We start from the raw sequence: 461,373 nt of genomic DNA, 5'->3' as shown, positions 1-461,373 counted from the left end.
CCCGCAGGGCGTCGGCGGGATCGGACAGTTCCGGCAGGTCAAGGAACGATCCGGCCTCCGTGCGGGCCTGGCGCCGCAGCTCGTTGGGCGAGGGCAGGCCGGGCTGGGGGGTGGTGGTCATGGGAAGGTCCTGGTGGTCAGCGGGTACGGGGCACCGCTGCGGGCGCAGCCGGTGCCGGGATGGGGCCGGCGCCTTGGTGCGGGCTGTTCGGTGCGGGACGGCCGCCGGGGGTCAGTGCGGGGTCGAGGCGGATCGTGTAGCGGGCTGCGCGGAGCATGTCGGCTGCGTAGGAGGCGTGTTCGTTCTCCCACGCCTCACCCATGTCGAAGGGGAGCCGGTGCCAGGTGCCGCGCAGGGTGGGCTGCCGGATGAACCCGGCACGGTCCAGCAGGGCCCAGGCGAGCGCGTCTATGGGGCCCTCGGCCTCGACCTGCCCGCCCCTGCCGCGCGTGATGGAGATGATCGTGGTGTCCTTCGTCAACGGCTCCGCCCTGGCCCGGCGGTTGCCGGTGTGTTCGCCGGCCGCCCGGTGAAGGCGGCGGGCGCGGGGCGGGCGGGCACGGCGGGGCGGTCCTGTGGGGAGCGGACGGCTGCGGCCTGCGCCACGGTGGTGCGGTACCACGCCCGCGGGTCGGGCGCCGGGGCCGCCTGTGTGGTGTTGGCGGGATCGAGGGAGTAGTCGGCGTGGACCGGGTAGCCGCTGGCGCGCAGGCTGGCGACGGCCTGGCGGGTGCGCCGGGGACCGTCGTGGCCGGGGGTGGTCAGCAGGTACACGCCGTGCAGGCCGGCGACCGGCTGGAAGCCGAGGCGGGTGAGGTACCACTGGCTGATGTGGTGGGGGATGCCGGTGGAGGAGGCGACGTACCCGTACTGCGGGTGCGTGCCGATGACGAACTGGCCGGACAGAAGCGGGACTCCGTTTCGGGTCAGCGGGAGCGGCCGGGCGCTGGCCGGCTGCTGCTGGTGGGGACGGCGCTGCCGAGAGACCTGGACCGCGGCGCAGGCGCAGGCGCAGGAACGGTGGCGAGTGCTGCCATCCGCTCGGTGGCGCCGTGCAGGGTGTCGCCGATGTCGCGGAGTTGGACGGCGGCTTCCTCGAAGTCCGCGGCCAGGTCGAAGGCGTCGTCGTCCTCGGACTCCTTCACCTTCTCGCCGGCGGCTTCGAAGAGCTCGGCGAGCCGGGCCAGCAGCCCGTCGTCGGGATGGAGGATCTGGTCGACGAGAGCGGCGGCGCGGCCGGGGTCCGGGATCCCGTTGAGGCGGTCGGTGAGGTCGAGGAGCAGCAGGCCGTAGGCATAGCTACCGCTCGGATCCGTGGGGGTGGTCAGGGGCGGCGGGCCCGGGGGCGCGGTCGCGGGGGTGGGCGGTGGGGGCAGAGGGTGTCTCCGGGCGGGCTGGCCGGGCGGGTTAGCCCGGGTGCTGGTGGTGGAAGTGGGCGACCGGGTGGCCGAGCGCGGTGAGGGCGTGGACGGCCTGGTGGACGAGGTGCTCCTGCTGTTCGACCGGGAGTTCCGAGGGTGCGACGTAGGCGTGCAGGCGGGGGCAGTAGGAGAATCCACGCCCCCACAGCAGGCGGTGGACGGGGTCGGTGCGCGGGTGGGTCATGGGTGCGGCGGTGTGGGCTCCGACGTGGATGCTCACGGGGTGGTGCAGCATGTGCGTGCTGCCTCCTGTCATGGGTTCTAGCGGCGGGGCGCGGTGGGGCCGGATGCGGGGTTCGGCGGAGGAGCCGGTGGCTTCTGTCCGGGGTGGCTGCCCGGTCGGGCCGGGGTGTCGTACTCCTGGCGGAGGGTGGTCTCGACGGCGCGAGCGGCCTCGCCCATGGAGACCAGCAGACCGCTCGCGGCTCTCCACGCCGCCGTGCGTGGGGAGTCGGCCGAGGACCGTTCGTTGTGCTGATAGCGGTGGCCGGCGGCGAGGAGGTAGTCGCTGAGGGCGCCGACGAACGCTTCGGAGGTGTTGAGCACGGCGCTGGTGACGACGGCGGCCTCGACAGGTGTGGCCGCCTCGTCCAGGGCCTTCAGATAGGGGCGCAGGTCGGGTGCGTCAAGGGGCGGCTCGGGGAAGCGGTGGCGGGCCAGGAGGCCGGCGGCATCCCTGCGCGCCCACCGGTCCAGGTCAGCCGCGGTGGCAGACCCGGTCGCGTGAGAGTGGATCTGCTCGGCGTCGCGGCCGGCGTTGTCGTACAGCTCGAAATCGGGGTTCAGGGCAGGGGCTTTCGGGTTCGGGAACGAAGTCTGCTGTGCGGGCGCTGAGGCTCCTCCGGGCAGCGGGGCGGTCGGCGTGGGAGTCGCCGCAGGCAGCGGACTTCGGAAGGCCTGTACAGACAGGTCTGGTGGTCGGCCCGCAGGCCCGATGCACGCCGGGTCGGGTGGTCGGGCCTGCGGTGCTCGCCCGCCACGGTCAGAAGAGGCCGGACTGAGTGGCGTTGTCCTCGGTCCAGTGGAAGACAATCCGCTCCAGGTCTATGAGGTAGACGATGCCGTCATTGGCGCGGAAGGCGTCGAGGCGATCGTCGGCGTACTCCTGGCGCTCGTTGTCCACCGCATCGACGTGCACCCGGTTCCGCCGCGACTGCTTGCGCCAGGCGACAACGTCGGAGTCGGTCGCGCGTCTCATCCAGACCCAGACGCCGTTGCCCAGCTTGAGGATGTCGTCGGGGTGGAAGAAGGAGCCCGGCCCCCTGCGACGGGGGTTGCGCTGGTCCCCGAACCCTGTGACCGCATTCTCGGCGAGTTTGTCCAGGGCGATGGCCAGCGTGTCCGGGCCGAGGTTCACGTCATCGAGCTTGCCACGTACCGCGTCGACGAGGTCGCGCTTGCGGAACCGGCCGTCGGCGTCCGTGATTTCCAGCGCGGTCTCCTCGACCAGCTGCCGCAGGAGGAGTTCGGTATCGCTCGTCACGGCAGATCACGCTCCTGCCAGACCTGGTCCATCTCGGCCAGCGCCGTCATCGCGTGCGCGATGATCTCGCGGGTGAGGGGCGCGCCGGTCGTGTACGCGGGGTCGTACCGGCTGAACGTCCTGGTGCCGCGGGTCTGGGCGAGCGGCGGGATGAGTTCGTCGAGCAGGCGGGTGGCGACCTTTCGCTGCCGCTTGTCCTCCTCGACGCGCTCAGTACGTTCCGCCCACGCGCCGGCCAGGGTCAGGTCGCCCTCGACGACCCGGTCGGCAAGCTCGGGGTCCTCTTCCCGCAGGCGGGCGAGCTGGGCCTCGGCGGAGTTCTCCTTGGCCTTGTTCTCCTGGGCTGTCGCGTACGCCTCGTTCAGGCTCTTGGTGCCCTTGATGACGGCGTCGGCGAGGAGTGGTGCGTAGCGCAGGACTATGGTGGCCTGCGTGATGCGGCCGGTGGAGACTCCGGCCTGTTCACTCAGTGAACGGACGGACTGTTCACTCGGTGAACGCTCCGAATGTTCACTGAGTGAACGGGCCTTCGCGGCGATCATCGCGAGCTGCCCCTTGGTCAGGTGGCGGTGGCGGCTGTTGACCGACAGGGCGTAGGCGCTCGGGCTGTTCCCGTCGTAGGTGACGTATACAGGCTCGATGCCGGCGATCTCGCATGCCTTCAGCCGGTTCCGGCCGTCGAGGATTCGGCCGTCAGCGTCGAGAACGATGGGGTGGTGCTGGCCGAGCTCGAGGATGTCGTCGGCGAGTGCCCGGAGCTCGTCGTCGTCGAGCATCGGGAACAGTGCGGTGGTCGGATGGGATTCTATGGGGGTCCTCCTGGAGGGGATTCGGTTGCGAGGGGGTGGCCCGGTGAGGTGGGCAGACCTCAGTGCATGCGGGCGTCGGTGTCGAACAGGTGCTGCTCGGCCGGGTGAAGAAGATGTTGAACGATGAATGATCGTCCGGCGACTTTCCACAGGCCGCGTCCGCGGCTGAGGTGAGAGATCGCTTCGGTCTCGACGCTGGTGAGGCCGAGCAGGGCGGCGGCAGCGTGGAGCTGATCGGTTTCCTGCCGGTAGACGATGCGGGTGGAGCAGTCCGCCAGGAGGCCCTCGGCCAGGGCACGGCCCTGGGATCCGGCGTCGCCGGCGGAGAGCAGGTCGGAGAGGCGGTGGACGACCATCAGGTTGGCGATGCCCAGGCCGCGGCTCAGCTTCCACTGGGCCTGCATGCGCTGGAGGAGCGCGGGGTGGCGCAGGATGCGCCACGCCTCGTCGTAGACGATCCAGCGGCGCCCGCCGCGGGGGTCGGTGAGGGCCGACTCCATCCAGGCCGAGGCGCAGGTCATGGCGAGGACGAGGCCGGTGTCGTCGCCGGAGCCGCCGAGCCGGGACAGATCGATGCTCAGCATCGGGGTGCTCGGGTCGAAGGCCACGGTGGAGGGGGCGTCGAACATCCCCGCCAAGTCGCCGTGGACCATGCGGCGCAGGGCGTGGGCGAGGTCGCGGGCCGCGTCGCCGAGATGGCCTGAGACGGTGCCGGCGGCCTGGTCGAGGAGCGCGGGCTGGGCCAGGGTGTGGGCGATGTCCCCGAGCAGCGGGGTGCGGCCTGCATGGGCGGCGGCCTTGACGACGCCGTCGAGGGCGATGTCGAGGGCGGTGTGCTCCATCGGCATCAAGTCCCGGCCCAGCACGGTACGGGCTAGGGAGCCGAGGAGGAGCAGGCGCCGCTTGCGGATCTCACCCGCCCAGTCCGCTTCGGGTACGGACGGCGGCCTCGGTGCTGCGTCCAGGGGGTTGAGGCGGCCGGGCAGGCCGGGGCCGAGGGCGATCGAGGTGCCGCCGAGCGCCTGGGCGACGGGAGTCCACTCGCCCTTCGGGTCGCAGGGCACGTAGACGCGGTAGCCGAACGCAACACTGCGCAGCGCGAAGGACTTCGCCAGAGCGGACTTGCCCTGGCCGATGACCCCGGCCAACAGCACGTTGGGGTTGGTGAAGCCCTCGACCTTGCCGTACAGGGTGAACGGGTCGAAGGTGAAAGCGGCTTCGGCGTGGACGTCGCGGCCGATGTAGATGCCGTCGGCTCCGAGTCCTCCCTCGGCGAGGAACGGGTACGCGCCGGCGGCGACCGCGGTGGTCATGCGGTGCGCGGGCAGGCGCAGAACGTTGCCGCGGGCGGAGGCTGCGCCGGACCGTCCGGAGGACGGGTATGTGGGCGTCGGCATCTGCGCTTCGGCGGGCTCGGGTCCGTGGACTGCGGCGGCTGCGCGGGCTTTGGCCTCGGCTTCGGCGAGTTGCTTGCGGGCGGCGCGGCGGCTGGCGCGGTCGGTGCCGTGCGGGGTGAACAGAGGGGAGGCGCTGGCACGGCGGGCGCGGCGGCCGGGACGGTGCTGCTGGGGCATGGGGCGGATCGATTCTGCGGAGGCGCCGCTCACACCGCTCCGGCGGTGCGGGGACTGTGGTCGCTGGGGGTGGTCTTGCGGCGGATGGAGTGCCCGGAGGCGAGGTGGCGCTGGCAGATGGTGAGGACAGGCGGCCCCTCGGGCAGCGTCTCGGGGCGGCAGACGGGGTCCGCGTCGGCCTTGGGTGTGGCGGGGAGTGTGTGGAAGGCGTCGTGGACGCCGGCTGAGGCCTGCCATATCCGCAGGTGAGCTGCGGCGAGGTGGCGTCCGGCCGCCGGGTGGGCGGGCCGGGTGGCCTCGGCAAGTTGATCCAGGAGCAGGTGCAGTCCGGTCAGGTGGCCGTGCAGGACATCGAGGTGGGCGCGGTCGGCCGGAGCGCCTGCGGTGGCGCTTTGGCGGGTGTGGTGGCGGACGCCGGCGGTGGCGGCCCGCAGGTAGGGGTGCGCGTCGCCGGAGTCGGTGAGGGAGGAAGCCAAGAAGCAGGGCGTCTTTCTGTTGGGGCAGGTCAGCGGCGGCAGGGCGGTAGGCGATGCCCGGTCCGCGTGCCGGTTACAGGGCGGTGCGGGCGAGGGGGAGGGCGGCGAGGGTGAATGCGTCGGGCTGCTGGTAGGTCAGGCGGCGCAGGTCGACCTGGGAGGTGACGGCGGCGGTTTCGATCTGCGCGCAGGCGGCGTCGAGTTGGGCGTCGGTTTCGGCGGAGACGGTGAGCAGGCCGGTGAGGGCGACGTCGGCGTGGCCGGCGATGAGCTGGCGTTCGCGTTCCTTGACGTCGGTGTACTCGACGGAGTCGGCTTCGGAGTCGACCTGTCCGCGGCGGGCGCGTTCGTTGGCGTCGGCGATGATCGTGGCCTTGGTGCGCTGGACGTCCCGCAGCGCGGACTCGAGCTCCTGGGGGACGTATATAAGGGAGAAGGAGCGGCGTACCCCGGCGGTGAACATCAGCTGGTGCAAGAATCCGGGCGCGGTTTCGGTGCGGGGCCAGTTCTCCACCCAGTAGGTGGCGTGGCGGGCGGTGTCGGTGATGACCCGGTCGTGCTCCTCGACCTGGACCACCGGGCCGGCCGCCGCCGGGTCGGCCTCGGCCCGCCCGTGCTCGGACCACTGCTGGAGTGCCGCCAGTGCCTTGGGGTCGTAGGCGGTGCGCACGACGGCGGCGACTTCCCGGGCGGTGAGCCAGCCGGTGACCATCAGCCCGGCGGTGCGGGCGGCCTGGGTGACGGAGGCGGTGGTCTGCCCGAGCACGGTGAAGGCTCCGGGCAGTCCGCCGCCGGCCTGGGAGATCAGCCGCTTGGCGGCCTTCATGTCCAGGGAGATCGCCAGGTACGTCTCGTGCGGTGCGGCGGCCGGTCCGGCGGAGGCGACGAGGTCGGCGTATACCTGCCCGGCCACCGGTGTTGCCGGGTGGCCGTGGGTGGTCCAGTGGCGGGTGAGGGTGTCGCCGGAGTCGGGGACCGTGCGTTCCAGGACCTGGACGGTGGCGATGTGCCCGGTGCGGGCGATGCCGGCCAGCGCCCGCCCCCAGGCGCTCACGTTGGCGTTCTGGGTGGCGGGGTCGAGCAGGGCGAAGGCGCGGGACGTGACGCGGGCTACGGCGGTGAGGGTCTGCTGGTGGGGGTCGTGGACGGCGGCGGCCTGGGATCCGGCCGGGGTGACCACGCGCAGGGAGGCGGCGGTGCCGGGCAGGTGGAGCAGGCCGTCCACCTTGGGGCGGGAGACCGCGCGGGCCAGCCACATGGTCTGGCCGGTGCGTCGGCGGTGGGCGTAGCGCAGGACGATCGGCGCCCAGTCGATCAGGGACCGGCCGTGGCGGCGGACCGCGACGAGGGCGGCGACGGCCGCCCACAGGGGGGTCAGGGCGAGCGCTCCGAGAAGGCCGGTGGACACCACGGTCGCCAGGAGCAGGGCGAGGGCGGCGGAGGTGAGGACGAGCTGGGGCAGGGACAGGCCGAGCAGGATGCCGCGCCGGGACCGGTGGGGGAACTTGATCGTCAGTGGGGACAGGGAGAGATCAGACAAGGCAGGGGCCGCTTTCGGGGCGCGGGGCCGGGGCCCGGGCGGGACACGCTGTGTGGGTGTCCCGCCCGGGCAGGGGCGAACGGATCAGGAACCGGTCGGCGGGGGTGACGCGGTGAACGGGCTGCCGGAGGATCCGGCTGTCGCACTCGGGGCGCCCTGTGGCGGCACCTGCTGAGTGCTGCGCGGTACCGGACCGGTGCTGCTGCTCGGGGAGGTCGGTCCGGCCAGCGGGCCGGGGCTGCCGCCGAGGTGGCCGCTGGTGTCCTGGTTCACGCGGGTCGGCGGAGGCTGGACCCCCTTCGACAGTCCATCGGCGAGCCCGCCGCCCGTGGACGGCAGGGGCGCGGTGTTCTTCTCCCCGCCGCTGCCGCCGGTGGGGCTGGCGGCGACGTCGCCGGGGAACTGGCCCGGGACGCTTGCCGGTCCCTGCGGGGCGGCTCCGGCTGCGGCACCTCCGGCACCGCCGGTCGCGGCCATCGCGGCGGCCTTGCGGGCGGCCTGCTCGGTGTGCTGCTTGGCGATCTGTGCACCCGCGCCGCCGGCCCGATGGATGGATTCGCCGTCGGTGCCCTCGGCGGCCCAGTGCACGAACTTGAACGTGGCGTACGGGCACAGGAGCACCAGCATCATGATCACGGCGCCGGCGAGGCAGTCGGCGAGGGCCGCCATGCCGTCCTTCGGGTCGGTCCGCCCGAGGGCGGACACGCCGAGGAGGAACACGATCGTCATCAGGAGCTTGGAGACGACCAGCGTCGCGGTGGCTTCGATCCAGCCGCGGCGCCAGCGCCGGGCGGCTTCCCAGCCGCCGCCGGCTCCGGCGAAGACCGCGAGGGTGACCAGGACGAGGATGCCGACCTTGCGGACCATCATCACGCACCAGTACAGCAGCGCTCCGATCGCGGAGCCGAGGCCGACGACTGCGGGGATCATCCAGCCCAGCGGCACCATCGAGCCGACATAGCTGGCCTTGACCATGCGCCGTACGGCTTCCTGGATGGAGGTGTCCGCCGCGGCGAACAGCCCGGCCGACAGCGCGTCGACGACTTCGATGGCCACGGTGGTGAGCGCGATGGCGGCGAAGGAAAACAGGACGCCGGAGGCGGTGCCGGTGAACGCCTGGGCCAGGGCCTGGCCGTCGCGTTTGATGGCGGCCCGGATGAGCTGGGCGCAGAAGGTGGCGACCAGGATGGTCAGGCCGATCGGAAGCAGCAGTTCGTAGTTGTCGACGAACCACCCGGCGCGCAGGTCGACCTTGGTGGTGGTGTCGACGGCCTCGGCGGCCAGGTCGGCGGCTCCGGCGGCGAACTCACCGACGGACTTGGCGATCCAGTTGCCGATGCCTTCGGTGATGGCCTTGCCCGGATCGTTGACGAAGTCGATGGCGTCGGCCGCCGTGCACAGCTTGCTCGCCAGGGGCAGGGAGCAGAAGTCCACTGGAAGGGGTACCTCCTTATCTGTTCAGTGGCGTGCTACGGGGCGACGCTCGGGGCGAGGGAGACCAGGGCGCAGTCGGCGCTCGGTCGGCACTGGACGGCGAGGGTGACCGCGCGGTCCTCCGCCCCGCCACCGCCGTCCTTCCAGGCGATGGACTGCTTGCCGGTGACCGTGACGGCGTAGATGTATGCCTCGGTGATCGCGGTCGGGTGTTCGGCCAGGGCCTGTTTGAACGCCGACGGGAAACGGGCGTCGGAGACCGTGGCGGTGGCGTGCTGGGCGTTGTCGGCCATCCGCGACCACAGCACCGGGTCCGGTACCTGGGAGGAGAGGGAAGTCCAGTCGGTGTACTTCTTCTCCGCGGTCATCCAGGCGTGCATGCCGGCGAGCTGCTGGTCACGGCTGGTGGTGCGGGTGTCGTAGGACCACAGCATCACCGCCGCCGCCCGCCCGTAGGCCAGAGGATCCGCCAGCCGCGGCGGGCTGGGTACCGCTCCCGTCCCCGTACCGGGCTTCGGTGCGCCCGGTGTGGACGGTGACGGGTCGGCCGGGGCCGGTGCTGCGGGAGCGCGGGCCTTGCCCTGGTCCCGGTTGGTGAGGAGGGCCGCGGCTGCGGCGACCGCGAGCAGCAGGGCCGTCACAGTGACGAGGACGGTGATCCGCCGCTTGGAAGGCCAGTGGGAGGTGGCCCGGTGCAGGGGGGACAGAGAGCGCCTGCCCATCAGCGGACCTGGGTGCCGAGTGCGGAGAAGAAGGCCACGATGCCGTTGGCGGCGCCGAGGCCGAGGGCCGCGCCGGCGGAGACGACGGCGCCCTTCTTCCCATTGGCTTCTGCCTGGTGGCCGCCGGTGTGGTGGCCCCAGGCCCACACGCCGAGGGACACGGCCAGGGCACCGACGACGGCGATGATCCCGAACATGTTGATCGAGCTGACGACGTTCTTCAGGACGTCAAGTCCGGGCAGGCCGCCACCCTTCGGGGTGATGCCCGGGTCGAAGGCGAGGTGGGTGACGCGGTCTGCGAGTGGAATGGGTATGACGGAGCTCCTTGCGTGCGCAGGGCAAAGCGGCCTTGCGAAATGCGGGGGAAGGGAAGAGGGCGCTCAGGGCGCGTGAGAGGCGCGGACCAGGCCAGGGCGGCGTTGCCGGCGGTCAGCTGTGAAGCGCGGGGATGCGGCGGACGGCGAGGATCTGCCAGTCGCCGACCTTCTCGATCCGCACCGGACGCCCGGTCTTCGGCGCGTTGATCACGAGACCGGCTCCCATGTACATGCCGACGTGCTCGGGAACGGCGGCGGTGCCGCGGGTGAAGAGCAGGTCACCGGGCTTGAGGGCACTGGCCGGGACCGGGTCGCCTTCCTTGACCTGGGTGTACGTGGTGCGGGTCAGCTGTACGCCGGCCTTGGCGTAGGCCTGCTGCGTCAGACTGGAGCAGTCGCAGCGGCCCATCGGGTCGGGTCCGCGCGGGGCGAGGCAGGTGCCGCCCCACTGGTACATCGTGCCGAGCTGGTGCATCGCCCAGTCGATCGCGGTACGGGCCTTCGGTGAGGCGTCCGAGGGGATCTTGTACCCGTCGGGGACGGCGCCTTCGGGGATCTCACCCCAGCCGGATCCGTCCTCGCCCGGCCGGCAGCCGCTGCCGGAGCCGTTTCCGGTGTCCGGTTGGCCGGGCTGGGTCTGTCCGCCGTTCGGGAGGGTCTTGACGATGGCCTGCTGCAGCGCCCGGGCGAGGGGCTCCCACTGGGCGTAGGCGTCCGGGTAGCCGGAGCGCTGCACGGCCTGGGCGGCCTGGGTGATGGTCATCTGCTGCCAGCCGTTCACCTCCAGCAGCCCCTTGTAGAAGCGTGTGGAGGCGTAGACGGGGTCGCGGATCTGCTCGGGGGTTCCCCAGCCCTGGCTGGGCCGTTGCTGGAACAGCCCAAGGCTGTCGCGGTCGCCGAAGTTGAGGTTGCGAAGCCGGGATTCCTGGATGGCGGTGGCGAGGGCGACGACCTGTCCCCGCTCGGGGACCTTCATGGCGATGCCGGTGGCCACGATGGTCTTGGCGTGCGGGATCTGCTCGGCAGGCAGTTCCAGGCCTTCGACGCGAACGTTCTGGTCGGCGCCCTGGCCGCCGAGGATGGCCGCGACCTGCCGGGCGACGGCGTTCGTGTCGACGTCCTTGCCGCCGGAGGTACAGGCGGTTGCGCGGGAGGCGCCGCCGCTTCCGGCCGCGGCGATGGCGGCGGTGCCGGCGAGGAGGAGAGGGGTCAGGCAGACGACGCCGAGAGCGGCGGCTACGGCCTTCAATCCGGTGCGCCTCCCCGCTCGCCGGGCGGTGCCGGCGGCCGGGATTCAGGCTGGGGAGGGCAGAGGTGCGTCATGACGGTGTCCTTGAGGGGAGTGAAGCCCCGGCCGCGCGGTCCGTGAAGCATGTGAGAAGGGCGCAGTACGGCCGGGTGATGGGTGATCTGGCGTTCCTGCCGGGGGCCGGTTCGAGTTGCCTCTCGGTCCGGCGCGGCAGGGCGCGGGGTCAGGCGCGGGTGGGCACAGGAATCCTCCGTGAGGGCATGGGTGGGGGAGGCCATCCGGCAGTCGGTGCGTGCTGGGGCGGTTCCAAAACTGTAGGTGCCGATCCCCGGTTGACCAAGAAATAGATGATCAAGGCTCTATTTCAAGGGTTTTCGCGCCGACCGTGGTCAACCGGGGATCGTGCCCTACAGTTTTGGGACTCCCCCCTGCAAGTGCCGGCGCTTTCTGCCGTGGCCTTGCCATGCCCGCATACCGTCTGGCGGGCGTGTGCCCGATTGGCGCGTTCTGGGGAGCCTCATCCCTTTCCCGACCCGAATTGGGGTACCTCTTTGCCTTTTTCCCTGCATCAGGGTGACGCGCTCAGCGTCCTGTCCACTCTCCCGGACGACTGCGTCGACTCCGTCATCACCGACCCGCCGTACAACTCCGGCGGGCGCACCGCGAAGGAACGCACCTCCCGGACGGCCCGGCAGAAGTACACCTCCGCGGACGCCGGTCACAGCCTGCCGGACTTCACCGGCGAGAACATGGACCAAAGGAGCTACGGCTTCTGGCTCACCCAGATCATGACCGAGGCCCACCGGCTCACCCGGCCCGGCGGGACGGCGCTGCTGTTCACCGACTGGCGCCAGCTTCCCGTCACCACCGACGCGCTGCAGGCCGCCGGCTGGCTGTGGCGCGGTGTCCTGGCCTGGCACAAGCCGCAGGCCAGGCCGCAGAAGGGCCGCTTCACCCAGAACTGCGAGTTCATCGTCTGGGGCTCCAACGGCGCCCTCGACGGGGACCGGAACGAGGTCTACCTGCCCGGCCTGTACTCGGCCTCGCAGCCCTCGGGCAAGAACCGGCAGCACATCACGCAGAAGCCCGTGGAGGTGATGCGGGAGCTGGTGAAGATCAGCCCGCCGGGCGGCACGGTGCTCGATTTCTGCGCCGGCTCCGGCTCCACCGGCGTTGCCGCCCTGCTGGAGGGCCGCGACTTCATCGGCGTGGAGAAGACCAAGCACTACGCCGAGATTGCCGCCGGCCGGCTCACCGAAACGCTTCAGCAGACGCTCACCCAGGATGACTTCACGCTGTCCGCCTGACCGTCCGGAGCGCTGTTCCGGGGCCGGATGCGGTGTTCTCGAATCCCGTTCCGGTCCGGTTGCCGGGCTTTGTATCACGGGATCCCCGGTTAGCCAAACCGGGAATCCCGCGGATCGTTGAAGTCCCCTTCCGCTTTTCCATGGGCCGTATACGGCCGCGAGGAGTTCCCTTTTCGTGCACGAATCACAAGAAGCCGCCGACGGCGAGGACCTGGAGCCGGTCCGGATACCGGAAGCCGAGTTGCAGAGCATCCAGGCCAGTGTGGCCAAGCTGTTGGACCGCTCCGCCGAGCAGGCCCGCCAGCTCGACAGCCTGGCCACCGCCCCCGACCCCATGCCGTTTCCCGGCTTCGCCATGCCTTCGCTCCCGGGCATCCTGGGGACGCCGGCGCCTGTGCTCCCGCCGGAGCCGCGGCCGATCCTGGAACTGGAGGGCGAGGCATACGAGAACGAGATCGACTCGCTCACGGACTGGGTCGAGGACTTCCTGATGCCCACCTACGGCGCGGAGATCACCACCGCCGCACCGTGGTGCGGGCAGTGGCAGGAACACCTTGACGTGGTGGCCTGGCTGCACGCCCTGTGGCTGGCCTACCTCCAGCACAAGGAACCCGACGCCGGCCTGGCGGGGATCTTCGTGTGGCACCGCGACTGCCTCACCCATACCATGGCCGCCGTCCGCGCACCGGGCGGACCGCTTTCCGCCTGCCAGACCGATCCGGACCGGCCCGCCCACCGTCTCCTGCGCGGTCCCGGCCGCTCCGACCGGACCGTCGATCCTGACGCCGAGGACACCCCTGGCATGAACGGGACCGTGACGTGAGCGGGCCTGAGCCCCGGCCCGCGTTTAGCCTCAACTTCGATCCGCGCGCCTGGAACGACCTGCTCGCCGCCCCGAGCGACATTCGCGACCTCGTCCTCGCCCAGCTCCAGGACGTCGTCAACGCCCGCCTGTTCGGAGGCAAGCTCACCGGCGACCTCGCTGGCCTGCGCAAGCTCTACGTCGACCACCGGGCTGCATGGCGCATCGTCTACGCCCAGCGCCCGGCCCCGGCGGGCTCCGCCTTCCGCACCGAAATCCACGTGGTCGCGGTCCGCCCGCGGGACCGCCACGACGTCTACAACACCGCCGCCGCCCGCCTGGGCATCAAGCGGCGCCCCGTGAGCGCGCTTACCCACGCGGCCCGCGCCCGCTCCCCTCAGCTGGACGGCTACCGGCCCGTTCCCAAGCCCGGCCCGCCGCCGTACGCGCTGCCGGGCCTACCCCAGCCCGCACCCACCCCCCTCGCTACGAAAGGCCCCACCCGTTGACAACTCACCCCAACCTCCTCGACGCCTTCGCCCACACCCTGCTCGGGACGGCGCCGAAGCCGGAGAACCCCCACCACCGGGCCCTCCTGGAGGCCCACATCACCGTCCAGCAGCTCGAAGGCCGACTCCTGGAGAGGTTCTCCCGGCCGCTGCCCGATAACACCTCGCTGCATACGTACGTGGAGGAGTACACGGAGCTCGTCCTCGACCGCCTCGCCGCCGGCGTCGAGCTGTCCCTCCTGCTGTCCGCCCCCTGCGCCCCGGTCACCGGCAGCACTTCGCCCGCCGCCGCGGACGCACACGAGACGGATGCGGACTGCTGCCGCCCGAGCGGAGATGCCCCGGCCGAACCCGACTGTCTCCCTTGCGGACAGGGGCCGGAGAGCGGCTCCTGCCGGCAGGCAGGCGAAGAACCGGCCGACCTGCTGAAAGCCTGCCTGGCGGTGTTCGGCGCGCTCGGTGATCCGGAGGCGCTGGCGTCGGCGGACCTGGTGGACGGACTGCGCCTGCTGCCCGGTACCGCGGTGGGCTGCTGGTCCTACGCCGACCTCACCCAGACCCGGCTGGCCCAGTTCCTGGCTCCGTACGGGATCCAGACCCGCGACATCACTCTGCCGGACGGCCGGCGCCGCAAGTCCTACCGCCGCTCCGCCTTCGTCTCGGCGGCGTGGGGCGAAGGCCTCTGCTGAACCGCCCCACCCCTCGCCCCGGACCTTCCTGCACCGTTGTGCTCGCCGGCATCCGGCGGGCCGGGACCTCGGACATCGCCCGCATCGACGCGTTCCACCACCGCTGCTCACCTGCCGGTCTTCACCGACGGTGGGGCCGGACCCGCGTCGCAATCCGCGATGCCGAGCGCCTTCTGGCCGCCGGTACGACGTGGCTGGGCCTTGACGCTGCCGGTCAGGTGACCGCGATGGCCACCGCCGGGAGCATCAGCGGCGAGCCGGGGGTGATGGACCTCGGCCTGCAGGTCGCCGACGCCCAGCAGCAGCGCGGCATCGGGACGCTGATGGCCCTCCATACCGCCGCACACGCCCGCAGCAGCGGCGCCCACACTCTGTCGGTCTACACCTCGGCATCGAACACGCCGATGCTCCGCATCCTGCGCCGCCTCGGCCCCGCCGAGCAGACACCGCACGGCAGCCACGTGGACGTCCGCGTCCGGCTCAGAAGCTGACGCCCGCACGCCCGCCCGAGCCCTGGCGAACACATCCGACCTTCCTCACCTCCGGGAGCCGCCCATCTCCACCCCACCACCCGCCTCTTCGGCACCGGATGCGGCGCTCGCCGACCGGATCCACGCCGTCACCGGTCACAGCGTCACCGACCTCGCCGAATACCACGAACGGGGCCTGCTCGACGAGCCGACGGCGGCCCTGGCCGACGCCCACCGGCTGATGCGGCAGTCGCAGCGGGCCGTGGACTACCACCGCGAGCACCTGCGCCGGCTGTTGTTCCACGAGCCTGTCGTGGACACCACGGTCGCGGACCGCATCGACCGGTCCATCGGCCACCTGCGGCAGGCCGCCGCCACCCGCGACACCCACCGCGACGCCGTCCTTGCGGCCCTGGCCGAACTCCAGTCCGCCGGCCCCGACCGTCCGGACACCTGCGTGCTATCGGACCTGTCGGCCCCGGACGCTGCCGCGCTGCTGGCCATCGCCCGCGGGGCCAAGCTCCACGAGAACCTGCTGACGCAGCGGCTGTCGGTCGTCACGTCCTCCGGCACCCGCATCGCCTACTCGGCACTCCAGCGGCTCGAGTCGGCCGGCCTGGTTGCGCGGGATGCCTCCCGCCCCGTCCATGCCGGTGTCCCCCTCACCCTGACCGAGGCCGGACGCGCCACCCTCACCGGCACGCCGCGTACGGACACGGCCGGGGCGACTCCTGCCGTGCGAGCCGGAGCCTGGCCCTCCCCTGCCAGACGGGCCCATCGCTGACCGGCCCTCCCACCCCCACGTACGACGAACGGACCCGTATGCCACCACGCGACTACACGCCCGACTTCCGACTCGACGGCCTGCAGCCCGCGAACCCCGGGATGGGCGAGAGCTTCCGGTCCGCCGTGGAGGTCAACTCCGACATGTTGACCGTGCTGGCCTCCCATCACAGCCCGGACGGGCGCACCAGCTTCTTCGTACTCCACGACGGCACCGCGACCTGGGGCATCCCCGGCGAGCCGCAGCTCATCGCCCTGCACCTGGTGCGCGACACCACAGCCCGCATCTTCACGGGCGACTTCGTCCGCCTGCCGCTGATCTCGATGGCCCAGTCCTGGCTGATCAAGCGCGGCTGCCCAGCCGACGGCATCGGCCTGCCGCCGGGGATGGGTACCAACCCGGCGGACGAGACCACCGCATCCTTGGAGCGGCGTCTGACGGGCGACGGGGACAACTTCGCCCTCCTGTTCAGCTACACCGAGGATTCCGGCCCGAGGCCGGAGATCACGGTGCTGCTGCGGGCCCTCGACGAGCGGGCGCCGTACCCGTACCGCGTCCTGCTGGAGCAGGTGGACACCGACACCTGGACCCACACCCTGCGCGAAGGCGCCTTCGAGACCTTCGAGGCCGCCGACGCGTGGCTGGAGGACCGCGACACCCCGCTCCCGACACCGCCGCCGCTTGGGGCACCGGTCACACGGACTCCAATGGCGCCGGCACGCCCCCCGGCCCCTGCCACGAGTCCGCGACCGGGGCCGTCCCGCTGACCACGCGGCGGCGGAAGTTATCAGCACATCCCCGGTTAGCCAAACCGGGGATTGTCCGGACTCTTGAATCAGCCCGGCGGACATCCGCTGCCCGGGCTTCCCACCCTTGCCCTGCGCCTTGGGCGAGGCATGCCCAATTTTTCTGGAGAGGGGACCACGGTGTCCCAAGCACTGGAGTCCGACGACGTCGTGAGAGCCATCACCCAGCAGATCGAAGCCCGCTACGGGATGACGCTCGAAGAGCTGCGGGCCGCGGTCACGGCGGCACCGGGCGCCGACCCCGGCGCGGCCTCGGTCGTCCGCTGGTACGGGCATCTCGCCGATGCCCAGGAAGCCCTCACCCGAGCCGAGGACGCCCTTGTGGAGGAACTCGGCCGCACGCCGGGCGAGCTGGACGATGCGGCCATGGCCCTGGCCCACCAGGTGAACGCGGCGGTCTCTGTCCGCGACGGCCGCGCCATGGTCGTGCGCTACCTCCTCGACGGCAACGCCCCCGGCAACCGCACCGCCTGGTCCGCTCCGTCCCGCACGGCGGCACTGGCCCCGGCCATCCGGACCACGCCGGTCGCCCGCCCCGCCGCCACCACGGTGCCCCTGAGAGGAGCTGTGCGATGAGCACTTCCACCAAGCCCTCCAGCCAGGACACCCGTCTCGAAGAGGTCTTCGGCGCCCCGGTCGGCGAGCTGTACGCGCAGGTCGCGGCCGGGATCGCTCCGCCGGCGGTAGCCCGGGCGCTGGAGCTGCGTTCCTTCCTCGCGCTGACCGAGGAACAGGTCGCCCGTGTCCGGGGCCGCGTGTATGCCGCCATGGCCCCGGACCGCGACATGAACGAGCTGTCGGCCGCGCAACTGCGCATGGACTCGCAGTGGATGGAGGCCGCCCTGTCCGCCCGAGGCGAGTACCTCACCGCCCTGGGCGAGCTCCTCAAGACGATGCCGGCCACGGGCGTCCGCTCCCATCGGCCGGTCGCGTTCGACCAGCAGCGTCTCGCGGCCCGGCTGAGCCCCCGTCCTGCCCCGGCTGCTTTACCGACACAGTCCGCAACGAGAGGCCGCTGATTGCCCCACCGCACCTCCCAGTCCATCACCGAACGCATCGAAGCCCTCTACGGCCGGCCCCGTGCCGAACTCGAAGCCCACGCAGACGCTACCGGCCACGCCAGCATGCTGGCCGCGCTCCTCGGCTCCCTGTCCGCGGTCGAGTTCGCCGAACGGGACATCGCCTTCCAGACCGAGCGCATTCGCCAGCTGACCCACCCCGACCGCGAGATCGGCCGCTTCACCGCCGGACACCTCCTTGACTGCGCCCGCCGCATCGGCGAAGCCGTAGCCGTCCGCGACTCCCAGGCCCAGCACACCTCTGCCGTCCTGCAGAGCCTGCACCGCACCCCCGCACCCGCAGAACAAGCCCCGGCCATGCCGGGCCCTCCGGCCCCCGCTGCCGCCGCACGGACTCGCTGAACCTTCCTCCACCCACGTTCCCGGAGCACCCTTTGCCTACCCCCGGCCTGCCCGAATCCGTCGCCGCCGACCTGTCCCGCGTCACCGAAAGCCTGCAGATGCTGGCCCCGCGCTGGAACGTGTGGGTGCTGATGACCGTGGCCGAACAGCCCCTGCGCTACAGCGATATCAAGACCCGCCTGCCTTGGCTCGTCGACGGCCAGCTCCACCCCAAGCTCCGCAAGCTGACCGACGTCGGCCTCGTCGAGCGCACCGTCCTCGACCGGCGCAACGTCCTCTACGGCCTGTCCGCCCGCGGCAAGGCGGTCCTTCCGGCGCTGACGGAAGTGGCCCGCTGGGGCCAGACACACCTGGAGAAGGACACCGTCCTGGACCCCGCGACGGGCCAGCGAATACCCAAGCCGGTGCCGCAGGCCCAGGACATCGAGGACACCCTCACGCTGCTCGCCCCCCGGCACGCCACCGCGATCCTGTGGACGCTCCAGGCCCGCAGCGCCTCCAGCGCCAAGGCCATCGCCGCCAGTGTGATGCCCGACTCCAGCCTCTCCGTGATCTACCAGCCCCTGACCCGGCTGGCCGAGGACGGCCTGATCACCCGCGACCGCCACCGCGACGGCCACGTCGAGCTGACCGCGGCCGGCCGGAACCTGGCACCGGTCTACCGGGCCCTGTCTGCCTGGGCGGCCGGCCGCCCACTGGCGGAGGCCGGTGACCACCCGGTCTGGGGGCCGGCGCCAGAGCCGTCCTTGACCACCACCGCTGGGCCCGGCGTGTGGCTCACCACCCAGCCCCGCCGGCCATCGGAGCCGCCCCGGCCGACGCAGGCCGCGTGGAAGCCGGGCGACCTGTTCTCCCACACCGCCCCCGCCCGCCCCATCACCCCCGCACCGGCAGGAGGCCGCACCCGATGAACACCGTCCCCACCTCGACCTCGGCCTCCCCGATGCCCCGCTTCGCCCGGGCCCTGGCCCACACGGGGCTGATCCGCCTCATCAGCGAAATCGACGACAACGGCCGCCTCCAGCGGCGCATGCTCGCCACCACCCTGCACGGCCTCTCCCGCCGCCAGCTCACCCGCGCCACCACCACCAGCCGGCGGCTGGGCCTGCTGCGCACCACCAGCCAGGGCGGCAACACCTGCTACGCCCTCACCAGCGCCGGACGCGACCTCGCCGAGGTGTACGACACCGCCGCCCGCTGGGCCCGCGCCCACCACTACCCCCACCCCGTCAGCGACTTCACCACCCGCGTCCAGGCCACCCTCACCCTCCTCGCCCAGCACCCCGCCACCACCGATACGGCCGGGCTGGAAGGCGAGGCCGGCGCCGGGCTGGACGCCGTACGGGCCGCCCTGTCGCAGTGGGCGGACGACCACGGCGCCGACCTGAGCACGGAGCCGGTCCGGCAGGACACACCTCAGGGACTGGGGCTCGCCGCGTGAAGGTGCCGACCGGGCCGACCGAGTGCCTTGGGACAAGCGTGGCCACGCAGGCGCTCGCCACTCGGGGCGTCCCCCTCACATCCCTCGCATCCCACCCGCCGGGCACCGCCCTCGCCGCTGTGGCCCAGCTCATCCGCGAGACGGCCATGCAGGTCGACGAGATCCAGCAACAACTGCTCGCCCGCGCCGAAACGGCGCTGCGCTCCTTGGAACGGATCACTACCGGGCGGGACACAGTGCGCCACACGGCCACCGACGGCGTCCTGCAGTACGTCGGCGTCGAGATCGACATGCTCGTCGCCCGCCGCGGTGACGGCATCCGCCTGCTCAAGCTGCTCACCAACTCCTACGCGGACCTGCACACCGCCGCGCAGCAGCGCACCCCGCAGGCAACCCCCTCACACGCGCCCGCCCCGCCGCCGGCACGGCGCCGCCCGTAGCCCGTACCCCCTTCTCGTTCCGCTGACCCAGCGGGCAGTGCGCCTTCCAGAAAGCGACGATGACCACCGAGCTCGTGACCGCCGGCCCCCGGCACGCCCTCCTGCCGCAGCTGTCCCTGCTGCGCCGGATCTACCTCCCGCGCACCGCCGACGCTGCGGCGTTCGCGATGACCACGTACGGCATCCCGTTGATCGTGCTGGCCACCACCGGCTCGGCGGCCCTGACGGGCCTGGCGTTCGCCCTGGAGTGGATTCCCCGCCTTGCTGCGTTCTCCCTGGCCGGGGCGATGGTCGACCGGCACGGCACCAAACGCGTCTTCCGTGTCGCTTCCGTACTGCGGGCCCTGGTGGTGCTGGCCGCCGCGTGCCTCCTGCCGCAGGTCGACGGCGTGGGTGCGACGGTCACGGTGATGGCGCTCGCCGCCGTCACCGGGGTGGTCACCGAGTTCTCCTACATCGCGGCCGAGACCGTCGGCGCCACCGCCAGCCGGGACGCGGGCGAGCGCGCCCACCGGGTGCAGTCGGTGCTGCTGGGCATCGACCAGACCGCCACCCTCGCAGGCCCTGCCGCCGCAGGATTCCTGCTGCACTGGGCAGGGGTGACCGGCACCCTGGTCACCATCGCCGCCTTCTCCCTCCTCGGCGCGATCCTCGCCCCGTGGCACCGCGAGCCGCGTCTGGTGGACCCGGACGCCTCCGCGCTGACCGGACTGGCGACCGGCTGGAAGACCCTTATCTCCCTGCCGGCGCTTGCCTGGCTGATTGCCGGACTGACCGTCTCCAACGTCGCCACCGGCATGCTGCAGGCCGCCGCCCCGATCATCGTCGTGCAGAGCTACGGGTACTCCAGCGCGGCCGTCGGCGTCATCTGGTCCGCCGCCGCAGCAGCATCCCTCCTCACGGTCGCCTGCTGCCGCTTCGCCATCGACCGCGTCGGCCTGTGGCCCACCGGAGCAGCCAGCGCCCTCGTCGCCGCCGCGGCCGGGCTCGCCGTATCCCAGGCCGGGACCTACACCCAGTTCCTGGTGCTCACCGCCGTACTGATGGCGGGGGAGGGCGGCATGACCGTCGTGCTGCGCACCCTGCGCTCCCATCTCATCCCCGAACAGGTCTTCGGCGCCACCTTGAGCATCACCATCCTCGTGATGCTCCTGCCGTTCCCGCTCGCAGGCATCCTCGTCGCCCTCACCCCACCGGGCTTCCTCGGCCAGGTCCTCACCGCCTGCGCCGCCCTGCAGGCCATCGGCCTCGCCGCAGCGTTCTGGCGCCTGCGCCGCGAACCCGCCATGCGCGACCGCCACCCCTTGGCCCCGGCCACTACCTGACCCCCATGGAACTACCCATGCCCAACGACCAGCCGGCGGCCGTCTCCGCCTATACCGCCGACTAGGCCGCCTGTGCCGCCGCCCTGCTGCGCACCCTGACCAGCCGCCTCCACACCCTGCCCGCCGACCAGACCATGGCCCTGGCCCGCCTGCTGCGGGCACCCGGCGGCCTGGTCACCGACATGCAGACCCTCCTCGAAGCCGCCCACCACCCCGCCCCCGCAGACAAGGACCCCGCGTCTTGACCGATCCCCGACCGCTCCGTCAGCCGACCGGACGCCCCGTCGTCCTGGTCGTCGCCCCCAACGACGAGCTGTACCGCGGCTACTGCCTCGCCTCCGTCGCCAACACGTACGACGCCGTCGTCATCACCCCCACCCCCCTCACCTGGGAACACCCCCACGTCACCGACCACGAACAGGCCGACCCCTACGACCTCGAGGCCCTCCTCACCGCAGGGCAGGTGCTGGCCGCGCGGCACCCGGTCGCCGGCGTGCTCACCTGGAACGAGACCCTGCTGGTCAACACCAGCCGCCTCGCCCGCCACCTCGGCCTGCCCGGCGACCGGCCCGGCATCCTGAGGGCCTGCCGTGACAAGGCCACCAGCCGGGCCCTCTTCGACCGCCACCAGGTACCCTCCGCCACCTCGATCAAGGCCGCGAGCCTCCTGGAGGCTGCAGCGGCTGCCCAGGTCATTGGCTACCCGGTCGTGGTCAAACCGGCAGGCCAGGCCGGAAGCGTCGGCGTCATCCGCGTCGACGCCCCCGAACACCTCCCCTCCGCCTTCGACTTCGCCACCACCGGCGCCCACCTGCACGGCGGGGAGTCCACCGCGGTGCTGGTGGAGGAGTACCTCGACGGCGAGGAGATCTCCGTCGAGTGCGTCACCCACCAGGGCATCACCACCCCGGTCGCCGTCACCCGCAAGCAACTGGGCTTCGCCCCGTACTTCGAGGAGACCGGCCACACCGTGGACGCCGCCGACCCACTGCTGCCCCAGGTCGGCCCCGTCGCCCAGGCCGCCGTCGCCGCCCTGGGCGTCACCAACGGCATCCAGCACGTGGAGATGCGGCTCACGGCGAGCGGACCGCCCATCGTCGAGGTCAACGCGCGGATCGGCGGCGACCTGATCGGCAAGCTCGTCCTGCTCGCCACCGGCATCGACCTGCCCCGAGCCGCCGCCGACCTCGCCCTCGGCCACCGCCCCGACCTCACCCCAACCCGGCACCAGGCCGCGGCCATCGCCCTGCTCTACCCCGAAACCTCCGGCACCGTCACCGCCCGCGGCATCGACCCCGCCCTCGCCGAGGCCGACTGGCTGCACCAGACCAGCTGGATCCTCGACGTCGGCGACCAGGTCACCCTCCCGCCCGAGGGCGACGTCGACGTCGCCCGCGTCGGCCTCCTCGTCGTCACCGCGGCCAACGCCGAGCAGGCCCGCGAACGCATCGACGCGGCCACCCGACGCACCACGATCACCGTCGCACCCGCCGCCTGAACCCCGAGACCTGGAGCCCCTTGACCGACCCCTCCGACATCGACGGCGACGTGTGGGTAACCCCCCGCTACCTCGCCGGCAGCGCCGCGAACGTCGACCCCGCATTGAAGCCGCTGTTCGACCTCGGCTTCGACCGCCACAACGACGAATACGGCAACCTCTACCTCGCCTCCCCGGACCGCAAGATCCGCCTCGGCTTCCTCCCCGAAGGCGAAGACGACGGCCTGTGGCGCATCACCGCCTACACCGACCCCTTCGCCGCACCCGCCTGGGGCGTCTGCTTCAACGACACCGTCCCCACCGAACTGGTCACCGCCTTCACCACCGCCCTCGCCACCGCGTACGCCGCAGGCCCGGGGGCCTACCTCCGCAACGGCGCCGAACAAGACCGGTACGACGCCATTGCCCCACTCCTGGACGAACGGTGGAAGCCCCAGTACACGGGCTACGGCTCCGCCCTGGCCCTACGGGCCCCCGACAACATGGCCGGCCTGGAGTACGCCACCGGCCGCCTCGACCCGCAGCAGGAGATCACCACGCTGCAGGCCCGCTGGTACATGGAAGGCGGCCCCAAGGGCCCCCGCTGGTACGCCACCGCCTCCACCGCAACCCCCGTACCACTGGTCACCGCCATCACCACCGCGCTCGCCGACCCCGCCCCGGTCGCCCGCTGGAACAGCTACCTCAGCCCCCTTCTGCGCCCGCACGTCCAGCTCACCCCGGTCGTCCCGCCCGCGCCACCGGCACCGACCCCGCTGGACGTACACCGCCGCACCGGGACAAAGCCACGGCCGGCCCTCACCACGACCAGCGTCCCCCGCTGGACCACCAGCACACGCCCCGCCGCACGCCGCTAACCCCGCCCCGGAGCCCATGTGCCACTGCACGCCCAGGAGTTCTTCGCCGAACTCGACCCGCCCTTCGCCACCGGCTTCGTCGTCGGCGACAGCTATTACGCCACCCTCGCCGCCGACTCCGCGCTGCGGCTGCGCATCGACTTCGCCCCGACGATCCGCCACGGCGAATACGACGGACTGCGCCTCACCGTGATCCACCCCCAACGCGGCCCTCTCCACGCGGAGACCCTCGCCTTCGCCGAACAGCACACCTTCACCCGGCGAGACGCCGCATCCGGCAAGTCCCCGGGCCACGACGGGTACGCCCGCATCCGCGACTGGCACACCTCAGGCCCGCCGCCCTGGCAGGGGGCCGACCTCACCGGACTACGGCAGGCCGTGACCGCCTTCACCACCATGTGGACCCACGCCCCAGCCGCACCCCCGAGCGCACACCAGCGCGAGGAGCCGCGTACGACACCGACCTTGGACGCGCCCGGGCTGCATCATCCGGTCGGCTTCTGGGCTTCGGACACCGACTTCCTCGACCTGCTCCACCAGGCGACACTCCTCGTCTTCGACTTCGCCGAGTACGGCACCCTCGACGGCATCCCCGTTTCGCAGAACCTCCGCTACGCCCGCGAAGGCGTCCGCGACACCCTCGGCCTGCCTATTGAGTACGGGGTCCTTGCCGAGGCCGAGGCCGTCGCCCGTATCACTCAGACCGCCGGCCGCCCGTACGGACCCGGCACCGCCGCGGCCCTGGCCCGCATCGACGCCCTGAGCCTGGAAGACCAGCATGCCCTGGTGAAGGCAGCAGCCCACCGCTACCGCGCTCCCCAGGCACAGCCAGGTCTGACCGCCGCGCCCACCATCCGGCCCGCTGTGCCTGCCCCGGCACTCGGCCAGGTCGCATCTGGCCGTACCCCCTGACGTCCGTCCCGGCCCCGTCAAGGGATCCCGGCAGTGCAACCCCACCACCACATCAGGAGACTGTTCCACCGCATGCGTACCCGCACCAATTCCCGCCGCACCGCACCGGCAGCCGTCGCCGCCGCGGCCACCCTCGCCGCCACCACCCTGACCTGGGCACCGGCCGCCTGGGCCGAAGCCCCCGAACCTCAGCCCGGCCACATCGAGATCACGAAGAAGGACCCCGGCGGCGACCTCCTGGCCGGGGCAGAGTTCTCGCTGCTCGACACGCTCAACGGCACCAAGGCCCTCACCGGTAGGACCGGCAAGGACGGCATCCTGCGCTTCGAGGGCGTCACCCCGGGCGTGTGGCGGCTCAAGGAAACCAGCTCCGGCAGCCCGATCCACGACCTCGCCCCGGACCAGGACATAGTCGTCACCCCCGGCCAGAGTGCCAAGCTCACCGTCGTCGACCCGTTCAAGCCCGCCGAAGTCACGGTGACCAAGAAGGACAAGGACACCGGCAAGCCGCTCGCCGGCGCCGTCATCAACATCACCCCACAGGCCGGCGGCGGCAAGCCGCTCACGCTCACCACTGGCAAGGACGGCACCGCCACCGCCAAGCTCGACGTCTCCTCCCGCACCGGCACCCCCTACACCGCCACCGAGACCAAGGCCCCCGACGGCTACCAGCTCAACTCCACCCCCGTAAAAATCACCGCCAAGCCCGGCGAGAAGACCACCGCCGCCTTCACCAACACCAAGAAGGACCAGCCGACCAACCCGCCCACCACCCCGACACCCACCGCACCGACCACCCCGGCCACACCGTCCGGCACCCCCACCACCCCCGCCACGACCGGCGCCCCCACCCCCTCGGCGACAACGCCGACCTCGGCTGCTCCGCGGCCGACCGAGACCGCTTCGAGCACCGCTTCTCCCGCCCCGAAGGGCTCCCTTGCCCAGACCGGCGCAGACTCCACGTCCTGGCTACTCGCCGGCGCCGGACTGCTGATCAGCGCGGGCGGCGGCGCGCTGCTCGCCCTGCGCCGCCGTCGAGAAGCCAACCAGGACAGCCAGCCGAACGGCTGATCCCGCACCTGACACCCCCAGCTCAACAACCCCCAGGCCAGGCCCCAGGAACCGTGCAGGTTCCTGGGGCCTGTTGCGTTGCCCGCACGGGGCAGGGGCATCGGGGGCTCCAGTTCGCCTGGGGCAGACAGGAAAGAGAGGCGAAGGACTGGTGGAGCGCGGCAACCGATGTCAACGTAGACACCTTCCCAAGAAACCCCAGGTCAGAGAGGTGTGCGCTCATGACTGCGGCAGGTTCGAAGCACGGCTTCGCTACGACGATCGAGGCGCTGAGGCTCCGCTCCTGGCAGGTCGGTCCCGGCCAGCCGTCCAGCGTGATCGACCAGTTCACCGCCGAGGACTTCAACCTCATCGTGGACGACCGGGCCGATCTCCACATCAGCAGCAAGGACGGCCGCTTCTACCTCGGCTGGTTCCCCACCGGACGCCCCGGCACCGACGGCGAGGGCTGGAAACTCGCGGTCACCGGGCCCGCCGAGTTCCCCGGCTACCACGTCTCGTTCGACGTCGACACCCCCGCCGAGCTCGTCGCGGCCACCGTCGCGCACGTGCTGGCCACCTCCCGCCCGGTGGCCCTGGGTTGAACAGCGTCCGGCTCCGCCGGCATGACAGCCACCCACGCTTGCGAAGGAGACCCTGTTGGATCGCGAGATCACTGTCGGCGAGGTCATCGACCTCCTGTCGGCCTACGACCGACGCGTACCTGTGCGCCTGGCCATCAACCCTTTCTTCCCGCTGGAGCACACCGTCGCCGGCATCGCCGCGACCGTGGACTCGCAGGGGCGGACGGTCGTCTACATCGCCGAACGAGGCGAACAACTCGGCCCCGTACCGCCCGCGGTCGCAGTCGGCCTCGCCTGGCATGCACCCACCCAGGCACCTGAGCGTCGCCGCCGCTCCGCCACCGGCGCCGTACGAGCCGGTCAGTGAACCGAAACGCACCCGCCTGGAGGCGCTGCTGAACCCGCACCACCCCCTCTACCCGTCCACCCCCAACCCCAGTGCCCCCGCGTACTGGGTCACCCCGCGCCACCTCGCCGGCGACGACGGCATCCTCGCCGACCGGATCACCGGCCTGCTCACCGACGCGGGCTGGACGAGCTGGACCACGGCCCGCAGCACCTGGCTGTTCCTCAGCCCGGGCCGCCTGTGCGGAGCCGAATGGATCCTCACCGACAACCTCTTCCACCTCGGAGACCTCCCCGTCGCCTGGCAGGTCTCCGCCCGCCCCGCCGCCGACAGCGCGCTGGCCGAATGGAACGCCTACTTCACCGCCGGCACCCCCCACGAAGCCGTGGCGGACTTCCTCCTCGCCGTCGAGGCACGCACCGACCCGGCCCTCAACTACGACGGCCCCGACACCGTTCTCAGCGCGTTGACCGCGCTCGGCTGGGCCCGAGATGTGGACCGGCCCGAGACCACCGCGTGGGATCCCGCCCTGTCCGCCGGCTTCACCTGGGGCCCCACCCCGGAGGAGATCCAGGACGCCGACCCGCGCCCCGACCTCATGGGCTGGCAGGCATGGGCCGAGCCCGTACTCGGCGCCCCGTACCAGTGGGCCGCCACCTTCAGCCCGAGCGTCCCGCACGACCTCGTCGCCGCGTTCGCCGCCTCCCTGGCCTCACCCGCCCCGGTACTGCGCCGCAACCTGCCCGAGGGCACCGAGGGCCGCCTCATCCTCACCCGGGCCCACTGAACCCGGACACCGCCGCCCACACCTGCACGTCTTCCTGGAGGATCCCTTGACCCGCAGCCTGCCCCAGCTGACCGCCTACCACCCCGACGGCACGGAATGCCCCACCGCTGGCCGCGACCGGCACCGCCTTTCCCCGCGCGGATACCCCCGCACCGAAGGCTGCACCGGCCGCGCCACCTGGGAAGCCGCCTGCACCTGCGGATGGACTTGCAAGGCCAATCTCAAAGTCGTGCCCGATGACGCCCGACGACGGCACGCATGCTGACGACAGCACCTGCCCGGCCCGTCGGAAGGCAGCCTCAGATGGTGTGCAGCCCGCTCGGCACCCATGACACCAGGCCCGGAACCCCGACGGGGGTTCCGGGCCTGACGCGTTGGTCGACGAAGCGGACCGCGGACAGCGGCGCACCCCGCCGGGCTGGCTCTCCGCACCGAGGGGAGGAGACCCGGCAGAAAACGCGAGGCGATCACCTCACGGCCTGCTCTAGCCTGCTCGCCATCCGACCGACGAAGGGAACCCCATGTCCAGCTTCCAGCCCGTACGCCCGGAGATCCTCGACTTCTACGACCAGTCCGACGAAGCAGGACGCCTGCACGCCACGGCCACCGGCATGCTCGAACTGGAACGCACCCGGGAGCTGTTACGCCGGCACCTGCCACCCGCACCAGCGAGGATCCTCGACGTTGGCGGTGGACCCGGCGCCCACGCCCGCTGGCTCACCGAAGACGGCCACGCCGTGCACCTCATCGACCCCGTCGCCAAGCACATCGCCCAGGCCGCCGAAATCCCGCGCGTCACCACCGAACTCGGCGACGCCCGGACCCTGACCGCGACCGACGACTCCTTCGACGTCGTCCTGCTCCTGGGCCCGCTCTACCACCTCCACGAACAGTCCGACCGACTCGCAGCCCTGCGCGAGACCCGCCGCGTCCTGCGGCCCGGCGGACTCCTCGCCGCCGCCGTGATCAGCCGCTACAGCCCACTGCTCGACTACCTGGCCACGACCGGCATCGCCGAACCCGCCATCCAGGACGGTGTCCGCACCACTCTCGACGAAGGACGCTACTCCGGCGCCCGCGGGTTCACCCATGCCTATTTCCAGACCTCCGCCGAGCTCCGCGAAGAGCTGACGGCGGCGGGCTACGCCGAGCACACCGTCTACGGAGTGGAGGGTCCCGGCTGGGTCGCGGTCAAGGCACTCACGAAGTACGCGGGCATCGACCTGATCGGCACCCCCATGTACGAAGCGGCACTGGCCGCCGCCCGCGTCGCCGAGCCGTACCCAGCCCTGACGGACTCCTCCGCCCACATGCTGGCCGTCGCCCGAGGCTGAACCCCGGACTTGTCCGGTCAGCCAGCGGACGAGGCCTTGCCCAGTGCCTTCTCCGCGTGAGCATCGACTAGCCCAGGCGACCCGGCCACCACCACGAGGACGGCTCCGGTGCGTACGGCGGTCTGCTTGACGACGCTCTCCTGCCCACCGGCGGTGAAGGTGAGCAGCTGGCTCCACGCCTGCTCGCCCAGTGCTGGCGGGGTGAGCTTCTGGGTGGTGACCTTGACGGGCCTGTTGCCGATGACGACCTGGTACACCGGGCAGCCGGTCATCGCGTCGAAGATCTTCTTCGTGCCGTCGGCGAGCATTTCGGGGGTGTCGCTGTAGAGCTCCTCGGACACCTCGGAGTTGGTGCTGCCGTTGTACGTGAACGCGGTCTTCGCCTTGTTCGGGAAGTCGAGGTTGCCGCCGGCTGCGGCGTTGCCGCCGAGCTGCTCGAGTGCGGGGCAGCCGATCACGGTGACGTCGTCCCGGCGGCTCTCGCGTTCGGGCTTGGGGGTGTAGCCCTGGCCGAGGTCCGCGGCGGTGAGCAGGCGCTGGCTCAGCGCGGCCGAGGAGAGCGGAGTGCTCGGCGCACCGGCGGAGCGAGCTGCTGTTTCGGCCGCCGAGGGGGTGGCGGCGGAGCCGGAGGGTGCGGTCGCCGGGCTGCCGGAGCAGCCGGACAGGGCGGCGCTGGCGGTCAGGACGGCGTATATGGCGATGGTGGTACGACGGCGCATGGGAACCTCTGGGTGGGTACGGCGGGTCTGACAGCCGGACCCGCGTGGGGCTCTCCTCCGGCAGATGTCGGGGTGGTGGCAGGGGCCGTGTTTCAGTGCCCGAGGTGGCGCAGGCACTCCTCGTAGGAAGCATGCTGCTCGGTGATGGGACCGCTGACCCGGTTGAACCAGGCCGCATCCAGGCGGGGCTCGGGCTTCTCATGGCCGGCCGGGCAGCGCAGCCACACCCCGTCGCGGGTGCTGGCCACAATCCACCCCCGGTAGGCGCCGCAGTCGGCGCAGGCGTGGACCTCGTCGTCGATGACGAGGGGCACCTCGTAGGGCATCAGGATCCCGGCCAGCTCCTCACGACTCGGCATCCGCAGGTCGGCCGGCAGGAAGTCCTCCACCACCAGGGCAGCGGCCTGTCCGGACGACAGTGGTGCCGGTTCGACGTGCATGGCGTCCCAGGCTTCCCACTGCCGCTGCGCTTGCAGCCGCTGCTGTCGTTCACGTTTGCGTCGAAGCATCAGTTCCCCCTCGTCCTGATCCAGCCGGGCACGGGAGATGGTGCACCAACCCCGTGACCTGCCGCAACTAGCAAATTCATGAACAGGTCACCGGCCCCGGCGGCGGTCACCACGGTTCTCTGCGGGCCTGCTCGTACGCGACCGCGACGATGCCGGGGTTGCGGCGGCGCCGGGGAGCGGCTGGGTGGAGGCGTCGGCGGGGAGGTCTGCGGCGCGGCGCAGCCGCCACACCAGAACGTCGCTGACGGAGGACGCGCTGTCCAACTCCCGCCGCGCTACTGCATCGGTGAGCAGGAGGGCGGGGTCGTGGCCGGCGGCTTCGGCGTCGGCCAGGGTGGCCGCGAGCGCGGGCCAGCCCGCCTCGGTAAGGATCTGCTCGGCCAGCTCCGGCAGCGCCTGCCGCACCAAGAGGGTGTGGCGGCGCTGCAGCGGCAGAGGCAGCAGGCGTCCGCGGTGGTGGAGGACGGCCATGGGCTGGGAGGCTGCGGCCTGGTAGGCGGTCCGCAGGTGTTCGGCGGCTTGGCGGGCGGCCTCGGCCTGCTGGGCGTGCTGCTTCTTGCCGTGCCAGTTGGCGGCGGCGGTGACGAGGAAGAACGCCATGTCGATGAGCATGGCGGTGGTGGCGCCGTCCTCGCCGCGCCCGAGGGCCGGGCCGCCATGAACGAGGTCGCGGGCCGCCTGGCGCAGGGCGCGGTCGTGCCCGCGTACGGCGCGGATGTGGGAGCGGGCGGCCCGCTCGAACACGAAGGCCGCGTCGCGCAGTTCCTTGCGGGTGTGGGCGGCGGAGGTCTTGGCCAGGGCGTCCAGGATCTCCCCGGCCGCCGCGATCTGCGCGGCGATGTCACCGTCGTCACCGTGGTCGATGACCAGCATCGCCTGCCATGCCGCGGTCGTGGCCCAGCGACGGGCAGCGGCCGGCCCGGTGGCCGGGGGAGCGGCGGGCTGCACCGGAGTGGTGCCGTTGTCCTGGCCGGTGCTGTCCGGGGTGCTCCAGCGTTCACGTATGCGGGGCAGGGAGAGGTCGGGGGCGAGCTTGCTGCCGGAGTAGAAGATGGGCTCGCCGTCCTTGTTGCGGTCGTCCGGCAGGGCGACGGTGTAGCCGAGCAGGTCCCCGGACGGCGCGGTACGACGGCGTACCAGCAGGCCGGCGGCGGCGAGGCGCCCGAAGAACTCCTCCTCGCCGACGGCGCCGGTCACCGCCCGGCGCACGGTCTCACGCAGTTCCTCCCGCGGGGTCCGCTCCCGCTGCTTCCGGTCGGCCTTGTGGCGCTCGGCGCTCGTGGGCCGCTGGGCGGCCGTCCCGTCCCCGGCGTTGAGCTGCTTGAGCCCGTACTCGGCTTCGATCAGGCGGGCTTCGGCCTGGGCGCGGCCGGCGTCGTTGTGGAGGCGGGGCTTTCGGCCGTCCTCGCGGACGAGGGTGGCGATGATGTGGATGTGGTCCTCGGCGTGCCGCACGGCCGCCCAGCGACAGCCCGGTGCCCCGTCCACCGGGGCGATGCCGGTCGCGGCCACCATCCGCCGGGCGATCTCGCCCCACTGCTCGTCGGACAGGACCGGGTCCTCGGGAGCGGCCCGGACCGACAGGTGCCACACGTGCTTGGCCGGACGGCGGCCCTCCGCCACCCCGGCGAGCGGGAGGTCGAGGAGCTGCTGAAGGTCGGCGTACGTGGCCTCGGGATCGCGGCCGGGGTCGGGGGCGAGACTGTCCCAGGCCGCCACCAGGTGCGGGTCGATGTGCTCCTCGTGGGTGCCCGGCCCGTACAGGTAGTACAGCAGGCCGATGGTGCGGGTGCCGCGCTTGTGGACTCGGGGGATCATCCGGCGGCGTCCTCCGTGCCGGTGGCGGTGAAGCGCAGGGTGAAGGCGTCCACCCGCGCTGCGGCTCGCTTGACGGCGGCGAGTACGGCTTCGGCGTTGGCGGCCTCGGCACCGGAGTTCGTGGCCTTGGCCACCTGGTTGAGGTTGTTGCCGATCTGGCCGAGGTGCCGGCGCAGCGCGAACAGCTCGTCGATCACCTCGCGTTCGCCGGCGATCTGCTCGGCGGTGCGGGTGAGGTCGCGGGCGGCACTGAGGGCGGCGTGGGCGAGGAAGCCGGACGTGGTCATCGCGCAGGCTTCGGCGGCGGCGACGAGGCAGGCGCGCTCGGCGTCGTTGAAACGACTGGCGATCAAGCGTGTTCGCTTCTCGGTAGGGGGCTTGCGCGGACGGTTACGCGCGGTCGGCTGGAGCGAGGGCGTGCGATGCGCGCAGTGCGGGTTGTGGCAGGGATGCGTCTCCCCTTCGGGATGCGGTCCGCCCTCGGCCGCATCCCCACGGTCCTGCGCCCCCTGGCGCTGGACCGGTCCCGCCACCCCCGGGGCGGGGACTCCTTTTGTAGTACTCCCGACGGGAGTACTACAAAAGGTATAACTTGCTCGCGTCGAGGTCGAGTTGGACTTCGCCTGTGCGCGCTCGGTTGCGGGCGTGGTGTTAGGGCTGGTCATGGGGTTGCGGTCCTCGTTGCTGGGCTGGCCAGTGGTGTGGGGTGCCTGTCGGGGTTGCCTGTCTTGCTGCTCGCGTGGACGGGTGCAAGGGGGGCGGGGTGGCCCGGCCTGTGACCGGGCCACCCGAGTGTCAGGTGTTGCTGTGCAGGCGGTTGACCTGCGGATATTGCGGTGTCAGCCGCATTCGGGGCAGTGTGCGTAGTGCTGGGTGAGGGCCCTGGCCATGCGCTGTTTGGCGCCGGCCGCGAACCCGGCGCTGGACTTGCCCGTTCTGGTGCCGGCGTGGCGGACGGAGTGGTTGCTCATCTGGCCCATCTCCGTCTCGAACCCGGACTTGATGCGGTTGAAGGTGCGGCAGGTCTTCATCGGGCGGAACTCCTCTTCGTGGACGCGGCGTTCTCGTCGCGCAGGCGAGCGAGGACCGGGGTCAGGCGGTCGTTGCGGATCGGGATGCTGTGCTCGCGCATGATCTGGCGCAGCTGCACCCGCGTGATGGACTCGTTGCCGTCCCGCTTGAGGGCCGCCGGGACATGGGGGCGCAGCAGGTCGACGATCTCGTCCTCCGAGAGGCGGGTTCGGGACCGCGGTCCCCGTCCCGTTCGGGGCCGTGGTCCCCGTGGCGTGCGGGACCGGTCCCGTGCACGGTCCCGAGTGCGCATGGCTGCGGGGTTCGGTCCCTGGTCCCCGGTGGCGGGCTCGTCCTCGCCGTCACCGCGGTCCCCGTCCCCAGCCTCGTCCCGGTCCCCGTCCCCGTCGCCGTCCTGGTCCCCTTCGGGGACCGGGTGGGGACGCGGCCCCTCGGCGTCGGTCCCCAGCCCAGCCCACAGGCGGTCCCCGGTGCCCGGGACCGCGAGGGTGCGCTCGTGCCGGGGACGGTCTCCGCTGGGGACCGCAGCCCTGGGGACCGGGACCGTTTGGGGACCGAGGGCGGTGTCCGCCGTCGTGGCGGTGCGGTTCTGGAGGGGACCGTGGCCGGTCCCGGGGACGGGCCCCTCGGTGCGGGGACGGTCCCCTGCGGCGGAACCCTCGGTCCCGTACGCGCGGTCCCCCTGGGGGACGGCGGCGTTGGGGACCGATCGGGGACCGTGGTCGCTGCCGTGCGGGACGGTCCCGGCGGTGGCGGTTCGGTCCCCTCCGGCGCGATGGGCGTTTCCGTGGGGACGGTCCCCGTTGGGGACCGGGACCGTGTGGGGATCGTGGCTGGTGTCGGGGACCGTGGTGGTGCGGTCTCGGAGGGGACCGTGGCCGGTCCCCTCGGTGGTGTGGGGGCGGTCCCCTCCGATGGAGGCCTTCGTCCGGTACGCCCGGTCCCCGTCGTGCTGGGTGCCCGGGCTCCATCCGGGGACCATCCGGTCCCCGACTGCCTCGTCCTTGGCGGCCGGTCCCGGCGTGGCGGCTGCCTGGGCACGGTCCCCGTCCGGGCGCTGGTTGGGCTGGGGGGTTGCGACGAGCTGGTGGAGCTGGCGCATCAGGACACCGAAGGCCAGCAGAGCGGCAGTCGGAGGGATCGCGGCCACCACGTAGTTCAGCAGGGGCACCGGCGCGGTGCCGGCGCCGCTCACGCCGGCCACGTTGAGGGCGATCGAGCCGACCGAGCCGGTGGTGGTCAGGGCGATGGCCCACCAGTCGGTGACCCGGCGCAGCCCGGCCCGCAGCATGAGCAGTTCGCCGGTGACGATGAAGGCGTCCAGGGTGGCGGGCCAGGCCCACTGGCGGATGGGGGAGTTGCCCAGGCCGTGCAGGCCGGCGACCTCGGCCAGGTGCGCGTACGAGAGCCAGAACCCGGCGGCGGTGAGTGCCACGATGACGGTGCCGGCGGTGATCAGGACGTAGCGCTCGGCGCTCTGCGTGGTCATCGGGTGGTGCCTCCGTTCGTCGTGGTGCTGGCGTCGGCCGCTTGGCGGGGGTCGTCGTAGGAGACGGCTGCTGCGGAGATGCCGACGGCGGCGGTTGCCGTGCGCAGGGTGCTCAGGGGCATGGCGACGGCGTGGTGGTGGCGGGCAGGCATGTGGCCTTTCGGAAGTCGTTGATCAGGGCGGCGGTGTGGACCTGTCGGGACACGGGTTCGGGGGTCTGCTTGCTGCGGTCGCGTTCGGGACCGTCGCCGTCGTGGCGTAGGCCTGCACCGGAGGGTTCGACGCCGTCGACTTCGGCCTGGCGTGCTGTGGCGAAGGGGTTGGTGTCGATGACGACGTTGAAGTTGTCGCGGTCCTCGATGGCGCGGGCTTCCTCGCGCAGGACGTCGCGGGCCCAGTTGAGGCTGACCTGCAGGGTGAAGGCCAGGCGTTCGGGGCTCCAGCCCTGGGCAGCCGCGTACCGGATCAAGGTCCTGCGTTCGTGCTCGCTGAGCTGGATGCTGCGGCCGTTGATCACCGACAGCACGCGGTCGTAGTCGAGCCGGTGCTCGGTCTTCTCGTGCCAGTGGAGGCGCTCGTCAGCGGTCATGCCGCCCCAGATGCCTTCCTTCTCCTCGTTGTCGAGGGCGTAGTTGAAGCAGTCCTGGCGGACGGGGCACATGCCGCAGGTCTCCAGGGCCTCACGGATGGCCCAGCGGTCGCGGGGGGCGTGGAAGAACAGCTCGTCGGCGGAGTCCGGGTCCATGCCGTGGCAGGCAGCGCGGGCGTGCCAGCTGTGGTCGGAGATGCCCCGCAGGGTCGGCGGGGGAGTGGTGTTGGAGGTGATCGTGCGCATCGGGAGCTGTCTTTCGGGTACGCCTCACCAGCCGGCGGTCAGGGCAGCACGGCACCCGCGGTTAGGCCGGGGTGCGGCTTGGATGCCAGTGGTAGGCGGGGCAGGAGGGCGACGGCGGCGGTGCCGTGCCGGGGAAGGTGTGCCGGGCGCGGGGGCCGGTCAGGCGCGCTGGAAGCGGCGGTCGGGTCCGGTGAACTCCACCGCAGTGCACATGCCGGACAGGCGGGACAGGACCCGGTCGCCTACCTTGTCGCGCAGTACCGGGAGGTGCTTGTCCATGCGGTCGTCGCGTACGGGCGGCAGGTTGGTGGTGAAGATCGTCGGCATACGGTTCTGGCAGCGCCAGTTCACCAGCCGGAAGGTGATCTCCTCCGTCCACTCCGAGGTCTTCGCGGCGCCGAGGTCGTCCAGGACCAGCAGGGGCACCCGCATGATCCGCCGCAGCATGTGCTCGGGGTCCACGCCGGACCGGTAGCGCATCTCCGCGTACAGGTCCGCGGCGGTCGTCGCGTGCCACTCGACCCCGCACCCGGCGGCCGTCAGGGCCCGGACCGCCCCGTACGCCTCGTGCGTCTTGCCGATCCCGGTGCCGCCCCACAGCAGCAGCGACGGGCCGTGCGCGATCCGCCGGCGACCCGGCCTTCCCCACTGGGAGTTCAGATCCTCCGCTGCCGGGGCGACGGCGGCGTCCGCGATGGTCCGCACCCAGGCGGCGACCTGCGGATGCCGGGGGACGGCTTCCCGGTAGGCGTACGGGATCCGCTTCTGGGCGGCCTCCAGCGCCGGGATCGGCTCCGGCGTGTCCGGCAGCACCGGTGCGGTGGCCACATCGATGCCGCGCTCGGCCAGGCGGGCGGCCAGGCGCTCACGCAGCCGGTCGGAGACCACGGGCAGCGGGTCGGTCAGGCGGGCGCGGTTCACAGGCTGCCTCCGAACGTGGTCGGCTCCGGCGTGGTCGGGTTCATGTAGGGCGTGTAGCCCGAGGCGTGGGCCCAGGCCCCCGCGCCGGAGGCGGACGACACCCCAGCGGCGGCATGCGACGGTGCGGCGTTCAGGGCCTCGTTGACCAGACTCGGTAGGACGCTCGGATGCAGGTTCTTGAACCGCAGCCGCTCCAGAGCGGCCCGGATCACCTCGGCTTCGAAGCCCTCCTCCAGGAGGCCCTTGACGTGGCGCCCGACCAGACCGATCACGTCCTTCGGGGGCCGTTGGACGTGACTGCTGACGTACTCGGCCACCAGGGCCTTCGTCGAGCCAGGCTCGGGAGCCGCCTCGTGCGCGGGGGCATCGCCCCCCTTAGGGAAAGATCCAGGATCCAAGATCCTAGATCCAGACGACGAGCCCTCGCGAGACTGTGTCGAGGGCTCGACGAATGCCTCCTGAGCTGCACTTTCTTCCGACTCCGCCGGAGGCTCCGTCCGAACGGGTCTTGCAGGCCTCCTCAGAGGAGGAGCTTCCCCCGGCCGCTTCGGCGCCGCATGCGGCCGCCAGCACAGATGGGGGCGAAACCGGATGATCGATGGCTCGACGAGGGTGCGCCGAGGCCTGCAGAACCGGACCGGTGATTCCCGCAGGCGTGGCCGGCACCTGCACCATGGCAGGCTGGGAGACCGGGCAGGGCCGCTGCTTCTCGGCCGTGCACCCGCCGCACCGCTGGTGCGTCTGGTGCTTCGGGCAGCGTGATACCCGAGAGGCGGACGGCCGGTCGATCTTCTGGTGCTTCTCCCACGTCACGATGTGCAGGTATTTCTTGCCGTCGCACCCGATGTAGCGGCAGATCAGCCCGGCTGCCTCCAACTGCTCCAGATCGTTGGCAACATGCTCCGGGGTGTGTTCGGCGCGCAGCGCCCACAGGAAACCGGCGATGATCGCGGGGTGGGCGAGGAAGCGGCCGTTGTCGTCCGCCTGCGTCAGCAGCCCGATGAAAGTGACCATCGCGCTGATGTCGACCGAGGCGAGATCCTCCGACAAGAACATCTCGGGCTTGATCGTCCGGATGCGGGCCATCAGGCAGCACCCCCGCGGGCGGGGTTACGAAAGGGGGCCGTGGACGCGCGGGCCGAACAACTTGGCCTTTTGCGCTGGGCAGGCGTCATGCAACACTCTCCTGTGCAGTGAAGCCGCACCGATGGTCCCGTGAGAAGGATCGGTGCGGATGAAGGTGGTCTCCGGCCCTTGCCTTGGGTAGGAGCACCGTGAGCGTTCGGCGTCTGAGAGTTGGCCCTCTCAGGCGCCGTCGCTGTATCTGCGGTTTAACCCGCGCGGCTGGTGCACGCACTACACATGGCTCTCCCCCGATCCCCCCGTTGGCCGGGCGGACTGCCCGGCGAGCGACGACGAACATATGGGCAGGCTGCGCCAAGGTCCAGAGATAGCTCTACAACCCCATACAACTTCCCGCACATGCTCTGACCAGCTGTGAACCGGCAGGCTGTCGCGCTGTACCGGGCTGGTCAGGTCTGGATTTAAGCCCGCAGGCAAAGCCTTCGTCAACGGTGCCTCAAGGCAGAGTCCACGCGCGTAGAGCGACGTGTAGAGGATGTGGAGACTAGGTGATGAAGTTGAGTAACACCTTTGCAATGAAGGGTGGTTGAGTGGTGGTGCGTGATCATTCGGGGATGCCTGGCAAAGGTGCGAGTGATCATTTATGTCGCTACAGCGAAAAGCGGCAAGGATTTGCCGCTTTGCCGATCATGGGAATCCACTGGCGAGGGAATGTCCAGATTCGTCATGGAAGGGCCTTGGCGGCGGTCGGGTGTGGTTGCAGATTTAACCAACACTCCTGTGGTCGAGGCCACAAATTGTGGAAAGCGTTAAAGGTCGTCGTATCGTCTTTGTGGGAGACACCAGGTCGGGGGGGCCGGCATTCGCGCCTGCCCCTCTTTTTTCATGTCCGCGTCAGGTGTCCCCGTGGAATACGGGAAGACAAGGAAGAGCCTCATGGTTGCTCAGGGGACATCCACCCCCTTCGGCGATGACCACGCCGAGAACAAGGGCACGCGCGGCGAGGAGCTCGCCGGCCAGTTCATGGGGTTCGGCGGCTGGCTGAAGAACTGGCGCCAAGCGGCCGGGATCACCCAGGCTCCGGTCGCGAGGGCCCTCGGCATGGGAGTCCGGACCTACCGCAACGTGGAGAAGGGCGCGACTCCGCCGCGGTTCACCAAAGCCCAGTGCGACGCGCTGGCGGACGTCCTCCAGCTGGACAAGAGCGAGCGCCACGCCCTGCTGCTGTACAACATTGGGACGACGCTGGACGACGACCCGCTTGTCGGTGCCAGCCCCGAGCTGCGCAGGGCCCTGCGGCTACTGATCGATCGGCAGATGCCCTCGCCCACCTACCTCACCGACCGCAACTGGAACGTTCTGGCGTACAACCAGGCCATGGCCGAGTGGTGGCCGTGGGTCATGGAGCCGCAGGCGAACCTGATGCGCTGGGCGCTGACGAACCCGGAGGCCCGCACCCAGTACCACGACTGGGACAAGCATGCGATGGCCTACGTCCGGCTGCTGAAGTTCGCACAGGCCACCCACAAGGACAACGCGGAGCTGGCCGAGCTGATTGCAGACGTCCGCCGCAACTCCGACGTGGACAGGATCTGGCGCACGGAGGCCGACATAGAGGCCGACCGTGACGGCCATGTGTTCCGTATGATCATCCCGGCGCTCGGTTGGGAAACGGTCGAGGTCGTCAGTCACGTTCTCTACCCGGCCAGCATGCCCCACTGCCGCTTCGTCGTGATCACCTGGGTCGAGGCCGAGTCCTCTGACGACGAGATCGACGCCCTCGGTGGAAGGCGAAATGCTTGGGCCGCCCCGGCCCAGCACCCAACCGGCCAGGCCGAAGCGGACGCTGCCCGGCGCCGCGCGGCCAATGCGCTCACGGCCCGCCTGGTCGTCGACAGTGCCGACGAAGCCGCGGCGCTCGCCGGCCCCGGGGGTGTTGCGCTCCCCGCGCTCAGCGAATTGGTGGGCCCGCAGTGCCAACTCACCCTCTCGCCCGAGAACCACTCCGTGGTGTGGGCCGTACGAGAAGCGCCTGAAGAGTGGGGCATAACGCAGCTTGGGGCCGGTGCGGTGGTAGACCGCATTCAGCCGGCGAACATTAGCCCCCAAGCTCGGGCTGAGCTGAAGATTCTGCTGCGCGCTTCACTCCCTGCATCTGACCGAGAGGCCCTCAGCCGGCTCCAGGATCAACTACCGCAGGCAGACCTCCGGGCCGCCCTCCTTCGTGAGATTTCCGAGAGCCTCCAAGAGGGCGAGGACTTGGCCCACTAGCTGGTGTGGCTGGCCGAATGAGCATTGAAGACAACTTAGTGTCACCGCTGGCGCCGTCTCCGTGCGAGGGCAGGGGGCGGGCGTGGCCATCCGGGCAGCAGAGATCGTCCGGACGGCCGTGCCCATGAACCGCTTCTCTTGCGACGACGACTACGCCAGTCCGTCCTCGGATCGGCCAGCGCCTCGGAGGCGCGGCAGATCCCACAGCCCTCAGGAGCCACCGTGTCCCGGTACACCTACGACTGCCCCGTTCGCTGGTCGGACCTCGACGCAAACGGACACCTCAACTCCAGCCGCTACGGCGTCCTCCTGGAAGAGACCCGCATGCGCATGTTCAGCATGCTGGTTCCCAGCGATCCCACCGAGCGACTGGCCCGCAACTTCCTCCTGCGTGAGCAGAGCATCCGCTATCAGTACCCGCTTGAGACCTGGGAGACCCCGGTCCGCATCGAAGCCTGGGTGACCGACGTCAAGCGGGTGTCCATCACCTTCCACTTCGAGGTGAAGGACGACGATCACGTCTACGCCACCGCGACCGCGGTCGTGGCCGGCTACGACTCCATCCGCGGCGGCATCCGCCGCTTCGAGCAGGATGAGCTCGAAGTGTTCAATAGCTACGCCGACAACCCCCAGGCAGTGGGCAGCTGAACCATCGCCCTGGGTTGCCTGCAGCTGTGGGCCGGGCGGAGGGTGCAGGTTCGGTCCCACGTACGTGGCGTCATGCTCTACCGCAGCGCGGCCGATCATGCTCGTCGCGGTCAGCCCCCAGCCCTTCATCCGGCTGGCCGGACGTGGCGGCTGATATGGGCCAAGGCAACCGGACGCCGCCTCGGGGTCGGTAAGACTGAACAGCCAACACCCGATCACGCGTGGGAGTTTCCTGTGGCTGATCCTGTTACCGCAACCATCCGCAGCGCGGCCAAGGCTGTCGTCCTTCACGACGGCCTTGTCCTGCTCCAGCGCGCTCACTGGGAGGGACAGGACTGCTACTTCCTGCCCGGCGGCGGCCAGGAACCCGGCGAGGCCCTCGACGCCACGGTCCGCCGCGAGCTCCACGAGGAGACCGGCTTGGACGTCACCCCCGAGCGTCTGCTGTGGTTGCGCGAGTACATCGGCGCCAACCACGACGGTGCCCCGGAAGACCACCGGGTCGAAGCGATCTTCCTATGCCGACCCGAGGGCACCGTGGACCAGCTCGGCGGCCACGCCGAGGACGACGCGCAGGCCGGCCTGGAATGGGTGGAGCTGGAGAAGGTGACCGGCCTCAACCTGCTGCCTCAGGGCCTGCGCCCCCTGATCGCCGACCTCGCGCACGGCGAGCTTCCCGCCCGCTATCTCGGCGACCTCGCCTGACCCCATGGCGACGATCGACGGCCGCGTCCCCGAAGGCGCCACCGAAATCAGCACCGGCCAGGCCAACACGCGTCTGGTACATCGGCGGACGCGAGCCGTACGTCCTCAAGCACTACAGCGATCCGGCCCGCGCCGCCAACGAAGCCGCCGCCCTCGCACTCCTCACCCACCACCGCGCCCCCAGCCCCCACCTCCTCGACGAAGATCTGGAAGCCCGGCCAGCCTGGACCGCGCAGAGCGCAGTGCAGGCCCAACCCGTACGCGCCGACAGGTTCCTGGACGACCTCGTCGACCCGCTCGCCCGGGTACACGCCATCGGAGGAACCCACGTCGGACGTCTCGCCGGAGCCACCCGCCACCCCACATGGCGCGACTACCTCCACGACCGCCTGAACCTCTACACAGCCGCAGCACCCGATCTCGCTTCTGTCGCAGCAGCCCTCCGCCGAGACCTCGACCGAGTGAACCTCGACGCCGAACCACGGCTGCTCCACCACGACCCGGCCACACCGCATGAACGGTCGCGGAGGTACGAACGCTAGAGCTCGGTGGCGGATTTACCGTCGGTGGGTTGATAGGTGACCCAAACGGACGGGTTCTGTGAGTCCTGCAGGCGCACTGCTACCAGATCTCGGTAGTGCCGCGCCCACCGGTCGAAAATCCAGATCGCCATGCGCTCGAGCGACATGTTCGGGATGCGCATTACGCCGTTGAGGTCCTGGCCCCACATCCGGCCGGCCCACTCCTGCAAGGCAGAGCCGAACTCGGTGTGTTTGACTGCGCGATCGGCGTCCGTATGGTCGGGCGTCAGCTGCAGCTCGAGGACGGCGCGGACGGTAATGCCGTGGGGACGATGAGCGTAGTGCCAGCTTGGAAGCGCCGGGTTCTCACAGGTTCCGGTGATCTCGCACTCGATGTCCATGTTGATAGTGGTCGTCACGTCGGCCTCCAGATCCGCGAAGCACGACAGTACCCAGCGGTGGTGTGGCTACACGTGCGAATGCGGGAAGTGGCGAACACCCGGGCGCGGCGGTGAGCGGAACCGGATGGCGGCGGGCGACGACTCGTCGCCCGCCGCCATGACCAGCTATACCGGGCCGGGGATTCCGGGTCAGGTGGTCCGCAGAGCCTCGGCAATGAGGGCCCGGGCATCGTCGCCGTACACGGCGCATTCGTGGAGCCGGTCGAAGGCACGGTGGAAGACCGGGACGCGGTGGTCGCTGATCGTCTCGCCTCCCCGGTATCCCTCGACCTCGACCCGTGTGCCGTCGAAGATCCCGAAGCCGTCGCCCGGGTAGACGGTCAGCCTGGCCCTGGCCGGGATGATGCCGAGGGTGAGGCCCGGCCAAGACAGTGTTTCCAGCAGGCGTTCGAGCTGCCTGCGCATGACGGCGGGTTCACCGATGCCGGTGAGGAGGGCCTGCTCGCCGAGCAGCACGTGGTAGGTCCGGCCGCCGGTGCCGATGTACTGGGCGCGGGCGACGCGTTCGGCGGCGCCGGCTTCGATGTCGCGCGGGACATCGTGTAGGTCGACGACCAGGCGCAGGACCTCCTCGGCGTATTCGCGGGTCTGGAGGTTGCCCCAAACGAGGTCCGGGCTGTAGCCGTGGTAGTGCAGGGTCTGCTCGACGAGCTGGCGGAAGGCCACCTGGGTGGGGCCGGTGCCCTGTGCGAGCAGAGCGGGCCAGTTCGGGGCAGCGGCAGCGGTGTCGGACATGCGGCTCCTTGGTGGTGGGTGCGGTGTCGAGGTCGGTTGCTCGGGCGGCCTGGCCGGGCCGGAAGGGCGCCGGTGAGGGAAGGCCGGTTGGCGGTCAGCCAGTGGCTGCCGGCTGCCGGGCACTGGTGGCACCTCCGGTGAGCGCGATGGCCGCCACCGGCTCCCATGACAGCTCCCAGGCCGTCTCCCCATCGGGACGGGGCTGCTGTTGGAAGAGCACGTCGAGCAGCTGCACGGTGCCGAAGCGGAAGGGAGCGTGACTTGGGGAGATCCGCCGAAGTACCGCCTGCAGGGCGTCGGAGGACGCCTCGGCCCAGGCGTACCCAAGCGAGACGTGGGGCCTGCCGCCGTCGTGGAGGAGCGCGCCGGGCCCGCGGACCTCGCGGATGGCATCACGAACGTGCTCTCGCAGCTCGACCAGGGCGTCGTCGGGCGTCAAGTCCAAGAACGCGCCGAAGCGGTTGGCGACCGGGGAGCCAGCCAGGACGTCCAGCGGGCCGGTGCCGGACAGGTGGGCGCGCAGCGCCGTGACGAGTTCGGCGCGTTCCTCGGCTGTGATCTTGTCTGAGGTGGTGTCTGCGACCATCTCGATGGTGCAGTGCAGTGTGCCGTCGACCATCGGGGTGATCGGGAAAGGACGCATCGCGTCGTAGCAGGCGCCGACCAGGCGGGCCAGCTGACGGTCGGCGTGCAGGTCCGGACAGGCATACACGTGCAGGACGCGGGCGGCGTTGGGCCAGGACTTGCCCTGGAACTTCGGAGTGAACTTCTCCATCGTAGGCATCTCCCTCATTCGGTGCGGGCGCACGGGGTCAGGACTGGCCGAGGTTGGCTGCTGGGACGGGCCTGCCGGTGAGCTGCTGGGCTCGGCGGGGCAGGTGCGGGGCGAGTTCGGGGTGGGCGCCGCGGCCGGTGACCTGGAGAAGCTGAGCGAGGGCGACGAGTTCGCCGATCCGTCCCTCGGGGGTGTCGAGGACGTGGGTGAACTCGCTGCGGATGCGGGCGGCCGTGGCGGGCTGGGGGAGGGTGTAGGCGTGGAGCAGGCCCACGTCGTAGCCGGTGGGGAGCAGGCCCCACCCCTCCCAGTCGAGGATCACGAGGGGCTCGGGCGTGAGGTTGCCCCAGTGGAGGTCCCCGTGCCCCGTGGTCCAGGAAGTGATCGTGGGCACGGGGATGCCGAGGAAGCGGGTGAAGTTGCGGTCGATCCACTGCTGCCGTACGGCTTGCCGGTCGGTTGGCACCGTCGCGGTGGCAGTGAGTGCGCTGCCTAGGTCTGCCCACCAGGAGCGGGGCAGGTCGACGTCGCCTGTCAGGACCGGTCCGCCGGATTGGAGCGCCGGCTGGGCGATGTACTCGGACAGCTCGGCCCGGTAAGCGATGGCGTCGTCGGTCCACTCGGTTACGTCGTGCAGGCGAGGCCGGGGAACGGAGCGGGGCAGGGCGCAGTCCGCGGCGGCAGTGCCCTCCCACAGGCGGGCGTTGCGCTTGTCGGCAGGAGCACTGACCAGCCGCAGCCACCACCGGCCGGCTCGGCGCCCCAGAGTTCGGCCCTGCCACCCCCAGGCTTCCGGCCCGGACGCGGTCACGGAGAAGGCACGGGCAGCTTGCTGGTGCCGACTGCGCATCCGCTCCTGGTCGGACGTCTGGGCTGGCGGCGCGAACACTGCCCGCCGGGCATTCGAATCGGTCATGCGGACCGTCCCAGAAGACGCTCCACTCCGGCGTCCAGCAGCTGTCGGCCTGCGTCCTGCCCGACTTCATGGGCTGACGTCGAGGGGCCGGACGCGCAAGCGCGCAAAGGGTCGCCGCCAGTCGGGTCGAGAATGGCGGCGTGCACGGTGACGACTCCCGACTCGGCGTCGAGGGTGGCGTGGGCGGAAGCGGCCGTCAGGCACCCGCCGTGCAGCGTGGCGAGAGCGGCCCGCTCGGCGTCGAGCAGGATCCGGGTGGGGCCATGGGTGAGGGGTGCGAGCAGCTCCCCGGTGGCGGGGTCGTCGGCACGGTGCTCGACGATCACGGTCCCCGCGCCGGCCGCGGGCAGCCACACGGTGGGGTCGAGGACCTCGGACGCCCGGTCCTCATAGCCAAGGCGGCGCAGCCCGGCCAGGGCAGCGATCATCACGTCCGCGCCGAGCGTTCCCTCGTCCAGCTTCGAGAGCCGGCTGTCGGCGTTGCCGCGGATCGGTACCTGTACGAGCTTCGGGTGGAGGGCTTTGAGAAGGGCTGAGCGCCGGGGTGCGCTGGTTCCGACCCTGGCGCCGGGCGGGAGTTCGGCGAGCGTGGCCGCGGGATGGCCGGCAGGGAGGACGAGGGCGTCGCGGGTGTCCTCTCGGGGCAGGACCGCTCCGATGATGATGCCGGGGGACCGGTCGTGCGGGCCGGGTACGTCCTTGGCGCACGCGATCGTGGCCTGGACGAGGTCGTCGAGGAGGTACCGGTCCGCGTTCCGGGTGAAGGCCCCTTTCCCTCCGATCGCCGAGAGCGGGCCGCGGTGCCGGTCGCCCTCGGAGACGATCTCGACGATGTCGAGGACCGCCTCCGGGTAGCGGGCGCGGAAGGCGTCGCCGAAGCGGTCGGTCTGTTCCAGGGCCATGGGGCTGGGCCGGGTCCCCAGCCGGACGGTGGTGAGGGTGGTGCTGCTGGTCATGAGGGTCGGGCTCCATCGGCGGTTACGGGGTGGGCGGGCGAGATACGGCTGAGGGCGGCCCGGAGGACCGCGTGCGCCGGCAGGGCACTGGTGTCGATGACGTGGCCGTCGGCGTGCATCCACGCAGCGGCAGCGGCGTAGTCCACCGTCCTTCGCCGCCGGTACGCACGCACGGCCTCGCTACGGGTCTCGTCTCCCGGGAACTCCTCGCTCGCGTCGATCCGGGCTTTCAGCTCGTCCGGTTCGACGTGGAGGACGAGATGGACGAGCCCGGGCGAGCGGCGCAAGGGCGTGAACACTTCTGCGGCATAGGAGGGATTGAGCACGGTCATGGGCACGAGGACGTGACCGCTGGTGTGCGTGGCGATCTCGCTGATGTAGGCCGTGGTCAGGCGCCGCCAGGCCGGGTAATCCTGGTAGTCGCGGAGCTTTCCGGGGTACCCGGCCAGGGTGCGGCGCAGCAGGTCACCGATCTCCTCCGGGTCGGCCACCACCGACCCGGGCAGTGCCTGATGCAGGCTGGCCGCCAGGGTGCTCTTGCCGCTGCCGAAGGCCCCGTTGATCCAGGTGATCACTGCTCGTCGGACCTCCCTTCGGCTGTGTTCCGTCCAACCGCGGGGCCGGGAGCCTCGTCACGGCCGGGCCAGGAGACCACGATGCGGCAGTCGTTCTTCTCCACGACGTCTCCGGCGGGGAGCGCGGAGTCGGGGGTACCTGCGGGCATCACCGTCAGCCGGGGCGTGGCCTGGCCCCGAAGGTCGCGGTCCCAGGTGTGGACGGCGGCGGCCAGAGTGTCCGCGGCGGCCTTGCCGTCCGGCCCGAAGCCCTGGACTCCGAACTCCCACGTGGACGTGCCGTCGGCCTCGTCGAGCTCACGCCGCTCCGTCATCAGGCAGGCCAGCGAGCGACCGAGGACAATCGCTTCGGCACCCGACCGCTTCGGCAGCCGCACCGGCCCCGGCCGGTCCGGATCCCCCTCCATCCGGCAGAACCCGGGCAGGGAGGTGGCCAGCCACAGCTGCAGGTCCTCCAGCGTCTCCCCGCCGCGCACCGTCACCCCGGTCCACAACTCGGTGCCGCCCGCGGCCAGGGCGCGGTCCAGGCCGTCGAGCGCGGCAGGCGGGGTGTCCTCCCAGCGGATGCCGTAGCCAGTGTCCCCGAGCGGGGCCGCGGTCTCGTCCCACCGGCCGGCACCCTGCATGGGAACGAACCCGCACGGGCTGATCTCCGTGGACACCAGTGCCGGGTCCTCGTTGCCGAAGCCGACGGCCCGCGTGAACCCGCCGATCCGCAGGGGCAAGACCAGGTGCCCGCCTTGCGCGAGTTGGCTCGTCCAGTGCCGCGCCACGTCGTTCGAGGCGACCGTCACGATGATGGCGTCGAAGCCGTCCGCTGGGATCAGGTCTCCGGGGGCTCCGTGGGTGCCGTCGCCCAGGACGGCCCGGACCCGGCCGGCGTACCCGGTCTCGGCTAGGAACCGCTCCGTACGCGCATGCACGTACGGGTCGATCTCCACACACACCACCGACCCCTGAAGACCCACGAGTTCGGCGATCAGGCAGGCGTTGTAGCCACCGCCCCCGATCTCCAGCACGTTCGCTCCCGGCCGGAGGTTGGCGCGGCGCAGCATGGCAGCCTGCATCTCGGGCTGGGACACCGAGCTCATCGACCGCCCCGTGCTCTCGTCGAACACGGTGGCCACCGCCTCGTTGGCGTACGCCCGGGAGAGCGACTGCTCGGGGAGGAAGGCGTGACGGGGCACCGTCGTGAACGCCCGCCGCAGCTCCGGAGTGTCGGTCCAGCCGGCCTCGGTGAGGTCTTCGACCAGCTGCTCGCGAAGCCGGACCGCCGCAGTCGGTTCGCCGAACTTCAGCGGCACGCCTCCGGCGGGCCTGGGCGTGTGGTGCGCGGGCGGGACGTCGAGCAGCAGGCCCGGCCACACCACGTTCAGCGCCTGCGCCGACGCCGTGAACAGCGGCTGAGGCAGGTTCCGCACGGCGAAGGGGGTGTGCCACTCCCACCGGGTGATCAACTCCGGCTCACGGACAGTCGGCTCGCCGGTGAAGTCGGTGAGGCGGGCGATCTCGGTGACCCGGGTGAATCCGTGCGTGGAGTCGCAAAACGTGCCCAGCAGGAGCACCGACTCCGGCCGGGCGTGCAGGCCCGCCTCCTCCGCGAGTTCGCGTACCGCTGTGCCCTCGAAGGCCTCGCCCGGCTCCACCTTGCCGGCTGGGAGTTCCCACACGGCGCGGGAGGGGTTCCAGCCGAGGAGGACCTGCCCGCGGTCGTTGGTGACCACCGTGGCGACGCCGGCCATCGCGGACGGCTTCGGGGTCCGCTTCTCGCTGTAGGCGACGGGATCGGTTTTGGGCCCGCGCAGCAGCAGGACGGTGAGGTCGCCGGCCTCGATGCGCTCGGTGTGCTGCCAGCCGTCGGCGAGGAGGTCGATCTCAGTGTCATCCAGGCAGATCCCGCGCAGCTCCTCGGGGTGACGGTCGGCGTGCGGGGTGATCACGCACAGGGTGCCGTCCTCGTCGAGGAGGGCAGCGAGTTCGGCAACCGTGCGGGTGCGGTCGGGCAGGTGGGCCAGCGCCCGACGCATGGTGATCAGCCGATAGCCGCCGGAGCCGGCCGGGGCGAGGGAGGAGAGGTCCCCGCTGGTCAGGTCGAGGTGGTGGCAGCTGACCTGGTCCGAGGCCGCGCTGGCCTTGTCGACGGCGGACTGGGCCCAGTCCACGGCGTCCACCTGGTACCCGGCGGTGGCGAGGAAGCGGGCGAGCCACCGGTCCCGCAGGCCACGTCCAGGGCCCGGGCCTCCTCGGCGCCTTCCGACAGGGCCAGGTGTTTGGTGAGGACGGTCTTCTCGGTGTCGCTCAGGGGGCGGAAGTCGCGGCCGGCCGCGTAGTGGGCGTGCCAGTCCTGTGCGGTGTGCGTGGTGCTCATGTGCTGCGGGGCTCCCTGTTCGTCGGTGGCTCAGGAGAGGTCGGAGTGCTGGGCGGCAGGTCCGTAGAGGGCTGTCGGCCGGTCGGTCATCAGGGCCCAGTAGCGGTCGCCGAAGGACCAGTGCCACCACTCGGTCGGGTAGTTGACGAGCCCGGCGGCGGTGAGCGCACGGCTGAGTGTGGCGCGGTGCAGCCGGGCTTGGTGGGGGAGGCCGTCGGCGAGGGTGTAGCAGCGCCCCCTGCTCTCCTCCGGGCTGGCATTGACGCGGGTGCCCATGTCGAGCTCGGTGCCGTCCGCGTTCACGAGGGTCAGGTCGACGGCCGCGCCGGCGCTGTGCGGGGCGATCTCGGGAGGCGACACGTACCGGTTCGCCTGCGCCCGCAGTTCCTCCGCCGGCCAGTCGACGTGGGCCGCGCGCAGCTCGGCCGCGTACTCCTCGAAGTACCGCTGCTGCAGGGCCGGCGGCCGGAACCCTTCGACGACGAGCAGGCGCAGCCCTTCGGGCAGCAGCAGCTGCGCCTGCAGAAGCCGGTCGAGAACACCGGAGCGCAGGTGCGCGAACGCGTTCGCGGGATCAGAGCGGCGGTCATCAAGGAGGAGCTCTCCGCCAGCGCGGACATCGGCCAGGGGCTCGCCGTTGTCCGCGACCGGGATGGCGGCGACCCTCGGGTCGGACATCAGGACGATGCTCATCTAGACCTCCCAGTCCCAGGTGTCGAAGTACGCCGGGATCCCGGCCTTGCGGGCGGCCATCACTGCCTCGAGCCGGGCGTGGTCGCGTCCCGGCATCAGGTCCTGCCACTCGGGGACGGCCAGGGCACGGACCTCGTCGTGCTCGTCCGGGTCCAGCACGATCCCCGCAAGCTGCCCAGGAGTGAGCCGGCCGCCGTCGAACACCCACCCAACGGTGGCCAGCGGCCAGTCCTTGCCCGGCAGCCCGAACACGGTGGCCAGGAGCTTCGGCGGCCCCTCCACGCGGAGGCCGGTCTCCTCCCGGCACTCCCGCACGGCGGTCTCCCAGGGGCGCTCGCCCGGTTCGGCCACGCCGCCCGGCCACTGCCACGGGTGGGTACTGGAGTAGGTGGCCCGCAGCTGGACGGGCCGGTCGTCCTCGTCGGTGAAGAAGACGGCCCCGAAGACCGTGGCCTTCGGCAGCGTCGCAGCGAACTCCTCCGGAGGCAGCCACTTCCGCTCGCTCACGACGCGTTCCCTTCGACGGACGGGAAGCGCGTCATTCGCATGAGTGCCGGGTCGGCCGCGAAGCCGAGCTGCTCGTACAGCGGGGCGGAACCGTCACTGGCATACAGCTCGTACAGGGTGACCCCGTCGTCCTCCAGGTGGTCGAGCAGCGCGGAGACCGCGGCCTTGGCGTAGCCGCGGCGCCGATGGGTGGGGTCGGTGGCGACCGCCTGGATCCGTACGGCCAGGCCTCTGGGGTACTTCGGGGCGGGAAGGACGGCGTGGACCAAGCCGAGGGCGCAGGTGGCGAGCCCGCCGACGGGGGAGTCGACGACGTACGCGCGGGCGTCACCGCCGTCCTGGAGGCGTAAGGCGAGCTGGTCGGCGCACCTGGTGAGCCAGGCTTCGTCGAGGGGTTCGCTCAGGATGTTCTCCGACCGCAGGCGGGCGATCTCGGCGGCATCGGCAGGGCTGGCGAGGCGGGGTTCAGGCACGGGGGTCCTTCCTTGAACAGGTAGAAGATGCAGACGGGCTAGGGATGCTGGGCGCGGAGTTGGCGCAGGGTGCGGTGGCCGCGCTCGGTGACCTCGGGGTCGTCGTGGCTGGTGCCGTAGGCGATGCCGGAGATGGCGTCGAAGGCGGCCTCGCAGTCCAGCCGCAGCTCCTCCGTGGGGGTGAGTGCTCTGCCGTACCCGTCGAGGAACGCGGCGCGCAGGTCCGGGCGGCCGGTCCAGGTGTCGCTCAGCCGCACCAGGTCCCGGGTCGCGGTGTTGTACTCGGACCGCTCGAAGTCGAACAGCAGTGGTTCACCGTCGCCGTCCAGCAGGATGTTGCGGTACTGCAGGTCCCCGTGCGTGGGCACGAGCATGGGCTTCGGAAGGTCCGCGTAAGCGCCTACGAGGGCGAGGACCAGTTCCTCGTCCCCGGCGGCCAAGTACGGGCGCGCCCCGTCCAGATGACGTTTGATCTTGTCCGCGGCCGTGGCGGCTGCGGCGGGCCGCTCGGGTGCGCTGCGGTGAAGGACGCCCACGAGACGGCCCAGGGCCTGCTGGACGCGCGCCTCGTCCGCAGCGCTGAGGATCATGCCGTGCAGCGGGTGGCCGGGCAGCGCGGTGACGACGACGGCCTGCCCTGCGGTGTCGGCGGCGACGAGACGGGGAGCGCGCGCCCCGAGGGCCGGCACCCATGACCGGTACGCGGCGACCTCCCGGTCATGGAACCGCGCCCCTCGGTGCCGCTTCAGGTACCAGGTGCCGCCCCCGGGCCCGGACAGCCGCCACACCCGGCTGCCGGTGCGCACCCAGGACACCTCCGTCGCCTCCTCGATCCTGCCGACGGCTTGCTCGGCGAACACCCGCAGTTCGTGCGGCAGCTCCACCCCACCGGCGGGCGGTCCGCTCAGCAGGCGGGTGCGGTCGGGGCCGTCCAGCCGGTGCTCGATGGCGTCGCCCGGCTGCTGGAAGTGCACGGCGGCGGGCAGATGGGCGCGGTAGGCGTCCAGACCGGCCCGGCAGTACGCCACCATCGGCGCGGGCAGGGCGTCCAGCGGGTACCAGTCCATGCCGTCGCACCGGTCCGGCTCCATGACCCGAGGCCGGCCCGACCAGCGGCGGACCTCGAAGAAGACGCCGATACGGGACCGGGATCCCACCGGTGGGCGGTGGTGGACGGTGACCGCCGCGGTCACGTCCTCCGCCTGAATACGCACGCCCGTTTCCTCCAGGGCTTCCCGGGTGACGGCCTCGACCATGTCCTCGTCGGGGTCAAGGTGCCCGGACGGCAGATGCCACAGGCCCGACGCATACACCGGCCCTGCCCGGCGCGACAGCAGCACCTCCGGGCCGCTGTCACCCTCGCGGCGCAAGATGAGGTGGACGTCGACCGGCACCGTGTGCCGGGCCACGCCGCTCACCGCGCAGCCCCGGGACGGCGGGCGAGCAGCACGGTGAACACGCCGTCCTCGTGCAGGGCCCCGTCCCGCGCGTGCTGCAGCAGAAGCGCCTGGGCCTGGTCCTCGAATCCGGCGTGGTCGGCGAACAGGTCGGGCCGGGCGAAGCTGGTGGATCTCAGGTAACCCAGGACGCTTCGGGGGGTCCACATGCGGTTGAAGGGAATGCGGTGCTCAACGATGTCGCTGAACGCGGATTCGGCGAGGTCGTCTTCGTAGCGGCGGCCGGGCTCACGGTAGGTGCCGGTGGCGCCGGCGCGGCGCTCTGCTCCGAGATGGGACTGGATCAGGCCCTGGAGCGCGACGGTCCATTCGGCCTGGTGGGTCCACAGACTGCCGTCGCCCATGATCGCGACGGCGGCGTGCGGCGCGGCCACCCGGTCGGCCATGGCCAGCACTGCCGGTCGGTCCATCCAGTGGAACGCCCGGCAGCAGGTGACCAGATCCGCCTGGTAGCCGGGTTGGGCGGGGGTGAACTTCTCGGCCGGGACGGCGTGCACGGTGGCGGTGCGCTCGCCCAGCTGGGGTTCGAGCTCGTCGAGCGCGGTGCGGAGCATCCCCTCGTCCGGGTCGACGAGGTCCAGGTGGGCCGCGGGAAGTAGGGCGGGCAGCATGGACAGGGCGACCTGTCCGGTGCCGGCGCCGAGGTCCAGCAGCGTGGGCGCCGCCGCGCCGGCCAGTTCCCGGGCCAAGAGCTGGACCCCCTGGTCGGGCAGTCGGGGGCGGTATCGGGCGTAGTAGTGGTCCACCGAGTCGAACAGGGACACGGGTCTCCGATCTCGTGGTGTGGGCGTGGCCGTCAGCTGCGGGTGTCGGGGACCTGGGGCAGCCAGGGCACGGCGGTCTCCCGGAAAGACTGGTTGACCGGGACCAGGTCGGGCGGGTTGCCGAGTGCGGAGAGGGTGACCGCGATGCTGGTGGCGCCGTCGTCCAGGGCGCAGACCTGGCTGCCGCAGCCCGGGCAGAAGCCGCGCCTGGAGTCCGGCCACGTGTAGTGCCACGACGGCTCGGCCCCGGACCAGGTCAGACCGTCGAGCGGGAAGGAGACCCACGACATCATCGGTGCCCCCGACAGGCTCTGGCAGTCCCGGCAACTGCAGGTGTGGGGGTAGTCGGGCTCTCCGGTGACCGTGAACTGGACCTTCCTGCACAGGCAGCCGCCCGACCGGGCAGCGGTGGAAGCCGGGGTGGATGAGGTCATGGGGTGGACTCCTTCGGCGACAGGGTGGGTTCGGGGGCTTGCGACGGGACGGTCGCTGCCGGCTGGAGGGCGGCGGGCAGCTGCCAGGACAACTCGGCCGGCCCGCTGCCGGCGCTGACCCACTGGGTTCCGTCCGGTTCGAGGTGCAGCCGGTAGGAGGACGGCGATCCGGCAGCCTGCCATCGGGTGGCGGTGTCCTGGATCTCCGCCCAGATGTCGCGGGGCCCGCAGACCATGACCGTCCACGACCCGAAGCCGCCCGGCCTGGCAGTGACCCACGACCCGCAGTCCGGGGCCCCGATGACCAGGTGGTCGGCAGCCCAGTTCCGTACGAGCCCGGGGTGCAGGTGGTCCAGGGCCAGCCACAGACCGCGGGCATCATCCGGCGGCAGGCCTGCGTGCGTGGTGCGGGTGCTGCCCCTGTCCGCGGCCTCGATCCGGCTCCGCAGACCGGGCTTCAGGTACAGCTGGCTCCAGCCGTGGCCCGCCCGGTGCCCGAGCCGCACCGCTTCCAGACGGGCCGTAACACGCCCGCTGCCGGTCCTGGTGAGGACGGCCAGGCCCGGCCAGGACGGCGAGGACGTCGACAAGGTCGCCAGCGCCAGCCCGCCGGCGGACAGCTGCTGCGGCCAGGCCTCCGGTACCCGGGTGACCGCGTACGACACGAAGATCCGGTCGTAGTCGGCTTCGGCAGGCCAGCCGTTCTGCCCGTTCCCCGTCACGGCCGTAGGCCGGTGGCCGAGCAACGCCAGCCGCTCGCGGGCGGCGGCGGTGACGTGCTCGTCCCGGTCCACGGTGACCACCCCGGCATCACCTGCGATCACGCACGCGACGGCCGCGGTCACTCCCGCACCGGTCCCGACGTCCAGGACCCGCTGACCCGGCCGCAGTCCGAGACGCTGCAGGAGTGCGACGGTCATCCCGGCCGTGCTGGACATCGCCGTCATCGACCCGCCCGACCTCGAGCCCGGCACCCGGCCGAGGACCGGCTCGCCGTCGTGCTGGACCAGCACGCTCTCCCCTCCATACAACAGCCCGAGCAGTTCCTCCCGGTCCTCGGGCACTCCCCAGTCGAGCAGGTCCCAGCGCGGCGGAGTCTCGTCCGGCCCGCTGCGCCGCACGTACGCCTGCGGCATCAACACCTCCCGCCGCACCGCGAGGAACGCGTCCCGGACCGGCCCCGCCCGGAGATGGCCAGCAGCCTCCAGGCCGGCGACCATCTCCGCCCGCGCGGCTGCCGCCTTCTCCTCAAGGGCGACTCCGGCATGGGCGGGGGGTACGAGAGGATCGAGCACGTACGACTCCTTCGGCAGGGGGGACGGGGGCTGAGGGCGGGATGCACGGGGTGGTCAGGTCCACCCGAGCTCGGTGTAGGGGCGGCCGGCTCGGATGCCTTCGATCGCGGCCCGGGTGTAGGGGACGATCGGCTCGGGGAGGGCGTCGGCGGGCCACCAGTCCCAGGAGAGGCACCGGTCCGGCTCCCGGACCTGGGGTGTTCCTGTCCACTGGCGGGCGCGGAAGACGAATCCGATTCTGGGCTGGTCTCCGGGCTTGTCGACCATGTGCACCACGTGTGCGAGCTCGACGTCGCCTGGGTTGATGAGCAGTCCAGCTTCTTCCTGTGCCTCGCGGACCAGGCAGGCCACGGCGGACTCCTGCTCGCAGTGCCCGGCGAGGAAGTGGTGGGTGCCGCCGGCGTACGCGGAGCCGGGGTGTCGCAGGCCGAGCAGGACCCGGCCGTCGCGTTCCAGGTAGAGGTGGACGCCGACGATGTGCGGAACGCTGGTGCTGCCTGCCTTCGGCCGGTCCGGCGCGGGGGCTCCGTCCCGGGGCGCCGTCGTGCTGCGGGCGGCGTGCTGGGCGTGCCGGCGTACGAGCTCCAGGGTGGAGGGACTGAGCCGCAAGCGCTCCATGGCGTCGGGGCGGAACCAGGCCAGCATCACGCCCTCGGTGAGCGGCAGGCGGGCGGGATCGCCGTTCCACTGGGCGGTGAACACCTGCACCGGCACAGTCAGGCCGTCCGTGCCGGTGGCGAGCTCGACGGCGAACGGCTCCACCAGGTCCGGCTCGAGCCCGGCTTCCTCACGCAGTTCACGACGGACGGTGTCCTCGAGCGAGGTGTCGCCCGGCTCGCGGCCTCCGCCGAGCAGCGCCCAGGCCCCGGGTTCCCAGATGCCGGGGAGGTTGTCGCGCAGGTGCAGCAGGTAGCGGCCGTTCCCGTCGTGGATCAGCGCCGAGGCGTTGACCGGCTCGATGCGGCCGTCGAGCCTGGACGCGGTGAGCTTCGCCCGTAGCTGCGGGGCTGTGACCTGGTCGAAGGCGGCCCACTGTGGGGCCGAGACCTCCTCCGGCTGCACCGTGACCTTGACGTCTCTGTCCACCAGCTGGAAGACGAAGCGGAAGTCCCAGTGCTGGTGCGCGGCCTCGCCCTTGGCAGGGTTGGCGTCGATGTCGAAGACATCGATGTCGATGGGCAGGCTCCCGTAGGTGGCGGTGGCGCACAGGGCGCCGGGCGGGATGCCAGCCTCCTCGTGGATCTCGCGCAGCGCCGTCTCCAGCAGCGAGCGATCATCTGCCTCGACGTGCCCGCCGGGTGCCAGCAGGAGCCCGAAGGTGTTGTGGTGGACGAGCAGGACCCGGCGGTTGTGGTCGACGACGACCGCGCTGCACGTGATGAGTCCCGGCAAGGTCGAGCGGCTCGTGGGCTCGGCGTCTTCGTCTAGCAGTCTCAACAGAGGTGCCAGCAGCGGCACTTCCGCCGGGCTCCGTTCCAGGTAGGCGGTGACGAGATCGCGGATGTGCGAGCGGGAGGGCGGCAAGAGGGGCCTCACAGGTCGGTGGGACGGCGGGATGGAGGAGTCGGCGACGCTCACGGGTGCGGGTCCGCTCCGGCGGCATCAGCGGGCGGAGGGACACCTCGGGCGAGGGCGGAGTCGCCGAGGGGAGGTGCGGGGACGGGCATCGCGGTCAGGAGGCTGACCGGGGAGCGCCAGAGCACGATCACCGGCAGCACCAGCACCAGCGCCCCGACGGACAGAGCGGTACGAGCCCCGAACGCCGTGGCCAGGGCGCCGCCGGCCAGGGCCGCGAACGGCTTGCTCCCGGAGACCAGCCAGGTCGACGTCTGCTGCGCCCGCGCCCGCAGGTGGGTCGGGCAGATCTGCTGGCGCACCGACCTCTGGGTGGTCCCAGCCACCGCCGCGGCGGCGAGCTGAAGGCCGCCCGCCGCGGCGAGGACGGCAAGCCAGACGGGCCCCGGCCGGGCCAACAGCAGCGGCACGCCCGCCACTGGACACGTCGCGAACCCGGCGAGCAGGGTGGGGCCGGGACCGAACCGGGCTGCGACCCGCGGCGCTGCCAGGGCGCCGGCGAACGCGCCCGCCCCGGAGACACCCATCACGACCCCCAGCCCGGTCGGTCCCGCCTCCAGCGCGGTCAGCAGGTAGTACGCAAACAGCGCGCCAGTCACACCGACGCCCACACCGGTCAGGGTCAGCGCGACCACGAGGTCCCGGACCAGTGGAGTCCGCGCGGTATAGGCCAAGCCCTCCCAGATCTCCCCGGCCAGCCGACGCCTGGGCCTCCCCTCACCCGCTGCCGGCTGGCCGGGCTCCGGGATCCGGGCCGCGCAGCAGGCGGACACCAGGTACGACAGGGCGTCCAGCCAGAAGGCCTTGGCCGCGCTGATGGCCGCGACGACCGCGGTGCCGAGGTAGGTCCCGGCCGTGTCCGCGGCCCCGAACGCGGCACCCACCCGGGCGTTGGCCCGGTGCAGCAGGGCCGGTTCCACCAGCTGCGGCACGATCGCGATGGCCGCCGCCTGGTGCAGCACGGTCACCGCACCCAGGACCAGCGCGACCGCGTACAGCACGGACATCGACAACATCCCGGCCAGCGCTGCCACGGGAACTACCGTGACGACAGCAGCACCGGCGAGGTCGGTGCCCACCAGCAGAGCCCGCTTGGCGTACCGGTCGACGATGCCGCCGGCGGGGAGGGCCAGGAGGAAGGTGGGCAGGTGGGCCAGGGAGGCGAGCAGAGCGGCTTGCCCGGCCGTCGCGTCCAGTTCGAGGACGGCCAGGGTGGGCAGGGCCACCAGGTGCACCGATGTCCCCACCAGGCCAGCGGACTCCCCGCCGAGGTACAACCGGAACCCTGTCCCAAGTACCGGTGCCCTCTTGCGGACGGAAGGCCGGGGGCGGGGCAGCGTCACCACAGATCCGCCTCCGTCAGCAGCCAGCCCGCGGGCAGGGCATCGGGAACGGGGACAGGCGGACGGCACTCGGCCTGCGAGCTGTTCTGCGGTCGGGCCTCGTCCCGTCCCGATGCCGGGCGGACGTTCACCCCGCTGGTCTGTTCCTGGGGCGCGGCGGCGGTCATGCGTTGTCCTGGGCGCGCAGAGTGTCGTGGTCGCCGGCGGACTGGGTGGGGATCGTGGCATCGAAGGCAGCGGCTTGGACGAGGTAGGCGTCGCGGAAGTCCCCCGTGCCCGTAGCCGGGTCCATCAATTCCTCCCAGGTGCCCGACTCGGCGACCCGGCCGTCCTTCAAGACGTGGATGAGGTCCGCCTGGCGCACGGAATGCAGGCGGTGGGTGATGAGCACGATTGTCTGCCCGGTGGTGGCGGCCAGGGCCCTGATCTGGTCGAAGACCCGCTGCTCGGCGACCGCGTCCAGGGCGCTGGTGGGCTCGTCCACGATCAGGATCTCGGCCTGCCGGTACTTGGCCCGTGCGATGCCGATGCGCTGCCACTGGCCGCCGGAGATCTGGTGCCCGCCGCGGTAGCCGCGAGCCAGCAGCGTGCCGAGCCCGCGAGGCAGGCCGCCCAGGACCTCGTCGGCACCGGAGAAGCCGGAGGCCTCCTCGACCGCCGGGTCGTCGATGGCCTGACCGGGCTGCCCGATACCGACGTTCACCCGGAACGTGAAGGGCCAGTGGTAGAAGTCCTGCGACATCAGCGCGACGCGGCCGAAGACCTGGTCGCGGTCGGCGGTACGGGCATCGACGTCGTCCCACCAGATCGTGCCGCTTCCCTCGTCCGGAAGGTAGAGGCCAGCGAGGAGTCTGACCAGGGTGGACTTGCCGGAGCCGTTCTCACCCACCAGCGCGATGATCTTCCCCGTCGGGAACGCCAGGGACACCTCGCGCAGCGTGGGCTCGGGCAGGGACTGGCCGCTGCCGGGGTACGTGAAGGTGACCTTCTCGAACCGGACTTCCCGCAGCTGCTGTGGCAGCGGGTCCCCGCCCACGGGGATGGCCCGGGTCTTCGCCTCTCGGCACAGCCGCTCGAAGTCGGCGACGAACAGGGACTCCTGGTGCAGTTCGGTGACCTGGAGTACCAGGCTGTCGAGGCTGGCGGCGCCAGTGCGGATGGCCAGTACCGCCGTGCCGGCGACGGCGAGTTCCATCGCTCCGCCCCAGAGGAGGGCACCCAGGGCGCCGTAGGTGAGGAGGGTGGCGAAACCGCCGGCACCGTCGGCGGCGAGCCCGATTCGGGCAGCGCGGCGGGCCAGCCGGGTCTGCTCGCGTTCACTCGTCTCGGCCATCGTGCGGAAGTGCCCGAGTAGGAACGGGCCGACGCCGTGGACGCGGACCTCGGCCGCCGCTTCCTTCTGGGTCAGCAACTGGCCGAGCAGGTGCCCGGCGCGGGCGTGCTGGACGAAGGCGTGGAAGGAGATGTACCGCTGGCGGGAGATCATCAGCGAACTCCACGCACTCGGCAGCGTCATCAGCACCAAGAGCGGCAGCAGCACCGGGTGCAGAACGGTGAGCACGCCGGCCGCAGCGATCAGCGACACCGCGGAGTTCAGGGTGTTGGTGCAGTACCGGATCATCCGCCGGGCCGAGTCAGCGCCGTAGCGGGCGGCGTCCAGCAGCCGGTGGAACTCGTCGTCCTCGATCGCCGACAGCTCTGTGCGGTACACCAGGCCGAGGTACTGCTCGGTGGCGACTCGCTGCACCTTCGGCTCCAGCGCCCCGGTGGCCGCCGTCGAAGCCGAGCGTAAGAGCGACCCGAGGAACGCCGTGACGGCCACGGCCGTAAGCGCGGGCAGCGCCTGAGTCAGGCGGTCGTTGGTGCTGCCGGCCGCGAGGACGTGGCCGAGCACGCTGTTGACCGCGACGAGGCCGACCGCCTGCGCGATGCCCCGCCCGGCCTCCGAGGCCAGGACCACGCGCAGGGCCCGTGCGTCGGCGAGGTGGGCGAGCCGCAGGCCGGTCCCCGCCAGATGCGGGAGCTGCCGTGCCATTGTCCAGAGCCCGAGCTTGAGCCAGGCGCCCTCGTGCTGGTCCCAGCCGATGTCGTAGGCCAGCTCGCCGCCGAAGAGGAGCCGCTCGGAATCCGACACCCCCGCGGTGCCGGATCCGCTTGCCGAGTCCTTGCTCACGCAGCCCTCCTGAAATCCGGTCGTGAGCCGCGGCAGCAGGCAGATGCGGCGTCAACACGACCCCCACCCGCAGGGCGCAGGCGCGGGGCAGGCGCGTGATGTTCGATTAATAGGAGAGTGTCGAGGTGCTTCGGCAGGAGATTCACGGGGTCCTCCGGATGGGCGCACGACTGGTACTGGTGCTCTAAGAACGGCTCCGATCCGGGTCCGTCACGGCCGGATCGGAGGCAAAACGGGAACGAATGTTCTCGTCCGGCTGGGTGGGCTTGGCGCGTCTGGGGCGATGGCGTTGAAACTCGCTCGAACAGGGGCGTGTCACTCGGGCGGAGGATTGCCGACCAAGTGCGTACGCCGGACCGGCTCGGACACCTGGGCGACTTAGGGGACCGACAGGCTGTCTCTGATCACGCGGTCGCTCCGATGCAGTGCCGTGTCCAAGGCGCTACGCAGGTGCGCGGGCACGGCGCCGGAGCCCAGAGCACAGGCTGCGACGAGGTCGTGGCAGTCCTGGAGCTGTCTCGGGGCGGCGAGCTCGGTGAACAACGAGTTGTCCAGGACTTCGCGGGCGGCGGAGCCATCACGTGTACCGACGATGCCCCGGTGCAGCTCGTTCGTGATGCGGTAGGCGGCCGGGCTTGCCGGGGAGGCGATGGTGTCCAGGGCTGTGAGGCGCAGGCGGGTATCGAAGACCGTCATGCCCTGCTCGGCGGGGACGGCACTGAGCGCGGCTTCGAGTTCGCTCTCCGCGCTGTGGTCCAAGCCCGTGCAGGCACGGAGGCATAGGGCGTGGAGGCAGGAGGTGACGGCGTGCTCCCACGGCTCGCCGGCGGCCGTGTCGGCGATGAGGGCGGCGGCGTGCTCGGTGTCGCCGCTGGTGAGGGCCGTGACGACGGCGATCTGTCGGCCGTCGAACATCCGCTTGCCGATGCCTTGATGTTTGTGGGTGTGCGCGAGGGCTTCGGCCCACCGGCCGCTGCCGGTGAGGGTGCGTGAGCCGTCGGCGAGGAGGACTCGCCACAGCCAGGCGCGTACTTCTTGCCGGTCGTCTCCAGACTGGATCAGGTCGGCTGGGATGTGCACCTCGTCGAATCGGTCGGCGGTGCCGTTCGTGACGGCGTCGAAGAGGCGCAGAAGACGGTTGCGTCCTTCGTCGGGGTGTCCGGCCCGGATCTGCAGGCGGGCCAGGTTGACGATGGGCTCGAGGGCGCGGATCGCGGCCGTGGCGGGGAGTGGGGTTGCGTGCAGGTAGGCGTCGGCGTGCTGGTGGCACAGCTGGCGCGCGAGGTCAGGAAGTCCGACGTCGCTGGCGATCAGGGCGGCCTGGTTGTAGACGGCCGAGGCGAGCCCCTGGTCTGTGCGGGCGGCAGCGGTCTCGGAGAGCGTTGCGAGGGACTGGATGCGGTCGGGGAGGGGAAGGCAGGCGGGCCGGAACCGTGAGACGAGGGGGAAGCGTCGGGCTAACTGGCCGTGCGGGTCCATGAAGTTCTCCGAGGGGGCAGCCCGACGTGTGGTGCCCGCCGCCGGAGATGTGGGCGGCGGGCACCACACGGTCAGGGGAGTACGGTCAGTTGAAGTCGATGACGATCCGGTTCAGGGGCGTGTCGACGGTGAACTGGCCGGGACGTTCCTCGGGAACCGGCGCCTGGAGGGATTGGAGCTCGAAGCCGGCCTCGCGGCTGCGGTAGGTGCGGTCCCAGGTACGGATCGCCTCAGCGACCTGGGCAGCGAGCTCGTCGCTGCCGGGGCCGTGGCCGATGACGCCGAACTCCCACAGCTTGCCGCCCTCAGGGGTGGTCTGGTCGGAGAGGCGCCGGGCGAGGTAGGTCAGGGCGCCCTTGTCGATGACCGCAGTGGAGGAGGGGTAGGGGTCCTCGGTGAGGGTGGTGCCCGTCGCAGCGGCCGGGAACAGCATCCTGATCAGGCCGGAGTCGAAGGAGCAGCTGACGAAGAGCTCCATCCACTCGGGCGATTCCATGGCGCGGACCGTCATCCCGGTCCACTCCTCGACCCGCGGTTCTTCGAGCACGCGGGCCAGCGCCTCGGCGTCGATGGACGTCCCGGCCGGCGCCTGCAGTCGTACGGTTCCGTCTGCGGTGAGGGGGACGATACGCCGGTCGTCGTCCGCGATGCCGCGGCGCAGGGGCATGAAGGTGTTCATCTCGCTGCCGAGCGACACCCACCGGCCGTCTCGGCGTTCGTAGACGATGGAGCGGGAGACGCTGCCCTTGATGCGTTGGGGAACGACGAGCCGCCCGCCGGGGGCGAGCTGGTCGAGCCAGGCGTGCGGGATGCCGTGGGCGCCGACAGTGGCGATGATCCGGTCGTACGGCGCCCCGTCGGCGTAGCCGACGGCTCCGTCGCGGGTCAGTGCTTCGACGTTCGTGTACCCGGCGGCGGCCAGGTGCGCGCGGGCGCCGTCGACGAGGTCGTCGTCGACGTCGATGGTGGTGACGTGACCGGTGTCGCCGACGAGGTGGGCGATGAGGGCGGCGTTGTACCCGGTGCCGGCGCCGAGTTCGAGGATGCGCTCGCCGGGCTGGGCGTCGAGCTGGTCGAGCATGAGGGCGACCACGGCGGGCTGGGAGGCGCAGGAGATGGACGTGCCGTCGGTGTCGTACTTCACGTGAACCGGCTGGTTGGCATAGGCCTCCTGAAGCGAGGCGTCGGGCACGAACAGGTGCCGTGGCACGGTGCGCAGCGCGGCTTCGGCCGCCGGGTTGACGGCGTGGCCCTCCTGGCGGATCTGGTCGACGAGGGCGTTGCGGAGCTGTTCCGCGGTCGGGTCGGGGGTGGTGAGCGTGTTGGTGTTCACCGATCCGACGCTATCGGCGGCCGGGGTGCCGTCGGGGGTGGTTGCGGGGGTGTCACTCGTTCCCATGATGGCCTTTCGGGCGAGGTTGGACAGGGCGCTTTGGTCCTCCAGGGGGAGGCCGGCCCGGTTGAAGTGGAAGATGATGTGGTGGGCGAGAACGGCCCTCAGTCCCCGGCGCAGGCGGCCTTCGTGGTTGAGGACGGCGAGTGCGGTCCCGGCCCGTGCGAAGGCGCGGACCCAGTCGGCGTGGCCGTGGAGCGGGCCGTCCTCCCGGCACAGGGTGCGGGCGTCGACGGTCAGCAGGCAGTGCATGGCCGCGTCCAGCTCGGAGGCGAGGATCGGCGGGGTCGGGCGTTCGGCGGCGACCTTGTCCCAGACGTCTCCCTGCTCGTACCAGTCGAGACCGGCAGCGCGCATCATCGCGCTGACCAGCAGGACGGCGGTCTCGCGACGACCGAGGTGCCCGGTCTGGACGGGGTAGGTCAGCAGGTGGCGGCTGTCGGCGTGGAACAGCTCGTGGGCCGCCTCCATGCCCTCGGTCCCGCCGAATGCCAGGGTCTCAGGCTCGTAGATGGTGGGAATCCACTGCCGGACCTGGTCGTCTCGAACGAGCTCGCTCAGGGCGGCCCACAGGGTGGGGGTCTCGTCTCCGGTGGTGCGCACGCGCAGCTTCCACGGCTGCTTGTTCATGAACCACCAGGCGGCAATCTCATCCCGGTCCTCGGCCTTGAGCAGGGCGGGTTTGAGCGTCTGGGGAATCACCTGCTGCGCGGCGGCGCGGTCCCGGAAGGTGACGTTGATCTGGTGCCAGGTGCCCTGCATCGGTGATGTCCTTCAAGTAGGTAGACGACGACGGGGTGTTTTGGGTGGGTGTGCCGTTCAGGCGATGAGCAGGCTGGTGTCCCAGGAGCTTTGCGTCGGCGTTCCGGTGGCTGGTGCCAGGAGGGCCAAGGCGATTCCCGCGGCGCCGTCGAGGAGCCCGGGGTCGGGTTCCTGCGTCTGGAGGAGCCCGGCTGCGGCGGCGGCCGGGTCGCTGACAGGGGGGTGCACAGCGGACAGCAGCGCGGGGAGCACTGCGCGGAGTTGACCGGCGGTAGCGGGGAGGGCGTCCGAGGCTGCCCGGGCGGCGATGTGGGCGAGGCCGGCGAAGCCGTGGCACAGACCGTTGTCGGTGGTCTTGCGGAGCTGCTGGGAGTCGGTCAGCGCGGCCAGAAGGCTGTGCTCGGCGGCGAGCTGCCTTCTCCGGTCCCCGAGGGCGATGGAGGCAAGCTGCTGCGCGCGGGCGAGGCCGGCAGTGCCGTAGCACCAGGACGGTCGCTGGGGCCCCACGGGCAAGTGACCAGTGCGCAGGGCGGGCAGGGTTACCCAGTACGGCCAGACCGGTCCCCGGCCGCTGTCGACCTCCCAGCGGTTCAGCCACTGAACGATGCTGGCGATGGCCTCCCGGTGACCTGAGGCCATCGTTCCGCGGAGTGCGGCGAGTGCAAGGAGGGCAAGGACGCCTCCGATGCCGTGGGCGAGCCCGGTGTTGGCGTGCCCGTCCGGGTAGCGGTCCTCGAGGCGGCCCGAAGGTCCGGACGCCGTCCACCATCCGGGCACGGTCTCGCCCCGGTGGGTGAGGGGCTGGGTGAGCTGGACCAGGTAGTCGAGGATGTCGCGGACGGTGTCGCTGTCGGGGCGTCGGCGAAGGAGGTAGGCGCCGTATCCGGTGAGACCGCGGATAGCGTCGAACTCCGCGAGCGCCGGGAGTTCTCCGGCTTCGATGCGCTGCTCGGCTGCGGCCAGGCGGCGGCGTGCGTCGCTGGCCACTTGCCGGTCCAGGGCATCGAGTGCGGCCCTGTATGCCCCAGGAAGGCGTTCGGCCGCGCACGCGAGGGTGTGGGCGAAAGCCGGCGCTCCGTAGAAGGCGTGGCTGTCGAGCCCGCTGGTCAGTGGCTGTCTGGCCACGGCGGAGAGCCAGGAGTGTGCCCGGTCCCACGGCGCGAGGCCGACAGCGGCGAGCTCGATGTGCAGCAACGCGATACCCGGAGCGCCATGGCCGAGGGACTGCCGACGCCAGTCGGACACGACCTGCGCACCGAGTACGGCCGCCGGGTCGGCGAGCCGGTCGGCGATCTCCCGGGCGAAGCCGAGTGCAGGGTGGGGCATCAGCGGGACCTCCTGGCGGTCCAGGCGAGGGCGGCGGCCCGCGTGAGGTAGAGGCAGACGGCTTCCTCGGCGAAGTCGACGGCGACGGCGCGGACGAAGTGGACGTGGAGCAGGGAGGTCAGAACGTCGTCGACGTCGATGCCCTCGGTATCCGGGCCGGGAAAGTGGTTCCGGTACGTGGCCAGGGCCTGGCTGCGGTCGCTCCAGGCGCTCAGGATCGTCTCGCCGTCGGCGACAGACCGCAGGGCTGCCCAGCCGTCGTCAGGGTTGGCGAGCGCCACGGCCTCGGTGAACTCCGGGCGGGCCACCCGTGCCGGGGGCGCGGGCGGGATGTGGTCGATCAGCCACGCCATCGCCTTCGCCGTACTGCCGAGGTAGGCGGCGGCGATGGCTACGCTGTGCGCGGCGACCAGCGCCCGCCGGGACGGCTGGCCCACGCAGGTGAGCTGCGCGAGGACGGCTCGGGAGTCCGCTCGGAAGACCTCCTCGGCCGCAGCCCAGGCCGGCCCCTCCCCCCACCTGCCCATCTCCGGATAGGAGGTGGCGTAGCGCAGATCCGACACCAGCCCAGCCCGCCGGAGTTCGTCAGCCCATGCGCTCACCGTGCTCGCCGTGGCGGCGAAGGCTTCCGGGGTGGGCAGGGCGAACCGGAGCCGTAGGTGCTGGTCGGGGTCGCGGAACCGTACGAACCACCAGGGCGGCCCGCCGAGCCGCTCCAGGAGGTCCGGCAGCTGCTCCCCAAGCAGGACGTCCTGGCGGCGGATGTCCCCGTACACGCTGGCCAGAAGGACAGGCGAGACGGCGGGGGTGTGGACCAGGTCCCTCCGAACCGTGCGAGCGGACGTGGGCTGGGGTAGGCGCGGCCAGGCCGGTGGACGGCTGGCCTTGAGAGGCACGACGATCTCGTGGGCCCGGCCGCCGCACCACCCCAGATCGGCCGCAGCCGGCGCCTCGGCGACCGTGATCGCACCGGCCCGGTCCAGTTCCTCGCGCAGCAGCGCCCTGTGCGCGGGGACGGTGAGGTCGAGGGGCAGGAGCCGGTCGCCCTCCCCGACGTGCACCGTAAGGGGAAGCTTGCGGGCGTCGCGCCAGGTGCCGAACGCCGCGTCCCATTCCTTCCACGGCCGGTCGGCGGCAGGCAGCTCTCCGGCGTTGAGCCGCCAGCGGGCCGGCGCCAGGATGATGCGGCCGGAGCGCAGGCGCGGAAGGTAGGGCAGGTGGGAGGCGGCTCCCCAGTCGAACGTGGTGACCTGCGCGCACTGGGCGCGGCCCAGCTCGGTGAGGAACCTGGCCAGGGGCGGGGTGTGCGTGTCCAGGTTCAGGGCATGCATCCCCACCGCCTCCACACGCTGCCCGCGACCGGGGGCAGCGAGGTACATCCGGCGCCCGTCGCAACCCACGGCCAGGTCGTCGACGGTCAGCACGTCCTCACCAGGGGGCCGGTGCTCGGCCAGGCTGATCACGGTGGGCAGCAAACGCGATGTCCGGGTGACGTGCGCGCTCTCCGGCAGCAGCGGAGGGAACGACAACTGCGCGACGATCGTGTCCGGGTCGGAAGCCGGAAGGTCACTGAGGTCGTCGATCAAAGCCTGCCGCTGCCCGGAGTCGAGCACAGGGAGGAACCGGCCCGTTCCGACCCCGGCGCCCCGGGACACGCTGACCACTTCCAGACGGAAGCCTCCCCGGTCCAGCGCCCCCGTCTCGGGTGCGCGGAGCCGGAACCCGATCTCAAGGTGGGGCGGGAGCCGTACCGGTTCGCTGCCCACGGTCAGGGCTTCGATCGTGGCCTCGTCGAGGACGACCTCGCGGCAGCCGTCGAGGGCAGCTTGCTGCGCCAGCCGCAGCAGGACCTGGTCGCGGTCCGTCAACCGTGGTTTGAGGTCCGCGGGGCCGGCGCCCGGGTATCCGTCGGGGTAGCCGATACCGCTGTCGGCGACCACGTCGAGCACCGGAACCATGGAGCCGATCCCGAACCGCTCGTAGAACCGCATGTGGAACGCCTTCCAGGCTGCCGTCCCGAACGGCGCCGGGCCGACGCGGGCGAGCAGCAGGGCGGCGCGCTCGGCCTCCCGGGCGACGTCGTCCGGCAGCACGACGGACCCGGCCAGGCGCACGTCAAGGGCGATCGGGTCCCGACGCAGGCGGGAGGCGACGGCGCGCATCTGGGCACGGGCGGCCTCGTGCCCGTCGGCGTGCTGGAGTTCATCGTGGATGGCCCGCAGAGCGGTGAGGATCTCCGATACCCCGACGACCTCGTCTGCGCCGATGGTGTCGAGCTGGGCCAGCAGGTTGCCGAGCGCATCGGTCTCCGTGCTCGGCGCGTGCAAGGCGCTGACCAGGACGCCGAGCGCCATCAGCTCCCGCACGAACCCGTTCACGGTGGTCCTCCCTGCCGAGGGGAACTCGGCCAGGACCTTCGCGACGACGTCTGCGACCGGGGCCGGCGCCTGCGCGGCGGTGAGGACGGCAGCCACGGCGCCGGTCATCCGGACGGAGGCCTCGACCGCGCGCCGGCGGGCGGCTCCGGTGTCCGTCCGGTACGGGACGACGAGACGATCGCCACGTTCCATGAGGGTGGTATTGGCGACTACCGGAATCCGCTCCAGCAGCTCGGCGTCGGCCTCCAGCCGAGCGATGACCGCTTCCATCCATTCCGCGGACGCTCGGGCCACCGGCAGGTCTTCGCGTCCCCAGTCGGCACGGGCCGAGGTGCCGAATCCGGCGGTGGTGACGCCGGCGAAGTATCCGAAGGGGGTGGGGCGGCCGTGTGCTCGCAGCACGTACCGGGCCACCGAGAGTACAGCTCGCCGCACATCGCGGGGCCGGGGCAGTTCGGCGGCCAGGAGGCCATCGACCTCACTGCCCAGTGATGGGCTGGCGTGCCACAACGCCTTGCCGGTATCCGTGTCGCGGATCGCACGCAGCCAGGGAAGCTGCCCGGTGAAGTCCCCGGGGGACCGGTCGGCCAGGTCGGGCCAGGGCACCAGCGGAGGAGTGGGGGACGTCACCGCGCGCACGAGCGCCGTGCGGCCGGACCGAAACGCGGGGCTTGCCACCTGAACCTCCATGAAAGGGCGAAAGGAACGGACGGGCCCGGTGCCGCCCCGCCCCACCGCGCTGGGCGGGGCGGCACCGGTCAGGGTGGAGCGAGTGGGTCAGTGGACGCCGGTGGTGCAGGCGCCGCAGGTCGACCCGCAGTTGTCGTCGGTCAGGGTCTTCAGGGCGCCCGCGTCGCCGACCTCGGCCAGCTCCACGTCCAGGTGGAACGCGTCCTCGGCCGTGGCCTTGGGCTGGGCCTGGGTCATGCCCGGGTTGGGATTGGTGGCCATTGCAACTCCTTCTGCTGATTCGGTCTGTTGGTGTGCTACTGGCCAGGGGCACGTGCCTGACGGCGCGCTTCCTGGCCTCCCCCCTTCGGAAGCGCCGGAGAGGGAAGTCGTGGGCCGCGAGGGCGGCGGTAGGGATCAGCCCCTGTCTCTGGGGGGTGCCGGGCGGCGCGGCGAGAGGCCGGCACCGGTGCGGTCTTCACAGAGCCGGGCCCGTGGTGGGGGAGGAGGGCGAACTACTTGCCCAGCAGACCGGTCGGCAGTGCCGTCCCAGGCCGGTAGTGGCCGGCGTGGATCCGGTTGCGGACGGCACGATGCAGGGTCGCGTGGGTGCGGTTCCCGTGTGCGCAGCCGGACCGGCACACTCCCGGTGTGCAGCGCGACCTCGCCTAGGCTGTCCAGACGCAGCAGCCCCTGGTGCACGATGACGCAGGCCCGGTCCAGGATCCGCATGCTGTCCGGCCTCGTGGCAGCGGAGACACCGACGGTCATGCCGAGGCCGCCGAGTACGCGGCAGGGGCGGGCCCTCTGGACCACTGCCCGGCCCGCCCCGAGGCGACGGGGGAGCACGCGGACGCACGCCCTGCGGCCGGCGCCGAAGTAGCGGCGGACGGAGCCGGGGCCAGGACCTCGCCTGCGACCTCCTCCGTCATCCAGGCCAGTCGGCGCAGAAGACCGATGTCCAGGGCGTCACGGAGCAGCCGGTCGCGGACCTCGCGCAGGAGACCGCACGCCCGCGCCCGCGTCTCCTCGGTGAGCCCGGTATCGACGTGGCGGGAGGCCCGGTCCGTCAGCGAGCGGAGGTCCACAGCCAGGCCGGCAGTCAGCGGGCGGACCTCGCCCAAGTCCACCGCATCGTCAAGGACACGATTGAGGGTGTCCCAGAGGCCGCTGTCCTCGTCGGTGATGTCTTCGAGCCGGGAGACCGCGAGGGCACGCAGCAGACGCCAGGTCACCGGCTCCGCCTCGGGTGGGGTAGGACGGACACCGCCTGGAATTCCCCTCCTCGGCCGTGACGGCGGAGAGGGTAAGCAGGACTGCGGCGTGGGGATCGGAAGTGACGGACCCACGGAAACTCCTCGGACAGGGAATTGGATGTCAGTTGTCGATGCCGTGCGGGGAAGACCGTCGGCTACCAGGGGCGGCGCGGTGCGTGGTGCGAGACCTCGTACGGGCGCACGATCTCCTGGCGCGTCTTGACCACCAGGTCGGGGCGGCCGCGAAGGATGACTCGCTTGAAGGACCTGTCGAAGCCGGGCGAGAACATGTTGGTGATCTCGTAGGCCGTGCCGTCGAGGACCAACCAGTCGCCGACCCGGATCTCCCGGGGGGACGCGTCCCGGACCTCTCCGGGCGGCGCACCGCGCACGGTGCGGGCGGCCACGCGGTCGTGCACGGGTTCCGGCTCGTAGTCCGCGAGCCCGGTCCAGTAGGGGTCGTCGTCGAAGTCGTTGTAGGTCACGGGCGTTCGCTCCCTGCGGGCGCGGCCAGGGAGGGAGAGCTGGACGCCCGCTCAGAGACGGGATCCGTGATCAGCGCGCTCAGCGCCGGTTTCACGTCGCAAGGAAGCTGGAGAAGGTGACGGCCGTGGTCGTAGCGGACCCTCTCCCAGTGCCACGCGCGGGCGAAGTGGTCCGCGAGCCGGCCGTCGATCACGTTGCAGCGCAGCCATTGCGGCGGGCGCGGGCGGCGTGCGAGCTGATCGGCGAGCCAGAGCGAGACCAGGCGGCCTGCGTGCCGGTGAATGGGGTCGGTGTAGAGCAGCAGCAGGCCGACGCTGCTCTCGGCGCACTCGGACGAGTTCCAGCCAGGGCCCGGACCGCTGGCGTCCAGCTCCCACATCGCGACGAGGCTCCCGGCCTCGAACAGACCGTGGAGATCGTCGCTGTGGTCACTGGTCCGCAGCGGCCGGATCAGGGCGATATCGCGTTCCTGGTCGACCGGCCGCCCGCACTCGGCCTCCCGGGCCCAGCGCCGGGACAGCAGGCTGCCCGCTTGGGGGTAGTCAATGCGGGCGAGGGCCCGCACGCTGTATGGAGCGGTCACCGGCTTGCCTCCCGGTACGCGCCGCCGGCGGCTACCGGCGTGTGCGCCAGAGCGTCCGGGCCGAGCCGCCTGCCCGACTCGGACGCGCAGGCGGTGAACGCGTACGAGCCGTACGGCGGCTCGCGGCCGCCGACGGCGCGGCGTCCGTCGAGGGGGACGGCCGCGATGCCCGGGCCGTCGACGTCCCAGTCGGCGGTGAGGGCGAGCAGCTGTTCCAGGGTTCGCGGCCGGTAGAGGATGCCCGCCTCGTGGTACAGCGCGACGAGGTCGGGGGTCGACTCGGGGTGGCTGTCGGCTGCCGCGTGGACGACGGACAGGACGCTGCCGTCGGGGAGCCAGGACCGGAGCGTGTCCAGCAGGTGCCTGGCCTTGTCGTCGTCGATCCACGGCAGGACCTCGTGCAGCAGGACCGCCATCGGCTTGCCGCGGTCGAGGCGTGCGATGGCTGGCTGGGCGAGCATTGCCTCGGTGAGGGTGATGTCGGAGTGCAGGCCCGTTTCCCGGGGCGTCTCTTCGAATACGGTCCGGACGTGGGCCTGCACCATCGGGTCGCGGTCCACGTAGACGACACTGGCCTCGCGCTGGACTTCCTGCGCCGCATCGTGAACGTTGCGGCCGCGGCGGCGGGGCAGCCCGCAGCCGAGGTCGAGGAACTGCACGGTCCCCTGCGAAGCGAGATGCCGGACGACGTGCTGTCCGTGGGCACGGGCGGCGGCAGCTGCCCGGTCCAGCCACGGCGCCACCTCGAGCAGCTGACGTCCCAGAGCCCGGTCTGCCGGGTAGTTGTCCGTTCCGCCGGTGACGTAGTCACACACCCGTGCCAGCGCCGGCTTGGAGAAGTCCAGCTGCGGCAGCTCGGCACCGCCGGGCTCCGCCGCGGTCGCGAGTCCAGCGGCATCCTCGGAAGGCACACGGTCCGGCCCGGCCGGCAGCGGCAGGGCGCGGTCGGCTGCCGACGGTGCTCCGGGAGCAAGGGCCTGCTGGTGGTAGCGCAGGTAGGCGCTGACGGTCTTGCCGTGACCATCGGACCTGGGAGAGGCGCTCCAGTAGTCGGAGAGCTTGGTGACGATGGACAGACCGCGCCCGCTCTCCGCGAGGCCCTGGGGCCGGGTGATCTTCGGGACGGGTGAGCTCGGATCGGAGTCCGCGACTTGGGCGATCAGCGCCTCGCCGGCAACGAACGTCAGGGAAACCAGGATCTCGCCCCGTCCCGCTGCGTCCGGCTCGGCATGGGTGACAGCGTTGGCGGCCAGCTCGCTGCAGATCCTCACCGTGGAGTCGGTCAGGGACTCACATCCCCACCTGCCCAGTTGGTCCGAGACGAAGCGGCGGGTCTGCCTGACGGATTCGAGGCGGCTGGGCAGGGCCACGCACGCCGAGACGGCGGCGGGGGATTCCAGAGCTCGAAGCAGGTCGCTTCGCGTGATCCGATGGGGCATGGTCACCTCACCTCGTTCCATTCCGCGGACGTGTTGACCCGCCGGGGAGTCGCATGCCGGTGCGTTCGATGGCCGAACTACGGCCGTGGGAGTGGCCCTTGGGGCTACCGTTACGCTCAGCGAACCGCGTTTCACCCCGTGTGGGTATCCAAAGGCGCGGTCGGGGACGGGTAACGCGGGTAAAGATCGTTTCGTGGACAGGAGCGCTGCGTGCCGCGCGAACGGAACATGCGACTGGAAGGCGTACTCCAGGAAATCGGCTGGTCGCAGGTCGCGGCAGCCGCGCACGTGGTGCGCGTCGCCTCCGAGGTCGGAGCCACGGAGCTGCAGTCCATTACGCGCTCCCATGTCAACCAGTGGATTCGAGGAGCACATCCGGGGCCGACGGCGACCCGTATCTTGTGCGAGACGCTGTCGCGAGGACTGCTCGGCAAGGGGCTGAACCGCATCGTCACGCCTGCTGACATCGGGCTCAACGACCCCGACGAACAGGCGGGTTCGATGCGGCCTCAACGCGGCGACACCATCGCACAGCTCGTGGATCTCGGGGGAACTGACTTGGACCTGGAGCGCCGCCTGGCCCTCAAGCGCGCCGCCTTCTCGCTCGCCGGAATGAGCCTGCCGTCCGCCGGGTGGTGGGAGCACTCCCTGACCGCCGCCCGTACACGGCGACCTCCGGCTGGCCGGACGGTTGGGCCGGACGACGTGGCTGCCGTACGGGAGATGACTCAGCTGCTGTCGCAGCGCGAGCAGCGGCGTGGGGGAGGAGAGGGACGGTCCGCGCTGGTGGCCTACCTCCGTACCGACGTGGCCGCCTACCTCGGCAGCCGGTTCCCTGACGAGCGAATCCGGCAGGAGATGTTCACGGCCGCCGGCGAACTGGCCTACCTGGCAGGCTGGACAGCGTTCGACGCCTCCGAGCACGTGCTGGCCCAAAAGTGGCTCAGCCTGGCCCTGCAGTTGTCCGCCGAGGCCGACGACGCCCCGCTGGCAGGACACATCCTCCGCGCACAGGCCCACCAGACCCTCGACCTCGGCCACCCCACGCAGGCCCTCCAGCTTGCCGAGACCTCCGTCTCTCAGCGCCGTTACACCAACGCCAGCTGCCGCGAACGCTCCCTCCTCGGCGTCGTCCACGCTCGCACCCTGGCAGCCGCCGGCCACAAGCAGGAGGCCATCGCGGCCCTGCTGCGAGCCGAGGACGACCTGCGCAGCGCCCAAGCCGGTGACGACGAGCCCGCGAGGGTCTTCTTCTTCTCTGAGGCGTCCCTCGCCCACGAGACAGCCCGCACCCTGCAAGCCCTCGGCGATCTCCATGGCGCCGAGCGGGAGTTCCTGCGCAGCGTACGTACTCGCAGGAGCACGGCCTTCGCCCGCACGCACGCCGTCACCCTCGGCCTCCTGGGCGCGGTCCAGATACAGCGGGGCGCACTCGACGTGGCCTGCGCGACCTGGACCCAGGCCCTCGACGCCATGCAGGGAGTCCAGTCCGGACGCGCCCTGGACACCGTCGTCCAGATGCGCCGTGCCCTGTCCCCGTACCGCGGTCGCGGCGGCACCGCGCTGGCCCGTCTGGACGAGCGCGCCCGTACCGTGATCAGCCGGGTACGCTGACCGCGCCGTCACACCGCCGGTCCGAGCCGAGCCGGTAGCCCAGCCGGTCCGGTAGTCCCAGGGGAGGAATGCGTGCACGACCCGATCACGATCGAGGCCATCGCCCACGTCGTCGGTGGCCACCAGACGCCGGCTGACGACTACCAGGGCGGAGTCGAATCGATCATTCGCATGCGCCCGGACTTCCCGCTGGACACCCTGCGTGGACTCGACGAGTTCTCCCACCTGATCGTGACCTGGCGCTTCCACCTGGGTTCCGACGCCGACCTGCACCTTGGAGCCCGCAGCCCTCGCAACGACCCGACGTGGGAGCCCACCGGTACCTTCGTGCACCGAAACCACCGACGTCCCAACCGCATGGCGACGTCCTTCCCCCGCCTGCTCAAGGTGGAAGGCCGGGACCTCCACGTCACCGACCTCGACGCCGTGGCCGGGACTCCGATCTACGACTTGGCCCCCTACTTCGAGGAGATGGGCCCCCGCGGTCCGGTCGCCGCTCCGGCCTGGCCGGCGGCGATGCTGGCGAACTACTGGGAGCCCGCGGCCAACCGACCCGAGTAGGACCTCGCCGGTGGGCGGCGGAGACACGTCCACGTCGGCAGGCGGACATCCTGGGGTACCGCTCGGGCGCGTGTGCAATCTCAGTCTCGGAGAGTCGACGGTTAGGACCAGGCGTCGCGATGTGTTGTCGGGTGCGGTGCTCATCGGCGGGTTCCAGGCGAGTGGCCAGGCGTGGACCGGAGAGCCTCTTCGAGATCGTCGAGGCTCGCCAGGACCCTGCGGATGGCTGCTTGTTGATCAGCCCAACGGTGCCTCAGGCCGTCTGCCTCGAGGGATGTGCAGCATGCCGTGGTCGTTGCGCCGCCGAAGCTGAACAACATGTGAAGCAACGCGATTCGGGCGCTTGCTGTGATGTCCCTGACTGGGAGGGTGGGGTTCTCTGATCTGTAGGCGGAGACCAGAGCGATCACGCCGCCGAGCCATTCGTCGTTGCCTGCGACAGTCCGCGGATCGAGCGCGATCCTCCCCAGTTCCCATGCAGGCATCCCGCTCTGGCAGCGGAAGCCGATGACCCCCGTAACCACATCGGTCACAAGCAGGACGTGTCTGAGGGTGAATCCTCCATGGATGGCGTGTTCCACCAAATCCTGGGGCACACCCGACCGGAGACGCTCCGCCTCGCAACGAAGATCATCTGCCCTCTGAGCGAGATCGGTGCGCAGGCTTGTCGGACCATTCAGGAGCTGCGCCGGCAGTCGTCGGAGCAAAGCATCACACTCCGCCAAGGCTCCCTCGACAGGGTGACTGGACCAGCGCCTGGGCTGGCTGGCCTGGGGGAGTGGGTAGGCGGCGAGAACCCTGTGCATGCGGCCCAAGACCATCCCGATGTGCTCTGCCTGGGGCCCGGACATCACGTATGGACTGATGCGACCCGGTGCCTCCGAGACCACTGCCCACGCGCTGCCGCCGAACTCGCTGAGTACGTCTCCGCTCCCATCCGGCCAGACTCGCGGCACGGGAAGCCGAGCGGCGGAGCAGAACTGCGCCATGTCCAAAGCCGCACGGACCCCGTGCAGCGTGCCCCCGCCGGGGTACTCCTTGATGTACACCCGCTCGCCGTCAGAGGTCAGCACTCGCCGGTTGATCACGGCCCCGAGGCCCGTGGGCGGCACCTGCTCGATCCCGTCAGCACTTAGTCCGTACCGCAGTTCTAGCACCTCGGCCACGAACTCGTTTTGCTGTTCCTCGTCATGCACGGTGCCAACCGCCATGGGGCCGGACGGCAGTCAGCGGGCCATCAACTGGCTCGGCTCGTGGAGACACCTGCAATGCCCTTCGTGGGTAGCTGTCATGGTTGGTTGGGGAATTCGGACAGGGTGAGCTGGTCACGCCGGAGCGTGGTGGGCCTGCTGAGCGCCGGCTGCCGACGCCAAGAAGTGCCGCATTGCGGGCTGAACCTCCTCATCTGCGCCGCGACTCCGCCCATGGGGCATTTGGCAGCCCAAGTGTGTGACGCGAAGACGATGTTCATGAATCGAGCCGGTGATATCACTGGTGTCATTGCGCTCCGCGGTGCTCTCTGACCAGGCTCCCGGACCCGAGCGGGGAGGCACTCATGGCACGGAACGAACGGCGCTGCAGCCGCTGCGACTGTTCTCTCAGTCGCTACAACACCGAACCGATGTGTGCTGCCTGCGTCCGGACCGCGGCCGATGACGTGTCAGCAGGCCTTCATCTGCCGCACCAGGTATGGCGGGACGCGGAGGTTGCTGAGGCGATGTCTGAATGGGACTTCGGTCGCGCCTTCCGCCGAATCCGGGAGATCGCGAGTTTGCGCCAGGAGGACATGGCTGAACTCACCGGCCTCAGTCAATCGTTTCTTTCGACGTTGGAGTCAGGAGGTCGGCGACTGGCGAACATCGACAAGATCATTTCAGTTCTCTCGCGCCTGCAGGTGCCTCCGGATGTCGCTCCTCGGCCAGTGCAGGCCGACATGTGCGAACCTCAGATGCCCAGTCTCGGCCAGCCTGCGCTCGCGGTACCCGCTTGGGAGAGTCCGGTTGAGATCGCCAAGCGTCTGAATGCGACAACAGCATCCAACGTGGACTCGACCGCCCTTCTGCTCCTGGAACAGGGAGTCGCTGAGATCGTTGAGCGATATGAAGGCGAAGGCCCGTACCAGCTCGTGACGGAGGCCGTCGAGCTCCGTTCCTTCATTCAGGGCCTCCTGGACGGCCGGCAGCCGCCAGAGCACAGGCGGTCGCTCTTCCGCCTGGCGGCGCAGGCGTCGGGGCTGCTGGGCTATATGGCCGTCAACGCTGGACGAGAATCGCTGGCGGAGGCGTACTGCTCTGAGGCCCAGGTCCTTGCTGAGGAGATCCGGGACGTTGAGCTGATCATGTGGACGTACGGCACCAGGTCCCTGAACGCCTACTACGCCGGACGGTATGAGGCCGCTGTCCAATGGGCTGACATCGGTCTGGCCATCGACCCAGGCCATCCCCAGGCCATCCGCCTTCACGCGAACGGCCGTGCCCGGGCCTTGGGCAAGCTCAACCACCGGGCGGAAGCCGAGCGATCCATCGCCACCGCCGAAGATCTCAGCAGCAAGCACAGCACGCCGCCGATTCTGACCTCCTGCATCTCCTTCGAGGCGTATGGAACGGCGCGTACGTTAGCCAACGTCGCTACGGTGCACGTCTCCCTCGGCAACGCTCAGCGGGTGCTCGAGTATGCGGATCAGATCGACGAACTCATCGAACAGTCCGAATCGGCATGGAGTCGCGCCCTCGTACGTCTTGACGTTGCGACCGCGCTTCTGGCCGGTCCGCGCCCGGAAGTCGAACACGCCATGGTGCTCGGCCGCCAGGTCCTTGAGGGGGGTGGTGGACCGCCGATTCGATCTGTCGTACAGCGGGCGGGTGAGCTCTATGCTCGAACCCAGGACTGGCGTGATCTTCAGGCAGTGGGTGAGTACGGGGAGGCGCTCCGTTCCTGGCAGGATGCTCCTCGGGCAAGACACCTGGCCAATTCTGCGAAGATCGCACGGCCAGTCGGGCAACTGGGAGGGGCAGGACGTGCATCTGTTGAGCGACCCTGGCACGTTTCCTCCCACGCCCCCGCCCAGCATCAGTGATCTCGATGTCATCGCTGAGCACGACTGGGCCGCCTTCGACGCGGTTGACGAGATGATCAATCACTGGGACCGGCCGGGGTGGAGCGACTTCACTCGGGCTTACTACTGGATGATCACCGTTCCGCCGGAGGCGCCCTTGGTCTCCCAGGCGCAGGACTGTCAGCGGCAACTTAGCCACCTTGGGTTCGACGAGATCGCCGAAGACGGACTGCATCTGACCCTGGCACGGGTGGGGCTCGTCGGTGAGGTGAACGCTGGCCAGCTGGATCACCTTGTCACCACGGCCACCGAATCCCTGCCCGCGGCTTTCAGTCTCGTGGCAGTCCCGCTCACAGCGTCACGAGGCGCACTCCGCTACAGCGTAGGCCCCTGGAATCCCGTCCTGGAACTCCATGCTGCCCTCTCGCTGGCTGGCCTCCAGATCGGACTGCCACCCCGGAAGCCCACGGGGCTTCTTAGGCCGCACATCGGCATCGCGTACAGCAACCGGAGGCGGTCCTCGGGCCCGGTGCGTGAGGCTTTGGGTCCCCTTCGAGAGATGCCACCGGTCTCCGTCACGATCTCCGATGTACATCTCGTAGAACTGCGCCGTGAGCGGCGCGCGTATCAGTGGAGGGTCGTGCACACCCTTCCGCTCGGGCCTCAGCAACGGTGATCTGCGGCTGGCCCACCTACCTCTCTGCCTCACCAGCCCACCCGGACGGGCGTCGGCCCGGACGTGGTCATGGCGGGCAGTGGAGAGCCGCCCGTGCGGGCGGTGAGAGTGGAGGGGTGCTGGGCAGGCCCCGACCGAGGTGAGACCTCTCCCGGCCGGGGCCTGGTCTGGGGGCGCGCCGGTCAGGCGCGGGTCAACCACCGGGCCTGCTCGGCGTCGGTGACGATGCCGCGGTGGTGGTCGAGTTCGAGTTGGGCAAGGTGCGCGTAGTGCGCGACAACGTCCTTACCGAATGCCTCCTCGGCGACAGGGCTGTGTCGGAACGCCGAGCGGGCTTGCTCAAGGGCCGTCGGCATGAGAGCTGTGTCGGCGGCCTCGTATGCGTTGGACGTGCAGGGGTCGGGCGGAGCGAGCTTGCGCTCGATGCCGTGGATGATTGCGGCTACGGCGGCCGAGAGGGCCAGGTACGGATTCGCGTCCGCCCCGGGCACACGGATCTCCAGGTGGACACCCTGGCCCTGGCCTACGACCCGTACAGCGCAGGTGCGGTTGTCGTAGCCCCAGGTCATGCGAGTGGGGGCGAAAGAGCCGGGGGCGTACCTCTTGTAGGAGTTGACGTTCGGCGCGTACAGCATCGTGAGCCCGGGCAGCGCGGAGACGAGCCCGGCGACGGCCTGCTCGCCGGTCTCGGACAGTCGGCCGGCCGGTCCGGCGAGCATGGCGTTGCCGCTGCGGGTGAGGGACAAATGCAGGTGCAGTCCGCTGGCGATCCCTGTCTGAGGGGCGGCCATGAACGTGGCGGTCATGCCGGACCTGCTGGCCAGGGTCCGTGCAGCGTGCTTGAAGACGAGATGGTTGTCGCACGCTGTCAGCGCGGCACCGTAGGGGAAGGTGACTTCCACCTGTCCCAGGGCTCCTTCGGTCTTGACCGCTTCTACAGGCATGCCGGCCCGGGCCAGCGATGTCTGCAGACGCCGGAAGAAGCGGTCGCACTCCGGAGTCTGGTCCAAGGAGTAGTCCAGGTTCTCCTGGCTGACCGGGACGAGGCCACCTTCACCGATTCCGGCGGCCGGGCTGTACGCGCCGTGGTAGAGGACGAACTCGGTCTCCAGGCCAGCCTGGGCATGCAGGCCCAGAGCGGCCAAGCGGGTCAGCTGGTGGCACAGCATCTGTCGGGGCGCCACGTCGACGGCCTCTTCGTCGCGACCAGCCGCGTGCCCGAGGACGAGTGCGGTACGTGGCATCCAAGGCAGCAGCCGCAGCGTCGAAGGGTCGGGCACGATCGACAGGTCCTCGTACCCGCTCGCCCAGGACGTGAGGGCGAATCCGTCAGCCGACGTCATGTCCACATCGGTGGCCAGGATGTAGGCGCACATCTCCGCGCCACCGTTCAGGACGCGGTCGAGGAAGTGCTGAGCCCCATATCGCTTGCCCTTGAGGCGGCCCTGCAAGTCGGGCACGGCGAGCAGCACCGTATCGATTAGCCCAACGCCAACCGCTTTGCGGAGATCGTCGATACCGAAGGGGCGGGCCTTGCGCTGCACGGCGTTCGGAACGCCGTCCGCCCCAGGTGGAGACAAGCGGGGCGGCCGGGACGTCCGGCTCGCCGGGGTGGGAAGTTGGGCCATCACACGACCTCTTCCTGGATCTTGGCCATACCCGAACCAGCGTCGGCCACAGCGGTTGGCACGTTGTACGTACGCCCCGCCACGCGCCACCACAGTGCGGCCAAGGCGAGCACGACGAGCAGGGCCGCGGGCGCGTAGTTGAACGTGGTCACGGAGACAGGGCCGGACTCCGGACGGTTCTGGGGCAGGCAGAACAGGACGCTCACGAAAGCGACCCAGGTCACGGCGATCACGCCGATCGGCACACCCCAGCGGCCCAGGTTCCACGGTCCGGGCTGGAACCGGTGCCGGTTGCGGATCCGCAGGTAGATCGGGATGGCGTACGCGGGCGTGATGCCGATGACGTTGATCGCGATGACAGCCGCGTATGCGGTCGGGCTGTACAGCGCCGGCAGTGCCAGGACTGCGGCCACGCCCACCGACAGCCACACCGCGCGGGTCGGCGTTCCCGTGCGCGGGTCGACGTGACGCCACAGCCGCGAGCCGGGCAGGGCGCCGTCGCGGGAGAAGGCGAAGACCATCCGGCTCGCTGCGGCCGTCTCGGCGTTGCCGCAGAACAGCTGCGCGACGATCACGACCAGCAGCAGCACTTTGGCGCCGGCGAGCCCGAGGGAGTCGAGGAAGATCTGCGCCGGCGGCACCCCGGTCGCGGTGGCCTGCGTGGAGGCGTAGTCCTGGATGGCGAACGTCAGCCCGGCCAGCAGTGCGAACCCGGCCAGCCACGACCAGCCGATCGCCCGCATGATGCCTCGGGACGCGGAGACCTGCGCGTTGGTGGTCTCCTCCGACAGGTGCGCGGAGGCGTCGTACCCGCTGAACGTGTACTGCGCGAGCAGTAGGCCGATCAAGACCACGTACACCGAGCTGGACCAGCCGGTGGTGTTGACGAACTCCCCGAACACGAAGGACGGCGACTGGTGGTGCCCCGGCACCAGGGCCAGCGCGCCCACGATGACCGCGACGCCGCCGAGGTGCCACCACACGCTGACGGAGTTCAGGATGGTCACCAGCCGGACACCGAACAGGTTGAGCGCGGCGTGCACCGTGAGGATGCACAGGTAGATGGCCATGATCTTGCCTGGCGTCGGGACGAAGCCGAACTGCAGGTTCAGGAAGGCTCCGGTGAACAGCGCGGCGCCGTAGTCGATGCCGGCGATCGCACCGAGCAGCCCGAGCAGGTTCAGCCAGCCCGTGTACCAGCCCCACTTACGGCCGCCGAGCTGCTCGGCCTGGTAGTAGAGGGCGCCCGAGGTGGGGTATGCGGACGTCACCTCGGCGAGGCCGGCACCCACGAGCATGACCATCGCGCCGACGACGACCCATCCCCACAGCATCACGGCCGGGCCGCCGGTTCCGAGCCCGAAGCCGTACAGGGTCATGCAGCCGCTCAGCACGGAGATCACCGAGAAGCTGATGGCAAAGTTCCCGAACGGGCCCATGCGGCGGGTCAGCACAGGCTCGTACCCGAGCTCGCGCAGGAACGCGTCATCGGCCGCGTTCTCGCTGCCGCAGGGGGCAGGGCGTGTTCGTAACACTGGATATCCTCCAAGATCACGAGGGATTGAGTTAGGTCAGGTGCATGCCAATAAAGCTGAGTGCCTCTCAGCGGGGCGATGCGGATCCGGGTGCATGTGTGCGGGCGAAGGACATCGCCTCCCGACGCGCCCGCAGCAACAACGTCTCGCCGCCGTCGGCAACGTTGGGGTTGTCGTGGACCGACGCCCAGGGCTCGCGGGCGGCGTAGGGGCCAAGGGCGGCGAACACCTCGGCGGCTTCCACGAACTGGTGGCCGGCCCACAGGCCGTACGCGAGGTGGTGCAGATCCGTCACCGAGCGCGGTGCGGGATCCGGCTGCCGGAACCAGTAATGGAACGCGTTGAGCGTGTACCGGATCGTCGGCGCCTCCGCCCACGGCCGCCGCCACAGCGGATCGGTGCGATCCCGGAGAAATCGCCGACGGCACTGCTCGACCAGCGCGTACAGCGGCAACAGCAGCAGCGGCGAGCCCGCCGGAGACCAAGAGGCCACCCATCGGCCGAAGTCGAACACCGCGGCCAGCGACGCCGCGTGCGGAGCCTCGCGAGCCAGCATGAACTGCAATACCCGGTGGTATGCCTCCCGGTTGTACTGGTGTCGCTGGTTCACCCCGTGCAGCAACCTCCACGGACCGGTCGGCATCATGGGTTCCGTCGAGCGGTCGCGGTGTTCCTGCCGTACCTGGTGCCCGTCCACCTGAGCGAGAGCGAGCAGGCACACCCAGGGCACCGGATCTCGCGGTTCTCGGCGCGCCGCTATTAGCGCTACATGCCGCGCCTCCTGCTCCAGCGCCGCCGCGCTCGCGTGCCGCTGATGATGGGCCCGAAGGGCGCGCTCGACCGACACCCGCGCACGCATCACCTGAGCGTCATAGCTCTCAGGCTCCTCGGCCAGCCACACGCCCACGACGTCGGAAGGGGCCGCCGCGACCGCCAACACCTGCGTACGCGCGGTCCGCAGTGCCCAGCGTGCACCAGTGGTAGCCAGGAGATCTCGCGTCGGCCGCCACCGACCGGCCTGTAACTCGACCAGCGCGATACCGAGGGCCTCATCGGTCCCGGCTGGATGGTAAACGGGGCGCATCACTGCACTCCGCCAGCCGGGCGGCAGCCACCCGCAGTCCTTGGAGGCGCTGTGGAAGACGGGAGCCCTCCAGGGGGTGGAGGAACGTCGTGGCTCTCGGTCATCGGATGTTCCTCTGCAGAGGGGGACGACAGGGCAGACGGGACTTCAGGCATGGGCGACCTAGAACTTGATCCCGCTGATCAGACGTGCGACGTTCGCTGCGAGCTGGGAGATCGCGGGTGCCATGGACGAGCTGGCCAGGTAGAACCCCAACAGCGTGCACACGAGTGCGTGCCCCGTCTTCAGACCGCCCTTCCTGACGAGCAAGATGACACAAACCGCGAGCAGCACGACGACTGAGACACTGATCGCCACGGAGACGCACTTCCTCTCTCCAGGGCAAAGGCAGGACCCGGACTTCCTCGCAATTGGCCCTGGACAGCGGCTGAATGAGGCATAAGGGTGACCGGGAACCACCCGGCGTGCACACTCCATGGGTGATATCACTGGGGTGATCTCGGTTCTCTACCTGCACTTTCGTGCGGGGTGCGTTCTCGGTGAGGAGGCAACAGGTGGTCCAGCACGCGCTGCGGTACTGCGACCAGTGCGGCTGCCAGCTCAGCCAGTACAACCCGGACGGGCTCTGCGCCGCCTGCACTCGCGCTCGAGTTCCCGAAGTCCCCTCGCTACCTGTTGTGCCGGATCGAGTCTGGCGGGACATCGCCGTTCGACAGGCCTTTGCTGCCTTGGACTTCGGCAAGGCAAGTCGTCTGATCAGGCAACGAGGTTCGCTGCGCCAAGAGGACATGGCCCAGCTCACCGGACTGAGCCAAGCGTTCTTATCCATGCTGGAGTCGGGCAGCCGTCGCCTCACCAACATCGACAAGATCACCGAATTCGTTGCGGGCCTCGGCGCTCCCGCCGAGCTCGTGCAGCTCCCGCTTCCCCGGTCGCCCGGGACGGCGCCTCCGCCGCCCGTGGACCAGGCGACAGGCGATCTTGACCCCACCCTCCCGTGGAGCGCCGCCCGTATGGTGGCAGCACTGGACCACGCGGTTGGAGGCGACGTGATAGACCGCCGGCAGTTCCTCACGGTGAGCGGGATCGCCCTCACCGCCTTCGTACACCACTGGGGCACCGCCGAGGCCGAGCCCCTCCAGCGCGCCGCCGACGGCAGCCAGCTCTCAGCGGAATTGCTGGACAACCTGCAGGCGACCACCGACCGCCTGCGCATCATGGACGCGAGCGGCGGCAGTGGCACACTGAGCGAACTGGGCGACGCCCACCTAGAACTACTCAAACGTCTCCTGCAGAGGGCGTCGTACACGGAAGACATCGGTCGCCGCCTGGCCGGCATCGTCGCCGACACCGCCACCCAGACCGGCTGGTTTGCCTTCGACTCCGGACGGCACGACCACGCACAGCACTACCTGCTGGCGGCGCTGCGAGCCGCCAAGGTCTCCGGCGACGACCGCCTCGGCGCCGGAGCCCTCTCCTACCTGGCCATTCATGGGTACTCCACCGGGCAGCCGCGCACGGCGGTCACCGCAGCGCGAGCCGCCCGCGAGAAGATCAAAACCCTCGGCACCCCCGCCCTCGAAGCCATGCTGCTCACCAGGCAGGCGCGAGGCCACGCGAAACTGGGCGAACGACAGGCAGCGCTCATCGCGCTCGGCGACGCCGCCGAACTCTGCGGCCGCGGGCGCTCCGAGTCAGATCCCCACTGGCTCTACTGGCTCAACGAAGGTGAGATCCACGGGCAGGCCGGCAGTGCCTACCTCGACCTGGGCGATCCGCCCGAGGCCGCCGTCAGCTTCACCGAGGCGCGCAAGGCGCTGAACCCGGCGGACCAGCGCACCAACGCCCTGTTCCTCTCCCGTGCTGCGTCCGCCTACCTCAGGAAGGGCGAGCTGGAAGCAGGGTGCTCCACGGCGCACCAGGCGCTCGACCTCGCTGAACAGCTCCAGTCGGCCCGGCTCAACGAGCACATCGATGCGATGGTGGGCGAGCTCGCCCCCGTCAGCCGAGACCCGTACGCTCGGGACCTGATCGACCGCGCCGCCCTCGTGACCGGTACAAGGAGCAGAACGTGACCCAGGCCCAGCAGACCCTCGTGCTGTGGGACATCGACCGCACCCTCCTGTACGTCGGCGACATCGACCGGCAGGTCTACCGGGAGACGTTCGCCGAGGTGGTCGGCCGCCCCGCAGAACACCTGCCGGCCCGCGGTACGGGCGTCACGATGCCGCTGGCGATCCGGTCGCTCCTCGTCGACAACGGTGTGCCGGATGCAGACGTCGCTGCGCTACTGCCGCGGATGGTGGAACTCCTACCGGCACGGCTCGCAGCACACAGCCAGGATCTGCGAGAGCAGGGGGTCCTCATGGCTGGTGCCACCGCGGCCTTGCGTGCGGTGCATGACCATCCCGGCCTTATCCCAACTGCCGTGACCGGCAACCTCAAGCTGAGCGCCCAGCTCAAGCTGGAGGCCTTCGACCTGGACGGCATGCTGGACATGGAGATCGGCGGATTCGCCTCCGACGACCACCACCGGCCGGCGCTCGTCGCCATCGCGCAGAAGCGGGCCGAGGCGAAGCACGGCACGGCATTCGACCGTGCCAACACCGTCATCATCGGCGACTCCCTTGAGGACGTCCGCACCGGTCGTGAGGGCGGCGCCGCCGTCATCGGTGTCGCATCGGGCAAGACCACGGCCGGCGAGCTGAGCGAGTCCGGTGCTGACCTCGTGCTCGACTCGCTCGAGGACGTCGCGAGGGTGATGGCGGGCATCTCCGAGCTCACCAACACGAGCCGACGATCGTAGCCGACCGCAGTCTGGGGGAATCGGTGCGCTGGGTGAGGCCGCGGCTCGGCAGGCGGCGAGGCGATGACGCTCAGGCGTGGGGCCTTCCCTATAGAAGCGGGTGGAGGAGAAACCCATCGGCTCCGGGCGCGCCGATGGGTGTGTGCCGGCGGTTTCCTCGGCGTTACCAGAGTGTGGCGATGGACGGGGCCTCCTCGACGGGGTCGTCGGGCCCAGCCGCGGTCCACGCCTCGCCGGACAGGGTGACGCTGAGGGCATCACCGTGGTGGGGCCGCAGGCGGGTGACTCTCCGGCTGACCCACTCGCCCTTCCGCGGTACGGGTAGGCCAAGGGTGCGGGCGATCTCTGCCTGCTGACCGGTGCCTCCCAGTACGAGGATTCCCTCTTCGCGCAGCGTGTCTCGGGCGTCCCTGATCCGCTTCACGGGGTCCGCCGTCATGGAGACGGTGGAGACCGTGGTCTGGTTGAGTACCCGGCCCTGCACGAGCCGGAAGAGATTCTTCGCCCGGGCCTGGCTGCCGCCCCCGCCCGCTTCGGGGGCGAAGATCCGATCCCGGAGCGGTGCCGGGAGGTGGAGCAGGGTGTTCTCTGGCAGCGGTGCGTCCTGGAAGAGCCAGACGACGGCCTGTCGGCCTGCGGCCGAGAGGGTCCGCTTGAAGTCCCGGTTGGCTGCTCCGCTGAGGTGACCGGGTTCGATCCGGATGAGTCCGAGGCTCCAGCAGGAGCGCTGGTCGTTGGCCGACACGAGCAGACTCACCCTGCCGACCTCGCCGGGCGTGACCGTCCACGTCGAGCCCGTGGTGAACTTCAACGTCACCTCCTGGTGCCCGATGAGGAGATCGGTCTCGCCGCCCGGCTGGAACCCCCATGCCGCCATGAGCTCGTGGGTGACCTTGGCGCCGAGGTAGGCCTTCTCGGGCTTCCCGAGCGTAGCGAGGTCGAACCGCCCTGTCCGCCGTCCGTCGAGCACACTGTCGAATGCGTCGCGCAGCGCAGCCGCTGTCACCGCCTCGATGTCCTGCATGCCGCGCAGGACATCGGCGACGGCCAAGACGTCGGAGGAGCCAGATCCAGTTCCAGAGCCACTGGCAGAAGAAGAAGGAGTGTTGGTTGCGGCCGCAGGGTGGGGGTGCACGGAGCCGACCGGCTCAGTGATCTCGTCCACCGAGAGCCCGGGGACGGCCGTCGGCTCGTCCTGGGCGGGACCGGCTGATGCGGGGGGTGCCGGGACCCGGCCCTCGGCCGCGGCCAGCCGGACACGCAGGGCATGAAGCTCCTTCTCCCTGCGGGCCACACGGCGCTCCAGCCGATCCACCTCCCTGCGCAGGGCGCGGTTCTCTCGCAGCACGTCGAGGAGTTCGGGCTCCGGCTTCGCCTGTGGAGCTTGCTGGCTGCTGGTCGCCGGCACGGAGCGTGCATTCAGCAGGTGTTGCCTGACCTCCTCGACCAGGGCGTCCTTACCCTCTGGCGGGGCGATTACAGCGATGATCGCGTAGATCAACGAGGCGTTGTTCTGGAGCCCCTTGCCCCGAAGCCGGTCCGACAGCACCTGATACGACGGCGGGCGGGGGCCTTCCCGGTGCTCGGCGAGCAGGAGCTGCTGGAGCTCCTTCAGGCGGATGCCACTGCTCGTGACCAGACCCCGCAGCAGCCGGACTATCTCCCGCATGGGCTCGTTGAGGCCCGGGTCCAACTCCGACCACTGGCCGCCCCGTTTCCGGCGTGCCATACCTCGCCCTCTCGCCCTTTCGATCCCCTTGATAGCAGGTTCAATCTACCTGATCGGAAGATCGAACTTCCGGAGCCCGTAAGGATCCGACACCGTGGTCATTGCACCTAGGAATCCCCACGTAAGAAAGGATGTCGATGCGTCAGCGCACGGCCGATCTCTGCGCCTTTGCCTTCATCGTCGCCGCACCGGCAGGTCTGATCGCCTTGGACCTGCCCTCCGATCAGGTCATCGCGGCCACCTCCGCCTCGGCCGTCCTTTACTCCGCCTGGCGCCAAGGTGGAGGCAGGCCGCCGTCACAGGGCCCCGGGGGAGGGCGCGGGGCCGGCTCCGATCCCGGATCCGGCTGCGATTCCGACTCCGGACCAGCATCCGGTGGGGAGCCAGTCCGGGCCCCACGCCGCGAAGCGTGAAGTGAGCACGCTTCCCGGCTACACCACACCGCAGCGCACGGGTCTGTCAGCCCCCGGCAGGGCTGGGAGACTGCGAGCATGACGCCTCCGACGCTGGCTGTGGTCCGTGGACCTGCGGGTTCCGGCAAGACGACGTTTGCGCTGAGATCGCCCGGTCGGTGTGCTGTCCTGCGGTCTGCCGGGACGAGATCAAGGAGGGGGTGGTCGACGCCACGCCGGGGTTCAACGCCCGCTGACCAAGCGCACGTTGACAGTGTTCTTCGACGTCCTGCGACTGTTGCTGGAGGCCTGCGTCACCGTGGTGGCGAAGGCGGCGCTCCAGGACGGTGCACCGCCCCCCCGGATGTCTCGATGGCCCAGCGTGGTTCGACGCTACGGCAGATCAGCGGCGGGAATTCGAGCGGGTGGCAAACCCGGCGCAGCCACGGGACGCGTCGAGTAGGCCGTACTGCCATCCCAGCGTGATGAGTTGGGGATCGTTGGCAGCCATCCACCGCTTCTTCAGGTCACGCAGTCTCTTGCCGACCGCGTCGGCCGAGTAGTGGCACCGGCGGCCCGTCTCCGCCAGCTCGGCACCCAGAGCAAGACCCCAGAGGATCTCCCGCTCGACCTCATCCGCCGACGGCGCCGGTGCGACCGCTTCCGGAAGAGGCAGCTGCCCGGTCACGTAGCAGGTGTGGATGAGGGCGGTGCGGGAGGTCACGCCCGTCCTGGTGTTGCTGTCGGACATCTGGACATCCACCGTGGCCTTGGAGAGCCCGAGTTTCGCAGCGACCTGAGCGCTGGACATGCCGAGGGCGACCTTCGCGGCGATGCGGAGCTGAGCGGGGGTGAGTAGGGGCGTGGCGGTGCTGGGGCGTCCGGCCATGGGTCAGGTCCTCTCACGCGTGGGAGCAGCAGACGTGAAGCTGGGAAGTGCGCATTCGACTCCGCCGGGCGACGGCGACTGGGCAGCGGCCCGTCGGCGGGGATGAGGGCTCTCGCGTTCGGGGAAGGGCCGGATCTCCGCGAAGCTCCATTCGTCGCGGGCGGCACGCTCGAATGCGGCAGGGCCCTCATCCAGCGCGCACAGAACGCCGAGGAGCAGCTTGTGGGACACCACGAGCAAGCCGCCGCCGTAAGACTGGGACAGCGCCGTGAGGTGCCGAGCGGCGAGGCAGGCGCGGCCATGCAGCTGGGCCAGGGATTCCCCGTCCCCGAAAGCAACGGACGGGTAGTGCATCCGTGTCCTACGCCACTCGACATACGCCGATGGGTAGTCCGAGGCCGTCCGGCCGATCACCGCGCTCGGTGCGCGCCATTCGGCCAACAGGGTCGTGTCGGCGATCACCGGGAGGCCGGTCACGCGGCTGATGATGACCGCGGTCTGAGCGGCCCGCGGCAAGGGGCTGGTGAGGATCGCCTGCACGGCACCGGGCAGCGGGGCCATGGCGACCTGCGCGCGACCCGCTTCGGAGAGCGAAACGCCCCATGGAGCGTGGTGTCCGGTTGCATGGCCTTCGTACGCGCCGTGACGCATCAGCCAGATCTCAGGCAAGGACCCACCCTCCGTCCACGTGGAGGGTCTGGCCGGTGATGAAGCCGGCGTCCTCGCCGGCCAGGAAGGCCACCGCGGTGGCGACGTCGGTCGGCGCACCGCGCCGCTTGATGCACTGCCGTGCGAGCTGCCGGACGGTCATGGCTTCGGGGTCGTCGACAACTGTCTGCTCGGCGGGGACCTGGATCGAGCCGGGCGCGACGCAGTTCACGGTGATGCCCGAAGGTCCGAGTTCGCGAGCCAGTGCCCGGGTGAGCCCTTCCACGCCGGCCTTCGCGCTGATGTAGGCGGACAGCTCATGGCGGCCGACGGTGGCCAGGACCGAGCCCATCGTGATGATGCGTCCGCGGCCTCTGGCGGCCATGTCCGGGGAGACGGCCCGGGCGAGCAGGTAGTGGCTGGTGAGGTTGACCGACAGCATGGCGTTCCATACCGCGGGTGTGGTCTCGGCCCAGGGCGTCCGCGGGTACGAGCCGGCGTTGCTGACGAGGATGTCGATGGCGCCGAGGCGCGCGACAGTCTGCGCGTGCAGTTCGCTGACCGCGCTCTCGTCGCGCAGGTCAGCTTCGAGAGCGAACGCGCGTCCGCCGGAGGCTCCGATGTCCATGGCCAGCTCGGCGGCCGCCTTCGGCTCGTCGTGGTGCGCGATGACGACGATGGCGCCCTTGGCCGCGAGCTGCTGTACGACGGCGGTGCCGATGCCGCCAGTGGCGCCGGTCACCAGGGCGGTTCTGCCGGTCAGTGGGGCAGGCACGGGGCCTCCTCGATGTGGAAGTAGGTGATCGGGTCGAAGTATGGGGAGAGCGCCTCGACGAGCCGGACGATGACGAGCAGCCGGTCGGTGGGCGTCAGGTCGCCGACGTCGTAGACGGCGAGGAGGCGCATGGCGACGTACGGTCGCAGGAGGGCTGCAAGGTCCTGACCAGGCCAGAGCCGTGCCGCTACGGGCAGCACGAGGCGGTGCCAGTACGCAGTGACAGCCGCCCTGCGGGAGACGGAGAGCCGTGACTCGTGCTCGATGTGCACGGAGCGGCGTGCGGCTTCGACGGACTGCTTTGTGACGACCGGTGTGTTGTCCGGTCGGCGATCGACGACCGCGGGGTGGTCGGCGAAGGCGGCAGGGTTGTACGTGGGGACCAGCCAGCCGCCGAGGGTGGTCACGTAGGTGAGGAAGTTGGCGAACTCGCCGAGCACACAGTTCGTCCCGGCGGTGTCGTAGTCGAACCAGGCAAGAGGCACCGCCAGGTTCACATCAGTCGGGTCGCCCTGCGTGAGGGCGACCCAGACCGGACCCGCGTTCTCGAAGTGCGTCCGGAGGTCCTTGAGGGTGGCCTGCCAGTCGAGCCTGGTGTCCAGGCCGTTGATGGTCAGGGTCCACGCGCCGAGGTCGTCGAAGGGAATCTCGACGTCGGCCACGCTGAGGAAGAGCTCGGTCTCGGCGTAGTACGAGTCCAGGCGGCCACCCGGAGCCGCTCGGTCCCAGTACAGCTTGCGGACCACGTGGACGGGGTCCTCCAGCACCGCGGTCGCCAGGATGTTCTCCCGGTAGGCATCGGTGAGCCGATCGAGGTAGAGACGGAGTTCCTCACCGACGCCGTCGGCGCTGAGGAGGTCGACGAGCAGACCGTTGTCCCGTCCGCCGGTGAGGCGCTCATACACCATGACGTAACCACCCGGTACGCGCATGGAGGCGTGCAGTGCCGGCACCCGGTACCGACTACGCAGGGCTTCGTGCCCCCTCCGTTCCTGCCGCGCCTCGTCCAGATCGCGGTTGTACTTCACCAGCAGCCGCTTCCCGGGGAGGTCGAGGGGAACGATGAGGTTCCGGGTGAAGCGGCGCGGGCGCCCGATCCGGATCATTTGCTGCCGCCAGGACGGCCGACTCCGGGCAGAAGGCCGGCGGCGAGGTCCGCCAAGTACTCCGGGGCAATAGCGGCCAGGCCACCGTCGGCGGGCGCACGGAGGGCGTCCCGCACCGGGCAGAGGTCTCCCTGGTGCATGCGCTCGGAGAAGGCGGTGGCTACGGCATGGTGGTGGTCCAGGCCAGTCGTCCACTTGCTGTAGCTGTGCCGGGCGTACAGGCCCACGACTGGGGGACCCCCACCGTCGGGCCGCCGGGAGAGGGCCGCGAGGTGGGTGAGGCCGGTGTCGTTGCCGATGACCAGGTCGCAGACAGCGAAGACGTCTGCGAGGTCCAGGGCGCGCAGGCCGTCCAGACGCAGAGCTCGAACCCGCGGTCCCGCGTTGTCGATCGCAGATGTCTCGGGCGTGGTTGCCTCGCCTCCGACGACGAGAAGCCTCACGTCCGTCCCACTGCGCTCGGCCAGATGTTCGGCCATACGCAAGTAGCGGGCGACCGTGTAGTCCTTCCGCTCGGGCCAGCTGGTTGCGGTGATCACTGCGATGGTCCTCCCGGCGAACCAGCCGTCCCTCCCAAGGGCCCGCACCACCGGGTTGGCCGACGGCTCCGGTGCGAGGAGCAGCGGGCAGAAGTCCCCGTTCGCGGGTAGCCGGACACCGAGGCGCCGCTCCAGAGCCAGGTAGTACCGGGCGGGCAGGTCGGTATGGACTCGCCAGCTCGACGCCCAGCAGGGTGGTGCGGCCGGGTCACACACGATCGGGATGACGTCGCCGACGTGCTTCTCGACGGTGGCGCGGTCCCCGATGAGGATGGTGGGTCCGGCGGCGGGCTCCACCAGGCCGAGCGGCACCGCGCGGCGGACGAGGGCGGCATGCCGACCCTCGACCGCTACGCGAATTTCGCGGGACGGGTGCCGAAGCCGCAGCCAATCCAGCACCGCCCGGACGCTGGACAGCGCCAGGAGCGAGTCGCCCAGGCTGCCGTTGAGGGCGACGATCACCGATGTCTGGACGGCCAGCCGATCGACGAGCTCGGCGGCCGCAGGGATGGGCAGCGTCTCGCCCACCTGCAGGAGTTCGCGGCTGTAGCCCAGCGGGACGCTATGCACGTCTTCACGGGTCGCGGTCTCACGGCTCAGGACGAACCGGGGTACGCCAGCCTCGTTGCTCGTCAACGAGAGCTGCCTATCGTGCTCAGCGAGACCAGGGGGACGCCGTGCGCGGCCAGCAGCTCCCGAGCACCTCGCGTCGTGTCTTCGACCAGGCAGGCGGCGGCCACGGGCGTGGCGCCGACCTGCCGCAGGCTCTGGGCGAGGTTGGCGAGCGTGTGCCCGGTGGTGACTTCGTCGTCGACCAGCAGCATGCGCTGGCCCTCCGCGATGCCGTAGGCGTACACGTCGGTGCGCATCGCGTGGGGCTCGCTGAATCTGACCGCACCCTCGAGCGGGAGGTGGAGCTTCCACGCGATCTTGTAGGGGAGCGCCGCGGCGTGGGCGAGCGCGACGGTGGGCAGGATGCCGCCGGCGTCGAGGCCCAGCAGGAAGTCAAGGGGCTCGAGTTCGGTACCGACCTCCTCCCGGACCCGGTACCACAGCTCCTCGCCCACGCCGGACAGATCGGACGGCGCGACCGGGGCCTCGAGGCCGTCCAGGGAGTGGATGATGCGCTCGCGGCGGCTCTGGGGGCCGATGGAAAGCCGCTCGACGATCCGTGCGGTGAACGGCGCGGTGGCGGTTTCGGGCATGGCGAAGCTCCTTGAGTACGTCATGGATTGGAGGCGAGCGCGGGGGCGCTCAGGCAGCGGACACCTGGGCGGCGTACCAGGCCAGCAGGTGATCAACAGCCGTGCACACCGACTGCAGGGCGCCCTCTGAGCTGCGGGTCAGCCACTCGTCGACAACGGCGACCAGCGCGGGCACCGTGAGCGTGGGCAGGCCGGGCAACTGCGCGGCCGCAGCGAGGATCTCGTCCGGGCCACTGACCCAGACCCCCTGCTCGCGTAGCAGGAGCCGGACGGCGAGGACCAGGTGACGGTAGAGCGGGCGGAGGCTGGTGGGAGTCGCTCCCGCGCGGAGGCGGCGCATGGTGAGAATGACCTGGGGAAGGTCCTGCGCCCCGGCCATGACGAGGTCGCGCCGGCTGATTACCGGCAACTCAAGTCCAGCCGAGGTGTGAAGCACCGGCTGTCCGTCCTGGAGCTGGTGGAGCACGAACGCCAGCCTGGGAGTGAGTCGACGGGCGGTGAGCTCGTCCGGAGTGGCCAGAGTGAGACCGACGGTTGCCAGGCCCTCCAGGGCCGCCTCGTACTTCTTCAGCGCCGCGGACACCGGCTCGGTGCCCTCGTGTTCGGCGATCACGAAAAGGTCGATGTCGGACCAACCTGCGATCCAGGGCCCCGTGCTCGGACTGCCCGTCAGCGCAGCGAGCCGGACCGGTTCTCCGACCGAACGCATGTCCTCCGCGAAGACGGCAGTGGCCGCCGCGACGGCGGTCGGCAGCGCCAGTGCGGACAGGTCCGCGATCTGCAGGGGTACCGTCAGCCGGGGAGTCTCCGCGATCCGGCGCAACCGGGCCCGCAAGTCGATCACGCTGCCGGAGTTGTCGATGACGTGGTCAGCCATGGCTTCGACCTTGTCCGCGCCGCGCTGGATTTTCACTGCGTCCTTCGCGGCCACGGCGTGCGGGGTCGAACCGGACCGGGCTACACGGACATCGAACGGGGCGGAGAGGTAGACGACCTGGAGGCGTTCACCGAGCATGATCTTCAGCTCTGCCATCGACTCGTCGTCGTGCACCGACTCGATCGTGAACAGCCCTGTCTCCACATGGGCCTCGGCGAACCGGTTCAGCTCCTCCAGCAGCAGCTCCGCCTGCCGGCGGGGCGAGAGCCGGTACGGGTCGGCAAGTCCGTGGTGGTGGGCGGCCTGCCGGAGCAGATACCCGATCTTGAAACGCTGGGCGCCCACGAGCCGGCGTATGTAGTCGGCCCCCGTGCTCTTTCCGGACTCGCTCAGCCCGCCAAAGGCAATCACCCGGTGGAGGTGCCGACTGGGGCTGATGGCCTCGTTCGTGGCCGTGCTGCCGCCATAGAGCTTGAACCGCGCCGGGGTCGGCAACAGCCGGGCTCCCGCCGCAACGTCGGCGGCGAGGACGTCCAGTGCCTCCGACAACGCCGCGTTCTGTGCGTGCAGCAGGGGAACCCGCTGAGCGACGGCCGCGTCGAACGGAGCGGCTTCCTCACTGCGCCAAATGCGCAGGGTGAGCACGGAGAGGCGGTCCAGCACGGAGGACAGCGTCTCGGTGTGGAGTACGGCGTCGGCACGCGGCGGGCCGGCCAACGCGGCCAGTACCTCGTCCACGCGCTCGGCCAGGTTGTTGCGCTCCGCGTTGAGCTGGTCGATCTCGCGCTTGCAATCGGCGATCTCGGCTTCGCTCAGCCCTCCGCGGACGCGGTCCTCGGCCAGCCACAGTCGGCCGTTGGTCGCGTGCAGGCGGTTGAGTGTGTCGTCCAGCCGCTGCCGGTCCTTGGGCGGTAGCACGGCCGCCGCCCGTATCAGGCGGGGCGGAAGAACGAGGGGAGGGACGTTCGCGGTCATCAGGAGTCCTCCGCGTCAGTGGAAGGAAGCAGGACCGATCCCGTGATGGTCACCACGTCGGCCTGGACCTGCTCGATGGACTTGCTCTCGCAGTCGACGACTCCGGCATACGCTCCCCGCTCCACCTGGTGTAGCAAGACCGCGTGCAGGGTCCGCTGGTACGCCGGGTAGACGCCGGTCCACGGCCGGCCCTCCCGCGCGCTGGTGATCGCGTAACTGCGTTCGGCGTCAAGCGACGGCAGGAGGAGAACGGGCACCTCCGGGGCCAGTACGCGGAAAGCTGCGATCCCCTCCACCGCAGTGAGCGCTTCAGCCGGGGACGAGCCCTCCTTGACCGAGGCTGTTGCCGCGCTGACGGCGATCAGCATCGGCAGCCCCCGGTCGAGGAGACCCACGCGGCCGCGCTCGAGAGCTCCGGACCGTCTTTCGTAGCTGTCGAGAAGCAGCCCGGTCAGTTCGGCAGTCGTGGACTCCTCGAACCACCACGTGGCGTAGCCCTCGCCCGCGACCTGATTCCAGGCGGTGGCGTGGTGTTCGTGTACGGAGCCGAGCGACTGGACTTTGGGGAAGCGAGAGGCGAGCAGGCGTAAGTGGGTGGTCTTGCCGACGTTGTCCGGGCCGTTGAGGCTGATGAACATGTCGGCGCTCAGGACGCGCGGATCTGGGTGTCGAGCACGGACTTGATGGCCTCGACGTTGCTGGCGGCGAAGTGGGCCAGCTCCGGCGGCATGAGGTTCAGCTGCCGGATCGCCTCCGCGGTGAACGGCACGCGCACGACCTCGTAACCGCCCCGCTCGGGCTTGTCGAACTCGGTGCCGGTACGTGCCTGGATGTCCATCTGGTCCAGGCGGGCGGCGAAGATGTGCTGTACACCGAGCCCGTTGTCCAGCGAGTCGGTGATCAGGTGCACGAGCTCTGCCCGGCTCAGTTTGCCGCCGAGTTCCTCGAACACTTCGCGGTGCAGCGCGTCCTCGATGCTCGCGTCCTCGGCTTCGACACCCCCGCCGACCGCCACCCAGTAGGGCTCCCGGCCGGGCTTGGTCCGCTTGATCAGCACGAGCTCGTCGCCGTCCAACAGGATGGCTCGTGCGTTCCGCTTGGTGATCACCTTGTTCTCGTTCCTCTCTGGGATTCCCTATGCGCCCCTGCCGAAGTACGGCTGACCCGGTTGTGCAAGGCCCGCATATGAGGTTCGCTTCCGACTGGAGTCGGGCGTGCCCCAGGGTCTGATACTGATAGGAACTCGCGCACATCGCGGTGGTGATATCACCCTTGTGATGGAGGAGTTGGATCTATGTCCAGGCCTGCATCCTCCGCCTTCTACCTGCGCGTCTTCCGCTCGCCCAGGAGGCCGTGATGACTGCGTCCCTGCCCGTCGCTGCCCGCGTGGATCTCCGTCGTCAGCCGATCGACGAAGTGTTGGAGCGCGTGGAACAGGCCCTGCATGTTCGGTTGAACAGGCAGGCACTGATCCGCAAGCGCCGTTCCCTGGGCGCTCCTACGGAGCGGGGCACATGGGTGCGGATCGAGCGCCGAGGGTTCGAGCGGATCGGCCCGCAGGGCTGGAATGGCACCGAGGCAGCTGCTGTGTTGCAGAAGATCGCGATGCCCGAGTGGTACTGCGGTATGGCGTGGCGCGAGCCGGGCGAGCCGGTGATGTGGCGTGCGGACGAGCTGGAGTTGATCGCTTCGCCGTCCGTAGCGAGCGGCGCCCGGGTGGTCGCAGATCCGGGTTTGCCAGATGCGTGGTGGGCGGAGTTGAACGCTTCGCTGGACGCGCTCGCTGAGCAGCAGACGCCCAGGATCGCCACACCGGACACGGTGACGATCACGCAGCAGCTTGTGACGGGGATGCTCGGGGCTGTCTTCCCCGGCGTGGCCGATACGCGGATCGAGCGGTGGGCGCCTGCTCATGCGGATCTGACCTGGGCCAACGTGATGGGCCCGAAGTTCTCCATCGTCGATTGGGAGGACTGGGGGATGGCGCCCCGGGGCCTGGACGCCGCAACGCTGTGGGGGAATGCGCTTGCCGTCCCGGAGCTCGCAGACCGTGTCCACCGGGAGAGGCGGGCGGACTTGGATAGCCGGGACGGCAAGCTGATGTCGTTGTTCTTCCTGTCGAAAATCGTCGGGCCTCACGCATGCGCGGAGGACCCTCTGCTTGAGCCGGCCCGGAAGGCGGCCGAGCATCTGATGGCTGAGCTTGAGGCAGGTGGAGGGCCCGCAGGTTCTGGTTGAGAGCTGCGGTACACACCGGGGGGCCGAGGGCCAGCACCCGCTGGGCCATGGGACAGGGGATGTCGGGATCTTGAACGGGACACCGAGGGAGTGCGGAGGAGCCCTACGGCCCAGCAACCACCAGCCCCATCTCGATGAGGGAACGAACGCGGTTGGCGGCCTGCTGCTCCCCGGGTCGTGCTGCGTCGTCGAGCCTGATGGGGAACGATGCGTGAACGGAGGCGAGGAGGTCCACGGTGTCCGGGCTCGCCGCGAAGACGCCGTCGGCAGCGGCGAACGCGACCTGGCCGTCCGGGGTGGTGCCGAGCAGCTCGATTCCTCCCGGTATCCGTGTGCGAAGCAGCGTACCGTCGGTCAGCCGCACCGATTCCGCCGAGAGCGGGAGCCTTGATCGCAGCAGCCGACGATAGGTTGCCTCGTTCGGAGGGAACTCGGCCACACCGAGGTGGGCCGGCACTTGGTTCCGGGAGATCCAGTTGTGGTGCCGGAGGAGGGCGATGGAGAGGAGCCCGCTGTCGTCGCCGAGCGGGATCGCCTGGTGGGGATGCCCCTCAGGGAAGAGCAGGCAGTCCCCGGGTTTCAGTACCTCGTCGAGGACGACTCGGGAGGCGGGTCCTCCCTCCGGGGTGTCCCAGCCGCCCAGTTGGAAACGCTTGCTGCCCCAGAGCATCAGGGCGATGACGTCCTGGCGATCGGAGTGCCATCCGGTGACGCTTGTCGTGCCGGCGGAGATGAAGAGCTTCGTGAACACATCAGCTCCGGACACGGCGACGACATCGTCCATGAGCACTGCCAGGGCCGCAGACCAGCGGTCGAACTGTCGGACTCCGAGGGTGACTCCTCCGTCCAGTGCCCGCCTGACCCGATGGATGTCCATCTGGAAGGTGTCGGAGTCCGGTTCCAGCCGGTTGCCGAAGCGGTCGCCGGGCAGCTTCCCGTCGGCGTCGCGGAGCTCCATGTCCGCGTTAGCTCCCGTACCAGGTCCGGCGATCAGCCGTGGCTCAGCCGTAAGCCAGCGCTCGAACTCAGCGCGGCCAGGCAGCCAGCCGGCGTCATCAGCACCCCTTCCGAGCGACGGGGCTTCGCAGGGCCGTCCGAGGCTCGCCACCACAGTGTCACCCAGAATGAGACGGAGGCGCTCGGCGGCTCGCTCGACGGCAGCGCTGTTGGCCGCGTCGATGAGGGCGACGAGGCTGTCGGGAACGACGCCTACGCGGATAGTCAGTCGGTCGACTTCGTCCAGCCGATGCACGGCGTGTGGCGTCACGGTCATCGCTCCAAGGTCTTGAGTAAGGCGGAGAGGTGAGACTCGAGGTCGGCGACGAGACCCGGCCATGGGGAGACACGCAGCCGGTGCACCGGGACTCGGGAGGCCAGCTCACGGCTGCTCCGATGCAGGTCTGCCGGGCTGGCGCCCCCGTCTCGGAGGTGTTCCACCAGCCACGACCTGGCCTCCTCCTCGTCGCCAGCCGTCTCGATGGCGCCCGGACAGCTTCGCTCCTGCTCCGGGAGGAGGATCACCACGGCAGCGGGCAGTGAGGCGCCGAGGTACGTTCCCGCTTCCTGCGGCAGCGGCACGGAGGTTCTTTGCTCGCCGGACCGTACTGCGATCGGGAGCGGGACACCGAAGACCACACCGGTCAACGAGTCCAGCAGTACGACCTCGTCGGTGGCGATGGAGGCGAGCCTGGCGTCGCGGGCCCAGAGTGCCGCGGTCGTCTTGCCGGCCTTCTGGTTGCCGCAGACGAGGAGGGCTTGGCCAGGGGCCGGCACGAGCAGTGCGGCGTGCAGGGCGACGAACCGCCCACGGTACGGGGGAGTGGCGAGCGGGGGCAGAGCGGGCAGGTGGCCCGCCAGCGCGTGCCACTGGGGATCACCGGGCATGCGGTAACGGACGCCGGGTCGTTCGCCGGCGAATGACCGGTGCAACATGTCGGCCCGAGCGGCGCGGTCGAGCCGCACGAGGACGTCGGCGGTCCGTCGGCGGACGGGTACCGCGGCAGCGAGACCCGTCCGGAGCCATCGTTGAACCGCCGGGTCGACCGTGTGGTAGCGGACCGTACCTCCCGCGAGAAGCAGGTCGACGAACGGCATGACATCTTCGTCGACCCTCTGGGCCGGGCTGGAGACCATGCCGAGGGCCTGGTGCAGAGGGAGCGGCCAGAGCACGTCCTCTCGCCACAGTCGCGTACCGATAGCGCTGCTGACCTGATAGGCCGTGCACGTCGTGTTCTCCACGACGTCCCATGTTCCGTCGGATCGTTCGGAGACGGCCCACCCTGAGGGCTCAGTGCTCAATTGCGTCACCCCCATGTGCTCCGGCATCGGGGCTGGTCGTTCGGGTCCTGCCCACGCCTACGAGGTAGGCTCCGTCGTGGACGGTGCCGAGCCCAGTCAGTGGCTCCAGCAGATGCTCCACCAGAGCCGGACTCTGAAAGACACCGCACGACGGATCCGTCGCCAGGCCCAGGGCGATGCGCTGTGCGTCACGCCCGCACTGGATGAGCGCGCTCTGCCAGGACACGCTGCCAGGTTCCGTGGTTCGGGGGACGAGCCAAGCCACCGCCGATATACCTGCTGTCCAAGGCTGTCCTATGGCCGCGCGCTGGATCGCATCGGGAGTGGGCGCCGGTCCGACCCGCGCCCAGCCGCCGTCAGTGCGCTGGTACGTGCCGGTCTCCAGGACGTGGTTCGGGTACAGCAGGCTGAGCCGGACTTCGCTCCGTACGGTCGCCAGGATCAGGAGCAGAGTGTCCAGGCTTCCTCTGGTGAGTGGCAGCTCGGAGAAGGCGCGGTGGGTTCGCCGCGCAGCAAGGGCAGCGGGCAGTTGGGACCAGGGCACCGGCGGCGCCAGTGCGGCCGAGGTCGTCGTTCGGTGCTTCTTCGCCTGGGCTTCGCCGGCTGCCTCGGCGTGCACCAGGAGCGAGGGGAACCAGCTGGACTCGATCCACGGTCGGGACTGCTCCCAGAGCCTCATGGCTTCGTCTGCGGGGAGAAGGGCCCGGGCCGCTACCAGCTCCTCGACCTCCGCCGGGGACGCGCCGCTGTTCTCACGGATCTCGGCCGGCCGGGAGGGGCGGTCACCGCGCGTACTGGGGTTGGCGTAGGCGAGGGCGGTAACGGTCTCGGGCGTGAGCCTGGCCAGGCCCTGCCGTTCGGAGTGGACCTGGGCGTAGAGGCCGTCGGCCCGCGGGATGAGGGACAGGAGGGGGTTGGTCCGGTACTCGGTGTCCGGGACCGTCGGCCTGATCTCGGGAGCTGGCGGTGGTCCTCCTGTCACGAGAGCCGGTTCCGGTGTGGCGAAGAGCAGCCCGAGAATCGGGTCCGGTCCCGTAAAGGACGGCATCGGAAGCCAGGCGGTGGACCAGCCGGTGGCTTGCAGGGCCAGGTCGAGCGTTTCCAGTACGTGGCCGGCGTCGATGAGGACGGGCCGGAAGGCACGTACGTCCCGGTAGCGCCACATGGCGCGCTCGACATGGCTGGAGACGATGAACGCCGCGCCCGACGGCGGGAGGGGCGCCGTCACGGGGAATGCGGCTTCCGCGCGGACCAGCGTGTGGCGGTCGCCGTCGTACCACCACGATCCCCGCAACGGCGCGGGCCACCCGTCCCCGAGGACCACGCCGAGGTCCGTGGGGTGCCGGGCACCGCCGGAGGGGCTGCTCTTGAGAACGATGGGGCCGTGTCGGCCTTGTCGCCGTCCGGTGATCCGCCCGGCCGCGGCCAGCCACGAGGCCAGGAGGCCGACGTCGGGAACCCTGCGGGGTCCGACGGGGAGCGGATCCTCGGGCAGAACAGTGCTCGGACCGGGGCGCGGGGTCGCGACGGGAGGTGGCCCACCGTTCGCCGCGTAGCCGTCCATGAGTGCCCGGTCCGCCTCGTGGCTCGTTTCGACGCTGTAGTCCAGGAAGGGGTAGTCGAGGTTCAGACGGCGGTAGTGGGCCAGGAAGTCCGGTGCCTCCGGACTCTCCCAGGCAGCCGAGATGCCGAGAGCCCTGGCGGCCGCGGTGAATTCCTCACTCGCCTCGCGATCCTCGCCTTGGGCGATCCAGGAGAGCAGGGCGCACTCCCGGTCCTTGCCGGAGAGGACGTACGCCTGGCGGGTCGCGGCGTCGACGGAGACCCATCGAGCGTCGGCTTGTATCTGGGGAGCCATGGTCCGTGCGGGAAATATGCGAACCCTGTCCATGTGGTGGAAGTCCTCCTGAGTGCCGGATCCGGGACGCGGCGGGCCCGCGGCAGCACTGCTGCCGCGGGCCCTGGTGCCTCAGGAGCTGTTCTGCACGAGGGCGCGGCGGAACAGGGGTACCGCGGAGTAGATGCCGGCGCTCGCGTCGGGCATGGAGAACCAGACGGCGTCCGCCGGCGGCTGGCCGTCGGCGGCGAAGCGCTCCAGGGCGGAGCGGGTCAGCAGCCACCGCCGGTCACCGTCGGGGTCGGAGATCAGGATGGAGGGGTCGGCCGAGCCGGTGCCCGCGACGACGGGGACCTGCTCGCACAGGGTCTTCGACGGCAGGACGAACACGACGTCGGCACCCTCGCCGAGCTGGGCCGGTTCGACCGTGAACTCGCCCAGGAGCTCCGGGTCGAGTACGTAGGTGGCGTTGTTTCCGGGGTCTTGCACCGCGATCTTCACAGGCACCTTCCACAGGTCGACCGCAGAGGCTGGCGGATCCAGAACCCCTGCGGGGGTGGTTCGTGATGTGTCAGCAGTGGACTGGAGCTTCGCTTGCACGGCACACGTGGGCCATCGAGCCGGACGTGCTCCGTCCACCCGGCCTCAACGCACACGTGTGGTGACTGGCTGTCACAGGGCGGAGACTCTAGTACGGACATCCGCTCCTTGTGCAGTGCATTGGGCGCCCTTATCCGGCATGGCCGGAATCCTTCCGGCCGGGATCACTGCGAACCGGTCAACTCCTGTTGCCCGTAACGCAAGACGGCGTTGCCGGCCCCACGTTAGGGGCGGCAACGCCGTCTGTCGTTTCAGCGTGAGTTACATGGTGATCTCGTAGGTGAGGAGTTCACTCTCGGCCACTTCGAGATCCACCTCGCCAATGTTCCCGGCAGATTGCACGTCTCCGCTCACCTGGCGAAGGCTGGCCAGCAATGGTGCCGGCCCGTGTGCCGAGAGCTTGGCCACCTCAGCTCGCATGGAGACCTGAGCTGCGCTCTTGGCCCTTCGGATGGCGGCGATGGCTTCCGCGGCGACATCCAGGAGCTGAGGGTCTCCCTTCAGGCACTGCTCCCGCAGCTCCGTCCCGCTGGGCCACTGAGCCTGGTGCACCGAGCCCTGCTGCCACCAGCTCCACGCCTCTTCGGTCGCGAACGGTACGAACGGCGCGAGGAGCCGCAGTAGCGTCGACAGCGCCGTCGACAGGGTCGCCTGCGCGGACGCGGCGGCCTCCTCGCCCCCTCCTCCGTAGGCGCGAGTCTTCACCAGCTCCACGTAGTCGTCGCAGAACGCCCAGAAGCACCGCTCGATCGTCTCGAGCGCCCGGGCGTAGTCGTACGCCTCCAGCTGAGCCGTCGCTTCGTCCACGACGTCTGCGAGCCGTGCGAGCAGCGCCTGGTCCAGCGGATTGGTCACCGCAGCGCGCCGTTCCCCCACACCGAGGCCGAGCACGAACTTCGACACGTTGAGGATCTTGATGGCCAGACGTCGGCCGATCTTCATCTGGCCGATCTCGAAGGCGGTGTCCGTTCCCGGCCGGGCCGAGACTGCCCAGTACCGCACTGCGTCCGACCCATGCTGGTCCAGAAGGTCCAGCGGGGTGACGACGTTGCCCTTCGACTTGGACATCTTCTTGCGGTCGGGGTCGAGGATCCAGCCACTGATTGCGGCATGGGCCCAGGGGAGCGCGTCGTGTTCCAGCTCGGCCCGGGCGACGGTGGAGAACAGCCAGGTGCGGATGATCTCATGGGCCTGCGGGCGCAGGTCCATCGGGAAGACACGCTGGAAGAGGTCGTCGTCGTGGCCCCAGCCGCCGGCGATCTGCGGTGTCAGCGAAGACGTGGCCCAGGTGTCCATCACGTCCGGGTCGCCGGTGAAGCCGCCGGGGACGTCCCGCTGGTCCGGCGTGAAGCCGGGCGGGGTGTCGCTGCTGGGGTCCACGGGCAGCGCGTCCTGCGACGGCACGATCAGCTCGTCAGTCGGGTTGCCGTCGGTATCCAGCTGATACCAGACGGGAACGGGTACGCCGAAGTAGCGCTGTCGGCTGATCAGCCAGTCCCCGGCAAGTCCCTCCACCCAGGACTGGTACCGGTTCCGCATGTGCTCGGGGTGCCAGTTCAGCTCATGGCCGCGCTCCAGCAGCTTCTGCCGGAGTTCCGCGTCGCGTCCGCCGTTGCGCAGGTACCACTGGCGGCTGGTGACGATCTCGAGGGGCTTGTCGCCCTTCTCGTAGAACTTGACCATGTGGTTGAAGGGCCGCGGCTCGCCGACGAGGCTGCCGTCCGCGCGGAGCAGCTCCACCAGGCGCTCCCGGGCCGTGTGCGGCGTCGCCCCGGCGAGCTGGGCATACGCGGTCCTCGCGGCGTCGGATTCCAGCGCGGCCGGTGCCTCGCGTACGAACCGGCCGTCCCGCCCGATCACCGAACGGGTGGGAAGGTCCAGCTCGCGCCACCACACCACGTCGGTGGTGTCGCCGAAGGTGCAGATCATGGCCGCACCCGTGCCCTTCTCAGGGTCGGCCAAGCGGTGGGCCACCACAGGCACCTCGACACCGAAGACCGGCGTCCGCACCGTGGTGCCGAACAGCTTCTGGTAGCGCTCGTCGTCCGGATGCGCCACGACTGCCACGCAGGCGGGCAGCAGCTCGGGGCGTGTCGTGGCGATCTCCAGTGCCGGCCCTGCCTCTGCCCTGAACAGCAGATGGTGGTAGGCGCTGGGGCGCTCGCGGTCCTCGAGCTCGGCCTGGGCGACTGCGGTCTGGAACGTCACGTCCCACAGTGTCGGAGCCTCGGCCTGGTACGCCTCGCCGCGAGCGAGGTTGGCCAGGAAGGCGCGCTGGGAGATGGCACGCGCCCGGCTGTCGATCGTCTGGTAGGTGTGATTCCAGTCGACGGAGAGCCCCAGCCGGCGCCACAGGCTCTCGAAAACCTTCTCGTCCTCCACCGTGAGCCGCTCGCACAGCTCGATGAAGTTGCGGCGGGACACCGGGACCTGCTGCTTGCCTGGAGAGGCGGGCGGAGTGAAGTCCGGGTCGTACGGCAGCGAGGGGTCACACCGCACGCCGAAGTAGTTCTGCACCCTGCGCTCGGTCGGCAGGCCATTGTCGTCCCAGCCCATCGGGTAGAAGACCGCCTTGCCGCGCATCCGGTGGAAGCGTGCGAGTGCGTCCGTCTGGGTGTACGAGAACACGTGCCCGACGTGGAGGGAGCCGCTCACGGTGGGCGGAGGCGTGTCGATCGAGTACACCCGCTCGCGAGGCGCGGTGCGGTCGAATACGTATACGCCCTGCTCGTCCCAGGTCGGAGCCCATTTGGCCTCAAGGCCGTCGAGTGTGGGTTTGTCGGGTACGCCCTGGCGAGGAGATGCGGTCGTCATGACGGTAGATGGTATCGGGCTGTGGAGGTCCGTAATTCCCTTATCGAATAGCGTAGTTCAGGCCAACGATGGCGGTGTGATGAGAGTGCTGTCGGACGAGCGTGGCGGGCCTGGACCTCTGAGATGCGAGGTCGGAGCGGGGCCGCTGGTGCGCAGTCAGCCAGGCGCTTGCTGTGGGGGTAGGCCGAAAAGTGGCAGGCACGGGGTGAGGCCCGTGATCTCGGTGACCGGAGTCACGGTCGTCTGCCATGTACTGCGTGACAGCCGGAGCCGCTGCAGGATGACGACATCCCCACGAACGACACGTCGTTCGATGCCGTCGGTGGCGTATCCCAGCTTGCGGGAGACCGCCAGTGAAGCGCTGTTGTCCATGAACGAGCCAGTGGTCGCTGACTCGGCCCCCAGTCCCGTGAACGCCAGGTGGAGGACGGCTGCTCGCATCTCCGTGCCTATTCCCTGACTCTGGAACGTCAGTCCCAGCCACGAGGCGGTGTTGACCTCCCTCACCAGCGCGAAGCGTCTCGCAGCCAGGGCCTGCACTCCCACGGGACGGCCTTCAAGGAAGACCGCGAGATTGAGGGACCAGTCCTCCGGTCGCCAGTTCCCGAGTCGCAGCCACTGGTGCTGAATCATGGAGCGCGCTCGGTCGGCGCCGGGTTGATCCGTCCAGCCGCTACTGAATGGCATCTGGGATGGATCATGAACACCCTGGTATGCCAGATCGCCCAGTTCCGCGAGCTCATCCGGGTTGGGCAGGCGAAGCACCAGGCGGGGCGTCGTCAGCCGCAGGCCCAGTAGCGGCCAGTAATCGATCAGCACAATCCAGTCTGTCCACGACTCCATTCGCCGAGCCACTTGAGCTACATCCAACGGTGACGGAAGTGCCGAGCCCTTCCGAGATTCGCCTGAAGCGTGGCCGAGATTCGCCCGAATGGGCGATGCGGCTGTCGTGATACAGAGAAGACGACCTAAGGACGGCCCCGGACCAGAGCCGAGGCAAGGCTGCTCAGCCTGGTAGGGGTGGTTGCCGGCGAGGCGGGGGATCTGCTGGCGCATGCTGGCTCAGCGCACTTCCTGGAGTACTTCGACTACCACCGCTCCGCCAAGACCTACGCCTGAGAAGCGTCGGTGTGCTCACATCGTCCTTCCTCGCGGTCGTGGCGTCACGTTGTGTGGGCTGCGCGTGCCGCTCCCCTCAATCTCGTTGGCGTAGCGCCACGAGGTTGCTGCACTCTGAGGAGATGCTGGCCACAGTGACCCCACGCCCGCACTACAGTTCCACTGCCATTCGCCCCGGATGGCAGGACCTTCCCGAGGCTGTCCGTCTTCTGATCGGTCGGCGGTTCAGCGGCCCAGTATCGGCTGGACAGAGCTCTGGAAGCGGGTTCACCCGCGGCTTTGCCGCCGTGATCCGCTCAGATGGCGATGCTCAGTTCGTGAAGGCCGTCAACAGTGCCGACTCCTTGCACATCGCGGACTGCTACCGGCGCGAGGCGCTGATCAACACGGCGCTACCCAACGAAGTGCCGGCTCCCCGTCTGCGATGGCATGAGGAGGAGGACGGATGGGTTGTCCTGGGTTTCGACGCCGTCCTCGGGGGGCGTATGCCCAGTGAACCCTGGAAGCCCGAGGAGCTGTCGGCCGCGTTGGATGCATGGGCCACGACGGCAGAGGCGCTCGCTCATCCGTCTGCCCAGCTTCTACAAACGGGGCTCAAACCAGTGGGCGACGGAGGAGACTTCGACGATTGGCGCGCCCTCACGGGAGGCGCCACTGAGCACCGTCTACTGCCGACCTGGACGCCATTTCATCTCTTGGATCAACTGGCCGACCTGGAGGCTGGATGGCGCGAGGCTACCGCGGGCACCGCGGTTCTGCACCATGACCTCCGGCAGGACAACGTCCTGCTCGACACCAGTGGATCGGCCTGGATCTGCGACTGGAACTGGCCCTGCCTTGGCGCAAGTTGGTTCGATCTTGTGCTGCTTCTGGCAACTGCATTCGCTGATGGGTACGACGCATCGGCGCTTTTCGCCCGCCATCCCACGGCCCAGGCTGTTGAAGCAGAGCAGCTGGACGCCGCTTTGGCCGCCCTTGCCGGCTTCTTCCTCGTTTCAGGAGCCCAGCCACCTCACGATTTCGGATCGCCGTTTCTTCGACAGCACCAAACTTGGAGCGGCGAGGTCGTTCTGCGGTGGCTTGCCGCGCGAAAGAAGTGGGTGATTTGACATGGGTCCGGTTGGAGCGGCGCGTGTCGTAGAAGGACCTCATGCTGCCGTTCGGGCGGCTCTTCTGGCCGAAGCCTGACCGTCTGAGCCCTGGGCCTTCCTTGACTGGGATGGCTGGGGCGACGCTCCAGCCCATGACCTGGTCACCAGCGGTGAGATCATCACTGGTGGTATGGCGTGATCGTGTTGCGGAGGGGAAGAACGTGGCCAGGGATTCGGCGTTGCGGGGGTATCTGCTGGAGGAGTCGCTGGCCTGGCTGTTGCGATTCTCCGGCTACCGGCTTCTGGTGCACGAGGACCAGGATCCCGTGGAGCTCGTGAGTCAGGGTGACACGCTCCGGGTCCGGGGGCGGGGTGCACTGCATCAGGTGGACGCGCTGGGCGAGTTCGCGTTCACGCCGGCGTTCTCGATGCCGGTGCGGCTCTTTCTTGAGGCGAAGTTCTACAAGGACAGGGTCGGGCTGGAGATCGTGCGAAACGCGCACGGCGTCGTGCACGACGTGAACGAGAACTTCATGACGCATGCCGGGAGGCGGCCGCGGCAGCGCTACCAGTATTCGTACGCCCTGTTCTCCGCGAACGGATTCACCGCTGAAGCGCAGAAGTACGCGCTTGCCCATCAGCTCTCGTTGGTGGATCTCTCCGGCGCGTCGTTCGCCTGGCTGCTGGGGGCCATTGGTACGACAGCGTGGACATTGGACAAGGCGCAGAAGCACCTGGGGCCGTCCGAGCCGTTCCCGATAACGTGGCTCCGTACCGAGCTGCGAAGGGCGTTGGGTACCGCACCGGACCATCTGCTGCCAGCGGTTCCGGTCGCTGAGGGGAAGTTTAAGCAAGAGGCGACCGCTACCATTGCGAGTTTCGTCGCGGCTATGCAGCAGCGCAGCGACGCTGAGCTGCTGCTCGGGTTTCCGGCGGCTCCGTTCATCCTGCCGCTGGCCGCCGACGATCACCATGCGTTCGTGGCGTATGCGGATGCCCAGCCTGACCACGCGGTGCGGATCCGGCGGCGGGGCAGCGGCGGCTCGGCGGAGTGGACCCTGTCGCCGTTGAGTGCGGAGAGCGCGTATGAGCTGGCGTTCAAGCTGCCGGAGCATGTGGAGGACTGGATCAGCGACATCGCCGAGAAGGAGCGGGGCCGCACGCTGGAGGTGAAGGAGCAGTTCCTGTCGGCGATAACGATCTATCGGATGAGCGGCGGTGGGGTGCGCGCCTATCAGCTCCGCTATGAGGCGAGTTCTTTGTCGCGTACGTGATGTCAGCCGAGACTCTGGCCTCCCCGCGGGGGTGCGGGGAGGCCAGCAGTTGGTTAGATCGGCAGGTAGGGGCTGGGCTTGTCGTGCCAGCTGATCGTGAGTGCATCTCTTGCCCGAGTTGTCGCCACGAAGAGCAAGGAGCGAGCCTTGCGCTGCTCCCGCTCGTAGCGCGGCGGGTCCTCAGCGCGGTAGCGGTCGATTACGTGGGTACGAGGGATGATGCCGTCGCTGGCACCGACGATCGCCAGACGTTGGTACTCCAGGCCCTTGAAGCGGTGCATGGTGCCGACGTGGACTTCGCCGTCCCCCTTGGGGCCTTCCTTGGTGAGTTCGGCGCAGGTGATGCCGGCCTTCGTGATCAGGTAGTACATGGTCTGGCTGACCATGTCGCGATCGGCGACGCATACGGCGATGTGCCCGCTCGGGTCACGCGGAGAGCCGTTCTCGTCAGTCGAGAGTTCGCTGCGCCAGGCGGCGAGGGTGGTGGCGAGGCCGGCGAGTTCGTCGTCCCAGGTGCCGTACGGGGTGAAGGTAGGGGCAGGGCCGTGGAGCACGGACCGGTAGCCCGCGAGGTTGTCGGTGCCGTCATCGAGGTCGTCGTAGCCGCCCTTCGGGGCGGAGTTGCGCGGTTCGACGACGCGCAGCGCGTCGGCGAGGATCTCCTTGGTGGTGCGGTAGCTCAGGGTGAGGCGGGAGGACCGCCCGCGGATGTTGATGCCGAGAGCGCCGAGTGCGACCTGGTGGTCGTAGATGCGCTGGTGGGTATCGCCGGCGATGAACATGTCGTTGGGCAGGTCCGGGTCGGCCATGGCCCGAAGCATCTTCCAATGCGCGGGGCTGAGGTCCTGGGCCTCGTCGACGACGATGTGGCGGTAGCGGAAGCCGAGGTAGCGCATGCCCGAGCTGTTGTCGCGGTGGATGAGGTCCTTGCCGCCGACCTCCTCCTTGTACTCGCGGCGGGCCCGGATCTTCGCGGCACGTTCGATCTCGAAGCGGGCGGCGCGTTCGGAAGCCTGGCCCCAGGTCTCCACGCCGAGCTTGTCGAGACGGGCGGTGAACTGCTCGATCAGCTTCCAGATGTGGTTGCGCTCGGGCCGGGTCAGTGAGCGGCCCCGCCCGGCGCGGCGCGCCTGGAAGTAGGCGGAGCGCGTGGGTACGGACTGGCCGAGAATGACCTGCTCCCACTCTTCGAGCAGGAACTCCGCCTCCCAGCGGCGGTCGTCGAGTTCCGCGAGGAGCTGGCGCATCTCGTTCAGCGCCACGTTGTCGTAGACGCGCTGCCGGCCGCGGCCGGGCGCGGTGTTTTCGCCGAGCACTCGTGCGGCGAGCTGGTCGATGTGGGCGATCTCTACGCGGGCCAGCAGCTCGGGTTCGATGAGCGAGGCGAGGCGCAGCCGCAGGTCGGTGGTGAGGTTCTTCGTGAAGGTGGTCAGCAGGATCGGCTTGTCGTGACCAGGCGGCAGCTGTTCGGCCAGGTGCTTGACCCGGTGCAGAGCGACGATGGTCTTGCCGGTGCCCGGTCCGCCCGAGACGCGGGCAGGGCCGTTGTAGTGACGGTGGACGATGCGCTCCTGGGTGGGGTGGAGGAACACCTTCCAGGCACGGAAGTCGCCTTCGTCGATGGCGGCCTGCACAGCGTCGTCGACGGCGGTGACCTTGGTGCGGGTCAGGGCGGCGGCGAAGTCGCCAAGGTCCGGCTCGTGGCCGAGCTCGACGGGCTGGGTGATCTCCTTGCGGACCTCGTCGATGTCCATGCCGGCGGCCAGGCCGTACAGGACGTCCTTGGACAGCAGGGGGGCGCCCTCGACGAGCTGGTCCAGCTCGGTGCTGTCGGTGACCGAGAGGGCCAACTCGATGAGCTGGTCCGCGACGCCCAGGTCGCGCAGCTGTTCGGCGGTGTACGCGGCGAGCAGCGTCGGCGTGGCTGGAGGCTCTGCCGGTTCGACGGCGGGGGACGGCGCCGGTCCGACGGGTACTTCCGTCTGGTCCGGCTCGGCAGGAGTGAGGGTGATGCCAGCACGGCGCAGGGCGCTGTCGCCGACGACGGCCAGGTCGACGAACTCGATCTCGCCGGTGACGCGGTTGACCGCGACCTGGAGTTCCTCGTAGACGTCCCTGCGGTGGCGGACGGCGATGACCAGCCAGCTTTCGGTGCCATCCGCATCGACACCCGTGGGTGCGAGGAGGGCGCGGTAGGACTGGTTCACGCGGGCGGACCAGATCCGGGAGTCGCCCTTCAGCTTCTTGAGCTTGAACCCAGGAAGGCTTGGGTTCTTCCGGAAGTCGTGGCAGAAGTCGTAGAACTGGGCCTTGACCGAGCGGTCAAGCTTGTACAGCTCCTGTTCGGCCTTGCGGTACAGGCTGAGCCGGGCGGTCATCGGGTGGTGCCTTCCGTGTCGGGGAGCTGTTCGAGCAGCGTGTCGAGGTGGTCAAGCCAGTCGGCAGCCGTGCGAACGGTCCAGCCGTCCTGGGCGTACGCGGCGTCCCGGCGCTGAGCCTCGGGATCGTCGTCTCCGCAGTGGGCGGTAACCACGGCGATCTTGAGATCGGGGGTCTGCCACGCGAACTCGGCCTGCCAGCCGCTGGCGCCCAGTTCGAATCCGAAGACGGGTGCCTGCTTGCCGCGGTCGGCGAGGGATTCGGCGAGCCGAAGCAGATCGGGCGACGCCTCCGAGTCCTCGCGCAGGATCTCCAGGATGTCCTCGTCCCAAGCGGCGTCCCGGATGATCCGGCGCAGCGCCGCCTCGGCTGCCGAGTCCTCGGCCGGCTCCGGGACGGCGGGCTGGACGGCTGGCTCGACTGCCGGAGTGAGAGCAGCGGCGAGGGACTCGAGCTCGCCGAGTCCACCGCACACAGCGAGTACTTCGACCTCGAAGTCCGCCGCCTTGCTGCCTGCGAGCTGAACCCCGTCGCCTCCGGCGAAGGACAGGAACTGGGTGATGTTGGTCCAGTACAGCCAGGACCGCCATCGCAGCTTGTGTTCGTCCGTGTCGAGGACGGCATCCCTGTCGTCCAAGATGGCCAGTGCGGTCCACCGCAGGTTCTCGAGGTCTGCGGCATCCAGCGTGAACAGGATCGGTAGGCCGTGCTCATCCTGGGTGCGGAAGACGTGGACGGGTCCGATGCCCGTCGCGTCGGGGACGATTGGTTTGTGGTGCTGCTCGCCTGCCCCGAGTACTGCGAGCTGTTCGCGCAGCGCGGTGACGAGCTCGCTGCGCTTGCCTGTCGCGGCGACAGAGGCCGTTGCAGGCACGCCTGTGAGCCCGGTGACCAGCGCTCTTGCCCGGCGCGCCCAACGTGCGGCTTCCGGATCACGCAGGTAGGCGATCAGTGTGTCGATCGGGTTGGCGAAGACGGCCTCGCCGAAGTGGGCACGGTTGCCGCCGTACTGCTCGTACGCCGACTTCGCCCGCTCCTGAGCTGTGCCCCGGTACGGTGGCCACACCGGACGGGTGCGGCCCGGCCGCTGTTCGAACAGGTCGATGTCCGCCCACGTGATCTGGAAGACTAGCTTCCCGTCGGCGCGGAGCCGCGTGCGCTGAGCTGCGTTCTTCGCGATGAGGTTGTGTTCCCGGCTGGCGTGGAACCGGAAACCTTCGAGATAGACGTGGACGCTCTGCGTCGGCCCACCCACGCGCGTGAAGGTGAAGTCGGTTCGTGTGCCTTCGAGCTGGCGTTGGGCGGTGAGCCGCCAGTGCATGACCTCGGAGCCGTCGGTGAACCGCAGGTGGCCGCTGGCATGGCCATCCTCGTCCAGGGCCGCGTCGTCGGCGGCCTTCACCCAGTCCCGCAGCGCGGTCAGGAACCGGGCCTCCAGGTCGGACTCGACTTGAGCGTCCAGTCCGACCAGTCCGGTGTGATCCACATCGCTGACGTCCCAGCCGTCTTCGCCGTCGCCCTTGAACAGCAAGGATTCAAGCATGGTCAGCGCTGCCTGCCGCGAGACCACGTCCTGGAACTGCTCGGGGGTGTAGCGGTGCAGGCATCGATGGCAGGCCCGGCGCTGCTCCTCCGCGCATGGGCACGCCTTGAGCTGCTCGTACGCTCGGGCGAGCGTGTCACGGAAGGCGTTCCGGTCGGTGAGCCGGTCCAGGTAGCCGGTGCCTCCGGGCAGGCTGTCGAACAGCACCAGGAACCAGCGCCGCTCCCCGCTGTCGTTGTCCGGCATAGACGCCACAGTGGTGTCGAGGTGCTGGGGGTCGCCACCGAAGTGCAGGTCCACGCCGAGCCGCAGGGCGGCACGGAACGAGTGCACCTTGGCGTCCACGTCCGCGGTCGCGGCCGGGATGAGGATGCGCAGGGCCTCGGTCTCCAGCTGGTGGGCGAGCAGTACCGGTTCCTGGGTGACGCCGTCCTTCTTGCCGCGCCGCAGTGGGCACCACGGGCGGTGGTGCTTGAGCTGCGGAGCGCGGGCTGCAGCCGAGTCGAGGGCGTCGGTGTCATGGTCGAACACCGGCCGGCCGTCCGAGGTGGCAGCCCCGCAGGCGGTGCACACGTGAAACGGGTTCAGCCGTACCAGGTGCCCGGCAAAGTCGTCCCGGGCCGGAGCGTCGTAGCGGACGGGCCCCACATTGATCCGGCGGATCACGGCGCTGCGGCAGTAGTCGACCCCGAAGGTCTCGCGGTCATGCCGCCAGGAGAGGCCCCGCTCGATCTTTTCGACCGGGATGTCGACCGCGTCCACGACCGTGTAGGAACGGCGGTCGCGGTCGTCCTTGTCGTCGCGGATCCGGGCGTCTTCTCGCTTGTCCCGCGAGGTCACCGTGGCCGGCTCGACGATCTGGAACAGGCAGGAGCCGTCGTCGGCGATCTGGCTCGTCTTGCACCTTGGGCACGGCGAGCGGTCGGTGGCGGCGTCGTCGGTGCGGACGTAGCCGCAGCCCGGGCATACGCGCCACGTCCGCCACTCCTGCCGCCCGCCGGTGGACAGCTCCAGACCGGTGATCTCGTGCCGGTAGCCGTTGACGTAGAAGGTATTGCCCGGCGCCAGCTCCTGGAGGGCGAAGCGGCGGGGCCGCTCGTAGGGGAGGGTCTCGGAGGTGTACAGGACCTTCCCGGTCTTCGGGTCGATGCCGTCTTCCCCGTACAGGGTTGCCGACAGCGTGGTTGTCGAGTCGATCAGCGCGTAGTTCGGCAGCAGGCCCAGGTCGCAGAGCGCGCCTTGCGCCGAGGTCTCGCCCAGGTGGAGCAGTCGCTTGCCCACCCCGCGGCGCTCGGCGTCCAGCTCAGCCTTCTGGCGGGCCTGGTCCGGATCGGACTCGTGCAGATCGCCATGGGCCTCGTCGATCTGCCGTAGGCGAGCCCGCAGGGCGTCCTCTGCTCGCCGCCACTCCCGCTCCGCCTCCTCCACCTTGCTGCGCAGCCCGTGGGTTGCGTACTCCGCCAGGTCGGCCTTGGCCTGGTCGTTGACTCCGGTGGGGAACAGTCGCAGGAATCCCTTGACGAGCTCCGCGCCCTGGTCGATGGCCAGCTCCACCAGGTCGTTCAGGTAGCCGGACGGCCCAAACAGGCGAGGTGCCTTGTGCGGCAGCGCGCGCAGGACGATGCCGTCCGCCCGGACGAGGCGGCCGGCGGCAGCCAGATCCAGGAGGTGGGCCAGGTATTGCCGGCGCAGGATCTCGATGGCGGAGAGGTGGCAGCCGGGCGGCACGATGGTGCCGGCGATCAGGTCCTTCGGGCGTTCCAGGAAGTACAGGTCGCGGCGGCGCCGATCCGGGATGGTCAGTAGGAAGGCGTTGCCGGTGCGGCGCCCGGCCCGGCCAACCTGCTGGGCGTACGAGGCGGGACGGCGCGGCAGCGCGGCCAGCACCACTGCTGACAGGTCACCGATGTCGATACCCATCTCCAGCGTGGGGGTGCACGAGAGCACGTTGGGGTCCTTGAATCCGCCGCCGCGCTTGAACGCCTCCTCGACCTTCTCCCGCTGCTGGCGCTTGAGCATGCCGGTGTGCTCCGCCGTGACCACCTGGTACGTGCCCGCGCCGCGGTACAGGCGCCGGTAGTAGTCGTGCGTGTAGTCGCGGTCGCGGTGGTGTATACCCAGGCCCTCGGGTCGGTCGCCGGCCACCAGGCGGCCCGTTCGGCACCGGTAGGAGGGGCAGGGCTGGTCGTGCCACTGGTCTAGCAGAGACGGGTGGACCGTCTGCTCCCAGAAGCACACCGGACAGCGCACATACGAGGACCGCACCTGATCGTCGTCCAGGAGTTGGGCGACGATGCTGCCGGGCTTGAGCCCGTAGACCCGCACCGACGTGTCGTTCGGGGTGCGGACCGACACCAGGCCCATCGAGGCCAGTTCGGGCAGCAGCCGACTCCACAGCTCGGGCGCCAGCTCACGCGGCAGCTCCAGGCACCGCCCGGCCCACCGCTCGTACCAGGACAACCGTCCGGTCGCGAAGTCGAACTCGCTTCCGTTTTTGGTCTGCCCGAGCAGGAACACCGGGGCGGCGATCCCCTTGGGGAACGCACGCATGCCCGGCTCGCGCTTGCCCCAGATGTAGTACCTGCTGGTGCCCGCCTCGTCGATGTACTTGTTCAGCCACTGGTGGGCGACCGCACCACGGGTCCGCAACCGCTCGAGGAAGATACGTACGAACCCCAGGTACCGGGCGTCGTCCTGCGGCACGAGGGGCAGGCCGTCGCGTACACACTCCTCGTGGAGCTGCTTGACCAGTGCGATCACAGCTGCCGGATCGTCGATGCGGACCTGCGCGGCGGCGGTCCGGGTCAGCTCCAGCGTACGGCCGTTGCGCGACCGGAATCCGAACTCCATCAGGGTTTCGAAGGCGAGGCGTTGGCCGATGAGCCGCCAGGTCTTCAGGTCCCCGCCGCGGCCCTGTCCGGACAGCAGCCTGTCCACGCCCTTGAACCCGTGCAGGTCCGGTGGCACCACCGCGGAGAGGGTGTCCTTGTCCGTAGTCGCTTCGACCACGTTCGCGATCACGTCGTTGAGCGCGGTGGGCTCGTCATGCCGCAGATGGCCCGCCAGGAGAGCGCGGAGAGAGAAGGTGAACGAGCGGTTCGCCACAAACCCGGCTCGGTGGGCGGCATCCTGCACCGAGTCGTTGAACATCAGGGTCTTGTCCTCGTGGAGCTCCTCGTTGAGCTCCCCGCCGGTGAACAGCTGCGTGATCGACGCAGCAGCCATCGCAGCCGCACCAGTGCCGAGGTAGCGGATAGCGTTGCGCTCGCCGCACGCCGGACACCAGTCCTCCTTGGCCGCGGTGTTCGCCGTCTCCCCAAAGTTCACCAGCACGAAGGCCGAGTCACGGGCAGTGACCCGCGGCTCCTTGGTGTCCCGGTCGTAGTCGTTGAGGGGGTCGGGCAGCCGCAGCCGCTTTCGGGTGCCGTCCAGCACCATCAACGTTCCGCCTGCCCCCTGCGACGCTACCGAGCCGGCCTTGCCGCTGGTCGCCGTCATGAGCGCCGCGCCGGAACCTTCACGGGCTTCCCGGTCGGTTGCGGCGATCAGGTTCCGTACCCGCGCCTTGTCTTGCCCGAGGGACGACCGGCGGATCTTGTACGTGTCGAACTGGACGTCATGGTCATCGCTCTCGGGCGAGAACACCGCCCAGCCCGACCGTCCGCAGTCACGGCAGTAGACCGCCGGCAAAAACAGGTTGGCGCTTTGGCCAGAGGTGGCCGTTGTCACCGGAGCCGTACGCCCGCTGTCCGCCGCACTCGCATCCACCATGCCCGCCGCATCCCAGCGGAACTCAGCCTTGGGCCAGGGCAGCACACCGCGCAGAAGACGAGACACCGAACGCGCCCATTGGTGCACCTCGACCTGCACGAACGGCCGAGGCTCGGAAGGCGTGGACTCCGGATCGCGCGCGTGCGACAGCAGCGCGACAAACCGTGCCAGCGCCTCGGCGGCCTTCTCAGGCTGACGAGCCACCGCCTGCGACCAGCCGGCCGCACCGGCCCGCCACATCACATCCAGCACCTCGGCGCTGGTCTTCACCTCACCACTGAGCGCCTGCATCACCGCGCGGGTGAACAGGTGCCGCTTGAGGTTGGCACCGAGCACGAACGGATCGAGGTCACGGACATCCGTCACCTTCTCGATCAGGTCAAGCAGCGCCTCGTCGCCGGCAGTCGGGTCAGGCAGCGCCAACAGCTCGTCGGGGGTCGGCATCGGCTGCATGGTCACTTCGGTGAGAGGAGCGAACTCGTCCACCGACAGCCGGTTTTCCCCGACGATCGACTCCGCGGTGAACTGGGTGCCGAAGACGTGCGTCGCCACCTCCAGCAGCTGGCCCACTCCGTCCTCGTCCGTCCCCGAAGCGAGCGTCGCCGACGTCGCCACTGGACAGATCTTCCCCAGCGGCCGCCCCTCCTCCGACGCGCCGACGGCCGCCGCGAGCCGGCGCAGCAGCATCCCGACGTCCGTCCCCTGCGCGCCGTCGTAGGTGTGGAACTCGTCCACGACGACGTACTGGATATCCGACTCCCGCCACAGCGGCGCATCATCGGCACGCTGGAGCAGCAGGTCCAGCATTTTGTAGTTCGTGATCAGTACGTCCGGGGGCGACATCTGCATGTCTGAACGCCGCGTGCGCACCTTCTCGTACTGCGTCGCGGCCCGCTCGCCGATGTACAGCCCAGCCGACAGCTTTCCGAGCTCGGCGTTCTGCGTGAGCAGGTCGTTGATGCGCTGCGCCTGATCGGTGGCGAGGGCGTTCATCGGATACAGGAAGACCGCCTTGACGCCGGTCTTCCCCGCCTCGCGCTCCCGTCGGCAATGATCGAGCACCGGGTACAGGAACGACTCCGTCTTGCCGGAACCGGTGCCGGTTGTGACCAGCGTCGGCTGCGGCGTGTGCCCGTGCGCGGAAGTCAGCCGTGCGAAGGCGACGGCCTGGTGCGCGTACGGCCTGAACCCCTCCCGCTGCCATTCGAGATGCCGGCGCCAGTCCTCACCGGCCACGGTGAAGGGCGTTCTGATCCGCAGGTACGGCCCTCGGAACATCCCAGAGGTCTCGTCCCCGAGGAACCGGTGCAGGGCCTCGCGCGCGCCCTCGTCGGTCAGCGCGTAGGTGGTCGACAGGTACTGCAGCAGGCTCTCCTTGAGCCCCCGCGCCTGGAGCGTCGGCCTCATGACTGCGGCACCTCCTGCTTGACCGGATCCCATTCACCACGTGCCACGGCCTCATCCAGTCGCTTCTGGAACACGGCATGCGCCGCCCGCATCTCGGCCTCACGGTCCGCCTTGTGGAAGGGCGCGGTGTAGCCATCCGGCACTGGGGCCTTGGCGGGGTCGGCCCGGTACGCCTCGAACTGCGCCCAACTCTCCTTCGTCTGGCGCTGACCGATCGTGCGGGCATTGCCCGCAATCTTCCAGCCCTCGGAGTCGAACCAGGTCACGGCCTCGTACTTCTGGAGCACGGGGAAGCGGCCCCGGTACGCCGCGATGAGCGCGTCGGCATCCATGCCGAGCCATACAGCGACCAAGGCGTCGATCTCTACCAGGGCAGACCGGCGGGCTCGCTCGCTGCGGAGGGGTGTCTCGCGACGCCAGTCTGGGGACACATCGTGCAGCGGCTGAAGCCCAGGCCACTCGCCAGCCCACGGCTCGTAGGCGGGCCAGGTCGGGTCGTACAGCGTCGCCCAGAGATCCGCGTAGGCGCGGGTGAGACAGTTGAGCCGCAAGGTGCGGAGGAGGAGGGCCGAGGCAAGGGGATGAGTAGGGGTGGGAGCGGGCATGACTCTAGCGCCCTTGACCTGAAGGTCGCCCCGACCGGTTGCCCGGAGAAAATAGTCGAGCGGAAGCGAGGCCCAGAATCCGCTGACTAGCGCAGTGAGATGGAGATCCGGCATGGCAAGACTGTGCACGGCGTGAATGTGTGTTGTGCCTGGTGGTACGAGAGCGGCGTAGAGCGCACGCTCAGTGTTTGGGGCAATCATCTTGCGCCATGCAAGACGGTGAAAAGTGGCGTACCTGCGCTGAGCTCTCTCCACCAGCACGGCGTCGATCTGCGCTGGAGTCGCCTGCCCTTCCGGGATCTGATACGCCTGAGCGACCGTCTTCCGTGCACGGCGGATCGCAGTGTCGCAAGTACGCAGGCGCGTAAGGGCCTGATGGTCGGTCCACCGTTCCTGCTCTGAGAGGTAGGCACGGTTCCTGCCCTTCGCCCGTACGTAGGCGGTGTCGGGCACGAAGTCGTCAGCGAGAGCTACGAGATCAGCGCCGTATGCGTCGTTGCTGTTGGCGTCGTGCCGCTTGAACACGGGGGTAGCCACGCTAAGTTGCGTGCCCTTAAGTACTACATGTCGCCAGCGGTTCGGCTGGTACTCTCTGCCGGTGTTCGGGTCGGGTCGGTTGTAATCGATGAGGTTGTCCTTCTTGGCGCCGCTCTCGTGGTATCCCGAGGAGATCCGCGCAGCCGAGCCAAGTCGCACCGGATAGTCAGCCAGCGCCTGGATCGCTGCCGATTCCCCAGTACTGACGGGAAACAGGAGGCGGGCCTGCTCGATGGGCTGGCCGGTTTCGTTCAGCAGGCGCTGCCAAACAGACAGTTGCTGGGTGTCGACTCGAATTACACGGGCTCTGTGAGGACGCTCATCGAACTCACCGTTGCGGTATCGGACCCCCGGCACCTCGCCGGAACCGTCGTGCTCGGCCGAATGCCGCAGGGCGTCTGTTGAGACCAGCCACGAAAGATGATCGAAGGCGATTTCCTTAGGCTGGCCGTAGACGTGCACGCCAAAGTGAGCTGTGTGGCCAACCGGCTCGGGGAAGAAACGCTGTCCAGCGTTGACGAAGTCTCCGTGCACGCGCAGACGGCCGTATGCCGCCTCGCGGAGGTTTCCTTCATTATCTCCCGTAAAATGGGTGTCCGGGTGAACCATCCCGGCAGTGCCTCGCAGTGAGGAATGCGCCCAAACTTGGGACATGAATGCCCGGTAGAGATCTGGCTGGGTTCCTGTCAGCAATGGGTACATCTGTGGCGAACCGAAAACGGCGACCTGGGCGGTTGTATTCGTCAGCTCGCCGACCACGTAATGATGAGCCTCGGCGGACTCAAGAACCTTCTGGCGGCGTCGCTCCTTCTCGGCCACGGACGCTTTTTCCTGCAGCTCGAACCACGGCTCGTGCTCGGCAAGCACCGCAGACTCGTTCCACCGAGGGCGCACCCACGGAGGATTTCCGACCTGGAGGTCGAAGCCGCCGGTGCGCGCGAAGACGAGGGCGTACTCCAGCTCCCAGTGCAGGAAGCCCTGCTCCTCGGCGATGTCCCGCGTCTCCCGGAGCCACGGGAAGCGGTCCTCCGGATTGCCGGCGTCCATGCCCATGAAGCCGGGGAGCGTTTCCTCGTAGCTCTTGAGTTCCTCCAGACTCGTGAAGCGGTCGATGAGCGTGCCTTCAGGCACGTCGGACGTGCCCAGCATGGCCTCCAGGAATTCCAACCAGTCCTCGAGGTCTTGAAGCGGGACGATGGATCGTCGTGTGGGCGTGCTCGATTTGGGCGCTGCGGGCTTTCCTCCGCCCTTGGCCTTGACTTCCTGCACCTCCACGATCGCGTTGTCCGCTGTCAGCTCGAGGTCCGCGAGGCTGGTCTGCTCGGGGCCGAGCGAAAAGAGTGCCGTCGCCTCGACAAAGCGTGGCCCGGAGCTTCCGGGTGGGGCCTGTGCTCCCGGTGTGTCCGCTGGGGCCGGCGGTTCCATGGGGAGCGGTGCGCCCTCGAGCACCCTGGTCAGGCCGTCTACCTCCGTGACCGCAGAGTGCACCGCGTACTCGCTCGCCGTGCCGTCCAGTAGGTCAGCCTTGTCGGCAGGCCAGAACCACAGGGCGCACCAGGCGTCCATGATCTTCTTCAGTCGCCAGTAGGGGGTGTCCGCGGCGTTGAAGAGATCTTCGAGGACCTTCTCCTTGGGCATGGCGTGCTTGGGGCGTTGGAGGAAGCCGTACTCCGGGTCGTCGGGGAATGCGCCCCACACGTCGATGCGGCGTGCGATGGCTTGCTCAGAGAGCTCCATGCGCTTGGCGACCAGTGTCCAGAGGAACTCCGCCCGCCGGGCAGCATCACGCAGCCGGGTGAACTGTGACGGCGCTTCCGGCTTCGGCTCCTTGGTCTTGGGGTTGAGCTTGGGGCTGCCGTCCTTGTTGAGGTGGGCGGTGCTGCGTTTCGGTCGCTGGAGGATGCCCTTCTTCCAGGCTGCGAGATTCTCGACGTCCTCCTTCGCGAGCTCCTTCGCTTCCTTCGAGCTTGCGACCGCCGCCCACCCGGGGCTCGGCAGAAGGAACTGATGCACCGCGTCCTGGGGGAGGGGCTGGGGCTTGCCGTCGTCGAGGAACGGAAGCGGCGTCGGGGCCAAAGCTCCCTTGGCCTTGAGCCATTCCTTGTCGGTGACGTCGTCCGCCGGGAATACCGCTCGCCGTGCGCCGATCAGCGAATTGCCGCGCCGCAGGTGCAGGCCGAACCACGGCGCCCGCATGCCTGGATGCATGGTGTTCAGCCAGAGTGACACCTCGGCGAGCTCGACGCCCGTGCGGTTGAGGTCGACACCGTACGCGTTGTGGAGGGCGATGTATGCCTTGACCTTCTGCTTCTCGGCGAGGGCGTCGGCAGTCGGGATGCTTGTGCGGCGCTCTTCCTGGCGACGCCGCAGGTACTCCTCGGCCACTTGGTTGATGGCCTCGTTGAGGAAGGCTCCGGAGCCGAGAGCCGGCTCGCAGATCTTGTACTTGAGTAGCTCGGCGGCCCTCGTCTTGACCACGTTGCCGTCGGCGTCACGTTCCTGGTCCAGACGGTGCTTGAGCGTGAGCTCTACCGTGACCTGCCTCAGGGATTCGGGTGTGTAGTACGAGGCGGAAGTCTCCCGGTCACGGCCGGCGAGGCGGTAGACGAAGGAACCCTTCTCGTACTTCTTGACTCCCCGCAGGTTCTTGCGGGCGTCTTCCTCGCCGTAGTGGACCAGGGTCTTGTCCGGGTACTGGTCCTGCTTTCGAGAGGGGATCAGCCAAGAGCCCTTCTCCGGGTCACCGCCCTTGGCGACCTCGCACAGTTCCTCCTCGGCGATTCTGCCCGTGTAGGACATCAGGCCTTCGTAGACAGAGCCGAGCTGGTCGATGCCGAGATTGCGGTACGAGATGAAGCCTCCGCGCTCGCCACGCTTGCCCCTCTTCATCGTGAGCAGGCGGAGCACCTCGTGCAGGGCGGAGTTCCGCAGACGCAGGTCGAGCCAGCGTGGGTCGCTGTCCTCATCGCTGCGGGGGTCGACGACGTTTCGGCCGATGAGTCGGACGGCTGAGGGCTCGAAGAGTTCGCTGCGCAGGGGTTCGAAGCGCAGGCCACGGTCCTCACTGCGGCGGGCGGCCTTCGCCCTGAGGGTCTCTGCGTCGTCGCCGGGCTGATCGTCGTCGTCCTCGGTGCCGTACGCCCGGTGGCCGAAGTTGACCTTGTTGAAGAGAACGCTCAGGGATTCGTACAGGTGGAAGCCGTTGCGGGCCTCTTCCTCGACGAGCTCCTCGTCGCGCTCGACGAGCTCACGCAGGCGGGCCATGGAGTAGCCGGCCTCGTAGCTGCCGTCGTCGGCAGGGAGAATGCCCAGCTCGGGTCGAGCCTCGGCGTAGAGGAGGAACAGGATCCGGTAGAGGTAGCGAAGGCTCTCGCGGGTGAGTTCCCGGGCAAAGGGGATCTTCGGGCTTTCGATGTCGGCTGGGGTGACGTCGTTCTTCGGCTCGGCCATCCGCTGAAGCACTTCGTTGGCGATGATCTCGACCGAGCGCTGAAGACCGTGGCGAACGTCGCCGGAGACGCCGGCAGCGTTGGCGCTGGAAGACTTCAGCAGCGCGTCGATGGCCCGGCTTTGGTCGTTCTCGCCGGGACGCAGCATCTCCAGGCTGAACAAGGCGGCGATGGTCGCGAGTTCGCCCTGCTGGCTACGGTCGTTGCGTTCCAGCGCCGCGTCGAGGTTGACCGCTAGGTAGCGGCCCTCATTGAAGGACTGCCGGTCGGCCAGGACGAGGACACCGCCGCACAGCAGCAGTACGAAGCGGGGACGGGGCCCGCCAGCCTCCCCGAGCTCGCTCTGGAAGAGCCAGGAGGCCAGGGCTGGGCCGGTCTCGAACGTCTCGCTCGCGCTCACCCGGAGAGGGGACAGTAGGCGGCCAGCGCCGTCGGCATCGAGGGCGGCGTCGTTGTCGGAGGCCCACCCGCAGTCCAGGGCGACGATGCCGTGGCCGTGGTACGCCGCAGTCAGAGTGTGATCACGTCCTGCACGGTGGACCGTGACCTCGGTAGGCGTGGACTCGAAGCCGAGGGCGCCCAGGACTGTCTGGTGCCACTCCGCGAGTCGCTTGCGCCACTCAGCCTTGTTGTGGGTGTTCAACCGGGCTTCGTCGCCGGCGTCACGGTCGGCGGCATCGGCGAAGTAGCCGCGTACGTCTTCTGCGAGATAGGTGCCGCGCAGGCCGCGCAGCATTTCGCGGGGTGTGCGGCGAGGGTCCTTCTCGTCGCCCTCGCGCAGGGCCCAGGTGGTGAAGAGGCCCTTCTTGAGGTCGGTGCCGAGCTGTTCGGCGAAGTAGTGCGCGGACAGGTACTCACCGCGGTTGCTGAAGGAGTCGAAGTCCATGCTCATCAGGCGGTGCCTCCTTCAGTGGCGTTGAGCGGTTCGAGGACGGCGAGCAAGCGCAGCATGGGCTCGCCCGTCGTCTCCAGGGACTTGATCAGCTTCAGCCGGCGGTTGGCGCTGAGATTGACCCCGCGCTTGCCCGTGCCGTCCGCGGAGAAGATGGCTTCCTGCTGCCAGTGGACGACCCGCTTGCGGTACGGGGCGAGTGTCTCCTCGATCTGTCGGCGGTAGCCCTCCCTGAGCTTCACGAGGTGCCGTTCCGCTTCCTCGATGGCAGTGGGTACGAGTGCGGTGAGGCCGTCGATGTCGAGCGGCATGGACCGGCCGGGCATGGACGGGCCCACGCCGTACTGCTCCAGCACATCAGCGGTCAGCGACGTGACCTCGGGCGCACCGGGGAGGCCGTGAACGGCCATCCACTCGACGAGGGTCGGGCGACCCAGCGCGTTGGAGCAGATGCCCTGGACCAGGAAGGTCGGGGTGTCCACGGCGGCGGCGAGTACCGGGGCCTGGTGGCGGCCGATCTCCACGAGCACCTTGTCGGTCAGCCAGTCCATGACCGGATGGACGTCGGTGACGTAGGAGATGTTCGGCCACTGGGACTTGGAGGACTCCCGCGCCGCCTTCAGCCGTGAGGCCGCGAGGTCCTTGGAGAAGGTGATCCGCATACGGCCCGGCTCGTTCTTCCTGGGCATGATCTGCTGCTCGTCCAGGTAGGACTTGGGTAGCGCCTTGAGCCGGTACAGCAGGTCGCGCGGAGGTTCGAACGCGATGGTGCCGTCGTCGTCGCGGCGCAGGGACAGCTGGTCCTCGGGGTTCGGGCGGCAGACCTGGCGAAGCGCCTCGTCGAAGTAGCTGGCGGTGGAGTCGAAGAGGCTGGGGATGTTTGCACGGCGGATCTCGGGGTGTTCCGGCACGGCACCGACCTGTCCGAGGAGACCGGCGAGGAACGCGGCACCGCCCTGCTGGGACTGCTTGAGCGACTCTTCGACGGTCCGGCCCGCGATCAGGTCCTGGGTGAGGCGGTTTTCTTCCTCCTTGGCCCGGTACAAGCCGGTGACCGCCTCTGCCGACCCCTCGATCTTGTGTGCCTCCTCCTCGCGCTTGAGGAGCTTCTCGCCCACCAGCCGGTCGTCCAAGGTGCGGGGGTGGCCGGTCGAATCGTCCGTTCGCCATGGGACGTCGCTGGTCAGGATCAGTGCCCGGAACTGCGGCTGGTGCTCCTGGCCGTAGCGGTCGATGCGGCCATTGCGCTGTTCGATGCGGATCAGGGACCAGGGCAGGTCGAAGTGGATCAGCCTGTGGCACTGCTGGTGCAGGTTGACACCCTCGGAGGCGACGTCACCGGTGAACAGAATACGGACCGGATCGTCGCGCAGCCCGAACTTCTCGACGATGGCCTGCTGCTCCTCGTCGCTGGTGGCCTCACCATGCATGACCTGCACTGCGCCGCCGAACGCCAGCCAGGGCTTGTTCGCGTCCGTGTCGGCGCCTCGCGGGAAGCCAAGGAGGGTCGGGACTGCCTGGGCCAGCCACTTCAAGGTGGGGATGCGTTCGGAGAACACCACCACGCGGGCGTCCGAGCCCGGCCCGACCCCCATCGTCTGCAGCTCGTCCACCAGCGCGGTCAGCTTCGCGGAATCCTCGTCCTGGATCTGCTCGGCCAGGGTCCGCAGGTCCAGCAGAACGGCGAGTTCCGCCTGTCGTGCGGCTTCCCGGGCACCGTCCTGCGGTGCGTCCAGGGTCTTCAGGCGCGTCTTGACCGTTTCCAGCAGGGCCCGGTGCGAGGACAGAAAGGACTTCAGCAGCTGGTACGGCACGAGCTGGTTCCGACTGACTGAGGGATGGTCCGGATCACCTGGAATCCAGCGGGTGGCCAGCTCTTGGAAGACAGCCAGCTCCTTCTCGCCGGCCGGCACGTGGATGGGCTGCGAGGGGCCACGGTCGGCCCAGGCTCCCTTCAGCGAGTCGCGCACCTCGGCGGAGGTCTTCGTGCGTCGGATGTACAGGTGGCCGAGGTCTTCCACCTCGTAGGCGGAGGGGTTCGCGATGGCGGCTTCGTCCAGCATCATGACCAGCTCGGCGAAGGACTCGGCGCGGCCGTTGTGGGGTGTGGCCGAGGCCAGCACCAGGGCGTCGGTCTTGCGGGCGAGCAGGCGGGCGAGCTCGTTGTTCTTCGTGCCGCGGTTGACCAGGTTGTGGGACTCGTCGATGACGACGGCGTCCCAGTCGGTGTGCTCTAGGTGGTGTGCGTAGACGGCGCTCTTGAGGGTGTCCACGGAGATGATCGCGCGCTTGAAGTACGCGAACGGGTTGCGGCCGGCGGGGATGTCTTGCTGGATGCGCTGGATGCCTGTCGAGTCCAGGCGGACGAGGGGGATGGCGAAACGGGTCCACAGCTCGCGCTGGAACTGCTCCAGCACGTGCTGCGGGGTCACCACCAGGATCCGCTCGCCGCGGCCGCGGCGAATAAGCTCTGCCAGCAATACCCCGATCTCCAGGGTCTTGCCGAGGCCCACCACATCCGCGATCAGGATGCGCGGCTGCGGGTTCTTCATCGACAGCGCGAGTTCGGCAGGACGGAGCTGGTGCACCTGCTGGTCCATGAGGAAGCCGTCGGCAAGTGCCAGCCCGTGCTCGGTCTGCGGCAGGAACGTCTTGCGGATCACGGACTCTAGGAACAGCCGGCCGCGTCGGTGGTTGGGCGAGTCGTCCGGGACGAGCCGCGTCTCGCGCGGGTCCAGGACCTGGATGTCGTCGAGCCGGCTGTAGAACACGGCGTCGGTGCCGCGGACGAACGAGGAGATGCCAGTGACCTCGACCATCCACCCGTCGAGCTTGGTGTCCTTGCAGTTGCGGACGAGCCACAGTTCGTCACGGATCAGTACCTGAGCTTCCCGGCGCGTAGCCGGATGAGGCAGGACCTGTCGGCCGGTCCGGAGCATCGTCGGGCCTCCAGGCGTCCCACACTGCATCGCCCTGGCCGCCCACGGCTTCCGCCTCGACGCTCAACGTCCGCTCCGATCCTCTACTAGCGGCCCAGACCGCCGCACACACCCCAATGGGCTGCATTGGAAACCGTCGCTCGACGCCCCGTACGCACCCATTCCGACACAGACTCTCACCAGGCACTGTCAGTGCATGAGTCAAAGAGCAAGATCCGCTGCGTACAACACTCGCAGCTCGTCCGCGACCCGCTTCGAAGCGGGCGGCCGTCCCTGAGCCGGGCCTGCCTTCGCCCGGGCTGTCGGACGATCGGCCGCCGTAGTCGGCTCCGGCAGCGGAACCGCCGGTTCATGCCCAGCGGGCTCCGCTTCTTCCTCATCTTTCTCGTCCGGCACCACTGCCCGTGGGGGCACGTCCAGAGGGCTGGGGACTTCGTCCTCAGCCGTGGAAGCCTGTTCTTGGAGCAGCTTCTCGAAGGAAGCCGTCAGCGGCCCCCCGGCCGCTGACGGCGGAGCGCCTGCGGTGGTGTGCGAAATCAACGCCAGCCTGGCGGTCGCCGGGGCGGTGCCGGAATCGGCGAGGATCCCGGCGCACGCCTTGGAGACGTCCGCGAGAGATGGTCGGTCTTCCGGCTCGTGCGCGAGCATCGACCCGAGCAGGGGCTCCAGCGCTGCAGGTACACCAGAGAGGTCCGGTGCGATGTCTGCGTTGGTGACCTGGGCTGCGATGGCTTCCCAGCGTGTCCCGTCGTATGGATAGTGGCCGGTAGCCGCGTACAGCAGGACCGTGCCCAGTGCGTAGACGTCCGCTGCCGGGGTCACCTGCGGACGACCGCTCGCTTGCTCCGGCGGCATGCACCGCACCGTGCCGATGATCATGCCGCTGTGCGACAACGTCTCCTGAGAGGTGTCCATGAAGGCGCCGAGACCAAAGTCGATGATCATCGGCCCGTCGCTGCCGAGGATTACGTTCTGAGGTTTGAGGTCGCGGTGCAGCAGACCAGCGGCGTGCACAGCCGCAAGACCCTCAGACAGCAGCGCGCCGAGGCTTGCCACCAGCGGGAGAGGGAGCGCGCCGTCAGTGTCTATGCAGGCCAGCAGCGTGCGGCCGGCCACGTACTCCATGGCGAGCCAGGGCTGGTCAGCGTACGGGTCGGCGTCCAGGAAGCGTGCCACCCGGTTCGTACCGATCACTGTGCGGGCAATCAGCGCTTCTTTCTCGAAGCGCGCACGGGTCACCGGATCCAGCTTGTCGTTGCGGATCACCTTCACGGCAACCGGGTCACCCGCAGGGGTGTAAGCGAGATAGACCTCGCCCATCCCGCCCGAGCCGAGCTCCCGCGCCACCGTGTAGCGACCGATCCGCGTGGGTACCCCGCTCATCCGTACCGACTCACCTTTCCGGTGCGCCTCACCCGATCGGCGCCGTTCCCGGGGCTACTCTAATCGGCCAAAAGGCCAGGCTGGGGGCCTTTCGGCGTGATCAGGGCACGAGGGAGACGAGCCTGGCCGGATCTCGCGCCTCGCCGTGCCTGCGGCAGACCATGCGGCGGGGCGGTTTCGACGTTCTCGGGGTAACAGCGGCCTGGCTGAGGCGGCACAGGACGGCAGAAGTTTCTGTCGCTTCGACGTGCCCTTCCGTGACCACCGGGGACTCCCCGATAGCGGCGGTGGCTGCTCGCCAGCGTCGCGACCGTCCGAGGCCTCGCTGCGTCCTCTCCTCAGGATTGGTCGAGTGGGGCGGAGGACAGTCTCGCGGACATCCGAGGCGTGAGGCGAGGGCGCAAGTGTCCGGGAGGTTGCTGATCTCTGTCTCCCCGCAGCCACCGAGTACGCCGAAGGCAATGGACGGTACGTATGCCCTATTTGCGTAAGCTGCCCTCCGGAAACTGGCAGGCCACGGTCAGGAATCGTGCTGGCAAGCGGTTCAGCCAAACATTCCCTTTGCGCTCGCAGGCCCGCTGCTGGGGCTTGGATGAAGAAGCGAAGATCAGGCGAGGTGCGTCTCCGTGTCACCGGGCCAGCAAGATCAAGTTTATGCAGTGGCACGACCGCTGGTGGGAGGCCCGATTGGTCGGGCCTCAAACGCTCAGGGGCGATGCCTCGTGCATCCGCACCCACCTCACGCCGTACTGGTCGGACTGGGAAGTGCGTGCGATCTCGAGGCTGGACGTGCAGGCCTGGGTCCGGAGGCTTGTCGTGGACGGGAAGGGTCCGTCGGCCATCCGGCGGGCCTACAACCTGTTGTCCTCCATCATGCGAGCGGCGGTGGACGAAGAGCTCATCACGGTGACGCCATGCCGGCGTATCGCTCTGCCGCCGGAGGCGGTGAAGCCGCCGCAGTGGTTCACGATCGCGCAGGCCCAGGCCATCCTGGACGAGCTTGACCAGCCGTGGCAGACGATGGTGCTGCTTGCCTTCTATACCGGCCTTCGGTGGGGCGAGCTCGCCGGCCTGCACGGGCACCGCATTGACTGGCGGCGCGGCCGCTTGTTCGTGGTGGAGGTCAATACAAAATCGGGGATCAAGGAGTATCCGAAGACCTCCAAGAGCTGCCGCGAGGTTCCGATTCCTGATCACGTCCTCGACGCGCTGGCCCGACACATGCACGACCGCGACCGTGAGGGCGTCGTCTTCACCACCGTCACAAAGGGACGGTCAGGCCGGCTCCTTGACGACGGCAACTGGCGGGCCCAGGCATGGTGGCCCGCGATGAGGCGGGCGCACTCCATGGACGCTGACGGTGCGCTGGTGCGCGTCCCGCAGTACCCGCCGCACTCCACCCGCCATACATGTGCGTCGTGGCTCGTCCAGAAGGGCGTCTCGCTCTACGACGTCCAGCACCTACTCGGCCACGAGAGCTATCAGACGACACAGCGGTACGCACACCTCGCCCCGGGCGCTCACCAGGCGGTCATTGGAGCCTGGGAACGACTGGACTCCCAGTTGGTCGTCCCAACGGGGGCGGTAGTGCCCGGCGCCAGCTCAGCGTGATCAGGTAGGGAGCCTGCGGTGGCCTGGTTCAGAGGCGGTGATGCGTGGACACCACCGCGTCAGCCAGCTTGGTCTCCTGCTGCCTGCCAGGCATCGACGAGCGCGCCCACGGACGGCAGTCGATTCTGCGGCTCAGGTGCGGTCGCCTGCACGATGACAGCCAGCTGGGCCGGGGTTCCGCGCCACTGCGTCTCCTCATCGCCGGCGTCGAGGAGGAGGCGCAGTGCCCGGCCCAGGTTGAAGACCGTGGTGCGGATGTCGATGAGCGAACCCCGGACGAACTCCTCGGGCGCCATGTAGCGGCTGGAGCCGGCGAGCCGGTCCCCCTCCAGGGTGAAGGGGCCGGGGCGGTACTCGTCCAGATCGCAGAGCATCATGCGTTGCTGATCGAAGTCGTAGAGCATGCAGCCGTCGTACAAATCCACGGCTACATATCCAGCATCTTCGACAGCCAGATGGGCGTTGAGCAGCGCTTCCAGAGCGATATTGATCTGGGCGAGCGGCTGGGCCCTGAACCGTGCCAGGGGGCTGCCGGGAACGGCGCGTCCGCCGTGGCGTGACCGGGTCGGGTGGTAGAGAACCTCACCGCTCGTCCACGGATAGACAAGCACAGGGCCGATGTCCGTCGTGAAGGAGTGCGCCAAGGCCACGATGCACGGATGTGAGATGGCATTGTGAACGGCCATCGCCCTGTCCAATGACGGGACGGCTTCGGGTGCCGACGCGGTCTTCACGAACCAGCGCTGTCCCGATGCCTGCAATCCGTAGGAGGTGCAGCCGGAGTCTTGATCGTCGAACCGCTGGAACACGGTGCCCAGCCGGGCCAGCAGAGGCTCGAGCGCCGGGACGTGAGTAACGTCCTCGAACGGGTGCGTCTTCATTTCCGGAATGCTGTCAGTTTGCGTGCAGGTCCGCAGTGATATCGGTTAATGCGATGTCTGGCTGGCGATCGGCGCTAATGGATCTTTTGCTGCTCCAGCCACTTGAAGACCTCGGTCTTCTTGTAGAGGACCTTCGCGTTCCTGCCTCGGCCGAGCTTGTAACCCTTCAGGCCGAGCTTGGCGGCCTCCTTGTACACCCAGCTCGTGGACATATTCAGCATGGTTGCCACCTCGGACGTGTTCATGAGCACGGGCTCGACGGCGCGCCTCCCGTGGGGCCCGTCTGCTGCCGTGTTTGTTCTGCCGAGGGGCGTCTGCGGATCTATGGGCAAGGATCTCCTTCGGTTTGGCGGCCACGCCGATCCGGAATGGATCGGCCTGCAGTCCGGCAGGCGGCGGCAGGGTTAGGTGCACCCAGTGGGCGCCCTGTCGTCGTGCGGACTACAGCAATGGTCACGAGAATCCCCGGTTTGGCTAACCGGGGATCTGCCGTTACCTTGCTCCGCCGTTCGGGTCCGGTGATTGCTGTGGCGATCCGAGGGCAGCGTCATCCGGGCTGGGGGTACTGCGCTTCTCAGAGCTGGGGCCGCCGCCAGGTGGCCCCCGGGGTGTACTGACTGGCGACCTGCTCGCGTGGCTCCGGTCACAGTGAACGTGGTCCTAGTGGCTGCCGAGGGTCGTTGCGTAGGCTGGCGTCGTCGTCGCGGCGGGGGAGTGGGTGAGGCTCCTCAACCCCTCCGAAGTCGGCTGACGGCGAGTCAGAAAAGTCAGCAATTGGTCAGCATCAGTCCTCAAAAACATGGGGGAAGCTGACCAAACTTGCGACTCGTTGTAGGGTAGGGAAACCGCACTTGACCTGCAAAAACGCAGGCAGGGAGCATAGATCCAGGAGTACCTCGATGATGCGCACCATGTTCAAGTCCAAGATCCACCGGGCCACCGTCACCCAGGCCGACCTGCACTACGTCGGGTCCGTCACCGTTGACGCCGACCTGCTGGACGCCGCCGACCTGCTCCCCGGGGGAGCTCGTCCACATCGTCGACATCACGAACGGTGCGCGGCTGGAGACCTACGTCATCGAGGGCGAGCGCGGATCCGGCGTGATCGGGATCAACGGCGCCGCCGCGCACCTCGTGCACCCCGGCGACCTCGTCATCCTCATCAGCTACGCACAGGTCGAGGACGCCGAGGCCCGGGCCTTGAAGCCGCGCGTCGTGCACGTCGACGCCGACAACCGGATCATCGAACTGGGCTCCGACGCCTCCGCGCCGGTACCGGGCACGGACCAGCGCCGCAGCCCCCACGCCGTGGCCGTCTGAAAAGGAGTCGGGGACATGCCGGAGAGCCCGGGAACGCCGATCGAGTTCCAGGACGAGCGCGAGGCCGGGCGGCTGCTGGCCGTCGAGGACGGGACGGCGGTCGGGTACATCGCGTACTTCGTGCTTGCCGGGCCGCCGCACGCCCTGGTGGCCGTGCACACGGTCGTCGAGCCGGGCCACGAGGGCAGGGGCATCGCCGGGGGGCTGGTGAGGACGTTCTACGGACTCGCCGGGGCCGAGGGCGTGCCCGTGGTTCCGCTCTGCCCGTACGCGGCGAGCTGGGCCGCCAGACACCCCGACGAGGCGCCCGCCGCCCCGGACGAGGTCGTGGCGGCGGCGAAGGCGCAGCTGGTCGCGGGCTCCGACCGGCGGTGACCGTCCCCGGCCTGACCCTGCTGCACACCTCGCCCGTGCACGTCCCCGTCTTCGACGCCCTGGCCGACCGGCACCACCCGGGGGCCGTCCTGCGGCACCTGGTGGTGCCGGAGCTGCTGGACCGGGCCCGCGCCGACGGGCCCCGGTCGGTGGCCGCGGCCCTGCGCGAGCTGCTGGCCGCGGCCGGACCGCACCCCGTGCTCGTCACCTGCTCCACCATCGGGGCGACCGCGGAGGCGCTCGGCCCCGCCCTCGGTCTCCCGGTGCTGCGCGTGGACCGGCCGATGGCGGCCGCAGCCGTGCGGACCGGCCCGCGCATCGCGGTACTCGCCGCCCTCGCGTCGACGCTCGCCCCGACCGCCGCACTGCTCGCCGAGGAAGCGGGCGGGCGGCCGGTGTCGGTCGTCACCCACGTCGTCCCCGGTGCCTGGGAGGCCTTCGAGGCGGGGGACACAGCCCGCTACCTCTCCCGGGTGGCGCAGGCCGCCGACGCCGTCACCGGTGCGGACGTCATCGTCCTCGCCCAGGCCTCCATGGCCGGCGCCGCCGAGCTGGCCACGACCGCCACCCCGGTGCTCTCCAGCCCCCGGCCGGGCCTCGCCCACGCCCTGACGACCGCGCCGTAGCCCCGGCGGCCGAACGGCGGCGCGTACCGGGCGCGATCCGGGGAAGGTGGGGTACATGGTGCGAAACATCGAAGCGACCCAGCCGCCGGCCCCGGAGCCGGACCCGACGCCGGCCCCGACCCCGTTCCCGGAGCCCGAGCCGATGCCGCGCCCGGCGCCGCCCGTGCCCGGTCCCGTTCCGGAGCCCGACCCGGTGCCCCCGCCGCCGGGGCCCGCGCCGACACCCCAGCCCGGGCCCTGGAGCTGAGCCGGGGCGTCAGTCCGTGCGCACCTCGGAGCGGTCGCCGCTCCAGAGGGTGTGGAACGATCCCTCCCGGTCGGTCCGGCGGTAGGTGTGCGCCCCGAAGAAGTCGCGCTGCCCCTGGGTGAGGGCCGCCGGGAGCCGCTCCGCGCGCAGCGCGTCGTAGTACGCCAGTGACGCCGCGAAGGCCGGGACCGGGATGCCCGCGCCGACCGCCGCCGTGATGACGGAACGCCAGCCCTGCTGCGCCGCCCCGATCTCCTCGGCGAAGCGCTCGTCCGCCAGCAGGCTCGGCAGGTCGGGCCGGGCGTCGTAGGCCGCGCGGATCCGGTCGAGGAACGCCGCCCGGATGATGCACCCGCCGCGCCACAGCGAGGCGACCGCGCCCAGGTCCACGTTCCAGTCGTACTCCTCGCTGCCGGCCCGGATCTGGTGGAACCCCTGCGTGTACGAAACGATCTTCGAGGCGTACAGCGCCTCCTCCACCTGCGCGGCGAACGCGTCCGCCGCCTCCGGCGACAGCGAGGCGGGCACGGGGCCCGCGAGGCCGCGGGCGGCCGCGCGCAGACCGGCGTGTCCCGACACGGCCCGGGCGAACACGGCCTCGGCGATCCCGGAGACCGGGACGCCCAGGTCCAGGGCGATCTGCACGGTCCAGCGGCCGGTCCCCTTCTGCTCCGCCGCGTCGGCCACGACGTCGACGAACGGCCGCCCGGTCGCGGCGTCGGTGTGGGCGAGCACCTCCGCCGTGATCTCGATCAGGTACGAGTCCAGACGGCCCCGGTTCCAGTCCCGGAAGGTCTCCGCGATCTTGGCGGGGGAGTAGCCGGCGACCTCGCGCAGCAGGTGGTACGCCTCGGCGATGAGCTGCATGTCGGCGTACTCGATGCCGTTGTGCACCATCTTGACGAAGTGTCCGGCGCCGTCGGGGCCGATGTGGGAGGTGCACGGCGTGCCGTCGGCGGCCTTCGCCGCGATCTTCTCCAGCAGCGGGCCGAGGGACGCGTACGACTCCTCCGAGCCGCCCGGCATGATGCTCGGCCCGAGCAGCGCGCCCTCCTCGCCCCCCGAGATGCCCACGCCCACGAAGTGGATGCCCTGCTCGCGCAGCTCACGCTCGCGCCTGCGGGTGTCCTCGAAGTGCGCGTTCCCGCCGTCGATGATGACGTCGCCCTCCTCCAGGAGCGGGGCGAACTCGTGGATCACGGCGTCGGTCGGCTCACCGGCCTTCACCATGATGACGATGCGGCGGGGGCGCTCCAGCGCGTCGACGAACTCCTTCGCCGATTCGGCGGCCACGAACGCGCCCTCGTGGCCGAACTCCTCCACCAGCGCCGTGGTCCGGGCGGTGGTGCGGTTGTGGACGGCCACGGTGAAGCCGTTGCGGGCGAAGTTGCGGGCGAGGTTGCTGCCCATGACTGCGAGGCCGGTGACGCCGATCCGGGCCGTGCTGGTGCTCATCTGTGCGCTCCTGCGTGCTTCGGTGTGCGGGCTGTGACCGACGCTACCCCGCCACCGCCCCCACGGCGCCGCGGCCCGTCGGGGGATTGTCAAGTTCCGCTGAAGAGCGCCCCGTTGCTCCCTTGTCATGCAATGATCCCGACGTTACGTTGTGCGATTCCTGATGTCTTCGATGGGGGCTCCCATGGGCGTACGGGGCCGGCACCGCCGGTATCAGCCGAGCAGTATCAACCGGGCCTCACTGGCCGTCACCGCCGGGGGCGCCGGGATCGCGCTCCCGCTCATGGGGGCCGGAGTCGCCGACGCCGCCTCGGTGGACACCTGGAACAAGGTCGCCGCCTGCGAGTCGACGAACAACTGGCGCATCAACACCGGCAACGGCTACTACGGCGGACTGCAGTTCAGCCAGAGCACCTGGCGCGCCTTCGGCGGCACCACCTACGCCCCGCGCGCCGACCTCGCCACCAAGGACCAGCAGATCGCGGTCGCCGAGAAGGTGCTCAAGGGCCAGGGGCCCGGGGCGTGGCCCCACTGCGGCAAGGGGGCCGGGCTCACCCGCGGAGGCCCGTCGCCGGTCCTCGCCGCGCACGTTCCCGCACAGGCCGCCGCACAGCCCGAGGCGCGTTCGCAGCCCCGGACCCAGGAGGTGCGCACGACCCCGGTGCAGGGGAGCGCGCCTCGCCCCACCGGCACCTCGGTCCTGCCCAACCCGTACGTCGTCGCTCCGGGCGACTCCCTCTCCGCGATCGCCACCGAACAGCACGTCGAGGGCGGCTGGCAGGCGCTCTACGAGACCAACCGGGCCGTCGTCGGCGACAACCCGAACCTGATCTTCCCCGGCCAGCGCCTGACGATGCGGGTCACCGCCGCTCCGCCGGCCCCGCCCGCGCAGAACCCGGAGAAGCCGCCGCGCACCGCCGAGCCGGTCAAGCCCGCCGAGCCGGCCGCGGAGAAGCCGGCGGAGAAGCCCGCTCCGAAGCCGGTGGAGAAGCAGGCTCCCAAGCCGGCGGAGAAGCCCGCCCCGAAGCCCGCCGGGAAGTCCGACACCCAGCCCGCCTCAGCGCAGCAGAAGCCCGCCGCGGGCGGGTTCTCCGCTCCCGTCGACGCCGCCCTCGGCACGGCCTACCGCGTCTCGGGATCCTCCTGGTCCAGCGGCTACCACACCGGCGTCGACTTCCCGGTGGCCACGGGCACCACCGTCAAGTCCGTCGGACCCGGCCAGGTCGTCTCCGCCGGCTGGGCCGGCGCCTACGGCTACCAGGTCGTCATCCGGCACACCGACGGCCGGTACTCCCAGTACGCCCACCTCTCGGCCCTCGGCGTGAAGGCCGGCCAGCAGGTCTCCGGCGGGCAGCGCATCGGCCGCTCCGGCTCGACCGGCAACAGCACCGGTCCGCACCTGCACTTCGAGATCCGCACCGGACCCGGCTACGGCTCCGACATCGACCCGTTGAAGTACCTGCGCGGTCACGGGGTCCGCATCTGACCCGCGCGCGTGCGGCGGCACGGCCGTGAGCAGGACCAGGCCGGCCGCCGCCAGCACGGCGCTGGCCAGCGCCGCCGCCGTGCCCGCGGCCCCGTGGCGGAAGCCCTCGTCGAAGAGCGTGACGCCCACGGTCGCCGCGACCACCGGATTGACCACCGTCACCGTGGCCAGCGGCGCCGTCAGCCCCGCGCCCCGGTAGGCCGCCTGCGACAGCAGCAGCCCGGCCGACGCCAGCACCGCGATCGCCGCCAGGTCCACCCACAGGCCGGCCGGCGCACCCGCCTCGACGTTCTCCGCGACCGACTTGGTGAACACCGAAGCCATACCGAAGGCGGTACCGGCGGCCGCGGCCAGCAGCACGCTGTGCAGCACCGCCCGGTGCATCCGGTGCGCCGCCAGGAACAGCGCCGTCACCGCCGCCCCGGTCACCGCGAACAGCAGGCTGCGCTCACCGTCCGCCAGCGACTGCTCGGCCCGCCCCGCCCCGCCGGTCAGCGCCAGCAGACCGGCCAGCCCGACCGTGGCCAGCACCGCGCCGCGCCACGCCGCCGCGCCCGCCCGGCGCCGTACGAAGACGGCCGCCATCGGCAGCGCGAACACGATGGTGAGGGCCCCCAGTGGCTGAACCAGGCTCAGCGGCCCGTACGCGAGCGCCACCACGTGCAGCAGCGCACCGAGGCCGTTCAGCCCGACCGCCACCCACCAGCCGCCGCGCCGCAGCGGCGCGTACCGCCGGTCCGGCGTGCTCGCGGCGACCCTCTCCTGGACGATCGCGCCGCCCGCGTACGCCACGGCGGACACGAGGCAGAGCAGGACCGACAGCGCCAGTGCACTCATAAGCTCCACAATGCCCGACCCATCTGCGCTATTCCTCCGCCCACAGGTGGTCACGAGTCATACTCCCGACGTAGTACGGGAGTACGCAGAGTGGCCCCTCCAGCTGCGCAGCGCCACCCCTGCCGTGCCCCACGGTCACTGCTTCGATCCGTACGGTGACGGCTCGTTCGCGCTGCGGGAGGTGTCCGAGGACGGGTTTGGCTCGGGGCGCGTGGGATCCGTACAGTTTCCCTTTTGAGGACCTCCGCAGCAGGCGGATGCGGACGAGTGATCAAGGAACGGCAGCGGCCATGACGGTGACCGAGGACAGCCACGACCAGGTTCAGGCCCACGGACCGGGCATCGACCCCGAGCGGCTGGCGCTCTGCCTCGACGTGCTCGCCGAACTGGACACCATCGACGTCGACCACCCGGACGCCATCGCCGTCCGCCGCGCCACGGCCGGTGTCTACCGTACGGTCAAGCAGCGCCGCCGCCAGGAGCGCCGCGCCGCCAAGACCGCCAACGACAAGGCCGTCACCGAGGCGACCGCGACCGGCTCCGCCGAACGCATCGACGACGAGACGGAGGGCATCCTGCCCTCCTCGGTCACCGAGGCCGGCCGGATCGCCGGGATACTCCAGCGCCCGCGCTCCTGCTACGTGTGCAAGACGCGCTACGTCGAGGTCGACTACTTCTACCACCAGCTCTGCCCGGGCTGCGCAGCCGAGAACCGCGCCAAGCGCGAGGCCCGCGCCGACCTCACCGGCAAGCGCGCCCTGCTCACCGGCGGCCGGGCCAAGATCGGCATGTACATCGCGCTGCGACTGCTGCGCGACGGTGCCCACACCACGATCACCACGCGCTTCCCCAAGGACGCCATCCGGCGCTTCAAGGCGATGGAGGACTCGGCGGACTGGATGCACCGCCTGGAGGTCGTCGGGATCGACCTGCGCGACCCGGCCCAGGCGGTGGCCCTCGCCGACCAGGTGGCCGCGGCGGGCCCGCTCGACATCCTGATCAACAACGCGACGCAGACCGTACGCCGCCTGCCCACCGCCTACGCGGCGCTGGTCGAGGGGGAGTCCGCCCCGCTGCCCGCCGGTGAACTCCCCGCCCACCACGTCATCGGCGCCTTCAACTCCGGCGCGGTCGACGGACTGGCGGCGCTGCCCGTCGGCGTGAGCGGACTGGAGGCGCAGAAGGTCGCCGACCTCGCGCTCGTCGCGGGCAACGCCAGCCTGGAGCGGCACCTCGCCGGCACCGCCATCGACGCCGGAGGCCTGCTGCCCGACGTCGTCGACAGCAACACCTGGGTCCAGACCATCGACCAGATCTCCCCGGTGGAGCTGCTGGAGACCCAGCTGTGCAACTACACGTCGCCGTTCATCCTGATCAGCGCCCTCCGTCCGGCCATGGCGGAAGCGGCCCGCAGGGCCGCGGGCGGGCGCGCCTACGTCGTCAACGTCTCGGCGATGGAGGGCGTCTTCAGCCGCGGCTACAAGGGTGCCGGACACCCCAACACCAATGCCGCCAAGGCCGCGATGAACATGGTGACGCGAACGAGCGGCCAGGAGATGTTCCAGACCGACCGCATCCTGATGACCTCGGTCGACACCGGCTGGATCACCGACGAGCGCCCGCACTTCGACAAGCTGCGCCTAGCCGAGGAGGGCTTCCACGCCCCGCTCGACCTGGTCGACGGCGCGGCCCGCGTCTACGACCCGATCGTGCGCGGCGAGGCCGGCGAGGACCTGTTCGGCGTCTTCCTCAAGGACTACGCCCCGGCGAACTGGTAGTCCCCGGCCCTCGCCCCGGCCTGGCCGCAGGCCCCCGGCACCTACGGCGCGCTGCTGAGCGGCCCCCTCGGACGACCGAGGGGGCCGCTCGCGTTCCCGGCTCTCCGGGGCGCCCCGGCCGCGACCAGCTCCAGCAGGGGGCGCCAGTCCTCCAGCACGCCCGCGTCCGGGCCGCAGGCCGCCGCGGCCTCGCGGGCATGGCGCAGGGCGGCCACCGCGTCCGCGTCGTCGTCCGGGCGGCGGACCCCCTCGGCCCCGCCGCCCGTGCCCGCCGCCCCGGCCGACGCGTGCAGCCGTACGAGCCGGGCCACGCGCTCACCCAGCAGCGGACGCACTGCCTCCGCTGCGAGTACGGCGTGTCGCGCTCCGTCACCCGGACGGAGCAGCCGTCCGACATCGTGGAGCAGGCCCGCGAGCTGCAGTTCCTTGTCGGCCGGATGGGAGCGCCGGAGCAGTGCCGCCGTCCGCAGGGCGCGCTCGTCCTGGCCGCCCCGCAGCAGCTCCATCAGCTCAACCACACTTGTGACGTACGGCACTTCGGCCTCCGGCACCCCGGACCTCGACACCGCCGACCCCCTCCGTCGCGCCTCGCGCATCCGGGTCCGAGCACACCACCCGTGACGTGCCCGCCGACCGACGACTTGCTGAACTCGGGACGAAACTAAGAGGGCGAAGCGGATTTTGCCTTCCTATCGAGCGGAGGTCCGCTCATATGTGTACCCTGGGGCATCAAGACGGCCCCCATCCGGGCCGCGCTCCACTAAGGCGCCACCGCGTCCGGAACCCTTGATCCCTTGCCCGGCCTGCGGTCAGCCTGCCGGGTTACGCGACACAGAGGAGTGCGCGGTGACTGAAAAGACGCAGCCCGAACCGAAGTTCATGGAGCGCACCGGACCGCGCGCCAAGAAGCGGACCGACGAACTCGGAAACCTGGAGGTCTGGGCGCGCTCCGCCCCGATCCGGCTGGCCGGGTACGAGGACGACCTGGCGGAGGCCCACATCCTGCAGGGCGTCGACTAGTCCGCCAGTCCGCGCGGCCCGGGCCAACGTGACCGGTCCGCCCTGACCGGTCCGCAACTGCCGTACTCACGCGCAGAGCGGTGACGAGCGCCCCCTCGTGCCCACCCGCACCGGGGGCGCTGCCCGTCCCGCTACGCCCTGAGCGTCATCGCCGAGAGCGATCACCGCTTCCGCGGCCCGGCCCGCCGGTCCAGGGTGATCGCATGAAGCTGCTGATGCTGGGTGGTACCGAATTCGTCGGACGCGCGATCACCGAGGACGCCCTTGCCCGGGGCTGGGAGGTGACCGTCTTCCACCGGGGGCACCACGCGCCCCCACCGGGGACCCGTGCCCTGCACGGCGACCGCGATGCCCCCGGGGGCCCGGCCGCCCTCGCCGAGGGGGAGTGGGACCTCGTCGTCGACACCTGGGGCGGCGCCCCGACGGCGGTGCGCGACAGCGCCCGCCTGCTGAGCGGCCGGGCCGGACGGTACGCCTACGTCTCCAGCCGTTCGGTGTACGCCTACCCGGCCCCCGCCGGACAGGGCGAGGAAGGACCCCTCGTCGGGGGTTCGCCGGACGCCGCCGCCACCGCCTACGCCGAGGACAAGCGCGGCGGCGAACTGGCCGCGCTGGACGCCTTCGCCGACCGCGCCCTGCTGGTCCGCGCCGGACTGATCCTCGGCCCCTACGAGAACGTCGGACGGCTGCCGTGGTGGCTGAACCGCATCGCGCGCGGCGGCCCCGTGCTCGCCCCCGGCCCGCGCGGCCTCCCGATCCAGTACATCGACGTGCGCGACCTCGCCCGCTGGACCCTGGACGCCGCCGAGGCCGGGCTCGGTGGCCCCTACAACCTGGCCTCCCCGACCGGGCACGCCACCATGGGCACCCTCCTCGACGCGTGCGCCGCCGTCACCGGCGGGCACGCCGAGCTGCGCTGGACCGACCCGGCGCCGATCCTCGAAGCCGGCGTGGAGCCCTGGACCGAGCTGCCGGTGTGGCTGCCGGAGGGCGAGTCGTACGACCACATGTTCGGCGGGGACGTGACCCGGGCGCTGGAGGCCGGTCTGACGTGCCGCCCCGTCGAGGAGACCGTGGCCGACACCTGGACCTGGCTGCGCACCCTCGACGGCCGGGCGCCGCAGCGGGCCGACCGGCCGGCTCCCGGACTCGACGCCGGACGGGAGGCCGCACTACTCGGGCTCTGACAGGCGGGCGTCCGCGAGCCGGGTCGGCGGGAGGTACTCGCGCACGAGCGTGCGGTGCCACCACGCCCCCGTTTCGCGCAGCTCCCGCCAGGTGGTGAAGCGGTAGCGGTAGAGCAGCGCGCGGACGTACACCGGCGGGGCGTCCGGGAAGGGATTGTGGCGCAGCAGCCGCAGCGTGTCCCGGTCGCCCGCCAGCAGCCGCTCCACGAAGGGTCCGAACCAGTCGCGCGCATAGCCGGGGGAGATCGCCGCGAACCACATCAGCCAGTCCAGGCGCAGGTGGTAGGGGGCGAACTGGCGCGGCAGCCTGCGCGGTTCGCCGGCCTTGCCCCTGAAGCCGTACTCCCTCCAGTCGCCGCCCTCGCGCGGCACCCGGTCCGCGGTGCCCTCGACGGCCACCTCCATCCGGACCCGCCCGACCGAGCCGAAGGCCCCGTAGCTGTTGACCAGGTGCAGCGCGTCGAAGGACCGGTTCATCACCTGGCGGCGCGAGACCATGTTGCGCACCGGGTGGCGACTGAGGGCGAGGACCAGGGCGGTCACGGCGCAGACCAGGACCATGAACCACACGGGGGCCGGCCGGGAGGCGGCGGCCGGGGGCGGCCCCGCGAGGCCGGTGAAGTCCACGGCCGACACGGCGAGGGTGATCGTCAGCCAGTTGAGCCAGGCGAAGTTCCCCGACAGCACCAGCCACAGCTGGGTGGCGACGACGGCCCCCGCGGCGTACGAGGCCACCGGCTGCGGGGTGAACAGCAGCACGGGGACGACCAGCTGCGTCACGTGGTTGGCCGCGCACTCCACCCGGTGCAGCGGTTTCGGCAGATGGTGGAAGAACCAGCTGAGCGGCCCGGCCATGGGCTGCGTCTCGTGGTGGAAGTACAGGCAGGTCAGTTCGCGCCAGCAGGGATCCCCGCGCATCTTGATCAGCCCGGCCCCGAACTCCACCCGGAAGAGCACCCAGCGCAGCAGCCACAGCACCAGCACCGGCGGCCCGGCCCGGGCGTTGCCGAGGAACACCGCGAGGAACCCGGCCTCCAGCAGCAGGGACTCCCAGCCGAAGGAGTACCAGGTCTGGCCGACGTTCACGATGGAGAGGTAGAGCGCCCACAGCGCGGCCCACATCCCCATGGCGGCGGCCAGCGGCACCTCGTCCCCGGCCCCGGCGGCCAGGGCCGCGGCCAGTGCGGCCCCGGCCCAGGCGCAGCTCGCGAAGAGCCGGTCCGAGTAGCGCAGTTGGAACAGGCTCGGGGCGCGCCGGAAGGGCACGTACCGTACGTAGCGCGGTACGGGCAGCATGCCGTGCGCCCCGATCAGGGCCCGGAACTGCAGGGCGGCCCCGACGAAGGCGACGAGGTAGACGCCGGCCAGGGCCCGCTGGAAGACCAGCCGGGCGAGCCAGTACCCGGGCGCCGTGAACCAGTCCATCGCCTCCAGTATCCGGCCTGCCGGACGGCACGGGCCAGCCGCGCGGCACACACCCTCCTTGAACGCGTTCAGAGGACGCTCGGGTTGCGGCTCCGTCGCGGATGCGGCAGACAAGAGGAAGTAATCGGGGCGAAAAGGGAGAAATTCGTGAACGGACCGTCACTTCCGACACCTCGTCAGGCGTCGCGTCGTCAGGCACCGGCCGGGGCCGCCCTCTTCGCCCTGCTCGGGCTGCTCGCAGCGGCCTGCGGCGGACACGAGGAGCCGACCAGCGCCGCCGGCCCGGAGAGCCAGGAGGTCTACCTCCAGCCGGTGGCCAACGTCGGCCCCGACCCCTTCACCTCCTCCTCGGCCACCGCCGAGTCGGCCCCCGTCCAGCCGCCGCTGCCCAACCCCACCGGTCAGGGCATCCGCACCGTCAACGCGGCCACCCCCGGCCTCTACGGCGGCACCCAGCGGCTCGGCAGCTGCGACGTCGAACAGCAGGTCAGCCACCTGACCGAGGACAAGGCCAAGGCCGGGGCCTTCGCCGAAGCGGTCGGCATCAAGGAGGCGGGCATCCCCGACTACCTGCGCGGCCTGACCCCCGTCGTCCTGCGCGCCGACACCCGCGTCACCAATCACGGCTTCCGCGGCGGCCGCGCCACCGGCTACCAGTCCGTCCTCCAGGCGGGCACCGCCGTCCTCGTCGACGAACACGGCATGCCCCGGGTCCGGTGCGGCTGCGGCAACCCGCTCGGCGCCCCGCGCGCGGCGAAGGGGAGCCCGGTGCACAAGGGCGACGCCTGGAACGGCTACCAGCCCAACCAGGTCGTCGTCATCGAACCCACCACCCACGTGATCAACAACCTGGTGATCGTCAACATCGCGGACAACACCTGGATCGAGCGCAAGCGCGGTGACGACGGCGCCCAGGACCGGACCCCGCAGGCCCTGCCCCCGTACGACCCGGCCGACGGCATCCCGAACGGCCCCGCCCTCCCGTCCGGCGCCGCGTCGCCCGGGCCCTGCCCGAGCACCTCCGGGTCCGGCCAGGCGGACTGCCCGTCGAACCCGTCCACCCCGAGCGCGCCGGGCGGGAACGCCCAGCAGAACCCCGCCGTGCCCCTGCACCCCTCCACCCGGCCCCGCCAACCCGAGCAGCCGCAGCAGCGGCCCCCGTCGGACGTCCCCTCCGGCGAGTCGACGCAGGACCCGGTCGAGCCGGCGCTCCCGCCGTGGCCCGGCGGATCGACGACGCAGCCCGGCGACCCCCAGGACCCGTACGCCGATCCCTACGCGAACCCCGACACGGATCCGAACGCCGACCCCTACGCCGATCCGTACGCGAACCCCTCCGCCGATCCCCAGGCCGACCCGGACCTGATGCCGACCACCGACCAGGGCCATCCGCTGGAGAGCGCCTGACCGGCCCGTGTGTCATGGTGGACCGGTGCCGACCACCGTATCGCTGCCGGACGACTGGCCCGCACACCCGGACCGGTCGCTCTCGCTCAACCGCATGGGAAGTTTCGACTGGGACCTGGTCACCGGTCTCATGCACATGGACGAAGCCGCCCTCGACGTCTTCGACACCACCCCCGACGCGTACGACGGCCGGCCCGAGTCGCTCTCCCCGCGCGTCCCCCCGGCCGAGTCGGCCCGGCTCGACGCCATGGTCTCCTCCGCCCTCAAGAGCGAGGTCGACAGCTACGGCGCCTACTTCCGCATCCGCTGCCGGGACGGGCGGCTGCGCTGGACGCACACCCAGGGCCGTGTCCTGCGCGATCCGGACGGGCGGCCCCACCGGATCATCGGGATCGTCCGGGACGCGACCGAGGAACTCAGCCACTCGGCGGAGCGTCTCGGGCTCGACGAGGAACGGCGCCGGCAGACCTCCGTGGTCGAGAGCACCACCGCCGCCCTCGCCCACGCCCGGACCGTGCAGGACGTCATCGACGCGCTCGGCGACGCCCACGGCCTGGAACGGCTGGGCTCGATGGGCATGGTGATGGGCCTCGTCGAGGCCGGCCGGATCCACCTTGTGGCCGAAGGACCCGAGGGCAGCTTCGTCCCCGGGACCCGCTACACCCGCATCGACGAGCAGTACCCCATGAGCGAGGTCGTCCGCTCCCTCCAGCCGCGCTTCCTCGACTCGGCGGAGGAGTTCGCCCAGGACTACCCGGCTCTCTGGGCGAAGATCTCCTCCATGCAGATCTCGGCGGCCGCCTACCTGCCGCTCATCGCACAGGCCCGCCCGATCGGCGCCATCGGACTGCTGTACCAGGACAAGGACGGCTTCACCCAGGAGGAGCGCAACCTGCTGGTCGCCCTCGGCAGCAGCATCGCCCAGAGCCTCCAGCGCGCCATGCTGCTCGAACAGGAGCACGACCTGGCCGAGGGCCTCCAGCAGGCCATGCTGCCCCGGCGGATCCCCGCGGTGCCCGGCGGGGAGATCGCCGTACGGTACCGCTCCGCCCGCATGGGCCAGGACATCGGCGGCGACTGGTACGACGTCATCCCGCTCCCCGGGGGCCGGGTCGGAGCCGTCATCGGCGACGTCCAGGGCCACGACACCCACGCGGCCGCCGTCATGGGCCAGCTGCGCATCGTCCTGCGCGCCTACGCCGCCGAAGGGCACTCGCCGGGCACGGTCATGGCCAGGGCCTCGGTCTTCCTCCACGAACTGGACACCGAACGCTTCGCCACCTGCACCTACGTGGAGGCCGACCTCTCCACCGGAGTGCTCCAGGTGGTCCGCGCCGGCCACATCGACCCGCTGCTGCGGACCCGTGACGGGGACTGCCACCGGCTGCCCGTGGGCGGCGGCATGCCGCTGGGCCTCTCGGCGGAGTTCGGCCGGCTGGAGTACCCCGTGACCACGGTGGAACTCGATCCGGGCGAAACGCTCCTGCTGTGCACCGACGGACTGGTCGAACACCCCGGCGCCGACCTCGACGACGGGATGCACCTGCTGACCTCCCACATCCGCGGCGGCCCCGCCGACCTGCAGCTCCTCGCCGACCGGCTGTGCGAGATCGTCACCGAGCGCGGCGGCGACGACGACATGGCACTGCTCCTGCTGCGCCGCCGGCCGGCACCCGCCCCGCCCGGCGGCGGCCGGCTCCAGCAGCACGTGGCCCCGGGCGACCCCGAGGCCCTGGTGGCCGCCCGCCACATGATCGGAGCCGCGGTGCGCGCCTGGGGCGCGCGGGAACGGGCCGACGAGATCGAGCTGGTCGCCGACGAGCTGATCGTGAACGCGCTCATGCACACGGACGGCCCCGCCATCGTGACCCTGCGCATCCTGGCGGGCCACCAGCGCCGGCTCCGCGTCGAGGTCGCCGACCGTTCCAGCGCCCTCCCGCGCCGCCGCGAGGCGGGCGACGCAGGCGTCTCGGGCCGGGGCCTGATGCTCGTGGACCGCCTGGCGGACGTCTGGGGCGTGGAACCCCGCGGCAGCGGCAAGTGCGTGTGGTGCGAGTTCGTCATGGGTTAGGGGGTGTCCGGCGGATCATGGCCGGGCCCGGCCCGCCCGGACTGTCCGACCTTGATCCGCCGGACACCCCCTGAAGATGGCTTCCGCCGGAGCGGGGCCGGGTTGGAAGACCGGGTCGCCTCACGAGGTTCCGTTCCCGGCTCGCGTTCCGCCCGGGGCGGCGGCAGGCTGGGACCATGCCGGAGCTGCCCGAGGTCGAGGCCCTGCGCGAGTACCTCGACGAACACCTCACCGGGCGGGTGGTCGAGCGCGTCCTCCCGCTCGCGGTGAGCGTGCTCAAGACGTACGATCCGCCGCTGACCGCCCTCGAAGGGCAGCCGGCGGGAGCGGTGGCCCGCCACGGGAAGTTCCTCGACCTGCGGATCGGCGAGCTCCACCTCGTCACCCACCTGGCCCGGGCCGGCTGGCTGCGCTGGCAGGAGTCCCTGCCGGCGCAGCCGCCGCGGCCCGGCAAGGGCCCGCTGGCGCTGCGCGTCGTACTGGACGGCGGTGACGGCTTCGACCTCACCGAGGCAGGAACCCAGAAGCGGCTCGCCGTGTACGTGGTCCACGACCCGCAGGAGGTGCCCGGCATCGCGCGGCTCGGCCCCGATCCCCTCGCCGAGGACTTCGACCGGGACGCCTTCGCCGCGCTCCTCGCGGGGGAGCGGCGCCAGATCAAGGGCGTCCTGCGCGACCAGAGCGTGATCGCCGGCATCGGCAACGCCTACAGCGACGAGATCCTGCACGCAGCCCGGGTCTCGCCGTTCAAACTCGCCTCCTCCTTCGACGAGGAGCAGGTCACCCAGCTCCACGCCGCGGTCCGGGACACCCTGCGCGAGGCGGTCGGCCGGGCGCACGGGGTCGCCGCCGGGAAGCTCAAGGCCGAGAAGAAGAGCGGGCTGCGCGTGCACGGCCGGGCCGGGGAAGCGTGCCCGGTGTGCGGGGACACGATCCGCTCGGTGTCCTTCGCCGACTCCTCCCTGGAGTACTGCCCCACCTGCCAGACCGGTGGGAAGCCGCTGGCCGACCGGCGGCTCTCACGCCTCCTCAAATAGCGGGGCGCTGCGTAGACTCCGGCACCATGGCCGAGGAGCAGCAGCAGTCGCCGCCCCGGCGGGAGGTCGTCACCGGGATCCCCCGGGGCGCCCGCCGCCGTGCGCCCGCCCACACCCCGGCCCGCTCGGAGATCTCCGAGCAGACCACCCTCGGGGCGACCTACGTACGGGCCCTCGTGCGCAGCCAGCTGCGGGCGGGCCTCGGGGCGCTGGCCGCTCTGATGGCGCTGGTGGGCTCGCTGCCGCTGGTGTTCGCGGCGCCGCGGGCGAGGCCGGGCCCGCTCGTCTGGCTGGTGCTGGGGCTGCTGGTGTATCCGGTGATGTGGCTGATCGCCCGGTGGTACGTCCGCCGGGCGGAGCGCAACGAGGCCGATTTCACGGGCCTGGTGATGGATCCGGCCGATCGCTCGTAGCCGCCTGGAGCCGACGGGCCGCGGCCGTCAGAAGAGGTGCATGGCCAAGTGACCCAGGGGCAGCCCGAGTTGCCAGGCGGGTGTCCACACGCGTGCGTTCTCGTCGAGTCCCGGCGGGTCGTCGGTGTGCCCGGGCCGCCCGGGATCGAGGTTGGTCGCGAACAGTTCGGTGCCGTCGAGCCAGCGCCAGGCCGCCCGGGCCAGTTCCAGGTCGGGGTCCTCGCCGCGGCCGCCTTCCCGGGCCGCCTCGCCGAGGTCGAGGAACCGGGTGTGCACCCAGTCGCGCCAGGGGTGCCCGTAGGCCGTCAGCGACAGCCACTCGTCGAGCTGCGAGACGACGCGGATCCCGGAGAGCTCGCCGGCCGCGTCGGAGAGGTAGATGGTCAGGGCGAGCGTGTCCCGTCCGGCCCGGAACTCCAGGGTGCTGACCGGGATCAGCCGGCCCGTCCGCAGCAGTTCGTCGGCGATGTACTCGGCGTAGAGCCAGGCCATGGGCACCGCGAGCCCACCGTCACTGGTGCCGTTCGTACCCTCGGGCTGCACCGTTCCACCTTCTCCCGCGCGTCGAGCGTCCCGTCGTCAGCCCCGAGCCTTCACCGAGCGGCTCGCGGGGCGGGGGATGTTTACTCAACTTGGACGGTGTTCTGTCGAATTCGATGCGCTTTATGTCCGGTCCGCATCCGTTCACGGCGTTCCGGGATCCGTTCGTCGCCTCGGGGCGGGGCGGGGCGGGGCGGGGCGGACAGGGCGGGGCTCAGGCGCCGAGGCCGTAGCCGTACCCCTGGAGGCCCTTCCGCAGGGCGCGCAGCGCGTAGTACGTGCGGGACTTGACGGTGCCGGCCGGGATGCCGAGCTCGGCGGCCGCCTCGGCCACCGACCGGTCCCGGAAGTAGACCTGGAGCAGCACTTCGCGGTGCTCCGGCCCCAGGGAGCCCACGGCCCGGCGCACGTCGATCGCCGTGACCGACCCGGCCACCGCGTCCTCGGCGGCGGGCGCCTGCTCCAGCCCCTCGGGGTCCACCTCCAGCGGCCGTGACAGCCGGGCGCGCCGGGCGTCGATCGCGAGCCGCCGGGCCACCGTGAACAGCCAGGGGCGCATGGAGTCGTGTCCGCTGGCCAGGGCCTCCGGGTGCTGCCAGACCCGTACGAGGGTCTCCTGCACGAGGTCCTCCGCGCGCTGGGCGTCGCCCGCGGTGAGGCCGACCAGGAATCCGAACAGGGCCCGCCCGTGGTCGCGCTGGAGTTCGGCCAGGGCCTCGGGGTCCGTACGCGGGAGGGTGGGGGAGAGCGGCACGAGTGGCTCCTTCCGGGGTGCGCGGGGGTCCTTGGGGCGGTGCCCCGTCCACCCTGACCTGCGCAGAGCCGACCCGGAACCGTCCCGGCCCGGCGTTGCGCCCAAGCACCCGGGTGGTCCGACGGGCGGCCGTGCCCGGCGACGAACGGTCGAACGGCGCGGCGAACGGCATCCGGCGCCCCTGTCGGCCGTCCGGGTGGTCCGTCGGCGGGGCGCGGGTGGGGTTCTTGACTTACTGCGTGTTGTTCTATGGATTGCAGATGATGACATGTCAGATAGTCATATAAATGGGAGCCGCTTGATGACCACGCGCACCCGCCCCGGGGCGGCCGCTCTGCTCGCCGCCCTCCTGCTGTCCGCGGCGGCGGGGTGCTCGGCCGGGGGCACCGCGCCGGCCCGGCTGGGGGAGTCCGGCCCCCCGGCCCCCTCCAGCGCCGGCGGGGCGCCCGCCGCCAGGGGCTTCACCCTGGTCGCGAGCGGCGACGTCCTGCCGCACACCTCGGTCATCCAGCGCGCGGCGAACGACGCGCAGGACGACGGCTACGACTTCCGCCCCATGTTCTCCGGCGTCAAGGCCGTCGTCTCGGGGGCCGACCTGGCCCTCTGCCACATTGAGACCATCTACGGTGAGGAGGGCGGGCCGTTCTCCGGCTACCCGGCCTTCACCTCTCCGCCGGAGGTCGCCGACGGCCTGAAGGCCACCGGCTACGACGGCTGCTCCACCGCCTCCAACCACACCCTCGACGACGGCGCCGCCGGGCTGCGGCGCACCCTGGACCGCTTCGACAAGGTCGGCCTCGGGCACGCCGGCTCGGCCCGCACGGCGGCCGAGGCGGCCAGGGTGACCACGTACACGGCCGGCTCGGCCAAGGTCGCCCACCTCGCGTACACCTACGACACCAACGGCTACCCGCTGCCCGAAGGACAACCGTGGGCGGTCAACCTGATGGAACAGGACAAGATCGTCGCGGATGCGCGGGCCGCCCGGAAGGCGGGTGCGGACGTGGTGCTGGTCAGCGTCCACTGGGGCACCGAGTGGCAGACCGAACCGGACGAGACCCAGATCTCCCTGGGCAAGGCCCTGACCGCCTCGCAGACCGACGGACGGCCCGACATCGACCTCATCCTCGGCACCCACGCCCACATCCCGCAGCCCTACGAGAAGGTCAACGGGACCTGGATCGTCTACGGCATGGGCGACCAGGTGGCGGGCGAGATGTTCAACCACACGGGCGCGCGCGACCTGCGCGGCAACTACGGTTCGATCGGCCGCTTCACCTTCGCCCCGCCGGCCGCGGCCGGACAGCGCTGGCAGGTCACCGCGGCGGAGTTCGTGCCGCAGATGATGGACCTGTCCGCCGGCCGCGTCGTCCACCTGCCCGACGCCCTGGCGAAGGAGCCCGGCCGGGAGGACTACGAGGCCGCCCGCGAAGAGATCACCGAGGCGGTCCTCAGCCGCGGCGCCGCCAAGGACGGCCTCAAGGCAGCGCCCACCCCTTAGGCGAGCGGGCTCGGCAACCGCTCGTGCCGCACCGCTTCCACCGTGCGCCCGCGTTCCCCCGCCGCGGCCCGTCGGCCACCCGCCCGGGCGGCGGGGGCCCGCCGGCCGTCAGGGGACCACGGTGACCGGCCAGCGGCCCGCCTTGACCAGGCGGACCGCCACCGAGCCGACGATGCGGTGGCCCGCCTGCTCCGACGCGCCGACCACCACCGCGTCCGCCATCAGCTCCTGAGCCGCGCTCACCAGCCCGGCGTAGGGATCGCCGCGGAAGGTGTGGAACTCCCAGCGCACCTCGTAGATGCCCTTGAGCCGCTCCGCCGACGCGCGGATCTCGGCCACCAGTCCCTCCGCGATCTCCCCGGTGGTGTCGGCCACGGGCGCGCCGAGCGCCGCCCCCGCCGGCACCACGGGCTGGACGTACACCAGCGCCAGCAGGGCGTTCTGCCGCCGGGCCAGTCCGGCCGCGTACGCCGCCGCCCGCAGTGAGGACTCCGAGCCGTCCACCCCCGCCAGGATCACCTTCGGGCCGTCGGTACCGCGTTCGAATCCCGTGTTCACGTGCTCCGTCACCCTGTGAGCATAGGCGGTGGCGTACGGGACGCCCCCACGCGCTCGGCGCGCGCACCGGCGCACCCCTCCCTACAGTGCGAACCATGAGTGCCACCGTGGAGGAGACGCACGGAACCCGGAACCGCTTCCTGAACCGGGTGCCCGACGGGTTCGGCGCGTTCTTCGGGGCGATCGGCCTGCTGTGCGCGCTGCTCTCGCTCTCCCCGGCGCTGCGGCGGCTCCTGCGGCACCTCGTGCGGTTCCTCGACCTGATCGTCGTACCGGTCAGCGCGAACCTCGCCTACGCCGTCTTCCTCTTCCTCTTCGCCGCGGCCCTCGGCACCCGCAAGAAGGTCGCCTGGTGGATGGTCATCACCTACCTGGCCCTGCTGATCGTCGACGACCTGCTGGACATCGCCGTCGGCGACTACGGGATCGGCATCTCCTCCCTGGCCCTGGCCGTCGCCGCCATGGCCGTACTGATCGCCGCCCGCAAGGAGTTCTACGCCGCGTCCCGGCCCGGGGCGCTGTGGCACGCCCTGATCGTGCTGGGCCTCGGCATGCTCGCCGCCGTCCTCCTCGGCTGGGGCCTCGTCGCCCTCTTCCCCGGCACCCTGCCCCGCGGCCAGTGGCTGGACTGGGCCGCCAAGCAGGTCTTCGGCGGCCTGTTCTCGGCCCGGCAGTTCGACGGCCGCCCGCCCAGGCCGCTGTACTTCCTCCTCGGTCTCTTCGGCGCCGCCGCCCTGCTGAACGCGGCCGCGACCCTCTTCCGCTCCCAGCGCCTGACCGCCGCCCTCCACGGCGACGAGGAACCCCGCATCAGGGCGCTGCTCGGCGCCTACGGGCGGGCCGACTCGCTCGGATACTTCGCCACCCGGCGCGACAAGGCCGTCGTCTTCGCCCCCAACGGCCGGGCCGGCGTCACCTACCGCGTCGAAGCGGGCGTCTGCCTCGCCAGCGGCGACCCCGTCGGCGACCCGGCCGCCTGGACCCCCGCCATCGACGCCTGGCTGGCCGTGGCCGGCCGCTACGGCTGGCAGCCCGCCGTGATGGGCGCCTCCGAGGACGGCGCCACCGCCTACGCCCGCTCCGGGCTCAGCGCCCTCCAACTGGGCGACGAGGCCATCCTGCACGTCGCCCACTTCGACCTCGACGGACGCGACATGCGCGTCACCCGCCAGGCCGTCAACCGCGTCAGGCGCGCCGGCGCCACCACCGTCATCCGCCGCCACTCCGCCCTCTCCGAGGACGAGATGCGGACCATCATCGACCGTGCCGACCGGTGGCGGGACACCGAGACCGAACGGGGCTTCTCCATGGCCCTGGACCGGCTCGGCGACCCCGCCGACGGGGACTGCCTGCTGGTCGAGGCCTTCGACGACAAGGGCGAGCTGATCGCCCTGCTCTCCTTCGTCCCCTGGGGCCGGGACGGCATCTCCCTCGACCTGATGCGCCGCGACCGCACCGCGCCCAACGGCGTCATGGAGTTCATGGTCGCCGAACTGTGCGCCGCCGCCCCCGGCCTCGGCGTGCGCCGGATCTCCCTCAACTTCGCCGTCTTCCGCTCCGCATTCGAGGAGGGCGGCCGCATCGGAGCCGGTCCCGTCCTGAAGGTGTGGCGCAAGCTGCTGCTCTTCTTCTCCCGCTGGTGGCAACTGGAGGCGCTGTACCGCTCGAACGTCAAGTACGGCCCCGAGTGGTACCCGCGGTTCCTCTGCTACCAGGACGCCGGCTCGCTCGCCCGGGTCAGCCTCGCCTCCGGCATCGCCGAGGGCTTCGTCTCCGTACCCAGCCTGCGCACCCTGTGGGGCAACGGCCACCCCAAGGGAGTCACCGCCCCCGCCACCACCGAGGGCCTGCCCCCGATCGACTCCCTCGGCCTGGAGGCCGTGGGGCAGGAGCTCCCGGGCGTGCCCGAGGAGCGCCTGCCCGAACAGGTACGCGTACGCCACGCCAAACTGGACCGCATCCGGGCCTCCGGCACGGACCCCTACCCGGTGGGGATCCGCCTGCGCACCCACACCGTCGCCCAGCTGAAGGCGGCCCGACCGAGCCACCCGCCCGGCGCCCGGACCGCCGAGCGGGTCACCCTCGCCGGGCGCGTGATGGTCGTGCGCGACCTCGGCGGCGTCGTCTTCGCCGTCCTGCGCGACTGGTCCGGCGACCTCCAGCTGATGCTGACCCGTGACGAGGCCGGCCCCGAGGTGCTGGACTCCTTCACCTCCCAGGTCGACTTCGGCGACCACGTGCTGGTGACCGGCGAGCCCGGCGCCAGCAGGACCGGCGAGCTTCTCCCTCGTCGTCCGGTCCTGGCAGCTCACCGGCAAGTGCCTGCGCCCGCTCCCCGACAAGCGCAAGGGCCTCGCCGACCCGGAGGCCCGCGTCCGCCGCCGCTACCTCGACCTCGTCGCCAGCCCCGAGGCGCGCGACGTCGTACGGGCCCGCTCCGGCGCCGTCCAGGCCCTGCGCCAGGGCCTGCTCGACCGCGGCTACCTGGAGGTCGAGACCCCGATGCTCCAGCAGATCCACGGCGGCGCCAACGCCCGGCCCTTCCGCACCCACATCAACGCCTACGACCTCGACCTGTACCTGCGCATCGCCCCCGAGCTGTACCTCAAACGGCTCTGCGTCGGCGGCATGGAGAAGGTCTTCGAGATGGGCCGCACCTTCCGCAACGAGGGCGTCTCCTACAAGCACAACCCCGAGTTCACGATGCTGGAGGCCTACCAGGCCTTCGCCGACTACGACGTCATGCTCGACCTCACCCGGGAACTGATCCAGTCGGCCGCCACCGCGGCCTACGGCTCACCGGTCGCGCACAAGGCGGGCCCGGACGGCAAGCTCGTCGTCCACGACATCTCCGGGCCCTGGCCGGTCAAGACCATGTACGGGGCCATCAGCGAGGCCCTCGGCGAGGAGGTCGACGCCGACACCGAGGAGCACCTGCTGCGCCGGCTCTGCGACCGGGCCAAGGTGCCCCACGGACCGGAGGACACCCGCGGCGACGTGGTCCTGGAGATGTACGAGCGGCTGGTGGAGGAGCGGACGAAACTCCCCACCTTCTACAAGGACTTCCCGACCGACGTCTCCCCGCTCACCCGCCAGCACCGCAAGGACCCGCGGCTCGCCGAGCGCTGGGACCTCGTCGCCTTCGGCACCGAACTCGGCACCGCCTACTCGGAGCTGACCGACCCCGTCGAGCAGCGGCGCAGGCTCACCGCCCAGTCCCTGCTCGCGGCCGGCGGCGACCCGGAGGCCATGGAACTCGACAACGACTTCCTCGACGCCCTCGAATACGCGATGCCGCCGACCGGCGGACTCGGCATCGGCGTGGACCGCCTCGTCATGTTCCTCACGGGCCTGACGATCCGCGAAACCCTGCCCTTCCCCCTGGTGCGGCGCGGCTGACCGGTCGCGGAGCTGGTCCGCACGAGTGAGCGCGACGGGGCGCGTCCGCGCCTCTCGACTTCTGCGGGGACGTCATTGATACGTAGTAATAATGAAAAAAGACGAGCCGACAGTAGGGCGACGCGTGCTCCTGCGCACCGCCGTCTTCCTCGGAGTCGCGGCCGCCGGCCTGATCACCACCCGTAACGGCACCGAGAGCGGTACGCCCGGATCAGCCGGCGTGCCGGGTGCGGGCAGCGCACCGGGGCCCGCGGCCGGGCCCGGGCCGAACCCCGCCGCGGGGGCGCCCGGATCGCTGCCGCGGGCCCTGCCCGAGAAGTCCTACCGGCTGCGCCCCATGACGGCGGACGCCCCGGCCCGGCCCGCCCTCGTGAAGCCGGCCGTGCGGACCCGGCCCATCCTGGAACTCCCGGCGGCGGCCGGTTCCGCCAGCTCCATGGTGCTGACCTTCGACGACGGGCCCGACCCCCGCTACACCCCGGCCATCCTCGACACCCTCGGCCGCCACGGCGTGCAGGCCATGTTCTTCGTCTGCGGCGAGATGGCCACGGAGAACCGGGACCTGCTGCGCCGGATGGTCGCCGAGGGCCACGTCATCGGCAACCACACCTGGACCCACCCGCTCATCCCCAAGCTGAGCCGGCCCGCCCTCGCCGCCGAGATCGGCCGCACGAGCGAGGTCGTGCAGCAGGCCGTCGGCGAGGCGCCGCAGTGGTTCCGGGCACCTTACGGGGCCTGGAACCGGGCGGCCTTCGAGATCGGGGCCGAACTGGGGATGGAGCCGCTCGCCTGGACCGTGGACAGCCTGGACTGGGAGGAGCCGGGCGTCACCACGATCGTCTCCCGGGTCATGCGCGGCGCGGGTCCGCGCGCGATCGTCCTGTCGCACGACGCCGGGGGCAACCGGACGCAGAGCGTCCAGGCCATCGCCTCCTACCTGCCCCAACTGCTGGCGCGGGGCTACCGGATGACGCTGCCCACCCTGTCCGCGGTGGCGCCGCACTGAGAGCGGGGCGGGGCAGGGACGCCGTCCCGAACAGGGGGGCCGGGACACCCGGACCCCCTGTTCGGGGTTCTCAGCGGGCCTCGACCATCCGGGCGAAGACGACCACATTGCCGTCGTAGCCGCGGGCCTTGGAGTAACCGCCGCCGCAGGTGATCACCCTGAGTTCCGCGTGCCCGGTGTCCCCGTACACCCGGGCCCCGGGGAAGGCGTCCTTCGAGAACACCTCCACGCCGTACACCTCGAACACCGCCGTGCGCCCGTCGTAGCGCTCCACCTCGATGTGGTTGCCCGGCTTGACCGAGCCCAGACCGTAGAAGACCGCCGGGCCCTGCGCGTTGTCCACGTGGCCCACGATCACCGCCGATCCCCGCTGCCCCGGCGAGATGCCGTTGAGGTACCAGCCCGCGAGGTTGCGGTCCTGCGGCGGCGGGGCGTCGATCCAGCCCTCCGCGTCCAGCCCGACCGTCATCACCGGCGCGTCCACGCTGATCGTGGGGATCCGGATGCGCTGCACGGAGGAGTGCTCCAGCAACTCCATGTCCGCGGGCGGCGTCGGCGGATGCGCCGGCAACTGGTCGGCCGTCACCGCGACGGCCGAGGCCGCGGTCGGCTGGGGCGGTCCGTCGTCGATGTTCACGCCGTTTCGCACCATGGCGAGGCCGGTGAGCATGACCAGGGCGATGACGCCCCACGGTGAGCGTTTGCGTGACTGCCCTGTCTCGTCCTCGCCCATCGTTCTCCCTTCCCGACGCGGGGGTCCCGACCCGCGGTCCTGTCCCACCCCTGTACGCCCTGCTTCACGCACGCTAAGGCCGGGGCGGCAGGTCGGCGAGGGGGGAGGGGCGAACGGGTGGCCGCGGCCGCGGCGGGGGCCGGTGGGGGCCGGAAGGGATGCGCCCATCCAGGTAATCGTCACATAAATGCCTGACGGGTCGTGACCTGCGGATCCGTCAGCTCGATCGGCCGTGCTTCGGCGTGTCGCTCAACCGGGCGGCCCAAAGCCGGAAATGCGGAGGTTGCGGTACGACCGGAGGGTTCGACGTGGGAGGCGTTCTCGTCGATCATCCGGGGCCGACGCTCCGGGGCGCTTCCCGCTGGAGGTTCCACCATGCGTGTCTTGCGCGCTCTTACCGTGACGGCGGCAGCCTGCGCCGCCCTCGGCCTCAGTGCCCCGCTCGCCTCCGCGAACCAGGACCCCGGTGGCCGGGGCGGGAACGGGGGCGGGAACGGCCCCAGCAACATCTCGGTCAATCCGTTCGCCGTGCACCAGGGCTCCACGATGCAGGTGAGCGCGGCGGGCTGCGGTCACGGCGGTACCGTCACCTCGCACGGCAACTTTTCGCCGGCCAACCTGTCCGCCGGAACGATCGGGTTCGCGACCGTCCGGGTCTTCAACCACGCCTCGCCGGGCACCCACACGCTGTCGGTCAAGTGCAACGACAGCAATCTCATCGCCACGGCCCGGTTCCGCATCCTGGAGGGCAACCCCTCGCAGGGCGGCATCGGCGGGTCCTTCGGCCCGTCCACCGCCGAGACGGCCATCGGCGCGGGCCTGGTCGGTGCCTCCGCCCTGGGCGCGGGCGCCCATGTGATGCGTCGTCGCCGCCCGCTCCGCGGCCGGAGCTGACGCGGCCGGAGCCGACCGTCGGACTTCCCGGTCGGCCACCGTTCGCGTCGGCCGTCGCCGCTCCCGCCGCTCCCGCCGGTCGCCCCGCGTCCTCCCGAGGACCCGGGGCGACCGGCGGTGCGAGGGGTTGGCGCGGGAAGGGGTTCGCGCGGGGATTCAGTGACCGCGCCCGCCCGCCCTGCGGCGCAGGGCGTAGGCCGTACCGCCCGCGGCGGCGAGGAGGAGACCGGCGCCGGCGCCGAGTTCCACGGGGTCCATTCCGGCCACGCTGCCGCCGAGGCCGCCCCGGACGCCCAGCGTCGTGCCGGTGGTGACGGGGGCCGGGGCGGTGGCCGCGCCCGTCCGCGTGGAACTCGTGGTGGGCCTGGTCGTGCCGCCGGCGATCGTCAGGTCGGCCGAGCCGGTCTCGCCGTTGCACGTGAAGGAGACGGAGTAGAGGGCTCCGGGCCGGGCGTCCCGGTCCACGGTGACCCGCACGGTCTGGCCGCGCGCGATGCTCACGGTGTCGAAGACACCGGAGGAGGCGGTGGAGTAGGCGGCGTTGCAGCCGCTGACCGCGAGCACCACCTGGCCGCCGGGGGCGACGGTCGAGGGGGTGAGGGTGAAGCCGAACGACGTGACCCGCCGGGCGCGCTTCTCCGCGTGCCTCTCGGCGACGGTGCCGGCGAACTTCTCGGCGTACTTCTCGCTCTCGGGTACGGCCCGGGCCTCGGACCGGGCTCCGGCCGCGAACGCGGCGGGCGCGCCGAGCGCTCCCAGGGTGAGTACGGCGGCCGTGGCGCCGGCACTCAGCAGGGCGGTGGCGGAGGTACGTATCGCTCCCATGCTTGATTCTCCGGATCCCCGAGGAGCAGCCGCGGAACGGTTTCCGCACGTGGGGGGTCGTGCGCCTCGATGTCCGCCACGCTAGGTGCGGGTGGCGGGACCCGCGATCAGGAACGGGCGAATGGGGCATGGCCGTAGGCCGAACCGGGGACGGGAGGCCCGTCCCCGGTTTGCCGGGCGGTGTCAGCCGCCGAGGTCGAGGTGGGAGAACTGGGTGAGGAACGGTTCGGCGGTGGCCGAGATCCCCCGGCCGAACGGTGCGTCGAAGTCCCAGATCAGGAACAGCAGGAACGCGATCAGCGCGCTGAACAGGCCCGCCAGCAGCATCTCCCGGAACGAGCGCCTGATCTGCAGGGTGAAGATCAGGCCGACCGTGACCAGGGCGCCGGTGATCAGCCCGAACCAGACCACCCCCGGCATGGTGGCCCCGGCGCTCGCGCCGCGTGCGCTGCGGGCGTCGTCGGCCACCGCGACCTGGTCGACGAGCGGTTGGTAGGCCTGGCCCTCGTGGTCGGTCTGCGGCTCGTAGTCGGTGACGTCCCGGCGGATGCGGTCCAGCAGCTCCCCGCCGCGGTCCGTGAGTTCGCCGTCGTCGGCCATCGCCTTCCACTCGGTGTCCACCACGTAGGTGACGTACGCGTCGACGTCGGCCCGGATCCTCGCCCGGACCTCGGCCGGGTAGACCTGGGAGCGGACGCTGATCTCGTGCAGGGCCTGCGCCTCCTGGCGCACGTACTCCTGGGCGGCCCCGCGGCCCTCCCAGACACCCGCGATGGCCAGGCCCAGCACGATCGCGTAGATCACCCCGATCATCATCGTCATGTACTCGATGACGTCGGGGGTCTCGTTCGGATCGTCGTCCTCGCCGATCCTGCGGTGATTGAAGAAGGCGATGGACAGCACCACGGCACAGGCCGCGGCCATCGCGAGGGACAGGACGAGCCATTCCGACAAGATGACTCCAGATCGATTGACGGTGGGCGGATTACCGCGGGCGCAGCGCGACGATCGCGAGCACCGCGGGAGCCGCGGTCAGCAAGGTGAAGGTGACCGGCGAGATGTGGTGCTCGGCCGGTTTACGGGCCTGCGCGTGGTACGCCGGGCGGGCCACCGGTTTCCGCGGGGGCGGGGTCACCACGGGGGTCGGCGGCGGTGGCGGTGCGGGCACCTCGGCCGCCCGGCGGGCGGGCGCCGGCTTCGGCGGTGGCGGCGCGGGCAGGACGGGCTTCGGCACGGGCCGGGGCACCGCCCGGGGCGGCGCCGGGGCGGGCTTCGGGGGAGGGGGCGGCGGGGTCGGCACCGGCTTCGGCGTGGGCTTCGGCGGCGGCGTGGGTGTCGGCTGGGGCGGCGGGGTGGGCTTCGGAGGCGGCTCCGGCGGGCACGGCGGGGGCGGCGGCGGGGGAGGGCAGTCGGGGTCGCCGTGGTGGCCCCCGCCGCGGCCGCCACCGCGGTGTCTTCCGTGGTCGGAGCGGTCCGTTCGGTGGTCCGCCCGGTGGTCCGCCCGGTCGTCCGAGGGGCGGTCCGAGCGGCGGCCGCCGCCGTGATGTCCGCCACCCGGGCCGCGTCCGCGGCCGTCGCCGGAGGCCGCCGCGACCAGGGTGGAGGCGGTCGCGCCGGCGCCGGAGTCGGTCGTCGCGTAGGCGCTGCTATCGGCCACGGCCGGCGTGACGGTCAAGGCCGCCCACAGCAGGACCGGGACCGCCAGCAGGCGCCTGGCACAGGCTCTGTTCACCCGGGGAGCATGGGCCCGCGCGCCCCCACGCACGCGGGGCTCGGCCCCGGTTCGCCTGAACGGGTGGAGTGCCGACCGGAAAGGTTTGAGCCAGGTGTCCAGCGGCCTCGCGCGAGTGCGATCATCATCTGGTCAATTCCCAAAAGGGATTTGTCGGTACTGGTCATTTGCCTCGGGGGGCCGCCGGGCGCCTTTGGTGTGTGACGAAGAACGGATCGCCAATTTCCGCTTTTGCTCGCCCTGTTGGTCAATGATCAGTACATTCGGCTCGGACAGGAGTCCGACCCCGCACGGACCGCCGCAGGAACAACGCTTGGAGATCCCGATGGAGCGCCCCGCCTGGGCCCCGCCAGGCATCGACATCTCGGTGCCGAGCGTGTCCCGCATCTACGATTACTACCTCGGCGGGTCCCACAATTTCGAGGTCGACCGCCAGGCGGCCCGGCGCGCCATGGAATTCATGCCGGGCCTGCCCAAGATCATGCAGGCCAACCGGGCGTTCATGCGCCGTGCCGTGCGGCACGCCGTCGCCGAGGGCATCACCCAGTTCCTCGACATCGGCTCCGGCATCCCCACCTTCGGCAACGTCCACGAGATCGCCCGGGCCGCCAGCCCCGGGGCCCGCGTGGTCTACGTCGACCACGACCCGGTGGCCGTGGCGCACAGCCACGCCGTCCTCCTGGATGACGAGTACACCGGCGTCGTCGCCGCGGACCTGCGCAAGCCCAAGGAGATCCTGGCCGCTCCCGAGGTCGGCCGGCTCCTCGACTTCGACCGGCCGGTCGCTCTGCTCCTCGTCGCCGTCCTGCACTTCCTGGAGGACGCGGACCAGCCGTACGACGCCGTGGCCGAGCTGCGCGACGCGCTGGCCCCCGGCAGCCTGCTGATCCTCACTCACGCCTCCTACGAGGGCATCCCGCTCACGGAGGAGGTCGCGAGCGGCACCGTCGGCGTCTACCGCGACATCCGCAACCCCCTCGTCATGCGCACCGGTGACCGGATCGCCCGCTTCTTCGAAGGGTTCGACATGCTGGAGCCCGGTCTGGTCTCCATGCCCGACTGGCGTCCGGACCGCTCCGAGGACGCGGAGGACGGCGAGGCGCCGGAGGACCCCTACGCCTTCTCCGGCTACGGCGGCGTGGGACGCAAGGCGTGAGACTTCCTGCACAGACGGCGGGCGCGCCGGACACCGTCGCGGCGCCCGCACCCGCGCCGACCGCGCCGTCCGCGGCGGCCCCCAACGGCGGCATCGAGGACCGGATCTCCCGCTTCGCCACGATCTGGGGTCGGGCGATCTTCCCGGTCACCGCGACCTCGCTGACCCGGCCCGAGTTCGAACGGCACCTCGTACCGCTCACCCGGACGCTCACCGAGGCGCTGCACGCCCGGCCCTTCGACGCCGCCGTGGCCCAGCGGGTGGGCGCCGACCTCGTCGCCGTGCACTGCACCGACCCCGAGGCCCTGGCCGGCACCCTCGGCGTGATCGAGTCCTATCTGGTGCTCTACTGCGGACCGGACGGCCTGGAGGGCTCCGGCGTGGAGGCCACTGCCGAATACCACGCGCGCTGCGCCCGGCTCCAGCACGCCATCGCCGCGGGGTACGCCCGCGCGCTGCGCGAGCGCACCCTCACCGAGCAGGAGGCCATCGCCCGCTCCGCGCTGACCGCCCGCACCGACGCCCAGCAGGCCCTGCACGCGAGCGAGGAGCGCTTCCGGGCGGTCTTCGAGGGCGCGGCCGTCGGCATCGGCATCGCCGACCTCGACGGGAACGTCCTGGAGGTCAACGACACGCTGCTGCAGATGTTCGGCGGTCTGGAGGGACACGTCCGCAGCCGCAACGTCAGCGAATGGGGCCACCCCGACGACACCCCGCACGTCTGGCGGATGTACGGCGAGCTGGTGCGCGGGGAGCGCGAGAGCTACCGCGTGGAGAAGCCGTACTACCGCCACGACGGGACCGTGCTGTGGACCAACCTCACGGTGTCGCTGCTGCGCGACGCCGAGGGCAAGCCGCAGTACCAGCTGGCGCTGATGGAGGACACCACCGAACGCCGGCTGCTGAACCTGCGCCTGCGCTACGAGGCCACTCACGACGCCCTCACCGGCCTGCCCAACCGGACCCTGTTCTTCGAGCGCCTGGAGAAGGCCCTCAGCGGCTCCGGCGGTGACCGCTACGGTCTGTGCTACCTGGACCTCGACGGTTTCAAAGCGGTCAACGACAGCCTCGGGCACTCGGCGGGGGACCGGCTGCTGGTGGAGGTCGCCGACCGGCTGCAGAGCTGCGCGACCGGTCCCGGCGAGGTCGTCGCCCGCCTCGGCGGCGACGAGTTCGTCGCCCTGACCACCGGCTCCGACACCGAGGAGAAGGTGACGGAACTGGCGGTCCGCATCCTGTCGGCCCTGTCGACGCCGATCCGGCTGGAGGGCCGGGAGCTGTCCGTCCGGGGCAGCATCGGCATCGTCGAGGGCCGCGCCAAGGAGCGCACCCCGGCCGAGGTGCTGCGCAGCGCCGACATCACGATGTACCGGGCCAAGGCGGCCGGCGGCAACCGCTTCGAATTCGCCGACGCCGAGGCCGACGCCCGCGCGATCACCCGGCACGGACTGACCAACGCCCTGCCGGCGGCGCTGGAGCGCGGCGAGTTCTTCATCGAGTACCAGCCGCTGGTCCACATGCGCGACGGCACCGTGCACGGCGCCGAGGCACTGGTGCGCTGGTCCCACCCGCAGTACGGGGTCCTCGGCCCCGACCGCTTCATCCCGCTCGCCGAACGGACCGGGCTGATCGTGCCCCTGGGCCGGTGGGTCCTGGAGGAGGCCGTCCGTCAGGCCCGTGTCTGGCAGCGCGAGCACGGGGGCGCGGCCCTGCGGATCAACGTCAACCTCTCGCCGACCCAGCTGCACCACCCGGGTCTGGTCGCCGACACCGTGGCGGTCCTGGAGAAGTCCGGCCTGGCCCCGGGTGCGCTGTGCCTGGAGGTCACCGAGTCGGCCCTGATAGGAGCTGACGACGAACTGCTGGAGCCGCTGCGCCGCCTGGCCGAACTCGGCGTGGACATCGCCCTCGACGACTTCGGAACCGGCTACTCCAACCTGGCCAACCTGCGGCGCCTGCCCGTCAGCGTCCTCAAACTCGACCGCTCCTTCACCCGGGGGATGCAGCAGCAGCCCGCCGACCCGGTCGACGTCAAGATCGTGGAGGGAATTGTCGCGCTGGCCCACAGCCTCGAACTCGCCGTCACCGTCGAGGGCGTGGAGACCGGCGCCCAGGCCGCCCAGCTGCGCGCGCTGGGCTGCGACACCGCCCAGGGCTGGTACTACGCCCGTCCCGGGGCCCCCGACCGCATCCACACCCTGTCCCTCTCGGACGCGGTGGCCGCACCCTCCTGACGGCTGCCCGTGCCCGCGGCGGCCCGGCGCCCGCCTCCGGCGAGTGGCGCCGCGTCAGTCCAGGCCGGCCTCCGTCCCGCGCCCGGGGGTCCGGACGGCCTCCAGGACCCGTTGGTACCGCTCCGCGGTGTCGGCCAGAACGCTCGCGGCCACCGGCAGCCGTTCCGCCTCGTAGGCGTCGAGCGCCGCGTCCGCGTCCGGCCCGGACAGGGCGGCGGCCAGAGCCCGGCCGAGCGCCGCCGCGTCCTCGATGCCGGTGTTCATGCCGAGGCCGCCGGCTATCGGGTGCACGTGCGCGGCATCCCCGGCGAGCAGCACCCGGCCCTCCCGCATCCGCGTGACCATGCGGACGTTGACCCGCCAGGAGGAGAGCCAGGTGGGGTCCTGCAGCCGGATGCCCGGCATCCCGGCGCACCGGTCGAAGATCCGCTGGAAACCCTCCAGGGAGGGCGGCAGCGCGGCGCCGTGCTCGTCCCGCTCGGGCGAGGCCTGCAGCTGGAAGGTGTCGGTCCCCGGCATCGGGCACAGGAGCAGGCCACTGCCCTCCGAGGTGAACCACTGGTGCCAGACGTCCCGGGCGAGGCCCGGCGCCCTGACGTCGCCGACGACCATGGCGGGTTCCTGCTCGCCGTTCCCCTCGAAGGGGATGCCGAGCAGCGTGCGGGTGGTGCTGCGTCCGCCGTCGCACCCGGCGAGATGGCGGGCCACGACGACGGACCCGTCCGCCAGTTCGGCCCGCACCCCGTGCTCGTCCTGGGCGATGCCCGCGAGCTCCGCCCCGTACTCGACGTGCACGCCCAGTACGGCGAGCCGGTCGCGCAGCGCCTCTTCGGTCTGCCACTGCCCGATCAGCAGGCCGGCGTCCGCCGGGGTGGGGGTGTCGCCGACGTGCTCGCCGTCGAAGTACTTGCGCAGGACCACCCCCGCGGTGCCGGCGGCGATCAGCGGCTCGGCCGCGCCGAGTTCCTGGAGGATCGCGAGGCTGCCGGCCCGGATTCCCTTGCCCCGGGACTCGCGGTGCGGTGCGGCCCGGCGCTCGATGACGCGGACGGCGTATCCGCGCAGGGCGAGGGCGCAGGCCAGCGTCAGCCCGGTGGGGCCGGATCCGGCGATCAGCACGTCGGTGGGGTGGTTCATCGGAAGTCCTCTCCTCGTCGATGACTCAAGGGAAGCGGCTCCCGACGAAAAAAGCAACCCGGTTACAAAAATTACCCGGTCTCTCATTCGTGCTATGCTGTGGCCATGGACAACACGACGGGTCTGCGCGAGAGCAAGAAGCTGCGCACGCGCCGGCAGCTGGCGGCCACGGCGCTGGAGCTGTTCCTGGAGCACGGCTTCGACGCCGTGTCGGTGGCGGACGTCGCCGCGGCGGCGGAGGTGTCCAAGCCGACCCTCTTCCGGTACTTCCCGACCAAGGAGGACCTGCTCCTCGACCGGTTCGCCGACCACCAGGACGAGGTGGCGCGCATCGTCCGCGAGCGCCCCCCGGACCGGACGCCGGTGGCGGCCGTGCACGCGCACTTCCTGACGGCCCTGGCCGAGCGGGACCCGATCACCGGGCTGTGCGACCACCCGGGCGTCCTCGCCTTCCAGCGACTGCTGTACGGCACCGCCAGCCTGGAGTCCCGCCTGTCCCACTACACCGCAGGCGAGATCGAGCTGCTCGCCGCGGCCCTGGAGGCGGAGTCGGTGCCGCCGCTCGCCGCCCGGCTGGCGGCCGCGCACCTGGTGACGGTCCGCCACGAACTGGGCCGGGAGAACTGGCGCCGCCTCGACGCCGGGCAGAGCGCCGACGAGGCCCACCCGGCCGCCGTGGCCGACGCCGGGCAGGCCTTCGGCATGCTCGCCGACGGCCTCGACCGGGCCCTTCCCACGGCCCCGCCCACCCCCGCCTGACGCCCGGGACCGGCCTGATGCCGGGGACCGGCCCGACACCCGGGCCCGCCTGACGCCCGGGACCCGTCGGGCACCGGACCCGTCGGGCACCGGACTCCGGCGGCGTCAGGCCATCAGCATCCGCCGCAGCTCGCGCGCCGCACGCGGCGGAGCCACGTCGGTGCGGTGCGCCAGCGCGATCGTCCGGCGCAGCGGCGATCCGGCCAGTGGCGTCGTCCGCAGCCCCGGCCCCGCGCCCGCCACCACCATCGCCGGTACCACCGCGACGCCGAGCCCCGCCCGCGCGAAGCCGAGCACGGCGTCCATCTCACCGCCCTCCACGGTGAAGGACGGCTCGAAACCCTCCGCCCGGCAGGCGGCCACGGTCAGCTCCCGCAGGTCGTAGCCGTGCCGGAACATCACCATCGGCTCGTCGCGCAAGGCGGCGATCGTCAGCTCCCGGCCCCCGCCGGGCGCCGGGAGCTTCGTCGAGGACACCACCACGAGGTCCTCCGTCAACAGCTCCACCGTCGTCAGGGCGGGAGCCGAGGGCGGCAGCGGCAGGGCGATCAGCGCGAGGTCCAGCGCCCCGCGCGCCAGCTCCCGCACGAGGTCGAGCGAGCCGCTCTCCTCGATCAGCAGCTCGATCCCCGGATGCGCCGTGTGGAAGGCCCGCAGCACGCCCGGCAGCAGGCCCGTGCACACGCTCGGCGTGGCCCCCAGCCGGATCCGCCCGCGCCGCAGCTGCACCAGCTCCTGCACTTCCAGCCGTGCCGTGTCCGCGTCCGCCAGGATCCGCCGCGCCAGCGGCAGCAGCGTCTCGCCCGCGTCCGTCAGCGTGATGTTGCCCCGGGCGCGGCTGAACAGCTCGGCGCCCAGCTCCCGCTCCAGAGCCCTGATCTGCTGGGACAGCGACGGCTGGGCCACGTGCACCCGCTCCGCGGCCCGGGTGAAGTGCCGGGTCTCGGCGACGGCGACGAAGTAGAGGAGCTGCTGGAGCTGCATAGGGCATGTCTATCAAGATGACCGACATCATGTCTTGGACCTTTCGGGTCCTCCGTCCCTACCGTCGAAGGCATGGCTCTGGCAACGCGCACCCGGACGAGCGTCCCCTCGCTCTGGGGCTCCACCATAGGAAAGAAGACCGTCATGGCGGTCTCCGGGCTGATCATGCTCGGCTACCTCGTCGTGCACATGCTCGGCAACCTCAAGATCTTCTTCGGGGCGGACGAGTTCAACGGCTACGCCCACTGGCTGCGCACCCTCGGCTCGCCCTTCCTCCACCACGAGTGGGCCCTGTGGATCGTCCGCGTGGTCCTCCTGGCCGCCGTCGTCGCGCACGCCGTGTCCGCCTACCAGCTCAGCCGTCGCGACATCAGGGCCCGCCCCGTCAGGTACGTCCACAAGCGCCGCCGCGCGAGCTACGCCACCCGCACCATGCGCTGGGGCGGCGTCATCCTCGGCCTGTTCATCGTCTGGCACCTGCTCGACCTCACCACGCTCACCGTCAACGAGCGCGCCTGGGCCGGGCACCCGTACGAGAACGTCCTGGCCACCTTCTCCACCTGGTACGGGAACACGATCTACATCGTGGCGATGGCCGCACTCGGCCTGCACGTCCGGCACGGCTTCTGGAGCGCGGCCCAGACCCTCGGCGCGGGCAGCGCCCGGCGCGAGCGGACGCTGAAGTCGCTCGCCAACGGCCTGGCCCTCGTCCTCTTCGCGGGCTTCGTGTCCGTCCCCGTCGCCGTCATGACCGGAATGGTGAACTGACCGTGAGCAGCTACGCGCACCACAGCACCGGCGAGCCCATCGCCGACACCAAGGCCCCCGGGGGCCCCATCGCGGAACGCTGGGACCGCCGCCGCTTCGAGGCCAAGCTCGTCAACCCCGCCAACCGCCGCAAGCACACCGTCATCGTCGTCGGCACCGGCCTGGCGGGCGGATCGGCCGGCGCCACCCTCGCCGAGCAGGGCTACCACGTCGTCCAGTTCTGCTTCTCCGACTCCCCGCGCCGCGCCCACTCCATCGCCGCCCAGGGCGGCATCAACGCCGCCAAGAACTACCGCAACGACGGCGACTCGGTGCACCGCCTCTTCTACGACACCGTCAAGGGCGGCGACTTCCGCGCCCGCGAGTCCAACGTCCACCGGCTCGCCCAGATCTCCGTGGAGATCATCGACCAGTGCGTGGCCCAGGGCGTCCCCTTCGCCCGCGAGTACGGCGGCCTCCTCGACACCCGCTCCTTCGGTGGCGTCCAGGTCTCCCGCACCTTCTACGCCCGCGGCCAGACCGGACAGCAGCTGCTCCTCGGCGCGTACCAGGCCCTCTCCCGGCAGATCGCCGCGGGCAACGTCGAGATGCACGCCCGCACCGAGATGCTCGACCTGATCGTCGTCGACGGCGTCGCCCGCGGCATCGTCGCCCGCGACCTGATCACCGGAGAGATCTCCACCCACTACGCCGACGCCGTGGTGCTGGCGAGCGGCGGCTACGGCAACGTCTTCTACCTGTCCACCAACGCCATGAACTCCAACGCGACCGCCGTCTGGCGGGCGCACCGGCGCGGCGCCTACTTCGCCAACCCCTGCTTCACCCAGATCCACCCCACCTGCATCCCGCGCACCGGCGACCACCAGTCCAAGCTCACCCTGATGAGCGAGTCCCTGCGCAACGACGGCCGCATCTGGGTCCCCAGGGCCAAGGGCGACGACCGCCCCGCCGCCGACATCCCCGAAGCGGAACGCGACTACTACCTGGAGCGGATCTACCCCTCCTTCGGCAACCTCGTGCCCCGCGACATCGCCTCCCGCGCCGCCAAGAACGTCTGCGACGAGGGCCGCGGCGTCGGCCCCGGCGGGCAGGGCGTCTACCTCGACTTCGCCGACGCCATCCGCCGCATGGGCCGCGACAGGGTCGCCGAGAAGTACGGCAACCTCTTCGACATGTACGAGCGGATCACCGCGGAGGACCCCTACGAGGTCCCCATGCGGATCTACCCCGCAGTGCACTACACGATGGGCGGCCTGTGGGTCGACTACGACCTCCAGACCACCGTCCCCGGCCTCTTCGCCATCGGCGAGGCCAACTTCTCCGACCACGGAGCCAACCGCCTCGGTGCCTCCGCCCTGATGCAGGGCCTCGCCGACGGCTACTTCGTGCTCCCCTCCACCATCAACGACTACCTCGCCCGGCATCCCCACCGCGACAGCGTCGACGACACCCACCCCGAGGCCGTGGCCGCCGTACGCGAGACCCGCGAGCGCCTCGCCCGGCTGCTCGCCGTGGACGGCGACCGCACCCCCGACTCCTTCCACCGCGAGATCGGTGAACTCATGTGGGAGTACTGCGGGATGGCCCGCAACGAAGCAGGCCTGCGCAAGGCCCTCGCGCGGATCCCGCAGATCCGCGAGGAGTTCTGGCGCCGCATCAAGGTCCCTGGCACCGGCGAGGAGTTCAACCAGTCGCTGGAGAAGGCCAACCGCATCGTCGACTACCTCGAACTCGCCGAGCTGATGTGCCTCGACGCGCTCGACCGCGCCGAATCCTGCGGCGGCCACTTCCGCGAGGAGTCCCAGACCCCGGACGGCGAGGCCGCCCGCCGGGACGAGTCCTTCGCCTACGCCGCCGCCTGGGAGTTCACCGGCACCGGCGCCGCCCCCGTCCTGCACAAGGAAGACCTCGTCTTCGAGTACGTCCACCCCACCCAGCGGAGCTACGCATGAAGCTCACCCTGCGCGTCTGGCGCCAGCGCGGCGCCGACGCCCCCGGCCACATGGCCTCGTACGAGGTCGACGGGATCTCCGAGGACATGTCCTTCCTGGAGATGCTCGACACCCTCAACGAGGACCTCATCCTGCGCGGTGAGGACCCGGTCGCCTTCGACCACGACTGCCGCGAGGGCATCTGCGGCGCCTGCAGCCTCGTCATCAACGGCGACGCCCACGGCCCCGAACGCACCACCACCTGCCAGCTCCACATGCGCTCCTTCGACGACGGCGACACCATCGACGTCGAGCCCTGGCGGGCCGCGGCCTTCCCCGTCGTCAAGGACCTCGTCGTCGACCGGGGCTCCCTCGACCGGATCATCCAGGCCGGCGGCTACATCACCGCGCCCACCGGCTCCGCACCCGAGGCGCACGCCACCGCCGTGCCCAAGGCCGACGCCGACTCCGCCTTCGAGCACGCCGAGTGCATCGGCTGCGGCGCGTGCGTGGCGGCCTGCCCCAACGGCTCCGCCATGCTCTTCACCTCCGCCAAGGTCAACCACCTGAACGTCCTTCCGCAGGGCTCGCCCGAGCGCGAGACCCGCGTCCTGGACATGGTGGCCCGCATGGACGAGGAGGGCTTCGGCGGCTGCACCCTCACCGGCGAATGCGCCACCGCCTGCCCGAAGGGCATCCCGCTGCCGTCGATCGCCGCGATGAACAAGGAGTGGCTGCGCGCCGTCCGCAAGGGCCCCCGCTGACCCGGCCGCCCCCGCCGCCCGGCGCAGGTCCCCGGCACCGCCGGGGCCCTGCGCCGATCGGCTGACCGGCCGGGCACCCGCCGCGCCGCGCCCCGGCGGCGCCCGGGCCATGGGAGACAGTGGCCCCATGCCAGAAGCCCCCGCCGGGACCGGACCACGCCGCCGAACCGTACTGGCCGCCGCCCTCGCGCCCCTGGCCGCCGCCGGGTGCTCGGGCGAGGAAGCCCCCCGCGCCCCGGCCGCCGGGCAGCAGCCCGACGCCGAGGACGCCGTGATCATGGTGATCCGGCACGCGGAGAAGCCGTACGCCGGAGACACCGGCTGGGACGAGGACGGCGAGGACGACCCCGGCTCGCTGGCCGGGCGCGGCTGGCGCCGGGCCGAGGCGCTGCCGCGGCTCTTCCCGCCGGCCAAGGGCTCCGCACTGCCTCGCCCCGCCGCCGTCTTCGCCGCCGGCGGCAAGGCCCCGGCTCCCGCCCGCTGCCGGCAGACCGTGACCGCGCTGGCCACCGCACTGCGCACACCCGTGCGCGGCGAGTTCGCCGTCGGTGCCGAACCCGCCCTGGCGCACGCCGCCCTGGCCGGCGCCATGCCCGTACTGATCTGCTGGGAGCACACCGGAATCCCCCGCCTGGTGCGCGCCCTCGGCGCCCACCAGGTCCTCGGCCTTCCCGCGACCTGGCCGGACCGCTACGACCTGGTCTGGCAGTTCACCCGCCGCAGCGGCCGCTGGACCTTCCGCGAACTGCCCCAGCAACTCCTCCCCGGCGACGCCTGACCGCCCGGCCCCGCCTACGGGGTGACCGCGGCCAGCGCCCGCGCGAGGTAGGGCGCCGTGCGGCTGTCCTTCGCCCGCGCCACCTCGTGGGGGGTGCCCGCGGCGACGATCCGGCCGCCCTCCGTGCCGCCGCCCGGACCCAGGTCGATCACCCAGTCCGCGCCGGCCACCACGTCCATGTCGTGCTCCACGACCACCACCGTGTGCCCGGCGTCCACCAGGCCGTGCAACTGCCGCAGCAGCACCCGGACGTCGGCCGGGTGCAGACCCGTCGTCGGCTCGTCCAGCACGTACAGCGTGTGGTCCCGGCGCTGCCGCTGCAGCTCCGTCGCCAGCTTGATCCGCTGGGCCTCACCGCCCGACAGCTCGGTCGCCGGCTGCCCCAGCCGCAGGTAGCCCAGCCCGATCTCCTCCAGCGCCCGCAGGCTGCGCGCCGCCGCCGGGACACCGGCGAAGAACCCGGCCGCGGACTCCACCGTCAGCCCGAGCACCTCCGCGATGGACAGGCCCTCGTACCGGACCTCCAGCGTCTCGGCGTTGTACCGCGCGCCGCCGCACCCGGGGCACGGGGCGTACGTACTCGGCAGGAACAGCAGCTCCACCGAGACGAAGCCCTCGCCCTGGCACGTCTCGCACCGGCCGCCCGCCACGTTGAAGGAGAACCGGCCCGCCTTCCAGCCGCGCGCCCGAGCCTCCGGGGCCGCCGTGAACAGCCGGCGCACCACGTCGAACAAGCCGGTGTACGTCGCCAGGTTGGACCGCGGGGTCCGGCCGATCGGTTTCTGGTCCACCTCCACCAGCCGCCGTACGGGGAACCCCGCACCGGCGAGCCGCTCCCCGACCTCACGGGCCAGTGCCTGACCGACCAGCGTGGACTTCCCCGACCCCGACACCCCGGTCACCGCGGTGAACACCCCGAGCGGGAACCGCACGTCCAGCCCGCGCAGGTTGTGCCGGTCCACCCCGCTCAGCCGCACCTCCCCGGCCGGCTCGCGCACCACCCGTGCGCGCGCCGCCCCCCGCTCCGCGAACAGGTGCCTGGCCGTCGCCGACTCCGCCACCCCGGCCAGCGCCGCGGGCGGCCCGCTGTGCAGCACCCGCCCGCCCCGCTCCCCGGCCAGCGGCCCCACGTCGACCAGCCAGTCCGCGTGCCGCACCACGTCCAGATGGTGCTCCACGACGAAGACGGTGTTCCCGGCCTCCTTCAGCCGGTCCAGTACGCCGAGGAGCGCCTCGGTGTCGGCCGGGTGCAGCCCCGCCGACGGCTCGTCCAGCACGTACACCACCCCGAAGAGCCCCGAGCGCAGCTGCGTCGCCAGCCGCAGCCGCTGCAGCTCGCCCGCGGACAGGGTCGGCGCGGTGCGGTCCAGGCTCAGATAGCCGAGCCCCAGCTCCATGACGGGCCCGATCCGTGACCGCAGGTCGTCGGCGAGGACCCGGGCGGCCTCCCCGGCCGGCGGCGCCGACGCCAGGACGGCGTCCAGGTCGGTCAGCGCCAGCGCCGCGAGCTCCGCGATCGTCCGCCCTGCGAAGGTCACGGCGAGCGCCTCCGGGCGCAGTCGGCGCCCCGCGCACACCGGACACGGGGAGTCGGCGAGGAACCTCTCGGCGCGGGCCCGCAGGGTGGCGCTCTTGCTGTCGGAGAAGGTCCGCATGACATAGCGGTGGGCGCTCATGTACGTGCCCTGGTAGGGCCGTTGGATCCGGTCCGCGTCCCGCACCGGGTGCACGGTCACCACCGGCTGCTCCTCCGTGAAGAGGATCCACTCGCGGTCCTTCGCGGGCAGCTCCCGCCACGGCCGGTCCACGTCGTGGCCGAGGGTCTCCAGGATGTCCCGCAGGTTCTTGCCCTGCCAGGCGCCCGGCCAGGCGGCGACCGCGCCCTCGCGGATCGACAGGCCGGGATCGGGGACCAGCAGCTCCTCGCTGGTGCGGTGGATCCGGCCGAGCCCGTGACAGGAGGGGCAGGCACCGGCGGCCGTGTTGGGCGAGAAGGCGTCCGAGTCCAGCCGGGGCGCGCCCGCCGGGTAGGTGCCGGCCCGCGAGAACAGCATCCGCAGGGAGTTGGACAGCAGCGTCACCGTGCCCACCGAGGAGCGCGAGCCGGGGGAGGAGCGGCGCTGCTCCAGCGACACGGCCGGCGGCAGGCCGGTGACGGAGTCCACCTTCGGCGCACCGATCTGGTGGATGAGGCGGCGGGCGTACGGGGCCACCGACTCGAAGTACCGGCGCTGCGCCTCGGCGTACAGCGTGCCGAAGGCGAGGGAGCTCTTCCCGGAACCGGACACCCCGGTGAACACGGTCAGCGCGTCGCGCGGGATGTCCACGTCGACGCCGCGCAGATTGTGCTCCCGGGCGCCCCGCACCCGTACGCAGGGGTCGTGGTCGGTCCGGGGTTCGCTGGAGTGGTGCATTCATCCCACTTTACGGCCCGCCCCGCGCGCCCCTCACGGGCGCAGGCCCGCGATCCGGGCCAGCCGGGTGGAGGAGTCCAGGAGCGCCGCGCGGTCGTACGTCGAGGTGGTGACCAGCAGTTCGTCCGCGCCCGTCTCGTCCGCGACGGCGGACAGCTGCGCCGCGACCTGCTCCTCCGTGCCGTGGACGTGCCCGGCGAGCGCGCCCTCGTACAGCTCCCGCTCCTTCGGGGTCATCTCCAGGGCCTCGACCTCCTCCGCCGGGCGGAGCGGGGGGAAGCTGCCGCGGGTGCGGGAGTACGCCAGGGACCAGGCCTCCGGGAGCAGGATGCGCCGGGCCTCCTCGGTCGTCGCCGCCACGGCCACCGTCCCCGACACCACGACGTAGGGCCGCGCGCCCCGGGCGGACGGCCGGAACTCCTCGCGGTAGCGCGCCACGATGCCGCCGACCCGGCCGCGGTTGCGCAGGTCGCCCACCACCAGGGGCAGGCCCGCCCGGGCGGCGATGCCCGCGCCCTCGCCGGTCGCCAGCACGTACGCCGGTACCCGCAGGCCCTCGGCGGGACGGGCGTGGACTTCGGGGTGCGCCCGCTGGGTGCCGTCGAGCCAGCCGAGGAGTTCGGCCAGCTGCTCCTCGAAGCGGTCGGCGTCCCCGGTGTCCCGGCCCAGCGCCCGCCGGATGCCGTTGGTGAAGCCGACCGAGCGGCCGAGGCCCATGTCGATCCGGCCGGGGAAGAGCGATTCCAGCACCCCGAACTGCTCCGCGACCACGAGGGGCCGGTGGTTGGGCAGCATCACCCCGCCCGTGCCGACCCGGATCCGGTCCGTCGCCCCGGCGACGGCCGCGGCGAGCACCGTGGGTGCCGAGCCGGCGACGCCGGGCACGCTGTGGTGCTCTGACACCCAGAAGCGGTGGTAGCCGAGGTCCTCGGCCGCCCGGGCCAGCGCCACGGTGTCGCGCAGCGCCTCGGCGGCCGGGTGGCCCCGGCGGGTGCGCGACCGGTCGAGCATCGAGATTTTTCGGATCACACAGGGATCAACGCCCGCGGGCCCGGAGGATTCCCGCCCTGGTCCGACGGGCGCGTGCGTCCGGGCGGGTGTCGGTGACAGCTCTTACGCTGGCCGGATGAGTGAGAAGCGCACCGCGCGGCCGTTGGCCGTCTTCGACATCGACAACACCCTGGCCGACACCGCCCACCGCCAGCACTTCCTGGAGCGCCGCCCGCGGGACTGGTCCGGTTTCTTCGGTGCGGCCCCGGCCGATCCGCCGCTCGCGCGCGGGATCGCCCTGGCGGTGGAGAGCGCGGCCGACTGCGAGGTGGTGTACCTGACCGGGCGGCCCGAGCGCTGCCGGGCGGACACGCAGGAGTGGCTCACGCGGCACGGCCTGCCCGAGGGGCGGGTGTGGATGCGCGGCAACCAGGACCGGCGGCCGGCCCGGACGACCAAGCTGGAGGTGCTGGGCCGGATCGCCCGGGGCCGGGAGGTGCGCATGCTCGTGGACGACGACGAGCTGGTCTGCCGGGCCGCGCGGGCGGCCGGCTTCCGGGTCGTGCTCGCCGACTGGGCGGCGGACGCGCCCGAGCTCATGTCCGGCCAGGAGGTCGAGGGCCGGACCTGAGCGGTCCGGGGTCTCAGTCCTCGCCCTCCAGGCGGAAGCCGACCTTCAGCCCCACCTGGTAGTGGGCGATCTCCCCGTTCTCGAGGTGGCCGCGTACCTGGACCACCTCGAACCAGTCCAGATTCCGTACGGTCTGGCCCGCCCGGGCGATGCCGTTGCGGATGGCCTGATCGATGCCCTCGTGGGAGGTGCCGACGATCTCGGTCACCCGGTACGTGTGGTTGGACATGGAGTCTCCCGCCAGTGGGTCGCTTTTGCCTGGTTCTACGGTGCCCCAGTAAGTCCGGCTCCGCGAACTTTGTGCCAACAATCCCGAGCGAAAGACCCTTGACCGGCCTATTGGTCTATGCCAATTTCTAGCCATCGGAGACCGATCCCCAGAAGGTGACCCTCTTGAAGATGCGCTTCCTCGCCGTGTGCACGGCCCTCGCGGCCGCGACCGCCCTGACGGGCTGCAGTCTGTGGGCCGATCCGGCCGCGGAGCGGCAGAAGGTGACGCTCTGGCTGATGAAGGGCAGCGCCTCCGAGGACTTCGTCGCCCGGTTCACGGCGGCCTTCGAGCAGGAGCACCCCGACGTCGACCTGGACGTCAGGATCCAGGAGTGGACGGGCATCGGCGACAAGGTCAACGCCGTCCTCAAGGGCACCAGCAAGGAATCCGCCGACGTCATCGAGGTGGGCAACACCCAGGTCGCGCAGTACATCGAGACCAAGGGCCTGTCCGAACTCACCCTCGAAGCACTGCGCGAGTGGGACAGCAAGCACTGGCTCAAGGGCCTCTCCGAGCCGGCGAGCGTCAACGGCGCCCAGTACGGCGTCCCCTGGTACGCCGCCAACCGCGTGGTCGTCTACCACAAGGACCTCTTCGCGAACGCCGGCATCAAGACCCCGCCCAGGAACCGCCAGGAGTGGATCCAGGCCACGCAGAAGCTGGACAAGGGCGACCAGCAGGGCATCTACCTCGCGGGGCAGAACTGGTACGTCCTCGCGGGCTTCGTCTGGGACGAGGGCGGCGAGCTGGCCGTCGAGACGGGCGGCAGGTGGGTCGGCACCCTCGACGACGACAAGGCCCTGGCCGGCATGGAGTTCTACAAGCAGCTCCAGGCCCTCGGGGACGGGCCCAGGGCCGCCGACGAGGAGACGCCCCCGCAGTCGCAGGTCTTCGCCCGCGGCCAGGTCGCCCAGATCATCGCCCCGCCCGGCCAGGCCGCCGAGATCGAGGCGGCCAACCCCGCGCTGAAGGGCAAGCTCGGCTTCTTCCCGATCCCCGGCAAGACCTCCGAACGGGCGGGCTCCGTCTTCACCGGAGGCTCCGACCTGATCATCCCGGAGCGGACCGGGAACCGGGAGGGTGCCGTCGACGTGATCACGGCCCTGGTCAGCGAGAAGTGGCAGACCGAACTCGCCCGCACGATGAGCTACGTACCGAACAGGACCACCCTCGCCCACGTCGTCGAGGGCAATGAGGGCGCCGCCGCGATGGCTCCCGGCGCCGCCCAGGGCCGGGCCACCCCGGCCTCCGCCCGCTGGGCCGAGGTCGAGGCCAAGAACCCGATCAAGCCCTTCATGACGGCCGCACTCACCGGACAGGACCCCAAGCAGGCCGCCCGCACCGCCTCGGAGGAGATCGGCCGGGTCCTCAGCTCGGACCGCTGACACCGGCGAGTTCAGCGTCCGCACACCCGAGGGCCGCAGAGCGGTCATGTCGAATCCAGCCGGTCACGGAAGAAGTAAAGGAGCCAGGCCACCACCTGCCGGCCTGGCCCTCCGTGCCCGGTTCAGGAGCCGCCATGACCATCGCACCCCTGTCCCCGTCCCTCTCCACGGCCCCCACCCCCACCTCCCCGCTCCTCACCCCCGCCCCCGCCCCGGCCAAGGCCGCCAACGCCCCCGCCGGCCCCCACTACACCGTGCGCCTCGCCCGCGACGAGGACGAGGTACGGGCCGCACAGCGCCTGCGCCACCAGGTCTTCGCCGGTGAACTCGGCGCCCGCCTCGACGGCCCCGAGCCGGGGCTCGACGCCGACGCCTTCGACGCGCACTGCGACCACCTCCTCGTCGTCGACGAGGAGGCCGGGCAGGTCGTCGGCACCTACCGGCTGCTGCCCCCCGAGCGCGCCGCCGTCGCCGGCCGCCTCTACTCGGAGGGCGAGTTCGACCTCTCCGCGCTCGCCCCCGTCCGGCCCGACCTCGTCGAGGTGGGCCGCTCCTGCGTGCACCCCGACCACCGCAACGGCGCCGTCATCGCCCTCATCTGGGCCGGCCTCGCCCACTACATGGACCGCGCCGGCCACAACTGGCTCGCCGGCTGCTGCTCGATACCGCTCGCCGACGGCGGCGTCCTCGCCGCCGCCACCCGCGCGAACGCCCTGACCCGCAGCCCCGCACCCGAGGAGTACCGGGTCACCCCCCACATCCCCTGGAACCCCGAAGGCATCGACTTCCCCGCACGCATGGAACTGCCCCCGCTGCTGCGCGGCTACCTCCGCCTGGGCGCCTGGGTCTGCGGCGAGCCCGCCCTCGACGCCGAGTTCGGCTGCGCCGACCTGTACGTACTGCTCTCCCTGCGCCGGACCAACCCGCGCTACCTGAAGCACTTCCGTTCGCTCATCCCGGGCGCATGAGCGTCTGGCTGCCCACCTCGCCCTGCACCCCCGAGGCCTGCGCCGGCCACGAGGGGAGCACCGCGAGCGTCGCCCACGCGGTCCTGCGGCTGACCGCCGCCGTCGCCCTGATCCTGCTGGGGATCCTGGGCGCCCCGCCGGTCCGGCTGCTGCCCACCGGCCCCCGGCACGCGGTGGTCCGGGCCTGGTCGGCCGCACTGGTGCGGGCCTTCGGCATACGGATCACGGTGCGCGGCGGCCCGGGCCGGCGCGGCGGCCGCCTGGTCGTCGCCAACCACATCTCCTGGCTCGACGTCCCCCTCGTGGCGGCCGTCCTGCCCAGCCGGATGCTGGCCAAGAGCGACATCCGCGCCTGGCCCGTCCTCGGCCGCCTCGCCGGGCAGGCCGGAACCCTGTTCATCGAGCGCGACCGGATCCGCGCGCTGCCCGCCACCGTCACCTCGATGACCCGCGCGCTCCTCGCCGGCGACCGGGTCGCCGTCTTCCCCGAGGGCTCCACCTGGTGCGGGCGCACCCAGGGCGCCTTCCGCCGGGCCGCCTTCCAGGCGGCCCTGGACGCGCAGGTCCCGGTACAGCCCGTGCGCGTCGCGTACCTGCGCCCCGACGGGAGCCCCGCCGGGGCGCCCGCCTTCGTCGGGGACGACCCGCTGACCGCCTCGCTGTGGCGGATCGCCCGGGCGCGCGGGATCCGGGCGGAGGTCACGCTGCTGCCGCGGATCCCGCCGGGCCGGCATGCGGACCGGCGGGACCTGGCGGCCGCCGCTCAGCGGGCCGTCACCGGCCGCCGCGCGTCCGGGCGGACCGCCCCGGCCGCTCAGCCGGCCGGACCCTCCGCGACCGACAGCGACAGCGCGAAGCGGCCCGCCGCGTCCGTCCACCACTGGGTCAGCTCCAGCCCGGCCGCGGCCAGTTCCTTGCGCACGCCCTCCTGACGGAACTTCGCGGACACCTCCGTCAGGATCTCCTCACCCGCCGCGAACGGCACCACCAGGTCCAGCGCCCGGACCTTCACCGTCAGTTCGGACCGGGCGCGCAGCCGCATCTCGATCCATTCCTGCTCGCTGTTCCACACCGCCACGTGCTCGAAGTCGGCGGTGTGGAAATCGGCGTCCAGCTCCCGGTTGATGACGGCCAGCACGTTCTTGTTGAACTCCGCCGTCACCCCGCGCGCGTCGTCGTACGCCGTGACCAGCACGGCCTCGTCCTTCACCAGGTCCGTGCCCATCAGCAGCGCGTCCCCGGGGGAGAGCATCGCCCGTACGGACGCCAGGAACACCGCGCGCTCCGGCGGCAGCAGGTTGCCGATGGTGCCGCCCAGGAACACCACCAGCCGCGGCCCGGGGGACTCCGGCAGGTGCAGCGCGGCGGTGAAGTCGGCCAGCAGGGCGTGCACCCGCAGCCCCGGATGGTCGGCGAGGAGCGTCTCGGCGGCGCCCCGCAGGGCGCTGCCGCTGACGTCCACCGGTACGTAGGTGTCCAGTGCCGGCATCGCCTCGATCAGGTGCCGGGTCTTCTCCGAGGAGCCGGAACCCAGCTCCACCAGGGTGCGGGCGCCGCTCACCGCGGCGATCTCCCCCGCCTGCTCCAACAGGATCTCCCGCTCGGCGCGAGTGGGGTAGTACTCGGGCAGGCGGGTGATCTCCTCGAAGAGCTCACTGCCCCGCGCGTCGTAGAACCACTTGGGCGGCAGTGCCTTGGGGGTGCGGGTCAGCCCGTGCAGCACGTCCGCGCGCAGCGCGGTCCCCGCCGCGTCCTCGTCGAGGGTCCGGGTCAACTGGAAGCTGGTCACGGGCGGTTCTCCTTGAGCGGGGTCAGACGGACCCGGGTGGGGGTGGCGGTCAGCAGGGTCCGGTCGGGCACTTCGCACCACCGGCTGTCGTCGTCGTACGGCTCGGACGCCACCACGGTGCGGCCGCCCGCGGGATCGGCCAGGTACCAGAGGGAGTCGCCCCAGGCGGTCGCGGCGATCGCCGCCCCGTCCGTCAGGAGCAGGTTCAGCCGGGAGCCCGGCGCGGCCGAGGACAGCTCCCGCACCGGCTCGGCGAGCGCCGTGCCGAGGTCGTCACCGGCCCGCAGGCGGCGACGTACCAGGGCCCAGACCAGCGCGGAGTCGGTGCGGGCCGCGAGCTGGAGCAGTTCCTCGGGCGGCAGGTCCGCCGCGAGCGGGGCGGCGGCCGCGGGCCAGTTCCGCACGGCTCCGTTGTGGCTGAACAGCCACGGCCCGTCCGTGAACGGCGCGGCGGCGGCCTCCCCGTCGGCCCCGGCCAGGGTGGCGTCGCGCACGGCGGCCAGCACGGCCCCGCTGCGTACGACCCGGCTGAGGTCGGTGAAGGTGAGGTCGCCCCAGATCGGCCCGGCGCGACGGTAGCGGGCGGGAACGGGGTCGCCCTCCGCGTACCAGCCGACGCCGAAGCCGTCGGCGTTGACCGTGCCGTGCTGCTGGCGGCGCGGCTCCCAGGACTGGCGGACCAGCGAGTGCTCGGGGTCGCTCAGCAGCCTCCCGAGCGTGAGCGCCGGTCCCACATAAGCCAGGTGACGGCACATCAGGCGTCCCTCGCGGTACGGAAGCCGGAGAAGATCTGCCGCCGCACCGGCAGGTCCCAGTTGCGGAAGGTGCCCCGGCAGGCCACCGGGTCCACCGCGAAGGAACCGCCCCGCAGCACCTTGTGCTCCGGGCCGAAGAAGACCTCCGAGTACTCCCGGTAGGGGAAGGCCCGGAAGCCCGGGTAGGGCAGGAAGTCGGACGCCGTCCACTCCCACACGTCGCCGATCAGCTGGCGCACCCCGAGCGGGGACGCACCCGCCGGGTAGCTGCCCGCGCGGGACGGGCGCAGGTGTCGCTGTCCCAGGTTGGCGTGTGCGGGGGTGGGGTCCGCGTCGCCCCACGGATAGCGGGCCGAGCGTCCGGTCGCGGGGTCGAAGCGGGCCGCCTTCTCCCACTCGGTCTCGGTGGGCAGCCGCCGCCCCGCCCAGCGGGCGTAGGCGTCCGCCTCGTACCAGCTGACGTGCAGAACCGGTTCTTCGTCGGGGACGGGCTCCGTCACCCCGAAGCGGCGGCGCAGCCACTCGCCTCCCTCCCGGTGCCAGAACAGCGGTGCTTCGATCGAGTGCCGGCGGATCTGGTCCCAGCCCGCCGCCTCCCACCAGCGCGGCTCGTGGTAGCCGCCGTCGGCGATGAACGCGCGGTACGCGGCGTTCGTCACCGGCAGCGTGTCCATCCAGAACGCCGCGGTCTCCCGCTCGTGCGCCGGCCGCTCGTTGTCCAGCGACCACGGCTCGGCGGACGTGCCCATCGTGAACGGGCCCGCGGGTATGAGGACTTCGGCTGCCCCCGGCGGGTCGTAGGGGGCGTCCGGATCCGGCGCGGTCAGCACGGGGGCGCCCTTGCGGAGCTGATGGGTGATCAGCATGGTCTCGTCGTGCTGCTGTTCGTGCTGGGCGATCATCCCGAAGGCGAAGCCGTCGTCCAGGAGCGCGTTGCCCTCCAGCGGGGTGCGCTCCAGCAGGTCGAAGACCCGGCCGCGGACCTCGGCGGCGTACCGGCGGGCCTCCTCGGGCCCCAGGAGCGGCAGCTTCGGCCGTTCGGCGCGAGGATGTTCGAAGGCGTCGTAGAGGGGGTCGATCTCCGGGCGCATGGACTCGCGTCCGGCGACCCGGCGGAGCAGCCAGAGCTCCTCCTGGTTCCCGATGTGCGCCAGGTCCCAGACCAGCGGGGACATCAGGGGGGAGTGCTGGGCGGTGAGGTCGGCGTCGGTCACCGCGTCGGTGAGGGCCGCCGTCCGGGCCCGCGCGGCGGTCAGCGAGGCGGCCGCCCGTTCTCGCAGCCCGGGGTGGGATTCGGTGGTCATCGCAGGGCCTCCTTCCCTCCGGGCCGCAGCTGCGGCGGTTCGTCGCCCGGACATCGGCCACGTAGCACGAAACGCTCGGTGAACGCGCCGACGGTGTCCCGGACGTGCGTGCTCGCGCCGAGACGGGGCAGTGCCTCCGCCGCCGCGCGGAAACAGGTCTTGGCGGCCGCCCGCAGTTCGGGGTCGGTCAGAGCGTGCCGGGCGGCGGACCGCCAGAGCGGATTGCGGGGCGCGGGCTGCGCGCCGTAGGCGTCGGCCAGCGCCTTGGTCACCCGGTAGGCCGTCTCGGCGGCCTCCGGGTCGTCGAACAGCGCGTGCACGACGGCCACCGGGACCAGCCAGCCGTCGTCACCGGGCTGCGCGTCGATCATGCGCAACTCCATGTGGCCGCGCGGCCGTACGGGCGGGAACAGCGTGGTGAGGTGGTAGTCAAGGTCCTCGGCGGTGGGCGCCCGCAGGGCCCGCCCGTCGTCGCCCGCGCGCAGCCAGTCGCGGAAGGTGGTCCCCGGCGCGACGTCCCACGGCTCGCCCTCGTACGACCGTACGCACATCACCTCGGTGTCCAGCGCCTGCCGCACCCAGCCGTCCCGGGGCCCCGCGTCCAGCGGCGGGGCGAGGGTGCGCCGGGAGTCCAGGTCGTTCCAGATCCCCTGGCGGGAACAGCGCCATCCGGCGTACGGACCCTCGTGCGCGGGCGAGTTCGCGAAGGCGGCCACCAGGACCGCACCCAGCAGGTGGGCCAGTCGCCAGCGCCGGCCGTGGCCGAGCACGCCCGGCTCCTCGTACCCGGCGTCCACGCAGACCTGCACGGAGGCGGAGGCGCACATCATGGTGCGGCCGGCGGGGCCGGTGCGGTCGAAGTAGGCCTCCATCGCGTCGTAGCGCGGGCTGTTCAGCAGCCGGTGGTACGGGAGGCGGGGATCGCGGCCGAGACCGTGCAGGACCAGTCCCTGCTCGCGCAGTGCGGCGCGGACGGCGGTCAGGTCGTCCTGGAGTCCGTCCACGCAGCCGGTGAGCGAAGTGGCGGGGGCAGAGCTGAGTTCGAGCTGGCCGCCGGGCTCGACGGTGATCCGCGAATGGAGAGTCAGCGCACGGGCCGCGGCGTGCGCCGCGCGGAGCCGCTCGGGGGTGACGCGCAGTCCGGGCCGCTCGGCGTCCAGGACCAGCCATTCGAGTTCGGCACCGAGCAGACGGGGCGGCCCGGTCTTGAAGCAGATCCCGTGGATCAGGTGCTCCGCCTCCGGCTCGCTGATCGCGGGAGGGGGCGGGGCGTCGCCGGGCGGGGGTGGGGGAACGGGTGGGTCCTGGGGCATGACCGGGTCCTCTTCTCCTGTCGTCGGCCGTGACATCACCCGTGCCTACCCCTCCCTCGGGCACAAAATCCTTTGCCGCCGCGGAAAGGAGTCCCGAGGATGGCGGCGTGAGCAGCAGATTGCGCGAGATCGCGCGGGAGAACGCGCAGATCATGGCGGCCGGGGGGTACCGGACGCGGTCGGGGCGGCAGGTCGGACTCGCCGCCGCCCTGGCGGACGCCAAGGCAGGAACCAGGATATATGGACCAAACCATGTCGTTCCAGGCGAACAGCTCCTGAAGGGTGACCTCACGACGGTCGTCGAGGTCACGGGGGAGAGCAGTACGGTCGCTGCCCGTAGGCTCGCGGAGCACCCTCCGGCGGGGGCCGGGGCGACCGGGGCGGCACCGGCGGTGGCGGTCCTGAACTTCGCGTCGGCCCGTCATCCCGGGGGCGGCTACGTCCGGGGCGCCAAGGCCCAGGAGGAGGCGCTCTGCCGCGCCTCCGCGCTCTACGAGACGCTCCTGGAGGCCCCGGAGTACTACGCCGTGCACCGCGCGGAAGCCAGCACCTTCTACACCGACCGGGTGATTCACTCCCCCGGGGTACCGGTCTTCCGCGACGACCATGGCGCGCTGATGGAGTCGCCGTTCCTCGCCGGATTCCTGACCTCGCCCGCACCGAACGCGGGCACCATCCTGCGGCAGGAGCCGGAGCGCGCCGCGGAGATCCCGGGGGCGCTGGCGCGGCGGGCCGAACTCGTCCTGGAGGTCGCGGCGTTCCACGGATACCGGCAGCTCGTGCTGGGCGCGTGGGGCTGCGGGGTGTTCCGCAACGACCCGGCGCACGTGGCCGAAGCCTTCCGCGGGCTCCTGTCCGACCGTTTCGAGGGCACCTTCGCGCGCGTGGTCTTCGCCGTCCTGGACCGAGACCCGGCCCCCCGCGAGGCCTTCGAGCGGGCCTTCGCGGCCTTCCGGGCCTGAGCCCGCGCCCGGGGACGGGGACGGGGGCGGGCACGGTCCGGGCGAGCGGCCGTGCGTGGGGGCGGCCGGGGCGGCAGGGGGGCGGGGTGGCGGCGGTCGGTCAGTGCCAGCCGTAACGTTCGCGCAGGCGGTCGACCACCAGGCCGAAGCGGCCGCGGTCCAGCGCGCACGCCTCCCGCCGCATGCCCGACTCGTGGACCCGCAGGACCCGGTCGACGTCCACCCACGACTCGCGGCCCGCGCTGTCCCACGGGCCCGTCCCGATGGGGACCCACTCGCGGTCGTGGTCGTGCCGCTTGCTCGACAGCTGCACGGCGAGCAGCGTGCGCCCGCCCGGCTCGCGGGCCACGACCAGGACCGGACGGTCCTTGCCGCGGCCGTCGTTCTCCTCGAAGGGGACCCAGGTCCACACGATCTCGCCCGGGTCCGGGTCGCCGTCGGGATCCGGCGCGTACTCGGTCCGTACCGGCCCGATGGCGCGCGGGTCGGCCTCGGCGGTGGCCGTGGCGCCGTCGCGGCCGGGCTGCTCGGCGCGACCGTTGCTGTGGTGCGAAAGTGCCGTCATCCGGGCGAGGGTACTGCCTGCGGAACCCGCGCGTCCCTACAGCACCCGCCCCTCCGCCTCGTGGTGCGCCCCCGTGCACAGCGCCCAGACGACCAGGATGTTCACGGCGATGAGCACCAGGGCCCACAGGGGGTAGTACGGAAGCCACAGGAAGTTGGCGAACGCGCCCAGGCCGGCGACCGTGATGCCGAAGTACCGCGCCCACAGCGCGCCGGTGGCGAGGAGGGCGCATCCGGCCCCCACCAGGGCGATGCCCAGGATGAGGTGGACCCAGCCCCAGCCGGTGAGGCTGAACTCGAACAGGTAGTGCCGCGTCACGACGAACAGGTCGTCGCTGGCGACCGCGGCGAGCCCCTCGAAGAAGGCCATCGCCCCGCCGAAGATCATCAGGACTGCCGCCAGTAGGGTTCTGCCCGACGTGGCCGCGTGCCACGGGTCCGGGTGCGTGCGGGCCGCCTGCGACCCGCCGGCGTCAGTGGCCATGTCGTTCTCCTCGGGTGCCAGGGCCGGCCGGCCGAGCGGGGCCGGGGCCGGCGAGATCCCCCCTTCAGCGTGTCACGGGTGCTCACCGTCGGCATTCCGGCCCCGTCTCAGCCCGGGCGCCGGTCCGCCCAGCCCTCGGCCGCCTCCACCTGCGCGGCCAGCCCCAGCAGCAGCGGCTCGGAGTTCGCAGGGCCGAGCAGCTGCGCGCCCATCGGCAGCCCGTCGTCGGTCAGGCCGGCCGGGATGTTCACTCCCGGCCAGCCCAGCACGTTCCACGTCCAGGCGTAGGGGCAGGCGGCGATCATCGCCCGGTCCGTGGCCATGGCCCCCAGGCCGGCGAGCGCCCCGATCCGCAGCGGCGCAGTGGCCGTCGTCGGGGTCAGGACCACGTCGAAGCGGCCGAAGATCTCCCCGACCCGCCGTTGCAGCAGGGCCTCGGCGCGGCGCGAGACCCGCAGTGCCAGCCCGCCCAGCAGCCGGCCCGTCCGTACGGCCTCGTGCGTACGCGGGTCCAGCAGCGCCGGGTCCGGCGTCCGCTCCGCCCAGTCCCGTACGCCGCTGGTCGCGCGGGGTACGAAGGTCAGGCCGATCGGGCCGTAGCGGGGGTCCTCCGGGACCACCTCGTGGCCCAGCGACTCCAGCCGCGCGGCCAACCGCTCCACGGCGGCACGCACCTCCGGGTCGAGCGACTTGGGCGTCGCCGTGAAGGCCATCGCGAAGGACAGCGCGATCCGCAGCCGGCGCGGGGCGCGCCCGGCGGCCTCGACCGCGCTGATGCGGGCCGGGCGGTGCAGGTCCTCCGGGTGCGAACCGCTCGCGGCGTCCAGCAGGAGCGCCGCGTCCGCGACCGTACGGGCCAGCACCCCGTTGACCGTGAGCCCGTTGAAGGACTCGGCCTCCGGCCAGGTGGAGATGCGGCCGCGCTGCGGTTTCACGCCGACCAGGTGGGTCCAGGCGGCGGGGATCCGCACCGACCCGGCCCCGTCGGAACCGAGCGCGGCCGGAACCAGGCCCGCGGCCACGGCGGCCGCCGAGCCGCCCGACGAACCCCCCGGCGTGTAGGAGCGGTTCCACGGATTGCGCGTCTCGCCGAAGGCCCCGCCCTCGGTGAAGGGCCACTGGCCCAGTTCCGGCGTCTGGGTCTTGCCGACGATGACCGCGCCGGCCGCCCGCAGCCTGCGTACCGCCTCGCTGTCGGCGGTCTTGCGGGCGAAGTCCCCGGCGCAGCCGAACGCCGTCGGCTCGCCCGCCACGTCCATGTCGTCCTTGACGGCGAGCGGCACCCCGAGCAGCGGCAGCCGCTCACCCGCGGCGAGCCGCCGGTCGGCCGCGTCCGCCTCGGCCAGCGCCGCTTCGGTGCGGATCGTCCGGAACGCGTTGAGTTCGGGCTGCGCCGCGACGATCCGGCGCAGCGCCTCCTGCGTCAACGCGCGTGCGGAAACGCTTCCTTCGGCCAGCGCGGCGGCCATCTCGACCAGACCACCGGGCAGCGCGGACCCCGTCGTGACCGCTGCTGTGGCAGCACCGTGTGACTCCGACATAGCGGAACCTCCCCCCTACCGATCGGTAGGAAGACCGTAACGGGGTGCCGCCCCGGATGTCAGAGCAAGGACCGGACGTCCTCGTCCGACGACGTGCGGGGCGGAGGGTCCCCTGCCCGTCGTGACGCGGCGGGGCCGCCACCGGTCGTGGTGGCGGCCCCGCGGGCGCCGTGGGTCCCGGACCTCGCGGTCGTCGGCGTGGGCGCCGGTGGCTCAGGAACCGGAGGCGCGGACCGAGCCGGTGCTCGCACCGCTGGTGTCACCCAGGAAGCAGGTGACCTCGCGGTCCCCGAGGACCCAGGTGGCGGCCTGCGGGAAGTAGTAGTAGACCTCCAGCTTCTCCGACAGCGCGGGGTCCTTGCCCACGTAGTCGGTCAGCAGCCGGCCGGCGCACTTCTCCTCGGCGAGCGCGGTGACCTTCTCCGTGCCCGGGTAGGCCCCGTCGTCCAGGTCGAAGACGGCGTACGCCTCGCCCTCGTGGGGCTGGTCGCACGGCAGCACCTTCACGGAGAAGGAGGCCTCGGCGCCGTCCTCGTCCTGGTACTCCGCCAGGTCGCCGTTGGTGTTGAAGCAGTCCCCCTTGCGGATGTCGCTCACCTTGCTGGAGCCCGAGTCGGTGACCTGACCGGTGGTGTCGCGCTTCGGGGCGGCGCCGTCCTCCAGTGCTCCGGAGAGGCCGAGGACCAGCAGGATCCCGTAGAAGGCGATGGTCACGCCGTGGATGACGATCGCCGCGACGGCGAAACCCTTGCCCTTCTCGCCGCGCTTGCGGATCTGGGACAGGGCCACGATGCCGAGGACCAGGGGGACCAGGGGGAGGGCGCACACGAGCGACATGACGAAGGCGACGATGGCCAGCGCGTTGTTCTTCTGCGGGGCCGGCGGCGGGTACCAGCCCTGCGGCGGGCCGCCGTACGGCGCGGGCTGCCCCGGCTGTCCGTACGGTCCCGGCTGCGGGTACGGCTCGGGGAACGACGGGGGGCCGGGCGGTATGGACATGCGCGTGGAGCTCCTTGCTCAGGGGGTGGGACGCGGCCGACGGCGGGCGGTGGCGGCCAGTGGGCGGGCCGCCCCCCGTTGAAGGCAGGCTCGATGGTCGCACGCGGCCAGGACATCCCGAGCCCCGGCATCCCCCCACGGCCGGCCCCGCGCCGGTCGCACCCCGTCCGCGGAACGCCCGCCCCGCCGCGGGGGCGCCTCCCGGACCCACCCCGCCAGGGAGCCCATGAAGCCGTCGAAGTCCTCACGGTGGATGGTGTGGCCGGCGCCGGCGCCGGCGACCGAACGCACGTCGAAACCAGGGCCCTTGAGGCAAGCCCCGGTCCCGCAGCGCGCTCGTGAAGGCGGCGGGCCGGGACCCGATCGGCAGCGGCGCGCCCGGCGGGAGCCGCTCCTCACGGCCGCGGACGGTGAACAGGACGGCGGCGCCCGCGACGAGCGCGGCGAAGACGAGGTAGCCGCTGCGGTGGACCCCCGGTCAGCGGGCCGAGGGGCGCGCCGAGGCCGACCGCCGCCGAGGCCCCGGCGCGCAGGCCGTCCACTGCGCGTCGGTCTGACGGCGCCGCCGCGGCCCGCCCGGTGGCGCGCGGCCCACCGTTGACAGGCGGTGACCTGCGGACGGAGACTGCGGGCGCGCCCCACCGGGCGTGCCCGGTGGCGTGCCCCGGTGCCGACACCGGCACCGGTGCGCCCGCGCCCGTACGGATCCGCCCAGGAGAGACCCCATGAGCATCCGCACCGTCCGCGACGTCTACGTCGTCGACGCCGTCCGTACCCCGATCGGCAAGTTCGGCGGTGCCCTCGCCGGTGTCCGGCCGGACGACCTGGCCGCGCACGTCGTGCGCGCCCTGGTGGACCGTACGCCCGACCTCGACCCGGCCCGCATCGACGAGGTCGTCTTCGGCGACGCCAACGGCGCGGGCGAGGACAACCGCGACGTGGCCCGCATGGCGGTGCTGCTGGCGGGTCTGCCCGTGACCGTCCCCGGGGTCACGGTCAACCGGCTCTGCGGATCGGGCCTGGAGGCCGTGATCCAGGCGGCCCGCGCCATCGCCGTCGGCGACGCCTCCGTGGCCGTCGCGGGCGGCGTCGAGTCGATGAGCCGCGCGCCCTGGGTGGTCCAGAAGCCCGAGCGGGCCTTCCCCGCCGGGCACCAGCAGATGTGGTCCACCACGCTGGGCTGGCGGATGACCAACCCGCGGATGCCCGCCGAGTGGACCGGTTCCCTCGGCGAGGGCGCCGAACTGATCGCCGACAAGTACGCCGTCACCCGCGAGGCACAGGACGCCTTCGCGCTGGAGAGCCACCGCAAGGCCGCCGCCGCCTGGGCCGCCGGCCTGTACGACGGCGAGGTCGTGCCCTACGGGGGCGTGGACCTGGCGCGGGACGAGTGCATCCGCGAGGGCTCCACCCCCGAGGCGCTGGCCAAGCTCAAGCCCGCCTTCCGGACGGACGGCCGGGGCACGGTCACGGCCGGCAACGCCTCGCCCCTCAACGACGGCGCGGCCGCGCTGCTGCTGACCGACGAGGCGGGTCTGGCGGCCACCGGCCGCGAACCGCTCGCCCGGATCAGCGCCTCCGCCGTCACCGGGATCGAGCCCCAGCTCTTCGGCCTCGGCCCGGTGGACGCCGTGCAGCGCGCCCTCGGCAAGGCCGGGCGCGGCCTCGGCGACCTCTCCGTCCTCGAACTGAACGAAGCCTTCGCGGCGCAGGCGTTGGGCTGCCTGGCCGCCTGGCCCGAGCTCGACCCGGCCGTGGTCAACCCGCGCGGCGGTGCCATCGCGATCGGGCACCCGCTGGGCGCCTCGGGTGCCCGGCTGGCCGGCGCCGTCGCGCACCAGTTGGCCGCGGCGGGCTCGGGTACGGGCATGGCGGCGCTGTGCATCGGCGTCGGGCAGGGCATCGCACTCGTCCTGGAACGCTGACCCCCGGCGCACGGGGGCGTCGATCGTTTCCGGTCAGCGCATGACCCCAACTGCCCAATAACTGAACAGAATTGGCGCCTCCGGTCTGGCACGATGGCGCGTGCTGCCGCCCCCCCCGCCCGGCATCCCGCCCATCCCCACCGGAGGCCCCGCGCCATGCCGCTCCTCGACCCGACGCTCTGGCAGGACGGACCCACACTCACCGGCGGCGCGGCCCCGGTCGTCGAACCCGCGACCGGCCGCACCCTCGCCACCCTCGACCTCGCCGCGCCCGCCGACGTCGCGGAGGCCGCCGTGCGCGCCCGGGCCGCGCAGCGCGACTGGGCCCGTACCACCCACCCCCAGCGGGCGGCCGTACTGCGCCGCGCCGGGGACCTCTTCACCGCCCACGCCGACGAGCTGGGCCAGTGGCTGGTGCGCGAGTCCGGCTCGATACCCGGCAAGGCCGCCTTCGAACTGCACACCGCCGCGCAGGAGTGCTACGAGGCGGCCGCCCTGGCCTCCCGCCCGACCGGGCAGGTGCTGGCGAGCGAGGCGCCCCGGCTGTCCTTCACCCGCCGGGTCCCGGCCGGTGTGGTCGGGGTCGTGGCCCCCTTCAACGCCCCGCTGATCCTCGCGATCCGCTCCGTCGCGCCGGCGCTGGCGCTCGGCAACGCCGTCCTGCTCAAGCCGGACCCGCGCACCGCCGTCTGCGGCGGACTCGCACTCGCCGCGGTCCTCGCCGCCGCCGGACTGCCGGACGGGCTGCTGCACGTCCTGCCCGGCGGCCCCGGGACGGGCGCCGCGGTGGTCGCCGACCCGCGGGTCCGGGTGGTCTCCTTCACCGGATCCACCGCCGTCGGCCGCACCGTCGCCGAACTGGCGGGACGGCACCTCAAGCGCGTGCACCTGGAGCTGGGCGGCAACTCGGCCCTCGTCGTGCTCCGCGACGCCGATGTCGAGGCCGCCGTCGCCCAGGCCACCTGGGGCTCCTTCTTCCACCAGGGCCAGATCTGCATGACGGCGGGCCGCCACCTCGTCCACGCCTCCCTCTACGACGAGTACGTCGAGCGGCTCGCCGCGCGCGCCGAGGAACTGGCCGTGGGCGACCCGTACCGCGAGCAGGTCCACCTGGGCCCGCTGATCGACCGCGCCCAGCTGGACCGCGTACACGCCCTGGTGGAGGCCAGCACCGCGGCGGGGGCCAAGCTCGTCGCCGGCGGCACGTACCGGGACCTCTTCTACCGGCCCACCGTGCTGGCGGGCGCCGCCGACGACACCCCCGCCTACACCGAGGAGGTCTTCGGCCCGGTCGCGCCGGTCCGGTCCTTCGCGACGGAGGACGAAGCGGTGGACCTGGCCTCGGCGGGTCCCTACGGCCTGTCCCTGGGGATCGTCACCCGCGACGCCGGGCGCGGCCTCGACCTGGCGGAGCGGATCCCGACCGGGATCGCGCACGTCAACGACCAGACGGTGGGCGACGAGGCCGTCGCGCCGTTCGGCGGCGTGGGCGCCTCCGGGACCGGTGCCCGCTTCGGCGGCGAGGCGAACCTGGACGCCTTCACCGAACTGCGCTGGACCACGGCGCGCACCGAGCCCGCCGGCCACCCGTTCTGAGCATCGCCCCGCTTCGGTCCTTTCGGTCGGTCCTTTCGGTGCGGAATGCGCGGGACGGGTCGTTCGTTCAACGAGCAGACGGCTCTACGAGGAGGTCTGGAAACCGTGGCTACAGTCGAGCTCACCAAGGAAAACTTCGACCAGACGGTCAGCGAGAACCCGTTCGTGCTGATCGACTTCTGGGCGGGCTGGTGCCGGCCGTGCCTGCAGTTCGCGCCGGTCTACGAACGGGCCTCGGAGGCCCACCCCGACCTGGTCTTCGCCAAGGTCGACACCGAGGCCCAGCAGGAGCTGGCCGGCGCCTTCCAGATCACCTCGATCCCCACCCTGATGATCGTCCGGGACCAGGTGGCGATCTTCTCCCAGCCCGGCGCCCTGCCGGAGGCGGCCCTGACCGACCTCATCGGACAGGCCCGCGCGCTCGACATGGACGAGGTACGCGCCAAGATCGCCGCCTCCCGGCCGGGCACGCAGGAGCCCGGGGGCCAGGGGTCCGCCGCGCCGGAGGCGTGATTGCGTGACGCGACCGACGGTCAGCGGTGAGACTGGGCCGCATGACTGAAGTGGTGGAGTACGACGTCGTGGTGCTCGGCGGGGGACCGGCCGGCGAGAACATCGTCGACCGGACCCGGGCCGCCGGGCTGAGCACGGCCCTCGTGGAGAGCGAACTGGTCGGCGGGGAGTGCTCGTACTGGGCGTGCATCCCCAGCAAGGCGCTGCTGCGCCCGGTACTGGCGCGGGCCGACGCGCGCCGGGTGCCGGGCCTGGCGGGCGCCGTCGACGGCCCGCTGGACACGGAGGCGGTGTACGCGCACCGCGACACGTGGGTCGGCGACTGGAAGGACCAGGGCCAGATCGAATGGCTCGACTCCATCGGCGCCGACGTCCACCGCGGCCACGGCCGCCTCTTCGGGGTGCGCAAGGTGGCCGTCACCAGCCCCGAGGGCGAGCACCACGTGCTGTCGGCCCGGCACGCCGTGGTCGTCGCCACCGGGACCCGGGCCGTGGTCCCCGACCTCCCGGGCATCGCCGACGCCCGCCCCTGGACCAGCCGGGAGGCGACCTCCGCGCGGCAGGCCCCCGCTCGGCTGATCATCGTGGGCGGCTCCGTGGTGGCCTGCGAGATGGCCACCGCCTGGCAGGCCCTGGGATCACAGGTGACCGTCCTGGTGCGCGGTTCCGGGCTGCTGCCCCGGATGGAGCCCTTCGCGGGAGAGCTGGTCGCCGACGCCCTCCGCGAGGCGGGCGCGGTGATCCGGACGGGAGCGGCCGTCGAGTCGGTCGTACGGGACGGCCCGACCGGGCCCGTCAGCGTGGTGCTGGAGGGCGGGGAGGTCATCGAGGGCGATGAACTGCTGATGGCGACGGGCCGGGCGCCGCGGACCGAGGACATCGGGCTGGACACCGTCGGGCTGGCACCCGGAGGCTGGATCGGGGTCGACGAAACCTGCCAGGTTCCCGGCTTCGACTGGCTCTACGCCGTCGGGGACGTCAATCACCGCGCCCTGCTCACCCACCAGGGCAAGTACCAGGCCCGGATCGCGGGCGCGGCCATCGCCGCCCGCGCCGCGGGCACCCCGCTGGACACCGCCGCGTGGGGCGCCCACGCGGCGACCGCCGACACCCGGGCGCTGCCCCAGGCCGTCTTCACCGACCCGGAGGCCGCCGCGGTCGGCCTCAGCCTGGCCGAGGCCGAACGGGCGGGCCACCGGGTGCGCGCCGTCGACTACGACATGGCCAAGGTCTCCGGCGCGGGGCTGTACGCCGACGGCTACCGCGGCCGGGCCCGGATGATCGTCGACCTCGACCGCGAGGTGCTGCTGGGCGCCACCTTCGTGGGCCCCGGCGCCGCCGAACTGGTGCACGCGGCCACCGTCGCCGTCGCCGGGGAGGTCCCGATCGCCCGCCTGTGGCACGCCGTACCGGCCTTCCCGACCGTCAGCGAGATCTGGCTGCGCCTGCTGGAGACCTACCGCGGCTGATGCGGCGGAGCACCCGGCCGCCGTACTCTCGGCCCCTGCTGGTGCGGCCCGGTGTCGTCGCCACGCTCCGGGTGCCGTGGGAGGGACCCACCGGGCCCTCCGAGCACGTGCACCTCGACGAACCACCGGCCGTCGCCTTCCAGGTGCTCGGAGACGACGGCCGGCTGACGGCCCACTACCGGGTGGTCGTGGCCCGCTGGTAGCTGCGGCCGTCACGGGTCCGCGTCAGCAGGCCCGCAGTGATCAGGTGGCGCCGCAGCGCCGAGCAGTCGTCGTGCACGGTGCGCAGCGCCTCGTTCACCTCGGGCTCCGTGTAGGTGCGGCCCGCCGTGAACAGGGTCTCGGTCAGGTGGACGAGCAGCTGCTCCCGTCGGGCTGCCCTGCGCGGGATCGCGACGAGCCGGCCGCCGGAGAAGAGGTCGGAGACGTCCCGGCGGGCCGACGGGGCGGACTGCTGCGGGGGTTCGGTGTGCCGGGGCATGCCGTCGAGCCTCGCGCGGCGCACCGGGTCCGGCAACGCAATTTCCCGCGCGGGCCGAGGCGAACGGGGCCCGTCCGGCGCCGGACGACTCCGGGGCCGGACGGGTCACGCGGTGCTCACGCGGTGGTCGCGCGGTGGTCGCGCGGTGGTGCGGGAGGGTGCGGCTCAGGGGCCGACGGTGATGTTCTGCGCCGGGTCGGTGACGTCGGAGACCTTGTAGACCGCGTTGAACACCGACGCGGTGGCACTCGTCGGGCAGCCGAAGCCGCCGGTGACCTTGACCGGCACGGAGGCGTTCGTGAAGGTCAGGGTCGACGGGCTGCCGTTGGCCCAGGTGCCGGGGACGCTCGCCGGGGTGGTGGGCGCCGCGGTGACCGTACAGGACGCGAGCCCGGTCGTCTTGAGCACCAGCCCGCCGGTCGGAACGGTCATGGTGGCCGTGATCGGCGCGCCGTCCTGCATGGACACCGCCCACGCGCCGCTGGTGGTGACCGTCGGCGTCACCCCCGGCATGCTGGACGTGCAGGAGCTGTACGTCGGCGGTGAGATCGGAGAGGACACCGGCCCGGCCGGGTTGGTGTTGCCGGGGGCGGCCGGGACCGTACCGGTGGAGACGGAGACGGTGCAGGTGACCGTCACCGAACCGGCCTTGAGAGTGGCCTTCCCGCTGAGGACGGCCTTGAAGTCGTGGCCGGCCGGGGTGACGGTGGTCGACCCGGCCACGGGTGCGGGAGCGGCGGAGGCGGTGACCGAGGCGAGCGCGATGGCTCCGGCGGCGGCCGTCCCGAGGGCGAGCGCGGTGCGCGTACGGCTCATGGCTGTGCTCCTTGGGGATCGGAGTGCGGGGTGGGGGGAAGGGGCGCGCTCGGGGCCGGTGCCGCGGCCGTGGCCGCAGCGGTGGCCGGTGCCGTCGCCGGCGCCGGGACCCGTGGTGGGTCGGGCTCCGTCCCGGCTTCCGGTGGGGTGCCGGGTCGCTCGGCGCCGGATCCGTTCCCACCGTCGGCGCGCTGGGCGGCGTACGGCTGCCAGGCGAACATCAGGCCGCCGCCGAGGATGCCGAGGAGGGTGCCGATCAGGAAGCCGCCCAGGTTGGACAGGACCAGCGCGGCGGTGGCGATCAGGGTGGTGAGGACACCCGCGAGAGCGCGCTGGGGCGGCGAGAACCAGGCGGTGAGGCCCAGTACGACCATCACGATGCCCATCAGGACGGACGGGATCCCCGCCACTCCCTGCTGGAGCATGATCTTCAACGGCGCCAGTGGGAGGACGCAGATCCACGCCCCGGCCATGATCGCGAACAGCCCGCCCCAGAAGGGCCGGCTGCGCCGCCACCGACGCCACCGCTGACGGCGGCTCAGAAGCATTCCTTCTTGCCCTTGCTGACGTTCATGCTGAGGCCGGAGAGCTTGAAGGTGCCGGCGTTCGTCGCCCACGCCGTCTGCTGGAGGCCGGAGATGCGTACGGTGTCGGCCTGTTGGGCGAACAGGTCCTGCATGCCCTGCGCGTCGGCCGGCCCCTTGTCGAGGGTGGAGGCGTCGCGCCCGATCTCGATGTTGGTGAAGACGGCGTCACCCGCGAGCTGGGTGGCGTCGACGAACAGGTTGCTCGCCTCCACCGGTGTCTTCCCGCCGGCCGTGAGGTTGAGCGAGATGTCCCCGATCACCGGGAGCGTGGTGACGACGGACTGGCAGAGGTTGTTGAGCCTGGCCTCCCGGATGGCGGTGACGGCCACCGGGATGAGCTCGTCGCGGGCGTTGACGTCGACCCCGCCGTACTGGGCGAAGCCCTCGCCCTCCAGGCTGCTCGCCGACACCTTGAACTGCTGGCCCGACACGGCGAACGAGGCGGCCAGGACGCCCTGGGCGAGGGCGATGCCGAGGCCCGCGGTCACCGCGACGGCGGGGACGGTCAGGACGGCGAACCGGCGCCAGCGGACGCGGCCGGAGTCGCTGTGCTCGTCGGATAAGTGGGGGGAACCGGTCATGGGATCGTCCCTTATTTCGGCTGTGCACCGTTGTTACCGACGAGTTGAATGTAAGAGTGCCAATGGTGGTTGGCAAGGTTGTGCGAGCGCACCCTTTGAGCCGACTCCTACTGCTCCGTACGCAGCAGTTCGGCGACCTCCGCGTCCACCCGCCGGGCCATCGCCCGCGCGAACTCCGTGGCCACGACCTCTCCGGCCACCGGCCGCAGGGCCTTCACCGCCGCGGTGACGTGTTGGAGCTGGGTGGCCGAAAGCAGCTCCAGCCCCTCCGTACCGATCACATGCCGCCGGAACAGTCCGACGAACCGGTCCGCGAGCGCGGCCGCCTGTGCCTGGACGAACTCCCCGGCATCCAGGATCTCCGTCAGCGGCACCCCCTGCCGCACCAGCGCCAGCGTCGCCTCCAGCAGCCGCCGGCTCGGGTACGTCACCAGGTCCCCGTCGACCGTGACGTAGCCCAGCTCCGCCGCGCGCCGGGTGTCCTCCGCGGTGGCCTTCGGGCCGAACAGCTCGCGCAGCGCGGCCCGGGTGAGCGTCACCGGCTCCTCCTGCACCCAGTCGCGGGTCATCTCCCGCTCCAGGCCCAGCAGTTGGGAGAGGCCGCCGCCTTCCTCCCACGCGTTCAGCAGCTCCGCGATGCCGTTGACGGTGTACCCGCGCCCCAGCAGGTCGCTGATCAGGCGCAGCCGGGTCAGGTGGTCGTCGGAGTACCAGGCGATCCGGCCCTCCCGGCGCGGCGGCGGGAGCAGCCCGCGCTCCTGGTAGTAGCGCAGGTTGCGCACCTTGACGCCGGCCGCCCGGGCCACTTCCTCCCGGCGGTAGCGCCCGCCGTTGTCCGCCCCGTCACCGCTTCCGTCCCCCACCTGGCTGCTCACGCGCCAGAGTGTAGGACGTACCGGCAGGTCACATAGGGCGTGCGGGGCGCGGGCGGTCCTCCTTGACCGCGCGCAGGACGACGAACTTCGGCTCGCTGGCGACGACTTCGCTGTTGCCGAAGAGCCGGCGCAGGTGCGTGTGGTAGCCCATGTGCCGGTTGGCGACGACCCACAGCTCGCCCCGGGGCCGCAACGCCTTGCGCGACTGGGCGAACATGCGCAGCGCCGTCGCGTCCGTGGTGGCCTGGTGGGAGTGGAAGGGCGGGTTGCACAGGATCAGGTCGATCGAGCCCGGGTCCAGCATGGCGACGCCGTCGCCCACGAGGAAGTCGGCCCGCTCGCGCTCACGGTGCACGTTGGCGCGGAACGTGGCCTTCGCCGAGGCGACGGCCTGGTACGACTCGTCCGTGAACACGATCTCGGCCCGCGGGTCGGCGACGGCGACGGCGGTCCCGACGATGCCGTTGCCGCAGCCCAGGTCCACGACCCGGGCCCCGTTGGTGTTGGTCGGGATGCTCTGCAGGAAGAAGCGCGTGCCGATGTCCAGCCGGTCGGCGCAGAAGATGCCGGCGTGGTTGACGGCGGTCAGCCCGGCGCCCGAGCCCGCGTCCTGGTCCAGCTTGTACGTCACCGGCCACGGGTCGTCGTCGCCCCGCGTCGCGGTGGCGGCGCCGGGCGTGCAGAAGATCAGCCGGGCCTTCCTCTCCGCGAGGGAGGTCCTGGTCGGGCCGAGGATCTTCTCGAACAGGTTGAGGGTGGAGGTGTGGATCTCCTTGACCATGCCCGTGCCCACGACGACGGTGCCCGCGTGCACGTGCGGCGCCAGCCGGTACAGCTGGTCCTCCAGCAGCGCCAGGCTCTTCGGCACGCGCACGAGGAGTACGTCGATCCGCTCGGGCGGCGGGTCCTGCGTCGTCAGCAGCCGCACCGTGGACTTGGCGGTACCGATCCCGGCCCGGTCCAGGTTCGCCGCGGTACCCGCCCGCGAGAGGTACGAATCGGTGATCTGGGTCGGGCGGAACGCGGCCAGTGCCGTCGTCAGCGCCCCCCAGCGGTCCCCGAGGATGGTGATCTGCCCGGCACCGGCCAGGTCCACCGGTCCGCGTTCCCCCGTACCGGAGTCGAGGTGGCGCAGCAGGTACTCGTCGGCGGCGTCCCAGGCGCGGAGCCGGTCGCGCGGGTCCTCGGGGAAGCGGGTGAGCTCGTAGGAGCCGAAAGGCGTGGTCAGACGGTTCATCGTGCCCCCAGGCTAACCGAGGCGGCCGCCCGGCCCCGCACGCACGGGCCGGACCGCCTGTCGCCCTCCCGCTACTCGGGCGACTCACCGGCCATCGCGGCCGCCATCCGCAGGTGCGGACGGGCCTCGCCCGGCCGGCCCAGACGCTCCAGCGTGCGACCGAGCATGAGCTGGGCGTAGTCCTCCACCGGCCAGCGCTCCAGTACGGCGCGCAGCTCGCGTTCGGCGCGGGAGAGCTGCGCGGAGTGGTAGTAGGCCCGGGCCAGCAGCAGCCGCGGGGCGAGCTGCTCGGGCGCCTCGCCCGCCAGTGGCTCCAGGATCCGGGCGGCCGTCGCGTACTCCCGCGCGTCGAAGAAGAGCTGGGCGCGCGCCCAGCGCTCGGCGGCCGTCCCGTGCTCGAAGTACTCCGTCGGCGCGTTCATCGCGTCCCTTCCGCCGTCCAGGTGGTGCGTCCGCTGCCTCCAACACGGCCGGCCGCCGGAACATTCCACTCAACACGGCCGCTCCGCGGGGCTAGGTTGTGCGCATGAGCAATCTCGATCGCCAGCCCGCTCTCTCCGCCTGCGGCGGCCGCGGTTTCGTCGTGGCCGAGCCGGTGCGCGAGCTCCTCAGCCCGCGCACGGTCAAGCTCGGGGAGTCCACCGAGGTCCGCCGACTCCTGCCGAACCTGGGGCGCCGCATGGTGGGCGCCTGGTGCTTCGTGGACCACTACGGTCCGGATGACATCGCCGACGAGCCCGGCATGCAGGTCGCACCGCACCCGCACTCCGGGCTCCAGACGGTGAGCTGGCTCCACCAGGGCGAGGTGCTGCACCGCGACAGCGTGGGCAGCCTGGAGACGATCCGCCCGCGCGAGCTGGGGCTGATGACCTCCGGCCGCGGGATCAGCCACTCCGAGGAGAGCCCGCGCCCGCACGCGCGCTTCCTGCACGGTGCCCAGCTGTGGGTGGCCCTGCCCGACGCCCACCGGAACGTGGAACCGCACTTCCAGCACCACGCGGACCTGCCGCGCGTGACGGCCCCCGGCCTGACGGCGACGGTCATCCTGGGCACCCTGGACACGGCGACCTCGCCCGGCACGGCGTACACCCCGATCGTGGGCGCGGACCTGACCCTGGCGGCGGGCACGGAGACCCGCCTCCCGCTGGACCCGGACTTCGAGTACGCCGTCCTGTCGATGTCGGGCGAAGCCCACGTCGACGGCGTCCCGGTCCTCCCGGGCTCGATGCTCTACCTCGGCTGCGGCCGCACGGAACTCCCGCTGCGCGCCGCCTCGGACGCGGGCCTGATGCTCCTGGGCGGCGAGCCGTTCGAGGAGGAGATCGTGATGTTCTGGAACTGGATCGGCCGCTCCCACGAGGAGATCGCCCAGTTCCGCGAGGACTGGATGAACGGGACCCGCTACGGCGAGGTCAAGGGCTACGACGGCCCCCCGATTCCCGCCCCGCAGCTCCCCCCGACCCACCTGAAGCCCAGGGGAAGGGCCGGCTCCCGACGCTCCTGACGGCGGATGGGGTCAGGCCGGGCGTTCCGTGGACGAAGGGCGCGGGCGAGTGCGCGGAGGATCTTGTGCACCAGTGAAAACGCCCTTGCTTGTCCAGTCCTCTTCGCGCCGCACCAATGACAGGGCGTGCTCCAGGCCCTGCTCGGAGCCGCCGACGGCCTGGACCAGCACCGTCCGCTTGGGCAGGTTGATGTGTGCGGTGGGGCGTACCGTCAGCCGGGCCATGTCGACGACGCTGACGGCGCGGACGGCCAGCGAGCGGAGGTGCTCGCGGAGCAGGGCGGCGGCGGCCAGCGCCTCCATGGTGGGGACGTCGTCGGCGCACGCGAGGACGACACCGGGATCATGGGAGCCGTCGTCAGTACCGGTCCACTCCCATGTGCCGGCACCGCGCGCCACGTGCGTACGCGGCTCGTCGATCCCGAGCCGGTCGAAGCAGGGCTGCTCGCCGGCGACGACCTCGGGCACCCGCCGGGATCGCCGTCGCTCGGTGGCGTAGCACCCGCGGAGGCCGCCGCCTCGGCACCCGCCGGGAAGCGGTGGGAGTCGAGCGGCCTTGGCCGAGCCAGGATGTTTACGTTAACATCCCTCCGGCGCAGCGGGCATCGGCCACAAACGTGTGGTCGGCCGATGCCCGGCGGGTAGGACGCGCCCCGAACTGTGAGATCAGCTCCGTCGGGCGGATTCGAAACGGTCCGCTCGGACCGCTTCGGCCGGCGAACGCCGGCCCCGCACCGGGAGTCACAGTGAAACGAACCCTCCACAGGACAGCGAGAGCGGGTGCCCTCTTATGCGGCGCCGCCGTGCTCGCCACCGGTCTTCCCTCCGCGTCCGGCACGGCGGCGGCCGCGCAGGTTGGTACCGACCCGCCCAGGGCGGGCACCGCGAACGTCCGTCAGACGCCGGACGACAACGCGGCCCTCCTCGCCGGTGCCCGTGCGGGCCGGTCAGCCGTCGCGAAGGCGTTGGGCCTGGGTGGGCAGGAGGATCTGGTGCCGACGTCGGTCCTCAAGGACGTGGACGGCACTCTGCATACGCGGTACGACCGCACGTTCGCCCAACTGCCGGTGCTCGGAGGCGACCTGGTGGTCCACACTGCGCCGGGCGGGGCCGTCAGAGGTGTTACCAGGGCAACGGGTGCCGCCATTGGTTTGCCTTCCGCCACGGCCGAGGTGACGGCCGACTCCGCGATGTCCTTCGCTCTCGGCCGGGCGAGGACCTACGGTACGCAAACCCTCAAGGTCCAATCTGTTCGCAAGGTCGTGTGGGCGGCTTCCGATAGCCCCGCGCTCGCCTGGGAGACCGTCCTCGGCGGCCTCCAGCACGACGGCACTCCCTCGGAACTGCATGTCGTCAGCGACGCGGTGACGGGCAGGTCGATATTCGAGTACCAAGCCGTCAAGAACGGCATCGGCCATGGTCAGTACGGCGGCCAGGTCTCCCTCGGCACCTCCGGGACCCCCGGGAGCTACCTCCTCAGGGACGACACCCGCGGCGGCAACAGGACCACCGACCTGGGACACGCCTCCGACGATGCGGCACCCGACACCCTGTTCGGCGATGCCGACGACGTCTGGAGCGACGGCAGCCCGCAGGATCGCCAAACGGCAGCAGTGGACGCCCACTACGGTGCTCAGCTGACCTGGGACTACTTCAAGGGCGTCCACGGCCGCAACGGCATCAGGAACGACGGTGTATCCGCCCGCAGCCGGGTCCACTTCGGGAACGCCTACTCCAACGCCTACTGGTGGGACCAATGCTTCTGCATGACCTACGGTGACGGCGCATACAACACCCACCCCCTCACCTCGATCGACGTTGCCGCGCACGAGATGACGCACGGCATCACCTCCTTCACAGCAGGCCTGCGCTACAGCGGGGAGTCCGGAGGGCTCAACGAAGCCACGTCCGACATCTTCGGCGCCGTGGTGGAGTTCTGGGCGGACAACCCCTCCGACCCGGGCGACTACCTCGAGGGCGAGAAGATCGACATCAACGGCGACGGCACCCCGCTGCGCCACATGGACCGGCCCTCCAAGGACGGCGAATCCGCCGACCACTGGTACCCCGGCATCTCCCGGATCGACGTCCACTACTCGTCGGGTCCCGCCAACCACTGGTTCTACCTGGCATCCGAGGGCAGCGGTGCCAAGCTCGTCAACGGCGTCAACTACGACTCACCGACCTACGACGGCAAGCCGGTCAACCCCATCGGCCGCGAAGCGGCCGCGAAGATCTGGTACCGGGCGCTGACCACCTACATGACGTCGACCACCGACTACGCGGGCGCGCGCACCGCCACGCTGGAGGCCGCCGCCGACCTGTACGGGAAGGACGGAGTCGTCTACAACAACGTCGGAAACGCATGGGCCGCCGTGAATGTCGGCCCCCGCATGACCCAGGGAGTCACACTGATCAGCCCGGGCGACCAGGTCTCCACGACCACCGCAGCGGTCGACCTCCAGATCCGGGCCGGCACGGGCCATGAGGGAGCCACGCTGACCTATTCGGCGACCGGTCTGCCCGCCGGACTGACCCTCGACTCCGCGATCGGAGCTGTCACCGGCACACCGACCAAAGACGGCAGCTCGGTCGTCACCTTTACGGCGACGGACTCGACCGGAGCCGTCGACGTCGTCTCGTTCTCCTGGCTCGTCTACACCCCCGGCACGTGCAGCACGACACAGCTGCTCGACAACGCCGGCTTCGAGTCGGGGCCGAAGGCCTGGAAGTCCAACGGCAACTCATCCCTGATCACTTCCGACAACTCCTGGCTGCCCGCGCGCACGGGGTCATGGAAGGCCCTGCTCGGAGGCCACGGGAGTTCGGCCACCGACACACTGACCCAGACGGCCTTCATCCCGTACGGCTGCCGGGCCACCGTCAGCTTCTGGCTCCGGATCGTCACCAGGGAAGAGACCGCGACGGTGCCGTACGACAAGCTGACCGTCCACGCGAACGGAGGGGGTGCTGCGACGTACTCGAATCTTGATGCGAGCGGGGGTTATGTCCGCCGCACCATCGAACTCGATGCGCTGGAAGGACAGTTCGTGGCCCTGACGTTCACCGCCAGGGAGGATCTTGCCGCCCCGACCTATTTTGTGATCGACGATACGGCTCTCGACATTCACCCCTGATCCTGACGAAGCGGCGTGCCCCATACGGGCCTGTGTGCGCCTCCGCCGGAGCGGAGGCGCACACAGGCGTGGAGGTCAGGGGCAGTTGACCATCGCGTCGCCGCTGTCGCGGGTGCAGGAGTCGAACGCCGGCCCGCCGTCGAGGCTGTCGTTGGCGTTGACGCCGTCGACGGCAACGAGGGTGTCGCTGCCCTCGCCCCCGTTGAGGGTGTCGTTCCCGGCCTCGCCGGCCAGGGTGTCGTTGCCGGCGTCACCGTTCAGCGTGTCGTTGCCCTCGTTCCCGTTGAGCGTGTCGTTCCCCGGTCCGCCGCTGATGGTGTCGTTTCCTCCGAGACCGAAGATGGTGTCGTTCCCCGGTCCGCCGTTGATGGTGTCGTTGCCTGGTGTAGCCGCCATGAGGCCGACGCCTCCGTCCGGTTCGTCGCCGACGAGGCGGTCGGCGTGCGGACCGCCGTTGAGCCGGTCCTTTCCGCTGCCCCCGTACAGGGCGGCCGGGGCGTCGAGGTTCGGGGAGATCGAGATGGCGTCGTCGCCGTCCTGCCCGCGTGCTTGCACGTCGGTCGGGAGAGGGCACGCCACGAGCCCCTGGGCGCGAGGGGCACAGGGGGCCGAGGCCCGTACCTCGGCAGCGGTGTCCGAGACGAGGACGATGTCGCCCTGGCGGCGAATGGTGATGTCGTTGTCCACCCCCTGACCCGCGGTGACGAGCAGGGTGCCGGCCGACATCTCGACCACGGTGGCGCTCGCTCGGTCGCCGGACGCGGAGGGGCGGGGAGCCGCCGAGGCGGCGGTACCGGCCGACGCGGCGCACAGGAGTGCTGCCGCGGTGAACGACGCGCATATGTGTCGCACTGTCATGGTGATGTGTCTCCCTCGTCGTCGGTAGGCGTTCCTCGGGGGCACGTGCATCGTGGGCGGTCGCCCCTGCTCCCGTCGGTCCGTCACGGGCATTCGGTGACGCTGTCGCCGAGGTCGGCGCGGCAGACGTCGTTCTGGTCGCCCCCACGTACGTAGTCGTTGCCGCCGACCTCGTCGACGGCGTCGAGGTCGTCCCGGCCCGCGCCGCCGTCGACGAAGTCGTTGCCGCTTCCCGCGATGACGTGGTCGTTGCCGTTGCCTCCGCTCACCACGTCGTTTCCTGCACCCGCATTGACGAGGTCGGAGCCGCCCCGGCCCTCTATCGAGTCATTGCCGGGGCCGCCGAAGAGCCGGTCGGGGCCGCTGGAACCAATGAGTGTGTCGTTGCCCCCTCCTCCGGAGAGGAAGTCGGCACCCTCGTCGCCCTCCAGGGTGTCGTTGGCGCTGCCGCCGTGGAGGCTGTCGTCCCCTGAGCCGCCGACCAAGGTGACTCCCAGGCTCTCCAGGAACGACGTCACGTCGTCCGCCTGGTCACCGGCGTGGACGACGAGCTCGGTGAGGGTCCCGGCCCCCGGGCACACGGCCTCGTGGGCGTTGACTGCCGTGCACCCGCCGAGTGCGGTCACGGTGTCGCCGGTGTCCCTCACCCGGATGGTGTCTCCGGCCTGCCACAAGGAGACGGTGTTGCTCAGCCCCACGGCGGCGGTGACCGTGATGGACGTGCCGGTCCTGCTCACCAGCGTGCCGTCGGCCGACGTGGCTGGCGTCGGCATGGCGGGAGTCGCGGCGGCGGGGCCGGAGAGGGTCAGTGTGAGGCCGAGTACGGCCGTTGCACATGCGAGGGTGCGGGATAACGCCTTGTCCATGATCTTCCTCCTGGAGAGTGCCGAGCACACGGAGCGGGCAGCACGCTCGCGGGGCCCAGGGGCCAACTGCGTAAACACGTCACCACCCAAAGCAGTCACATTCCAACGGATGTAAACAGAATCCAACGTTGGAACGGGATGAGACTGGGGTGCCGAGCAGTCGGTGTCAAGCGGGCGGCGATCCGTCTCTCCGGCGCACGCACTGCTGACCTGGGTGGATCGGGCGTGGGCGGGCTCGTGCAGAATGCGCTTCGGCCAAATGTCGGCCGGATCGTGTGGGCGTCAGCCCTGGGCGGCGCCGCTTGCCTGGCGTGCGGCCCTGCGTCGGCGTTGCAGCCACCACGCCGCCGACAGGAGCGCCAGGCACACCGCGAAGAGCCACGGGATCTGCAGGATGTCATCGGTGCCGGACCCGCGGGCGTCGTCCGCGCTGGCCGTGACCGTGACGCGCCCCCAGCCGGCGAGGGGCGCACCGCCCCAGGTCTCGGTGAGGCGGACCTTCTGCCCCGGGAGCAGCTCGGCCGGTGCGTTCGCGAGCAGCCGTTCTCCGGCCCCTCCCAGAACCACGCCGCTGATGCCGAGTGATACCCGGGGAGCGAGTTTCACGTTTCCGGTGTTGTGCAGGGTGTAGGCGATGGTCGACTCGCGGGAGCCGGTCCACGGTACCTGCGGGTTCCGCGCTGTGAACCGTACGTCCTCGACGGTCAGGCCGGCCTGCCGCGGTCCTTCGACCCGCAGATAGATCCTGGCGCCGACCCCGCGTTGTACGCCCAGATGGGAGCCGTCGGCAGGCTGGACGCGGGTGTCGACCGCGACGAGGGCGCCCACGTGGTCGCCGGGAGAGGCGTCGCGAGGAATGGTGAGGGAGATACCGACCGTCACCGCCGAGCGGGCCGGAACCGTAAGGGTTTCCTGCTCCGGCTTTCCCCAGGCTCCCACGTCCCGCTGGGTTTCCTCGATGCCGCGTACGGCCAGGCCGCCGTCCCGTTCGGTGTTGTGGGCGTCGGCGACGTAGAGACGGAAGGTCAGCGGTGCGGCGGTGGTGTTGGTGACGACCGCGCGGTCGGTGAGCGTCGTGCCGGGCTGCGCCGGCAGTTCGAAGGCCGCGCGTGGCGTGATCGCGGAGTCCGCGGGGCGGACCGACCATTCGCCGTTGTCCGCTGCCCCGGCCGGCGAAGGGGAAAGAGTCGTCAGGACGAGGAGGAGCAGGGCAACGAATGCGGTGCGCATGGCTGGTCAGCTTTCCGGGCGCCGCGTGCCGGACACATGGTGTCCGGCACGCGGGCGCTGTCAGAGGAGGGTGAGGGTGAGTACGCCGGCGTAGCTGCCGACGGGGGTGTACTTCGGGATGTCGAGGGACACGGTGGCGTCGGCGGCGAACTCGCCGCCCGTCAGATCACCGGCGGCGGCGGAGGCCAGGGTTGCGCCGTCCTTTCCGACGACGCCGGGGCTGCCCGCCGCACACGTGCTGGGACTGTCGCTCTGGGTGGAGCACGCAGGGCTCCAGGTGAGCCGGTTCGCGTCGATCTTCCCGCGGGGCCCGGCGAAGTCGGTGACCTTGCCGGTGAGTGACCATCCGGCCGTGCCGCCGCGGAAGTCCTTCACGGCGACGGTACCCAGCTGCCCTGCCGCGGTTCCGCCGGTACCGAAGTCGACCGGAGGGAGCCGGACGGGGTCCGCCGTAGTGGCCATGGTCAGAACGCCCGCACCGACCGTCGCGGTGAGCTGCCGCTCGGCCGAACCGGGGGCCGGAGGGTCGGTCGGGTCGGTGGGGTCGACAGGGCCGGCGGCGGAGACCTTCCAGGCCTGACCGGGCGAGTCGCCGCATGCGGACTGGACGATCCCGGCGCCGGCCGCAGTGGATCCGCCGCGGGCGGCGAGGCACTTGCTGCTGTGCTTGGCGACGATGCGTACGTAGCCGTTGGCGAGCGACTCGAAGCGCCAGCGCTGGTTGTCCCCCCAGCCGCAGTCGTACTGCTTGACCTCGGCGCCGTCAGCCGTCGAATTGTCCGCCACGTCCAGGCACTTGCCGCTGTGCTGGGCGAGGATGCGCACGTACCCGTTGCTGTTGTCGGTGAACCGCCACTGGCTGTTCAGGGCATCAGCCGCGCAGGTCTCCTGAGTCACCGGGACCTGGTTGTCGGAGGAACTGCCCGGCACGGTCACGCAGGCGCTGCTCCCCTTGCCCGTGATCGTTTGGGGGTCGCCGCCGGAGCCGGCAATCCGGCCCGTCGCGGTGTCGATGGAGACCTGGGGATACCAGGGAAGGGTCATGGTCGTGGGCGTGGGGAATGCCAGCGGCAGCCATACGTACGTGGAGTCGTTGACGTGCTTGGGGTCCGACCAGACGCCTGCCCACCGGTCTCCCATGTAGAGGAAGGAGGTGGTGTCACTGCCTTCCACGGGCAGCACGAACGTCGTCTGGGAGTGGTGGCCGTTGTGGCTGCCGACGTCCTTCATGGGTGACCAGGGCCCCGCCAGGCTGGTGGCGGTGGCGTACTTCTGCTGGTTCGGGTCCCAGTAGCTGGTCCCGGAGGTGAGCATGAAGTAGACGTCGCCCCGCTTGAACAGGGCCGGTGATTCCCGGTGCTGGCCCGGCCAGGGGTTCGCCACGAGGTTCTTCACCTGGGTGTAGTCGTCGCTGAGTTCATAAATGTGCAGGTCCGCGTTGTTGTTGGCCGCGGAGATCATGTAGGCCTTGCCCGACGCCTTGTCCTCGTACACGGTGATGTCGCGGGACATGTGTTCCGTGCCGGAGGCGTCCTTCGGACGGAAGGAACCCTTCCAGGTGTAGGGGCCGTCCACGGTGGAGGAGACCGCCACGGCGGCCCGGGCCTCGGCGTAGGAGTCGTCGGCCTCCTTGTGCATCCACATGACGAACTGTTTGGTCTTCTCGTTGTAGAGGACCTTGGGTCGTTCGATCACGGCGGAGCGGATCTCGGGGTCGGCCTCCTGCGTCAGAGCGTGGCCGCGGGGTTCCCAGTTCTTCAGGTCTTTGGAGCGGTACGTCGATACGTAGCGGAACTTGTTGTCGTCGCCGCGATTCTCCCCGAACCAGTAGTAGTAGTCGTCGACCTTGATCACGCCGCCGCCGTGGGCCTGCACCCCTTGCCCCCCGGTGTCGGGGAACTGGGTGCCGGGCTCGGTGGTGACGGGCGCCGCCAGCGCCGTCGGCGCTCCTCCCAGGACGGGGAGGAGCAGGCTCAGGCCGACGAGGGCGGATCTCATTCTTCGCATGCAGATCCTTGATGTCACCGCGCGCGCCAGTCCCCGTGCACAGGGGAGTCCCGCTCCCCATGCGCACAGGAACCAACATTTCTGCGCGTGAACCAACAATTTAGAGCAGAGGCTGGTGCACGCGCCCCCCTATGTCAACGGTTCGTAAACGAATTCGACATTCCGTGCATCGTTGACGACCGCAGCGTCACCTTCACAGGCATCCCGTAGGGGTCAGATCGCGGTCGCCAGTGGGACCGAGACCTGCTTCAGCCACGAACCGGCCGCGAAATCCCGTGCTTTGATGACCACTCGGTCGCGGTGCACCTCCACTTGCAGGCCCTGGTTGAAGACGCCGGGCACTGTGCTCTCGCCTCCCTGCCCGTTGTCGGCGAAGCCGGTCTGCACGGCCCCCGTGTTGATCACGGAAAAGCCGTCCAGGTTCGCCGTGCCTGGTACGACGCGCCGCACGTACCAGTCGGACAGGGTCAGGTCCCAGTGCGTGTGACCACTGAAGAGGAACACGTCGCGGTAACGCCCCAACAGCCCGAGGAGCGCGTCCGCCTGGAGGTAGTCACTCAGGTAGAGCCTGTTCCGCGTGCCGGAGACCGTGTTCGGCAGCGGATGGTGAGTGATCACCATGACCGGCTTGCGGCGCGCGGACCAGTGGCGCAGGCGCTGCTCCAGCCACCGCAACTGCGTTTCGCTCAACCACACTTCGTCCCAGAGCTCGGAGTCGTGGTAGTGCATGTACCGTTCGGTGCCGATGGTGAGGACGGGTATGCCGCCGAAGGTGGTCTCGGCGTAGACCGTGCCTCGCCCGGCGAACCGGTGGAAGCTGCGGAACAGGGAGTCCTCCGTGGCGCCATTGGGCCAGGTGGCCAGGGAGAGGGTCTGCGGGTCGGCGTACTTGGGGACGTAGAACTCGTGGTTCCCGATGGCCCACGCGACTTCACGCGGACGCGGGCCGCGCTCCAGCACCTGCCGGACCGCCGCGTACTCGAAGTCGTAGCCGCGCGGAGTGATGTCACCGGCGACCGCGAGCCCCGCGCCGTGCGGGGCGGTGGCCCGGATGTCCCGGAGGGCGACGGCGAAGTCGTGCAGGTCGCCCTGGATGTCGCTGATGACGTTGAACGTGCACAGCGGTGCGGTGGGGGAGTGGCCGGAGGGCTGCGCCGAAGCCGGCGACGAGGTCACGGTGCCGAGGGCTACGGCGCCGGCTGCCGCGGTGAACAGAGACCTGCGTTTCACGTGGGTTGTCCTTCCGGTGGGTGTGGCCGCTCGGGGGCGGCGGAACACCGCATGTTTACGCAACCAAGGCGGCCGACGCGTTAATGCCGGGCAACGCCTCCCTCCGGCCGGGCACGCTGGTGGCGGGAGCGGGGCCCGCTGCCGGAGCGAGCGTCTCGGCCATCGGCGCTATCTGCTCGACGGGTCCCCGAGGAAGGTCCAGGACTGGTTCCGCCCGGTGTTGGGCCGGTAGGCACCGACCGGGGCGCCGGTCGCGGTGGAGGCGCCGGTCACGTCGAGGAGAGTGCCGGTCGCGCTGTTGACCAAGGTGTGGTGCCCGTCTCCGGAGGTGGACAGCATCCACTGCTGCTGCGCTGACGGCCCCGGGGGGCTCAGGGTCAGTACGCCGTCGACGACGGCCAGGGCCTGCCCACTGCCCGCGTTCGTCACGTGGTAGGAGGCCGTGCTGCTCCAGTCGCCGGGCACCGACCTGGTGAGGGTCCACTGCTGTGCGGGCTCGAACTGGTCCGGGCGGTTCTGGACGAGCGCACTGCCGGCTCCCGGCGGGGCGGCGGTAAGGGCGAGACCGCTGTGATCGTTGACGAGGAGCCGGGGACCGGCGGTGGGTGCCGCTCCGTCGGGGTCGACGCCGGAGGCACCCGGTATGACGAGGGTGGTGACCGAGCGGGGGGCGAGGGTCACGGTCAGGTGCTTGCCGGCCATGGAGACATCGGCTTCCCTGCGGACGTTGCGGGTCGCGTCCGTGATGTAGCGCTGCACCGGTACGGAAGAGACATCGCGGAAGCCGGTGAGGTCCAGTGCGATCGTCCGGGCGGAACCGGTGGGGTTGGTGTGGACCACGACCACCCCCTGCCCCCCGGGGCGCAACGCGGCCAGGGTGTGGCTGCTGTCCGTGCCGATGATGCGGGCGCCGGGCCGTATGAACCGGCTGTACTGGGCCATCGCCCAGTACTTCTTGTTCTTGCGCAGTGGCTCCTTGGCGGCGTTGGCCGGCGTGAAGTCGGTTTGTATGAGACCCCAGTTGGAGTTCTCGTGGGCCGGGGTCATGTTCTCGTAGTCCTCCACGGCCTGCCACAGCACCCAGGCCCGCGGTTCGAGGCGGGTCAGGTCGTCGGTGATGCGCTCGGCGAGGTCGAGGGCCGGGCTCATGTCGGTGAAGCTCTGCGGGACCCTGCCGCCGAGGTCCACCTCCGACATCCACAGCGGTGTGTGCGAGCCCTTGGCTATGTCCCGTGCCCCGCTGCGCCCGCTCGTGCCGTAGGTGTGGGTGTTGAGCCGTCCGATGGCGGACCGGACCGTGCTGCCGTAGCCGTCCCAGTTGGCACGGAACGTGTCCGGGTCGGTCTCGTCCATCGCCGCGATGGCGGTGCGCAGACCGCTGCGGTCCAGCTCGGCGCGCAGTGCCCTGATCACGCGGGCCTGGGATTCGGGGGCCCAGTGCGAGCCTTCCTGGAGTCCGCCTGCCCGCCAGTAGGCGGTGCCCGGCTCGTTGACGGGCGAGACGGACGCGAAGGTGACGCCCGTGGCGTCCTGCACGCGCTGCACGGTTCCGGCCAGGTAGGCGGCGAAGCGCTCGTACTGGTCGGGGCGGAGATTGTCCTGCCAGGGGTCGACCGCACCCGAGACGAGCCCGCTGCGGGTCATGAAGTACGGCGGGGAGTTCGAGAACGCCTCGAAGGTGTCGGCCCCCCGGGTCTTGGCCGCCTTGAGCCACCAGCGCTGGTTGCCGTCGGCGTACGGGTCCCAGTGATCGGGGTTGTCGGGGTCCCAGCCGTCGGGCGCGTCGGGGCCGGGCTGTTTCCAGTGGCCGGGTACGGCCGCGCCGGCGCGCATGTAGGGCTCGGTGGTCGGACTGTCTCCACCGCCGATGTTGTAGCGGGCGATGGTGAGGCCGAGTCCGTCGGCGCCGAAGAGGGCGTCGGCGAGCCGGTTGCGCTGGGCGTCGGGCCAGCCGCCCGTGACGTTGGCGAACCAGGCGAGTGCGGTGCCCCATCCCTCGAACGGAGCGTGCTGGTAACCGGGATCGAGCCGGACGGGGTCCGGGGCGGCCCGGACGGGGCCGGCTGAGGCCGACGGTGAGGCCGCACCACCGACCAGGAGCGCGGCGACGGCGGCCAGCGAGAGCGCTGGGGCGGTGCGCGCGCGGCGGCGGGCCGAGCCCCGGCGCCTGGTTCTGGGTTCGAGCACAGCTGGTCTCCTATCGGGAGCGGTGCACGGGGAAGGACGCCTGAACGCAGCCGCGGGGGCAGGTTGGCTGCCAGGAGCCCGATCCATGTTTGCGTTAACATCGCGTTGCGGGGAGTGTCGGAGCAGGGGGTGGCGGTGTCAAGAGAACCGGCGAGTAGCGTGAGGGCACCGCCCAGCGCGTGCGCAGCGATAACATCCGTACGGAGTGCACCGCGCGCTCGTACGGAGCAGGGGGCAGGAGGCCGGGTTCACATGTCGCGAGAGGTCGGCTCGAGGACGCCGCGGTCCCGCCCGCGCCGCCAGTCACCCTCCATGGCCGATGTCGCTGCGATGGCTGGGGTCTCGGGGCAGACGGTCTCCCGCGTGGCCAACAACCGGGACAATGTCGACGCGTCCACCCGGGAGCGGGTGCTGGCGGCGATGAAGATGCTCGGCTACCGGCCCAACACGGCGGCCCGGGCTCTGGTCACCGGACGGTTCGGCACGCTGGGGGTCATCAGTTTCGACATCAGTGCCTACGGCAACGCCAGCACCTTCGCCGCCATCTCCGACGCCGCCCGTGAGGCCGACCTGTCCGTGAACTTCATGGGGGCCCGGGCCCAGACCGGCGCCGCCGTGCGCCAGGCGTTCCAGCAGCTGATGGTCCAGTCCGTGGACGGCATCATCCTCATCGAGTCGCAGATACTGGACACCCCCGAACTGCGGCTGCCGTCCGGTGTCCCCGTGGTCTTCGCCGACGGAGACACGGGCCACCGCTACGCCAACGTCGACATCGACCAGGCCGAGGGCACCCGCAGCGTCGTGGCTCACCTGCTGGGCCTCGGCCACCGTACGGTCTGGCACGTCGCGGGGCCCCGCGACTCCTACGCGGCGCGCCGGCGGGCCGAGGCCTGGCACCGTTCGCTCAAGGATGCGGGCGCTGCCGTACCACCGCTGCTCTACGGTGACTGGACCGCGGCCTCCGGGTATCGCGCGGGGCGTGAACTGGCCGGCCGCCCCGAAGTGACCGCGATCTTCGCCGCCAACGACCAGATGGCCCTCGGCGTCATGCGCGCCCTGCAGGAAGCGGGGCGCAGCGTGCCGCAGGACGTGAGCGTGACCGGATTCGACGACGTTCCGGAGGCCCCGTTCTTCCCCGCCCCCCTCACCACCGTCCGGCAGGACTTCGACGCGGTGGGCCGCCACTGCGTCACCCTGCTCCTGGAGCAGATCGGCGGCGGCGCGGACCGCCCGCGCCAGGCTTCGGTGGCGCCCGTTCTGGTGGTGCGCGAGAGCACGGCGCCCCCCGCCGGTTGACGGGCCGGGCGCCGGGGCGCTCTCAGGATGTGCGGGCTCTGGCTGCTTTGGCGGCACGGCGCCCTTCTGCCACGGTGCCGAAGGTCTCGCGGTCGTCGAGGAAGCCCTCGAGGGCGAAGGTGGCGGCTCCGAGTGTCACCGGGTTGCCCGGCACGGCGCTGCGCTGGAAGGTGAGCGCCTGGAGCGTCGCCGGTAGCGCGTGCTCCGCGATGACGTCGCGGGTCTGCCGCAGGAGCGGCTCGCCCAGTCGCTCGGCCACCCAGCCGCCCAGTACCAGGGTCTGGGGATTGAACAGGTTGAGCAGATCGGCCGCTGCCTCGCCCAGATGGCGGGCGGTTCGTGTCACCGTCTCGGCCGCCACCGTGTCGCCTTCCGCCATGCCGTGGGCGACCTTGGTGACCACGGCGTCCTCGTCGGCGTCCAGGAACGGGCTGTCCGCGTCCAGCTCCCGCACGGTGTCGGCGATGCCCCGGGTGCTGACGTAGGCCTCGACGCAGCCCTGCCTGCCGCACCTGCATGCCCGGCCGTCGCGGACCAGGCGCGTGTGCCCCCATTCACCGGCGCTGTTGGTGGCGCCCCGGTAGAGCGCCCCCTCGACCGCGATGCCTGCCCCGACGCCGGCCCGGAGGGTCAGTACGACGAGGTCGTCGACCTCGCGTCCCGCGCCGAACCACATCTCGGCCACGGTGCCCGCCTTGAGCGGGTTGTCCAGGTAGAGGGGCATCGCCAGGCGCTCGGAGAGAAGGGAGCGCAAGGGCACGTCGCGCCAGGACCAGTAGGGCGAGAAGACGGACACGCCGCCCTCGCGTTCCACGAGGCCGGGCACGCTGATCCCCGCGCCGAGGATGCGCGGGGGCGCGCCCGCCGCGCCCACCAGACCCTCCACCCCGGCCACGATCGTGTCGATGACGTGGTCCGGCCGGACATCCGCCTGCGGCAGCGACAGCCGTACGCTGCTCAGCACCGTCAGCGCCAGATCGAACAGTTCGACCTCGACGGACGTTTCCGCCACGTCGATCCCGATCAGAGCTCCTCGGTCCGGGTTGACCGCGAGGCGGGCCCGCGGGCGTCCTCCCCGGGAGTCCTCGCGGCCGGCCTCCCGCAGGACCCCCGCCTCCAGCAGTTCGGCCACCAGATTGGCCGCGGTCGCGAACGACAGTCCCGTCGCCGCGGCGATCTCCTGCCGGCTCACCGGGCCCGGGGCGGCGAAGACACAGCGCAACGCGTCGAACCGGTTGCGTCTGCGGATGTCCTGGGCGGTGCGTTTCGCCATGGAGGTGCGCTTCCTTCCCGTCGTGCCAAGGGACGCCGTCTGCTCGCGAGCTTATTCCATGCGTTGGAAGATGAGTATTTACATGGGTTAGAAGAACTCTTAGAGTTTCGTCGCGGAGAGAGGAGCGACACATGCACCTGACCGCGCTGCCCTGCGCCCCCGAGCCCGGACGGCTGACCGAAGGACCCGTCTGGCACGCCGCACACGGCGACCTGCTGTGGGTGGACATCACCGCCGGACTCGTCCACCGCGGCGATCTGGTGGACCGCGACGACGACAGCGGGCTCCCGGATCTGCGTCTGACGACCACCGTGGGTCTCGACCGACCCGTGGGAGCCGTCGCGCCCTGCGCAACCGGCGGACTCGTCGCGGCCGCAGGAACCACCTTCCTGCGGATCGACGAGGCCGGAGCGGTGTCGGAGTTCGCGGCCCCCGCCGTGCCCGACGACGGGACGCCGAGGCGGATGAACGACGCCAAATGCGATCCCCGGGGCCGGTTGCTGGCCGGGACCATGGCGTACGACACGACCGCCGACGCGGGCGCCCTGTACCGCCTCGACCCCGACGGCACGGTGACCACAATCCTGCGGCAGGTGTCGATATCCAACGGCCTCGGCTGGAGCCCCGACGGCCGTCGGCTGTACTACGCGGACAGCCCGACGCGGCGCGTCGACGTGTTCGACTACGACGCCACGACCGGGGCCCTTTCCCACCGCCGGCCCTTCGCCGACACCGGACCCGCGGGCCTGCCCGACGGCCTGGCGGTCGACACCGAAGGGCGGGTCTGGGTCGCGGTGTGGGGGGCCGGGCAAGTCAGGGCCTACACCGCGGACGGCGAGCTGTACGCCGTCGTGACCGTTCCCGCCTCCCAGGTGTCCAGCTGCGCCTTCGCCGGCCCCGGCCTCGACCTGCTGATGATCACCACCGCCGCCGAGGGGCTGACGGCCCGGCAGCTCGCGGTCGAGCCGGACGCCGGCCGGATCTTCGTCTGCCGGCCCGGCAGCAGAGGTGTGCCGGTCCCGCCGTTCGCCGACAACCCGGCGCGCTCCCTCTCGTACTCCACCAGCCCTCACGAACCCCGAGGTTCCGTATGACGACCGTCCTGGCGCACGCACTCGCCGCGGCCCCCGTGATAGCCATCCTGCGTTCCGGATCGCCCCGCCACTTCGCCGCCACCGCCGACGCCCTCCACGAGGCGGGCATCCGGGCCATGGAGTTCACCCTGACCACGCCCGGAGTCCTGCACGCACTGCGCGAATACGCCGAGTCCAAGCCCGCCGGTACCGCCCTCGGAGCGGGAACCGTCATGACCCCGGCCGATGCCATGCGCGCCGTGGAGGCCGGCGCCACCTACCTCATCACCCCGGCCACCTGCCTGGACGTCATCAGGGAGGCCCGCCGCCTGGGCGTGCCGGTGATCCCCGGGGCCCTGACACCGAGCGAGATCGTGGCGACATGGAACGCGGGAGCCACCATGGTCAAGCTCTTCCCCGCCTCGGCCTTCGGCCCCGACTACCTGAAGGCAGTGCGGGCGCCCCTGCCCCACGTCCCCCTCGTCCCCACCGGAGGAATCGGCCTCGACCAGGCCCCCGCCTACCTCGCCGCCGGGGCGACCGCGCTCGGCATGGGTTCTCCGCTGATCGGAGACGCATGCGAGGGCGGAGACCTGGACGCCCTCCGGGAACGTGCAGCCACCCTGCTGGACGGCATCCGCTCATGAGCGCCCTCGTCACCCTCGGAGAAGCCATGGCAGTCCTGGCCACCGACCGGCCCGGTCCGCTCGCCGCCGGGACCCCGCTCCGTCTGGGATTCGCGGGTGCGGAGGCCACGGTCGCCATCGGCGTCAGCCGACTGGGCCACCAGGCGTCCTGGACCGGACGGGTCGGCGCCGACAGCGCGGGGAGGATGATCCTCGACGGGCTGCGCGGGGAGAGCGTGGACGTCACCCGCGCGCGCATCGACGACACCGCGCCGACCGGACTCATGCTGCGCGAACGCCGCACACCGGACCACACGCGCGTCACCTACTACCGTCACGGACTCGCAGGCTCGCGCCTCGCACCGCAGGACCTCGACCCCGAACGCATCGGCGCCGCCCGCATCCTGCACATCACCGGGATCACCCCCGCCCTCGGCGCCGGCCCCCGAGCCGCCGTCCGCCGCGCCGTGGACATCGCGCACGCCGCCGGCGTCACCGTCAGCCTGGACCTCAACTACCGCGCCCGGCTGTGGACCCGGCAGGAGGCCGCCGCCGAACTGGCCGATCTCGTCGCCCGCGCGGACATCGTCTTCGCCGGCCCCGACGAGGCCACCCTGATCGTCCCCGACGCGGAGCCCCTCGCCATGGCCCGCGCCCTCCTCGCCCGCGGTCCGCGCGAAGCCGTCCTGAAACTCGGCGCCCGCGGAGCCCTCGCCGCCACCCACGACGGCGAGGCAGTCCAGGACATCGTGCCGGTCACCCCGGTGGACCCGATCGGAGCCGGCGACGCCTTCGTCGCCGGATACCTCGCCGGACACCTCGACGGCGCGCCGCTCAGTGGCCGGCTCCGGCTCGCCGCGACCTGCGGGGCCTTCGCGGTGGCCGCGCCCGGCGACTGGGAGGGACTGCCCCGCCGCGCCGAACTGGACCTCCTCCACGGCGAAGACATCGTCCGCTGACCCGGGCAGCCCCCCGCCGCCCCGTCCCGCCCCACCACACGGAAGACCACCCATGAACCGATTCACAGGACGCACCGCCGTCATCACCGGCGCGTCGTCCGGCATCGGCGCGGCGAGCGCCGTACGCCTGGCCGCCGAAGGAGCCTCAGTCGTCCTCGCCGACATAGACGAGCGGGCGGGCACCGCACTCGCCCGGAAGATCCGCGAGGACGGCGGACGGGCCGAGTTCGTGCCCTGCGACGTCTCCTCCGAACAGGACTGGCGGACCCTGAAGGTCCGCACCCATCTGCTGTTCGGCTCGGCCTCCGTCGTACACAGCAACGCCTTCACCCACACGCCCGCCGCCGCGCACGAACTCGCCGGCAGCGACTGGGACCGCGACATGGCCGTCAACCTCAAGGCGCCCTACCTGGCCGTACGGACCTTCCTCGACGATCTGCGCGCCGCCCGCGGATCGTTCGTCGCCACCTCCAGCGTGCACGCGCTGTGCGGCCTGCCCGGCTATCCGGCCTACGCCGCGGCGAAGGGGGGCATGTGCGCCCTCGTCCGGCAGCTCGCCGTCGAGTACGGACCGGACGTGCGGTTCAACTCCGTACTGCCCGGGCCCATCCTCACCGAGAACTGGCAGGACGTGGACGAAGAGGGCCGCACCCTTTCGGCCCGTGCCACAGCCCTCGGTCGTCTGGGCCGCCCCGAGGAGGTGGCGGCCGCCGTCGCCTTCCTCGCGTCCGACGACGCCTCCTACATCACCGGCACCAACCTGATCGTGGACGGCGGCTGGACCGTCAAGAAGGAGTCCAAGTGAAGATCACCTCCCTGCGGACCTACCTGGTCGCCCCCCGCTGGTGCTTCCTGCGCGTGGACACCGACGCAGGCATCACGGGCTGGGGCGAGCCGGTCGTGGAGGGCCGCGCGCACACCGTCGCCGCGGCCGTCGAGGAACTCTCCGACTACCTGGTGGGGCAGGACCCCCTGCGCATCGAGGACCACTGGCAGGTCCTCACCAAGGGCGGCTTCTACCGCGGAGGCCCCGTCCTCTCCAGCGCCGTCGCGGGCATCGACCAGGCCCTGTGGGACATCGCCGGCAAGGCGCTGGGCGTACCGGTGTGGCAACTGCTCGGCGGCAAGGTCCGAGACCGGGCACGGGTGTACAGCTGGATCGGCGGAGACCGCCCGGCCGATGTCGCGCAACAGGCCGCCGCCCGCAAGGCCGAGGGGTTCACGGCCATCAAGATGAACGCCTCGCCCCAGCTGGAACTGATCGACACGCCGCAGGCCGTCCGCGACATCGTCGAACGGGTGGAGAGCGTCCGCTCGGAGGTCGGCGACGGCTTCGACATCGCCGTGGACTTCCACGGCCGCCTCACCCTCCCCATGGCGAGGCGGGTGCTCCCCCTCCTGGAGCCGTACCTTCCGTTCTTCGTCGAGGAACCGGTGGTTCCCGAGATGAGCGCCCACATCGGCGAGGTCGTGCGCTCCACCAGCATCCCCATCGCCACCGGAGAACGCCTCTACTCCCGGTGGGACTTCAAGCCCGTGCTCCAGCAGGGGATCGCCGTGGCCCAGCCCGACCTCTCGCACGCCGGCGGGATCTCGGAGGTACGGCGCATCGCGGCGATGGCGGAGGCCCACGACGTCTCCCTGGCACCGCACTGCCCGCTCGGTCCCATCGCGCTGGCCGCCTGCCTCCAGGTGGGCTTCGCCACCCCCAACCTGCTGATCCAGGAGCAGAGCCTCGGAATCCACTACAACGCAGGGTCGGACCTGCTGGACTACCTCACCGACCGGTCCGTCTTCCGCTACGAGGAAGGCCACGTCGCCCTGCTCACCGCACCCGGACTGGGCATCGACGTCGACGAGAAGGCCGTCGAACGCGCCGCCGCGACCGGCCATCGCTGGCGCAACCCGGTGTGGCGGCGGGGCGACGGCTCCCTCGCCGAATGGTGAGGCGTTAGACCCCCGCACGGTCCGGGCACGCCGGTCGCCCGGGCGTCAGGAGGTCAAGGCCTCCAGCCGCTGTCGGGTGGCCGGGCCGTAGACCCCCGCCGGGTCGCCGCGAACGCCGTACTTCGCCTGAAAACGCCGTACCGCGTCGTCGAGGTGCTGGTCGTAACGTCCGGGCAGGGGAAGGGACCACAACCCCAGCTGTGCGAGACGCCGCTGCAGATCGACGACCTGCGGCCCGGAGTCGTGGCGGCGCAGCGTCGGCTTCTCGGAAGGCGCCGCCGACGACGGGGGAGGAGGCGGCACAGTGCTCGGGCTGCCCGACTGCTGCCCGACGGCCGGCGGCGCGTCCGTCCCCGTGGGCGTGCCCGTGGAATGCGCGGACGGCGCCGCCGAGGGTGCACGCACCGGGCTGCTCCCGGCGGTCGACGGGGTGCGCCGAGGCGGGCTCGGGGGCGGTGCGGGAGATCGTGACACCCCGGGCGGCGGGCTCGGCTCGTCCTCCACGTCGAGTACGTCGAGCCGGCTGGCGGGCGCGTGCGCCGTCGCACCCCCGGATTCCTGGCTCCGGACGAAGGCGTACGTACCCGCGATGGCCGCTGAGCCGATCAGGGTGGCGAGGGCCGCGGTGACGCGCAACGGACGGCGCTGCTTCGCGGGCCGGTGCGCCCGGTGGCCCGTCGGCCTGCTCATGACAACGGGCTGGTCGAAGGCGTGCCCGCCGGGCGGTGGGCCGCCGTCGTGCACGGCGTGCGCCACGACCCACGACACCGTGCCGGCGGTCACGGTGGTCGGTTCGCCCGTCTGTGAGGGTTCGTGCGGGGCGATGTACGGCCTGACCCAGTCGCGGTCGAACTGCGCCGGGACGGTGGCCCACCCCGCGCGCCCGTCGTGGTGCGCGGGGCCGCAATCACAGCGCAGGGGGTCACCGCAACGAGGACAGAAGGGGGTGCTCACCAAACTCCAGTCGCTGTTCCGGAAAAGCAGAATGAGCCCTCCGTGCTTCACGCCGTACGGCCCTTGCATTGCCGGGGCCCCGTACGCAGACGGTGCTCCCGAAGGTCGCCCGCTGTGGACGACGAGGTGATGAAGGAGGGGGTGATCGGTGAATCTACTGTGTGTGAAGGTGCTGAATCCAGCCCGGCGGATGCCTGATTGATAACGATCGGCTACATGTGCGGTCCGGGTTGCGCCGGGCCCCTCCCCCGAGCCCCGACAGGAGCCCGTGTCGTGAACTGTTCGACCTTCTGTCAATAAGACGGGCCATCACGACCCAAGCGGGCCTTGGGGTACCGGCGGGTTCCGTGAGCAGTCGCGCAAGATCGTCAGTGTTGACTTCCTTGCGTGAATGTCCGATTCTGTTCGGTGCGGGGTGGGCGCCGTCGTCATGCTCGAGGCGCGCCGGCCGGTGCGAGCAACTTTGCGCTGCCCTCGATTCCCAGGCCGGTGGCAGGTGAAATGAAAACCGGAGCTCTCGTTATGGATAACTCCGGAAACTCGCCCTGCCCGAAAATTCGGCCGATGCATTTTCCGAGGATGCTCTCCCGAACTTTCGCCGCCAAGAACTATTGAGATGTGTGTCGTGTCCTGAACAATAGGGCGACTCTCCCTCCCCATCGAGGATGTCCTACGTGTCGACAAACCACCCCTCCGTTGTGAGTCGCATGACCGACCAGCAACTGTGTGACACCATCCGCGCCGCGGGCCCGGCCGCCCCGACGGCCGAGACCGAGCTGCGCCGACGCCATGGCCCGAGGGTCTCCGCCTTCGCCCGCATCGCCGCGGACGGCGACCCGCTGCCGGCCCGGCGTGCCGCGGACCGTGCGATCGGGCGGTTCATCGACGGGCTGGGCACCACGACCGACACCGTGGACCGTCCCCCTCGCCTGTCGCTGCTGGCACTGGTGGCGGAGGCCATGCCCCCCGCACCGTCCGCGGCTTCCGGGGCGGAGCCCGACGAACGGGCCGTGCGACCGGCCGGGGTCGTACCCGGGGCGTCGACCGGCGCCGCCGATGCCCCGCCGGACCCGGGCCTCCAGTCGTTCGTCCGCAAAGGATTCGCGACCCTGCCGCCCCGCACGCAGGCGGTCCTGTGGCATTCCGTGGTCGAACGGGAGCCGGACGAGGACGTCGCGACGATCACCGGTGACCGGCCCGACGCGGTACCGGACCTGGCCCACCGCGCACTGGCCGCCTGGCGGGACGCCTTCCTGCTGGTTCACCTGCAGGCCCGGGCCAACCCGCATTGCCGCGAGTACGCGCGCATGCTCGATGCCGCTGCGGTGCGCGCCGACGTCCGGGAGAACCCGGACCTGACGCTGCACGTCGAGGACTGTCCCGGGTGCGCTGCCGCGCTGCGCGGCCTGGTCGCCCTCTGCGACACCCCCGGCCCGTTGCTGGCCGGCTCCCTGTTCGGTCCTGCCGGCGTCCTCCACGCATCCGCCGCATCCCGCGACGCCGCGGGCCCGGACGCCGAGGACACCATTCCCCTCCCCGTCGCGGCTGCGACCCCACGCCGGCCGAAGCCCCCTGCCCGCGACCGGAAGCCCTCCGGCTGGAAGCCGGACGCGCGGGTGCTCCTCGTCGCGGCGGCCTTGATCACGACGGCGGCGCTCGCCTTCGTCGTCCCTGCGGCCTGGGAGCCAGAGCCACCCACCGCGGCTCAAGGGCAGCCCCCGGGGGCGGACATCGAGGCGGGCGGCGCGGGGTCCCCCGCTCCGTCGGCGAGCAGGGCGCGCCCTTCCGTATCCGCCCCACCCCATCGTTCCCCCAGCGCGTCTCCCTCCGCGACGGGCCCGTCGCCCGGTGACGGGCCCACACTCGGCCCCACTCCGACGACGGACCCCGCGACGACCGATCCCGTACGGCCCTTCCGGGCGTCCGCCTACGTTCCGGCCGTCAATTCCGCCACCGGCCTGTGCCTGGACGTCCGCGGCGGCACCTTCTCCAACGGCGTCGACGTGATCACCGCACGCTGCCGCGCCGGGGCCCAGGCGCAGCAGTGGCATCTGGACGACAAGGGCCTCCTGCGCAATGCCGCCAACCCGGCCTACTGCCTGGACGCACGCGGTTCCGCAGCGGACGGCGTAGGCATCTGGTCGTGCTCGGCGTTCGGCCGTGCCGAGGGCGACAACCTGGTGTTCTCCACCGATGCGACCGGACGCATCAAGCCCCGGGTGGCACCCGGCTACGCCGTGACGTCCGGGGGCGGTGAGCCCGGAGCACCCGTCACCTTCGGCCGCACCGGTCCGTCGGCGGAACAGCGCTGGAACGAACCCGCCGGGCAGACACCTTGACTCAGTAGTCCAACAATTTCAGACAGGTTCCGATAGAAACCAACGCCCGCGAGGGGGCCTGCCGCGCGCCTGCGGCGGCGGCGTTCCGTGCGGCCCCTCGGCCTGCGCTACAGCCGTTCTGCCCGGGCCGATGCCCGCCCGGCAGCACCGCCGCCCCGGGGCGGCGGCGGAGGTCACAGGGGTGCATCAATCCGAAACCCATGGTTCACACTGTTGACTTATGGCGGAAACGGCGCTTGTCTCTGTTGCATCAAGTTTGAAAACGGCTGACTGTGGCGGATTCCCCCAGGGGATCGTCTGCGGGGACTCGTCCGCCCAGGTCGGGCACCCCCTCCCTCGAGAGTCTCCAGGGACCCTCAGCACCGCGGCGCTCACGACGGCAGCCGGACCGAACCCACCCCATCGCACGTGCCCCACTGGTCGCTCGCGACCCGCTCAAGCAAAGGGATCGACATGCTCACTCACCACCACCGCCGCCCGGTAGCGGCCGCGGCCCTGAGCCTGGCCACCATGCTCGTCCTTGCCTCGTGTTCCAGTGGTCAGGAGACGACCGGAAGCTCCGCGGACGTCGGGAAGGTCGACGGGAAGATCTCCCTGACCTACCTGCAGAAGCAGGGCGACCAGGAGTACTTCATCGGCGAGGCCGCCGGCGCGAAGGCGAAGGCGAGTGAGCTCGGGATCGACCTGAAGGTGGTGAACCTGGGCAACGACGCCAACAAGACCGTGAGCGAGGCCCAGGCGGCCATCTCGCAGAAGAGCAACGGGCTGATCGTGGTCGTTCCCGACCCGGCCGTGGGGCCGCAGGTCGTACAGCTGGCGAAGACCGGCAAGGTGGCCCTCCTGACGTCGGACGACCAGATCTGCAGCACCGGCCCCGACCCCTCCGCCTGCGGCCCCGACGACCTGGTGCCCCGCATCGGTTTCAGCGGCCAGCAGATGGGCGGCGAGGTCGGCAAGCGGGCCGCCGAAGAGTTCAAGAAGGCCGGCTGGAACCCGGCGGAGACGCGCACGATATCGGCCTGGAAGCAGGACGTCACCGTATGCACCGACCGCGTCAATGCCGCGAAGAAGGCGTTCGCGGAAGCCGCGGGCACGCCGGTGCAGAACATTGACGTGCCGACCGACAACTCCCCGACGGGCGCACAGGACAAGATCGCCGCGACCATCACCGCCAACGCCTCCGTGAAGCACTGGGTGGTCTGGGGCTGCAACGACGAGAACGTCCAGGGCGGTGTCACCGCCCTGGAGAACGCCGGCTTCACGGCCGACAACGTGATCGGCGTCGGCCTCGGCGCCTACCTCGCCTGCAAGAACTGGAGCTCCGGCAAGCCGTCCGGCATGAAGGCAGCACTCTTCATCAACGGCAAGGACGTCGGCGCCCTGGCGGTGCAGACGATGTTCGACAAGCTCAAGGACGGCAAGGACTTCCCCAAGGAGGCCTTCGCCCCCACGAAGATGGTCGACGCCTCCAACTGGAAGGAAGCGGGCGTCACCTGCGGCTGAGCCCGCGCCCGGGACCAGGACGGGTACGGCCCGCCGCATCGGCGAGGCCGTACCCGCCATCCGCCCGGACCACCACCGCCGACCAGCAGCGTCGCTGGAACGAATGCCCCACGTAACCCCAGCTTGCGAGGCCCCCATGACCACAGCAGGTACAGAGCCACCCGCCCCCGCCCGGGATTCCGGCGAAGAGGTCTCCGTCGAGAACATCACCAAACGGTTCGGCGCGGTACAGGCGCTCAGCGGCGTCACGCTCACCTTCCCCCGGGGCCGGGTGACCGCCCTCATGGGAGAGAACGGAGCGGGCAAGTCGACCCTGCTGAAGATCCTCACCGGTGACCACCAACCCACCGAGGGAAGCATCCTCTGGGACGGACGCCCGCGGACCCTGTCCTCGCCCCACGACGCCCACAAGGCCGGGATCCGCATCATCCCCCAGGAGCCCGAGATCATCCCGCATGTCTCGGTCGCCGAGAACGTGTACGCGGGGGCCCTGCCGCGCACCGCCCTGCGCCGCCTCGACCGCGCGGAGCTGCGCCGCCGCATCACCGCGGACCTGGCCAGGCTCGGATTCGAGAAGGTCATCCACCCCGATCAGCTCGGTTCAGAACTCACCCCCGCACAGCGCCAGTTGGTCGAGATCCTGCGGGCGCTGACCGGTGAGGCCAAAGTCATCGCCTTCGACGAGCCCACCTCCTCCCTCTCCGAGAACGAGGTCGAAGCGCTCTTCGCCCTGATCGACCGGCTCAGGGACCAGGGCATCGCCGTCATCTACGTCTCCCACCGCATGAAGGAGATCTTCCGCCTCGCCGACCGCATCGCCGTCCTGCGCGACGGCACCGTCGCCGGCGTGCTGGAGGCCCGCAACACCAGCGAGGGGGAGGTCGTCCGCCTGATGGTGGGCCGTGACCTGTCCTCCCTGTTCGTACGCCAGGACGTCGCCCGCGACGAGGTGGTCCTGCAGTTGGAGGGCGTCACCACGGACGACGTCAGCGAGATCGACCTCCAGGTCCGGGCCGGAGAAGTCGTCGCCCTGGCCGGGCTCATGGGAGCCGGACGGTCCGAGCTGGCCCTCGCCCTCGCCGGCGACCGGCCCATCCGATCGGGCCGCGTCTGCGTGAACGGCCGTCCCCTGCGTCTGCGCGGCCCCCGCGACGCGATCCGCGCGAGCATCGGCCTCGCCCCCGAGGAGCGCAAGGCCCAGGCGCTGTTCCTCCACCGCTCGATCCGGGACAACACCTCTCTGGTGAGCCTGGAGCGCCTGCGCCGCTGGCGCTTCGTCCAGAGCCGCCAGGAAAAGGCGGTGGCGCAGGACTTCTCCGACCGGCTGCGGGTGCGCACCCCCTCGATCGAACACGAAGTGCGCAAACTGTCGGGCGGCAACCAGCAGAAGGTCGTGCTCGCCCGGTGGCTGCTGCGCAAGCCCAAGGTCCTGATCCTGGACGAGCCGACGCGCGGGATCGACATCGGAGCCAAGGCCGAGATCTACCGCATCATCGCCGACCTCGCCCGCGAGGGGGTCGCCCTGCTGGTGATCTCCTCCGAACTCCCCGAGGTCCTGGGGCTCGCCGACCGGATCGTCGTGATGCAGAACGGCCGCATCACCGGCGAACTCGACCGGTCGCAAGCCACGGAGGAAGCCATCCTCAACCTCGCCATGGCCGACGACCTCGCCCCCGTCGCATCCGACCGACCGCTCACCGACTCCGCCGATGGAGACGCTCGATGACCACCACCCAGACGCCGGCCACCACCGAGAGCCTCCCCGCCCCGGAGCGGAAGACCGCAGGAACCCTGCTCTCCTCGCTCGGAGGGCAGAACCTGAGTCTGATCGGCGCCCTCGTCCTCGTCCTGGCCCTGTTCGGGTTCCTGAACGACAACTACCTCAGCCTCGCCAACATCCAGGTCATCGGCGAGGCCGCGACCATCACCGGTCTGCTCGCCATCGTGCAGACCGTCGTGATCATCTGCGGTGGCCTCGACATCTCCGTCGGCTCCCAGGCCGGCCTGGCCTCCGTCGTGAGCGCCATGGTCTTCACGTCCGGCGGATCCAACCCCTACCTCGGGATGGCCGCCGCCATCGGCATCGGCATCCTCGTCGGCGTGGTCAACGGAGTGGCCATCGTCTACGGCCGGGTCAACCCCACCATCGCCACGCTCGCGGGTCTGGCCGCCTACAAGGGCGTCGCCCAGCTCATCTCCGGCGGCCGCGCGCAGGGCTACGTGCTCAACGACCCCTTCTTCGTGTTCCTCGGCCGGGGAAAGATCGCCGGGGTGCCGGTCATGATCTGGATCCTGGTGGTCGTGGCCCTCGCCGTGCACGTCATGCTGAAGTACACCGACATCGGCCGCAACGTCTACGCGATCGGTGGCAACGACACCGCGGCGCGCCTGGCGGGCATCAACATCAACAAGTACCTGGTGGCCGTCTACGCACTCATCGGTGTGGTCGCGGCGGTCGCGGGCATCCTGCTGACAGCGCGGACCGGCTCGGGGCAGCCCGTCTCGGGAAGCGAGGGCCTCGAACTCAAGGCCATCACCGCAGCCGCGCTGGGCGGATGTGCGCTCAAGGGCGGCAAGGGCGGCATCGGCGGCACCCTCCTCGCCGTCGCACTCCTCGGCGCGCTGGAGAACGGACTGACCGTCGAGGGCATCAACACCTTCTGGCAGAACGTCGCCCAGGGCGCCCTCCTCGTGGCCGCGGTCGTCATCCAGCAGCGCCGCAGCGGCGAACGGGCTGTCGGCCTGCCCCACTGACACGGGGCACGCGCGACGGCCGTACGGCACGGCCGATCCGGCGAGGCCCGCCCCTTGCGGGGAGGGCCTCGCCGGCTGAGGGACTGATCGGGACCGAAACGCGATCGGATCACACGACGGCAATACGGATCGGAACAGGCATTCGGCACGCACCGCCGCCATTCGCCACCATCGCTCCCGCGGACAAAAAGCGGGCAACCCCTCACCTGGGCTGGCCGACGGATACGCCGTCCGCCAAATACACCCTCCGATATGTAAGTTCGGAGGAGAGCCTGCGAACCACTTGCCCAACCGTAATGGATGCAGTGTACAATTGATCTCTGTCCGGAATTCGCTAGAGATCAATGGGTGGGACTGTGACGGATTCGGCACCGCTGGCGGCTCAGCGGCGAGAAGTCATCCTCGAAACCGTGCGCCGCAAGGGGGCGGTGCGAGTTGCCGCGCTCGTGGAGCAGCTCGGCGTGTCCGACATGACCATCCGCCGCGACCTGGACGTGCTCGCGAGGACCGGGTCGGTGGAAAAGGTGCACGGCGGCGCGGTGAGCACCTCGGGCACCACGTGCGACGAGCCCGGCTTCGAGACCAAGTCCACCCTCAAGTCGGCTGCCAAGGCCGCCGTCGCCGAAGCGGCCGCCCAACTGGTCCAGCCCGGAAGCGTCGTGGCGATCTCCGGTGGAACGACGACGTACGCCGTCGCCCACCGTCTGCGCGACATCGCGAACCTGACCGTGGTGACCAACTCCCTGCCCGTCGCGGAGCTGCTGCGGTCGTTCGGGACGGAAGACGGCGCCGCGGCCCCGACCCTGCTGGTCACGGGCGGAGCACCCACCAAGTCCGCTTCCCTGGTCGGGCCGTTGGCGGACCAGGCGATCCGCTCGCTGCAGGTCGACCTCCTCATCGTCGGCGCCCACGGCGTTTCCGAGCGCGCCGGCGTGACCACCCCGAACCTCGCGGAGGCGGAGACCAACCGCACGCTGATCTCCGCCGCGAACCGGCTGGCCGTGGTGGCCGACCACAGCAAGTGGGGCGTCGTCGGGCTGAGCCGGTTCGCCGAGCTGTCCGACATCGACTACTTCGTGTCCGACCAGGGACTCGCCGAGGAGGCGCGCACCGTCCTCGGTGAGCAGGTCGGCCGGCTGATCCTGGCGGACACGCACAGGGCGTGAAGCGACGAGCGGGCACCCACGGCCGGAGAACCGCCCGGCAGGGAGGTCCGGCAGGTCGGTCCGCGGGTCACCGACTTCCGTCGCCGACGTCCGGAGCGATGCCGGACCCTCGGGCAACCGGCGGTGCGACGCGGTGCGCAACGCATCCGTGCCACCAGGACCCCCATGGACAAGTGTTTCGGTGACCTGGGCGCCGGCGCCTGCTGCACGGCGGGTGCGGTGTCCCCGGCGGTCCGCGCGGAGACCGTCGACAGCGAGGTGCAACTCTCTGCGCGGGCGGATCGTGGCGGTCCGGCCCCGTTCGGCCCTGGCACGGCGTTAATGCCTCCGCCTCGGCAGGCGGTACGCAGGCGGTGCCGGGCTGCCGCACCGGCCTGCCGCACCGGCCCGTGCGCGCCTCACGTACCGCCGGGAGCAGTGCGGACACCGCCGTGACCCCGTCCGTCGTCCGCCCGGGGCGCATCGCTGCCCTGCATTCCTTGCGAGTCCGAGCGGCATTTCTGCACCAATTGCGGAGGGCCGATAAGCGGCCCGAAATCCGCGAAATTGTCGGGCACTTGAAGCCTCGGGCGGCCTTCGCCATGTATGCGCCGACACCTCTTGGCCAGATATGCGGAATGGCGTTATGGTCCGCCGTACGGTCGAGCAACAGGAAAGCGGGGAACGAACCCCGGATACGAACGCGCGGATGACTCCCATCTCACCCCGTCCCGCCCGCGCCGACCGTTCGGCCGCAGTGCCCCCACCCCCTACCTCGGCAAGGAGCCACGCCATGCCCGCCGCCATACGGCTGTCGCCCGCCCGCCGCCCCACCCGCCTCCTCACCGTCTGCACCAGCGCCCTGCTCGCTGCCGGCCTGGCCGCCGCTTCCCCGGCAGCCGCCGCCGATTCCGTGTCGTACGACTTCGAGTCCCCCTCCCAGAAGCTGCCGTTCATGGCGATCAACGGCTTCGGCCGCGTCCTCGTCGGACCCGCACCCGGCGGGAAGCCGGGGCAGGCCGCGCGAGTGAACATCCCCAACGACGGACGCTCGTTCAAGTCCGAACTGGTCATCAAGGGACTGGACGCGGGCAGTCATCGCTTCGGCTTCGCCAACTACCTCCCCGCCGACTGGCAGGAACGGGACCTCGACACCATCGTCGCCCAGTGGTTCAGCACCCAGGACGACGGCGGCGGCATCAAACCCGTCGTCGCCCTCTCGGTCCACGGGGGCAACTGGCAGCTGAAGGTGCACTGGATGAGCGGCGGCGAGATAGAGGAGACCGTCATCCCGCTCGGCGCTGCGCGTCCGGGCCATTGGAACCGGTGGACCTTCGACATCACATGGTCCGCCCCCGGCAGGCCCGGCTCGATCACCATCGTGCGGGACGGCGTCACCGTGGGTTCCCACCAGGGCGCCAACAACTACCACCGCGGCGATCCGCCGCACTTCAGGATCGGCGCCTACCGCCCCAACTGGCGCCCCGAGAAGGGGCCGGAGAAGCGGGTCGGAGCGTCCGAGGCGGTCCTCTTCATCGATGACATCGTCATCACCAGCACGACCGCCGGTTCCCGCCCCGAGGCCCGTGCGAGCGGACCCGGTGGCGAAGCCTCGCCCTCGCCGTCCCCGACGCTGTCGCTCGGCTCGACCCCCACAGGCTCGCCCTCGAGCGCCTCTCCCGCCCCGTCCGTCGACGCGCCCGCCGGAAGCGAAGCCGCTCCCGGTGGCACGGCGCACGCGGCGCGGACCGGCGCCACCGCGCAGGGGAGCGGCCGGACCGCCGTCGTCGGAAGCGCTGTGGGCGGCGCCGCGATCCTGGCAGGCGGCGCATTCGCCCTGCTGCGGCGGCGCAACGCGAAGGGCGCGACGCGCAGAGCGCACCGCCGGGCACGCACGTGACGGGACCACCCGTTGACTTTAGTTGATTTCTGTTTACTCTTGTCGATGTACGGCTAGCGACAGCGCCGTACCGTACTCCGAGAGACGGGCACGTTTCCGTGAAGAGAACCTCGACGAAGCTCGCGGACGGCCGCGAACTGATCTACTACGACCTCGATGAGAGCGCCGAACGCGACACGGTCGACCGGCGTGCACTGGAGTCCGTCGACAGTCATCCGGAGCTGCGCCTGGACCTGGCGACGGGGGACTGGGTCACGATCGCCTCGCACCGCCAGGGACGCGTCCACCACCCGCCGACCGACGCGTGCCCCTTGTGCCCCTCCGGGGACGGACGCCACAGCGAGATACCGGCCGCGGACTACGACGTGGCCGTGTTCGAAAACCGCTTCCCCTCCCTGGCCGGACGCGCCGGACGCTGCGAAGTCGTGTGTTTCACGCCCGAACACGGAGCGAGCTTCGCCGATCTGAGCGAGGACCGCGCCCGCCTCGTACTCGAAGCCTGGACGGACCGCACCGAGCGGCTGTCGTCCCTTCCCGGAGTCGAGCAGGTGTACTGCTTCGAGAACCGCGGCGCGGAGATCGGCGTCACCCTCGCGCACCCGCACGGACAGGTCTACGCCTTCCCCTTCGTCCCTCCGCGCACTGCCAAGATGATCGCCGTCGCCGACACGCACCGGGCCGTCACCGGCGGAAACCTCTTCGAGGACCTGCTGGCCGAGGCCCGGGCCGCCACCTCACGCGTGGTCCTGGCCGGGAAGCACTGGACGGCCTTCGTCCCCTACGCCGCCCGCTGGCCGTACGAGGTGCACCTCTACCCTCACCGCCGCGTCCCCGACCTCACCCACCTCACACAGGCCGAACGCACCGAGTTCCCCGGGATGTACCTGGAGCTGCTGCGCCGGTTCGACCGGCTGTTCCGCGAGGAAGGGCGAACCACGCAGGCGGCCCCCACTCCCTACATCTCCGCCTGGCACCAGGCACCCAGGACCGGGGGAGAGGAACTCGCCCTGCACCTGGAGCTGTTCACCGTGCGCAGGTCCGCGGGCAAGCTCAAGTTCCTCGCCGGGGTCGAATCCGGCATGGACTCCTTCGTCAACGACGTGACCCCGGAGGCCGCCGCCGCGCGACTGCGAGAGGTCGCGTCATGAGCCGCTACCTGGTGACCGGGGGAGCCGGATACATCGGCAGCGTCGTCGTCGACCACCTCCTCGCGGACGGCCACCGCGTGACGGTGCTCGACGACCTGTCGACCGGCGTGCACCAAGCCGTCCCGGCCGGAGCCGAGTTCGTCCGCGGCGGTCTCGCACACGCCGCCGCCCTCCTGTCCGCCGACTACGCCGCCGTCCTGCACTTCGCAGGCTCCTCACAGGTGGCCGAATCCGTACGGGACCCGGACAAGTACTGGCGCAACAACGTGACCGGTTCGCTGGAGCTGATGGCCGCCATGCGGAACGCGAACGTGCGCACCCTGGTCTTCTCCTCCACCGCCGCGGTCTATGGCGAACCCGCAGAACTGCCGATCGCCGACGATGCCCCCACGCTGCCCACCAACCCCTACGGCGCGACCAAACTGGCCGTGGACCACCTGATCACCGGCGAGGCCGCCGCCCACGGGCTGGCCGCCGTGTCCCTGCGCTACTTCAACGTCGCAGGAGCGTACGCGGGCCGCGGCGAGCGCCACGAACCCGAGTCGCACCTCATCCCCCTCGTCCTCCAAGTGGCCCTGGGGCGCCGCCCGCACATCGACGTCCACGGCGACGACTACCCCACCCGCGACGGCACCTGCGTACGCGACTACATCCACGTCGCCGACCTCGCCGAGGCCCACCTCCTGGCACTGGAGGCAGCACGCCCCGGCGAGCATCTGATCTGCAACCTGGGCAACGGCGAAGGCTTCACGGTCCGGGAGGTGATCGACTCCGTACGACGGGTCACGGGCCGGACGATCCCCGAAATCGTCCGCCCCCGCCGCCCCGGCGACCCGGCGGTACTGGTCGCCTCCGCGGCCCGCGCGCGCGAGCGCCTCGGCTGGCGCCCCAGCCGCCCCGACCTGGACGCCATCGTCGCCGACGCCTGGGCCTTCGCGCGCGAGGTGACCGCATGAAAGAGGACTTCCGACGCATCTACGGCGCCCACCCGGAGGGGGTCTGGGCGGCGCCCGGCCGGGTCAACCTGATCGGAGAACACACCGACTACAACGACGGTTTCGCGCTGCCCATCGCCATCCCCCAGAGCACCCTCGTCGCGGCAAGGAAGCGACAGGACGGCCGGCTCCGGCTGCACAGCGCCCAGGGGGACGGCCCCGTCCTCGACCTCCGCGTCACCCAGCTGACCCCGGGAGCGGTCACCACCTGGGCCGCGTACCCGGCAGGGGTCGTCTGGGCGCTGCGCGAAGCCGGGCACCGGCCCGGGGGCGCCGACCTCCACATCGACAGCACGGTGCCCGTCGGCGCCGGCCTTTCGTCCTCCGCCGCCCTCGAGTGCGCGGTCGCCTTCGCCTACAACGACCTCTACGAGCTGAACCTGAGCGCACCCGCCCTCGCGCTGATCTGCCAGCGCGCGGAAAACGGCTTCGCCGGCGTGCCGTGCGGGGCCATGGACCAGCTGGCCTCCGCGTGCTGCACCGCCGGTGCGGCCCTGCACCTCGACATCCGCGCCGGCGCCCACGAGCAGGTCCCCTTCGCCCCGGAGGCCCAGGGCCTGAGCCTGCTGGTCGTCGACACCCGCGTGAAGCACGACCTCGGCGACGGCGCGTACGCGGCCCTGCGGACCGGGTGCGAGCGGGCCGCCCGCCTGCTCGGGCTGGAGGCACTGCGCGACCTCACCCCCGCGGACCTGCCCCGGGCGGGGCAAGCCCTTCCGGCCCGGCTGGTGCCCCTGGTCCGGCACGTAGTGAAGGAGAACGCACGGGTCACCCACGCCGTCTCCCACCTACGAGCCGGACAACTGGCGGCGCTGGGGCCGATCCTCACCGACGGCCACGCATCGCTGCGCGACGACTTCAGGGTCTCCTGTGCCGAAAGCGACCTCGTCGTGGACACCGCCCTGGCCCATGGAGCCCTCGGAGCACGCATGACCGGAGGCGGATTCGGTGGTTCCGTCATCGTGCTGGCGGAACAGGGCCGGGCGGAAGGGATCGGCACCGCCGTCACCACCGCGTTCCGCGCGGCCGGATACCAAGTTCCCCACCTGTTCCCGATCACCCCGGCCGCGGGCGCCGGACGCATCTCATGAGAACGCGGTAAGAACGCGGTAAGGGCGACGCCCGGCGACTAGACTGTTCGTTCGTGAGGAATTCCGTCTGACTTTGACGGCGCCACGCCTGACGCGCAGAGGAGCGGGACGAGAATCGTGACCGAAGCAGCCCGCCTCGCACCCCAGCGCAGAGCGCTCATCCTCGACATCGTGCGCCGCGACGGCGCGGTGCGCGTGGCCGACCTCGTGGAACAGCTGGGCGTCTCGGACATGACCATCCGCCGGGACCTCGACGTGCTCGCCCGGACCGGGTCCCTGTCGAAGGTGCACGGGGGCGCCATCAGCGCCTCCGTCACCACCGCGGACGAACCGCCCTTCGAGACGAAAGCCGGCCTGGAGTCACGTGCCAAGGCCGCGGTGGCCGAGGCCGCCTCCGCCCTGGTGAAACCGGGCAGCGTCGTCGCCATCTCCGGCGGTACGACGTCGTACGCGGTGGCCGCCCGGCTCCGGGACGTACCGGCCCTCACGGTGGTGACCAACTCCCTGCCGGTCGCCCAACTGCTGCGACCCACCGGCGCCGAATCCGGCCCGACGGCTCCCACGCTGCTCCTGACCGGCGGCGCGCCCACCAAGTCGGCCTCTCTCGTCGGACCCCTCGCCGACCAGGCGCTGCGCTCCCTCCAGGTGGACCTGCTCATCATCGGCGCCCACGGGGTGTCCGAACGGGCCGGGGCGACGACGCCGAACCTGGCGGAAGCCCAGACCAACCGTGCTCTGATCGAATGCGCCACTCAGGTGGTCGTGGTCGCCGACCACACCAAGTGGGGCGTCGTGGGTCTCAGCCGGTTCATCGCGCTCTCCGAGATCGACTACTTCGTCTCCGACGACGGCCTCGACCCCGAGGCGTGCTCCGTCCTGCGCGATTCGGTCGGACAGCTGATCCTGGGCACCACCCAGCCCTGAGGCCGGCAGGGATTTCAGCTCCGGCAGAGCCCTCAGGCAGGATCGAGCGCCTGGATCTCGTCGAGGTGGTTCTCGACCCAGTACCGCAACTGCGCCAGGGGCTCCGCCACACTGTGTCCGAGCGCCGTGAGCGCGTACTCGACGTGCGGTGGCACCGCCGGATACACGGTCCGGTCGACGAACCCCTTCTCCTCCAGGCGCCGCAGTGTACTGGTCAGCACCTTCGGGCTGACGCCCTCCAGTCGGCGCAGCAGGGCACCGAAGCGCTGCGGGCCGTCTCCCATGGCGCCGATGGCCAGCGCGGACCACTTGTTGGCCAGGAGGTCGAGCACCTCGCGGCAGGGGCACTGCGCCGCGTAGACATCGTGATGGTCGTGCCGCTCCGACGTGCAGCTCATGACCATGGCGTCCACTCTCCTCCGGTGCGTCTTCCACCTCGATGCTTCCCAATGGGAAGTAGCCTCCCTTGCAGGTTACTACGTCCCCAGGGGTACCGTCCCGAACGGGTCGCAAGCTCAGGGGGCACCCCCGGATCAGGACCCCGGACAGCCCTTGTCAGGACCCGTGGCGAAGAAGACCTTCACGAGGAGAAGCGAGATGAACGAGATGCCGCACGACACGATGCGGGCGGTGGCCTTCCGCGAGAGCCTGCCGGTCGATAACGGCAACAGCCTGGTCGACGTCGAGCTGCCCGTTCCGCAGCCCGGCCCGCGCGACCTCCTCGTCAGGGTCGAAGCCGTCGCGGTCAATCCGGTCGACTACAAGGTCCGCCGCAACAGCGACCCGGGCGGTCGGCCCAAAGTCCTGGGCTGGGACGCCGCCGGCACCGTCGTCGCCGTCGGCGACCAGGTCGAACTGTTCGCGGTGGGCGACGAGGTCTACTACGCCGGCGCGATCGACCGCCCGGGCACCAACGCCCAGTACCACGTCGTCGAGGAGAGCATCGTCGGACCCAAGCCGGCCACCCTCTCCTTCACCGACGCCGCGGCCCTCCCGCTGACCTCCCTCACCGCCTGGGAAGGCCTTTTCGAACGGCTCGGCCTGCGCGAGGGGGAAGCCGGTCGCGAAACCGGCACGCTGCTGGTGACCGCGGCCGCCGGCGGCGTAGGCGCCATGGTGGCGCAACTGGCCCGCGCCCTCACCGACCTGACGGTGATCGGCACCGCTTCGCGGCCCGAGACCGCCGAGTTCGCACGCCGGATGGGCGTCACGCACACCGTCGATCACCACGACCCGCTGCCGCAGCAGGTGGCCGAGATCGCCCCCGGCGGCCTGGACCACGTCTTCAGCACGGCCGGTACCGACCGCAACCTCGCCGCCTACGCGGACATGCTCAAGCCCTTCGGCGGGATCGTCGCCATCGACGACTTCGGCCCCGTGGAGATCGGGCTCCTGAAGTCCAAGAGCATCTCCTTCCACTGGGAGCTGATGTTCACCCGGTCGCTGCACCGCACCCCCGACCGGGCGCGACAGCACCACATCCTCACCCGCATCGCCGGGCTCGTGGACCGGGGCGCCCTCACCACGACCGCCACCACGGACCTGGGCACCATCACCGCAGCCCACCTGCGCGAAGCCCACCGGATCCTGGAATCCGGCAGCGCCATCGGCAAGATCACCCTCACCGGCTTCTGAACAGGCGACCAGACTCACACACCGCGCCCCCGGCGCCGTCGACCCGAGGAGAAGAACCATGACCGTCCGCCCGCACCCGCTCGTCGCCCTCGCACGCGTGCGCGCGAAACCAGCACGACGCGAAGCCCTCCAGGACGCCCTGGCCGCACTGGTCGAACCCTCCCGCGCCGAGGACGGGTGCCTCGACTACACGCCCTTCGAACTGCTCGAGGAGCCCGGAACCTTCTACGTCCGCGAGACCTGGGCCGACCAGGCAGCCCTCGATTTCCACATGGCAACGCCCCACTTCCAGGCCTTCGCAGCACGCTTCGAGGAACTCCTGGCGGAGCCGATCCGGCTGATCCCGCTGCGCGAGCTTCCCACCACTGTCACCGCCACAGCCGACCCGGCCTGACGGCCACCGGGCCCGCCCGTCACGGGCGGGCTCCCTCACCCCAGCAAGCCGAGGAGATCCCATGCCTCGCACCGACCACCTCACCCCAGCCGCCCTCCGCTCCCACAAGGGCACCCCGTGCGTCCACCGCTACGAGCTCGCCGCCGACATCACCGCCCCACGCCTGCTGCGGCCCTGGATCACGGCCCGGCTCGCCGGGTGGCACCTTCACGGCCTGAGCGACGACCTCGTTCTGATCGCGAGCGAACTGGCCACCAACGCGGTGCGCCACGGCGGCACACCCGCCCGGGTCACCCTGGCCCTGCGGTGTCCCGGCAACGGCCGCCGAGTGGTCCGGCTGGAGGTCGAGGATTCCGGCCCGGGCTTCGACCCGCTCTCCCATCCGCACGCGGTCCGCGCCGAGAGCCTTACGGGTCGCGGCCTGCTGCTGGTGGACACCCTGAGCAGCGCCTGGGGAGCCCGGGCGACTTCTGACAGCCACCTCGTCTGGGCCGAGCTGCCTACCTGACCGTTCACCGGAAGGGCTTGCCACGAGCGGGATGTTTACGTAAACATCAGACGGGTGACAGCCCGCGAGCGCGAAACCGCGCCCCCTGCTCAGTTGAGGAGCACGCGCATGCCCCTTCTCCAGATCGAAGACGACGGATTCCGGCTCGACGGGGATCCCTTCCGCATCATCTCGGGAGGACTGCACTATTTCCGCGTCCATCCCGACCTCTGGGGCGACCGGCTGCACAAGGCCCGCCTCATGGGCCTCAACTCGGTGGAGACGTACGTACCGTGGAACCTCCACCAGCCGCGGCCCCACGAGTTCCGCATGGACGCCGGCCTCGACCTGCCACGGTTCCTCGATCTCGCCGCCGCCGAGGGGCTGCACGTACTCCTGCGGCCCGGCCCCTACATCTGCGCCGAATGGGAGGGCGGCGGTCTGCCCCCATGGCTCCTGACCGGTCCGTCCATGCGGCTGCGCAGCCGCGATCCGCGCTTCCTCGCCGCGGTCGAGGACTACTTCGACCGGCTCCTGCCCCCGCTGCACGACCGGCTCGCCACCCGGGGCGGCCCGGTGCTGGCCGTACAGGTGGAGAACGAGTACGGCGCCTACGGAGACGACACGGCCTACATGGAGCACCTGGCCGACTCCCTGCACCGGCACGGCATCGACGTGCCGCTGTTCACCTGTGACCAGCCGGCCGACCTCGAACGCGGGGCCCTGCCGGGAGTACTCGCCACCGCCAACTTCGGCAGCCGTTCCACCGAACACCTCGCCGCCCTGCGGACCGCCAGGCCCTCCGGGCCCCTGCTGTGCGCGGAGTTCTGGATCGGCTGGTTCGACCGCTGGGGCGGGAACCACGTCATCCGGAGCGCCGAACAGGCCTCCCAGGAACTGGACGAACTGCTCGCCACGGGTGCCTCGGTGAACTTCTACATGTTCCACGGGGGCACGAACTTCGGCTTCATGAACGGCGCCAACGACAAGCACACCTACCGGCCCACCATCACCTCCTACGACTACGACGCACCCCTCGACGAGGCCGGCGACCCGACCGAGAAGTTCGCCGCCTTCCGCAAGGTGATCGCCAAATACGCTCCCGTCCCCTCAGAGCCGCCGCCACGTGCTGCGAAATTCAGCCTGGAGGCGGTGGCACTGACCGAGAACATCGCTCTGCTGGACACCGCGCCGGCCCTCGGGGACGCCATCGCCGCGCACCGTCCGCTGACGATGGAGGAACTCGGCCAGAACTACGGCTTCGTGCTGTACGAGGCGGAACTGCCGGATGCTGGACCCTCCCTGCTCGAAGTCGAGCAGGTGCGCGACCGGGCCCAGGTCTTCCTCGACGGCCAGCCCATAGGGGTGCTGGAGCGGGAGGGCCACGAGCACGCCCTCACCTTCACGGCTCCGCGCCGCGGCGCCGTCCTGACCGTCCTCGTCGAGAACCAGGGCCGTGTCAACTACGGCCAGGGCATCCACGACCGCAAGGGACTGCTCGGTCACGTCCTGCTGAACGGATCCCCGCTCCACGGGTGGACGAGCCGTCCGCTACCGCTCACCGCGATCGAGGACCTTCCGTTCGGCGCCGGGTCGGTCACGCCGGCCGGGCCCGCTTTCCACCGCGGCACCTTCGACGTGGACCGGACGGCCGACACCTTCCTCCACCTCGACGGCTGGACGAAGGGCAATGTCTGGATCAACGGGTTCGCCCTCGGCCGCTACTGGTCGCGCGGCCCCCAGCGCTCGCTCTACGTGCCGGGTCCGGTCCTGCGCACGGGCCTCAACGAAGTCGTCGTACTCGAACTGCACGCACCCGGCCGGGAACGCACGGTGGCCTTCCGGGACGCGCCGGACCTCGGCCCCGTGGAGGACTGACACCGTCGGAGCAGGCCGTGTGGGGCCGCGAGCCCGCCACGGGCACGGGCCCCACCGGCACCGGAAGGAAGAGCGTCAGACGGCCGAGCGCCGCCACTTCTGGTTGTCACCGCCGTGGCACGTCCACTGGACGAGCCGCGCGCCGTCGCCCCAGGACCCGTCCGCGACGTCCAGGCACTTGCCGCTGTGCTGGGCGACGAGCCGCATGCCGGTCGGGCCCGCCTGGGCCGTCTTCCACCGCTGCCCGGGCGCGTCACCGCAGGCGGCCTGGACGATGGCGGCACCGTCATGGGGGGAGGCGTCCCGGACCGCGAGGCACTTCCCGCTGTGGCGGAGCATGATCCGTACCGTGCCGTCTCCCACGCCCCGGAACCACACCTGCTGGTTGACGCTGCCCGCCGCGCAGGCCCACTGGATCAATGCCGCGCCTTCGGCCACCGACCAGTCGGCGGCGTCGGCGCACTTGCCGCTGTGCGCGACGGTCAGGGTGTTCCAGTCGCCGATACCACGCACGGTTCCATTCTCCGTGGAGATGTTGATCTGCGGGTAGTAGTCCATGGACAGGGTGGTCCTGGTGGGGAACTTCAGCGGGAGCCATATGTACTGCGAGTCGTTGACCATACCGCCCATGGAGTTGCCCCACCGGTCGCCCATGTACAGGTGGGTGGTGACACCGGACGTCCCCTCGACGGGCAGCACGAAGGCCGTCTGGGAACCGTAGGTCCTGCCGTCGCCCAGGTCCCGCAGCGAGCTCCAGGTGCCGGTGATGCTGTCCGCCGTGCCGTACTTCTGCTGGTTCGGGGCCCACCCGGTGGCGCCGGAGGTGACCAGGAAGTAGACGCCGTCGCGCTTGAACAGGGCCGGAGCCTCACGCCACTGGCCGGCCCACAACCTCTGCACCCGTGTCTCGACGCCGGTGTAGTCCGCGGTGAGCCGGTAGACGTGGAGATCGGCGTTCTCGTTGGCGGCGGAGATCATGTAGCCGGTGCCGTCGGTGTCCACGAAGGTCGTGATGTCCCGGGACATGTGCCCCAGCGGCCGGAAGCTCCCGCGCCAGGAATAGTCGCCGTCGACCGTGGAGGAGACGGCCACCGCGGCACGGGCCTCGCTGTAGTCGGTGGCGCTGCCCTCCTTGTGCATCCACATGACGAACTGCCCGGTGGCGCGGTTGTACATCACCTTGGGGCGTTCGATGTTGGCGGTGGCCAGCTCCGGGTGGCTGGCCTGGGACAGGACGTGGCCGCGGGGCTCCCACGTCCTGAGGTCGGTGGAACGGTAGGCGGAGACGTGGCGGAAGCTGTTGTCAGGATTCCGGTCCTCCCCGAACCAGTAGTAGTACTCGTCCACCTTGATGACCCCACCGCCATGTGCGTGCACGGGACGGCCGGAGGGGTCGGTGAACTGCGTCGCGTTGACGACGGTGACGGGGGAGGGGGAGGCCGCGGCGGGGCCGAGACCGCCGAGGAGGCTCGCAAAGAGGGCTGCCACAACGGCGTACAGGGGGAGCAGGCCTGGGGGGTGACGTCGCATGATTACCTCGCGATGGCTGGCGGGCAAGGAGGCATCCGCAGGCGGAGGCGCCCACGGTTCCGGACCCGGCGATGACGCCGACCCCGGTGAAGTCGGTGTTCCACCCCTGTAATGTTTACGTAAACACCCAGCGGCTGGCTGCGAGTCTGAAAGCCGCGCCAGGGCGTGTCAAGCAGTCGGACGCGAATCGTCACAACCGGTTCGGCCGCCCCCGTCGGCTCGGCTGGGATGGCGGCCTTTCGGCAGCAGGGTGGTCAGTGAGGTGCCGGCGCGAGGGACGGGGTCCCGGAGGTCGCCGGACTTCGCGCCGCCCGACGGCTCGGTTTCGGCCAGCGAGGCGCAAGATGCTTGACGCTCCCCAAGGGGAATGCCACCATCGCGTGACCGATGATTACGTAAACATTCATCATCAGGTCCTGCCCATGAGGCCGATTCCGGCCCGGAGGCCTTCATCTCTCCCTCGGTCGCGGACCCCAGGTCACTGACACAAGGACCCACCATGACGCTCCTGCCGACGTCGGCAAAAGCAGGCCCTCCGCCTCGTTCCCGTGCCCGTCCCCGTACGAGGCGGAACGCCCTCGTCGGCTGGGGGTTCGCCGGTCCGTTCGCAGCGGTGTTCGCCCTCGTCTTCCTGGCCCCCATCGGGTACGCGTTCTACCTCAGCCTGATGCGCGACCGACTCATCGGCGGCACCTCCTTCGTCGGCGCGGCCAACTACCTCCAGGCGCTCAACGATCCGCGGTTCTGGGAGGGATCGGCCCGGGTGGGAGTGTTCCTGCTCGTCCAGGTGCCGGTCATGCTGGGTATCGCACTGTTCGTCGCGCTCGCCATCGACAGCGGCCGCCTGTACGGCAAGGACGTCTTCAGGGTCGCCGTCTTCCTGCCCTACGCCGTCCCGGCCGTGGTGGCCAGCCTGATGTGGGGCTTCCTCTACGGCACCAGGTTCGGCCTCGTGGGCAACCTGAACGACGCGTTCGGCCTGGCCCTGCCGGACCCGCTCTCGCCCTCTCTGGTGCTCACCTCCATCGGCAACATCGTGACCTGGGAGTTCGTCGGCTACAACACTCTGATCTTCTACGCCGCCCTGAAGGTCATCCCGCGTTCCCTCTACGAGGCGGCGGCCATCGACGGGGCCGGCGAATGGCGCATCGTCACGGCGATCAAACTGCCGGCCATCCGCGGAGCGGTGGTCATCGCAACGATCTTCTCGATCATCGGCAGCTTCCAGCTGTTCAACGAGCCCAACATCATGCAGAACCTCGCACCCAACGCCATCACCACTGACTACACCCCGAACCTCTACACCTACTCGCTGGCCTTCTCCGGCCAGCAGCACAACTACGCGGCGACCGTCGCCATCGTGATGGGTGTCCTCACCGCGGTCATCGCCTACGCGGTCCAGCTCCGCGGCATGCGGAAGGACTGAGAACGTGATCACGGATTCCACCGGTGTCTCCTCGGGCACCAAGGCGCACACCGCACGCTCCGGCGCGGACCCGGTCGCGGCTTCCGCCGGATCGGGAGGACCCACCGCGGACCTGCCCCGCAGAGCGCCGGGGCCCCGCCCCCGACGGGCTCACACCCCGCTCGACCCCAGGCCCAGCATCCCGCTGACCCTGATCACCGGCCTGGTCCTCGTCTACACACTCCTTCCCCTCGTATGGCTGGCCGTCAACGCGACCAAGGACCAGAAGGACCTCCTCGGCTCCTTCGGCCTGTGGTTCGGCAAGGACGTCCAGCTCTGGGACAACATCTCGCGCACGCTCGCCTACGACGACGGCGTATTCCTCCGCTGGACCCTGAACACCCTGCTCTACGTCGCCGCCGGCGCGGGCGGTGCCACACTGCTTGCCGTCCTCGGCGGATACGCGCTGGCGGTGTACGAGTTTCCAGGCCGCCGCGCCGTGTTCGCCGTCGTCATCGGAGCGGTGGCCATCCCCGGGACGGCCCTGGCCGTACCCACCTTCCTGATGTTCAGCGGCATCGGACTGACCGACACTCCTTGGGCGGTGATCATCCCCTCCCTGATCTCGCCCTTCGGGCTCTACCTGATGTGGGTGTTCACCGCGGAAGCGGTACCGCACGAACTGCTCGAAGCCGCCCGCATCGACGGCGCCGGCGAGCTGCGCATCTTCTTCCGGATCGCGCTCCCGCTGCTGATGCCGGGAACCGTGACGGTCCTGCTCTTCTCCATGGTCGCGACCTGGAACAACTACTTCCTACCGCTGATCATGATCAAGGACCCGGACTGGTATCCGCTCACCCTCGGCCTCAACGCATGGAGCGCCCAGGCCAGGACCGCGGGCGGGGAGCCCGTCTTCGACCTCATCATCACCGGCTCCCTGCTCACCATCGTGCCGATCGTCGCCGTCTTCCTCCTGCTCCAGCGCTACTGGCAGTCCGGTCTGGCCGCCGGCAGCGTCAAGGAGTGACGCGCCGGCCCAGCCCTCCCGCCCGACCCGCTTCGTCCGCACACCGAATGAGGAGCACCATCGATGAGATCGAACAGCCGCCGTCGCATCGTCGTCGCCGTCGCCGCGGCGTGCGCCCTGGCCCTCGGCGCCACTGCCTGCGGTTCGCCGGACCCAGGAGCCGAGGGTGCCGCGGAGGACGTGGCGGCAGCACTCGAAGCCGGAGGCAAGCTGACGGTGTGGGCATGGGAGCCCACGCTGAAGAAGGTGGCCGCCGACTTCGAGAAGAAGCATCCGAAGGTGGACATCGAACTCGTCAATGCGGGCACGGGCAACAAGCAGTACACCGCGCTGCAGAACGCGATCACCGCCGGCTCGGGAGCCCCGGACGTCGCTCAGGTCGAGTACTACGCCATCGGCCAGTTCGCCATCGGCAAATCCCTGGAAGAGCTCTCCTCCTACGGCGCCTCGGCCCTCGACCAGACCTTCACCACCGGCCCCTGGAACGGAGTCAGGTACGGGAAGGGAATCTACGCCCTCCCCATGGACTCCGGACCCATGGCGCTGTTCTACAACAAGAAGGTCTTCGACCGGTACGGCATCGCGGTCCCCACCACCTGGGACGAGTACGTCGAAGCGGCGCGCGCCTTGCACAGGGCGGATCCGAAGCTCTACATCACGAACGACACCGGCGACGCCGGCGCCACGACCAGCCTGATATGGCAGGCGGGCGGACGCCCGTACAAGGTCGAGGGCACCGACATCGGCATCGACTTCAAAGACGCCGGCACGGCGCAGTACGCGTCCACCTGGCAGAAGCTCATCGACGAGCGACTGCTCGCGCCGGTCACGTCGTGGAGCGACGAGTGGTACAAGGGTCTGTCGGACGGCAGCATCGCGACCCTCTCCATCGGCGCCTGGATGCCCGCCAACTTCACCTCGGGCGCGCCGGCCGCCTCAGGGGACTGGCGCGTGGCGCCCCTCCCGCAGTGGGCCAAGGGCGCCAAGGCGGGTGCGGAGAACGGTGGCAGTTCCCTCGCAGTGCCGAAGGCGTCGAAGAACAAGGTGCTGGCCTATGCGTTCATCGAGTACGCGACCACAGGGGCCGGCGCCACGAGTCGCGTCTCCGACGGCGCCTTCCCCGCCACGCGGGCGGACCTGGAATCTCCGGCCTTCCTGGACACGCCGTTCCCCTACTTCGGCGGACAGCAGGCCAATCGCATCCTCGCCGACGCTGCCCGTGAGGTCGCCGCGGGCTGGTCGTACCTGCCGTACCAGGTGTACGCGAACTCCGTCTTCAACGACACCGTCGGCAAGGCCTACGTCTCCTCGACGACCCTGACCCAGGGGCTGGAGGCATGGCGGGCCACCATCGCCAAGTACGGCACGGAGCAGGGGTTCACCGTCGCCGACTGAGGGCCCTTTGCCGGCCCGTCCGGCAACGGCAGGGGGAGAGGGTCTCGTGCCCGGGTGCCCTGGCGCCCGTCCACGGCCCAGGACTTCGCCTCCTCCCACGACAGTTCGACCCACACTCCCGCGATGTTGAAGTGTGTTGATTTTCTTCCGAATTTGATCGAAGTCGGGCAGGATGTAATCCATGGACTATCTCGCCGAGCAGGACCGCTATGCCTGTATGGCCTATCGTCGGGCCGGACGTAGCGGTGTGCAATTGCCCGCCATCTCGCTGGGCCTCTGGCACAACTTCGGTGAGGGCCACGCGTTGGAGGTTCAGCGGGCGGTGCTTCGGCGGGCTTTCGACCGGGGGGTCACGCACTTTGACCTCGCGAACAACTACGGCCCGCCCAACGGGAGCGCGGAGCGCAATTTCGGCCGTCTCTTCGCGCAGGACTTCCGTCCCTACCGCGACGAGCTGTTCATCGCCACCAAGGCGGGCTACGACATGTGGCCCGGCCCGTACGGACACGGCGGTAGCCGGAAGTACCTCCTGGCGAGCCTGGACCAGTCGCTCCGGCGGACGGGTCTGGAGTACGTGGACGTGTTCTACTCGCACCGCTACGATCCGCAGACCCCCCTTGAGGAGACCATGGGGGCGCTGAACTCGGCGGTGCGTTCCGGCAGGGCCCTGTATGCCGGCATCTCCAACTACCCGGCCGAACAACACCGTGAGGCGGTGGCGATCCTGCGTGAGCTGGGCACACCGGTACTGCTGAACCAGGCCCGGTACTCGATCCTGGACCGCACGGTGGAAGACGGACTACTGGACGCCGTGGGTGACACCCGGACCAGCCTGATCGCCTACTCACCCCTCGCGCAGGGCCTTCTGACGAGCCGCTACCTCGCCGGGGAGGTGCCGGCCGGGTCGCGGATGTCCGTCGGACGCTTCCTCAGGGAGGGGGTCCTGACCGAGGCCAAGCTGGTGCAGTTGCGGACGCTGGGCCGGCTGGCTGAACACCGCGGACAGAGCCTGTCGCAGCTGGCGATCTCATGGGTGCTGCGCGACCCCCGGGTGGTGTCGGTGATCATCGGTGCGAGCAGTGTGAACCAACTCGACCAGAACCTCGACGCCCTGCAAGGAGGACCATTGTCCGAGAGCGATCTGGTAGGGATCGATGTGCTGAGCCGCTGAGGCAGGCACCTGGTCGGACGGACTGTCGAGGTTCTGTCCCCACGAGATCAGCTTCACGAGTGCCGGGGCCGCGGCGCGCGCTGGGCAACCGTGCCTGGATCCCTCTCCGTCGACATGGCCGGCGGGCCACGCCCCTGCTCCGCCCGCCGGCCCAGGCCGTTCAGGGGTCATGGGTCAGGGGTCCGGGGCAGACGCGAGCAGCTCGCCGACCTGCCGGCGGACCGCTTCCCAGGAGGCGTTCGAGAGTTGGCCCAAACAGCCGTTCCGGAGGGCGCGGAGGTCGTCTTCGGCCGTGGGGTTGCACCTGACGCCGGCATCGAGGAATTCGCCGTTCTCGCGGACGGCGACGCGAAGGAGCCTGCCTGCGTCTTCCTCGCGACGCAGGGAACCTGCCACGACGAGAGGCGGTGGCCCGCCTGCTGTCCCGGCCTCCTTGTGGTACACGCTGGCCAGGGGCGTCCGCCAGGCCAGACTCAGTAACAGTGGTCGTTTGGTGAGGACTTCGGCCAGGTCTGTGATGTGGACGCCCTCGGGTTCGAGGATCAGGGCGCGGGCGTTCAGAACGAGTGCCGCGGGCAGCAGGCAACGCAGGGTGCTGCCGACGAGGTTGCCGCCGACGGTGGCCGTCCGGCGCACGGCTCCGGTCCCCACCCCGGCGGCGGCCCTTCGCAGTACTTCGGGCACCCGCTCGTCGATTCGGTTCAGGACCACGGCCGAGCCCAGGGTTTCGGGCCCTATCTCATTGGCCTCCGGGAGGTCGCGCAGTGACATGGCACGGGCGGGGAAGCCGTCCCGCTGCCAGGTGGCCCACACCAGGGTGGCGCCGCCCACGGGCACCGCTCCCTCAGCCATGCACTCCTGTGCTTCGGACAAGGACGTGGGTGAGCGCAGTATCACGACAGCCGACCTGCTTCCCGGTGGTGTGACGGGGGGACGTGGCGTTCCGGCCAAAGACCTTCGGCAGGCGCATTTTGGCCGTGAGGAGATGGGCGCGTACAGAGCTCACACCTGTCCCGCGGTGCGCCCCTCGTGCTTCAACTGGAGAGGCTGGTGCCCATCGTTCCGACGGCCGGACCACGGCCAGCACCTTCGGGTGCCCGATGGCCGGCCTCTTCGCCGCCGGGCACTGCTGGACGGGCTCCTCGACATCACCCGGGCGTGACCACCGTGGGCCCGTAGCCGCGCAGGATCCGCCGGGCGACGGAGGTGATGTGCAGCTCGTCCGGGCCGTCGAGGATGCGGGCCGCCCGTCCGCCGCGGAACAGCGCGGGCAGGGCGGTGTCCGGGCCGAGCCCGGCGGCGCCGTGGACCTGGATGGCGGAGTCGGTGACCTGCTGGAGCATCCGGGCGGCGGCCACCTTGGCGAGCCCGACCTCCGTACGGGCGTCCCGCCCGGCGGCGATGAGCGCCGCCGCCTCGTGGACGAGGGGCCGGGTGGTCCGCAGGGCGAGCAGGGCGTCGAACACGTGCTGCTGGACCAGCTGGTGGTCGGAGAGCGGGCCGCGGGAGCCGCTGCGCGTGGCGGCCCGCTCGCACATGAGGTCGAAGGCACGCTGGGCCTGGCCGAGCCAGCGCAGGCAGCGCAGGGTCCGGCCGAGAGCGAGCCGCTCCCCGGCGATGGCGAGTGCCTGGCCCTCTTCGCCGATCAGGTGGTCGTCGGGCACGCCGACGCCGTCGAGTTCGATCTCGTACTGGCCCGCTGCCCCGAGGACGGGAAGCCCGCGGAGGATCCGGAATCCGGGGGAGTCGGTGGGGACGAGGATCAGGGAGAGCCCTTCGCGGTCACCCGGTACACCGCTGGTGCGCGCCAGCACGGTGACCAGGTCCGCGGTCGCGGCCCCGGAGGTGAACCACTTGCGGCCGGTGATGCGCCAGCGGCCGTCCGCCTGGCGGTCGGCCCGGGTGGCGGTGAGGAGCGGATCGGTGCCGGGTACGTCGGCTTCGGTCATCGCGTAGCAGGTACGGATCTCGCCCGTGACCAAGGGCTCCAGGTACTGCTTGCGGACCCGGCTCCCGGCGTGCCGGGCCAGCATCGTGACGTCGAGCAGCGGAGCGGACCCCAGGGCGGCCGGACCGTGGTCGCTGGCGCCCTCGGCTTCGGCGAGCTGCGCGTACACGGGGAACGGCATTCCGCCCCCGCCCAGTTCGGCGGGCAGGGGCAGCGCCCACAGCCCCTCAGCGCGGGCGAGGACCCGAAGTTCCCGCAGCGCCGATGCGGCGGCGGGCCCGCCGGCGTCGAGGACCGGCTCCCGCGGGATCACCCGGGTACGGACGAAGAAAGCGATCCGCTCCCTCAACTGCACTGCCCCAGGGTCAGGTTGGGGCATCCCGCCGCCCGTCGTGAGTGAATCCGCCACCGTGTTCCTCCCGGCTCCCGGGAACTCGCGGGAACGCCTGTCCGACTGCCTGTCTGTGGAACTGGTCGGGCGCGGACGCTCCCGGGTTCCCGTGTTCCGCGTTTCCGTACGACCTGGGCGACGGCCACCGCCGCGCCGGGAAAGGAGAGGCATGGCGTCACCGGCAATCTCGCAGACGGTCCGGCCACTCGACACACTGCGCCTCGGCATCTCGGGACCTCCGCAGCTCACGAGCGTCGCCGAGCAGCACCTGCGGCTGCTCGGAGCACAGGACGAAGCCGCCGGGCGGCAGGACGGGCCAGGTCACCTCACCCTCACCGGCGGCGGGTACGAGACCGCGCACGCGACCGTCACATGGGGCGATTCCGACCGGGGCGTCGTCGACGAGGCCACGGTCCAGGCCGCCACCGGAGTCATGGCCGTCCACGGCCGGCGCGACGGCAGCCCGCGCGGACTCGCCGCCGATTACGCGGCGACGGCCACCGGCGTCCTGGCCGTGCAGGGGCTGCTCGCCGGTCTGGTCGGCCGGGCCCGCGGCCTCGCCGCCACCCACGTCACCACCAGCGCCGACCGCGCCGGGCTGCTCGCCGTGTCCCAGTACCTCGCCGCAGCCGGGGCGGACGAGGGCGAAGCCGCGGAACTCGCGCCCGGCGGGCCGCCCTTCACCTCCGCCGAGGGAACCCTGTTCGAACTGGAGACGCTCGACCCCGGGGCGTGGGCGGCGTTCTGGCGGGCCCTGGACGCGCCCGCCGACGCGATGAGGGCGGGCTGGAGGCCCTTCCAGTTCCGCTACGCCACCGCCTGCGCGCCCTTTCCGCAGGCCCTCCACGCCGTCACCCGGGCGCACCCCCTCGACCGCATCCGGCGGGCCGCAGCCCTCTCGGGCGCCGAGGTGTGCCTGCTGCACACCCTCGCCCAGCGGCTCGCCGAAGCCGACGGCGCACCGCCCTGGTCCCTCCGCCCGTTCGGGGCCGACCACCCCCTCCCGGCAACCCGGGCCGCCGAGGGCGACCCGATCACCCGTCCCGCAGCGCTGCCGCTGGCCGGTCTGATGGTGCTGGAGGCGGGCCGTCGTATCCAGGCTCCGCTCGCCGCGCACCTGCTGGGCCTGCTGGGTGCCGAGGTCACCAGGATCGAGCCGCCGGGCGGGGACCCGCTGCGCGGCATGCCCCCGGCCTGCTCCGGCGTCTCGGCGCGCTGGCTCGCCCTCAACCGGGGGAAGAAGGCCGTCGAGATCGACATCAAGTCCGAGACCGACCGCCGCGGACTGCGCGAGATGGCCGGAGAAGCGGACGTCTTCCTCCACAACTGGGCCCCGGGCAAGGCCGCCGAACTCGGCCTCGACTCCGACGACCTGGCACGGGTCAACCCGGCGCTCGTGTACGCGTACACCGGCGGCTGGGCCGACCGGATCACCGACGCCCCCATGGGCACCGACTTCATGGTCCAGGCCCGGACCGGGGTCGGCGAGGCCGTACGCCCCGCGGGCGAGATCCCCGCCCCGTCCCTGATGACCCTGCTCGACGTGCTCGGGGGCCTGCACGGCACCGAAGCGGTCCTCGCAGGGCTGCTGCTGCGCGAACGCACCGGCCGGGGCGTCCGCGTGGACTCCTCCCTGCTGGGCGCGGCGGACACCCTCACCGCTCCCGCCCTGGCCCGGGTGGCCCGCGGCGCGAACCCGCGCCTCCCGGCCGGCTTCCGCCACCCGCTGCCCACCGCGGACGGCTGGATCGCCCCCGCCGACGACAGCGCCCCGGCCGCTGCCATCCATGACCTGCGCGGACTGGGCACTTCCGACGCGCTCGCCCGGCTGGGCTCGCACGGCCTGACCGCCACCGCGGTCACGACCGACCTGTCCGACCTGCACCACGACCCGCGCTTCGCCGGCTCGATCAGCCGTGACGCACACGGTGCCCCCGCCGTTTCCGACCCCTGGAGCTTCGCATGACCGCCGACAGGCTCGAACTGCACGACCTGCTGCCCTCCGACCTCCGCCGCTCGTGGGTGGTCGACGGGACCTGCCCGGACCTCGACCTGTACAGCCTCTTCCGGGCCCGCCAGATCGCGAACCTGCACCACACGGCCGTCCTCGACGCCAAGGGCAAGCTCTGCTACACCGCCCTGGACCGCAAGGTGCGATGTCTGGCCGTCGGCCTCAGAGCGCTGGGCGTACGCGCGGGCGACGTGGTCGGCGTCCAACTGCCCAGCAACCGCAACGCCGTGATCGCCGACCTGGCCCTGGCCGCCCTCGGCGCCGTCGCCCTGCCCTTCCCCGTCGGTCGGGGCGTCGTGGAAGCCGAATGCCTGCTGCGCCGGGCGCAAGCCGTCGCCGTCATCGCCTCCGTCGAACACCGGGACTTCCGGCACGCCGCCGACCTGCACGCGCTGGCGCGCTCGATGCCCGCCCTGCGCCATGTCGTCGCCGTGGGCCCCGGCGTCGCGCCGGAGGGAACCGTGGCCTGGTCCGAGCTCATGCGCTCCGACCCGCAGGCCTTCGTACCCGCCCGTCCGGACCCGGACAGCGCGGCCCGCATCCTGGTCTCCTCCGGGTCCGAGGCCGAGCCGAAGATGATCGCCTACTCGCACAACGCGCTGGCGGGCGGGCGGGGCAACTTCCTCGCCTCGCTCATCCCGGACGGCACCCCGCCCCGCTGCCTGTTCCTGGTGCCGCTGGCCTCCGCCTTCGGCTCGAACGGCACCGCGGTCACCCTCGCCCGGCACGGCGGAACCCTGGTCCTGCTCGACCACTTCACGCCCGAAGCCGCCCTCGCGGCCGTACGCGAGCACGAGCCCAGCCACGTCCTCGGCGTGCCGACCATGATCCGCATGATGCTCGAACGTCTCGACGCGACCGGCGAACGGCTGCCGGCACCCACCGCCCTCGTCCTCGGCGGCGCGCCGCTCGACGAAACCACCGCGGAAGCCGCGGCAAAGGCGTTCGGCTGCCCGGTCGTCAACCTCTACGGCTCCGCCGACGGGGTCAACTGCCACACCGGACTCGCCCACACCGTCCCGCCGACGGACGGCACGGGGGTCGTGGCCGGACACCCGGACCCGCGCGTCGCGGAGATCCGCATCGCCGACCCCGAGAGCCACGCCGCCCTGCCGGACGGGGGCATTGGGGAAATCATCTCGCGCGGGCCCATGACCCCGCTGTGCTACGTCGCCGCCCCCGATCTGGACGCCCGGTACCGCACGCCCGACGGCTGGGTCCGCACCGGCGACCTCGGCTACCTGGACCCCGACGGAGTCCTGCACGTCGTCGGCCGCCTCAAGGACATCGTCATCCGGGGCGGCGCCAACATCAGCCCCGCCGAGATCGAACGCGAACTCAGTTCCCACCCCAGGGTCCGCGACGTCGTCTGCGTGGGAGTGCCCGACCCGCTCATGGGCGAACGCCTGGCGGCCTGCGTGGTCCCGCGCACCGGCCAGCCGCCCACCCTCGAAGAACTCAGCACGCATCTGAGCGGGCGCGGCCTGGAGCGCCGGAAGCACCCTGAGCGCCTGCTCCTCGTCGACACCCTGCCCCTGACACCGGCCGGCAAGCCCGACCGCGCCGCCCTCCGCGAGCGACTGACCGCGATCCCGCCCTCCACCGCGGCGGGGGACCCCGGACTCCCCCTCGCGCAGGCCGGCTGAGCGGCAAGGCGTCGCCGCCCCGACCATTGCCCGACCCCGACCAGGAGCACGCGATGAACCGACGGGACCTACTCCGCGCGTCGACAGCGATCGGCGCCACCGGAGCGGTCGTGGGCCTCGCCGGAACCGCATCGGCCGCGGCGGCGACCACCGCAACGGCGGGCGCACGGCCCCCCGCCCCCGCCGGCGGTCCGCTGCGCGTCCACATCGTCATGTTCGACGGAGTCGAGGAGCTCGCTTCGCCGCCCCGTACGAGGTCTTCTCGGCCGCCCGGTTCTTCACCGGGCGGCCGGTGGAAGTCCGGTACGTCACCACGTCCCGCCCCGGGCCCGTCCGCGCCTCGTACGGCTCGCGGGTCGAGGTCGTGCACCCGTGGGCCCCGGACGAGGCCGACGTGATCGTCGTACCCGGCGGCGGTCATGCGCGCCGCGACGACCCGGGCGTATGGGCCGAGATCCGGCGCGGCACCCTTCCGCGCGCCCTCCGGGCCGCACCCCGCGAGGGGCTCACCGTCAGCGCCCTGTGCACGGGAGTGATGCTGCTGTCCGCCGCCGGGCTGACCCGGGGGCGGCCCAGCACCACCCACCACAAGGCACGCCCCGACCTCGGACAGCAGGGCGGTGTACCGAAGAACGCGAGGGTCGTCGACGACGGCGACCTCGTCACCGGGACCCGGCCGGGGGAGGGGAGAACAGTCCGTCCCGGGACGCGGTCGGCCGGCGGGCAGCGGCGCAGGTTGGTCAGGAGGTACCCACGGCCTGCTTCAGCTCGGCGGCCGCGTTGCGGTAGACCGGCAGCAGGTCGAGGTCGTCCCCCGGGTAGTTGACGATCTTGACCTGCTTGGCGCCGGAGTCGGGCAGGACCGTGCCGGTCGACATGTGGGCGTTGTCCAGGACCAGCGCCGGCTTCTTCGCGGAGAGCTCGGCGAGCTGCGCCGGGGTGACGGCTTCGGGGCCGTACGTGCCCACGGTGGTGGCGCCCGCCAGCTCGGCCGCCCAGGCGGTGAAGACCTGCGTGACCACGTCCGGGCTCCTGCCGCCGGGCCAGGCTGCCTGGAGGTCCTTCTTCAGCTTCGCGTACTCGGTGTCGAAGCCGGTCTTCCACGTGGTCGCGGCGTCGGCCGTGCCGAAGAGCCCGCCCAGCTTGTCCACCTCGGCCTTGACCTTGTCCGGGTCGTTGTCGAGGTCGACCTCCACGAGCTTCGCCTTGGAACCGGCGGCCTCCTTGATCTTCGCCGCGTACGGCTCGAAGGGCGCGTACAGCACGAAGTCGGCCTTGGCGACGGCCGCGAGGTCCGACGGCTTGGGATCGTAGTCGGGGGCGTGGTGGACGGACTGCGGCACGACGACCTTGATGTCCTCGGCGCCCGCCGCCTTCGCGAAAGCCCCTTCCCACGTGGTGGTGACGACCACCACGGGCTTCTTCCCCGCCTTGGGCGCGCCGGACGCAGCGGGGGAGGACGTGTCGCCGCCCTTGCCGTCGCCGGTGCTGTCGCTGCTGCCCCCGCAGCCGGTGACGAGGGCCAGCGTGACCGCGCTCAGTGTGAGGAGGGAAGGGATGAGGACGCGGGTGCGCGCCATGGGCTGGTTCTCCGTTCGGATATGAGATGGACGGCGAGGACGAGTGCTCCCGCCGTCAGGACGAGGACCGGGCCGGGCGGCCAGTCGAGCCACAGGGCCAGGAGGAATCCCGTCAGGTTCACCGTCACGCCGATGCCGATCGCCCAGAAGGTGATCGACTTCAGCGAGCTGCCCAGTCGCCGGGCGGCGAGGGCGGGCAGCAGGGTCAGGGCGTCGACGAGCAGTGCTCCGGTGAGCTTGATGGCCCCGGCCACGGCGACCGCGACCAGTACGAGGAGCGCCGCGGTCAGGGCCCGCACGGCGACGCCGGAGCACTGGGCGAGTTCACGGTCGTGGAGGAGCAGGCCGATGTCGCGGCGCTTCCACCAGAGGAGGGCCGGTACGCCCGCGGCGAGTACTCCCAGCACGACGAGGTCGGGCGTGCCGACGGACAGGATCGACCCCCACAGGAGGGCGAACGCCCCCGAGGCGTTGACCCCCGATACGGCGAGCAGCAGCAGGGCCGCGGCGATCGCCAGGCTCATCAGCAGGCCCATCGCGCCGGACAGGCCGTCCGGGGTCCGGGCGAGCGGGGCCACGCCCGCGCCGGCCAGCGCGCAGGCCACCAGCGCGCACAGCACCGGGTCGAGGCCGGTGAGCAGGCCGACGGCGATGCCGAGCAGTGCGACGTGCATCATCGCGAACCGCACCGGCATGATGTCGAGCCCCACGATGACGACCCCGATGACCGGCAGGCCGATCGCGGCGAGCAGCAGGGCCGCCCCGGCCCGCTGTACGGGGACCAGCTGGAGCAGGGTCCCGACGTCGGCGGTGGCGAGGGTGGTCACCGGACCTCCCGCAGCCGGCCCGCGGCCATCTCCAGGACCCGGTCACAGCGGTCCGCCAGCGCCCGGTCGTGCGTCACCACGACCAGCGTCACCGGCAGCGAGGTCAGCACGTCGGCGGCCTCCGCCTGCCCGTCGAAGTCGAGGGCGGCGGTCGGCTCGTCGGCCAGCAGCACCTCGGCCCCGGCGGCCACGCAGCCGATGGCCCGGGCCAGGTACATGCGTTGCAGCTGGCCCCCGGACAGCGTGTGCAGCGGCCGCCCGGTCAGCTGCCCCACCCCGAGCCGGTCCGCCGCGTCGGCGGCATCGTCCGGTGCGGCGCTGCTGGCCAGCAACTCCGCTCCGAGCAGGGGGAACCGGCCCGCGGCGGGCTTCTGCGGGATCCAGGCGCAGGCACGGCGGCGCCACGCCCACTCCGCCGGCGTGCGCGTGTCCCGGCCGCCGACCCGGATCGAGCCCGTCACCTGGCGGTGCAGGCCGAGGACGGCGCGCAACAAGGTGGTCTTGCCCGAACCGTTGGTGCCGGTCAGCGCCACGCGCTCACCCGCGGCGATCTCCAGATCCACGTCGGCGACGGCCTCCACCCGGCCGTGCCGGCAGACGACTCCCCGCATCCGCACATCCAGCCCGCCCATCACGCACCTTCCGGTCGTCCGTCACACAGCAGGAGTCGGACGGTGCGGGCGGGGAGTTCCCGGGCTCAGGGATCTTTTCGCGCCGTGGTGCGGCGGCGCGGGAGGGCGGGGCCGTATGACGCCGGTCGGCGTGCCGGGGCGACGGTGTGGCCCGCCTCGGCAAGGGCAGGCGTGTCCACCCCGGCCACGCGGGAGGAGTACCTTATTGCACATAACTTGCAACTGCGCTTTAGGTGCGAAAGAGGTAGTCGTGGCAGCTCCGGTGGTGCTCGGGATCGAGTCGTCGTGCGACGAGACGGGCGCGGGCATCGTCTCCGGCGGGAAACTGCTGGCCCATGTCGTGGCGTCGAGCATGGACGAGCACGCCCGGTTCGGCGGCGTCGTCCCGGAGATCGCGGCCCGGGCGCACCTGCAGGCCTTCAACCCCGTCGTGCGGGAGGCGCTCGACCAGGCCGGGCTGCGCCTGCGGGACATCGACGCGGTTGCCGTCACCACCGGACCCGGTCTCTCAGGTGCCCTCCAGGTCGGTCTGGGCGGGGCGAAGACCCTCGCGTACGCGGCGGGCGTGCCCCTGTACGGCGTGCACCACCTCGCCGGGCACGTGGCCGCCGACACGCTGGAGCACGGGCCGCTGCCCAACCCGTGCATGGTGCTCATCGTCTCCGGCGGGCACACCTCGCTGCTCCTCGTACGGGACCTGGTCCGCGATCCGATCCTGCACCTGGGCGACACCATCGACGACGCGGCCGGGGAGTGCTTCGACAAGGTCGCCCGGGTCTTCGGACTGCCCTATCCGGGCGGGCCGGCCATCGACCGCGCCGCCCGCGGTGGCAACCCGTGCTCGGTCGCCTTCCCGCGTCCGCTCCTTGGTTCGAAGGAGCACCCTTACGGTTTCTCCTTCTCCGGCCTGAAGACGGCCGCGGCCCGCTGGGCCGAGCAGCACCGCCAGCGCGGAGCGGAACTTCCCGTGGCCGACGGCGCCGCTTCACTGCAGGAGGCCGTCGCCGACGTGCTGACCCGCAAGGCCCTCGCCGCGTGCCGGGAGTACGACGTGCGCACCCTCGTGGTGGTGGGCGGCGTGGCCGCGAACTCGCGCGTGCGGGCCCTGGCCGAGGAGCGGTGCGCGGCCGCAGGGGTCGAGCTGCGGGTACCGCCCATGACCCTGTGCACCGACAACGGCGCGATGATCGCAGCCGTCGGCGACCTGCTGGTCCGGGCCGGCTCCGACCCCGCCCAGCTCGACATGTCCATCGACCCGTCGGCGCCCTTGGAGTACGCGGCCCTGCACCCCGTCGCCCGGCCGGCGGCGAGAGTGGCGTGAGCGCCGTGGCGGTGCGCCGGGCGCCCGGTGGCGAACTGCTCGCCCGGCAGGACGACATCCTCCACGTCCACACCGAGGCCTTCACCGAGGGAGCCGGACACGCGGTCTTCCTCGGCCCCCTGCATCTAGATGAGTGAGTCCGATGTTCGTGCTGGTCGCGACCATGACGAAGGGCGTCCGTTGGTCAGTGTGTGAAGACAAACCTGGACGCCCTTCTGGCGGCACTGTACGTGTTCATCGACGACCATGTGGCGCCTTGTCGCCGGATCGGGCGACCCCCGAAACTCACGGACGCCGAACTGCTGTGCCTGGCCGTCGCCCAGGTTCTGCTTGGCTTCCCCTCGGCCCGGCACTGGATCCGCTTCGCCCATGCCCGCCTGGGGCACCTGTTCCGCTATCTGCCCCAGCAGTCCGCCTACAACAAGCGCCTCAACGCCGCCGGTCCGCTGATCAGCCAGGTGATCGAGGCGCTGGCCCGGCAGGTGCCGACCTGGCACGACGATCTGCGGCTGATCGACTCCACCCCGCTGCCCTGCGCCGCTTCCCGCGAGACCGTCAAACGCTCCGAACTGGCCGGGCACTGCGGCTACGGCTTCTGCCGCAGCCACTCGCGCTTCTTCTGGGGATTCCGGCTCTACCTGGTCACCACCGCCGAGGGCATGCCCGTCACCTGGTGCCTGGCCAACCCGAGGACCGGCGAGCGGGAGGTGATGGCCGCGCTGCTCGAACGCGACCACCGCCTGGTCCGCCGAGGGCAGGTGATCCTCGCCGACAAAGGCTTCGCGGGGAAGGAATTCGAGACCTTCGTCAGCGAGCGCCTCGGCGCCCATCTCGTGCGCCCGGACCGGGAGGACGAACCGGTCCGGCACGGCAAGATCGCCCGGGTCCGGCAGTGGATCGAGGCTGTCATCGACACCCTCAAAGGCCAGCTCAGCCTCGAACAACACGGCGCCAGGACCCCGGCCGGAGTCTTCGCCCGCACCGGACAACGACTCCTCGCCCTCGCCGCCGGCATCTGGCACAACTGGACCACCGGCGCCGCAGTCAAACGCTCACTGATCGCCTACGACCACTAAGAACATCGGACTCACTCATCTAGGGGCCGGCCTTCGGCCGCGGCGCCCGCCGAGGTCAGGTCACCGCGCCGGCAGGCGCGGCGTACGCGTCGGCTCCGTGCGTCGGCTGCCCGTCTTCTCGAAGGCCGCGGCGAGGCCCAGGAGGGCGTTGTCGTCGTAGGCGCGGCCCGCGAAGGTCAGCCCGACGGGCATGCCGGTGTCGCTCATGGTGCCCATCGGCACGGTGACGGTCGGGATGCCCAGGTGGCGGGGGACCAGGTTGCCGTTGGCGACCCAGACACCGTTGCGCCAGCCCAGGTCGGCGGACGCCTCGTCGACGTCCATGTCGGCGCGACCCACGTCGGCGACCGCCGGGAAGACCACCGCGTCCAGGCCCAGTCCGTCCATCCACAGCTCCAGGTCCACCCGGCGCGTCTCCTCCAGCCCCCGCAGCCCCTGCTCCAGGTGCGGCATGTCGGTAAGGGACGCGTACGGGCGCTCGCGCACGAAGCGCGGGTAGTCGCCGATCGTGTCGTCGAAGCCGTCGTAGCGGTCGGGCAGCTCGCCCTCCTGCTTGGGCCAGATGCGGGAGCCGTCGACCTCGGCCAGGCTCGACAGCGCCGGGTCGCCGTTGGCCCGCAGGAAGTCGTCCCAGGACCAGGCGGACAGGTCCTCGATCTCGAAGGTGAGGTACTCGCGGCTGACTAGCCCCCGGGTGAGCAGCGAGGGCGCTCCGGGGCGGTCGGACTCGTAGTTGGTCACCACCGGGAAGTCGACCTCGACGACCTCGGCGCCGGCGGCCTCCAGGTCGCGGCGGGCGGCTTCCCACAGGGCGATCACCGAGGGGCGGGTGTCGACGCGCTGCCCGGTCTGGCCACCGATGCCCCCGTCCGGGTTCGTCCCGGCGGCGGGGTCGGCGTTGATGTACATCCGGGGCACACCGATGCGCAGGCCGGCCAGCGCGCCCGTGGCGGCCTCGGCATCGGCGGGTGCGAGGGCAGGGTAGGAGACGGGTCGTACCTGCGACGCGGAGGGGAGCGGGATCCACGGCTGGGCGCGCCACAGGTCCCCGCGGGTGTGCGGGTCGTCGGCGACGATCACGTCGAGGAGTTCGAGCAGGTCGGCCATGGTGCGGGTGTGCGGGACGACGACGTCCATGGTCGGTACGAGCGGCCAGTTGCCGCGGACCGAGATCACGCCGCGGCTGGGCGTGTAGGCGCACAGCGCGTTGTTCGAGGCGGGGGCGCGGCCCGAGGACCAGGTCTCCTCGCCGAGGCCGAACGCGCCGAAGGACGCCGCGGTGGCCGTGCCGGAACCGTTGGAGGAGCCGGAGCCGTAGGCGCTGGTGAGCCAGTCGGCGCTGTACGGGCTCTCCGCGCGGCCGTACACGCCGCGCTGCATGCCGCCGTTCGCCATGGGCGGCATGTTGGTCAGGCCGATGAGGACGGCTCCGCCCGCGCGCAGCCGCTCGATGGCGAAGGCGTCACGCTGGGCGACGAGGTGCTCGAAGGCGGGGGAGCCGGACGCGGCCGTGAGCCCCTCGGCGAGGTAGCTGTCCTTCGCGGTGTAGGGGATGCCGTCCAGCGGTCCGAGCGTCTCGCCCCGCGCGCGGCGCGCGTCGGAGGCCTCCGCCTCCGCGCGGGCGGCCGGGTTCATCACGACCATCGCGTTCAGAGCGGTGGCGGTACCGGGCCGGTCGTAGGCCTCGATCCGCGCGAGGTAGGCGTCGAGCAGGCCGACCGCGGTCGTCTCGCCCTTCTCCAGCGCCGCGCGCAGGTCGGCGATACAGGTCTCCACGACATCGAATCCGCGCGTCATGTGGGTGTCTCCAGGGTGGCTGAGTAGGACGGGGCTGGGCTGGGGGCCGCTGCGGCGACCACGCCCGGTCGGCCGTCGGCCTCCCCATCGCACTGACTAGATTTTTAGTCTAGATCAGGAATCTAGATTTTTGGAACCTAGACTTGGATCCTGGATTTCCGGAAACGAAAGTGAGCCCATGCCGACGCCAGAGACGGGGCCATCGCCCTCCGACCGCTCCTTCGCGCCGGAGAGCGCCATCGGGTCGGCCGACGCCGGGGCCGATGTCGCCGCCGGGCCCGGTGCCTCCGCCTCGGTCGACAGGAAGCGCCAGCCCAGCGGGGAGGGGGCGCGGGGGCGGGCGATGCGGGCGGCCATCGCCGTCATCGCCGAGAAGGGCACAGGGGCCGTGCGGATGTCGGACATCGCCGAGCGGGCCGGCATGAGCACCGGGCACATCCTCTACCACTTCGGCAAGAAGGACCGGCTGCTGCTCGAAGTCCTCGCCTGGAGCCAGGCGGATCTCTGGACCCGGTTCCAGCAGGCTGCCGACCGGGCGGCGTCCCCGGCCGAGAAGCTGGACCTGTTCGTCCGCCACTACCTGCCCCGCCACCAGGGCGACGAACGCTACGCGCTCTGGACGCAGGTACTGGCCCAGCGCCACGACGAAGCGGGCCGGCAGACCCTGACCACACTGCTGGACGGCTGGGACAAGCGCCTGGAGGCCATCCTCCGGGAAGGCCGGGACCTGGGACAGTTCGCCGACGTGGACCTCACCGAGTTCACCATCCGGGCCGTGGCCATGCTCAGCGGACTCGCCGAGGACGTGATGCTCGGACGATCCCGCTGGCAGCACACCTCCCCGCACGCGTTCGCCCTGTCGGCCCTCGCACGCGAACTACGTCCGAACGGACAGGCGTGACGGCGCCGGGACAGCCGGAAGGGAACCTTGCAGAAGGGCAGCCGGACGGGGCGTGACGACACCACTCGTCACGCCCCGTCCTTCCTCAGCTGCCGGGCACCCTCAGAACCCGTGCGGCGAACCGGGACTTATCGGTCCCGGCCGTACGTGTGGAACCCGCGGCCGGTCTTTCGGCCGAGCAGCCCCGCCTGAACCATCCGCTGGAGCAGCGGGGGCGGGGCGTAGAGGGGTTCCTTGAACTCGTCGTAGAGCGACTCGGCGATCGCGGCGACCGTGTCCAGGCCGATGAGGTCGGCGAGCCTGAGCGGGCCCATGGGATGGGCGCAGCCCAGCTCCATGCCCGCGTCCACGTCCTGCGCGGTCGCGAACCCGGACTCGGCCATGCGGACGGCCGAGAGCAGGTAGGGGACCAGCAGGGCGTTGACGACGAAGCCGGCCCGGTCCTGGGAACGGACGGCGGTCTTGCCGAGGGTGTCGCGGACGAAGGTCTCGACGGTGTCGGCCACGCGGGGCGCGGTGTGCAGGGAGGACACGATCTCGACCAGCGGCAGGACGGGTACGGGGTTGAAGAAGTGCAGGCCGAGTACGTGGTCGGCGCGGCGAGTGGCCATCCCGAGCCGCATGACGGGGATGGCGGAGGTGTTGGTGGCGAGGATCGCCTCCGGGTCCTCCACGATCTTGTCCAGGGCGGTGAAGATCTCGGTCTTGGCGTCGGCGTTCTCGGTGACGGCCTCGATGACCAGCCGGCGGTCGGCGAGGTCCTCCAGGTCACCCGTGAACAGGAGTCGGGCCAGGGCGTCTTCCGCCGAGATCCGGTCGAGTTTCCCGCGCTGGACCGCGCGTTCGAGGGAGACGGCGATCCGCTCGCGGGCCGCCAGGGCGGCGGCCGCGTCGGCCTCGGCGACGACGGTGTCGAGGCCGGCGCGGGCGCAGACCTCGGCGATGCCGGCGCCCATCTGGCCTCCGCCGACGATTCCGACGCGTTGGATGCCGTGCGTGTCGTGAGGCTGAACCGGGGCGTTCACGCTGTCACCGGCGCGGAGGCGCGACGAACGAGGTGGCGGGAGTACGCGTCCGGGGTGAAGAAGGCCGGGAGCCGCCCCGAGAGAGCGCCGTCCACGAACACCTCGCGAGCTTCGAGCACCAGGGCCTGCGGATCCTCCTCCGCCAGGGCGGTGCATTCGGCGTCGAGGAGGTCGAGGACGGCGGCGCGTTCCAACCGGTCGTGGCGGAGCCACTGCCAGATCTGGACGCGGGCGATCTCGGCGGTCGCCGCGTCCTCCATCAGCCCGTACAGGGCGACGGCGCCGTGGCCGCGCAGCCAGGCGTCGAAGTAGCGCAGGGCCACGGCGATGTTCGAGCGGACGCCCTCGGGGGTGGGGGGTGCGGCGATCCGGCGTACCGAGAGCAGATCGGCCGCCGTGATCTCGACGTCCTGGCGTGTGCGCTCCAGTTGGTGGGGCCGGTTCCCGAGAACGCCGTCGAAGACCCCGCGGCAGACGGGCACGAGCCCGGGGTGGGCGACCCAGGAGCCGTCGAAGCCGTCCTCGGCCTCCCGCTCCTTGTCGAGGCGGACCTTCGCCAGTGCCGCTTCGTTCGCGGCCGGGTCCTTGCCGGGGACATGGGCGGCCATCCCGCCGACGGCGTGGGCGCCGCGCTTGTGACAGGTACGTACGAGGAGTTCGGTGTAGGCGCGCATGAACGGGGCGGTCATCGTGACGGCGGCCCGGTCCGGGAGCTGGAAGTCGGTACGGTGGCCGAAGGTCTTGATGAGGCTGAACAGGTAGTCCCAGCGGCCCGCGTTCAACCCGGCGCTGTGCTCGCGCAGTTCGTAGAGGATCTCCTCCATCTCGAACGCGGCGGTGATCGTCTCGATCAGGACGGTGGCGCGGACCGTGCCGCGGGAAATCCCCAGGAGGTCCTGGGCCATTACGAAGACGTCGTTCCACAGGCGGGCCTCGTACCGGTTCTCCAGTTTGGGGAGGTAGAAGTACGGGCCGTGGCCGGCGTCGATCTGGCGCTGCGCGCAGTGGAAGAAGTACAGGCCGAAGTCGACCAGGGAGGCGGGGACGGGTCGGCCGTCGATCTCGAGGTGTTCTTCGAGGAGGTGCCAGCCGCGCGGGCGGACCATGATCGTGGCGAGGTCCGTACCGAGGCGGTACTCCTTGCCCCCGGGCGTGGTGAAGTCGATGCGGCGTGCGATGGCGTCGAGCAGGGTCAGCTGGCCGCCGATGACGTTGTTCCACTTGGGGGCGGTGGCGTCCTCGAAGTCGGCCATCCAGACCTTGGCACCGGAGTTGAGGGCGTTGACGGCCATCCGGCGGTCCGGCGGGCCGGTGATCTCCACCCGGCGGTCGGTCAGTCCGGGCGCGGGCGGCGCCACCCGCCAGTCGGGGTCGGCGCGGACCGCGGAGGTGGCGCGGGAGAAGTCCAGCGGTGTCCCCGAGGCCAGGTTGCCGGAACGGCGGCGGCGCTCCTTGAGGATCTCCAGGCGACGCTCTGCGAAGGCCGCATCGAGGCGGGCGATGAAGGCGAGCGCAGCCGGGGTGAGGATCTCGTCGTGGCGTGCACCCGGTGTGCCGAGGACTCGGACACCGGCGGTCAGGGACGTGGACATCTGGTTCTGCTCCTCGGGGGTGGGCAGCCGGCGCCCGAGGCAGAGACCTCGGGCGCCTTCGGACGACGACGGTCGGAGGCCGGGCGTGGCCGGACGGGGGGAAGGAGCGGCTCCTAGTGGAACTGCTCCTCCTCGGTGGAGCCGGCGAGCGCGGTGGTGGAGGAGGCCGGGTTGACCGCGGTGGAGACCAGGTCGAAGTAGCCGGTGCCGACCTCGCGCTGGTGCTTGACCGCCGTGAACCCCTGGGCCTGGGCGGCGAACTCGCGCTCCTGGAGGTCGACGTAGGCGGTCATGCCGTGCTCGGCGTAGCCGCGGGCCAGGTCGAACATGCCGTGGTTGAGGGAGTGGAAGCCGGCCAGGGTGATGAACTGGAAGCGGTAGCCCATGGCCCCGAGCTCGCGCTGGAACTTGGCGATCTGGTCGTCGTCCAGGGCGGCCTTCCAGTTGAAGGAGGGCGAGCAGTTGTAGGCCAGCATCCGGTCCGGGTACCGCGCGTGGATCGCCTCGGCGAACTCGCGGGCCTGCGCCAGGTCCGGGGTGCCGGTCTCCACCCAGATCAGGTCCGCGTACGGGGCGTAGGCGAGGCCGCGGGCGATGACCGGGGCCATGCCGTTGCGGACGTGGTAGAAGCCCTCGGCGGTGCGCTCGCCCGTGCAGAACTCCGCGTCGCGCTCGTCGACGTCGCTGGTCAGGAGGGTGGCGGCGAGGGCGTCGGTACGGGCGATGATCAGGGTCGGGGTGTCGGCGATGTCGGCTGCGAGGCGGGCGGCGTTGAGGGTGCGGACGTGCTGGGAGGTCGGGACGAGGACCTTGCCGCCGAGGTGGCCGCACTTCTTCTCGGAGGCGAGCTGGTCCTCGTAGTGGATGCCGGCCGCACCGGCCGCGATCATCGCCTTGGTGAGCTCGAAGGCGTTCAGCGGGCCTCCGAAACCGGCCTCGGCGTCCGCGACGATCGGCGCGAGCCAGTCCGTCGTGTCGGTGCCGCCCTCGGCGGTGGCGATCTGGTCGGCTCGCAGCAGCGCGTTGTTGATCCTGCGCACCACCTGCGGGACCGAGTTGACCGGGTACAGGCTCTGGTCGGGGTAGGTGTGCCCGGCCTGGTTGGCGTCGGCGGCGACCTGCCAGCCGGAGAGGTAGATCGCCTGAAGCCCGGCGCGCACCTGCTGGACCGCCTGGCCACCGGTCAGCGCCCCGAGGGCGTGGACGTAGTCCCGCTCGTGGAGCTGTCGCCACAGCCGCTCGGCGCCGCGCCGGGCCAGGGTGTGCTCCTCGCGGACGCTGCCCGAGAGCCGCACCACGTCCTCGGCCGTGTAGGTCCGCTCGATGCCCGCCCACCGCGGGTCCGTGGCCCACTTCTGCTTGAGCTGCTCGGCGGCCGCCGTCGTGTTCGTGTCTGCCATGACCGTCACCGTCTCCATGAATCGTTTGGTCTGCCAACGCGCTCGTTCATCGCGGCGAGCTGATGGCACTCTGTGCCGCGTATCGGGGGTGCCGGCCGCCGGGCCCTGGGTGGAACTGAGCAATGTTGCAGGTCAGCCGAGCGTGGACTGCCGGGATCGCCGACGTCAGGGCGTGCGTCGTACCTGGAGTGTCCCTCTCGACTGCCGGGGTCCGGCGGCCGCAGGACAGACTCTGACAGCGGCACGCAGTGCCATCAATGAGGTATGCATGCCAACTTCTGCGAATCTTCTGCGGCCGTTCTGCCAAGGTTGCGAAGGGGGTGAACGGCCGCACCATGCGTAACCTGAAGCCGGTCGAGGCCGGAGGAGGCCAGGTGAGCAAGACGTACGCGGGGGCGCGGCTGCGGAGGCTGCGCGAGGAGCGCCGGATGAGCCAGGCGGAGCTCGCCCGGGTCCTGGGCATCTCCCCGAGCTACCTGAACCAGATGGAGCACGACTCCCGTCCGCTCACCGTCCCGGTGCTGCTCCGGCTGACCGAGGCCTTCGGAGTCGACCCCGGGTTCTTCTCCGAGCGGGATACAAGCCGCCTCGTCGCCGACCTGCGCGAGGCGCTCGCGAGTGAGGTCGCCGAGGCCCGGGTTTCCCCCTCCGACCTGGCGGAACTGGCCACCCGGATGCCGGCCGTGGCCGCCGTCCTGCTGGATCTGGGGCGGCGCAGCCAGCTCCTGGCGGAGCGGCTCGCGGACACCGCGGACGGACGGGACGGCGGCCCGGCGGCGCCGCGTTCGCCGCACGAGGAGATCCGCGAGTTCTTCTACCGCCGCCAGAACTACCTCCACGACACCGACCTCGCCGCCGAGGCCCTGGCCCGGGAGATCGGCATCCGCCCCGGGGAAGTCGTCCGGGTGCTGTCGCGCCGCCTCACCGAGCACCACGGACTCCGCCTTGCCGCGGACTCCGACCGCCTCCACCACTTCGACGCGGACGCACGGGTCCTGCACCTGTCCGGCCGGCTGCGGCCGGGCCAGCAGGCGTTCCGGATGGCCACCCAGCTCGCCCTGCTGGAGTACGGGGCGGAGCTGGACCGGCTGGCTGCCGAGGACTTCCCGCAGGACTCACCCGCCCACGGCCTGGCCCGGATCGGCATCGCGAACTACTTCGCGGCCGCACTGATCCTCCCGTACGGTGCCTTCCACACCGCGGCCGAGGAGTTCCGCTACGACATCGAACGCCTCACCGACCACTTCGGCATCGGCTACGAGACCGCCTGCCACCGCCTCAGCACCCTCCAACGCCCCAGGCTGCGCGGGGTGCCCTTCTCCTTCGTCCGCGTCGACCGCGCCGGGAACATGTCCAAGCGGCAGTCCGCCACCGGATTCCACTTCTCCCGCGCGGGCGGCACCTGCCCGCTGTGGAACGTGTACGAGGCCTTCGCCGCGCCCGGCCGCATCCACGTCCAGGTGGCCGCCATGCCCGACGGGCAGCGCTACCTGTGGACCGCCCGCGCCGTCACCCGTCACCGCGGCGGCTGGGGCGAACCCGGCAAGACCTTCGCCATCGGCCTCGGCTGCGAGATCCGCCACGCGCCGCGGCTCGTCTACTCCGACGGCCTCGACCTGGACAACGCCTCGGCGGCCACCCCCATCGGGATGGGCTGCCGGCTCTGTGAACGCCTCGACTGCCCGCAGCGCGCGGTTCCGCCCCTCGGCCGCCCTCTCGCGGTCGACGAGAACAGCAGCACCTTCATCCCCTACCCGGTCGCCCGCGACCGCGGGTGAGCACCGGACCCGGCCCAGCCGGCGCGCCTCCGCCTCGGTCACCGGGTCCCCCGCCCGCACGGCGGGCAGCTCGGCAGACGATGCGCGTGCTCCGACTTCAGGGCGCGCGGCGGTGGGTCTGGACTTACTAGGACGTCCAACTATATGTTCGTGGCACAAGGTCCGCGGTGCAGGGAAGCCGGTGCAAAACCGGCACGGTCCCGCCACTGTGACCGGGGAGTGCGCTGCCGTTCACACGCCACTGACGAGGTCGGTCGGGAAGGCGGGCGGCGCGCGGTGATCCGGGAGTCAGGATACCGGCCGCGGATGTTCCGTGTTGTCCACGAGGATGGAGCAGACACGCATGGCACCGGTTTGTACCCACGACCCTGGTGATCCGGCGGAGCGCACCCGCACCACGTCCGTGCGCTCGTAGTTCTCACGGCTTTCCGCAGCGGTGCACCCCCATCCGGGTGCCGTCCGCCGGTCCGTCGTGCCATCCCCGGATCCAACCTGACGAGAGCAGGCATCCATGGTCCGTGAACTCACCCATTTCATCGGCGGAAAGCACACCCCCGGCATGTCCGGGCTCTTCGCCGACGTCTACGACCCGAACACCGGAACCGTCCAGGCCCGCGTGCCGCTGGCCGGTCGCGCCGACACCGAGGCGGCGATCGCCAACGCGGAGGAAGCGCAGGCCGATTGGGGCCAGTGGAATCCCCAGCGGCGTGCCCGGGTCCTGCTGCGTTTCCTCCGGCTCGTCGAGGGCGAACGGGAGGACCTGGCCCGCATGTTGTCGGCCGAGCACGGCAAGACCGTCGCCGACGCCCACGGTGATCTGCAGCGAGGGCTGGAGGTGGTCGAGTTCGCCGCGGGGATCCCGCACCTGCTGAAGGGCGAGTTCACCGACAACGCGGGCACCGGGATCGACGTCTACTCACTGCGCTCGCCGCTGGGCGTGGTCGCGGGCATCACCCCCTTCAACTTCCCTGCCATGATTCCGCTCTGGCAGGCCGCACCCGCACTGGCCTGCGGCAATTCCTTCATCCTGAAGCCTTCCGAGCGTGACCCGTCGGTTCCGCTGCGCCTCGCCGAGCTGTTCCTGGAGGCCGGACTGCCGCCGGGTGTGCTCAATGTGGTCAACGGCGGCAAGGAGGCCGTCGACACCCTGCTGGAGGACCCTCGCGTACAGGCCCTCGGCTTCGTCGGATCCACCCCGATCGCCGCGCACATCTACGCCACGGCCGCCGCCCACGGCAAGCGTGCCCAGTGCTTCGGCGGCGCCAAGAACCACATGATCGTCATGCCCGACGCCGATCTCGACCAGGCCGTGGAGGCCCTCATCGGCGCCGGCTACGGCTCCGCGGGCGAGCGGTGCATGGCCATCGCCGTCGCCGTCCCCGTCGGCGAGGACACCGCGAACGCCCTGGTGGCCAGGTTGAAGCAGCGGATCGCCACCCTGCGCGTGGGCCGCTCCGACGACCCCGGGGCCGACTTCGGACCGCTGGTCAGCCGCGACGCCCTGGACCGGGTGAACCGCTACGTCGGCATCGGAGCCACCGAGGGCGCCGAACTCGTCGTCGACGGCCGCGGGTTCACCCTGCCCGGACACGAGAACGGCTACTTCGCCGGAGCCACCCTCTTCGACCGCGTGACCCCCCAGATGCGGATCTACCGCGAGGAGGTCTTCGGCCCGGTGCTGTCCGTCGTACGGGCCGCCGACTACGAGGAAGCCCTGCGCCTGCCCACCGAGCACCCGTACGGCAACGGCGTCGCGATCTTCACCCGCGACGGCGACACCGCACGCGACTTCACCCGCCGGGTGGGCGCCGGCATGGTCGGCGTCAACGTGCCGATCCCCGTCCCCGTGGCCTACCACACCTTCGGCGGCTGGAAGCGGTCCGGCTTCGGCGACCTCAACCAGCACGGCCCCGACTCCGTCCGCTTCTACACCCGCACCAAGACCGTCACCTCGCGCTGGCCCTCCGGGGCCAAGGAGGCCGCGAGCTTCACCATCCCGACGATGGGCTGAACGCCGTGACGACCACCCTCACCGAGGACCAGCTCGCCCTCGCCGAAGTCACCCTCGACTTCGCCCAGGAGCAGCTCGCCCCGCACGCCGTCGCCTGGGACCAGGACAAGCACTTCCCCGTCGACGTCATCCGCCGGGCCGCCGCGCTCGGCCTCGCCGGCGTCTACGTCCGTGAGGAGAACGGCGGTTCGGGCCTGTCCCGCGCCGACGGCGTCCTCGTCTTCGAGACCCTCGCCACCGGCTGCCCGTCCATCGCCGGATACCTCTCCATCCACAACATGGTCGCCTGGATGGTCGACCGCTACGGCGACCGCTCCCAGCGCGAGCGCTGGCTGCCCGGCCTCTGTACCGCCGCGACCCTGGGCAGTTACTGCCTGACCGAACCGGGCGCCGGGTCGGACGCCGCCGCGCTGCGCACGCGCGCCGAGCGGCAGGGCGACCACTACGTGCTGACGGGGGTGAAGCAGTTCATCTCCGGAGCCGGCGCGTCGGACGTCTATGTGGTCATGGCGCGGACGGGTGACGCCGGCCCGGCCGGGATCTCGGCCTTCGTCGTCGAGCGCCAGGACCCGGGGGTGTCCTTCGGGCCCAACGAGCGCAAGATGGGCTGGAACGCGCAACCCACCCGCCAGGTGATCCTCGACGGCGTCCGCGTCCCCGCCGACCGGCGCCTCGGCGCCGAGGGCGGCGGCTTCCGCATCGCCATGAACGGCCTCAACGGCGGTCGCCTCGGCATCGCCGCCTGCTCCCTCGGCGGCGCCCAGAGCGCCCTGGACCGCTCGCTGTCCCACCTGGCCGACCGCGAGGCCTTCGGCAGCCGCCTGCTGGACGCCCAGGCCCTGCAATTCCGCCTCGCCGACATGGCCACCGAGCTGGCAGCCGCCCGCGCCCTGGTCCGGCAGGCCGCCGAAGCCCTCGACACCGGGGATCCGCTGGCCCCGCGCCTGTGCGCCATGGCCAAACGCTTCGCCACCGACACCGGGTACGCGGTCGCCGACGCCGCCCTTCAGCTGCACGGCGGCTACGGCTACCTCAGCGAGTACGGCATCGAGAAGATCGTCCGCGACCTGCGGGTCCACCAGATCCTGGAAGGCACCAACGAGGTCATGCGCGTCATCGTCGCGCGCGGACTGACGGAGACCCTGCGATGACCAACGAAGCCCCTGAAGTCCGCGACGACCACGTCCTCCTGCGCACCGAGGGCCACGCCGCGTACGTCACCCTGAACCGCCCCAAGGCACTGAACGCCCTCAGCCACCCCATGGTGCTCCGTGTCGAGCAGGCCCTCACCGCCTGGGCCGAGGACCCCTCGGTCGAGCTGGTCGTCATCGAGGGCGCCGGCGATCGGGGACTGTGCGCGGGCGGGGACATCCGGGCGATCCACGAGGACGCCCGCTCCGGCGGCACCGCCTCGGCCGACTTCTGGCGGGACGAATACCGGCTCAACGCACTGATCGCCCGCTACCCCAAGCCGTACGTCGCCCTGATGGACGGCATCGTCATGGGGGGCGGGGTCGGCGTCTCGGCCCACGGCAGTGTCCGCATCGTCACAGAACGGTCGAAGGTGGCCATGCCCGAGACCGGCATCGGCTTCGTCCCCGACGTCGGCGGCACCTACCTCCTCGCGCTCGCCCCCGGAGAACTCGGTACCCACCTGGCGTTGACCGGAGCTACCGTCGGTGCCGCGGACGCGCTGCTGTGCGGCCTCGCCGACCACTTCGTCCTGGCGGCGGCGCTGCCCGCGCTGGTGCGGGAACTGGCGGTGGACTGCGTACACGCGGTACTGGAACGCCATGTGGCAGAGCCTCCGGCCGGGGGGCTGGCCTCAGCGCGTGAGTGGATCGACCACTGCTACGCCGCCGACACCGCCGAGGAGATCGTCGCGCGGCTGTCGGCGTCGGGCGTACCCGCCGCGAAGGACGCGGCCGACACCCTGCGCTCCAAGTCCCCCACCGCGGTGAAGGTCACCCTCGCCGCGCTGCGCCGTGCCCGGCACCTCGGGCCGCTGGAACGCGTACTGGAACAGGAGTACCGCGTTTCCTGCGCAGCCCTGTCCTCGCCCGACCTGGTCGAGGGCATCCGCGCCCAGGTCATCGACAAGGACCGTGCCCCGCACTGGTCCCCGGCCGCGCTGGAGGACGTCACAGCAGCGGACGTGGACCGGTTCTTCGCTCCACTCGACGCGAACGAGCTGCGACTCGTCGCGACCGCTTCGTCCCAGGAGGTCGTCTGGTGAGCAGGACCGTCGCATTCATCGGCCTCGGCCACATGGGCGGGCCGATGGCCGCCAACCTCGTCAAGGCCGGCCACCGCGTCGTCGGCTTCGACCTCGTACCGGAGTCGCTGGCCACGGCGGCCACTGCCGGTGTCGAGCCCGCGGCCTCCGCCGTCGCAGCCGCGACGGAAGCCGATGTGGTGATCACCATGCTTCCGGCGGGCCGGCACGTTCTGGCCCTCTACGGTGAGCAGGGGCTGCTGGCTGCTGCGCGACCGGGGACCCTGTTCGTCGACTGCTCCACGATCGACGTGGCCGATGCCCGTGCCGCCCACGAGGCCGTAGTCGCGGCCGGTCACCGGGCACTGGACGCCCCGGTGTCCGGCGGGGTGGTCGGTGCCGAGGCGGCCACGCTCACCTTCATGGCGGGCGGCGGGGCGGACGAGTTCGCCGCGGCCGAACCGCTGCTCGACGCCATGGGCAAAAAGGCGGTGCACTGCGGCGCCGCGGGTGCCGGGCAGGCCGCGAAGATCTGCAACAACATGATCCTCGCGATCTCGATGATCGGAGTCAGCGAGGCGTTCGTCCTCGCCGAGAGCCTCGGTCTCGACCACCAGGCCCTCTACGACGTCGCCTCCACCGCCTCCGGCCAGTGCTGGGCCCTCACCGTCAACTGCCCGGTCCCCGGACCGGTCCCGGCCAGCCCCGCCAACCGCGACTACAGCCCCGGCTTCGCCGCCCCACTGATGGCCAAGGACCTCGGCCTCGCCGCGAACGCACTGCGCTCCGGCGGTGTGGAAGCGCCGCTGGGCCTCAAGGCCGCCGAAATGTACGTGGCGTTCGCCGCCGCCGAGGGCGCGGAGCTCGACTTCTCGGCGATCGTCCGCACCCTCCGACCGCAGAACGGAAACCCCGCATGACCGCCTACGAGACCATCCTCCTGGAACGCAAGGGCCGCGTCGCCGTCCTCACCCTCAACCGGCCCGAAGCCCTCAACGCCCTCAACCTCCAGGTCATGACCGAGGTCGTGGCCGCCACGGAAGAGCTGGACCGGGACCCGGACGTCGGCTGCATCGTCCTCACCGGCTCCGCCAAGGCCTTCGCCGCGGGAGCCGACATCAAGGAGATGCGTCCGCAGAGCTACATGGACATGTACCTCTCGGACTGGTTCAGCGCCTGGGACCGCCTGAGCCAGGTACGCACCCCCACCCTCGCAGCGGTCTGCGGATACGCCCTCGGCGGCGGCTGCGAGCTGGCGATGCTCTGCGACATCCTGCTCGCCGCCGACACCGCCGAGTTCGGTCAGCCCGAGATCAAGCTCGGCGTCATCCCGGGCATCGGCGGCTCCCAGCGCCTGACCCGCGCCGTCGGCAAGGCCAAAGCCATGGAACTGTGCCTCACCGGGCGAACCATGGATGCCGCCGAGGCCGAGCGAGCCGGGCTTGTTTCCCGTATCGTGCCGGCCGGCGAACTGCTCGCCGAGGCCCTCGCGGTGGCCACGACCGTCGCCGAGATGTCCAAGCCGGTCGCGATGATGGCCAAGGACGCCGTGAACCGCGCCTTCGAGACCACCCTCGCCGAAGGCGTCCGCTTCGAACGCCGCCTGTTCCACGCGGTGTTCGCGACAGCCGACCAGAAGGAGGGCATGTCCGCGTTCGTGGACAAGCGCCCGCCGCACTTCACCCACAGCTGAGCCCGCCCCCGCGTCCGGGGCCGGCAGATCCAGCCTTCCCCGGACCGGGTACTGGGCACGGGGAGGGCCGCCGGGTTTTCGGTGGGTGTGCGGCGGCCGAACTGCGCGCCCTGGCACCCGCTGTGATCAGGGACTCACGGTCTTGGCCGGGGGCCCGCCACGCGGTAGCGTCAACGCGACATAAAGACATAGCGACGACGGCGAGACGGAAGTCCGGTGTGAATCCGGCATGGTCGCGCCACTGTGTGCTGCGGCGGCTCCTCCCGGGGGGCGTCGCGGCGAGTCAGACCCGAGGACCGTCGTCCTGCACCACCGTATGGGACGCGTTGTTCCCCGAGGAGGTTCCATCATGGCCGAGGCCGTCGCTTCCGCTGCCGTATCCACCCCCGCCCTCGCCCCGTCGGCTCCGCTGCCCGTCAAGGCCGTACTGCCCTGGGCGGTCTTCGTCGGCCTGCTGATGCTCGTGGCCCTGTACTTCGTCGGTGCCGAGCAGGGTGCCACCGCCGTGTTCGCCGGCGAGGGCGTGCACGAGTGGGTGCACGACGGCCGCCACCTGCTCGGCTTCCCCTGCCACTGAGAGGCCGCGCACATGTACGCCTCCACTGTCAGAGGTCTCCTGGTCCGCGGCATGCTCGCGGGCCTGATCGCCGGACTCTTCGCCTTCGCCGTCGCCTATGTGGTCGGTGAGCCCCCGGTCCGCGGTTCCATCGCCGTCGAGGAGGCCGCGGCCGCCGGGGAAGCGGCTCCCGCGGCCGGTCACGCCGGTCACGGCGGCGCGGCCGCGCCGGACGCGGCCGCCGAGGAGGAGGAAGAACTCGTCAGCCGGCCGGTCCAGTCGACGGCCGGCCTGGCCACCGGCGTCCTGGTCTACGGGGTCGCGCTGGGCGGCATCGCCTCCCTGGCGTTCTCCTTCGCCCTCGGCCGCGTCGGCGGGTTCAGCCCGCGGGCCACGGCCGCGCTCACCGGCGCGGGCGCGTTCGCCCTCGTCTACCTCGTACCGTTCCTCAAGTACCCGGCCACCCCGCCGGCGGTCGGCAACCCGGACACGATCGGACAACGCACCACCCTGTTCTTCCTGATGATCCTGCTGAGCGTGCTGCTCGGCGTCGGCGCGATCATCCTCGGGCGACGACTGGCACCCCGCCTGGGCAACTGGAACGCGACACTCACCGCGGCCGGCGCCTTCGTCGTCGCCACCGCCCTGGCGTTCGTGTTCCTGCCGGACAACAGCGACGCCGTCCAGCCCGGTTTCCCCGCCGCCCTGCTGTGGGAGTTCCGGATCGCCTCCCTGGCCGTCCAACTCGTCCTGTGGACGGTGTTCGCCATCGTCTTCGGCGCCCTCGCCCAGAAACTCCTCGCCACGCGGACCGAGGACGCGGAAGTGACGGCCCGGCAGCAGGTGCCCGCCCTCGGCTGATCCGCGCACAGCACCACCTGCAGAGCCCTGCCGCCCCCGAAATCCGGAGCGGCAGGGCTCTGTTCGTTGCCCGGCCCACGTCCCTCTGTCCATCATGTGGTCCGCAATGTGGACGGTTCTGCTCGCGCTTCGGAAAATCCGCCTAGGGTGGCCGGTGCAGCTGGTTCGCCCCGTCCGCCAGGCGGGATGCGTCGTAAGAGGGAACCCGGTGGGAATCCGGGACTGCCCCGCAGCGGTGAGCGGGAACGACCGCCGTCATACGCACTGGGACCGGACAACGGTCCTGGGAAGCGACGGCCAGTAGGTGCCCGCCGGGAGACCGGCAGGCGTGCCCGCGAGTCCGAAGACCTGCCCGTTGCCCGCGTGCGGACGATTCCGCGTGCGGACATCCCGGTGACCTCGTGGGCGGGTCGGCGTACACAGCGAGCGGCAGCTGCGGCATCGTCCCCGCGGCGTGGTCCGCCCGCTCCGTCGTTCCCTTCGCGTCCGCGTCCCGTCGCCGGGATGTTCCTGGACACATCTCGCGAAGGAGAGTTCCGTGACAGCGAAGCCCGCAGCCGCGGCAGCACGAGCCACCGTGTACGGCTACCCCCGCCAGGGCCAGAACCGCGAACTGAAGAAGGCCGTCGAGGGCTACTGGAAGGGCCGCGTCACCGCCGACGCCCTCCGGGAGACCGCAGCCGCATTGCGCCGTTCCAACTGGCAGCAGCTCGCCGCCGCCGGCCTCCACGACGTACCGACCGGTGACTTCTCGTACTACGACCACGTGCTGGACGCCAGCGTCATGGTCGGCGCCGTCCCCGCCCGCCACCGGGCCGCGGTCGCGGCCGACGCACTCGACGGCTACTTCGCCATGGCGCGCGGCACCCAGGACGTGGCACCGCTGGAGATGACCAAGTGGTTCGACACCAACTACCACTACCTCGTCCCCGAGCTCGGACCCGACACCGTCTTCACCGCGGACCCCGCCAAGCAGGTCGCGGAACTCCGTGAAGCCCTCGCCCTCGGGCACACCGCACGACCGGTCCTGGTCGGCCCGATCACCTACCTGCTGCTGGCCAAGCCCGCTCCTGGCGTGGCCGCCGACTTCGAGCCGCTGACGCTCCTGGACCGGCTGCTCCCCGTGTACGCCGAGGTCCTCGCCGCCCTGCGGGCGGCCGGCGCCGAGTGGGTGCAGCTGGACGAGCCCGCCCTGGTCCAGGACCGCACTCCGGCCGATCTGAACGCCGCCGCCCGCGCCTACCGCGACCTCGGCGCGCTGACCGACCGGCCCAAGCTGCTGGTCGCCTCCTACTTCGGCCGCCTCGGCCAGGCCCTCCAGGTCCTGGCCGCCTCACCTGTAGAGGGCCTGGCCCTCGACTTCACCGAGGCCGGCGCGGCGAACCTGGACGACCTCGCCGCCGTCGGCGGGCTCCCCGGCAAGCGCCTGGTGGCCGGTGTGGTCAACGGACGCAACATCTGGATCAACGACCACCAGAAGTCCCTGACCACCCTCGGTACCCTCCTCGGTCTCGCCGACCAGCTGGACGTCGCCGCGTCGTGCTCCCTGCTGCACGTTCCCCTGGACGCCGCCGCCGAGCGGGACATCGACCCGCAGATCCGGCGTTGGCTCGCCTTCGCCCGCCAGAAGACGGCCGAGATCGCCACCCTGGCCCGCGGTCTGGCCCGGGGCACGGACGCCATCGCCGCGGAACTCGCCGCGAACCGCGCCGACCTGGCCTCCCGCGCCAGTTCGGCCCTCACCCACGACCCCGCGGTCCGGGCCCGCGCCGCGGCCATCACGGACGCCGACGGACGGCGCTCGCAGCCCTACCCCGAGCGGTCCGCCGCCCAGCGGGCACACCTGGGCCTGCCGCTGCTGCCCACGACCACCATCGGATCGTTCCCGCAGACCGACGAGCTGCGCGTGGCCCGCGCCGACCTGCGCGCCGGCCGCATCGACACGGCCGGCTACGAGGCACGCATCAAGGACGAGATCGAAGAGGTGATCTCCTTCCAGGAGAAGACCGGCATCGACGTCCTGGTGCACGGCGAGCCCGAGCGCAACGACATGGTGCAGTACTTCGCCGAGCAGCTCACCGGGTACCTCGCCACACAGCACGGCTGGGTCCAGTCCTACGGCACCCGCTACGTCCGCCCGCCGGTACTGGCGGGGGACATCTCCCGCCCCGAACCGATGACCGTGCGCTGGACCTCGTACGCCCGGTCCCTGACCTCGAAGCCGGTGAAGGGCATGCTGACCGGTCCGGTCACCATGCTCGCCTGGTCCTTCGTACGCGACGACCAGCCGCTCGGCGAGACCGCCCGCCAGGTCGCGCTCGCGCTGCGCGACGAGGTGAACGACCTGGAGGCCGCCGGTACCCCGGTGATCCAGGTCGACGAGCCCGCCCTGCGCGAGACGCTCCCGCTGCGGGCCGCCGACCACGCCGCATACCTGGCCTGGGCCACGGAGTCCTTCCGGCTCACCACCAGCGGGGTCTGTCCGGACACCCAGATCCACACCCACATGTGCTACGCCGAGTTCGGCGACATCGTCCAGGCCATCGACGACCTCGACGCGGACGTCATCAGCCTGGAGGCCACCCGATCCCACATGCAGGTGGCGCGCGAACTCGCCGCCCACGGCTACCCCCGCGAGGCCGGCCCGGGCGTGTGGGACATCCACTCCCCGCGCGTCCCCTCCGCCGAGGAAGCCGCGGACCTGCTCCGGACCGGCCTCAAGGCCATCCCGGCCGAGCGCCTGTGGGTCAACCCCGACTGCGGCCTGAAGACCCGCGGCTGGACGGAGACCCGCGCCTCTCTGGAGAACCTGGTCACCGCCGCCCGGGAGATCCGCACGGAACTCGCGACCGACGGGTCCTGACGACACCGGTCGCGGGCCGGAGTCCTCAGGGGCGCCGGCCCGCGACCGGCCGTGAACCCATGGGTGTCTTCGGTGTCTTCGGCGCTTTGACGTGGCCGGCCACGCCGGGCCGGACCAGCGGCCGGGAGGGTCTTGACGGGAGTGGAGGCCGCTGGCCACCATGTCCGGGCGAACCAGCTCTGCGTTCTTCGGGAATTCCCAACGCGTAACGCACTTCTCCGAATCGACCGCCCTCGGGATCCGGCGGGGCCTCGTCGACGAGGCGTGCCATCACGATCGAGTGAGCCCTTCCTGGAGGTCGAGCCTTGGGCACCGCGCCGGAACCGCCGCCCGACCACCCGTACGCTTCCCCCGCAGCCCCGATGCTCCCGCCCCTTCCGCAGGCGCCCGGGCGGCTGCCGCTCCTCGGCCACGTCATCCCGCTGGTGCGCAGTCCGCTGGCGTTCCTCGCCGCGCTCCCCGCGTGCGGTGACGTCGTCGAGATCCGGTTGGGGCCGATCCGGGCGGTGGTGGTGTGCGATCCGGCCACGACGCACCACGTCCTGATGGACGACAAGACCTTCGACAAGGGCGGCGAACTCATCGAGCGGCTGCGGGAGGTGATCGGCGACGGCCTGGGACTGTGCCCGCACGACCAGCACCGGCGCCAGCGGAGGCTGGCCCAGCCGGCGTTCCGTCATGAGCGCATCCCCGGCTACGCCGACCGGATGGCGGAGCACACGGCGGACGTGACCGCGGCCTGGCAGCCGGGGCAGGTCCTGGACGTGTACGCCGAGATGACCGGCCTCACCACCAGGGTCCTGCTCGCCTCGATGTTCTCCAGCGCTCTGCCGGGGCGGGCCGACCACGAGGCGCTCCGCCGGGACGTCACCACCGTCGTCGACAGCGTGTACCGGCGCCTGCTGACCCCGCGTCCGCTGCTGCGCCTGCCGACTCCCGCCAACCGCCGCTACCGGCGTGCGAACGCCCGGCTGCACACCGTCGTGGAGTCGCTGCTCGCCCGGCGCCGGACCGATCCCGGTCGCGCCGGGGACCTGCTGGCCGCGCTGGTGTCGGCCGGCGAAGGCACCTCCGTGACGGCGGACGAAGGCCTTTCCGCGTCCGAGGTCGTCGCCAACACGCTGATGTTCCTGCTGGCCGGCATCGAGACCACCGCCTCCGCACTGGCCTGGGCGCTGCACCTGATCGCCGCCCACCCCGACGTCGAACGCGAGCTGCACGCCGAAGTCGACACGGTCCTCGGCGGCGGCCGCCCCCGCCACACCGACCTGCCCCGGCTCGGGCTGACCGGCCGGATCGTCACGGAAACACTTCGGCTCTACCCGCCGGGCTGGCTCTTGACCCGCACCGCCACGGCCGACACCCACCTGGGCGGACACCCCATCGCCCGCGGTACCACCGTCGTCTACAGCCCCTACATCCTCCACCGCCGCGCCGACCGGTTCGAAGCCCCGGAACGGTTCGACCCCGACCGCTGGCTCCCCACGCGCCCACGGCCCGACCGGCAGGCGTTCATCCCGTTCAGCAGCGGCAGCCGCAAGTGCATCGGCGACGCGTTCGCCATCGCCGAGGTCACCCTGACCGTGGCCGACATCGCTTCGCGCTGGACGTTGCGGCACGCACCCGGACCACCTGTCACGCCCGCCAGAAGCGCCAGCCTCTACCCGCGGAACCTGCGCATGCGGGTCGAAGCGCGGCGTCCGCAGTCGCCGCACCCGACCACGAGGAGTCCGCGATGAAGCCGATGCTGGAGGGGAAAGCCGTGCTCATCACGGGTGCGGCGGGCGGGATCGGAGCCGCCGCCGCTCGCGTCTTCAGTGCGCACGGCGCCCGACTGGTCCTCGCCGACGTCAACACCGAGGGCGGCCGGCGAGTGGCCGAGGAGGTGGTGAAGGGCGGTGGCGACGCGATGTTCGTCCGTACCGACATCACTTCCGAGGAAGAGGTGGCCGCGCTGGTCCGGGCGACGGTCAGGGCCTTCGGGCGACTCGACTGCGCCTTCAACAACGCAGGTGTCGACGGAGCGACGGCTCCGCTGCACGAGTCGACCCGGGAGAACTGGGATCACGTGCTGCGGGTCAACCTCACCGGCGCGTGGCTCTGCCTCAAGCACGAGATCGGCCAGATGCTCCGGCAGGAGGGCGGCGTGATCGTCAACACCGCGTCCATCGCCGGCCTGGTAGGGCTCGGCGCGACGCCGCAGTCCGCCTACTTCGCCGCCAAACACGGTCTGGTGGGCCTGACCAGGCAGGCCGCCCTTGAATACGCCCACCACGGTGTTCGCGTCAACGCCATCTGCCCCGGGGCGGTACGCACACCCCTGCTCGACGCCGCCATGCGAGCCGGGGTCATCGCGGAGCAGGACGCCGTAGCTCACACCCCGGCCGGCCGGCTGGCCTCGCCCGAGGAGATCGCGGAGGCGGCCGCATGGCTGTGCAGCGACCGCTCCTCCTTCGTCACCGGCCAGGCCGTGCCCGTCGACGGCGGCTGGACGTGCCAGTGACCGCCCCCTTCGATCCACGACCCCCCGAGGAGGACGACGCCGTGCCGCACGCTCCGATGGAGGTGATGGAAACCTTCATGACGGCCGTCAGGGCCGGCGCCCTCACGGACGCCCTCGCCCTGGTCCATCCCGAGGCCACCTTCCGCACCGTTCCCGGACTGCCCTACTCGGGCGACTACCACGGGAGGGAGGGCCTGGCCGCGATGTACTCGGCCATCTTCACGCACTACGACGTCCGCATCGGGGAGATCGAGATGTGGCCGGTGGGCGAGGACCGCGTCCTCCTCAACGCACGGGCCCGCTTCGTCTCCCGGGCATCGGGCAACCTCCTGGACACCACCACGGCCGAGATCTACACGGTGCGGGCCGGGCTGGTCCTGGACGTCGACGTCTACTACAAGGACCCGGCCTCGGTAGCGGCACTGTGACCGGCAGCCGCAGAGCGGACTGGACCCGGTCCGCGGCGGACGCCGCACGAACGGCCCTCGGCCGGGCGGCCGCCGCACCTGCGCTGGAGGGGCTGTCCGCCCACTCCTACGAACTCGACACCGACGGCGGGCACCTCTTCGGGCTCGCCGTCCGACTGGGTCCGGCGCACCGCAAGCCGGGCTGGTCGACCCACGCCCACCTGGAACTGGCGGATCCCGCCCACCCCAACCTCGGCCTGATCACCGTCCTCGACCGCCGGGACGCCGACGGACGGACCGCCGCCGGCCCCCGTGATCCCGTACTGACGACCCGCATGGACGACCGGTTCGTGCGCGGCTTCATCACGACCGCCCGCCTCTGCCTGGCCGAGCTCGACCCCACCGGACGCTCCCGCGGCGTTGCGGTGATCCGCAACCCGGGCCGTACGACCACCGCCGACGCGCTCGTCGTACCCGTATGGGTGGCGCTGCTGCTGCGTCGGTGCGCGTGGCGGAGTCAACTGGCCCTCATCATCGTGGACTTCGCAGGATTCGAGCGGACCGCACGGGCCGTGCGAAGACTCGTCGGCCGGCATCCGCTGCACCTGTTCCCGGCGACCGGAGTCCCGTCGGCGGCACCCATGCGGCTGCCGGCGACGGTGCCCGGCGCCACGCCCGACGAGCTGTGGTTCTCGTCGGCCACCGACGCGGGCATGTGCGCCGCCCGCAGAGCCCTGGACCGCCACCGTCACGCCACCGAGGAGCCCCGTGCCCACGCATGAGATCACCAGGCTGCCGGACCTCCCGGAGCTGCGGCTCGTACCGGGAGAACGGAAAGCGCCGTGGGGAGGCGACCTCGACGACCACGTCATCGGCTTCGCGTGCGACACGGACCTGCTGACGACGGCAGCGGCCCGCGACTTCTACGAGACGCAGCGCATCGGCACGATGTGCGCGTACGTGATACCGGGGGCCGTCTCACGGCAACGCTACGAGACCTACGGCGAACTCATGATGTGGCTGTTCGTCTACGACGACTGGGCCGAACAGCTGGGGCGCCACCTCCCGCCGCACGAGGTCACCGCCGTGACGGACACGGTCCACACCTGGTTCGCCGACGACGAGGAGGACGTACGCGCCCCGGACCTGCCCCTCACCCGCAGCCTGCGGGGCATCTGGCGCAAGCTCCGGAAGGACACCTCGCCCGCGTGGCGCAGGCGGCTGCGCACCGAACTCCGCGGCTATCTCAACACCGCCGCCCACGAGGCCGTCCTGGTGCGCACCGGCCAGGTGACCCCCTTTCCGGAGGCGAAGGAGTTACGGCCGCTGGCCACCGCGGCACGGCCGGTGTTCACGCTGGCCGAGCACTCCTACGGCATCGAGATCCCCGCGGAGGTGGTCCGGCATCCGTTCCTGGTGGGCGCCGGGCGGGCCAGCACGCTGGGCATCGCACTCGCCAACGACATCATCGGCCTCAAGGCCGATCTGCTCCGGGGGATCCGGGACAACCTCGTCCTGTCCCTGCAGGAGGAACACGGGGGCGACTTGCGGCTCAACGTCGCCCGGGCCGCCGCCCGCTACCACCGGGCCGCCGCCGAGTTCACCGCCATGCGCAGCAGCTTCCACTCCGCCGAGGGACCACCCGACCCGGCCCTCGCCGGACGGCAGGACGTCGCCGTGTACCTGCAGATCCTCGAGGACTGGCTCTACGAGGGCATCAAGTGGCAACTGCGGGACACCAACCGGTACTCCACGACGGTGCGCCTCACCGAGACCGAGCACCCCAACCAACTGCTGGCCCTGGCCGACCGGCTCAGAACCGCCGGGGCGCTCTGACCCGGCGACCTCGGCGGACGGTGCATCTCCCCGCCAGCAGCGGATCGCACCGACCGGGGAGCACGGCGCCTCTCTGCCGGGCCCTCACAGTCGGCCGGAAGTCTCCCTCCCGGCGAGCGCCCCGCGGCCTAGACTGCGACCGCTTCGAGACCTGGCGATCATCGGGAGGGCGTGCAGGATGAACCGTGCATGGATCAGCGCATTCGCAGCCGTGGCGTTAGTCGTGTCCGGGGGGAGCGTCGCCGTCGCCGCCGACGGCGTCCCGCCGCGGACCACGCACGGGCCCTGCCAGTACACGCAGACCCCGGACGAGCCGCCGGCGCGGCGGGTTCCCCTGCCGCCCGATCCGCGGCGCACCCCCAGCCGGGGCACGGTCGACATGGCCGTGCCGACCAGCCGGGGGCCGCTCCCGCTGCGCCTGGACCGGGCCAAGGCGCCGTGCACGGTCCAGAGTTTCCTGCACCTGGCACGGCACGGGTTCTACGACCGCACGGTGTGCCACCGCCTGACGGCGTATCCGACGCTGCAGGTGCTCCAGTGCGGCGACCCCACCGGCACCGGTGAGGGCGGGCCCGGGTACAAGTACAAGGACGAGCTCCCGGTGGACCTGCCGCCCGCCCCCACCGATCCCACCGGTACGCGCCGCCTCTACGGGCGGGGGCTGCTGGCGATGGCCAACGCCGGTCCGGACACGAACGGTTCGCAGTTCTTCGTCGTCTACGGCGATTCCGCCCTGCGGCCGAACTACACGGTGTTCGGCACCGTCGGCGCCGAGGGCCTCACGACACTCGACGAGGTCGCCGCCGGGGGCGTCGCGCCGACCGCGGAGGACCCGGCGCCGGTCGACGGCGCACCCGTGCTGCGGACCGAGCTGCTGCGCGTCCGGCCCTGCCGGCACTGACGCACCGCGACGCCGTGCCATGCCATGCCGTGCCGGGTGAGGGCCCGGGGCGTGTCTCTCGGATCACGCAGGGCCCCGCAGCCCGATCCGAGGACGCGTCCTAGCACTCCCCGCGCCACGTCACCTTGGTGATGACGGCGTTGTGGTTGAAGCTGATGCCGTAATCGCCCGGCCCGGGGTAGAAGTGGACGCACTCCGAGCCGCTGCCGATGCCCTTCCACTCGACCTGGATGTGGTCGAAGCCGGGATAGGGCGCCCCGTTGTTGAAGATGGACCGGCCGGTGACGCTGCCCGACCAGTTGCCGGCCGACTTCAGGAGCAGCTGCCCCGTCCCGTAGTCACCCGAGTAGATGCAGAAGTAGCCCCTGTCGCAGCCCGGCGGTACCTCCGCGGCCGAGGCGGTCGGTGCCGCCCCCAGGACTCCGGTGATCGCCGCGGCGGCGGCGAGGGCTCCCAGTGTGCGCTTGTTCATGGCAGTTCTCCTTGTTCGAAGGGTCGTTTCGCAGCACGCCGCCCGGTCAGCAGACCGGCACTCCGGGGATCTGGTTCTCCGGCACGCTGAGGTAGATGTTGGTCATGTAGCCGCCGTACTGCGGCAGTTGTGCCCACCAGTCGTTGACGTAGGGCGGCTGGCTGACCTGCTGGCCGCGCTTCTGGCAGCCGACCAGGACTTCGACTCCGGCCGGCAGCGTGGTGACCGCGCCGGAGGTGGTCGTCGCCTGGGTGCGGACGCGGACCCCGCTGCCCCAGGTGCCGACCCATGTGCCGGCGGGGCGGGAGGCGCCGGGGACGTTCAGCGAACGGGTCAGCCGCCCGATGTCCGTGTAGGCCTTGCCGTAGGACGTTCCGGCGGGGTGCAGGGTGAAGACCACCACGATGGCACGGTCGCCCGCGCCCACCACGCCCGTCGTGTGCAGGGCCGGACGGGAGAGGTCGACGGCGTCTGCGGCCGCCGGAGCCGCAGGGGCGTCAGTGGCCCCGGCGGTCTTCGCGGCCGTCGCGCCCGGTGCCGTGCAGCCGCCCGAACTGAAGCCGGACCAGCCCTGTTTCACGGCCCAGGGCCGGTTGAAGGAGCCGGCGATGCCGAAGTGCTGGTCGTAGCCGTCGGTGGCGCAGCGCGTGGACTGCCGCAGGTCACCGAGGAGGTAGTCGCGCGTCGCCGCCGGGGCGGAGTCCAGCAGGTGGCGGTAGATCTTCACGGTGTCACGGGCCGAGAGGGCCGTGTAGCCCCAGTAGCCGGGGTGGGTGGACGGCGGCCGGGCGGTGTCCGTCAGTCCGAGCCGGGCGACCATCCGGTCGACGATGGCCCCCGAGCCGTTGTTCGCCCAGAACGTGCTGGCGGCCGCGTCGTCGCTGCCGCGCAGCATGGTGTCGATCCGGGCCCGGTCCGTGGCCGACAGGGCGTCGGGGCTCCGGTTCCAGAGCACGTCCAGGGCGATCAGGAGTTTCACGACCGACGCGGACCTGAACTGAGTCGCGGTGTTCAGCTGTTCGGTGAAGGTGCCGGTCTGGCGGTCGAAGACGGCGACGCCCGCCGTCACCCCGGCGGGGACGTCGGCCCGCGCCGCCGCCGGGCGCGCCGCGGGGGACCCGTCGGAGGCGGCGGAGGCGGCGGAGACGGTGGTCGCGGTGGCGCACAGGAGCGCGGCGAGAGCGGCGGTCAGTGCACCCGCCCGCACTCCGCGCGGTGAGCTGCTCAAGGTCATCATGATCGTCCTCGGGATCGTCGGGAGGGGAGCGGGGAACCAGGAACGGGCAGAGCGGGAGGTGGCGCCGGACGCCCCGGGAGCCGTCGCGGTCCCGGGGCATCCGGTGCGGCGCGGGCTGCGGTTCAGCAGTTCGGCAGACCCGAGTCCGGCTCGTCGTCGCCGCCTCCGACGAGGAAGATCTCGCTCATGTACGAGGGCTGCGCCATGCCCACCGCCGGGGTCTTGACCCACCACGTGTGCCAGTAGTCGCCGTAGGTCGCACGGCCGCCCTTCACCTGGCACCGCACCCTGAGCACGCCGCCGCCGGGCGACGTGGCGCTGACGGGAGCCTGCGGATCCGGGGCGGAACGCAGGTTGACGTTCGAGCCCCAGAACTGGCACAGGAACGTGCCCGGATAGTTCCGGTCCGGGGTGCAGGGCGCCGAGTCGGCGGCCCGCGCGGACGAGGCGACACCGGGCGAGAGGAGCAGGGCGGCGGCCAGAGCCGCCGCCGCGGCGCCCTTCGTACCGGCTCGGGCCGTGGTCAGCACGTGCCCACGCCCGGCAGCCAGGCGTCGGGGTGGTCGATGTAGATGTTGGAGACGAAGCCGCCGAGCGCCGGGATGTAGGACCAGGCGTCATTGGTGTAGCCCTCGGCGGTGACCGAGTCACCGCGCTTCTGGCACTGCACGTAGACCGGCGTCGGTCCGGTCAGCGTGCGGACGACCGCCGCGTTCAGGCGGGCGTCGGTGCGCACCCGGACCGATGTGCCCCAGGTGCTGAAGTTCGTACCCGGTGTACCGCTGCCCGGGGTGCAGGGCAGGCTGACGCCGCGCTCGGCCAGGTACGGGCCGGGGTCCATGCCGCGGGTGCTGGCCGTGGAGGCGTGCGCCTCGAAGTGCAGGTGCGGTCCGGTGGACTGACCCTCGGAGCCCATGCGCGCGATCAGCTGACCGCCGCTCACCCGCTGGTTCACGGAGACGAGGCGCTCGTACATGTGGCCGTACTCGGTGACGGTGCCGTCGTCGTGCTTGATCCGGATCCACTGGCCGTAGCCGCTGGCGGGGCCGGAGACGATGACGGTGCCGGGCCCGGTGGAGTAGATCGGCGTACCGCGGTTGTTGGCGATGTCGACGCCGTCGTGGCCGGAGTGCCATCCCTGGGTCACCGTGCCGGCGGTCGGGCAGGAGCCGGCGTAGCCGGTGGCCTTGGCGGGCGGGGCGGCGGCGGCCTGGCCGGCCGTGAGCGGCACCAGCCCGGCCGCGGCGACCGTGGCGACGAGCAGGCCGATGGAGTGGGTGCGCTTCGGTGTGCGCATGGCGGAATCTCCTTGATGGGCGAGGTGTGGGTGGGTGAACGGTGGGTCAGCAGGTGGGAACGCCGGGCAGCCAGGCCGCCGGGTCGTTGATGTAGATGTTCGAGATCCAGGCCTTGTACTTGGGCAGGTACGACCAGGCGTCGTTGCTGTAGCCCTCGGCGGTGACCATCTGCCCGTGCACCTGGCAGAGCACGTCCACGGCCGTGGGTGCGGGCAGGCGGGTGACGGGAGGCTGCCGCGTACTGGCGTCGGGGCGGAGGCCCACGTCGGTGCCCCAGGTCATGAACCGCTTGGTGCCCGCGGGCGGCTGCTGGCCGCCGGTGATGCGCAGGGCGCCCGCGTACTGGGAGTCCAGCCGTACGTCACTGACCTTCACGAGCGTCCCCGACTCCCGGGCCTCGACCATCGTGCCGTTGCCGAGGTAGACGGCGATGTGGTGCACGCTGCCGAGGTTGGCCGGGTCCGAGCCCCACAGCAGCAGATCGCCCGGCTGCAACGGAGCGGTTCCCTGGGCGCGGGTGAACCGGGCGGTGGCGCCGCTCCACCGGGCCTGGTTCCACGTCCCCTCGGGCAGGCTGATGCCCGCTCCCTGCCAGGCCGCGTACTGCACCAGGTGCGAGCAGTCGAAGCCCCTCACCTGGCTGTCGTGGGCGCCGGGGCCGCCGCCGGGGTAGTCCTGGCCGTACGTCGGCCCGTGGACGGAACCGCCGCCCCACGAGTACGGCACCCCGATCTGTGAGCAAGCGGCGTTGACGATCGCCTGCGCCTGGGCCGACGCGTCCGCCAGGGGACGGCAGTCCGCGGCGGCGACGGCCGCCGGGAGGACCGGCGGCGGGGCGGCCGCCGCCGTGCCGGTGCAGGTCAGTGCGGTGGTGAGCAGGAGCAGCCCTCCAGCCGTCGCGAGGGTGCGGTGGGCACGGTGCATGGATTCCCCCTGGGTGGGTCGAGAAGAGGTACGCGGTCCTGTTCGGGTGTCGTACGGGAGTGCCGGCGGGCAGGCGGCGTGCGGGCGTGCGGGCGTGCGGGCGGGCATACGGGCGGGCGCCGTCCTGGAGTCGGCCGGGTCGGCTCGTTCCGTGGTCGGGGGGCTATGCGGCGAGGGCCGCGCGGATCTTGGCGTGGCCGCGCATGCGGTTGCGCTGCACCGTGCCGCGGTGCGCGCCGAGCCGTTCCCCCGCCATGTCGTGCGTCAGACCCTCGATGTCGACCAGGATCACGGCGGCCGCCTCCTTGGGGGACAGCCCGCGCAGCAGCGCGGCCGTCACCGCTTCGGCCTCCCGGCCGGCGAAGCCGCCGTCCCAGCCGCGTTCCGGCAGCCGGTCGGTGCAGCGCTCCTGGCGCGAGGGGTGCCGCCACAGGTCACGCAGCAGGTTCAGCGCCGCCGCGCAGGTGTAGGCGTACGGCTGCTGCTGGCGGGCCAGGGTGTGGGCACGTGCCCGGCGGGAGAGCCTCAGGTACGTCTCCTGCAGCAGGTCGTCGGCGTCGTGCGGGTTGCCGGTCAGAACCAGCAGCCGGCGCCGCAGCCGCGGCATCACGGCGGTGAACGCCTCGTCGAACTCGGTGGCGGTCATGTGGTCGGTGACTGCGGTCGTGCTCGTGGTCTCCACGGTGTTCCCCCGGGGTCCGGCTGTCTCAGACTGTGGTTGGGCTCAGGGAGGCGGGGCCGTACTTGGCCGCGGGCGCTTCGGTCAGGAGCGCCCAGTACCGGTCCCCGTAGGACCAGTGCCACCACTCGGTCGGGTAGTTGACGAACCCGGCGCCCGTCATGGCCCGCCCCATCGCCGCCCGGTTGGCGCGGGCGTCGGCGCCGATGTCGAGCGCGGCGGTGCGGCAGCCGCCCCCGCTCTCCTCGGGGGTGGCGTTGACCTCCGTACCGAGCGGGAGTTCGGCGCCGTCGTCGGTGCACAGCGTCAGATCGACCGCACCGCCGCTGACGTGCGGGGCGACCTCCGGGGGCGAGATGTACGCGCTGGCCAGATCGCGAATGCGGTCCGGTCCGGCGTCCGGGTGCGCCGTGCGCAGCGTCGCCGCGTACTCGTCGAAGTAGCGGCGCTGCAGGGCGGGCGGCCGGAAGCCCTCCACCATCAGCAGGCGGATGCCCGGGGGCAGCGCCTCCTGTGCCAGCAGGAGCCGGCGCAGCACGTCGGCCCGCAGATGGGCGAACGAGCCGTCGGGGTCGGTCTTCCGCGGGTCGACCCGCAGTCCGGCGACCCCCCGGGCGTCGAGCAGGGGTTCACCGTTCTCGCTCACACGCTGGGCGGCGACCCGGGGGTCCGAGAGAAGGATGATGTCCGTCACGCTCACAGCGTCGAGCCGGGCGCTGCAGGATCGATGCAGATCCGCTGCAGGACGCATGCAGCCCGGACCAAGACGCCTGCATCGCCCAGTGGGACGCCCGCACCGCCGGCCGGGACACGTGCACCGCCGGCCGGGACGCCGGGAACGGGCCATTCGTATCGGCGGATCCGACGGCTTTCGGCCACCCCTGCGCCACATCCGCGATCCGTGAAACCGGAGGTCGGGTGGCGGGCGTGCACCTCGGTGGGGGCCGACACGTTGCCCCGCATGCGGAACGTGAAATCGGGGGACAGGGTGGACCTTCGCCTGCTGGGTCCGGTCGAGGTGGTGAGCGGGGGACGGCGGATCGCGCTCAACGGTGCCAAGCCGACCGCGATCCTCGCGGCGCTCGCCGTGCATCTCGGTGAGGTGCTGTCCGTCGAGCGGCTGGTCGATCTGGTCTGGGAGGAGGAGCCGCCCGCCACCGCGCGGGCGCTCGTCGCGTCGCACGTCTCCGGGCTGCGCCGGGCCCTGGCGGGCACGGCGGGCGCGGAGGCCATCCGCACCCGCTCCCCGGGGTACGTCGCCGAGTTCCCGCCCGCCGCCGTGGACGCCCGGTGCTTCGAGAAGGCGCTCGCGGCCGGCCGGAGGGCCGCCGCCGACGGGCGGGCCGAGGAGGCCGTCGAGACCTTGCAGACGGCGTCGCGCCTGTGGCGCGGCCGGGACGCGCTGGAAGGGCTCGGCCAGTCCTTCGCCCGCGTCGAGGCCATGCGTCTGACGGAACTGCGCCTGGAAGCACAGGAGTTGCGCTTCTCCGTCGAACTGGACCTGGACCGGCGCGCGGACCTCGTCTCCGAACTCGTCGCCCATGTCGCCGCACACCCCCTCCGGGAGCGCCCGCGCGGCCAGCTGATGACCGCGCTGTTCCGCACGGGCCGGATGTCCGACGCCCTGCGCTGCTACGACGACGGCCGCCGCCTGCTCCGTACGGAACTGGGCGCGGACCCCGGCCCGGAACTGCGCGCACTGCACCAGGCCCTGCTCCGGGCGGACACGACGGTGCTCGGGGCGCCCGCCGCCCGACGGGCCGCGCCCGCCGGGAAGAGACCCGGAACCGCACCGGCGGCGGCGCACCCGGGCTCGGACGAGGACGCGCCGGCAATCGGCCGCGCCGGGCTTCCGCACGACGGCACCGGGTCACCGGCGCCCTCCCAACTTCCGCCCGACGCGGCGGACTTCGTAGGACGTACCCGACAGACGGCCTGGGTGACCGCCCTGCTCCAGGAGGTGCGCGACCCGCAGCGCACCGCGCCGCCCATCGTGGTGATCTCCGGCCGGTCGGGCACCGGCAAGACCGCCCTCGCCGTCCACGTGGGACATCGCACCGCCGCGCTCTTCCCCGACGGACAGCTCTTCGTGGACCTGCGCGCCTCGGACTCCGAGCCGGTGCGGACCGCGGACGCTCTGGCCAGACTGCTGCGTGCCCTCGGGGTGGACCCGCAGACCCCGGCGCGCGACGAGGAGGACCTCCTCGGGCTGTACCGCACGCACATCGCGCGCCGCCGGGTCCTGCTCGTCCTCGACAACGCTGTCAACGAGGCCTTGCTGCGCCCGCTGCTCCCGCCGGGCGGCGGCTCGGCCGTCCTGATCACCGCCCGCCGCCGGCTCGTCGCGCTGGAGGGCGCCGCCCACCTCGATCTGGGGGTGCCGTCCGAGACGGAGGCGCTGGCCCTGCTGGCCCGTGTCGCCGGTCCGGCCCGGCCCGCGCTGGACCCCGACCGGGCCGCCGAGATCGTCGCGCTGTGCGGCCGGCTTCCGCTCGCCGTCCGCATCGCCGGTGCCCGTCTCGCCGCCCGGCCCCACTGGGCGCCGGCGCGGCTCGTGGCGCGGCTGAGGGACGAGCGCCGCCGACTGGACGAACTGCAGGCGGGCGACCTGGAAGTGCGCGCGAGCCTCGGAATGGGCTACGCGGACCTGGACAAACAGCAGCAGCGCGCCCTGCGCCGCCTGGCCCTGATGGATCTGCCGGACTTCGCCGCGTGGGTCGCCGGGCCGCTCCTGGACGTGAGCGAGGACGCCGCCGAGGACGCGGTCGAACGACTCGCGGACTGCCACTTCGTGGAGGTCGTGGGCACCGACGGGACGGGTCGGACGCGCTACCGGATCCACGACCTGGCGCGCGAGTACGCCCGGGAGCGCTGCCTCGCCGACGAGGCCCGGGAGGACCGGGACACGGCGGTTCGCAGACTGGTCGACCGCTGGCTGAACATGGCCCGCATCGCGGCGGCCCACGGCCCGGGCGGCGCGGCACGGCTGCTTCCCGTCACGGCCGCGGACGGACCGGAGCAGGACGCGTACGGACCGGACCAGCCCGCCGACGGGTGGGCCGACGCGCCGGCCGACGCGTCGGCCCACCTGATGGACCAGCCGGCCGCGTGGTTCGCCGCCGAGCAGCCGTGTCTGCTGGCCGCGGTCATCCACTGCGCGGACCACGGCATGTTCGACGCCGCCCGCGAACTCGCCGCCACCCTCATGGCCGCCTCCGCGGCCCTTTACAACCAGTTCGACGCGTGGTCCCGTTCCCACGACGTGGCCCTGGCCGCGGTACGCCGGGGCGGGGACGTCGAGGGAGAGGCCTGGCTGCTGAACGGGCTGGGCCAACTCCGCCTCGAACAGGACCGTTTCGACGAGGCGTACGCGTTCTTCGCTCTGGCGCTGCGGCTGTTCGAGGAGCGCTCCGTCCGCACCGGCCGCGCGGACGCGCGGGCCGGCATGGGCGCGGCCCGCCGTGAACAGGCCCGCTTCGACGAGGCGCTGCCGCTGCTGACCTCGGCGCTGGAGGAGTACCGGGGGCCGGAGGAGATCTCGTCCATGGCCCACGTCCTGTACGGCATCGGGTTCGTCCACCGGGAGCAGGGCCGCGACGACGAGGCGTGGGAGGCGATCTCCCGCGCCCACCGGCTGTACGTCACCGCCCGGGACCGGCACGGCGAGGCGCTCGCGCTGCGCTCACTGGGCCTGTGCCACCGGGCGCGGGGTGACCTGCCGGCGGCGGAGGCCCTGCTGCGGCAGTCCCTCGCCATCTTCGAGGAGACGGACGACGCCTTCGGCGTCATGTACGCGAGCCTGTCGCTGGCCAAGGTCGAGTTCCGGCAGGGGCGGATGAGCGAGCCCCGCGAGCGGCTCGACCGATGCCTGGAGATCACCCGCAAGCGCCAGGACGTGTTCGGCGAGGCGCTCGTCCTGCGCACCACGGGGGAGTGGCACCTCGCCGCGTCCGACTGGGAGACGGCGACGGGGATCCTGCGGCAGTCCCTCGGACTGTGGGACGGGCTGCAGCTGCCGCTGTGGCGCGCCCGCACCCTGCGTGACCTGGCCCGCGCCGCTCTGGCCCAGGGCCGGACCGGGACGGCGCGCGCGTACGAGCGGGAGGCGTACGAGGTCTTCCGCCGGCTCGGTACCCGCGAAGCGCTGGAACTCCCGGAGCCGGGGGACGTCGACGCCCCCGACCACTGAGACGGTCACCGCACGACGCACGACGCACGACGCACGACGCACGACGCACGACGCACGACGCACGACGCACGACGCACTACGCACTACGCACGACGCACTACGCACGACGCACGGCACCCGGCCCGGCGCACACGGGCGTGGGGCGGGACGCACCGCGCTCATACGACGGGCGACCGCGTCCCGTCGCCGGTGTGAACGGCGCGGCACCCGCCGTCCGCGACCACCGCCGGAAATGAGGCTCCACCATGACCCACGCATCACCGCGCACGCTCCGAGCGCTGACCACGGCCTTCCTCGTCGCCGCCGCGGCGCTCGCCGGCCCCGCCACCGCGTCGGCTGCCGAGCGGCCCGCGGCGACCGAGCGGCCCGCGGCGACCGAGCGGCCCGCCGCGGCGGGGGCCGCGGCGCTGGACTACACCGAGGTCCACGTGTGGGCGACCGGAGTCAACGTCCGCAACGCCGACTCGGGATACCCCTTCGAAACGTGCAAGACCTTCCCCTCCCGGCAGAACTGCAAGGTCATGGCAACGGTGTCCCGGACCACGGTGACCGCCTACTGCCAGAAGCAGGGAGAGCTCATCAGCGATTCGGGCTACAGCAGCCGGTGGTGGACGTACGTGCAGTCACCGAGCGGGCCGTGGGGCTGGGTGAACAACGTCTACATCACGGGGGACGAGCACCTGGCCCACGTCGACGACTGCACGTTCTGAGCGGAGGAACGCGTGAAGGTGGCCGGCGACCCGGTCATACGGACGCGCCGCCCCTTCCGTCGTAGAGCCGAACGGCACGAGTTCATGACAGAGGGGAAACCATGGCGAAGCGATCCACTCGGCTGGCGGCGACAGGACTGGCGCTCGGCGCGGCCGTCTCCCTGCTCGCCGCCGCCGGGACCGCGGGGGCCGCGCCTTCCGGCGCCGACGGCCACGCGACGACCGTGCAGGCCAGGAGCAACCTGCGCGACGCCCCCCACACCGGGAGCCGGATCTGGGGCACCACGACGGAGGTGACCGAGGCCGGCGTCGAGTGCTACACCCGGGGCCAGCGCGTCACCGCGGGCGGATACACCACGGACGTCTGGTACTTCGGCACCGTCATCGACTACGACATCGGCCACATCTACAGCAACGTGTGGATGTGGGGCGGCAACGTGAACGTGGGCGCCGACCCGGCCCCCGGCATCCGCGGCTGCTGACCGCCCCGTCCCGCCCGGCCCCGCCGCACGGCCCGCGCCCCGTGGCCTCCGTCCCGCACGGAAGCCCGGGGCGCGACCGTTGGCCGGTCACCGCCCGGGCCGACGAGCCCGGCAGCGCTGCGCCGGCACCGACTCGTTCGCCGCCGCGCCGCACTAGCCCCTGCGCGAGGCCCGGACCGTCCGATCTTGATCCCGCCGGACACCCCCTAGGCTGGCCGCATGACTGTGCTCGTGTACGAAGACTTCGGTACCGGACGCCACCGCGAGGCCTCCCTGATTCGCCATGCCCTGGGCGGCGTCCACGAGGAGGAGCTGGTCGCCGGCCTGGCCGGGGGGATCGGCTTCATGTACTTCGTCTTCGAGTACGCGGGCCGGCCGCCCCTCGCCAGGATCGTGGCCCAGGCGTACCCCGAGCCCTGGGTGCAGGTCGCGCTCGGTCGCCTGGGGGTCCCGTACGAGGCGACGCGCGCGATGAAGCCCCGCTGGGGCAGGGTGCGGGCCGCGCTCGACGAAGGGCAGCCCGCCTTCTGCGTGGTCGACCGTTCCTCGCTGCCGTGGCACGACGCCGACCCGGACGCCGAACGGACGGGCGCCGACCCCTACACCGTGGTCATCGCCGGGTACGACGGTGACGACCTGCTCGTCGAGGACGGCGCACCGACCGCGTACCGGATCGACCGGGAAGAGTTCGGCGCTGCCTGGACCGCGCACCACAAGGGCCGCCACCAGCTGATCGTGCCCACCGGACCCGCCGAGGGAGAGCCGGACGTCGCGGGGGCGATCGCCTCCACCGTCACGCACCTGACCGGCCCCGTGCTCGGGAACGACTTCGACGTGAACTTCGGTTTCTCCGGCATGGAGAAGCTCGCCGCGCAGCTGCGCGACACCACCTCCGGCGCGGGCTGGGAGCACCGCTTCGGCGGTTCGCCCGCCGTCTTCCGCTCCGCCACCGCACGGCTGCACTCCTGCCTGGAGGAGGAGTGGACCGCTCCGGGCGCGACCCGGCCGCTGTACGCCGACTTCCTCGACCTCGTCGGACGTCCGGAGGCCGCCGCGCTCTTCAGGGAGTCCGCCCGTCACTGGTCCGCGCTGGCCTCGCTGGCCCGGGAAGCCGCTGCGGAGGCCGGGGCCGAGGACCGGCGATCGTTCTTCCACGCGTGCGCGGAGCACGTGGACAGCTGTCTGGACCTGGAACGCGGGGCGGTGCGGGCCCTTCGCGCATAGCTTCCGCCTCTGACGCGGCCGGCCGCCCGACCCCGGGCCGGGTGGCCTCCGCGACACCCCGACCGGGATGGTCCCCCCCCCGTCCCTGACGGCTCAACCGAGTTCCTCACCGGCGGGGGTGCGCGGGGGGAGGTGGCGGGTGATCCGGTCGAAGAGTTCGAGCAGGGGTTCGCTGATGTCCTTGCCGAACTCGGTGAGCCCGTAGGTCACCTGAGGCGGTGTCGTCGGCTCGACCGTGCGCCACACCAGTTCGTCCCGGACCAGCGCGCGGAGCGTCTGGGCGAGCATCTTCTCGCTGATGCCCCTGATGCTCTCGCGCAGTTCGTAGAAGCGAAGGTCATTGCTCCGCAAGGAGATCAGGACCCAGATGCCCCATCGGCTGGTCACGTGGTCGACCATGTCGCGGGCGGGGCAGTCGGTGTGAAACACGTCATACCGCTTCGCCGTACCGCCGGCTCCGACCTGCGCGCTACCACTCATGTGCGGAGCTTACCCACAGGTACGTCCTTACCAGAAGTTAGCCCCTCTCCTAGCGTCGTGTGCACACACGGCAGTTGGACGGAGGAGCTGATCATGATCGTGGTGACCGGTGGGACCGGGAACGTGGGCCGGCCGCTGACGCGGGCCCTGGCGGACAAGGGCGCGGAGGTGCTGGCGGTATCGCGTCACGCGGCACCGGTGCCGGACGGCGTGCGCCACCTGGCAGCCGACCTCGCCGACCCCGCCACCCTGCAACCCGCGCTCGTCGGCGCGAAGGCCCTGTTCCTGCTGTTGTCCGGGGACCTGCACGGCCCGGGCGCCGGCCCGGCCGAAATCGTCACCCGGGCCGCGGCCGCCGGGGTTCGCCGGGCTGTCCTGCTCTCCACGCAGGGCGTGGCGACGCGGCCGTACGACCCGACGCGGACGGCCGTGCGCGCACTGGAGGAGACGCTGCGGGAGTCCGGTATGGAGTGGTCGGTCCTGCGGCCGGGCGGCTTCGCCTCCAACGCCCTGTGGTGGGCTCCTGCCGTGCGCGCGCAGCGGGTCGTCGCCGCCCCGTTCGGCGATGTCGGCGTTCCCGTCGTCGACCCGCGGGACATCGCCGAGGTCGCCGCGGCCTGCCTGCTGGAGGACCGGCACCTCGGCGGCACCTACGAGCTGACCGGCCCGGAAGTGATCACCCCGCGGCAGCAGGCGCAGGCCATCGCCACCGCCCTCGGCTCTCCACTGCGCTTCCACGACCTCACCCGCGACGAGGCCCGGGCCGCCATGAGCCGCACCATGCCGGCGGCTCGCCGACGACACCCTGGACATCCTGGGCGCCCCGAGCGAGGCGGAGCTGCGCATCAGCCCCGCCGTCCAGCAGGTCCTGCACCGCCCGGCACGAACCTTCGCCGACTGGGTCGCCCACCACGTCGCCGCGTTCCGCTGAACCATTCCCGCCGCCGCGGGCCCCGGGCGCGGCGGCCGTCGGTCAATGGGGAATGGCGTCGATGACCTCCCGGGCACCCTGGCGCAGGAGAGCGTCGGCGACGGAGGTGCCGAGGGCAGCGGGATCGAGGCGGCCGGCCCACTCGTGGGCGCTGAGGACGACCTTGCCGTCCGGGGTGAACACCGAAGCCCGCAGGGAGAGGTCGCCCCCGCGTTCGACGCGGGCGTATCCGGCGACGGGGCTGTTGCAGTGGCCCTGGAGGACGTGCAGCAGCGCGCGCTCGGCCAGGGTCTCGCGGTGGGTGTCGGGGTGGCCGAGGACGCCGACGGTGTCGATGAGGGCGACGTCGTCCTGGCGGCACTGGAGGGCGAGGATGCCGGCGCCGACGGGCGGCATGAGGGTGTCGGCGGGGATGATCTCGCTGATGGCGTCGGGGCGGCCGATGCGGTGCAGGCCGGCGACGGCCAGCACGAGCGCGTCGACCTCACCCGCGGCGAGTTTCCCGAGCCGGGAGTTGGCGTTGCCGCGGATCGGTACGCAGACCAGCCGCGGGTGAGCGGCGGCGAGCTGGGCGGTCCGGCGCACGGAGGAGGTGCCGACGCGGGTACCGGGCGGCAGCTGACCGAGAGTGAGCCCGCCGGGGTGGACTAGGGCGTCGCGGATGTCGTCGCGCCGGAGGAACGCGGCGAAGGCAGTCCCGGCCGGCAGGGGCCGGTCGCCGGGCACGTCCTTGAGGCAGTGCACCGCGAGGTCGGCCTCACCGGCGAGGACCGCCGCGTCGACCTCCTTGGTGAAGGCACCCTTGCCCTCGACCACACCGAGCTCGCCCCTCCACATGTCGCCGGTCGTCTTCACCGGCAGAACGGTGGTCTCGACCCCGGGGCGGAGGACGGCGAGCTCGGCACGAACGCGCTCGACCTGGGCGAGCGCCATGGGCGAGTCGCGGGAGACGATGCGGATCACATCAACGGCCACACCCTCACGCTAGTCCCCCTCACCCCCGCCCGACGTCCCTCCGCCCCGGTGTGACTGATGCTCTTCTCGACGAGGGCCCGGACCTCGGCCAGGCCGGGCTGGGGTTCGTCGTCGACCCGTCGGACTGCTTCGCACCGAAGGAGAACCATGGACAGGGCCTGTCACCACGGCCTGTGGTTGCCAGCCGGATTTTCACGGTCCGACCGTCACGGAGCCCTGCGGAGAAGGCGGTGCCTTGGCCGTCTCGGCCACGGAATCGACATGCCCGACACTCGCGTCGCGGTGCCGCCGTACGCCGTGGGACGCGGATGCCCCCCACCTCGATGAGCGGCCGACGACGGGCGGCACCGGGCTGCCGGCTGTCATCGCTGCTGACCATCGGCGTGGAGTACGGCGGCCGCGATGTCCCGAACGCGCTCGGTAGTGCTGTGGGCCCAGCCTCGGACCCGGGTGGGCCCCGCAGCCCTTGGGGCTGTATCGGGAGTTGCTTGCGAGGCAACGTTGTGGCGGGGCTGGTGCGTCCGTGGGGTTGCCGGACTCGGCGTGACCAAGGTGTGTTGAGGGGGAGGCTCGTGGAGCGGGGCGAGGGAAGGCAGCAGGACGGTCCGGGGCGAGAGCCGAACGCTTACGAGCGGGTTCTTGCAGAGGATCGGCGCGTCGTGCGAGATATGTTCCACGTGACTATCGGTGGGGCCCATTCCGGGTTCGCCGTAACGGTTGCACTCGTGGTCTTGGTCGCTGCCCTTGGCGGCACCATGTGGGCTCTGACCGTTGGCGGAGCGGTGGCGTTCGCCTTCGCCTTCGCCTTTGCCGCGGTTGTCGGTGGCGGTCGTCGCGGGTGGGCCGCAGCCAAGCGCGCTTACCTCGTGACGTTCGGCTGGGCCGGATGGCTGTGATCTCCGCGAGGACGTGGCCCGGGTTCTGTCCGGTGGGTCATTCGCGGGGCCAGAGCCTGCCGGCCGCTGCGACGACGGTGCCGTAGAGGACATCGGCGCGCTTGTGCCAGCGGGTCGCGAGGGCAGGGTGGTGTTTGAGCCGGTTTGACCGTCCGCTCGACTCCGTAGCGGTGTTTGCGGCCTGGTGGACGGCGTGAGCTGCATGCCCCGTCGCCGCTGATGTGGTCCGGCCCGGCGCGGGGATGCCGCCGCCGGGCCGGGCGCCGCCTTCGCCAGGGAAGCTGAGGCCCTCGGGCGGCCGTTCAGGGGCGGCGGCCGGCCCAGGCCACCAGTCGGTCGATGGCCGGGGCCTTCGGGTCCACCGCCACCACTTCCGCGAAGGGGACCCGCCCGCCGCGGGTCTCGGCCGGCAGGGCGCGGCGTACGACGTCGATCACGCGCTCGACGAGGGCCGGGTCGAAGTCCGGGTCCTGTCCCGTCGCCCTGGCCAGGTCCCAGGTGTGCACCGTGAGTTCGTGGGTGTAGACGGCCGCGGCGGCAGCGCCCGGCAGCACGCCCATGGGCAGGCGCAGCTCCCGTTCGAGGATGCCCGGATCCGCCCACACCTCGGCGACCTCACGGGCACCCGGTACCCAGGCCGCCGCCCAGGCGCCGTCGGCGATCTCGTCGGCGAAGGACGGGACGCTGAACGGATCCTCGCCGCGCCCGATCACCGAGATCCGGCGCACGACGGCCACGAGGTGGCTCGACAGCCGTCGTACGTCGAAGTCCTCGCAGGGGGTCGGGGCGTCGTACTGCTCGGGCCGGACGGCGGCCAGCGTCCGTCCCGCCAGCTCGACGGCCGCGGCGAGGTCGGTCCGCGGGTCGACGGGGGAAGGGGCGGCGGGGGAAGCGGCGGCAGGGGAAGGGTCGGCGGCGCTGGTACCGGTGGAGTCGGACGGGGTCTCGATGAGCTGCTCGGTCGTGTTCATGGGTTCATCCTGAAAGGCAAAGTGGCCATCTCCTGGCCAGTTCTCCGAAGAGAATGGTGGGGAGGGCGCGGCGACGCGGCACCCACGAAGGAGGACGAAGGGCACATGAGAGCCGACCGGTTGGTGGCGACCCTGCTCTTCCTCCAAGAACGCGGCCGCGCCACCGTCCCCGAAGTGGCCGCCGAACTGGAGGTGTCCGAGCGCACCGCGCGCCGGGACCTCGAAGCCCTGGCCACGGCCGGCATCCCCGTGTACGCGCAGCGCGGCCGCGGCGGCGGATGGTCCCTCGTCGGCGGGGCCCGCACCAACCTCACCGGGCTGACGGCCGACGAGATCCGGGCGCTCTTCCTCCTCGCCGGCCCCCTGTCGACCACCCCCGAGACGCGTACGGCCCTGCGCAAGCTGGTCCGGGCCCTGCCACCGCCCCTGCGGGAGCAGGCCCGGGCCGCGACCCGGGCGGGGGTCGTCGACGCCACCGGCTGGTCCCGCAACGCCGTCACCGCCGATGCCGCCCACCGCACCGCACTCCAGAGCGCCGTCGTCGACGGGATCCGCGTCCGCCTCGGGTACGCGGGCGTCGGCAAACCCGCCGGTGAACGCACCGTCGACCCCCTCGGCCTCGTCGCCAAAGCGGGAGTCGACTACCTGGTCGCCGGTACGGACAAGGGCCTGCGCACCTTCCGGCTCAGCCGGGTCACCTCCGTCGAGCCGACCGGCGAACCGGTGACCCGGCCCCCGGACTTCGACCTCGCCACGGCGTGGCGGACGCTGTCCGGAGCCTTCCAGGACGGCATCACCGCCGTCACCGCCCGAGCCCGCGTCCACCCCGACGCGCTGGCCCTGTTGCAACGGTTCCTCGGCGGCCGGGTCCGCGTCGGCGGCCCGCTGCCCGACGGCTGGACCGAGGTGTGGGTCGACGGCCCGGCCGCAAAGGCCCTGGCGGGGCACCTGGCCGGGCTGGGAGCGCGGATCGAGGTACTGGAGCCGCCGGAGGTACGCCACTGGCTGGCCCGGATCGCCGCCGAACTGACCGGGATGTACGCGGGGGAGACACCGTACGAACCCCACGGCCAGTGAGCCGGAGGGCGGCACGGTGTTCTCGGCTGCCAGGCTCCGGCCGCTGCCGGCCCACCTGGCCGACGGGGCCGAGGGCGCGGCGCGGGCCGAGCCGGCGGGGGCGCTCGGCCTTCGGCGCGCCGGGTTCTGAAGCCGCCGCGCTCACGGCGCTGGGCGCGGCCGGCGGCATGCCCGACCCCCGCTACAGGGCCACCAGGATCAGCGCCGCATTCGACCGCCCCTTCGGCTTCCTCGCCCTGCACCGAGGAGTGAGCGAACCGCTCCGGGACAGGAATGGTTCCGGCGGGTCGGGGAACGCGGATGCCGTTGCGGGCGTTGGTGTCACTACGGGAAGGCGATGCGCGGAGCCGCCTTCCGCCGACCTTGATGGGGAGCATTCATGAGCACGGCCAAGGACCTGTTCATCATCGCCATGGACCAGGAGCCGGAGCGCCCCGTCGGACAGGGTGACCTGTCCCTGGCGCTCGCGGGCGCCGAGCTGATCGACCTCCTCGGCGCGGAGGCCGCGTCGCTGGACGGCGACCGCATCGTCCCCGGCCCCGAGACCGAGCCGCACGACCCCCTCCTGGTCGAGGCGGTGGCCGCGCTCACCCGGCAGGTGCCGTACGAGCGGGTCGAGGACTGGCTGTGGCGCCGGGGCCGGGACCTCTCGGCGACGTACCAGGCCGCCCTGGAGGAGGCCGGCCAGCTCACGCGGGGTCGCCGCGGGCTGCTGCCCTTCGGCAACGACCGGCTGGAAGTGGCCGACACGCCCGTCCGGCGCCGGGCGCGCGGGCGGTGGGAGGAGGGCGAGCCCGTCCTCGCCGCCCTCGGCTCCGCCGTGGGCATCGGGGCTATGGACGGCGTGGACGGCGTGGACGGCGTCGAGGGCAGCCGGGGTACCGGGGGCGGGGTCCCCGAGGGCGGTGCCGGAGCCCACGCCGGGGCCGGGACCGGGCCTGGCCTTCCCGACGACTCCGTGACGACCGTCCTGGCCGGCGTCAACGACGCGGTGATGGAGCTGGAGGCCGTACACCAGCGCCGGTCCATCGAAAACGCCGCTTTCGCCAACGTCTGGCGCGTCCCGTGAAGATCCACTCTGCCTCCGGTGGACGCTCCGGCGGTGCTCTTTAGCGGAAGTTGCTCAACAAACCCTCCGGGCCGGGCGGCGCCACTATCGTCCGGATCTCCGTGCGCGCACCGCCCGGCGGCGCCGGTCCGGCCGTCGCCGCGGGCCCTGCACCGCTGACGCAACCCCGGAGGCTGCCTGCTCATGCGCCCAGTACCGCGTCCCGCCCGGACCTCGCTGACCGTACTGGCGCTGCTCGCCGCCGTATGCGCGCTGCTCGTCGGAGGGGCGGGGTCGGCCTTCGCCCACGCGAGCCTCAGTGGCTCCGACCCCGCCGACAACACCGTCCTGAAGGAGGCGCCGCGGCAGGTCACGCTCACCTTCACCGAGTCCGTGACGTTCTCCGAGGACTCGGTGCGCGTCCTGTCGCCGGAGAACCAGCGGGTGAATCCCGCCCCGGCCCAGTACGCGGACGGCAAGAGCAACACCGCGCGCGTGCAACTGTCGGACAAGATGCCCGAGGGTACGTACACGGTGGCCTGGCGGGTGGTCTCCGCCGACGGCCACCCCATCTCCGGCGCGTTCGTGTTCTCCGTGGGCCGACCGTCAGAGACCGCAGCGGTGGTGCCGGACGCGTCGTTGGACGACTCGGTCGTCGGCCGCCTCTACGCGTTCTTCCGCTACCTCGCCTACGGCGGGCTCGCGCTCCTCGTCGGCGCCGCCGCGTTCGTCGCCGTGTGCCTGCCCGGCGGCGCGGCGGCCCGGCCGGTGCGCAGACTGCTGGCCACGGGTGCGATCGTGCTGGCGGCGTCCACCGCGGCCCTCTTGTTGCTGCGCGCCCCTTACGAGACGGCCGGCCGTCTGACCTCGGTCGTCGACCTGTCGCAGCTGGGCCGGACCCTCGGCGGGCGCCCCGGGCTCGCGCTGGTCGCCCGGCTGGTGCTCCTGGCCGTGGCCGCCGTGCTGCTGAAACGGTGCGCCGTACGGCTGCACGAGCCCCGCGTCCGCTGGACCGGGCTGGCGCTCGCCCTGGGACTGGCCTGCACCTGGGCCGCCGCCGAGCACGCCTCCGCCGGCATCCAGGTGCCGCTCGCGATCCCCGTCGCCGTGCTGCACCTGCTGGCGATGGGGGTCTGGCTGGGCGGCCTGATCACCCTGGCGGCCGTCCTGCGGAGCCGGGGAGCCGAAGGCCGTACGGTCCCGGCGGCCGCGGTCGGCCGCTTCTCCACGACGGCCTTCGCCGCCGTCGCCGTTCTGGTCGGCACCGGGGTGTACCAGTCGTGGCGGCAGGTCGGCTCCTGGGAGGCGCTGACCACCACGGCGTACGGGAAGACGCTCGTCGTCAAGGTCGCCGTCGTGGTCCTCGTCGTGGGAGTGGCGTCGTTCGCCCGCCGCTGGACCGCCCGCCTCCTGCACGAGGCCGCTCCGGGCGCCGCCACGACGACGGTGCGCGAGCCCGAGCGGGTCAAGGCCGCGGTCGGCGGCCCTGCCGAGCCCGCTGCGACCGGGGTGCCCGCAGAGGGCGAAGTACGCGGTGGGGGAGAGGGAAGCGAGGGCGTCCGGCCGCCGCTGTCGGAGGACGGCGTACCCCGGCGCGCCCTGCGCCGGACCGTCGCCGTGGAGGCGGTGCTCGGCGTCGTGGTCCTGGCGGCGTCCACCCTGCTGACGGGCACTCAGCCCAGCCGTGCCGAGGCCGAGATCGCGGCCGCGGTGGCAGCGGCGACGCAGGAGCCGCAGGCCAAGGTGGCCACGGTGCCCTTCGACATGGGCAAGCCCGGCCACCAGGGCACCGTGCAGGTCACGCTGGCACCGGGGCGCGTGGGGGAGAACACGGTCGAGGCCGTGGTGTTCAGCGCGGACGGTGGGCTCGCCACCGTGCCCGAACTCCGGCTCACCCTCACCCAGGAGAAGCTGGGAATCGGCCCCATCGACGCCGAACTCAAGAACCAGAAGGGGTTCTGGGCCGTCTACGACCTGCAACTGCCCATGCCCGGCGAGTGGACCTTGAACATCACGGTGCGTACGAGCGAGATCGACCAGGTCACCGTGCGCGGAAGCGTCAACATCACTCCGGTGCCGGGGCGACCGGCGAAGTAGTCCACCGCCCGCCCAGGCCCCGCCCTTCCCGGCCCTTCCCGGCCTCGTGGATCAGGCCTGTCGGCCGCGGCGCGCCCACCAGACGGCACCCGCGCCGCCGAGTACGACGACGGCTGCGATCCCTGCCAGGACGGTGCCGGTGCCGGTGCTGTTCCCCCAATCCGCCGCGCCCGTCGCATCCGCCGCATTCGCCGCCCGGGCGTCCACGGACGCGGCCGGCGTCGGCGCAGCCGAGGACGACGGCGGGGCGGCCGGAGCGCCCGGGGGAGGCGTGGCCGACGGGCTCGCGGCGATCGGCTTCGCGCCGGGCGCGGCGGGCTGCAGCATGAGGAGCGGGGCCGGATTGTCGACCTTCCGGCCGTCCGTCGGTACCTCGATCCACCGGGAGACCTTGCCGTCGCCGTACGTCTCCAGCGTCTTGAAGGCGAGGGCCTTCGCGTCGGGCAGTTGGCGCACCGTGATGCTGTAATCGGCGTCGGTGCCGGTCGCCAGCGCCGCACCGCCGACGCTGAACCCGTCGGGGGTGGCGGTCAGCTTCCAGTCCGCGGGCGCTTCCTTGAGGGTCACGGCGTCCGGGGCGATGCCCTGGGGGAGGAACACCCGCAGCTCGGCGATGCCGGCGGTGTCCGACTCCGCCTCGGAGGTGAAGGACAGGGTCACGTTCTCGGCGAGGGCGCGCGGGTCGGAGGCGGACACTTCGGCGTGGGCGGCTGCCGGTCCGGCCGCGAGACCGAGGAGCACCATCGCGCCGGTGGCCGCGAGGCCGAGGCGGCGCAACGGGAGGCGGGCGCGGGAGCCGCGCAGGGTGTGCGAGCCGCGCAGGGTCTGCGAGGTGAGCCTGTTGTGAACCATGAGCCTGCTGTGGGACGTGAGCCTGCTGTGCGGGGTGTGCATGGCGAAGGAACCCTCTCGGTACGGGGAGCGGGCCTCGGGGAGCGGGATGACCGTTCAGCCCGCCGGGATCAGCGGAACGTCTCCTGCGCACCGGACGGGAGGGCCGCGGCGCACCACCGCGCCGCACAGCACCCGGGCCGCCACCGGCACCGGGTGCGGGGCGTCGAGCGGGCCCGGTCCGGGCCCGCTGCGTACGTACGTCCGCCGATGCCGCCGACAGCGGACACCGATGGCCGCGACGGCCGCCGCCACCGCCCGCCGGGCCCAGCGGCCCATGGTGTCCGGCAGGCGGCTGAGCGCCCGGTCCGCGCGGCACATGAGCAGCGCCATCACGCGGGCGGCGACGCAGTGGGCCGCCGCCATCCCCCAGGTGCTCCGGTGCGCCGTGCGCACGACGTGCGACGCGGCGCCGTGAGCCTCGGCGCCGTGGACCTCGGCGTGCCCGTGCGGTCCGGGCTGCTGGACGGACAGGGCCCGGTGCAACACGGGTCGGGCGAGGCCGGAGGCCGCGACCACCTGCCACCGCGGGCGGGACCGCCGCGCCGCGAGCCACGACGGACTCAGAACGCATGCCGCTCCGCCCGCCGTTCGCCACCACGACGTCTGGTCACCGAACGCCAGCGGATGGGCCGCGGCGGCCGGCACCGTGCCGAGCACGGTGAACGCGGCAGCCCGCAGCCACCGTCCGCTCGCCCGACCGGGCCGCGGACACGAGCGCATCCCTGCCCGGGCGTCGGTCATGTCCGGCTCATCATCGCCCCGCCCCCGCCGTGCATGATCCGAACTGTCAAGGCAGGAGCAGTTTTCCCGCGCGGCGCTCAGTACGAGTGGTCGACCGTGACGTCGGCCGACAGCCGCAGGGCCGCTTCGGCCGGGGCTCCGCGCAGCCCCAGCAGGGTGAGCGCGAGGGCGTCGATCACGGTGAGGTGAGCCAGGCGGCTGGCGACGGTCTCGAGCCCGAACACCAGGTCCTGGCCGCCCGCGACCAGCGTGCAGTCGCTGGCCCCGCTCAGCGGTGAGCGGGCGTAGCTGGTGACGGCGACGACCCGGGCCCCGGCCCGCCGCGCGCCCCGCGCGGCGTCCACGGTGCTGCGCGTGGCGCCGGTGTGGCTGATGGCCAGGCAGACGTCGGCGGCCGTCAGGGTCGCGGCGGCCAGCTGCGCGGTCAGCGGGTCGGCCGGCGCGTCGACCGCGCTGCCCAGTGCGCGCAGCCGGTACGCGGTGTCCAGCGCGACCGCGCCGGACAGTCCCGCGCCGACGACCAGGACCCGGCCGGCCGTGTCGATCAGCTCGGCCGCCGCGCGCAGCCGCTCCGGGGTCACCGTCGCGGTGACCGCGTCCAGTGCTTCCCGGCCGGCGCGCACCGTGTCGGCCAGGGCGCGGGCGGCCGGGTCCTGCTCTTGGGAGGGCTCCTGGGCGGGGACCTGCCGGGCGGCGGCGATCTTCAGCTCCTGGTACCCGCGGAACCCCAGGCGCTGGCAGGCCCGCACCACGGTGGACGGCGCGGTCCCGGCCAGCGCCGCGACATCGCTGACGCTGAGGTGCACCAGGTCCGCGCCCTTGTCGAGGACGACCTGGGCCACCCGGGCCTCGGTGTCACGCAGCTCGGGCAGGTGGGCCCGGACGTGGGCGGCGAGCCCCCCGGACGCTGTGGAATGCAGTTCCATGCAATGATCCTAGCAAGGAAATTCATTCCACGGCCTGACGTGAGGAGCGACCGTGTCCGCGATCCTGCCGTCCATGACGGGGGCGGCCGCCGTGCCCGCCGTCGTCCTCGCCTCGGCGGTGCTGCACGCCGTCTGGAACGGCCTCACCCACGGTCTGCGCGACAAACTGGCGGGCTTCACCCTCATCAGCCTGGCCTCCGCGGGCTGCGGAGCCGTCCTCGTCTGCCTCGCGCCGCCGCCCGCCCCGGCGGCCTGGCCGTACATCGCCGCCTCCGCCGCGCTGCAGGTCGCGTACCAGCTGCTGCTCCTGCGGGCCTACCAGCTCGGCGACTTCGGCCAGATGTACCCCACTGCCCGGGGCACCTCGCCCGTCGTGGTGGCCCTGGTGTCCACCACCCTGCTCGGCCACTCGATGCCCGCCGGCCAGGCCCTGGGCATCGGGGTCGTCGCCTGCGGCCTGGCCGGTCTCGCCCTCGCCGACGGGATCCCCGGCCGCGCCCAACTGCCCGCGCTGGCCGCGGCGCTGGGGACCGGCGTGATGATCGCCTCCTACACCCTCGTCGACGGCAGCGGCGTCCGCGTCTCCGGCAGCGTCTTCGGTTACATCGCCTGGCTCTTCCTCTGCCAGGGACTCGTCCTCCCCGTCATCGCCTGGGCCCGCCGGGGTCCGGCCCTGCTCACCGCCCTGCGCCCGCTGTGCGGCCGCGGGCTGGCCGGCGGACTGCTCTCGCTGCTGGCGTACGGGCTCGTCGTCTGGGCGCAGTCCCGCGGCGACCTCTCCACCATCGCCGCCCTGCGGGAGACCAGCATCGTCTTCGGAGCGCTGATCGGCGCGGTGGTGTTCCGCGAACGCCTCGGCCACCGGCGTATCACCGCCAGCGTCACCGTCCTGGCGGGCATCACCCTCCTCCAACTCGCCGCCGCCCCCTGACGCAAGGCCCTCCGACGTGCTCCAGCCGGTCGTGCCGGGAACGAGGTGGCCGGGCCCGTGCCGACAGCGCGGGCGCAGCAACCCGATGCGGAGGCATCGCTGCAGCGCGGTTCCCCGCCGCGGTGTGAACCAGGGGGCTGCTCACGGCTTGGGGACCGTGTTGACGTAGGGGGTGCCCGCGGCGTAGAAGGCGTCCACCGTCTTTTGGACGTCCGCCTGGGAGAGGGCCTCATCGGCCTTGTAGTAGACCCAGTTGACCTTCATGTCCCAGGTGCGCGGGCCGCCGGTGGCGGGAGTGTCGATGAACCAGTTGCTGAAGTGGACGTCCATCTTCTCGCGGGGGACGTACTTGCCGGAGCTTGTGAACAGCTCCTTGCCGTCGAGGGAGTACGTGACCTTACCGTTCATGGCGGTGACCATCAGGAGGTGCCAGCCCTCCGTACGCTGCTTGAGCGTGTGGCTGACCCGGTCCGGCGGATCGGCCTTGTACCAGCTGACGGTGTCGAGCCGGGGACCCGCCGTGCCCCAGCCGCCGTTGGGCAGGTACTCGAAGTCGAGCTCGCTGTAGTCCGCCGAGTCGTCGGAAGGGGAGATCGGGAAGAAGGTCTGGACGACGTGGTCGCCGTTGCGGCCGCTCGTGGGCCTGTCGCTGAAGTGGACCCGGGCCGCGAAGGTCCCCGTGAAGAGGTTCTTGCCGGTGCCCTGGAGTTCGGTCTGCTGCGTGCCCGCCGCGGTGCCGTCGGTGACGGACCGCAGCTGCAGGACCCTGCCGCCCTGGGCCGTCGCGTCGGCGGGGAACGCGGCGCCGGCGGTGGTCCAGCTGTCCTTGATCCCGGGCCCGCCCCCGCCCGTACGCACCTCCCAGCCGTGGGCGGCGAGCGCGGGATCGTCCGGGCCGCTGTAGCGGAAGGTGTCGAACAGGGTTCCCGGCGGGCCGGCCGGGCCGGCGAGGTGCTGGGGGCGGGCGCGGCGCCGTCGTCACCGGGGCCGCCGGAGCACGCAGCGAGCGCGCACAGCAGGGCGGGCAGCGCGAGCGCGCTCCACGCGCGGCGGCGAGGGGTGCGGCGGGGCTGGCTCACTTGGGCTCCTTGGGACGTTGAGGCGGTGCCTGGACACGCCCGCTGCAGGGGGGATCGTCACCGGCCGAACCGATGAGGGCGTCATCCTAAGGCGCGCTCCGACCGTGCGGACGACCACCGAGAGGCAGCCCCGGGGCGGCCCGTACGCCGTCGACCGCCACGCGGAGGCGCCGGTCGCACCTACTAACCGGTACGACGCATTCCGTTTCGATCCGGTCACGACCCCCGAGTAGATCAGCTCATATCCCGACATCGGGCTCAAGTCGCTCCCGGCCGGTGCACTAGCGTTCGCCCTGCGATCCCGCGGTCTACGTACCCTGCAATGAAAGGCCTCGCACGGTGCGCCCAGCCAAGACGTCCGTCCAGCGCGGATCGGCACATACGAAACACCATGGAGTGTCCGGCGCGCCCGTCGAGGAGCCCACCACCTCACCGGTGTTCGTCGACCAGTCGGGTCTGCGCGGCCGCCTGCTGCGAGGCTTCGGATGGCCGGTCTCGCTGATCGGCGCCATCCTTGCGGTGGCCATGGGGAGCAGCCTGATCGGTGTGCAGGCGGACGCCCCCGCGATGGGCATTCCCGTACAGCCCGCGCACTCGCCCACGCCGTCGCCGTCGGTACTGCCCTCCGCGGGCCGGTCGTCCCCGGCGGCCCCGGCGTCCTCGTCGAAGCCCACGCCCCCGCAACGGCCGGTGGCGCGCTCCGCTGCGCCCGGGACGCGGACCGCCTCGGCCGCCCCGTCGAAGGCGGCCGTCACGCCCGGGCCCGCGACCACCGCGCAGCGCGGGGCGAAGCCCTCGGGCCGACCGGGCAAGCAACCCTGATCACCCGATCCACCTGATCGCCTCATCCGGTTACCCGGTTACCCGCACCACTGTTTCCAGGAGCGTCATTGTCCCGCCACCAGCGCCGCCGGCAGTCCCCGCTGAGGCCGCGCCGACTGGCCGCGCCGCCGTTGCGCTTCTTCATGCCGCTGTCCCTGCTGGCCTGCCTGCTCGCCCTGCTCGTCCTGCGCGGCCTCGCCACCAACGAGGCGTTCCACGACTCCCGTATCGCGATCTCGGTCGACAAGACGACCGTGCCCGTCGAACTGCTCAAGGGCGGTCCGATCATCGACGCGCGGGGCTCCCGGAACGAGCACCCGGTGAGCTACCACGTCCCCGACCGCACCGCGGTGCTGAGCTTCGACGACGGTCCCTCGCCGGAGTGGACCCCGAAGATCCTCGAGGTGCTCGCGTCCCGCAAGGTCCGCGCGGACTTCTTCGTGACCGGCGCGATGACCACGCGCAACCCGGAGCTGATCCGGCAGATCGTCGCGGGCGGCCACGAACTCGGCGTGCACACCTTCACCCACCCCGACCTCGTCTACCAGTCCCACGCCCGCACCAGCTGGGAACTGGCCCAGACGCAGCTGGCGCTGGCCGGCGTCGCGGGCGTCCACAGCGCGTTGTTCCGTCCGCCGTACTCCTCCGACGCCACCGCGATGGACGACTGGAACTACCCGGTGATCAAGTACGTGGGTGCGCGCGGCTACCTCACCGCGTTCATCGACCGCGACACCGACGACTGGAAGCGCCCCGGCGTGGACGCCATCGTCAAGGCGGCGATGCCCGCCAAGCCCGGTGCGGGCGCGCTGATCCTGCTGCACGACGCGGGCGGCGACCGTACCCAGACCGTCGCCGCACTCGCGCAGATCATCGACAGGCTGCAGGCGCAGGGCTACCGCTTCACCACCATCTCCGAGGCGCTGAGCGCGTCGAGCGCGACCGTGCCCGTGCACGGTTTCCAGCTGTGGGCGGGCAAGGGGTTCATCTGGGCCACCAGGGTCGCCGTGCTCACCCTGCCGGTGCTGGTCGGCCTGCTGGCCCTCGTCGGCTTCCTCAACTTCGGGCGGTTCGCGCTGATGCTCGTCCTCGCGCCGGTCCACGCCCGCCGCGCCAAGCGGCGGGACGCCTGGGGGCCGCCCGTCAGCGAGCCGGTCACCGTACTCGTCCCCGCGTACAACGAACGCGAGTGCATCGCCAACACCCTCCACTCGCTCGCCGCCAGTGACCATCCGATCGAGGTCATCGTCATCGACGACGGCTCCACGGACGGCACCGCGGACATCGTCGAGGAGATGGCCCTGCCGTTCGTCCGGCTCGTCCGACAGGCCAACGGCGGCAAGTCCAGTGCGCTCAACACCGGCATCGCGGCCGCCTCGTACGACATCGTCGTGATGATGGACGGCGACACCGTCTTCGAGCCGTCCACCGTCCGCGAGCTGGTCCAGCCCTTCGCCGACCCGGCGATCGGCGCGGTCGCGGGCAACGCCAAGGTCGGCAACCGCGACAGTCTGATCGGAGCCTGGCAGCACATCGAGTACGTCCTCGGCCACAACCTGGACCGACGGATGTACGACATGCTGGGTGTCATCCCGACCATCCCCGGCGCCGTCGGCGCGTTCCGCAAGGAGGCCCTGCGACGGGTCGGCGGGATGAGCGACGACACCCTCGCCGAGGACACCGACATCACCATCGCGGTGCTCTGCGACGGCTGGCGGGTCGTCTACGCCGAGCACGCCCGCGCCTGGACCGAGGCGCCCGCCAGCCTCCAGCAGCTCTGGTCCCAGCGGTACCGCTGGAGCTACGGCAGCATGCAGGCGATGTGGAAGCACCGGGGCGCAGTGACCTCACGCGGCCCGGCCGGCCGCTTCGGCCGGCTCGGACTGCCGCTCGTGGTGCTGTTCGGCGTGGTCGCCCCGCTCCTGGCCCCGCTCGTCGACCTGTTCCTGCTCTACGGCGTGCTGTTCGGGGACGCCCCCGTCACCCTCACCAGCTGGGGCGGCTTCATCCTCCTCCAGGCCGCGCTGTCCTGGTACGCCTTCCGGCTCGACCGCGAAAAGCCGTGGCACCTGATCAGCCTCCCGATCCAGCAACTGGTGTACCGGCAGCTGATGTACATCGTCCTGCTGCAGTCCGCGATCACGGCGATGACGGGCGGCCGACTGCGCTGGCAGAAGCTCCGGCGTACCGGCGAGGTCGCCGTACCGGTGGAGGCCTGACCCGTGACCGCATCCTTCGGCCCCGGACGTACCCGGGACACCCTGCAGTTGCGCGTACCCGCCGCACTGCGCGCCGATCCGGCAGCGCCGGTACAGAGATCCGCACCCGGGCCCGCCCCGCAGGAGAACCCGCAGGCGGCGGCCGCGCCCGGGCCCGGCCGCGACCGCTACCTCGACCTGCTGCGCGCGCTGGCGCTGGGCCGCGTGGTGCTCTACCACAACTTCGGCTGGTTCTGGCTGCCGCTCGTCTTCCCGTCGATGGGCGTGATGTTCGCGCTGGCAGGCTCGCTGATGGCCCGCTCGCTCAGCCGTCCCGCCCTCGGCGTGATCCGCGGCCGGCTGCGCCGCCTGCTGCCGCCGATGTGGGTGTTCGGTGCCGTCCTGGTCGCCCTGCAGATCCTCGACGGCTGGGGCCCCCGGTCCGAGGGCCACCCCGTCTGGTGGTGGTCCAAGCTGGCCTTCTGGGTCCTGCCGCTGAGCACCCCGCCCTACGCCGAGGCGCTGACCGGGTTCCAGCACGTGGAGCCCACCTGGGCCCTGCAGATCACCGTGCCGCTCTGGTACCTGAGGGCCTACCTCTGGTACCTCCTGCTCTCGCCGCTGCTGCTGCGGGCCCTGCGACGCTTCCCGCTGCTGACGCTGGCCGCGCCGCCGGCGGCGGTCGTCGTCATGAACGCGTTCTTCGCCGACCAGGAGTTCGTCTACAGCCGGGTCTGGGAGTCCGCCAACGACTTCGCCACCTTCGGCGCCTGCTGGATCCTCGGCATGGCCCACCAGGAGGGCCTGCTCAAGAAGATCCCGCAGTACGTGCTGCCCTCCGTCGCGCCGCTGATCATGGTGGCGAGCCTGTGGTACCTGCAGACCAGGCCGGTGGACCCGACCGTTGCGACCGACATCGAGGCCTGGCCGATCGCCCAGGCCCTCTGGTCCTTCGGCTTCGTCGCGATTCTGCTCCACGTCAGCCCGTCCTGGGACCGGTGGCCCAAGCCGCTGGAACGCTGGAACGGCCTCGTCGGTCTGCTCAACGCACGGGCCGTCAGCGTCTACCTCTGGCACCAGGTCGCGCTGGTGGTCGCCGTCCCGCTCATCGACCCCCTCTGGAGCGTCCCCTTCTTCTACGACAACCTCCAGTGGCTGCTGGCCAGCCAGTGGTTCACGCTGCTGGTGGCGATCCCCGTGCTCGGTCTGCTGGTCCTCACCTTCGGCTGGGTCGAGGACGTCGCTGCCCGACGCCCGCCCCGCCTCTTCCCGTACCCCCGCCGCGGCCGCGGCCGCCGGGGGCGCCGCCGGTCCGCGCCGGACACCCCCTAGCGGAGGTACCGGGTGCGGAGACCGTGCCGAGTACCTCGCCCGCCTGGGCGGAGCGGAGGGGACCCGGGCAGGAGTGGGCGCGCCAAGCGCGGCCGCCCATGCTGTGGATGCCGCACCTGCGGCCCTGCGGCGTGGCAGCCGGTTCGAGGGGCCGGCCCTGCTGGGCCATGCCCCAGGCGTAGATCCGGGCGAGGGAGTCCATCTGGTGTGCGGTGAGCGGCCGGCTCGCGAAGCCGGACGTCTCGACCGCGCGTCTCCACCGGATGGGGCCTCCAGTGCGTCCCGCCGACATCGACCACGACGCCGAGGGCGGTGGCGAGGAGTCCGCCGCCGGTGCCGGCCGGAGCGTTGCGCCGGGACACCAGCCGCTGCGTCGGCTTCGGCTTGCGGTGGCTCATGTCCCGGAACGGAGCATCGGAGGATCCCTTACTGGGCTGACGTTCTCCAGCGGAATGCTTGCGGACCATGAGTGTCGGAAGGGGGCCGCATCATGACCGTTCGTGGCGGCGGAGGTGGCCGTGGCGGCCCCGGCGCGTCAGGCCGGGGTCAGGGCCGCCGCTCCGAAGGAGACGTCGAAGCGGTCGCACCAGATGGTGACGCTGCTGTAGTCGGCGAGGTTCACGTCGGCCGGGACCGCGTAGTTCTGGTCGCCCTTGTTCCCCTTGAGCCGGCCCAGGCTCACGTGCCTGCCGTCGTCGAAGACCCGCCAGCCCGCGACGCCCTCCTTCACCGGGGCGTCGGTCAGCCAGACGCGCAGGTCCGGGCCGTTACTGGTGTCGAGGCCCTCCAGGCGGAGGGTGTGGGACCCGTCGGCCAGGCGGATCAGTTTCGCCGTGCCCGTCGTGGCGTGCTCGTGGCTGATCAGGGTGCCCTGGGCGAGGGTCTGCGGGCCCGCGGAGTTCGAGGGGGCCGTCCCACCCGCGCCACCCGTCCCACCCGCGGACCCTGCGCCACCCGCGGAGCCCGCGCTTCCCGCGCCGCCCGCGGAGCGTTGCGGCGCGGCCGCCGCCGGCAGCGCCTCGCTGACGGTCTCGTCCCGCCACAGCTTCCACGGCTGGAACCAGTACGAGCCGATGCCCAGCACGACCACCGCCGCGACCAGCACTGCGGCCCACACCCGACCGCGCCTCTTCACGTCCACCACTGCCCCGCCCCACTTCGTCACCGGTCCGCTCACCGGTCCGTTCACCGCCATTCAACGCGGCGGGGGACCCCGGTGCCATGTCCTGACCCGTGACGAAAGTCTTACGTCACCCGGCAGGCGGCGGGAAAAGGTGACAGGAACTGTCGGGCTTGGCTCGGACGATGGACGGATGAGCAACGAGGACCAGACCATCGAAACCGTTCAGAACGACCACTGCGCCCGTCCCCTCGGGGGCCGGATCGCCCTTGTGGCCGGGGCCACTCGCGGAGCCGGACGGGCGCAGGCCGTCGAGCTCGGCTGGGCCGGTGCGACCGTGTACGTCACCGGCCGCACCACCCGGACCCGCGTCAGCGAGGTCGGCCGGACGACCGAAACCATCGAGGAGACCGCCGAGTGGGTCACCGCGGCCGGCGGCACCGGTATCGCGGTGCCCACCGACCACCTCGACGAGGAGCAGGTACGCTCCCTCGCCCGGCGGATCGACCGGGATCACGGGCGGCTCGACGTACTCGTCAACGACCTGTGGGGCGGCGAGCACCTCATCGCCGGCTCCGTCTTCGGCAGGAAGAGCTGGGAGACCCCGCTCGCCGACGGCCTGCGCATCCTGGAACTGGGCGTGCGCTCGCACGTCATCACCGCGGCACTGCTGCTGCCGCTGCTGATCCGCTCGGACGCGCCGCTGCACGTCGAGGTCACCGACGGCACCGCCCGCTACAACCGCCGCTACCGCGAGAACATGTACTACGACCTGGCGAAGAACGCCCCGATCCGGCTCGCGTTCGGGCTGGGCCAGGAACTCGCCGAGTACGGCGGAACCGCGGTCGCGGTCTCGCCAGGCTTCCTGCGCTCGGAGCAGATGCTCGCCCACTTCGGGGTGACCGAGGAGAACTGGCGCGACGCGATCGCCCAGGAGCCGGCCTTCGCCGTCGCCGAGTCCCCGCACTACCTGGCCCGCGCGGTCGCCGCACTGGCCGCCGATCCGGGCCGGGCCGCCCGCTGGAACGGGAGGTCCACCTCCAGCGGGGAACTCGCGAGGACCTACGGGGTGCGGGACCTGGACGGCAGCCGCCCCGACGCCTGGGCGTATTTCGAGGACGTCCTGCACCCGGGGAAACAGCCCTCCCCCGAGGACTACCGCTGACCACCCGGCCCGGCCCCGGCCCCGGCCCCGCCCCCGCCCCCGGCCCCGTAGAGCGCGGCCAGGGCCGCCGCGCGCTCCCGGAAGCGGGCGCGCAGCGGCGCCGGGGCCAGCACCTCGACGTCCGCGCCGAGCCGGGCCAGCTGGTCGTACGCGACGTCCTCGGACTCCGCGGGCAGGTCGAGGGTGACCAGCCCGGCGGCGTCCGGGGCGCCCGCCGAGGCCAGCGCGTCCTCGACGGCGGCTCCGTCCACGACGGCCGGCAGCCGGGCCAGCCCCCGCCCGGTCAGCCGCACCCGGACGGTGGTGCGCAGCAGCGCGCGGGCGAACGCGTGGGAGCGTGCCTCCCAGTGCGCGGCCAGCTCGAAGTCCGTGTCGCGCACGAACGTCTCCCGCCCGCCGGGGGCGGGCGCCAGGGCCGTCACGCGGTCGACGCGGTACGTGCGCCAGCCACCGCCGTCGGCCGCGTCCCCGTTGCCTCCCCGGCCACCGTCCCGGAGCCGGGCCACGACGTACCAGGTGCCCGCCTTCAGGACGAGCCCGTACGGCTCCACCACCCGGGACACCGTGGAAGGGGGCGCGCCGTCGCGCCCCGGCCGGGCGTAGGACAGCTCGACGGCGCGGTCCGACCACACCGCGCGGGCCAGCTCGGGCAGCAGCACGGGGGTGGCGGGTTCGCGGAACCAGGCCGGGGCGTCGAGGTGGAAGCGGCGCACCGACGCCTCGGCGGCCGCGCGTACGGACGGGAGCAGAGTGGCCGCCAGTTTCAGCCGGGCGGTGTCCGCCGCGTCCGACTGCCCGAGGTCCCGCAGCGCGGACGGCAGCCCGGACAGGAACAGCGTCTCCGCCTCGGTCGGGTGCAGCGTGGTCAGCCGGGTCCGGTAGCCGGGCGCCAGGTGGTACCCGCCGGTGCGGCCGCGCTCGGAGCGGACGGGGATGCCGGCCTCCTGCAGCGCCTGGGCGTCGCGGATCACCGTCCGCTCGGACACGTCCAGTTCGCGGGCGAGGGCGGCGGCGGTCAGGCCGGGGCTCGACTGGATGAGGAGGGCCATACGGATCAGACGGGCGGCGCGCATGCCTCAAGGATCACGGACCGCGCGGGATACGAGCCCCTGCCGTGCGGTCACCGCGGTCGCGGGGCGGAGGTTCCGCAGCCCCGGCGAGCTGCCGGGGCCACGAGCGCGGGGTACGGTTCGGGGCCGTCACCCGCCGAACGGCAGGGTGGCTGCGACTGGTACGACCCCCTGCCCGGTTCCACCGTAGGCGGGACGGCGGCCGGACGGCCGCCGAATCCCCGTCCGGATGAAGCCGTCCCCGGCCTTGACCCCGGCCGTGACCCCGGCCCGCGGAATTCAGGCGGGGCCCCGCCGTCCGTAGAAGCGGGCCAGCGTGCCCACCGTGTCGGCCATGGCCCGGCGCAACTCGGCCGGAGCCACGACCTCCACGTCCGCGCCGAGCCGCAGCAGTTCACCGCACGCGTGCGCGGTGCTCTCGGTCGGTACGACCGCCTCCACCCATCCGTCCGCGCCGACCGGGGTCGCGGTGGCGTCGACCGCCCGCACCACCTCCGGCGCGACGTTGTCGGGCAGGCGCAACCGCCCGCGCGGGGACAGGCGGACCGTGGCCGTGCCCGTGAAGCGGCGCGCCGCGAAGTCCGCCCGGTACGAGGCCCAGTACGCACCGAGGTCGAAGTCCCGCGGCCGCTCGAAGCGTTCGTCGGCCGGCACCGCGTCGAGGACCTGGGCGACCCGGTACGTCGCCGCCCGATCACCGTTCTCCGCGGCGGCCACGACGTACCAGACACCGGACTTGAGGACCAGACCGTACGGGCGCAGCAGGCGCGACACCTCCTGCGGCGCCCGCCAGCGGCGATAGCGTGCCTCGACGACCCGCTGCGCCAGAGTCGCGTCGACGAACACCGCAAGGTACGGCGTGCGTTCGGGCTCGCGGTACCAGCCCGGGGCGTCCACGTGGAACACCGCCGCGGTCCGCGCCGCCTCCTCCCGCGGCCCCGCCGGCAGCGCGGCCAGCAGCTTCAGCCGCGCCGCCGCCACCTCCGCCGCGAGCCCCAGGTCGGCGGCCGCGCCCGGCAGCCCGGCGAAGAGCAACGCCCGCGCCTCGCCCTCGCTCATCCCGGTCAGCCGGGTGCGGTAGCCGTCGAGCAACCGGTAGCCGCCCCCACGGCCCGGCTCCGCGCAGACCGGCACGCCGGCGCCCTGCAGCCGCTCCACGTCGCGGTAGGCCGTCCGTACGGAAACGCCCAGCTCCTCGGCGATCGCCCGCGCGGACACGCGGCCGCGGGATTGCAGCAACAGCAGGACCGACAGCAGACGACCGGCAGACATGCGCCCATTCTCCCCGGAAACCCTGACAGCCCCTGGCACGGTGCCCGCCTACCGTCGGCCCGTACCCGCAAACGGACCGAACGGAACAGGAGCCCTCCGTGCCGCCCATCGACCCCGCCCGCCACCTCGCCGTGATCGAGCTGCGCCAGTACACGCTGCGCCCCGGCCGGCGCGACGACCTCATCGACCTCTTCGACCGGGAGCTGGTCGAGACCCAGGAGGAGACCGGCATGGCCGTCCTCGGCCAGTTCCGCGACCTCGACGACCCGGACCGCTTCGTCTGGCTGCGCGGCTTCCCCGACATGACGGCACGGCACGCAGCGTTGACGGCCTTCTACGGGGGCCCCGTCTGGGCCCGCCACGGTCCCCGGGCCAACGCCACGATGGCGGACTCCGACGACGTCCTCCTCCTGCGTCCGCTGACGGACGACAGCGGACCTCGCGCCGACCCGTCCGCGCGGCCCGGGCCCGGTGCGCCGGCCCCCGAGCGGTTCGTGTCCGCCACGGTCTGGTCCTTCGCCCCGGGCCGAACCGACGGGACCGCGCTGATCAGGGACGGGCTCCTCCCGCTGCTCCGCGCCACGGGAGCCGCGCCGCTCGCCGCGTTCGCCACGGAGCCGGCGGCCAACACCTTTCCCCGGCTGCCGGTGCGCACGGGGGAGAACGTGGCCGTCGTCCTCACCTCGTTCCGCGACGAGGACGCCCACCGCCGGCACCTCACCGCGCTGCACGCGCATCCCGCCGCGCGGGACGGGGTACTGCCAGGCGTCGGGCGGGCGCAGACGGCGGCCCCCCGGACGCTGCGGCTGGCGCCGACGGGCCGCTCACTCATGTCGTGAGAGGTGCGTTGACGACTCCGAACGGCACGTGGACGCTGGGGGTGGCGGGCGCGGTGCCGTTCAGGTGGGAGACCTGGTCGTCGAAGAAGATGTGCGGATCGAGGACGCTCATCACGGCCGCCTTGTCGATGCCGCCGAGGAAGAACGCGTCGTTGACCCGCAGACCCCACCCCTTGAGGCTGCGCACGGCACGTTCGTGCGCCGGCGCGTCCCGGGCGGTGACCAGGGACACGCGCAGCCGCAGCCGGTAGTCGGGGTCCTCGCGCCGCGCGGCCTCCTCGCGGCGCTGGATGCGGTTGATGCCCGCGAGGAACTCGCTCAGGGGCCCCGGGTCGTGCGGGGTGGTCGCGTTGCGGACCTCGTGCGCCCGGAAGCCGTCCAGGCCGGCGTCCTGGAAGATCCGCTCGGAGGAGTCGCTCGCCAGCACGCCGTCGAAGTCGAAGGCGATGCGCAGTTCCGGGTCGTTCTCGTCGTCGATCCGGGCCGACTGCAGCACGTGCCCGGCGGGCAGTCCGTCCGCGACGGCCTGACGGACGTCGGCCCCGTCGGCCGACAGGAACAGGGACATGTTCAGTGCGCGCATGAACCGGTGGGCCGACCGGCCCTGCCGGAAGACGGCGCGGCTGATGGGCAGGCCGTGCGCGGCGATCGAGCGCATGACCCGCAGGCCGCTGTCCGGGTCGTTGCGCGACAGGATGATGACCTCGACCAGCGGATCGGACGGGTCCGCGAGGTCGTTCAGCGACAGCAGGCGCCGGACGAAGGGGAAGGCCACGCCCTTGGCCAGGACGTCGTCCGCATGGGCCTCCTGGTGGGCCCGGTAGGCGTCCTCGCCCTGTTCGCGGAACACCGCGTCGCAGTCGGCCAGGTCGAACAGGGCGCTGGAGGCGATCCCGACCACGAGGCGGTCGGACAGGTCGTACCTCATGACGTCCCCCCTGCTGGTCACGTGCGACGTCAGGATGACCACCGCGATCATCACCTGTTCGTACATGCCGAAAATACAGGCCCGTCCCCGTGCCGCGAACGGCGCCCGCTCGTGAGCGGACGAAGGCGGTCGTACGGTGGTCAAGGCGACCGGAATCGGCATGCAGGGCCAGGGCGCCACGTCGGGCTCTTCGCCGTCCGGTCGGGTGACCGCACACCGAGAGCAGGTGCATCCCCTTGCGCACGACATCCCGAACGACACCCAGCACGGCGACGCGCGCGTCGACCCGCATCGCCGGTGTCCTCACCGGCCTGGCCCTCGCCCTCGGCGGGGCGGCCCTGGTCGCCCCGGCCGCCCACGCGGACGTGACGGCCTGCATCAACCAGGTGGAGCGCGAACTCCAGGGCGGCGAGGCCCCGGACTCGATCCGGATGGCCTGTTACGTCGGCCTCACGGGCGACAACGACCAGTGCGTGTCCGGTCTCACCGCCGCCGGCGTCACGGCCGCGACGGCGTCGGAGGCCTGTCGGGTGGCCCCCCACTAGGGATACGGGTCGGGCGGCCCACCGGGCCGCCCGACCCCACGACACTCGCTAGCGGATGCCGTCGGCCCGGCGGTAGCGGCGCAGGCCCGCTCGACGCGCGCGGCCCGGGAACGGGTTGCGGCGCACCGGGGCGCTGGGGGCCGCGATCAGAAGGGCGACGACTGCGACGACCGCGACGAGGACGAGCACGGTAACGACGTTCATGTTCCTGCCTTCCCTCGAGTGTTGACTGATTGTCACTACCTGGTGTTACCGGAATCGGCGCTCCTAAACACTCAGGGTGATTTCAACCGGGTTGCCCGGCGGGCCGCCATGCCGGTTCGAGGCGGTCGAGGAGCATGTCGAACGCCACTGCGGCCCGGTCCCAGTCGCCGTCCGCGAGCGGCGCGTGGAGCAGTCCCAGGGTGGCGTCGACCACGAGCACCGCCTCGGCGGCCGCCCGCTCGTCCGGCATGCCGAGGCCGGTGAACGCGGACGTCAGCAGGCGCCGCCAGTGGCCGAGCGTGTCGCGCATGACCGGCCCGTACCGGCCCGGGTCGAGCACGCTGGCCGTCATCACCTCGAAGGTCACGGGCAGGATGTCCCGGCGCTCCGGAGCCGTGAACCGGCCCCACAGCTCCTCCAGTACGCGGCGCATGCCCGCGGCGTCCGTGGGCGCGCCCGCGGCGCCGAGTGCCTGCCGCAGGAGCGCCAGCGGGCGCCCCTCGTCCTGCGCGAGGGCCTCGGCGACCAGCCGCTCCTTGCTGCCGAAGTAGTAGAGGAGCATGCGGTCGCTGGTGCCCAGTGACTTGGCGAGGGGGCGCAGGGACAACCCCGCCAGTCCGTTGCGGACCACGTACTCCCGGACCCGGCGCAGCAGCTCGGCCCGTTTGCCCAGGTCAGCGGCTCTTCCCATGCCCGTCAGCCCACCCTCCGGATCGCCTGTCCGCAATGTCGTTATATGGCACATATTTACTGTAGCAACCGCTACGTGTATCTTTGACATGTAGCGACTGCTACAAGATCAGTGACGAGTGAACGGAGTGATCGGTATGGCCGCCCCGGTCGTCTGCCTCGGCGTGTGGAACACGTCCTGGCCCGTGGCGCGCGAATTGTCCTCGGTCGGTGAAGCGAGGCGCGCTCTCACGGCGCACCTGTCGTCCTGGGGGCTCCACGAGATCACCGACACCTCCCGGCTCCTGGTCAGCGAACTGATCACGAATTCCCTGCTGCACGCCCACGGACCCGTCCGGGTCAATCTGCGCGTGTACGGAGACCTCCTGCGGTGCGAGGTGGAGGACGCGAGCCCGGCCCGCCCGGTCCCGTCCACCGCCGGCACCGACGCCGAGGGCGGACGCGGCATCGACCTCGTCCGTGCCCTGGCCCAGGACTGGGGCAGCGACCGCACCGGCACCGGCAAGACGACCTGGTTCGAACTGGCCATTCCCGACCGCGGCGCCGTCCCCGACCGCAGTTGTGCGGCCCCCGACCGAGGTGCCGTCCCCGACCGCGGCGTCGGCACCGCCCCCGCGCCGTACCGTCGGTGACACCGCGGCCGGTCGGTCATCCGAACTGGCGGTGGACCAGGGTGTGGAACAAACCGGACGGATCGGCGAGGAGATCGGCCGGGGGGCCCTGCTGGACGATCCGGCCCTCCGCCATGACGATCACGCGGTCGGCGTCCATGACCGTGGAGAGGCGGTGGGCGATCACGAGGCGGGTGGTCCGCAGGGCGCGGGTGGAATCGATGACCACGCGCTGGGCCTCGTTGTCCAGCGCGCTGGTCGCCTCGTCGAGGAACAGGACGCGCGGCTTGCGGATGAGGGCCTGGGCGATCATGAGCCGTTGGCGCTGGCCGCCCGAAACGGTGCCGCCGCCGTCGGACAGGATCGTGTGCATGCCCATCGGCATGGCCTTGATGTCCTCCGCCAGGCCCGCCGACGCGGCGGCCTCCCACGCCTCTTCGAGCGTGAACGAACCGGCGCCGCGGATGCAGTCGAGGATCGAGCCGGAGAGGGGCTGGGCGTTCTGCAGGACGACGCCGCACTGGCGGCGCACGGCCGTCCGGTCCAGCGCCGCGAGGTCCTGGCCGTCGTAGAGCACGCTGCCCGAGGCGGGCTCGTCGAAGCCGATGAGCAGCCGCAGCAGCGTGGACTTGCCGCAGCCGCTGGCTCCGACGATCGCGACGAACTCGCCCGGTCCGACCCGCAGGCTGACGTCGTCGAGCACGAGCGGGCCGTCGCCGGCGTAGCGGTAGGACAGGTTCTTCGCCTCGACCGCGCCGGTCAGTTCTCCCGGCGCGGTACTGGAGCGGGCCACCTCGGGCGTCTCCCGCAGGACGGGCGCTATCTGCTCGAACATCGGCAGCACCGAAGCGGCCGAGACCAGCGCCCCGGTCAGCTGCGTCACCGACGACAGCAGCATCGTCAGCGACGTGCTGAAGGTGAGGAACTCGCCGGCGGACAGGGCGCCGCGGGCCGGGCCGGCCAGCAGCACGAACATCACCAGCGTGCACAGCGGGAGGTAGACGGCCCCGAGGACCGTGCTGACGTTCTGGATCCGGCCGATGCGCTGGTGCAGTTCGAGGGTACGGGCGAACTCCCTCGCCCAGGCCGCGTACGCGAAGCTCTCGGCCGCGGCGACGCGCAGCTTGGGCAGGCCGCGCAGCGTCTGGAAGGCCTGGTTGGCCAGCCGGTGGCCGAGCCTGTTCAGGCGGCGTTCGTAGCGCAGCTGCCACAACCCCAGGAGCAGGAAGACCACGGCGATGACGACCAGCATGGCCAGCGCCGCCATCGCCAGCGGCACGCTGTGGACGAGCAGCAGCACCAGGTTCACCACGCCGACCGTGCCCGCCTGCACGCACACCGGGCCGATCCCGGACAGGACGCGGCGGACGGAGCTGACGCCCATGGCCGCGCCCGCCAGTTCGCCGGTGGAGCGGCCCGCGAAGAACGTCGTCGGCAGGCGCAGCAGGCGGTCCCACACCGCCGGCTGCAAGGTCGCCTCGACACGGCCCTCCATGCGCAGGAGCGAGGTGTTCTGCAGCAGCATGAACACCGCCGAGACGATGCCGGTCGCGATCAGCGCCACCCCGGTCTGCACGATCAGGCCGTTCTCGCCCTGCGGGACGTACCGGCCGAGGACCCGGCCCGTACCGATCGGCACCAGCGCGGCCAGGACGACCGAGACCAGCCCGCCCAGCAGCAGACTGCGCAGCTCGGGCAGGGTCCCGCGCATGCTGAATCGCAGCAGGGCCGGCAGGCCCACCCGCGCGTCGGGCAACGGCCGGTAGAGCATGACGGCGCGCGGTGCGAAAGCGGCCGGGCCGGCCTTGGCGACCCGTTCGCGCGTGCCGGTGGCGGGGTCGACCACCTCGTAGCCGCCGCGCCGCCACAGCAGGGCGACCGGGGCGCCGTCCTTCTCGCGCCGGCCCACCAGCGGCCCGCTGTTCTCCCGCCACCAGCGTCCGGCGAGGCGGACCGGGCGGGTCCGGATCCGGGAGGCGAGCGCGACGCGTTCCACGGGATCGAGCTCATCGGACGTGGTTCCGGTGCCGCCCGGCGGCGTGAGGGCGATGCCGGCCGCGTCGGCCACGACGCGGCACGCGGCGAAGGTCGCGTCGACGCCCGCCGCCCGGTGGTGGTCACGGCGGGAGCGGGCGATGGACGCCAGCAGCGTCCGGTCGGCCTGGGTGAGTGCGGCGCGGCCCGCCTCGATCCCGGCGGCCGTACGGTCCTCGTGCGCGCGCTCCAGCTGCTCGATCCGGCCGTCCAGGGCGTACAGCAGCCGGTACTGCTGGTCGACCATGCCCTGCCACATCGCCGCGTCGACGAGGAGGGTGCCGACCGGCTCGGCCTCGTACACGGCGCCGTACCGGACGCTGCCGGGGGCGATCCGCATCCACAGGATGTCGTCGTCGGCCGCGCCCGGTTCGGCGCCGGCCACACCGTCGAGCGGTGCCTCGAACAGCACGCGCAGACCGCGGCCGATGCCGCGCGCGAAGGCGTCCTCCAGCGGGCTCGGCGGTGCCGCGGCGGCCTCCCCGTACCCGCCGTACTCCCCGTACCGGGGGTGGTGCGCGTACCCGGGGTGCGGGGGGTGCTGCGGGTACTCCGGCCGGTAGAGCTCCCGCAGTTCGATGCGGCGCAGCCGGCAGCCCTGGAGGGGCCGGGCGGCCAGGGTGTGCCCGGGGCCCTCGGCCGGACCCAGCAGCAGGGTGCCCGGCTCCAGCCGGCCCAGGAAGTGCCAGTGCCCGGCCGGCGCCGCATCCACGGCGAACAGGTCCAGCTCGCCCTCGACCACCAGCCACAGGACGAGCGGCCCCTCCAGGGACAGGCTGCGCACGCCCGCGCAGTCGACGGGCGCGCCCAGGCTGCCCAGGGCGGCGACGACCGGGTCGGGCACGGTGGCCGCGGCGGCGGTGTCGACGGCGGCGGCCGTGTGGTGCGGGTACGTCACCTCAGTGCTCCTTGACCAGTGCGGCGTACGCGCCCCCGGCGGCGAGCAGTTGCTCGTGACGGCCGCGTTCCACGACCGTGCCCCGGTCGAGCACGACGATCTCGTCGCTGTCACGCACCGTGCTCAGCCGGTGGGCGATCACCACGCAGGCACAGCCGCGGCGGCGCAGGTTGTCGATGATGACCTGCTCGGTCACCGCGTCCAGGGCGCTGGTCACCTCGTCGAGCACCATGACGCTGGGCCGGCGCACCAGGGCCCGCGCGATCTCCAGGCGCTGGCGCTGGCCGCCGGAGAAGTTGCGGCCGTCCTGTTCGACCCGGCTGTGGATGCCGCCGGGGCGGCGGGCCACCACCTCGTGCACGGCGGCGTCCTCCAGCGCGGCGACGACGGCCTCGTCCGCGATGGTGGGGTCCCACAGCGTGACGTTGTCGCGGACGGTGCCCTCGAAGAGGAAGACGTCCTGGTCCACGAAGGAGACGGACGCGGCGAGTGCGCCGCGCGGGATGTCCTCCAGCCGTATCCCGTCGATGCGGATGGCGCCCGCCCACGGGGTGTGCAGGCCGGAGATCAGCCGGGAGACGGTGGACTTGCCGCTGCCGGAACCGCCGACGAGCGCGACCTGCCGGCCGGGTCCGACCGAGAGCGAGAAGCCCTCGAACAGCGGGGGGTCCAGCGGGCTGTAGCCGAAGGTGATGCCGTCCAGCTCCACGTGCCCCTTGAGGCGCCGGGTGGAGGCGGCGGGCTCGCGCCGGGCGTAGACCGGGTCGACGGGGAAGTTCTCGACGTCCTCCAGGCGGGCGACGTCCGCCGCGAAGTCCTGGATCCGGCCGGCGACGCCGCCCAGTCGGGAGATCGGCGCGGTGAAGCTGGTGACCAGGGCCTGGAAGGCGACGAGCAGACCCACGGTGAGGTGCCCCTCCACGGCCCGCAGGCCGCCGATCGTCAGGATCAGCGCGCTGTTGAACGCCGCCAGTGTGGGCGCGACGATCGCCAGCCACGCGCCGGGCACGCCGAGCCGCTGCTGGACGTCGAGGGTGACCGCGTGCTGTCCGGCCCAGCGGCGGAAGAAGCCGTTCTCGCCGCCCGTCGCCTTCATCGTCTCGATGAGCTGCAGACCGCTGTACGAGGTGTTGGTCAGCCGGGCGCTCTCGGCGCGCAGCTTGCGGGTACCGGTGGCGCGCACCCGGATCGCGACCCGCAGGGCGACCACGTTGAGCAGTGCCACGGCCACCCCGACGAGCGTGAGCTGCGGATCGTACGTCCACAGCAGCACGGCGTAGAGCACGATCACCACGGCGTCCACCGCCGCGGCGGACAGGTCACGGGCGAGGGTCTCGGCGACCGCGTCGTTGGACTGGAGCCGCTGGGCCAGGTCGGCCGGGTTGCGCTGGGAGTAGAAGGTGACCGGAAGCCTGAGCAGGTGCCGGAAGAAGCGGGCGCTGCCGAGCGTGGTGGAGATGACGCGCCCGCGCAGCAGGTTGGCCTGGAGCAGCGCGGTGAGGGTCGCCGTGAGGACGAGGGCCACGGCCATCGAGGCGAACAGCACGCCGAGCAGGGACGTCTGCTGCCCGATGAGGAACATGTCGATGTACGTGCGGCTCAGCGCCGGGACCGACGCGCCGACCGCGACGAGGAGGAGGCTGCAGACCACGGCCGCGGCCATGGTGCCCGACGTACCGCGCAGACGCGCCGGCATGCCGGCCATGACCCCCGGCCTCCGGCCGCCCCGGCGGAAGCCGTCGCCGGGCTCGAAGGTGAGGACGACCCCGGTGAAACTGGTGTCGAACTCGTCCATCGGGACGAACCGGCGCCCCTTGCCGGGGTCGTTGACGTAGACGCCCCGGCGTCCGAACCGCCGGGCCGTGCCCTCGTAGACGACGTAGTGGTTGAACTCCCAGAACAGGACGGCCGGGCCGCGCACTTCGGCGAGGGCGGACAGGTCCATCTGCATGCCCTTGGCCTTCAGCCCGTAACCGCGGGCGGCCTTGAGGAGATTGCTGGCGCGGGAGCCGTCGCGGGATACCCCGCAGGCGATGCGCAGCTCTTCGAGGGGGACGAAGCGGCCGTGGTGGCCGAGCACCATCGCCAGGGCGGCGGCACCGCACTCCACCGCCTCCATCTGCAGCACGGTGGGCGTGCGCACGGGGCGGGGCGTACGGCCCCCGGGTACGGGCGCGGGAGTGCGGGCGGGGCCGCGGCGCGCGCCGCGCTTCGGCTCGGGGCGGTGGCGCCGGCGCGAGGCGGGCGGCAGGTGCGGTCGCGACCGTGCTCCGCGCTGCGGGGCGGTCATGGCAGCAGCCAGTCGACGGGACGCTGCGCGGCGAGGTGCACGGCGCCGGTGAGGGGCGTCCGTGACTCGACGGCGTACGGGGGTCCCTCCGCGGAGGACCACCGGTAGCCGGACTCGGTGGAGGAGGAGCGTTCGAGCCGTACGACGACGGCCACCGGGCCGCCCTGGCGGGAGAACTGCTCGGCGAGCCCGTCGTCGCCGAGGAAGCCGGCGATCTGCGCCTGCGTCAGGGGTGCGCGGCCGACGGCGGTGACGCGTCCGCGCAGCGTGCCGAAGCGCTGCTGCGGGACGGACTGGACGCTCAGGTCGACGCGGGCGCCCACGGGGACCGCCGCGCCGCTGCCGCCCGGCACGTACAGCACGGCCACCAGGGGGTCCGCGGGGTCCTTCACGCGCTCCAGGGTGGCCACGTCCGCACCCGTGGCGACGACGGAGCCCACCTTGGCCACCAGGGTCGTCAGGCGTCCGCCGGTCACGACGCGGACGGGCCGTTCGCCTTGCTCCGTGCGGACGTTGAGCAGTGGTGCGCCGGCGGACAGGGTCTGGCCCTCCTCGGCGAGGACGCCCGTCACCTGTCCGGCGACCGGCGTCTGCAGTACGTAGCTGCCCTCGGCCCGGGTGAGGATGCCGGGCGCGCTGAGCTTGGAGGACACGGTGCCCGTGCAGGCCCAGTAGGCCGCGGCCGCCATGACGAGGACCGTCACGGCCAGGACCAGTCGCCCCTGCGGGCGCGCGAAGCGAACGGGCAGGTCGAGTTCCTCGGGCGATTGCAGCTTGGAAAGAGCCTTTTGGCGAAACTGCACGGACTATTCCTTCAACTGCATTCGTACGGTGGGACACGGGGACCGCCGAGAACCCCGGAGCCGTGGGGGATGCTCCGGGGTTCACCGGCAAATCCGGATCAGAGACCGGCGCGGCCGGCGTTCACCGAAACGCCGGTGATGCCCGTGACGAGGCCGGGGACGTGGGAGACGATGCCCGTCGCGGCCTGGACGGTGTGGAGCGAGCCCACGACGCCCACCACGTTGTTGACATCGCTGGTCACGGCGCCGGCCAGGCCGCCGGACACGCTGATGATGCCGCCGGAGACGGCGTCCAGCTCGGTGTCGTCGATCTCACGGGTCTCGATGTCGTTACGCATGGAGCGCACCTTTCACATGGGGGGAGGAATTCATTGCCGCTGCCGGTTTCCGGTGGTGCGGTGCGAGAGATGTAAGCACGCGAACGGGCCGGTCATCCAATCCCGTTGACTGCCCCTCACGGGTGGGGGAGCGCCTTCGGTGACGGACGTGCAGCTTGATTCACCGAATGGTGGCGACTTCTTCACGAGATCGAGTAACAGATATGGGCGACGCCCCGCTTACATGGAACGGAACGGGGCGAATCGGCGCAAGATGCAGGCGTTTCGGGGGTGCGCGGAGGGGCTGGCCCGGCCTGCGGTCGAGATCGCGGACACGATGTGCAGGTTTGCTGAGGACGCGGGGCGTGACGACGCGGCCACACCGGGTGCGGATACGGCGAAGGGCCGGGTCGTCGATTTCGACGACCCGGCCCTCCGGCCGTTTGCGGTGAGACCTCTCAGTGCCAGTCCTCGTCCCAGGGCGGGGGCTCACTGCCTTCCGGGTCGAAGGGCGGCTCGTCCGGGTCCTGACCGGAGGGGGCCGCCGCGGCGGGCGCGGCGGCCGCGCCGGACCCCGCCAGCGTGGCGAGCACGCCCTCGGCGTACTTGGCGAGCTTCGCCTCGCCGACGCCGCCGACGGTGCCCAGCTCCTCCACCGTGGCCGGCAGCCGCGTCGCGATCTCCCGCAGGGTCGCGTCGTGGAAGACGACGTACGCCGGTACGCCCTGCTCCTTCGCGGTCTCGGCCCGCCAGGCGCGCAGCGCCAGGAACACCGGCTCGGCCCCGGCCGGCAGGTCGACCGGTACCCGATTGCCCTTGCCCGAACGAGACCCGGACTCCTTGCGGGAGGGAGCGGCGGGCGCCTTCTCCTTCCGCATCGGGACGCTGCGGCGACCGCCCAGCACCTCGCCGCTGTCCTCCGTCAGCACCAGCGTCCCGTAGTCGCCCTCCACCGCCAGCAGCCGCTGCGCCAGCAGCTGCCGTACGACGCCCCGCCACTCAGCGGTGCCCAGGTCCGCACCCACACCGAACACCGACAGCGCGTCGTGGTCGAACTGGATGACCTTGGCCGTCTTCTTGCCCTGGAGGATGTCGATGATCTGGCCGGCACCGAACTTCTGCCGCCGCTCCTTCGCCAGCCGCCACACCGTCGACAGCAGCTTCTGCGCGGCGACCGTCCCGTCCCAGGACTCGGCCGGAGTCAGGCACGTGTCGCAGTTGCCGCAGGGTGTGCCGTCCTGCCCGAAGTAGGCCAGCAACCGCACCCGACGGCACTCGACCGTCTCGCACAGCGCCAGCATGGCGTCCAGGTGCATGCCCAGGGAGCGGCGGTGCGCCTCGTCCCCCTCGGAACCGTCGATGAGCTTGCGCTGCTGCACCACGTCCTGCAGGCCGTACGCCAGCCATGCCGTGGCGGGCTCGCCGTCACGGCCGGCGCGGCCGGTCTCCTGGTAGTAGCCCTCGACCGACTTCGGGAGGTCCAGGTGCGCCACGAACCGCACGTCCGGCTTGTCGATGCCCATGCCGAAGGCGATCGTGGCGACCACCACGACCCCGTCCTCCCGCAGGAAGCGCGCCTGGTTCGCCGCGCGCGCCCGGGCGTCCATCCCCGCGTGGTACGCCACCGCGTCGATGCCCTGCTCCACCAGCGACGCGGCGGTCTTCTCCACCGAGGCCCGCGACAGGCAGTACACGACACCGGCGTCTCCGGGGTGCTCGGTCCGGATCAGGTCCAGCAGCTGCTTGACCGGGTTGTTCTTCGCCACGATGCGGTACTGGATGTTCGGCCGGTCGAAGCTGGCGACGAAGTGCCGGGCCTCCTCCAGGCCGAGCCGGGCCACGATCTCCGCGTGGGTGGCCTGCGTGGCCGTCGCGGTCAGCGCGATCCGCGGCACCTTCGGCCAGCGCTCGTGCAGCATGGACAGCGCGAGGTAGTCGGGCCGGAAGTCGTGACCCCACTGGGCGACGCAGTGCGCCTCGTCGATCGCGAAGACCGACACCTTGCCCCGGTCGAGCAGCCGCTGGGCGCTCTCGGTGCGGAGCCGCTCGGGGGCCAGGTAGAGCAGGTCCAGCTCGTCGGCGAGGAAGGCCTGCTCCACGGCCTGCCGCTCGTACGGGTCCTGCGTGGAGTTGAGGAAGCCGGCCCGCACCCCGAGCGCGTTCAGCGCGTTCACCTGGTCCTGCATGAGCGCGATCAGGGGCGAGATCACGACGCCCGTGCCCTCCCTGACCAGCGCCGGGATCTGGTAGCAGAGCGACTTGCCGCCGCCGGTCGGCATCAGCACGAGCGCGTCGCCGCCACTGATCACCTGCTCGATGATCTCCTGCTGCTCACCGCGGAAGGAGTCGTATCCGAACACGCGGTGCAGTACCTGCAGAGCGTCGGAGGTATCGGGGGAAGTGTCCGGAAGGGCCATCCGAGAAGCCTAACGGCAGCCGCCGACACGCCGGGTCCCTCCAACGGAACCCGGCGGCCCAGGACGAGGAGCCAGGAGCCGGGGGCGAGGAGTCGGGGGCCGGGACGAGGAGTCAGGGGCCTCGCCGACGGCCGGCCCGGGCCGGCGCCCGACCGCGGCCCCGCGGGGGCCTTTCGCGTACGCCGGTGCCATGGCGGGGGAGGACCGCCCCCTACCCCGCCATGGCACCCGTGGCCTCGAACCAGTTCGCCCGGACGTCAGTTCACGCGCTCGACGCGGGCCCGCCGGATCAGGTTCTTGCCGGGTTCGCGGACCTTGTCGAAGGCGGCGTTGTTGAGCAGGACGCAGCTGCCGGAGGGGCCGTTGACGGTGACGGTGGTGGCCTGGCCGTTGTCGAGGTTGGTGACCTTGAGCTTCGTTCCGACGGGGAAGGTCCCGCTGGTCGCCGCCGGCGCACCGGCCTCACCCGACAGCGTCACCGTCGACCCCGGACACACCACCTCGCCGGTGGCCGGCGGGGCCTGTCCGCCCGGCGCCGCTGACGGGGCCGCCGGCTTGGCGGGCGCGGCCGGAGCAGCCCCCGTGGCCGGGGCGCTGCCGCCGCCCACGCGCTCGACGCGGGCCCGCCGGATCAGGTTCTTGCCGGGTTCGCGGACCTTGTCGAAGGCGGCGTTGTTGAGCAGGACGCAGCTGCCGGAGGGGCCGTTGACGGTGACGGTGGTGGCCTGGCCGTTGTCGAGGTTGGTGACCTTGAGCTTCGTTCCGACGGGGAAGGTCCCGCTGGTCGCCGCCGGCGGACCCGCCTCACCCGACAGCGTCACCGTCGACCCCGGACACACCACCTCGGGAGCTGCGGCATTGCCGTTCGCCATCGTGGCGACGGCCCCTCCGGTGACCAGGGCTCCCGTGGTGACAGAGAGCACGAGCTTCTTCGTCAGACTCATCGTCCGTTTCCGGGACATCGACACTCCTCGTTCGGATGGGCACGGCCTCCCCTGTGTCCTGCATACGCCCGCCACCACACGGGAGTTCGGTTCTTGTCGCCGTGTTACAAAACCGGCGGGGACGGCGCCCCCGGCTGCTGCGCGCCGCAAGACGGGCGTCCCGACAAGGGGCCCGCAGCCCCCGGCGGGGCGCGCGAAGGCGCAGGTGGCGGCCCCTGCGCCGCCGACGATCCGCGGGGCGTGCGCCGCACGCGGCGACCGGCCGGACCGACGCGCGGCCGACGGGAGCCGCCCGGATCCTTAAGGCTCAGTTGATCCCGCCTTAACCCTGGAGTTCTCCTGCGCGCCGGCCCGGGCGGCGTCAGGCGCGCGTGGCGCGGATGATCCAGACCGCGGACGCGTACCGGACGCCGTCGTCGGTCTCGTGGGCGGTGAGGGTGGCCCGCAGAGCGTCGACCGCACGCCGCCGGCCCTCGTCGTCGAGACCGTCGAGCATCCAGCCGTGCAGGCCCAGGGTGAACCGTTCCGCGTCCTCCGCGTCCTCACCGAACCACATCGCCTCGCTGTGCGCCTCCAGCCCGACGTCCGTGAAGCCGGCCGCGTCGAGCACGGCCCGCACCCGCGTCGGCTCGGCCAGCGAGAACGGCCCGGGCGCGCCGGGCGGCGGCCCGGCCATCGGCCGCCCCGCGGCCAGGGCCTGCGTGAAGGCGAGGAACCACTCGTTGCCCGCAGCCTCCTGCCAGACCAGCTGGACGAGGCGGCCGCCGCGGCGCAGCGCACCGCCGATGTTGCGGAACGCGGCGACCGGGTCGGCGAAGAACATCGATCCGGTACGGCTCACGGCCACGTCGAACGAAGCCGCCCCGAAGGCGTGGACCTGGGCGTCCGCCTGCACGAACTCGACGTTGTGCACGCCCTCGGCCACCGCCCGCCGTCGTGCCACGTCCAGCATCGCCGCCGACAGGTCCACGCCCAGCGCCCGGCCGCCACTCGCGCGCCGCGCGGCGGCGCGGGTGGTCTCGCCGGTGCCGCAGCCGACGTCCAGCACCCGGTCGGCGGTGGACACGTCGGCCGCGTCGAGGAAGTGCGTCCGGTAGGGGCGGATCGCGCGGTCGAACCGGTCGGCGTGCTCCGCCCAGTAGCTGCCTTCCCGCCCGTCCCAGGCACGCGCCTGCTCGGCGTTCGCGGGATCCACCCGAGGTCCGCTGGTCACGGTCACCACCTCCTGTGGTCAGACGAGCGGCAGGTTCTGTTCGGACCAGACGGTCTTGCCGCCCGCGGTGTAGCGGCTGCCCCAGCGGTGCGAGAGCTGGGCGACGATGTAGAGGCCACGGCCGCCCTCCTCGGAGTTCCGCGCGCGCCGCATCCTCGGCTGCGTGTTGCTGGAGTCCGAGACCTCGCAGGTCAGCGTGTCCGCCCGGATCAGACGGAGCCGGACGGGACCGCCGGCGTGGCGGATGGCGTTGGTGACCAGCTCGCTGACGATCAGCTCCGTGCTGAACGACAGCTCGTCGAGGTCCCAGGCCGTCAGCTGGGCCAGGGCGAGGTGACGCGCGTCGGCGACGACCGCCGGATCGGCGTCGAGCAGCCACGTCGCGATGGAGGCGGTGTCCACCACCCGGGTCCGGGCCAGCAGGAGGGTCACGTCGTCCCTCAGCCGCCCCGGCGGCAGCCCCTCCACGATGTCGTGCCGGGCCTGGCGCAGCGGCCTGCCGAGTACGTCCGCGCGCAGCAGCCGGTCCGCCAGGTCGCGCATGCCCTCGTCGACGTCCCCCTCCCCGCGCTCGATCAGGCCGTCGGTGTACAGGGCGAGGACGCTTCCCGGCGGCAGGTCGACCTCCACCGGCTCGAAGGGCCAGCCGCCGACCCCCAGCGGCGGGCCGGGGCTCAGTTCGACGTACTCCACCGTTCCGTCCGGGCCGACGACGACGGGCGGCGGGTGCCCGGCGCTCGCCATGACGCAGGTACGGGTGACCGGGTCGTACACGGCGTACAGGCAGGTGGCCCCAGCCGGACCGCCGGGCAGCGGAACGCCCGCGTCAGCGTCGTCGGGGTCGTCGTTCTCCGCCTCGGAGGCGACCTGCACGACCATGTCGTCCACGTGCGCGAGGAGCTCCTCCGGTTCCAGCTCCAGGTCCGCCATCGCGCGCACGGCGCTGCGCAGGCGCCCCATCATGGCCGTGGCGTGCAGCCCGTGACCGGCGACGTCCCCGACCACCAGGGCGACGCGGGCCGACGACAGGGGGATGACGTCGAACCAGTCGCCGCCCACTCCGCTGTCCGCGTCGGCGGGCAGGTAGAGCCCCGCTGCCTCCACCGCGGGCTTCTCCGAGGTGGCCGGCGGCAGGAGGCTGCGTTGCAGACCCACGGCGGTACGGCGTTCCTTGGTGTAGCGCCGGGCGTTGTCGACGGCGACGGCCGCGCGCGCGGCGATCTCCTCCAGCAGCGCCAGGTCGTCCCGCTCCAGCGGAGCGGAGTCCCCGGTGCGCCAGAGCGTGAGCCGCCCGAACCGGACGCCGCGCGAGCACAGCGGGGCCGTCATCGCCGAATGCGCGCCGGGCACGGCCGAGGCCCACTCCGGGACGGTGTCCTGGGCGGGCTGCGCGGGTCGGCCGCCGAGGCCGGTGACCAGCTCGCCCCGGCACGCCCGCTCCGCGGAAGCGGAGGGCGGCGCCGCGAACCGGGTCGTCGTCCCCGTACGCAGGGCCTCCGGCCGCGTCCCGGCGACGGCCATCCGGATCAGCGGCAGGGCCAGGTGCCCATCGGAGGACGGTTCACCGCCGGTGAGGACGGTCTCCGCGAGGTCCACCGCGGCGCAGTCGCCGAGCGTCGGCGCCAGGACCTTCACCAGGTCCTCCACGGTGCGCAGCACGGACAGGGAACCGCCCAGCGCGCCGGTCGCCCGGTAGAGCAGGTCCAGGCGCCCGCGCGCGCGTTCGTGGTCGGTGACGTCGGTGAACACCGCCGCCACGCCCATCGGCCGGTGGCCGGACTCCTGGAGCCGGAAGGCCTGGATGGTGACGATTCGCCCGCCCCTCGGATCGTCCAGGGTGCGGACGGTCGTGTTGAAGCCGATCAGCGGAATCCCGCCGTCCAGGACCTCCCGCAGCCGGCCCTCGACGGTCTGCGCGTCCGCGGGCCACAGGAAGTCGGCCAGGCGGCGGCCGTACAGCTCGACGGGCACCCCCGTGTACGGCAGCAGGTGCGTGTTCGTGCGCAGCAGGCGCAGGTCCCCGTCGAAGACGGCCAGGCCGACCCGGCCCTGCAGGAACAGTTCGTTGGTGAAGGCGTGGTCCTGCCGCCACCGTGCGACCAGCTCCAAGGGGGCGCCGAGTACGAGGCAGCGGGCCGCCCCGCCGGGCACGCCGTCGTTCAGCGGGATGACGCGGAAGCCGATCTCCAGCGCGCCGCCGGAGCCGTGCCGCAGCGTGGCCCGCCCCTCCCAGCCGTCCCGGCCGGGTCCGGTCGGCCCGTCCCCGCGCCGGCCGTCCTGGGCCGGACCCGCCTGTTCCCGGCCGGCCTGCTCCAGGCCGCCCTGGTCCCGACCGTGCTGGTCCCGGCCGCCCTGGGCCAGTACACCTTCCCAGTCGCCCGGGTCCAGGAGGAGATCCCGGGCCGGCCGGCCGCACACGTCCGCGGACCGGCGCTCCAGGAGGGCCTCGGCCGCCGGTGTCCAGGCGAGGACCGTCCCGGCACCGTCCAGCAGGGCCGCGGCCGTGTTCGTGACGGCGAAGGGATAGTCCTGGTTGCTCTCGCTGGCGCGCATGCGTGCCCATCTCGTCAGCCGGTCCCGCTGTCCCCATGCTGGTCGAAGTCCCGGCCCGGAGCCAGGGGCGTTGCGCCGTCCGGTACCGCGTCGGGCGTCATTCCCAGTGTCGCGCGAGCGGCCCCGGGCCGGGCGGTGGCCGCACCCGACGCCGTACAACGGCACCGGTACACGGGGCGCGGCCGGTCGACGGTCGGCCCCGCCATCCTGGACAGGAAGATGGTTAGCTGCCATATTATCTGCATGACGACGAACGGCGCCGACGGCGAGACGCCCACTCTGGAGCAGGCCGGGCGGCAGATCGAGCACTACGGTCTGGACGCCGACCCGCAGGCGGTGCTGGTCGCGGTGCGGCTGATCGCGGCGGGCGCCCGGGTCGGCCGCGCGGCCGAGGCGCACTTCGCCCGGTTCGGCCTGTCGACGGGCCGCTACCGCCTGCTCGCCGACCTGGAGGACCATGGCGGGGAGAAGTCCCCCTCCCGCCTCGCCGCCGACCTCGACGTCTCCCGGGCCACGGTCACCGGTCTGCTCGACGGCCTCGAACGCGAAGGCCTGGTCGCCCGGCGTCCGTCCGTCGAGGACGGCCGCGGGACCGTCGCCATCCTGACGGCCCGCGGTGCGCAGCGCCTGCGGGACATGGCGCCCGAGCACTTCGGGAGACTGCAGTCGATGGTGGGCGGGCTCACCGTGGAGGAGCGTGCCGTGTTCCTGGACCTGCTCGCCCGCGTGGTGCGGGGCAGCGCGGCCCTGGCCGCCGACTGACCCTGCGCCCGGCCCGTCCGGCCCCGCCCTCCGGGCAGGGCCTTTTTCTTCCCCCAATAGTTAGCCCGCTAATTACCTTCTCGGCACCGCCGTAGCGAAAGGACGGACCCGGATCCATGTCAGGAACCAGAACCAGAGACGGGGGCAGGGCCGGAGACCGGGGCAGGGCCGGCGCCCGGTCCGTAACCGGCCCGAGCCGGAGAGCGCCGCGGCCCTTCGTGCTGTGGCGCGAAGTGTTCACCGCGTACGCCGCCCCGGCCCTGACGGCGGGCGCCGCCGGACTCGCCACCGGGCAGCGCGACCTCGCCGTGGCCGCCTGCACCTCCATCGCGGGCACCTCCGCCGTCGTGGCCCTCCTCGTCGGCGCCTGGCTGCGGCGCGGCGGGCGGCCCCGGCGCTGGACCGCCGCCCGGCCGGGGGCCGCCGCGACCGCCGTACTGGTGCTCGTCGCGACCGGCGCCGCGGCACTGCTGGGGTGGTTCGCGGGCGACTGGCTGCCGGCTCACACACCCCTGCCGTCCTCCGCCCGGCTGGAGCGCCTGCGCCTCGACCTGCCCCTCTCCACGGCACTCGCCACCACGATCGTCACCCTGCGCCGGCGCCGCACGGCCGCCGCCCACCACCCCGCCACGAATCGAGGACATCGATGATCGTCGTCATGGGAGCCACCGGAGCGACGGGCAACGCCCTGCTCCACAGCCTCCTCGCGCTCGGCGCACCCGTACGCGCGCTGACCCGCACCCCGCACGTGCCGATCCCCGGCATCCCCCGCATCGCGGGTGCCCGCCACCGCGGCCTGGAGATCCGCCACGCCGACGCCGCCGATCCCGACTCGCTGCGCTCCGCCCTCAAGGGCGCGAGCCGGCTGTTCCTCACCATGGCCAACGGCCCCGCACAGGTCGCACTCGAAACCCGGGTCGTCGACGTCGCCGCCCGCGCCGGCGTCGAACACGTCGTCAAGATCTCCGCGCCCGCCGCCGAACCGGACTCACCGGTCGCCGTGTCCCGCGGACACCACGCCGTGGAGCGGCACCTGCGCGCCCTCGGGCTGGGCCACACCGTCCTGCGCCCCTACGCGTTCATGCAGAACCTGCTGCGGCTCGCGCCGGACATCGCCCGGGGCGTCATCGTCGGAGCGATGGGCGAGGCGCCCTGCAACTACGTCGACTGCCGGGACATCGGCGACGTCGCCGCCGCCGTGCTCACCCGGCCCGAGATCGCGGGAGGCACCTACGTCCTCACCGGACCCGAGGCGGTCTCCCATCCGGAACTGGCCCGCAGATTGAGTGTGTTGACCGGCCGTGAGGTGCGTTCCGTGGACCTCGGCCCGGCGGGACTGCGGGAGCACCTCGTCCACCGGGCCGGGATGCCCCACTGGCTCGCCGATCACATCACGGAGATCCAGCAACTCGCCGTCACCCGGCCGGAAAGGCCCGACGACGCCGTCACCCGCGTCCTCGGCCGTCCGCCCCGCACCCTCGACGCCTTCCTCCACGAGAACCGCGCACACTTCTCATGACGAAGTCCCGCCGACCGGGCAGGGGCGGTACTCCAGGGCCAGTTCCCGGTCCACCGCGTAGCTGGTGCGCATGGACGCGTCGGTGACCTTCTGCCAGGAGCCGTACTTCACGTAGAGCTGGTCCGCGGTGGGCCCGAGCGGGTTGCCGTACTTGGCCGTGTTGCGTTCCTCCAGCACGCGGACCTCTTCGGGGGTCATGCCCGCCCGGGTGATCTCCTTCGCCTGGTTGCGCATGTCGACGAGCTCCCGGGCGATCTCCTCGTCGGAGGCGCCCGCCCCGCGCATGTCGGCCTCGGTGCGGTGCATCGCCTCCAGCAGGTCGTGGTAGCGGATCCGGGTCCGCTGCGCCTCCACCTTCTCGTCCATCGGCAGGACGCGGATACGGCACACGACCGGATCGGCGCTGGGGCAGGGATCGTCCGCCGGGAGCGGCGGGGCCAGCGGAGCGGTGATGATCGAACCGCAGGCCTCCGCGGCGGTGACGGCGGCGGTACCGCCCGTGCCGAGGAGGGCGACGGCGGCCACGAGGGGGACGAGGACACGGCGGGGCAGGGTCGAGGAGAGTCGCATGCGCGCATCCTCGGCCCGGACCGCCGCCGGCCCATCGACGACGCCGCCGGGGCCGCTCCGGCTCACTCGAAGGTGGGCAGGCGGAGCGTTTCACCATCCCGCCGAACGGGCTCCGCCCCGCCGGGATCCGTTCTACGCGCGTCAGATCGGGCGCGGGCTCGTCGGAAGCCACAACCGGGCGCACCCCGGTCTGGATCTTCGGCCACACCTGCCGCGCGACCGGAATCAATCGCTCCACCTCAGGAGATGATTCCGGCCACCGGGCCGCAGAGCACCCCCGGCAGGGTGCGTCGCCGTGCGCGGCAACATCCAAGCGACATCAGGGGAATACGCTCGTGCGACGAAAGATCTTCGGGCCGGCCGCCACCGCGCTCGTACTCGGCCTCCTGCCACACCTGTCCGGATGCGGCGGCGCGGACGGCGGCGCGGATGACGGCGGGACGCTCCATCTGGTGGCCGCGGAGTACGGCGACACCCCGGCCACCAGCTCCAAGGCCTACTGGGAGAAGGTGACCGGCGCGTTCACCGACGCCAACCCCGGCATCAAGGTCGACGTACGGCTGCTGCCGTGGGCCGACATCGACCGCGAGGTCTCGCGCATGGTCAAGGCGGGCAAGGCCCCCGACGTGGCGCTCATGGGCTCCTACTCCGACTTCGCCGCGCAGGGGAAGCTGTACTCCGCGGAGGAACTCCTGTCGGTCGGCGCCGAGGCGAACTTCCTCCAGCCGCTCGCCGACGCCGGCACCTTCGACAACCGCCTCTACGGCCTGCCCTTCGTGGCCAGCAGCCGTCTGCTGTTCTACAACAAGGCGCTCTGTGCCAAGGCCGGCGTCTCCGCCCCGCCCAGGACCTGGTCCCAGCTCAAGGCCGCCGCCAAGGCGCTCAAGGACAAGGGCGTGAAGTACCCGTACGCCCTGCCGCTGGGCCCGGAGGAGGCGCACGCGGAGGCGCTGATCTGGGAGCTGAGCAACGGCGGCGGCTACGCCGACAGCCGCGGCGGCTACAGCCTGGACTCCGAGGAGAACATCCGTACCTGGCAGTGGGTCAGGGACAATCTGGTCGCCCCCGGCCTGGTCGGGCCCACCGCGCCGTCCGAGATGAACCGCGCGGACGCGTTCGCCGCCTTCCTGCGGGGAGAGGTCGGCATGCTCAACGGGTACCCGTCGCTGGCCCACGAAGCGGCCGCGAAGGGCATCGACGTCGGCACCGTCGCCATGCCCGTCTCGGACTCGCTGGCCGGCGGGGAGAGCCCGCCGACCGTCGGAGTGGCCGACTGGATGGTGGCCTTCAAACAGAACGGCAAGCGGGTCGAGACGGGCAAGTTCCTCGAGTTCGTCTACCAGGACAAGAACCTGGCGGACTTCGTGGACCGTTACCACCTGCTGCCCGCCACCGCCTCCGCAGCGCGCACCCCGGCCGGCGGCGGCCTCAGCCAGACCGACGAGGACTTCCTGAGCGCGCTGCGGACGGCCCGTCTCTACCCGGTGAACGACCCCTCGTGGGTGGCGGTCAGCGACGCCATCAAGCGCAACATCGGGCGCGCCGTCGCCCCGGGCGGCGACCCCAAGGCCGTCCTGGAGGAGATGGCGCACAAGGCGGAGCTGGCCGCTGACGGGCACTGAGCGGAGGGGCGCGCCGGCCGCCTCCCCGGCCTTGCGGGACGCGGCCCAAGGCGCCGGCCCGACCTGCCGGCCCAACCTGCCCCGGCCCGACCTGCCCCGGCCCGACCTGCCCCGGCCCGACCTGTCGGCACGGCCCGGCTCCGGCTAGCGGGCGTCGAGGAGCGCGACGGCCTCCGCGAAGTCGGCGTACGCGGGCTCGAAGGTGCGCGCGGCGACGAGGAACATCGAACGGTCCGTCAGCGCCCGGGCGAGGCGCGCGGGGTCGTCGGGCAGGCGGCGGGCGAGCGCCACGCCCTCGTCGAAATACGGTGCGAAGCGGTCCCCGAAACGGTGGGGACGGTCACCCTCGCGGATCGCCGCGCGGACGCTGATCCTGCGCTGGGCGTCGACCAGTTCGGGCAGGCGGCCGCCCTCGCGCAGTCGCGCCGCCTCCGCTTCGATCGCCGGCAGGGTGGCGAGGAAGGCGTCCTTCGTGGCGCTGACGAAGGTGTGGTCCGTACCGAACGACGGCATCGGGGCCACGGGGCTCGCGGCGGGTTCGTCCGCCCGTCCCGACAGGGCGAACAGGGTGACCCACCACCCGAGGACGCAGCTCCAGTTCTTGGGCTCACCCTCCGCGGCCAGCCCCTCCAGGACGGCCAGGGCTTCCTGCCGGACGGCCGCGGCCTCCGCCGCCTGCCCGGCCCCCTGACGCATCCGGGAGAGGTGCACCAACTCCCAGGTGAGGATGGCCAGCGCCGTGTCCTGCTCGGCCGCCTTGCGCCGGGTGTGGTCGGTGCGTTCGCGGAAGACGTCCGAGGCCGCGTCGTGCAGGCCTGCGCCCTCCAGATTGGCCGCCCACTCGACCATGCTCCAGAAGGACGGCTCCGAAGTGCCGTTCCGCGCCGCCTTCTCGTTGAGCCCGGCGGCCTCCAGGAAGCGGCCCTCCTCCGCCAGGGCGACCGCCAGCCGCCCGTGGTGGCCGGCCGCGGCCAGTTCCTCGCACACCGCGCGTCCCTCCGCGCGGCGTCCGAGGCCGAACAACGCCCTCTGGTGGGCATCCAGCGCCCTGCGCAGCCCGTCCGTCCTGGCCGGCACACCGGCGTCGATCCTCCGGGCCGCCTCGACCGCCTCGGTGGTCAGCGCCAGTTCCCGCTCCGGGAGCCGGCTGCGGTAGCTCATCAGCAGCAGCGCGTCGACCAGCTTCGGCAGATACGCCTTCGGGCTCACCTCCGCCAGGACCCGGTAGGCCTCGACCTCTTCGAGCAGGCTCGGCCGACCGGAACCCAGCAGCAGCACGCGGGCGCGCAGAACGGCGTCGTGATTGATCATCCCCATGTTCCCCCAGTCTCCGGGTGATGCACGAAAGGAGATTCTGGGAGTCGGGGGGCGGACCGGACAAGCCTCACGAACTGTGCGTTCCGTCCTACGTAAAAGGCCGCTGACCTGTCATGATGTACGTGCCCTTACTCCGATCCACCGCCCGCGCACCCCGTGTCAGCCCCGGGACAGGGCCTTGAGGGCGGTGTTGAGTTCCAGCACGTTGACGCGGGGCTCACCCAGGAAACCGAGCGTGCGACCGGTCGTGTGATCGGCGACGAGCTTCTCGACCTGCCTGACGTCGAGCTCGTTGCGCTCCGCCACCCGGTTGATCTGGAGCCTGGCGTACTCGGGGGAGATGTTCGGGTCGAGACCGGAGCCGGAGGAGGTGACGGCGTCGGCCGGGACGTCCTCGGGCTTGACCGTGTACGAGCCGGTGGAGTTGTCCGCGACGACGGCTTCCTTGGCGGCGACGACCTGGGCGCAGAGGGTGCCGTCCTCGGCGTCCTCGGTGCACTTGCCGTTCACGGCCCCGTTGTCGGCGGAGCGGTTGGTGGCGCCGGAGAGGATCAGCGCGTACCGGGTGTTGACGCTGTTGCTGCCCAGGCCGTTGGACGGGCGCGGCTGGAACCACTTCAGGTCCGGCTTCGCGGCCTCGTCCGGGTCGTCGGGGTTCTGCTTCGGGAGGTCGTAGGTCTGCCCGATGAGGGAGGAGCCGACGACCTGCCCGCTCGTGTCCCTGACCTCGGAGCCGTTGGCCTTGTCGTGGAACAGGACCTGGGCGATGCCGGTGACGGCGAGCGGGTAGACGACCCCGCAGATCACGGTCAGGACGAGCAGGGCCCGCAGGCCGGCACCGAGCAACCGCGCTGTGTTGCCTACAGAGTTGTTCATCGCAGATCAGCCGATTCCGGGGATGAGGGAGATGAGGACGTCGATGAGCTTGATGCCGATGAACGGGGCGATCAGACCGCCCACCCCGTAGAGGCCGAGGTTGCGGCGGAGCATCCTGTCGGCGCTGGTGGGCCGGTACCGGACGCCCTTGAGGGCGAGGGGGACCAGGGCGATGATGACCAGCGCGTTGAAGACGACGGCGGAGAGGATCGCCGACTCCGGCGAGGACAGGCCCATGATGTTGAGCTTGTCCAGGCCCGGGTACACCACCGCGAACATCGCGGGGATGATCGCGAAGTACTTCGCGACGTCGTTGGCGATGGAGAACGTCGTGAGCGCGCCCCGGGTGATGAGGAGTTGCTTGCCGATCTCGACGATCTCGATGAGCTTGGTCGGGTTGGAGTCGAGGTCGACCATGTTCCCGGCCTCCTTGGCGGCCGAGGTCCCGGTGTTCATGGCCACGCCGACGTCGGCCTGCGCCAGGGCGGGCGCGTCGTTCGTGCCGTCGCCGGTCATCGCGACGAGCTTGCCGCCGGCCTGCTCGCGCTTGATGAGGGCCATCTTGTCCTCGGGGGTGGCCTCGGCGAGGAAGTCGTCGACGCCCGCCTCCTCGGCGATGGCCTTCGCGGTGAGCGGGTTGTCGCCCGTGATCATGACGGTCTTGATGCCCATGCGGCGCAGTTCGTCGAACCGCTCGCGCATGCCCTCCTTGACCACGTCCTTGAGGTGGATGACACCCAGGACGCGGGCACCCCTGGAGTCGTTGACGGCGACGAGGAGCGGGGTGCCGCCGGCTTCGGAGATGCGGCGGACGAGGAGGTCGGCGTCGTCGGAGACGCGGCCGCCCTGCTCCTTGACCCAGCTGATCACGGAGCCGGCCGCGCCCTTGCGGGTCTTCCTGCCGTCGACGTCGACACCGGACATGCGGGTCTGGGCGGTGAACGCGATCCACTCGGCGTGGGCGAGCTCATCCTGATGGCGTTCGCGCAGCCCGTACTTCGACTTCGCCAGGACGACGACGGAACGGCCCTCGGGGGTCTCGTCGGCCAGCGACGACAGCTGCGCGGCGTCGGCGAGTTCTGCCTCCGTCGTGCCCTTGACCGGGACGAACTCGGACGCCTGGCGGTTGCCGAGCGTGATGGTGCCGGTCTTGTCGAGCAGCAGCGTGGAGACGTCCCCGGCCGCCTCGACCGCGCGGCCGGACATGGCCAGCACGTTGCGCTGGACGAGGCGGTCCATGCCGGCGATGCCGATCGCGGACAGCAGCGCCCCGATGGTGGTGGGGATCAGGCAGACCAGGAGCGCGGTGAGCACGATCATGGACTGCTCGGCGCCCGCGTGGATCGCGAACGGCTGGAGCGTGACCACGGCCAGCAGGAAGACGATCGTCAGCGACGCCAGCAGGATGTTCAGCGCGATCTCATTGGGCGTCTTCTGCCGGGCGGCGCCCTCCACGAGCGCGATCATGCGGTCGATGAAGGTCTCGCCGGGCTTCGTCGTGATCCTGATGACGATCCGGTCGGAGAGGACCTTCGTACCGCCGGTGACCGCGCTGCGGTCGCCGCCGGACTCCCGGATGACCGGCGCGGACTCGCCGGTGATGGCGGACTCGTCGACGGACGCGACGCCCTCCACGACGTCGCCGTCGCCGGGGATGATGTCGCCGGCCTCGCAGACGACCAGGTCGCCGATGCGCAGTTCCGTGCCGGGGACCTGTTCCTCGCTCCTGCCGTCCCGGGTCAGGCGGCGGGCGACGGAGTCGGTCTTGGCCTTGCGCAGGGTGTCGGCCTGGGCCTTGCCGCGGCCCTCGGCGACGGCCTCGGCGAGGTTCGCGAAGATCGTGGTCAGCCACAGCCACGCGGTGATGGCCCAGCCGAACCAGTCCGCCGGGTCCTTGACCGCCAGGACGGTGGTGACCACCGAGCCGACCAGGACCACGAACATGACCGGCGACTTGATCATGATGCGGGGGTCGAGCTTGCGCACCGCGTCCGGGAAGGACTTCACCAGCTGCTTGGGGTCGAACAGGCCGCCGCCCACGCGCCCGGAAACCGGTTGGTGGCCGGTGGGCACGTCCTGCTGCGGAGCCCTGGTGGGAGTGATGGTGCTCATGCTGCGAGCCCTTCGGCGAGCGGACCCAGCGCCAGCGCCGGGAAGTAGGTCAGACCGGTGATGATGACGATCGTGCCGACGAGCAGCCCCGCGTAGAGCGGCTTGTCGGTGCGCAGGGTGCCCGCCGTCTCGGGGACGGGCTTCTGCTCGGCCAGCGAGCCGGCCAGCGCGAGGACGAACACCATCGGCAGGAAGCGGCCCAGCAGCATGGCGATTCCGATGGTGCTGTTGAACCACTGGGTGTCGGCGTTCAGGCCCGCGAAGGCGGAGCCGTTGTTGTTGGCGCCGGAGGTGTAGGCGTAGAGGATCTCCGAGAAGCCGTGCGCGCCGGAGTTCGTCATCGAATCGCCGGGGGTGGGCAGGGCCACCGCGGCGGCGGTGAAGCACAGCACGAGGGCGGGGGTGACGAGGATGTAGCAGGCGGCGAGCTTGATCTCGCGGGTGCCGATCTTCTTGCCCAGGTACTCGGGGGTGCGGCCGACCATCAGACCGGCGATGAACACCGCGATGACCGCCATGATCAGCATGCCGTAGAGGCCGGAGCCGACGCCGCCGGGCGCGATCTCGCCGAGCTGCATGCCCAGCATGGTGAGGCCGCCGCCGAAGCCGGTGTAGGAGGAGTGGAAGGAGTTGACCGCGCCCGTGGAGGTGAGCGTGGTGGCCACCGCGAAGAGCGACGAGCCGGCGATCCCGAAGCGGGTCTCCTTGCCCTCCATCGCCCCGCCGGCGACCTCGAAGGCCGGCCCGCGGTGCGCGAACTCCGTCCACATCATCAGCGCGGTGAATCCGAGCCAGATGACGCCCATCGTCGCGAGGATCGCGTAGCCCTGGCGCAGGTTGCCGACCATGCGGCCGAAGGTGCGGGTCAGGGCGAACGGGATGACCAGGATCAGGAAGATCTCGAACAGGTTAGAGAAGGGGGTGGGGTTCTCGAAGGGGTGGGCGGAGTTGGCGTTGAAGTAGCCGCCGCCGTTCGTGCCCAGCTCCTTGATGACCTCCTGCGAGGCCACCGCACCGCCGTTCCACTGCTGCGAGCCGCCCATGAACTGCCCGACCTCGTGGATCCCGGCGAGGTTCTGGATGACGCCGCATCCGACCAGCACGACCGCGCCGATCACGGAGAGGGGCAGCAGGATCCGGACGGTGCCGCGGACCAGGTCGGCCCAGAAGTTGCCGAGTTCCCCGGTGCGGGAGCGCGCGAAGCCCCGTACGAGGGCCACGGCGACGGCCATGCCCACGGCCGCCGAGACGAAGTTCTGCACCGCCAGGCCGCCGGTCTGCACGACGTGGCCCATGGCCTGCTCGCCGTAGTACGACTGCCAGTTCGTGTTGGCCACGAAGGACGCGGCGGTGTTGAAGGCCTGGTCCGGGTCGATGGACACGAAGCCGAGCGAGCCGGGCAGGGCGCCCTGCACCCGCTGCAGGAGGTAGAGGAAGACGACGCCCACGGCGGAGAACGCCAGGACGGCGCGCAGGTACGCCGGCCAGCGCATCTCGGCCGACGGGTTCGCGCCGACGGCCCGGTAGATCCACTTCTCCGGCCGGTAGTGCCGGTCGGAGGAGTAGACGCGGGCCATGTAATCGCCCAGCGGACGGTAGGCCAGGGCCAGCGCGGCGATCAGCGCGAGCAGCTGGAGCACACCAGCGGTTACGGAGCTCATGGCAGTGCTCAGAACCTCTCCGGGTACACGAGGGCGAGGACGAGGTAACCGAGCAGGGAGACGGCCACGAGGAGGCCGACGACGTTCTCGACGTTCACAGCTTGGTCACCCCCCGGGCGATGAGAGCCACCAGCGCGAACACCGCGACCGTGGTGGCGACGAAGGCCAGATCGGCCATCGTGAGCTCCTGGATGAAGAGAGGGAAAGGAACCGGCCAACCGGCCGTCGATCACCAGATAACCCCTTCATCGCCGCGGCACCGGCCCGCCTTGACGGGCCCCATACGGGCGGGCACGAACCCTTAACGGCGCCGATACGCAGACCGCGGCGGCGCGGTCCGGGGACCACGCCGCCGCAGGCCGGCCGCCGTGCGCGCCGGTTACGCCCGGCGCAACGCGGAGCGGCCCGCGAAGCGTGCCGCGGCGCCCAGCTCCTCCTCGATCCGGATCAGCTGGTTGTACTTCGCCGTCCGGTCGGAGCGGGAGAGCGAGCCGGTCTTGATCTGGCCGCAGCCGGTCGCCACCGCCAGGTCCGCGATGGTCGTGTCCTCCGTCTCGCCCGAGCGGTGCGACATGACGGCCGTCCAGCCCGCCTCGTGGGCGGTGGTCACCGCGGCCAGCGCCTCGGTCAGGGTGCCGATCTGGTTGACCTTGACGAGGACCGAGTTGCCGACGCCGGTACGGATGCCCTCCCGCAGCAGCGACTCGTTGGTGCAGAACACGTCGTCGCCGGTCAGCTGGCAGCGGTCGCCGACGCGCGCGGTCAGCTCGCGCCAGCCGTCGAGGTCGTTCTCCGCCATCGGGTCCTCGATGGAGAGGACCGGGTAGGCGTCGATGAGCCCGGCCAGGTGATCGGCGTGCTCGGAGGGGGTGCGACGCACGCCTTCGCCCGCGTAGTGGTACACCCCGTCACGGAAGAACTCCGACGACGCCGGGTCCATGACCAGGCCGATGTCGGTGCCGGGGCGGTAGCCGGTGCGCTCGACGGCGGCCACCACGAAGTCGAGCGCCTCCTCGGCGGTGCGCAGCGAGGGCGCGAAGCCGCCCTCGTCGCCGACGCCGGTGGAGTGGCCGGCGGCCAGCAGGTCACGGCGCAGGGTGTGGAAGACCTCGCTGCCCATGCGGACGGCCTCGGCGAAGGTGTCCGCGCCCACCGGAGCGATCATGAACTCCTGGAAGTCCAGCGGATTGTCGGCGTGCGCACCGCCGTTGACGATGTTCATCATCGGCAGCGGCAGGAGGTGGGCGTCGGAGCCGCCGAGGTAGCGGTAGAGCGGCTGCCGGTGGGCCGCCGCGGCGGCCTTGGCGGCGGCGAGGGAGACGCCGAGGACCGCGTTCGCCCCGAGACGGGACTTCGTGGCGGTGCCGTCGAGTGCGATCAGTGCGGCGTCGAGCCCCGCCTGGTCCGCCGCGTCCCGGCCGTGCACGGCGGCCGCGATCTCCCCGTTCACGTGGGCCACGGCGCGGTCGACGCCCATGCCGTGCCAGCGCGCGGAGTCCCGGTCGCGCAGTTCCACGGCCTCCCGGGCGCCGGTGGAGGCACCCGACGGCACGGCCGCACGCCCCAGGGAGCCGTCCGTCAGGACGACGTCGACCTCGACCGTCGGGTTGCCCCTGCTGTCGATGATCCGGCGGGCGGTGACGGTCTCGATACCGGTGTCGGCGGTGTGGGCTGCTGTAGCGGACATGGTGGTTCCTCCCCGTTGGTCAGGTGCCGCGGCCCGGCCGCGACGACGCCGGCGCTGGGCCCGACGAGGAAAACCCTACAGCAATGCTGTTCAGTTCAGCTGTACAGCTATGCTGTGCAGCATGGCTGTACAGATCAGGTGCGCAGCGTGACCGATCAGCGGGGTAAAGTGCCCTATGCCCTCCTCGGAAGCCGCCGCCATCGCCGCTGAACTGCGCATCTCCATGGGCAGGCTCATTCGGCGCGTCAAGGACGAGGACCGCATTCCGCTCGGTCAGGCCGCGGTGCTCGGCGCGCTCGACCGCAACGGCCCCATGACCACCAGCGACCTCGCCGCGGATCAGCGAGTACGCCCCCAGTCGATGGCCCGGGCGGTCGGGCTGCTCATGGAGCAGGGCCTGATCACACGCCGGCCGCACCCCACGGACGGCCGCAAGTCGCTGGTCGAGCTGTCGGACGCCGGCCGGGCCGCGCTCGAAGCGGAGCGCGGCCGCCGGGCCGGTTGGCTCGCCCAGGCCATCGCGGCCGAACTCACCGAGGAGGAGCGGGCGTTGCTCGCCCGGAGCACCGCCCTGCTGGAGCGGCTCGCGGCCCGCTGACGCCGCTCAGTCGCCGATGTCCCGGCTGCGGAAGTCGTCCAGCGTTTCGCGCCTGACCAGGAGCCGGGCCGCGCCCCCGTGGACCGCGACGACCGCGGGGCGGCCCACCAGGTTGTAACCCGACGCCATGGACAGCTGGTAGGCGCCCGCCACGGGCACCGCCAGCAGGTCACCGGGGCGGACGTCGCCGGGCAGGTCCACCTCGGCGGCCAGGACGTCGCCCGCCTCGCAGTGCCGGCCGACGACCGTCGCCGTACGGGGCGCGGCCGTGGAGGCGCGGCCGATCAGGCGGGGCGCGTAGCGCACCCCGTACAGCGCGGGCCGCGGGTTGTCACTCATGCCGCCGTCGACGGCGACGAACACCGTCTCTCCGGTGTGCTTGACGGCGAGCACGCGGTACACGGCGACGCCGGCGGGCCCGACGACCGCCCGCCCCGGCTCGATGAGCAGCCGGGGGACGGTCAGGCGGGCCGCGGCGCAGCCCTTGACGAGTTCCGCCCGCAGCCGGCGGGCCAGTGCGGTCGGGTCGAGGGCGGGTTCGCCGGGCCGGTAGGCGATGCCGTGGCCGCCGCCCATGTCGAGTTCGGGCAGGACGACGCCGTGCGTGTCGCGGACTCGGGCCATCAGCCCGACCATGCGGCGCACGGCCACCACGTACGGTTTCACCTCGGTGATCTGGGAGCCGATGTGACAGTGCAGCCCCGTCAGTTCCAGCTGCGGCTGGCCCAGGATCCGCGCGATGGCGTGCTGCGCCCCGCCGTCGGTCAGGGACAGGCCGAACTTCTGGTCGTCCGTGCCCGTGCGGATCTTGTCGTGGCCCCCGGCGGACACGCCCGGCACCACCCGCACCATGACCCTCTGGTGGCCCTCGGGACCGACGGCGGCCGCGATCCGGGCGATCTCCGACGGGCCGTCGATGACGATCCGCCCGACGCCGAGGCGCAGCGCCGCATCCAGGTCCCTGGGCGACTTGGCGTTGCCGTGCAGCACGATGCGATCGGGCGGGAAGCCCGCCGTGACGGCCAGTTCCAGTTCCCCGGCCGAGCAGACGTCCAGGCCCAGCCCCTCCTCCCGTATCCAGCGCACCATGGCCCGGGACAGGAACGCCTTGGCGGCGTACAGCACGTCGGCGGTGGGGAAGGCGTCCCGGTAGGTCCGGCAGCGCCCGCGCACTTCACCCTCGTCGAGGACGTAGGCGGGCGTGTCGAACCGCTCGGCCACCTCCGCGAGCGACACCCCGCCGACGGCCAGGCCGCCGTACGGGAGCCGCTGGGTGGAGGCGGGCCAGACGGACAGGTCCTCGGTGGCGGTGGCGGTGGCGGTGGCGGGGGCGGCCTTGGCCGTGACGGTGACGGTCATGTGGCGTCCCCCCTCAGAGCGCGCGGACCGCGAGGTCCGCCGTCCGGGCCGGCACCGGCGTGACGGCGGGAGCGGTGAAGGTCGGGTCGATGGTCAGCGGGCACGGGCCCAGCGGTGCGGCCAGCGCGCGGAGCGCGGACTCGGACAGCCGGATCCACGGGTGCCCGCCGCCGAGGGTCGCCGCCAGCAGATCGGGCCGGGTGAAGGCGACGGCGGTGCGCCCGCCCAGAGGGGTGCGGAACATCCGGAGCACCACCTGCGCGGTACCCGGCCGGACGGGCACGAAGAGGCATCCGGCCGGGACCCGTTCCTCGGGCTCGGGGTCGTCGTCGTACTGGAACAAACACATGGGCCCTCCCAGGGGAACCACGAGCAGGTGATGGGCCCCGGACGCGGGGAGGCGACCCGGGGCGCGCCCACGAAGCTATCCGCGCCCGGCGGCGCAGTGCCGTCCGGTAACGGGCCCCTGACGGCCACGGGCCGAGTCCATACGGATCACTGACGTACGCAGCGGTCGCGCCGGGCGTCGGAAGGCGGGCGGGAGTCACCGGGGGCCGGAGCGCTTGACGCGCCGCCCCGAACATATGACACTCGGAGTGCAAGTTGTTTTGTCCTATTTGTTCTATCTCTGCGTTACGAGAGGCGAGACATGTCCAGCTGCAGCGCCCGCGCGTCCGCCGGGCACACACCTGTCCGCGACGGTCGCACGGGAAGCGGCTCCGCACGCACGCCGGCGGCCTACGCCGCAGCCGGGGCGGCCATAGGTGCGGTCTGGGTGATCGGCGGGGACATGCCCGCCTGGGAGCACGCGCTGCGCGTCCTCGTGGTGGTGCTCTGCGTCAGCGTCGCCGGGCGCCTCGTCGGGCGCCGCCTCGCCCGCACCGGGAGGGCTCCGCTCGACCGCAAGCTGTTCTTCGGCCTCGTGGTGGCGAAGATGCTGCTGGTGGGCGTGGCCCTGCTCGTCGACTGGCTGACCGGCCTGTGGTTCGCCGATCCGGCACTGATCACCGCCGGGTTCCTGTTCGTCGTGGTGGCCGTCGCCGGCCCCGCCCTGCACGCCCGGCTGAGCCACGGCGCCGCCTGAGAAGGGCCGGGCGGCACCGTCGGCGACCGCGCGTTGGTCGTGCTGCTGGACGGGGAGGGCGGCCCGGGTGAGCACCTCGTCGATCTGCACACGACACCTGGCCGGCCGGAGTAAGCGTCGTGCGCGGCCGGTGTGCCTCCTGACCGGCCGGGGACGCGTTCGTCGGCATGGGTAACCTGGGGCCATGGGCGCGGGGGCCGAGGACATGAGCGGGTGGGGGGCCACCCGGTCCTGGGTGGAGAAGAGGCTCGCCGAGGGCGAGCGCATCGAGCAGGTCACGACGTTGCGCGGAGGCTGGACGTCGCGAATGCGGCGGCTGGACCTCGCCGGGCCAGGCCGGCGCTCGCTCGTCCTGCGGTCCTTCGTCAAGCCCTTCTACGTCCGGCACGCGGAGGGCCTGTTGACCCGGGAGGCGGCCGTCCTGCAACGGCTCGGCGGGACCGACGTACCCGCGGCGACGCCCGTGGCGGTGGACGCGACCGCGCAGTACTGCGACCACCCGTCCCTGCTGATGTCCCTGCTGCCGGGGACCGTGCGCCTCGGCGACGAGGACGCCGGCGTCCGCGCCGGGCTGCTGGCCCGCCAACTCGTCTCCATCCACCGGCTGCCCCTCACCGCGTCGCAGCGGCTCCGGCGCTACCAGGCATGGACCTCGCCCGAACGGGTGACCCCGCCGGCCGCCACCGAACGGCCCGGCCTCTGGCGCCGGGCGGTCGACGTCATCCGGCGGGAGCCGCCGGCCCATCAGGGCTGTTTCCTCCACCGGGACTTCCATCCCGGCAACGTCCTCTTCACCGGCGCCGACGGCGCCCTCCGCATCAGCGGCGTCGTCGACTGGGTGGAGACCTCCTGGGGGCCGGCCGACCTGGACGTCGCCCACTGCGCGACGGCGCTCGCCCTCCTGCACGGAGTCCCCTCGGGCATGCGCTTCGCCGACCGGTACGCCGACGCCGGAGGCACCCTGGCCGAGGGCCCCGCCCACCTGTACTGGCGCCTGCTGGACGCCCTGGCCTTCGCTCCGGAGGCGGAGAAGGTCGCCGTCCCGTGGCGGGAACTGGGCCGCTTCGACCTGACGGCCGAGGTCCTGACCCGCAGGCTGGAGGGGTACATCGGGGCCCTGTTCGAGCGCTACGCCTGAACCAGGTCTCAACTGCTCAGCTCGATGGCGTTCTTGGCGTGTGCGACGGACTCCTCGGAGGCGGGCCCGCCGGGGTTCTCGGTGGCCAGCGCCTGGTTGAGGGTGGTGAACGGGCGCATCCGCTCCTCGTAGGCGGCGTACGCGGCACGGTGATCCCCGTCGGCCCGGGCAAGGCTGTCCGCCAGGACGTAGGCGCCCACGAGCGCGAGGCTGGTGCCCTGTCCCGAGAGGGGGGACGCGCAGTAGCCGGCGTCACCGAGCAGGGCGACGCGGCCCCGCGACCACCGGTCCATGCGGATCTGGGCCATGGCGTCGCAGTAGAAGTCGGTCGCCGTACGGGCGGCCTCGGCCAGGCGGCGGCCCTCCCAGCGCAGCGACGCGAGCTCGTCCACGACCCGTTGCCGCAGCGCGTCGCCGGCCCCGGCGTCGGCGACGAGCGGGGCGGACTCGAAGCCGAAGGCGATCCGCAGTTCGGTGTTGTCGCGCACGGGCATGATCCCGAAACCCCTGTCGCCGTCGCGCAGCCACATCTGCCAGTCCTCCAGGGCGAGGAAGTTGTCGGCGCTGAACACGGAGAGGTAGCTGCCCAGATGGTGGGAGAAGCGCTCCTCCGGACCGAAGACCAGGCGCCGCACGGTGGAGTGGAGCCCGTCGGCACCGACCACGAGGTCGAAGGTGCGGGACGGTCCGTGTGCGAAGTCGGCGCGCACGCCCGTCCCGTCCTCGTCGAGCGCGGTGACGCTGTCGCCGAAGAGGTACTCGACGCCCCCGCGGGTGTGCTCGTACACCATCCGCACGAGGTCCTCCCGCAGCAGCTCGATGTCCTCGCTGTCGAGTCTGCCGCTGCTGAAGGTCGACTCGGTGGAGCGGTCGACCTCCTTGCCGTCGCGGTCGAGGATCGACATCCCGCGCATCCGGGTCCGGACGCTGCGCGCCTGTTCCAACAGGCCCGTGCGCCGGACGACTTCGAGTGCCGCTCCGCGGATGTCGACGGCCTGGCCGCCGGTGCGTGGTGCCGGGGCGCGTTCGACGACGGTGGGCGCGAAGCCGTGGTGGCGCAGCCAGTGGGCGAGGACGGGTCCGGCCGTGCCGCCACCGGAGACGAGTACGGTCTGCATAAAGGGCTCCCTGCATGGTCTGTACGGTGTACGCGCTCTGAACGTACGCCGTACGCGCAGCAGCCTCAACAGGCGATCCGGCAGGCTGTACTAGAGCAGAAAGCGGCTCTTCCGGAGTCTTGGCTGCTACCCTCTGCCCTAGTACAGGACCGAAGGGCGGCTCGGTGTGACCAAGGCCACGGACGCGGCGGACCGGCCGCCGTACCTGCGCATCGTCGCCGGGATCCGGCAGCGCATCACGGACGGCGAACTGTCCCCGGGAGACCGGGTTCCCTCGACCCGGCAGATCGCCGCGGAGTGGGGCGTCGCCCTGGCCACCGCCACCAAGGCCCTGACCACTCTGCGCCTCGAAGGGCTGGTGGAGGCCCGGCCCCGGGTCGGCACGGTCGTCGTCGGCGGCGCCCCCGCGGCGCCGGCCCGCGGACGCCCGTTCCCGTCGGCCCCCGCGCTCGAAGCCGGTGCCCCCGAGGGTGAGTTGAGCCTCGACCGGATCGTCCGCACGGCCATCGGGATCGCCGACGCCGAAGGGCTGCCGGCGGTGTCCATGCGCGCGGTCGCCTCCCGGCTCGGCGTCGCGACGATGTCGACCTACCGGTACGTCCCGAGCAAGGACGACCTGGTCCTCCACATGGCCGACGCCGCCTTCGGGGACGAGTCCTGCCCCGCGGACGTCCCCGAGGGGTGGCGTGCCCGCGTGGAGCTGGGCGCCCGGACCCTGTGGAGCCTCTACCGCAGGCACCCGTGGCTGGCCCAGGTCGGCTCCCTCACCCGCCCGCTCCTCGTACCCAACCTGATCGTGCACGGCGACCGGATGCTGGCCGCACTCGACGGCCACGGTCTCGACCCGACGACCCTGTTCGACATCCACGTGCTGCTCTACAGCCATGTCCAGGGCGTGGCGGTGCACCTGGAGATGGAGGCGCACGCGGAAGCGGCGACGGGCCAGTCGGAGGACCAGTGGATGGACAGCCGCGCCGCCGACCTCCGGGCGCTCGTCGCCTCCGGCCGCTTCCCGGCCTTCGCCAAGGTGGTCGGATCCTTCGAGCACGGCTACGACCTCCGGCTCGACGTCCTCTTCGAATTCGGCCTCAAAGCCCTCCTCGACGGCATCACGCCCCTCGTCGAAGGCCCGGACCCCACCACCCCCTGAACCGCGCGGGGCCTCCTCGGGACGTGCAGCACCTCCCCGGCACGCACGGGGACCCCATCGGCCCGGAACGGAGCCTTGGAGCCGTCGGACGCGGAGGAGCACCCGCCCGGCCAGAGGGGGCGGCATCGCATGAGAAGTCGCTGTGACTTGCAACAGCAGGTCCTCGGACCCTTGCGTGAAACGTAAACGAAGGGAAACGTATCGCTGAACACGACATCCACCGCGCCCCGAGGCACCATCCCCGCCGAGGGGCACTCAGAACACCGGCAGCCGCTCACCGGCGCCGCACACCGAGGACGTACATGCAGGGAATACACCGGCTTCCCCTTCCGGCCGGGCTGCGCAGACTTGCCCGGACCGTGCGTCGCCGTGGCGGCATCCCGCCCCAGCCCGGCCCCGCGGGCACCGAGCGCACGGGGGACCGGCCCACCGGGCGCGGCCGGGCCGCCGCCCGGGAAGAAGAGCTGCTGGCGACCGTACCGAACCTGGTCCGCCACCGCGGCCGGCTCGCCCTCGTCCGGGACGACCTGCTCCCCGCGGACGCCCGCGACGCCAACCTCCGCTCGGTCGCCGAGGCCCTGGAAGCCGCCGCCGTCCCCTACGGGCTCGTCCCCGACGGCCGGCTCACCCACCGGGTGGCCATCGCCCCGGGCGACCGGGCCGCCGCGCTGAAGGCCTGCGCCGCCGCCTTCGAGGGGCTGCCCGTCCACGCCCGCCTCATCACCGCCGACGGCGACGCCGGGGACGTGCTGGCGGAGGACCTTCCGGCAGCGGTCGACGCCGCCGAGGCCGTCCCCGTTCCCGCCACCGTCCGCGTGCCGGGTGACGGCGACCGGCCGACCGGTGGGGCCCCGCTCCCCGCCCGCGTCCGGGCCGTCCGCCTGCACCACCCGGTCGTCACCTCCGGCCGGACCCTGACCTACGGCCCCGAGACCGGCTGCGACCTGGAGTTCTGGGAGGCCCCCGACTCCGGTGAGGGCGCCATCGCCACGCTGCGCGAGACCCCGTACGGCTGGTGGGTACCGTCCCTGGCGGCCTCGGCCACGCGCCGGGTCGGCGACCGGGACTACCCCGTCGTCGACTGCTTCTCGGGCCGCTTCCCGGACGACATCGACTTCCCCGTCGACGCCGTGATCACCTGGGTGGACGCCGCCGACCCCGCATGGCGCCGACGCCGGGACCGCGCCGCGCGGGCCGCCGCCCGCGACACCGGCGCCGGTGGTCACACGCGGGTGGACCTCGCGGACAACCGGTACCGCGACCGCGGCGAGCTGCGGTACTGCCTTCGCTCCATCGCCGCCTACGCCCCCTGGATCCGGCACGTCTACCTCGTCACCGACGACCAGACCCCCGACTGGCTCGACACCGGCCATCCCCGCGTCACCGTCGTCGACCACCGCGAACTCCTGACGGACCCGGGCGCCCCCGAGGTGTTCAACTCCCACGCCGTCGAGAGCCGGCTGCACCTGATCCCCGGCCTGGCCGAACACTTCATCTACTTCAACGACGACATCCTCCTCGGCCGGCCCCAGCGACCGCAGGACTACTTCCTGCCCTCCGGACTGCCCAAGGTGTTCCACGACTGGCGTGCCGTCGACCCCGGCAGCCGCGACGGCGACGACGTCTTCACCTCGTCGCAGAAGGTCACCCGGCAGGCCGTCGAGGAGGCCGTCGGCCGTACCTATCCGCACATCCTCGCCCACGCCCCCTACCCCCTCACGCGCTCCCTCTTCGCCCACGTCGAGGAGCTGCTGCCCGGTCGGCTCGCCGCCACCGCGCGCTCGGTGTTCCGCAGCACCGACGACCTCGCCCCCGTCACCCTCGCCTCCCACCTCGCGCTCGCGCGGGGACGCGCGGTCGAGGGCCGGCTGGAGCACACCTACATCAGCACCGCGCGCCAGGACGTGGTCGAGAAGCTGCCGCCGCTGGCCGCCGGGCGCGGCCAGGACGCGTTCTGTCTCGCCGACGACGAGGCACCCACGGGGACCGGGGAACCGGCCGCACTGACCGCGACGCAGCAGCACAACATCGTCGCCGCGTTCCTGGAGGCCTACTTCCCGGTGCCCTCCCCGTTCGAGCACCCGCGGCCGTAAGCCGGCCGGGGTCAGTCGGTGAGGCCGTCCTCGCGGGCCCGCCGGGCCAGTTCGATCTTCGTGCAGGCGGGCCGGCCCACCTGCCGGTACTTCTCCTTCACCTGGTCCAGGTAGTGCTTCGCGGTGTTCACGGTGATCCCCGCCCGCCGGGCCGCCGCCTTGAGGGTCAGCCCGGACGCGTAGTCGCGCAGCACCTGCCGCTCCCGCGGGGCCAGCCGCGGCCGCTCGGGGCCGGTGTCGCTGACCCAGGCGAAGGCCAGCTCCGAGGAGTGCGCCGTACCGCCCGCGGCCACCGTCTCCACCGCCTCGACCAGGGTCTCCAGGGCGTGGTCCTTGGTGAGGTAGCCGTCGGCGCCGGCCGCCACGGCCGCGACGAGCCGGGCCCGGTCGGCGACCGTGCTGATGACGAGCACCCGGCTGCCGCTCTCGCACACTCGCCGCACGTTCGCCTCCGGCTCCGACCCGTCCCGCAGCACGAGGTCGAGCAGTACGACCCGGGCCGCCCGTCCCGGGCCGCCGAGCAGTTCGCCCACGGTCGCCGCGGTGGCGACCAGACGCAGCCGGTCCTGGCCCGCCAGCCAGGACCGCATCCCCTCCACGAGCATCCGGTCGTCGTCGACCACGGCGATGTCGATCACGCCGGCCACCTCAGCTCGACCACGGTGCCTTCCCCCGGGGTGCTGTCCACGCGCGACCAGCCGCCGATCCCGGCCAGCCTGCCGTGCACGGACCTCCGCAGCCCGGTGCCGGTGCCGGTAGCGGTACCGTCGCGGGTGCCTGCGCCCGTGCCGTCGCGGCCCGCGGTCGCGCTGTCGAAGCCCGCGCCCCGGTCGGCCACCGTCACCTCCACCGTGCCACCCGCGCCGCCGCCGGTGACCGTGAGGACGGCCGTGCCCGTACCGGCGTGCCTGAGGACGTTGTTGAGTGCTTCGCCGACCGCCGCCGCCAGGGCTCCCGCGACGTGCGGGGGCACCTCGGGCACGGCGTGGTACCGGGCCTCCACCCGAAGCCCCAGGCCCTCCGCGGCGCGGACCGCCTCCTCCAGCGCCGCACCGGCGTGCACGGCCCCCGCCGCGTCCCCGGTCGGCTGCGGCTCCTCGTCGAACTGCACCAGGCGCCGTACGTACGCGGCCTCACGGGCGCAGCGCTCGCGGAGGGCGGCGGCGTCGGCGTCCACCCGCCCGGCGGCGATCGCCGACAGCGTGGCCAGCACGGTGTCGTGCAGGGCGGCGTGGTGGGCCGTCCGCTCGGCCCGTCGGGCACGGGCGGCCTCCGCGAGGACCGCCCTTCCCTGCGCGGCGTCGAGCACCGCGCCCTGCCGTCGCAGGTACCACCAGCCCGCCGTGGTGAGGACCACGCACTCCAGGACGGCCCGGACGTGCTCGGAAAGGTCCGCCGCCTCGCGCGCGGGCACGGCCTGGTAGACCGTCAGGGAGGTGAGCAGCAGGAGCAGGACGGACAGGGCGGCGCCCCGCCGTCCCAGCGCCACGACGGCGGCGGCCGCGGCCGACAGGGCCTGCACCATCAGCCAGCCGTGCGGTTCCACGGCCGGTCCCTCACCGACGGTGGCCAGCGCCACCCACGGCAGCAGGCACCCGGTCAGCAGGACGTCGCACCAGACCCACCGGGGGCGGAACCAGCCCCGCAGCAGCGCCGAAGCGTAGAGGAGCACGGTGACGGCCACCACCCCGGCCCACAGGGCCGCGGACCGCCCGTCCACCGGGTCCGCGGCCACCGCCTCGGCGCCGACCACGAGATGCGCGATCCGGAAGAGGCCCGTGGCCTTCACGGCGGTCCTGCGCGCACGCTGAAGCCCCACCCCGTACCCCCCACGCACCGCTTCGACAGGTTTCCCCCGTATAGGAGGAATCCAGTGGATCTCGCCACGATTGACGGCGTCAAGGCCGCCGCAGGCCGCTCCGGGGCGGGTTCTCGCCGAGTCCTGCCGAGTCCCGCCGACCCGTGGCGCCTCGCCCGGGGGCGTACCCCCCCCGAACAGGCGGGTACCGGACGGTCGGCCGCGCTCGTTAGCTTCGTCGGGTCAAGGACGTACTCGGAACAGGAGAAACGCGTGACCCGAAAGTCGATCCGCCTCGGCAGGCACGCCCTCGCGGCCGCCCTGATGGCGCTGCTGGCCCTGCTGCTGCCGACGTCTGCGGCGCAGGCGGCGGAGAATCCCGGAATCATCTACACGTCGAACTTCCACAACGCGGCGATCTACGAGCTGCGAGCCGCCGTCAGCTGGAAGTGCCTGGACATCCGCGGCGGCGGGGCGCCCCAGGAGGGCGCGGTGATCCAGACCTTCGACTGCAAGAACGCGCTCCACCAGCGTTTTACCTTCCAGCGCACGGGCGGCGGCACCTTCACCATCGGCGCCTTCGGCGTCTACTGCCTGGGCACCCAGGGCGGCACCGCGCCCGGCACCCCGATGGTCCTGCGGAACGGCTGGGGCTGCACCACGTTCACCTGGAACTACCGCGGTACGGAGGCCTATCCGAACCGTTGGGAGCTCGTCGAGGCGAGCACCGGCCAGTGCATCCGGGACACCGGGCGGCGTTCCCCGGTGGTCCTGGGCGCCTGCGGGAGCACCACCACGCCGTGGCCCGAGGTCTGGGCACCGCTGTACGACCGCCAGTTCGACTACGACCAGCTGGGCTGAGACCCGGTGCGTCGGCCGCCGTGCCCGGCAGGGGACCCGCTCGCCTGCCGGCCGGCGGTCGGCGCGGTCCGCGCGGTCGGTGCGGCCGGCGGTCGGCGCGGTCCGCGCGGTCGGTGCGGCCGTCGGCAGGAGCGGTACGCAGCGCCGGCTGCGCCGCAGGTTCACCTGAACGGACGGGCACGGCTGGGCAGTTGCTCGCCGGACCGCAGGAACCGCCGACCTCCCTGTCCGGCAGGGCGATGTCGACGATTGTCCTGCCGGTGGGCGATCTGCTGGAGCACCCCCGCTGTGTGACGTTCTCCGGACATTCTGTTCCCCCCCGCCTCGGCCCTGCGATCGAGGCCGTCCGGCGCGCGGCCTCTTTCTGCGCGGCATCATGGGGGTGGTGCAGCGTGCGCAGGTCCGCCCGGTCGTATGCCGGCGAGACCGCAGCGCGCGCCGAAGCTGAGCGCGAGTGTGAGAGGGACGTACGAAAGTGACGGCAATGGCCAGTGACATCGAGCAGGCTGCGAGGGTGCTGCGGGCGGGGGGCCTGGTCGCCCTGCCGACCGAGACCGTCTACGGTCTGGGCGCGAACGCCGAGGACCCTGCCGCCGTCGCGCGGATCTTCCAGGTCAAGGGACGGCCGCCCTCCCACCCGCTGATCGTCCACATCGCCGCAGCGGACCAGCTGGACGACTGGGTCGCCGAGGTGCCGCGGGCCGCGCGTGTGCTGGCCGAACACTTCTGGCCGGGCCCGCTGACCCTCGTCCTGCGACGCGGCCCGCGCGTGCCGCTGGAGGCGACCGGCGGCCTGGAGACGGTGGCCGTGCGCGTACCCGACCACCCCGTGGCTCTCGCGCTGCTGTCCGCCTTCGGAGGCGGGGTGACGGCACCGTCCGCCAACCGCTTCGGCTCGGTCAGCCCCACCACGGCGGACCACGTCCGGGCGGAGCTCGGTGACGGCGTCGATTTCGTCCTGGAGGGAGGCTCCTGCCCGGTCGGTGTCGAGTCGACCATCGTCGACGTCACGGGCGGGACGCCGAGCATCCTGCGACCGGGCGGGGTGACGCGCGAGAGCCTCGAAGCGCTGCTGGGGCACCCGGTGGCGGTCCCGGCCGCGAGCGGTGTCCGGGTGCCGGGCCAGCACCCGTCGCACTACGCGCCGCGTGCGCGGGTCGTCCTCGTCGAGCCGGACGCGGTCCCCGCGGAAGCCGCGCTCGCCCAGGAGGCGGGGCACCAGGTGGGTGTCTTCCTGCCCCCGCACCTGGCCGGTACCGCGGTGAAGGCGCACGCGGTGGTGGCCGTGCCCGATTCGCCGGCCGCCTATGCGCGCGGGCTGTACGGGTTCCTGCGTGAGCTCGACCTGGAGGGGTGCGACCTCATCGTCGCCTCCCTGCCGGTGGAGGAGGGGCTGGGCTCGGCGATCGCCAACCGCCTCCGCCGTGCCGCGGGCCCCCGCAACACCACCCCCTGACCGCGCCGCCGGATCGGGGCCCCGGCCGGTGGACCGACCGGCGGACGGCGACGCGAGGTGCGGGGCCGCTGCGGTCGGCCCCGCTGCGGTCGGTCCCGCGGCCGTCGGTCCCGCGGCCGTCGGTCCCGCTGCGGACCGAGGAACGGCACGAGGGGGGCCGTCACATTCGGTGGGGGTGCTCGGTCTGCGTTGCGAGGGCTCCGACGAAAGGGACAGCGATGAAGACCCTGCTCGTATGCACTTCCGTATCCCACGGCAACACCCGCCGCGTCGCGGACGCGATGGCCGAGGTGCTCGACGCCCGCGTGGTCACGCCGCAGGAGGCGGCCCGCGCGGGCCTGGCGGGCCACGACCTGGTGGGCTTCGGCTCCGGGGTCTTCTCGCAGCGGATGCACCCGGACCTGCTCGCCCTCGCCCGGGCCCTGCCGGCGGCGTCGGGCGGGGCCGGGCGGGCCTTCGTGTTCGCCACCAGCGGCCTGCCCGAGCTTCCCGTTCGCGCCCTACACCCGCCCGCTGGTGCGGCTCCTCTCGGGCAAGGGGTACGCCGTCGAAGCCACCTTCACCTGCCGTGCCTTCGACACCTGGGCCCCCTTCCGGCCGATCGGCGGCCTGCACAAGCGGCGGCCGGACGCGGCTGACCTGGCGGCCGCCCGCGCCTTCGCCTCGCGCCTCGCGCGATGAACCTCAGGCGCGGCAGCGCAGCATCTCGAGCGGCGGGTTGGCGTGGAAGTCCGCCCAGAAGTCCGCGTCGAACGCCCGCCGGCCCGCATCCGACACCGCCAGCGGCACCCAGGTCAACTCGCTGAACCCGGCGGCCCGCAGGCACGTCTCGTACACCTCGCGGCGCGGGAGGTTGGCGACGAACGACACCGGCGGGTCGAGCAGCGCGGTCGTCCGCACCTGCGGCCCGGTCTCGACCTCCGCGCCGGTGAGCACGCTGCGGAAGCCGTAGCGCTCCGGGGTGGGCCCGTCGAAGCGGAAGTCGGGCGACTGGTTGAGCAGGAAGAGCTCACCACCGGGCTTCAGGCTGCGGTGCAGGGCACGGCACATCCGCTCCGTGGTGGCGATGTCCCCGGCGTAGTTCAGGAGTTGGACCGCGAGGCCGATGTCGAAGCGCTGCGCGAGGGGCCGCAGATCGGCGACGTCACCGACCTCGTAGCGCACACCGAGGGGGTCGCGCCGCTCCAACTCCTGCGCCACCGCCACCATTTCCCCGGAGATGTCGATGCCGAGCACCTCCGCTGCGCCGCGCCGCCTGAACTCCCGGCTGTAGAAGCCCGTTCCCGACGCCAGGTCCAGGACCGACCTGCCGCGGACGTCCCCGACCAGCCCCAGGAAGCTGGGCACCACCACGTACTGTTCCAGGGGCAGGGCCTTGAACCCCTCGTAGGCCTCGCCGATCTCGTCGTACTGCTGCTGAGCGCTCATGGTGATGTCCTCCCCGTCGACATGCCGTGGCCGGGGCCGCCCCTTCCCGGGGCGCGCTCCGGCCTCTGCTCGGAAGTCTCCACGGGGCCGGGCCGCGCCCCGTACTGGCAGAACCGACAAAGATCCGGACGGCGTCCGGGCATCGCCTACGGGGTCGCCGGGGCGTACGCATGGTCCGCGGACGTGTCCGCCGCCGCGGCCGGTACGCCCGGGCCGCGGCCCTGTTCGAACGTACGGAGCAGGTCCGCCGCCACGCTCACCGCGATCGTGGCGGGCTCCTTCCCGGTGATGCCGGGGATCCCGATCGGCGTCTTGATCCGGTCGATCGTGGCGGGATCGTGGCCGCCCTCGGTCGCCAGCCGCTGCCGGAACCGCGACCACTTCGCCGACGAGCCGATCAGGCCGATCGAGCCGAGCCCCGCCGTGCGCAGGGCGGCGTCGCACAGCGCGGCGTCCTCCGCGTGGTCATGGGTCATGATCAGGACGTGGGCGCCGGGCGGCAGCTCCGCGAGCACCTCCTCCGGGAGCAGCAGTGCCCGGTGCACGTGGACCTGCGCGACGGCGTCGGCGAGCACCCCGAGCCGTTCGTCGGCGAGCATCTCCGGGCGGGTGTCGACCAGGTGCAGGTCGAGGTCCTGGCGGGCCAGGACGCGGGCCAGCTCCAGGCCGACGTGCCCGACGCCGAAGACGGCCACGGCCTCGACCACCGGCAGCGGTTCGAGCAGCACGGTGACGGCCCCGCCGCAGCACTGCACGCCGTGCGGGCCGGTGACCTTGTCGTTGAGGGCGAACTCCAGCAGTTCCGGCTCCGTACCGGCAGCACGGGTCAACTCGCGCGCCCGGTCGATGGCGACGGCCTCGATGTTGCCGCCGCCGATCGACCCCCAGGTCTCGGTGCGTCCCACGACGAGCTTGGCACCGGCCCGGCGGGGCGCGTGGCCGCGCACGGTCGCGACGGTCACGAGCACTCCGGGTTCCCGGCATGCCCGCAACCGCGCGACCGCGGCCACCCAGCTCATGTCAGGCATGGCTCAGAGCGCTCGCTCCGGCCGGGACCCCGCTGCCGTCGGGCGCGGGGCCGCCCGGCCGCGTGCCGCCGCTCCGGGCTTCCTCGACCGCCCAGTACACGGCCTCGGGCGTCGCCGGGGAGGCGAGCGGGACGCTGATCCCCTCGGGCCCGAACGCCGCGGCGGCCTGCCGCAGCGCCTCCCGCACGGAGAAGGCCAGCATCAGCGGAGGCTCGCCCACCGCTTTGGAGCCGTAGACCGCACCCTCCTCCGTGGCGTTCTCCAGCAGCCTGACGTTGAACTCCTCGGGCATCTCCGAGAAGCTCGGCAGCTTGTACGTGCTCGCCGCCTGGGTCAGCAGCCTGCCGCGGTGCGGCCCGTCACCGGCGTCCCACCGCAGGTCCTCCAAGGTCAGCCAGCCCGCGCCCTGAACGAAGCCGCCCTCGACCTGACCGATGTCGATCATGGGGGAGAGGCTGTCGCCGACGTCGTGCACGATGTCCACCCGCCGGATCCGGTACGCCCCGGTGAACCCGTCCACCTCCACCTCGGCCGCGGCGGCACCGTAGGAGAAGTACTTGAACGGCGACCCCTGGAACACCTTCGGGTCCCAGTGCAGGCCCTCGGTCCGGTAGAACCCCGCCGCCGACAGCTGGACCCGCTGGAAGTACGCGGTGCGCACCAGGTCGTCCCAGGCCAGCTCCCCGTCGCCGCCGAGGACCCGCGCGACCCCGTCGACGATGCGCACGTCCGAGGCGTTCGCACCCAGCCGGGTGCCGGCGACCTGGAGCAGCCGCTCACGGATCTGCTCGCAGGCGTTCTTCACCGCCGCACCGTTGAGGTCCGCCCCTGCGCTCGCGGCGGTCGCGGAGGTGTTGGGCACCTTGTCCGTACGGGTCGGGGCCAGCCGCACCTTGTGCAGCGGAACGCCCAGCGTGGTCGCGGCCACCTGGAGCATCTTGGTGTGCAGGCCCTGACCCATCTCGGTGCCGCCGTGGTTGATCAGGACCGAACCGTCCTTGTAGACCAGCACCAGCGCGCCCGCCTGGTTGAAGGCGGTGAGGTTGAAGGAGATCCCGAACTTGATCCCGGTGACGGCGAGCGCCCGCTTGGTGTGCGGGTGCGCGGCGTTGAAGGCGGCGATCCGGGCCCGGCGATCGGCGACGCCGGCGTCCTCCTGGACCTGGCGCCAGACGGCGGAGATCCGCTCGGGGTGCAGCACCCGCTGCCCGTACGGCGTCGCGTGGCCCTGCCGGTAGAAGTTGCGTTCGCGCAGCTCCATGGGATCCAGGCCGAGCAGCGGTGCGCACCGGCCCATGATGTCCTCGATGACCAGCATGCCCTGGGGGCCGCCGAAACCGCGGAAGGCGGTGTTGGAGACCTTGTTGGTCCGGGCGATGCGGCCGGCGACGCGGGCGTGCGGGATCCAGTAGGTGTTGTCGATGTGGCAGAGGGCGCGGGCCACCACGGGCTCGGACAGGTCCAGGCTCCAGCCGCCGTCCGCGGTGAGGGTGGCGTCCAGGGCCTGGATGCGGCCCTCGGAGTCGAAGCCGATCTTCCAGGTCGCGTGGAAGCCGTGGCGCTTGCCGGACATGGTCAGGTCCTGCGTCCGGTTGAGCCGTACCCGGACCGGGCGGCCCGTCAGCCGCGCGCCGAGGGCGGCGACCGCCGCGAACCCGTGGGGCTGCATCTCCTTGCCGCCGAAGCCGCCGCCCATCCGCAGGCACTGCACGGTCACCTCGTGGCTGTGCAGGCCGAGCACGTGCGCGACGATCTCCTGCGTCTCCGAGGGGTGCTGGGTGCTGCTCTGGACGAACATCTGCCCGTTCTCGTCGACGTGGGCCAGGGCCGCGTGCGTCTCGAGGTAGAAGTGCTCCTGATCGGAGAAGTGGAACTCCCCGCTGAACACGTGCGCGGAGTCCTCGAAACCGGCGTCGACGTCACCGGTCACCATCACGGGCCGGGCCCCGTGGAAGCTCCCGGCCGCGATCGCCTCCGCCAACGTGATCACGGACGGCTTCTCGTCGAGTTCCACCTCGACGGCCGCCGCGCCGAGCCGGGCCGCCTCCAGGGTTTCGCCGAGCACCCAGGCGACGGCGTGGCCGTGGAACATGACGGTGTCCGGGAACAGCGGCTCGTCGTGCTTCATCCCGGCGTCGTTGACGCCGGGCACGTCGGCGCCGGTCAGCACGCGGACCACGCCCGGCACGGCGAGCGCGGGCCCGGTGCGCAGCGCGGTGATCGTGCCGTGGGCCTTCATGACCTGGACCGGGTAGGCGTGCAGGACGTCCTTGGTGCGGTGGACCAGGTCGTCGGTGTAGAGGGCGGCACCGGTGACGTGCAGGCCCGCGCTCTCGTGCGGCAGCGGAAGACCGACGACGGGCTGCTCGGGGCGTTCGGACAGTTGGCTCATGACGGCACCGCCTCGGTGGTTCGCGCGTACAGCTTCAGCAGGCTCTGACCGAGCATCGCGGAGCGGTACCCGGCGCTGGCTCGGTGATCGTCCATCGGCGTGCCTTCGGTGCGGAGCACCCCGGCGGCCGCCTCGACGGTCTGCGCGGTCCAGGGCCGGCCCTCCAGGGCGGCCTCGGTGGCGAGGGCGCGGATCGGGGTGGCGGCCACACCGCCCAGGCCGATGCGTGCCTTGCGCACGGTCCCGTCCTCGATGTCGAGCGCGAACGCGACCGCGACGCTGGAGATGTCGTCGAAACGGCGCTTGGCGATCTTGTGAAAGGCCGTGACCGGGGACAGCGGGAGCGGCACGCGCACGGCGCGGATCAGCTCGCCCGGGCGGCGCACGCTCTGCCGGTAGCCGGTGAAGTAGTCGCTGAGCGGGACCTCGCGTTCGCCGTCGGCGTCGGTGAGCACCAGGGAAGCCTCCAGCGCGAGCAGGACCGGCGGGCTGTCACCGATGGGGGAGCCGGTACCGAGGTTGCCGCCGAGCGTGGCGCTGTTGCGGATCAGCCGCGACGCGAACTGCGGGAACAGCTCCGCCAGCAGGGGGACGCCGCCGTCGAGGCGGCGCTCGATCTCCGTGAGGGTCTGCGCCGCACCGATCTCGATGCGGTCGGGTCCGATGCGCAGCTCCCGCAGCTCGGGCAACCGGTCGACCGCGACGACACAACCGGCGCGGCGAGAACGGATGTTGACCTCGACGCCCCAGTCGGTACTGCCGGCGACGACCACCGCGTCGGGCCTCTCGCGCAGCAGCCGCACCGCGTCGGCCAGGGTGCCCGGGCGCAGGAACGCGCTGTCGTCCTGCGTGTACCGGGTGGCGACCGGTTCGGGCGGGGACTGCTCGCGGCGCCGCGCCAGGGGGTCGTCCTCGGCGGGCGTGCCGACGGCGTACGCGGCGTCCCGGATCGGCCGGTAGCCGGTGCAGCGGCACAGGTTGCCGCTCAGCGCGTGCAGGTCGAAGCCGTTCGGACCGTGCTCGGAATCGCTGCCGGTGCCGGTGCCGGTGCCGCCGTCGGTGCCGGGGCCGGCGTGCGCGCAGCGGTCGGGCCGGTAGTACTCGGAGGCCATGCTGCAGATGAACCCCGGTGTGCAGTAACCGCATTGGGAGCCGCCGCGGACGGCCATCTCCTCCTGTACGGGGTGCAGCACGGCCGCCGTGCCGGGCGCGTCGGTGGTGGCCAGGCCCTCGGAGGTGACGACCTCCTGCCCGTCCAGCGCGGCGACGGGCACCAGGCAGGCGTTGACGGCCACCCAGTCGGTGGGTTTGTGCACCCCGGGCCGGGCCACCAGGACCGAGCAGGCGCCGCATTCACCCTCGGCGCAGCCTTCCTTGGTACCGGTCAGGCCGCGCTCGCGGAGGAAATCGAGCACCGTGGTGTGGGGTGACGCCGGTGAGATCGGGGTCTCCTTCCCATTGACCGTGATCCGCGCCGCTACCATGGCACGTCCTCATTTCGGTGCGCGGTCGACAGGACTGTCCAAGTCGCCATTTCAGAGCTTTCTCTTCCGGTGGCCGCGGCGCGGGAACGCGCAGCGCGACGCATCGGCACGCCGACGGCGTGCCGTTGAGTGGTGACATCGATGAGAAGGTGCCGGGGCCGCAATCGGGCACGCCGACGAGGGGGCTGCTCAGCAGCCGTGTGCTACACGACCCGGAGCCCAGGCGATCTGGTGTGCGAGGCGAATCAGCCCGGAGATGGTCGACATCCGGTTTCGCCTCCTTCCAGCAGCTCACGAGCGGGGTGCGGTCGAAGTTACGTTGCCGCGGCTTCATCGGTCAAGCACGGCCCGGTGGATTCCACGAAAGCCGGTCACCGCGACCGGCCCGCATTCGTACGCGAATCCAGGGGCGAGACCTGTCCCGATTCCCTTCGGCGGCGCCGCCGTCGGCCGGCCCGCACTCGGCGCGCCGGTCGCGCTCCTCGCGCTTCCGGGGTGGCAGGCGGGCGCGTACGCCCTACCGCGGGGCCACGGGCAGCCGGTGGAGGACGACGTCGCGCAGGACGCCGTCCTCGGCGGTGAGCGTCAGGTAGGTGTGGTGGGGCTGGCGGCGGCGATCGGTGGGGGAGCCGGGGTTGAGCAGCCGCAGCCCGCCCGGGGCGGTGGAGTCCCAGGGGATGTGGCTGTGGCCGAACACCAGGACGTCGGTGTCGGGGAAGAGCGCCGCGCAGCGCCGTTCGCGTCCGGCGGCCGCGCCGGTCTCGTGGACGACGGCGAAGCGCAGGCCGCCGAGTTCGGCGCGGGCCACCTCGGGCAGTCTGCGGCGCAGGGCGGGCCCGTCGTTGTTGCCGTACACGGCGATCAGACGCCGCGACCTCGACTCCAGCACGTCGAGGGTGGTCTCGTCGGTCCAGTCCCCGGCGTGGATCACCACATCGGCCTCGTCGACGGCCGTCAACAGGCCCTCGGGCAGGTGCCTGGCCCGCGAGGGCACGTGCGTGTCCGAGGTCAGCAGCAGCCTCATGCCCCCACCGTAGCCCCCGCCCCCTTCCCCCGCCCCCCGGCACACCGCCCCGCGGGGTGGGAGTTACTCCCGGCCATGGGGTGAAGTGCCTCACGCGGGGACGGCTGTACCCCTGATGCCCGTGATGCGCGAACGAACTGCCTGATCGAGGAGGTACGTTGCTCGCCGCCACCGGGACCTTCCCGCGTCGGCCGACAGGAGCTCGCGATGAGGACGACCGCAGCCGCCCGGCCCCTGTTGATCGCTGCGGTGGCGATCGGCGCACTCAGCGCCTGTGGCGCCGACGAGGAGCGGTGCAGTACGCGACGGACTACTCCGAACCGGAGGTGAGACAGAGCCAGGATGAAGAAGGGGCCGATGCTCGGTGGGTGGGGGGCTGACCGATTGAACCCTTCTCGGTAACGTCTCGTGACGGTTCGTGATCTTCGCTCAGGCAGCGGGGTCGTGCTCGAGGTGGAGGAGGATGAGGGCGGCCCGTGCAGCGGTGGGATCGAGGCTGGCCCTGCGCAGAGCCTTGAAGGTGATCTTCAGCGAACAAGTGCAATGCGCCGACGGGGGCGCTGAGTGCCACGCCGGCAGGTGGACCGGTGGGTGGTTATATGTCCCGCATGCGCTGTCTCCACCATGCCGCCGCAGCCCATGCGCTCACGGATGCGGCCCCGGGATTGGGCAGGGTGCGGTGCAGGAACTCCGCATCGAGGCGTGCGACGACGCTGTGCAGTCGTCTGCGCGCTGTGGGCGACAGCAGACGGAGTGCGTCTTCGAGGGTGTCCCGAGCCTCCACCGGGTCACAGCAGCAGGCTTCGAAGGGGAGATACAGGTAACGGCCGGGGCGCCGCAGAAACCTCTCGTACCGGTGCAGAGCCTCAGCAACAGCACCGGGCCCCAGATGCTGGGCCTCGATCCGGTGGATGGCCGCCTGGGTTTGGCGGGAAATGCCTGGTATCTGACGAATGGGGCGAGTTGTGGTGCGGGCTGGCCGTCGCTGAGCGCGGACGGCGCCGGGCGGCTTACGCGCCATCGGCCTTTCGGATAAGCGTCATGGCGGTAAACCTATCAGGACCCACGAGCGGGTGCGCAGGGTCTTTTGGTCGGCCCGGCGCAGGGATGCACGTGCTCAGTGGAGGCCACGGGCGACACCGTGTGCAGGTGGTCGCGGGTGGTGACCCGGCGGGCAGTGGTGCGTGAAGCCCTTGGTAGGAACGGGTCTGCGGAGATCGGGTCCCGGCCGGGAGGCTTCAGGTGTCGTCCAGTCACCGCCATCCTCGGTGTCCGCAGGCGGACCGCCGAGCATCTCGCGATGCTGCTGCGCGACCACCGGCGACTCGGCCCCCGCAAAGGCACCCGCGCCCTGGGCGTCTTCAAACAGGCCGTGCTGCTACTGCGCTGGTTCGTTGACGGCACCCGACTCGTCCAACTCGCCCGGGACAACGGCATTGCGACCTCCACCGCCTACCGCTACCTGCACGGGGGAAATGACCGTACTCGCAGACCAGGCCCCCGACCTGTCCACCGCACTGGAACGCGCGGCGGCGGCCGGATACACCCACCTCAACCTGGACGGCACGGTGATCCACACCGACTGCGTGGCCGCGGCCGGCCCCAACGGCGCGGACCTGTGGTGGTCAGGGAAACGCAGCCACCACGGCGGGAACGTACAGGTCATCGCGGCCCCGGACGGCTGGCCGCTGTGGGTGTCGCCGGTCCGCCCGGGCCGCGCGCACGACACCACCTGCGCCCGCGCCCACGGCCTGGTCGACGCCCTCAACCGGCTCGTCGCCACCTTGGGCGTCCCCACCCTGGCCGACCTCGGCTACGAGAACATCGCGACGGGTTCCGCCACCCGGTCAAGAAACCGCGGGGCGGCGAACTCGTCGAGCCGGACCGGACCTTCAACGCGGTAATCCGCAACGTGCACGGCACGGCAGAGCGTGCGAACGCCCTACGAGCGGTTCTACGCCATCGTCACCGACCTGGTGGGCGCACCCGCCGAACTCGTCGACGAGCGCGGTGGGCTGGCCTGGCGCAGCCGTTCCACACTGTGGGGATCCACGGCCTGGAACCGGGACGCCACGGCCTACACGCCGCTGCGCTTCCCCGGCCAGTACTTCGACGCCGAATCAGGCCTGCATCACAACCACTTCCGCACGTACGACCCCGAGACCGCCCGCTACCTGAGCCCGGACCCGCTGGGCCTGGCGGCGGCTCCCAACCCGGTGGCGTACGTTGCCAACCCCCACGGGTGGTGCGACCCCTTCGGCCTGGCCCCGTACTCGGACAGCACCCGGGCGGCACAGGGCGTCGACCACCAGCTCAACGAGGCGGAGAGCGGCAAGGACAACCACTACCTGGAGGGCATCGGGAAAGACGAGGTGAAACTGGAGAAGTACCTGCGGGGCCACCTCCAATCGCCGGCCACCTACTGCGACAGCGAGACGGGGGCGCGCATCATCATCGACAAGACCCTGGACCCGTCCAGGCCGGTGGCCATCATCCGCCAGGACCATATGATTCACGCGTACCACATCGAGCCGGAGGACCTTTCCAACTACATCACTCCGCGGGACGGCAAGGACACCGCGAAGTGGCGGACCCCGAAGGGCGGCGAAGTCAATGAGTAGCCGCAACGGTATCCCGCGCGATCCTGCACCCGGCTGGCCGGGCTACCGCGCCGAGCCGTCCTACGACCCGGGCCAGAGCAGGGTCTTCCCGGCCCCGGTGCCGGCCGGGCTGCGGGCGCTCGGCAACGACGTCCGGGCAGCCGACTGGCCGGTGCGGCTCGCCTTCCGCAGCTCCCGGACCACGCTGCTCGACACGCTCTGCCGCTGGCAGACCCTGCGCGCGCTGGCGTACGTGAACCTGCTGGCCGCCCGAACCGGGGACGAGCGGCTGCCGGTCGACCTGAGGGTGGTTCCCGACCCGGAGGCGGTCGGCGATCCGGGCCTGCCCGAGCTGCTGGCGAGGCTGGAGCATGCCGCCGCCGGCCTCCCGGCGGACCTGCTGGACGCGGTCGTCTGTGACAGCGGCGGGCTGCTCGCCGACAACCGGTTCGCGGCATCGGTGCTGGCCGCCGGGCTCACCGCCGATTCCAGGCCGGGGGACCCGGACGAGGCGGTCTCCCGCGCCGTGGTGCTCACCAGCTACTGGTACGAGGTCCCAGGGCTGCGCGGCGCGCTGGCCCTGGCGTGGAGCGCGAACCTGTTCGTCCGCTCCTGGCTGGAATGCTCCCAGCGGTTCGTGTACGGCGACCCGGCGGGAGGCATCGGCATCACCTCCGACCCCCGCCCGCCCCGCCCGGCGGCGTCCGCCCTCCCGAAGTGGGCGGAGCCCCTGCTGGACCGCATCGAGCAGAGTCCGGGGGCAGCCTCGTGACCTGGGCGACTTCGTCGTCAACGACAAGGTCGCGGTAGTCCTTCCAGGACCTTCCGGGAGAAACCGGCGTGCGCCCTGGAGCAGGAGATGGCCGCGGGGCCGGTGGATGGGGCGGCTCTCCTCGCCGGGTTTGCAGCAGCACGTGGCACCCCACTCCACCGCACGCGGAAACGCACGCATGTGCACCGGATGCCGCGACCGACCCCGCGGCTGTCCGCCGGCTGGGCCGTCACCCTCGCCTTCGATGTCCTGGCTACGGCGCTGACGGCCCTCGTCCTGTGCGCCACGGGCCTGCTGCTGCCCGTGATCGCGGAGGACGACGGGACGGGCACCGGGCCCACCTCGCCCGTGGCCCTGGTCTGCTTCTTCTCCGCCCTCCAACTGCTCCTGTCGCTGGCCGGGACCGCGGTCCTGCTGTCGCGGGCCGCGAGTCGGCGGTGGCGTACGGTCGCCCTGTGGCTCGCGGGCGTACGGCTCGCCCTGCTGGTTCTCGTGGCCGCTGCCTTCACCGGGTACGGCTTCGTCACCGTCGAAGCGGCCTGACGCAGCGTCGGCGCTATACGGCCGGGGCCAGGGCGCGGGTGGTGCCGGTCCGCTCGTAGGCGTGTCCCGCGCGCAGGACCGCGGCCTCGCCGAAGGGCCTCCCCATGAGCTGCATGCCGATCGGCAGGCCCTGCGGGTCCAGGCCGACCGGGACGGTCAGCGAGGGGAAGCCGGTGACGTCGGCCGGTGCCGACAGCCGTACGTAGGCGTCGGAGACGCTCTCCACCGTGCCGTCGGCCCAGGTCACGTCGGTCCGCCCGGCCTCCACCGCCGTCATTGGCACGGTGGGCGCCGCGATCACGTCGACCGCGGCCCGGTCCGTCATCTCCAGCCACGCCCGCCGCAGGAGCGTGCGCGCGCGCTGCGCCCGCAGGTAGTCCCCGGCGGTCATCAGCTCGCCGGCCTCCAGCAGGACGCGTACGTCCGCCGAGTAGAGGTCGGGCACCGCGCGCAGCGTCCGTTCGTGGTAGGCGGACGCCTCGGGCACCATCAGCCCCCAGTGGGTCGCCCGGATGTAGCGCGTCATCGGGATCTCGACGTCGACGAGCAGCGCGCCGAGCTCCGCCAGCCGGGCGATCGCCCGCCGTACGGCGTTTTCCACGTCGGGGTGCACGTGGTCGAAGTAGTAGTTGCCCGGCACGCCCACCCGCAGGCCCGTCAAGTCCGTCTCCACCCCGTGCCATTGGCCGGCGGGCGGCGCGGTGACCGACGCCGGGTCGCGCGGGTCGTGGCCCACCAGGGTGGCGAGGACGAGCGCGGCGTCCCGCACGGTGCGGGTGATGGGCCCGACGTGGTCGAGCGACCAGGACAGCGAGGTCACACCGTGCCGGGGGACCAGTCCGTACGTGGGCTTCAGCCCGACGACCCCGTTCAGGGCGGCGGGCACCCGGATCGACCCGCCGGTGTCGGTTCCCAGCGCGAACGTCGCCGCGCGCGCCGCCACCGCGACGGCCGATCCGCCGCTGGATCCGCCGGCCACCCTGCTCCGGTCCCAGGCGTTGCCCGTCTGAGGGGTGGTCAGGCCGTAGGCGAACTCGTGGGTGTGGGTCTTGCCGACGTACACCGCGCCGGCCGCGAAGAGGCGCGCGGCGACCGTGCTGTCGGCAGCCGCCCGGTGACCCTCGCGCACCCTGGAGCTCGCCGAGGTGGCCGTCCCGGCGACGTCGATCAGGTCCTTCAGCCCCACGGGTATCCCGTGGAGGGGGCTCCTGGCCCCGCCGGCGGCGATCTCGTCGGCTGCGCGTCGTGCCGAACGCCGGGCCCGGTCCGCCGCCACCGAGGCGTAGGCGCCCAGCCGTGGTTGCACCTGCTCGATGCGTTCCAGCACCGAGTCGACCAGCTCGACCGGCGACACCCTGCCGGTGCGCAGCGCCTCGGCGGCGTCGGCCACGGTCAGTTCGTACGGCTGCTCAGAGGGCTGCATCGGGCTCCTCCCCTCCCGCGCGGTACACGGCGGACGGCGGTGTCTCCCCGAAGTCGAGTTCCCGCAGGACGCGGACGACGGAGTGGATGTGTTCGGCGGTGGCGGCCACGTGCGCGTGGCGTTCGGGCGGCAGTGGGAGGCCGGAGCGTGCGGCCCAGCGGGCCGTCTCCGGCGGGGTGAGGGCGTCGGCGGACACGGGTGTCCTTCCTGAACGGGCGGAGGGGGAGGGGGTGGTGGACAACCATCCCCCTAAAAGCTAACAGGTTGCTTTAGGTGCTGACAGGGCCTAGGTTAGCCAAAAGCGAATCAGTCGCTTTTAGGTGGGCGCTCGCCCTCCGCAGACGAAGGAAGGCACCCCCGTGCGCGCAGCACCGCCCGCCGTCGCCCCGTCCTGGACCGTCGGCTCCGTCACCGTCCACCGCATCGACGAGATCCCCCTGCCGCCGCCGACCGGCTCGTGGCTCCTGCCCGCCGCCACCGCCGACGTCGTCGCCGAACGGGACTGGCTCCGGCCCGACTTCGCGGACCATGACGGCGTCCTGCGCCTGGACAGCCACAGCTTCGCGATGGTCGTGGACGGACTGCGCGTCCTCGTCGACACGGGCATCGGCAACGGCAAGACGCGCGCCAACCCGGCCTGGCACGACCTGCGCACCGACTACCTCGAACGCCTCGCGCTCGCGGGCTTCCCGCCGGAATCGGTCGACCTGGTCCTGCTGACCCACCTGCACACCGACCATGTCGGCTGGAACACCCGCGAGATGGATGGCAGTTGGGTGCCCACCTTCCCCAACGCCCGTTACCTCACCTCGAAGACGGAGTACGACTTCTGGGCCGCCCACGTCATGGACGACGCGCGGGCGGCCGTGTTCCGCGACTCCGTGCACCCCGTCGTAGAGGCGGGGCTGCTCGAAGCGGTCGACGTGCCCGCCGGAGGCGTCGCCGTGGCCGCCGGGCTGGAGCTGGTGCCGGCGCCCGGGCACACGCCCGGCCACGTCGCCGTACGGGTGGCCGACGGTGGTGCCGCGGCCCTGATCACCGGGGACTGCGTCCACCACCCCGTGCAGCTGGCGCACCCGGGGATCGGCAGCTGCGTCGACATCGACCCCGGGCGGGCCGAGGCGACCCGCCGCTCCCTGCTCGCCTCGCTCGCCGGTACGGGCACGCTCCTCCTCGGCACGCACTTCCCCCCGCCGACCGCCGGCCGGGTGGTCGCCGAGGGCGCCGCCTACCGGCTCGAACCCGTCCCCGCCCGCGGCGGAAACGCCGCGGCCTGACGGGAGCGGGTCAGCGGGCCGCGCCGAAGTCGTCCGCGCGGTCGCCCAGGAAGTCGTCCACGAGCCCGCGCGCGTAGTCGGCGGTGAGGCCCCCGGGGCGGAAAAGGATGCGGTACATCATCGGCGCCACGACCCGGTCCAGGACCGGCTCGACCTCCGGGGCGACCTCGCCGCGCTCCGCCGCCCGGGCGAGCACGACACCGATCTGCTCCGCCGCGTACTGCGAGCACCGCGCGGCGTTGTCACCGTCGGGAGCCCCGAGCAGGGCGTCGCGGACATAGGCGCGACCGACCTCGGATGCCATCTCCTCGATGAACTGCTCGGCCCAACTCCGCAGATCCGCTGCCAGGTTGCCGTGGTCCTGCGGCGGCGCCTCCGGCCGCAGGTGCTCCACCGCGACGTCCGACAGCAGCACCTGCAGGTCGCCCCACCGCCGGTAGATGGTCGAGGGGGTGACGCCGGCGCGCGCCGCGACCAGCGGAATGGTCAGCTCGGCGCGGCCCAGCTCGGCCTGGAGCTCGCGCACCGCGGTGTGGACGGCCTCCTGGACGCGGGCGCTGCGGCCACCTGGGCGGACCATCGGTTTGCGACTCATGGCGGCAGCTTAAAGCAAAGTTCTTGCTTCATGAGGGCGTGCGGAGCTCCTGAAGCGAACCGTTCGCGTCGGCCCGTCCAGCGGGCGTACGCCGGCCGGTCAGGGAGCGCACACACGAACCGCGAACAGGACGGCGTCGTCCCGGGCCTCCCGAGGAGCGACCGCGTCCAGCAGGGACCGCAGCAGCACCTCCAGCGGTACGTCCGGGGGAGCGGTGGCGAGCCGGTGGGCGAGCCGGTCGACACTGTCCTCGATGTCCCCGCCCGGCACCTCCACCAGCCCGTCGGTGTACAGCAGCAGGGTGCTGCCCGGCGCCAGGGAGCGGCTGTCGCAGCTGCGGGGACCCGGCTCCAAGGCGTGGTGCAGCAGCACGTCGTGGGCCGTGAGGCTCTCCACTGAGCCGTCCGCGGCGACCAGGAGCGGGGCCGGGTGGCCCGCGTTGCTCCACCTCAGCAACCAGTGGCCGTCGCCCGCCGGCGTGAGATGGGCGTGCACGGCGGTACCGCTGGCCGGCAGGCGCAGCCGCCGGCAGGCCCGTTCGAGCGCACCGAGCGCCTGCTCCGGGCCGTCGCCGGGATGGTCGTGGTCGGCCTGGCGCAGCATGCTGCGCACCTGGCCCATGAGGGCGGCGGCCCGCATGTCGTGCCCGGTGATGTCGCCGACCGTCAGGGCCAGCGCGCCCGCCGCCTCCGTACCCGGGGCCACCGGCAGGGCATAGGCGTCGTACCAGTCGCCGCCCACCATGTCGTCCTGCACGGCCGGCCGGTACAGGGCGGAGAGTTCCAGGCCGGGCACGTCGGGGAGTTCGGTGAGCATGGCGCGCTGCAACTGCCGCGCGACGGTGACGCGTTGGTCGAGGTGGAGGGCGCGCTCGACCGCCTGGGCCGTGTAGCCGGCGAGCGTGGTCAGGACCGCCCGCTCGTCCACGCCGATGCGGTACGGCGCGTCCCAGCCCAGGACCAGCGCGCCGAGGGTGCCGTGCGTGCCGCGCAGCGGCAGGCAGGCGGCGGTGCCGTGGTCCAGGGTGTCGAACGCCGGAGTGGCCGGCGGACGGCCGGGTGCGGCGCCGGGGCCCTCGCCCTCCTGCGGCGCACGGACCAGGATCATCCGGTTCTCCCGCACCGCCCGTGCGGCCGGCCAGTCCGAACCGAGGGGAAACGCACCACCGGTGGCGGCGCCGGAGGCACCGCCGGTCACGTTCCCCACGGGAGGTGCGGCGATGTCTCCGTCGACGGGGCTCAGGACGTGGTGGAGCATCCCCTGCCGCACCAGGACCAGGTCGATGCGGGCCGGCTTGAGGTCCCCGCTGACCAGGTCCCCGACCCGCCGGCGGACGTCCTCCAGGCCGCTGGTGTCGGCGAGGTCCTCGGACGCCCGCAGCAGCAGCTCGGACCGGTTCAGCAACTCGTGCGCGCGAGTGGCCTCCTCGGTGGCCGCGTGCGCGGCGTCCTCCGCCGTCTCGCGCGCCTGACGGACGCTTTCGGAGCGGGACCGCATCCGCATCTGCGCGCTGCACGCGGCGGCCAGGTCCGACAGGTCCCGCACGTCGTCCTCGCTCCACTCCCGCCGGTCGCGGTCCGTGACGGCGAGGACGCCCAGCACCTCGCCGGAACCACCGACGAGGGGGACGCCCGCGAACGCGAACACCGCTCCGGCGCCGCCGTCGGCGTGCGACAGGAAGTGGGGCCGCCCGTCCTCCGCGACCCGCCGGCAGCAGGCCGACACGGCCGGGTCGGGTTCCGTCCCGGCGGGCCAGCACTCGGGGACCGCGCCCGCGGCCTCCCCTGCCGGCCCCAGCCAGACGAGCCCCTGCGGGGCGGCCAGAAGTCGCGTGGCGAGCCGGGCGAACCGATTCAACCCCTCTCCTCTCCCGCCGAGAGCCGCTGCCTCCGATGCCACCACCCATCGTAGGGCCGCCCCGCCGATCACGCGGTGGCGCCCGGCCCCGCGGCACGTACCCGGTGGTCCGGTCCCGGGGCGGGCCGCCGTTTCCGCGCGCCCCCGAAGGGCAGGCGCACGCCATGGACCAGTCGAAGACACCCGTACTCGACGCGCTGACCGCCTACCACCGGGACGGCCAGACCCCCTTCACGCCGCCGGGCCACAAACAGGGCCGCGGGGCCGATCCGCGGGTCAGAGCCGTGCTCGGAGACGACGTGTTCCGCTCCGACGTCCTCGCCACCAGCGGCCTCGACGACCGTACGTCCTCCCATGGCGTCGTGGAGGAGGCGGAAGCCCTGATGGCGGACGCCGTGGGGGCCGAGCACGCCTTCTTCTCCACCTGCGGCAGCTCCCTGTCGGTGAAGTCCGCGATGCTGTCGGTCGCCGGACCCCACGAAGAACTGCTGGTGGGACGGGACGCCCACAAGTCCGTCGTCTCCGGCCTGATCCTGTGCGGCATCCGGCCCGTATGGGTCGACCCGCAGTGGGACGCCGAACGTCACCTCGCCCACCCCCCGACCGCCGCGGACTTCGAGGCGGCGTTCGCCGCGCATCCGGACGCCCGGGGCGCGCTGGTGACCACCCCGACCCCCCACGGCACCTGCTCGGACCTCGCCGCGATCGCCGAGGTGTGCCACCGGCGGGGCCGGCCCCTGATCGTCGACGAGGCCTGGGGCGCCCACCTGCCGTTCCACCCCGAACTCCCCACGTGGGCGATGGACGCGGGCGCCGACGTGTGCGTCACCTCCGTCCACAAGATGGGCTCGGGCCTGGAACAGAGTTCCGTCTTCCACCTCCAGGGCGACCTGGTGCGTCCCGAGGTCCTCAAGAGCCGCGAGGACCTGCTGGGCACCACCAGCCCCTCCGTGCTGGTCTACGCCGCCCTGGACGGCTGGCGTCGACAGATGGTCGAACACGGCAAGGTCCTCTACGACGACGCCCTCGCCCTCGCCGGACAGGTCCGCGAGAGGATCTCCCGCCTCGACGGCATGCACGTGCACGGCCGCGAGGACTTCTGCGGACCCGGCCGGGCCGCGGACATGGACCCCCTCCAGATCATCGTCGACATCAGTGCGTGGGAGGTCACCGGCTACCGGGCCGCGGACTGGCTGCGCCGGCACCACCGCATCAACCTGCACCTCGCCGACCACCGCCGCATCAGCGCCCAGCTCACCCACGCCGACGACCACGAGACGGCCGGCCGACTCCTCGCGGCGCTGACCGACCTGGCCGCTCACGCCGGGGAACTGCGGACGGGACAGCCCGTCGAGGTCCCGCCCCCGTCACGACTCCGGCTGGAGCAGGCGGAGCTGCCGCGCGACGCCTTCTTCGGCCCGACCGAGCAGGTGCCCTGGGAGGAGGCCGACGGGCGGATCGCCGCCGAAATGCTCACCCCCTACCCTCCGGGCATCCCGGCGGTACTGCCCGGAGAACGCCTCGACCGCGACGTCCTGCGCTACCTGCGCTCCGGGGTCGAGGCGGGAATGGTCGTCCCGGACGCCGTCGACACCGACGTCACCAGCGTCCGCGTCCTGCGCGTGACGTGACCGGCGAGGGGCAGGAGCAGACCCGTGCAGACCTTCCTCCCGTTCCCCTCGTTCCGGGCGTCGGCGGCCGTGCTCGACCCCCGGCGGCTCGGCAAGCAGCGCGTCGAGGCGCTGCAGGTGCTGCGCGGCCTGATCGTCCCGGACTACGGATGGCGCAGGCACCCGGCCGTGCGGATGTGGACCGGCTACGAGGAGGCCCTCGTACGGTACGGACTGGACGTGTGCGGGACCTGGACGGCCGAAGGACGCGCCGACACCTGCGCCGTCACCCTGGTCCGGGACTTCCGCGCCTGGCTGCCGGGCGCAGAGCCGCGGACGCAGCAGCAGCTGGCCGCCGACGGCGACCTCCCGCCCTGGCTCGGCGCCCCGGACTTCCACCGCAGCCACCAGTCCGCGCTGGTCCGCAAGGACCCGGACTTCTACCGCCCGCACTTCCCGGAGGTCGCGGACGACCTGCCGTACGTATGGCCCGCCTCGGACCGTACGCCGGGGCGGGCGGGCTGACGGCCGCGGCCTCGTACCCGGTTCCCCCGGACGGATGCGGGCACGCGCCTGGGTGGACGGAGAAAACACCGGGGGGCCAGAAGGAGGCGTCATGAGGGCTCTGACATGGCAGGGCAAGCGGGACGTACGCGTCGACACGGTGCCCGACCCCACGATCCGCGACGGCGACGACATCATCGTCAAGATCACGACGACCGGCCTGTGCGGATCCGATCTGCACCTCTACGAAGTCCTCGGGGCCTTCCTCGACGCCGGTGACGTCCTCGGCCACGAACCGATGGGCGTCGTCGCGGAGGTGGGGCCGGAGGTCACAGCCCTGAAGCCGGGCGACCGGGTCGTCGTCCCCTTCAACGTCTCGTGCGGGACGTGCCACATGTGCGCCCGCGGGCTGCACTCCCAGTGCGAGACGACACAGGTCCACGAGCACGGCAGCGGCGCCTCGCTCTTCGGCTACACGAAGCTCTACGGCCAGGTGCCGGGCGGCCAGGCCGAATACCTGCGGGTGCCGTTCGGCAACGCCCTCCCGATCAAGGTCCCGGACGGGCCCTCCGACGAACGGTTCGTGTACCTGTCGGACGTCCTGCCCACCGCCTGGCAGGCCGTCGCCTACGCGGACGTACCGCCCGGCGGCAGCGTCGCCGTCCTGGGGCTGGGGCCGATCGGCGACATGAGCTGCCGCATCGCCGCCCACCGGGGCGCCGGTACGGTCATCGGCGTCGACCTGGTCCCGGAGCGACTGGACCGGGCCCGGCAGCGCGGCGTCCACGCCCTGGACGTCCGGCAGGGCGGCGACGACCTGGTGGAGGCCGTCCGTGACCTCACCGACGGACGGGGCCCCGACGCCGTGATCGACGCGGTGGGCATGGAAGCCCACGGCAGCCGCGTCGCGGCGGCCGTGCAGAGCGCGACGACGCTCCTGCCGGACGCCCTGGCCGGAGCCCTCATGAAGCGGGCCGGAATCGACCGGCTGGCCGCGCTCCACACCGCGATCGACCTCGTGCGCCGCGGCGGCACCGTCTCCGTGTCGGGCGTGTACGGCGGGGCCGCCGACCCGATGCCGCTGCTGACCATGTTCGACAAGCAGCTCACGCTGCGCATGGGGCAGGCCAACGTACGGCGCTGGGTCGACGACATCCTCCCGCTGCTGACCGACGAGGATCCGCTGGGCGTGGAGGACTTCGCGACCCACCGGATGTCGCTCGAGGACGCGCCGGCCGCCTACGAGATGTTCAGCAAGAAGGCGGACGGCGCCGTCAAGGTCCTCTTCACGCCATGACCGTCCGCTGCGGACGATGACCGGGCCGAGCGCACTCCGGCGTCAGCGGGAGCGGCCCTTCTTGCGCAGGGCGTCCGGCTTGTGCACGGCCGACCGGCCGGTCGCATCGCTCTCCACCTCGTACTGCGGTTCCTCGGCGGAGGCGTCCACGGTGCGGCCCGCGGCCTGCCCGCGCTTCGTGATCTTCTTCTTCACCTTGCCCGACACCGTCTGGCCGTGGCTCTTCCAGGTGACCTCGTCACCCCGGCCCAGACCGTCCGCGTCCTTGCTGCCCTTGGAATCCACGGCATTCCCTTCTCTGCGGGCCGGCGGGCCGCCGTCCGGCGGCGCGGCCGTGCTCGCCGTCCACGTCCCAGCCTCGGGCACGGAGCGGCCCGGCGCACCCCCTACAGTGGACGGTCCCTGATCACGCAGGAGACGTACATGCCAGCCCAGCCTCCCGCGGGCCGACCCGGCGACGGGGCGGACGACGCCCTGTTCGGCCTGGAGGACCTCGACACGGGACAAGCCCGCACACCGGCGGACGCCGGGCCGCTGTTCCGGGACTCCCCGGCCGCCCGTCGGCTGCTGTCCGTACGGGCGATCTTCGCCGAGCCGGCGGCCGCCGCCTCCCCGCGCGGCCGGCAGATCCTCGCCCGCTACCCCGATGCCGAGATCGTCCCCGTCGCCTCGCACTGGCGGATCCCCGACCTCCACGGCAACGAGGGCAACGTCGACCGATGGGTCCGCATCAAGACGGAGACGCTGGTCCTGGGCGAGAAGAAGACGCTCACCACCCGGCCCAACGGCCGCTCCGCGGACTGGATCGCCCCCGGCCCCGCCAACGGCTGCGCCATGGCCTGCGCCTACTGCTACGTCCCGCGCCGCAAGGGCTACGCCAACCCGATCACCGTCTTCACCAACATCGAACGCACCGTCGCCCACCTCTCCCGGCACATCGCACGCCTCGGCCCCAAGCCGGAGGCGAACCAGTGCGATCCGACCGCGTGGGTCTACGACATCGGCGAGAACAGCGACTGTTCCGTCGACGCCCTGATCAGCGACAACGTGGCCGACCTGGTACGCGCCTTCGCGCGGTGGCCCGCCGCGAAGGCGTCCTTCGCCACCAAGTTCGTCAACCCCGACCTGCTCCTCCTGGACCCGCGCGGCCGTACCCGCGTGCGGTTCTCCGTCATGCCGCAGGACGACTCCAAGCTGCTCGACATCCGCACCAGCCCGGTGGAGCAGCGCATCGCCGCGGCCGGAGACTTCCTGGAGGCGGGCTACGAGGTCCACTTCAACCTCTCGCCCGTCGTCCTGCGCCCCGACTGGGAGCGGGACTGGTCCCTGCTGCTGCGGCACATGGACGACGTACTGCCCGCCCGCGTGAAGGAACAGGCGGCCGCGGAGGTGATCATGCTGACGCACAACCAGGACCTGCACGACCTCAATCTGGGCTGGCACCCGCGCGCGGAGGACGTCCTGTGGCGGCCCGGCATCCAGCAGCCGAAGCACTCGGAGAACGGCAGCCTGAACGTCCGCTACCGGGGCGAGGTGAAGGCCGAGGCGGTCGCGACGATGCGTGCGCTCGTGGCCGCCCAGGCGCCCTGGCTGCGGATCAGGTACGCCTTCTGACCGCTGGGGTCGTGCCGAAAGTATTGACATGAGTTGAAGGCGATCGGACGCTGAGAGCGCTCTCACGCTTCAACTCATCGATTCCTGCCCCACCCACGTCTCCATCGGCAGGTCCCCCCACGCAAGGAGGATGAGAGTGTCCCGCGTATCGAAGGCGCTGGCGTTCGGAATCTCCGCGCTGTCCGTCGGCGCCGGTCTGCTGTTCTTCGGCCCGCCGCCGTCCGCCGAGGCCGTACCGGCGACCATTTCCCTCACCATCAAGAACAACTCGGGGCGCAGCGAGCCCGTCTACCTATACAACCTGGGCACCCTGCTCGCGTCGGGCCGCCAGGGATGGGCCGACGCGAACGGCACCTTCCACCCCTGGCCCGCCGGGGGCAATCCGCCCACCCCCGCCCCCGACGCGGCGATCGTCGGTCCGGCCAACGGGCAGACGAAGACGATCCGGATGCCGAAGTTCTCCGGACGCGTCTACTTCTCCATCGGGCAGAAGCTCGTCTTCAGGCTCACCAGCGGCGGACTGGTGCAGCCGGCCGTGCAGAACCCCTCCGACCCGAACCACGACATCCTGTTCAACTGGTCGGAGTACACCCTCAACGACAGCGGGTTGTGGATCAACAGCACCCAGGTCGACATGTTCTCCGCCCCGTACGCGGTCGGCGTGAAGGCGCCGGGGGGCACGGTCCGGAGCACCGGCCGCCTCAAGGCCGGCGGCTACAACGCGGTGTTCGGCGCGCTGCGTTCGGCCGGCTGGGGCGGCCTGATCCAGAGCCGCCCGGACGGCACCCCCCTGCGCGCCCTCTCGCCGGGCCACGGCATCGAGGCGGGCGGCATCCCGGCCGGCGTGATGAACGACTACATCGACCGCGTCTGGAACAAGTACGGCTCCTCCACCCTGACCGTGACGCCGTTCGCGAACCAGCCGAACACCACGTACTACGGGCGGGTGTCGGGCAACGTCATGCACTTCACCAACGGCTCGGGCGCGGTGGTCACCAGCTTCCGGAAGCCGGACTCCGACAGTGTCTTCGGCTGCTACAAGTTCCTGGACGCCCCCAACGACACCGTCCGCGGCCCGATCTCCCGCACCCTGTGCGCGGGCCTCAACCGCTCGACGCTCCTGACCAACCCGAACCAGCCCGACCCGAACGGCTCCGGCTTCTACCGCGACGCCGTCACGAACCACTACTCCCGCCTCATCCACGCCCAGATGGCGGACGGCAAGGCGTACGGCTTCGCCTTCGACGACGTGGGCGCCCACGAGTCCCTGGTCCACGAGGCCGACCCGCAGGAGGCCTTCATGACCCTGGAGCCCTTCGACTGAGCGCGCCCGGAGGAAGGACGTAGGACGCGCCACGCGCCCGGGGTGGGCGTCGCCCGGTCGTGCGTTCCCCCGCCGTACGGGCGGAGGGACGCACGTGAACCGGTCGCCGCCCTCCGGCCAAGGCGCCGCGAGCCTGCCGTCCTCCGAGCGGACGAACCGGCGGACGAACCGCCTCCGTCGCCGGGGCCGGATCAGAACGGCTCGAAACTCGGCCGGACCGGGCCGGCCTCTCCTGCTGCGACCAGCTCCGCCAAGTCCTCCGGTTCGAGGAACTCCAGGGCTTCGGGGTCGATGCCGTGGTACGGGTCCACGTCGAGCAGGCGCTGCACGAAGGCGAGGACGAAGCCCGAGAACGGGCCGTCGAAGGTCTCGCAGCCCTCCCCGTGCAGCATCGTGACGATCTTCCATTGCTCGGTGTCCGGTCCGCGGGGCAGGAAGAAGTGCTCGTCGCCGCTGTAGTCGTAGCCCCAGGAGATCAGCCCACCGGGTTCGGGATGGATCGGGTACGGGAAGTGCTCGGCGTCGCCGCGGCTCAGCGCCCGGTTCCGGCGGGCGGTGAACATCTGGTGCGTCCTGCGCATGCGCTCCGGCAACGGGCTCGATCCGCGCGGGTCGAAGACCACCAGCTCGCCGGAGACGACCCCGCTGCCGTAGGCATCGAGGAACGCCTTGAAGTCGCCGGGCAGAGGGGTACCGAGCTGTCGCTCGACGTCGGTCCAGCGGCCCGGGTGGGCCCGTGGGCGGCCGGGGTGCCGCAGCAGGGCCCGCAACTCCTCGAACGAGGACATCAACTGCTCCAAGCGTGCGTCAGCGGCTTCCCGCAGGCGCCGTGGTGCGGGGGCCGGTCAGTGGTCGTGGCGGGCGCCGTGTTCCAGCGATTGCGGCTGGGTGCCGCGGGGGGTCGGGGTGAAGAACGGGGCCCGGTCGCCGGGCGCCGTGGCGGTGAGGGGGATGCCCACGCTCTGGCACATGCGCTGGGCGCGGGCCAGTGCGCTGAAGGTCATGGGGGAGGGGGAGCGGCTCGGGAGTTCGACCGTGACCCGTTCCGGGCGGTGCGCGTGCACCAGGGACTCGATCTGCAGGGCGGCAGCCGCCCGGTCGGTGACGTGCAGCTCGTGCAGGATCCGCACGTGCAGCGTCCCCTCGGCGATGTGGTGACTGATGACCATGCCGTACCTCCCCGCGCACCGGGCTCCCGGACGACACCAGTGTGCGGCAGCCGGGCCGCCCGGACGAGCCGGGCCGACGTCGGGAGAGGGGAGGCTCAGGCCTTGAGGGCCCGTCCCGCCACCGTCAGGGCCAGGCGGCGCGGAGCCAGCGTGGACGCGGTAGCGGAGAGCCGGTTGCCGATGCCGACCACGATGCTGGGCGGTGTCCTGTCGCGCTCCAGCGCCCGGCGGGTCGCCGTGACGACCTGCTCGGGGGTGGCCATCCTGCCGACCGCGGCGTCCTGGCTGCCGACCACGTCGAAGAACTCGGTGCGGACCGGCCCGGGCGACACGGCCAGTACCCGCAGCGAGGAGGACCGCGTCTCGTACGCGACGGCCTCGGTGAAGTTCAGGACGAACGCCTTCGTCGCGCCGTAGACCGCCATGGCCGGGGTCGGCTGGTACGCGGCCGCGCTCGCGACCGTGACCAGTGCGCCCCGGCCGTCGGCCGTGAGATCCGGCAGGAACTGCCTGGTCAGTTCGGTCAGCGCGGTCACGTTCAGCTGGATCATCTCGCCGATCCGCGCGGGGTCCTGGTCCGCGAAGGGGCCGTGGCTGCCGAAGCCCGCGTTGTTGATCAGCGTGTGCACCGGCAGCCCCAGCCGGTCCAGCTCCGCCCGCAGCGCGGCCGCGGCGCCCGGCAGGGTCAGGTCGGCGGCGAGCGCCCGGGCCTCCACGCCGTACCGACGGCGCAGGTCCGCCGCCACCTCCTCCAGCCGTTCGGCGCGGCGGGCGACGAGCACGACGTCGGCCCCGCGCTCCGCCCACTGGCGGGCGAACTCCACGCCGAGACCCGCGCTGGCCCCGGTGATCAGTGCTGTGGTTCCGCGGTATGTCATAGACATGGTCGGCGCGCTCCGTTCCGGTGTTCCGGCCGATGGACGATACTTCGAATGTAGGCAGAGCAAACATTGTTGTCAATGACAACATCGAGCGAGGGGAGGCCGCCATGGCCGACGCCGATTCGCCCTACCACCACGGCAACCTCCGGGAGGCCCTGCTGGCGCGCGCCGAGGTGGTCCTCGCGGCGACGGGGGCGGACAGTCTGTCCCTGCGCGCCCTCGCGCGGGACCTCGGAGTCAGCCACGCGGCGCCCGGACGCCACTTCCGCGACCGGCAGGCGCTGCTCGACGCGCTCGCGGTGGGCGGCTTCACCCGCCTCAACGAGAGCCTCCGGGCCGCCGTCGACGAGCCCGGCCCCGTCACCGCCCGGCTCGCCGGCATGGGGCGCGCCTACGTCGCCTTCGCCGTGGCCAACGCCCCCCTGCTGAGCCTGATGTTCACGGTCAAGCACGCCGACGACTCCAGCGCCGAACTGCGCGAACTCGGCCACCAGAGCCTGCGGATCGCCGCCGGACTCATCGCCCTCGCGCAGCAGGAGGGCGCCGTCCGGGCGGGCGACCCCGACCGCCTCGCCCAGGTCGCCTTCTCCACCGTGCACGGCCTCGCGGCCCTGGCGGTCGGGTCCCTCCTGGAGGACACCCCGCTGTCCGAGGCCACCGAACTCGCCCTCGACGTCCTCCTCACCGGCCTCGCGGCCCCTTAGGGTCGTCGCATGCGGCGGAGGACGGGACTGGCGACGGCCGGGGTTGCGGCGGCCCTGGTCTGGGGCGAGTGGTTGAACCGGCGCTGGTCCCGGACGCTCGTGGGACAGGCCGGGGGCGCCTCCACGGCCGTCGTCGTGTGCGGGTACCGGAATCCCCAGGCGACGGCGAACTTCGTCAACCGGCAGCGCGTACGCGCCGGGGTCCGTTCCATCGCCGCCGACGGTGCGCAGGGGGCCTGCCTGATCCTCAGCGGCGGCGCCCCCGGCGGCGGCGTCTCGGAGGCCCGGCTGATGGCGGACTACGCGACGTCCGTCCTTCGGTTCGACGGCACGGTGCACCTCGAAGACCGCAGCGCGACGACGTGGGAGAACATCACGAACGTGATCCCCCTGCTCGAAGGCGTGGAACGCATCAAGATCGCATCGCAGCCGGCCCATGCGCTCAAGGCCCGCGCCTACTTGCGGCGGCAGCGCCCCGATCTCGCGGAGCGGCTGGTGCGCGCGGCCGACTACCGCCCGGGCGAGTGGCTGCTCGTCAAGCCGCTGCTGGCCCTGTACGGACTCTGGACGCTCCGCGGCCTCACGGCCGACGAGCGGCGTGTCCGGCTGTAGCCGGCCACTGTCGCTCGGCCCCACGCGCGGTGGTCCGTGAGCCGGCGCAGGCGGTGCGCGCCGTCACGGACCCTCCACTCCACGGATCCGCGGGGTTCCCCCGGCCCGCCCGTCCGTCCGGACACCCCTAGCGCATTTGTGGCGCGGGCGCCACTCCGTCGGTGGGGTGTGCGGTCGGTATCGGAAGGGGGGCCGGGGGCGGGGGTTTCGCCGTCGGGGCGGCGGCGCCCCGTCCACCTCCTCTTACGTCGCCCGTTGCCGCGGGCCACCCCACGTGGTGGCCGGAAATCCTCGCCGGAGATGGCGCATATCGGTTCCTTCGGTCCGATGAACTCCAACGAAAGGACCCGTGCGGGCAGTTGGGCGTAGTTATGCTCCCGCCCACCGGTCAGAAGGTAACCCTTTTCCGATAATTCGAGGACGCCGATGGAGCAAAGAGACATTCCACCCGAAACGGCCCGCCCGGAGGTGGGAGCAAGCCGGGCGCTGCCCGCGATCGGATCCCTGGCCGCCGTCTGCCTGGTCGGGGCGCTTGTTTCCTCCTCGGAGCCGGTCGGCACGGTCCTCGTCGCCGTCGGCGCCCTGTGCGCCCTCGCGGTGTTCGTGGAGGCCCTACGGCGCGGCCGCGCCCTCGCCGCCCGCAGTGCCCAGATCGCCGCACTCCAGCACACCCTGGCCCGCCAGGAGACCGAGGCGACCCGCCTGTCCGCCGTCGTGCTGCCCGAAGCCATCGAGCGACTGCGCCGGGGCGAGGTGGCCGAGGAGGTGCTCACCTCCCTTGGCGGCCGCGCCGGGCACGGCAACCGCTGGGGCAACGACGCCGCCCTCACCCCCCGCTTCAGGGCCGCCCTCCAGGCCGTCCTGGCCCACGTCATCGACGCCGTCGACAACGAGGAGAGCCTGCGCGACTCGGCGCAGCGGGCCTTCGTGAACGTCGCCCGCCGCGTACAGGCGATCGTCCACCAACAGGCCCACGAGATGCGCGAGATGGAGGACCGGCACGGCCGCAACCCCGACGTGTTCGGCGACCTCCTGCGGCTCGACCACGGCACCGCCCTCATCGGCCGGCTCGCCGACTCCATCTCGGTCCTCGGCGGCGCGCGCCCGGGCCGGCAGTGGAGCAGGGCCGTCACCCTCTACAGCGTGATGCGCGGCGCGATGTCGCGGATCATCGACTACCAGCGCGTCGAACTGCACTCGGTCACCGAGGTCGCCGTCGTCGGCCCGGTCGTCGAACCGCTGATCCACACCCTCGCGGAACTGCTGGACAACGCCACCCGCTACTCCCCGCCGCACACCCGGGTCCACCTCACCGCCGTCGAGGTCCAGTCGGGGATCGCCGTGGAGATCGAGGACGGCGGGCTCAGCATGAGCGAGGAGGCCCGCGCGCGCGCCGAGAAGATGCTCGCGCAGGCACAGTCCGGCATCGACCTCAACGACCTGGGCGAGACGCCCCGGCTGGGCCTCGCCGTGGTCGGCCGGCTGGCGCAGGCGTACGGGTTCCAGGTGTCGCTGCGCTCCTCGGCGTACGGCGGCGTCCGGGCCGTGGTCATCGTGCCGCAGCACCTCATCACCACCGCGTCCGCGGCGACGGGCCTCGCCCACGGCATCGGCTCCTCCTCGGGGCCCAGGGCGGTGTCCGCCACACCGCGGGAGCACCCCGTCGACGCGACGCCGGCCGGTATCTCCGTGCCCCGGCCCGCTCCGGCACCGCTGCACGCGCCCATGCCCGCACCCGTGCCCGCACCGATCCCCGCACCCTCCGGCGGGCCGATGTCCGTCGGCGGCGGGGCGGCTTCCGAACGCACCGCGACCGGTCTGCCGCAGCGGCGCCGGAAGGACCGCGTCGCCACCTCCGACGTCCGGCCGGCCGCGCGGCCGCAGTCCGCGGACGACAACGGCCCCGGCATGTGGCTGGAGGCGTTCCACAGCGGGCTGGCCGGTGAGCCCGGCCAGGACCCGCCGGGCGCCCAGGACTCGTCGGATCCATCGACCAAAGGGGCGTAAGCAGTGATGACGCAGCGAAGCAGCATGGACTGGATGCTCAAGGACCTGGCCGCCGGAGTGCCACAGACGCGGCACGTGATCGTACTGTCCGCGGACGGGCTGTGCGTGGCGCAGTACGGCGCCGAGACCGACACGGCCGACCGCCTGGCGGCCGCCTGCGCCGGCCTGCAGAGCCTCGCCGGAGCGGTGGCCGCCGAACTGCCCAGCTCCGAGGGCAGAATGCGGCTCGTCGTGATCGAGATGGACGGCGGCTTCTTCTACCTGATGGCCGCCGGAGACGGTTCCTACCTCGCGGTCCTCGCCGACGAGGGTGTCGACGCGGGCCTGATGGGTGCGCAGATGCGCAACCTGGTGACCCGAATGGGGGACCACCTGAGCAGCCCGCCGCGGCACGACGGGCAGCCCGCGTGAAAGAGCCACCCGCAAGCTGGGAGGACAGCAGTCCCGAACGGCTCTACGTCATCACCGGCGGACGCAGCGGACCCTCCACCTCCGTCCGGCTGGACCTCGTGACCTTAGTGGTGGCCAAAGGGCCTCCCCGGCCCGAGATGCAACCCGAGCAGGCCTCCATCCTGCGGATGTGCCAGTCACCGTTGTCGGTGGCCGAGATCGCCGCGTACGTGGGCCTGCCCGTCAGCGTCGTCACCGTGCTGGTAGGAGACCTGATGGCCGCCCAACGCGTGCACGTCCGCCCGCCCATTCCCGCCGCGCAGCTACCCGACCTTGCTCTGATCGAGGCAGTGATCGATGGACTTCAGAAGCTCTGACCCGCCCGCCGGGCCGCGCGAGGCGGACGTACTGCCGCAGACGGCCACCGCGGCCGTGAAGGTCGTCATCGTCGGCGGCTTCGGCGTGGGCAAGACCACGATGGTCGGGGCGGTCAGCGAGATCAAGCCGCTGACCACCGAGGAGACGATGACCAGGGCCGGCGTCGGCGTCGACGACACCTGGGGCGTCGCCCGCAAGATCACCACCACCGTGGCCATGGACTTCGGCCGCATCAGCATCAACGACGAACTGGTGCTGTACCTGTTCGGGACCCCCGGCCAGGAGCGGTTCTGGTTCCTGTGGCGCGGGCTGTTCGAAGGCGCGCTCGGAGCCGTCGTCATCCTCGACACCCGTCGGCTGGAGATCAGTTTCGACGTCATCGGACGGCTGGAGGAGCGCGGCGTCCCCTTCGTCGTGGCCGTCAACTCCTTCCCCGGCGCGCCCGAACACCCGCTGGAGGAGCTGCGCGAGGCCCTCGACCTGCCGCCCGCCGTCCCGATCCTCGTCTGCGACGCCAGAAGGCGGGAATCGTCCCGCGACGTCCTACTGACCCTCATGCGCTACCTGCACTCCCAGGCAGCCACCCAGGAGGCAATGTGAGCACCACCCCCACCCCGCCGCCCGAGTGCCCCGCCCACGCGGCGGTCGGCCCGGGCGGCCTGCACCGCCTGCACGGAGCGGAGGCCGAGGCGGACCCCCTCGCCCTGTACGAGAAGCTCCGGGCCGAACACGGCCCGGTGGCTCCGGTGCTGGTGAGCGGGGACCTCCCGGCATGGCTGGTCCTCGGACACCGCGAGAACCTGGACGTCGCCCGCACCTCGTCGCGCTTCGCCCGCGACCCCCGGGGCTGGCGCGACCTCAGGGAGGGCCGGGTGCCGGCCGACACCCCGCTCGGCCCGATGGTCTCCTGGGTGCCGGTGTGCAACTTCACCGACGGCCCCGTCCACGAACGGCTGCGCGCGGCCGTCGTGGAGTCCCTGGAACGCTTCGACAAGCGCGGCATCCGCCGCTACGTGACGCGCTTCGCCAACCAGCTCGTCGACCAGATCGCGGCCGAGGGGTACGCCGACCTGGTGACCGCCTTCTCCGACCAGCTCCCCATGCTGGTCATGACCCAGCTCATCGGCGCCCCCGACGAACACGGACCGCTGCTGGTCAACGCGGCGCGCGACATGCTCCAGGGCACGGAGACCGCGCTCCAGAGCGACCGCTACGTCACCATCACGCTGGAGAACCTGGTCGTGGAGCGCAAGGCCAAGCCGGCCCGCGACCTGGCCTCCTGGCTGATCGAGCACCCCGCGGACCTCACCGACACCGAAGTGCTCATGCACCTGCGGGTGGTACTGATCGCGGCCTACGAGACCACCGCCAACCTGATCGCCAACACGCTGCGCACCGTCCTGACCGACCCGCGGTTCAGGGCGAGCCTCTCCGGGGGCCACATGACCCTGCCGGACGCGCTGGAGCAGGTCCTCTGGGACGACCCGCCGATCAACACGATCATCGGGCGCTGGGCGACCGGGGACACCGTGCTCGGCGGCCAGCAGGTGAAGGCCGGGGACATGGTCCTGCTGGGCCTGGCCGCGGGCAACGCCGATCCGCAGATCCGGCCCGACCCGGCCGCGTCCGTCCACGGCAACCGATCCCACCTGGCCTTCAGCAGCGGCCCGCACGAGTGCCCGGGCCAGGACATCGGGCGGGCCATCGCGGACACCGGCATCGAGGTCCTGCTGGACCGGCTGCCCGACCTCCAGCTGGCGGTCGACGCGAGCGAACTCCAGTGGCGGGGCACCCTGATGTCACGTCACCTGCTGTCCCTACCGGTACGGTTCGCGCCGCGCTCGGTGCCCACCCCGGCCCCGCAGCTCCCGGTGGAGCAGCCGGCCGGACACCCCGTCCACCCGGTGATCCCGCCGCAGCCGACGGCGCCGCCCGCGACCGCCGTCACCGGTGGCCGCAGGCGCCGCGGCGTCAGCTGGTGGCGGCGGCTGTTCGGCCGCCGCTGAGCCCGCCGCGCGTACCGAGGGCCCCGGCCGCCGTGGCGGCCGGGGCCCTCGGCGCGCCGCTCAGCCGCGCAGGTGCCGCCACCAGGACGCCAGCGCGGGCAGGTCCGGCGGCTCGGTCCCGGTGTCGCTGGGGCCGTCGGCGTACCGGACCGTGAACGCGGCGTCCACGAGGGGCAGCCGGTACCGGTTGCGCGGGCTGGCGTACCGGGGAGCGCGGGTCTGCCACGCGATGGAGCCGGCGACGTAGTGGCCCAGTGCCGCCAGGTGGCGGCGCAGTTCGGGGCCCGCGTCGTGCTCCAGCCGGGCCCGCAGCCCGAGGAAGAGGACCATCACCCGGTCGCGCAGCGCCACGGCGAGCGGTACGGCCTCGGCCGGGGAGCAGCCCTCCTGGTGCGCCAGGACGTTGACGAGGTTCACCTCGCGGGGCTCCAGGTGGTCGTCCTTGTCGTAGGAGAACAGGTCGTTGTCCGCGCTGACGACGAAACCGGCCGCGTCCGTCAGGGCCGTCAGGGCGGGGGAGCACAGGACCTCCGCCGGCAGCCGGTCCCTGCGGGCGACGTCCGACCAGGTCAGGGAGAAGCGGGTGCCGTTCGCGAGCGGCCCCATGGCGACGAAGTCGTTCAGCCCCGGCATCCCCCCCGCTTCCGCCCGGGCGGCGCGCCATGCCGCACCCAGCAGCCAGTCCCGCGTGCCTTCGACGAACCTGCGCAGCTCGTAGGGGGTGAGCAGGACGTGGGTGCGGCCGACCAGGTCGAGCAGCGCCCGGGCCATGGGCCCCTCGGGCAGCAGGGACGCGCCGGGGTCCTCGATGGTGCGCAGCAGCCGCGCCCCGTGTTCGACGACGGCCGCCGTTCCCACCTCGTCGGAGCCGGAGTCCTGCCAGTCGTCGACGGCGTTGGCCCAGTAGTTCCACTGGGTGAACAGCAGGACCGCCTCGGTGTCCCCGCCGGGGATGATGCGGCAGGAGAAGTCGGCGCTGTGGGTGGCGAGCCCCCATGCCCGCTCGACGGGGTCCTGGTACACGCCGAAGGCGTCGAGCCACTCGACCGCCCGGGCCTCCACCTCCTTCGCGTCGGGATGGACCAGGTCGCGCGGCAGCGGGCAGTAGAAGGGCGGCAGCCCCGTGCCGAGGCGCGAGGGCCGTGGCGGCGCCGTCATCGGCCACCGCCGATCCGGAAGCGCAGCAGCCGCGTCTCCACCGCGTGGTCGCGCCACAGCCGGAAGAACTTGCTGTGCGCGATCGTCGACTGTTCGAGCCGGTCGGCGGTCCAGGCCCCCGGCCGGCCCCGGGAGCCGGCTCTCAGCCGGTCGAGTTCGGCGGTGTTCCAGGCCATGGACTGCACCCAGAACTCCGCCACCGAGTCCGTGACGTCCTCGTCCTGCACCAGCTCGAAGCCGGCCGCCTCGGCGGCGGCCAGGTACTCGGCGCGCCGGCCCAGCCGCGTCCGGTAGTAGCCGTCCATGAACTCCCGCCACTCGGACGCGCCCACGAAGTGCTCCTGGATCCCGAACCAGCCGCCGGGTACCAGAGCCTTGGCGACGACCTCGAACAGCCTTGCCCGGTCGGTGTATCCGCTGCTCTCGTTGGCGTAGACGGCGTCGTACGCGCGGGTCTCGTCCAGGTCGTGGACGTCCGCCAGGACCGGCTCCACGCGCTCCGCGACCCCGGCGCGACGGGCGAAGCGCCGCACGATCGGGAGGTGTTCCGGCGCGACGGTGAGGCTGGTGACCGACGCCCCGTGTTCCTGCGCCCAGTAGAGCGAGGTGCCGCCCAGGCCGCAGCCGATGTCGAGCAGCCGCCGGGGAGGTGCCTCGTAGGCGCCCCAGGAGCGGGCGGCGTGGTCGACTATCCGTTCCTGGGAGTCCAACAGGCCTTGTTTGAGCGTGCTCTGCGGGACGGTGGTGTCCGGTGGGCCGTCCGGATACAGGCCCACGTGGAAGTGGACGCGTGGGCCCGGACCGTACTTGTGCAGGATCTCCTGGGTCTTGCGGCTGTAGTAGAGCCGCACCGCGTCGTCCGCGGCCGGACCGCGGCCGCCGCCTAAGGGCCATACGAAGGGTATAACGCGCATGGGAGTCCGCCCTTTCGTGGGGTAGGGCCGCCCCCGGGACACGCCGGCGCCGCTCTCGTAGCGTCCCGAAGGCACACTGTTGAAGCACGGACCATCGTGGCACTTCGGAGGCACCACGTCAGCCCGCTGGAGCAGCACGGTATCGTCAAGATCCTTGGCTTGCGGGCCGGTTGACGGTGATGAGGAGCCCGCCCCTGACGTGGCCGACGGTGGAGGCCGCGTGGGCGTCGGCGATCTGCGTCAGGGGGTGGGCGGTGGTCTCCGCGACGCGCCGGTCGCGTGCGGCGACGAGGCCGACGAGGCCGACGAGGCAGTCGTGCCGGCGGGGCCGGCGGGGTCGGCGCGGTGGAAGAAGTCGACCGCGGTGACGCCCCGCGCGACGGGCGTGCCGGGGTCGGCGCCGGGGCCGGGGGGTCCGCGACCCCGCCCACCGGCTGCTCAGGCTCGGGCGGGCGCCCGGGACGGCTGCGGGGGCGCCGCCCGCGCCGGGGACGCCACCAGCCGGGTGAACGCCCTGGCATCGGCCACGGCCGCTCCGCCCGGGTCGTTGTTGAAGTACGCGAACACGTCCGCGCCCTCCGGCCAGGTGTCCGCGATCCGTGCCGCCCAGGTGTGCAGGGCCGTCCGGCCGTAACGGGGAGCCCGGCCGGGCGCGGCCCTCGTGGAACCGCACGTACCCCCAGTCCGCGGTGCGCCACAGCGGTGTCACCGGCCGCGATCCGCGGTCCGCCCAGCACAGGGCCGCGGCCCGGTCGGTCAGGACCGACCGCACGTCCTCGGTCCACCAGGACGCGTGCCGGGGCTCGACCGCGACGCGCGTACCGGCCGGGAAGCAGGCCAGGCACGCGTCGAGCGCGGCCGGATCGGCCCGCAGGGTGGGCGGCAGCTGGAGCAGGACCGGTCCGAGCCGGTCACCCAGGGACGCGGCGTGCGCCATGAGCCGGTGCACCGGCTCGGCGGGGTCGCGCAGACGTTTGACGTGCGTCAGGAAGCGGCTCGCCTTGACGGCCATGACGAAACCGGGCGACGTACGGTCGCGCCACCGGGCGAACGTCTCCGGTGCGGGCAGCCGGTAGAAGGCGGCATTGCTCTCGACGGTGCGGAAATGACCGGCGTACTCCTCCAGCCACAGGCGCTGCGGCCGGTCCGGCGGATAGAACACGCCCGACCAGTCGCGGTACTGCCACCCGGAGGTGCCGACGTACACGGCCATGCCCTCCGCCTGCCCGCGGCGGGGCCGGGCACACCTGCACGGCAGGACACCCTCGGGCCCCGGTTTGGGGCAGGGGGCGCCGGGCAGAAGGTCACTGCCGTCCCGCGGTCCCGACTGCGGGACGGACCAGAGCGACATCACCCGAGGTGGTGCCCGATGGGCGGGGGCACGGGCACCGCCCCGGGCGCGGACGTCAGGCGAGTGCCGCCGCGAGCACCCCGGCCGCCCGGGCGACCAGGGCGTTCTCGCGGGGAGCGGCCGCATCCGGTCGGGTCGTCATTACGGCCAGTTCCACGGGCGGCCGGCCGGGCGGCCAGGCGATGCCGACGTTGTTGTTGGTCCCGTACGACCCCGCGCCCGTCTTGTCGCCGATCACCCAGTCCCGGGGCAGTCCCGCGCGGAACCGGTCGCCGCTCGTCGTGTTGGACACCAGCCACCGCGTCAGCAGCTCCCGGTGACGCGGTACGAGCGCGTCGCCCAGGACGAGTCGCCCGTAGGTACGGGCGATCGCCCGGGGGGTCGTCGTGTCGGTCACCCGCGACGGCTCGGCCGAGTTCAGTTCCGGCTCCCACCGGTCGAGCCGTGTCGTGCGGTCCCCGACGGAACGGCAGAAGCGGGTGACCGCCGTCGGGCCGCCCAGCTCGCGCAGCAGCAGGTTGGCGGCGCAGTTGTCGCTCTGGGCGATGGCCGCCGAGCACAGTTCGGCGACCGTCAGGCCGTGGGCGACGTTCTCCGGCAGTCCGGTCACGGAGCCACCGCCGGCGGCGGTGACGTCCTCCTGGGTGTAGTGGATCCGCCGGGCGAGGAACTCCCCGTCGCGGTCCAGGTCGCGCAGCACGGCCGCGGCGGCGGGCGCCTTGAACACCGAGCACATGGGGAAGAGTTCGTCGGCGCGGTACACCACCGTCCGGCCCGTCCCCGTGTCCCGCGCGTACGCCCCCACCCGCGCGCCGTACTCGCGCTCCAGCGCGCGCAGCCGCCGGACGGCCTCACCGCCCCCGCCGGGCGTCGTCGCACGGGCCGCGCCCGCCGGCAGGGCCGCGCCGAGCGCCGCTCCCGCTCCCAGAGTCAGTACGGCACGACGGGTCTGTCGCACGTCGTCTCTCCTCTCCCCTTGACGGTCACATGTTGACGGTCACGTGTTGACGGTCACGTGGAGACAAAGACGCCAAACACGACCAATCCGGTTCCGCCGGGCGGGGGAGAGGTGGCGCCGTCAGTGGCCCGCAGTGGGGGCGGGGCCCTGCTCGCGCACCGCCCACGGGGAACCGTACGCCGTGAGCAGGTCGAGGAACGGCACCGGCGGCAGGGCCTCGGGGCCGAGGACGCCGGACCCGGACCAGGCGCCGGTCGCGAGGAGTTCGAGCGCCACCACCGGGTTCACGGCGGTCTGCCAGACGACGGCCTGCGAGCCGTACTCACGCATCGACCACTGGTTGTCGACCACGTGGTAGAGGTACACCTCGCGCGGTCGGCCGTCCTTGGTGCCCTTCACCCACGTACCGGCGCAGGTCTTGCCCGTCATCCGGTCCCCGAGCGTCGCCGGGTCCGGCAGGCAGGCGGCGACCACGTCGCGCGGCGAGACCCGTACTGCGGCGCCGTCCTCGCCGCGGACCGCGACCCGGTCGGTGGAGTCCAGCCCCAGGGCGTGGAGGGTCTTGAGCTTGCCGATGAAGTCGTCGCCGAGACCGTACTTGAAGGTGACCCGTCGGGCGCCGACCCAGCGCGGGACCAGCAGGACCTCCTCGTGTTCCACGTTGACGCACTCGACCGGCCCGATGCCCTCGGGGAAGTCGAAGACCTCCGGCTCGCTGAACGGCTCGGTGGTGAACCAGCCACGCCCGCTCTCGTACACCACGGGCGGGTTCAGGCACTCCTCGATCGTCGTCCAGATGTTGAAGGACGGGGCGAAGTCGTAGCCCTCGACGGTGAGGTTCGCACCGTCGCGGATGCCGATCTCCTCGATGTCGTCGAAGAGCTCGTCGGCCGCGTAACGGGCGAAGACGTCCGACAGGCCGGGCTCGACCCCCATGCCGACCAGCGCGAGGCGGCCCGCCTTCTCCCAGTCCGGAGCGCGTTCGAACTGCTCGTCGCCGAGCTTGACCCCGCACTCGGCGTGCGGGCGGTCCGGGTGCGGGCGGGAGAGGGACATGGCCATGTCGACGTAGTGGCTGCCCGCCGCCAGCGCGGCGTCGAACAGGGGCATCACGAAGCGCGGGTCGGTGGCGTTCATCAGGACGTCGCAGCCGTGCTCGGTGAGCAGTGCGGTCACCGCCGCCTCGTCGGAGGCGTCGACCCGGCAGGGGCTGAAGCGCTGCTCGTCGGGCCCCAGCCCCGTGACCGCGGTCTGCGCGCGGGCCAGGTCGTAGTCGGCGACGACGAAGTGGTCGAAGAAGTCGCGACGGGCGGCGATCTTGGTGATCGCGCTCCCGACACCCCCGGCACCCACCAGCAGAACACGCATGTCTTGGTCCTTTCTCGACGAGGCGTGCGCCTCTGGGGACTGATGGAACCGGGCGTCCCGAGTTAAGGTCAATGGTGTTGGCATAAGACGGGGACGTTACGGAGGCGGGCGGCGATGGCGAAGGACGTGGTTCCGGAGGAGGCGCGCAGGCGGCGACGCCCGACCCGGCAGGGGACGGTCCTCTCCGAGCGGCTGATCGTCGAGACGGCCCTGCGGATGGTGCGCGAACACGGCAGCGCGGGCCTGTCCGCCCGGCGGCTCGGCGCCGCCCTCGGCGCGGACCCCAGCACGCTCTACCGGTACTTCGAGGGCATGGACGGTCTGACCCTCGCCATCGGCGAGGAGCTGATCGGGCGGGCGCTCGCCGGCTGGACCCCGACCGGCCGGTGGCGCGACGACCTGCGCGCCCTCGGACTGCGCATCCACGGCGCGTACCTCGCCCACCCGCAGGCCGCCCTGCTGACCGCCAGCCGGGTGACCGGCCGGCCGCGCGAGATCGCGGCCGACGAGGCGATCCTGGGCATCCTGCGCGGGGCGGGCTTCGCTGACGAGGACGCGGTACGGATCTACCACGCCTACATCGACCAGAGCCTGGCCTTCGCGGCGCTCGACGCGGGACCGCTCGCGCTGACGGAGCAGGCCCGCGCGTCGGACGAGGAGCGGTGGGAGTCGACGTACGCCCGCCTGCCGGCCGAGGAGTACCCGAACATCGCGGCCACCGCCGCTCTGCTGGCCGCCCGTATGCCGCACAGCGCCTACCCGGTCGCCCTGGATATGCTGCTGGAGACGGCGGAACGGCAGCTGGCGGACGCGGGCTCCGAGGCCTGACCCGGGACGGCGGAGGCGGGTGGGCTTATGCCAACACCATTGACCCTCCGGGCGGCGCACCGGTTTCCTCATCGCATCCACGCCCCGTTGCACGGACGCCCCGTTCACACAGCACCAGTGAGGGACCATGGTCGAAGACACCCCGCGGACGCCGGCCGCCACACTCAGACCGAACGCGATCGGGTTCGCCGACGCCCTCGCCATCGGGCTCAACGCCACCTCGCCGGCGTACTCCCTGGCCGCCGTGATCGGGCCGATCGTCGCGCTCGTCGGCGTACACGCTCCCGGGGTCATGCTCGCGTCCTTCGTACCGATGGTCCTCATCGCTTCCGCTTTCTACTACCTCAACCGGTCCGATCCCGACTGCGGCACGACCTTCTCGTGGGTGACGCGTGCGCTGGGACCCACCGCCGGCTGGCTCGGCGGCTGGGCGATCACCATGACCGGCGTCCTGGTCGTCGGCTCGCTGGCCGACGTGGCCGTGAACTTCGGGCTCCTGGCCGTGGGACTGGACGGCTGGGCGGGCGACACCCTGATCCGGCAGGCGCTGACCGTGCTGGTGATCGTGGTCATGGCGGCCCTGTGCGTACGGGACACCCAGGCGGCGGCCCGGCTGCAGAACGTCCTCGTCCTGCTTCAGACCCTCTGCCTGTTCGTCTTCGCGGCGGTGGCCCTGTACCGGGTGTACGCCGGTACCGCCTCCCTCGGCGCCGTCCGGCCGGCCGCCGGCTGGCTCGACCCCTTCGGGGCCGGCGGGACGGCCCTGACGGGCGGACTGCTCCTCGGCGTCTTCGTGTACTGGGGCTGGGAGTCGGCCGTGAACCTCACCGAGGAGACGAAGGACCCCTCCTCGGCGCCCGGCCGGGCCGGCATCTGGTCGACCGTGGTCCTCCTGGCCACCTACGTCTCCGTGGCCTTCGCCGTCGTCGCCTACGCCGGCACCGGATTCCTGGCCGCGCACGCCGACGACGAGGAGGCCGTCTTCGCCTCCCTGGCCCACCAGGCCCTGGGCGGCTGGGACTGGATCGTCCTTGTCGCCGTCGCCACCTCGGCGCTCGCCTCGACCCAGACGACGATCATCCCGGCCTCTCGCACCGCGCTGTCCATGGCGCGCCGGCACGCCCTGCCGAGCCGCTTCGGGCTGATCCACCCACGGTTCCGCACGCCCGCCGTCAGCACCTGGTGGGTCGCCGGCACGGCCACCGTCTGGTACCTGCTCATCCACCGGATCAGTGAAAACGCCCTTGCCGACTCCCTGACCGCCCTGTCCTTGCTGATCGCCTTCTACTACGCCCTCACCGGCATCGCCTGCGCCGTCTACCACCGCCGTCGGCTGACCGCGGGAGTACGCGAGTTCCTGCTCATCGGGGCCGGCCCGCTCGTCGGGGCGGGCCTGCTGGTGTGGCTCCTCGCCGAGGCGGTGGCCGACATGGCGGATCCGGCCAACTCCTCCGGCGGAGCGGCCTGGTTCGGCCTCGGCCCGCCGCTGGTCATCGCCCTCGGCCTGAGCCTGGTCGGAGTGCTGCTGATGCTCGCCCGCCGAGCGGCGTCCGCCACGTTCTGGGCCGAACGCCCCACGCCCTGCCCGCCCCCGGCCCCGGCTCTGGCTCCGGCCCCGCCCCCGGCCGCGTTCCGGCGGGGCGGGCAAGTCCGGCGGTGACCGGGAGGAGCGCGAGGCCCATGAGGAGGTTGGTGAGGGCGCGGACGACGGCGCGGAAGGCATCCAGGCGTTCTTTCATGCGCTGGACGCGTACGGCGGTGTGTTGCGGGGAGAGTGCCGTCGCCTGGGTGACTTCGGCGCGGCTCAGCTGTCCGGCTTCCGGCCACCACAGGGACAGCAGGGTGCGGTCGTCCTCGTCCATCCAGCGGGTCGCTTGGGCGACCTCGGCCCGCTGGCCCTTCAGACCGAGGTGCAGGATCGTGAGGTCGACGAAGTCGGCGCCCGGGTCGGCGAACGCCTCGTCCTCGGTACCAACCAGCGGACCAACCGAAAACGGCGCGGTAACAAGGGCGGCCGGCCCACGGGTTAGACAACGAGATCTACAAACGCCGCAACGAAGTCGAGCTGACGATCAACCGGCTCAAGAACTCCCGGGCAGTCGCCACCCGCTACGACAAGAGGGCCTACGTCTTCCACGGCACGGTCACCGCGGCCGCGACCGCGGTCCGCCTATGGCTCAAGGCATGAGCCCAGCCTAGGCCGCCGCCTCCAGAGCGTCGGCCCGTCGGCCAGGACCGGCGGCGATGTCATCCCGGTCAGGCCCGTGAAGATAGAGGGCTTCGGCTGCTGCTCGCATCAGCGCCGGGTCGTCAGGCCGCTGCAAGAGCACGAGCCGGTTGGTACTCGTCGCCGTAGACGCACCGGGGGCGCTCTGTCAGTGTGCTGTGCATGGATCGGAGCCTATGCCCCCCATGATCCGCCGGACAGAACCTGGGGGACACCCGCTGTCAGTTCGCCTCCGGTCCGAACCGGCGCTTGTATGCCGACGGTGTGATGCCGGTCGTGCGGCGCATCAGTGTGCGCAGATTGGCAGCGGTGCCAAGCCCGCTGCGTCGCGCGACCACTTCAAACCGGGACTCGCCTCGCTCGATCAACCGGCACGCCAGAGCGAGCCGTTCCGCCGTGAGCCATGCCAGCGGCGTCGTGCCCAGTTGCGCCTGGAAGCGGCGATGCAGAGTCGCCGGACTGACCGCCGCACGCGCCGCGAGGCCAGGGACAGTGAGTGGTGAGTCCAACCGTTCCTGAGCCCAGACCAGGACAGGCGACAAGGACTCGTCCGGCAGGTCGGGCATGGGACGTTCCACGAACTGCCGCTGCCCACCGTCCCGGTGCGCCGCGAAGACCAGCCGCCGACTCACAGAGTTGGCGACCTCCGCGCCGTAGTCGCGTCGGACCACATGCAGCCCGAGATCGAGCGCAGCTGCACTCCCTGCCGCGGTGAGGATGTCACCGTCATCCACGAACAGCACGTCGGTTTCGAGCTGGACCGCGGGGAAGCGGGCCCGGAAGGAGTCCGCCCACTGCCAGTGGGCGGTGGCTCGGCGCCCGTCGAGGACTCCGGCCTCGGCCAGGGTGAAGGCGCCGCTGCAGAAGCCGACCAGGCGCGCACCGCGGGAGTGTGCCCGGCGGACGGCATCGAGTACGGCGGGACGGCGGGGGACTTCGGTGTCCGGACGGTTGGGGACGATCAAGGTGTCCGCCGCGTCAGCCGCTTCCAGGCCGGCGACTCCCGTGAGCGTGAAGAATCCGTCTCGCATCGGGGTGCGGGGGTCGGGGGAACAGAGCCTGAAGTCGTAGAGATCACGGCCGATCTCCGGTCTGCGCAGACCGAAGACCTCGGTCGCGCACCCGAGCTCGAAGGGGTTCGAGTTCTCGTCCACGATCACGACGACCCGGTGTACGCCCGCCTCGTTGGCTGCGTGCGAGGATTCTTTCGCCATGTGCAATTCCTAGCACTCACGGCGGCCATGCGAAACGGCTCAGGATGGGCCCATGAGCAGCGAACCCATTTCCCTCAGCAAGGCTCTGGCCTCCTTCGATGCCCTGTGGAGCCCCCGCATCGTCACGCGCGTCAATGACTATGACGTCCGCATCGCCAAGGTCGAGGGCGAACACATCTGGCACGTCCACGACGACACCGATGAGTTCTTCCTGGTACTCGACGGCGAACTGCACATCTCCCTGCGCGAGCCCGACGGGGAGCGCACGGTCCTGCTCCCGCAAGGGTCGGTCTTCACCGTTGCCCGAGGCACAGAGCACAGGCCGTACGCTCCGTCCGGCGCCGCCATCCTCATGTTCGAGCCCACCGGGACACCCTCTGTGGGTGATCGCCACGACGAGATCCCTGAGCATGTCGATTCAACGACCGGGCACGCCCTCACCACGTGACCGACAGGCTGCTCAGCCTGTCACCGGGCCGGTCAAGAGGCCATCTCATTGGGCGAGTCGACGGGTGCGTTCGACGACCCATCTGAGACCTCGTGAGGGCTGGATGCCGCGGCGGGCGATGCGGTGGATGACGCCGCGTCCGCGGGTCAGGTCGTGGGTGGAGCCGAGCAGCGCAGGCGAGGTCCGCGACAGGCGGCCGAACGGGTCGATGAAGACGTGGATGTTCATGCCGTGCTGCTCGTTGGCCGGGCGGTCAGACGCCGCAAAACACCGGGTCCCGATCTTCTGCCGCAGCCTGGCTGTCGGACGCCCGGTCAGGAACCGCAGGGTGCGACTGGACAGGTCGATCGAGGACGGGTGGACAAGCACGCGAAGCTCTTGGCGGACACGGGTGATCTCCGTCGAGAGCCCGTCTACCAGGAGCTTCGTCGTTCCGCAGTTCCGTCCAACACGTGTGACGGACAGTGCAGTTGGCCGGTTGAGCGTTGACCGGGCAGGTGCGCCGTATCCCGTGCGGGGCGCCTCGTTCTACTCCACCGGCTGGCACCAGGCGGCGACGAGATCCTGGAAGCCCGAGAAACGGGTGCCGGGAACAGTCTCACCACTGAACGTCTCGCCGTTGAGCCAGCAGATGTCGAAGATGTCGGTCTCGGTGTCGAGGAGGCAGCACACACCACCGGTGGTGGCGGTGAGGTCGGTGAATACCTTCCTGACACTGGCGGACTGCACGAACATCCGGCTCATGCTCGAGGTGGCGGCGGTGAACTGCAGTGACGCGAAGTTCGGGTGCCGTGCGGGGGAGAACCTGACCGTCAGATAGATGTATCCGACCGCCACCCGTCCCTGCTCGTCGGCCCTGTCGGAATCGCGGAGGAAGAACTCGCGCACCGCGTCGTCGACGCCGATGACGATCGAGGTGTCCAGCTCGAGCGAGCCGCCTGCCGAACAGTCGACCGGTTCGCTCTTGAACTTCGAGGTGAACGGCACGATCAACTGCTCTCCGCCTGGCAGGGTCACCGGAAGCGGCGGCGTCTCGCGGCCTTGGGGAGCGAGCTCGGCCAGCCGGGTGAGCGCTCCCGCAACGTTCCGAAGGGGCATGAAGATCTCATAGCTGTAGTCCAGCCCCATACCGTCCCGCCTCCCCTGTCCTGACCCGGCATCCTGTCATGGTCGGGATCGATCGCCCAGTGGATTGCAACGTGGCTGGCTTCGTCCGGACGCGGCAACGAGGCGCTCAGTCACAACACGCGGCCACCGCCGCCAGGTTGAAAATGGCTCACTGTGTACCCAGAGATCCGCCGACTGGCGCAGCGGAGTTCTGTAGCCCACGAGGGGGATCCACCAATCCCCGGCGAACAGCCTAGTGAAGCCTCGCCTGGCCCTCCGCGTCGTAGAGCTAGTCCGTGGCTGCGGTGGCTTCGGTTACCCTGCCGAGATTGCCCCCCGCTGTCCAGGCCAGGGTCTGGGAGGTCGTGCTGCCCGGGGCTTCCAGGCGTTTGGTGGTGTGGCCCGTCGCAAGGACCGCTGCCGCCGGTCGTACCGCCGTGGGTGGCACCCCCCGCACCGACACCCCCGCCCTCCGACTGCCAGGCCGACGACGTGCAAGTCGACTGCATGGTCGACGTTGACATGGGCGACATCGTCACCGACCCCTTCCACTGGATGAACTCGGTCAACGGAGCGAACATCGCAGCACTCGCCTACGCGAGCCTGGCGAGTCGGAAAGACTTTCTGAAATCACCTCCCCCAAGATGCAAGAAATGACTTCTGCGGTTCGGTGGGTCAATCGGGCCCCTGCGCGCGCCCTACTCGATGAATTTCCCAACCCTACGGGCTGGTTGAGGAGCCTGTTGATTTCCGCCCCGTCGGCCCACGTGACCGACGGGGCGGAAGAGCGCGCCCACAAGGTGGGCCACTGGGTTGCATCTTTCGGAGTCCACGGGTGCGCTGCCCCTCGTGCCCGCTGGTGGCTCCGTACCTTCGTATTGGCCTGTTGGTCCGCTGGAAACAGGCCACCCCTGGGACGGGCGGACTTACCGGGTTCGGCCCGCGCCCCGGCTCGCGGTGTTCAGTCCTGGTAGTAGTCGGTGAGGACGCAGCCCTTGACCAGGGCGGGTTCCTTCCGGAAGCCGCTGGGCGGGTTGAAGTTCGGGTGGCAGTTGAGCATGAGCAGGCCGGCCTCGGGTTTCAGCAGGGCGCTCATGGCGTCGGAGCTCTCGGACCCCATGGCGAAGTCCTGGCCGACGACGATGCCCTGGTTGGGGTTGCCGCTGCCCTTTTTGGCGTCGGTCTCGGCCTTGAAAGCGGTCTGGAAGGCCTTGGGGTCCTTGATCAGGACGATGGTGGTCACGCTGCGCCTGCCGCAGTAGCCGGTCTCGGTCACGGAGAAGGAAGGCCCGAACTTGGTGTCCGGGCCCTCGCTCGGGCCGCCGTTCTTGGGGGAGGGGCTGACCGGGTCACACGGGGTGTATCCGTTGATGAAGCGGGCGGCGGCAGCCATCGTGCCTGCCTTGGGCAGCTTTTGGAACGCGGTTCCGTCCTTCGGGGCGTTCCCGTTGACTCCGCCGTTCTTCGTCGGGTTGTCCAGGGTGCCTTCGCGCGAGCCGCCGTCCGTGCCCGTATCGACTCCGGCCCCGGAGCCGACACCGCCCACGGTCGGGTTCTCACCACCCCCGCACGCCGTGGAAAGGAACAGGGCGGCGACGGCTGCGGCCGACGCGATGAGTGACTTGGTGCGCATGTGTGCCGTCCACGAGTAAATGACCTTGGGCGACGGCGACCCTACGTCGATCGTCATGTACGCGGCAACTCGCGCGGCCCAGCCACGGGGGTCTGCGAGCGATCCGGTGTCAGGACCCCTCTCGGTGCTGGCGGCGGTCATACCCGTACCCGTACCGACCAGGCATGGGCCGCCGGGCGTACGCCACGGTCGGCGAAGCCGACCGCACCCAAGGACGCGAACTCTTCGTACGCAGAATGCAGTTCGGTGCGGGCGTGCTGCTTGCTGCGCTGCCTGCGCAGCCACTCGCCGTACAGGAGCCCGGTGTGGGCCTTCTCCGTGCGCAGCGGGGTCGTCGCGAAGCGGGCGCGGATCCATCTCTGCAGGTGGCGGATCCATCCCTGCAGGTGGAGGGTGGGCCTCCAGTAGGCGTTGATCTGGGCTTCCAGTGCCCGGGGCTGTTCGTGGACGGCCGTGAGGGAACGGGCCAGGGACGGGATCACGGTGTCGAGCGTGCCGGTCCCGGGCACGACGAGGGTCTGCTCGTCCAGGTCGGTAAGGACGTCGTCCATCAGCCGGTGGACCATGCGTCGGGCCTTGGACTGGATGAGCTCGACGGGGCGTCGCGGCCAGCCTTTCGCAAGGCGGCCGGAGATCCGCAGCGTTCCAGCAGCCAGGTGACTGCCTGGTGATCGAGACGGGAGCCCACGACGCGTTCGAGGCTGGGGTGCAACTGGGTGAGCAGGCTGCGTACCCGGTTGCTGGTGCGGGTGGCCTCGGCGGCGAGGTCCTGGTGGAAGCCGGTGAGCACGGTGAGCTCGGCGGTGATCTCGTCGGTCAGTTCCAGCGAGCGCAGGGTGTGGGGCATGGTGCGGGCGGCATCCGCGATCACCGCCGCGTCCTTCGCGTCGGTCTTCGCCTCGCCGGGGCAGAGGTCGGCGATCCGCCGCATCGCCAGTCCCGGCACATCTTCGACCACGCGGGCTCGTACGAGCAGACCTCCGACTACGTCGTCCCCCACTCGCGCCTCGATGTTTCGCCTCCCTGCTTGCCGCCCGCCCCGGCGACGAAACACCGCGGTGGCCGCGCAGGAGGCTGCGGCCGCGGAGCCCCCCGCCAGCCTGCCGCGGTTGGCGACGCACCTGGAGGTGCACCGCAGCTTGATGCTCGCCTGCTCCGGCGACCTCGTCGGCGGCACCGCCCACGCCCGCGCCGGCCTCGATGACCTCCCGCCGGAGAAGCACTCCCTGCCGAGCGAGCCTGAGCACGGTGAGGAGAGCCGGCAGCGCCTGCAGCAGGGCTCAGGGGGTGGTCTCGGCGGGTGGCCCACGATCCCGGCGGTAGTGGTGCGCGCCTGCCCGGATGGCAGTGCACCCCTGCACATCCTGGTCCGCAGCCCCGCGCACCGGTCGCGGCCATCCTGCGGGACCGAACCGGCCGGAGCGTGATCGCCCCGCGACGCCTGCCGCGGGTGCCACGCGCGGCCGACCGGGTGGGGGAGGGGCCGGGTCAGGCCCACTGGTGGTGCGGATACGGCGGGTGCAGGTGCGGGTGCGGCAGGGGGCGGGTCGTGACGAGGGCCCTGGCGTGCTCCACCAGACCGGTGGACGCGCCGATGGGACGCGCGGGCGATCGCGTCCTGGCCCGGCGGATGTCCTCGCCCATCCGTACGAGGGACTCCTGCGCGCAGGCCTCCCGCAGGCGCGGGAAGAGGTTCTCCTCCTCGTCCCAGACGTGCGCGGTGACTTCGGCCCGGAGGGCCGCGACGAGCGGATCGAACTGCGGACCGTCGGCGTCGAGGCCTTCGAGGTCCTTGAGGATCTTCTCCATCCGGGCGTGCTCGGCGATCTCGCGGTCCGCGATGAGATCGCCGTCCGGGAACACCTCCCGCAGGGTCGGGTAGAGGTGCTCCTCCTCGGTGACGGTGTGCCGGACCAGTTCGATCGTCAGCCGCTCGGCCGCCGTCTGCCGTTCCGCCGGGGGAACGGCCCGCTCGATGATGTCGAACGTCTCGTCCATCTCACGGTGGTCCGCGGTCAGTTCGGTGATGACGTCGGCTGCGTCTGCCATGGCTCAACTCCGTCCGTCGAGGATCGCGGGCCGGCGCGGACCGCCGACCGGCTGGCGCGTCTACCCCGTCCCCGGCCCCGCTAACGGCCGCTCGGCCATCCGTGTGCCCCGCGTGTTAGCCGGGCGCCGGAGCGGGCAGGCGCCAATTAGGAGCGAACGCGTACCCGTCCGAGGAGGCACCGATGAAGGCATCGGCCGTCGCGTACAAGCCCGTGGGGCTGGCTCTGGGCGCCCTCGGAGGCGCGCTGGCCGGCGTCGCGTTCAGGCAGCTGTGGAAGGGGCTCGGCCACGAGGACGACGCACCGAACGCCACCGACGAGGATCGTTCGTGGCGGGAGATCCTCATCGCCGCGGTCCTGCAGGGCGCCGTCTTCGCCGCGGTCAAGGCGTGCATCGACCGGGGCGGCGCCGTGGCCGTCCGCCGCCTCACCGGCACCTGGCCCGACTGACGCGCCGGGCGGGCCCCGCCGCCGGCGGCCGGCGCGTTACGTTGCCCGTGCCGCGATCGGCGAGCTGTTCAGCGCGCCGGAAGTCGGCGGTGCCCGGCCGCGTGACGCGCCGGAGCGCGCGGTGCCCGAGGTACCGGTCGGCGTCCCGGCTGCTTCGTGATCGACCCCGACGACGAGGGAGGCGACGCCGCGAGGGGCGGTGGCAGGTGCCGCGAGCCCGGTCTGATGGACACGACACCCCCGGGGCCGCGGCACCCGCGGCCGAGGCGTGCGGGGCGGCCTTCGACTGGTTCACCGGCGTGCGCCCCGGCGAGCCCGCGGTGCTGTGCACGCAGCGCGCCAACGACCGCGCGATGCGCCTCGCGGCGCGGCTCGGCTTCCCGAGGTGGAGCGGTTCGTGGATGCGGCGCCGAACAGTCATTAGGCGAGCGCGCGCTGCCCGACCACGCCTCCGCCTGATCCGGCGCGGCGCGAGCCGCAGGATCTGCGGTGGGAGGGCGTCACCGCCGCGAAGCCTTCCGAATTCGTCGAACCACGCACTCCGGTTTATGCTCCGACGGGTGCGTCCGCCTCTCTGTTCGGGGTTCGAGCGGATGGACCCCACCCCGCGCGAGACGTTTCAGGAGTGCAGTGTTGATCGGGCGTCAGCAAGAACGGGCGGTCATCGCCGAAGCGCTCTCCTCGCGGACGGCCGCGGCCTGCGTGCTGCTGCTCGGCGAGGCCGGGGTCGGCAAGACCCTGCTGCTGGACACCGCTGTCGACGAGGCCGAGCGGGCCGGGGCCCGGGTGCTGCGGGTCCGCGGCAACGCCGCCGAGACCGAACTCGCCTTCGCGGGACTGCACCAGCTGCTGCTGCCCGTACTGGACGGGGCGGACGCCCTGCCGGTACGTCAGCGCACCGCGCTGCTCGGCGCCTTCGGGCTGGGCGACGACCCCACCCCGCCCGACCTCATGATGATGAGCCTGGCCGTGCTCACCCTCACCTCGCACGTCGCCTCCACCGGCCGGCTGCTGCTCGCCGTGGACGACGCCCAGTGGCTCGACCACGGCAGCCTCCAGGTACTCGGCTTCCTCGCCCGGCGCCTCGCGGGCGAGTCGATCGCACTGCTCGTCGCCGCACGCGGCTCCCACCGCCCCGACTGGCTCGACCCCGCCGTCCCGCAGGTGGTGGTGCCCGCGCTGGCGCCCGCCGAGGCGGAGGAACTCCTCAGCGCCCAGCCGGATCCGCCCGTCGGACCGACCCGGCGCCACGTGCTCGCCACCGCCGCCGGCAATCCGCTGGCCCTCGTCGAACTGGCCCGGCAGGCCGCGCGGGACGGCCGGCTCCCGGCGCTGGGGCCCGTACCGGTCACGGACCTGCTGGAGCGGACCTTCGCCGCCCAGGTCGACGAGCTGCCCGAGGCCACCCGCGGCGCGCTGCTGGTCGCGGCCGCCGCCGAGGGCGCGGGCCTGGCCGCCGTACTGGCCGCACTGCCGCCCGGCACCGACATGGAGGTGTGGCTGCCGGCCGAACGCTCCGGACTGGTACGGCTCCACGCCGACCGCATCAACTTCCGTCATCCCCTGATCCGTTCGGCCATCTACGGCGCTGCGCCCTTCGCCGAGCGGCGCCGCGCCCACCTCGCCCTCGCCGCCGTACTCGACCATGACCCCGACCGGCAGGCCTGGCAGCTCTCGGCCGCCACCGTGGCACCCGACCCGGCGGTCTCGGCCGCGGTCGAGGGCGCCGCCCTGCGCGCCGTCGCCCGCGGCGCCATGGCCGAGGCCCTCGCGGGCCTGGAACGGGCGTCCCAGCTGAACCCGGACGCGAGCGAGCGGACGCGCCTGCTGTCGACCGCCGCCTACGCCGCCATCCTGGTCGGCGACATCGGCCAGGCGGAGGCCCTCGCCGCCCAGGCCACCCCGCTGGCGGCGGACCCGGCGGCCGCGGGCTGGATCTCCGCCCTCGGCGGGCTGGTGGAGATGATGAGGATGCGGATGGACCGGGCGTTCGCCCTCGTCGTCCCCGACGAGCTGCCCGGATCGGCCCGGATCGACATGGGCGTGTCCACGATCGCCACGGGCATCGTCCACCACTCCGGGATCCCCGCCCAGCGCGCGCGGATCCTGCCGATGCTGGCGGCCAGGGACGCGGACGGCGCCATGGCCACGCACCCCTTCCACCTGTGGGACACCGGCGTCACCGATCCGTTCGTCCACGGTCCCGCGATCCGCGCGCACCTGCCCGCCGTCACCGCCGCACCCGGCATGGCCCCCACCGAGATCCACACCCTCGGCGTCCTGTGCCTGCTGCTCGACGAGACCGAGACCGCCGTGAGCCTGCTCGGCGAGATCGTCAACCCGCAGTGGGAGGACGCGGACGCCTTCCACGCCGGGATGACGGCCGCCGACCTGGCCCTGGCCCATCTCGACAGCGGCCGCTGGGCGGACGCCCGGCTCGGCGTCGAGCGACTCGCCGGACGGTTCCTGGCGGGCCGGCAGACCCTGGGGTCCGCGCGGGCGCTCTCGGTCCTCGCCACCCTGTCCGCACTGGCCGGGGAACCCGGCACGGCCCTCCAGCAGGCGGCCGCCGTACTGGCCGCCACCGAACCGGCCCGCGCGCTCGCCACCGTGGTCCGCGCCCGCCGCGCCGCCGGCCTCGCGGCGACGGCCCTCGGCGACCACACCGCCGCCCACCGGCACCTGCGGGCGCTCTTCGACGCATCGGGCGAACCCGTCCACTACCACCTGTCCTGCTACGCCGTCGCCGACCACGCGGCCGCCGCCGTCCTCACCGGTCACGCCGACGACGCCCGCGCCGCCCTGGACCGGGTACGGGCCACCGTCGGCGACGGGGCCTCGCCACGGCTGCGGCAGATCCTGCTGCGCGCCACCGCGCTGCTGGCCGAACCCGCCGCGGCCGGCGCGTCCTTCCGGGACGCGCTGGAGGACCCGGCCGGACGGCGCTGGCCCTTCGAACGCGGCCAGACGTGGCTGGAGTACGGCGAATGGCTGCGCCGGCAGCGGCAGATCGCCGAGGCCCGGGCGGCCCTGGCCGAGGCCCGCGAGATCTTCGACGGGCTGGGCGCCGTGCACTGGGGCGCGCGGGCCGAGGCAGAACTGCGGGCCGCCGGCGTCGCCGTCGAGTCCACCCGGCCCAGCGCGCTGCGGTCCCTGACCCCGCAGCGCCGGCGGATCGTCAGGCTGGCGGCGCAGGGCCTGACCAACCGGGAGATCGGCGAGCGGCTCTTCCTGTCGCCGCGGACCGTGGGCACGCACCTCTACCAGGCGTTCCCGGTCCTGGGCGTGACCTCGCGCAGTCAGCTGCGCGACGTCGTCGAGCGGGAGCCGGGCGACTGAGCGGACCGGTGGGAGGCGGCCACCGGGCCGGGGCGCCGCGTCCGGGCACGACGCAAGTCATGTGACGGATGGCAACGGAGCCGTCCGGTCCGAGAGTGGGAACAGCAACGACCGCACCGCCCCTCGGAGCCCCTCATGTCCGTCGTACTGTCCACCTCACCGCTGTCGCCCGCCGAACGGGCGGACTACTGGCACAGCTTGGTGTCCGGCACGTTCATCCCGCTCGACGTCGAACTGCACGAACGCGAACCCGCGGCGGCCACGATCGCCACCCGGCGGCTCGGACCGCTGCAGATCTCCGTGGTCGAGGCCGGCCCGCAGACGGTGTCGCGCAGCGCACGCCGGATCTCCCAGGGCGGTGCGGAGTACCTGACCGTCACCCTCCACCAGCGGGGCACCGCCAGACTCACCCAGGACGGCCGCCAGGCCCTCGTGAGACCGGGCACCTTCACCTGCTCGGACGCCGGGCGGCCCTACCGCAGGGAGCAGCCGGACGACTTCCGCTTCACGGCGTTCCGGGTGCCGAAGCAGGGGCTGGGGGTCTCGGACGACGACCTGCGGGCCGTCACCGGCACCCTCTTCAGCGGCAGTTCCGGCACCTCGGGGCTGGTCGCCGGATACCTCGCCCGGCTCGCCGAACAGGCCGACGGCTTCGATCCGTACACGGGCCACCAGCTCGCCCTGACCACGGCCGACCTGCTGGCGGTGCTCGTCCGGGAGCGCCGGGGGCTGCTGGACCCGCGGGCGCCGGAGGTCGCGCGGGGCATGCTGGCCCGCGTCAAGGAGTACGCCCTGCGCCACCTCGGCGACCCGGGGCTCTCGCCCGAGCGGATCGCGACCGCGCACCACGTCTCGGTGCGGTACCTGCACAAGCTGTTCCGCTCCGACGGGACCACGGTGGGCCGCTGGATCCACCGCGAGCGGCTGGAGCGGTGCCGGCGCGAGCTGTCCCGCCCCGCGGCAGCGGCGGTGTCCGTGTCGGCGGTGGCCCAGCGCTGGGGCTTCGTCAGCCCCTCCCACTTCAGCCGGGCCTTCCGCGCGGCGTACGGGATGTCGCCCCGGCAGTGGCAGGCCGACGCCCGGACCCGGAGCGGCCCGGGCCCGGGCGCGGCCTGAAGGACGGGCGTCCGCGGAGGACGGGCGTCCGCGGAGGACGGCCCGCGCGCCGGCTCCGCCTCACAGGGTGCGGCGTACGCCCGCCTGCCGCTCCACGTCGCGCAACTGCACGGCCAGATCGCCCTCGACGGCCAGGTGGGCCGGCCCGCTCCGGCCGATCGGCAGCACCTCTTCGCTGCGCATGTCCTCCAGCATCAGCGCGAACGCCGCGTACCCGGCCACGAGCGCCACCACGATGCCGAGCGCACCCGCGGTGCGCGTGAGCCACTCGGCCCCGGTCGGCCCGGCCAGTCCGGTCGCCGCCCAGCGGGGCAGCGAGGCCACCAGCACCAGCCACAGGGCGCGTTTGGGCCGGGTCACCGCCGCCATGAGCGCCCCGAAGCACAGGAACGCCAGGTTGAACACCCCGAGCACCCTCGGCCCGCCGGCCGCCCCCGTGGCCATGACCAGTGCGTACGCCAGCCAGCTGCCGGCGAAGGTACCCATGAGGGTCGCCGCGATCACGTCCCGGGCTCCGAAGGCCAGGACGCTGACCAGGAGCTGCAGCACGAAGGCGGGCAGGACGCACAGGGCGACCGCCCGGCGGTCCTGGGCCTCCAGGATCCCGAGCTGGAGGCAGCCCGTCATCACCGAAGCGAGCGCCACGGTGAAGAAGCCGAGGGGCATCGGCGAGGCGATCGGGTGCAGGTTGATCCGGGTCATCGAGCGGAGGTCCGGTTCGTGGCGGCGTTCGGGCGGACCGCCCCCGGGATCCGTACTCGTCTGCGGGCCCTCCTCCCGGTGCGGCCGCATCAGTGCGCGAAACACGGGTCGACGGGGTCCGGTGCCGGCCCCGGGACGGGGGCGTCGGCGCGGGCGGCGCGCCATCTGCGGTGCCGTTCGGACTCGGCGACGGCCTCCGCCATCGCCTCGGCCTGCCGGGCCCCGTCGTCCGCGTACCCGCCGAAGTGGGCCACCGGGCTCCACGCCGGGCCGACCGGCGTAAGGGGCTCGTCGAGGCCCGCGTACTCGGCCTCCGCGTGGACGATGCGCCCGCCGACGACGGTGAGCACCGATTCGATGTCGGGGATGGCGGCGTCCGGCACGGTGAAGAAGTCCTGCGACAGGACGGCCAGGTCCGCGTAGTACCCCTCCCGCAGGACGCCCTTGACCTCCTCCTCCCCGGTGAGGCGTGCCCCGCCCCGGGTGTAGAGGCCGAGGGCCTCCTCCCGGTCCAGGAGGTTCGCGGCCGGGTAGAGGGCCGTACCGCCGACCGTGCGGCCGGTCACCAGCCAGTGCAGGGCGACCCACGGGTTGTACGAGGACACGCGCGTGGCGTCCGTTCCGGCGGCGACGGTCAGGCCGCGTTCCAGCATGGCCCGCACCGGTGGCGTGCGGGCGGCGGCCTCCGCCCCGTACCGGTCGAGGAAGACGCTGCCCTGGAAGGACATCCGGTTCTGCACGGACACGGCGCCGCCGAGGGCGCGGATGCGGTCCAGGCTCCGGTCGGAGACGGTCTCCGCGTGGTCGAACAGCCAGCGGCCGCCGCCCGGGAACAGTCCCTCGGCGGCGAGTCTCTCGAAGACCGCGAGATCGCGGCGGATCGTCTCGTCGTACGTCGCGTGCAGCCGGAATCCCCAGCCGTGCTCCAGCAGCAGCCGGACGGCCTGCTCGAACTCCGCCTCGTAGCCCGGGGCGAGCGCGGGCCGGGGTTCGGCGAAGTTCTCGAAGTCGGCCGCGGCCCAGGTCAGGTTCTCACCGGCGCCGGCCAGCCGGAGCCATGCGTCGCCGTCCCCGGGCCGGACGGTCTCGGTCCAGCGCCTGAGGTCCGCGAGTTCCTGCCCGGCCGTCTGCGGGAAGAGGTAATAGGCGATGCGCAGCGAGAGCTCGCCCGAGCGGGCCAGGTCGACGACGGTCGCGTAGTCGTCGGGGAAGCTCTGGAAGCCGCCGGCCGCGTCGACGGCGGAGGTGAGGCCGAAACGGTTCAGCTCCCGCAGGAAGTGCCGGGTGGAAGTGCGCCGGTCGGCTGCGCCCAGAGTCGGGGCCTTGGCGAGGGTGGAGTAGAGGAGCAGGGCGCCGGGAGCCGCCAGCAGGACTCCGGTCGGCTCGCCGTCGCGGCCGCGCACGATCTGGCCGCCCAGCGGGTCGGGCGTGTCGCGGGTGTATCCGGCGGCCCGGACGGCGGCCCGGTTCATCAGGGCGGACTGGTAGAGGTGCAGGACGAACACGGGGGTGTCGGGCGCCGCGGCGTTCAGTTCGGCCACGGTCGGCATCCGGCGCTCCGCGAACTGTTCGGCGGTCCAGCCCCCGACGACGCGGATCCACTGGCCGCGCGGGGTGCGGCCGGCCTGCTCGCGCAGCATGGCGAGGGCCCGGCGCAGGCTGCGTACGCCGTCCCAGCGCAGCTCCAGCACGTAGTTCAGGCCGCCGCGGATGACGTGCAGGTGCGAGTCGTTCAGTCCGGGGACGATCCGGCGGCCGAGTGCGTCGACGACCCGGGTGGCGGGGCCGACGAGGCCGGCGAGTTCGTGGTCGTCGGCGCCGAGGGCCGCGATGCGGCCGTCCCTGACGGCGACGGCGCGGGCCGCGGGCCGGTCGGGGTCGCCCGTGAAGACCTTGGCGTTGCGCAGGACGAGATCGGCCGCGGGCCCGTCCTGGGGCCGGGCGGCCGGGCGCATGCCGACGACGGGCATGCTGACGGCCCCGCCGGTGGTGGTGCCGGTGCCGGTGCCGGCGCTCATGCCAGCGCCTCGCGCAGGGTGTCGACGGCCAGTCCGACGGCGAGGGTCGCCGCGGCGCTCTCGCGCAGGGCGTCCAGCATGACGAAGTCGTGGATGGTGCCCAGCGCCCGCAGGGCGGTCACGGGCACCCCGGCCGCCCGCAGCTTCGCCGCGTACGCCTCGCCCTCGTCGCGCAGGACGTCGGCCTCGGCGGTGATGACCAGGGCCGGCGGAAGGCCGGCGAGCTGCTCGGCGGAGGCCCGCAGCGGGGAGGCGGTGACCTCCTGGCGCTGGGCCGGGTCGGTCGTGTACTGGTCCCAGAACCAGCGCATGGCGTCGCGGCGCAGGAAGTACCCCTCCGCGAACCGGAGGTAGGACGCGCTGTCGAAGGAGGCGTCGGTCACCGGGTAGAAGAGGACCTGCTGGACGAGGCGGACGTCGCCGCGTTCCTTCGCCATCAGGGTCAGGGCGGCGCTCATGTTGCCGCCCACCGAGTCGCCGGCGCCGGCGAGGCGGCCGGCGTCGAGGCCGTGCCGGTGGCCCTCGCCGGTGATCCACTGCGCGACGGCGTAGTTCTGCTCGATGGCGACGGGGTAGCGGGCCTCGGGGGAGAGGTCGTACTCGGGGAAGACCACGGCCGCGCCGGTGCCGACGGCGAGTTCGCGCACCAGCCGGTCGTGGGTGCGGGCGTTGCCGAAGACCCAGCCCGCGCCGTGGAGGTAGAGGACGACGGGGAGCGGACCGGTGGCGCCGCGGGGGCGGACGATGCGGGTGCGGACCTCACCGGTGGGGCCGCCGGGCACGGTGAGCCACTCCTCGTCGACGGGCGGGAGGGCGACCCCCGCACCGTTCTGGACGTCGTCCACGGCCCTGCGGCCCTCGGCGACGGGGATCTCGTGGAGGAACGGGGGCCGGGCGGTGGCGTCGGCGAAGGCCTGGGCCGCGGCCTCCAGTACGGGTCGGCTCGACATGCTGGGACTCCTTGGGGAGGCGGGGAGGTGGGGGAGGTGGCGGGCGCCGCGGGTGCGGGGCCCGGGAGCGCGCCGGTGGCCGCTCCCGGGCGGGAGAGCCACCGGCGCGCCGGAGCGGGGACGGCTCAGCCGAGGAAGTCGAGGAGGGCGGCGTTCACCTCGTCGGCGTGCGTCCACAGCAGGCCGTGCGGGCCGCCGGGTACGGTCGTCAGCTCGGCCCCGCGGATGCTGCGGGCCAGCGGGACGGCGGTGGAGTCGATCGGCAGGGTGCGGTCGGCGTCCCCGTGGATGATCAAGGTGGGGACGTCGATGCGGGGGAGGTCCGCGCGGAAGTCGGTCAGCCAGGCCCGGACGCAGTCCAGGGTGCCCTTGGCGGACGCGCCGACGGCCACGTTCCAGCTCGCCCGGACGGCCTCCTCGCTGATCCGCTCGCCGCCCAGGACGTCCACGTTGTAGAAGTCGGCGAGGAAATCGGTCATGAACGCGAACCGGTCGGCGCGGATGGCCTCCTCGATGCCCTTGAAGACCTCGCCCTCGACGCCCGCCGGGTTGTCCTCGGTCTTGAGCAGGAAGGGCGGGACGACACCGATCATGACGGCCTTCGCGATCCGCCCGGAGCCGTACGTCCCCAGGTACCGGGTCACCTCTCCGGTGCCCATCGAGAACCCGACGAGGACGGCGTCCCGCAGGTCCAGGGCGGTCAGGACCCGGTCGAGGTCGGCGGCGAAGGTGTCGTAGTCGTAGCCGTCGGAGGGCTGGTCGGAGCGCCCGAAGCCGCGCCGGTCGTAGGTGACGACCCGGTGGCCGGCGGCGAGCAGCGCGGCGGTCTGCTTCTCCCAGGAGGCGCCGTTGAGCGGCCAGCCGTGGATCAGCACGACCGGGCGGCCGGCGCCGTGGTCCTCGTAGTAGAGCTCGACGGGGGCGGAGTTGCCTTCCGCGACCTTGATGTAGGGCATGCGTGTGCTCCTGTGCGGGAGAAGGGGAAAGGGAAAGGGGAGGGAGGGATCAGGGACGGGGACCGGCGGGGTCCCGGTGCAGGACGAGCCGGGTGAGCAGTCCGCTGCCGACTCCTGCGGTCAGGACGAGGGCGGTCCACCACAGCGGGTAGGGCGCGAGGCCGAGCGCCCGGTCCAGGGACCAGGCCCCGGGGCCGGTGGCGGCCAGTGCGGCGGCGGTGCCGATCAGGACGAGCGGGTACTCGTAGCCGTCGTCCTGCACCCACAGACCGTTGTGCCACTTCACGGTGACGGCGACGGTCATCACCCCGATGGCGCCCGTCGCGGCGAGCGGGGTCAGCAGTCCGGCGGCGAGCAGCACCCCGGACCCGATCTGGCCGCCGCCCGCCGCGAGGGCGGTGAGGCTCCCGCCGCGGAAGCCGTCGGCCCGGAACTCCCGGGCACCGCCGTCCAGTCCCCGGCCGCCGAGGTGCCGGCTGACCTTCTGGACGCCGTGGCCGGCGATGAGCAGGCCGATCAGCAGCCGCAGGAGGAGCAGACCGGTGTCCGGGGAGTTCATCCGGCGGCGTGCGCGCCGATGACCGCCTGCGCGTAGACGACGCCGAGGCCGTACGCGCCCGCGTGCTCCTTGACGATCTCCATGACGGCGCCGTAGGTCTCCGAGCGGGCCCAGTCGCGCTGGAGCTCCAGGAGCACCTGCACCCAGGTGACCGGGACCGCTCCGGCGGCGAGCATCCGCTGGAGGGCGTGCTCGTGGGCGGCCGGGCTCACACCGCCGGAGGCGTCGGTGACCACGTAGACCTCGTATCCCTGGGCCAGCGCCGAGAGCGCGGGCAGCACCAGGCAGACCTCGGTCCACAGACCGGAGAGGACGATCTTCCTGCGGCCGGTGGCCCGGACCGCCTCGACCAGCGCCTCGTCCTCCCAGGCGTTCATGCTGGTGCGGTCGACGGCCTTCTGGCCGGGGAACACGGCGGCCAGCTGCGGCAGCAGCGGCCCGGAGAAGGACTCGGCGGCGACGGTCGTCAGGACGGCCGGCACGTCGAACGCGCAGGCCGCCTTGGCGAGCCCGACGGTGCTGTTGATGATCGCGGCCCGGTCGCCGCTGCCCGTACCGAAGAACATCTGCGGCTGGTGGTCGACGAAGAGCATGACCGAGTTGTCGGGCGTGAGCAGGTCCGCGCTCGGGGCGGCGTGTACCTGGGCGATGTCGAACACGAGGGTGTTCCTTTCTGAACCGGGCGGAAGAGGTGGTGGCGGAGGCCGCCGGGGCGTTCCCGCGGCCGGCCACCCCGGCACCGTAGATCCGTGCTGATCGGCCCAGTTGCCCGTGTGCGCCCGGCGACTTGCCCACCGGTGCACCGCCGTTCGCGGTGGGGCGGAGGGCAGCGCCCGCGACGGGGATGAGGATCGGCCATATCAGTGGCGTGATATGCACCTTAATTGGATCACGACATCGTGCTTGGATGGCGCCGCCGCAGTAATTCGTTTACCGCTTAACGGTTTTGACGAACCGGAGGTAACTCCGCGAAGCGTCCGGGTCACGGAGAAGGGAGAAAAAGCCGACGGGAAGGAATTGCCGCATCCGTCGACTCGACTTCCGCAAGATCCGTTATGTAGTGTTCCAGCTATTCACCGCCCAACGGGGGGCGGACGGCGACTTCGGGATTGGTCCGGACTATTTCCGGCGTGTGACGGTCCCGCAGAACCGGCAGACCACCGCCCCCGCCGCGCTCCCTATTGGGGGAATGCGTGTCCCGACACGGGGGATCAATCATCCGGTTCCAGCTTTTGGGGCCCTTGAGCATTGCGCACGGCCCCGAAACCGTCGTTCTCAAACCGTCCAAGCCGACCAGTCTTCTCGCCGCACTTCTGCTGCACCCGAACACGGTGGTGTCGACCACCTACCTGCTGCGCGCCGTGTGGGACGAGGAACCGCCCGCCACGGCCCGCGCCGCGCTGCAGACGTGCGTCCTGCGGCTGCGCCGGCTGTTCGCCGAATACGGCATATCCGCGACCACCATCGAGGCCGTACCGGGCGGTTACCGGATGCGCAGCGACACCGGCACCCTCGACCTCGTGCAGTTCCGCGCGCTCGCGGCCGGGGCCGAGGCGGCGGACGACCCGGGGGAGGAGCTCTACCGGCTGCGCGAGGCACTGTCCCTCTGGCACGGGCAGCCCCTCGCCAACGTCGCCTCGCGCATGCTCCAGCACGACGCCGTGCCCGCCCTCGAACAGGAGCGGCTGCGCGTGCTGGAGCGCGTCTGCGACCTCGAACTCGCCGCCGGGAACTGCCATCAGGTCCTGGTCGACCTGTACGAGAGCGCCCGCCGGCACCCGGTGCGCGAACGCTTCACCGAGCAGCTCGTCGAGGCGCTCTACCGCACCGGGCGGCAGGCCGAGGCGCTCGCCGAATACCGCACGGTGCGCGACCGGCTGCGGGACGAACTCGGCATCGATCCCGGACCGGGACTGCGCCGCCTCGAACTTGCCATCCTGCGCGCCGAGGACCTGGCGCCCGCCCCGCCGCGCCCGGCCCTGTCGAGCCCCGCCCCGCCGGAGCCCGCGGGCACCCCGGCCGCGGCCGGGGCGCTCCCCGCGCCGCCCGCCGGTACGACCGCCGCGGGCCGGCCGGTGCGCGCGGTACCGCCCGTGCCCGCCTTCGCCGGGCGCGAAGCCGACCGCCGGGCCATGGCCGCCCGCCTCACCGCCGCCCACGGCCCGCGCCTGGTCGTCGTCTCGGGCGCGCCGGGCATCGGCAAGTCCGCGCTCGCCCTGCAGACCGCGCACGAGGTGCAGGGGGCCTTTCCCGGCGGGGTGTTCACCCTCCGGCTGGCCCGGCCGGACGGGACCCCGGTCACCGCCGAGGAGGCGGCGCGGCTCCTGCCGGAGGCGACCGGCGGCCGTCGCCTGATCGTCATGGACGGCGCGGCCGGAGCCGGTCAGGTGCTGCCCCTGCTGCCCGCCGCGGACGACGACGCCGTCCTGGTCACCAGCAGGCGGCAACTGGCCGCGGTCGTCGCCACGCACGGCGGCGCCGTGCACCGGCTCGACGTGCTCCGGCCCACCGACGCGCACGCGCTCCTCGCCGGGCTGGTCGGCGCCGAACGCATCGCCGCCGAGCCGGCCGCGACCCGTGAACTGGCGGCCACGTGCGGGCACTTCCCGCTCGCCCTGCGGATCGCCGCCGGACGGCTGCTGACCCGGCCCGGCCTGTCGGTCGCGGACTGCGCGGCCTGGCTCGCCGAGGACCCCCCGGCGCGGCTGGCGCTCGCGGAGGACAGCGGACTCTCCGTACCCGCGGTGCTGGGCCGGGCGCTCGACGCACTGACCCCCGAACTGCGGCAGGCGTTCCTGCGGCTCGGCGCACGCGGGGCCGCCGCGGACCCGTCGGCCGGTGAGAGCGAATCCGTACTCGAACAGCTCGTGGACGCAGGGCTGTTGGAAGACGGACCGCCCGGCCCGTACCGCCTCCACGACCTGCTCCGCATCTACGCGCGTTGGCGCGTGCGCACGCACGGGACGGCGGCCCCGGCCGCACCCCGCTGACCCGCCAGGCCCGCACCGCCCCGCCCGCCCCTCGCTCCTCCCCGCCCTCCCCGGCCCCCCCCAGCACCTCCCCGCTCCAGGCTTCCTCCCCGATCCCGCCCAGACCGCACCCAGGGGTGTTCCCATGGCCCACGCCAGCTACCGAGCCGTCGCCGAGACCCGTCCCCGGATCCGCCGCGACGTACTCTTCACCGAGACGCCCGACGGCGTGCTGTTCCACAACGCGGACGGCGGCTTCCGCCTCACGGCGAAGTCCGCCTACCGCTTCGCGACACTGATCGTCCCCCACCTCACCGGTGAGCACTCCGTCGCCGACCTGTGCCGGGGCCTCGGCGAGGCGCAGCAGGCGATGGTCGGCGACCTCGTCCGGGCCCTGTACGAAAGGGACTTCGCCCGGCCCGTCACCACCCCCGCCGAGCCGGGGGACGGCCGGGCGGCACCCGCCCCGGACGTGGCCCGCCGGTACGCCCCGCAGATCGCCTACGCCGACCACTACTCCGACGACGCCGAGGCCCGCTTCCTCCGCTTCCGCCACACCCGGGTGGCCGTGCTCGGCGACGACGACATCGCCCGCTGGTGCGCGTCGAGCCTGATACGCAACGGCTGCGCGGTCGTCGGCGTGACACCGGCCCTCGCCGCGCCCGCCTCCGCGCCCGCCACCGCGTCCGCCCCCGGCACCCCGCCGTCCGGGACACCCGCCCCGGACGCCGAGGTGGCCGAAGCCGTCGCCGACGGCTGCCCGGCCGAACTCCGCACCCTGCCGACGGCCCCGGGGCGGGAACCCGCCTGGGCCGAACTGTCCGACTACGACGTCGTGGTCGTCACCGGCGGCCGCACCGCGCCCGCCCGCCTGCTGCCGCTGCTGCGTGCCGGTGTCCCGTCCGGCCGCACCCTCCTGCCGGCCTGGACGTACGGCGACGATGCCGTCATCGGCCCGCTCATGACCTCCGGCACCCCCGGCTGCTGGGCCTGCGCCGCGCTCCGGCTCGGCGCCGCCGCCGGCCGCGACACGGCCGCCGCCGCCGAACTGTGGAGCGCGCTGGCCCTGCCCGAGGGGCCCGCCGCGGCCGGCCCGGAGCCGGGGCGGCCGCTGGCCGCGATGATCGGCAACCTGCTGGGCTACGAGGTCTTCCGCACCACCTCCGGAGCCCTGCCCGCCGAGACGGCCGGCCAGGTGATCGTGCAGGACATGGCCTCCCTCGACGTCACCGCCGAGCCGCTCCACCCCCACCCGCGCTGCCCCTTCTGCGCCCCGGACCCCGAGGTGGCGCGGCGGCCCGTGGCGCCCGTGGACCTCGCCGAGGCCGGTACGACGGCCGCCCCCGCCCTGCCCGTCCTGGAGACCGCCCGGGAGGCCGACGCCCTGGTGGAGGAGCTGAACCGGCGCTCCGCACTGGTCCGCCCGTACACCGGCGTCTTCACGCGCTACGCCGACGAGCCGCTGACCCAGATCCCCCTCAAGCTGAGCGCCGTCGAGTTCGGCGCCGGCCCCGCCGGCCCCCGCGCCATCGCCGCTTTCGACGTCCACCACGTCGCCGGGGCCCGGATGCGGGCGCTGGACGCCGCCGCCGTGGTCTACGCCGAGCACGTCGTCCCCGCCCACGTCGTCCCCGCCCACGTCGTCCCCGCCCGGGGCGGGAGCGCCGTCGCGGAGGGCTCGCTGACCGTGGCCTCCGGCCTGCCCGGCACCGCAGGCGCCTGGCAGCAGGCCGTCTCCCTCGTCACGAAGGAGCCCGCGCTCGTACCCGCCGGCGCAGTCCGCCCCTTCGGCCCGCACAACACCGACCGGCTCTTCGAACGCACCCGCGCCGGCGCCGGGGCCGGCTCCTCGCCCGCCGACGCGGCCGCCGCCGGTCTGCTGTCCGCCCTGTCCCACGACGCCCTGCTGCGGGCCGTCCACGGTGCCCCGGCCGCCCCGGTACCGCTGACCGAGGACACCGCCGACGCCGAACTCACCTTCCTCGTACGGTCGGCGGAACGCCTCGGACTCCCCGTCGAGCTCCTCGACCTCGGCGAGGCGGCGCGCTCCGGCGTCCACGTACTGCTCGCCCGCTCCGGCGAGCGCTGGGCCGTGGGCGCCGCCCCGGACCGGCGGACGTCGGCGCTGGCCGCGCTGCGGGACCTGCTGGGCGCCGTCCAGTACGAGCGGGACGACGCCGCTCCCGGCGGGCCCGCCGACACCGGTGACCCCCTCCTGGCCGACCTCGACGCCCGCACCCTCACCACCGCGCCCGCCGCCCCGACCACCGGGCAGGACCCGGCCGCCGCCGACTGGCCGGAGGTGCTGGACCGGCTGCGGGCGGCGGGCCGCGACGCCTACGTCGTCCCCACCGGGACCCCGGACCTCGCCTCGGCCGGACTCCACACCGCCAGAGTGCTGCTGACCACCGCCCAGGAGCCGGGCGATGACCACTGACCGGCCCACGACCTGCGACCCCGCGCTCACCGGCGCCCTCGGCGCCGCCGCGGCGTCCCGCTTCACCGCACGGCTGGGCCGCGCCCTCGCCGCCCTCGGCGGGCCCCCCGTCACGCTCGCCCCCCTCGGCACCGGCGACGCCTTCGCCCGACCCGTGCCCGAGAGCACCCCCGGCGAGGCCGTACCCGTGCACCTGTACGGCCACCAGGCGGTCGTCGGACCACCCGGCGGCTGCGCCCGCTGCCTGGAACGCCGCTGGCAGGCCGTGCGGTCCGTCGCGCTCCGGGACGCCCTCGAACTCGGCGGCGGCACCCGCGCCGCGGGCGAGTGGCCGTACGCGCACCCCTTCGCCGCCGACGCCCTGGCCGCGCTGATCACCGCCGCCCGGGAACCCCGCGGCCCCGGGCCCGGCGCTGTCTTCCCCGACGTGCGGCTGCTGGACCTGCGCACCGGCCTCGTACGCCGCTACCCACTGGTTCCCGACCCGGAGTGCCCGCTGTGCGCCACCCCGGCCGAGGACACCGCCGACGCGGCCGTGCCCGACCTCGCGCCCGCGCCGAAACACCGGCCCGGGGTGTTCCGCACCCGGCCCGTCGAGTCGTACGGGATCGACGTGGCGGCCTTCGCGAACCCGCTGTGCGGGGCGCTCGGCCCGTCCCTCGTCCAGGACGTCTCCTCCACCTCCACCTCCGCGACCATCGGCTGCTTCTCCATGCGTTCGGGCGCGTACCTGCGCGAGACGTTCTGGGGCGGCCACACGGACTCCTTCGCGCGCAGCGCGCACGTCGGCGTCCTGGAGGGACTGGAGCGCTGTGCCGGGATGCGGGCCCGCGCCCGCACGACGAGCGTCACCGGCTCCCTCAGGCGGTTCGGCGCCGACGCGGTCGACCCGCGGCGGACCGGCCTCTACAGCGAGGCCTTCCACCGGGACAACCCGCGCGTACGCCCCTTCGACCCGGACCGGGAGATCGCCTGGGTATGGGGCTGGTCGCTGCGCGACCGGGTGCCCCGCCTGGTCCCGGAGATCCTGACGTACTACCACGCCCCCGGCCTGGAGAACCGGTTCGTCCAGGAGAGCTCCAACGGCTGTGCCTCCGGGGGCAGTACGGCCGAGGCCGCCTACTTCGGCCTGATGGAGGTGATCGAGCGCGACGCCTTCCTGCTCACCTGGTACGGGCGGCAGCCGCTGCCCGAGATCGACCCGGCCAGCAGCTCCCGGGCCCCGACCCGGGCGATGGTCGACCGGCTGGCGATGTACGGCTACCGGGCCCGGTTCTTCGACACCCGCATCACCTTCCCCGTCCCCGTGGTGACGGCGGTCGCCGAACGCTTCGACGGCGGCCCGGGCCGCATGTGCTTCGGCGCCGGCGCCGGCCTCGACCCGGAGGCCGCGCTGGCCTCGGCGCTGTGCGAGATCGCCACGGACGCGGTCAACCTGCCCGGACGCACCGAGCGCGACGAGGCCCGGCTGCGCGCCATGGCGGCCGACTTCGACCTGGTCACGGCGCTGCACGACCATCCGCTCGTCTACGGGGTGCCGGAGATGGGCGCGCACGCGGACTTCCTGCTGCGCGGGCCCGGCCGTGAACGACCCCGCGCCGTCGCCGATCTGGAGTGGCCCGACGCGTGGGGCGCGCCCGCCTCCGACGACGTGCGCACCGACCTGGAGCGGTGCGTGTCGGCGGTCGCCGCCGAGGGCTTCGACGTCGTGGTCGTCGACCAGACGATGCCCGAGCAGCGGGCCCTCGGACTGCACACCGTGAGCGTGCTCGTCCCCGGCCTGCTCCCCATCGACTTCGGATGGTCCCGCCAGCGGGCGCTCGGCATGCCGCGGATGCGGACCGGCCTGTTCGCCGCCGGGCTGCGCGAGCGCCCGCTGGAGCCCGGCGACCTGAACCCGGCGCCCCACCCCTTCCCCTGACCGGCCACCGCCGGCGTCCGCCCCGAACGCAGGAGGACCCATGGGCCACGCCCATGTCTACGCCCACCAGATCATGCACCGCGGCCGGGTGCCGATGGAGCCCGCCGACTTCGTCCCCGACTGGGCGGACCGGCCCCGCAAGGCGAAGTTCCACCCGGACGCCGAGACCTTCCCCCTGCCCCCGTCACCGGCCGGGCCCCCGAACGGGGAGCCGGCGCGGCCCGCGCCCGGATTCACCCTGCCGCTGCTGTCCGGGATGCTGAGGGACTCGTACGGGCTGACCGGCCGCCGCCTCGCGGTCCAGGCCAACACCGACCTGGCGGCGCTGCCGCACTACACCCACGCCAACTGGTCGCGGGGCACCGCCTCGGGCGGCGGTCTCTACCCGGTGGCCGTCCACTGGGCGGCCGGCCCGGGCGGCCCGCTCACCCCCGGCCTCTACCACTACGCGCCGCACCAGCACGGGCTGCGCCGGCTCCTGACCGGCGACGTCACCGGCGACGTCCGCGCGGCACTCGGCACGGGCACGGGCGCCGCCGGGCGGGCGACGCAGTACCTCGTCCTCAGCGTCAAGTACTGGCAGAACGCCTTCAAGTACAACAGCTTCTCCTTCCACGCCGTCAGCATGGACGTGGGCGCGCTCGTGCAGACCTGGCGGCTGTGGGCCGCGCAGTACGGGCTGCGGACCGACCCGCTGCTGTGGTTCGACGAGGAGCGCCTGGCCCGACTGCTGGGCGTGGCCGCCGAAGAGGAGGGCGTCTTCGCCGTCGTCCCGCTGTCCTGGCAGGGCGTGCCGTCCGCCGACGGCGGTGCCACGGGCGCCACCGCGCGCCACCGGGACGTCGAACGCTCCCGCCGCGTCATCGAGTTCGAGACCCTCCGCCGCATCCACCGGGCCACCGTCGGGCGGGCCGCCGACCGCCCTGAGCCCGGCGCGCTGGACGCGGCGGCCGCCCGGCCGCCGCGCGGCGCCGATCCGCTGCCGCTGCCCCTTCCCGTCGCACCGAAGGCCGGCACCGGCCGCGCCCTGCGTGAACGCCGCAGCAGCTTCGGCCGCTTCTGCGCCTCCCGCCCGGTCACGGCCGGGCAGCTCGCCGCCGCGCTGGCCGACTGCGCGGCCACCCGCTACGGCACCGAGGCCGAGCGCCCGGACGGCCCCTCCCTGACCTCGCTGTACGCCTTCGTCAACCACGTCGAGGGCATCGCGCCCGGCGCGTACGCCTACGACCCGGCCGCCCACACCCTGCGCCTCGTCAAGGCGGGACCGCCCGGCCCCTTCCTCCAGCGCACCTACTTCCTGTCCAACTACAACCTGGAGCAGGCCGGAGCGGTCCTCGTCCCGACGCTCCGCACCACCGCCGTCCTGGACGCCGTCGGCGACCGCGGCTACCGGCTTATGGGCGGTGCCGTGGGCGCCGTCGCGCAGACCTTCTGCACGACGGCCGCCGCTCTGGGCCTGGGCGCCGGGGTCGCCCTCGGCTTCGACAACATCTCCTACGTCGAGGAACTGGGCCTGACCGGCACCGACGAGGCACCCCTGCTCATCATGCTGCTCGGCCACGAACGCCCCCGGCCGGCCGACTTCCGCCACGAGATCGCCTGAAGGGGAGCCCCACGATGGACACCACCACCGAGTGGCACGCGGGCGACCGCTTCATGCTGCGCGTCGCGGGACTCGCCCTGTCCGAGGTCGAGGCCCTGCGCGCCGACGGCACCCGCGGCTGGGCCGGGGACGTGCTCACCGCCGAGGCGGGCCTGCGCGAGGGCGCCCGGCGGCTGGAGGACGTACTCCACACGGCCGTCGGCGCCACCGACCCGGCACCGGACGGACCGGGTGCGGCCCAGCGCCGCGCGCTGCTGCGGCTGCGCCGCCAGATCCACAACGACCGGCTGCCGCCCCGGCCCGACGCCTCGACCGAGACCGCCGTCGAGGCGGTGGCCGCCGTGGACGAGTGCGCCGCCGAGCAGCTCGCCGGCTGGCTGCACCGGCGCCGGCTCCTGGACAAGCTGCTGGCGCAGGGCCCGTCCCTGCTCACCGCCGACCTGGCGCGCAACCGGGCCGCCCTGCGCGACCTGGTCGCCGACGAACGCGTGCGGCGGGGACTGCTGCTCGCCTCACCCGTGCTCGCAGCACAGCTCGACGGATACGTCCGCGCCGCAGGGGCCGAGAACGGGCGGACCCGCAAGGCGGAGCGGTCCCTCCTGGCGTACGTGTACCGCACCGCCTGCAAGACCAGCCCCTTCAGCACCCTCACCGCCGTCGCCACCGGCCGCTTCACGGACGCCCCCGGTGCCCTGCGCACGGCCGACGAGTGGAGCAGCCACGTACGCCTCAACGTCGTGGTCCTGGCCCGGCTCGCCGAACTGGTCCTGGCCGACCCGGAGCGCCGCCGGGACCTGCCACTGCGCCTCGCCTCCGGCTGGGGCCACGAGGACGACCGGATCCGCTACGTACGGCGCTCGGTCGCCGCGGGCGACGACGCGGCCGCGGTCACCTTCGACGCGGTCGAGGACCGGCTGTTCTTCCTGCGCCGCAGCGGCACCCTCGACCGGCTCCTGGACCTGTTCGCCGAGCACCCCGAGCCGCTCCACAGGGAACTGGCCGAGTGGCTCGCCGCCGAGCACGCCGCCGGCCCCGAGGAGTGCGAGGCGTACCTCTCCGCCCTCCTCCAGCTCGGCATGGTGCGCGTGCCCCTCCTGGACACCGAAGTCCACAGCCATGACCCGCTGCGCTCCTTCCAGCAGGCGCTGACGTCACTGGAACGGCCCTGGGCCGACCGGCTGGCCGCGCTGCTCGAAGCGCCCGCAGCCGCCCTGGCCGGCTACCCGGCCGCCGGGCACGGGGAACGGGCCGAGCTGTTGCGCGTGCTGCGCGGCGGACTGCGCCGCGCCCAGAAGGAGCTGGGCGCCCCGGACGCGGCCCTGCCGCAGACCCTGCTGTACGAGGACGTCAGCGCCGGCCGTGAGCTGCCCTGCCCGCCGCCCGACTGGACCGCCCTGCGCTCGGTCGAGCGGATCCTGCCCGCCTTCGACCTCACCCTGGCCCAACAGATCACCTTCGAGGGCTTCTTCACCGCGCGGTACGGGGCCGGGGGCCGCTGCGAGGACCTCCTCGGGCTGGTGCACGACTTCCACGAGGACTTCTTCGACCAGTACCTGTCGTTCACCGCCCGCCGCAGGCCTTTCGACGAACGCGGCGAGTACGTCCCGGAGGAGAACTGGCTGGGTCTGCCGGGCATCCGCGCCCTGGACGCGGCCCGCCGCGCGTTCGTCGACCGGATGCGGCGGGCCTGGGCGGGGTACGGCGCGGAGCACGGGCACGACACGGCGGCCGTCCTGCGCCTCGACGCGGCCGACGTCGAGACGGTCGCGGCCGAACTCGCGCCGGTCTCGCCCGGGTTCGCGCCGCGCTGCCACCACCTCCAGCTCGGCCGCGATCCCGCCGACGGCACCCCGCTGACCGTGCTGAACCGCTCGTACGGCGGACTGTCCTTCCCGTTCAGCCGCTTCACCCACGTGTACGACGGGGAGGGCGCGGACCTCTCCGACGCCCTGCGGGCCACGGCGGAGCGGATCACCCCGCCCGGAGCGGTCCTCGCCGAGGTCACCGGCGGCCCCGTCACCACCAACCTCAACCTGCACGGCCGGCTGACCGGATACGAGATCGTCTGCCCCGGGGAGAGCGGCACCCGCCCCCCGGACCGCCTGCTGCACCTGGACGACCTGTACGCCGAGCACGTGCCGACGACCGGACGCGTGGTGCTCCGCTCGCGCCGGCTGGACCGCGAGGTGATCCCCGTCTACCTCGGCTACCTCGTGCCGCTCGCGCTGCCCGCGATCCCGCGCACGCTCCTGCTGCTGTCCCCGTCGTCGATGTCACCGCTCGACGTGTGGGCGGGCGTACCGGAGGGCGCCGCGCACGACCACGTCACCACCCGGCCCCGGGTGGTCCACGGCGACGTCGTGCTCAGCCGCCGCAGCTGGACCACCACCGCCGGCGACCTGCCCGTTCGGGGGGCGCGGGAGGCCGGGCACTTCCTCGACTGGCAACGCTGGCGCCGCGCCCACGGGCTGCCGGAGCAGGTCTTCGCGACCGTGTCGGCAAGTCCCTCGGCCGTCGGGGCCAAACCCAGTCACGTCGACTTCGCGAGTCTCCTGTCGCTCGCGGCGTTCGAGGCACTGCTGCGGGACCCGGCCCACCGGGTCGTCTTCCGCGAGATGCTCCCCGACCCCGCAGGCCTGCACGTGCACTCGGCGCACGGCGCGCACGTCGCCGAACTCGCCGTCGAGACCTTCACCACCACCACCGACCAGGAAGGCGGCACGCGATGTCCGAGATGACCCCGTCCCCCACCGGCGCTCCCGCCGACCCCCGCGGCGCCTGGCAGGCCCTGCACGTCTTCTACGCCGCCAACCCGCAGCCCCTGCTGGTGCAGTGCGTCCGGCCGTTGGTCGCCGGGCTCACCGCCGACGGGCTGCTCGCCGGGCACTTCTTCATCAATTACTGGCTGGAGGGGCCGCACGTACGGCTGCGGCTGCGCCCCGCCACACCACAGGCGGCGACCGAGGTGCGGCGCCGCGCCGAAGAGGCCGTGGCCGCCTTCCTCAGGGCCCGTCCGGCCCTCTACGAGGTCGATTCCGGATTCCTCAACGAGTTCTACAACACCCTCTTCGACATCGAGTTCCCCGGGGGCGACCGCGCCGCCTTCACGGGGCCCGACGGCCGGATGAACCTGCGGCCGAACAATTCGCACTCACGGGAGCCCTACGAGCCCGAATACGGAAAGTACGGCGGGCCCGCCGGCGTCGAACTCGCCGAATGGCATTTCGCCCGCTCCAGCGATCTGGTCATCGACGCGCTGCACCGCATGAACCTGCACCTGCGCACCGTCCTGCTGGGCACCGCGGCCCAGCTGATGATGGTCATGGCGGGCGCGTTCCTGCCGGACCGGGAGGAACTTGCCGGATATCTCGACCGCTACTACGCGTTCTGGCACCAGGCCTTTCCCGGCACCGGCTTCATCGGGTCCGAGGAGTACGACCGGACCTACGGGCGGACCGCACCCGGACTCGGCCGCCGCTTCGCGGCCGTGCGCGGCGCCCTCGCCTCCGGGGAGAGCGACCGCCTCCCCGCCTTCCTCGCCGGGTGGGCGGACCACTGCCACGAGCTGCGGGAGCGCGCCGAGGCGCTCGCCACGGCCGGGGACCTGGTCTTCCGGTCCTGGGACGGCACTCGTGACGAGCGGGTCACGGCCCCGGCCGAGGCCCTGCCGCTGCTGCTCTCCCCGTACATGCACATGACCAACAACCGGCTGCACGTGACCATCCGCGACGAGGCGTACCTGGCGCACCTGCTGGGCCGCGTCCTGCGCGAGGGCGAGGGCGAGGGCGAGGGCGAGAGCGAAGGCGGTGCCGGGGGCGCGGGCGGGGTTCCGGCCGGCGGTACGGCGGTCGGCGCATGACCGGGCTGCTGGACCACCGGCCCGCGCTGCGGCCGGAGGTCCTGCTCTCCCCGCCGCTCCTCGACGGGCCCGCCACCGTCCACCTCGTCAAGGACCCGGTGTCCGGTGCCTCGTTCGAGATCGGCCCCAAGGAGCACTTCCTCGTCTCCCGGCTGGACGGCACCCGCAGCCTCGCGGAGATCGGCACCGCATACGGCCGCGCCTTCGGCCGGCGGCTCGGCGAAGGCAACTGGCAGCAGCTCCTCGCCCTCCTCGGCAGCAGGCAGCTGCTCGCCGGCGGCCCGCCACCACCGCCGCCGGCCCCGCCCGGGCGGCCGCTGCGCGGCGGCGTGCTGCGCGGCACGCTGCGCCTGGTCGCGGACGCCGACGCCACGACGGCCCGTCTGCACCGCGCGCTGCGCCCGCTGCTGCACCCGGCGGTGCTCGGCGCACTGCTGGTGGGCTGCCTCGCCATGGAGGCCGCCCTCGCCGCGTCGCTCGGTGAACTCCTGCCCGCCTTCGGGTGGTTGCTGCGCCACCCGGTGCCGCTGCTGGCCGTGGCGACCCTGATGTGGCTCAGCACCGCCCTGCACGAGTTCGCGCACGGCGTGGCCGCCCGCCACGTGGGCGGGACCGTCGGCGAGATCGGCCTGCGCTGGCGGCTGCCCGTCGCCATCATGTACTGCACCGTCGACAACTACCGCTTCCTGCGGCGGCGCCGGCACCAGCTGGCGGTGGCCGCCGCGGGAGCCTTCGCCAACCTGCTGTTCCTGCTGCCGTTCGCCGCCTGGTGGGCGGCGCTGCCCCCGGGCGACGACCCCACCCGGCGCACGCTCGCCGCGCTGCTGCTCATCGGCAGCGCCCAGGCGCTCGTCAACCTCGTTCCGCTGCCCCCGCTGGACGGCTACACGATGCTCGGCCACGGCCTGCGCGTCACACGCCTGGCACCCGCCAGTTCGGGGTATCTCCGCCTGCGGATGCGCGACCGGACGGCCGCTGCCGCGTACCCGCCGCGCGCCCGGAGGCTCTACCTCGGATACGCCTTCGGCTCGGCCGTCCTCGTCCTGCTGCTGGCGGCCGGCCTCACGGGAGCCGTCTGGTACGCCATCGCCTGAACCCACCCCAGCCCGAACCACCCGTACGAGACACAGAGGGACGCACGACCCATGACGACAGACAGCACCCAGCCGCCCGACTCCCCGGCCATCGCCGTCAGGGACGTCCACAAACGCTACGGCGACCGACGGGCGGTCGACGGGGTCTCCCTCGACGTCCGCCGCGGCGAGTTCTTCGGGCTCCTCGGCCCCAACGGGGCGGGCAAGACCACCCTCATCGAGATCATGGAGGGGCTGCGGCAGGCCGACGGCGGCACGGTCAGCGTCCTCGGCGGGAGCCCCTGGCCCCGCAACACCGCCCTGCTGCCCCGGATGGGCGTACAGACCCAGGCCTCCGCCTTCTTCGTACGCCAGAGCGCGCGCGAGCACCTCGCCACCGTGGCCGGCCTGTACCGCCGCGACCCGGCGGCGGCGGACCGCACGCTGGAGAGCGTCGGCCTCACCGAGCAGCGCGACGTCATGGTGGAGAACCTCTCCGGTGGCCAGCGCCAGCGCCTGGCCATCGCCTCCGCCCTCGTCCACGAACCGGAGCTGATCTTCCTGGACGAGCCGACGGCCGCCCTGGACCCGCAGGCCCGGCGCGACCTGTGGGAGGTGCTGCGCGCCCTCAAGAGCCAGGGCCGCACCATCGTCTACACCACCCACCACCTCGACGAGGCCGAGGCGCTCTGCGACCGCGTCGCCATCCTCGTCGACGGCCGGATCGCCGCCCTCGACTCCCCGCACCGGCTGGTCACCGCGGCCGGAGCGCCCGCGCGCCTGCTGCTGCCCGTCGGGCGGCTGGGTATCGAGGAGGCCGCGGAGCTGCCCGGGGTGGACCGCGCCGTCCTGCAGGGCGGCTCCCTCGTCCTGGAGACCGCGACACCCGGCAAGGTGCTCCAGGCCGTCGACGCCCTCACCGGGCTGGACGGGGTCATGACCCGCACGGCCACCCTGGAGGACGTCTACCTCGAACTCACCGGCACCGCACACACCGCGGCCGGATCCGCCGGCACCGCGCACATCGGCCCGCAGGCCGGCCCCCACACGCAGACGGAGCACCAGGCATGAGCGCGTACACGGCCCTGACCGCCGCCGGATACCGGGCACAGGTCCGGGACAAGGCCACCCTCTTCTTCACCTTCGCCTTCCCGCTGCTCTTCCTGGTCGTCTTCGGCCTGATCTTCAGCGGCCAGGACGTCGAGGAGACCGGCCGCCCCTACATCTCGTACATCGCACCGGGAGTGATGTCCTGGGGCGTCGCCAACGCAGCCGTCTTCGGCATCGCCTTCACCCTCATGCAGTGGCGCCGCGACGACCTGCTGCGGCTGATCCGGCTGACCCCGACCCCGCTGACGACCGTGCTCGCCTCCCGCTACGTCCTGGCCCTCGCCGTGGGCGTCGTACAGGCGGCGGTGTTCGTCGCGGTGGCCGTGCTCCCCGGTTTCGGCCTGGCCCTGGACGGACGCTGGCCGCTCGTGCTGCCCGCCCTCGTCCTCGGCATCACGGCCTTCCTCGCCATCGGCGTCATCGTCGGCACCTACGCCGACACCCCGGAGGCCGTCGCCGCCATCGCCAACTGCCTCATGGTGCCCATGGCGTTCCTGTCCGGCTCGTTCCTCCCGCTCGACATGATGCCGTCCTGGCTGCAGTCGGTCTCCCGCGTCCTGCCGCTGCGCTACCTCAACGACGCCGCGACCGGCGCCCTCACCGGCACCGGCTCCCTCGCCACCATCGGCACCGGCTGCGCGGCCCTCCTCGGCTTCGCCCTCCTCTTCGGCGCGATCGGCCTCAGGACCTTCCGCTGGAGCAACCGGACATGAACACGCCCCCGCCCCGTCCGGCCGCCCCCGACGGAACGCCCCTCGAAGCCGCCCGGCGCGACCTCGCCCGGGCGCTGGAGCCGCTCGGCGCCGTCGTGGTGACCCTGGGCGTGCACGACGCCCTGGGGCCGCGCGCCGCCGACCCGTTCGCCGCCGTCCGGCCGACGGCCCGCGTCCACCTCAGCGCGCGGGAGGTCCTCGTCGGCCCCTGGGGCGGCGACGGCAGCGCACCGGCCTGCGGCCAGTGCCTGGCCATGCGCCGCCAGCGGCTGCGCAGCCGCAGCGAGCGCGACGCACTGGAGACGGGCAGCCGGCCCGGCACGCCCACCGGCCCCGAATGGCCCCGCCTGCCCCCGTACGTGCACGACGCGGTGTACGCGCTGCACGAGGCCGTCCACGGCGGACGGGTCACCGCCCCCGGCGGGAACGCCGCCGACCGGGCCCTGCCCCAGGTGTCCCGGCTGGACCTGGGGACGCTGCGGACCCGGACCCACCCGCTGGCGGCCGACCCGCTGTGCCCGGACTGCGGACCGCGCGGCACCGACGCGCCACGGCCCTTCACACCCGCCTCCAGGCCCAAGCCCGACCCCGGCGCACAGCGGCTGCGCGCCGCGTCCTCCTACCCGATGCCGTACGCGGCCCTCGCCAACCCGGTCACAGGGGTGCTCGGCGGCGGCACCTGGCAGAACGTCACCTCACCGACCACCGCGCCCGTCGCCGGGAGCGTCTTCATGCGCGGCTACGCCGGACTCACGGACGTCACCTGGAGCGGCCAGGCCAACAGCTTCACCGCCAGCCGCGACCTCGCCCACCTCGAAGGCCTGGAACGCTACGCCGGCACCCACCGCCGCACCGGCAGCACCCTGCTCACCGCCTCGTACGCGGAACTGGGGGAGCGCGCCCTGGATCCCGCCGCCTGCGGCTTCTACGCGCCCGAGACCTACCGGGACGACCCCCTCGTGGACCCCTTCGACCCCGAGCGGCCCATCCCGTGGGTGTACGGACACTCCCTGCGCGACGACCGTCCCGTGCTGGTCCCGGCCCGGCTGGTGCACTACAGCGCCGGCGTGGCCGCCGACAACTTCGTCTTCGAGTGCTCCAACGGCTGCGCCATCGGCAGCTGCCCGGAGGAGGCGCTCCTCGGCGCCCTGCTCGAACTCGTCGAGCGGGACGCCTTCCTGCTCGCCTGGTACGGCGGCCTGCGGCTCACCGAGATCGACCTGGCGAGCGTACCGGGGACCGCGGTGCGCACGATGGCCGACCGGGCGGCGCTCCAGGGGTACGACGTGCACGCCTTCGACAACCGCGTCGACCTGGCGGTGCCGGTGGTGACCGGTCTCGCCGTCCGGCGCGACGGCGGCCCCGGGCTGTTCTCCTTCGGCGCGGGCGCCTCCCTCGACCCGGCGACCGCCGTGGAGGCCGCCCTGTCGGAGGTGCTCACCTACATCCCCCACCTGCCCCGGCAGGTCGAGGAACGCCGCGGCGAACTGAAGGCGATGGCAACCGACTTCGGGAAGGTCCTGCACCTGAAGGACCACGCCCAGCTGTACGGGCTGCCGGCGATGGCGCGGCACGTCCGGCCCTACCTCGACCCCGTCGCCGTACGGCCGATGGACGAGGTCTACCGCTCCTGGACGGACCACGGACGGCCCCGGACCGGAGATCTCCGGGACGATCTGCTCTGCGTGGTCGACGAGTTGGTGCGCGCCGGCCACGACGTCGTCGTCGTCGACCAGACCACCCCCGAACAGCGCCGGATCGGGCTGCACACGGTCTGCGCGGTGGTGCCGGGACTGCTGCCCATCGACTTCGGCTGGTCCCGCCGGCGCGCCCCCCGCCTGCCGCGGCTGCGCACCGCGCCCCGCAGGGCGGGGATGCGAGCCGCCGACCTCACCGACGCCGAGGTCCGCCACGTCCCGCACCCCTTCCCCTAGGCCCTGTCGTCAAAGTTGCACCTGGCCCGCGGCGCCCGGCACCGCACCTCGCCGCGTTGTCGGGGCGCCCACGTACGTCCAGTACTCGGGCGCCCCTCCGCCTTGCGATGCACGGCACCGGACACCGCGGGCCTGACCGGCGCCACTTTGACGACAGGACCCAGCGGGTGTCGTACGGACGGACGCCCCGGCCCCCGCACGCGCGGGGATCCGGGGCGTCCTGGCGTCCGCGGCCCGACGGGTCAGGCGGAGCAGGAGGTGGTGCTGGTGGTCGAGGAACACGTCGAGGTGGAGCTGCAGCTCGTGGAACCGGCGAGCACGACCTCGCTGGCGTCCGAGTAGTCGGAGATCTCGAAGGTCTCGGACTCCAGCTCCAGGATCTCGTCCGCGAGCGAGGCGAGGGGCGACTTCTCCATGGTGACTCCTTCTGACGGTCCGGTGAGGGGACGGCGCCGGGCTGCGCCGCGCCTGCCACCATCAGACCCGGTGCCGCCGTCACCGGACCCGTCGTCCCTCTGACACTCCGCTGACACGAGGTGTCAGCGCCCTGTCGCGACCGCCTCCGCACCGACGGCCGATCATGACTCGCATGACCGGCCCCGCACCCGCCCCGCTCGCCCGGCTCGACGCGCACCTGCGCGACCTGACGGCCTTCTACCTGGAGCTGCACCGCGACCCGGAGCTGTCGGGGGCGGAACGGCGCACGGCGGACCGCTTCGCCGGCCGGCTGGAGTCGGCGGGGTACGCGACGACGCGGGGCATCGGCGGACACGGCGTGGCGGGCGTGCTGCGCAACGGGGACGGGCCCACCGTCCTGCTGCGGGCCGAACTGGACGCGCTGCCGCTGCGCGAGACGACCGGGCTGCCGTACGCCGCCACCGGGGAGGCGGCGCACGCCTGCGGGCACGATCTGCACCTGGCCGCGGCGACGGGCGCCGCCCTGCTGCTGGCGCGGACGCCGCAGGCCTGGCGCGGCACCCTTGTGGTGGCCGGGCAGCCGGCCGAGGAGACGCTGGAGGGGGCCCGGGCCATGCTGGCCGACGGCCTCTACCGGCGGTGCGGCCGCCCCGACGACGTCCTGGCCCAGCACGCGGCGCCGCTCCCGGCGGGGATGGTCGCGCACGCGTACGGGCCCGTGACGGCGGGCAGCGTCACCCTCCGGGCCGTGGTGCACGGCCGGGGCGGCCACGCGGGCGCCCCGCACCTCGCCGTGGATCCGGTGGTGGCGGCCGCGCACGTGGTGACCAGGCTCCAGACGGTGGTGGCCCGGGAGACCGCCCCGGCGGACCAGGTGGCGGTGACCGTCGGCTCCTTCCGGGCGGGAGAGCGGGCGAACGTCGTCCCGGACCGCGCCGAACTGGGCATCACGGTACGGGCGGTGAGCGAGGCCTCGCTGGCCCGGGCGGCCGCGGCCGTGGAGCGGATCGTGCGCGCCGAGTGCGCCGCAGCGGCCTGCCCCCGGGAACCGGAGATCGTGCGGCTGTCCGCCTCCCCCGTCACCCACCCGGATCCGCGGCTGACGGCGGCCGTACGGGACGCGCACGCGGCCGAGTTCGGGGCGGAGCGGGTGGCGATGTGGCCGCCCTCGCTGGCGACGGAGGACTTCGCCCTGTTCGGCGACGCGGGGACGGACGTGCACGGCGAGCGCGGCATCCGGCTCGGCTACTGGATGGTGGGCACGGTCGGCCCGGCCGCCTGGTCCCGCGCGCCGGGCACGACCGCGGCGCAGAAGATGGCGGCCCTCCCGGCCAACCACGCACCGGACTTCGCCCCCGACGCGCGCACCGCCCTGCCGGCCGCCGTCCGCGCCCTGACCGTCGCGGCCCTCGCCCGCCTGGGCTCCCCCTGAACCGATCACGCCCCAGGCGGTGGAACCGAAGGCTCCGGTCCGCTCGTCCCAGCCCTCGTACCACCTGCAGACTTGGAGAACCGTCCCACCATGGCAACACCGCACCACCCGGCCGGACCCGCTGCCGTGACCGGCAGCCCGTACGCCGCCCCCGCAGACCGGGCCGCCCCGCCGGTCTGCCGCGCCTGTGGCGGCCGTACCGCGCTCGACCTCAAGGTCCGGGCCCACACCGGCTTCCTCATCATGATGAGGTTCGAGCACCTCGACGGACCGTTCTGCCGGGACTGCGGCCTGGCCGTCGTCCGGCAGATGACCTACCGGAGCCTCATCGTCGGCTGGTGGGGACCGCTCTCCCTGGTGATCCTCAACCCGCTCACCCTCGTGTGGAACCTCGTCGCCCACCTCAAGTACCGCGCGCTCGAACCCTCGACGCCCCTCCCGGGCCGCACCCACCTCGACACGGGCCCGCCCGTCCTGCGGCGGCCGCTCGCCTACGTGACCCTGATCCCCCTGGCGTGGGCCGGGTGGGTCGTCACCCAGATCGTGTCCCATTCCACGTGACCGGGCGCCCGCGCGGGCACTGGCGGTCAGCGGCCGGCCTTGTTCCCGGCCGCGTTCACCGCGGCGCCGTTGCGGGCGCGGATCGGGTCCAGCGTGCCGAGGTGCCGCGCGATGAGCGCGGTCTGGAGCCCGGACTCCTCCTTGAACCACACGTCGACCAGACCGGTCTGCGTCTTGCAGTCGACCTCGGCGACGGCGACGGCGATCTCCTCGGCGGAGGGCCGGCCCTCGACGTGGGGCACCCGGTTCGCGGCGTCGAACGGCGTCGCGAGGCCCTTGTGGCCCTTGCCGTCCATGCACTGCGACCACGCGGCCAGGGCCTTCGTCACGGCCGGCAGCTTCATCGACTCGGTGAAGGAGTTGCCGTTCAGCTCGGCGACGAACGTGAGGTCGTCCTGCGTGGGCTTCGCGATCTGCCGGGCCGCCCACTGGGTGCAGCCGCCCTCGTGGAGCTTCTTGCCGTTGTACGTGTCGCGGGCGCGCTCGGGGCTCTGCTGCGGAGCGCCCTTCGCGGCGGCGGGCAGCTTGTGGCCGGTCAGGACCTCGAACTCGGCCGGCTCCAGCTCCGGGACCTTCTGCCGGACCGGCTCGGTGGTCTCGTCGGGCAGCCCGTACCCGTAGGCGGCCGCCGCCTCCCGGTCGGTGAGGCCGTAACGGCGCTCCATGTTCGCGTCGTTGTCGCTGGGCGGCGGGTTCGTGCCCTCCACCGGCAGCCGGACCGGGAGACCGTAGTCGGCCATGCACCGCTCCTGGAGCTGCCGTACGGCCCCGTCGAGGACGACCGTCTCCTCGAAGGTCTGCATGTAGGTCTCCAGCGGGAGCGTCAGTCCCCGGGCCAGACCGCGCTCCGGGGTGGCCCCGGGCCACTTCGCCCGGTCGACCAGGGGCCGGTCCCCGGCCACGGGCTCCGCCGAGGTGACGGACGGCGTGCCGCCGCCGGTGCAGGCGGTCAGCAGGCTGGTGGCCGCGACCACCACGATCGCGGCGGCGGATGCGCGCTGGTTGAACTTCACGGTCACGGCTTCCTTTTCGAAGGGGGAGGGGCGTGCTGCGGGCGGCGGGCGGATCAGGCGAAGTGCTGGGAGGCGTTCTCGTTCTTCAGCGCGGAGATCAGGTTCGACCAGGGGCAGCTGCCGTAGGGCTCCCGCTTCTGGAAGTACTGGGAGGTGCCGCCGTAACCGGAATTGAAGTAGACGCGGTAGGCGTCGGTGCCCGAGCAGTTCTGCACCGAGGCGGCGTTGTTCTTCACGTACTGCCAGGAGCCCGTTCCGCTGCCGTTGAAGACGTACCGGAAGGTGGTGAGCGTGGAACCCTGGTACTGGCTGGTTCCCGTGTAGTCGCTGACGTTGCCGTAGAACTGGGCCCAACTGGAGGTGTAGGAACCGTTCTTGACGGCCAGTTCCTTGGAGTTGTAGAAGAGCATCAGCAGGGGCTCGTTAGCGCAGTTGATCCAGGTCACGTCGCAGTTCGAGGTGACCTTGTGCTCGGCCGCGTACGCGCCGGTGGCGGTGGCGGCCACCAGCGCCGTGGCCGCGGTCACCGTGGCGAGCGCGGCGCCCAGGCGGGCGCGGGAGGTCTTCTTCATGTGCGGGGAGCCTTTCGTGTCCGGGGCGGGGGCGGCGCGCCCCGCACCCGCGGGTGCGGGAGGCGCGCCGTTCGCCGTCGGTCGTCGGGGGTGCCGGGAGCCGGCTCAGAACCTGACGACGAAGTTGTTGACCGTGCCGGTGCTGCCGGTGATGACGTCGTCGACGCGGAGCTTCCACCAGCCGTTGACCGGCAGGTCGGTCGCGTTGACCGTGTAGGTCTTCTTGAAGACGCCCGTCCCGGTGGAGTTGCCGTTCGTACCGGCCGGCTTCAGGGGGTGGAGGGAACCGTCCGGGGCGATCAGGTCCATCTTGAGGTTGGACAGGGCCTGGTGCTCGACGTGCACGAACACCTGGAGGTTGTCGGATCCGACACCGGACAGGCCGTCGGCCTTGGTCCAGATCTCCGTGTAGTTCTTGTCCGGGACCGCCTTCACGGTCTGGTTCTCGTACGAGGGGAAGCCGAGCGACCAGCCCTTGAGGTCCCCGGTGGAACCACCGGCCGAGTCGGTGACCTTCAGCGTCCACGTGCCGTTCGCGGTCGCGTCGGTGGCGTCCACGCCGTACGTGGTCTGGAGGGTGCCGCCGGCCTCGGAGCCGTACGGCTTGAGGGTGAAGGACCGGTTGTCGGGGCTGGTGAGGACGAGCCGCAGATCACCGATCCTGGTGTGGGTGAGGTTCGTGTACACCTGGAGCGGGCCGGAGGCGTTGCCGGGGATCTCGGAGACGTTGATGGTCGAGGAGAGGGTACCGGTGTCGGGGATGACCTGGCTGGTGGTCTTCTCGAACGGCGTCGGGAAGATCAGCGACCAGGTGGTCAGCTTGCCCGCGTCGCCGTCGTCGGTGTCGGTCATCCGCAGCTTCCACTCGCCGTTGGCGGGCGAGTCGGAGGCGTCCACGGCGAACTGCGCGATGATGTTGTCGGCGCCGTCGGAGGCGCTGGCGTTCTTGAGCAGGTACGTCTTGCCGGTGGGCGAGAGGAGTTCCAGCTTGATGTCGCCGCGGTAGGCGTGGGTGATGTTGACCGACGCGGTGAGGTTCTTCGGCGCGTTGCCCGGGTATTCGGTCACGGTCACCGGCGAGACGACCGGGGTGCCGGGCGTGCCCGCCCCGGTGGGGGCGTCGGGGATGTTCACGTCGAGGTCGTTGTCGACCTGGAAGGAACGCGGCTTCTTGTCCGCCTCGGGCTTCGGCTCGATCGCCGTGACGGCCTTGCCGAGGTCGATGCGGGGTGTGCTCGTACCGGTGTAGGTGACCGAGGCGGCGCTGGTGGCCAGGAGCGAGACCAGGCTGTCGATGCCCTCGGTGGGGTAGGTCTGCTTCAGCACGGCGAGGGCGCCGGCCACGTGCGGGGCGGCCATCGAGGTGCCGTTCTTGGCGGCGTAGGTGTTGCCGGGCACGGAGGAGACGATCGAGGTGCCGGGGGCGAACAGGTCCAGCAGCGGGCCGCGGTTGCTGAAGGTGGAGACCTGGTCGTCGTCGGTGGTGGAGCCCACCGTGACGGCGGAGGACACGCAGCCGGGGGCGCTGACGGCGTCGGTGTAGCCGTTGTTGCCGGCCGCGACGACGGTGGCGACGTTCTCCGCGAGCAGGCTGTCGATGATCGGCTTGCGCGGGTCGGCGGCGCAGGCCGTCGTCCAGCGTCCGCCGCCCAGGCTCATGTTGGCGGCGACGATGTTGGTGCCGGCCTTCTTCAGCGCGTGGACCTTCTCCAGTCCCTTGATCTGGGAGCTGGTGAAGCTGAGTACGCACGGGCTGGCTCCGGCGCCGCAGTACTCGTCCGACTCGAACTTCGAGAACACCTGGACGGCGACGATGTCCGCGCCGGGGGCGACGCCGCGGGTGGGCGCCCCGCTGATGCCGGCGCCGTTGCCGGCGGCGATGCCGGCGACGTGCGTCCCGTGGGAGCACGCGGCGCCCAGGGTGGCGCAGGCGCCCGCCTCGGCGTCGGCGCTGCCGGTACCCGCCTGTTCGGCACTGCCGTTCGGGCAGAGGCTGGTGGCGCCGTAGCTCTCGTCGTTGACGGAGAAGCAGGCCTCGGACTTGACCCGGCCCGACAGGAACGGGTGCCTGGTGGCCACGCCGGTGTCGAGCACCGCCACGGCCGTGCCGGCGCCGGTCTTCCCGGCGGCGGCGGCCTTGTCGCTGCCGATCTTGACGGTGGACTCGTTCAGCGTCGGCGGGACGGGGACGTCCTCGGTGACACTGAGGACGCCCGGCTTGGAGTTCAGTGCGTCAAGACCCGCGCGGTTCACGCGGAGGGTGACCATCGGCAGGGTGTCGTACGACACGAGGGTCTGGCCCGCCTGGGACGCCGAGGCCAGGTCCGTGCGCTGGTCGGTGACGACGTTGACGCGGACGGTGCCGCCGCTCGCCGTCTCGTCGAGGAGCGGCGGGTCGACCGGGCCGGTCGGCGCCGCGGCGGCCGGGCTGGTGCCGACCAGTGGGTTGGCGGGCGCCGGTATCGCGGTGAGCACCAGGGCCGCCGCGGTGGCGGTCACCACGGCCCATACGGGTCTTTTCACTTACTGCTCCAGCTGGTGAAGGGGGTTTCGGGCGCGCGAAAGGGGGCCGGGCAGCGAAGCTTTCTCGTTGCCGGGCCCCCTCGTGTCCAACGGGGCCGGGACGGCTGACGGATCAGGTGGCGTCAGCACCGTTCTTGGGGCGTCCGAAGTAGAAGACGGCCGTGTAGTACGTGTAGGCGGTCGACCGGCAGGCACCCTTCCAGAAGTAGGCAGGGCAGGTGTTGTTGTAGAGGATGTTGTAGAACGCGACATCGACGGAAATGCCCTTGTTGCGGTCCAGGTAGTAGCTGTAGCCCTTGTAGCTGTTGCCGATGGTGCCGTAGCCGTAGTCGTGCGAGTCACAGGCGGCACGGAAGTCCCAGCCTCCGGGCTTGTCCGAGGCGCTCGTGCAGTGGTCGCCGTTGATGCCGATCACCCATGCCTTGGTGGGCGTCTGCTTCCAGTACGGGTTCTTCCAGCCGTAGTGCGCGACCTTCGTGGCGCAGCCGCTGTACTGGTACCACATCCACGACACGGCGGTGGAGCAGTAACGCGGGTACGCCTGCGGGTCGGTGATCTCCGAGCCGCGGAAGTCCGAGGCGGCCGGGGTGATGCCGTCGCCCTGGGAGATGCTGGGCGCACCGCTCATCGCGCTGCCCGCCACCGGGACGGTGCCCGTGGTCTCCTGCGCCTGCGGGGCCACGGCGTCACCGGAGAAGGTCAGCTCCCAGCGGGCGCCGTTGTCGGAGGTGGCGGTCGCGACGCGGTCGCTGCCGTCGTAGGTGTAGGCGTTGAGCTCGCTGCCCTCGGCCGGGTTGGTGACCTTCCGCAGCAGGCCGGAGGTGTCGTAGGAGTAGCGGGCCAGCGTCGACACGGTCTGGTCGACGGTGAGGGTGATGTCCTTCACCTGGCCGTTCACATCGCCGAGGGCGCTGCCGGACGCGGTGGTGGCGGTGGCGTAGTTGACCTTGAGGGACTGCGCCGGGGTCTCCCCGCGGGCGGGCTCCTTGACGGTGGAGACGCGGCCCACGGCGTCGTAGGCGACCGTGGACTGCTTGAACGCCTTGCTGCCGACCGCGGTGACGCGCCAGTTGTCGCCGGTGCCGCCGACCTGCTTCCAGGTGAAGGAGGTCTTCAGGTCGGCCGCGGGGATCGGGTTGCCCGACTGGTCGACCGGGGCCTGGTCACCGGACTCGACGGCGGTCAGGTTGACGTTCAGGGTCTCCACGACGGTCGTCTTCAGCGTGCCCGCGAGGTCGTCCCACGTGATGCTCTCGACCACGGTCGAGCCGTCGGACGCCTTGTAGGTGTTGGCGCTGCCGCCGTTGGGGCCGGCGACCGAGTCGGTCAGGTCGTAGCGGGTGGACTCGTTGGTGTCCAGGTACGTCGTGGTGATCGCACCGTTGCCCGTCGCCAGCTTCCGGTTGAGCTGCCCGCCGAGGAACTCGGCCTCCCAGCTGGGTCCGAACACCCCGAGGTCGGATCGGGTGGTGGGGGCGTCCTGGGCCTGCGAGACGCCCTGGGCCTGACCGACGATCGTGTGGGAGCGGCCCATGAGGCCCGCGGGCACGTCGTTCTCGGCGATCTGGTAGCTGTTGCTCTCGGACACGTACATGCCCGGGCCGATGTTCTGGATCTCGCCCTGGGCTAGGGGCTGCGTGGGGACCTCGGTGGCCGAGGCCATCTGCTGCGGCAGCAGCAGGGCCAGGGACACGGCGGCCACGACGGGGAGCGCAGTTCTGCGCATGGGTGTGTTTCCCTCTCGATCGAGTCGACCGGCGGTGATCGACAAGCAGGACCGTAGGGAGGGCTTTTGTTGTCCGCAAAGCCCCGGCGGCCCGATCAAAACTGCGGTTTTTGTTGATGGTCGGGGCCCGGACACGATGAGTACGCGTACTCATTTACGCGGTGTGGGGGCTCGCGCATGATTCCTGCATGCGATCGACGACTCTCCTGAAGCCCGTACTGGCGGCCGCGCTCGGCTGCCTGGTCCTTTCCGGTTGCGGCGCCCAGAACGGCACTCACGAACGGGCCTCCGCCGGCAGCGCGGTGGGGGACGAGGCGTCGGACCCGTCGGGGCCGGGCGGCGATCAGGAGGTGCGCTTCCTCGCCCTCATGACCCGCACCGCCCAGGGCTGCGCCCCGGGCGCCACGGACGGGGGCGGTGTCCCCAGGCCGGAGGACCTGCCGGGCGCGGAGGCCGTGCCCACGCCGCGGTACGGGCCGGGCCGGACCCCGCCGGGCGTCCCGAACGCCGACGGGGACATCCCCGTACCGCTCGACGGCGCGGCGCCCCCGGCGAAGCCGGACGCCGCTGCCGCCCCGCCCGCGACGGCCCGGGAGGTGCCGCTCACCGGGACCGAGGAGTGCGTGGGTGCCGAGCACGTGAAGCGGGTCCGCGAGGCGTTCAAGGGCACGAAGCCGGCCGGCCACGAAGCCCTGCGACAGCAGCTGGCGGGACTCGACTACCCCGCCGGGCGCATCCACCGGATGCCGGACCGCGCGGGCGCGCCCCGGGTCAGGATCGACCTGCGCGTGCTGGGCGGCCACGTCGCCCTCGACGTCACCGCCGGGGGTGACGGAGTCGTCGCCGAGGCCTTCGGTGCCCCGGAGACGGAGGACGTCAAGGTGACCGAGGTGACCCGCGGTACGGGTCCGGACGCGCCGGCGTCCTGACCCCGTTTGCCGCTGATCGTCGAGGGCAGACGCCCGGCATGTCCGGGACAGGAGCGTCAACGAACACGGAAACCGTCACCACCAAGGTGCCCGCCCGATTGGACCGGCTGCCCTGGTCACGGTGGCACTGGATGATCGTGATCGGGCTCGGCACCGTCTGGATCCTCGACGGCCTGGAAGTCACCGTCGTCGGCAGCATCGCCAGCCGGCTGTCCGAGGACGGCAGCGGCCTGTCGATCACCGACGCGCAGGTCACCGGTCTCGCGGCCGCGCTGTACGTGGCGGGCGCGTGCTCGGGAGCCCTGTTCTTCGGGCCGCTGACCGACCTCTTCGGCCGCAAGAAGCTCTTCCTGATCACGCTGGCGGTGTACCTCGGCGCGACGGCCCTGACGGCCCTCTCCTTCTCCGCCTGGTGGTTCTTCCTCTTCCGCTTCCTGACCGGCTTCGGCATCGGCGGCGAGTACGCGGCGATCAACTCCGCGATCGACGAGCTGATCCCCAGCAAGTACCGCGGCCGTGTGGACCTGATCATCAACGGCAGCTTCTGGCTGGGCGCGGTCGCGGGTGCCCTGCTGTCGGTGGTCGCCCTCAACACCGAGATCTTCGCCCCGTCGGTGGGCTGGCGTCTGACGTTCGCCCTCGGGGTGGTCCTGGGCCTGGTCATCCTGCTCGTACGGCGTCACGTCCCGGAGAGCCCGCGCTGGCTGTTCATCCACGGCCGTACGCAGGAGGCGGAGGACCTGGTCGCGGACGTCGAGCGCCAGGTGGAGGCGGAGAGCGGACGACGGCTGCCCGAGCCCGACCGGGCCATCACCATCACCGTGCGGCGCAGCATCGGCTTCGGGGAGATCGCGAGGACGGTGTTCCGCACCTACCCGCGCCGCGCCGTCCTCGGCCTCTCCCTCTTCGTCGGGCAGGCCTTCCTCTACAACGCGATCACCTTCGGCTTCGGATCCATCCTGGTCACGTTCTTCGACGTGTCCAGCGCGGTGACCGGCTACTACTTCGCCGTCGTGGCCTTCGGCAACTTCCTCGGCCCGCTGTTCCTGGGCCGGCTGTTCGACACGCTCGGCCGGCGGCCGATGATCGCCGGCACCTACATCCTGTCCGGTGTGCTGCTGTTCGCGACGGCCTGGCTCTTCGGCGCGGGACGGCTCACCGCCGTGACCATGACCGCCTGCTGGTGCGTGGTGCTCTTCTTCGCCTCCGCCGGGGCCAGTTCGGCGTACCTGACCGTCAGCGAGATCTTCCCGATGGAGACCCGGGCCATGTCGATCGCCTTCTTCTACGCCATCGGCACGGCGGCGGGCGGCATCTCGGGACCGCTGATCTTCGCCGGGCTCACCTCCAGCGGCGTCGTCTCCGACGCGGTCCTCGCCTTCTCCATCGGCGCCGGGCTGATGGTGGCGGCCGGTCTCGTCGCCGTCTTCTACGCCGTCGCGGCCGAGGGCCGCTCCCTGGAGGACATCGCCGCCCCCCTGTCCGCCCGTACCGCCGAGGCGGACCCCGTCGGCTGACGCTCCGGCCCCCGCCCGGGGGAGCAGCCCTACGTGCCCGGGGGAGCACGGACGGGCGGAGGAGTGAAGGACGGACGCGGCGGGCAGGTGCCCCAGGAAGCCGAACGACCGGACCGGTGCCGGAAGGCGCGCCCGTCCGGGCGGTTCCAGGAGAGCCCCTACGGTCCGGGAGAGCGGGGTCCATGTCTCTCCAGTTGATACTGCACCTCGACCTGCACGGCCGGAGCGCGGCGGCGCAGGCCCGGCGCGCGGCCCGGGCCCACCTCGCCGCTGCCGCGACCGGCAGCGCGCCCCTGCCGCCCCTGGCGACGGACACGGCGCTGCTGCTGATCAGCGAACTCGTCACGAACGCCGTCCGCCATACGAGCGGGGGCTGCTTGCTGGAGGTCCGTCTCGCGTCGGAGGGGATCGACATCGAGGTGACGGACACCAGCGACGCGGAGCCCGTGTCCCGGAGGTCCGGCCGGCACGGCGAGGGCGGCTGGGGTTGGCACCTGGTCAACCGGCTGGGTACGGACGTGGAGATCCGTCACCACGCGGCCGGAGGGAAGACGATCCACGTGCGCGTCCCGCGCTGACGTCCCGGGACCCCGCCGGGGCCGTGCGGATCCGTGCAGAGCGCGAGGAACCCCGCGACGCCGTGCCCGGCCTCGGCCGGATGGCGGAATTCCGTACCGGGGGTGATCCGGTAGTGGCTGCGGCGGCCCTCGCGTCCTGCGGAGCCGGCGCACGGGCGGGGGCCGCGCCGTCGCCGTCAGGTCACCGGCCGGGCCCGCAGCACGCGGGCCGGCTCCTGGCCCCCGCCCGTCGCCAGCACCCGTACCTCGCCGCCGCTGCTGATCTCCGCCCGGACGATGCCGGTGGCGTCCTCGTAGACCGGATGGCCGCCCGGCCCCGCGGCGCTGGTGCGGGTCATCCGGACGACGTCCTCGCCGACCCCGTCCGCGGCCGCGAAGACGACCTCGTAGGCCTCCGCGTCCCCGTCCGGCGACCGCGCGCCCTCAGGTTGCACCGTACTCATGGCCGACCCTCCTGCCGTGACGTCTGCCGTTCGTCGGCGATGGCCGACTCCCCACACGCCACGCTAAGCCCGGCCCGCCTCCCTGTCCTCACCGCACGCCGCCACCGCACCGGTGCGGCCCGACTGGTCCCGACGGGTGAACCACGGGCCGGGCGGCACATGATCTAGAGGCGCGGGCGGACCACGAACGCGACCGCGTCCACCGGTCCGCTGCGGCGGAAGTGCAGCACGAACGGCACGGCGTCGCCCACCTGCCGAAGGCTCTTGACCTTGATCGTCAGGTCCAGGGTGGCCGGGTTCATGACCAGGAAGTCGCCCGCCGGGACGGTCGCGGAGGACACCGTGCGCGTCGCCGCGCCCTCCTCGCCGGCCCGCTCGTGCCGGTTCAGCGTGATCTCGTCCGCGACCGGCGAGGTCACCCCGACCAACTGGTCGTCGGAGTCGCCCGTGTTGGCGATCCGGAAGAAGGCGGTGGTGCGCTCCGTGCCGGGCGCGGGGAGGAGGACCCGGCCCACACCGACGTCGATCCGCGCCGGGCTGCCCGCGGCCCCCGCCTTGGTCCAGGCCGTCAGCCCCACCAGCATCGCCAGACAGGTCATCACGGGTACCAGCGCGGCGACCAGCCCCTCGCGCAGGCTGCGACGGCTGGGTCCGCGGCCTTCCGCCACCGCCTTCACCATCGCGTTCACCGCCCGGCAGGCCGTCCGGATCGCAACGCGCAGGAGGTGCGTCAACGGGGTGCCTTTCGTACGGAGGTGCCGGGGCGTTTCGGCGCGGGCTGCCAGGTGCGCAGGCGCAGGCTGTTGGCCACCACGAGGAGCGAGCTGGCGGACATCGCCGCGGCGGCGATCATCGGGCCCAGCAGCCCCACGGCCGCCAGCGGGACGGTCACCGCGTTGTAGCCGAACGCCCAGACGAGGTTGAGCCGGATCGTCGCCAGGGTGCGGCGGGCGAGACGGACCGCGTCGGCGACGGCCTCGATGTCGCCCCGTACGAGGGTCACGTCGGCGGCCCCGATGGCCACGTCGGTGCCGCTGCCCATCGCGATCCCGAGATCCGCCTCCGCCAGGGCCGCCGCGTCGTTGACGCCGTCCCCGATCACTGCCACCCGGCGCCCGCCGCCGCGCAGGTCCCGGACCAGCGCCGCCTTGCCCTCCGGAGTGCAGTGCGCGTGCACCCGGGTGATGCCGAGCTCGCGGGCGACGGCCCGCGCCGTGGCCCCACGGTCGCCGGTGGCCAGGACCGGCTCCACACCGAGCCGCCGCAGCCGGTCCACCGCCCGGTAGCTGCCGGGCCGCAGGACGTCGCCCAGGGAGATGAGCGCCTCGTCGAAGCCGTCCACCCGGACCAGGACCGGGGTGAGCGCGGCGGCCTCCGCCTCGGCCAGTGCGTGCGCCAGCGAGGCGGGCAGGCCCTCGCCGGGCGTGCCCACCTCCACCCGGCGGCCCTCCACCGTCCCCGTCACACCGCGGCCGGGGACGGCCAGGAAACCGGTGACCGGGGGCAGCGGGTCCCCGGCCGCGACGCGCTGCGCGTACGCGACGACCGCGCGGCCCAGCGGGTGCTCGGAGCCCTGTTCGACCGCCCCGGCCAGCCGGAGGGCCGCCTCCCGGCCCATCCCGCCGGCGGTCCCCGTGACCCGGGCGACGGACATGTGACCGGTGGTGAGGGTGCCGGTCTTGTCCAGCACGATCACGTCGACGTGCCGCAGGGCCTCCAGTGCCCGCGGCCCCCTGACCAGGATGCCGAGGCGGGCGCCGCGGCCGGTCGCGGCCATGAGGGCAGTGGGGGTGGCCAGGCCCAGGGCGCAGGGGCAGGCCACGACGAGGACCGCGACGGCCGCGGTGACGGCCGCCTGGGGGTCGGCCCCGGCGCCGAGCCAGAAGCCGAGCACGGTGACGGCGAGGGAGAGCACGACGGGCACGAAGACGCCGGCCACCCGGTCGGCCAGGCGCTGGGCCCGCGCCTTGCCCGCCTGGGCCTCCGTGACCAGGCGCGTGATCCGGGCCAGGCGGGTCTCGGCGCCGACCGCCGTGGCCCGGACGAGGAGCAGTCCGCCCATGTTGACGGCGCCGCCCACCACCGCCCGGCCGGGGCCCACCTCGACGGGATCGCTCTCCCCGGTGATCAGCGACAGGTCCAGCGCCGAACTGCCCGAGACCACCACGCCGTCGGTGGCGACCCGCTCCCCGGGCCGGACGACGAACCCCTGTCCCGGTACGAGTTCGTCCATGGGCATCCGGCGTTCCCTGCCGCCCTCGCTCACCGTCACGTCCTTGGCGGCCAGGCCTGCGAGGGAGCGCAGGGCCGCCCCCGTGCCGCGCCGGGCACGCGCCTCCAGCCGACGGCCGGTGAGCACGAAGAGCGGGACGGCGACCGCGGCCTCCAGGTAGACGTGCGCGGTCTCCGTGCCGGCGGAGGGGAGGAGGCTGAACGGCATCCGCATGCCGGGCTCGCCCGCGCCTCCGAGGAACAGCGCGTACAGCGACCACGCGAAGGACGCGATGACGCCGAGCGAGACGAGGGTGTCCATGGTGGCCGCGGAGTGCCGCAGCCCGCGGGCCGCTCCGAGGTGGAACGGCAGGGAGCTCCACACCGCCACGGGGGCCGCCAGTACCAGGCACAGCCACTGCCAGTTGCGGAACTGCAGGGCGGGCACCATCGACAGCAGGAGGACCGGCAGGCAGAGCAGGGCGGTGATCAGGAGCCGTTCGCGGTCCTTGCGGGCCTGCGCCCGCGTCGGACCGGCGGGGTCGTCGGGGTCGTCGGGGTCGTCGGGCCCGGGCGTGCCGGTCCGGACGGCCGGACCGGATGCCGTCGCCGCCCGCGGTACCGGTGGCGCTGCCGCCAACTCCGCGGCGTATCCGGCTCGTTCGACCGCGGTCAGGAGGTCTCCGGGCGGGACGTGCGCCGGGTGGTGGACGCGTGCCCGGCCCGTGGCCAGATTGACCGCGGCCGTCACCCCGTCGATGCGGGCCAGCCGCTTCTCCACCCGGTTCACGCACGCCGCACAGGTCATGCCCCGGACGACGAGGTCGGTGGTCACCCCGGCGACCGTGCTCCCCTCCGCCGTCACCGGCCACCCCCGGGGTGCACGCCCATGCCCCCGCCGGCGGGACCGTACGGCCCCGAAGTACGGCCGTCGCCCACGGTGCTGCGCATGCCGGGGGCCACCGGCCCGGCCGCGGTACCGATCCCGTGGGCGAGGGCGAACATCGCCAGGAGGAGCACCACGAAGCCCGTCAGCGCCGGGGGTGGACCCCACCGCCCCGTGGACGCGGGAGCCTGGACTGCGGACTGCTGTTCATCGGCCATCGACATTCCCTGATCCGAGGATTCGCGCACGGAGCCACCGCTCCGCCTCCGCGCAGGTGGTCGGATGCCGCCCCGGCCCGGTTCCCGCCGGATTCCGGTCCGTCAGCCGTTGCCCGGGACCACGGGGGCGACGGGGGCGACGGGGTGGGGGACGAAGGTGCTGTTGTTCTCGTCGACCGCCGGGGCGCGGCCCCCCCCGTCAGGGACGCGCGGTCAGGTAGCCGCCCATGGTCGTGAAGTAGTCGGCCGCGGGCAGCTCGCGCCCGTCCTCGGTCCGCACCCGGGTGATGGCGAGCCCGTGGTTGCGGCCGGCGCGGGCGTCGGCGCCGGCGACGATGACCACTCCGTCGCCCTCGCGGTAGAAGACGCGGCCGGGCGTGCCGCCGTACCGACCCTGCGACACGAACGCGGCCAGGACCTCGATGCGGCGGCCACGGTGGTAGGTGAAGGCGCTGGGGTACGGCTCGGACTGGGCGCGGACGAGGCGGTCCAGCTCCTCGGCGGACCAGGTCCAGTCGATGCGGCTGTCCTCGACCGAGCGCTTGTGGAAGAAGCTCGCCTGCGAGCGGTCCTGGCGGACGAATTCCCGCTGCCCGGAGGCTATGAGGTCGAGCGCCCCGACGGTGACCGGCGCGATGAGGTCGACGGTACGGTGGAACAGGTCGGTGGCGGTGTCCTTCGGCCCCACCGGCACGGACTCCTGCCGCACGATGTCGCCGGCGTCGAGCTCGTCGTTCATCATGTGCGCGGTGACGCCGACTTCGCTCTCGCCGTTGATCAGCGCCCAGATCAGGGGTGAGAAGCCCGCGTACTTCGGCAGCAGCGAGTCGTGCACGTTGAGCGTGCCGTGGCGCGGGAGGCCGAAGACGCGCGGGGGGAGCCAGGTCCGCCAGTTGTTGGCGACGATGATGTCCGGGTCCGCCTCCTCCAGGCGGGCGAACAGCTCGTCGTCGTCCGGGCGGTTGCGGAGCAGGACGGGGACCCCGTGCTCCTCGGCGAGGTCGGCGACGGAGTCGCTCCAGATCTTCTCGTAGACGTGCTCGCTCTTGGGGTGCGTCACGACCAGCACCACGTCGTGCTCGGAGTCCAGGAGGGCTTGCAGGGTGCGGTGCCCCCAGGTCTGGTAACCGAACATGACGACCCGCATGGGGTTCCTCCTCAGACAGGGGGTTGGTCATGTCGAGTAAAGCAAGGCTTGCCTAAGCTGGCAATGGGCCCCATTTGCAAGGGAGTTGGAGATCACTCGCACGGGTGACCGCCCGCATTGCCTATCGACAGTATCGCCTTGATGAGCTTAGCCTTGCCTAAGTCTCACGGTTGCGGCTCCGTCGGCGTGCCCGGATTCCGGGCCCGGCGGACGCTCGACCGACGGCCCCCGTCCCCACGGCGCGGCGGCCGCCCTCGCACGATGGGAGTGACATGGCACAGGTTCGTCCCGGCGACGTCCCGATGGTGCACGACCTCATTGGAATCGGCTTCGGGCCGTCCAACGTGGCCATGGCCATCGCGGTCAGCGAGCACAACTCACGCGGCAGCGGACGGGAAACGATCAACGCCCACTTCTTCGAGCAGCAGCCCCGTTTCGGCTGGCACCGCGGCATGCTCATCGACGACGCGACCATGCAGGTGAGCTTCCTCAAGGATCTGGTGACGCTCCGGAACCCGGCGAGCGAATTCAGCTTCCTGTGCTACCTCAAGAGCAAGGGGCGGCTGGTCGACTTCATCAACCACAAGAACCTCTTCCCGCTGCGCGTCGAGTTCCACGACTACTTCGAATGGGCGGCCGACAAGGTCGACGCCATGGTGTCCTACGGCCACGAGGTCGTCGGCATCACGCCCGTCACCCGGGACGGAGCGGTGGAGTACCTGGACGTCACGGTCCGCTCCGGCGAGGGCCTCGCACTCCACCGGGCCCGCAACGTCGTCATAGGCACGGGCCTGCGCCCCTCCATGCCGGACGGGGTGGAGCGCACCGGGCGCGTCTGGCACAACTCCGACCTCCTGACGAAGGTCGACGGCCTGGACGGCACCGCCCCCTCGCGGTTCATCGTCGTCGGCGCAGGGCAGAGCGCCGCCGAGAACGTCGCCTACCTGCACCGTCGCTTCCCCGGTGCCGAGGTCTGCGCGGTGTTCTCCCGCTACGGCTACAGCCCCGCCGACGACAGCGGCTTCGCCAACCGCATCTTCGACCCGGAGGCCGTGGGCGAATTCTTCGCCGCGCCCGAGGACGTCAAGCGCCGGCTGATGGACTACCACGGCAACACCAACTACTCCGTCGTCGACATCGACCTGATCGACGACCTGTACCGGCAGATGTACCAGGAGAAGGTCCTCGGCACCGAGCGCCTGCGCTTCCTCAACGTGTCCCGGCTCACCGACGTCAGGGAGACCCCGGCCGGCGTCCACGCCACCGTGCGGTCCCTGGTCACCGGCGAGGAGACCTCCCTGGAGGCGGACGTCCTGGTCTTCGCGACCGGCTACCGCCCCGCCGACCCGCTCGGCCTCCTCGGCGAGGTCGCCGGCCGGTGCCTGCGCGACGCCTCGGGCCGCGTCCGGGTCGAGCGCGACTACCGCATCGCCACCGATCCCGCGCTGCGCTGCGGCATCTACGTACAGGGCGGTACGGAGCACACGCACGGCATCACCTCCTCGCTGCTCTCCAACACCGCCGTCAGGGTGGGCGAGATCCTGGACTCCCTCCTGGGCCGGGGCCTCAAGCCCGGCTCCGACGAGGCCCGCACGGTCGTCGGCGGTACCGGTGGCACCAAGGCCCGCTGACCGCGGGCACGGATCGGCCGACACCGGTCCGCCGGTGGAGCGAAGGGATGACGTACGGCGACATGGGCACGATTGCAGTGGAACGTCCCCTGCCCACGGGCACGTCCCGGGTGCGCAGGCGGCGAGTCGTCGGTGTGCTCGCCCTGGTGCTGATCCTCCTGACCGCGATGGTGGTGTCGCTGGGCGTCGGTGCGCGAGGGCTGAGCCCGTCCGAGGTCTGGTACGGCCTGTCGGCCGGCCCCGACTCCGACCGGCGGCTCACCGAGATCCGGCTCATCGTGCAGACCGTACGGATCCCCCGCACGGTGCTCGCCACCGTGGCCGGGATCGCCCTGGGGGTGGGCGGGGCGCTCATCCAGGGGTACACGCGCAACCCGATCGCCGACACGGGCCTGCTGGGCGTGAACGCGGGCTCCTCCTTCGCCGTGGTCACCGCGATCGCCGTCCTCGGCTTCGCGAACCCGTTCCAGTACGTCTGGTTCGCCTTCGCCGGGGCGGCGGTCGCGGGCGTCGTCGTGTTCGGGCTGGCGAGCATCGGCCGGGGCGCGGGCAACCCGTTGACGCTCGCCCTGGCCGGGCAGGGCGTGACCGTGTTCCTCGCCGCCATGACCACGGCGGTCGCACTGTCCGACAAGGCGTCGCTGAACGCGCTGCGCTTCTGGAACGCCGGCTCGGTGGCCGGCGTGGGATTCGGCGTCATCTGGCCGGTGACCGCGTTCATCGCCGCCGGCCTGCTGCTGGCGCTCACCACCCTGCCCGCCGTCAACCTGCTCAACCTCGGCGACGACGTGGCCCGGGGCCTCGGCGTGAACATCGCCCTGAACCGGACCATCGGGATCCTCGCCATCACCCTGCTGGCCGGCGCCGCGACCGCGGCATGCGGCTCCATCGCGTTCCTCGGGCTCATGGTGGCGCACGTGGCCCGCTACCTCACCGGGCCGGACTACCGCTGGCTCGTGCCGTACGCGGGGCTCCTCGGCGCCATCGTCCTGCTGGTCTGCGACATCGCCGGGCGCCTGCTGGTACGGCCGGGCGAGCTGGACGCGGGTGTCGTCGTGGCGCTCCTCGGCGCCCCCTTCTTCGCCGTCCTGGTGTGGCGCGGCAAGTTCAAGAGCGCATGAACGGAACGGACATGAGCGCAACGGACATGAGCGCAACGGACACGAGCGCGACGGACACGAGCCCGACCGGCACGGGCGCCGCCCGGGTGAAACCGTCGGTGCCCCCCGGCGTGCGGTTCGGCCGGGTCTCCTTCGTCTGGAGGCCCTGGCTCGTCTGCACCACGCTGCTGCTCGCGGCGGCGACGTTCCTCCTCTTCTGCCTCTCCATCGGCGTGGGGGACTTCCCCATCGGACTGCCCCGGGTGGTCGCCACCCTCCTGGGCCGGGGCGAGCAGGTCGACGAGTTCGTGATCATGGACCTGCGGATGCCGCGCGCCCTGGCCGGCTGCGTGGTGGGCGTCGCCCTGGGCATGTCCGGGGCGATCACCCAGTCCATCGCGCGCAACCCGCTGGCCAGCCCCGACATCCTCGGCATCACCTGGGGCGCCGGAGCGGTCGCCGTGTTCCTGGTGACGGTGTCGGGCGGTACCGCCACCGCGGTCGTCAACTCCGTGGGCCTGTCCGGGGCCGCTCTTGCGGGTGGTCTCGGTACCGGCCTCCTGGTGTACGTCCTGGCCTGGCGGCGCGGGATCGACGGCTTCCGGCTCATCCTCATCGGCCTGTCGGTGAGCGCGGTGATGGAGGCGATCACGACCTGGCTGCTGGTGACGGCCGACATCAGGGACGTGGCCCGGGCGCAGGCCTGGCTGATCGGTTCGCTGGACAACCGCTCGTGGGACGACGTACGGGTGGCCCTGTGGTGCACGCTCGCCCTCATGGCCGTCGTGGCCGGCGTCGCCTTCCAGTTCAAGCCGCTGCACCTCGGCGACGACATGGCCGCGGGCCTGGGCGTGCGCCACACGGCGGTGCGCGCCGTCCTGCTGCTGTGCGCGGTGCTGCTGGCCGGGGTCGCGGTGAGCGCGGCCGGACCGGTGTCCTTCGTCGCGCTGGTCGCACCGCAGGTCGCGATGCGCCTGACCAGGTGCCCGACGCCGCCGATGGTGGCCTCGGGCATCACCGGGGCTCTGCTGCTGATCGGCGCGGACCTGGTCGCGCGGACGGCGTTGCCGATGACCCTGCCGGTGGGTGTGGTCACCGCCGCGATCGGCGGCCCCTTCCTCGTGTACCTGCTGGTGCGGGCCAACCTTCGTTGATCGAGACATGTACGGACAGGCTTGGAGCAAGGGGGAACCGTGGCCGTTGAGCACGTCACCGGGATCGCGTCCGGGGGAGGCGGAACCGCGCGGCTCGCCGCCCGCGGGGTCACCGTCGGGTACGGGGGGCGGGTCGTCATCGACGACCTGGACGTGACCATTCCGCCCGGGGTGATCACCACGATCATCGGCTCCAACGGCTGCGGGAAGTCCACCCTGTTGCGGACCCTGTCGCGGCTGCTCAAACCGACCCGGGGCAGCGTCGTCCTGGACGGTGACGACATCGCCCGGCTGCGGACCCGGGACGTGGCCAGGAAGCTCGGTCTGCTCCCGCAGGCCCCGGTGGCGCCGGAGGGCCTCACCGTGGCCGACCTGGTCGCGCGCGGGCGGCACCCGCACCAGAGCTGGCTGCGGCAGTGGTCCTCGGACGACGCCGACGTCGTGGAACGCGCGCTGGCCATGACCGGCGTCTCGGACCTGGCCGACCGCCCCGTCGACGCGCTGTCCGGCGGCCAGCGCCAGCGCGTGTGGATCTCCATGACGCTGGCTCAGGGCACGGACCTGCTGCTCCTCGACGAGCCGACGACCTACCTGGACCTGGCGCACGCCATCGACGTGCTCGATCTCGTGGACGACCTGCACGAGTCGGGGTGCACGGTGGTCCTGGTGCTGCACGACCTGAACCTGGCCACGCGCTACAGCGACAACCTCATCGTGATGAAGGCGGGTTCCGTCCTGGTGCAGGGTCACCCGCGCGACGTCATCACCGCCGACGTGCTGCACGAGGCGTTCGGACTGCGTGCCAAGGTGATCGACGACCCGGTGGGGGACAGGCCCCTCATCGTGCCGATCGGCCGCGCCCACGTCCGGCCTGATGTGATGGACAAAGATACGGTTCAAGTAAGGCTAGGCTAGCCTTAGTTGAGCGCGCTACTGTGTGTCTGCCTCCGGCCGGGGGTGCCATGGACAGCACGAAAGCAAGGGATTGCGGATGCTCCTCCATCGAACGTCAGCCACCACCCCCCGGACGCGGCCGGCAGCGGCGCTGGCCGCCGCGGCGCTCGGGATCGGGCTCCTGGCCGGATGCGGTTCCGACCCGGCGGACCCGGCCGACAAGAAGAGCGACGACGCCCCGGCCGCCGCGGCCGGCACCTTCCCGGTCACCGTGGAGCACGCCTTCGGATCCACCACGGTGGCCAAGGCACCGAAGCGGGTCGTCTCCGTCGGCTACACCGACGACCAGGCGGTCCTCGCGCTCGGCATCAAGCCGGTGGGCATGGTCGACCAGTACCCGAACCCGCCGGGCACGAGCCCCGACATCAACACCCAGTGGCCCTGGACCAAGGACAAGTGGGGCGACACCCGCCCCGAGGTCGTCATGAACAACGGCGACGCCGGCCCGAACTACGAGAAGATCGCGGCCCTGCGGCCGGACCTGATCGTCGCGGTCTACTCCGAGATCGACCGGGCCGCCTACGACAAGCTCTCCAAGATCGCGCCGACGGTGGGCCGGACCAAGGCAGAGAAGGAGCCGTTCAGCGCCCCCTGGCAGGACAACGCCGTCCACATCGCCAAGGCCCTGGGCCAGGAGGCCAAGGGCACCGAACTGGTCAAGGGCATCCAGGACAAGCTCGACACGGCCAAGCGGGCCCACCCCGGCTTCGCGAACCAGACCGCCGTCGCACTGTCCTGGTACAAGGACTCGGTGGCCCCCTTCACCACCACCGACGTACGCGGCCGGCTGGTGACGGGCATCGGCTACAAGGGCCGGACCGAGATCGACGCCATCGCCGACGGCAAGTTCTACACCACGCTCTCCCCCGAGCGGATGGACCTCGTCGACGTGGACCGCATCTTCGTCATCGCCGACAGGGCGGACCAGGAAGCCCTGAAGAAGTTCGAGCTCTTCACCAACCTCAACGCGGTCAAGAACGGCAAGGTCTCCTACCTCCTGGACAGCGAGGGCCCGGCCGTCGGCGCGGCCATGTCCCAGGGCACCCTGCTCTCCCTGCCGTACGCGATCGACGAACTCGTCAAGTCGGCCGGCTGAGCGTGAGCGCCACGGACACGCTCGTCGCGCCGGCCACCCTGCGCACGACCACCGGGCGCGAGGCCACCCGCTGGGTCGCCGCGCACTGCCGCGAGGTGCCCTGGCTGACGGCCGCCACCGTCCTGACGACGGTGGCGGGCGCAGCCCTCCAGGTGCTCCCGCTGCTCCTGCTGGGCCGGGTCGTCGACGGGGTGGTCGCGGGCGGGCCGCGCTCCGTCCTGGTCACCACGGGCGTGCTGATGGTGGCCGCCGCGCTCCTCGGTGCGGCGGCCACCGCCCTGTCCACCTACCTGGTCGGGCGGCTCGGCGCCGACCTCCTCGCGCGGCTGCGCGAAGGCGCCGTCCGGGCCGTACTGGGGATGCCGAGCGCCCGCATCGAACAGGTCGGCCGGGGCGACGTGCTGTCCCGCGTCGGCGACGACGTGGCCGTGCTCTCCCGGGGCATCCGCACGGCCGTCCCCACCGTGTTCTCGGCGGGCGTGCTGGTCGTCATCGCCACCCTCGGCATGTTCGGCCTCGACTGGCGGCTCGGCCTCGCGGGCGCCGGCGCGCTGCCCGCCTACGCCCTCGCCCTGCGCTGGTACCTGCCCCGCTCCGCCCCGCTCTACAAGCAGCAGCGGGCCGTCCAGGCGGACCGCGCACAGGCGCTGATCAGCGGACTGAACGGGATCGACACCGTGCGCGCCTACCGCCTGGAGGGGGCCGTACGCGAGAAGGTCACCACCGAGTCCTGGCGCGTCCGCGAGCTCGGCATCGAGGTGTTCCGGCTCTTCGGCCGGTTCGTCGGCCGCGAGAACCGGGCCGAGTTCATCGGACTGGTCCTCATCATCGTGGTGGGCTACGCCCTGCTGGAGGCCGACGCCGCCACCCTGGGCGAGGTATCGGCGGCCCCGCTCCTCTTCCACCGGCTCTTCACCCCGCTGGGCTCCATCATGTTCACCTTCGACGAGGCGCAGAAGTCCGGCGCGAGCCTCACCCGGCTGGTCGGCGTCCTCGGCGAGGACGCGCAGGACCGGCTGGTCGGCGCCCCCGCCGTCGAACCGGCGTCCGGCGCACCGCAGCCGGTGACCGTCAAAGGCCTGACCTTCGGCTACCCCGGCACCGAACAGCCGGTCCTCCAGGACGTCGACCTGGCCATTCCGGCCGGCGGCTCGCTCGCCCTGGTCGGGGCGACCGGCGCCGGCAAGTCCACCCTGGCCGCCCTGATCGCCGGCATCGGAACACCACAGGCAGGCTCGGTGCGCATCGGCCCCACCGATCTCGCCGGTCTGGACGAGGCCGGCGCGCGGGCCCTGGTGAGCATCCTGACGCAGGAGACGCACGTGTTCTCCGGACCGCTCGCCGACGACCTGAGGCTGGCCGCACCGCAGGCCACCGACGCCCAACTGGCCGACGCCCTGCGCACGGTCGGCGCCGACGGCTGGGTGGACGCACTCCCCGACGGGCTGCGGACGCCGGTCGGGGAAGGAGGCGAACGCCTCGACGTCACCAAGGTCGCCCAGATCGCCCTCGCCCGGCTGGTACTGGCCCGCTCACCCGTGGTGGTGCTCGACGAGTCCACGGCCGAGGCGGGCAGTGAGGGCGCGGCCGAGCTGGAGCGGGCCGTGCGCGCCGCGTGCGCGGGCCGCACCACCCTGTTCGTCGCGCACCGGCTGACCCAGGCCATGGCGGCGGACCGGATCGCCGTGCTCGACGCCGGCCGCGTCGTGGAACACGGAACGCACGAGGAACTGGTGGCCCTGGGTGGCCGCTACGCGCACCTGTGGCGCGCCTGGCGCGAGGGAAGTTGAAGCACTGCCTGGGCCTGGTCCCCCCGGCCCGGGTGGGACGACCAGCGGACATGAAGGGGCGTTGAGTCTTCGATGACGGAACCGACCGCTCGTCTCGTACGGCTTTCTCCCACACGCCTGGCCGGATTACGCCGGCGCACGGGCGACCATCGCGACCGGACCATCACCGCGGCGTGCGCGATCGGGCTGGCGTACTGGGCCACGGGCCGCAGCCCCGAAGGCATGGACCTCACCCCCGCCACCCTCTTCGCCGACGTCCTCGGCTGGGTCGACCACGGCGGCGGCACCACGGCCGGCTGGGAGATCGGCGCGGACTCCCGCAGCATCGCCCTCCCCGACGGCGTCCCGGCGGCCGACGCCCAACTCGCCCTGGACGACCTGGCCGACTTCCCCGACCGGCCCCTCGGCACCATCGCCCCCTCCAGCGTCACCGAACGCCTGGAGACCCTGGCCCGCTGGAACGACAACGGCGCGGACCGGGCCCGCCCGACCATCGTGGACATGTTCCGCGAACAGGCCCGCACCCGCCCCGACGCCGTCGCCGTGGTCGACGAGCACCGCTCCCTCACGTACGGCCAGGTCGCCGAACTCTCCAGCCAGCTGGCCCACGCACTCCTCGACCGCGGCGCCGCCCCCGAACAGGTCATCGGCATCTCCCTCGCCCGCTCCGCCGACATGGTGGTCGCACTCCTCGGCGTGCTCCGGGCCGGCGCCGCGTTCGTACCCCTCGACCCGCAGTGGCCCGCCGCCCGCAGGGCCGTCGTCATCGAGGACGCGGGCGTCGCGCTCCAGCTCAACCGCACCGGGGAACACGACCCCGGCGAACCGGCCGCCGTCGCCGTCGACCTCGGCGACTGGCGCCACGGCGCCCGCCCCGGCGGTGGCCCCGACATCACCACCCCCGGCGACGCCCTCGCCTACGTCATCTTCACCTCCGGCTCCACCGGCAGGCCCAAGGGCGCCATGATCCGCCACGAGGCGATCAGCGAACGCCTGCTCTGGCAGGTCGACGAGATCCTCGGCTTCGGCCACGACGACGCCTCGCTGTTCAAGGCACCCCTGTCCTTCGACATCTCCATCAACGAGATCTTCCTGCCGCTGGTGTCCGGCGGCCGCCTGGTGGTGCTGCGCCCCGGGGGCGAACGCGACCCGCACCACCTCCTCGGCGTGATCGCCGAGCAGCGCGTCACCTTCACTTACCTGGTCTCCTCCATGCTGGACGTCCTGCTGGAGATCGCCGCAGACTCCGGCCGCCTCGACAGCCTGCGGCACGTGTGGTGCGGCGGCGAAGTACTGACCCCGGAGCTGTACGAGCGGTTCCGCGCCCGGCTCGACATACCCATGTACCACGGCTACGGACCGGCCGAGACGACCATCGGCGTCTCCCACGTCATCTACCGGGGCGCGGCGGAACGCCTGTCCACCTCGATCGGCCGGGCCAACCCCAACACCCAGCTCTACGTCCTCGACGACGAGCTGCGCCCGGTCCCCACCGGCGTCGGGGGAGAGCTGTACGTGGGCGGCTTCCTGCTCGGCCGCGGATACGCGGGCGCCCCCGGCCTGACGGCCTCCCGGTTCGTCGCCAACCCCTTCGCCGCCGACGGCTCCCGCCTCTACCGGACCGGTGACCTCGCCCGGTACGCCCCGGACGGGACGCTGGACTTCCTCGGCCGGGCCGACAACCAGGTCAAGATCCGCGGCATGCGCCTGGAGATCGAGGACGTCGAGGCCGGCCTCGCGGAGCACCCGCGCGTCCGCCACAGCTGCGTCGTCGCGAAGGAGAACACCGCCGGAGGCACCTACCTCGTCGGCTACGTCATCCCCGCCGCCGGAGCCGAGGACCTCCGGGCGGAGGAGGTCGCGGACTGGGCCGCGGCGCACATGGTCGCGTACATGGTGCCCGCCCGCATCGTCGTCATGACGGAGTTCCCGCTCACCGCCAACGGCAAGCTCGACCGCGGCGCGCTCCCCGAGCCCGGCACCGGCACGGGCCCGCTCGCGCGGCCCGTCACCGACAACGAGCGCCTGGTGTGCACCGCGGTCGCGACGCTGCTGCGGCTGGACGCGGTCGGCGTCGACCAGGACTTCTTCCGGCTCGGCGGCGACAGCCTGCTCGCCATCTCGCTGCTGGGCGCGCTGCGCAGGGAAGGCCTCCACGTCACCCCGCGGCAGATCTTCACCCACAGCGTGATCGGCGCGCTCGCCGCGGTCGCGACCCCCGCCGGCACCTCCGCCGCGGACCACGACGACGTCGCGACCGGCCCCGTCACGGGATCGCCCGTCGTGCGCTGGCTCGGCGAGACCACCGACGCCGTCGACGGCTTCGTCCAGTCCGTCGTGCTGAACACCCCCGCGGACCTGACCGCCGTCGCCCTCGACACGGTCCTCGCCGCCCTCGTCGAACGCCACGACATGCTGCGCGCCCGGCTCGTGCGCGGCGACCACTGGAGCTTCGACGTCCCCGCCCCGGCGGACCGCACCGCCGCCGGGTGGCAGGAGAGCGACCGGCCGCTCGACGCGTGCGTGGCCCTCGCCACCGGGGCGCTGGACCCGGAGCGCGGCGTCATGCTGCGCGCCGTGTGGCGCCGCGAAGCCCGACAGCTCGTCCTCGTCGCCCACCACGTCGTCGTCGACGGGGTGTCCTGGCGGATCCTGATGGAGGACCTCGCAGCCGCGTGGCACGCGTACGCCGTCGGCGAGCCGGTCCGACTGCCGCCGGTGGGCACCTCGTTCCGCCGGTGGACCCAGCTGCTGGAGCGGGCGCCGTTCGACGACGACCGCGCCCACTACGCGCGCGCCCTGCCCGGAACGGACGCGCCCCTGGGCCGGCGCGCGCTCCGACCCGCCGACACCGTGGCCCGGGAGCGGACCAGGACCGTCACGGTCGGACCCGACGTCACCGCCGCCCTGCTCGGCGACGTCCCCGCCAGGTTCCACGCGGGGGTCAACGACGTGCTGCTGACCGGGCTCGCCGTCACCCTCGCCCGGTGGCGCCGCGACCTCGGCCAGGACCAGACCTTCGCCCACGTCGAACTGGAGGGCCACGGCCGCGAAGCACGCTTCGTGGCCGACGCCGCCGGCTTCGACCCCGAACTGTCCCGGACCGTCGGCTGGTTCACCACGCTCTTCCCCGTCACCGTCGACCCCGGCCCGGCGGCCGACCCCACGGACCCCGGGTACCTCACGGCCGCTCTCAAGACGGTCAAGGAAGACCTCGCCCGCGTCCCGAGGAACGGCCTCTCGTACGGCGTCCTGCGCCACCTGGCCGGCGCCCGGTTCGACGCGCCCGCACCACAGGTACTCTTCAACTACCTCGGCCGCTTCGACGCGGGCTCCACCGCCGACTGGCAACTCGCCCGATCCACGAGCCAGTTGGGCGAGCGGCGGGATCCGCGGATGCGGCTGCCCCGCGTCCTGGAGTTCAACGCCATCGCCGAACCGGACCCGCGTGGCGCCCACCGCCTGGCCACCACCCTGTCCTGGCCCGACGGGCTGCTCACCGACGACGACGTCGCCGCCATCTGCGCGTACTACCGGGAGACCCTCACCGCGATCGCCGCACTCGACCGCGGTGGCCACACACCCAGCGACTTCCCCCTGGTCGCCCTCACCCAGGCCGACGTCGACACCCTGGACGGCCCCGGCCTGCGCGACGTCCTGCCGATGACCCCCCTCCAGGAAGGCCTCTACTTCCACTCCGTCTACGACGACGACTCCACGGGCCGCTACGTCGAACAGCAGCTGCTCACCCTGGAGGGAGAGGCCGACGCCAGCCGGCTCGCGGCCGCGGCCACCCGCCTGCTCGCCGTCTTCCCCAACCTTGCCGCCCGCTTCACCCCGCTGACCGACGGCCGCGTCGTCTCCGTGCTCGACGGCGGCACCGAGGCCCCCTTCACCGTCCTGGACCGGCCCGGCATCACCGACGACGAGCTCCGCGACCTCGCCGAACAGGACCGCCGCGCCGGATTCGACCTGGCCGCCGGCCCACTCATGCGGTACACCCTCGTCCGGGCGGGAACCGGCCGCAGCGTCCTGGTGCAGACCGTGCACCACATCGTCGCCGACGGCTGGTCGGTACCGCCGATGCTCCGCACGCTCCTCGCCGAATACCACGCACCGGGCACCGTCCACCCGGTCGGCGGCTTCACCGACTACGTGCGCCGGCTCGCCGAGCGGGACGAGGACGAGAGCGACCGGGTGTGGCGCGAACAGCTCGCCGGCCTGCCCGGCCCCTCACTGGTCGCCGAGGGGCACACCCCGTCCGACCGGTTCGCCGACACGGCCGTCGACCTCGACGGCCACGACCTCGACGGGGCCGTCCGGTCGGCCGGAGTGCCCCTCAGCGTGGCCGTGCACAGCGCCTGGGCGGTGGTCCTCGGCAGCGTCCTGCACGGCCGCGACGTCGTCTTCGGCTCCACGGTGTCCGGGCGCGACGCGAACGTGCCGGGCATCGAGGACATGGCCGGCCTGTTCATCAACACCATCCCCGTCCGCGCCCGCTGGACCGCCACCACCACGGCCCGGGAGCTGCTCGCCTCGGTACGCGAGCACCAGAGCGCCGTCCTGCCGCACCAGCACGTCTCCCTGACCCGTACCGGCCGCCACGCCGGCACCGGCCCGCTGTTCGACACCCTGGTGGTCTTCGACGTCGCGACCGACACCGCCGCCCTGCGCTGCCCCGGCCACTCACTGGTCATCACCGCCGTGGTCAACGAGGGCGCCCCGCACTATCCGCTGACGCTCGTGGCGGAGCGCACCCGCGACGGCCGGCCCCGCTTCAACCTGATCCACGACGGCACCCTCCTGCGGGAGGCCGGCGCCCGCACGCTCCTGGCCTCCTTCACCCGGATCCTCACCGCCCTCCTCACCCGGCCGGACGCCCTCGTCGACGACCTGGCACCGGACCCCGCCCGGCCTCCGGCCCGGACCACCGCCGCGACCACCGCCCCGACCACCCTGGCCGCCCTCTTCGACGCCGCCGCACGCCGCGACCCGGCCGCCACCGCCGTCACGCAGTGCGCCCTCGACGGCGCCACCCGCTCCCTGACCTACGCCGAACTGGCGTCGGCCCGCGACGAACTGGCCGCCACCCTGCGCGCCGCGGGCGTCGGCCCCGGCGAGCGCGTCGCCGTCGCCGTCCCGCGCTCCCTGGAACAGGTCGTCGCCCTCGTCGCCGCCGTCACCGCCGGCGGCGCCTACGTACCGCTGGACCTCGCGCACCCCGACGACCGGCTGGAGTACGTCCTCGCCGACGCCGCCCCGCAGGTCGTCCTCGTCGGCCCGGGACAGCGCGACCGCTTCACCCGGCTGCTGGGGCGGGCGGGGGTTCCCGCCCGCGTACTCGTCCAGGGCGAGCCGCTGCCCCGGCCCACTCGGGACGGACCCCCCGCCACCACCGGTCGTGCGGCCGGCCCGGCCGACCCCGCGTACGTCATCTACACCTCCGGCTCCACCGGCCGACCCAAGGGCGTCGTCGTCCCGCACTCCGCCGTGGTGGCCCTGCTCGCCAACACCCGCGCCGACATGGACTCCGGCCCGCACGACGTGTGGGTCCAGTTCCACTCGTACTCCTTCGACTTCGCGGTGTGGGAGCTGTGGGGCGCCCTCGTCCACGGCGCCGAGCTGCTGGTGCCCGACTACGCCCTGACCCGCTCCCCGGTCGACTTCCACCGCCTGGTGCGCGAACGCGGCGTCACCGTCCTCAACCAGACCCCCTCCGCCTTCTACCGGTTCATCGAGGCCGACCGGCACGCCGCCGAGCCGCTCCCCGCCCTGCGCCGGATCGTCTTCGGCGGCGAGGCGCTGGACCTGGGGCGGCTGCGCGGCTGGGTCGAGCGGCACGGCACCGCCTCGCCCGAGCTCGTCAACATGTACGGCATCACCGAGACCACCGTGCACGTCACCCACCGGGTCCTGACCGACGAGGACTTCGCACGCGGCGGCGCCGCCGCGAGCCCGATCGGCGGCCCGATCCCCGGCCTGGTCACCCATCTGCTCGACGACCGGCTCCGGCCGGTGCCGCCCGGCCGGGTGGGTGCCATCTACGTCGCCGGCGAACAGGTCTCGCTCGGCTACCTGGGCCGGCCGGGGCTCACCGCCGGCCGCTTCGTCGCGGACCCGTTCGCGGGCGGCGGCGCCCGCATGTACCACACCGGCGATCTCGCGCGCCGTACGCTCGACGGCGAGCTGGAGTTCGCCGGCCGCGCCGACGACCAGGTGCAGCTCAAGGGCTACCGCATCGAGCCGGGCGAGGTGGAGGCCGCGATCCGGGAACTCGACGGCGTCGTCGACGCCGCCGTCACGGTGGCGGACAGCGGCGACCACCTCGTCGCCCACGTCGTGGGCCGGGTGCCGGACGACCTCGCGGGCGCGCTCGCGGCGAAGCTGCCCGCGCACATGGTGCCCGCCCGGGTGCTCCCGGCCGACGCGCTGCCGCTGACGGTGAACGGCAAACTGGACCGTGCGGCCCTCGCCGAACGCGCCACCCGGGCCGCAGCGGAGGACGACACCGTCGCCGCACGCGTGACGGCGCAGGACACCGCGCTCACCGCCCTGACCGCCGTCTTCGCCGACACCCTGCCCGGCACCGCCGTGGACGGCGACTGCGACTTCTTCCGTGCGGGCGGCGACAGCATCCTCGCCATCACCGTCGTCAACCGGGCCCGGGCCCTCGGCCTCAAGATCTCGCCCCGAGACGTGTTCCTGCTCAGGACCCCGCGCGCCCTCGCCGCCCACCTGGCCACGAGCGCACCGACCGCCGCGGCGCCCGCCCCCGCCACCGCGCCGGCCACCCCCGAGGACGGCCCACTCGCCCCGACCCCGATCGTCCTGCGCCTGCGCCGGCTGGGCGGCTCCCTGGACCGGTTCGCCCAGGCCCGCGCCGTGACCGCCCCCGAAGGCGCCGGACTCGTCGACGCCGAGCGCGCCGCGAACGCCGTGGTCGCCGCCCACTCCGCCCTGCGGCTGAGGCTGCACGTCGAGCACGGCGTATGGACCCTGCGGACCGAACCCGCCCGGCCGGTCGCCGTCGTCCGCGCGGACACCACCGACCCCGCCACCGCGGCCGACGAGGCCGCCGGCCGCCTCGACCCGCAGACCGGCGACGTCATCGCGTTCTCGTGGCTGGAGGCGAGCCGCACCCTGGTCGTCGCCGTGCACCACCTCGCCGTCGACACGGTGTCCTGGCTGATCCTGCTGGACGACCTGGCCGACGCCCTGCGGGGAACGCCCCCGGCGCCGCCGACCACCTCGTACGCCGAGTACGCGCGGGCCCTGACCGACCCGGCGGCCCGGCCCGCCGACGACGACCTCGCGCACTGGATCACCACCCTCCAGGCGCCCCCGGTGCTCCCCGCCGTCCGGGCCCCCCGCGACACCCAGGTCGTGCTCCCGCCCGACGTGAGCGACCTCCTCACCCGCACCGCTCCCGCCGCCCTCGGCATCGGGCTCACCGAACTGCTGTGCGGCGCCCTGCGCACCGCACTGACCCGCGTCCAGCCCGCGCCCACCGACCTCGCCGTCGACCTGGAGCGGCACGGCCGCGACCCCGTACTGCCCCACCACGACTACACCCGTACGGTCGGCTGGTTCACCTCCATCGCGCCCGTCCGGCTCACCGCCCACACCGACCCGGTCGCCGCGGCCCGCGAGGTCGCCGCGCGCCGCCCGGACGAGCGCGCCCACCGCGCCTACGGCCGGCTCCGCTACCTCGACCCCCAGACCGCCCCGCTCCTGGACGCCCACCCGCAGGTGCTGTTCAACTACCTCGGCCGGGGCGAGGAGTCACAGGCCCTGCACATCAGCGGCGGCGACCGGGACAGCAGCCCCTATGCCGTCGAGGTCAACGCCTGGACGGACGCGGCCACCGGCCGCCTGCATGCCGTCTTCACCCTCGCCGCGGGCGTCCCCGACGAGATCACCGGGCACTGGCGCGACGCCCTGGAACACATCGCGCGGGCCTCCACGACCGCCGAGCGCACCGCGCCGGTCACCCCGCTCCAGCGCGGCCTGTTCTTCCAGGCCCAGCTGGCCGGACCGGCCGGGCACTACGTCGCGCAGAGCTGGTTCACCTTCGACCGGCGCCTGGACACCGGCGCCCTCGCCGAGGCGATGAGCTGGGTGATGGCCCGCCACCCGTCGGTGGGCGCCGGCTTCACCACCGACGACGACGGCAACGCCGTACAGGTCCTCGCGGCCGGCCGGCGCGTCGACGTCCGCACGCTCGACCTCGCCACGGACGCCGAGGTCGACGCCCTGCTGGCCCGCGACCGCGACACCGGATTCGACACGGGCCGGCCGCCGTTGATCAGGCTGACCGTCGTCCGCCGCCCGGACGGCCGCGACGGCCTGCTGCTCAGCTACCACCTCCTGCTGTGGGACGGCTGGTCCCGACAGATCGTGCTCCGCGACCTCTTCGACGCCTACGAGACCGCCCTGGCGGGACCCTTGACGGTGCCCGCCCCGGCCACCCCGAGCTTCGAGGACCACGCCCGGGCCCTCGCCACCAAGGACCCCGCCGAGGCGGAACGGTTCTGGGCCCGGCACCTCGCCGGCCTGCCCGGCCCGACGCTGCTCGCCGGACCGGCGCCCGCCCTCGCCGACGGCCCGCCCCGCACCCTCGTCCACACGCTCGACGCCGAACGGTCGCAGCTGCTGCGGGACGCCGCCCGCAGCCATGGCGTCACCCTGAACTCGGTGCTGACCGGCGCCTTCGGCCTGCTGCTCGGCGCCCGGACGGGCCGCGGCGACGCCGTGTTCGGCGTGACCGTCTCCGGCCGCGAGGGCGAAGGCCTCGACGGCATCGTCGGCGTCCTGCTCAACACCGTGCCCCTGTGGACCCGGGCCCGGCCCGGCGACACCGTCCGGGAGTACCTGTCGGCCGTGCAGTCCCGCAGGGTCGAGGCGATGGAGCACGAACACGTCGGGCTCGGCGAGATCCAGCGGGCCGGCGGACACGACACGCTCTTCGACAACCTCTTCGTCCTCCAGAACTTCCTGGACCTGGACGCCTTAGCCGAGATGAACGCCCGCCACGGCATCACCGCCGTCCGCGCCGACGACTCCACGCACTACCCGTACACCTGGGTCGTCACCCCGGGCGAGCGGCTCACGGTGAAACTGGAGTACCGCGACCACGACACCCCGGCCGCCCGCCGGCTCCTGGACGACTACCTGCGCCTCCTCGACGACCTGGCCCGCGCCACGGGACCGGTCGGCGCACTGCGGGGCCTCGCGCCGACGCCCGGGCGCGCCGAACGCACCGACATCGGCACGGACACCGTCGTCGACCGCTTCGACCGGGCGGCCGACCGCGCCCCCGGACGCACCGCCCTCGTCGCCCACGGACACACCATGACCTTCGCCGGACTGCGCGACCGCAGCCGCGCCCTGGCCGGAGTCCTCGCCGGACGCGGCATCGGCCCCGAGAGCACCGTGGGCCTCGCCGTACCCCGCTCGCTCGACGCGATCGTGGCGCTCTTCGCCGTACTGCGCACGGGCGCCGCGTACGTGCCGCTGGAACTGGACCACCCCGACGAACGGATCGCCGCGATCGTCGCGGACGCCCGCCCCGAGGTGATCCTCACCGTCGGCGCGGTGTCCCCCCGGCTGGACCGGCTCCCGGGCGACCTGATCGAACTGGACCGGCCCCTGCCCGCCGCCGAACCGTTCACCACCTTCGCCCCCGACGACCCCCAACGCCTGCGCCACCCCGCCTACACGATCTACACCTCCGGATCGACCGGCCGGCCCAAGGGCGTCGTGACCGAGTACGCGGGCCTCACCAACATGCTGGTCAACCACCAGCGTCGGATCTTCGAACCGGTACTGGCCGACCACGGCCACCGGGTCTTCCGGATCGCCCACACCGTGTCGTTCGCCTTCGACATGTCGTGGGAGGAGCTCCTGTGGCTCGCCGACGGCCACGAGGTGCACATCTGCGACGAAGAACTGCGCCGCGACGCCCCCCGGCTCGTCGCGTACTGCCTCCGGCACGGCATCGACGTCATCAACGTGACCCCGACCTACGCCCGGCAACTGGTGGCCGAGGGCCTGCTCGACGACCCGGAGCGGCGCCCGGCCCTCGTCCTGCTCGGCGGCGAGGCCGTCACGCCCACCCTGTGGCAGCGACTCGCGGAGACCGACGGCACGGCCGGCTACAACCTCTACGGGCCCACCGAGTACACCATCAACACCCTCGGCGTCGGCACCTTCGAATGCGCGGACCCGGTGGTGGGCGTGCCCATCGACAACACCGACGTCTACGTCCTGGACCCGTGGCTGCGCCCCCTCCCGGACGGCGTCCCGGGCGAGTTGTACGTGGCGGGCATCGGCATCGCGCGCGGCTACCTCGGGCAACCCGCCCAGACCGCGCACCGCTTCGTCGCCTGCCCGTTCGGCGGACCCGGCGAGCGCATGTACCGCACCGGTGATCTGGTGGCGCGGCGGCCCGACGGGAACCTGGCCTACCTGGGCCGCACCGACCAGCAGGTCAAGATCCGGGGGCACCGCGTCGAACCGGGCGAGGTGGAGGCCGCGTTCACCGCACACCCGGCCGTCCGGTTCGCCGCCGCCGTCGCCCAGCCCGACCCGCAGGTCGACGGCGCGTACCGGCTGGCCGCCTACCTCGTACTGGACGGCTCCGACCTGGCGACGGTCGCCGCCGACGTGGGCGGTGCGCTGCCCGACTTCCTGCGCCCGACGCACTACGCCCGGGTCGACGCGATCCCGCTCACGGTCAACGGCAAGGCCGACACCAGGGCCCTGCCCGAGGCCCGGCCGCTGGGCGCGCTGACCACGGCGGGCGAACGCGGCCCGCGGACCGGGACGGAAACCGTGGTCTGCGCGTTCTTCGCCGAGGCACTCGACCTGGACGACGACGAGGTGAGTGCGGTGGGCGACTTCGTCTCCCTCGGCGGACACTCCATGCTGGCGGTGCGGCTGATCGGGCTGCTCCGCCGGGAGTACGGTCCAGTGATCACGATCCGCGATCTGTTCACCCTGCGAACCCCGGAAGCGATTGCCCGCCACCTCGATGACAACTCCTGACACGCAGCGGCCCCGTTCGGGGTCCGAGATCCTGCGCACCGCGCTGCGCCGCAACGTCGGCGCCATGGCCTGGGGCACCGTCCTCATGGGCCTGTACCAGGCCGGGGAGACCGCCTTCCCCATCGCGCTCGGCCTGATCGTCGAGCACACCATGCGGGACCGGGCCCCCGGCGCCCTGGCCCTGTCGATCGCCGCGCTGGCCGTGATCATCACGACGGTCTCGCTGTCCTGGCGGTTCGGCATGCGCATCCTGCAGAAGGCCAACACGACCGAGGCGCACCGCTGGCGGGTGCGGGTCGCGGACTGCGGACTGCAGCCCGTGGCCCGGGACGTCGACCTCAAGTCCGGCGAGGTCCTGACCATCGCCACGGAGGACGCCGACCAGACCGCCGACATCATCGAGGTGGTGCCCCTGCTGATCAGCTCGCTGGTCGCCGTGCTGGTGGCCGCCGTCGCCCTGGGTTTGGCCGACCTGCGGCTCGGTCTGCTGGTCATCGTCGGGACCGTCGCGATCCTGTCGGTCCTGTCGGTGATGTCCCGGCGGATCGGCTCCAGTACCCGCGAACAACAGGCCCGGGTGGCCCGGGCGGGGGCGAAGGTCGCCGACCTGATCACCGGACTGCGCCCGCTGCACGGCTTCGGGGGCAACCACGCGGCCTTCCGGTCCTACCGGACGGTCAGCACCGAGGCGAAGCGCCAGGCGGTCACCGTCGCCGGGGTGAACGGCGCGTACGCGGGCACGGCCGCCGCCCTCAACGCGGCCCTGGCCGTCGCGGTGACGCTGACGGCCGGCCGGCTTGCGTTCGACGGCCGTATCAGCATCGGTGAACTCGTCATGGCCGTCGGACTGGCGCAGTTCATCATGGAACCGCTCAAGATGTTCTCGGACATGCCCAAGTACGTGATGATGGCCAGGGCTTCGGCCGAGCGGATGGCTCTGGTACTGACCGCGCCCCCGGTCTCCGTCCCCGGCCGGCGGCGCCCCGCCCCCGGCGGGGACCTGGAAGTCGACGGCGTCCGCCACGGCGCCCTGCGCGGCCTGAAGTTCCGCGTCCCGGCGGGCGGGTTCGTGGCCGTCGCCGCCTACCAGCCGCGCGCCGCCGCCGACCTCGCCGCCGTCCTCGCCGTGCGGGTCCCGCCGCACGCGTACGAGGGCGTGGTGCGGGTGAGCGGGCAGGAGTTCGGCGGGCTGTCGGTGGAGGCGGTCCGCGAGCACGTGCTGGTGAACCCTTACGACGCCGAGGTGTTCGCGGGCACCCTGCGCACGAACATCGACCCGTCGGGCCGCAGCCGTACGGTCGCGGAGGCCGTCGAGGCGTCCATGCTGACCGACGTCGTCGCCCTCCACCGGGAGGGCCTCGACTACGCCGTCCGCGACCGCGGCGCCAACCTGTCCGGCGGCCAGCGCCAACGGCTCTCGCTGGCCCGGGCCCTGGCCGCGGACAGCGACGTCCTGGTCCTGCACGACCCGACGACGGCCGTCGACGCCGTCACCGAACAGCTCATCGCCCGCAACATCGCCCGGCTGCGCCGGGGCAGGACCACGGTGGTCATCACGAGCAGCCCGGCCCTCCTGGACACCGCCGACCGGGTCCTGGTCCTCGACGACGGCGTCATCACGGCCGAGGGCACCCACCGCAACCTGCTCGCCACCGACGAGGACTACTGTCTGGCGGTGGCCAGATGAGCAGGCCTATGACCGCGCCGCTCCGGACGGCCGCTCCGGGCAACGACTGACATCGCAACGGGGAGGCTCGACGGCGGTGGTGGCGGCCCGGTGCGGGCCCAGCGTCCACGCGATGTCCCTGAGCAGGGCGTGGCGCCAGCCCGCGCGGTCGTGGGCGGAGGGGGAGCGCGAGACGCGTACGGCCGCACCGGCCCGGGCCGCCAGGGTCTCGACCACGGCGCAGTGCGGCAGCATCCGCGTCTCGTGTTCCCCGACGTCGAAGGCGACCCGCAGCCCCGACAGGTCGTCGCGCTCGCGCAGCCGGTCGGCGATCACCCCGCCGAGCGGCCCGCCCAGCGGATCCGCGAGGTCCGGTGCGCCGGGCGCCCACCAGAAGGACGGGGACTGGCAGGCGACCCGGGACACCAGGTCCGGGAACTCCAGCGCCGCGTACATCGCGCTGAGGCCCCCGAGGCTCTGCCCGGCGACCACCAGACGGTCCGGGTCCGCGGGCAGGCCCGTCCGCGCCACCAGCGGCAGCAGCTCGTCCCGTACCGCCTCCCACAGCTCGGGCCGGCACCCGAACTCGGCCTCCCGGTCCCGCGTCGGCAGGAAGACGAGGGTGACGGGCGGCATGCCGCCGTCCGCGACGGCTGCGTCGAACGCCGTCATGGCCGGATGCAGGTACAGCCAGTCGTCCCCGTCGAGGAGCAGCACCACCGGGCCGCCGCCGCCCACCGGGTGGACCCGTACGGTGCGCCGCCCGCCGAGGCGCTCGTTCGTCCAGCGGACCCGGGTGTCCGGCAGCGGGAACACCCCGTCGGCGCCCAGGGCGGGCCAGTACGGCTGGGCCGGCGCGTCCGGGGTCGCGGCGACCGACCGGTCGCCGCCCGCACCGGCCGGATTGAACGGGTCGGCGCACTGCGCGCCGTCCGCGCGGAACCCGTACGTGACCCGCAGCCGGGCGGGCATGCGGACCTGCGCGTACCAGCAGTCCGTGTCCGCCCACCGGCGCAGCGCCACCGGCTCCGACCAGCTCTCGAACACGACGCTCGCCGGAGAGCCGCGCCACAGGAACAGGGTCGTCCAGCCGCCGTCCTCCGAGGGCACCGACGCGGGGGCTCCCGCCGCCGCCCAGAACGCCCCGGACCCGGGCGCGCCCGGCAGTCCGTACGCGGTGAAGGGCTCCTGCGGGCCGGCGCCGTGGCCGGGGGCGGTATCGGTCAGGCCCATGCGGGTCTCCTTGTGTGCGGCAAGGGGAGAAACTAAGCTCGACACAATTAGGCGAGCCTAACCTAATCATGACGTTCCGGGGAGGCAACGACCGTGAGCACCAACCCCTTCGACGACCCCGAGGGCCGCTTCCTCGTCCTGGT

Annotated in this window: 396 protein-coding genes, 13 pseudogenes and 2 riboswitches (1 of these 411 running past the window's edge); of the genes and pseudogenes, 193 read left to right on the top strand and 216 right to left on the bottom strand. The window is 72.0% G+C overall.

What is annotated here, in order from left to right:
• Nucleotides 1-137 precede the first annotated feature (137 nt).
• The 14 genes from AC2RP6_RS07570 to AC2RP6_RS07505 all read right to left on the bottom strand — a co-directional run bounded on the left by AC2RP6_RS07570 (nt 138) and on the right by AC2RP6_RS07505 (nt 11,026).
• Nucleotides 138-482 (bottom strand): hypothetical protein, encoded by a 345-nt coding sequence (locus tag AC2RP6_RS07570; RefSeq protein WP_486445492.1) that lies wholly within the window; start codon nt 480-482, stop codon nt 138-140.
• Nucleotides 479-775: a hypothetical protein gene (locus tag AC2RP6_RS07565; RefSeq protein WP_486445491.1), complete on the bottom strand. Its 297-nt coding sequence runs from the start codon at nt 773-775 to the stop codon at nt 479-481. The genes AC2RP6_RS07570 and AC2RP6_RS07565 overlap by 4 nt, the downstream gene beginning before the upstream one ends.
• Before the next feature lie 152 nt (nt 776-927).
• On the bottom strand, nt 928-1,146 hold the full coding sequence (locus AC2RP6_RS07560; RefSeq protein ID WP_486445490.1) for a hypothetical protein: 219 nt from the start codon (nt 1,144-1,146) through the stop codon (nt 928-930).
• 262 nt (nt 1,147-1,408) lie between these two features.
• Complete coding sequence (locus tag AC2RP6_RS07555) at nt 1,409-1,657, bottom strand: hypothetical protein (RefSeq protein WP_486445489.1); 249 nt, start codon at nt 1,655-1,657, stop codon at nt 1,409-1,411.
• A gap of 26 nt (nt 1,658-1,683) precedes the next feature.
• Entirely contained in the window at nt 1,684-1,968 is a 285-nt protein-coding gene (locus tag AC2RP6_RS07550) for a hypothetical protein (protein ID WP_486445488.1), read from the bottom strand.
• Nucleotides 1,969-2,404: 436 nt separating this feature from the next.
• Complete coding sequence (locus AC2RP6_RS07545; protein ID WP_486445487.1) at nt 2,405-2,905, bottom strand: hypothetical protein; 501 nt, start codon at nt 2,903-2,905, stop codon at nt 2,405-2,407.
• The gene (locus tag AC2RP6_RS07540; protein WP_366449205.1) at nt 2,902-3,681 is read right to left on the bottom strand and encodes a ParB/RepB/Spo0J family partition protein; all 780 of its coding nucleotides are present in this window, start codon (nt 3,679-3,681) and stop codon (nt 2,902-2,904) included. Before AC2RP6_RS07540 ends, AC2RP6_RS07545 begins: the two co-directional genes overlap by 4 nt.
• A gap of 92 nt (nt 3,682-3,773) precedes the next feature.
• Nucleotides 3,774-5,288, bottom strand: coding sequence for an ATP-binding protein (locus AC2RP6_RS07535; protein WP_486445486.1), 1,515 nt, complete (start codon nt 5,286-5,288; stop codon nt 3,774-3,776).
• A gap of 29 nt (nt 5,289-5,317) precedes the next feature.
• Nucleotides 5,318-5,764: a DUF6238 family protein gene (locus AC2RP6_RS07530; protein WP_366449203.1), complete on the bottom strand. Its 447-nt coding sequence runs from the start codon at nt 5,762-5,764 to the stop codon at nt 5,318-5,320.
• 73 nt (nt 5,765-5,837) lie between these two features.
• Nucleotides 5,838-7,304 carry an SCO6880 family protein gene (locus AC2RP6_RS07525; RefSeq protein ID WP_486445485.1) on the bottom strand — a complete coding sequence of 489 codons (1,467 nt, stop codon included), beginning with the start codon at nt 7,302-7,304 and terminating at the stop codon, nt 5,838-5,840.
• 84 nt (nt 7,305-7,388) lie between these two features.
• Nucleotides 7,389-8,738, bottom strand: a complete 1,350-nt coding sequence (locus AC2RP6_RS07520) for an SCO6881 family protein (protein WP_486445484.1) — start codon at nt 8,736-8,738, stop codon at nt 7,389-7,391.
• Between the two features lie 35 nt (nt 8,739-8,773).
• The gene (locus AC2RP6_RS07515; protein ID WP_486445483.1) at nt 8,774-9,460 is read right to left on the bottom strand and encodes a hypothetical protein; all 687 of its coding nucleotides are present in this window, start codon (nt 9,458-9,460) and stop codon (nt 8,774-8,776) included.
• Nucleotides 9,460-9,774 carry a DUF6112 family protein gene (locus AC2RP6_RS07510; protein ID WP_366449290.1) on the bottom strand — a complete coding sequence of 105 codons (315 nt, stop codon included), beginning with the start codon at nt 9,772-9,774 and terminating at the stop codon, nt 9,460-9,462. Before AC2RP6_RS07510 ends, AC2RP6_RS07515 begins: the two co-directional genes overlap by 1 nt.
• A gap of 115 nt (nt 9,775-9,889) precedes the next feature.
• The gene (locus AC2RP6_RS07505; protein WP_486445482.1) at nt 9,890-11,026 is read right to left on the bottom strand and encodes a C40 family peptidase; all 1,137 of its coding nucleotides are present in this window, start codon (nt 11,024-11,026) and stop codon (nt 9,890-9,892) included.
• 551 nt (nt 11,027-11,577) lie between these two features.
• On the opposite strand from AC2RP6_RS07505, the gene AC2RP6_RS07500 reads away from it, so the two are divergent.
• From AC2RP6_RS07500 to AC2RP6_RS07395, 22 genes are all read left to right on the top strand, one after another.
• The gene (locus AC2RP6_RS07500) at nt 11,578-12,333 is read left to right on the top strand and encodes a DNA-methyltransferase (protein WP_486445481.1); all 756 of its coding nucleotides are present in this window, start codon (nt 11,578-11,580) and stop codon (nt 12,331-12,333) included.
• Nucleotides 12,334-12,508: 175 nt separating this feature from the next.
• Complete coding sequence (locus tag AC2RP6_RS07495; protein ID WP_486445480.1) at nt 12,509-13,156, top strand: DUF4913 domain-containing protein; 648 nt, start codon at nt 12,509-12,511, stop codon at nt 13,154-13,156.
• Entirely contained in the window at nt 13,153-13,644 is a 492-nt protein-coding gene (locus AC2RP6_RS07490) for a type II toxin-antitoxin system RelE family toxin (protein ID WP_486445479.1), read from the top strand. Before AC2RP6_RS07495 ends, AC2RP6_RS07490 begins: the two co-directional genes overlap by 4 nt.
• Nucleotides 13,641-14,333: a DUF3631 domain-containing protein gene (locus AC2RP6_RS07485; RefSeq protein WP_486445478.1), complete on the top strand. Its 693-nt coding sequence runs from the start codon at nt 13,641-13,643 to the stop codon at nt 14,331-14,333. The genes AC2RP6_RS07490 and AC2RP6_RS07485 overlap by 4 nt, the downstream gene beginning before the upstream one ends.
• The gene (locus tag AC2RP6_RS07480) at nt 14,312-14,824 is read left to right on the top strand and encodes a GNAT family N-acetyltransferase (RefSeq protein ID WP_486445477.1); all 513 of its coding nucleotides are present in this window, start codon (nt 14,312-14,314) and stop codon (nt 14,822-14,824) included. Before AC2RP6_RS07485 ends, AC2RP6_RS07480 begins: the two co-directional genes overlap by 22 nt.
• A 220-nt stretch (nt 14,825-15,044) precedes the next feature.
• A complete protein-coding gene (locus AC2RP6_RS07475; RefSeq protein WP_486445476.1) occupies nt 15,045-15,587 on the top strand; it encodes a hypothetical protein in 543 nt (180 codons plus the stop codon).
• 38 nt (nt 15,588-15,625) lie between these two features.
• A complete protein-coding gene (locus AC2RP6_RS07470; protein WP_486445475.1) occupies nt 15,626-16,354 on the top strand; it encodes a hypothetical protein in 729 nt (242 codons plus the stop codon).
• A gap of 159 nt (nt 16,355-16,513) precedes the next feature.
• Entirely contained in the window at nt 16,514-16,969 is a 456-nt protein-coding gene (locus AC2RP6_RS07465) for a hypothetical protein (RefSeq protein WP_486445474.1), read from the top strand.
• Complete coding sequence (locus tag AC2RP6_RS07460) at nt 16,966-17,412, top strand: hypothetical protein (RefSeq protein WP_486445473.1); 447 nt, start codon at nt 16,966-16,968, stop codon at nt 17,410-17,412. The genes AC2RP6_RS07465 and AC2RP6_RS07460 overlap by 4 nt, the downstream gene beginning before the upstream one ends.
• Nucleotides 17,413-17,814: a hypothetical protein gene (locus AC2RP6_RS07455; protein ID WP_486445472.1), complete on the top strand. Its 402-nt coding sequence runs from the start codon at nt 17,413-17,415 to the stop codon at nt 17,812-17,814.
• Nucleotides 17,815-17,846: 32 nt separating this feature from the next.
• Nucleotides 17,847-18,725, top strand: a complete 879-nt coding sequence (locus AC2RP6_RS07450; protein ID WP_486445471.1) for a winged helix-turn-helix transcriptional regulator — start codon at nt 17,847-17,849, stop codon at nt 18,723-18,725.
• On the top strand, nt 18,722-19,255 hold the full coding sequence (locus AC2RP6_RS07445) for a regulator (protein ID WP_486445470.1): 534 nt from the start codon (nt 18,722-18,724) through the stop codon (nt 19,253-19,255). Before AC2RP6_RS07450 ends, AC2RP6_RS07445 begins: the two co-directional genes overlap by 4 nt.
• 119 nt (nt 19,256-19,374) lie before the next feature.
• Nucleotides 19,375-19,695: a hypothetical protein gene (locus AC2RP6_RS07440; protein WP_486445469.1), complete on the top strand. Its 321-nt coding sequence runs from the start codon at nt 19,375-19,377 to the stop codon at nt 19,693-19,695.
• A gap of 59 nt (nt 19,696-19,754) precedes the next feature.
• A complete protein-coding gene (locus tag AC2RP6_RS07435; protein WP_486445468.1) occupies nt 19,755-21,020 on the top strand; it encodes an MFS transporter in 1,266 nt (421 codons plus the stop codon).
• Between the two features lie 241 nt (nt 21,021-21,261).
• Entirely contained in the window at nt 21,262-22,518 is a 1,257-nt protein-coding gene (locus AC2RP6_RS07430) for an ATP-grasp domain-containing protein (protein ID WP_486445467.1), read from the top strand.
• Between the two features lie 20 nt (nt 22,519-22,538).
• Nucleotides 22,539-23,375, top strand: a complete 837-nt coding sequence (locus tag AC2RP6_RS07425; RefSeq protein ID WP_486445466.1) for an SPDY domain-containing protein — start codon at nt 22,539-22,541, stop codon at nt 23,373-23,375.
• 18 nt (nt 23,376-23,393) lie between these two features.
• Nucleotides 23,394-24,287: a hypothetical protein gene (locus tag AC2RP6_RS07420; RefSeq protein WP_486445465.1), complete on the top strand. Its 894-nt coding sequence runs from the start codon at nt 23,394-23,396 to the stop codon at nt 24,285-24,287.
• 72 nt (nt 24,288-24,359) lie between these two features.
• Complete coding sequence (locus tag AC2RP6_RS07415) at nt 24,360-25,358, top strand: MSCRAMM family protein (protein WP_486445464.1); 999 nt, start codon at nt 24,360-24,362, stop codon at nt 25,356-25,358.
• A 221-nt stretch (nt 25,359-25,579) separates the two neighbouring features.
• Nucleotides 25,580-25,942 carry an SPDY domain-containing protein gene (locus AC2RP6_RS07410; RefSeq protein ID WP_366449172.1) on the top strand — a complete coding sequence of 121 codons (363 nt, stop codon included), beginning with the start codon at nt 25,580-25,582 and terminating at the stop codon, nt 25,940-25,942.
• A gap of 55 nt (nt 25,943-25,997) precedes the next feature.
• Nucleotides 25,998-26,288: a hypothetical protein gene (locus tag AC2RP6_RS07405; protein WP_486445463.1), complete on the top strand. Its 291-nt coding sequence runs from the start codon at nt 25,998-26,000 to the stop codon at nt 26,286-26,288.
• Between the two features lie 16 nt (nt 26,289-26,304).
• On the top strand, nt 26,305-27,054 hold the full coding sequence (locus AC2RP6_RS07400; protein ID WP_486450250.1) for an SPDY domain-containing protein: 750 nt from the start codon (nt 26,305-26,307) through the stop codon (nt 27,052-27,054).
• A 521-nt stretch (nt 27,055-27,575) separates the two neighbouring features.
• Nucleotides 27,576-28,388 (top strand): class I SAM-dependent methyltransferase, encoded by an 813-nt coding sequence (locus AC2RP6_RS07395; RefSeq protein WP_366449171.1) that lies wholly within the window; start codon nt 27,576-27,578, stop codon nt 28,386-28,388.
• 17 nt (nt 28,389-28,405) lie between these two features.
• Here AC2RP6_RS07395 and AC2RP6_RS07390 read toward each other — a convergent pair whose 3' ends face one another.
• From AC2RP6_RS07390 to AC2RP6_RS07340, 11 genes and pseudogenes are all read right to left on the bottom strand, one after another.
• A complete protein-coding gene (locus AC2RP6_RS07390; RefSeq protein ID WP_486445462.1) occupies nt 28,406-29,107 on the bottom strand; it encodes a hypothetical protein in 702 nt (233 codons plus the stop codon).
• Between the two features lie 92 nt (nt 29,108-29,199).
• A complete protein-coding gene (locus AC2RP6_RS07385) occupies nt 29,200-29,616 on the bottom strand; it encodes a hypothetical protein (protein ID WP_486445461.1) in 417 nt (138 codons plus the stop codon).
• Nucleotides 29,617-29,703: 87 nt separating this feature from the next.
• A complete protein-coding gene (locus tag AC2RP6_RS07380; protein ID WP_486445460.1) occupies nt 29,704-31,434 on the bottom strand; it encodes a relaxase/mobilization nuclease domain-containing protein in 1,731 nt (576 codons plus the stop codon).
• The gene (locus AC2RP6_RS07375) at nt 31,431-32,099 is read right to left on the bottom strand and encodes a plasmid mobilization protein (RefSeq protein ID WP_486445459.1); all 669 of its coding nucleotides are present in this window, start codon (nt 32,097-32,099) and stop codon (nt 31,431-31,433) included. Before AC2RP6_RS07375 ends, AC2RP6_RS07380 begins: the two co-directional genes overlap by 4 nt.
• A gap of 174 nt (nt 32,100-32,273) precedes the next feature.
• Nucleotides 32,274-32,465, bottom strand: coding sequence for a hypothetical protein (locus AC2RP6_RS07370; RefSeq protein ID WP_366449166.1), 192 nt, complete (start codon nt 32,463-32,465; stop codon nt 32,274-32,276).
• A complete protein-coding gene (locus tag AC2RP6_RS07365) occupies nt 32,462-33,955 on the bottom strand; it encodes a DUF2637 domain-containing protein (RefSeq protein ID WP_486445458.1) in 1,494 nt (497 codons plus the stop codon). Before AC2RP6_RS07365 ends, AC2RP6_RS07370 begins: the two co-directional genes overlap by 4 nt.
• Complete coding sequence (locus AC2RP6_RS07360; RefSeq protein WP_486445457.1) at nt 33,952-34,077, bottom strand: hypothetical protein; 126 nt, start codon at nt 34,075-34,077, stop codon at nt 33,952-33,954. The genes AC2RP6_RS07365 and AC2RP6_RS07360 overlap by 4 nt, the downstream gene beginning before the upstream one ends.
• Complete coding sequence (locus AC2RP6_RS07355; protein WP_486445456.1) at nt 34,068-34,790, bottom strand: WhiB family transcriptional regulator; 723 nt, start codon at nt 34,788-34,790, stop codon at nt 34,068-34,070. The genes AC2RP6_RS07360 and AC2RP6_RS07355 overlap by 10 nt, the downstream gene beginning before the upstream one ends.
• 159 nt (nt 34,791-34,949) lie before the next feature.
• Nucleotides 34,950-35,711: an ATP-binding protein gene (locus AC2RP6_RS07350; RefSeq protein ID WP_486445455.1), complete on the bottom strand. Its 762-nt coding sequence runs from the start codon at nt 35,709-35,711 to the stop codon at nt 34,950-34,952.
• Nucleotides 35,708-36,028 carry a hypothetical protein gene (locus AC2RP6_RS07345; RefSeq protein ID WP_486445454.1) on the bottom strand — a complete coding sequence of 107 codons (321 nt, stop codon included), beginning with the start codon at nt 36,026-36,028 and terminating at the stop codon, nt 35,708-35,710. The genes AC2RP6_RS07350 and AC2RP6_RS07345 overlap by 4 nt, the downstream gene beginning before the upstream one ends.
• Nucleotides 36,029-36,449: 421 nt before the next feature.
• A pseudogene (locus AC2RP6_RS07340) lies at nt 36,450-36,797 on the bottom strand (hypothetical protein); the annotation flags it as partial.
• Nucleotides 36,798-37,730: 933 nt separating this feature from the next.
• On the opposite strand from AC2RP6_RS07340, the gene AC2RP6_RS07335 reads away from it, so the two are divergent.
• From AC2RP6_RS07335 to AC2RP6_RS07325, 3 genes are all read left to right on the top strand, one after another.
• Nucleotides 37,731-39,065, top strand: a complete 1,335-nt coding sequence (locus AC2RP6_RS07335; RefSeq protein ID WP_486445453.1) for a helix-turn-helix transcriptional regulator — start codon at nt 37,731-37,733, stop codon at nt 39,063-39,065.
• A gap of 222 nt (nt 39,066-39,287) precedes the next feature.
• A complete protein-coding gene (locus AC2RP6_RS07330) occupies nt 39,288-39,713 on the top strand; it encodes an acyl-CoA thioesterase (protein WP_471272540.1) in 426 nt (141 codons plus the stop codon).
• A 234-nt stretch (nt 39,714-39,947) separates the two neighbouring features.
• On the top strand, nt 39,948-40,418 hold the full coding sequence (locus tag AC2RP6_RS07325) for an NUDIX domain-containing protein (RefSeq protein ID WP_486445452.1): 471 nt from the start codon (nt 39,948-39,950) through the stop codon (nt 40,416-40,418).
• Between the two features lie 47 nt (nt 40,419-40,465).
• Here AC2RP6_RS07325 and AC2RP6_RS07320 read toward each other — a convergent pair whose 3' ends face one another.
• From AC2RP6_RS07320 to AC2RP6_RS07185, 28 genes are all read right to left on the bottom strand, one after another.
• Entirely contained in the window at nt 40,466-40,915 is a 450-nt protein-coding gene (locus tag AC2RP6_RS07320) for a hypothetical protein (protein WP_486445451.1), read from the bottom strand.
• A gap of 41 nt (nt 40,916-40,956) precedes the next feature.
• A complete protein-coding gene (locus tag AC2RP6_RS07315) occupies nt 40,957-41,358 on the bottom strand; it encodes a hypothetical protein (protein ID WP_486445450.1) in 402 nt (133 codons plus the stop codon).
• A 171-nt stretch (nt 41,359-41,529) separates the two neighbouring features.
• A complete protein-coding gene (locus AC2RP6_RS07310; protein ID WP_486445449.1) occupies nt 41,530-42,135 on the bottom strand; it encodes a DUF5753 domain-containing protein in 606 nt (201 codons plus the stop codon).
• A gap of 94 nt (nt 42,136-42,229) precedes the next feature.
• Complete coding sequence (locus AC2RP6_RS07305; protein WP_486445448.1) at nt 42,230-42,910, bottom strand: 2'-5' RNA ligase family protein; 681 nt, start codon at nt 42,908-42,910, stop codon at nt 42,230-42,232.
• 37 nt (nt 42,911-42,947) lie between these two features.
• On the bottom strand, nt 42,948-43,826 hold the full coding sequence (locus tag AC2RP6_RS07300; protein WP_486445447.1) for a hypothetical protein: 879 nt from the start codon (nt 43,824-43,826) through the stop codon (nt 42,948-42,950).
• Nucleotides 43,823-44,782 (bottom strand): hydroxymethylbilane synthase, encoded by a 960-nt coding sequence (gene hemC, locus AC2RP6_RS07295; RefSeq protein WP_486445446.1) that lies wholly within the window; start codon nt 44,780-44,782, stop codon nt 43,823-43,825. The genes AC2RP6_RS07300 and hemC (AC2RP6_RS07295) overlap by 4 nt, the downstream gene beginning before the upstream one ends.
• Nucleotides 44,779-45,357, bottom strand: a complete 579-nt coding sequence (locus tag AC2RP6_RS07290) for an AAA family ATPase (protein ID WP_486445445.1) — start codon at nt 45,355-45,357, stop codon at nt 44,779-44,781. Before AC2RP6_RS07290 ends, hemC (AC2RP6_RS07295) begins: the two co-directional genes overlap by 4 nt.
• Nucleotides 45,354-47,852 (bottom strand): methyltransferase, FxLD system, encoded by a 2,499-nt coding sequence (fxlM, locus tag AC2RP6_RS07285; RefSeq protein WP_486445444.1) that lies wholly within the window; start codon nt 47,850-47,852, stop codon nt 45,354-45,356. The genes AC2RP6_RS07290 and fxlM (AC2RP6_RS07285) overlap by 4 nt, the downstream gene beginning before the upstream one ends.
• Nucleotides 47,756-48,418: a M15 family metallopeptidase gene (locus AC2RP6_RS07280; protein WP_486445443.1), complete on the bottom strand. Its 663-nt coding sequence runs from the start codon at nt 48,416-48,418 to the stop codon at nt 47,756-47,758. The genes fxlM (AC2RP6_RS07285) and AC2RP6_RS07280 overlap by 97 nt, the downstream gene beginning before the upstream one ends.
• Nucleotides 48,419-48,925, bottom strand: coding sequence for an NUDIX domain-containing protein (locus AC2RP6_RS07275; RefSeq protein ID WP_486445442.1), 507 nt, complete (start codon nt 48,923-48,925; stop codon nt 48,419-48,421). It abuts the gene before it with no gap.
• The gene (locus AC2RP6_RS07270; protein WP_486445441.1) at nt 48,922-49,398 is read right to left on the bottom strand and encodes a GNAT family N-acetyltransferase; all 477 of its coding nucleotides are present in this window, start codon (nt 49,396-49,398) and stop codon (nt 48,922-48,924) included. Before AC2RP6_RS07270 ends, AC2RP6_RS07275 begins: the two co-directional genes overlap by 4 nt.
• Before the next feature lie 38 nt (nt 49,399-49,436).
• Entirely contained in the window at nt 49,437-50,807 is a 1,371-nt protein-coding gene (locus AC2RP6_RS07265; RefSeq protein ID WP_486445440.1) for a phosphotransferase, read from the bottom strand.
• Between the two features lie 5 nt (nt 50,808-50,812).
• Nucleotides 50,813-51,619 (bottom strand): class I SAM-dependent methyltransferase, encoded by an 807-nt coding sequence (locus tag AC2RP6_RS07260; RefSeq protein WP_486445439.1) that lies wholly within the window; start codon nt 51,617-51,619, stop codon nt 50,813-50,815.
• Between the two features lie 32 nt (nt 51,620-51,651).
• A complete protein-coding gene (locus tag AC2RP6_RS07255) occupies nt 51,652-52,053 on the bottom strand; it encodes a GFA family protein (protein WP_486445438.1) in 402 nt (133 codons plus the stop codon).
• Nucleotides 52,050-53,348, bottom strand: coding sequence for a protein-L-isoaspartate O-methyltransferase family protein (locus tag AC2RP6_RS07250; protein WP_486445437.1), 1,299 nt, complete (start codon nt 53,346-53,348; stop codon nt 52,050-52,052). Before AC2RP6_RS07250 ends, AC2RP6_RS07255 begins: the two co-directional genes overlap by 4 nt.
• A gap of 54 nt (nt 53,349-53,402) precedes the next feature.
• On the bottom strand, nt 53,403-54,740 hold the full coding sequence (locus AC2RP6_RS07245; protein WP_486445436.1) for an NUDIX domain-containing protein: 1,338 nt from the start codon (nt 54,738-54,740) through the stop codon (nt 53,403-53,405).
• A gap of 182 nt (nt 54,741-54,922) precedes the next feature.
• Nucleotides 54,923-56,266, bottom strand: coding sequence for an MFS transporter (locus AC2RP6_RS07240; protein ID WP_486450249.1), 1,344 nt, complete (start codon nt 56,264-56,266; stop codon nt 54,923-54,925).
• Complete coding sequence (locus AC2RP6_RS07235; protein WP_486445435.1) at nt 56,263-56,433, bottom strand: hypothetical protein; 171 nt, start codon at nt 56,431-56,433, stop codon at nt 56,263-56,265. Before AC2RP6_RS07235 ends, AC2RP6_RS07240 begins: the two co-directional genes overlap by 4 nt.
• Nucleotides 56,430-58,301 carry an ATP-binding cassette domain-containing protein gene (locus AC2RP6_RS07230; protein WP_486450248.1) on the bottom strand — a complete coding sequence of 624 codons (1,872 nt, stop codon included), beginning with the start codon at nt 58,299-58,301 and terminating at the stop codon, nt 56,430-56,432. Before AC2RP6_RS07230 ends, AC2RP6_RS07235 begins: the two co-directional genes overlap by 4 nt.
• Before the next feature lie 516 nt (nt 58,302-58,817).
• Nucleotides 58,818-59,918 carry a hypothetical protein gene (locus AC2RP6_RS07225; protein WP_486445434.1) on the bottom strand — a complete coding sequence of 367 codons (1,101 nt, stop codon included), beginning with the start codon at nt 59,916-59,918 and terminating at the stop codon, nt 58,818-58,820.
• An 85-nt stretch (nt 59,919-60,003) separates the two neighbouring features.
• The gene (gene fxlM, locus AC2RP6_RS07220) at nt 60,004-62,073 is read right to left on the bottom strand and encodes a methyltransferase, FxLD system (RefSeq protein ID WP_486445433.1); all 2,070 of its coding nucleotides are present in this window, start codon (nt 62,071-62,073) and stop codon (nt 60,004-60,006) included.
• Nucleotides 62,074-62,130: 57 nt separating this feature from the next.
• Nucleotides 62,131-63,402: a lanthionine synthetase C family protein gene (locus AC2RP6_RS07215; RefSeq protein WP_486450247.1), complete on the bottom strand. Its 1,272-nt coding sequence runs from the start codon at nt 63,400-63,402 to the stop codon at nt 62,131-62,133.
• Nucleotides 63,399-66,467 carry a lantibiotic dehydratase gene (locus AC2RP6_RS07210; protein ID WP_486445432.1) on the bottom strand — a complete coding sequence of 1,023 codons (3,069 nt, stop codon included), beginning with the start codon at nt 66,465-66,467 and terminating at the stop codon, nt 63,399-63,401. The genes AC2RP6_RS07215 and AC2RP6_RS07210 overlap by 4 nt, the downstream gene beginning before the upstream one ends.
• A gap of 87 nt (nt 66,468-66,554) precedes the next feature.
• Nucleotides 66,555-66,728 (bottom strand): FxLD family lanthipeptide, encoded by a 174-nt coding sequence (locus tag AC2RP6_RS07205; protein ID WP_486445431.1) that lies wholly within the window; start codon nt 66,726-66,728, stop codon nt 66,555-66,557.
• 485 nt (nt 66,729-67,213) lie between these two features.
• A complete protein-coding gene (locus AC2RP6_RS07200) occupies nt 67,214-67,681 on the bottom strand; it encodes a hypothetical protein (protein WP_486445430.1) in 468 nt (155 codons plus the stop codon).
• A gap of 176 nt (nt 67,682-67,857) precedes the next feature.
• A complete protein-coding gene (locus AC2RP6_RS07195) occupies nt 67,858-68,187 on the bottom strand; it encodes a hypothetical protein (protein WP_486445429.1) in 330 nt (109 codons plus the stop codon).
• Nucleotides 68,184-68,771 carry a hypothetical protein gene (locus AC2RP6_RS07190; RefSeq protein ID WP_486445428.1) on the bottom strand — a complete coding sequence of 196 codons (588 nt, stop codon included), beginning with the start codon at nt 68,769-68,771 and terminating at the stop codon, nt 68,184-68,186. The genes AC2RP6_RS07195 and AC2RP6_RS07190 overlap by 4 nt, the downstream gene beginning before the upstream one ends.
• Nucleotides 68,768-70,210, bottom strand: a complete 1,443-nt coding sequence (locus AC2RP6_RS07185) for an SAM-dependent methyltransferase (protein ID WP_486445427.1) — start codon at nt 70,208-70,210, stop codon at nt 68,768-68,770. The genes AC2RP6_RS07190 and AC2RP6_RS07185 overlap by 4 nt, the downstream gene beginning before the upstream one ends.
• 210 nt (nt 70,211-70,420) lie before the next feature.
• Here AC2RP6_RS07185 and AC2RP6_RS07180 point away from each other — a divergent pair, with 210 nt between their 5' ends.
• Nucleotides 70,421-71,824, top strand: a complete 1,404-nt coding sequence (locus tag AC2RP6_RS07180; protein ID WP_486445426.1) for an NsdA family TPR-like regulatory protein — start codon at nt 70,421-70,423, stop codon at nt 71,822-71,824.
• 72 nt (nt 71,825-71,896) lie between these two features.
• On the top strand, nt 71,897-72,385 hold the full coding sequence (locus tag AC2RP6_RS07175; protein WP_486445425.1) for a TrmO family methyltransferase domain-containing protein: 489 nt from the start codon (nt 71,897-71,899) through the stop codon (nt 72,383-72,385).
• A gap of 140 nt (nt 72,386-72,525) precedes the next feature.
• Here the strand turns inward: AC2RP6_RS07175 and AC2RP6_RS07170 are convergent, their stop codons facing one another.
• Entirely contained in the window at nt 72,526-73,581 is a 1,056-nt protein-coding gene (locus AC2RP6_RS07170) for a phosphotransferase enzyme family protein (RefSeq protein ID WP_486445424.1), read from the bottom strand.
• Nucleotides 73,582-73,940: 359 nt separating this feature from the next.
• On the opposite strand from AC2RP6_RS07170, the gene AC2RP6_RS07165 reads away from it, so the two are divergent.
• Both AC2RP6_RS07165 and AC2RP6_RS07160 read left to right on the top strand, forming a co-directional pair.
• Nucleotides 73,941-75,461: an NsdA family TPR-like regulatory protein gene (locus AC2RP6_RS07165; RefSeq protein ID WP_486445423.1), complete on the top strand. Its 1,521-nt coding sequence runs from the start codon at nt 73,941-73,943 to the stop codon at nt 75,459-75,461.
• Entirely contained in the window at nt 75,403-76,116 is a 714-nt protein-coding gene (locus AC2RP6_RS07160; protein WP_486445422.1) for a 2'-5' RNA ligase family protein, read from the top strand. Before AC2RP6_RS07165 ends, AC2RP6_RS07160 begins: the two co-directional genes overlap by 59 nt.
• Before the next feature lie 182 nt (nt 76,117-76,298).
• Here the strand turns inward: AC2RP6_RS07160 and AC2RP6_RS07155 are convergent, their stop codons facing one another.
• The 4 genes from AC2RP6_RS07155 to AC2RP6_RS07140 form a co-directional block, all read right to left on the bottom strand.
• Nucleotides 76,299-77,660: a glutamine synthetase family protein gene (locus AC2RP6_RS07155; RefSeq protein ID WP_486445421.1), complete on the bottom strand. Its 1,362-nt coding sequence runs from the start codon at nt 77,658-77,660 to the stop codon at nt 76,299-76,301.
• 83 nt (nt 77,661-77,743) lie between these two features.
• Nucleotides 77,744-79,279, bottom strand: a complete 1,536-nt coding sequence (locus AC2RP6_RS07150; protein WP_486445420.1) for an amino acid permease — start codon at nt 79,277-79,279, stop codon at nt 77,744-77,746.
• Nucleotides 79,280-79,346: 67 nt separating this feature from the next.
• Entirely contained in the window at nt 79,347-80,363 is a 1,017-nt protein-coding gene (locus AC2RP6_RS07145; protein ID WP_486445419.1) for a hypothetical protein, read from the bottom strand.
• Between the two features lie 162 nt (nt 80,364-80,525).
• The gene (locus AC2RP6_RS07140) at nt 80,526-80,720 is read right to left on the bottom strand and encodes a hypothetical protein (protein WP_486445418.1); all 195 of its coding nucleotides are present in this window, start codon (nt 80,718-80,720) and stop codon (nt 80,526-80,528) included.
• Nucleotides 80,721-80,917: 197 nt separating this feature from the next.
• Here AC2RP6_RS07140 and AC2RP6_RS07135 point away from each other — a divergent pair, with 197 nt between their 5' ends.
• Both AC2RP6_RS07135 and AC2RP6_RS07130 read left to right on the top strand, forming a co-directional pair.
• Nucleotides 80,918-82,438, top strand: a complete 1,521-nt coding sequence (locus AC2RP6_RS07135) for a helix-turn-helix domain-containing protein (RefSeq protein ID WP_486445417.1) — start codon at nt 80,918-80,920, stop codon at nt 82,436-82,438.
• A complete protein-coding gene (locus AC2RP6_RS07130; protein ID WP_486445416.1) occupies nt 82,435-83,169 on the top strand; it encodes an HAD family hydrolase in 735 nt (244 codons plus the stop codon). The genes AC2RP6_RS07135 and AC2RP6_RS07130 overlap by 4 nt, the downstream gene beginning before the upstream one ends.
• Nucleotides 83,170-83,332: 163 nt before the next feature.
• Here AC2RP6_RS07130 and AC2RP6_RS07125 read toward each other — a convergent pair whose 3' ends face one another.
• From AC2RP6_RS07125 to AC2RP6_RS07080, 10 genes are all read right to left on the bottom strand, one after another.
• Entirely contained in the window at nt 83,333-84,898 is a 1,566-nt protein-coding gene (locus AC2RP6_RS07125) for a NaeI family type II restriction endonuclease (protein WP_486445415.1), read from the bottom strand.
• A 795-nt stretch (nt 84,899-85,693) separates the two neighbouring features.
• Nucleotides 85,694-86,179 carry a helix-turn-helix domain-containing protein gene (locus AC2RP6_RS07120; protein ID WP_486445414.1) on the bottom strand — a complete coding sequence of 162 codons (486 nt, stop codon included), beginning with the start codon at nt 86,177-86,179 and terminating at the stop codon, nt 85,694-85,696.
• 3 nt (nt 86,180-86,182) lie between these two features.
• Entirely contained in the window at nt 86,183-86,848 is a 666-nt protein-coding gene (locus AC2RP6_RS07115) for a histidine phosphatase family protein (protein WP_486445413.1), read from the bottom strand.
• A complete protein-coding gene (locus AC2RP6_RS07110) occupies nt 86,841-87,602 on the bottom strand; it encodes an SDR family NAD(P)-dependent oxidoreductase (protein WP_486445412.1) in 762 nt (253 codons plus the stop codon). Before AC2RP6_RS07110 ends, AC2RP6_RS07115 begins: the two co-directional genes overlap by 8 nt.
• On the bottom strand, nt 87,587-88,708 hold the full coding sequence (locus AC2RP6_RS07105) for a hypothetical protein (protein ID WP_486445411.1): 1,122 nt from the start codon (nt 88,706-88,708) through the stop codon (nt 87,587-87,589). Before AC2RP6_RS07105 ends, AC2RP6_RS07110 begins: the two co-directional genes overlap by 16 nt.
• The gene (locus AC2RP6_RS07100) at nt 88,705-89,883 is read right to left on the bottom strand and encodes a glycosyltransferase family 9 protein (protein WP_486445410.1); all 1,179 of its coding nucleotides are present in this window, start codon (nt 89,881-89,883) and stop codon (nt 88,705-88,707) included. The genes AC2RP6_RS07105 and AC2RP6_RS07100 overlap by 4 nt, the downstream gene beginning before the upstream one ends.
• On the bottom strand, nt 89,880-90,452 hold the full coding sequence (locus AC2RP6_RS07095) for a phosphoribosyltransferase (RefSeq protein WP_486445409.1): 573 nt from the start codon (nt 90,450-90,452) through the stop codon (nt 89,880-89,882). Before AC2RP6_RS07095 ends, AC2RP6_RS07100 begins: the two co-directional genes overlap by 4 nt.
• A 49-nt stretch (nt 90,453-90,501) precedes the next feature.
• Nucleotides 90,502-92,304, bottom strand: a complete 1,803-nt coding sequence (locus AC2RP6_RS07090; protein WP_486445408.1) for a DUF4254 domain-containing protein — start codon at nt 92,302-92,304, stop codon at nt 90,502-90,504.
• The gene (locus AC2RP6_RS07085; RefSeq protein ID WP_486445407.1) at nt 92,304-92,942 is read right to left on the bottom strand and encodes a hypothetical protein; all 639 of its coding nucleotides are present in this window, start codon (nt 92,940-92,942) and stop codon (nt 92,304-92,306) included. The genes AC2RP6_RS07090 and AC2RP6_RS07085 overlap by 1 nt, the downstream gene beginning before the upstream one ends.
• 8 nt (nt 92,943-92,950) lie before the next feature.
• Nucleotides 92,951-93,409: an NUDIX hydrolase gene (locus AC2RP6_RS07080; protein WP_486450246.1), complete on the bottom strand. Its 459-nt coding sequence runs from the start codon at nt 93,407-93,409 to the stop codon at nt 92,951-92,953.
• A gap of 251 nt (nt 93,410-93,660) precedes the next feature.
• On the opposite strand from AC2RP6_RS07080, the gene AC2RP6_RS07075 reads away from it, so the two are divergent.
• Nucleotides 93,661-94,542, top strand: coding sequence for a hypothetical protein (locus tag AC2RP6_RS07075; RefSeq protein WP_486445406.1), 882 nt, complete (start codon nt 93,661-93,663; stop codon nt 94,540-94,542).
• Between the two features lie 103 nt (nt 94,543-94,645).
• Here the strand turns inward: AC2RP6_RS07075 and AC2RP6_RS07070 are convergent, their stop codons facing one another.
• The 6 genes from AC2RP6_RS07070 to AC2RP6_RS07045 form a co-directional block, all read right to left on the bottom strand.
• A complete protein-coding gene (locus AC2RP6_RS07070; RefSeq protein ID WP_486445405.1) occupies nt 94,646-95,815 on the bottom strand; it encodes a JmjC domain-containing protein in 1,170 nt (389 codons plus the stop codon).
• Nucleotides 95,812-96,711 carry a hypothetical protein gene (locus tag AC2RP6_RS07065; protein ID WP_486445404.1) on the bottom strand — a complete coding sequence of 300 codons (900 nt, stop codon included), beginning with the start codon at nt 96,709-96,711 and terminating at the stop codon, nt 95,812-95,814. Before AC2RP6_RS07065 ends, AC2RP6_RS07070 begins: the two co-directional genes overlap by 4 nt.
• Nucleotides 96,712-96,829: 118 nt before the next feature.
• Nucleotides 96,830-98,698: a nitroreductase family protein gene (locus AC2RP6_RS07060; protein WP_486445403.1), complete on the bottom strand. Its 1,869-nt coding sequence runs from the start codon at nt 98,696-98,698 to the stop codon at nt 96,830-96,832.
• A gap of 111 nt (nt 98,699-98,809) precedes the next feature.
• On the bottom strand, nt 98,810-99,166 hold the full coding sequence (locus AC2RP6_RS07055; RefSeq protein WP_486445402.1) for a hypothetical protein: 357 nt from the start codon (nt 99,164-99,166) through the stop codon (nt 98,810-98,812).
• A 372-nt stretch (nt 99,167-99,538) separates the two neighbouring features.
• Nucleotides 99,539-102,091 (bottom strand): valine--tRNA ligase, encoded by a 2,553-nt coding sequence (valS, locus tag AC2RP6_RS07050; RefSeq protein ID WP_486445401.1) that lies wholly within the window; start codon nt 102,089-102,091, stop codon nt 99,539-99,541.
• Nucleotides 102,092-102,247: 156 nt separating this feature from the next.
• Nucleotides 102,248-102,910: a GNAT family N-acetyltransferase gene (locus AC2RP6_RS07045; protein WP_486445400.1), complete on the bottom strand. Its 663-nt coding sequence runs from the start codon at nt 102,908-102,910 to the stop codon at nt 102,248-102,250.
• 422 nt (nt 102,911-103,332) lie between these two features.
• Here AC2RP6_RS07045 and AC2RP6_RS07040 point away from each other — a divergent pair, with 422 nt between their 5' ends.
• Nucleotides 103,333-104,319, top strand: coding sequence for a phosphotransferase family protein (locus tag AC2RP6_RS07040; protein WP_486445399.1), 987 nt, complete (start codon nt 103,333-103,335; stop codon nt 104,317-104,319).
• A gap of 134 nt (nt 104,320-104,453) precedes the next feature.
• Nucleotides 104,454-105,575 (top strand): hypothetical protein, encoded by a 1,122-nt coding sequence (locus AC2RP6_RS07035; protein WP_486445398.1) that lies wholly within the window; start codon nt 104,454-104,456, stop codon nt 105,573-105,575.
• A 53-nt stretch (nt 105,576-105,628) separates the two neighbouring features.
• Here the strand turns inward: AC2RP6_RS07035 and AC2RP6_RS07030 are convergent, their stop codons facing one another.
• From AC2RP6_RS07030 to AC2RP6_RS07010, 5 genes are all read right to left on the bottom strand, one after another.
• The gene (locus tag AC2RP6_RS07030; RefSeq protein ID WP_486445397.1) at nt 105,629-107,953 is read right to left on the bottom strand and encodes a UvrD-helicase domain-containing protein; all 2,325 of its coding nucleotides are present in this window, start codon (nt 107,951-107,953) and stop codon (nt 105,629-105,631) included.
• A complete protein-coding gene (locus AC2RP6_RS07025) occupies nt 107,950-114,675 on the bottom strand; it encodes a DEAD/DEAH box helicase (RefSeq protein WP_486445396.1) in 6,726 nt (2,241 codons plus the stop codon). The genes AC2RP6_RS07030 and AC2RP6_RS07025 overlap by 4 nt, the downstream gene beginning before the upstream one ends.
• Nucleotides 114,672-120,158 carry a hypothetical protein gene (locus tag AC2RP6_RS07020; protein WP_486445395.1) on the bottom strand — a complete coding sequence of 1,829 codons (5,487 nt, stop codon included), beginning with the start codon at nt 120,156-120,158 and terminating at the stop codon, nt 114,672-114,674. Before AC2RP6_RS07020 ends, AC2RP6_RS07025 begins: the two co-directional genes overlap by 4 nt.
• A complete protein-coding gene (locus tag AC2RP6_RS07015) occupies nt 120,158-123,097 on the bottom strand; it encodes an SNF2-related protein (RefSeq protein ID WP_486445394.1) in 2,940 nt (979 codons plus the stop codon). Before AC2RP6_RS07015 ends, AC2RP6_RS07020 begins: the two co-directional genes overlap by 1 nt.
• Before the next feature lie 201 nt (nt 123,098-123,298).
• Nucleotides 123,299-124,480 carry a serine/threonine-protein kinase gene (locus tag AC2RP6_RS07010; protein WP_486445393.1) on the bottom strand — a complete coding sequence of 394 codons (1,182 nt, stop codon included), beginning with the start codon at nt 124,478-124,480 and terminating at the stop codon, nt 123,299-123,301.
• A gap of 654 nt (nt 124,481-125,134) precedes the next feature.
• Between AC2RP6_RS07010 and AC2RP6_RS07005 the strand changes: the two genes are divergently transcribed.
• Entirely contained in the window at nt 125,135-126,091 is a 957-nt protein-coding gene (locus AC2RP6_RS07005) for a tyrosine-type recombinase/integrase (protein ID WP_486445392.1), read from the top strand.
• A 59-nt stretch (nt 126,092-126,150) separates the two neighbouring features.
• Here AC2RP6_RS07005 and AC2RP6_RS07000 read toward each other — a convergent pair whose 3' ends face one another.
• Nucleotides 126,151-126,972, bottom strand: coding sequence for a protein kinase family protein (locus AC2RP6_RS07000; protein ID WP_486445391.1), 822 nt, complete (start codon nt 126,970-126,972; stop codon nt 126,151-126,153).
• Between the two features lie 74 nt (nt 126,973-127,046).
• The gene (locus AC2RP6_RS06995) at nt 127,047-127,217 is read right to left on the bottom strand and encodes a helix-turn-helix domain-containing protein (RefSeq protein ID WP_078909523.1); all 171 of its coding nucleotides are present in this window, start codon (nt 127,215-127,217) and stop codon (nt 127,047-127,049) included.
• Nucleotides 127,218-127,871: 654 nt separating this feature from the next.
• Here AC2RP6_RS06995 and panD point away from each other — a divergent pair.
• The 3 genes and pseudogenes from panD (at nt 127,872) to AC2RP6_RS06980 (ending at nt 129,293) form a co-directional block, all read left to right on the top strand.
• A pseudogene (gene panD / locus AC2RP6_RS06990) lies at nt 127,872-128,292 on the top strand (aspartate 1-decarboxylase).
• 15 nt (nt 128,293-128,307) lie between these two features.
• Entirely contained in the window at nt 128,308-128,667 is a 360-nt protein-coding gene (locus tag AC2RP6_RS06985; RefSeq protein ID WP_486445390.1) for a GNAT family N-acetyltransferase, read from the top strand.
• On the top strand, nt 128,664-129,293 hold the full coding sequence (locus AC2RP6_RS06980) for an aspartate/glutamate racemase family protein (protein ID WP_486445389.1): 630 nt from the start codon (nt 128,664-128,666) through the stop codon (nt 129,291-129,293). The genes AC2RP6_RS06985 and AC2RP6_RS06980 overlap by 4 nt, the downstream gene beginning before the upstream one ends.
• A gap of 256 nt (nt 129,294-129,549) precedes the next feature.
• On the opposite strand, the gene gndA is transcribed toward AC2RP6_RS06980, so the two are convergent.
• Nucleotides 129,550-130,995 carry an NADP-dependent phosphogluconate dehydrogenase gene (gndA, locus tag AC2RP6_RS06975; protein WP_486445388.1) on the bottom strand — a complete coding sequence of 482 codons (1,446 nt, stop codon included), beginning with the start codon at nt 130,993-130,995 and terminating at the stop codon, nt 129,550-129,552.
• Nucleotides 130,996-131,179: 184 nt separating this feature from the next.
• Here gndA and AC2RP6_RS06970 point away from each other — a divergent pair, with 184 nt between their 5' ends.
• Nucleotides 131,180-132,481, top strand: coding sequence for a transglycosylase family protein (locus AC2RP6_RS06970; RefSeq protein ID WP_486450245.1), 1,302 nt, complete (start codon nt 131,180-131,182; stop codon nt 132,479-132,481).
• Between the two features lie 24 nt (nt 132,482-132,505).
• Here AC2RP6_RS06970 and AC2RP6_RS06965 read toward each other — a convergent pair.
• Nucleotides 132,506-133,318, bottom strand: a pseudogene (locus tag AC2RP6_RS06965) (DMT family transporter); the annotation flags it as partial.
• Nucleotides 133,319-133,608: 290 nt separating this feature from the next.
• On the opposite strand from AC2RP6_RS06965, the gene AC2RP6_RS06960 reads away from it, so the two are divergent.
• On the top strand, nt 133,609-135,096 hold the full coding sequence (locus tag AC2RP6_RS06960; protein WP_486445387.1) for an SDR family NAD(P)-dependent oxidoreductase: 1,488 nt from the start codon (nt 133,609-133,611) through the stop codon (nt 135,094-135,096).
• A gap of 41 nt (nt 135,097-135,137) precedes the next feature.
• Here AC2RP6_RS06960 and AC2RP6_RS06955 read toward each other — a convergent pair whose 3' ends face one another.
• On the bottom strand, nt 135,138-135,602 hold the full coding sequence (locus AC2RP6_RS06955) for an HD domain-containing protein (RefSeq protein ID WP_486450244.1): 465 nt from the start codon (nt 135,600-135,602) through the stop codon (nt 135,138-135,140).
• Nucleotides 135,603-135,942: 340 nt separating this feature from the next.
• Between AC2RP6_RS06955 and AC2RP6_RS06950 the strand changes: the two genes are divergently transcribed.
• Together AC2RP6_RS06950 and AC2RP6_RS06945 are read left to right on the top strand one after the other, a co-directional pair.
• A complete protein-coding gene (locus AC2RP6_RS06950; RefSeq protein WP_486450582.1) occupies nt 135,943-136,116 on the top strand; it encodes a hypothetical protein in 174 nt (57 codons plus the stop codon).
• Nucleotides 136,117-136,319: 203 nt separating this feature from the next.
• Nucleotides 136,320-137,303 (top strand): NAD-dependent epimerase/dehydratase family protein, encoded by a 984-nt coding sequence (locus AC2RP6_RS06945; RefSeq protein ID WP_486445386.1) that lies wholly within the window; start codon nt 136,320-136,322, stop codon nt 137,301-137,303.
• Here AC2RP6_RS06945 and AC2RP6_RS06940 read toward each other — a convergent pair.
• On the bottom strand, nt 137,289-138,728 hold the full coding sequence (locus AC2RP6_RS06940) for a lipase maturation factor family protein (protein WP_486445385.1): 1,440 nt from the start codon (nt 138,726-138,728) through the stop codon (nt 137,289-137,291). The two genes, AC2RP6_RS06945 and AC2RP6_RS06940, sit on opposite strands and share 15 nt — an antisense overlap.
• Nucleotides 138,729-138,875: 147 nt before the next feature.
• On the opposite strand from AC2RP6_RS06940, the gene AC2RP6_RS06935 reads away from it, so the two are divergent.
• The 4 genes from AC2RP6_RS06935 (at nt 138,876) to AC2RP6_RS06920 (ending at nt 143,656) form a co-directional block, all read left to right on the top strand.
• Nucleotides 138,876-140,135, top strand: a complete 1,260-nt coding sequence (locus tag AC2RP6_RS06935; protein ID WP_486445384.1) for a DUF6777 domain-containing protein — start codon at nt 138,876-138,878, stop codon at nt 140,133-140,135.
• 7 nt (nt 140,136-140,142) lie between these two features.
• Nucleotides 140,143-142,206, top strand: coding sequence for a SpoIIE family protein phosphatase (locus AC2RP6_RS06930; protein WP_486445383.1), 2,064 nt, complete (start codon nt 140,143-140,145; stop codon nt 142,204-142,206).
• Nucleotides 142,207-142,382: 176 nt separating this feature from the next.
• The gene (locus AC2RP6_RS06925) at nt 142,383-143,243 is read left to right on the top strand and encodes an Fpg/Nei family DNA glycosylase (protein WP_486445382.1); all 861 of its coding nucleotides are present in this window, start codon (nt 142,383-142,385) and stop codon (nt 143,241-143,243) included.
• A gap of 26 nt (nt 143,244-143,269) precedes the next feature.
• Complete coding sequence (locus AC2RP6_RS06920; protein WP_486445381.1) at nt 143,270-143,656, top strand: hypothetical protein; 387 nt, start codon at nt 143,270-143,272, stop codon at nt 143,654-143,656.
• Between the two features lie 27 nt (nt 143,657-143,683).
• On the opposite strand, the gene AC2RP6_RS06915 is transcribed toward AC2RP6_RS06920, so the two are convergent.
• A complete protein-coding gene (locus AC2RP6_RS06915) occupies nt 143,684-144,148 on the bottom strand; it encodes a hypothetical protein (protein WP_486450243.1) in 465 nt (154 codons plus the stop codon).
• Between the two features lie 262 nt (nt 144,149-144,410).
• A complete protein-coding gene (locus tag AC2RP6_RS06910; protein ID WP_486445380.1) occupies nt 144,411-144,950 on the bottom strand; it encodes a sigma-70 family RNA polymerase sigma factor in 540 nt (179 codons plus the stop codon).
• A 301-nt stretch (nt 144,951-145,251) separates the two neighbouring features.
• On the opposite strand from AC2RP6_RS06910, the gene AC2RP6_RS06905 reads away from it, so the two are divergent.
• A complete protein-coding gene (locus AC2RP6_RS06905) occupies nt 145,252-146,451 on the top strand; it encodes a CapA family protein (protein ID WP_486445379.1) in 1,200 nt (399 codons plus the stop codon).
• Between the two features lie 108 nt (nt 146,452-146,559).
• Here AC2RP6_RS06905 and AC2RP6_RS06900 read toward each other — a convergent pair whose 3' ends face one another.
• Nucleotides 146,560-147,021, bottom strand: a complete 462-nt coding sequence (locus tag AC2RP6_RS06900) for a universal stress protein (protein ID WP_486445378.1) — start codon at nt 147,019-147,021, stop codon at nt 146,560-146,562.
• Nucleotides 147,022-147,104: 83 nt separating this feature from the next.
• On the opposite strand from AC2RP6_RS06900, the pseudogene lysX reads away from it, so the two are divergent.
• A pseudogene (lysX, locus tag AC2RP6_RS06895) lies at nt 147,105-150,408 on the top strand (bifunctional lysylphosphatidylglycerol synthetase/lysine--tRNA ligase LysX).
• A 91-nt stretch (nt 150,409-150,499) separates the two neighbouring features.
• Nucleotides 150,500-151,414, top strand: coding sequence for a polysaccharide deacetylase family protein (locus AC2RP6_RS06890; protein WP_486445377.1), 915 nt, complete (start codon nt 150,500-150,502; stop codon nt 151,412-151,414).
• A 70-nt stretch (nt 151,415-151,484) separates the two neighbouring features.
• Here the strand turns inward: AC2RP6_RS06890 and AC2RP6_RS06885 are convergent, their stop codons facing one another.
• Nucleotides 151,485-152,147: a class F sortase gene (locus tag AC2RP6_RS06885; protein ID WP_486445376.1), complete on the bottom strand. Its 663-nt coding sequence runs from the start codon at nt 152,145-152,147 to the stop codon at nt 151,485-151,487.
• A gap of 179 nt (nt 152,148-152,326) precedes the next feature.
• The gene (locus tag AC2RP6_RS06880; RefSeq protein ID WP_486445375.1) at nt 152,327-152,479 is read right to left on the bottom strand and encodes a hypothetical protein; all 153 of its coding nucleotides are present in this window, start codon (nt 152,477-152,479) and stop codon (nt 152,327-152,329) included.
• A gap of 43 nt (nt 152,480-152,522) precedes the next feature.
• Here AC2RP6_RS06880 and AC2RP6_RS06875 point away from each other — a divergent pair, with 43 nt between their 5' ends.
• Nucleotides 152,523-153,041 (top strand): hypothetical protein, encoded by a 519-nt coding sequence (locus AC2RP6_RS06875; RefSeq protein WP_486445374.1) that lies wholly within the window; start codon nt 152,523-152,525, stop codon nt 153,039-153,041.
• Nucleotides 153,042-153,197: 156 nt separating this feature from the next.
• Here AC2RP6_RS06875 and AC2RP6_RS06870 read toward each other — a convergent pair whose 3' ends face one another.
• The 3 genes from AC2RP6_RS06870 to AC2RP6_RS06860 form a co-directional block, all read right to left on the bottom strand.
• Nucleotides 153,198-153,866: a hypothetical protein gene (locus AC2RP6_RS06870; RefSeq protein ID WP_486445373.1), complete on the bottom strand. Its 669-nt coding sequence runs from the start codon at nt 153,864-153,866 to the stop codon at nt 153,198-153,200.
• 183 nt (nt 153,867-154,049) lie between these two features.
• The gene (locus AC2RP6_RS06865) at nt 154,050-154,820 is read right to left on the bottom strand and encodes a bestrophin-like domain (RefSeq protein ID WP_486445372.1); all 771 of its coding nucleotides are present in this window, start codon (nt 154,818-154,820) and stop codon (nt 154,050-154,052) included.
• 31 nt (nt 154,821-154,851) lie between these two features.
• Entirely contained in the window at nt 154,852-155,598 is a 747-nt protein-coding gene (locus tag AC2RP6_RS06860) for a hypothetical protein (RefSeq protein ID WP_486445371.1), read from the bottom strand.
• Between the two features lie 325 nt (nt 155,599-155,923).
• Between AC2RP6_RS06860 and AC2RP6_RS06855 the strand changes: the two genes are divergently transcribed.
• Complete coding sequence (locus AC2RP6_RS06855) at nt 155,924-156,754, top strand: SAM-dependent methyltransferase (RefSeq protein ID WP_486450242.1); 831 nt, start codon at nt 155,924-155,926, stop codon at nt 156,752-156,754.
• Nucleotides 156,751-158,988, top strand: coding sequence for a putative bifunctional diguanylate cyclase/phosphodiesterase (locus AC2RP6_RS06850; protein ID WP_486445370.1), 2,238 nt, complete (start codon nt 156,751-156,753; stop codon nt 158,986-158,988). The genes AC2RP6_RS06855 and AC2RP6_RS06850 overlap by 4 nt, the downstream gene beginning before the upstream one ends.
• A gap of 54 nt (nt 158,989-159,042) precedes the next feature.
• Here the strand turns inward: AC2RP6_RS06850 and AC2RP6_RS06845 are convergent, their stop codons facing one another.
• Nucleotides 159,043-160,125, bottom strand: a complete 1,083-nt coding sequence (locus AC2RP6_RS06845; RefSeq protein ID WP_486445369.1) for an FAD-dependent monooxygenase — start codon at nt 160,123-160,125, stop codon at nt 159,043-159,045.
• 105 nt (nt 160,126-160,230) lie between these two features.
• Here AC2RP6_RS06845 and AC2RP6_RS06840 point away from each other — a divergent pair, with 105 nt between their 5' ends.
• Nucleotides 160,231-160,884, top strand: a complete 654-nt coding sequence (locus tag AC2RP6_RS06840; RefSeq protein ID WP_486445368.1) for a TetR/AcrR family transcriptional regulator — start codon at nt 160,231-160,233, stop codon at nt 160,882-160,884.
• Between the two features lie 105 nt (nt 160,885-160,989).
• On the opposite strand, the gene AC2RP6_RS06835 is transcribed toward AC2RP6_RS06840, so the two are convergent.
• Entirely contained in the window at nt 160,990-161,868 is an 879-nt protein-coding gene (locus tag AC2RP6_RS06835; protein ID WP_486445367.1) for a LysR family transcriptional regulator, read from the bottom strand.
• A 72-nt stretch (nt 161,869-161,940) separates the two neighbouring features.
• Here AC2RP6_RS06835 and AC2RP6_RS06830 point away from each other — a divergent pair, with 72 nt between their 5' ends.
• From AC2RP6_RS06830 to AC2RP6_RS06815, 4 genes are all read left to right on the top strand, one after another.
• Nucleotides 161,941-162,636, top strand: a complete 696-nt coding sequence (locus AC2RP6_RS06830; protein ID WP_486445366.1) for a succinate dehydrogenase — start codon at nt 161,941-161,943, stop codon at nt 162,634-162,636.
• Nucleotides 162,637-162,638: 2 nt separating this feature from the next.
• Complete coding sequence (locus AC2RP6_RS06825; RefSeq protein WP_486445365.1) at nt 162,639-164,588, top strand: fumarate reductase/succinate dehydrogenase flavoprotein subunit; 1,950 nt, start codon at nt 162,639-162,641, stop codon at nt 164,586-164,588.
• On the top strand, nt 164,585-165,331 hold the full coding sequence (locus tag AC2RP6_RS06820) for a succinate dehydrogenase/fumarate reductase iron-sulfur subunit (RefSeq protein WP_486445364.1): 747 nt from the start codon (nt 164,585-164,587) through the stop codon (nt 165,329-165,331). The genes AC2RP6_RS06825 and AC2RP6_RS06820 overlap by 4 nt, the downstream gene beginning before the upstream one ends.
• A 127-nt stretch (nt 165,332-165,458) precedes the next feature.
• On the top strand, nt 165,459-166,109 hold the full coding sequence (locus AC2RP6_RS06815) for a hypothetical protein (RefSeq protein ID WP_486445363.1): 651 nt from the start codon (nt 165,459-165,461) through the stop codon (nt 166,107-166,109).
• A 14-nt stretch (nt 166,110-166,123) separates the two neighbouring features.
• Here AC2RP6_RS06815 and AC2RP6_RS06810 read toward each other — a convergent pair whose 3' ends face one another.
• Nucleotides 166,124-168,523, bottom strand: a complete 2,400-nt coding sequence (locus AC2RP6_RS06810; protein WP_486445362.1) for an excinuclease ABC subunit UvrA — start codon at nt 168,521-168,523, stop codon at nt 166,124-166,126.
• Nucleotides 168,524-168,556: 33 nt separating this feature from the next.
• Nucleotides 168,557-169,534 (bottom strand): LLM class flavin-dependent oxidoreductase, encoded by a 978-nt coding sequence (locus AC2RP6_RS06805; RefSeq protein ID WP_486450241.1) that lies wholly within the window; start codon nt 169,532-169,534, stop codon nt 168,557-168,559.
• 115 nt (nt 169,535-169,649) lie between these two features.
• Here AC2RP6_RS06805 and AC2RP6_RS06800 point away from each other — a divergent pair, with 115 nt between their 5' ends.
• On the top strand, nt 169,650-170,144 hold the full coding sequence (locus AC2RP6_RS06800) for a phosphatase domain-containing protein (RefSeq protein WP_486445361.1): 495 nt from the start codon (nt 169,650-169,652) through the stop codon (nt 170,142-170,144).
• Between the two features lie 13 nt (nt 170,145-170,157).
• On the opposite strand, the gene AC2RP6_RS06795 is transcribed toward AC2RP6_RS06800, so the two are convergent.
• A complete protein-coding gene (locus tag AC2RP6_RS06795) occupies nt 170,158-170,373 on the bottom strand; it encodes a dodecin (RefSeq protein ID WP_376678748.1) in 216 nt (71 codons plus the stop codon).
• 164 nt (nt 170,374-170,537) lie between these two features.
• On the opposite strand from AC2RP6_RS06795, the gene AC2RP6_RS06790 reads away from it, so the two are divergent.
• The 3 genes from AC2RP6_RS06790 to AC2RP6_RS06780 all read left to right on the top strand — a co-directional run bounded on the left by AC2RP6_RS06790 (nt 170,538) and on the right by AC2RP6_RS06780 (nt 173,700).
• Entirely contained in the window at nt 170,538-171,800 is a 1,263-nt protein-coding gene (locus tag AC2RP6_RS06790; protein WP_486445360.1) for an extracellular solute-binding protein, read from the top strand.
• A 134-nt stretch (nt 171,801-171,934) separates the two neighbouring features.
• Entirely contained in the window at nt 171,935-172,768 is an 834-nt protein-coding gene (locus AC2RP6_RS06785) for a GNAT family N-acetyltransferase (RefSeq protein ID WP_486445359.1), read from the top strand.
• Complete coding sequence (locus tag AC2RP6_RS06780; RefSeq protein ID WP_486445358.1) at nt 172,765-173,700, top strand: lysophospholipid acyltransferase family protein; 936 nt, start codon at nt 172,765-172,767, stop codon at nt 173,698-173,700. Before AC2RP6_RS06785 ends, AC2RP6_RS06780 begins: the two co-directional genes overlap by 4 nt.
• Here the strand turns inward: AC2RP6_RS06780 and egtD are convergent.
• Genes egtD through egtA form a run of 4 tightly spaced genes read right to left on the bottom strand, consistent with a single transcriptional unit; the run spans nt 173,583 to nt 177,929 of the window.
• Nucleotides 173,583-174,557, bottom strand: a complete 975-nt coding sequence (gene egtD, locus AC2RP6_RS06775; RefSeq protein WP_486445357.1) for an L-histidine N(alpha)-methyltransferase — start codon at nt 174,555-174,557, stop codon at nt 173,583-173,585. The genes AC2RP6_RS06780 and egtD overlap by 118 nt on opposite strands.
• A complete protein-coding gene (gene egtC, locus AC2RP6_RS06770; RefSeq protein WP_486445356.1) occupies nt 174,554-175,312 on the bottom strand; it encodes an ergothioneine biosynthesis protein EgtC in 759 nt (252 codons plus the stop codon). The genes egtD and egtC overlap by 4 nt, the downstream gene beginning before the upstream one ends.
• Nucleotides 175,312-176,616, bottom strand: a complete 1,305-nt coding sequence (gene egtB, locus AC2RP6_RS06765) for an ergothioneine biosynthesis protein EgtB (RefSeq protein ID WP_486445355.1) — start codon at nt 176,614-176,616, stop codon at nt 175,312-175,314. The genes egtC and egtB overlap by 1 nt, the downstream gene beginning before the upstream one ends.
• Entirely contained in the window at nt 176,613-177,929 is a 1,317-nt protein-coding gene (egtA, locus tag AC2RP6_RS06760) for an ergothioneine biosynthesis glutamate--cysteine ligase EgtA (RefSeq protein WP_486445354.1), read from the bottom strand. The genes egtB and egtA overlap by 4 nt, the downstream gene beginning before the upstream one ends.
• Before the next feature lie 107 nt (nt 177,930-178,036).
• Between egtA and AC2RP6_RS06755 the strand changes: the two genes are divergently transcribed.
• Complete coding sequence (locus AC2RP6_RS06755; RefSeq protein ID WP_486445353.1) at nt 178,037-178,891, top strand: TIGR02452 family protein; 855 nt, start codon at nt 178,037-178,039, stop codon at nt 178,889-178,891.
• 100 nt (nt 178,892-178,991) lie between these two features.
• On the opposite strand, the gene AC2RP6_RS06750 is transcribed toward AC2RP6_RS06755, so the two are convergent.
• The 4 genes from AC2RP6_RS06750 to AC2RP6_RS06735 form a co-directional block, all read right to left on the bottom strand.
• The gene (locus AC2RP6_RS06750; protein WP_486445352.1) at nt 178,992-179,456 is read right to left on the bottom strand and encodes a type II toxin-antitoxin system PemK/MazF family toxin; all 465 of its coding nucleotides are present in this window, start codon (nt 179,454-179,456) and stop codon (nt 178,992-178,994) included.
• Between the two features lie 36 nt (nt 179,457-179,492).
• A complete protein-coding gene (locus AC2RP6_RS06745) occupies nt 179,493-179,939 on the bottom strand; it encodes a DUF7144 family membrane protein (protein WP_486445351.1) in 447 nt (148 codons plus the stop codon).
• A gap of 107 nt (nt 179,940-180,046) precedes the next feature.
• On the bottom strand, nt 180,047-181,480 hold the full coding sequence (locus AC2RP6_RS06740) for an amidase (RefSeq protein ID WP_486445350.1): 1,434 nt from the start codon (nt 181,478-181,480) through the stop codon (nt 180,047-180,049).
• Nucleotides 181,481-181,693: 213 nt separating this feature from the next.
• Entirely contained in the window at nt 181,694-182,479 is a 786-nt protein-coding gene (locus AC2RP6_RS06735) for a DUF4190 domain-containing protein (protein WP_486445349.1), read from the bottom strand.
• Nucleotides 182,480-183,204: 725 nt separating this feature from the next.
• Between AC2RP6_RS06735 and AC2RP6_RS06730 the strand changes: the two genes are divergently transcribed.
• The 5 genes from AC2RP6_RS06730 to AC2RP6_RS06710 all read left to right on the top strand — a co-directional run bounded on the left by AC2RP6_RS06730 (nt 183,205) and on the right by AC2RP6_RS06710 (nt 188,185).
• The gene (locus AC2RP6_RS06730; RefSeq protein WP_486445348.1) at nt 183,205-184,404 is read left to right on the top strand and encodes a thiolase family protein; all 1,200 of its coding nucleotides are present in this window, start codon (nt 183,205-183,207) and stop codon (nt 184,402-184,404) included.
• A gap of 156 nt (nt 184,405-184,560) precedes the next feature.
• The gene (locus AC2RP6_RS06725; protein ID WP_486445347.1) at nt 184,561-186,000 is read left to right on the top strand and encodes an aldehyde dehydrogenase family protein; all 1,440 of its coding nucleotides are present in this window, start codon (nt 184,561-184,563) and stop codon (nt 185,998-186,000) included.
• Nucleotides 186,001-186,105: 105 nt separating this feature from the next.
• Entirely contained in the window at nt 186,106-186,513 is a 408-nt protein-coding gene (locus AC2RP6_RS06720; RefSeq protein WP_486445346.1) for a thioredoxin family protein, read from the top strand.
• Nucleotides 186,514-186,554: 41 nt separating this feature from the next.
• Nucleotides 186,555-187,982: a dihydrolipoyl dehydrogenase family protein gene (locus AC2RP6_RS06715; protein WP_486445345.1), complete on the top strand. Its 1,428-nt coding sequence runs from the start codon at nt 186,555-186,557 to the stop codon at nt 187,980-187,982.
• On the top strand, nt 187,982-188,185 hold the full coding sequence (locus AC2RP6_RS06710; RefSeq protein WP_486445344.1) for a hypothetical protein: 204 nt from the start codon (nt 187,982-187,984) through the stop codon (nt 188,183-188,185). Before AC2RP6_RS06715 ends, AC2RP6_RS06710 begins: the two co-directional genes overlap by 1 nt.
• Here AC2RP6_RS06710 and AC2RP6_RS06705 read toward each other — a convergent pair.
• From AC2RP6_RS06705 to AC2RP6_RS06675, 7 genes are all read right to left on the bottom strand, one after another.
• Nucleotides 188,158-188,463, bottom strand: a complete 306-nt coding sequence (locus AC2RP6_RS06705) for a DUF2087 domain-containing protein (protein ID WP_486445343.1) — start codon at nt 188,461-188,463, stop codon at nt 188,158-188,160. The genes AC2RP6_RS06710 and AC2RP6_RS06705 overlap by 28 nt on opposite strands.
• Before the next feature lie 165 nt (nt 188,464-188,628).
• Nucleotides 188,629-189,279: a hypothetical protein gene (locus tag AC2RP6_RS06700; protein ID WP_486445342.1), complete on the bottom strand. Its 651-nt coding sequence runs from the start codon at nt 189,277-189,279 to the stop codon at nt 188,629-188,631.
• Complete coding sequence (locus AC2RP6_RS06695) at nt 189,276-189,827, bottom strand: DUF6114 domain-containing protein (protein ID WP_486445341.1); 552 nt, start codon at nt 189,825-189,827, stop codon at nt 189,276-189,278. The genes AC2RP6_RS06700 and AC2RP6_RS06695 overlap by 4 nt, the downstream gene beginning before the upstream one ends.
• The gene (locus AC2RP6_RS06690; protein ID WP_486445340.1) at nt 189,818-190,447 is read right to left on the bottom strand and encodes a DUF6230 family protein; all 630 of its coding nucleotides are present in this window, start codon (nt 190,445-190,447) and stop codon (nt 189,818-189,820) included. The genes AC2RP6_RS06695 and AC2RP6_RS06690 overlap by 10 nt, the downstream gene beginning before the upstream one ends.
• Before the next feature lie 107 nt (nt 190,448-190,554).
• Nucleotides 190,555-191,322, bottom strand: a complete 768-nt coding sequence (locus AC2RP6_RS06685; RefSeq protein ID WP_486445339.1) for a MerR family transcriptional regulator — start codon at nt 191,320-191,322, stop codon at nt 190,555-190,557.
• Nucleotides 191,323-191,350: 28 nt separating this feature from the next.
• Nucleotides 191,351-192,559, bottom strand: a complete 1,209-nt coding sequence (locus AC2RP6_RS06680; protein ID WP_486445338.1) for a methyltransferase — start codon at nt 192,557-192,559, stop codon at nt 191,351-191,353.
• Nucleotides 192,560-192,630: 71 nt separating this feature from the next.
• Nucleotides 192,631-192,981: a tetratricopeptide repeat protein gene (locus AC2RP6_RS06675; protein WP_486445337.1), complete on the bottom strand. Its 351-nt coding sequence runs from the start codon at nt 192,979-192,981 to the stop codon at nt 192,631-192,633.
• Nucleotides 192,982-193,085: 104 nt separating this feature from the next.
• Between AC2RP6_RS06675 and AC2RP6_RS06670 the strand changes: the two genes are divergently transcribed.
• A complete protein-coding gene (locus AC2RP6_RS06670; RefSeq protein ID WP_486445336.1) occupies nt 193,086-194,063 on the top strand; it encodes a pirin family protein in 978 nt (325 codons plus the stop codon).
• A gap of 12 nt (nt 194,064-194,075) precedes the next feature.
• Here the strand turns inward: AC2RP6_RS06670 and AC2RP6_RS06665 are convergent, their stop codons facing one another.
• Nucleotides 194,076-194,531 carry a phosphoketolase family protein gene (locus AC2RP6_RS06665; protein WP_486445335.1) on the bottom strand — a complete coding sequence of 152 codons (456 nt, stop codon included), beginning with the start codon at nt 194,529-194,531 and terminating at the stop codon, nt 194,076-194,078.
• A gap of 278 nt (nt 194,532-194,809) precedes the next feature.
• On the opposite strand from AC2RP6_RS06665, the gene AC2RP6_RS06660 reads away from it, so the two are divergent.
• A complete protein-coding gene (locus tag AC2RP6_RS06660) occupies nt 194,810-197,200 on the top strand; it encodes a M4 family metallopeptidase (protein ID WP_486445334.1) in 2,391 nt (796 codons plus the stop codon).
• A 75-nt stretch (nt 197,201-197,275) separates the two neighbouring features.
• On the opposite strand, the gene AC2RP6_RS06655 is transcribed toward AC2RP6_RS06660, so the two are convergent.
• From AC2RP6_RS06655 to AC2RP6_RS06630, 6 genes and pseudogenes are all read right to left on the bottom strand, one after another.
• The gene (locus AC2RP6_RS06655; protein WP_486445333.1) at nt 197,276-198,058 is read right to left on the bottom strand and encodes a calcium-binding protein; all 783 of its coding nucleotides are present in this window, start codon (nt 198,056-198,058) and stop codon (nt 197,276-197,278) included.
• An 83-nt stretch (nt 198,059-198,141) separates the two neighbouring features.
• Nucleotides 198,142-198,924, bottom strand: a complete 783-nt coding sequence (locus AC2RP6_RS06650; RefSeq protein ID WP_486445332.1) for a calcium-binding protein — start codon at nt 198,922-198,924, stop codon at nt 198,142-198,144.
• 282 nt (nt 198,925-199,206) lie between these two features.
• Nucleotides 199,207-200,154, bottom strand: coding sequence for a DUF916 domain-containing protein (locus AC2RP6_RS06645; protein WP_486445331.1), 948 nt, complete (start codon nt 200,152-200,154; stop codon nt 199,207-199,209).
• 558 nt (nt 200,155-200,712) lie between these two features.
• Nucleotides 200,713-202,161 (bottom strand): annotated as a pseudogene (locus AC2RP6_RS06640) (RICIN domain-containing protein); the annotation flags it as partial.
• A gap of 213 nt (nt 202,162-202,374) precedes the next feature.
• The gene (locus AC2RP6_RS06635; protein WP_486445330.1) at nt 202,375-203,391 is read right to left on the bottom strand and encodes a metallophosphoesterase family protein; all 1,017 of its coding nucleotides are present in this window, start codon (nt 203,389-203,391) and stop codon (nt 202,375-202,377) included.
• 168 nt (nt 203,392-203,559) lie between these two features.
• Nucleotides 203,560-205,578, bottom strand: coding sequence for a glycoside hydrolase (locus tag AC2RP6_RS06630; protein ID WP_486445329.1), 2,019 nt, complete (start codon nt 205,576-205,578; stop codon nt 203,560-203,562).
• Between the two features lie 312 nt (nt 205,579-205,890).
• Between AC2RP6_RS06630 and AC2RP6_RS06625 the strand changes: the two genes are divergently transcribed.
• Complete coding sequence (locus tag AC2RP6_RS06625) at nt 205,891-206,874, top strand: LacI family DNA-binding transcriptional regulator (protein ID WP_486445328.1); 984 nt, start codon at nt 205,891-205,893, stop codon at nt 206,872-206,874.
• A gap of 22 nt (nt 206,875-206,896) precedes the next feature.
• On the opposite strand, the gene AC2RP6_RS06620 is transcribed toward AC2RP6_RS06625, so the two are convergent.
• Nucleotides 206,897-208,147 carry an ROK family transcriptional regulator gene (locus AC2RP6_RS06620; RefSeq protein ID WP_486445327.1) on the bottom strand — a complete coding sequence of 417 codons (1,251 nt, stop codon included), beginning with the start codon at nt 208,145-208,147 and terminating at the stop codon, nt 206,897-206,899.
• A 131-nt stretch (nt 208,148-208,278) separates the two neighbouring features.
• Here AC2RP6_RS06620 and AC2RP6_RS06615 point away from each other — a divergent pair, with 131 nt between their 5' ends.
• Genes AC2RP6_RS06615 through dgoD form a run of 5 tightly spaced genes read left to right on the top strand, consistent with a single transcriptional unit; the run spans nt 208,279 to nt 212,752 of the window.
• Nucleotides 208,279-209,241: an SMP-30/gluconolactonase/LRE family protein gene (locus tag AC2RP6_RS06615; protein ID WP_486445326.1), complete on the top strand. Its 963-nt coding sequence runs from the start codon at nt 208,279-208,281 to the stop codon at nt 209,239-209,241.
• Nucleotides 209,238-209,867, top strand: coding sequence for a bifunctional 4-hydroxy-2-oxoglutarate aldolase/2-dehydro-3-deoxy-phosphogluconate aldolase (locus AC2RP6_RS06610; RefSeq protein WP_486445325.1), 630 nt, complete (start codon nt 209,238-209,240; stop codon nt 209,865-209,867). The genes AC2RP6_RS06615 and AC2RP6_RS06610 overlap by 4 nt, the downstream gene beginning before the upstream one ends.
• Nucleotides 209,864-210,805 (top strand): sugar kinase, encoded by a 942-nt coding sequence (locus tag AC2RP6_RS06605; protein ID WP_486445324.1) that lies wholly within the window; start codon nt 209,864-209,866, stop codon nt 210,803-210,805. The genes AC2RP6_RS06610 and AC2RP6_RS06605 overlap by 4 nt, the downstream gene beginning before the upstream one ends.
• A 52-nt stretch (nt 210,806-210,857) precedes the next feature.
• Entirely contained in the window at nt 210,858-211,610 is a 753-nt protein-coding gene (locus tag AC2RP6_RS06600) for an SDR family NAD(P)-dependent oxidoreductase (RefSeq protein WP_486445323.1), read from the top strand.
• Nucleotides 211,607-212,752 carry a galactonate dehydratase gene (gene dgoD, locus AC2RP6_RS06595; RefSeq protein WP_486445322.1) on the top strand — a complete coding sequence of 382 codons (1,146 nt, stop codon included), beginning with the start codon at nt 211,607-211,609 and terminating at the stop codon, nt 212,750-212,752. The genes AC2RP6_RS06600 and dgoD overlap by 4 nt, the downstream gene beginning before the upstream one ends.
• A 45-nt stretch (nt 212,753-212,797) precedes the next feature.
• Here the strand turns inward: dgoD and AC2RP6_RS06590 are convergent, their stop codons facing one another.
• A complete protein-coding gene (locus tag AC2RP6_RS06590) occupies nt 212,798-213,706 on the bottom strand; it encodes a peptidoglycan-binding domain-containing protein (protein ID WP_486445321.1) in 909 nt (302 codons plus the stop codon).
• A 707-nt stretch (nt 213,707-214,413) separates the two neighbouring features.
• Here AC2RP6_RS06590 and AC2RP6_RS06585 point away from each other — a divergent pair.
• From AC2RP6_RS06585 to AC2RP6_RS06540, 10 genes are all read left to right on the top strand, one after another.
• Nucleotides 214,414-216,045: a ricin-type beta-trefoil lectin domain protein gene (locus AC2RP6_RS06585; protein ID WP_486445320.1), complete on the top strand. Its 1,632-nt coding sequence runs from the start codon at nt 214,414-214,416 to the stop codon at nt 216,043-216,045.
• A 453-nt stretch (nt 216,046-216,498) separates the two neighbouring features.
• Nucleotides 216,499-217,548 carry a substrate-binding domain-containing protein gene (locus tag AC2RP6_RS06580; RefSeq protein ID WP_486445319.1) on the top strand — a complete coding sequence of 350 codons (1,050 nt, stop codon included), beginning with the start codon at nt 216,499-216,501 and terminating at the stop codon, nt 217,546-217,548.
• 136 nt (nt 217,549-217,684) lie between these two features.
• Nucleotides 217,685-219,274, top strand: a complete 1,590-nt coding sequence (locus tag AC2RP6_RS06575) for a sugar ABC transporter ATP-binding protein (RefSeq protein ID WP_486445318.1) — start codon at nt 217,685-217,687, stop codon at nt 219,272-219,274.
• On the top strand, nt 219,271-220,302 hold the full coding sequence (locus AC2RP6_RS06570) for an ABC transporter permease (RefSeq protein WP_486445317.1): 1,032 nt from the start codon (nt 219,271-219,273) through the stop codon (nt 220,300-220,302). Before AC2RP6_RS06575 ends, AC2RP6_RS06570 begins: the two co-directional genes overlap by 4 nt.
• Nucleotides 220,303-220,658: 356 nt before the next feature.
• Entirely contained in the window at nt 220,659-221,468 is an 810-nt protein-coding gene (locus tag AC2RP6_RS06565) for a DeoR/GlpR family DNA-binding transcription regulator (protein WP_486445316.1), read from the top strand.
• Nucleotides 221,469-222,240: 772 nt separating this feature from the next.
• The gene (locus tag AC2RP6_RS06560; protein ID WP_486445315.1) at nt 222,241-223,347 is read left to right on the top strand and encodes a heparin lyase I family protein; all 1,107 of its coding nucleotides are present in this window, start codon (nt 222,241-222,243) and stop codon (nt 223,345-223,347) included.
• Nucleotides 223,348-223,445: 98 nt separating this feature from the next.
• Nucleotides 223,446-224,495, top strand: a complete 1,050-nt coding sequence (gene galT, locus AC2RP6_RS06555) for a galactose-1-phosphate uridylyltransferase (protein ID WP_486445314.1) — start codon at nt 223,446-223,448, stop codon at nt 224,493-224,495.
• On the top strand, nt 224,492-225,451 hold the full coding sequence (gene galE / locus AC2RP6_RS06550) for a UDP-glucose 4-epimerase GalE (RefSeq protein WP_486445313.1): 960 nt from the start codon (nt 224,492-224,494) through the stop codon (nt 225,449-225,451). Before galT ends, galE begins: the two co-directional genes overlap by 4 nt.
• The gene (gene galK, locus AC2RP6_RS06545; protein WP_486445312.1) at nt 225,448-226,581 is read left to right on the top strand and encodes a galactokinase; all 1,134 of its coding nucleotides are present in this window, start codon (nt 225,448-225,450) and stop codon (nt 226,579-226,581) included. The genes galE and galK overlap by 4 nt, the downstream gene beginning before the upstream one ends.
• Before the next feature lie 117 nt (nt 226,582-226,698).
• Nucleotides 226,699-227,505, top strand: a complete 807-nt coding sequence (locus tag AC2RP6_RS06540) for a DeoR/GlpR family DNA-binding transcription regulator (RefSeq protein WP_486445311.1) — start codon at nt 226,699-226,701, stop codon at nt 227,503-227,505.
• A 32-nt stretch (nt 227,506-227,537) separates the two neighbouring features.
• On the opposite strand, the gene AC2RP6_RS06535 is transcribed toward AC2RP6_RS06540, so the two are convergent.
• Complete coding sequence (locus AC2RP6_RS06535) at nt 227,538-227,903, bottom strand: winged helix-turn-helix transcriptional regulator (protein WP_486445310.1); 366 nt, start codon at nt 227,901-227,903, stop codon at nt 227,538-227,540.
• A gap of 199 nt (nt 227,904-228,102) precedes the next feature.
• Between AC2RP6_RS06535 and AC2RP6_RS06530 the strand changes: the two genes are divergently transcribed.
• The 4 genes from AC2RP6_RS06530 to AC2RP6_RS06515 all read left to right on the top strand — a co-directional run bounded on the left by AC2RP6_RS06530 (nt 228,103) and on the right by AC2RP6_RS06515 (nt 231,899).
• Nucleotides 228,103-229,140 carry a zinc-binding alcohol dehydrogenase family protein gene (locus tag AC2RP6_RS06530; protein WP_486445309.1) on the top strand — a complete coding sequence of 346 codons (1,038 nt, stop codon included), beginning with the start codon at nt 228,103-228,105 and terminating at the stop codon, nt 229,138-229,140.
• Nucleotides 229,141-229,198: 58 nt separating this feature from the next.
• Nucleotides 229,199-229,534 (top strand): putative quinol monooxygenase, encoded by a 336-nt coding sequence (locus AC2RP6_RS06525; protein ID WP_486445308.1) that lies wholly within the window; start codon nt 229,199-229,201, stop codon nt 229,532-229,534.
• Nucleotides 229,535-229,595: 61 nt separating this feature from the next.
• Nucleotides 229,596-230,042 carry an ATP-binding protein gene (locus AC2RP6_RS06520; protein ID WP_486445307.1) on the top strand — a complete coding sequence of 149 codons (447 nt, stop codon included), beginning with the start codon at nt 229,596-229,598 and terminating at the stop codon, nt 230,040-230,042.
• Between the two features lie 108 nt (nt 230,043-230,150).
• Nucleotides 230,151-231,899, top strand: coding sequence for a glycoside hydrolase family 35 protein (locus tag AC2RP6_RS06515; RefSeq protein ID WP_486445306.1), 1,749 nt, complete (start codon nt 230,151-230,153; stop codon nt 231,897-231,899).
• Nucleotides 231,900-231,974: 75 nt separating this feature from the next.
• Here the strand turns inward: AC2RP6_RS06515 and AC2RP6_RS06510 are convergent, their stop codons facing one another.
• Nucleotides 231,975-233,429, bottom strand: a complete 1,455-nt coding sequence (locus AC2RP6_RS06510; RefSeq protein ID WP_486445305.1) for an RICIN domain-containing protein — start codon at nt 233,427-233,429, stop codon at nt 231,975-231,977.
• 499 nt (nt 233,430-233,928) lie between these two features.
• Between AC2RP6_RS06510 and AC2RP6_RS06505 the strand changes: the two genes are divergently transcribed.
• From AC2RP6_RS06505 to AC2RP6_RS06490, 4 genes are all read left to right on the top strand, one after another.
• Nucleotides 233,929-234,855: a carbohydrate ABC transporter permease gene (locus tag AC2RP6_RS06505; protein ID WP_486445304.1), complete on the top strand. Its 927-nt coding sequence runs from the start codon at nt 233,929-233,931 to the stop codon at nt 234,853-234,855.
• A gap of 112 nt (nt 234,856-234,967) precedes the next feature.
• Nucleotides 234,968-235,861: a carbohydrate ABC transporter permease gene (locus AC2RP6_RS06500; RefSeq protein WP_486450240.1), complete on the top strand. Its 894-nt coding sequence runs from the start codon at nt 234,968-234,970 to the stop codon at nt 235,859-235,861.
• Nucleotides 235,862-235,924: 63 nt separating this feature from the next.
• Entirely contained in the window at nt 235,925-237,256 is a 1,332-nt protein-coding gene (locus AC2RP6_RS06495) for an ABC transporter substrate-binding protein (RefSeq protein WP_486445303.1), read from the top strand.
• A gap of 181 nt (nt 237,257-237,437) precedes the next feature.
• On the top strand, nt 237,438-238,427 hold the full coding sequence (locus AC2RP6_RS06490; protein WP_486445302.1) for an aldo/keto reductase: 990 nt from the start codon (nt 237,438-237,440) through the stop codon (nt 238,425-238,427).
• 174 nt (nt 238,428-238,601) lie between these two features.
• Here the strand turns inward: AC2RP6_RS06490 and AC2RP6_RS06485 are convergent, their stop codons facing one another.
• Both AC2RP6_RS06485 and AC2RP6_RS06480 read right to left on the bottom strand, forming a co-directional pair.
• Nucleotides 238,602-239,324, bottom strand: coding sequence for an FAD binding domain-containing protein (locus tag AC2RP6_RS06485; protein WP_486445301.1), 723 nt, complete (start codon nt 239,322-239,324; stop codon nt 238,602-238,604).
• A 251-nt stretch (nt 239,325-239,575) separates the two neighbouring features.
• Nucleotides 239,576-240,754: an acyl-CoA dehydrogenase family protein gene (locus tag AC2RP6_RS06480; RefSeq protein WP_486445300.1), complete on the bottom strand. Its 1,179-nt coding sequence runs from the start codon at nt 240,752-240,754 to the stop codon at nt 239,576-239,578.
• A gap of 181 nt (nt 240,755-240,935) precedes the next feature.
• Here AC2RP6_RS06480 and AC2RP6_RS06475 point away from each other — a divergent pair, with 181 nt between their 5' ends.
• The 3 genes from AC2RP6_RS06475 (at nt 240,936) to AC2RP6_RS06465 (ending at nt 245,249) form a co-directional block, all read left to right on the top strand.
• Nucleotides 240,936-242,732 (top strand): CoA transferase, encoded by a 1,797-nt coding sequence (locus AC2RP6_RS06475; protein ID WP_486445299.1) that lies wholly within the window; start codon nt 240,936-240,938, stop codon nt 242,730-242,732.
• Complete coding sequence (locus AC2RP6_RS06470) at nt 242,729-244,423, top strand: class I adenylate-forming enzyme family protein (RefSeq protein ID WP_486445298.1); 1,695 nt, start codon at nt 242,729-242,731, stop codon at nt 244,421-244,423. The genes AC2RP6_RS06475 and AC2RP6_RS06470 overlap by 4 nt, the downstream gene beginning before the upstream one ends.
• 292 nt (nt 244,424-244,715) lie before the next feature.
• Nucleotides 244,716-245,249, top strand: coding sequence for a DJ-1/PfpI family protein (locus tag AC2RP6_RS06465; RefSeq protein ID WP_486445297.1), 534 nt, complete (start codon nt 244,716-244,718; stop codon nt 245,247-245,249).
• Here AC2RP6_RS06465 and AC2RP6_RS06460 read toward each other — a convergent pair.
• The 3 genes from AC2RP6_RS06460 to AC2RP6_RS06450 are packed head-to-tail and all read right to left on the bottom strand — an operon-like array spanning nt 245,164 to nt 247,462.
• On the bottom strand, nt 245,164-246,003 hold the full coding sequence (locus tag AC2RP6_RS06460; RefSeq protein ID WP_486445296.1) for a metal ABC transporter substrate-binding protein: 840 nt from the start codon (nt 246,001-246,003) through the stop codon (nt 245,164-245,166). The two genes, AC2RP6_RS06465 and AC2RP6_RS06460, sit on opposite strands and share 86 nt — an antisense overlap.
• Nucleotides 245,961-246,830, bottom strand: a complete 870-nt coding sequence (locus AC2RP6_RS06455; RefSeq protein WP_486445295.1) for a metal ABC transporter permease — start codon at nt 246,828-246,830, stop codon at nt 245,961-245,963. Before AC2RP6_RS06455 ends, AC2RP6_RS06460 begins: the two co-directional genes overlap by 43 nt.
• Nucleotides 246,827-247,462, bottom strand: a complete 636-nt coding sequence (locus AC2RP6_RS06450; protein WP_486445294.1) for an ATP-binding cassette domain-containing protein — start codon at nt 247,460-247,462, stop codon at nt 246,827-246,829. Before AC2RP6_RS06450 ends, AC2RP6_RS06455 begins: the two co-directional genes overlap by 4 nt.
• A 262-nt stretch (nt 247,463-247,724) precedes the next feature.
• On the opposite strand from AC2RP6_RS06450, the gene tsaD reads away from it, so the two are divergent.
• The 3 genes from tsaD to AC2RP6_RS06435 are packed head-to-tail and all read left to right on the top strand — an operon-like array spanning nt 247,725 to nt 249,859.
• Nucleotides 247,725-248,783 (top strand): tRNA (adenosine(37)-N6)-threonylcarbamoyltransferase complex transferase subunit TsaD, encoded by a 1,059-nt coding sequence (tsaD, locus tag AC2RP6_RS06445; protein WP_486450239.1) that lies wholly within the window; start codon nt 247,725-247,727, stop codon nt 248,781-248,783.
• A complete protein-coding gene (locus tag AC2RP6_RS06440; protein WP_486445293.1) occupies nt 248,780-248,920 on the top strand; it encodes a hypothetical protein in 141 nt (46 codons plus the stop codon). The genes tsaD and AC2RP6_RS06440 overlap by 4 nt, the downstream gene beginning before the upstream one ends.
• A gap of 54 nt (nt 248,921-248,974) precedes the next feature.
• Nucleotides 248,975-249,859, top strand: a complete 885-nt coding sequence (locus AC2RP6_RS06435) for an IS982 family transposase (protein WP_486445292.1) — start codon at nt 248,975-248,977, stop codon at nt 249,857-249,859.
• Nucleotides 249,860-249,919: 60 nt separating this feature from the next.
• Here the strand turns inward: AC2RP6_RS06435 and AC2RP6_RS06430 are convergent, their stop codons facing one another.
• Nucleotides 249,920-251,656 carry an amidase gene (locus AC2RP6_RS06430; protein ID WP_486445291.1) on the bottom strand — a complete coding sequence of 579 codons (1,737 nt, stop codon included), beginning with the start codon at nt 251,654-251,656 and terminating at the stop codon, nt 249,920-249,922.
• 178 nt (nt 251,657-251,834) lie between these two features.
• On the opposite strand from AC2RP6_RS06430, the gene AC2RP6_RS06425 reads away from it, so the two are divergent.
• A complete protein-coding gene (locus AC2RP6_RS06425; RefSeq protein WP_486445290.1) occupies nt 251,835-252,557 on the top strand; it encodes a TetR/AcrR family transcriptional regulator in 723 nt (240 codons plus the stop codon).
• 128 nt (nt 252,558-252,685) lie between these two features.
• On the opposite strand, the gene AC2RP6_RS06420 is transcribed toward AC2RP6_RS06425, so the two are convergent.
• From AC2RP6_RS06420 to aceA, 3 genes are all read right to left on the bottom strand, one after another.
• Nucleotides 252,686-253,582 (bottom strand): 3-hydroxybutyryl-CoA dehydrogenase, encoded by an 897-nt coding sequence (locus tag AC2RP6_RS06420; RefSeq protein ID WP_486445289.1) that lies wholly within the window; start codon nt 253,580-253,582, stop codon nt 252,686-252,688.
• Nucleotides 253,579-255,174, bottom strand: coding sequence for a malate synthase A (gene aceB / locus AC2RP6_RS06415; protein ID WP_486445288.1), 1,596 nt, complete (start codon nt 255,172-255,174; stop codon nt 253,579-253,581). Before aceB ends, AC2RP6_RS06420 begins: the two co-directional genes overlap by 4 nt.
• Before the next feature lie 113 nt (nt 255,175-255,287).
• The gene (gene aceA / locus AC2RP6_RS06410; RefSeq protein ID WP_486445287.1) at nt 255,288-256,574 is read right to left on the bottom strand and encodes an isocitrate lyase; all 1,287 of its coding nucleotides are present in this window, start codon (nt 256,572-256,574) and stop codon (nt 255,288-255,290) included.
• A 374-nt stretch (nt 256,575-256,948) separates the two neighbouring features.
• Here aceA and AC2RP6_RS06405 point away from each other — a divergent pair, with 374 nt between their 5' ends.
• From AC2RP6_RS06405 to AC2RP6_RS06335, 15 genes are all read left to right on the top strand, one after another.
• Complete coding sequence (locus tag AC2RP6_RS06405; RefSeq protein ID WP_486445286.1) at nt 256,949-258,352, top strand: short-chain fatty acyl-CoA regulator family protein; 1,404 nt, start codon at nt 256,949-256,951, stop codon at nt 258,350-258,352.
• Between the two features lie 134 nt (nt 258,353-258,486).
• A riboswitch (cobalamin riboswitch) is annotated at nt 258,487-258,671 on the top strand.
• A gap of 192 nt (nt 258,672-258,863) precedes the next feature.
• Nucleotides 258,864-260,363 (top strand): CoA-acylating methylmalonate-semialdehyde dehydrogenase, encoded by a 1,500-nt coding sequence (locus AC2RP6_RS06400; RefSeq protein ID WP_486445285.1) that lies wholly within the window; start codon nt 258,864-258,866, stop codon nt 260,361-260,363.
• On the top strand, nt 260,360-261,514 hold the full coding sequence (locus AC2RP6_RS06395) for an acyl-CoA dehydrogenase family protein (protein ID WP_486450238.1): 1,155 nt from the start codon (nt 260,360-260,362) through the stop codon (nt 261,512-261,514). Before AC2RP6_RS06400 ends, AC2RP6_RS06395 begins: the two co-directional genes overlap by 4 nt.
• A complete protein-coding gene (locus tag AC2RP6_RS06390) occupies nt 261,511-262,599 on the top strand; it encodes an enoyl-CoA hydratase/isomerase family protein (RefSeq protein WP_486445284.1) in 1,089 nt (362 codons plus the stop codon). Before AC2RP6_RS06395 ends, AC2RP6_RS06390 begins: the two co-directional genes overlap by 4 nt.
• Nucleotides 262,596-263,498: a 3-hydroxyisobutyrate dehydrogenase gene (gene mmsB / locus AC2RP6_RS06385; protein ID WP_486445283.1), complete on the top strand. Its 903-nt coding sequence runs from the start codon at nt 262,596-262,598 to the stop codon at nt 263,496-263,498. Before AC2RP6_RS06390 ends, mmsB begins: the two co-directional genes overlap by 4 nt.
• On the top strand, nt 263,495-264,271 hold the full coding sequence (locus AC2RP6_RS06380; protein ID WP_486445282.1) for an enoyl-CoA hydratase: 777 nt from the start codon (nt 263,495-263,497) through the stop codon (nt 264,269-264,271). Before mmsB ends, AC2RP6_RS06380 begins: the two co-directional genes overlap by 4 nt.
• Before the next feature lie 349 nt (nt 264,272-264,620).
• Nucleotides 264,621-264,848: a CbtB domain-containing protein gene (locus AC2RP6_RS06375; RefSeq protein WP_486445281.1), complete on the top strand. Its 228-nt coding sequence runs from the start codon at nt 264,621-264,623 to the stop codon at nt 264,846-264,848.
• A 12-nt stretch (nt 264,849-264,860) separates the two neighbouring features.
• The gene (locus tag AC2RP6_RS06370; RefSeq protein WP_486445280.1) at nt 264,861-265,688 is read left to right on the top strand and encodes a CbtA family protein; all 828 of its coding nucleotides are present in this window, start codon (nt 264,861-264,863) and stop codon (nt 265,686-265,688) included.
• 157 nt (nt 265,689-265,845) lie between these two features.
• Nucleotides 265,846-266,046: riboswitch (cobalamin riboswitch) on the top strand.
• Nucleotides 266,047-266,226: 180 nt separating this feature from the next.
• Complete coding sequence (gene metE, locus AC2RP6_RS06365) at nt 266,227-268,551, top strand: 5-methyltetrahydropteroyltriglutamate--homocysteine S-methyltransferase (RefSeq protein WP_486445279.1); 2,325 nt, start codon at nt 266,227-266,229, stop codon at nt 268,549-268,551.
• 305 nt (nt 268,552-268,856) lie between these two features.
• Nucleotides 268,857-270,290 carry a cytochrome P450 gene (locus AC2RP6_RS06360; protein WP_486445278.1) on the top strand — a complete coding sequence of 478 codons (1,434 nt, stop codon included), beginning with the start codon at nt 268,857-268,859 and terminating at the stop codon, nt 270,288-270,290.
• Nucleotides 270,287-271,054, top strand: a complete 768-nt coding sequence (locus AC2RP6_RS06355; RefSeq protein ID WP_486445277.1) for a glucose 1-dehydrogenase — start codon at nt 270,287-270,289, stop codon at nt 271,052-271,054. Before AC2RP6_RS06360 ends, AC2RP6_RS06355 begins: the two co-directional genes overlap by 4 nt.
• Nucleotides 271,055-271,095: 41 nt before the next feature.
• Complete coding sequence (locus AC2RP6_RS06350; protein WP_486445276.1) at nt 271,096-271,482, top strand: nuclear transport factor 2 family protein; 387 nt, start codon at nt 271,096-271,098, stop codon at nt 271,480-271,482.
• Nucleotides 271,479-272,243 carry a hypothetical protein gene (locus AC2RP6_RS06345; RefSeq protein WP_486445275.1) on the top strand — a complete coding sequence of 255 codons (765 nt, stop codon included), beginning with the start codon at nt 271,479-271,481 and terminating at the stop codon, nt 272,241-272,243. The genes AC2RP6_RS06350 and AC2RP6_RS06345 overlap by 4 nt, the downstream gene beginning before the upstream one ends.
• Complete coding sequence (locus AC2RP6_RS06340) at nt 272,230-273,297, top strand: terpene synthase family protein (protein WP_486445274.1); 1,068 nt, start codon at nt 272,230-272,232, stop codon at nt 273,295-273,297. Before AC2RP6_RS06345 ends, AC2RP6_RS06340 begins: the two co-directional genes overlap by 14 nt.
• Nucleotides 273,298-273,520: 223 nt before the next feature.
• The gene (locus AC2RP6_RS06335; RefSeq protein WP_486445273.1) at nt 273,521-274,198 is read left to right on the top strand and encodes a peptidylprolyl isomerase; all 678 of its coding nucleotides are present in this window, start codon (nt 273,521-273,523) and stop codon (nt 274,196-274,198) included.
• 100 nt (nt 274,199-274,298) lie between these two features.
• On the opposite strand, the gene AC2RP6_RS06330 is transcribed toward AC2RP6_RS06335, so the two are convergent.
• The 7 genes from AC2RP6_RS06330 to AC2RP6_RS06300 all read right to left on the bottom strand — a co-directional run bounded on the left by AC2RP6_RS06330 (nt 274,299) and on the right by AC2RP6_RS06300 (nt 279,502).
• Nucleotides 274,299-274,670 carry a peptidase inhibitor family I36 protein gene (locus AC2RP6_RS06330; protein WP_486445272.1) on the bottom strand — a complete coding sequence of 124 codons (372 nt, stop codon included), beginning with the start codon at nt 274,668-274,670 and terminating at the stop codon, nt 274,299-274,301.
• A 46-nt stretch (nt 274,671-274,716) separates the two neighbouring features.
• Nucleotides 274,717-275,904, bottom strand: coding sequence for a hypothetical protein (locus tag AC2RP6_RS06325; RefSeq protein WP_486450237.1), 1,188 nt, complete (start codon nt 275,902-275,904; stop codon nt 274,717-274,719).
• Nucleotides 275,905-276,029: 125 nt separating this feature from the next.
• Nucleotides 276,030-276,437, bottom strand: coding sequence for a hypothetical protein (locus AC2RP6_RS06320; protein ID WP_486445271.1), 408 nt, complete (start codon nt 276,435-276,437; stop codon nt 276,030-276,032).
• The gene (locus AC2RP6_RS06315) at nt 276,431-277,204 is read right to left on the bottom strand and encodes a M23 family metallopeptidase (RefSeq protein WP_486445270.1); all 774 of its coding nucleotides are present in this window, start codon (nt 277,202-277,204) and stop codon (nt 276,431-276,433) included. The genes AC2RP6_RS06320 and AC2RP6_RS06315 overlap by 7 nt, the downstream gene beginning before the upstream one ends.
• A 46-nt stretch (nt 277,205-277,250) precedes the next feature.
• Nucleotides 277,251-278,129 carry a C40 family peptidase gene (locus AC2RP6_RS06310; RefSeq protein ID WP_486445269.1) on the bottom strand — a complete coding sequence of 293 codons (879 nt, stop codon included), beginning with the start codon at nt 278,127-278,129 and terminating at the stop codon, nt 277,251-277,253.
• Between the two features lie 163 nt (nt 278,130-278,292).
• Entirely contained in the window at nt 278,293-278,775 is a 483-nt protein-coding gene (locus AC2RP6_RS06305) for an RNA polymerase sigma factor (protein WP_486450236.1), read from the bottom strand.
• Between the two features lie 61 nt (nt 278,776-278,836).
• Nucleotides 278,837-279,502, bottom strand: a complete 666-nt coding sequence (locus AC2RP6_RS06300; RefSeq protein ID WP_486445268.1) for a M15 family metallopeptidase — start codon at nt 279,500-279,502, stop codon at nt 278,837-278,839.
• A gap of 267 nt (nt 279,503-279,769) precedes the next feature.
• Between AC2RP6_RS06300 and AC2RP6_RS06295 the strand changes: the two genes are divergently transcribed.
• The 4 genes from AC2RP6_RS06295 to AC2RP6_RS06280 all read left to right on the top strand — a co-directional run bounded on the left by AC2RP6_RS06295 (nt 279,770) and on the right by AC2RP6_RS06280 (nt 285,413).
• Nucleotides 279,770-282,997: an AfsR/SARP family transcriptional regulator gene (locus AC2RP6_RS06295; protein ID WP_486445267.1), complete on the top strand. Its 3,228-nt coding sequence runs from the start codon at nt 279,770-279,772 to the stop codon at nt 282,995-282,997.
• A gap of 245 nt (nt 282,998-283,242) precedes the next feature.
• The gene (locus AC2RP6_RS06290; RefSeq protein ID WP_486445266.1) at nt 283,243-283,707 is read left to right on the top strand and encodes a hypothetical protein; all 465 of its coding nucleotides are present in this window, start codon (nt 283,243-283,245) and stop codon (nt 283,705-283,707) included.
• Nucleotides 283,708-283,808: 101 nt separating this feature from the next.
• Entirely contained in the window at nt 283,809-284,189 is a 381-nt protein-coding gene (locus AC2RP6_RS06285; protein ID WP_486445265.1) for a hypothetical protein, read from the top strand.
• Nucleotides 284,190-284,408: 219 nt separating this feature from the next.
• Nucleotides 284,409-285,413 carry a BtrH N-terminal domain-containing protein gene (locus AC2RP6_RS06280; protein WP_486445264.1) on the top strand — a complete coding sequence of 335 codons (1,005 nt, stop codon included), beginning with the start codon at nt 284,409-284,411 and terminating at the stop codon, nt 285,411-285,413.
• 93 nt (nt 285,414-285,506) lie between these two features.
• Here AC2RP6_RS06280 and AC2RP6_RS06275 read toward each other — a convergent pair whose 3' ends face one another.
• Nucleotides 285,507-285,893 (bottom strand): winged helix-turn-helix transcriptional regulator, encoded by a 387-nt coding sequence (locus AC2RP6_RS06275; protein WP_486445263.1) that lies wholly within the window; start codon nt 285,891-285,893, stop codon nt 285,507-285,509.
• Nucleotides 285,894-285,986: 93 nt separating this feature from the next.
• Here AC2RP6_RS06275 and AC2RP6_RS06270 point away from each other — a divergent pair.
• A pseudogene (locus AC2RP6_RS06270) lies at nt 285,987-286,824 on the top strand (SDR family oxidoreductase).
• 42 nt (nt 286,825-286,866) lie between these two features.
• Here AC2RP6_RS06270 and hemC (AC2RP6_RS06265) read toward each other — a convergent pair.
• A complete protein-coding gene (gene hemC, locus AC2RP6_RS06265; protein ID WP_486445262.1) occupies nt 286,867-287,799 on the bottom strand; it encodes a hydroxymethylbilane synthase in 933 nt (310 codons plus the stop codon).
• Between the two features lie 659 nt (nt 287,800-288,458).
• Here hemC (AC2RP6_RS06265) and AC2RP6_RS06260 point away from each other — a divergent pair.
• Complete coding sequence (locus AC2RP6_RS06260; protein ID WP_486445261.1) at nt 288,459-288,695, top strand: hypothetical protein; 237 nt, start codon at nt 288,459-288,461, stop codon at nt 288,693-288,695.
• Nucleotides 288,696-288,997: 302 nt separating this feature from the next.
• Here the strand turns inward: AC2RP6_RS06260 and AC2RP6_RS06255 are convergent, their stop codons facing one another.
• Nucleotides 288,998-289,666 carry a TIGR03086 family metal-binding protein gene (locus AC2RP6_RS06255; protein ID WP_486445260.1) on the bottom strand — a complete coding sequence of 223 codons (669 nt, stop codon included), beginning with the start codon at nt 289,664-289,666 and terminating at the stop codon, nt 288,998-289,000.
• A 105-nt stretch (nt 289,667-289,771) separates the two neighbouring features.
• Here AC2RP6_RS06255 and AC2RP6_RS06250 point away from each other — a divergent pair, with 105 nt between their 5' ends.
• The 3 genes from AC2RP6_RS06250 to AC2RP6_RS06240 all read left to right on the top strand — a co-directional run bounded on the left by AC2RP6_RS06250 (nt 289,772) and on the right by AC2RP6_RS06240 (nt 293,888).
• Nucleotides 289,772-290,743, top strand: a complete 972-nt coding sequence (locus AC2RP6_RS06250; RefSeq protein WP_486445259.1) for a helix-turn-helix transcriptional regulator — start codon at nt 289,772-289,774, stop codon at nt 290,741-290,743.
• A 379-nt stretch (nt 290,744-291,122) separates the two neighbouring features.
• On the top strand, nt 291,123-291,812 hold the full coding sequence (locus tag AC2RP6_RS06245; RefSeq protein WP_486445258.1) for a GOLPH3/VPS74 family protein: 690 nt from the start codon (nt 291,123-291,125) through the stop codon (nt 291,810-291,812).
• A 183-nt stretch (nt 291,813-291,995) separates the two neighbouring features.
• Complete coding sequence (locus AC2RP6_RS06240) at nt 291,996-293,888, top strand: copper resistance CopC/CopD family protein (RefSeq protein ID WP_486445257.1); 1,893 nt, start codon at nt 291,996-291,998, stop codon at nt 293,886-293,888.
• A gap of 51 nt (nt 293,889-293,939) precedes the next feature.
• On the opposite strand, the gene AC2RP6_RS06235 is transcribed toward AC2RP6_RS06240, so the two are convergent.
• The 3 genes from AC2RP6_RS06235 to AC2RP6_RS06225 all read right to left on the bottom strand — a co-directional run bounded on the left by AC2RP6_RS06235 (nt 293,940) and on the right by AC2RP6_RS06225 (nt 296,449).
• Entirely contained in the window at nt 293,940-294,740 is an 801-nt protein-coding gene (locus tag AC2RP6_RS06235) for a DUF1775 domain-containing protein (protein WP_486445256.1), read from the bottom strand.
• Nucleotides 294,741-294,836: 96 nt separating this feature from the next.
• Nucleotides 294,837-295,523, bottom strand: coding sequence for a hypothetical protein (locus tag AC2RP6_RS06230; protein ID WP_486445255.1), 687 nt, complete (start codon nt 295,521-295,523; stop codon nt 294,837-294,839).
• 77 nt (nt 295,524-295,600) lie between these two features.
• Complete coding sequence (locus tag AC2RP6_RS06225) at nt 295,601-296,449, bottom strand: MurR/RpiR family transcriptional regulator (protein WP_486445254.1); 849 nt, start codon at nt 296,447-296,449, stop codon at nt 295,601-295,603.
• Nucleotides 296,450-296,522: 73 nt separating this feature from the next.
• On the opposite strand from AC2RP6_RS06225, the gene AC2RP6_RS06220 reads away from it, so the two are divergent.
• On the top strand, nt 296,523-297,380 hold the full coding sequence (locus AC2RP6_RS06220; protein WP_486450235.1) for an EamA family transporter: 858 nt from the start codon (nt 296,523-296,525) through the stop codon (nt 297,378-297,380).
• A gap of 141 nt (nt 297,381-297,521) precedes the next feature.
• Here the strand turns inward: AC2RP6_RS06220 and AC2RP6_RS06215 are convergent, their stop codons facing one another.
• Entirely contained in the window at nt 297,522-298,238 is a 717-nt protein-coding gene (locus tag AC2RP6_RS06215) for a glycoside hydrolase family 16 protein (protein ID WP_486445253.1), read from the bottom strand.
• A 617-nt stretch (nt 298,239-298,855) separates the two neighbouring features.
• Between AC2RP6_RS06215 and AC2RP6_RS06210 the strand changes: the two genes are divergently transcribed.
• The 3 genes from AC2RP6_RS06210 to AC2RP6_RS06200 all read left to right on the top strand — a co-directional run bounded on the left by AC2RP6_RS06210 (nt 298,856) and on the right by AC2RP6_RS06200 (nt 302,811).
• A complete protein-coding gene (locus AC2RP6_RS06210) occupies nt 298,856-299,281 on the top strand; it encodes a hypothetical protein (protein ID WP_486445252.1) in 426 nt (141 codons plus the stop codon).
• A gap of 143 nt (nt 299,282-299,424) precedes the next feature.
• Nucleotides 299,425-301,500: a bifunctional polysaccharide deacetylase/glycosyltransferase family 2 protein gene (locus AC2RP6_RS06205; protein WP_486450234.1), complete on the top strand. Its 2,076-nt coding sequence runs from the start codon at nt 299,425-299,427 to the stop codon at nt 301,498-301,500.
• Nucleotides 301,501-301,503: 3 nt separating this feature from the next.
• Nucleotides 301,504-302,811: an acyltransferase family protein gene (locus tag AC2RP6_RS06200; protein ID WP_486445251.1), complete on the top strand. Its 1,308-nt coding sequence runs from the start codon at nt 301,504-301,506 to the stop codon at nt 302,809-302,811.
• Between the two features lie 535 nt (nt 302,812-303,346).
• On the opposite strand, the gene AC2RP6_RS06195 is transcribed toward AC2RP6_RS06200, so the two are convergent.
• The gene (locus AC2RP6_RS06195; RefSeq protein WP_486450233.1) at nt 303,347-303,913 is read right to left on the bottom strand and encodes a DM13 domain-containing protein; all 567 of its coding nucleotides are present in this window, start codon (nt 303,911-303,913) and stop codon (nt 303,347-303,349) included.
• A 211-nt stretch (nt 303,914-304,124) separates the two neighbouring features.
• Here AC2RP6_RS06195 and AC2RP6_RS06190 point away from each other — a divergent pair, with 211 nt between their 5' ends.
• Nucleotides 304,125-305,096, top strand: coding sequence for an SDR family oxidoreductase (locus tag AC2RP6_RS06190; RefSeq protein ID WP_486445250.1), 972 nt, complete (start codon nt 304,125-304,127; stop codon nt 305,094-305,096).
• Here AC2RP6_RS06190 and AC2RP6_RS06185 read toward each other — a convergent pair.
• Both AC2RP6_RS06185 and AC2RP6_RS06180 read right to left on the bottom strand, forming a co-directional pair.
• Nucleotides 305,087-306,169, bottom strand: coding sequence for a helix-turn-helix transcriptional regulator (locus AC2RP6_RS06185; RefSeq protein ID WP_486445249.1), 1,083 nt, complete (start codon nt 306,167-306,169; stop codon nt 305,087-305,089). The two genes, AC2RP6_RS06190 and AC2RP6_RS06185, sit on opposite strands and share 10 nt — an antisense overlap.
• 276 nt (nt 306,170-306,445) lie before the next feature.
• A complete protein-coding gene (locus AC2RP6_RS06180; protein WP_486445248.1) occupies nt 306,446-307,438 on the bottom strand; it encodes a helix-turn-helix transcriptional regulator in 993 nt (330 codons plus the stop codon).
• A 98-nt stretch (nt 307,439-307,536) separates the two neighbouring features.
• On the opposite strand from AC2RP6_RS06180, the gene AC2RP6_RS06175 reads away from it, so the two are divergent.
• A complete protein-coding gene (locus AC2RP6_RS06175; protein ID WP_486445247.1) occupies nt 307,537-308,277 on the top strand; it encodes an NIPSNAP family protein in 741 nt (246 codons plus the stop codon).
• Here AC2RP6_RS06175 and AC2RP6_RS06170 read toward each other — a convergent pair.
• Nucleotides 308,267-309,205, bottom strand: coding sequence for a 5'-nucleotidase (locus tag AC2RP6_RS06170; protein ID WP_486450232.1), 939 nt, complete (start codon nt 309,203-309,205; stop codon nt 308,267-308,269). The genes AC2RP6_RS06175 and AC2RP6_RS06170 overlap by 11 nt on opposite strands.
• Before the next feature lie 236 nt (nt 309,206-309,441).
• Here AC2RP6_RS06170 and AC2RP6_RS06165 point away from each other — a divergent pair, with 236 nt between their 5' ends.
• Nucleotides 309,442-309,750, top strand: a complete 309-nt coding sequence (locus AC2RP6_RS06165; RefSeq protein WP_486445246.1) for a hypothetical protein — start codon at nt 309,442-309,444, stop codon at nt 309,748-309,750.
• 48 nt (nt 309,751-309,798) lie between these two features.
• Here AC2RP6_RS06165 and AC2RP6_RS06160 read toward each other — a convergent pair whose 3' ends face one another.
• The gene (locus AC2RP6_RS06160; RefSeq protein ID WP_486445245.1) at nt 309,799-309,954 is read right to left on the bottom strand and encodes a hypothetical protein; all 156 of its coding nucleotides are present in this window, start codon (nt 309,952-309,954) and stop codon (nt 309,799-309,801) included.
• Nucleotides 309,955-310,036: 82 nt separating this feature from the next.
• Nucleotides 310,037-310,645 carry a TetR/AcrR family transcriptional regulator gene (locus AC2RP6_RS06155; protein ID WP_486445244.1) on the bottom strand — a complete coding sequence of 203 codons (609 nt, stop codon included), beginning with the start codon at nt 310,643-310,645 and terminating at the stop codon, nt 310,037-310,039.
• Between the two features lie 136 nt (nt 310,646-310,781).
• Between AC2RP6_RS06155 and AC2RP6_RS06150 the strand changes: the two genes are divergently transcribed.
• Nucleotides 310,782-311,276, top strand: a complete 495-nt coding sequence (locus AC2RP6_RS06150; protein WP_486445243.1) for an ATP-binding protein — start codon at nt 310,782-310,784, stop codon at nt 311,274-311,276.
• 16 nt (nt 311,277-311,292) lie between these two features.
• Here the strand turns inward: AC2RP6_RS06150 and AC2RP6_RS06145 are convergent, their stop codons facing one another.
• The 8 genes from AC2RP6_RS06145 to AC2RP6_RS06110 form a co-directional block, all read right to left on the bottom strand.
• On the bottom strand, nt 311,293-314,187 hold the full coding sequence (locus AC2RP6_RS06145; protein WP_486445242.1) for an NHLP bacteriocin export ABC transporter permease/ATPase subunit: 2,895 nt from the start codon (nt 314,185-314,187) through the stop codon (nt 311,293-311,295).
• A 1-nt stretch (nt 314,188) separates the two neighbouring features.
• Nucleotides 314,189-316,477, bottom strand: coding sequence for an NHLP family bacteriocin export ABC transporter peptidase/permease/ATPase subunit (locus tag AC2RP6_RS06140; RefSeq protein WP_486445241.1), 2,289 nt, complete (start codon nt 316,475-316,477; stop codon nt 314,189-314,191).
• A complete protein-coding gene (locus AC2RP6_RS06135; protein WP_486445240.1) occupies nt 316,474-317,280 on the bottom strand; it encodes a hypothetical protein in 807 nt (268 codons plus the stop codon). The genes AC2RP6_RS06140 and AC2RP6_RS06135 overlap by 4 nt, the downstream gene beginning before the upstream one ends.
• Nucleotides 317,281-317,378: 98 nt before the next feature.
• Nucleotides 317,379-317,618: a hypothetical protein gene (locus AC2RP6_RS06130; RefSeq protein ID WP_393847035.1), complete on the bottom strand. Its 240-nt coding sequence runs from the start codon at nt 317,616-317,618 to the stop codon at nt 317,379-317,381.
• Nucleotides 317,619-318,055: 437 nt separating this feature from the next.
• A complete protein-coding gene (gene recQ, locus AC2RP6_RS06125; RefSeq protein ID WP_486445239.1) occupies nt 318,056-320,014 on the bottom strand; it encodes a DNA helicase RecQ in 1,959 nt (652 codons plus the stop codon).
• A 257-nt stretch (nt 320,015-320,271) separates the two neighbouring features.
• Nucleotides 320,272-320,976, bottom strand: coding sequence for an RlpA-like double-psi beta-barrel domain-containing protein (locus tag AC2RP6_RS06120; protein WP_486445238.1), 705 nt, complete (start codon nt 320,974-320,976; stop codon nt 320,272-320,274).
• A gap of 343 nt (nt 320,977-321,319) precedes the next feature.
• Nucleotides 321,320-322,171 carry a class I SAM-dependent methyltransferase gene (locus AC2RP6_RS06115; RefSeq protein ID WP_486445237.1) on the bottom strand — a complete coding sequence of 284 codons (852 nt, stop codon included), beginning with the start codon at nt 322,169-322,171 and terminating at the stop codon, nt 321,320-321,322.
• 18 nt (nt 322,172-322,189) lie between these two features.
• Complete coding sequence (locus AC2RP6_RS06110; RefSeq protein WP_486445236.1) at nt 322,190-324,724, bottom strand: ATP-binding SpoIIE family protein phosphatase; 2,535 nt, start codon at nt 324,722-324,724, stop codon at nt 322,190-322,192.
• A 243-nt stretch (nt 324,725-324,967) separates the two neighbouring features.
• On the opposite strand from AC2RP6_RS06110, the gene AC2RP6_RS06105 reads away from it, so the two are divergent.
• The 3 genes from AC2RP6_RS06105 (at nt 324,968) to AC2RP6_RS06095 (ending at nt 327,005) form a co-directional block, all read left to right on the top strand.
• On the top strand, nt 324,968-325,486 hold the full coding sequence (locus tag AC2RP6_RS06105; RefSeq protein WP_486445235.1) for a MarR family winged helix-turn-helix transcriptional regulator: 519 nt from the start codon (nt 324,968-324,970) through the stop codon (nt 325,484-325,486).
• A gap of 218 nt (nt 325,487-325,704) precedes the next feature.
• Nucleotides 325,705-326,136 (top strand): hypothetical protein, encoded by a 432-nt coding sequence (locus AC2RP6_RS06100; protein ID WP_486445234.1) that lies wholly within the window; start codon nt 325,705-325,707, stop codon nt 326,134-326,136.
• 8 nt (nt 326,137-326,144) lie between these two features.
• Nucleotides 326,145-327,005, top strand: coding sequence for an NmrA family NAD(P)-binding protein (locus AC2RP6_RS06095; protein WP_486445233.1), 861 nt, complete (start codon nt 326,145-326,147; stop codon nt 327,003-327,005).
• Here the strand turns inward: AC2RP6_RS06095 and AC2RP6_RS06090 are convergent.
• Nucleotides 327,000-327,575 (bottom strand): hypothetical protein, encoded by a 576-nt coding sequence (locus AC2RP6_RS06090; protein WP_486445232.1) that lies wholly within the window; start codon nt 327,573-327,575, stop codon nt 327,000-327,002. The genes AC2RP6_RS06095 and AC2RP6_RS06090 overlap by 6 nt on opposite strands.
• Nucleotides 327,576-327,910: 335 nt before the next feature.
• On the opposite strand from AC2RP6_RS06090, the gene AC2RP6_RS06085 reads away from it, so the two are divergent.
• Nucleotides 327,911-329,197, top strand: a complete 1,287-nt coding sequence (locus tag AC2RP6_RS06085; RefSeq protein WP_486445231.1) for an extracellular solute-binding protein — start codon at nt 327,911-327,913, stop codon at nt 329,195-329,197.
• A gap of 144 nt (nt 329,198-329,341) precedes the next feature.
• Here AC2RP6_RS06085 and AC2RP6_RS06080 read toward each other — a convergent pair whose 3' ends face one another.
• The 6 genes from AC2RP6_RS06080 to eno form a co-directional block, all read right to left on the bottom strand.
• Nucleotides 329,342-330,514: a hypothetical protein gene (locus AC2RP6_RS06080; protein WP_486445230.1), complete on the bottom strand. Its 1,173-nt coding sequence runs from the start codon at nt 330,512-330,514 to the stop codon at nt 329,342-329,344.
• Nucleotides 330,515-330,673: 159 nt separating this feature from the next.
• Entirely contained in the window at nt 330,674-331,390 is a 717-nt protein-coding gene (locus AC2RP6_RS06075) for a potassium-transporting ATPase subunit C (protein ID WP_486445229.1), read from the bottom strand.
• Between the two features lie 6 nt (nt 331,391-331,396).
• Entirely contained in the window at nt 331,397-333,502 is a 2,106-nt protein-coding gene (gene kdpB, locus AC2RP6_RS06070; protein WP_486445228.1) for a potassium-transporting ATPase subunit KdpB, read from the bottom strand.
• The gene (kdpA, locus tag AC2RP6_RS06065) at nt 333,499-335,163 is read right to left on the bottom strand and encodes a potassium-transporting ATPase subunit KdpA (RefSeq protein WP_486445227.1); all 1,665 of its coding nucleotides are present in this window, start codon (nt 335,161-335,163) and stop codon (nt 333,499-333,501) included. The genes kdpB and kdpA overlap by 4 nt, the downstream gene beginning before the upstream one ends.
• A gap of 8 nt (nt 335,164-335,171) precedes the next feature.
• On the bottom strand, nt 335,172-335,261 hold the full coding sequence (kdpF, locus tag AC2RP6_RS06060) for a K(+)-transporting ATPase subunit F (protein WP_037695290.1): 90 nt from the start codon (nt 335,259-335,261) through the stop codon (nt 335,172-335,174).
• Between the two features lie 281 nt (nt 335,262-335,542).
• A complete protein-coding gene (gene eno / locus AC2RP6_RS06055) occupies nt 335,543-336,850 on the bottom strand; it encodes a phosphopyruvate hydratase (protein ID WP_486445226.1) in 1,308 nt (435 codons plus the stop codon).
• 175 nt (nt 336,851-337,025) lie between these two features.
• Between eno and AC2RP6_RS06050 the strand changes: the two genes are divergently transcribed.
• On the top strand, nt 337,026-337,448 hold the full coding sequence (locus tag AC2RP6_RS06050; RefSeq protein ID WP_486445225.1) for a MarR family winged helix-turn-helix transcriptional regulator: 423 nt from the start codon (nt 337,026-337,028) through the stop codon (nt 337,446-337,448).
• Nucleotides 337,449-337,454: 6 nt separating this feature from the next.
• Here AC2RP6_RS06050 and lysA read toward each other — a convergent pair whose 3' ends face one another.
• Both lysA and AC2RP6_RS06040 read right to left on the bottom strand, forming a co-directional pair.
• Complete coding sequence (gene lysA, locus AC2RP6_RS06045) at nt 337,455-338,807, bottom strand: diaminopimelate decarboxylase (protein WP_486445224.1); 1,353 nt, start codon at nt 338,805-338,807, stop codon at nt 337,455-337,457.
• A 13-nt stretch (nt 338,808-338,820) separates the two neighbouring features.
• Nucleotides 338,821-339,156, bottom strand: a complete 336-nt coding sequence (locus tag AC2RP6_RS06040; RefSeq protein WP_486445223.1) for an SAV_915 family protein — start codon at nt 339,154-339,156, stop codon at nt 338,821-338,823.
• A 300-nt stretch (nt 339,157-339,456) separates the two neighbouring features.
• Here AC2RP6_RS06040 and AC2RP6_RS06035 point away from each other — a divergent pair, with 300 nt between their 5' ends.
• Both AC2RP6_RS06035 and AC2RP6_RS06030 read left to right on the top strand, forming a co-directional pair.
• Nucleotides 339,457-339,891, top strand: coding sequence for a hypothetical protein (locus tag AC2RP6_RS06035; protein WP_486445222.1), 435 nt, complete (start codon nt 339,457-339,459; stop codon nt 339,889-339,891).
• A gap of 184 nt (nt 339,892-340,075) precedes the next feature.
• Complete coding sequence (locus AC2RP6_RS06030) at nt 340,076-341,029, top strand: phosphotransferase family protein (protein WP_486445221.1); 954 nt, start codon at nt 340,076-340,078, stop codon at nt 341,027-341,029.
• Between the two features lie 8 nt (nt 341,030-341,037).
• Here the strand turns inward: AC2RP6_RS06030 and AC2RP6_RS06025 are convergent, their stop codons facing one another.
• On the bottom strand, nt 341,038-342,147 hold the full coding sequence (locus AC2RP6_RS06025; RefSeq protein ID WP_486445220.1) for an FAD-dependent monooxygenase: 1,110 nt from the start codon (nt 342,145-342,147) through the stop codon (nt 341,038-341,040).
• Between the two features lie 166 nt (nt 342,148-342,313).
• Between AC2RP6_RS06025 and AC2RP6_RS06020 the strand changes: the two genes are divergently transcribed.
• Both AC2RP6_RS06020 and AC2RP6_RS06015 read left to right on the top strand, forming a co-directional pair.
• Nucleotides 342,314-343,297, top strand: a complete 984-nt coding sequence (locus AC2RP6_RS06020) for a TetR/AcrR family transcriptional regulator C-terminal domain-containing protein (protein ID WP_486445219.1) — start codon at nt 342,314-342,316, stop codon at nt 343,295-343,297.
• A gap of 359 nt (nt 343,298-343,656) precedes the next feature.
• Complete coding sequence (locus AC2RP6_RS06015) at nt 343,657-345,390, top strand: Stealth CR1 domain-containing protein (RefSeq protein ID WP_486445218.1); 1,734 nt, start codon at nt 343,657-343,659, stop codon at nt 345,388-345,390.
• An 11-nt stretch (nt 345,391-345,401) separates the two neighbouring features.
• Here AC2RP6_RS06015 and AC2RP6_RS06010 read toward each other — a convergent pair whose 3' ends face one another.
• Nucleotides 345,402-346,028 (bottom strand): response regulator, encoded by a 627-nt coding sequence (locus AC2RP6_RS06010; protein ID WP_486445217.1) that lies wholly within the window; start codon nt 346,026-346,028, stop codon nt 345,402-345,404.
• Nucleotides 346,025-347,179, bottom strand: a complete 1,155-nt coding sequence (locus AC2RP6_RS06005; RefSeq protein WP_486445216.1) for an ATP-binding protein — start codon at nt 347,177-347,179, stop codon at nt 346,025-346,027. The genes AC2RP6_RS06010 and AC2RP6_RS06005 overlap by 4 nt, the downstream gene beginning before the upstream one ends.
• A gap of 282 nt (nt 347,180-347,461) precedes the next feature.
• Between AC2RP6_RS06005 and AC2RP6_RS06000 the strand changes: the two genes are divergently transcribed.
• The 3 genes from AC2RP6_RS06000 to AC2RP6_RS05990 all read left to right on the top strand — a co-directional run bounded on the left by AC2RP6_RS06000 (nt 347,462) and on the right by AC2RP6_RS05990 (nt 350,186).
• On the top strand, nt 347,462-348,049 hold the full coding sequence (locus tag AC2RP6_RS06000; RefSeq protein WP_486445215.1) for an RICIN domain-containing protein: 588 nt from the start codon (nt 347,462-347,464) through the stop codon (nt 348,047-348,049).
• Between the two features lie 484 nt (nt 348,050-348,533).
• On the top strand, nt 348,534-349,505 hold the full coding sequence (locus AC2RP6_RS05995) for an L-threonylcarbamoyladenylate synthase (protein WP_486445214.1): 972 nt from the start codon (nt 348,534-348,536) through the stop codon (nt 349,503-349,505).
• A 516-nt stretch (nt 349,506-350,021) separates the two neighbouring features.
• Nucleotides 350,022-350,186: a hypothetical protein gene (locus tag AC2RP6_RS05990; protein ID WP_486445213.1), complete on the top strand. Its 165-nt coding sequence runs from the start codon at nt 350,022-350,024 to the stop codon at nt 350,184-350,186.
• Nucleotides 350,187-350,189: 3 nt separating this feature from the next.
• Here AC2RP6_RS05990 and AC2RP6_RS05985 read toward each other — a convergent pair whose 3' ends face one another.
• The 6 genes and pseudogenes from AC2RP6_RS05985 to AC2RP6_RS05960 form a co-directional block, all read right to left on the bottom strand.
• Nucleotides 350,190-350,933 (bottom strand): class I SAM-dependent methyltransferase, encoded by a 744-nt coding sequence (locus AC2RP6_RS05985; RefSeq protein ID WP_486445212.1) that lies wholly within the window; start codon nt 350,931-350,933, stop codon nt 350,190-350,192.
• Nucleotides 350,934-351,079: 146 nt separating this feature from the next.
• Nucleotides 351,080-351,952, bottom strand: coding sequence for a xanthine dehydrogenase accessory protein XdhC (gene xdhC / locus AC2RP6_RS05980; protein WP_486450231.1), 873 nt, complete (start codon nt 351,950-351,952; stop codon nt 351,080-351,082).
• A gap of 1 nt (nt 351,953) precedes the next feature.
• Nucleotides 351,954-354,353, bottom strand: a complete 2,400-nt coding sequence (gene xdhB, locus AC2RP6_RS05975; RefSeq protein ID WP_486445211.1) for a xanthine dehydrogenase molybdopterin binding subunit — start codon at nt 354,351-354,353, stop codon at nt 351,954-351,956.
• Entirely contained in the window at nt 354,350-355,837 is a 1,488-nt protein-coding gene (locus tag AC2RP6_RS05970) for a xanthine dehydrogenase small subunit (RefSeq protein ID WP_486445210.1), read from the bottom strand. Before AC2RP6_RS05970 ends, xdhB begins: the two co-directional genes overlap by 4 nt.
• Nucleotides 355,838-356,354: 517 nt before the next feature.
• Nucleotides 356,355-356,861, bottom strand: coding sequence for a metallophosphoesterase family protein (locus AC2RP6_RS05965; protein WP_486445209.1), 507 nt, complete (start codon nt 356,859-356,861; stop codon nt 356,355-356,357).
• A 429-nt stretch (nt 356,862-357,290) separates the two neighbouring features.
• Nucleotides 357,291-357,392, bottom strand: a pseudogene (locus tag AC2RP6_RS05960) (IS5/IS1182 family transposase); the annotation flags it as partial.
• 685 nt (nt 357,393-358,077) lie between these two features.
• On the opposite strand from AC2RP6_RS05960, the pseudogene AC2RP6_RS05955 reads away from it, so the two are divergent.
• From AC2RP6_RS05955 to AC2RP6_RS05940, 4 genes and pseudogenes are all read left to right on the top strand, one after another.
• Nucleotides 358,078-358,806: pseudogene (locus AC2RP6_RS05955) on the top strand (transposase family protein); the annotation flags it as partial.
• A 4-nt stretch (nt 358,807-358,810) separates the two neighbouring features.
• Nucleotides 358,811-359,135 (top strand): annotated as a pseudogene (locus AC2RP6_RS05950) (RHS repeat-associated core domain-containing protein); the annotation flags it as partial.
• A 339-nt stretch (nt 359,136-359,474) separates the two neighbouring features.
• Nucleotides 359,475-360,233: a hypothetical protein gene (locus tag AC2RP6_RS05945; protein ID WP_486445208.1), complete on the top strand. Its 759-nt coding sequence runs from the start codon at nt 359,475-359,477 to the stop codon at nt 360,231-360,233.
• Between the two features lie 189 nt (nt 360,234-360,422).
• Nucleotides 360,423-360,776 (top strand): hypothetical protein, encoded by a 354-nt coding sequence (locus AC2RP6_RS05940; RefSeq protein ID WP_486445207.1) that lies wholly within the window; start codon nt 360,423-360,425, stop codon nt 360,774-360,776.
• 13 nt (nt 360,777-360,789) lie between these two features.
• Here the strand turns inward: AC2RP6_RS05940 and AC2RP6_RS05935 are convergent, their stop codons facing one another.
• Both AC2RP6_RS05935 and AC2RP6_RS05930 read right to left on the bottom strand, forming a co-directional pair.
• Entirely contained in the window at nt 360,790-362,199 is a 1,410-nt protein-coding gene (locus AC2RP6_RS05935; RefSeq protein ID WP_486445206.1) for an amidase, read from the bottom strand.
• Complete coding sequence (locus AC2RP6_RS05930) at nt 362,186-362,395, bottom strand: hypothetical protein (protein WP_486445205.1); 210 nt, start codon at nt 362,393-362,395, stop codon at nt 362,186-362,188. Before AC2RP6_RS05930 ends, AC2RP6_RS05935 begins: the two co-directional genes overlap by 14 nt.
• A gap of 163 nt (nt 362,396-362,558) precedes the next feature.
• Between AC2RP6_RS05930 and AC2RP6_RS05925 the strand changes: the two genes are divergently transcribed.
• Nucleotides 362,559-363,476, top strand: a complete 918-nt coding sequence (locus AC2RP6_RS05925; RefSeq protein WP_486445204.1) for an MBL fold metallo-hydrolase — start codon at nt 362,559-362,561, stop codon at nt 363,474-363,476.
• Between the two features lie 10 nt (nt 363,477-363,486).
• Here the strand turns inward: AC2RP6_RS05925 and AC2RP6_RS05920 are convergent, their stop codons facing one another.
• Both AC2RP6_RS05920 and AC2RP6_RS05915 read right to left on the bottom strand, forming a co-directional pair.
• Nucleotides 363,487-364,071, bottom strand: coding sequence for a TetR/AcrR family transcriptional regulator (locus AC2RP6_RS05920; RefSeq protein WP_486445203.1), 585 nt, complete (start codon nt 364,069-364,071; stop codon nt 363,487-363,489).
• Nucleotides 364,072-364,170: 99 nt separating this feature from the next.
• Nucleotides 364,171-365,928, bottom strand: coding sequence for a GAF domain-containing SpoIIE family protein phosphatase (locus AC2RP6_RS05915; RefSeq protein WP_486445202.1), 1,758 nt, complete (start codon nt 365,926-365,928; stop codon nt 364,171-364,173).
• Nucleotides 365,929-366,092: 164 nt separating this feature from the next.
• Between AC2RP6_RS05915 and AC2RP6_RS05910 the strand changes: the two genes are divergently transcribed.
• The 3 genes from AC2RP6_RS05910 to AC2RP6_RS05900 all read left to right on the top strand — a co-directional run bounded on the left by AC2RP6_RS05910 (nt 366,093) and on the right by AC2RP6_RS05900 (nt 369,339).
• Nucleotides 366,093-367,559 carry an aminotransferase class I/II-fold pyridoxal phosphate-dependent enzyme gene (locus AC2RP6_RS05910; RefSeq protein ID WP_486445201.1) on the top strand — a complete coding sequence of 489 codons (1,467 nt, stop codon included), beginning with the start codon at nt 366,093-366,095 and terminating at the stop codon, nt 367,557-367,559.
• 24 nt (nt 367,560-367,583) lie between these two features.
• Entirely contained in the window at nt 367,584-368,063 is a 480-nt protein-coding gene (locus AC2RP6_RS05905) for an MSMEG_6728 family protein (protein ID WP_486445200.1), read from the top strand.
• 91 nt (nt 368,064-368,154) lie between these two features.
• Entirely contained in the window at nt 368,155-369,339 is a 1,185-nt protein-coding gene (locus AC2RP6_RS05900; protein WP_486445199.1) for a zinc-dependent alcohol dehydrogenase, read from the top strand.
• A 42-nt stretch (nt 369,340-369,381) separates the two neighbouring features.
• Here AC2RP6_RS05900 and AC2RP6_RS05895 read toward each other — a convergent pair whose 3' ends face one another.
• Nucleotides 369,382-369,624, bottom strand: coding sequence for a hypervirulence associated TUDOR domain-containing protein (locus AC2RP6_RS05895; RefSeq protein ID WP_486445198.1), 243 nt, complete (start codon nt 369,622-369,624; stop codon nt 369,382-369,384).
• Between the two features lie 138 nt (nt 369,625-369,762).
• On the opposite strand from AC2RP6_RS05895, the gene AC2RP6_RS05890 reads away from it, so the two are divergent.
• The gene (locus tag AC2RP6_RS05890; protein ID WP_486445197.1) at nt 369,763-370,953 is read left to right on the top strand and encodes a spore photoproduct lyase family protein; all 1,191 of its coding nucleotides are present in this window, start codon (nt 369,763-369,765) and stop codon (nt 370,951-370,953) included.
• A 130-nt stretch (nt 370,954-371,083) separates the two neighbouring features.
• The gene (locus AC2RP6_RS05885; protein ID WP_486445196.1) at nt 371,084-372,277 is read left to right on the top strand and encodes a glycoside hydrolase family 64 protein; all 1,194 of its coding nucleotides are present in this window, start codon (nt 371,084-371,086) and stop codon (nt 372,275-372,277) included.
• A 191-nt stretch (nt 372,278-372,468) separates the two neighbouring features.
• Here the strand turns inward: AC2RP6_RS05885 and AC2RP6_RS05880 are convergent, their stop codons facing one another.
• The 3 genes from AC2RP6_RS05880 to AC2RP6_RS05870 all read right to left on the bottom strand — a co-directional run bounded on the left by AC2RP6_RS05880 (nt 372,469) and on the right by AC2RP6_RS05870 (nt 374,330).
• On the bottom strand, nt 372,469-373,065 hold the full coding sequence (locus AC2RP6_RS05880) for an SMI1/KNR4 family protein (protein ID WP_486445195.1): 597 nt from the start codon (nt 373,063-373,065) through the stop codon (nt 372,469-372,471).
• A gap of 57 nt (nt 373,066-373,122) precedes the next feature.
• Nucleotides 373,123-373,446 carry a hypothetical protein gene (locus AC2RP6_RS05875; RefSeq protein ID WP_486445194.1) on the bottom strand — a complete coding sequence of 108 codons (324 nt, stop codon included), beginning with the start codon at nt 373,444-373,446 and terminating at the stop codon, nt 373,123-373,125.
• Between the two features lie 95 nt (nt 373,447-373,541).
• Complete coding sequence (locus AC2RP6_RS05870) at nt 373,542-374,330, bottom strand: SDR family NAD(P)-dependent oxidoreductase (RefSeq protein ID WP_486445193.1); 789 nt, start codon at nt 374,328-374,330, stop codon at nt 373,542-373,544.
• A 104-nt stretch (nt 374,331-374,434) separates the two neighbouring features.
• Between AC2RP6_RS05870 and AC2RP6_RS05865 the strand changes: the two genes are divergently transcribed.
• The 7 genes from AC2RP6_RS05865 (at nt 374,435) to AC2RP6_RS05835 (ending at nt 380,424) form a co-directional block, all read left to right on the top strand.
• Nucleotides 374,435-375,031 carry a TetR/AcrR family transcriptional regulator gene (locus AC2RP6_RS05865; protein WP_486445192.1) on the top strand — a complete coding sequence of 199 codons (597 nt, stop codon included), beginning with the start codon at nt 374,435-374,437 and terminating at the stop codon, nt 375,029-375,031.
• A gap of 9 nt (nt 375,032-375,040) precedes the next feature.
• Nucleotides 375,041-375,643 (top strand): YdcF family protein, encoded by a 603-nt coding sequence (locus AC2RP6_RS05860; protein ID WP_486445191.1) that lies wholly within the window; start codon nt 375,041-375,043, stop codon nt 375,641-375,643.
• A gap of 426 nt (nt 375,644-376,069) precedes the next feature.
• Entirely contained in the window at nt 376,070-377,650 is a 1,581-nt protein-coding gene (locus AC2RP6_RS05855; protein WP_486445190.1) for a sensor histidine kinase, read from the top strand.
• Between the two features lie 6 nt (nt 377,651-377,656).
• Nucleotides 377,657-378,061 (top strand): roadblock/LC7 domain-containing protein, encoded by a 405-nt coding sequence (locus AC2RP6_RS05850; protein ID WP_030031532.1) that lies wholly within the window; start codon nt 377,657-377,659, stop codon nt 378,059-378,061.
• Nucleotides 378,058-378,417 carry a DUF742 domain-containing protein gene (locus tag AC2RP6_RS05845; RefSeq protein WP_486445189.1) on the top strand — a complete coding sequence of 120 codons (360 nt, stop codon included), beginning with the start codon at nt 378,058-378,060 and terminating at the stop codon, nt 378,415-378,417. Before AC2RP6_RS05850 ends, AC2RP6_RS05845 begins: the two co-directional genes overlap by 4 nt.
• Nucleotides 378,398-379,018, top strand: coding sequence for a GTP-binding protein (locus AC2RP6_RS05840; protein WP_486445188.1), 621 nt, complete (start codon nt 378,398-378,400; stop codon nt 379,016-379,018). Before AC2RP6_RS05845 ends, AC2RP6_RS05840 begins: the two co-directional genes overlap by 20 nt.
• The gene (locus AC2RP6_RS05835; RefSeq protein ID WP_486445187.1) at nt 379,015-380,424 is read left to right on the top strand and encodes a cytochrome P450; all 1,410 of its coding nucleotides are present in this window, start codon (nt 379,015-379,017) and stop codon (nt 380,422-380,424) included. Before AC2RP6_RS05840 ends, AC2RP6_RS05835 begins: the two co-directional genes overlap by 4 nt.
• 60 nt (nt 380,425-380,484) lie before the next feature.
• Here the strand turns inward: AC2RP6_RS05835 and AC2RP6_RS05830 are convergent, their stop codons facing one another.
• The 5 genes and pseudogenes from AC2RP6_RS05830 to AC2RP6_RS05810 form a co-directional block, all read right to left on the bottom strand.
• Entirely contained in the window at nt 380,485-381,582 is a 1,098-nt protein-coding gene (locus AC2RP6_RS05830) for a terpene synthase family protein (protein WP_486445186.1), read from the bottom strand.
• On the bottom strand, nt 381,579-382,496 hold the full coding sequence (locus AC2RP6_RS05825) for an SAM-dependent methyltransferase (RefSeq protein ID WP_486445185.1): 918 nt from the start codon (nt 382,494-382,496) through the stop codon (nt 381,579-381,581). The genes AC2RP6_RS05830 and AC2RP6_RS05825 overlap by 4 nt, the downstream gene beginning before the upstream one ends.
• A 438-nt stretch (nt 382,497-382,934) precedes the next feature.
• A pseudogene (locus AC2RP6_RS05820) lies at nt 382,935-383,709 on the bottom strand (DUF72 domain-containing protein).
• 193 nt (nt 383,710-383,902) lie between these two features.
• Nucleotides 383,903-384,805, bottom strand: a complete 903-nt coding sequence (gene bla / locus AC2RP6_RS05815) for a class A beta-lactamase (RefSeq protein ID WP_486445184.1) — start codon at nt 384,803-384,805, stop codon at nt 383,903-383,905.
• 120 nt (nt 384,806-384,925) lie between these two features.
• On the bottom strand, nt 384,926-386,173 hold the full coding sequence (locus AC2RP6_RS05810; RefSeq protein ID WP_486445183.1) for a saccharopine dehydrogenase family protein: 1,248 nt from the start codon (nt 386,171-386,173) through the stop codon (nt 384,926-384,928).
• Nucleotides 386,174-386,287: 114 nt separating this feature from the next.
• Between AC2RP6_RS05810 and AC2RP6_RS05805 the strand changes: the two genes are divergently transcribed.
• Both AC2RP6_RS05805 and AC2RP6_RS05800 read left to right on the top strand, forming a co-directional pair.
• On the top strand, nt 386,288-387,001 hold the full coding sequence (locus AC2RP6_RS05805; protein ID WP_486445182.1) for a TetR/AcrR family transcriptional regulator: 714 nt from the start codon (nt 386,288-386,290) through the stop codon (nt 386,999-387,001).
• 127 nt (nt 387,002-387,128) lie between these two features.
• Entirely contained in the window at nt 387,129-388,661 is a 1,533-nt protein-coding gene (locus AC2RP6_RS05800) for an APC family permease (RefSeq protein WP_486445181.1), read from the top strand.
• A gap of 34 nt (nt 388,662-388,695) precedes the next feature.
• Here the strand turns inward: AC2RP6_RS05800 and AC2RP6_RS05795 are convergent.
• Nucleotides 388,696-388,950: pseudogene (locus tag AC2RP6_RS05795) on the bottom strand (sigma-70 family RNA polymerase sigma factor); the annotation flags it as partial.
• Nucleotides 388,951-388,974: 24 nt separating this feature from the next.
• On the opposite strand from AC2RP6_RS05795, the pseudogene AC2RP6_RS05790 reads away from it, so the two are divergent.
• A pseudogene (locus tag AC2RP6_RS05790) lies at nt 388,975-389,189 on the top strand (IS5/IS1182 family transposase); the annotation flags it as partial.
• 260 nt (nt 389,190-389,449) lie between these two features.
• Here AC2RP6_RS05790 and AC2RP6_RS05785 read toward each other — a convergent pair.
• Nucleotides 389,450-390,442 carry a GlxA family transcriptional regulator gene (locus AC2RP6_RS05785; protein WP_486445180.1) on the bottom strand — a complete coding sequence of 331 codons (993 nt, stop codon included), beginning with the start codon at nt 390,440-390,442 and terminating at the stop codon, nt 389,450-389,452.
• Nucleotides 390,443-390,494: 52 nt separating this feature from the next.
• Here AC2RP6_RS05785 and AC2RP6_RS05780 point away from each other — a divergent pair, with 52 nt between their 5' ends.
• Nucleotides 390,495-390,890, top strand: a complete 396-nt coding sequence (locus AC2RP6_RS05780) for a cupin domain-containing protein (protein WP_486445179.1) — start codon at nt 390,495-390,497, stop codon at nt 390,888-390,890.
• A gap of 45 nt (nt 390,891-390,935) precedes the next feature.
• On the opposite strand, the gene AC2RP6_RS05775 is transcribed toward AC2RP6_RS05780, so the two are convergent.
• The 4 genes and pseudogenes from AC2RP6_RS05775 to AC2RP6_RS05760 form a co-directional block, all read right to left on the bottom strand.
• Nucleotides 390,936-391,118, bottom strand: a complete 183-nt coding sequence (locus tag AC2RP6_RS05775) for a hypothetical protein (protein WP_486445178.1) — start codon at nt 391,116-391,118, stop codon at nt 390,936-390,938.
• Between the two features lie 300 nt (nt 391,119-391,418).
• Nucleotides 391,419-392,018 carry a hypothetical protein gene (locus AC2RP6_RS05770; RefSeq protein ID WP_486445177.1) on the bottom strand — a complete coding sequence of 200 codons (600 nt, stop codon included), beginning with the start codon at nt 392,016-392,018 and terminating at the stop codon, nt 391,419-391,421.
• 940 nt (nt 392,019-392,958) lie between these two features.
• Nucleotides 392,959-393,630, bottom strand: a complete 672-nt coding sequence (locus AC2RP6_RS05765) for a hypothetical protein (RefSeq protein ID WP_486450581.1) — start codon at nt 393,628-393,630, stop codon at nt 392,959-392,961.
• A gap of 390 nt (nt 393,631-394,020) precedes the next feature.
• Nucleotides 394,021-394,576 (bottom strand): annotated as a pseudogene (locus AC2RP6_RS05760) (IS110 family transposase); the annotation flags it as partial.
• Nucleotides 394,577-394,739: 163 nt separating this feature from the next.
• On the opposite strand from AC2RP6_RS05760, the gene AC2RP6_RS05755 reads away from it, so the two are divergent.
• The gene (locus AC2RP6_RS05755; RefSeq protein ID WP_486445176.1) at nt 394,740-395,057 is read left to right on the top strand and encodes a hypothetical protein; all 318 of its coding nucleotides are present in this window, start codon (nt 394,740-394,742) and stop codon (nt 395,055-395,057) included.
• A gap of 61 nt (nt 395,058-395,118) precedes the next feature.
• Here AC2RP6_RS05755 and AC2RP6_RS05750 read toward each other — a convergent pair whose 3' ends face one another.
• The gene (locus AC2RP6_RS05750; protein ID WP_486445175.1) at nt 395,119-395,679 is read right to left on the bottom strand and encodes a hemerythrin domain-containing protein; all 561 of its coding nucleotides are present in this window, start codon (nt 395,677-395,679) and stop codon (nt 395,119-395,121) included.
• A 182-nt stretch (nt 395,680-395,861) separates the two neighbouring features.
• On the opposite strand from AC2RP6_RS05750, the gene AC2RP6_RS05745 reads away from it, so the two are divergent.
• The 3 genes from AC2RP6_RS05745 to AC2RP6_RS05735 all read left to right on the top strand — a co-directional run bounded on the left by AC2RP6_RS05745 (nt 395,862) and on the right by AC2RP6_RS05735 (nt 400,583).
• Nucleotides 395,862-396,128: a DUF4235 domain-containing protein gene (locus AC2RP6_RS05745; protein WP_486445174.1), complete on the top strand. Its 267-nt coding sequence runs from the start codon at nt 395,862-395,864 to the stop codon at nt 396,126-396,128.
• Between the two features lie 633 nt (nt 396,129-396,761).
• Complete coding sequence (locus tag AC2RP6_RS05740; RefSeq protein WP_486445173.1) at nt 396,762-399,467, top strand: AAA family ATPase; 2,706 nt, start codon at nt 396,762-396,764, stop codon at nt 399,465-399,467.
• A gap of 135 nt (nt 399,468-399,602) precedes the next feature.
• Nucleotides 399,603-400,583, top strand: a complete 981-nt coding sequence (locus AC2RP6_RS05735) for an AraC-like ligand-binding domain-containing protein (RefSeq protein ID WP_486445172.1) — start codon at nt 399,603-399,605, stop codon at nt 400,581-400,583.
• 60 nt (nt 400,584-400,643) lie between these two features.
• Here the strand turns inward: AC2RP6_RS05735 and AC2RP6_RS05730 are convergent, their stop codons facing one another.
• The 6 genes from AC2RP6_RS05730 to AC2RP6_RS05705 all read right to left on the bottom strand — a co-directional run bounded on the left by AC2RP6_RS05730 (nt 400,644) and on the right by AC2RP6_RS05705 (nt 406,427).
• Nucleotides 400,644-401,285: a GPR1/FUN34/YaaH family transporter gene (locus tag AC2RP6_RS05730; protein ID WP_486450230.1), complete on the bottom strand. Its 642-nt coding sequence runs from the start codon at nt 401,283-401,285 to the stop codon at nt 400,644-400,646.
• Between the two features lie 89 nt (nt 401,286-401,374).
• Nucleotides 401,375-403,303 carry an amidohydrolase gene (locus AC2RP6_RS05725; RefSeq protein ID WP_486445171.1) on the bottom strand — a complete coding sequence of 643 codons (1,929 nt, stop codon included), beginning with the start codon at nt 403,301-403,303 and terminating at the stop codon, nt 401,375-401,377.
• Nucleotides 403,300-404,253, bottom strand: a complete 954-nt coding sequence (locus AC2RP6_RS05720; RefSeq protein WP_486445170.1) for an alpha/beta hydrolase — start codon at nt 404,251-404,253, stop codon at nt 403,300-403,302. The genes AC2RP6_RS05725 and AC2RP6_RS05720 overlap by 4 nt, the downstream gene beginning before the upstream one ends.
• Nucleotides 404,254-404,378: 125 nt before the next feature.
• Nucleotides 404,379-405,209 (bottom strand): alpha/beta fold hydrolase, encoded by an 831-nt coding sequence (locus AC2RP6_RS05715; RefSeq protein ID WP_486445169.1) that lies wholly within the window; start codon nt 405,207-405,209, stop codon nt 404,379-404,381.
• A 49-nt stretch (nt 405,210-405,258) separates the two neighbouring features.
• On the bottom strand, nt 405,259-405,768 hold the full coding sequence (locus AC2RP6_RS05710) for a DoxX family protein (RefSeq protein ID WP_486445168.1): 510 nt from the start codon (nt 405,766-405,768) through the stop codon (nt 405,259-405,261).
• On the bottom strand, nt 405,765-406,427 hold the full coding sequence (locus tag AC2RP6_RS05705) for a hydrolase (protein WP_486445167.1): 663 nt from the start codon (nt 406,425-406,427) through the stop codon (nt 405,765-405,767). The genes AC2RP6_RS05710 and AC2RP6_RS05705 overlap by 4 nt, the downstream gene beginning before the upstream one ends.
• Before the next feature lie 582 nt (nt 406,428-407,009).
• On the opposite strand from AC2RP6_RS05705, the gene AC2RP6_RS05700 reads away from it, so the two are divergent.
• The 10 genes from AC2RP6_RS05700 (at nt 407,010) to AC2RP6_RS05655 (ending at nt 423,387) form a co-directional block, all read left to right on the top strand.
• Nucleotides 407,010-408,758: an AfsR/SARP family transcriptional regulator gene (locus AC2RP6_RS05700; RefSeq protein ID WP_486445166.1), complete on the top strand. Its 1,749-nt coding sequence runs from the start codon at nt 407,010-407,012 to the stop codon at nt 408,756-408,758.
• A 124-nt stretch (nt 408,759-408,882) separates the two neighbouring features.
• Nucleotides 408,883-411,174 carry a TOMM precursor leader peptide-binding protein gene (locus AC2RP6_RS05695; RefSeq protein WP_486445165.1) on the top strand — a complete coding sequence of 764 codons (2,292 nt, stop codon included), beginning with the start codon at nt 408,883-408,885 and terminating at the stop codon, nt 411,172-411,174.
• Nucleotides 411,164-413,095, top strand: a complete 1,932-nt coding sequence (locus tag AC2RP6_RS05690; RefSeq protein WP_486445164.1) for a TOMM precursor leader peptide-binding protein — start codon at nt 411,164-411,166, stop codon at nt 413,093-413,095. The genes AC2RP6_RS05695 and AC2RP6_RS05690 overlap by 11 nt, the downstream gene beginning before the upstream one ends.
• Before the next feature lie 40 nt (nt 413,096-413,135).
• On the top strand, nt 413,136-414,698 hold the full coding sequence (locus tag AC2RP6_RS05685; protein ID WP_486445163.1) for a SagB family peptide dehydrogenase: 1,563 nt from the start codon (nt 413,136-413,138) through the stop codon (nt 414,696-414,698).
• 14 nt (nt 414,699-414,712) lie between these two features.
• Nucleotides 414,713-417,436 (top strand): lantibiotic dehydratase, encoded by a 2,724-nt coding sequence (locus AC2RP6_RS05680; RefSeq protein ID WP_486445162.1) that lies wholly within the window; start codon nt 414,713-414,715, stop codon nt 417,434-417,436.
• A complete protein-coding gene (locus tag AC2RP6_RS05675; protein WP_486450229.1) occupies nt 417,433-418,557 on the top strand; it encodes a lantibiotic dehydratase C-terminal domain-containing protein in 1,125 nt (374 codons plus the stop codon). The genes AC2RP6_RS05680 and AC2RP6_RS05675 overlap by 4 nt, the downstream gene beginning before the upstream one ends.
• Entirely contained in the window at nt 418,554-419,651 is a 1,098-nt protein-coding gene (locus tag AC2RP6_RS05670; protein WP_486445161.1) for a peptidase M50, read from the top strand. The genes AC2RP6_RS05675 and AC2RP6_RS05670 overlap by 4 nt, the downstream gene beginning before the upstream one ends.
• Before the next feature lie 51 nt (nt 419,652-419,702).
• Nucleotides 419,703-420,701: an ABC transporter ATP-binding protein gene (locus AC2RP6_RS05665; RefSeq protein ID WP_486445160.1), complete on the top strand. Its 999-nt coding sequence runs from the start codon at nt 419,703-419,705 to the stop codon at nt 420,699-420,701.
• Complete coding sequence (locus AC2RP6_RS05660; RefSeq protein ID WP_486445159.1) at nt 420,698-421,453, top strand: ABC transporter permease; 756 nt, start codon at nt 420,698-420,700, stop codon at nt 421,451-421,453. The genes AC2RP6_RS05665 and AC2RP6_RS05660 overlap by 4 nt, the downstream gene beginning before the upstream one ends.
• Nucleotides 421,450-423,387: a TOMM precursor leader peptide-binding protein gene (locus tag AC2RP6_RS05655; RefSeq protein WP_486445158.1), complete on the top strand. Its 1,938-nt coding sequence runs from the start codon at nt 421,450-421,452 to the stop codon at nt 423,385-423,387. Before AC2RP6_RS05660 ends, AC2RP6_RS05655 begins: the two co-directional genes overlap by 4 nt.
• A 242-nt stretch (nt 423,388-423,629) precedes the next feature.
• On the opposite strand, the gene AC2RP6_RS05650 is transcribed toward AC2RP6_RS05655, so the two are convergent.
• Nucleotides 423,630-423,803 (bottom strand): thiazolylpeptide-type bacteriocin, encoded by a 174-nt coding sequence (locus AC2RP6_RS05650; RefSeq protein WP_007268044.1) that lies wholly within the window; start codon nt 423,801-423,803, stop codon nt 423,630-423,632.
• Nucleotides 423,804-423,976: 173 nt separating this feature from the next.
• Here AC2RP6_RS05650 and AC2RP6_RS05645 point away from each other — a divergent pair, with 173 nt between their 5' ends.
• Nucleotides 423,977-425,236 carry an amidohydrolase gene (locus AC2RP6_RS05645; RefSeq protein WP_486445157.1) on the top strand — a complete coding sequence of 420 codons (1,260 nt, stop codon included), beginning with the start codon at nt 423,977-423,979 and terminating at the stop codon, nt 425,234-425,236.
• Between the two features lie 90 nt (nt 425,237-425,326).
• Nucleotides 425,327-425,797: a hypothetical protein gene (locus AC2RP6_RS05640; RefSeq protein WP_486445156.1), complete on the top strand. Its 471-nt coding sequence runs from the start codon at nt 425,327-425,329 to the stop codon at nt 425,795-425,797.
• A 26-nt stretch (nt 425,798-425,823) separates the two neighbouring features.
• Here AC2RP6_RS05640 and AC2RP6_RS05635 read toward each other — a convergent pair whose 3' ends face one another.
• The 4 genes from AC2RP6_RS05635 to AC2RP6_RS05620 all read right to left on the bottom strand — a co-directional run bounded on the left by AC2RP6_RS05635 (nt 425,824) and on the right by AC2RP6_RS05620 (nt 431,631).
• A complete protein-coding gene (locus AC2RP6_RS05635) occupies nt 425,824-426,810 on the bottom strand; it encodes a hypothetical protein (protein ID WP_486445155.1) in 987 nt (328 codons plus the stop codon).
• 53 nt (nt 426,811-426,863) lie between these two features.
• Nucleotides 426,864-427,382 carry a hypothetical protein gene (locus AC2RP6_RS05630; RefSeq protein WP_486445154.1) on the bottom strand — a complete coding sequence of 173 codons (519 nt, stop codon included), beginning with the start codon at nt 427,380-427,382 and terminating at the stop codon, nt 426,864-426,866.
• Nucleotides 427,383-427,487: 105 nt separating this feature from the next.
• A complete protein-coding gene (locus tag AC2RP6_RS05625; protein WP_486445153.1) occupies nt 427,488-429,905 on the bottom strand; it encodes a proprotein convertase P-domain-containing protein in 2,418 nt (805 codons plus the stop codon).
• A 112-nt stretch (nt 429,906-430,017) separates the two neighbouring features.
• A complete protein-coding gene (locus AC2RP6_RS05620; protein WP_486445152.1) occupies nt 430,018-431,631 on the bottom strand; it encodes a phospholipase A2 in 1,614 nt (537 codons plus the stop codon).
• A 188-nt stretch (nt 431,632-431,819) separates the two neighbouring features.
• Here AC2RP6_RS05620 and AC2RP6_RS05615 point away from each other — a divergent pair, with 188 nt between their 5' ends.
• From AC2RP6_RS05615 to AC2RP6_RS05605, 3 genes are all read left to right on the top strand, one after another.
• Nucleotides 431,820-432,560: a hypothetical protein gene (locus AC2RP6_RS05615; RefSeq protein WP_486445151.1), complete on the top strand. Its 741-nt coding sequence runs from the start codon at nt 431,820-431,822 to the stop codon at nt 432,558-432,560.
• A gap of 38 nt (nt 432,561-432,598) precedes the next feature.
• Entirely contained in the window at nt 432,599-434,077 is a 1,479-nt protein-coding gene (locus tag AC2RP6_RS05610; RefSeq protein WP_486445150.1) for an MFS transporter, read from the top strand.
• Nucleotides 434,078-434,259: 182 nt separating this feature from the next.
• Nucleotides 434,260-434,655, top strand: a complete 396-nt coding sequence (locus AC2RP6_RS05605; RefSeq protein ID WP_486445149.1) for an ATP-binding protein — start codon at nt 434,260-434,262, stop codon at nt 434,653-434,655.
• Nucleotides 434,656-434,831: 176 nt separating this feature from the next.
• Here AC2RP6_RS05605 and AC2RP6_RS05600 read toward each other — a convergent pair whose 3' ends face one another.
• The 5 genes from AC2RP6_RS05600 to AC2RP6_RS05580 form a co-directional block, all read right to left on the bottom strand.
• The gene (locus AC2RP6_RS05600) at nt 434,832-435,098 is read right to left on the bottom strand and encodes a DUF6296 family protein (protein ID WP_486445148.1); all 267 of its coding nucleotides are present in this window, start codon (nt 435,096-435,098) and stop codon (nt 434,832-434,834) included.
• 164 nt (nt 435,099-435,262) lie between these two features.
• On the bottom strand, nt 435,263-435,778 hold the full coding sequence (locus AC2RP6_RS05595) for a copper chaperone PCu(A)C (RefSeq protein ID WP_486445147.1): 516 nt from the start codon (nt 435,776-435,778) through the stop codon (nt 435,263-435,265).
• 50 nt (nt 435,779-435,828) lie between these two features.
• Nucleotides 435,829-438,117 (bottom strand): heavy metal translocating P-type ATPase, encoded by a 2,289-nt coding sequence (locus AC2RP6_RS05590; protein ID WP_486450228.1) that lies wholly within the window; start codon nt 438,115-438,117, stop codon nt 435,829-435,831.
• A gap of 53 nt (nt 438,118-438,170) precedes the next feature.
• Nucleotides 438,171-438,413 carry a hypothetical protein gene (locus tag AC2RP6_RS05585; protein WP_486445146.1) on the bottom strand — a complete coding sequence of 81 codons (243 nt, stop codon included), beginning with the start codon at nt 438,411-438,413 and terminating at the stop codon, nt 438,171-438,173.
• Nucleotides 438,414-438,612: 199 nt separating this feature from the next.
• Nucleotides 438,613-439,560 (bottom strand): methionyl-tRNA formyltransferase, encoded by a 948-nt coding sequence (locus AC2RP6_RS05580; protein WP_486445145.1) that lies wholly within the window; start codon nt 439,558-439,560, stop codon nt 438,613-438,615.
• Between the two features lie 272 nt (nt 439,561-439,832).
• Here AC2RP6_RS05580 and AC2RP6_RS05575 point away from each other — a divergent pair, with 272 nt between their 5' ends.
• The 8 genes from AC2RP6_RS05575 to AC2RP6_RS05540 all read left to right on the top strand — a co-directional run bounded on the left by AC2RP6_RS05575 (nt 439,833) and on the right by AC2RP6_RS05540 (nt 460,018).
• Nucleotides 439,833-441,191, top strand: coding sequence for a lysine N(6)-hydroxylase/L-ornithine N(5)-oxygenase family protein (locus tag AC2RP6_RS05575; RefSeq protein ID WP_486445144.1), 1,359 nt, complete (start codon nt 439,833-439,835; stop codon nt 441,189-441,191).
• Nucleotides 441,192-441,238: 47 nt separating this feature from the next.
• On the top strand, nt 441,239-442,312 hold the full coding sequence (locus AC2RP6_RS05570; protein WP_486445143.1) for a FecCD family ABC transporter permease: 1,074 nt from the start codon (nt 441,239-441,241) through the stop codon (nt 442,310-442,312).
• A 26-nt stretch (nt 442,313-442,338) separates the two neighbouring features.
• Entirely contained in the window at nt 442,339-443,445 is a 1,107-nt protein-coding gene (locus AC2RP6_RS05565) for a FecCD family ABC transporter permease (protein ID WP_486450227.1), read from the top strand.
• 39 nt (nt 443,446-443,484) lie between these two features.
• A complete protein-coding gene (locus tag AC2RP6_RS05560; RefSeq protein ID WP_486445142.1) occupies nt 443,485-444,360 on the top strand; it encodes an ABC transporter ATP-binding protein in 876 nt (291 codons plus the stop codon).
• 76 nt (nt 444,361-444,436) lie between these two features.
• Nucleotides 444,437-445,495: an iron-siderophore ABC transporter substrate-binding protein gene (locus AC2RP6_RS05555; RefSeq protein WP_486445141.1), complete on the top strand. Its 1,059-nt coding sequence runs from the start codon at nt 444,437-444,439 to the stop codon at nt 445,493-445,495.
• A gap of 2 nt (nt 445,496-445,497) precedes the next feature.
• The gene (locus AC2RP6_RS05550) at nt 445,498-447,285 is read left to right on the top strand and encodes an ABC transporter ATP-binding protein (protein ID WP_486445140.1); all 1,788 of its coding nucleotides are present in this window, start codon (nt 445,498-445,500) and stop codon (nt 447,283-447,285) included.
• Nucleotides 447,286-447,357: 72 nt separating this feature from the next.
• Nucleotides 447,358-458,331 carry a non-ribosomal peptide synthetase gene (locus tag AC2RP6_RS05545; RefSeq protein ID WP_486445139.1) on the top strand — a complete coding sequence of 3,658 codons (10,974 nt, stop codon included), beginning with the start codon at nt 447,358-447,360 and terminating at the stop codon, nt 458,329-458,331.
• On the top strand, nt 458,318-460,018 hold the full coding sequence (locus AC2RP6_RS05540; RefSeq protein WP_486445138.1) for an ABC transporter transmembrane domain-containing protein: 1,701 nt from the start codon (nt 458,318-458,320) through the stop codon (nt 460,016-460,018). The genes AC2RP6_RS05545 and AC2RP6_RS05540 overlap by 14 nt, the downstream gene beginning before the upstream one ends.
• A 6-nt stretch (nt 460,019-460,024) precedes the next feature.
• On the opposite strand, the gene AC2RP6_RS05535 is transcribed toward AC2RP6_RS05540, so the two are convergent.
• Nucleotides 460,025-461,230 carry an alpha/beta hydrolase-fold protein gene (locus AC2RP6_RS05535; RefSeq protein ID WP_486445137.1) on the bottom strand — a complete coding sequence of 402 codons (1,206 nt, stop codon included), beginning with the start codon at nt 461,228-461,230 and terminating at the stop codon, nt 460,025-460,027.
• A gap of 93 nt (nt 461,231-461,323) precedes the next feature.
• Here AC2RP6_RS05535 and AC2RP6_RS05530 point away from each other — a divergent pair, with 93 nt between their 5' ends.
• Nucleotides 461,324-461,373 carry the 5' portion of an MbtH family protein gene (locus AC2RP6_RS05530; protein ID WP_486445136.1) on the top strand. Its footprint extends 163 nt past the window's final position, so only the first 50 of its 213 coding nucleotides appear in the window; the start codon lies at nt 461,324-461,326; the stop codon falls past the right edge of the window.

The organism is Streptomyces sp. WAC03905, from assembly GCF_057371075.1.
This window is presented reverse-complemented; position numbering and strand designations above follow the sequence as displayed.

Coding starts and splice junctions, on each gene's coding strand:
- AC2RP6_RS07555 (WP_486445489.1), bottom strand. CDS start 1,657: ATGCTGCACCACCCCGTGAGCATCCACGTCGGAGCCCACACCGCCGCA.
- AC2RP6_RS07540 (WP_366449205.1), bottom strand. CDS start 3,681: ATGCTCGACGACGACGAGCTCCGGGCACTCGCCGACGACATCCTCGAG.
- AC2RP6_RS07535 (WP_486445486.1), bottom strand. CDS start 5,288: ATGCCCCAGCAGCACCGTCCCGGCCGCCGCGCCCGCCGTGCCAGCGCC.
- AC2RP6_RS07515 (WP_486445483.1), bottom strand. CDS start 9,460: ATGGGCAGGCGCTCTCTGTCCCCCCTGCACCGGGCCACCTCCCACTGG.
- AC2RP6_RS07475 (WP_486445476.1), top strand. CDS start 15,045: ATGCGGCAGTCGCAGCGGGCCGTGGACTACCACCGCGAGCACCTGCGC.
- AC2RP6_RS07470 (WP_486445475.1), top strand. CDS start 15,626: ATGCCACCACGCGACTACACGCCCGACTTCCGACTCGACGGCCTGCAG.
- AC2RP6_RS07460 (WP_486445473.1), top strand. CDS start 16,966: ATGAGCACTTCCACCAAGCCCTCCAGCCAGGACACCCGTCTCGAAGAG.
- AC2RP6_RS07445 (WP_486445470.1), top strand. CDS start 18,722: ATGAACACCGTCCCCACCTCGACCTCGGCCTCCCCGATGCCCCGCTTC.
- AC2RP6_RS07435 (WP_486445468.1), top strand. CDS start 19,755: ATGACCACCGAGCTCGTGACCGCCGGCCCCCGGCACGCCCTCCTGCCG.
- AC2RP6_RS07415 (WP_486445464.1), top strand. CDS start 24,360: ATGCGTACCCGCACCAATTCCCGCCGCACCGCACCGGCAGCCGTCGCC.
- AC2RP6_RS07410 (WP_366449172.1), top strand. CDS start 25,580: ATGACTGCGGCAGGTTCGAAGCACGGCTTCGCTACGACGATCGAGGCG.
- AC2RP6_RS07395 (WP_366449171.1), top strand. CDS start 27,576: ATGTCCAGCTTCCAGCCCGTACGCCCGGAGATCCTCGACTTCTACGAC.
- AC2RP6_RS07390 (WP_486445462.1), bottom strand. CDS start 29,107: ATGCGCCGTCGTACCACCATCGCCATATACGCCGTCCTGACCGCCAGC.
- AC2RP6_RS07385 (WP_486445461.1), bottom strand. CDS start 29,616: ATGCTTCGACGCAAACGTGAACGACAGCAGCGGCTGCAAGCGCAGCGG.
- AC2RP6_RS07380 (WP_486445460.1), bottom strand. CDS start 31,434: ATGATCCCCCGAGTCCACAAGCGCGGCACCCGCACCATCGGCCTGCTG.
- AC2RP6_RS07375 (WP_486445459.1), bottom strand. CDS start 32,099: ATGACCAGCCCTAACACCACGCCCGCAACCGAGCGCGCACAGGCGAAG.
- AC2RP6_RS07370 (WP_366449166.1), bottom strand. CDS start 32,465: ATGAAGACCTGCCGCACCTTCAACCGCATCAAGTCCGGGTTCGAGACG.
- AC2RP6_RS07365 (WP_486445458.1), bottom strand. CDS start 33,955: ATGACCACGCAGAGCGCCGAGCGCTACGTCCTGATCACCGCCGGCACC.
- AC2RP6_RS07360 (WP_486445457.1), bottom strand. CDS start 34,077: ATGCCCCTGAGCACCCTGCGCACGGCAACCGCCGCCGTCGGCATCTCC.
- AC2RP6_RS07355 (WP_486445456.1), bottom strand. CDS start 34,790: ATGCGCACGATCACCTCCAACACCACTCCCCCGCCGACCCTGCGGGGC.
- AC2RP6_RS07335 (WP_486445453.1), top strand. CDS start 37,731: ATGGTTGCTCAGGGGACATCCACCCCCTTCGGCGATGACCACGCCGAG.
- AC2RP6_RS07310 (WP_486445449.1), bottom strand. CDS start 42,135: ATGTCCGACACCGCTGCCGCTGCCCCGAACTGGCCCGCTCTGCTCGCA.
- AC2RP6_RS07305 (WP_486445448.1), bottom strand. CDS start 42,910: ATGGAGAAGTTCACTCCGAAGTTCCAGGGCAAGTCCTGGCCCAACGCC.
- AC2RP6_RS07300 (WP_486445447.1), bottom strand. CDS start 43,826: ATGACCGATTCGAATGCCCGGCGGGCAGTGTTCGCGCCGCCAGCCCAG.
- hemC (WP_486445446.1), bottom strand. CDS start 44,782: ATGACCAGCAGCACCACCCTCACCACCGTCCGGCTGGGGACCCGGCCC.
- AC2RP6_RS07280 (WP_486445443.1), bottom strand. CDS start 48,418: ATGAGCATCGTCCTGATGTCCGACCCGAGGGTCGCCGCCATCCCGGTC.
- AC2RP6_RS07255 (WP_486445438.1), bottom strand. CDS start 52,053: ATGACCTCATCCACCCCGGCTTCCACCGCTGCCCGGTCGGGCGGCTGC.
- AC2RP6_RS07235 (WP_486445435.1), bottom strand. CDS start 56,433: ATGACCGCCGCCGCGCCCCAGGAACAGACCAGCGGGGTGAACGTCCGC.
- AC2RP6_RS07230 (WP_486450248.1), bottom strand. CDS start 58,301: ATGGCACGGCAGCTCCCGCATCTGGCGGGGACCGGCCTGCGGCTCGCC.
- AC2RP6_RS07225 (WP_486445434.1), bottom strand. CDS start 59,918: ATGGACCCGCACGGCCAGTTAGCCCGACGCTTCCCCCTCGTCTCACGG.
- fxlM (WP_486445433.1), bottom strand. CDS start 62,073: ATGCAGGGCACCTGGCACCAGATCAACGTCACCTTCCGGGACCGCGCC.
- AC2RP6_RS07210 (WP_486445432.1), bottom strand. CDS start 66,467: ATGGAGGTTCAGGTGGCAAGCCCCGCGTTTCGGTCCGGCCGCACGGCG.
- AC2RP6_RS07205 (WP_486445431.1), bottom strand. CDS start 66,728: ATGGCCACCAATCCCAACCCGGGCATGACCCAGGCCCAGCCCAAGGCC.
- AC2RP6_RS07185 (WP_486445427.1), bottom strand. CDS start 70,210: ATGCCCCATCGGATCACGCGAAGCGACCTGCTTCGAGCTCTGGAATCC.
- AC2RP6_RS07165 (WP_486445423.1), top strand. CDS start 73,941: ATGGCACGGAACGAACGGCGCTGCAGCCGCTGCGACTGTTCTCTCAGT.
- AC2RP6_RS07145 (WP_486445419.1), bottom strand. CDS start 80,363: ATGCGCCCCGTTTACCATCCAGCCGGGACCGATGAGGCCCTCGGTATC.
- AC2RP6_RS07125 (WP_486445415.1), bottom strand. CDS start 84,898: ATGGCACGCCGGAAACGGGGCGGCCAGTGGTCGGAGTTGGACCCGGGC.
- AC2RP6_RS07120 (WP_486445414.1), bottom strand. CDS start 86,179: ATGGCCGGACGCCCCAGCACCGCCACGCCCCTACTCACCCCCGCTCAG.
- AC2RP6_RS07105 (WP_486445411.1), bottom strand. CDS start 88,708: ATGATCCGGATCGGGCGCCCGCGCCGCTTCACCCGGAACCTCATCGTT.
- AC2RP6_RS07095 (WP_486445409.1), bottom strand. CDS start 90,452: ATGCCCGAAACCGCCACCGCGCCGTTCACCGCACGGATCGTCGAGCGG.
- AC2RP6_RS07090 (WP_486445408.1), bottom strand. CDS start 92,304: ATGACCGCGAACGTCCCTCCCCTCGTTCTTCCGCCCCGCCTGATACGG.
- AC2RP6_RS07085 (WP_486445407.1), bottom strand. CDS start 92,942: ATGTTCATCAGCCTCAACGGCCCGGACAACGTCGGCAAGACCACCCAC.
- AC2RP6_RS07075 (WP_486445406.1), top strand. CDS start 93,661: ATGACTGCGTCCCTGCCCGTCGCTGCCCGCGTGGATCTCCGTCGTCAG.
- AC2RP6_RS07070 (WP_486445405.1), bottom strand. CDS start 95,815: ATGACCGTGACGCCACACGCCGTGCATCGGCTGGACGAAGTCGACCGA.
- AC2RP6_RS07060 (WP_486445403.1), bottom strand. CDS start 98,698: ATGGCTCCCCAGATACAAGCCGACGCTCGATGGGTCTCCGTCGACGCC.
- valS (WP_486445401.1), bottom strand. CDS start 102,091: ATGACGACCGCATCTCCTCGCCAGGGCGTACCCGACAAACCCACACTC.
- AC2RP6_RS07040 (WP_486445399.1), top strand. CDS start 103,333: ATGCTGGCCACAGTGACCCCACGCCCGCACTACAGTTCCACTGCCATT.
- AC2RP6_RS07035 (WP_486445398.1), top strand. CDS start 104,454: ATGACCTGGTCACCAGCGGTGAGATCATCACTGGTGGTATGGCGTGAT.
- AC2RP6_RS07030 (WP_486445397.1), bottom strand. CDS start 107,953: ATGACCGCCCGGCTCAGCCTGTACCGCAAGGCCGAACAGGAGCTGTAC.
- AC2RP6_RS07025 (WP_486445396.1), bottom strand. CDS start 114,675: ATGAGGCCGACGCTCCAGGCGCGGGGGCTCAAGGAGAGCCTGCTGCAG.
- AC2RP6_RS07020 (WP_486445395.1), bottom strand. CDS start 120,158: ATGAGCATGGACTTCGACTCCTTCAGCAACCGCGGTGAGTACCTGTCC.
- AC2RP6_RS07015 (WP_486445394.1), bottom strand. CDS start 123,097: ATGCTCCGGACCGGCCGACAGGTCCTGCCTCATCCGGCTACGCGCCGG.
- AC2RP6_RS07010 (WP_486445393.1), bottom strand. CDS start 124,480: ATGAGCGGGGTACCCACGCGGATCGGTCGCTACACGGTGGCGCGGGAG.
- AC2RP6_RS07005 (WP_486445392.1), top strand. CDS start 125,135: ATGCAGTGGCACGACCGCTGGTGGGAGGCCCGATTGGTCGGGCCTCAA.
- AC2RP6_RS07000 (WP_486445391.1), bottom strand. CDS start 126,972: ATGAAGACGCACCCGTTCGAGGACGTTACTCACGTCCCGGCGCTCGAG.
- AC2RP6_RS06995 (WP_078909523.1), bottom strand. CDS start 127,217: ATGAACACGTCCGAGGTGGCAACCATGCTGAATATGTCCACGAGCTGG.
- AC2RP6_RS06985 (WP_486445390.1), top strand. CDS start 128,308: ATGCCGGAGAGCCCGGGAACGCCGATCGAGTTCCAGGACGAGCGCGAG.
- gndA (WP_486445388.1), bottom strand. CDS start 130,995: ATGAGCACCAGCACGGCCCGGATCGGCGTCACCGGCCTCGCAGTCATG.
- AC2RP6_RS06970 (WP_486450245.1), top strand. CDS start 131,180: ATGGGCGTACGGGGCCGGCACCGCCGGTATCAGCCGAGCAGTATCAAC.
- AC2RP6_RS06960 (WP_486445387.1), top strand. CDS start 133,609: ATGACGGTGACCGAGGACAGCCACGACCAGGTTCAGGCCCACGGACCG.
- AC2RP6_RS06955 (WP_486450244.1), bottom strand. CDS start 135,602: ATGGAGCTGCTGCGGGGCGGCCAGGACGAGCGCGCCCTGCGGACGGCG.
- AC2RP6_RS06945 (WP_486445386.1), top strand. CDS start 136,320: ATGAAGCTGCTGATGCTGGGTGGTACCGAATTCGTCGGACGCGCGATC.
- AC2RP6_RS06940 (WP_486445385.1), bottom strand. CDS start 138,728: ATGGACTGGTTCACGGCGCCCGGGTACTGGCTCGCCCGGCTGGTCTTC.
- AC2RP6_RS06925 (WP_486445382.1), top strand. CDS start 142,383: ATGCCGGAGCTGCCCGAGGTCGAGGCCCTGCGCGAGTACCTCGACGAA.
- AC2RP6_RS06920 (WP_486445381.1), top strand. CDS start 143,270: ATGGCCGAGGAGCAGCAGCAGTCGCCGCCCCGGCGGGAGGTCGTCACC.
- AC2RP6_RS06915 (WP_486450243.1), bottom strand. CDS start 144,148: ATGGCCTGGCTCTACGCCGAGTACATCGCCGACGAACTGCTGCGGACG.
- AC2RP6_RS06905 (WP_486445379.1), top strand. CDS start 145,252: ATGACCACGCGCACCCGCCCCGGGGCGGCCGCTCTGCTCGCCGCCCTC.
- AC2RP6_RS06890 (WP_486445377.1), top strand. CDS start 150,500: ATGAAAAAAGACGAGCCGACAGTAGGGCGACGCGTGCTCCTGCGCACC.
- AC2RP6_RS06885 (WP_486445376.1), bottom strand. CDS start 152,147: ATGGGCGAGGACGAGACAGGGCAGTCACGCAAACGCTCACCGTGGGGC.
- AC2RP6_RS06880 (WP_486445375.1), bottom strand. CDS start 152,479: ATGATCGACGAGAACGCCTCCCACGTCGAACCCTCCGGTCGTACCGCA.
- AC2RP6_RS06875 (WP_486445374.1), top strand. CDS start 152,523: ATGCGTGTCTTGCGCGCTCTTACCGTGACGGCGGCAGCCTGCGCCGCC.
- AC2RP6_RS06870 (WP_486445373.1), bottom strand. CDS start 153,866: ATGGGAGCGATACGTACCTCCGCCACCGCCCTGCTGAGTGCCGGCGCC.
- AC2RP6_RS06855 (WP_486450242.1), top strand. CDS start 155,924: ATGGAGCGCCCCGCCTGGGCCCCGCCAGGCATCGACATCTCGGTGCCG.
- AC2RP6_RS06845 (WP_486445369.1), bottom strand. CDS start 160,125: ATGAACCACCCCACCGACGTGCTGATCGCCGGATCCGGCCCCACCGGG.
- AC2RP6_RS06840 (WP_486445368.1), top strand. CDS start 160,231: ATGGACAACACGACGGGTCTGCGCGAGAGCAAGAAGCTGCGCACGCGC.
- AC2RP6_RS06835 (WP_486445367.1), bottom strand. CDS start 161,868: ATGCAGCTCCAGCAGCTCCTCTACTTCGTCGCCGTCGCCGAGACCCGG.
- AC2RP6_RS06830 (WP_486445366.1), top strand. CDS start 161,941: ATGGCTCTGGCAACGCGCACCCGGACGAGCGTCCCCTCGCTCTGGGGC.
- AC2RP6_RS06820 (WP_486445364.1), top strand. CDS start 164,585: ATGAAGCTCACCCTGCGCGTCTGGCGCCAGCGCGGCGCCGACGCCCCC.
- AC2RP6_RS06815 (WP_486445363.1), top strand. CDS start 165,459: ATGCCAGAAGCCCCCGCCGGGACCGGACCACGCCGCCGAACCGTACTG.
- AC2RP6_RS06810 (WP_486445362.1), bottom strand. CDS start 168,523: ATGCACCACTCCAGCGAACCCCGGACCGACCACGACCCCTGCGTACGG.
- AC2RP6_RS06805 (WP_486450241.1), bottom strand. CDS start 169,534: ATGCTCGACCGGTCGCGCACCCGCCGGGGCCACCCGGCCGCCGAGGCG.
- AC2RP6_RS06800 (WP_486445361.1), top strand. CDS start 169,650: ATGAGTGAGAAGCGCACCGCGCGGCCGTTGGCCGTCTTCGACATCGAC.
- AC2RP6_RS06795 (WP_376678748.1), bottom strand. CDS start 170,373: ATGTCCAACCACACGTACCGGGTGACCGAGATCGTCGGCACCTCCCAC.
- AC2RP6_RS06785 (WP_486445359.1), top strand. CDS start 171,935: ATGACCATCGCACCCCTGTCCCCGTCCCTCTCCACGGCCCCCACCCCC.
- AC2RP6_RS06780 (WP_486445358.1), top strand. CDS start 172,765: ATGAGCGTCTGGCTGCCCACCTCGCCCTGCACCCCCGAGGCCTGCGCC.
- egtC (WP_486445356.1), bottom strand. CDS start 175,312: ATGTGCCGTCACCTGGCTTATGTGGGACCGGCGCTCACGCTCGGGAGG.
- egtB (WP_486445355.1), bottom strand. CDS start 176,616: ATGACCACCGAATCCCACCCCGGGCTGCGAGAACGGGCGGCCGCCTCG.
- egtA (WP_486445354.1), bottom strand. CDS start 177,929: ATGCCCCAGGACCCACCCGTTCCCCCACCCCCGCCCGGCGACGCCCCG.
- AC2RP6_RS06750 (WP_486445352.1), bottom strand. CDS start 179,456: ATGACGGCACTTTCGCACCACAGCAACGGTCGCGCCGAGCAGCCCGGC.
- AC2RP6_RS06745 (WP_486445351.1), bottom strand. CDS start 179,939: ATGGCCACTGACGCCGGCGGGTCGCAGGCGGCCCGCACGCACCCGGAC.
- AC2RP6_RS06740 (WP_486445350.1), bottom strand. CDS start 181,480: ATGTCGGAGTCACACGGTGCTGCCACAGCAGCGGTCACGACGGGGTCC.
- AC2RP6_RS06735 (WP_486445349.1), bottom strand. CDS start 182,479: ATGTCCATACCGCCCGGCCCCCCGTCGTTCCCCGAGCCGTACCCGCAG.
- AC2RP6_RS06730 (WP_486445348.1), top strand. CDS start 183,205: ATGAGCATCCGCACCGTCCGCGACGTCTACGTCGTCGACGCCGTCCGT.
- AC2RP6_RS06725 (WP_486445347.1), top strand. CDS start 184,561: ATGCCGCTCCTCGACCCGACGCTCTGGCAGGACGGACCCACACTCACC.
- AC2RP6_RS06715 (WP_486445345.1), top strand. CDS start 186,555: ATGACTGAAGTGGTGGAGTACGACGTCGTGGTGCTCGGCGGGGGACCG.
- AC2RP6_RS06710 (WP_486445344.1), top strand. CDS start 187,982: ATGCGGCGGAGCACCCGGCCGCCGTACTCTCGGCCCCTGCTGGTGCGG.
- AC2RP6_RS06705 (WP_486445343.1), bottom strand. CDS start 188,463: ATGCCCCGGCACACCGAACCCCCGCAGCAGTCCGCCCCGTCGGCCCGC.
- AC2RP6_RS06700 (WP_486445342.1), bottom strand. CDS start 189,279: ATGAGCCGTACGCGCACCGCGCTCGCCCTCGGGACGGCCGCCGCCGGA.
- AC2RP6_RS06695 (WP_486445341.1), bottom strand. CDS start 189,827: ATGCTTCTGAGCCGCCGTCAGCGGTGGCGTCGGTGGCGGCGCAGCCGG.
- AC2RP6_RS06690 (WP_486445340.1), bottom strand. CDS start 190,447: ATGACCGGTTCCCCCCACTTATCCGACGAGCACAGCGACTCCGGCCGC.
- AC2RP6_RS06680 (WP_486445338.1), bottom strand. CDS start 192,559: ATGAACCGTCTGACCACGCCTTTCGGCTCCTACGAGCTCACCCGCTTC.
- AC2RP6_RS06675 (WP_486445337.1), bottom strand. CDS start 192,981: ATGAACGCGCCGACGGAGTACTTCGAGCACGGGACGGCCGCCGAGCGC.
- AC2RP6_RS06670 (WP_486445336.1), top strand. CDS start 193,086: ATGAGCAATCTCGATCGCCAGCCCGCTCTCTCCGCCTGCGGCGGCCGC.
- AC2RP6_RS06655 (WP_486445333.1), bottom strand. CDS start 198,058: ATGACAGTGCGACACATATGCGCGTCGTTCACCGCGGCAGCACTCCTG.
- AC2RP6_RS06650 (WP_486445332.1), bottom strand. CDS start 198,924: ATGGACAAGGCGTTATCCCGCACCCTCGCATGTGCAACGGCCGTACTC.
- AC2RP6_RS06645 (WP_486445331.1), bottom strand. CDS start 200,154: ATGCGCACCGCATTCGTTGCCCTGCTCCTCCTCGTCCTGACGACTCTT.
- AC2RP6_RS06625 (WP_486445328.1), top strand. CDS start 205,891: ATGGCCGATGTCGCTGCGATGGCTGGGGTCTCGGGGCAGACGGTCTCC.
- AC2RP6_RS06620 (WP_486445327.1), bottom strand. CDS start 208,147: ATGGCGAAACGCACCGCCCAGGACATCCGCAGACGCAACCGGTTCGAC.
- AC2RP6_RS06615 (WP_486445326.1), top strand. CDS start 208,279: ATGCACCTGACCGCGCTGCCCTGCGCCCCCGAGCCCGGACGGCTGACC.
- AC2RP6_RS06610 (WP_486445325.1), top strand. CDS start 209,238: ATGACGACCGTCCTGGCGCACGCACTCGCCGCGGCCCCCGTGATAGCC.
- AC2RP6_RS06605 (WP_486445324.1), top strand. CDS start 209,864: ATGAGCGCCCTCGTCACCCTCGGAGAAGCCATGGCAGTCCTGGCCACC.
- AC2RP6_RS06600 (WP_486445323.1), top strand. CDS start 210,858: ATGAACCGATTCACAGGACGCACCGCCGTCATCACCGGCGCGTCGTCC.
- AC2RP6_RS06585 (WP_486445320.1), top strand. CDS start 214,414: ATGACCGACCAGCAACTGTGTGACACCATCCGCGCCGCGGGCCCGGCC.
- AC2RP6_RS06580 (WP_486445319.1), top strand. CDS start 216,499: ATGCTCACTCACCACCACCGCCGCCCGGTAGCGGCCGCGGCCCTGAGC.
- AC2RP6_RS06575 (WP_486445318.1), top strand. CDS start 217,685: ATGACCACAGCAGGTACAGAGCCACCCGCCCCCGCCCGGGATTCCGGC.
- AC2RP6_RS06570 (WP_486445317.1), top strand. CDS start 219,271: ATGACCACCACCCAGACGCCGGCCACCACCGAGAGCCTCCCCGCCCCG.
- AC2RP6_RS06560 (WP_486445315.1), top strand. CDS start 222,241: ATGCCCGCCGCCATACGGCTGTCGCCCGCCCGCCGCCCCACCCGCCTC.
- galE (WP_486445313.1), top strand. CDS start 224,492: ATGAGCCGCTACCTGGTGACCGGGGGAGCCGGATACATCGGCAGCGTC.
- galK (WP_486445312.1), top strand. CDS start 225,448: ATGAAAGAGGACTTCCGACGCATCTACGGCGCCCACCCGGAGGGGGTC.
- AC2RP6_RS06535 (WP_486445310.1), bottom strand. CDS start 227,903: ATGAGCTGCACGTCGGAGCGGCACGACCATCACGATGTCTACGCGGCG.
- AC2RP6_RS06530 (WP_486445309.1), top strand. CDS start 228,103: ATGAACGAGATGCCGCACGACACGATGCGGGCGGTGGCCTTCCGCGAG.
- AC2RP6_RS06525 (WP_486445308.1), top strand. CDS start 229,199: ATGACCGTCCGCCCGCACCCGCTCGTCGCCCTCGCACGCGTGCGCGCG.
- AC2RP6_RS06520 (WP_486445307.1), top strand. CDS start 229,596: ATGCCTCGCACCGACCACCTCACCCCAGCCGCCCTCCGCTCCCACAAG.
- AC2RP6_RS06515 (WP_486445306.1), top strand. CDS start 230,151: ATGCCCCTTCTCCAGATCGAAGACGACGGATTCCGGCTCGACGGGGAT.
- AC2RP6_RS06510 (WP_486445305.1), bottom strand. CDS start 233,429: ATGCGACGTCACCCCCCAGGCCTGCTCCCCCTGTACGCCGTTGTGGCA.
- AC2RP6_RS06505 (WP_486445304.1), top strand. CDS start 233,929: ATGACGCTCCTGCCGACGTCGGCAAAAGCAGGCCCTCCGCCTCGTTCC.
- AC2RP6_RS06495 (WP_486445303.1), top strand. CDS start 235,925: ATGAGATCGAACAGCCGCCGTCGCATCGTCGTCGCCGTCGCCGCGGCG.
- AC2RP6_RS06490 (WP_486445302.1), top strand. CDS start 237,438: ATGGACTATCTCGCCGAGCAGGACCGCTATGCCTGTATGGCCTATCGT.
- AC2RP6_RS06480 (WP_486445300.1), bottom strand. CDS start 240,754: ATGCCCCAACCTGACCCTGGGGCAGTGCAGTTGAGGGAGCGGATCGCT.
- AC2RP6_RS06475 (WP_486445299.1), top strand. CDS start 240,936: ATGGCGTCACCGGCAATCTCGCAGACGGTCCGGCCACTCGACACACTG.
- AC2RP6_RS06470 (WP_486445298.1), top strand. CDS start 242,729: ATGACCGCCGACAGGCTCGAACTGCACGACCTGCTGCCCTCCGACCTC.
- AC2RP6_RS06460 (WP_486445296.1), bottom strand. CDS start 246,003: ATGGCGCGCACCCGCGTCCTCATCCCTTCCCTCCTCACACTGAGCGCG.
- AC2RP6_RS06450 (WP_486445294.1), bottom strand. CDS start 247,462: ATGGGCGGGCTGGATGTGCGGATGCGGGGAGTCGTCTGCCGGCACGGC.
- AC2RP6_RS06430 (WP_486445291.1), bottom strand. CDS start 251,656: ATGACGCGCGGATTCGATGTCGTGGAGACCTGTATCGCCGACCTGCGC.
- AC2RP6_RS06425 (WP_486445290.1), top strand. CDS start 251,835: ATGCCGACGCCAGAGACGGGGCCATCGCCCTCCGACCGCTCCTTCGCG.
- aceB (WP_486445288.1), bottom strand. CDS start 255,174: ATGTCCACGTCCCTGACCGCCGGTGTCCGAGTCCTCGGCACACCGGGT.
- aceA (WP_486445287.1), bottom strand. CDS start 256,574: ATGGCAGACACGAACACGACGGCGGCCGCCGAGCAGCTCAAGCAGAAG.
- AC2RP6_RS06400 (WP_486445285.1), top strand. CDS start 258,864: ATGGTCCGTGAACTCACCCATTTCATCGGCGGAAAGCACACCCCCGGC.
- AC2RP6_RS06390 (WP_486445284.1), top strand. CDS start 261,511: ATGACCAACGAAGCCCCTGAAGTCCGCGACGACCACGTCCTCCTGCGC.
- AC2RP6_RS06380 (WP_486445282.1), top strand. CDS start 263,495: ATGACCGCCTACGAGACCATCCTCCTGGAACGCAAGGGCCGCGTCGCC.
- AC2RP6_RS06375 (WP_486445281.1), top strand. CDS start 264,621: ATGGCCGAGGCCGTCGCTTCCGCTGCCGTATCCACCCCCGCCCTCGCC.
- AC2RP6_RS06370 (WP_486445280.1), top strand. CDS start 264,861: ATGTACGCCTCCACTGTCAGAGGTCTCCTGGTCCGCGGCATGCTCGCG.
- AC2RP6_RS06355 (WP_486445277.1), top strand. CDS start 270,287: ATGAAGCCGATGCTGGAGGGGAAAGCCGTGCTCATCACGGGTGCGGCG.
- AC2RP6_RS06330 (WP_486445272.1), bottom strand. CDS start 274,670: ATGAACAAGCGCACACTGGGAGCCCTCGCCGCCGCCGCGGCGATCACC.
- AC2RP6_RS06325 (WP_486450237.1), bottom strand. CDS start 275,904: ATGACCTTGAGCAGCTCACCGCGCGGAGTGCGGGCGGGTGCACTGACC.
- AC2RP6_RS06315 (WP_486445270.1), bottom strand. CDS start 277,204: ATGCGCACACCGAAGCGCACCCACTCCATCGGCCTGCTCGTCGCCACG.
- AC2RP6_RS06310 (WP_486445269.1), bottom strand. CDS start 278,129: ATGCACCGTGCCCACCGCACCCTCGCGACGGCTGGAGGGCTGCTCCTG.
- AC2RP6_RS06305 (WP_486450236.1), bottom strand. CDS start 278,775: ATGACCGCCACCGAGTTCGACGAGGCGTTCACCGCCGTGATGCCGCGG.
- AC2RP6_RS06295 (WP_486445267.1), top strand. CDS start 279,770: ATGCGGAACGTGAAATCGGGGGACAGGGTGGACCTTCGCCTGCTGGGT.
- AC2RP6_RS06290 (WP_486445266.1), top strand. CDS start 283,243: ATGACCCACGCATCACCGCGCACGCTCCGAGCGCTGACCACGGCCTTC.
- AC2RP6_RS06285 (WP_486445265.1), top strand. CDS start 283,809: ATGGCGAAGCGATCCACTCGGCTGGCGGCGACAGGACTGGCGCTCGGC.
- AC2RP6_RS06280 (WP_486445264.1), top strand. CDS start 284,409: ATGACTGTGCTCGTGTACGAAGACTTCGGTACCGGACGCCACCGCGAG.
- AC2RP6_RS06275 (WP_486445263.1), bottom strand. CDS start 285,893: ATGAGTGGTAGCGCGCAGGTCGGAGCCGGCGGTACGGCGAAGCGGTAT.
- AC2RP6_RS06255 (WP_486445260.1), bottom strand. CDS start 289,666: ATGAACACGACCGAGCAGCTCATCGAGACCCCGTCCGACTCCACCGGT.
- AC2RP6_RS06250 (WP_486445259.1), top strand. CDS start 289,772: ATGAGAGCCGACCGGTTGGTGGCGACCCTGCTCTTCCTCCAAGAACGC.
- AC2RP6_RS06245 (WP_486445258.1), top strand. CDS start 291,123: ATGAGCACGGCCAAGGACCTGTTCATCATCGCCATGGACCAGGAGCCG.
- AC2RP6_RS06240 (WP_486445257.1), top strand. CDS start 291,996: ATGCGCCCAGTACCGCGTCCCGCCCGGACCTCGCTGACCGTACTGGCG.
- AC2RP6_RS06235 (WP_486445256.1), bottom strand. CDS start 294,740: ATGGTTCACAACAGGCTCACCTCGCAGACCCTGCGCGGCTCGCACACC.
- AC2RP6_RS06230 (WP_486445255.1), bottom strand. CDS start 295,523: ATGACCGACGCCCGGGCAGGGATGCGCTCGTGTCCGCGGCCCGGTCGG.
- AC2RP6_RS06225 (WP_486445254.1), bottom strand. CDS start 296,449: ATGGAACTGCATTCCACAGCGTCCGGGGGGCTCGCCGCCCACGTCCGG.
- AC2RP6_RS06220 (WP_486450235.1), top strand. CDS start 296,523: ATGACGGGGGCGGCCGCCGTGCCCGCCGTCGTCCTCGCCTCGGCGGTG.
- AC2RP6_RS06205 (WP_486450234.1), top strand. CDS start 299,425: ATGCCGCTGTCCCTGCTGGCCTGCCTGCTCGCCCTGCTCGTCCTGCGC.
- AC2RP6_RS06190 (WP_486445250.1), top strand. CDS start 304,125: ATGAGCAACGAGGACCAGACCATCGAAACCGTTCAGAACGACCACTGC.
- AC2RP6_RS06185 (WP_486445249.1), bottom strand. CDS start 306,169: ATGCGCGCCGCCCGTCTGATCCGTATGGCCCTCCTCATCCAGTCGAGC.
- AC2RP6_RS06180 (WP_486445248.1), bottom strand. CDS start 307,438: ATGTCTGCCGGTCGTCTGCTGTCGGTCCTGCTGTTGCTGCAATCCCGC.
- AC2RP6_RS06170 (WP_486450232.1), bottom strand. CDS start 309,205: ATGAGGTACGACCTGTCCGACCGCCTCGTGGTCGGGATCGCCTCCAGC.
- AC2RP6_RS06160 (WP_486445245.1), bottom strand. CDS start 309,954: ATGAACGTCGTTACCGTGCTCGTCCTCGTCGCGGTCGTCGCAGTCGTC.
- AC2RP6_RS06155 (WP_486445244.1), bottom strand. CDS start 310,645: ATGGGAAGAGCCGCTGACCTGGGCAAACGGGCCGAGCTGCTGCGCCGG.
- AC2RP6_RS06150 (WP_486445243.1), top strand. CDS start 310,782: ATGGCCGCCCCGGTCGTCTGCCTCGGCGTGTGGAACACGTCCTGGCCC.
- AC2RP6_RS06140 (WP_486445241.1), bottom strand. CDS start 316,477: ATGACCGCCCCGCAGCGCGGAGCACGGTCGCGACCGCACCTGCCGCCC.
- AC2RP6_RS06130 (WP_393847035.1), bottom strand. CDS start 317,618: ATGCGTAACGACATCGAGACCCGTGAGATCGACGACACCGAGCTGGAC.
- recQ (WP_486445239.1), bottom strand. CDS start 320,014: ATGGCCCTTCCGGACACTTCCCCCGATACCTCCGACGCTCTGCAGGTA.
- AC2RP6_RS06120 (WP_486445238.1), bottom strand. CDS start 320,976: ATGTCCCGGAAACGGACGATGAGTCTGACGAAGAAGCTCGTGCTCTCT.
- AC2RP6_RS06110 (WP_486445236.1), bottom strand. CDS start 324,724: ATGCGCGCCAGCGAGAGCAACCAGGACTATCCCTTCGCCGTCACGAAC.
- AC2RP6_RS06105 (WP_486445235.1), top strand. CDS start 324,968: ATGACGACGAACGGCGCCGACGGCGAGACGCCCACTCTGGAGCAGGCC.
- AC2RP6_RS06095 (WP_486445233.1), top strand. CDS start 326,145: ATGGGAGCCACCGGAGCGACGGGCAACGCCCTGCTCCACAGCCTCCTC.
- AC2RP6_RS06090 (WP_486445232.1), bottom strand. CDS start 327,575: ATGCGACTCTCCTCGACCCTGCCCCGCCGTGTCCTCGTCCCCCTCGTG.
- AC2RP6_RS06080 (WP_486445230.1), bottom strand. CDS start 330,514: ATGGGGATGATCAATCACGACGCCGTTCTGCGCGCCCGCGTGCTGCTG.
- AC2RP6_RS06075 (WP_486445229.1), bottom strand. CDS start 331,390: ATGAACAACTCTGTAGGCAACACAGCGCGGTTGCTCGGTGCCGGCCTG.
- kdpB (WP_486445228.1), bottom strand. CDS start 333,502: ATGAGCACCATCACTCCCACCAGGGCTCCGCAGCAGGACGTGCCCACC.
- kdpA (WP_486445227.1), bottom strand. CDS start 335,163: ATGAGCTCCGTAACCGCTGGTGTGCTCCAGCTGCTCGCGCTGATCGCC.
- eno (WP_486445226.1), bottom strand. CDS start 336,850: ATGTCCGCTACAGCAGCCCACACCGCCGACACCGGTATCGAGACCGTC.
- AC2RP6_RS06050 (WP_486445225.1), top strand. CDS start 337,026: ATGCCCTCCTCGGAAGCCGCCGCCATCGCCGCTGAACTGCGCATCTCC.
- lysA (WP_486445224.1), bottom strand. CDS start 338,807: ATGACCGTCACCGTCACGGCCAAGGCCGCCCCCGCCACCGCCACCGCC.
- AC2RP6_RS06040 (WP_486445223.1), bottom strand. CDS start 339,156: ATGTGTTTGTTCCAGTACGACGACGACCCCGAGCCCGAGGAACGGGTC.
- AC2RP6_RS06035 (WP_486445222.1), top strand. CDS start 339,457: ATGTCCAGCTGCAGCGCCCGCGCGTCCGCCGGGCACACACCTGTCCGC.
- AC2RP6_RS06030 (WP_486445221.1), top strand. CDS start 340,076: ATGGGCGCGGGGGCCGAGGACATGAGCGGGTGGGGGGCCACCCGGTCC.
- AC2RP6_RS06025 (WP_486445220.1), bottom strand. CDS start 342,147: ATGCAGACCGTACTCGTCTCCGGTGGCGGCACGGCCGGACCCGTCCTC.
- AC2RP6_RS05995 (WP_486445214.1), top strand. CDS start 348,534: ATGGCCAGTGACATCGAGCAGGCTGCGAGGGTGCTGCGGGCGGGGGGC.
- AC2RP6_RS05985 (WP_486445212.1), bottom strand. CDS start 350,933: ATGAGCGCTCAGCAGCAGTACGACGAGATCGGCGAGGCCTACGAGGGG.
- xdhC (WP_486450231.1), bottom strand. CDS start 351,952: ATGAGCTGGGTGGCCGCGGTCGCGCGGTTGCGGGCATGCCGGGAACCC.
- xdhB (WP_486445211.1), bottom strand. CDS start 354,353: ATGAGCCAACTGTCCGAACGCCCCGAGCAGCCCGTCGTCGGTCTTCCG.
- AC2RP6_RS05970 (WP_486445210.1), bottom strand. CDS start 355,837: ATGGTAGCGGCGCGGATCACGGTCAATGGGAAGGAGACCCCGATCTCA.
- AC2RP6_RS05965 (WP_486445209.1), bottom strand. CDS start 356,861: ATGAGGCTGCTGCTGACCTCGGACACGCACGTGCCCTCGCGGGCCAGG.
- AC2RP6_RS05945 (WP_486445208.1), top strand. CDS start 359,475: ATGAGTAGCCGCAACGGTATCCCGCGCGATCCTGCACCCGGCTGGCCG.
- AC2RP6_RS05940 (WP_486445207.1), top strand. CDS start 360,423: ATGCCGCGACCGACCCCGCGGCTGTCCGCCGGCTGGGCCGTCACCCTC.
- AC2RP6_RS05935 (WP_486445206.1), bottom strand. CDS start 362,199: ATGCAGCCCTCTGAGCAGCCGTACGAACTGACCGTGGCCGACGCCGCC.
- AC2RP6_RS05920 (WP_486445203.1), bottom strand. CDS start 364,071: ATGAGTCGCAAACCGATGGTCCGCCCAGGTGGCCGCAGCGCCCGCGTC.
- AC2RP6_RS05910 (WP_486445201.1), top strand. CDS start 366,093: ATGGACCAGTCGAAGACACCCGTACTCGACGCGCTGACCGCCTACCAC.
- AC2RP6_RS05900 (WP_486445199.1), top strand. CDS start 368,155: ATGAGGGCTCTGACATGGCAGGGCAAGCGGGACGTACGCGTCGACACG.
- AC2RP6_RS05890 (WP_486445197.1), top strand. CDS start 369,763: ATGCCAGCCCAGCCTCCCGCGGGCCGACCCGGCGACGGGGCGGACGAC.
- AC2RP6_RS05885 (WP_486445196.1), top strand. CDS start 371,084: ATGAGAGTGTCCCGCGTATCGAAGGCGCTGGCGTTCGGAATCTCCGCG.
- AC2RP6_RS05880 (WP_486445195.1), bottom strand. CDS start 373,065: ATGTCCTCGTTCGAGGAGTTGCGGGCCCTGCTGCGGCACCCCGGCCGC.
- AC2RP6_RS05875 (WP_486445194.1), bottom strand. CDS start 373,446: ATGGTCATCAGTCACCACATCGCCGAGGGGACGCTGCACGTGCGGATC.
- AC2RP6_RS05870 (WP_486445193.1), bottom strand. CDS start 374,330: ATGTCTATGACATACCGCGGAACCACAGCACTGATCACCGGGGCCAGC.
- AC2RP6_RS05865 (WP_486445192.1), top strand. CDS start 374,435: ATGGCCGACGCCGATTCGCCCTACCACCACGGCAACCTCCGGGAGGCC.
- AC2RP6_RS05860 (WP_486445191.1), top strand. CDS start 375,041: ATGCGGCGGAGGACGGGACTGGCGACGGCCGGGGTTGCGGCGGCCCTG.
- AC2RP6_RS05855 (WP_486445190.1), top strand. CDS start 376,070: ATGGAGCAAAGAGACATTCCACCCGAAACGGCCCGCCCGGAGGTGGGA.
- AC2RP6_RS05850 (WP_030031532.1), top strand. CDS start 377,657: ATGACGCAGCGAAGCAGCATGGACTGGATGCTCAAGGACCTGGCCGCC.
- AC2RP6_RS05840 (WP_486445188.1), top strand. CDS start 378,398: ATGGACTTCAGAAGCTCTGACCCGCCCGCCGGGCCGCGCGAGGCGGAC.
- AC2RP6_RS05830 (WP_486445186.1), bottom strand. CDS start 381,582: ATGACGGCGCCGCCACGGCCCTCGCGCCTCGGCACGGGGCTGCCGCCC.
- AC2RP6_RS05825 (WP_486445185.1), bottom strand. CDS start 382,496: ATGCGCGTTATACCCTTCGTATGGCCCTTAGGCGGCGGCCGCGGTCCG.
- AC2RP6_RS05810 (WP_486445183.1), bottom strand. CDS start 386,173: ATGCGTGTTCTGCTGGTGGGTGCCGGGGGTGTCGGGAGCGCGATCACC.
- AC2RP6_RS05805 (WP_486445182.1), top strand. CDS start 386,288: ATGGCGAAGGACGTGGTTCCGGAGGAGGCGCGCAGGCGGCGACGCCCG.
- AC2RP6_RS05800 (WP_486445181.1), top strand. CDS start 387,129: ATGGTCGAAGACACCCCGCGGACGCCGGCCGCCACACTCAGACCGAAC.
- AC2RP6_RS05785 (WP_486445180.1), bottom strand. CDS start 390,442: ATGGCGAAAGAATCCTCGCACGCAGCCAACGAGGCGGGCGTACACCGG.
- AC2RP6_RS05780 (WP_486445179.1), top strand. CDS start 390,495: ATGAGCAGCGAACCCATTTCCCTCAGCAAGGCTCTGGCCTCCTTCGAT.
- AC2RP6_RS05775 (WP_486445178.1), bottom strand. CDS start 391,118: ATGAACATCCACGTCTTCATCGACCCGTTCGGCCGCCTGTCGCGGACC.
- AC2RP6_RS05770 (WP_486445177.1), bottom strand. CDS start 392,018: ATGGGGCTGGACTACAGCTATGAGATCTTCATGCCCCTTCGGAACGTT.
- AC2RP6_RS05765 (WP_486450581.1), bottom strand. CDS start 393,630: ATGCGCACCAAGTCACTCATCGCGTCGGCCGCAGCCGTCGCCGCCCTG.
- AC2RP6_RS05750 (WP_486445175.1), bottom strand. CDS start 395,679: ATGGCAGACGCAGCCGACGTCATCACCGAACTGACCGCGGACCACCGT.
- AC2RP6_RS05745 (WP_486445174.1), top strand. CDS start 395,862: ATGAAGGCATCGGCCGTCGCGTACAAGCCCGTGGGGCTGGCTCTGGGC.
- AC2RP6_RS05735 (WP_486445172.1), top strand. CDS start 399,603: ATGTCCGTCGTACTGTCCACCTCACCGCTGTCGCCCGCCGAACGGGCG.
- AC2RP6_RS05730 (WP_486450230.1), bottom strand. CDS start 401,285: ATGACCCGGATCAACCTGCACCCGATCGCCTCGCCGATGCCCCTCGGC.
- AC2RP6_RS05725 (WP_486445171.1), bottom strand. CDS start 403,303: ATGAGCGCCGGCACCGGCACCGGCACCACCACCGGCGGGGCCGTCAGC.
- AC2RP6_RS05720 (WP_486445170.1), bottom strand. CDS start 404,253: ATGTCGAGCCGACCCGTACTGGAGGCCGCGGCCCAGGCCTTCGCCGAC.
- AC2RP6_RS05715 (WP_486445169.1), bottom strand. CDS start 405,209: ATGCCCTACATCAAGGTCGCGGAAGGCAACTCCGCCCCCGTCGAGCTC.
- AC2RP6_RS05710 (WP_486445168.1), bottom strand. CDS start 405,768: ATGAACTCCCCGGACACCGGTCTGCTCCTCCTGCGGCTGCTGATCGGC.
- AC2RP6_RS05695 (WP_486445165.1), top strand. CDS start 408,883: ATGGCCCACGCCAGCTACCGAGCCGTCGCCGAGACCCGTCCCCGGATC.
- AC2RP6_RS05690 (WP_486445164.1), top strand. CDS start 411,164: ATGACCACTGACCGGCCCACGACCTGCGACCCCGCGCTCACCGGCGCC.
- AC2RP6_RS05685 (WP_486445163.1), top strand. CDS start 413,136: ATGGGCCACGCCCATGTCTACGCCCACCAGATCATGCACCGCGGCCGG.
- AC2RP6_RS05680 (WP_486445162.1), top strand. CDS start 414,713: ATGGACACCACCACCGAGTGGCACGCGGGCGACCGCTTCATGCTGCGC.
- AC2RP6_RS05675 (WP_486450229.1), top strand. CDS start 417,433: ATGACCCCGTCCCCCACCGGCGCTCCCGCCGACCCCCGCGGCGCCTGG.
- AC2RP6_RS05670 (WP_486445161.1), top strand. CDS start 418,554: ATGACCGGGCTGCTGGACCACCGGCCCGCGCTGCGGCCGGAGGTCCTG.
- AC2RP6_RS05665 (WP_486445160.1), top strand. CDS start 419,703: ATGACGACAGACAGCACCCAGCCGCCCGACTCCCCGGCCATCGCCGTC.
- AC2RP6_RS05660 (WP_486445159.1), top strand. CDS start 420,698: ATGAGCGCGTACACGGCCCTGACCGCCGCCGGATACCGGGCACAGGTC.
- AC2RP6_RS05655 (WP_486445158.1), top strand. CDS start 421,450: ATGAACACGCCCCCGCCCCGTCCGGCCGCCCCCGACGGAACGCCCCTC.
- AC2RP6_RS05650 (WP_007268044.1), bottom strand. CDS start 423,803: ATGGAGAAGTCGCCCCTCGCCTCGCTCGCGGACGAGATCCTGGAGCTG.
- AC2RP6_RS05645 (WP_486445157.1), top strand. CDS start 423,977: ATGACCGGCCCCGCACCCGCCCCGCTCGCCCGGCTCGACGCGCACCTG.
- AC2RP6_RS05640 (WP_486445156.1), top strand. CDS start 425,327: ATGGCAACACCGCACCACCCGGCCGGACCCGCTGCCGTGACCGGCAGC.
- AC2RP6_RS05630 (WP_486445154.1), bottom strand. CDS start 427,382: ATGAAGAAGACCTCCCGCGCCCGCCTGGGCGCCGCGCTCGCCACGGTG.
- AC2RP6_RS05620 (WP_486445152.1), bottom strand. CDS start 431,631: ATGCGCAGAACTGCGCTCCCCGTCGTGGCCGCCGTGTCCCTGGCCCTG.
- AC2RP6_RS05615 (WP_486445151.1), top strand. CDS start 431,820: ATGCGATCGACGACTCTCCTGAAGCCCGTACTGGCGGCCGCGCTCGGC.
- AC2RP6_RS05610 (WP_486445150.1), top strand. CDS start 432,599: ATGTCCGGGACAGGAGCGTCAACGAACACGGAAACCGTCACCACCAAG.
- AC2RP6_RS05605 (WP_486445149.1), top strand. CDS start 434,260: ATGTCTCTCCAGTTGATACTGCACCTCGACCTGCACGGCCGGAGCGCG.
- AC2RP6_RS05600 (WP_486445148.1), bottom strand. CDS start 435,098: ATGAGTACGGTGCAACCTGAGGGCGCGCGGTCGCCGGACGGGGACGCG.
- AC2RP6_RS05595 (WP_486445147.1), bottom strand. CDS start 435,778: ATGGTGAAGGCGGTGGCGGAAGGCCGCGGACCCAGCCGTCGCAGCCTG.
- AC2RP6_RS05590 (WP_486450228.1), bottom strand. CDS start 438,117: ATGACCTGTGCGGCGTGCGTGAACCGGGTGGAGAAGCGGCTGGCCCGC.
- AC2RP6_RS05585 (WP_486445146.1), bottom strand. CDS start 438,413: ATGGCCGATGAACAGCAGTCCGCAGTCCAGGCTCCCGCGTCCACGGGG.
- AC2RP6_RS05580 (WP_486445145.1), bottom strand. CDS start 439,560: ATGCGGGTCGTCATGTTCGGTTACCAGACCTGGGGGCACCGCACCCTG.
- AC2RP6_RS05575 (WP_486445144.1), top strand. CDS start 439,833: ATGGCACAGGTTCGTCCCGGCGACGTCCCGATGGTGCACGACCTCATT.
- AC2RP6_RS05570 (WP_486445143.1), top strand. CDS start 441,239: ATGACGTACGGCGACATGGGCACGATTGCAGTGGAACGTCCCCTGCCC.
- AC2RP6_RS05565 (WP_486450227.1), top strand. CDS start 442,339: ATGAGCGCAACGGACACGAGCGCGACGGACACGAGCCCGACCGGCACG.
- AC2RP6_RS05555 (WP_486445141.1), top strand. CDS start 444,437: ATGCTCCTCCATCGAACGTCAGCCACCACCCCCCGGACGCGGCCGGCA.
- AC2RP6_RS05545 (WP_486445139.1), top strand. CDS start 447,358: ATGACGGAACCGACCGCTCGTCTCGTACGGCTTTCTCCCACACGCCTG.
- AC2RP6_RS05540 (WP_486445138.1), top strand. CDS start 458,318: ATGACAACTCCTGACACGCAGCGGCCCCGTTCGGGGTCCGAGATCCTG.
- AC2RP6_RS05535 (WP_486445137.1), bottom strand. CDS start 461,230: ATGGGCCTGACCGATACCGCCCCCGGCCACGGCGCCGGCCCGCAGGAG.